439 protein-coding genes, 7 tRNA genes, 6 pseudogenes and 1 other annotated feature (2 of these 453 cut by a window edge) are annotated in these 460,423 nt (G+C 49.5%); of the genes and pseudogenes, 208 read left to right on the top strand and 244 right to left on the bottom strand.

Annotated elements, in window-relative coordinates; genetic code table 11:
* The 4 genes from FEK30_RS10695 to FEK30_RS10680 all read right to left on the bottom strand — a co-directional run.
* On the bottom strand, positions 1–1,263 hold the 5' portion of the coding sequence (locus FEK30_RS10695) for a glutamyl-tRNA reductase (protein WP_012306922.1). 15 nt of this gene lie to the left of the window's left edge; the window shows 1,263 of its 1,278 coding nt (coding positions 1–1,263); its start codon is at positions 1,261–1,263; its stop codon lies off the left edge, out of view.
* Positions 1,264–1,520: 257 nt separating this feature from the next.
* Positions 1,521–2,558, bottom strand: coding sequence for a class II fructose-bisphosphatase (gene glpX / locus FEK30_RS10690; RefSeq protein ID WP_012306921.1), 1,038 nt, complete (start codon positions 2,556–2,558; stop codon positions 1,521–1,523).
* Positions 2,559–2,701: 143 nt separating this feature from the next.
* Complete coding sequence (locus FEK30_RS10685) at positions 2,702–4,330, bottom strand: NB-ARC domain-containing protein (RefSeq protein WP_138073177.1); 1,629 nt, start codon at positions 4,328–4,330, stop codon at positions 2,702–2,704.
* Positions 4,331–4,728: 398 nt separating this feature from the next.
* Positions 4,729–5,522 (bottom strand): IS5 family transposase gene (locus tag FEK30_RS10680; RefSeq protein ID WP_138073045.1). Its coding sequence is split into 2 segments (ribosomal slippage): positions 4,729–5,189 and positions 5,189–5,522, totalling 795 coding nucleotides; the frame shifts between segments, so codons are not numbered across the junction.
* A gap of 170 nt (positions 5,523–5,692) precedes the next feature.
* On the opposite strand from FEK30_RS10680, the gene FEK30_RS10675 reads away from it, so the two are divergent.
* Complete coding sequence (locus tag FEK30_RS10675) at positions 5,693–6,622, top strand: FTR1 family iron permease (RefSeq protein ID WP_099237529.1); 930 nt, start codon at positions 5,693–5,695, stop codon at positions 6,620–6,622.
* Positions 6,623–6,636: 14 nt separating this feature from the next.
* On the opposite strand, the gene FEK30_RS10670 is transcribed toward FEK30_RS10675, so the two are convergent.
* Positions 6,637–7,224: a hypothetical protein gene (locus FEK30_RS10670; RefSeq protein WP_138073176.1), complete on the bottom strand. Its 588-nt coding sequence runs from the start codon at positions 7,222–7,224 to the stop codon at positions 6,637–6,639.
* 222 nt (positions 7,225–7,446) lie between these two features.
* Positions 7,447–8,211, bottom strand: coding sequence for a dienelactone hydrolase family protein (locus FEK30_RS10665; protein WP_065716323.1), 765 nt, complete (start codon positions 8,209–8,211; stop codon positions 7,447–7,449).
* Positions 8,212–8,426: 215 nt separating this feature from the next.
* Here FEK30_RS10665 and FEK30_RS10660 point away from each other — a divergent pair, with 215 nt between their 5' ends.
* A complete protein-coding gene (locus FEK30_RS10660; RefSeq protein ID WP_138073175.1) occupies positions 8,427–9,863 on the top strand; it encodes a dihydrolipoyl dehydrogenase family protein in 1,437 nt (478 codons plus the stop codon).
* On the opposite strand, the gene folP is transcribed toward FEK30_RS10660, so the two are convergent.
* Entirely contained in the window at positions 9,841–10,698 is an 858-nt protein-coding gene (folP, locus tag FEK30_RS10655) for a dihydropteroate synthase (protein WP_138073174.1), read from the bottom strand. The two genes, FEK30_RS10660 and folP, sit on opposite strands and share 23 nt — an antisense overlap.
* Positions 10,699–10,702: 4 nt before the next feature.
* Complete coding sequence (xth, locus tag FEK30_RS10650) at positions 10,703–11,485, bottom strand: exodeoxyribonuclease III (protein ID WP_138073173.1); 783 nt, start codon at positions 11,483–11,485, stop codon at positions 10,703–10,705.
* A 401-nt stretch (positions 11,486–11,886) separates the two neighbouring features.
* On the opposite strand from xth, the gene FEK30_RS10645 reads away from it, so the two are divergent.
* The 3 genes from FEK30_RS10645 (at position 11,887) to FEK30_RS10635 (ending at position 14,461) form a co-directional block, all read left to right on the top strand.
* Positions 11,887–12,915 carry a chlorophyll a/b binding light-harvesting protein gene (locus tag FEK30_RS10645; RefSeq protein WP_138073172.1) on the top strand — a complete coding sequence of 343 codons (1,029 nt, stop codon included), beginning with the start codon at positions 11,887–11,889 and terminating at the stop codon, positions 12,913–12,915.
* Between the two features lie 167 nt (positions 12,916–13,082).
* Entirely contained in the window at positions 13,083–13,595 is a 513-nt protein-coding gene (gene fldA, locus FEK30_RS10640) for a flavodoxin FldA (protein WP_030006508.1), read from the top strand.
* A 140-nt stretch (positions 13,596–13,735) separates the two neighbouring features.
* Positions 13,736–14,461 (top strand): alpha/beta fold hydrolase, encoded by a 726-nt coding sequence (locus FEK30_RS10635; RefSeq protein WP_138073171.1) that lies wholly within the window; start codon positions 13,736–13,738, stop codon positions 14,459–14,461.
* A 43-nt stretch (positions 14,462–14,504) separates the two neighbouring features.
* On the opposite strand, the gene FEK30_RS10630 is transcribed toward FEK30_RS10635, so the two are convergent.
* Positions 14,505–15,596 carry a saccharopine dehydrogenase family protein gene (locus tag FEK30_RS10630; RefSeq protein ID WP_138073170.1) on the bottom strand — a complete coding sequence of 364 codons (1,092 nt, stop codon included), beginning with the start codon at positions 15,594–15,596 and terminating at the stop codon, positions 14,505–14,507.
* A 349-nt stretch (positions 15,597–15,945) separates the two neighbouring features.
* Between FEK30_RS10630 and FEK30_RS10625 the strand changes: the two genes are divergently transcribed.
* From FEK30_RS10625 to FEK30_RS10615, 3 genes are all read left to right on the top strand, one after another.
* Positions 15,946–16,275, top strand: coding sequence for an STAS domain-containing protein (locus tag FEK30_RS10625; RefSeq protein WP_062433658.1), 330 nt, complete (start codon positions 15,946–15,948; stop codon positions 16,273–16,275).
* A gap of 130 nt (positions 16,276–16,405) precedes the next feature.
* Positions 16,406–19,894 carry a transcription-repair coupling factor gene (gene mfd, locus FEK30_RS10620; protein WP_138073169.1) on the top strand — a complete coding sequence of 1,163 codons (3,489 nt, stop codon included), beginning with the start codon at positions 16,406–16,408 and terminating at the stop codon, positions 19,892–19,894.
* Positions 19,895–19,942: 48 nt separating this feature from the next.
* Entirely contained in the window at positions 19,943–20,407 is a 465-nt protein-coding gene (locus FEK30_RS10615; protein WP_138073168.1) for a plastocyanin/azurin family copper-binding protein, read from the top strand.
* Positions 20,408–20,491: 84 nt separating this feature from the next.
* Here FEK30_RS10615 and FEK30_RS10610 read toward each other — a convergent pair whose 3' ends face one another.
* Together FEK30_RS10610 and FEK30_RS10605 are read right to left on the bottom strand one after the other, a co-directional pair.
* On the bottom strand, positions 20,492–20,830 hold the full coding sequence (locus tag FEK30_RS10610; RefSeq protein WP_012306905.1) for a P-II family nitrogen regulator: 339 nt from the start codon (positions 20,828–20,830) through the stop codon (positions 20,492–20,494).
* A gap of 123 nt (positions 20,831–20,953) precedes the next feature.
* Positions 20,954–21,394, bottom strand: coding sequence for an acyl-CoA thioesterase (locus FEK30_RS10605; RefSeq protein WP_138073167.1), 441 nt, complete (start codon positions 21,392–21,394; stop codon positions 20,954–20,956).
* A 52-nt stretch (positions 21,395–21,446) separates the two neighbouring features.
* Between FEK30_RS10605 and FEK30_RS10600 the strand changes: the two genes are divergently transcribed.
* Positions 21,447–22,670: a hypothetical protein gene (locus FEK30_RS10600; protein WP_138073166.1), complete on the top strand. Its 1,224-nt coding sequence runs from the start codon at positions 21,447–21,449 to the stop codon at positions 22,668–22,670.
* A gap of 102 nt (positions 22,671–22,772) precedes the next feature.
* Positions 22,773–23,612, top strand: coding sequence for a hypothetical protein (locus tag FEK30_RS10595; RefSeq protein ID WP_138073165.1), 840 nt, complete (start codon positions 22,773–22,775; stop codon positions 23,610–23,612).
* A gap of 5 nt (positions 23,613–23,617) precedes the next feature.
* Here the strand turns inward: FEK30_RS10595 and bioF are convergent, their stop codons facing one another.
* On the bottom strand, positions 23,618–24,796 hold the full coding sequence (bioF, locus tag FEK30_RS10590) for an 8-amino-7-oxononanoate synthase (protein WP_138073164.1): 1,179 nt from the start codon (positions 24,794–24,796) through the stop codon (positions 23,618–23,620).
* Between the two features lie 2 nt (positions 24,797–24,798).
* Complete coding sequence (gene polA / locus FEK30_RS10585) at positions 24,799–27,720, bottom strand: DNA polymerase I (RefSeq protein WP_138073163.1); 2,922 nt, start codon at positions 27,718–27,720, stop codon at positions 24,799–24,801.
* Positions 27,721–27,908: 188 nt separating this feature from the next.
* Here polA and FEK30_RS10580 point away from each other — a divergent pair, with 188 nt between their 5' ends.
* Positions 27,909–28,082 (top strand): hypothetical protein, encoded by a 174-nt coding sequence (locus FEK30_RS10580; protein WP_255447856.1) that lies wholly within the window; start codon positions 27,909–27,911, stop codon positions 28,080–28,082.
* A 7-nt stretch (positions 28,083–28,089) separates the two neighbouring features.
* Here FEK30_RS10580 and FEK30_RS10575 read toward each other — a convergent pair whose 3' ends face one another.
* Positions 28,090–28,968, bottom strand: coding sequence for an IS982 family transposase (locus FEK30_RS10575; protein ID WP_138071026.1), 879 nt, complete (start codon positions 28,966–28,968; stop codon positions 28,090–28,092).
* Positions 28,969–29,043: 75 nt separating this feature from the next.
* Here FEK30_RS10575 and FEK30_RS17310 point away from each other — a divergent pair.
* Together FEK30_RS17310 and FEK30_RS17305 are read left to right on the top strand one after the other, a co-directional pair.
* Positions 29,044–29,316, top strand: a pseudogene (locus tag FEK30_RS17310) (class I SAM-dependent methyltransferase); the annotation flags it as partial.
* A gap of 21 nt (positions 29,317–29,337) precedes the next feature.
* A complete protein-coding gene (locus tag FEK30_RS17305) occupies positions 29,338–29,706 on the top strand; it encodes a hypothetical protein (protein ID WP_339374172.1) in 369 nt (122 codons plus the stop codon).
* Between the two features lie 84 nt (positions 29,707–29,790).
* On the opposite strand, the gene ilvC is transcribed toward FEK30_RS17305, so the two are convergent.
* Positions 29,791–30,786, bottom strand: a complete 996-nt coding sequence (gene ilvC, locus FEK30_RS10565) for a ketol-acid reductoisomerase (protein ID WP_012306898.1) — start codon at positions 30,784–30,786, stop codon at positions 29,791–29,793.
* 327 nt (positions 30,787–31,113) lie between these two features.
* Here ilvC and map point away from each other — a divergent pair, with 327 nt between their 5' ends.
* Positions 31,114–31,884: a type I methionyl aminopeptidase gene (gene map / locus FEK30_RS10560; RefSeq protein ID WP_030006497.1), complete on the top strand. Its 771-nt coding sequence runs from the start codon at positions 31,114–31,116 to the stop codon at positions 31,882–31,884.
* A 105-nt stretch (positions 31,885–31,989) separates the two neighbouring features.
* Here the strand turns inward: map and tig are convergent, their stop codons facing one another.
* Entirely contained in the window at positions 31,990–33,354 is a 1,365-nt protein-coding gene (gene tig, locus FEK30_RS10555; protein WP_138073162.1) for a trigger factor, read from the bottom strand.
* Positions 33,355–33,767: 413 nt separating this feature from the next.
* Here tig and FEK30_RS10550 point away from each other — a divergent pair, with 413 nt between their 5' ends.
* From FEK30_RS10550 to FEK30_RS10540, 3 genes are all read left to right on the top strand, one after another.
* Positions 33,768–34,811, top strand: a complete 1,044-nt coding sequence (locus FEK30_RS10550) for an aspartate-semialdehyde dehydrogenase (protein ID WP_138073161.1) — start codon at positions 33,768–33,770, stop codon at positions 34,809–34,811.
* Positions 34,812–34,847: 36 nt separating this feature from the next.
* Positions 34,848–35,738 carry a 4-hydroxy-tetrahydrodipicolinate synthase gene (gene dapA, locus FEK30_RS10545; RefSeq protein ID WP_030006494.1) on the top strand — a complete coding sequence of 297 codons (891 nt, stop codon included), beginning with the start codon at positions 34,848–34,850 and terminating at the stop codon, positions 35,736–35,738.
* A 182-nt stretch (positions 35,739–35,920) separates the two neighbouring features.
* A complete protein-coding gene (locus tag FEK30_RS10540; protein WP_255447855.1) occupies positions 35,921–37,747 on the top strand; it encodes a ribonuclease J in 1,827 nt (608 codons plus the stop codon).
* Positions 37,748–37,909: 162 nt separating this feature from the next.
* Here FEK30_RS10540 and FEK30_RS10535 read toward each other — a convergent pair whose 3' ends face one another.
* Complete coding sequence (locus tag FEK30_RS10535; protein WP_138073160.1) at positions 37,910–38,332, bottom strand: slr1601 family putative cell division protein; 423 nt, start codon at positions 38,330–38,332, stop codon at positions 37,910–37,912.
* Positions 38,333–38,721: 389 nt separating this feature from the next.
* Complete coding sequence (dnaB, locus tag FEK30_RS10530) at positions 38,722–40,098, bottom strand: replicative DNA helicase (RefSeq protein ID WP_030006491.1); 1,377 nt, start codon at positions 40,096–40,098, stop codon at positions 38,722–38,724.
* 145 nt (positions 40,099–40,243) lie between these two features.
* On the opposite strand from dnaB, the gene ruvA reads away from it, so the two are divergent.
* Complete coding sequence (ruvA, locus tag FEK30_RS10525; RefSeq protein ID WP_138073159.1) at positions 40,244–40,873, top strand: Holliday junction branch migration protein RuvA; 630 nt, start codon at positions 40,244–40,246, stop codon at positions 40,871–40,873.
* A gap of 58 nt (positions 40,874–40,931) precedes the next feature.
* Here the strand turns inward: ruvA and rpiA are convergent, their stop codons facing one another.
* Positions 40,932–41,633, bottom strand: coding sequence for a ribose-5-phosphate isomerase RpiA (gene rpiA / locus FEK30_RS10520; RefSeq protein WP_138073158.1), 702 nt, complete (start codon positions 41,631–41,633; stop codon positions 40,932–40,934).
* Positions 41,634–41,749: 116 nt separating this feature from the next.
* Positions 41,750–42,184: an RNA recognition motif domain-containing protein gene (locus FEK30_RS10515; protein ID WP_138073157.1), complete on the bottom strand. Its 435-nt coding sequence runs from the start codon at positions 42,182–42,184 to the stop codon at positions 41,750–41,752.
* A gap of 594 nt (positions 42,185–42,778) precedes the next feature.
* Here FEK30_RS10515 and FEK30_RS10510 point away from each other — a divergent pair.
* Positions 42,779–44,593 (top strand): aspartate kinase, encoded by a 1,815-nt coding sequence (locus FEK30_RS10510; RefSeq protein ID WP_138073156.1) that lies wholly within the window; start codon positions 42,779–42,781, stop codon positions 44,591–44,593.
* A 211-nt stretch (positions 44,594–44,804) separates the two neighbouring features.
* Here FEK30_RS10510 and FEK30_RS10505 read toward each other — a convergent pair.
* From FEK30_RS10505 to FEK30_RS10495, 3 genes are all read right to left on the bottom strand, one after another.
* Positions 44,805–44,877: transfer RNA gene (locus tag FEK30_RS10505), tRNA-Phe, on the bottom strand.
* A 98-nt stretch (positions 44,878–44,975) separates the two neighbouring features.
* Positions 44,976–45,569, bottom strand: coding sequence for a DUF3177 family protein (locus FEK30_RS10500; RefSeq protein WP_030006486.1), 594 nt, complete (start codon positions 45,567–45,569; stop codon positions 44,976–44,978).
* A 198-nt stretch (positions 45,570–45,767) separates the two neighbouring features.
* Positions 45,768–45,989 carry a Calvin cycle protein CP12 gene (locus FEK30_RS10495; protein ID WP_012306885.1) on the bottom strand — a complete coding sequence of 74 codons (222 nt, stop codon included), beginning with the start codon at positions 45,987–45,989 and terminating at the stop codon, positions 45,768–45,770.
* Positions 45,990–46,334: 345 nt separating this feature from the next.
* On the opposite strand from FEK30_RS10495, the gene dnaN reads away from it, so the two are divergent.
* Positions 46,335–47,519, top strand: a complete 1,185-nt coding sequence (gene dnaN / locus FEK30_RS10490; protein WP_030006485.1) for a DNA polymerase III subunit beta — start codon at positions 46,335–46,337, stop codon at positions 47,517–47,519.
* Here the strand turns inward: dnaN and FEK30_RS10485 are convergent.
* Positions 47,516–48,703, bottom strand: a complete 1,188-nt coding sequence (locus FEK30_RS10485; protein WP_255447854.1) for a serine hydrolase — start codon at positions 48,701–48,703, stop codon at positions 47,516–47,518. The genes dnaN and FEK30_RS10485 overlap by 4 nt on opposite strands.
* A 551-nt stretch (positions 48,704–49,254) precedes the next feature.
* Here FEK30_RS10485 and FEK30_RS10480 point away from each other — a divergent pair.
* Positions 49,255–52,947 (top strand): response regulator, encoded by a 3,693-nt coding sequence (locus FEK30_RS10480; RefSeq protein WP_138073155.1) that lies wholly within the window; start codon positions 49,255–49,257, stop codon positions 52,945–52,947.
* A gap of 20 nt (positions 52,948–52,967) precedes the next feature.
* On the opposite strand, the gene FEK30_RS10475 is transcribed toward FEK30_RS10480, so the two are convergent.
* The 5 genes from FEK30_RS10475 to FEK30_RS10460 all read right to left on the bottom strand — a co-directional run bounded on the left by FEK30_RS10475 (position 52,968) and on the right by FEK30_RS10460 (position 57,335).
* A complete protein-coding gene (locus FEK30_RS10475) occupies positions 52,968–53,279 on the bottom strand; it encodes a hypothetical protein (RefSeq protein WP_030006482.1) in 312 nt (103 codons plus the stop codon).
* 88 nt (positions 53,280–53,367) lie between these two features.
* Entirely contained in the window at positions 53,368–56,184 is a 2,817-nt protein-coding gene (secA, locus tag FEK30_RS10470; protein WP_138073154.1) for a preprotein translocase subunit SecA, read from the bottom strand.
* Positions 56,185–56,323: 139 nt separating this feature from the next.
* A complete protein-coding gene (locus FEK30_RS17120; RefSeq protein WP_255447853.1) occupies positions 56,324–56,452 on the bottom strand; it encodes a hypothetical protein in 129 nt (42 codons plus the stop codon).
* Positions 56,453–56,529: 77 nt separating this feature from the next.
* Positions 56,530–56,865: a photosystem II reaction center protein Psb28 gene (gene psb28 / locus FEK30_RS10465; RefSeq protein ID WP_012306879.1), complete on the bottom strand. Its 336-nt coding sequence runs from the start codon at positions 56,863–56,865 to the stop codon at positions 56,530–56,532.
* A gap of 122 nt (positions 56,866–56,987) precedes the next feature.
* Entirely contained in the window at positions 56,988–57,335 is a 348-nt protein-coding gene (locus tag FEK30_RS10460; RefSeq protein WP_012306878.1) for a hypothetical protein, read from the bottom strand.
* Between the two features lie 67 nt (positions 57,336–57,402).
* Between FEK30_RS10460 and FEK30_RS10455 the strand changes: the two genes are divergently transcribed.
* Positions 57,403–58,356, top strand: a complete 954-nt coding sequence (locus FEK30_RS10455; RefSeq protein ID WP_138073153.1) for a DNA polymerase III subunit delta' — start codon at positions 57,403–57,405, stop codon at positions 58,354–58,356.
* Here the strand turns inward: FEK30_RS10455 and FEK30_RS10450 are convergent.
* Both FEK30_RS10450 and thiL read right to left on the bottom strand, forming a co-directional pair.
* Complete coding sequence (locus FEK30_RS10450; RefSeq protein WP_138073152.1) at positions 58,346–59,167, bottom strand: carbohydrate ABC transporter permease; 822 nt, start codon at positions 59,165–59,167, stop codon at positions 58,346–58,348. The two genes, FEK30_RS10455 and FEK30_RS10450, sit on opposite strands and share 11 nt — an antisense overlap.
* A gap of 69 nt (positions 59,168–59,236) precedes the next feature.
* Positions 59,237–60,229, bottom strand: a complete 993-nt coding sequence (gene thiL / locus FEK30_RS10445; protein WP_138073151.1) for a thiamine-phosphate kinase — start codon at positions 60,227–60,229, stop codon at positions 59,237–59,239.
* A 101-nt stretch (positions 60,230–60,330) separates the two neighbouring features.
* Here thiL and FEK30_RS10440 point away from each other — a divergent pair, with 101 nt between their 5' ends.
* Positions 60,331–60,903, top strand: a complete 573-nt coding sequence (locus tag FEK30_RS10440) for a hypothetical protein (RefSeq protein ID WP_138073150.1) — start codon at positions 60,331–60,333, stop codon at positions 60,901–60,903.
* 1 nt (position 60,904) lies between these two features.
* Here FEK30_RS10440 and FEK30_RS10435 read toward each other — a convergent pair whose 3' ends face one another.
* From FEK30_RS10435 to FEK30_RS10425, 3 genes are all read right to left on the bottom strand, one after another.
* Entirely contained in the window at positions 60,905–64,042 is a 3,138-nt protein-coding gene (locus FEK30_RS10435) for an alpha-mannosidase (protein WP_138073149.1), read from the bottom strand.
* A gap of 33 nt (positions 64,043–64,075) precedes the next feature.
* Positions 64,076–64,810 (bottom strand): GDSL-type esterase/lipase family protein, encoded by a 735-nt coding sequence (locus FEK30_RS10430; protein WP_138073148.1) that lies wholly within the window; start codon positions 64,808–64,810, stop codon positions 64,076–64,078.
* A 64-nt stretch (positions 64,811–64,874) separates the two neighbouring features.
* Positions 64,875–66,032: a 2-succinylbenzoate--CoA ligase gene (locus FEK30_RS10425; RefSeq protein ID WP_138073147.1), complete on the bottom strand. Its 1,158-nt coding sequence runs from the start codon at positions 66,030–66,032 to the stop codon at positions 64,875–64,877.
* Positions 66,033–66,099: 67 nt separating this feature from the next.
* Between FEK30_RS10425 and FEK30_RS10420 the strand changes: the two genes are divergently transcribed.
* Positions 66,100–66,399 carry a DUF3593 domain-containing protein gene (locus tag FEK30_RS10420; protein WP_030006473.1) on the top strand — a complete coding sequence of 100 codons (300 nt, stop codon included), beginning with the start codon at positions 66,100–66,102 and terminating at the stop codon, positions 66,397–66,399.
* 2 nt (positions 66,400–66,401) lie between these two features.
* On the opposite strand, the gene FEK30_RS10415 is transcribed toward FEK30_RS10420, so the two are convergent.
* The 4 genes from FEK30_RS10415 to rimM form a co-directional block, all read right to left on the bottom strand.
* Positions 66,402–68,339, bottom strand: coding sequence for an FAD-dependent oxidoreductase (locus FEK30_RS10415; protein ID WP_138073146.1), 1,938 nt, complete (start codon positions 68,337–68,339; stop codon positions 66,402–66,404).
* 101 nt (positions 68,340–68,440) lie between these two features.
* Positions 68,441–69,331: a 50S ribosomal protein L11 methyltransferase gene (gene prmA / locus FEK30_RS10410; protein ID WP_062433597.1), complete on the bottom strand. Its 891-nt coding sequence runs from the start codon at positions 69,329–69,331 to the stop codon at positions 68,441–68,443.
* Positions 69,332–69,393: 62 nt separating this feature from the next.
* A complete protein-coding gene (serA, locus tag FEK30_RS10405) occupies positions 69,394–70,971 on the bottom strand; it encodes a phosphoglycerate dehydrogenase (RefSeq protein WP_012306867.1) in 1,578 nt (525 codons plus the stop codon).
* A gap of 219 nt (positions 70,972–71,190) precedes the next feature.
* Positions 71,191–71,718 carry a ribosome maturation factor RimM gene (rimM, locus tag FEK30_RS10400; RefSeq protein ID WP_138073145.1) on the bottom strand — a complete coding sequence of 176 codons (528 nt, stop codon included), beginning with the start codon at positions 71,716–71,718 and terminating at the stop codon, positions 71,191–71,193.
* Between the two features lie 139 nt (positions 71,719–71,857).
* Between rimM and FEK30_RS10395 the strand changes: the two genes are divergently transcribed.
* Positions 71,858–72,415 (top strand): thioredoxin family protein, encoded by a 558-nt coding sequence (locus tag FEK30_RS10395; RefSeq protein WP_138073144.1) that lies wholly within the window; start codon positions 71,858–71,860, stop codon positions 72,413–72,415.
* A gap of 151 nt (positions 72,416–72,566) precedes the next feature.
* Positions 72,567–73,040: a DUF4198 domain-containing protein gene (locus FEK30_RS10390; protein ID WP_138073143.1), complete on the top strand. Its 474-nt coding sequence runs from the start codon at positions 72,567–72,569 to the stop codon at positions 73,038–73,040.
* A 22-nt stretch (positions 73,041–73,062) separates the two neighbouring features.
* Here FEK30_RS10390 and FEK30_RS10385 read toward each other — a convergent pair whose 3' ends face one another.
* From FEK30_RS10385 to FEK30_RS10375, 3 genes are all read right to left on the bottom strand, one after another.
* Positions 73,063–73,656, bottom strand: coding sequence for an L-threonylcarbamoyladenylate synthase (locus FEK30_RS10385; RefSeq protein ID WP_138073142.1), 594 nt, complete (start codon positions 73,654–73,656; stop codon positions 73,063–73,065).
* Positions 73,657–73,659: 3 nt separating this feature from the next.
* Positions 73,660–74,313, bottom strand: coding sequence for a DUF2301 domain-containing membrane protein (locus tag FEK30_RS10380; protein WP_138073141.1), 654 nt, complete (start codon positions 74,311–74,313; stop codon positions 73,660–73,662).
* Positions 74,314–75,005: 692 nt separating this feature from the next.
* Positions 75,006–75,971, bottom strand: coding sequence for a tetratricopeptide repeat protein (locus FEK30_RS10375; protein ID WP_168191143.1), 966 nt, complete (start codon positions 75,969–75,971; stop codon positions 75,006–75,008).
* Positions 75,972–75,983: 12 nt separating this feature from the next.
* Between FEK30_RS10375 and FEK30_RS10370 the strand changes: the two genes are divergently transcribed.
* Positions 75,984–76,932 (top strand): IS630 family transposase gene (locus FEK30_RS10370; protein ID WP_138071064.1). Its coding sequence is split into 2 segments (ribosomal slippage): positions 75,984–76,324 and positions 76,323–76,932, totalling 951 coding nucleotides; the frame shifts between segments, so codons are not numbered across the junction.
* Here FEK30_RS10370 and FEK30_RS10365 read toward each other — a convergent pair.
* The 3 genes from FEK30_RS10365 to FEK30_RS10355 all read right to left on the bottom strand — a co-directional run bounded on the left by FEK30_RS10365 (position 76,927) and on the right by FEK30_RS10355 (position 80,103).
* Positions 76,927–77,445, bottom strand: a complete 519-nt coding sequence (locus FEK30_RS10365; RefSeq protein ID WP_138073139.1) for a hypothetical protein — start codon at positions 77,443–77,445, stop codon at positions 76,927–76,929. The genes FEK30_RS10370 and FEK30_RS10365 overlap by 6 nt on opposite strands.
* Before the next feature lie 4 nt (positions 77,446–77,449).
* Entirely contained in the window at positions 77,450–79,654 is a 2,205-nt protein-coding gene (locus tag FEK30_RS10360; RefSeq protein ID WP_138073138.1) for an ATP-binding domain-containing protein, read from the bottom strand.
* 128 nt (positions 79,655–79,782) lie between these two features.
* The gene (locus tag FEK30_RS10355) at positions 79,783–80,103 is read right to left on the bottom strand and encodes an XRE family transcriptional regulator (RefSeq protein WP_138073137.1); all 321 of its coding nucleotides are present in this window, start codon (positions 80,101–80,103) and stop codon (positions 79,783–79,785) included.
* Between the two features lie 125 nt (positions 80,104–80,228).
* Here FEK30_RS10355 and FEK30_RS10350 point away from each other — a divergent pair, with 125 nt between their 5' ends.
* Positions 80,229–80,609 carry a hypothetical protein gene (locus FEK30_RS10350; RefSeq protein ID WP_138073136.1) on the top strand — a complete coding sequence of 127 codons (381 nt, stop codon included), beginning with the start codon at positions 80,229–80,231 and terminating at the stop codon, positions 80,607–80,609.
* A gap of 22 nt (positions 80,610–80,631) precedes the next feature.
* On the opposite strand, the gene FEK30_RS10345 is transcribed toward FEK30_RS10350, so the two are convergent.
* Positions 80,632–81,012, bottom strand: coding sequence for a phasin family protein (locus tag FEK30_RS10345; protein WP_012306861.1), 381 nt, complete (start codon positions 81,010–81,012; stop codon positions 80,632–80,634).
* A gap of 204 nt (positions 81,013–81,216) precedes the next feature.
* On the opposite strand from FEK30_RS10345, the gene FEK30_RS10340 reads away from it, so the two are divergent.
* Positions 81,217–81,441 (top strand): ferredoxin family protein, encoded by a 225-nt coding sequence (locus FEK30_RS10340; RefSeq protein ID WP_012306860.1) that lies wholly within the window; start codon positions 81,217–81,219, stop codon positions 81,439–81,441.
* Between the two features lie 82 nt (positions 81,442–81,523).
* Here the strand turns inward: FEK30_RS10340 and mnmH are convergent, their stop codons facing one another.
* From mnmH to FEK30_RS10325, 3 genes are all read right to left on the bottom strand, one after another.
* On the bottom strand, positions 81,524–82,585 hold the full coding sequence (gene mnmH / locus FEK30_RS10335; RefSeq protein ID WP_138073789.1) for a tRNA 2-selenouridine(34) synthase MnmH: 1,062 nt from the start codon (positions 82,583–82,585) through the stop codon (positions 81,524–81,526).
* Positions 82,586–82,686: 101 nt separating this feature from the next.
* Positions 82,687–82,935, bottom strand: a complete 249-nt coding sequence (locus FEK30_RS10330) for a hypothetical protein (RefSeq protein WP_012306858.1) — start codon at positions 82,933–82,935, stop codon at positions 82,687–82,689.
* A 103-nt stretch (positions 82,936–83,038) separates the two neighbouring features.
* Complete coding sequence (locus FEK30_RS10325) at positions 83,039–84,559, bottom strand: ATP-dependent DNA helicase (RefSeq protein ID WP_065710524.1); 1,521 nt, start codon at positions 84,557–84,559, stop codon at positions 83,039–83,041.
* A gap of 124 nt (positions 84,560–84,683) precedes the next feature.
* Between FEK30_RS10325 and FEK30_RS10320 the strand changes: the two genes are divergently transcribed.
* Together FEK30_RS10320 and FEK30_RS10315 are read left to right on the top strand one after the other, a co-directional pair.
* Positions 84,684–85,256 carry a 5-formyltetrahydrofolate cyclo-ligase gene (locus FEK30_RS10320; RefSeq protein ID WP_232321515.1) on the top strand — a complete coding sequence of 191 codons (573 nt, stop codon included), beginning with the start codon at positions 84,684–84,686 and terminating at the stop codon, positions 85,254–85,256.
* Positions 85,253–85,588 carry a YnfA family protein gene (locus FEK30_RS10315; RefSeq protein ID WP_138073135.1) on the top strand — a complete coding sequence of 112 codons (336 nt, stop codon included), beginning with the start codon at positions 85,253–85,255 and terminating at the stop codon, positions 85,586–85,588. The genes FEK30_RS10320 and FEK30_RS10315 overlap by 4 nt, the downstream gene beginning before the upstream one ends.
* Positions 85,589–85,693: 105 nt before the next feature.
* On the opposite strand, the gene FEK30_RS10310 is transcribed toward FEK30_RS10315, so the two are convergent.
* Both FEK30_RS10310 and FEK30_RS10305 read right to left on the bottom strand, forming a co-directional pair.
* Positions 85,694–85,933: a hypothetical protein gene (locus FEK30_RS10310; protein ID WP_030006316.1), complete on the bottom strand. Its 240-nt coding sequence runs from the start codon at positions 85,931–85,933 to the stop codon at positions 85,694–85,696.
* 568 nt (positions 85,934–86,501) lie between these two features.
* Entirely contained in the window at positions 86,502–87,527 is a 1,026-nt protein-coding gene (locus tag FEK30_RS10305) for an IS5 family transposase (RefSeq protein ID WP_138071033.1), read from the bottom strand.
* 482 nt (positions 87,528–88,009) lie between these two features.
* Between FEK30_RS10305 and FEK30_RS10300 the strand changes: the two genes are divergently transcribed.
* Positions 88,010–88,606, top strand: a complete 597-nt coding sequence (locus tag FEK30_RS10300; RefSeq protein WP_065710522.1) for a Crp/Fnr family transcriptional regulator — start codon at positions 88,010–88,012, stop codon at positions 88,604–88,606.
* A 9-nt stretch (positions 88,607–88,615) separates the two neighbouring features.
* Here the strand turns inward: FEK30_RS10300 and FEK30_RS10295 are convergent, their stop codons facing one another.
* Positions 88,616–89,701 (bottom strand): hypothetical protein, encoded by a 1,086-nt coding sequence (locus tag FEK30_RS10295; RefSeq protein ID WP_138073134.1) that lies wholly within the window; start codon positions 89,699–89,701, stop codon positions 88,616–88,618.
* Between the two features lie 224 nt (positions 89,702–89,925).
* Positions 89,926–90,114 carry a CPXCG motif-containing cysteine-rich protein gene (locus tag FEK30_RS10290; RefSeq protein WP_012306851.1) on the bottom strand — a complete coding sequence of 63 codons (189 nt, stop codon included), beginning with the start codon at positions 90,112–90,114 and terminating at the stop codon, positions 89,926–89,928.
* A gap of 160 nt (positions 90,115–90,274) precedes the next feature.
* On the opposite strand from FEK30_RS10290, the gene FEK30_RS10285 reads away from it, so the two are divergent.
* Positions 90,275–90,901: a TetR/AcrR family transcriptional regulator gene (locus tag FEK30_RS10285; RefSeq protein WP_012306850.1), complete on the top strand. Its 627-nt coding sequence runs from the start codon at positions 90,275–90,277 to the stop codon at positions 90,899–90,901.
* Here FEK30_RS10285 and FEK30_RS10280 read toward each other — a convergent pair.
* The 6 genes from FEK30_RS10280 to FEK30_RS10255 all read right to left on the bottom strand — a co-directional run bounded on the left by FEK30_RS10280 (position 90,898) and on the right by FEK30_RS10255 (position 97,351).
* Positions 90,898–91,311, bottom strand: a complete 414-nt coding sequence (locus FEK30_RS10280) for a type II toxin-antitoxin system VapC family toxin (RefSeq protein ID WP_062433590.1) — start codon at positions 91,309–91,311, stop codon at positions 90,898–90,900. The two genes, FEK30_RS10285 and FEK30_RS10280, sit on opposite strands and share 4 nt — an antisense overlap.
* 8 nt (positions 91,312–91,319) lie before the next feature.
* Complete coding sequence (locus FEK30_RS10275) at positions 91,320–92,951, bottom strand: restriction endonuclease subunit S (protein ID WP_138073133.1); 1,632 nt, start codon at positions 92,949–92,951, stop codon at positions 91,320–91,322.
* Positions 92,945–94,930 carry a type I restriction-modification system subunit M gene (locus FEK30_RS10270; protein WP_138073132.1) on the bottom strand — a complete coding sequence of 662 codons (1,986 nt, stop codon included), beginning with the start codon at positions 94,928–94,930 and terminating at the stop codon, positions 92,945–92,947. The genes FEK30_RS10275 and FEK30_RS10270 overlap by 7 nt, the downstream gene beginning before the upstream one ends.
* Before the next feature lie 115 nt (positions 94,931–95,045).
* Complete coding sequence (locus tag FEK30_RS10265; RefSeq protein ID WP_030006311.1) at positions 95,046–95,555, bottom strand: inorganic diphosphatase; 510 nt, start codon at positions 95,553–95,555, stop codon at positions 95,046–95,048.
* A 120-nt stretch (positions 95,556–95,675) separates the two neighbouring features.
* Complete coding sequence (locus tag FEK30_RS10260) at positions 95,676–95,855, bottom strand: TLTLP motif-containing protein (protein WP_138073131.1); 180 nt, start codon at positions 95,853–95,855, stop codon at positions 95,676–95,678.
* Positions 95,856–96,034: 179 nt separating this feature from the next.
* Positions 96,035–97,351: an ATP-binding protein gene (locus tag FEK30_RS10255; protein ID WP_138073130.1), complete on the bottom strand. Its 1,317-nt coding sequence runs from the start codon at positions 97,349–97,351 to the stop codon at positions 96,035–96,037.
* Positions 97,352–97,497: 146 nt separating this feature from the next.
* On the opposite strand from FEK30_RS10255, the gene FEK30_RS10250 reads away from it, so the two are divergent.
* The gene (locus FEK30_RS10250; protein WP_138073129.1) at positions 97,498–97,929 is read left to right on the top strand and encodes an EVE domain-containing protein; all 432 of its coding nucleotides are present in this window, start codon (positions 97,498–97,500) and stop codon (positions 97,927–97,929) included.
* A 63-nt stretch (positions 97,930–97,992) separates the two neighbouring features.
* Positions 97,993–98,754 carry a twin-arginine translocase subunit TatC gene (gene tatC, locus FEK30_RS10245; protein WP_012306846.1) on the top strand — a complete coding sequence of 254 codons (762 nt, stop codon included), beginning with the start codon at positions 97,993–97,995 and terminating at the stop codon, positions 98,752–98,754.
* On the opposite strand, the gene FEK30_RS10240 is transcribed toward tatC, so the two are convergent.
* Complete coding sequence (locus tag FEK30_RS10240) at positions 98,743–99,111, bottom strand: response regulator (RefSeq protein WP_012306845.1); 369 nt, start codon at positions 99,109–99,111, stop codon at positions 98,743–98,745. The two genes, tatC and FEK30_RS10240, sit on opposite strands and share 12 nt — an antisense overlap.
* 531 nt (positions 99,112–99,642) lie before the next feature.
* Between FEK30_RS10240 and FEK30_RS10235 the strand changes: the two genes are divergently transcribed.
* The 6 genes from FEK30_RS10235 to FEK30_RS10210 all read left to right on the top strand — a co-directional run bounded on the left by FEK30_RS10235 (position 99,643) and on the right by FEK30_RS10210 (position 105,979).
* Positions 99,643–100,143, top strand: coding sequence for a cupin domain-containing protein (locus tag FEK30_RS10235; protein WP_138073128.1), 501 nt, complete (start codon positions 99,643–99,645; stop codon positions 100,141–100,143).
* An 87-nt stretch (positions 100,144–100,230) separates the two neighbouring features.
* Positions 100,231–101,310 (top strand): CIA30 family protein, encoded by a 1,080-nt coding sequence (locus FEK30_RS10230; protein ID WP_138073127.1) that lies wholly within the window; start codon positions 100,231–100,233, stop codon positions 101,308–101,310.
* A 148-nt stretch (positions 101,311–101,458) separates the two neighbouring features.
* Positions 101,459–102,733, top strand: a complete 1,275-nt coding sequence (locus tag FEK30_RS10225; RefSeq protein ID WP_099240924.1) for a hypothetical protein — start codon at positions 101,459–101,461, stop codon at positions 102,731–102,733.
* On the top strand, positions 102,730–103,722 hold the full coding sequence (locus FEK30_RS10220) for a pentapeptide repeat-containing protein (protein WP_138073126.1): 993 nt from the start codon (positions 102,730–102,732) through the stop codon (positions 103,720–103,722). The genes FEK30_RS10225 and FEK30_RS10220 overlap by 4 nt, the downstream gene beginning before the upstream one ends.
* A 567-nt stretch (positions 103,723–104,289) precedes the next feature.
* Entirely contained in the window at positions 104,290–104,619 is a 330-nt protein-coding gene (locus FEK30_RS10215; RefSeq protein ID WP_030006303.1) for a slr1957 family protein, read from the top strand.
* 163 nt (positions 104,620–104,782) lie between these two features.
* On the top strand, positions 104,783–105,979 hold the full coding sequence (locus FEK30_RS10210) for an FtsW/RodA/SpoVE family cell cycle protein (RefSeq protein ID WP_065716284.1): 1,197 nt from the start codon (positions 104,783–104,785) through the stop codon (positions 105,977–105,979).
* A 21-nt stretch (positions 105,980–106,000) separates the two neighbouring features.
* On the opposite strand, the gene FEK30_RS10205 is transcribed toward FEK30_RS10210, so the two are convergent.
* Positions 106,001–106,414, bottom strand: coding sequence for an HmpF-related protein (locus FEK30_RS10205; protein WP_220094717.1), 414 nt, complete (start codon positions 106,412–106,414; stop codon positions 106,001–106,003).
* Positions 106,415–106,433: 19 nt separating this feature from the next.
* On the bottom strand, positions 106,434–109,172 hold the full coding sequence (locus tag FEK30_RS10200) for a valine--tRNA ligase (RefSeq protein ID WP_138073124.1): 2,739 nt from the start codon (positions 109,170–109,172) through the stop codon (positions 106,434–106,436).
* 207 nt (positions 109,173–109,379) lie between these two features.
* Between FEK30_RS10200 and FEK30_RS10195 the strand changes: the two genes are divergently transcribed.
* Positions 109,380–109,988, top strand: coding sequence for a hypothetical protein (locus FEK30_RS10195; protein ID WP_138073123.1), 609 nt, complete (start codon positions 109,380–109,382; stop codon positions 109,986–109,988).
* Here FEK30_RS10195 and wecB read toward each other — a convergent pair.
* Positions 109,975–111,087: a non-hydrolyzing UDP-N-acetylglucosamine 2-epimerase gene (gene wecB, locus FEK30_RS10190; RefSeq protein WP_138073122.1), complete on the bottom strand. Its 1,113-nt coding sequence runs from the start codon at positions 111,085–111,087 to the stop codon at positions 109,975–109,977. The two genes, FEK30_RS10195 and wecB, sit on opposite strands and share 14 nt — an antisense overlap.
* Positions 111,088–111,240: 153 nt before the next feature.
* On the bottom strand, positions 111,241–111,612 hold the full coding sequence (locus tag FEK30_RS10185) for a hypothetical protein (protein ID WP_012306834.1): 372 nt from the start codon (positions 111,610–111,612) through the stop codon (positions 111,241–111,243).
* 673 nt (positions 111,613–112,285) lie between these two features.
* Between FEK30_RS10185 and FEK30_RS10180 the strand changes: the two genes are divergently transcribed.
* Complete coding sequence (locus FEK30_RS10180; protein ID WP_168191142.1) at positions 112,286–113,644, top strand: type IV pilus twitching motility protein PilT; 1,359 nt, start codon at positions 112,286–112,288, stop codon at positions 113,642–113,644.
* 53 nt (positions 113,645–113,697) lie between these two features.
* Entirely contained in the window at positions 113,698–113,907 is a 210-nt protein-coding gene (gene psb35, locus FEK30_RS10175) for a photosystem II assembly protein Psb35 (RefSeq protein ID WP_012306832.1), read from the top strand.
* On the opposite strand, the gene FEK30_RS10170 is transcribed toward psb35, so the two are convergent.
* Positions 113,904–115,343, bottom strand: coding sequence for a hemolysin family protein (locus tag FEK30_RS10170; RefSeq protein WP_045441530.1), 1,440 nt, complete (start codon positions 115,341–115,343; stop codon positions 113,904–113,906). The two genes, psb35 and FEK30_RS10170, sit on opposite strands and share 4 nt — an antisense overlap.
* 39 nt (positions 115,344–115,382) lie before the next feature.
* Complete coding sequence (locus FEK30_RS10165) at positions 115,383–116,075, bottom strand: hypothetical protein (RefSeq protein WP_138073121.1); 693 nt, start codon at positions 116,073–116,075, stop codon at positions 115,383–115,385.
* An 82-nt stretch (positions 116,076–116,157) separates the two neighbouring features.
* Here FEK30_RS10165 and FEK30_RS10160 point away from each other — a divergent pair.
* Positions 116,158–116,230, top strand: a tRNA-Ile gene (locus FEK30_RS10160).
* A gap of 116 nt (positions 116,231–116,346) precedes the next feature.
* Here FEK30_RS10160 and FEK30_RS10155 read toward each other — a convergent pair.
* Complete coding sequence (locus FEK30_RS10155; RefSeq protein WP_052349607.1) at positions 116,347–116,763, bottom strand: hypothetical protein; 417 nt, start codon at positions 116,761–116,763, stop codon at positions 116,347–116,349.
* Between the two features lie 93 nt (positions 116,764–116,856).
* Between FEK30_RS10155 and pyrE the strand changes: the two genes are divergently transcribed.
* The 3 genes from pyrE (at position 116,857) to FEK30_RS10140 (ending at position 118,699) form a co-directional block, all read left to right on the top strand.
* Positions 116,857–117,453 (top strand): orotate phosphoribosyltransferase, encoded by a 597-nt coding sequence (pyrE, locus tag FEK30_RS10150; RefSeq protein ID WP_138073120.1) that lies wholly within the window; start codon positions 116,857–116,859, stop codon positions 117,451–117,453.
* A 148-nt stretch (positions 117,454–117,601) separates the two neighbouring features.
* The gene (locus FEK30_RS10145; RefSeq protein WP_173867264.1) at positions 117,602–118,033 is read left to right on the top strand and encodes a hypothetical protein; all 432 of its coding nucleotides are present in this window, start codon (positions 117,602–117,604) and stop codon (positions 118,031–118,033) included.
* A 39-nt stretch (positions 118,034–118,072) separates the two neighbouring features.
* Positions 118,073–118,699: an esterase/lipase family protein gene (locus tag FEK30_RS10140; RefSeq protein ID WP_138073119.1), complete on the top strand. Its 627-nt coding sequence runs from the start codon at positions 118,073–118,075 to the stop codon at positions 118,697–118,699.
* A gap of 85 nt (positions 118,700–118,784) precedes the next feature.
* On the opposite strand, the gene FEK30_RS10135 is transcribed toward FEK30_RS10140, so the two are convergent.
* Complete coding sequence (locus FEK30_RS10135) at positions 118,785–120,017, bottom strand: LL-diaminopimelate aminotransferase (protein WP_030006294.1); 1,233 nt, start codon at positions 120,015–120,017, stop codon at positions 118,785–118,787.
* Positions 120,018–121,056: 1,039 nt separating this feature from the next.
* On the opposite strand from FEK30_RS10135, the gene FEK30_RS10130 reads away from it, so the two are divergent.
* On the top strand, positions 121,057–122,043 hold the full coding sequence (locus FEK30_RS10130) for an RNA polymerase sigma factor, RpoD/SigA family (protein ID WP_012306824.1): 987 nt from the start codon (positions 121,057–121,059) through the stop codon (positions 122,041–122,043).
* A gap of 249 nt (positions 122,044–122,292) precedes the next feature.
* On the opposite strand, the gene FEK30_RS10125 is transcribed toward FEK30_RS10130, so the two are convergent.
* From FEK30_RS10125 to FEK30_RS10115, 3 genes are all read right to left on the bottom strand, one after another.
* Entirely contained in the window at positions 122,293–123,576 is a 1,284-nt protein-coding gene (locus tag FEK30_RS10125) for a TldD/PmbA family protein (protein WP_138073118.1), read from the bottom strand.
* A 76-nt stretch (positions 123,577–123,652) separates the two neighbouring features.
* Positions 123,653–124,729 (bottom strand): tRNA preQ1(34) S-adenosylmethionine ribosyltransferase-isomerase QueA, encoded by a 1,077-nt coding sequence (queA, locus tag FEK30_RS10120; protein ID WP_138073117.1) that lies wholly within the window; start codon positions 124,727–124,729, stop codon positions 123,653–123,655.
* Positions 124,730–124,774: 45 nt separating this feature from the next.
* Positions 124,775–125,998: an RNA-guided endonuclease InsQ/TnpB family protein gene (locus FEK30_RS10115; RefSeq protein ID WP_138073116.1), complete on the bottom strand. Its 1,224-nt coding sequence runs from the start codon at positions 125,996–125,998 to the stop codon at positions 124,775–124,777.
* A 226-nt stretch (positions 125,999–126,224) separates the two neighbouring features.
* Between FEK30_RS10115 and FEK30_RS10110 the strand changes: the two genes are divergently transcribed.
* The gene (locus tag FEK30_RS10110; protein ID WP_138073115.1) at positions 126,225–126,761 is read left to right on the top strand and encodes a TIGR02652 family protein; all 537 of its coding nucleotides are present in this window, start codon (positions 126,225–126,227) and stop codon (positions 126,759–126,761) included.
* 14 nt (positions 126,762–126,775) lie between these two features.
* On the opposite strand, the gene FEK30_RS10105 is transcribed toward FEK30_RS10110, so the two are convergent.
* The gene (locus FEK30_RS10105) at positions 126,776–127,756 is read right to left on the bottom strand and encodes a LysR family transcriptional regulator (protein WP_012306820.1); all 981 of its coding nucleotides are present in this window, start codon (positions 127,754–127,756) and stop codon (positions 126,776–126,778) included.
* 142 nt (positions 127,757–127,898) lie between these two features.
* Here FEK30_RS10105 and FEK30_RS10100 point away from each other — a divergent pair, with 142 nt between their 5' ends.
* From FEK30_RS10100 to miaA, 3 genes are all read left to right on the top strand, one after another.
* Positions 127,899–128,615, top strand: a complete 717-nt coding sequence (locus FEK30_RS10100) for an NnrU family protein (RefSeq protein ID WP_030006290.1) — start codon at positions 127,899–127,901, stop codon at positions 128,613–128,615.
* Positions 128,616–128,704: 89 nt separating this feature from the next.
* On the top strand, positions 128,705–129,040 hold the full coding sequence (locus FEK30_RS10095; protein ID WP_012306818.1) for a thioredoxin family protein: 336 nt from the start codon (positions 128,705–128,707) through the stop codon (positions 129,038–129,040).
* 7 nt (positions 129,041–129,047) lie between these two features.
* Entirely contained in the window at positions 129,048–129,944 is an 897-nt protein-coding gene (miaA, locus tag FEK30_RS10090) for a tRNA (adenosine(37)-N6)-dimethylallyltransferase MiaA (protein WP_138073114.1), read from the top strand.
* 87 nt (positions 129,945–130,031) lie between these two features.
* Here miaA and FEK30_RS10085 read toward each other — a convergent pair whose 3' ends face one another.
* Together FEK30_RS10085 and FEK30_RS10080 are read right to left on the bottom strand one after the other, a co-directional pair.
* Positions 130,032–130,631 (bottom strand): ATP-dependent Clp protease proteolytic subunit, encoded by a 600-nt coding sequence (locus FEK30_RS10085; RefSeq protein WP_012306816.1) that lies wholly within the window; start codon positions 130,629–130,631, stop codon positions 130,032–130,034.
* 64 nt (positions 130,632–130,695) lie between these two features.
* Positions 130,696–131,382 (bottom strand): ATP-dependent Clp protease proteolytic subunit, encoded by a 687-nt coding sequence (locus FEK30_RS10080; RefSeq protein WP_012306815.1) that lies wholly within the window; start codon positions 131,380–131,382, stop codon positions 130,696–130,698.
* Between the two features lie 118 nt (positions 131,383–131,500).
* Between FEK30_RS10080 and cobA the strand changes: the two genes are divergently transcribed.
* Positions 131,501–132,991: a uroporphyrinogen-III C-methyltransferase gene (cobA, locus tag FEK30_RS10075; RefSeq protein ID WP_138073787.1), complete on the top strand. Its 1,491-nt coding sequence runs from the start codon at positions 131,501–131,503 to the stop codon at positions 132,989–132,991.
* A gap of 1 nt (position 132,992) precedes the next feature.
* Here cobA and FEK30_RS10070 read toward each other — a convergent pair whose 3' ends face one another.
* From FEK30_RS10070 to FEK30_RS10050, 5 genes are all read right to left on the bottom strand, one after another.
* Positions 132,993–134,060, bottom strand: coding sequence for a hypothetical protein (locus tag FEK30_RS10070; RefSeq protein WP_138073113.1), 1,068 nt, complete (start codon positions 134,058–134,060; stop codon positions 132,993–132,995).
* Between the two features lie 153 nt (positions 134,061–134,213).
* Positions 134,214–136,715, bottom strand: coding sequence for a U32 family peptidase (locus FEK30_RS10065; RefSeq protein WP_138073112.1), 2,502 nt, complete (start codon positions 136,713–136,715; stop codon positions 134,214–134,216).
* A gap of 44 nt (positions 136,716–136,759) precedes the next feature.
* A complete protein-coding gene (locus tag FEK30_RS10060; RefSeq protein WP_030006284.1) occupies positions 136,760–137,710 on the bottom strand; it encodes an AvaI/BsoBI family type II restriction endonuclease in 951 nt (316 codons plus the stop codon).
* Entirely contained in the window at positions 137,700–138,119 is a 420-nt protein-coding gene (locus FEK30_RS10055) for a DNA cytosine methyltransferase (protein WP_030006283.1), read from the bottom strand. Before FEK30_RS10055 ends, FEK30_RS10060 begins: the two co-directional genes overlap by 11 nt.
* Positions 138,109–138,855 (bottom strand): DNA cytosine methyltransferase, encoded by a 747-nt coding sequence (locus tag FEK30_RS10050; protein ID WP_030006282.1) that lies wholly within the window; start codon positions 138,853–138,855, stop codon positions 138,109–138,111. The genes FEK30_RS10055 and FEK30_RS10050 overlap by 11 nt, the downstream gene beginning before the upstream one ends.
* Positions 138,856–139,233: 378 nt before the next feature.
* Here FEK30_RS10050 and FEK30_RS10045 point away from each other — a divergent pair, with 378 nt between their 5' ends.
* Positions 139,234–139,809 (top strand): hypothetical protein, encoded by a 576-nt coding sequence (locus FEK30_RS10045; protein ID WP_138073111.1) that lies wholly within the window; start codon positions 139,234–139,236, stop codon positions 139,807–139,809.
* Positions 139,810–139,817: 8 nt separating this feature from the next.
* Here the strand turns inward: FEK30_RS10045 and FEK30_RS10040 are convergent, their stop codons facing one another.
* The 4 genes from FEK30_RS10040 to FEK30_RS10030 form a co-directional block, all read right to left on the bottom strand.
* Positions 139,818–141,260, bottom strand: a complete 1,443-nt coding sequence (locus tag FEK30_RS10040; RefSeq protein WP_138073110.1) for a sodium/glutamate symporter — start codon at positions 141,258–141,260, stop codon at positions 139,818–139,820.
* A gap of 235 nt (positions 141,261–141,495) precedes the next feature.
* Entirely contained in the window at positions 141,496–141,639 is a 144-nt protein-coding gene (locus FEK30_RS16770; RefSeq protein ID WP_157094586.1) for a hypothetical protein, read from the bottom strand.
* Positions 141,640–141,646: 7 nt separating this feature from the next.
* The gene (locus tag FEK30_RS10035) at positions 141,647–142,054 is read right to left on the bottom strand and encodes a type II toxin-antitoxin system VapC family toxin (protein ID WP_138073109.1); all 408 of its coding nucleotides are present in this window, start codon (positions 142,052–142,054) and stop codon (positions 141,647–141,649) included.
* Positions 142,051–142,305: a hypothetical protein gene (locus FEK30_RS10030; protein WP_071932318.1), complete on the bottom strand. Its 255-nt coding sequence runs from the start codon at positions 142,303–142,305 to the stop codon at positions 142,051–142,053. Before FEK30_RS10030 ends, FEK30_RS10035 begins: the two co-directional genes overlap by 4 nt.
* A 133-nt stretch (positions 142,306–142,438) precedes the next feature.
* Between FEK30_RS10030 and FEK30_RS10025 the strand changes: the two genes are divergently transcribed.
* Positions 142,439–143,629 carry a class I SAM-dependent rRNA methyltransferase gene (locus FEK30_RS10025; RefSeq protein ID WP_138073108.1) on the top strand — a complete coding sequence of 397 codons (1,191 nt, stop codon included), beginning with the start codon at positions 142,439–142,441 and terminating at the stop codon, positions 143,627–143,629.
* A 12-nt stretch (positions 143,630–143,641) separates the two neighbouring features.
* On the opposite strand, the gene FEK30_RS10020 is transcribed toward FEK30_RS10025, so the two are convergent.
* Entirely contained in the window at positions 143,642–144,940 is a 1,299-nt protein-coding gene (locus FEK30_RS10020) for an FIST signal transduction protein (protein WP_012306805.1), read from the bottom strand.
* Between the two features lie 248 nt (positions 144,941–145,188).
* Between FEK30_RS10020 and FEK30_RS10015 the strand changes: the two genes are divergently transcribed.
* The 4 genes from FEK30_RS10015 to FEK30_RS10000 all read left to right on the top strand — a co-directional run bounded on the left by FEK30_RS10015 (position 145,189) and on the right by FEK30_RS10000 (position 148,503).
* Positions 145,189–145,527: a slr0373 family blue light stress response protein gene (locus FEK30_RS10015; protein WP_030006276.1), complete on the top strand. Its 339-nt coding sequence runs from the start codon at positions 145,189–145,191 to the stop codon at positions 145,525–145,527.
* Between the two features lie 103 nt (positions 145,528–145,630).
* Positions 145,631–147,130, top strand: coding sequence for a stress-responsive protein Ycf46 (ycf46, locus tag FEK30_RS10010; RefSeq protein ID WP_138073107.1), 1,500 nt, complete (start codon positions 145,631–145,633; stop codon positions 147,128–147,130).
* A gap of 125 nt (positions 147,131–147,255) precedes the next feature.
* Positions 147,256–147,609 (top strand): DUF1257 domain-containing protein, encoded by a 354-nt coding sequence (locus FEK30_RS10005; protein ID WP_012306802.1) that lies wholly within the window; start codon positions 147,256–147,258, stop codon positions 147,607–147,609.
* Positions 147,610–147,864: 255 nt separating this feature from the next.
* A complete protein-coding gene (locus FEK30_RS10000; protein ID WP_138073106.1) occupies positions 147,865–148,503 on the top strand; it encodes a hypothetical protein in 639 nt (212 codons plus the stop codon).
* 102 nt (positions 148,504–148,605) lie between these two features.
* On the opposite strand, the gene FEK30_RS09995 is transcribed toward FEK30_RS10000, so the two are convergent.
* Together FEK30_RS09995 and FEK30_RS09990 are read right to left on the bottom strand one after the other, a co-directional pair.
* On the bottom strand, positions 148,606–149,907 hold the full coding sequence (locus FEK30_RS09995; RefSeq protein WP_138073105.1) for a DUF3747 domain-containing protein: 1,302 nt from the start codon (positions 149,905–149,907) through the stop codon (positions 148,606–148,608).
* A gap of 83 nt (positions 149,908–149,990) precedes the next feature.
* Entirely contained in the window at positions 149,991–151,628 is a 1,638-nt protein-coding gene (locus tag FEK30_RS09990; protein ID WP_138073104.1) for a mechanosensitive ion channel family protein, read from the bottom strand.
* 555 nt (positions 151,629–152,183) lie between these two features.
* Here FEK30_RS09990 and ftsH point away from each other — a divergent pair.
* The 6 genes from ftsH to FEK30_RS09960 all read left to right on the top strand — a co-directional run bounded on the left by ftsH (position 152,184) and on the right by FEK30_RS09960 (position 167,158).
* Positions 152,184–154,031, top strand: a complete 1,848-nt coding sequence (ftsH, locus tag FEK30_RS09985) for an ATP-dependent zinc metalloprotease FtsH (RefSeq protein ID WP_255447852.1) — start codon at positions 152,184–152,186, stop codon at positions 154,029–154,031.
* Between the two features lie 5 nt (positions 154,032–154,036).
* On the top strand, positions 154,037–154,279 hold the full coding sequence (yidD, locus tag FEK30_RS09980) for a membrane protein insertion efficiency factor YidD (protein WP_012306797.1): 243 nt from the start codon (positions 154,037–154,039) through the stop codon (positions 154,277–154,279).
* Positions 154,280–154,318: 39 nt separating this feature from the next.
* Positions 154,319–155,218 (top strand): alpha/beta fold hydrolase, encoded by a 900-nt coding sequence (locus FEK30_RS09975; protein WP_138073102.1) that lies wholly within the window; start codon positions 154,319–154,321, stop codon positions 155,216–155,218.
* 196 nt (positions 155,219–155,414) lie between these two features.
* Positions 155,415–163,580 (top strand): fatty-acyl-[ACP] elongase/decarboxylase Ols, encoded by an 8,166-nt coding sequence (ols, locus tag FEK30_RS09970; protein ID WP_138073101.1) that lies wholly within the window; start codon positions 155,415–155,417, stop codon positions 163,578–163,580.
* A 187-nt stretch (positions 163,581–163,767) separates the two neighbouring features.
* The gene (gene dxs, locus FEK30_RS09965) at positions 163,768–165,684 is read left to right on the top strand and encodes a 1-deoxy-D-xylulose-5-phosphate synthase (protein WP_062433464.1); all 1,917 of its coding nucleotides are present in this window, start codon (positions 163,768–163,770) and stop codon (positions 165,682–165,684) included.
* Positions 165,685–165,826: 142 nt separating this feature from the next.
* Positions 165,827–167,158: a CmpA/NrtA family ABC transporter substrate-binding protein gene (locus FEK30_RS09960; protein WP_138073100.1), complete on the top strand. Its 1,332-nt coding sequence runs from the start codon at positions 165,827–165,829 to the stop codon at positions 167,156–167,158.
* Positions 167,159–167,160: 2 nt separating this feature from the next.
* On the opposite strand, the gene mnmE is transcribed toward FEK30_RS09960, so the two are convergent.
* The 4 genes from mnmE to FEK30_RS09940 all read right to left on the bottom strand — a co-directional run bounded on the left by mnmE (position 167,161) and on the right by FEK30_RS09940 (position 171,362).
* Positions 167,161–168,543 (bottom strand): tRNA uridine-5-carboxymethylaminomethyl(34) synthesis GTPase MnmE, encoded by a 1,383-nt coding sequence (gene mnmE, locus FEK30_RS09955; protein WP_138073099.1) that lies wholly within the window; start codon positions 168,541–168,543, stop codon positions 167,161–167,163.
* Between the two features lie 3 nt (positions 168,544–168,546).
* On the bottom strand, positions 168,547–169,011 hold the full coding sequence (locus FEK30_RS09950) for a single-stranded DNA-binding protein (RefSeq protein ID WP_030006266.1): 465 nt from the start codon (positions 169,009–169,011) through the stop codon (positions 168,547–168,549).
* 67 nt (positions 169,012–169,078) lie between these two features.
* A complete protein-coding gene (locus tag FEK30_RS09945; protein ID WP_030006265.1) occupies positions 169,079–169,612 on the bottom strand; it encodes a hypothetical protein in 534 nt (177 codons plus the stop codon).
* Between the two features lie 163 nt (positions 169,613–169,775).
* A complete protein-coding gene (locus FEK30_RS09940; protein WP_138073098.1) occupies positions 169,776–171,362 on the bottom strand; it encodes a hypothetical protein in 1,587 nt (528 codons plus the stop codon).
* Between the two features lie 191 nt (positions 171,363–171,553).
* On the opposite strand from FEK30_RS09940, the gene ispF reads away from it, so the two are divergent.
* The 3 genes and pseudogenes from ispF (at position 171,554) to FEK30_RS09925 (ending at position 172,455) form a co-directional block, all read left to right on the top strand.
* The gene (gene ispF, locus FEK30_RS09935) at positions 171,554–172,033 is read left to right on the top strand and encodes a 2-C-methyl-D-erythritol 2,4-cyclodiphosphate synthase (protein ID WP_062433447.1); all 480 of its coding nucleotides are present in this window, start codon (positions 171,554–171,556) and stop codon (positions 172,031–172,033) included.
* 10 nt (positions 172,034–172,043) lie between these two features.
* Positions 172,044–172,229 (top strand): annotated as a pseudogene (locus tag FEK30_RS17225) (type II toxin-antitoxin system HicA family toxin).
* Positions 172,230–172,239: 10 nt separating this feature from the next.
* Positions 172,240–172,455 carry a type II toxin-antitoxin system HicB family antitoxin gene (locus FEK30_RS09925; protein ID WP_223209862.1) on the top strand — a complete coding sequence of 72 codons (216 nt, stop codon included), beginning with the start codon at positions 172,240–172,242 and terminating at the stop codon, positions 172,453–172,455.
* A 77-nt stretch (positions 172,456–172,532) separates the two neighbouring features.
* Here FEK30_RS09925 and FEK30_RS09920 read toward each other — a convergent pair whose 3' ends face one another.
* The 3 genes from FEK30_RS09920 to FEK30_RS09910 form a co-directional block, all read right to left on the bottom strand.
* The gene (locus FEK30_RS09920) at positions 172,533–173,132 is read right to left on the bottom strand and encodes a cytochrome c oxidase subunit 3 (RefSeq protein WP_138073097.1); all 600 of its coding nucleotides are present in this window, start codon (positions 173,130–173,132) and stop codon (positions 172,533–172,535) included.
* Between the two features lie 13 nt (positions 173,133–173,145).
* The gene (ctaD, locus tag FEK30_RS09915; protein ID WP_012306785.1) at positions 173,146–174,792 is read right to left on the bottom strand and encodes a cytochrome c oxidase subunit I; all 1,647 of its coding nucleotides are present in this window, start codon (positions 174,790–174,792) and stop codon (positions 173,146–173,148) included.
* A gap of 84 nt (positions 174,793–174,876) precedes the next feature.
* Positions 174,877–175,872, bottom strand: coding sequence for a cytochrome c oxidase subunit II (locus FEK30_RS09910; protein WP_138073096.1), 996 nt, complete (start codon positions 175,870–175,872; stop codon positions 174,877–174,879).
* A 386-nt stretch (positions 175,873–176,258) separates the two neighbouring features.
* On the opposite strand from FEK30_RS09910, the gene FEK30_RS09905 reads away from it, so the two are divergent.
* The 3 genes from FEK30_RS09905 to FEK30_RS09895 are packed head-to-tail and all read left to right on the top strand — an operon-like array spanning position 176,259 to position 179,631.
* Positions 176,259–177,173, top strand: coding sequence for a COX15/CtaA family protein (locus tag FEK30_RS09905; RefSeq protein WP_030006260.1), 915 nt, complete (start codon positions 176,259–176,261; stop codon positions 177,171–177,173).
* Positions 177,174–177,227: 54 nt separating this feature from the next.
* A complete protein-coding gene (locus FEK30_RS09900; RefSeq protein ID WP_030006259.1) occupies positions 177,228–178,181 on the top strand; it encodes a heme o synthase in 954 nt (317 codons plus the stop codon).
* Between the two features lie 4 nt (positions 178,182–178,185).
* Positions 178,186–179,631: an aminotransferase class I/II-fold pyridoxal phosphate-dependent enzyme gene (locus FEK30_RS09895; protein WP_138073095.1), complete on the top strand. Its 1,446-nt coding sequence runs from the start codon at positions 178,186–178,188 to the stop codon at positions 179,629–179,631.
* A gap of 1 nt (position 179,632) precedes the next feature.
* Here FEK30_RS09895 and FEK30_RS09890 read toward each other — a convergent pair whose 3' ends face one another.
* A complete protein-coding gene (locus tag FEK30_RS09890) occupies positions 179,633–180,451 on the bottom strand; it encodes a Cof-type HAD-IIB family hydrolase (protein WP_138073786.1) in 819 nt (272 codons plus the stop codon).
* Positions 180,452–180,598: 147 nt separating this feature from the next.
* Here FEK30_RS09890 and FEK30_RS09885 point away from each other — a divergent pair, with 147 nt between their 5' ends.
* Positions 180,599–180,823: a hypothetical protein gene (locus FEK30_RS09885; protein WP_041443433.1), complete on the top strand. Its 225-nt coding sequence runs from the start codon at positions 180,599–180,601 to the stop codon at positions 180,821–180,823.
* 237 nt (positions 180,824–181,060) lie between these two features.
* Here the strand turns inward: FEK30_RS09885 and FEK30_RS09880 are convergent.
* Positions 181,061–181,133: transfer RNA gene (locus FEK30_RS09880), tRNA-His, on the bottom strand.
* Positions 181,134–181,187: 54 nt separating this feature from the next.
* On the opposite strand from FEK30_RS09880, the gene FEK30_RS09875 reads away from it, so the two are divergent.
* Positions 181,188–181,592, top strand: a complete 405-nt coding sequence (locus FEK30_RS09875; protein WP_065710472.1) for a DUF4359 domain-containing protein — start codon at positions 181,188–181,190, stop codon at positions 181,590–181,592.
* On the opposite strand, the gene FEK30_RS09870 is transcribed toward FEK30_RS09875, so the two are convergent.
* From FEK30_RS09870 to FEK30_RS09860, 3 genes are all read right to left on the bottom strand, one after another.
* Entirely contained in the window at positions 181,589–182,308 is a 720-nt protein-coding gene (locus FEK30_RS09870) for an LOG family protein (protein WP_030006254.1), read from the bottom strand. The genes FEK30_RS09875 and FEK30_RS09870 overlap by 4 nt on opposite strands.
* A gap of 80 nt (positions 182,309–182,388) precedes the next feature.
* Positions 182,389–183,054, bottom strand: coding sequence for a histidine phosphatase family protein (locus tag FEK30_RS09865; protein WP_138073094.1), 666 nt, complete (start codon positions 183,052–183,054; stop codon positions 182,389–182,391).
* A gap of 2 nt (positions 183,055–183,056) precedes the next feature.
* Positions 183,057–183,404 carry a HepT-like ribonuclease domain-containing protein gene (locus tag FEK30_RS09860; protein WP_012306775.1) on the bottom strand — a complete coding sequence of 116 codons (348 nt, stop codon included), beginning with the start codon at positions 183,402–183,404 and terminating at the stop codon, positions 183,057–183,059.
* 118 nt (positions 183,405–183,522) lie between these two features.
* On the opposite strand from FEK30_RS09860, the gene FEK30_RS09855 reads away from it, so the two are divergent.
* Both FEK30_RS09855 and glmS read left to right on the top strand, forming a co-directional pair.
* Positions 183,523–184,080 carry a DUF3172 domain-containing protein gene (locus FEK30_RS09855; protein ID WP_012306774.1) on the top strand — a complete coding sequence of 186 codons (558 nt, stop codon included), beginning with the start codon at positions 183,523–183,525 and terminating at the stop codon, positions 184,078–184,080.
* A 77-nt stretch (positions 184,081–184,157) separates the two neighbouring features.
* Complete coding sequence (gene glmS, locus FEK30_RS09850; protein WP_030006252.1) at positions 184,158–186,029, top strand: glutamine--fructose-6-phosphate transaminase (isomerizing); 1,872 nt, start codon at positions 184,158–184,160, stop codon at positions 186,027–186,029.
* An 82-nt stretch (positions 186,030–186,111) separates the two neighbouring features.
* Here glmS and FEK30_RS09845 read toward each other — a convergent pair whose 3' ends face one another.
* Positions 186,112–186,402, bottom strand: a complete 291-nt coding sequence (locus FEK30_RS09845; RefSeq protein ID WP_012306772.1) for a YiaA/YiaB family inner membrane protein — start codon at positions 186,400–186,402, stop codon at positions 186,112–186,114.
* Positions 186,403–186,539: 137 nt separating this feature from the next.
* Between FEK30_RS09845 and FEK30_RS09840 the strand changes: the two genes are divergently transcribed.
* Together FEK30_RS09840 and gshB are read left to right on the top strand one after the other, a co-directional pair.
* A complete protein-coding gene (locus tag FEK30_RS09840) occupies positions 186,540–187,562 on the top strand; it encodes a hypothetical protein (protein WP_138073093.1) in 1,023 nt (340 codons plus the stop codon).
* A 75-nt stretch (positions 187,563–187,637) separates the two neighbouring features.
* A complete protein-coding gene (gene gshB, locus FEK30_RS09835; protein WP_138073092.1) occupies positions 187,638–188,606 on the top strand; it encodes a glutathione synthase in 969 nt (322 codons plus the stop codon).
* A 4-nt stretch (positions 188,607–188,610) separates the two neighbouring features.
* On the opposite strand, the gene aroB is transcribed toward gshB, so the two are convergent.
* Complete coding sequence (gene aroB, locus FEK30_RS09830; protein ID WP_138073091.1) at positions 188,611–189,708, bottom strand: 3-dehydroquinate synthase; 1,098 nt, start codon at positions 189,706–189,708, stop codon at positions 188,611–188,613.
* Between the two features lie 102 nt (positions 189,709–189,810).
* Positions 189,811–190,380 (bottom strand): DUF4333 domain-containing protein, encoded by a 570-nt coding sequence (locus FEK30_RS09825; protein WP_138073090.1) that lies wholly within the window; start codon positions 190,378–190,380, stop codon positions 189,811–189,813.
* 301 nt (positions 190,381–190,681) lie between these two features.
* On the opposite strand from FEK30_RS09825, the gene FEK30_RS09820 reads away from it, so the two are divergent.
* Positions 190,682–191,866 carry an MFS transporter gene (locus FEK30_RS09820; protein ID WP_138073089.1) on the top strand — a complete coding sequence of 395 codons (1,185 nt, stop codon included), beginning with the start codon at positions 190,682–190,684 and terminating at the stop codon, positions 191,864–191,866.
* Here the strand turns inward: FEK30_RS09820 and FEK30_RS09815 are convergent, their stop codons facing one another.
* From FEK30_RS09815 to FEK30_RS09805, 3 genes are all read right to left on the bottom strand, one after another.
* Positions 191,867–192,340 (bottom strand): NAD(P)H-quinone oxidoreductase subunit N, encoded by a 474-nt coding sequence (locus tag FEK30_RS09815; RefSeq protein ID WP_012306766.1) that lies wholly within the window; start codon positions 192,338–192,340, stop codon positions 191,867–191,869.
* Positions 192,341–192,477: 137 nt separating this feature from the next.
* The gene (locus tag FEK30_RS09810) at positions 192,478–194,019 is read right to left on the bottom strand and encodes a sodium:solute symporter (RefSeq protein WP_138073088.1); all 1,542 of its coding nucleotides are present in this window, start codon (positions 194,017–194,019) and stop codon (positions 192,478–192,480) included.
* 113 nt (positions 194,020–194,132) lie between these two features.
* A complete protein-coding gene (locus tag FEK30_RS09805; protein WP_138073087.1) occupies positions 194,133–195,032 on the bottom strand; it encodes a bile acid:sodium symporter family protein in 900 nt (299 codons plus the stop codon).
* Between the two features lie 210 nt (positions 195,033–195,242).
* Between FEK30_RS09805 and fni the strand changes: the two genes are divergently transcribed.
* Together fni and sppA are read left to right on the top strand one after the other, a co-directional pair.
* A complete protein-coding gene (gene fni / locus FEK30_RS09800) occupies positions 195,243–196,271 on the top strand; it encodes a type 2 isopentenyl-diphosphate Delta-isomerase (RefSeq protein WP_138073086.1) in 1,029 nt (342 codons plus the stop codon).
* Positions 196,272–196,308: 37 nt separating this feature from the next.
* On the top strand, positions 196,309–198,093 hold the full coding sequence (sppA, locus tag FEK30_RS09795; protein ID WP_138073085.1) for a signal peptide peptidase SppA: 1,785 nt from the start codon (positions 196,309–196,311) through the stop codon (positions 198,091–198,093).
* Here the strand turns inward: sppA and argJ are convergent.
* Complete coding sequence (argJ, locus tag FEK30_RS09790; RefSeq protein WP_138073084.1) at positions 198,090–199,334, bottom strand: bifunctional ornithine acetyltransferase/N-acetylglutamate synthase; 1,245 nt, start codon at positions 199,332–199,334, stop codon at positions 198,090–198,092. The two genes, sppA and argJ, sit on opposite strands and share 4 nt — an antisense overlap.
* 111 nt (positions 199,335–199,445) lie before the next feature.
* The gene (locus tag FEK30_RS09785) at positions 199,446–200,612 is read right to left on the bottom strand and encodes a DUF58 domain-containing protein (protein ID WP_138073083.1); all 1,167 of its coding nucleotides are present in this window, start codon (positions 200,610–200,612) and stop codon (positions 199,446–199,448) included.
* Between the two features lie 105 nt (positions 200,613–200,717).
* On the opposite strand from FEK30_RS09785, the gene FEK30_RS09780 reads away from it, so the two are divergent.
* The gene (locus FEK30_RS09780) at positions 200,718–201,245 is read left to right on the top strand and encodes a GIY-YIG nuclease family protein (protein WP_168191141.1); all 528 of its coding nucleotides are present in this window, start codon (positions 200,718–200,720) and stop codon (positions 201,243–201,245) included.
* Positions 201,246–201,366: 121 nt separating this feature from the next.
* On the opposite strand, the gene FEK30_RS09775 is transcribed toward FEK30_RS09780, so the two are convergent.
* Positions 201,367–201,831, bottom strand: a complete 465-nt coding sequence (locus tag FEK30_RS09775) for a hypothetical protein (RefSeq protein WP_138073082.1) — start codon at positions 201,829–201,831, stop codon at positions 201,367–201,369.
* A 508-nt stretch (positions 201,832–202,339) separates the two neighbouring features.
* Between FEK30_RS09775 and lpdA the strand changes: the two genes are divergently transcribed.
* The 4 genes from lpdA to hslO all read left to right on the top strand — a co-directional run bounded on the left by lpdA (position 202,340) and on the right by hslO (position 206,543).
* On the top strand, positions 202,340–203,776 hold the full coding sequence (gene lpdA, locus FEK30_RS09770) for a dihydrolipoyl dehydrogenase (protein ID WP_138073081.1): 1,437 nt from the start codon (positions 202,340–202,342) through the stop codon (positions 203,774–203,776).
* A gap of 134 nt (positions 203,777–203,910) precedes the next feature.
* Positions 203,911–204,108 (top strand): hypothetical protein, encoded by a 198-nt coding sequence (locus FEK30_RS09765; RefSeq protein WP_012306748.1) that lies wholly within the window; start codon positions 203,911–203,913, stop codon positions 204,106–204,108.
* 120 nt (positions 204,109–204,228) lie between these two features.
* Positions 204,229–205,545 (top strand): PrsW family glutamic-type intramembrane protease, encoded by a 1,317-nt coding sequence (locus tag FEK30_RS09760; RefSeq protein ID WP_065710457.1) that lies wholly within the window; start codon positions 204,229–204,231, stop codon positions 205,543–205,545.
* Positions 205,546–205,646: 101 nt separating this feature from the next.
* Positions 205,647–206,543: an Hsp33 family molecular chaperone HslO gene (hslO, locus tag FEK30_RS09755; protein ID WP_138073080.1), complete on the top strand. Its 897-nt coding sequence runs from the start codon at positions 205,647–205,649 to the stop codon at positions 206,541–206,543.
* Between the two features lie 44 nt (positions 206,544–206,587).
* Here hslO and FEK30_RS09750 read toward each other — a convergent pair whose 3' ends face one another.
* Positions 206,588–207,445 carry a Tab2/Atab2 family RNA-binding protein gene (locus FEK30_RS09750; protein ID WP_030006234.1) on the bottom strand — a complete coding sequence of 286 codons (858 nt, stop codon included), beginning with the start codon at positions 207,443–207,445 and terminating at the stop codon, positions 206,588–206,590.
* A 51-nt stretch (positions 207,446–207,496) separates the two neighbouring features.
* Here FEK30_RS09750 and FEK30_RS16765 point away from each other — a divergent pair, with 51 nt between their 5' ends.
* The 4 genes from FEK30_RS16765 (at position 207,497) to FEK30_RS09735 (ending at position 209,405) form a co-directional block, all read left to right on the top strand.
* Complete coding sequence (locus tag FEK30_RS16765) at positions 207,497–207,694, top strand: hypothetical protein (RefSeq protein WP_168191140.1); 198 nt, start codon at positions 207,497–207,499, stop codon at positions 207,692–207,694.
* Positions 207,646–208,083 carry a BLUF domain-containing protein gene (locus tag FEK30_RS09745; RefSeq protein ID WP_012306744.1) on the top strand — a complete coding sequence of 146 codons (438 nt, stop codon included), beginning with the start codon at positions 207,646–207,648 and terminating at the stop codon, positions 208,081–208,083. Before FEK30_RS16765 ends, FEK30_RS09745 begins: the two co-directional genes overlap by 49 nt.
* A gap of 82 nt (positions 208,084–208,165) precedes the next feature.
* Entirely contained in the window at positions 208,166–208,810 is a 645-nt protein-coding gene (locus FEK30_RS09740; protein WP_138073079.1) for a class I SAM-dependent methyltransferase, read from the top strand.
* A 31-nt stretch (positions 208,811–208,841) separates the two neighbouring features.
* Positions 208,842–209,405: a YqeG family HAD IIIA-type phosphatase gene (locus FEK30_RS09735; RefSeq protein ID WP_012306742.1), complete on the top strand. Its 564-nt coding sequence runs from the start codon at positions 208,842–208,844 to the stop codon at positions 209,403–209,405.
* A gap of 413 nt (positions 209,406–209,818) precedes the next feature.
* Here FEK30_RS09735 and smc read toward each other — a convergent pair whose 3' ends face one another.
* Positions 209,819–213,448, bottom strand: a complete 3,630-nt coding sequence (gene smc / locus FEK30_RS09730) for a chromosome segregation protein SMC (protein ID WP_138073078.1) — start codon at positions 213,446–213,448, stop codon at positions 209,819–209,821.
* A gap of 197 nt (positions 213,449–213,645) precedes the next feature.
* On the opposite strand from smc, the gene FEK30_RS09725 reads away from it, so the two are divergent.
* The 3 genes and pseudogenes from FEK30_RS09725 to FEK30_RS09715 all read left to right on the top strand — a co-directional run bounded on the left by FEK30_RS09725 (position 213,646) and on the right by FEK30_RS09715 (position 216,148).
* Positions 213,646–214,371, top strand: coding sequence for a WecB/TagA/CpsF family glycosyltransferase (locus FEK30_RS09725; protein ID WP_138073077.1), 726 nt, complete (start codon positions 213,646–213,648; stop codon positions 214,369–214,371).
* 86 nt (positions 214,372–214,457) lie between these two features.
* Positions 214,458–215,019 (top strand): annotated as a pseudogene (locus tag FEK30_RS09720) (Uma2 family endonuclease).
* A gap of 250 nt (positions 215,020–215,269) precedes the next feature.
* On the top strand, positions 215,270–216,148 hold the full coding sequence (locus tag FEK30_RS09715) for an IS982 family transposase (RefSeq protein WP_138071026.1): 879 nt from the start codon (positions 215,270–215,272) through the stop codon (positions 216,146–216,148).
* 229 nt (positions 216,149–216,377) lie between these two features.
* Here the strand turns inward: FEK30_RS09715 and FEK30_RS09710 are convergent, their stop codons facing one another.
* Together FEK30_RS09710 and FEK30_RS09705 are read right to left on the bottom strand one after the other, a co-directional pair.
* Positions 216,378–217,403 carry an IS5 family transposase gene (locus FEK30_RS09710; protein WP_138071033.1) on the bottom strand — a complete coding sequence of 342 codons (1,026 nt, stop codon included), beginning with the start codon at positions 217,401–217,403 and terminating at the stop codon, positions 216,378–216,380.
* 136 nt (positions 217,404–217,539) lie between these two features.
* Positions 217,540–217,932, bottom strand: coding sequence for a hypothetical protein (locus FEK30_RS09705; protein WP_138073076.1), 393 nt, complete (start codon positions 217,930–217,932; stop codon positions 217,540–217,542).
* Positions 217,933–218,781: 849 nt separating this feature from the next.
* Here FEK30_RS09705 and FEK30_RS09700 point away from each other — a divergent pair.
* The 4 genes from FEK30_RS09700 to dusB all read left to right on the top strand — a co-directional run bounded on the left by FEK30_RS09700 (position 218,782) and on the right by dusB (position 223,512).
* Positions 218,782–219,501 (top strand): response regulator transcription factor, encoded by a 720-nt coding sequence (locus FEK30_RS09700; RefSeq protein WP_030007285.1) that lies wholly within the window; start codon positions 218,782–218,784, stop codon positions 219,499–219,501.
* 131 nt (positions 219,502–219,632) lie between these two features.
* The gene (locus FEK30_RS09695; RefSeq protein ID WP_012306566.1) at positions 219,633–220,640 is read left to right on the top strand and encodes a PhoH family protein; all 1,008 of its coding nucleotides are present in this window, start codon (positions 219,633–219,635) and stop codon (positions 220,638–220,640) included.
* Positions 220,641–220,673: 33 nt separating this feature from the next.
* Positions 220,674–222,428 carry an EAL domain-containing response regulator gene (locus FEK30_RS09690; protein WP_138073075.1) on the top strand — a complete coding sequence of 585 codons (1,755 nt, stop codon included), beginning with the start codon at positions 220,674–220,676 and terminating at the stop codon, positions 222,426–222,428.
* Positions 222,412–223,512 (top strand): tRNA dihydrouridine synthase DusB, encoded by a 1,101-nt coding sequence (gene dusB, locus FEK30_RS09685; RefSeq protein ID WP_255447850.1) that lies wholly within the window; start codon positions 222,412–222,414, stop codon positions 223,510–223,512. The genes FEK30_RS09690 and dusB overlap by 17 nt, the downstream gene beginning before the upstream one ends.
* On the opposite strand, the gene lpxD is transcribed toward dusB, so the two are convergent.
* Positions 223,509–224,534, bottom strand: coding sequence for a UDP-3-O-(3-hydroxymyristoyl)glucosamine N-acyltransferase (gene lpxD / locus FEK30_RS09680; protein ID WP_138073074.1), 1,026 nt, complete (start codon positions 224,532–224,534; stop codon positions 223,509–223,511). The genes dusB and lpxD overlap by 4 nt on opposite strands.
* A 19-nt stretch (positions 224,535–224,553) precedes the next feature.
* On the opposite strand from lpxD, the gene FEK30_RS09675 reads away from it, so the two are divergent.
* The 4 genes from FEK30_RS09675 to FEK30_RS09660 all read left to right on the top strand — a co-directional run bounded on the left by FEK30_RS09675 (position 224,554) and on the right by FEK30_RS09660 (position 228,032).
* Positions 224,554–225,129 carry a TerD family protein gene (locus tag FEK30_RS09675; protein WP_062433111.1) on the top strand — a complete coding sequence of 192 codons (576 nt, stop codon included), beginning with the start codon at positions 224,554–224,556 and terminating at the stop codon, positions 225,127–225,129.
* 129 nt (positions 225,130–225,258) lie between these two features.
* Positions 225,259–225,726 (top strand): surface-adhesin E family protein, encoded by a 468-nt coding sequence (locus tag FEK30_RS09670; RefSeq protein WP_138073073.1) that lies wholly within the window; start codon positions 225,259–225,261, stop codon positions 225,724–225,726.
* A gap of 57 nt (positions 225,727–225,783) precedes the next feature.
* Entirely contained in the window at positions 225,784–227,472 is a 1,689-nt protein-coding gene (gene hflX, locus FEK30_RS09665) for a GTPase HflX (RefSeq protein WP_181445693.1), read from the top strand.
* A gap of 119 nt (positions 227,473–227,591) precedes the next feature.
* A complete protein-coding gene (locus tag FEK30_RS09660; RefSeq protein ID WP_138073072.1) occupies positions 227,592–228,032 on the top strand; it encodes a Tery_1686 family protein in 441 nt (146 codons plus the stop codon).
* 130 nt (positions 228,033–228,162) lie between these two features.
* On the opposite strand, the gene ruvX is transcribed toward FEK30_RS09660, so the two are convergent.
* From ruvX to FEK30_RS09645, 3 genes are all read right to left on the bottom strand, one after another.
* Entirely contained in the window at positions 228,163–228,597 is a 435-nt protein-coding gene (gene ruvX, locus FEK30_RS09655; protein WP_138073071.1) for a Holliday junction resolvase RuvX, read from the bottom strand.
* A 9-nt stretch (positions 228,598–228,606) separates the two neighbouring features.
* Positions 228,607–229,794: a GNAT family N-acetyltransferase gene (locus tag FEK30_RS09650; protein WP_012306575.1), complete on the bottom strand. Its 1,188-nt coding sequence runs from the start codon at positions 229,792–229,794 to the stop codon at positions 228,607–228,609.
* An 83-nt stretch (positions 229,795–229,877) separates the two neighbouring features.
* Positions 229,878–230,732, bottom strand: a complete 855-nt coding sequence (locus FEK30_RS09645) for a hypothetical protein (protein ID WP_138073070.1) — start codon at positions 230,730–230,732, stop codon at positions 229,878–229,880.
* Positions 230,733–230,933: 201 nt separating this feature from the next.
* On the opposite strand from FEK30_RS09645, the gene FEK30_RS09640 reads away from it, so the two are divergent.
* A tRNA-Met gene (locus FEK30_RS09640) sits at positions 230,934–231,010 on the top strand.
* Between the two features lie 252 nt (positions 231,011–231,262).
* Complete coding sequence (locus tag FEK30_RS09635) at positions 231,263–233,791, top strand: mannose-1-phosphate guanyltransferase (protein WP_012306577.1); 2,529 nt, start codon at positions 231,263–231,265, stop codon at positions 233,789–233,791.
* Here the strand turns inward: FEK30_RS09635 and FEK30_RS09630 are convergent.
* The 3 genes from FEK30_RS09630 to pyrH all read right to left on the bottom strand — a co-directional run bounded on the left by FEK30_RS09630 (position 233,788) and on the right by pyrH (position 235,386).
* Positions 233,788–234,063, bottom strand: a complete 276-nt coding sequence (locus tag FEK30_RS09630) for a DUF6439 family protein (RefSeq protein ID WP_065716154.1) — start codon at positions 234,061–234,063, stop codon at positions 233,788–233,790. The two genes, FEK30_RS09635 and FEK30_RS09630, sit on opposite strands and share 4 nt — an antisense overlap.
* Positions 234,064–234,128: 65 nt before the next feature.
* On the bottom strand, positions 234,129–234,677 hold the full coding sequence (gene frr, locus FEK30_RS09625) for a ribosome recycling factor (protein ID WP_012306579.1): 549 nt from the start codon (positions 234,675–234,677) through the stop codon (positions 234,129–234,131).
* The gene (gene pyrH / locus FEK30_RS09620) at positions 234,664–235,386 is read right to left on the bottom strand and encodes a UMP kinase (protein ID WP_012306580.1); all 723 of its coding nucleotides are present in this window, start codon (positions 235,384–235,386) and stop codon (positions 234,664–234,666) included. The genes frr and pyrH overlap by 14 nt, the downstream gene beginning before the upstream one ends.
* 173 nt (positions 235,387–235,559) lie before the next feature.
* On the opposite strand from pyrH, the gene pgeF reads away from it, so the two are divergent.
* Positions 235,560–236,348: a peptidoglycan editing factor PgeF gene (gene pgeF, locus FEK30_RS09615; RefSeq protein WP_138073069.1), complete on the top strand. Its 789-nt coding sequence runs from the start codon at positions 235,560–235,562 to the stop codon at positions 236,346–236,348.
* Between the two features lie 141 nt (positions 236,349–236,489).
* On the opposite strand, the gene FEK30_RS09610 is transcribed toward pgeF, so the two are convergent.
* The 3 genes from FEK30_RS09610 to FEK30_RS09600 all read right to left on the bottom strand — a co-directional run bounded on the left by FEK30_RS09610 (position 236,490) and on the right by FEK30_RS09600 (position 238,727).
* Complete coding sequence (locus FEK30_RS09610; protein ID WP_012306582.1) at positions 236,490–237,470, bottom strand: 30S ribosomal protein S1; 981 nt, start codon at positions 237,468–237,470, stop codon at positions 236,490–236,492.
* A 433-nt stretch (positions 237,471–237,903) separates the two neighbouring features.
* On the bottom strand, positions 237,904–238,449 hold the full coding sequence (gene nrdR, locus FEK30_RS09605; RefSeq protein WP_012306583.1) for a transcriptional regulator NrdR: 546 nt from the start codon (positions 238,447–238,449) through the stop codon (positions 237,904–237,906).
* Between the two features lie 182 nt (positions 238,450–238,631).
* The gene (locus tag FEK30_RS09600) at positions 238,632–238,727 is read right to left on the bottom strand and encodes a photosystem II reaction center protein T (protein ID WP_012306584.1); all 96 of its coding nucleotides are present in this window, start codon (positions 238,725–238,727) and stop codon (positions 238,632–238,634) included.
* 192 nt (positions 238,728–238,919) lie between these two features.
* On the opposite strand from FEK30_RS09600, the gene FEK30_RS09595 reads away from it, so the two are divergent.
* Positions 238,920–239,843 (top strand): RluA family pseudouridine synthase, encoded by a 924-nt coding sequence (locus tag FEK30_RS09595; RefSeq protein ID WP_138073068.1) that lies wholly within the window; start codon positions 238,920–238,922, stop codon positions 239,841–239,843.
* A 389-nt stretch (positions 239,844–240,232) separates the two neighbouring features.
* Here FEK30_RS09595 and FEK30_RS09590 read toward each other — a convergent pair.
* Both FEK30_RS09590 and FEK30_RS09585 read right to left on the bottom strand, forming a co-directional pair.
* A protein-coding gene (locus tag FEK30_RS09590) for an IS5 family transposase (RefSeq protein WP_138073045.1) occupies positions 240,233–241,026 on the bottom strand; the annotation gives its coding sequence in 2 pieces (ribosomal slippage) (positions 240,233–240,693 and positions 240,693–241,026; 795 coding nt in all).
* 210 nt (positions 241,027–241,236) lie between these two features.
* Positions 241,237–242,649, bottom strand: coding sequence for a hypothetical protein (locus tag FEK30_RS09585; RefSeq protein ID WP_138073067.1), 1,413 nt, complete (start codon positions 242,647–242,649; stop codon positions 241,237–241,239).
* A gap of 265 nt (positions 242,650–242,914) precedes the next feature.
* On the opposite strand from FEK30_RS09585, the gene FEK30_RS09580 reads away from it, so the two are divergent.
* The 4 genes from FEK30_RS09580 to FEK30_RS09565 all read left to right on the top strand — a co-directional run bounded on the left by FEK30_RS09580 (position 242,915) and on the right by FEK30_RS09565 (position 245,099).
* The gene (locus FEK30_RS09580; protein ID WP_138073066.1) at positions 242,915–243,739 is read left to right on the top strand and encodes a hypothetical protein; all 825 of its coding nucleotides are present in this window, start codon (positions 242,915–242,917) and stop codon (positions 243,737–243,739) included.
* Between the two features lie 288 nt (positions 243,740–244,027).
* Positions 244,028–244,429 carry a GFA family protein gene (locus FEK30_RS17300; protein WP_138073065.1) on the top strand — a complete coding sequence of 134 codons (402 nt, stop codon included), beginning with the start codon at positions 244,028–244,030 and terminating at the stop codon, positions 244,427–244,429.
* A gap of 168 nt (positions 244,430–244,597) precedes the next feature.
* Positions 244,598–244,816 (top strand): TA system antitoxin ParD family protein, encoded by a 219-nt coding sequence (locus FEK30_RS09570; protein ID WP_062433137.1) that lies wholly within the window; start codon positions 244,598–244,600, stop codon positions 244,814–244,816.
* Positions 244,803–245,099 (top strand): type II toxin-antitoxin system RelE/ParE family toxin, encoded by a 297-nt coding sequence (locus FEK30_RS09565; RefSeq protein ID WP_138073064.1) that lies wholly within the window; start codon positions 244,803–244,805, stop codon positions 245,097–245,099. Before FEK30_RS09570 ends, FEK30_RS09565 begins: the two co-directional genes overlap by 14 nt.
* An 88-nt stretch (positions 245,100–245,187) precedes the next feature.
* On the opposite strand, the gene FEK30_RS09560 is transcribed toward FEK30_RS09565, so the two are convergent.
* Positions 245,188–246,801: a S8 family serine peptidase gene (locus FEK30_RS09560; protein ID WP_138073063.1), complete on the bottom strand. Its 1,614-nt coding sequence runs from the start codon at positions 246,799–246,801 to the stop codon at positions 245,188–245,190.
* Between the two features lie 119 nt (positions 246,802–246,920).
* Between FEK30_RS09560 and FEK30_RS09555 the strand changes: the two genes are divergently transcribed.
* Positions 246,921–248,507, top strand: a complete 1,587-nt coding sequence (locus FEK30_RS09555) for a glucose-6-phosphate isomerase (protein ID WP_138073062.1) — start codon at positions 246,921–246,923, stop codon at positions 248,505–248,507.
* A gap of 23 nt (positions 248,508–248,530) precedes the next feature.
* Here FEK30_RS09555 and FEK30_RS09550 read toward each other — a convergent pair whose 3' ends face one another.
* Positions 248,531–249,082: a DUF4334 domain-containing protein gene (locus tag FEK30_RS09550; RefSeq protein ID WP_138073783.1), complete on the bottom strand. Its 552-nt coding sequence runs from the start codon at positions 249,080–249,082 to the stop codon at positions 248,531–248,533.
* Positions 249,083–249,307: 225 nt separating this feature from the next.
* Between FEK30_RS09550 and FEK30_RS09545 the strand changes: the two genes are divergently transcribed.
* On the top strand, positions 249,308–249,871 hold the full coding sequence (locus FEK30_RS09545) for a Uma2 family endonuclease (RefSeq protein WP_030007265.1): 564 nt from the start codon (positions 249,308–249,310) through the stop codon (positions 249,869–249,871).
* Here FEK30_RS09545 and FEK30_RS09540 read toward each other — a convergent pair.
* Positions 249,868–250,926, bottom strand: a complete 1,059-nt coding sequence (locus FEK30_RS09540) for a M42 family metallopeptidase (protein ID WP_065710383.1) — start codon at positions 250,924–250,926, stop codon at positions 249,868–249,870. The genes FEK30_RS09545 and FEK30_RS09540 overlap by 4 nt on opposite strands.
* A 144-nt stretch (positions 250,927–251,070) precedes the next feature.
* Positions 251,071–251,535: a glutathione peroxidase gene (locus tag FEK30_RS09535; RefSeq protein WP_138073061.1), complete on the bottom strand. Its 465-nt coding sequence runs from the start codon at positions 251,533–251,535 to the stop codon at positions 251,071–251,073.
* A gap of 141 nt (positions 251,536–251,676) precedes the next feature.
* Here FEK30_RS09535 and FEK30_RS09530 point away from each other — a divergent pair, with 141 nt between their 5' ends.
* The gene (locus tag FEK30_RS09530; RefSeq protein ID WP_138073060.1) at positions 251,677–252,666 is read left to right on the top strand and encodes an NAD-dependent epimerase/dehydratase family protein; all 990 of its coding nucleotides are present in this window, start codon (positions 251,677–251,679) and stop codon (positions 252,664–252,666) included.
* Here FEK30_RS09530 and FEK30_RS09525 read toward each other — a convergent pair.
* Complete coding sequence (locus FEK30_RS09525) at positions 252,663–254,036, bottom strand: SGNH/GDSL hydrolase family protein (protein WP_065711636.1); 1,374 nt, start codon at positions 254,034–254,036, stop codon at positions 252,663–252,665. The two genes, FEK30_RS09530 and FEK30_RS09525, sit on opposite strands and share 4 nt — an antisense overlap.
* 141 nt (positions 254,037–254,177) lie before the next feature.
* Here FEK30_RS09525 and FEK30_RS09520 point away from each other — a divergent pair, with 141 nt between their 5' ends.
* Positions 254,178–254,651: a low molecular weight protein-tyrosine-phosphatase gene (locus FEK30_RS09520; RefSeq protein ID WP_138073059.1), complete on the top strand. Its 474-nt coding sequence runs from the start codon at positions 254,178–254,180 to the stop codon at positions 254,649–254,651.
* A 32-nt stretch (positions 254,652–254,683) separates the two neighbouring features.
* Positions 254,684–255,646 carry a CAP domain-containing protein gene (locus tag FEK30_RS09515; protein ID WP_138073058.1) on the top strand — a complete coding sequence of 321 codons (963 nt, stop codon included), beginning with the start codon at positions 254,684–254,686 and terminating at the stop codon, positions 255,644–255,646.
* 118 nt (positions 255,647–255,764) lie between these two features.
* Here FEK30_RS09515 and btpA read toward each other — a convergent pair whose 3' ends face one another.
* Complete coding sequence (gene btpA / locus FEK30_RS09510) at positions 255,765–256,598, bottom strand: photosystem I biogenesis protein BtpA (protein ID WP_012306602.1); 834 nt, start codon at positions 256,596–256,598, stop codon at positions 255,765–255,767.
* Positions 256,599–256,835: 237 nt separating this feature from the next.
* Here btpA and FEK30_RS09505 point away from each other — a divergent pair, with 237 nt between their 5' ends.
* Positions 256,836–257,813, top strand: a complete 978-nt coding sequence (locus tag FEK30_RS09505) for a cysteine synthase A (RefSeq protein WP_062433171.1) — start codon at positions 256,836–256,838, stop codon at positions 257,811–257,813.
* 205 nt (positions 257,814–258,018) lie between these two features.
* On the opposite strand, the pseudogene radA reads toward FEK30_RS09505, so the two are convergent.
* A pseudogene (radA, locus tag FEK30_RS09500) lies at positions 258,019–259,425 on the bottom strand (DNA repair protein RadA); the annotation flags it as partial.
* A gap of 221 nt (positions 259,426–259,646) precedes the next feature.
* Here radA and rpaB point away from each other — a divergent pair.
* Entirely contained in the window at positions 259,647–260,375 is a 729-nt protein-coding gene (rpaB, locus tag FEK30_RS09495; RefSeq protein WP_012306606.1) for a response regulator transcription factor RpaB, read from the top strand.
* A gap of 163 nt (positions 260,376–260,538) precedes the next feature.
* A complete protein-coding gene (gene recJ, locus FEK30_RS09490) occupies positions 260,539–262,539 on the top strand; it encodes a single-stranded-DNA-specific exonuclease RecJ (RefSeq protein WP_138073057.1) in 2,001 nt (666 codons plus the stop codon).
* A gap of 70 nt (positions 262,540–262,609) precedes the next feature.
* Here recJ and psb30 read toward each other — a convergent pair whose 3' ends face one another.
* Entirely contained in the window at positions 262,610–262,741 is a 132-nt protein-coding gene (gene psb30, locus FEK30_RS09485; protein ID WP_012306608.1) for a photosystem II reaction center protein Ycf12/Psb30, read from the bottom strand.
* Between the two features lie 150 nt (positions 262,742–262,891).
* Between psb30 and FEK30_RS09480 the strand changes: the two genes are divergently transcribed.
* Positions 262,892–263,251: a YkgJ family cysteine cluster protein gene (locus tag FEK30_RS09480; RefSeq protein WP_099241121.1), complete on the top strand. Its 360-nt coding sequence runs from the start codon at positions 262,892–262,894 to the stop codon at positions 263,249–263,251.
* Between the two features lie 178 nt (positions 263,252–263,429).
* Here the strand turns inward: FEK30_RS09480 and FEK30_RS16760 are convergent, their stop codons facing one another.
* From FEK30_RS16760 to FEK30_RS09465, 4 genes are all read right to left on the bottom strand, one after another.
* Positions 263,430–263,570: a hypothetical protein gene (locus FEK30_RS16760; protein WP_168191139.1), complete on the bottom strand. Its 141-nt coding sequence runs from the start codon at positions 263,568–263,570 to the stop codon at positions 263,430–263,432.
* A 337-nt stretch (positions 263,571–263,907) separates the two neighbouring features.
* Complete coding sequence (locus FEK30_RS09475; RefSeq protein ID WP_012306611.1) at positions 263,908–265,308, bottom strand: NAD(P)(+) transhydrogenase (Re/Si-specific) subunit beta; 1,401 nt, start codon at positions 265,306–265,308, stop codon at positions 263,908–263,910.
* A 3-nt stretch (positions 265,309–265,311) separates the two neighbouring features.
* On the bottom strand, positions 265,312–265,602 hold the full coding sequence (locus tag FEK30_RS09470; protein ID WP_012306612.1) for an NAD(P) transhydrogenase subunit alpha part 2: 291 nt from the start codon (positions 265,600–265,602) through the stop codon (positions 265,312–265,314).
* A 67-nt stretch (positions 265,603–265,669) separates the two neighbouring features.
* The gene (locus FEK30_RS09465) at positions 265,670–266,815 is read right to left on the bottom strand and encodes a Re/Si-specific NAD(P)(+) transhydrogenase subunit alpha (RefSeq protein WP_138073056.1); all 1,146 of its coding nucleotides are present in this window, start codon (positions 266,813–266,815) and stop codon (positions 265,670–265,672) included.
* 290 nt (positions 266,816–267,105) lie between these two features.
* Here FEK30_RS09465 and FEK30_RS09460 point away from each other — a divergent pair, with 290 nt between their 5' ends.
* The 15 genes from FEK30_RS09460 (at position 267,106) to FEK30_RS09390 (ending at position 281,729) form a co-directional block, all read left to right on the top strand.
* Positions 267,106–267,885 (top strand): DUF2808 domain-containing protein, encoded by a 780-nt coding sequence (locus tag FEK30_RS09460; RefSeq protein ID WP_138073782.1) that lies wholly within the window; start codon positions 267,106–267,108, stop codon positions 267,883–267,885.
* A gap of 184 nt (positions 267,886–268,069) precedes the next feature.
* Positions 268,070–268,207, top strand: coding sequence for a 50S ribosomal protein L34 (gene rpmH / locus FEK30_RS09455; protein ID WP_012306615.1), 138 nt, complete (start codon positions 268,070–268,072; stop codon positions 268,205–268,207).
* Between the two features lie 63 nt (positions 268,208–268,270).
* On the top strand, positions 268,271–268,621 hold the full coding sequence (gene rnpA, locus FEK30_RS09450; protein ID WP_012306616.1) for a ribonuclease P protein component: 351 nt from the start codon (positions 268,271–268,273) through the stop codon (positions 268,619–268,621).
* On the top strand, positions 268,611–269,003 hold the full coding sequence (locus FEK30_RS09445) for a PH domain-containing protein (RefSeq protein ID WP_065710394.1): 393 nt from the start codon (positions 268,611–268,613) through the stop codon (positions 269,001–269,003). Before rnpA ends, FEK30_RS09445 begins: the two co-directional genes overlap by 11 nt.
* Positions 269,004–269,182: 179 nt before the next feature.
* Complete coding sequence (gene yidC, locus FEK30_RS09440; RefSeq protein ID WP_012306618.1) at positions 269,183–270,349, top strand: membrane protein insertase YidC; 1,167 nt, start codon at positions 269,183–269,185, stop codon at positions 270,347–270,349.
* A gap of 6 nt (positions 270,350–270,355) precedes the next feature.
* Positions 270,356–270,847, top strand: coding sequence for a Jag family protein (locus tag FEK30_RS09435; protein WP_062433199.1), 492 nt, complete (start codon positions 270,356–270,358; stop codon positions 270,845–270,847).
* Positions 270,848–270,959: 112 nt separating this feature from the next.
* Positions 270,960–271,460, top strand: a complete 501-nt coding sequence (locus tag FEK30_RS09430) for a YceD family protein (RefSeq protein ID WP_138073055.1) — start codon at positions 270,960–270,962, stop codon at positions 271,458–271,460.
* A 103-nt stretch (positions 271,461–271,563) separates the two neighbouring features.
* Entirely contained in the window at positions 271,564–273,060 is a 1,497-nt protein-coding gene (locus FEK30_RS09425) for an AAA family ATPase (protein ID WP_138073054.1), read from the top strand.
* A gap of 82 nt (positions 273,061–273,142) precedes the next feature.
* Positions 273,143–273,646 carry an SH3 domain-containing protein gene (locus FEK30_RS09420; protein ID WP_138073053.1) on the top strand — a complete coding sequence of 168 codons (504 nt, stop codon included), beginning with the start codon at positions 273,143–273,145 and terminating at the stop codon, positions 273,644–273,646.
* Between the two features lie 213 nt (positions 273,647–273,859).
* Positions 273,860–277,714 carry a response regulator gene (locus tag FEK30_RS09415; protein WP_138073052.1) on the top strand — a complete coding sequence of 1,285 codons (3,855 nt, stop codon included), beginning with the start codon at positions 273,860–273,862 and terminating at the stop codon, positions 277,712–277,714.
* Positions 277,715–277,719: 5 nt separating this feature from the next.
* Positions 277,720–278,085 carry an Hpt domain-containing protein gene (locus tag FEK30_RS09410; RefSeq protein ID WP_065710397.1) on the top strand — a complete coding sequence of 122 codons (366 nt, stop codon included), beginning with the start codon at positions 277,720–277,722 and terminating at the stop codon, positions 278,083–278,085.
* 96 nt (positions 278,086–278,181) lie between these two features.
* Positions 278,182–279,273: a Get3/ArsA fold putative tail anchor-mediating ATPase NosAFP gene (locus FEK30_RS09405; protein ID WP_138073051.1), complete on the top strand. Its 1,092-nt coding sequence runs from the start codon at positions 278,182–278,184 to the stop codon at positions 279,271–279,273.
* Positions 279,274–279,295: 22 nt separating this feature from the next.
* Positions 279,296–279,610, top strand: coding sequence for a nucleotidyltransferase family protein (locus FEK30_RS09400; protein WP_138073050.1), 315 nt, complete (start codon positions 279,296–279,298; stop codon positions 279,608–279,610).
* Positions 279,597–279,947, top strand: coding sequence for a HepT-like ribonuclease domain-containing protein (locus tag FEK30_RS09395; RefSeq protein WP_138073049.1), 351 nt, complete (start codon positions 279,597–279,599; stop codon positions 279,945–279,947). The genes FEK30_RS09400 and FEK30_RS09395 overlap by 14 nt, the downstream gene beginning before the upstream one ends.
* A gap of 342 nt (positions 279,948–280,289) precedes the next feature.
* Positions 280,290–281,729: an isochorismate synthase gene (locus tag FEK30_RS09390; RefSeq protein ID WP_255447848.1), complete on the top strand. Its 1,440-nt coding sequence runs from the start codon at positions 280,290–280,292 to the stop codon at positions 281,727–281,729.
* Between the two features lie 92 nt (positions 281,730–281,821).
* On the opposite strand, the gene FEK30_RS09385 is transcribed toward FEK30_RS09390, so the two are convergent.
* Positions 281,822–283,189 (bottom strand): Fic family protein, encoded by a 1,368-nt coding sequence (locus FEK30_RS09385; protein WP_065710399.1) that lies wholly within the window; start codon positions 283,187–283,189, stop codon positions 281,822–281,824.
* Between the two features lie 113 nt (positions 283,190–283,302).
* On the opposite strand from FEK30_RS09385, the gene bchH reads away from it, so the two are divergent.
* Both bchH and FEK30_RS09375 read left to right on the top strand, forming a co-directional pair.
* The gene (gene bchH / locus FEK30_RS09380) at positions 283,303–287,019 is read left to right on the top strand and encodes a magnesium chelatase subunit H (RefSeq protein WP_138073048.1); all 3,717 of its coding nucleotides are present in this window, start codon (positions 283,303–283,305) and stop codon (positions 287,017–287,019) included.
* Positions 287,020–287,109: 90 nt separating this feature from the next.
* Positions 287,110–287,970 carry a restriction endonuclease gene (locus FEK30_RS09375; RefSeq protein WP_138073047.1) on the top strand — a complete coding sequence of 287 codons (861 nt, stop codon included), beginning with the start codon at positions 287,110–287,112 and terminating at the stop codon, positions 287,968–287,970.
* Positions 287,971–288,015: 45 nt separating this feature from the next.
* Here FEK30_RS09375 and FEK30_RS09370 read toward each other — a convergent pair whose 3' ends face one another.
* The 3 genes from FEK30_RS09370 to FEK30_RS09360 form a co-directional block, all read right to left on the bottom strand.
* Entirely contained in the window at positions 288,016–288,510 is a 495-nt protein-coding gene (locus FEK30_RS09370; protein ID WP_255447847.1) for a hypothetical protein, read from the bottom strand.
* Between the two features lie 144 nt (positions 288,511–288,654).
* Positions 288,655–289,448, bottom strand: a protein-coding gene (locus FEK30_RS09365; protein ID WP_138073045.1) for an IS5 family transposase whose coding sequence is annotated in 2 segments (ribosomal slippage) — positions 288,655–289,115 and positions 289,115–289,448 — 795 coding nt in all. Because the reading frame shifts where the segments join, the coding sequence is not laid out codon by codon here.
* Between the two features lie 426 nt (positions 289,449–289,874).
* The gene (locus tag FEK30_RS09360; RefSeq protein ID WP_315862718.1) at positions 289,875–291,023 is read right to left on the bottom strand and encodes a beta-ketoacyl-ACP synthase; all 1,149 of its coding nucleotides are present in this window, start codon (positions 291,021–291,023) and stop codon (positions 289,875–289,877) included.
* A gap of 141 nt (positions 291,024–291,164) precedes the next feature.
* On the opposite strand from FEK30_RS09360, the gene FEK30_RS09355 reads away from it, so the two are divergent.
* Positions 291,165–292,763 (top strand): cation:proton antiporter, encoded by a 1,599-nt coding sequence (locus tag FEK30_RS09355; RefSeq protein WP_445260582.1) that lies wholly within the window; start codon positions 291,165–291,167, stop codon positions 292,761–292,763.
* Here the strand turns inward: FEK30_RS09355 and FEK30_RS09350 are convergent.
* Positions 292,760–293,440: a potassium channel family protein gene (locus FEK30_RS09350; RefSeq protein WP_062433224.1), complete on the bottom strand. Its 681-nt coding sequence runs from the start codon at positions 293,438–293,440 to the stop codon at positions 292,760–292,762. The two genes, FEK30_RS09355 and FEK30_RS09350, sit on opposite strands and share 4 nt — an antisense overlap.
* Positions 293,441–293,489: 49 nt before the next feature.
* A complete protein-coding gene (locus tag FEK30_RS09345) occupies positions 293,490–294,935 on the bottom strand; it encodes a RecQ family ATP-dependent DNA helicase (RefSeq protein WP_138073042.1) in 1,446 nt (481 codons plus the stop codon).
* 92 nt (positions 294,936–295,027) lie between these two features.
* On the opposite strand from FEK30_RS09345, the gene purU reads away from it, so the two are divergent.
* The gene (gene purU, locus FEK30_RS09340) at positions 295,028–295,876 is read left to right on the top strand and encodes a formyltetrahydrofolate deformylase (RefSeq protein ID WP_138073040.1); all 849 of its coding nucleotides are present in this window, start codon (positions 295,028–295,030) and stop codon (positions 295,874–295,876) included.
* Between the two features lie 68 nt (positions 295,877–295,944).
* Here purU and tsaD read toward each other — a convergent pair whose 3' ends face one another.
* On the bottom strand, positions 295,945–297,012 hold the full coding sequence (gene tsaD, locus FEK30_RS09335) for a tRNA (adenosine(37)-N6)-threonylcarbamoyltransferase complex transferase subunit TsaD (protein ID WP_138073038.1): 1,068 nt from the start codon (positions 297,010–297,012) through the stop codon (positions 295,945–295,947).
* A 155-nt stretch (positions 297,013–297,167) separates the two neighbouring features.
* Between tsaD and FEK30_RS09330 the strand changes: the two genes are divergently transcribed.
* Positions 297,168–297,677 (top strand): photosystem I reaction center subunit III, encoded by a 510-nt coding sequence (locus tag FEK30_RS09330; RefSeq protein ID WP_030007236.1) that lies wholly within the window; start codon positions 297,168–297,170, stop codon positions 297,675–297,677.
* A 43-nt stretch (positions 297,678–297,720) separates the two neighbouring features.
* Entirely contained in the window at positions 297,721–297,834 is a 114-nt protein-coding gene (psaJ, locus tag FEK30_RS09325) for a photosystem I reaction center subunit IX (protein ID WP_012306636.1), read from the top strand.
* Between the two features lie 361 nt (positions 297,835–298,195).
* On the opposite strand, the gene plsY is transcribed toward psaJ, so the two are convergent.
* The 3 genes from plsY to FEK30_RS09310 all read right to left on the bottom strand — a co-directional run bounded on the left by plsY (position 298,196) and on the right by FEK30_RS09310 (position 300,472).
* The gene (gene plsY, locus FEK30_RS09320) at positions 298,196–298,843 is read right to left on the bottom strand and encodes a glycerol-3-phosphate 1-O-acyltransferase PlsY (protein ID WP_012306637.1); all 648 of its coding nucleotides are present in this window, start codon (positions 298,841–298,843) and stop codon (positions 298,196–298,198) included.
* A gap of 37 nt (positions 298,844–298,880) precedes the next feature.
* Positions 298,881–300,005 (bottom strand): DUF3086 domain-containing protein, encoded by a 1,125-nt coding sequence (locus FEK30_RS09315; protein ID WP_138073036.1) that lies wholly within the window; start codon positions 300,003–300,005, stop codon positions 298,881–298,883.
* Positions 300,006–300,067: 62 nt separating this feature from the next.
* Positions 300,068–300,472 carry a DUF3119 family protein gene (locus FEK30_RS09310; protein ID WP_030007233.1) on the bottom strand — a complete coding sequence of 135 codons (405 nt, stop codon included), beginning with the start codon at positions 300,470–300,472 and terminating at the stop codon, positions 300,068–300,070.
* Positions 300,473–300,653: 181 nt separating this feature from the next.
* Between FEK30_RS09310 and FEK30_RS09305 the strand changes: the two genes are divergently transcribed.
* Together FEK30_RS09305 and FEK30_RS09300 are read left to right on the top strand one after the other, a co-directional pair.
* Positions 300,654–303,794, top strand: coding sequence for an efflux RND transporter permease subunit (locus FEK30_RS09305; protein WP_138073034.1), 3,141 nt, complete (start codon positions 300,654–300,656; stop codon positions 303,792–303,794).
* A 34-nt stretch (positions 303,795–303,828) separates the two neighbouring features.
* The gene (locus FEK30_RS09300) at positions 303,829–304,452 is read left to right on the top strand and encodes a GerMN domain-containing protein (protein ID WP_255447846.1); all 624 of its coding nucleotides are present in this window, start codon (positions 303,829–303,831) and stop codon (positions 304,450–304,452) included.
* A gap of 12 nt (positions 304,453–304,464) precedes the next feature.
* Here FEK30_RS09300 and FEK30_RS09295 read toward each other — a convergent pair whose 3' ends face one another.
* The 6 genes from FEK30_RS09295 to FEK30_RS09270 form a co-directional block, all read right to left on the bottom strand.
* The gene (locus tag FEK30_RS09295) at positions 304,465–305,763 is read right to left on the bottom strand and encodes an FHA domain-containing protein (RefSeq protein ID WP_138073030.1); all 1,299 of its coding nucleotides are present in this window, start codon (positions 305,761–305,763) and stop codon (positions 304,465–304,467) included.
* 190 nt (positions 305,764–305,953) lie between these two features.
* The gene (locus tag FEK30_RS09290) at positions 305,954–307,069 is read right to left on the bottom strand and encodes a hypothetical protein (protein ID WP_138073028.1); all 1,116 of its coding nucleotides are present in this window, start codon (positions 307,067–307,069) and stop codon (positions 305,954–305,956) included.
* Positions 307,070–307,099: 30 nt separating this feature from the next.
* Positions 307,100–307,531, bottom strand: a complete 432-nt coding sequence (locus tag FEK30_RS09285) for a hypothetical protein (protein WP_138073026.1) — start codon at positions 307,529–307,531, stop codon at positions 307,100–307,102.
* A 40-nt stretch (positions 307,532–307,571) separates the two neighbouring features.
* On the bottom strand, positions 307,572–307,739 hold the full coding sequence (locus tag FEK30_RS17115; RefSeq protein WP_255448020.1) for a type II toxin-antitoxin system YafQ family toxin: 168 nt from the start codon (positions 307,737–307,739) through the stop codon (positions 307,572–307,574).
* A gap of 104 nt (positions 307,740–307,843) precedes the next feature.
* A complete protein-coding gene (locus FEK30_RS09275; RefSeq protein WP_138073024.1) occupies positions 307,844–308,104 on the bottom strand; it encodes a type II toxin-antitoxin system RelB/DinJ family antitoxin in 261 nt (86 codons plus the stop codon).
* Positions 308,105–308,205: 101 nt separating this feature from the next.
* Positions 308,206–312,201 carry a magnesium chelatase subunit H gene (locus tag FEK30_RS09270; RefSeq protein ID WP_138073022.1) on the bottom strand — a complete coding sequence of 1,332 codons (3,996 nt, stop codon included), beginning with the start codon at positions 312,199–312,201 and terminating at the stop codon, positions 308,206–308,208.
* A 358-nt stretch (positions 312,202–312,559) separates the two neighbouring features.
* Between FEK30_RS09270 and FEK30_RS09265 the strand changes: the two genes are divergently transcribed.
* A complete protein-coding gene (locus FEK30_RS09265) occupies positions 312,560–313,144 on the top strand; it encodes a low-complexity tail membrane protein (protein ID WP_138073020.1) in 585 nt (194 codons plus the stop codon).
* Between the two features lie 38 nt (positions 313,145–313,182).
* Here the strand turns inward: FEK30_RS09265 and FEK30_RS09260 are convergent, their stop codons facing one another.
* A complete protein-coding gene (locus FEK30_RS09260) occupies positions 313,183–314,658 on the bottom strand; it encodes a DUF3370 domain-containing protein (protein WP_012306647.1) in 1,476 nt (491 codons plus the stop codon).
* 256 nt (positions 314,659–314,914) lie between these two features.
* On the opposite strand from FEK30_RS09260, the gene FEK30_RS09255 reads away from it, so the two are divergent.
* Entirely contained in the window at positions 314,915–316,006 is a 1,092-nt protein-coding gene (locus FEK30_RS09255; protein WP_099241098.1) for an LptF/LptG family permease, read from the top strand.
* A 93-nt stretch (positions 316,007–316,099) separates the two neighbouring features.
* On the opposite strand, the gene tkt is transcribed toward FEK30_RS09255, so the two are convergent.
* The 3 genes from tkt to acpP form a co-directional block, all read right to left on the bottom strand.
* Positions 316,100–318,106, bottom strand: coding sequence for a transketolase (gene tkt, locus FEK30_RS09250; RefSeq protein WP_138073018.1), 2,007 nt, complete (start codon positions 318,104–318,106; stop codon positions 316,100–316,102).
* A 167-nt stretch (positions 318,107–318,273) separates the two neighbouring features.
* A complete protein-coding gene (gene fabF / locus FEK30_RS09245) occupies positions 318,274–319,530 on the bottom strand; it encodes a beta-ketoacyl-ACP synthase II (RefSeq protein WP_012306650.1) in 1,257 nt (418 codons plus the stop codon).
* A gap of 149 nt (positions 319,531–319,679) precedes the next feature.
* On the bottom strand, positions 319,680–319,925 hold the full coding sequence (gene acpP, locus FEK30_RS09240) for an acyl carrier protein (RefSeq protein WP_012306651.1): 246 nt from the start codon (positions 319,923–319,925) through the stop codon (positions 319,680–319,682).
* 248 nt (positions 319,926–320,173) lie between these two features.
* Here acpP and gatA point away from each other — a divergent pair, with 248 nt between their 5' ends.
* Positions 320,174–321,631: an Asp-tRNA(Asn)/Glu-tRNA(Gln) amidotransferase subunit GatA gene (gatA, locus tag FEK30_RS09235; RefSeq protein WP_138073016.1), complete on the top strand. Its 1,458-nt coding sequence runs from the start codon at positions 320,174–320,176 to the stop codon at positions 321,629–321,631.
* Between the two features lie 218 nt (positions 321,632–321,849).
* Here the strand turns inward: gatA and rplL are convergent, their stop codons facing one another.
* The 9 genes from rplL to FEK30_RS09190 form a co-directional block, all read right to left on the bottom strand.
* Positions 321,850–322,236, bottom strand: a complete 387-nt coding sequence (gene rplL / locus FEK30_RS09230) for a 50S ribosomal protein L7/L12 (RefSeq protein WP_030007220.1) — start codon at positions 322,234–322,236, stop codon at positions 321,850–321,852.
* An 87-nt stretch (positions 322,237–322,323) separates the two neighbouring features.
* The gene (gene rplJ, locus FEK30_RS09225; RefSeq protein ID WP_012306654.1) at positions 322,324–322,851 is read right to left on the bottom strand and encodes a 50S ribosomal protein L10; all 528 of its coding nucleotides are present in this window, start codon (positions 322,849–322,851) and stop codon (positions 322,324–322,326) included.
* A 39-nt stretch (positions 322,852–322,890) separates the two neighbouring features.
* Positions 322,891–323,043: a sequence feature (ribosomal protein L10 leader region), on the bottom strand.
* Between the two features lie 22 nt (positions 323,044–323,065).
* A complete protein-coding gene (gene rplA, locus FEK30_RS09220) occupies positions 323,066–323,782 on the bottom strand; it encodes a 50S ribosomal protein L1 (protein ID WP_030007219.1) in 717 nt (238 codons plus the stop codon).
* Positions 323,783–323,873: 91 nt separating this feature from the next.
* The gene (gene rplK, locus FEK30_RS09215; RefSeq protein ID WP_012306656.1) at positions 323,874–324,299 is read right to left on the bottom strand and encodes a 50S ribosomal protein L11; all 426 of its coding nucleotides are present in this window, start codon (positions 324,297–324,299) and stop codon (positions 323,874–323,876) included.
* 2 nt (positions 324,300–324,301) lie between these two features.
* Positions 324,302–324,904: a transcription termination/antitermination protein NusG gene (gene nusG / locus FEK30_RS09210; protein WP_012306657.1), complete on the bottom strand. Its 603-nt coding sequence runs from the start codon at positions 324,902–324,904 to the stop codon at positions 324,302–324,304.
* Between the two features lie 18 nt (positions 324,905–324,922).
* On the bottom strand, positions 324,923–325,150 hold the full coding sequence (gene secE, locus FEK30_RS09205) for a preprotein translocase subunit SecE (RefSeq protein WP_012306658.1): 228 nt from the start codon (positions 325,148–325,150) through the stop codon (positions 324,923–324,925).
* 61 nt (positions 325,151–325,211) lie between these two features.
* Positions 325,212–325,284: transfer RNA gene (locus tag FEK30_RS09200), tRNA-Trp, on the bottom strand.
* 95 nt (positions 325,285–325,379) lie between these two features.
* Entirely contained in the window at positions 325,380–325,742 is a 363-nt protein-coding gene (rplS, locus tag FEK30_RS09195) for a 50S ribosomal protein L19 (protein WP_012306659.1), read from the bottom strand.
* Positions 325,743–325,928: 186 nt separating this feature from the next.
* The gene (locus FEK30_RS09190; protein ID WP_138073780.1) at positions 325,929–327,512 is read right to left on the bottom strand and encodes an iron uptake porin; all 1,584 of its coding nucleotides are present in this window, start codon (positions 327,510–327,512) and stop codon (positions 325,929–325,931) included.
* Positions 327,513–327,939: 427 nt separating this feature from the next.
* Between FEK30_RS09190 and FEK30_RS09185 the strand changes: the two genes are divergently transcribed.
* The gene (locus tag FEK30_RS09185; RefSeq protein ID WP_030006180.1) at positions 327,940–328,263 is read left to right on the top strand and encodes a hypothetical protein; all 324 of its coding nucleotides are present in this window, start codon (positions 327,940–327,942) and stop codon (positions 328,261–328,263) included.
* A gap of 86 nt (positions 328,264–328,349) precedes the next feature.
* Here the strand turns inward: FEK30_RS09185 and prfA are convergent, their stop codons facing one another.
* The 31 genes from prfA to rplC all read right to left on the bottom strand — a co-directional run bounded on the left by prfA (position 328,350) and on the right by rplC (position 345,331).
* Positions 328,350–329,441 carry a peptide chain release factor 1 gene (prfA, locus tag FEK30_RS09180; RefSeq protein WP_012306662.1) on the bottom strand — a complete coding sequence of 364 codons (1,092 nt, stop codon included), beginning with the start codon at positions 329,439–329,441 and terminating at the stop codon, positions 328,350–328,352.
* A gap of 100 nt (positions 329,442–329,541) precedes the next feature.
* Entirely contained in the window at positions 329,542–329,772 is a 231-nt protein-coding gene (rpmE, locus tag FEK30_RS09175; protein WP_012306663.1) for a 50S ribosomal protein L31, read from the bottom strand.
* An 86-nt stretch (positions 329,773–329,858) separates the two neighbouring features.
* Entirely contained in the window at positions 329,859–330,272 is a 414-nt protein-coding gene (gene rpsI, locus FEK30_RS09170; protein WP_012306664.1) for a 30S ribosomal protein S9, read from the bottom strand.
* Positions 330,272–330,727, bottom strand: coding sequence for a 50S ribosomal protein L13 (gene rplM, locus FEK30_RS09165; RefSeq protein WP_012306665.1), 456 nt, complete (start codon positions 330,725–330,727; stop codon positions 330,272–330,274). The genes rpsI and rplM overlap by 1 nt, the downstream gene beginning before the upstream one ends.
* Positions 330,728–330,763: 36 nt before the next feature.
* Positions 330,764–331,588, bottom strand: a complete 825-nt coding sequence (truA, locus tag FEK30_RS09160; protein WP_138073014.1) for a tRNA pseudouridine(38-40) synthase TruA — start codon at positions 331,586–331,588, stop codon at positions 330,764–330,766.
* Positions 331,589–331,612: 24 nt separating this feature from the next.
* Positions 331,613–331,963, bottom strand: a complete 351-nt coding sequence (gene rplQ / locus FEK30_RS09155) for a 50S ribosomal protein L17 (protein WP_012306667.1) — start codon at positions 331,961–331,963, stop codon at positions 331,613–331,615.
* A 60-nt stretch (positions 331,964–332,023) separates the two neighbouring features.
* On the bottom strand, positions 332,024–332,965 hold the full coding sequence (locus FEK30_RS09150; protein WP_138073012.1) for a DNA-directed RNA polymerase subunit alpha: 942 nt from the start codon (positions 332,963–332,965) through the stop codon (positions 332,024–332,026).
* Between the two features lie 113 nt (positions 332,966–333,078).
* Entirely contained in the window at positions 333,079–333,468 is a 390-nt protein-coding gene (gene rpsK / locus FEK30_RS09145; RefSeq protein ID WP_012306669.1) for a 30S ribosomal protein S11, read from the bottom strand.
* Positions 333,469–333,527: 59 nt separating this feature from the next.
* Positions 333,528–333,905, bottom strand: coding sequence for a 30S ribosomal protein S13 (rpsM, locus tag FEK30_RS09140; RefSeq protein ID WP_012306670.1), 378 nt, complete (start codon positions 333,903–333,905; stop codon positions 333,528–333,530).
* 74 nt (positions 333,906–333,979) lie between these two features.
* Positions 333,980–334,093 carry a 50S ribosomal protein L36 gene (rpmJ, locus tag FEK30_RS09135; RefSeq protein WP_071819462.1) on the bottom strand — a complete coding sequence of 38 codons (114 nt, stop codon included), beginning with the start codon at positions 334,091–334,093 and terminating at the stop codon, positions 333,980–333,982.
* A gap of 138 nt (positions 334,094–334,231) precedes the next feature.
* Positions 334,232–334,456 carry a translation initiation factor IF-1 gene (infA, locus tag FEK30_RS09130; protein WP_006276978.1) on the bottom strand — a complete coding sequence of 75 codons (225 nt, stop codon included), beginning with the start codon at positions 334,454–334,456 and terminating at the stop codon, positions 334,232–334,234.
* Between the two features lie 55 nt (positions 334,457–334,511).
* Positions 334,512–335,075 carry an adenylate kinase gene (locus FEK30_RS09125; RefSeq protein WP_012306671.1) on the bottom strand — a complete coding sequence of 188 codons (564 nt, stop codon included), beginning with the start codon at positions 335,073–335,075 and terminating at the stop codon, positions 334,512–334,514.
* An 85-nt stretch (positions 335,076–335,160) separates the two neighbouring features.
* Positions 335,161–336,480, bottom strand: a complete 1,320-nt coding sequence (secY, locus tag FEK30_RS09120; protein ID WP_012306672.1) for a preprotein translocase subunit SecY — start codon at positions 336,478–336,480, stop codon at positions 335,161–335,163.
* A 97-nt stretch (positions 336,481–336,577) separates the two neighbouring features.
* Positions 336,578–337,018, bottom strand: coding sequence for a 50S ribosomal protein L15 (gene rplO, locus FEK30_RS09115; RefSeq protein ID WP_030006184.1), 441 nt, complete (start codon positions 337,016–337,018; stop codon positions 336,578–336,580).
* 51 nt (positions 337,019–337,069) lie between these two features.
* The gene (rpsE, locus tag FEK30_RS09110) at positions 337,070–337,591 is read right to left on the bottom strand and encodes a 30S ribosomal protein S5 (RefSeq protein ID WP_138073010.1); all 522 of its coding nucleotides are present in this window, start codon (positions 337,589–337,591) and stop codon (positions 337,070–337,072) included.
* A 30-nt stretch (positions 337,592–337,621) separates the two neighbouring features.
* Positions 337,622–337,984 (bottom strand): 50S ribosomal protein L18, encoded by a 363-nt coding sequence (gene rplR, locus FEK30_RS09105; RefSeq protein ID WP_012306675.1) that lies wholly within the window; start codon positions 337,982–337,984, stop codon positions 337,622–337,624.
* 2 nt (positions 337,985–337,986) lie between these two features.
* Positions 337,987–338,529, bottom strand: coding sequence for a 50S ribosomal protein L6 (gene rplF, locus FEK30_RS09100; protein WP_138073001.1), 543 nt, complete (start codon positions 338,527–338,529; stop codon positions 337,987–337,989).
* 33 nt (positions 338,530–338,562) lie between these two features.
* A complete protein-coding gene (gene rpsH / locus FEK30_RS09095; protein ID WP_138072999.1) occupies positions 338,563–338,964 on the bottom strand; it encodes a 30S ribosomal protein S8 in 402 nt (133 codons plus the stop codon).
* 25 nt (positions 338,965–338,989) lie between these two features.
* A complete protein-coding gene (rplE, locus tag FEK30_RS09090; RefSeq protein ID WP_030006187.1) occupies positions 338,990–339,535 on the bottom strand; it encodes a 50S ribosomal protein L5 in 546 nt (181 codons plus the stop codon).
* A 74-nt stretch (positions 339,536–339,609) separates the two neighbouring features.
* Positions 339,610–339,960 (bottom strand): 50S ribosomal protein L24, encoded by a 351-nt coding sequence (gene rplX / locus FEK30_RS09085; protein ID WP_012306679.1) that lies wholly within the window; start codon positions 339,958–339,960, stop codon positions 339,610–339,612.
* Between the two features lie 2 nt (positions 339,961–339,962).
* The gene (gene rplN, locus FEK30_RS09080; RefSeq protein ID WP_012306680.1) at positions 339,963–340,331 is read right to left on the bottom strand and encodes a 50S ribosomal protein L14; all 369 of its coding nucleotides are present in this window, start codon (positions 340,329–340,331) and stop codon (positions 339,963–339,965) included.
* 52 nt (positions 340,332–340,383) lie between these two features.
* A complete protein-coding gene (gene rpsQ / locus FEK30_RS09075; protein WP_012306681.1) occupies positions 340,384–340,623 on the bottom strand; it encodes a 30S ribosomal protein S17 in 240 nt (79 codons plus the stop codon).
* 21 nt (positions 340,624–340,644) lie between these two features.
* Complete coding sequence (gene rpmC, locus FEK30_RS09070) at positions 340,645–340,851, bottom strand: 50S ribosomal protein L29 (protein WP_030006188.1); 207 nt, start codon at positions 340,849–340,851, stop codon at positions 340,645–340,647.
* 3 nt (positions 340,852–340,854) lie between these two features.
* Positions 340,855–341,274 (bottom strand): 50S ribosomal protein L16, encoded by a 420-nt coding sequence (rplP, locus tag FEK30_RS09065; protein ID WP_012306683.1) that lies wholly within the window; start codon positions 341,272–341,274, stop codon positions 340,855–340,857.
* Between the two features lie 58 nt (positions 341,275–341,332).
* Positions 341,333–342,055 carry a 30S ribosomal protein S3 gene (rpsC, locus tag FEK30_RS09060; RefSeq protein WP_012306684.1) on the bottom strand — a complete coding sequence of 241 codons (723 nt, stop codon included), beginning with the start codon at positions 342,053–342,055 and terminating at the stop codon, positions 341,333–341,335.
* 45 nt (positions 342,056–342,100) lie between these two features.
* Entirely contained in the window at positions 342,101–342,460 is a 360-nt protein-coding gene (gene rplV, locus FEK30_RS09055; RefSeq protein ID WP_030006189.1) for a 50S ribosomal protein L22, read from the bottom strand.
* A 15-nt stretch (positions 342,461–342,475) separates the two neighbouring features.
* Positions 342,476–342,754, bottom strand: a complete 279-nt coding sequence (rpsS, locus tag FEK30_RS09050; protein ID WP_012306686.1) for a 30S ribosomal protein S19 — start codon at positions 342,752–342,754, stop codon at positions 342,476–342,478.
* Positions 342,755–342,790: 36 nt separating this feature from the next.
* Complete coding sequence (gene rplB, locus FEK30_RS09045; protein WP_030006190.1) at positions 342,791–343,618, bottom strand: 50S ribosomal protein L2; 828 nt, start codon at positions 343,616–343,618, stop codon at positions 342,791–342,793.
* A 22-nt stretch (positions 343,619–343,640) separates the two neighbouring features.
* A complete protein-coding gene (locus FEK30_RS09040) occupies positions 343,641–343,952 on the bottom strand; it encodes a 50S ribosomal protein L23 (RefSeq protein ID WP_030006191.1) in 312 nt (103 codons plus the stop codon).
* Between the two features lie 4 nt (positions 343,953–343,956).
* Positions 343,957–344,589 carry a 50S ribosomal protein L4 gene (gene rplD / locus FEK30_RS09035; RefSeq protein ID WP_012306689.1) on the bottom strand — a complete coding sequence of 211 codons (633 nt, stop codon included), beginning with the start codon at positions 344,587–344,589 and terminating at the stop codon, positions 343,957–343,959.
* A 100-nt stretch (positions 344,590–344,689) separates the two neighbouring features.
* Positions 344,690–345,331 (bottom strand): 50S ribosomal protein L3, encoded by a 642-nt coding sequence (rplC, locus tag FEK30_RS09030; RefSeq protein WP_012306690.1) that lies wholly within the window; start codon positions 345,329–345,331, stop codon positions 344,690–344,692.
* 593 nt (positions 345,332–345,924) lie between these two features.
* On the opposite strand from rplC, the gene FEK30_RS09025 reads away from it, so the two are divergent.
* The 6 genes from FEK30_RS09025 (at position 345,925) to pruA (ending at position 356,881) form a co-directional block, all read left to right on the top strand.
* Positions 345,925–348,069 carry a polyribonucleotide nucleotidyltransferase gene (locus FEK30_RS09025; RefSeq protein ID WP_062433293.1) on the top strand — a complete coding sequence of 715 codons (2,145 nt, stop codon included), beginning with the start codon at positions 345,925–345,927 and terminating at the stop codon, positions 348,067–348,069.
* A gap of 285 nt (positions 348,070–348,354) precedes the next feature.
* Positions 348,355–348,669: a potassium channel family protein gene (locus tag FEK30_RS09020; protein ID WP_254048090.1), complete on the top strand. Its 315-nt coding sequence runs from the start codon at positions 348,355–348,357 to the stop codon at positions 348,667–348,669.
* Complete coding sequence (locus FEK30_RS09015; RefSeq protein ID WP_255447845.1) at positions 348,659–350,458, top strand: hypothetical protein; 1,800 nt, start codon at positions 348,659–348,661, stop codon at positions 350,456–350,458. The genes FEK30_RS09020 and FEK30_RS09015 overlap by 11 nt, the downstream gene beginning before the upstream one ends.
* 431 nt (positions 350,459–350,889) lie before the next feature.
* Positions 350,890–351,954: a potassium channel family protein gene (locus FEK30_RS09010; protein ID WP_138072997.1), complete on the top strand. Its 1,065-nt coding sequence runs from the start codon at positions 350,890–350,892 to the stop codon at positions 351,952–351,954.
* 70 nt (positions 351,955–352,024) lie between these two features.
* Entirely contained in the window at positions 352,025–353,755 is a 1,731-nt protein-coding gene (locus FEK30_RS09005; RefSeq protein WP_138072995.1) for an ammonium transporter, read from the top strand.
* A 105-nt stretch (positions 353,756–353,860) separates the two neighbouring features.
* Positions 353,861–356,881: an L-glutamate gamma-semialdehyde dehydrogenase gene (gene pruA / locus FEK30_RS09000; RefSeq protein ID WP_138072993.1), complete on the top strand. Its 3,021-nt coding sequence runs from the start codon at positions 353,861–353,863 to the stop codon at positions 356,879–356,881.
* Between the two features lie 62 nt (positions 356,882–356,943).
* On the opposite strand, the gene FEK30_RS08995 is transcribed toward pruA, so the two are convergent.
* Together FEK30_RS08995 and FEK30_RS08990 are read right to left on the bottom strand one after the other, a co-directional pair.
* A complete protein-coding gene (locus FEK30_RS08995) occupies positions 356,944–357,363 on the bottom strand; it encodes an HNH endonuclease (protein ID WP_138072990.1) in 420 nt (139 codons plus the stop codon).
* The gene (locus FEK30_RS08990; protein WP_138072988.1) at positions 357,360–357,749 is read right to left on the bottom strand and encodes a hypothetical protein; all 390 of its coding nucleotides are present in this window, start codon (positions 357,747–357,749) and stop codon (positions 357,360–357,362) included. The genes FEK30_RS08995 and FEK30_RS08990 overlap by 4 nt, the downstream gene beginning before the upstream one ends.
* A 678-nt stretch (positions 357,750–358,427) precedes the next feature.
* Here FEK30_RS08990 and FEK30_RS08985 point away from each other — a divergent pair.
* The 3 genes from FEK30_RS08985 to FEK30_RS08975 all read left to right on the top strand — a co-directional run bounded on the left by FEK30_RS08985 (position 358,428) and on the right by FEK30_RS08975 (position 360,914).
* A complete protein-coding gene (locus tag FEK30_RS08985) occupies positions 358,428–359,018 on the top strand; it encodes a DUF3038 domain-containing protein (RefSeq protein WP_012306700.1) in 591 nt (196 codons plus the stop codon).
* A gap of 84 nt (positions 359,019–359,102) precedes the next feature.
* A complete protein-coding gene (locus FEK30_RS08980) occupies positions 359,103–360,392 on the top strand; it encodes a DUF4335 domain-containing protein (protein ID WP_168191137.1) in 1,290 nt (429 codons plus the stop codon).
* A gap of 147 nt (positions 360,393–360,539) precedes the next feature.
* Positions 360,540–360,914, top strand: coding sequence for a Crp/Fnr family transcriptional regulator (locus FEK30_RS08975; RefSeq protein WP_012306702.1), 375 nt, complete (start codon positions 360,540–360,542; stop codon positions 360,912–360,914).
* Between the two features lie 72 nt (positions 360,915–360,986).
* On the opposite strand, the gene FEK30_RS08970 is transcribed toward FEK30_RS08975, so the two are convergent.
* Positions 360,987–362,660 carry a glycosyltransferase family 39 protein gene (locus FEK30_RS08970; RefSeq protein ID WP_138072984.1) on the bottom strand — a complete coding sequence of 558 codons (1,674 nt, stop codon included), beginning with the start codon at positions 362,658–362,660 and terminating at the stop codon, positions 360,987–360,989.
* Positions 362,661–363,105: 445 nt separating this feature from the next.
* On the opposite strand from FEK30_RS08970, the gene FEK30_RS08965 reads away from it, so the two are divergent.
* Positions 363,106–363,648, top strand: a complete 543-nt coding sequence (locus FEK30_RS08965; protein ID WP_062433333.1) for an NYN domain-containing protein — start codon at positions 363,106–363,108, stop codon at positions 363,646–363,648.
* 4 nt (positions 363,649–363,652) lie between these two features.
* Here the strand turns inward: FEK30_RS08965 and FEK30_RS08960 are convergent, their stop codons facing one another.
* Genes FEK30_RS08960 through FEK30_RS17110 form a run of 3 tightly spaced genes read right to left on the bottom strand, consistent with a single transcriptional unit; the run spans position 363,653 to position 364,922 of the window.
* Positions 363,653–364,324 carry a serine/threonine protein kinase gene (locus FEK30_RS08960; RefSeq protein ID WP_138072982.1) on the bottom strand — a complete coding sequence of 224 codons (672 nt, stop codon included), beginning with the start codon at positions 364,322–364,324 and terminating at the stop codon, positions 363,653–363,655.
* A 7-nt stretch (positions 364,325–364,331) separates the two neighbouring features.
* Positions 364,332–364,748, bottom strand: a complete 417-nt coding sequence (locus FEK30_RS08955) for a GNAT family N-acetyltransferase (protein WP_255447844.1) — start codon at positions 364,746–364,748, stop codon at positions 364,332–364,334.
* A 39-nt stretch (positions 364,749–364,787) separates the two neighbouring features.
* Positions 364,788–364,922: a DUF8624 family small hydrophobic protein gene (locus FEK30_RS17110; protein WP_255447843.1), complete on the bottom strand. Its 135-nt coding sequence runs from the start codon at positions 364,920–364,922 to the stop codon at positions 364,788–364,790.
* Positions 364,923–365,013: 91 nt separating this feature from the next.
* Here FEK30_RS17110 and ygfZ point away from each other — a divergent pair, with 91 nt between their 5' ends.
* Positions 365,014–366,072 (top strand): CAF17-like 4Fe-4S cluster assembly/insertion protein YgfZ, encoded by a 1,059-nt coding sequence (gene ygfZ, locus FEK30_RS08950; protein ID WP_138072978.1) that lies wholly within the window; start codon positions 365,014–365,016, stop codon positions 366,070–366,072.
* 22 nt (positions 366,073–366,094) lie between these two features.
* Here the strand turns inward: ygfZ and FEK30_RS08945 are convergent, their stop codons facing one another.
* From FEK30_RS08945 to crtE, 3 genes are read right to left on the bottom strand one after another with little or no spacing between them, the layout of a single operon-like run.
* Positions 366,095–366,895: an LCCL domain-containing protein gene (locus FEK30_RS08945; RefSeq protein ID WP_138072976.1), complete on the bottom strand. Its 801-nt coding sequence runs from the start codon at positions 366,893–366,895 to the stop codon at positions 366,095–366,097.
* A 53-nt stretch (positions 366,896–366,948) separates the two neighbouring features.
* On the bottom strand, positions 366,949–367,404 hold the full coding sequence (locus FEK30_RS08940; protein ID WP_030006209.1) for a divergent PAP2 family protein: 456 nt from the start codon (positions 367,402–367,404) through the stop codon (positions 366,949–366,951).
* A 21-nt stretch (positions 367,405–367,425) separates the two neighbouring features.
* Entirely contained in the window at positions 367,426–368,334 is a 909-nt protein-coding gene (gene crtE / locus FEK30_RS08935) for a geranylgeranyl pyrophosphate/diphosphate synthase/geranyltranstransferaseCrtE (protein ID WP_030006210.1), read from the bottom strand.
* A gap of 231 nt (positions 368,335–368,565) precedes the next feature.
* Here crtE and FEK30_RS08930 point away from each other — a divergent pair, with 231 nt between their 5' ends.
* Together FEK30_RS08930 and FEK30_RS08925 are read left to right on the top strand one after the other, a co-directional pair.
* On the top strand, positions 368,566–370,299 hold the full coding sequence (locus tag FEK30_RS08930) for a potassium channel family protein (RefSeq protein ID WP_138072974.1): 1,734 nt from the start codon (positions 368,566–368,568) through the stop codon (positions 370,297–370,299).
* 88 nt (positions 370,300–370,387) lie between these two features.
* Positions 370,388–371,608, top strand: a complete 1,221-nt coding sequence (locus FEK30_RS08925; RefSeq protein WP_030006212.1) for a DUF445 domain-containing protein — start codon at positions 370,388–370,390, stop codon at positions 371,606–371,608.
* Here the strand turns inward: FEK30_RS08925 and FEK30_RS08920 are convergent.
* From FEK30_RS08920 to FEK30_RS08890, 7 genes are all read right to left on the bottom strand, one after another.
* Positions 371,594–372,982, bottom strand: coding sequence for a cytochrome c biogenesis protein (locus FEK30_RS08920; protein WP_138072972.1), 1,389 nt, complete (start codon positions 372,980–372,982; stop codon positions 371,594–371,596). The two genes, FEK30_RS08925 and FEK30_RS08920, sit on opposite strands and share 15 nt — an antisense overlap.
* A gap of 62 nt (positions 372,983–373,044) precedes the next feature.
* On the bottom strand, positions 373,045–373,785 hold the full coding sequence (locus FEK30_RS08915) for a cytochrome c biogenesis protein CcdA (protein WP_030006214.1): 741 nt from the start codon (positions 373,783–373,785) through the stop codon (positions 373,045–373,047).
* 70 nt (positions 373,786–373,855) lie between these two features.
* Entirely contained in the window at positions 373,856–374,809 is a 954-nt protein-coding gene (locus FEK30_RS08910; RefSeq protein ID WP_012306715.1) for an asparaginase, read from the bottom strand.
* A gap of 83 nt (positions 374,810–374,892) precedes the next feature.
* Positions 374,893–375,393 carry a CGLD27 family protein gene (locus FEK30_RS08905; protein WP_012306716.1) on the bottom strand — a complete coding sequence of 167 codons (501 nt, stop codon included), beginning with the start codon at positions 375,391–375,393 and terminating at the stop codon, positions 374,893–374,895.
* 181 nt (positions 375,394–375,574) lie between these two features.
* Positions 375,575–376,345, bottom strand: coding sequence for a peptidylprolyl isomerase (locus FEK30_RS08900; RefSeq protein WP_138072970.1), 771 nt, complete (start codon positions 376,343–376,345; stop codon positions 375,575–375,577).
* 106 nt (positions 376,346–376,451) lie between these two features.
* Positions 376,452–377,018, bottom strand: a complete 567-nt coding sequence (locus FEK30_RS08895; RefSeq protein ID WP_012306718.1) for a photosystem I assembly protein Ycf4 — start codon at positions 377,016–377,018, stop codon at positions 376,452–376,454.
* Positions 377,019–377,057: 39 nt separating this feature from the next.
* Positions 377,058–378,059 carry a succinate dehydrogenase/fumarate reductase iron-sulfur subunit gene (locus FEK30_RS08890; protein WP_138072968.1) on the bottom strand — a complete coding sequence of 334 codons (1,002 nt, stop codon included), beginning with the start codon at positions 378,057–378,059 and terminating at the stop codon, positions 377,058–377,060.
* Between the two features lie 250 nt (positions 378,060–378,309).
* Here FEK30_RS08890 and FEK30_RS08885 point away from each other — a divergent pair, with 250 nt between their 5' ends.
* Entirely contained in the window at positions 378,310–378,678 is a 369-nt protein-coding gene (locus FEK30_RS08885) for an AbrB family transcriptional regulator (RefSeq protein ID WP_012306720.1), read from the top strand.
* Positions 378,679–378,920: 242 nt separating this feature from the next.
* Positions 378,921–379,769, top strand: coding sequence for a carbonic anhydrase (locus tag FEK30_RS08880; protein ID WP_168191136.1), 849 nt, complete (start codon positions 378,921–378,923; stop codon positions 379,767–379,769).
* On the opposite strand, the gene FEK30_RS08875 is transcribed toward FEK30_RS08880, so the two are convergent.
* From FEK30_RS08875 to FEK30_RS08865, 3 genes are all read right to left on the bottom strand, one after another.
* Entirely contained in the window at positions 379,766–380,233 is a 468-nt protein-coding gene (locus FEK30_RS08875) for a Rieske 2Fe-2S domain-containing protein (protein WP_138072963.1), read from the bottom strand. The two genes, FEK30_RS08880 and FEK30_RS08875, sit on opposite strands and share 4 nt — an antisense overlap.
* Before the next feature lie 137 nt (positions 380,234–380,370).
* Positions 380,371–381,729 carry an anthranilate synthase component I gene (locus FEK30_RS08870; protein WP_138072961.1) on the bottom strand — a complete coding sequence of 453 codons (1,359 nt, stop codon included), beginning with the start codon at positions 381,727–381,729 and terminating at the stop codon, positions 380,371–380,373.
* Between the two features lie 101 nt (positions 381,730–381,830).
* Positions 381,831–382,304 carry a hypothetical protein gene (locus FEK30_RS08865; RefSeq protein WP_255447842.1) on the bottom strand — a complete coding sequence of 158 codons (474 nt, stop codon included), beginning with the start codon at positions 382,302–382,304 and terminating at the stop codon, positions 381,831–381,833.
* Between the two features lie 127 nt (positions 382,305–382,431).
* Here FEK30_RS08865 and ubiE point away from each other — a divergent pair, with 127 nt between their 5' ends.
* From ubiE to FEK30_RS08840, 5 genes are all read left to right on the top strand, one after another.
* Positions 382,432–383,136, top strand: a complete 705-nt coding sequence (gene ubiE / locus FEK30_RS08860) for a bifunctional demethylmenaquinone methyltransferase/2-methoxy-6-polyprenyl-1,4-benzoquinol methylase UbiE (protein ID WP_030006221.1) — start codon at positions 382,432–382,434, stop codon at positions 383,134–383,136.
* Between the two features lie 16 nt (positions 383,137–383,152).
* Complete coding sequence (locus tag FEK30_RS08855) at positions 383,153–383,872, top strand: metallophosphoesterase family protein (protein WP_012306726.1); 720 nt, start codon at positions 383,153–383,155, stop codon at positions 383,870–383,872.
* Between the two features lie 87 nt (positions 383,873–383,959).
* Positions 383,960–384,046: transfer RNA gene (locus FEK30_RS08850), tRNA-Ser, on the top strand.
* Positions 384,047–384,211: 165 nt separating this feature from the next.
* On the top strand, positions 384,212–385,402 hold the full coding sequence (locus FEK30_RS08845) for a 1-acyl-sn-glycerol-3-phosphate acyltransferase (RefSeq protein WP_138072959.1): 1,191 nt from the start codon (positions 384,212–384,214) through the stop codon (positions 385,400–385,402).
* A gap of 142 nt (positions 385,403–385,544) precedes the next feature.
* Positions 385,545–386,477, top strand: coding sequence for an Hpt domain-containing protein (locus tag FEK30_RS08840; protein WP_138072957.1), 933 nt, complete (start codon positions 385,545–385,547; stop codon positions 386,475–386,477).
* 194 nt (positions 386,478–386,671) lie between these two features.
* Here the strand turns inward: FEK30_RS08840 and murA are convergent, their stop codons facing one another.
* Positions 386,672–387,988, bottom strand: coding sequence for a UDP-N-acetylglucosamine 1-carboxyvinyltransferase (murA, locus tag FEK30_RS08835; protein WP_045441543.1), 1,317 nt, complete (start codon positions 387,986–387,988; stop codon positions 386,672–386,674).
* A 217-nt stretch (positions 387,989–388,205) separates the two neighbouring features.
* Here murA and FEK30_RS08830 point away from each other — a divergent pair.
* Positions 388,206–388,291 (top strand) — tRNA-Leu (locus FEK30_RS08830).
* A 71-nt stretch (positions 388,292–388,362) separates the two neighbouring features.
* Positions 388,363–389,151 (top strand): TrmH family RNA methyltransferase, encoded by a 789-nt coding sequence (locus FEK30_RS08825; protein WP_138072955.1) that lies wholly within the window; start codon positions 388,363–388,365, stop codon positions 389,149–389,151.
* Here the strand turns inward: FEK30_RS08825 and bcp are convergent.
* From bcp to FEK30_RS08805, 4 genes are all read right to left on the bottom strand, one after another.
* Entirely contained in the window at positions 389,148–389,627 is a 480-nt protein-coding gene (gene bcp / locus FEK30_RS08820) for a thioredoxin-dependent thiol peroxidase (RefSeq protein ID WP_138072953.1), read from the bottom strand. The genes FEK30_RS08825 and bcp overlap by 4 nt on opposite strands.
* Positions 389,628–389,759: 132 nt before the next feature.
* On the bottom strand, positions 389,760–390,653 hold the full coding sequence (gene speB, locus FEK30_RS08815; RefSeq protein WP_138072951.1) for an agmatinase: 894 nt from the start codon (positions 390,651–390,653) through the stop codon (positions 389,760–389,762).
* Between the two features lie 59 nt (positions 390,654–390,712).
* On the bottom strand, positions 390,713–391,231 hold the full coding sequence (locus tag FEK30_RS08810) for a response regulator (protein WP_084448963.1): 519 nt from the start codon (positions 391,229–391,231) through the stop codon (positions 390,713–390,715).
* A 183-nt stretch (positions 391,232–391,414) separates the two neighbouring features.
* Complete coding sequence (locus tag FEK30_RS08805; RefSeq protein WP_138072949.1) at positions 391,415–394,012, bottom strand: ATP-binding protein; 2,598 nt, start codon at positions 394,010–394,012, stop codon at positions 391,415–391,417.
* A gap of 89 nt (positions 394,013–394,101) precedes the next feature.
* On the opposite strand from FEK30_RS08805, the gene FEK30_RS08800 reads away from it, so the two are divergent.
* Positions 394,102–394,461: a (2Fe-2S) ferredoxin domain-containing protein gene (locus FEK30_RS08800; RefSeq protein WP_138072947.1), complete on the top strand. Its 360-nt coding sequence runs from the start codon at positions 394,102–394,104 to the stop codon at positions 394,459–394,461.
* Here FEK30_RS08800 and mnmG read toward each other — a convergent pair.
* Both mnmG and FEK30_RS08790 read right to left on the bottom strand, forming a co-directional pair.
* Positions 394,458–396,377, bottom strand: coding sequence for a tRNA uridine-5-carboxymethylaminomethyl(34) synthesis enzyme MnmG (mnmG, locus tag FEK30_RS08795; RefSeq protein WP_138072945.1), 1,920 nt, complete (start codon positions 396,375–396,377; stop codon positions 394,458–394,460). The genes FEK30_RS08800 and mnmG overlap by 4 nt on opposite strands.
* Before the next feature lie 139 nt (positions 396,378–396,516).
* Complete coding sequence (locus tag FEK30_RS08790; protein WP_138072943.1) at positions 396,517–398,022, bottom strand: UbiD family decarboxylase; 1,506 nt, start codon at positions 398,020–398,022, stop codon at positions 396,517–396,519.
* A 125-nt stretch (positions 398,023–398,147) separates the two neighbouring features.
* On the opposite strand from FEK30_RS08790, the gene FEK30_RS08785 reads away from it, so the two are divergent.
* The 4 genes and pseudogenes from FEK30_RS08785 (at position 398,148) to FEK30_RS08770 (ending at position 401,505) form a co-directional block, all read left to right on the top strand.
* On the top strand, positions 398,148–398,489 hold the full coding sequence (locus FEK30_RS08785; protein ID WP_138072942.1) for a DUF2513 domain-containing protein: 342 nt from the start codon (positions 398,148–398,150) through the stop codon (positions 398,487–398,489).
* Positions 398,490–398,521: 32 nt separating this feature from the next.
* Entirely contained in the window at positions 398,522–399,547 is a 1,026-nt protein-coding gene (locus FEK30_RS08780; protein WP_138071033.1) for an IS5 family transposase, read from the top strand.
* A 125-nt stretch (positions 399,548–399,672) separates the two neighbouring features.
* Positions 399,673–400,587, top strand: a pseudogene (locus tag FEK30_RS08775) (IS256 family transposase); the annotation flags it as partial.
* 297 nt (positions 400,588–400,884) lie between these two features.
* On the top strand, positions 400,885–401,505 hold the full coding sequence (locus tag FEK30_RS08770) for a CPP1-like family protein (RefSeq protein WP_138072941.1): 621 nt from the start codon (positions 400,885–400,887) through the stop codon (positions 401,503–401,505).
* Between the two features lie 24 nt (positions 401,506–401,529).
* On the opposite strand, the gene nusB is transcribed toward FEK30_RS08770, so the two are convergent.
* The 3 genes from nusB to FEK30_RS08755 form a co-directional block, all read right to left on the bottom strand.
* Complete coding sequence (gene nusB, locus FEK30_RS08765) at positions 401,530–402,171, bottom strand: transcription antitermination factor NusB (protein ID WP_012306559.1); 642 nt, start codon at positions 402,169–402,171, stop codon at positions 401,530–401,532.
* A 57-nt stretch (positions 402,172–402,228) separates the two neighbouring features.
* Positions 402,229–402,993, bottom strand: a complete 765-nt coding sequence (locus tag FEK30_RS08760) for a DUF502 domain-containing protein (protein ID WP_030007843.1) — start codon at positions 402,991–402,993, stop codon at positions 402,229–402,231.
* A 257-nt stretch (positions 402,994–403,250) separates the two neighbouring features.
* Positions 403,251–404,078 (bottom strand): HpsJ family protein, encoded by an 828-nt coding sequence (locus tag FEK30_RS08755; RefSeq protein WP_099238053.1) that lies wholly within the window; start codon positions 404,076–404,078, stop codon positions 403,251–403,253.
* Between the two features lie 95 nt (positions 404,079–404,173).
* Here FEK30_RS08755 and pgl point away from each other — a divergent pair, with 95 nt between their 5' ends.
* The 7 genes from pgl to FEK30_RS08720 all read left to right on the top strand — a co-directional run bounded on the left by pgl (position 404,174) and on the right by FEK30_RS08720 (position 410,496).
* Complete coding sequence (pgl, locus tag FEK30_RS08750) at positions 404,174–404,932, top strand: 6-phosphogluconolactonase (RefSeq protein ID WP_138072940.1); 759 nt, start codon at positions 404,174–404,176, stop codon at positions 404,930–404,932.
* A gap of 37 nt (positions 404,933–404,969) precedes the next feature.
* The gene (locus tag FEK30_RS08745) at positions 404,970–405,779 is read left to right on the top strand and encodes a double zinc ribbon and FHA domain-containing protein (RefSeq protein ID WP_138072939.1); all 810 of its coding nucleotides are present in this window, start codon (positions 404,970–404,972) and stop codon (positions 405,777–405,779) included.
* A gap of 210 nt (positions 405,780–405,989) precedes the next feature.
* Complete coding sequence (nuoH, locus tag FEK30_RS08740) at positions 405,990–407,108, top strand: NADH-quinone oxidoreductase subunit NuoH (RefSeq protein ID WP_030007840.1); 1,119 nt, start codon at positions 405,990–405,992, stop codon at positions 407,106–407,108.
* A 51-nt stretch (positions 407,109–407,159) separates the two neighbouring features.
* Positions 407,160–407,771, top strand: a complete 612-nt coding sequence (gene ndhI, locus FEK30_RS08735; protein ID WP_062433090.1) for an NAD(P)H-quinone oxidoreductase subunit I — start codon at positions 407,160–407,162, stop codon at positions 407,769–407,771.
* A 62-nt stretch (positions 407,772–407,833) separates the two neighbouring features.
* Complete coding sequence (locus FEK30_RS08730; RefSeq protein ID WP_138072938.1) at positions 407,834–408,451, top strand: NADH-quinone oxidoreductase subunit J; 618 nt, start codon at positions 407,834–407,836, stop codon at positions 408,449–408,451.
* Between the two features lie 22 nt (positions 408,452–408,473).
* Positions 408,474–408,779: an NADH-quinone oxidoreductase subunit NuoK gene (gene nuoK, locus FEK30_RS08725; protein WP_198158715.1), complete on the top strand. Its 306-nt coding sequence runs from the start codon at positions 408,474–408,476 to the stop codon at positions 408,777–408,779.
* Positions 408,780–409,029: 250 nt separating this feature from the next.
* Positions 409,030–410,496 carry a glycosyl hydrolase family 57 gene (locus FEK30_RS08720; RefSeq protein WP_138072937.1) on the top strand — a complete coding sequence of 489 codons (1,467 nt, stop codon included), beginning with the start codon at positions 409,030–409,032 and terminating at the stop codon, positions 410,494–410,496.
* A gap of 159 nt (positions 410,497–410,655) precedes the next feature.
* Here FEK30_RS08720 and FEK30_RS08715 read toward each other — a convergent pair whose 3' ends face one another.
* Positions 410,656–411,534: an IS982 family transposase gene (locus tag FEK30_RS08715; RefSeq protein ID WP_138071026.1), complete on the bottom strand. Its 879-nt coding sequence runs from the start codon at positions 411,532–411,534 to the stop codon at positions 410,656–410,658.
* Between the two features lie 101 nt (positions 411,535–411,635).
* Between FEK30_RS08715 and FEK30_RS08710 the strand changes: the two genes are divergently transcribed.
* From FEK30_RS08710 to FEK30_RS08700, 3 genes are read left to right on the top strand one after another with little or no spacing between them, the layout of a single operon-like run.
* Complete coding sequence (locus tag FEK30_RS08710) at positions 411,636–412,799, top strand: cysteine desulfurase family protein (protein WP_138072935.1); 1,164 nt, start codon at positions 411,636–411,638, stop codon at positions 412,797–412,799.
* Positions 412,800–412,813: 14 nt separating this feature from the next.
* Positions 412,814–413,152 (top strand): circadian clock KaiB family protein, encoded by a 339-nt coding sequence (locus FEK30_RS08705; RefSeq protein WP_012306548.1) that lies wholly within the window; start codon positions 412,814–412,816, stop codon positions 413,150–413,152.
* A gap of 52 nt (positions 413,153–413,204) precedes the next feature.
* Positions 413,205–414,065, top strand: coding sequence for an ABC transporter permease (locus FEK30_RS08700; protein ID WP_138072934.1), 861 nt, complete (start codon positions 413,205–413,207; stop codon positions 414,063–414,065).
* Here the strand turns inward: FEK30_RS08700 and FEK30_RS08695 are convergent.
* Positions 414,062–414,937: a lysophospholipid acyltransferase family protein gene (locus FEK30_RS08695; RefSeq protein ID WP_138072932.1), complete on the bottom strand. Its 876-nt coding sequence runs from the start codon at positions 414,935–414,937 to the stop codon at positions 414,062–414,064. The genes FEK30_RS08700 and FEK30_RS08695 overlap by 4 nt on opposite strands.
* 69 nt (positions 414,938–415,006) lie before the next feature.
* Here FEK30_RS08695 and FEK30_RS08690 point away from each other — a divergent pair, with 69 nt between their 5' ends.
* The 4 genes from FEK30_RS08690 (at position 415,007) to FEK30_RS08675 (ending at position 419,001) form a co-directional block, all read left to right on the top strand.
* Positions 415,007–415,834, top strand: coding sequence for an SDR family oxidoreductase (locus tag FEK30_RS08690; protein WP_138073777.1), 828 nt, complete (start codon positions 415,007–415,009; stop codon positions 415,832–415,834).
* 48 nt (positions 415,835–415,882) lie between these two features.
* Complete coding sequence (locus FEK30_RS08685) at positions 415,883–416,689, top strand: EI24 domain-containing protein (protein WP_138072930.1); 807 nt, start codon at positions 415,883–415,885, stop codon at positions 416,687–416,689.
* A gap of 348 nt (positions 416,690–417,037) precedes the next feature.
* The gene (gene crtR, locus FEK30_RS08680; protein WP_012306543.1) at positions 417,038–417,925 is read left to right on the top strand and encodes a beta-carotene hydroxylase; all 888 of its coding nucleotides are present in this window, start codon (positions 417,038–417,040) and stop codon (positions 417,923–417,925) included.
* 14 nt (positions 417,926–417,939) lie between these two features.
* Positions 417,940–419,001, top strand: coding sequence for an Mrp/NBP35 family ATP-binding protein (locus tag FEK30_RS08675; protein ID WP_012306542.1), 1,062 nt, complete (start codon positions 417,940–417,942; stop codon positions 418,999–419,001).
* Positions 419,002–419,115: 114 nt separating this feature from the next.
* On the opposite strand, the gene FEK30_RS08670 is transcribed toward FEK30_RS08675, so the two are convergent.
* From FEK30_RS08670 to FEK30_RS08655, 4 genes are all read right to left on the bottom strand, one after another.
* Positions 419,116–419,481: a hypothetical protein gene (locus tag FEK30_RS08670; protein ID WP_138072928.1), complete on the bottom strand. Its 366-nt coding sequence runs from the start codon at positions 419,479–419,481 to the stop codon at positions 419,116–419,118.
* A 67-nt stretch (positions 419,482–419,548) separates the two neighbouring features.
* Positions 419,549–419,992, bottom strand: coding sequence for a SufE family protein (locus FEK30_RS08665; RefSeq protein ID WP_012306540.1), 444 nt, complete (start codon positions 419,990–419,992; stop codon positions 419,549–419,551).
* 133 nt (positions 419,993–420,125) lie between these two features.
* Positions 420,126–421,181: a mitotic spindle assembly checkpoint protein MAD1 gene (locus FEK30_RS08660; RefSeq protein ID WP_138072926.1), complete on the bottom strand. Its 1,056-nt coding sequence runs from the start codon at positions 421,179–421,181 to the stop codon at positions 420,126–420,128.
* A 238-nt stretch (positions 421,182–421,419) separates the two neighbouring features.
* Positions 421,420–422,133 (bottom strand): ABC transporter ATP-binding protein, encoded by a 714-nt coding sequence (locus FEK30_RS08655; protein ID WP_052349711.1) that lies wholly within the window; start codon positions 422,131–422,133, stop codon positions 421,420–421,422.
* An 82-nt stretch (positions 422,134–422,215) separates the two neighbouring features.
* On the opposite strand from FEK30_RS08655, the gene FEK30_RS08650 reads away from it, so the two are divergent.
* Both FEK30_RS08650 and bchM read left to right on the top strand, forming a co-directional pair.
* Positions 422,216–422,701 (top strand): CYTH domain-containing protein, encoded by a 486-nt coding sequence (locus FEK30_RS08650; RefSeq protein ID WP_138072924.1) that lies wholly within the window; start codon positions 422,216–422,218, stop codon positions 422,699–422,701.
* Positions 422,702–422,772: 71 nt separating this feature from the next.
* A complete protein-coding gene (bchM, locus tag FEK30_RS08645) occupies positions 422,773–423,468 on the top strand; it encodes a magnesium protoporphyrin IX methyltransferase (RefSeq protein WP_030007827.1) in 696 nt (231 codons plus the stop codon).
* Between the two features lie 16 nt (positions 423,469–423,484).
* Here the strand turns inward: bchM and FEK30_RS08640 are convergent, their stop codons facing one another.
* Both FEK30_RS08640 and FEK30_RS17220 read right to left on the bottom strand, forming a co-directional pair.
* Positions 423,485–424,333 carry a sulfurtransferase gene (locus tag FEK30_RS08640; RefSeq protein ID WP_315862717.1) on the bottom strand — a complete coding sequence of 283 codons (849 nt, stop codon included), beginning with the start codon at positions 424,331–424,333 and terminating at the stop codon, positions 423,485–423,487.
* 45 nt (positions 424,334–424,378) lie between these two features.
* A pseudogene (locus tag FEK30_RS17220) lies at positions 424,379–424,762 on the bottom strand (ATP-binding protein); the annotation flags it as partial.
* Between the two features lie 49 nt (positions 424,763–424,811).
* Between FEK30_RS17220 and FEK30_RS08635 the strand changes: the two are divergent.
* The gene (locus tag FEK30_RS08635) at positions 424,812–425,942 is read left to right on the top strand and encodes a PP2C family protein-serine/threonine phosphatase (RefSeq protein WP_012306534.1); all 1,131 of its coding nucleotides are present in this window, start codon (positions 424,812–424,814) and stop codon (positions 425,940–425,942) included.
* Here the strand turns inward: FEK30_RS08635 and larB are convergent.
* Positions 425,939–426,709, bottom strand: coding sequence for a nickel pincer cofactor biosynthesis protein LarB (larB, locus tag FEK30_RS08630; protein ID WP_138072920.1), 771 nt, complete (start codon positions 426,707–426,709; stop codon positions 425,939–425,941). The two genes, FEK30_RS08635 and larB, sit on opposite strands and share 4 nt — an antisense overlap.
* A 33-nt stretch (positions 426,710–426,742) precedes the next feature.
* Positions 426,743–427,180, bottom strand: a complete 438-nt coding sequence (locus FEK30_RS08625) for a DUF2996 domain-containing protein (RefSeq protein WP_030007824.1) — start codon at positions 427,178–427,180, stop codon at positions 426,743–426,745.
* Positions 427,181–427,323: 143 nt separating this feature from the next.
* On the opposite strand from FEK30_RS08625, the gene trmB reads away from it, so the two are divergent.
* Together trmB and ftsH4 are read left to right on the top strand one after the other, a co-directional pair.
* A complete protein-coding gene (trmB, locus tag FEK30_RS08620; protein WP_138073776.1) occupies positions 427,324–427,974 on the top strand; it encodes a tRNA (guanosine(46)-N7)-methyltransferase TrmB in 651 nt (216 codons plus the stop codon).
* 175 nt (positions 427,975–428,149) lie between these two features.
* Positions 428,150–430,027, top strand: coding sequence for an ATP-dependent zinc metalloprotease FtsH4 (gene ftsH4 / locus FEK30_RS08615; protein WP_065710337.1), 1,878 nt, complete (start codon positions 428,150–428,152; stop codon positions 430,025–430,027).
* Between the two features lie 86 nt (positions 430,028–430,113).
* Here the strand turns inward: ftsH4 and FEK30_RS08610 are convergent, their stop codons facing one another.
* Positions 430,114–430,821, bottom strand: coding sequence for a hypothetical protein (locus tag FEK30_RS08610; RefSeq protein ID WP_138072918.1), 708 nt, complete (start codon positions 430,819–430,821; stop codon positions 430,114–430,116).
* 365 nt (positions 430,822–431,186) lie between these two features.
* On the opposite strand from FEK30_RS08610, the gene FEK30_RS08605 reads away from it, so the two are divergent.
* The 4 genes from FEK30_RS08605 (at position 431,187) to rsmA (ending at position 435,980) form a co-directional block, all read left to right on the top strand.
* A complete protein-coding gene (locus tag FEK30_RS08605; protein ID WP_099238081.1) occupies positions 431,187–433,469 on the top strand; it encodes a hybrid sensor histidine kinase/response regulator in 2,283 nt (760 codons plus the stop codon).
* A 72-nt stretch (positions 433,470–433,541) separates the two neighbouring features.
* Positions 433,542–434,489: a prolyl aminopeptidase gene (pip, locus tag FEK30_RS08600; RefSeq protein ID WP_138072916.1), complete on the top strand. Its 948-nt coding sequence runs from the start codon at positions 433,542–433,544 to the stop codon at positions 434,487–434,489.
* Positions 434,490–434,511: 22 nt separating this feature from the next.
* The gene (gene cbiT / locus FEK30_RS08595) at positions 434,512–435,102 is read left to right on the top strand and encodes a precorrin-6Y C5,15-methyltransferase subunit CbiT (RefSeq protein WP_012306526.1); all 591 of its coding nucleotides are present in this window, start codon (positions 434,512–434,514) and stop codon (positions 435,100–435,102) included.
* A gap of 56 nt (positions 435,103–435,158) precedes the next feature.
* Positions 435,159–435,980 carry a 16S rRNA (adenine(1518)-N(6)/adenine(1519)-N(6))-dimethyltransferase RsmA gene (rsmA, locus tag FEK30_RS08590; RefSeq protein WP_083500743.1) on the top strand — a complete coding sequence of 274 codons (822 nt, stop codon included), beginning with the start codon at positions 435,159–435,161 and terminating at the stop codon, positions 435,978–435,980.
* Here rsmA and FEK30_RS08585 read toward each other — a convergent pair.
* From FEK30_RS08585 to FEK30_RS08575, 3 genes are all read right to left on the bottom strand, one after another.
* Positions 435,965–436,255 (bottom strand): cupin domain-containing protein, encoded by a 291-nt coding sequence (locus tag FEK30_RS08585; RefSeq protein ID WP_138072914.1) that lies wholly within the window; start codon positions 436,253–436,255, stop codon positions 435,965–435,967. The two genes, rsmA and FEK30_RS08585, sit on opposite strands and share 16 nt — an antisense overlap.
* Positions 436,256–436,317: 62 nt before the next feature.
* A complete protein-coding gene (locus FEK30_RS08580) occupies positions 436,318–437,049 on the bottom strand; it encodes an SPOR domain-containing protein (RefSeq protein ID WP_138072911.1) in 732 nt (243 codons plus the stop codon).
* 131 nt (positions 437,050–437,180) lie between these two features.
* Positions 437,181–438,749, bottom strand: coding sequence for a photosystem II high light acclimation radical SAM protein (locus FEK30_RS08575; protein ID WP_138072909.1), 1,569 nt, complete (start codon positions 438,747–438,749; stop codon positions 437,181–437,183).
* 519 nt (positions 438,750–439,268) lie between these two features.
* Between FEK30_RS08575 and FEK30_RS08570 the strand changes: the two genes are divergently transcribed.
* The 9 genes from FEK30_RS08570 to FEK30_RS08530 all read left to right on the top strand — a co-directional run bounded on the left by FEK30_RS08570 (position 439,269) and on the right by FEK30_RS08530 (position 451,490).
* Entirely contained in the window at positions 439,269–441,104 is a 1,836-nt protein-coding gene (locus FEK30_RS08570; RefSeq protein ID WP_138072907.1) for a PhoX family protein, read from the top strand.
* Between the two features lie 133 nt (positions 441,105–441,237).
* Positions 441,238–441,864 (top strand): hypothetical protein, encoded by a 627-nt coding sequence (locus tag FEK30_RS08565; RefSeq protein WP_138072905.1) that lies wholly within the window; start codon positions 441,238–441,240, stop codon positions 441,862–441,864.
* A 285-nt stretch (positions 441,865–442,149) separates the two neighbouring features.
* Positions 442,150–443,316: an ATP-grasp domain-containing protein gene (locus FEK30_RS08560; protein ID WP_138072903.1), complete on the top strand. Its 1,167-nt coding sequence runs from the start codon at positions 442,150–442,152 to the stop codon at positions 443,314–443,316.
* A 46-nt stretch (positions 443,317–443,362) separates the two neighbouring features.
* Complete coding sequence (locus tag FEK30_RS08555; RefSeq protein ID WP_138072901.1) at positions 443,363–444,298, top strand: succinate--CoA ligase subunit alpha; 936 nt, start codon at positions 443,363–443,365, stop codon at positions 444,296–444,298.
* A gap of 81 nt (positions 444,299–444,379) precedes the next feature.
* Positions 444,380–445,246, top strand: a complete 867-nt coding sequence (gene folD, locus FEK30_RS08550) for a bifunctional methylenetetrahydrofolate dehydrogenase/methenyltetrahydrofolate cyclohydrolase FolD (protein ID WP_099238095.1) — start codon at positions 444,380–444,382, stop codon at positions 445,244–445,246.
* Positions 445,247–445,518: 272 nt separating this feature from the next.
* Entirely contained in the window at positions 445,519–447,678 is a 2,160-nt protein-coding gene (locus FEK30_RS08545; RefSeq protein WP_138072899.1) for an HAD family hydrolase, read from the top strand.
* A complete protein-coding gene (locus FEK30_RS08540; RefSeq protein WP_138072897.1) occupies positions 447,671–448,504 on the top strand; it encodes an HAD-IIB family hydrolase in 834 nt (277 codons plus the stop codon). Before FEK30_RS08545 ends, FEK30_RS08540 begins: the two co-directional genes overlap by 8 nt.
* Before the next feature lie 14 nt (positions 448,505–448,518).
* Positions 448,519–449,394, top strand: coding sequence for a carbohydrate kinase family protein (locus FEK30_RS08535; protein ID WP_138072895.1), 876 nt, complete (start codon positions 448,519–448,521; stop codon positions 449,392–449,394).
* 110 nt (positions 449,395–449,504) lie between these two features.
* Positions 449,505–451,490: an alpha-amylase family glycosyl hydrolase gene (locus FEK30_RS08530; protein WP_138072893.1), complete on the top strand. Its 1,986-nt coding sequence runs from the start codon at positions 449,505–449,507 to the stop codon at positions 451,488–451,490.
* 16 nt (positions 451,491–451,506) lie between these two features.
* Here FEK30_RS08530 and FEK30_RS08525 read toward each other — a convergent pair whose 3' ends face one another.
* The 3 genes from FEK30_RS08525 to FEK30_RS08515 form a co-directional block, all read right to left on the bottom strand.
* A complete protein-coding gene (locus FEK30_RS08525) occupies positions 451,507–452,517 on the bottom strand; it encodes an aspartate carbamoyltransferase catalytic subunit (protein ID WP_138072891.1) in 1,011 nt (336 codons plus the stop codon).
* Between the two features lie 87 nt (positions 452,518–452,604).
* A complete protein-coding gene (gene rplY / locus FEK30_RS08520; protein ID WP_012306511.1) occupies positions 452,605–452,898 on the bottom strand; it encodes a 50S ribosomal protein L25 in 294 nt (97 codons plus the stop codon).
* 55 nt (positions 452,899–452,953) lie between these two features.
* Positions 452,954–454,285, bottom strand: a complete 1,332-nt coding sequence (locus tag FEK30_RS08515; RefSeq protein WP_012306510.1) for an adenylosuccinate synthase — start codon at positions 454,283–454,285, stop codon at positions 452,954–452,956.
* A gap of 92 nt (positions 454,286–454,377) precedes the next feature.
* Here FEK30_RS08515 and dapB point away from each other — a divergent pair, with 92 nt between their 5' ends.
* Genes dapB through FEK30_RS08500 form a run of 3 tightly spaced genes read left to right on the top strand, consistent with a single transcriptional unit; the run spans position 454,378 to position 456,770 of the window.
* Positions 454,378–455,205 (top strand): 4-hydroxy-tetrahydrodipicolinate reductase, encoded by an 828-nt coding sequence (gene dapB / locus FEK30_RS08510; protein WP_138072889.1) that lies wholly within the window; start codon positions 454,378–454,380, stop codon positions 455,203–455,205.
* 14 nt (positions 455,206–455,219) lie between these two features.
* The gene (locus FEK30_RS08505; RefSeq protein ID WP_138072887.1) at positions 455,220–456,050 is read left to right on the top strand and encodes an RpnC/YadD family protein; all 831 of its coding nucleotides are present in this window, start codon (positions 455,220–455,222) and stop codon (positions 456,048–456,050) included.
* Positions 456,051–456,053: 3 nt separating this feature from the next.
* Positions 456,054–456,770, top strand: a complete 717-nt coding sequence (locus FEK30_RS08500; RefSeq protein ID WP_012306507.1) for a DUF8619 family protein — start codon at positions 456,054–456,056, stop codon at positions 456,768–456,770.
* 5 nt (positions 456,771–456,775) lie between these two features.
* Here the strand turns inward: FEK30_RS08500 and FEK30_RS08495 are convergent, their stop codons facing one another.
* Positions 456,776–457,345 carry a nicotinate-nucleotide adenylyltransferase gene (locus FEK30_RS08495; RefSeq protein ID WP_030007538.1) on the bottom strand — a complete coding sequence of 190 codons (570 nt, stop codon included), beginning with the start codon at positions 457,343–457,345 and terminating at the stop codon, positions 456,776–456,778.
* A 55-nt stretch (positions 457,346–457,400) separates the two neighbouring features.
* Here FEK30_RS08495 and pgsA point away from each other — a divergent pair, with 55 nt between their 5' ends.
* Complete coding sequence (gene pgsA / locus FEK30_RS08490) at positions 457,401–457,937, top strand: CDP-diacylglycerol--glycerol-3-phosphate 3-phosphatidyltransferase (RefSeq protein WP_099238103.1); 537 nt, start codon at positions 457,401–457,403, stop codon at positions 457,935–457,937.
* Here pgsA and FEK30_RS08485 read toward each other — a convergent pair.
* The 3 genes from FEK30_RS08485 to FEK30_RS08475 form a co-directional block, all read right to left on the bottom strand.
* A complete protein-coding gene (locus tag FEK30_RS08485) occupies positions 457,842–459,137 on the bottom strand; it encodes an O-antigen ligase family protein (protein ID WP_255447837.1) in 1,296 nt (431 codons plus the stop codon). The two genes, pgsA and FEK30_RS08485, sit on opposite strands and share 96 nt — an antisense overlap.
* A 71-nt stretch (positions 459,138–459,208) precedes the next feature.
* Entirely contained in the window at positions 459,209–459,709 is a 501-nt protein-coding gene (locus tag FEK30_RS08480) for an outer membrane protein assembly factor BamD (protein WP_065716120.1), read from the bottom strand.
* A 45-nt stretch (positions 459,710–459,754) separates the two neighbouring features.
* Positions 459,755–460,423 carry the 3' portion of a Mur ligase family protein gene (locus FEK30_RS08475; protein WP_138072885.1) on the bottom strand. Its footprint extends 657 nt past the window's final position, so 669 of the gene's 1,326 nt are visible here — the last part of the coding sequence; the start codon falls outside the window, past its right edge — the gene reads right to left on this strand; the stop codon is at positions 459,755–459,757.

The raw sequence follows: 460,423 nt of genomic DNA, 5'->3' as shown, positions 1-460,423 counted from the left end.
CGTTTCGAGGTTAAACAGCATTTGCAGCGATTGTAGACAAACTCGACGGGCTTCGATGTCCTGTTGAGCCCGCAGTTGCACCATCGGATCATGGAGAATTTTATTAACAATCCCCCGCGTCAAGGTTTCAATGACTTCCTGGTGCTTCTCTTCAAATTCTGCGCCGAGGCGAGAGAGGGCTTTTTCCAGCTCCTGCTCCCGAATGCTTTCGACTTTGCTGCGTAGGGAACTAATGGTCGGAACGGTTTCGAGGGACTGCCACCATTGGATATAGTTTTCTACTTCCTCTTCTAAAAGAGCTTCGGCTTCTTCGGCCATTTTGCGGCGGGATGCTTGGTTTTGGGCGACTACTTCCTTGAGGGCGTCCACATTATATAAACGCACGCCGGCGATTTCTTCCACATCGGCAGCAACGTTAAGGGGCACAGAAATATCGATCAAAATTAACGTGTGAAGATCGAGATTTTCCAGTTTTGCCCGATCGAGAATCGGTTCCGTCGCCCCGGTACTGGTAAAGACAATGTCCGCCTGTTCAACGACATTGAGCATCTCTGGTAACAGTTCTAATTGCAGATCCACATCGGGGAATTTTTTCGCGAGATCCCGCGCCCCCCGTTCGGAACGGTTGACGATAGTGATGTCTTCAGCCCCTTTAGAAACGAGGTGTTGCACCAACAGACGCGACATTTTCCCGGCACCGATAATCGCAATTTTTTGATTGGAAAGATCCTTGACCTTCATCTGGGCCAATTCCACGGCGGCGGAGCTAATGGAAACGGCCCCGGTGCCAATGTTGGTTTCGCTGCGGACGCGTTTCCCGGCAGTGATCGCCCGTTTGAACATCCGGTCGAGTAAGCGCCCTAGGCCTTTATGCTGTTGACCGAGTTTGTGGGCGGCTTTGACCTGGGCGAGGATTTGGCCTTCGCCGAGAACGAGGCTTTCTAGGCCCGCAGCGACTCGCAATAAATGACGAATGGCATCTTGGTGCAGCAGGGTGAAGAGGTAACGGCGCAGGCGGTTGAGTTGGAGTTGTCCTGTTTCCGCGAGAAATTGGCAAATTTCCCGCACGCCCTGTTCTGTTTCCTGCACGACGGCATAGATTTCAAGGCGGTTACAGGTACTGATAACGGCGACTTCTTCTACGTGGGGGTAGGATTTGAGGTGGGCGATCGCCTCGTCCATTTTCGCTTCTTGAATACTGAGTTTTTCGCGGATTTCGACGGGGGCTGTTTTATGACTCAGGCCAACAACAACGATATTCATGGGGTTTTCTCTAAAGGTTTGATCTCTCTAGGGCTCCAACATCCAAGGGAAGCGCAGAGTTCTATTAAAGGATTTTTTTAACTTCCTATGCAATGTAGTCTCCGAACATTTAGGGACAAAAGGTTTTGTAAAGAAAATTTATGTAACTTTACGGCATCCTAATCGCTGACAGCGCACGAAAAAAGGCGACCCCTTGTTGGCGATCGCCCTTTTGTTGCAGACAGATTAAACTCCAATGATCGCCGTCAAGCCCGATCCTAGAGTTGAATGTTTTGGGGGTTGTCCCACATGTGAATGGTATCCACGAAGCGAGCTGTCATGGATTGGCTAGAAATAACCAGAGACTGGGTGCGTGCGCCACCATGGAACAGACGAACCCCTTCCATGAGGGTGCCGGGGGTAATCCCACAGGCCGCGAACAGAACCGTTTCACCGGAAGCCAATTCTTCTGCTTCGTAAACCTTGTCCGGATCTTCAACGCCCATGGACTTGAGGCGTTTGATATTTTCTTCGCGATTCCAGTCCGCACTTTCGGGGGTATTCACATCGGCGGGATCGTAAATCAGTTGTCCTTGGAAGTGACCACCCAAACAACGCATCGCGGCGGCACTGATCACCCCTTCCGGAGCGGCCCCGATTCCCATCAGCGCATGGATGTTCGTCCCAGCAAAGGCAGCACAAATTGCCGCAGAAACGTCCCCATCGCTAATCAAACGAACCCGGGCGCCAGTGGCTCGAATTTCTTTGATCAGATCTTTGTGACGGGGGCGATCCATCACGATAATGACTAATTCTTCTGGGCTACGATTTAAGCACTCAGACAAAATTTTGATGTTTTCGGTGGCTGACTTGCGAATGTCAACTTTCCCTTTGGCGGCTGGGGGCGCGGCCAATTTTTTCATGTAGTAGTCGGGGGCATGGAACAGACCGCCTTTTTCGGAAATGGCGAGGACTGCCATGGAACCGGGTTGACCGTTGGCAACGAGGTTGGTGCCTTCACAGGGGTCAACGGCAATGTCAATTTCGATCAGTTCATCGGGGTTGCAATAGGCTTTGGCATCTTCACGGGTACAGATACCGACTTCTTCACCGATGTAAAGCATGGGGGCATCATCCCGCTCCCCTTCACCGATAACGATGCGACCGCGCATATGAATTTGATTCATCCGTTCCCGCATGGCTTCAACGGCCACTTGGTCGGCGGTATCTTTTTCGCCCATCCCCATCCATTTGGCAGAGGCGATCGCCGCTTGTTCGACAACTTCAATAATTTCTAAACCGAGGGTGCTTTCCACGCTTTTTATCCTCCAGACTGCGACTGTTGATCAAAACCACCAGTCATTTAGTTTTTTTGTAAACACCCCAAAGTCTATCAGAGAAGGGCGATCGCCTCAGAAGATTCCCAGAAAAGTTTTTCCTTTAAATATCTCCGGATGGGCTAGAGAAAATAGGTCGTTAAGGTTTCATATAGAAGGGTGAGATTGGTTTGGCGATAGTCGTGCTGGAGGGAGTTTGCAGGGGGCGTGTTTTGGGCAAGTCGCCGCAAATTTGCTTGGATTTGTGAAAAATCCCGATAACGATTTTGCAGTCCCTTCAGGATCGGGCAAATAACGGGGGAAGTCAGGATATTTGGATCGGCTCCCTGGGGCATGAGGGGGAAATGTTTGAGGTGATTAAAGTGGGTTTGGGGTAAGTTGGCGATCGCCTGGATAATTTCTTGGCAACATTCCCGGGTAAATTCCTGGGCGAGGTAACGCTGGATAGACGGTTGCAGGCCAAAGTAGGGACGATGATTTTCTTTTTTCTCCAGGAGGAAACGTCGGTCAAGGGAGCGCACCGCATCCCAAACTTCACTGGCAAAGGGCATTTCTACATGAAAGTTAGCCTGTAGTTGTTCGAGGGTAATGGATTTGCCCCACAACATCAGCCAGTAGAGCACTTCCTGTTCGGAGTTGCTAATGCGGCAGGTGAGATTGTAGAGGATATCCCGTAGGGTATTGCCACCGATAATTGTTTCTTGGTTTTGAAATTGCGCCACAGAACCGCCGTACCATTCTTGAATCCCCGTGGCAATTAGCCGGAGCTTGAGGGGGTTGCCGCGATAGGTCTCGACCAAATCAGCCCAAAGCTCTGGGTCTTGGAGGTTATATTCCTGGAGGATTTGCTGGGCGACTAAATTACTGAGGCCTTCGACGGTGATCAATGTGACCCTGGGGTTGTCCGTGGCTAAGGCTTCGATGGCGGGGGAATGTTCCCGGGAAATCACGACAACGGTGCCAGCTAGACTCTGGTGGGCGATCGCCTCTAAAAATTCCACATACATTACGTGTTGCGGTTGATAGTTCCCCGACAGACAAGCGGTGGCAAAGAGCAGTTCCCAGTGGTCAAAAACTAAGATCTTCGGCTGCTGTTGCAAATGATCCTGGAGTTGGGCGATCGCCCCGTCAGGGTGTTCCGCTAAAGCCCATTCCTGCTGAATCAAAGCCCAATTGTGATCAAACATGAGGCGATCGCTGAGGTTACACCAGAGCGTGTTTTCCTGGAGTGGTGGGTGGTGCCGGAGCACTTCGCTGACAAGGGTGGTCTTTCCCAGGCCGCCACCCCCTAGCACGAAGATTAATGAAATATCCCTTTGTTGGAGCCGTTGCCCTAGGGTGCGCAGGGTTGACTCTTGGTTATAAAAATGATTCTTGTTTCTCGGAATCCCTTGGTACTGGGGTGGTGTTGGGGCTGGCACTTGGGACTCCGTCGTTGCGGCCATACCGTTGGGCACGATTTTATCGACCGCTGCCTTTTCTTGTTCCGAGAGCTGCTCATATTTAGTGGTCAAAGCCAACTGGAGTGAACGAATCCCCACCCGTTGGTTACAATAACGTCCGAGGCGTTTCCAAAGATCCGGAGCAATAACCCGTTTTACATAGCTGTGGGAATAGCCATCGATCTGAATATCTTTTAATTTGTACCCTTCTAACGCCCGTAATAATAGCTCTTGACGCAGTCCATCCAGGGGGTCCCCGTGTTTGTGACTAAGCCAAATACAAAGCTGAAGAAGCGTAAGGTTGGTCATGTGGCGTTATTCGATGAAATGTTAGGTGACGGCTGCAATGGACAATGCTCTGCCACACACTAAGGCAACTATCTAAGAGTTTATCTGTATTCCTTTCCTTCCTGGTGTCCTTGACCAAAAGTTGTGAATAATATGACTTTGTGAATAAAATGACTTTCTGCAGTTGCCAATAGAGAGCAAAATGTTGCAGAAAATGCATTGTGAGCATTTTTGAGTTGCTTTATTTTTGACCATTCGGTCAAGATAAAAAATGCCTTGTCAGAGCCGTTAAGCATTAATCGTGATTGGCCGTCACTTTTATGCAAAATTTGGATGCAAAATATTCATCGCAGCGATGGTGAGAGTAAGGGACTTTTGGCGATCGCCTAGGTCTTAGAGACCATTTATAAAGTAAATCTTTAGGAAACTAGCCGACGCAACATCAGACGACTCATGGAAGCATAAATCCCTGCCTCCGACACTTCTGATAATTGCTCATAGTCTTTACTAAGGCGACGATAATAATTCAACCAACCAAATGTACGTTCAACAATCCAACGCTTCGGGAGTACCATGAATTCTTTACTGTTTCTGCTAATCACTTCCACCTTGGCTTGCACCATTAACCAGAGACTTAAGGCAAAGCGTCCTCCTCGATATCCAGCATCTACCCACATCAACCGCAATCGCTTCAACATCTGCTGTTGCTGCTCCCTTAGCTCCATCACTGCAGCAAGGGCAAAGGTTCGTTCTGAGCTATTTCCCTCGGAGACCATCACTTTGTAAAGTAACCCTAAACTGTCGACTAGCAAGTTTCTCCGTCTTCCTTTGACCTGTTTCCCGCCATCGAAGCCATAGACATCGCCCTTTTTTCTGTCGTCTTGACCGATTGGCTATCGGCAATCAGGACGCTAGGTTCTGGGGTTTTCCCCACTGCTTGACGGCAGCGAGTCCGCAAAGCATGGTTGATGTTTTCCCAAACTCCCTGCCTCTGCCATTTGCGATAGTAGTAGTACACCGTGGAGGAGGGAGGAAAGTCCTTGGGCAGATAGGCCCATTGACAACCGGTTTTGAGGAGATAGAAAATCCCATTGCAGACCTGTCGCATATCAGTAGTACGTGGATGACCGCCGGACTTTGGAGCAGGAATCAAGGGTTCTAGTAAAGCCCATTCTGCATCGGTCAGGTCACTGGGGTAAGAAGCTTGAGACATTGGTGCTATTCTCCTGTGTCGTTACGCTTATGCTTGACCTTAACGACTTCACGGGCAAAAATCCTGTTCTCTTTATCTTTACTTTATAAACACCCTCTTAGGGAAAATCCTTTAGGATCAAAAAAGCATTGCGCAAGCGAAAAACGTCACCGAAATTGATGGGATCAGTTATGGAAATTAGTGCAGCATTACCCGCCTTTGTGATTACGTTGCGGGAGGGCTTTGAAGCGGCCCTGGTGGTGGGCATTGTCTTGGCTTGTCTGGCGAAAGCGCAGCAGATGTCCCTGCAAAAGTGGGTCTATGGTGGCATTGGTGCCGGGTTGGGGGCGAGTGTCCTGGTGGGCTGGGGTCTGTGGGGGCTGCTGTTACAGGTGGCGACGGCAGATGGAGCCTATGCGCCAGTGTTTAAACAAATCCTCGAAGGGAGTTTTGGGGTTGTGGCGATCGCCATGTTGAGTTGGATGCTCATTTGGATGACCCGCCAGGCCAAATCTTTAAAGTCCGATGTCGAAGGGGCATTGCAAGCGGCACTCCAGGACAGAGAAACGGCAGCTTGGGCTGTCTTTTCCCTGATTTTTATTGCGGTACTCCGGGAGGGATTTGAAACGGTAATTTTTATTGTGGCTCAATTCCAAGGGGGATGGCTGCCGCCGAGTCTTGGGGCGATGGCTGGCTTAACTGCGGCAACGGTGCTGGGGTTTCTCCTCTTTGCCCTGGGGGTACGGCTGAATATCAAGTTATTTTTTCAGGTGATGGGAATCTTTCTGCTGCTGATTATTGCGGGGCTGGTGGTCGGTGTTTTAAAGCACATCGATGCGGCGATCGCCCTTTTTGCCCAGATCCAAACCCAATATCAAGCCCTCTGCATTTCTCCAGCCCCAGCCTGCGTTCTAGGGATTCAGCTTTGGGATTTGTCAGAAACTTTACCCGATAAACAGTTTCCGGGGATTTTGCTGAAATCTTTGTTGGGTTATCGCCAAAAAATTTACCTGGCCCAGGCGATCGCCTATGTGCTCTTTCTCAGTTCCGTGGGCACACTTTATCTTTATAGCCTCGGTTTGTTCCGTAGACCCGATGTCCCCTCAGTGAAACAACCCTAGGTAAATCGTTTTAGCTAATCATCGTAATCATACGAACGCACGCGACCACATTGCCGCAACAAATAGGGAGGCACTGGGTTGCCGCGATAATATTCCTGTCGCCACCGGGCTGGTAAGCAACTAGCATCGATGCCGTAGTCAAACCCGCGCTGATAACGGTAGTTATTGTAGTAGTTACGATCGAAAAGAACACCGAGAATAATGTCACGGATCAAACTGTCATTTCCCCTAGGCAGACCGAAGGTTTGAAACAGGCTCCGACGCAGATTTTGGTCGCGTCTTAGGAAATAAAAAAGCTCGCGGGGAATACGATTGTTGTAATTGCGATCAATGTCATTAAAAATTCTATCCCAGGAAGAAATTTCATCTCGCCAGTCGTATCGACGGTATTGATATCGATAGCGATCATCGTCGTCATCGTCATAATCATCCCAGTCATCATCGTCATCATAATCCCAACGATATCTGTAGTATTCGTAGGAATTTTCGGGGGTGTTGTTTCTTCTGGGGTCAGCGGCGGCGGGCAATGTGGGCAGTAGTGACCCCAAAGTCAGGAGGGGAATAAGGCCCAGCAGTACCCATTGACGTGTGAAGGGTTTCATGGTGCTAAATATCCTGCTTAACTCAATCCTTGTGTAAAAGTCCATGACAGGTTAAGCCACGGAAAAGTTTCCCAATGGGCGTGAAATTAATGATGTAAAAATTTGTACTAATTGCTGTTTTACCGTGGCGAAAAACATCAAAAAAGCAAGCCTGGAATGATATTTTTCCAAAACTTGCCGATAATGAACTGTAACTTTTCTGAAATGAAAAATTGATCTGGTTTAAAAAACTGTTTTTAAAAATTCGAGCAATTCATCCCAGGATTTGAGATCCGCTTGGGGGTCATAATCGCTAGAATCCCACTTGGTAAAAGAGTGCAAGCCACCCCCATAGATTTCCATGTCGTAGGTCACGCCTGCTTCGTTTAAATCTGTGGCGAGGGCGGCCACCTCAGCGATGGGAGAGACAGGATCAGCGGAGCCATGGAGCACTAAAACGGAACCTGTGGTTTCACTGTAATCTTGGCCTTCTGGTAGGGCTAAGCCGCCATGGAAGGAAATGAAACCATCGAGATCTGCCCCTGACCGGGCCATTTCTAGTACCGCTGACCCCCCAAAGCAATAGCCCATGATGGCAACTTTTTCTGGGTCAACCCCTTCGAGTTGCTTGGCGACTTTTAAGCCTGCTTGTAATCTTTCGCGCATTAGTTGGCGATCGCCATAGAGTTTGCCACTTTCTGCTTGGGATTCAGCGACATTTTCGGGTCGTACCCCCTGACCATACAGATCAAGGGCAAGTACCGTATAACCTTGGGTCGAGAGCATATTCGCGCGCATTTTCTCGTAGCGATTGAGGCCATCCCAGTCGTGCACGAGTAAAACAATCGGCTGATCATCCCCAAAGCCTTCGTTGCGGGCAACATACCCCTCAAAGGGTTGGTCATCGATGTTATAAACCAAAGGATAGGCAACAACATCCGCCTGGGCCGGCATACTGAAGCCAGCACCCACCATGAGCGTTAGGCCAAACAAGAGTTTTCGTAACATTTTCAAAGGAGTTCCCATCGAGTAAATCAACTAATTAACTCGTATTGTAGTGGTTTCAGACAATCACCCCTTGGCCTGGGGAAAGCGGGCGACAAAACTGAAGCTAAGCAGAAAAAGAGTTAAAAATTTCCTGAAAATCCCAACGTTAGCGATACAAAGGGGAAATTTTCGCGCAAAATAAAATCACTTGACTGCACCAATGGAGAAACTTAACTGTGGCTGTGGATTACGATATTGTCATCATCGGCGGTGGTTCTGGAGGCCTCGTGGTGGCCAGTGCAGCGGCCCAGTTAAAGGCAAAGGTGGCTCTGGTCGAAAAGGATCGCCTTGGGGGAGATTGCCTCTGGTATGGTTGCGTTCCCAGTAAATCTTTTCTCCATGCGGCAAAAGTTGCCCACCAAGTGCGCCACGCAGGACGGGTCGGCGTTCATACGAAAGCGCCAGAAATTAATTTTTCAGAAGCAATGGGCCATGTACAAAAGGCGATCGCCACCATTGAGCCCCATGATTCTCCAGAGCGATTTGAGGGGCTTGGGGTCGAGGTGATTTTTGGCGATGGTCAGTTTCTCGACGGCAAAACTTTTCTGGTCAATGGTCGCAAGCTAACGGCCCGCGCCTTTGTGATTGCCACCGGATCACGGCCTGCTGTTCCCCCCGTCGAAGGGCTCCAGGAAGCGGGCTTTATTACCAATGAACAGGTGTTTTCCCTCACAGAGCAGCCACAATCCTTAGCCGTCATTGGGTCGGGGCCGATTGGCTGTGAGTTGGGGCAAGCCTTCCACCGTTTGGGAACGGAAGTGACTCTGTTTGCAAGCCGCGATCGCCTTTTGCCCAAAGAAGACCCCGATGCCGCCGCAGTCCTGGAACAACAATTTAACCAAGAAGGAATCATCATTCTGAAAAATGCCCGGTTAAAACGGGTAGCAGTGGTCAAGGGCAAAAAACACCTCTACACCGAGGATGATTCCCAGGTGGCGGCGATCGCCGATGAAATTCTCCTGGCCACGGGCCGCACCCCCAATGTCAAATCCCTCAACCTAGAAGCCGCTGGGGTGGATTACGACAGTCAAGGCATTCATGTGAACGAAAAACTCCAAACGACCAATGGTCGGATCTATGCTTGCGGCGATGTGATTGGGGGCTATCAGTTTACCCATGTGGCGGGTTACGAAGCCGTTATGGTGCTCCAAAATGCCCTGAATCCACTGCAGTTATTTCTCAAAAGCGTCAATTATCGGGTGATTCCCTGGGCAACTTTTACTGATCCGGAAGTGGCACGGGTTGGCATGACCGAGGAACAAGCCCGAAAACGCTACGGTGATGTGTTGATTTTGAAAGTGCCTTTCGCGTCAGTGGATCGGGCCCAGGCGGAGGATTCTACCGTGGGCTTTAATAAGTTGATTGTGCGTCATAACGGCGAAATCCTGGGGGCACATCTAGTAGGGCCAATGGCAGGGGAGCTGATCCATGAAATTGTTCTGGCGATGACCTATCGCTTACCGGTTTCGGCCTTAACGGGGATTCATGTTTACCCGACCCTGAGCGAAATTAATAGTAAAACGGCGCTGTTACTCTCCAAGAAAAAATACGCCGATAACGAAAAACTCCAAAATTTCTTGACCGAATTCTTTAAGTTTCTGCGCTCTTTGTAGGCCGCCAAATCGCATCGGCAATTTTCGCCACATCGATCATCTCTGGGCCATCATGCACCCGGAGGATATCGGCTCCAAAGGCGATCGCCCCGGCACAGGCCGCCGCTGTCCCCCACACCCGTTGCGTGGGATCTGGTTTGTTGAGGATATGGCCAATAAAGCTTTTACGGGAAGGCCCCACCAGGAGCGGATAACCCAGATCGCGAAAGTCCTGGAGCTGGCGAATGAGATCGTAATTTTGCAGGGCTGTTTTCGCAAAACCAATGCCCGGATCGAGGATCAGATGATTTTTCGGGATTCCCAAAGCTAAGGCGGCAGCGATGCGTTCCTGGAAGAAATTTTTTAGATCGGCGATCAGATCTTGATAGTCCGTTAAGCTCTGCATGGTTTCGGGTGTGCCCCGGATGTGCATCAAAATAATCGGCACGTTTAAATCCCGCACCACCGTCAGCATTTGCGCATCAAAGGTCGCCCCAGAAATATCATTAACAATATCGGCCCCAGCGGCGATCGCCTCTTTTGCCACGGTTGCACGGGTGGTGTCGATGGAAATCACCGTTTGAAATTTTTCTCGAAGCGCTCGAATCACAGGAATTGTCCGGTCTAACTCTTCCGCGAGGGAAATTTGTGCCGCACCGGGTCGGGTCGATTGACCACCAATATCGAGAATATCGATGCCAGCAGCGACCATTTTGTCCGCTTGGGCCAGGGCGGCAGCAACGGAATTAAACTGCCCCCCATCACTAAAGCTATCGGGGGTGACATTGAGAATCCCCATCACATAGGTGCGATCGCCCCAGGTAAAAGTTTGATTCCGGAGGGTAAGCGGTTCCATCGGTTTAAAGCTCCACAATCACAGGGGTATGGTCACTGGGTTTTTCCCAACCGCGCGGCTCCCGGTCGATCCAACAGCGTTTCGCCTGGCCGTAAAGCTTTTCCGTCAGATAAATGTGGTCAATGCGCCAGCCACGATTTCGACTAAAACCCCGCGTCCGATAATCCCACCAGCTAAATTGATCTGCGTCTTGGTTAAATTTGCGGAACACATCCTGAAAACCGAAGTCCAGGATCGCCGTTAAAGTCTCTCTTTCTGCGGGGGAAGCCATAATGTGATCGGGTTTTTTGGGCATATAAATATCCCGGTCTTCGAGGGCAATATTAAAATCACCGCACATTAAAATCTCTCGTTTATCCTTGCATAATTCTTTTAAATAGGCCTTGAGAACCTCGAACCAGCACAGTTTGTAGTCATATTTTTCGCTCCCAACAGCGGAGCCATTAGGCACATAGAGATTCACCACCCGTACATCGCCAATCACCCCAGAAATCACCCGTTTCTGCGTGTCAAAATCCTGGGCGATCGCCGCCCCGACCACAGGCGTAAAACCAATGATCACATCCTGGAGCGGTTCCCGACTGAGGAGAGCAACGCCATTGTAGGATTTTTGGCCAGAGATCGAGGTGTGATACCCCAGGGCTTCAAAGGGCTGCCGGGGAAAATCTTCATCTACCACCTTTGTTTCTTGGAGACAGAGGAGATCAACCCCCGTTTGTTCTAACCATTGGCAGATGTGGGTTTGGCGAGAACGCACCGAGTTCACGTTCCAGGTTGCGATTTCCATGGGCTTCGAGAATTGGACTTAGTTAATTTAGCGTAGTTTGCGGCCAGGAATCCGACTGATACCTAGGCGATCGCCTTTTATTGCATGAATGCCAACTGATAATTAATAGTGATAAAACTTGTCTGAAATAATTATTGGGTTTCTTCATATCAAAACTAATTAGCAAAAAAGACGTGATCGTTGCGGCGAGAAGTGGAGCGAGAAATTCGTAAAAACTCCTATTTTCTTTGCAAAGATAAGGTTTTTGGTCTCATGGGGTGATTGGCCAGGGCAACTTTTTACAAAAGTTAACTTGACTTTACTGAGAATAATTGTAGGATAAAGCCAATCCTTTATTGCTAAATATATGCGATAAGTGATTAGCCTGATTAGTTTTAACGACCACTCTTTTTAAAATCACGATGCAAACCTACGATAATCCAGACGTTAAATACGAATGGTGGGCAGGCAATGCCCGGTTTGCTGACCTTTCCGGTCAGTTTATTGGTGCCCACGTAGCCCATGCTGCCTTAATTGTTTTCTGGGCAGGGGCCTTCACGTTGTTCGAAATTTCTTACTTTGACCCGACCCTACCCATGGGCGAGCAAAATTTAATCCTCTTGCCCCATTTAGCCACCCTTGGCCTGGGCATCGAAGGAAACGGTGCGATCAATACAGAGCCTTATTTTGTCATTGGTGCAATTCACCTAATTTCTTCAGCGGTACTGGCGGCAGGGGGATTGTTCCATGTGTTGCGTGGCCCCCAAGATCTCAAAACAGCCACCGGCCCAGCCCGTCGTTTCCATTTTGATTGGGAAGACCCGAAGCAATTGGGTTTAATTTTGGGCCATCACTTACTGTTGCTGGGACTGGGTGCTTTCTTGCTCGTAGCGAAAGCGATGTACTTTGGCGGTTTGTACGACACAGCGACCCAAACCGTGCGCTTGGTTACAGAGCCGACCCTCGATCCGGCGGTGATCTACGGGTATCAAACCCACTTCGCCACCGTTGATAATCTCGAAGATATCGTTGGTGGCCATATTTATGTGGGTGTACTGCTTTTGGCTGGGGGAATTTGGCACATTCTCATGCCGCCACTCCAGTGGGCAAAAAAGGTGCTCCTGTTCTCTGGGGAAGCGATTTTGTCCTATTCCCTGGGGGCGATCGCCTTGGCGGGATTTGTGGCCGCCTACTTCTGCGCAGTGAATACCACGGCCTATCCCGTTGAATTTTATGGGCCTGTTCTCGATGTCAAACTCAGCATTGTGCCTTACTTTGCCGACACCATCGAGCTCCCCATGAACGAACACACTTCCCGTGCCTGGTTAGCCAATGCCCATTTCTTCTTTGCCTTTTTCTTCCTCCAGGGGCACCTCTGGCACGCCCTCCGCGCCATGGGCTTTGATTTCCGTCGAGTCGAAAAAGTCCTTAGCGATCCACTGGATGCCTAGGTTTTTTTAACCGCTACACATCAACTTAGTAAAAGTTTTCCTCTCATAGACAATCGGGTTCCATGCAGTGATTTGGAACCTTTTTTCTTTCTAATAACGGAGCTCTCCCTGGGGCAATTGATTCTGTAATTCAAACGACTCTCTACAGTAAAATCACGGTTTTAATCATGTCAAAAATTGGTTTATTTTTCGGCACACAAACAGGCAACACAGAAGAACTTGCCCAAGCGATCCAAGCGGCCTTTGGTGGTTCAGATATTGTCGAACTTTTTGATGTGGCTGAGGTTGATATCGAAGCACTACGGGATTTTGATCAGCTGATCATTGGTTGTCCAACCTGGAATGTGGGAGAACTACAGTCAGACTGGGAAGCCCTCTATGATGATCTCGATGACGTAGACTTTTCAGGAAAAACCATTGCCTATTTTGGGGCTGGGGATCAAGTGGGCTATGCCGACAATTTTCAGGATGCCATGGGCATTTTAGAAGAAAAAATTACCAGCCTTGGCGGGAAAACCGTAGGCCAATGGCCCACCGCTGGTTATGACCACAGCGAATCCAAAGCGGAACGGGACGGTAAATTTGTCGGTTTGGCGATCGATGAAGATAATCAACCGGAATTGACGGCAGAACGTATTCAAGCTTGGGTTGCCCAACTTAAACCAGCCTTTGGTCTGTAGAACGCTTGATTAATGTCATTCAGGGGAGGAGCTTGTTGTACTCTTCCTCTGGTGGAATCAAAAGGAATTCGGTAAAGGGATTTTTCCAAATAAATTTTTTTAATCAATAACAACAATAAAAAATTATTCTAAAAATAAAAATGTACCAAACCAATGATGTGCTGTGGTTAAACGTTAATCCCGCTTTTAAATCCTTTGATATACCTCTCCTGAAGGTATTAGCAAAAAAACACTCAGTTCACTATTGGGAATATCAGCAATCGATGGACGAAGCCCGTTCCCTTGATGATGTTTTAGTCTTGCTTCATGATTACCTCAAGCAGTGCGATCGCCCCGTTCATTTACTAGGCCATGGCACTGGCGGATTAGTGGCCTTGCTCTACGGCGATCGCCACCCAGAACGGGTGAAATCCCTGACCTTGCTGTCGGTAGGGGCTTATCCGGCGGTGGATTGGCAGGCCCATTATTATGCCCAGTTGCGCCTGTTACCTTGTCCGAGAAGTATTCTCCTAAAGCAGACCGTTTACAACCTATTTGGGATTCAACCGCCAGCCACCGTTTATCAACTGCGGGATGTGCTCGAAAGCGACCTCAAAACGGCCCTGCCTCTCCACACCCTTTGTCGAAATCGATCTTTACCACCCCGTTCGGTCTCAATGCCTTTGTTGGTTTGTGGGGGCAGTGATGATGTGGTGATTGATCAGAAACTTCAAACAGATTGGCAGCCTTGGCTCAAGCCGGAGGATACCCTGTGGCAATGCCCCCAAGGTCGGTATTTTTTCCATTGTTTTTATCCTGAAAAAGTGGCCCATAAAATTTCGACTTTCCTGCAACTCAAGCAATCGGCCCTAACAGCGACAGTTTAAAAATAGTGACCAGATTTCTAGTGAATGTTCAATTGGCGATCGCCTAATTCTTTTCAGAAGGTTGAATGTTCCAAGAAAGTTGGAGTCGATGTTGGCGTGCCCAGGCCAAAAACAAATCACTGGGAATAATCTGCTCGACGGGATAGAGACCGGGCTGGTTAATTTGCTCACTCAAAACTAACTCCGCCACCAGAACAACCCCTAAGCCAGCAGCGATCGCCGTGTGTTCATGGACAAAATCCACCGTAACCTGCTGGGGCGTAGCATCTTTTATGCCGCTAACAATCGCTCGCATCGCCACCCCAACCCCCGTAAAGGGATCTGTGAGCTTGGTCATGCCGTAGCCAATTTTGCTGAGACCTTGAATGATGCGGGGATGTTGACGCAGTGGTTCAGGCAATAGGGTCATGGCCCGCGTTAGCTGATTATAAAAATTGGGCAGAGAACCAAATTTTGTGACCACCGTTTTCACCGGAAAAGACTCAGCAAAGGTAAAGGTTTCTGCCACATCAAACCAATACACCGTTGTTTTGCCAATGGGTGCCGGAAAATCGATAATCGTCGGCTCGGAATAGGGTTGTTTGGCTTGCCAAGTGCCCCCTTGGAACACCTGAAAAGGTTCTCCCAACCCCAAAAAAGTCGTGGTCAGCACCGTTTCTCCGGCCCCCCCGGAACCCGCGACACCATAATAAAGCTCAATTTGGTGAGGTTCGTCGAGCTGCTCTACACCGAGGCGCACCATACTGTTAGAAATCCCCGGAAAAACTCCTGCATTGCACACCGCGATAATTCCGGCTTCCGTAGCGGCTTGGGTCAGGGGCCTGAGCCTTTGGTACAGGCAACGGTGATCACTAACGTCAATGTAATTTTTGCCTTGGCGGATGCAGGTTTGTAGGACTCGCCCATCCCGGCGGTGAAATGGCCCCGCACAGTGAATCACCAGATCATGGTTGGCGATCGCCTTTTCTAAAGCTGCTAAATTTTCTAAATCAAGGCGTAGAAATGTTCCCTGGAACGCCTTTGCTGTCTGCCCAGAACGTCCCGTAACCGTCACCGCACCCAGAGGGGCGATCGCCGCTGCCACCCGTTGCCCGATGCGGCCTGTGCCCCCCAAAATCAAAATTTTCTTTACCATCGGCGCTATCCTGTACTCTGGCTGCCACACCCTGGGCATTTTATCAGGCCGCTCCCTGGGACAGTAGACAACGACCCACCACACCACCGCAAGCCTGAGCCTAAAAATCCAATTTTCCCCGCCAGGTTGCCCCTAGGCTCGGATAATATTTAAGGTAGAAACGCCATTTGTTGCCAAGCCCATGGATTGAAAAGAATAGGTCTGGTTCAAAGGACGACAATGTAGACTAAGCTAAAACAGTCCCCTGGATCACTGCGCTTGAGGACAATGCCTCACCTTCTTGACCATCAATATTGATTTAAAATTTTTACCTAGTTTTTGATTCTTTTTTAACGATTCTGCGTTCATTATGGATAACAAAATTGCAGTCTTTCACCCCACGGGCATTTTTGATAATATTAAATCCCTTGAGTTTAAAGATGATTTACTCAAAAGTATTACCGAGGAAAAAAAAGAAGTTGTTGTCCTTGATTTTGCTGGAATCACATTTATGGACAGTGCCGGCCTCGGATCATTGGTTCTATTATTAAAAACGGTGCGCTCCCACGGGGCGAAAATGATTTTATGCAACGTCAATGAACAGGTACAAATGCTGTTTGAGTTGACCAATATGAACCGTGTGTTTGAAATTTTTGCGACCCAAGCAGACTTCTTTGAACAGCAGGCAGCGCAATCCTAAACAAGCCTCAAAAAGCCGAAGTGATCGCCGTAATCTTTTATTGATTTTTTTATTGATTTTGCGGCCCCGTAAAGAACTGTAATACATTGAATGAACCCCTAAACGCTTCCTGTCACCGTCGCCATTACCTATGACTTTTTCCTCGGTTGTCCGTTTTTTGAGCCGCGCTGCCCTCACCGCAGAATTAAACCAAAAGCTCCAGACCCAAGGGGAACTCGCATTAAGTGGCCTGCCAAGACTCCCCAAAGGGCTGCTGGCCTCAAGTTTGGCGCAGTTGCAGGAGAAAAATTTATTAGTAGTTTGTGCCACCCTAGAGGAAGCCGGACGTTGGGCGGCCCAATTAGAGGCCATGGGCTGGGGGCAGGTCTTGTTTTATCCCACCTCGGAAGCGTCCCCCTACGAGGCCTTTGATCCAGAGTCAGAAATGATCTGGGGGCAGATGCAAACCCTAGGGGCGATCGCCCAGGGTCAGTCGTCTAATGTTGGTAAGGGCATGGTCGTGGTGACAACGGAGCGCGCTCTCCAGCCCCATCTGCCACCCCAAACGGTTTTCCAAGATTATTGTTTGACCTTAACGCCGGGAGAAGAACTCGATCACGCCGGGGCGATCGCCACTCAGTTAACGCGCCTGGGTTATGAGCGGGTGAACATCGTCGAAACCGAAGGCCAATGGACTCGTCGGGGGGATATTGTTGATATTTTTCCGGTGTCGGGGGAGTTACCGATCCGCTTAGATTTTTTCGGTGATCAGCTCGAAAGCATCCGGGAGTTTGACCCCAACAGCCAGCGTTCCCTCGATAAAGTAGACCAACTGGTTTTGACCCCCACGGCCTGGGCTCCTTTAATTGGTCAACAGATCCTTGATCCGGCGGATCTCCCTTTAACCCCAGAGGAAAAAGAACAATGGGCGGATCGTATTTACCCGGAGGGAATGCAACGCTTTTTAGGGATCGCCTTTGCGGATCAGGTGGCCTCGATTCTGGAATATTTACCCGAAAATACCTTGGTGGCCATCGATGAACTCTCCCAATGTCTGGCCCATGGCGATCGCACCTACGAAACCAGCGAGGCCCAGTGGCAGTTACTCAATGGCGACTTTCCCTTGCCGAAAATTCACCGCAGGGTGCAAGAAAATTTCGACCAAGTCAGCCAACGGTATCAAAAAATCACTTTGGCAGAACTTGATGATGTCAGTGAAACCAGTGTTAACTTGTCCAGTCGCCCGGTGCCCATTACACCGCACCAGTTTGGTAAATTAGCAGAAATTTTGCGGGGTAAACGGGAAATCTACAGCACCATTACCCTCGATAAATACAATGCTTGGCTGGTCTCGGCCCAACCCTCACGCTCTGTGTCCCTACTCCAGGAACATGACTGCGCCGCCCAGTTCATCCCCAACCCTAGAGATTATCCCGCCATCGAAAAGCACCAACGCCAAGGCACGGCGATCGCCCTCAAGTACAAAGGCCAAGCAGAACTCGAAGGTTTTATTCTACCCACCTTTAGAATTGCCGTTGTTACCGACCGAGAATTCTATGGCCAACACGCCCTCACCACCTTTGGTTACATCAGAAAACGTCGCCGGGCCGCCTCAAAAACCGTTGACGTTAATAAGCTCAATCCCGGTGATTATATTGTCCATAAAAGCCACGGTATTGGTCGCTTTATTAAAATTGAAACCCTGCAAAGTCGAGAATATTTAGTTCTCAAATATGCCGATGGAATTTTGAGAATTCCCGCAGATTCTTTAGATACCCTGTCCCGCTATCGCCACACCGCCAAGGGACGCCCGGAACTCCACCGCATGGGCGGTAAAACCTGGGAAAAAACCAAGGCAAAGGTCAGAAAGTCTGTTAAAAAGCTGGCCGTTGACCTGTTGAAAATCTATGCCCAACGGGCAGAAATGAAGGGAACAACCTACCCAAGCGATGCCCCCTGGCAACAGGAAATGGAGGATTCTTTCCCGTACCAAGCAACCCCAGACCAACTGAAGGCCGTCCAGGATATTAAGCGGGATCTCGAAAGCGATCGCCCAATGGATCGGCTCGTCTGTGGCGATGTGGGATTTGGGAAAACAGAGGTGGCGATCCGGGCCATTTTTAAAGTGGTGACTGGCGGCCATAAACAGGTGGCTCTCTTAGCACCGACCACAATTTTGACCCAACAGCATTACCACACTTTAAAAGAACGCTTTTCTCCCTACCCGATCAATATTGGCCTTTTAAACCGCTTCCGTACCGCCTCCGAACGCAAGGACATTTTGGAACGGCTCCACAAGGGCGAATTAGACATTGTGGTCGGCACCCAACAACTCCTCGGCAAAGATGTGCAATTTAAGGATTTGGGATTGCTTGTGGTCGATGAAGAACAACGCTTTGGGGTGAATCAAAAGGAAAAAATTAAGGCCCTCAAAACGAAGGTCGATGTTTTGACGTTGTCCGCCACCCCGATTCCGCGCACCCTGTATATGTCCCTGTCGGGCATTCGGGAAATGAGCTTGATCACGACGCCACCGCCCTCCCGTCGCCCGATCCAAACCCATGTGTCCCGCCATAACCCTGAAATTATTCGCACTGCCATTCGCAATGAATTAGATCGGGGCGGACAAATTTTCTATGTGGTGCCTCGCGTTGAAGGGATTGAGACCATTGCCACCCAATTACAAGAAATGATTCCCTCGGCGCGGGTGGCGATCGCCCACGGTCAGATGAACGAAGCCGACCTCGAAACGACAATGTTGACCTTTAATAATGGCGAGGCGGATATTCTTCTCTGTACGACCATTGTGGAGTCTGGCTTGGATATTCCCAGGGTGAACACGATTATCGTCGAAGATGCCCAAAAATTTGGCCTCTCCCAGCTCTATCAACTGCGGGGTCGGGTGGGACGCTCCGGGATCCAGGCCCACGCGTGGCTCCTTTATCCGAGCAAAGGGGAACTGACCGAAAAAGCCCGGAAACGATTGCGCGCCTTGCAGGAATTTAGCCAACTGGGTTCTGGTTATCAATTGGCGATGCGGGATATGGAAATTCGCGGCGTGGGAAATCTCCTTGGGGCAGAGCAGTCCGGGCAAATGGAGGCCATTGGCTTTGATCTGTACATGGAGATGCTCCAGGATTGCATCAGTGAAATTCGCGGCCAGGAAATTCCCCAGGTGGATGACTGTCAGGTGGATCTACGGCTCACGGCTTTTATTCCGAGCAACTACATCACCGATGCCGACCAAAAACTTGATGCCTATCGTCTGATTACCCAGGCCAACTCCAAACCGGAACTGATGCAAATTGCTGCTGATTGGGGCGATCGCTACGGTAAATTACCCCCCTCGGTCGAACAACTGCTCCAGGTCATTGAGCTAAAAATGATTGCCAAATCCCTTGGTTTCGCGCGCATCAAACCCGAAGGCAAACAAAATATCGTCCTAGAAACGCCCATGGAGGAACCCGCCTGGCAGCGCTTCGCCGAAAAGTTACCGTCCCATCTCCAGTCCCGCTTTGTGTACACCTCTAAAAAAGTGACGGTGCGGGGTTTAGGGGCGATGAAACCTCAGCAACAGTTGGATAATCTTATCGAGTGGCTCGGCAGAATGCAGGGGGTGTTAGAGGAAGCCAGGGTATAACAGAACCATCGAAGAAAGCTAAATTTTCAAGCGAAATGGAGAAAATCAATGGTATTTCATAAATGCTTCATCCATGGCTGTAGAGCGCTGGTTTTACTCGGATTAATCTGGTTTTGTCTGACCCCAGCGGCGATCGCCTTACCAGTCCCCGCCCAACAGCCCCTCCAGGAAATGCAGATCCATCTAGGGACAGCCAGTGGTGCCCTACGATTTGTCCCTGATCAGTTAGAATTTGTCGCCGGCCAACGCTACAAATTACTCCTCGATAACCCTAGTAATCAGAAACACTATTTCACGGCCAAGGATTTTGCCGATACCAGTTGGACTCAAAAAGTCGAAGCGGGCAAGGTGGAAGTAAAAGGAGCGATTCACGAACTCGAACTCAAACCAGGGGCGATCGCCGAATGGATCCTGATTCCCCAAAAGACAGGCAAATTTGAACTGCATTGTTCTGTCCCTGGCCATGCCGCAGCAGGGATGGTTGGCACCATTCAAGTCATTGCTGATTCGTAAAAAAACTCCCTCAAATCAAGAGGGAGCTGTGGGGGATAGTTGTGGACAATTTTAAAAAAACTTAACTGAGCACCAGGGGCGATTTTAGACAGCTTCGAGGTCTTTTTCGCCAGTCCGGATCCGCACAATTTGATCCACAGGAGAAATAAAGATTTTCCCGTCGCCGATTTCCCCAGTCCGGGCCGCCGCAACAATTTTGTCAACGACTGCATCTACTTGATCATCATCGATGACGATCTCAATCTTGAGCTTTTGGAGGAATTCAACGGTGTACTCAGAACCGCGATATCTTTCTGTTTGTCCTTTTTGGCGACCGAAACCGCGAACTTCAGAAACGGTCATGCCGACGATGCCTGCATTGACGAGGGCGATTTTGACTTCATCGAGTTTGAAGGGGCGAATAATGGCTTCTACTTTTTTCATTGAAGTGATGACTCCTCTTAAATAGTCTGAAAATAATGAAAAATAATGAATTAAGTGCGTGAGCTACCTTGTTTTAGCATCACAGGTAAAAAGATATCGTTAGATTCAAGACAATTGTACAGGCTAAATTTTGCTGTCCTCGATTTTCGGTGCATTCCTTAACCATGTTTCGACTACCGGAGGTAGGCTACAACGCTGACGAGTTATGGGATTGATCGCCACGTGGCGGGTAAGGGCTGTGGCCAGGGGCGATTCTGGGGGGGAGTCTTGATTTTCCTTAAAAATCCGGTAAGAAATCTTAAATTGGCGAGAATTTTCAAGTTCTGGGTAAAGCTGAATGTCTAGGCGATCGCCCCAGGTAATTGGCCGAAAAAAATCGATGGCACTATGGACAATGGGCAGGGCAACGGTTCCCTCCCGGAGTAACCCAGACCAATCCATACCGTTTTCTGTGAGACATATTTCATAAGCCTCGTGGCAAATATGGAGAAGCTGGGCAAAATAGACCACCCCGGCGGCATCGGTATCCGCCAAATGGATGGTTCGTCGATAAGCGTAAGCCATAAACTTCGATTCCGAAATCTCTATGGGACAATAAAAGCGTTGTGCCGCAAAAATGACGATGTCTGCTCCAGGCCCCTACCAAAGTAAACTCTTTAACTTTCTCAATCGTCAATCGATCCAGTGGGGAAGCCGACTGACCCAGGCCGCCCGCCGCCTCAAAATTACGGTGGAGTGGGGTAGCCAAATCGCTCTGTATCCGCTGTATCTACTGGTGCAAACCAGCCGCGTTGCGGTGCGTCAAATTGCCGCCGCCCAAACAGAACGCAAACGCCTTGCCCTCGCGGAGGCAGCGACCCAAACATCGGATTTTCCCATCAGCATTTCTGGAGGTGACGGTACAACTCAGCCCCCCCTCCAAGGCATTGCCTGCGACCTCAAAACCCAGGACATTTTATTTGTCGATCAAGACAATCACACCGTTGAACCCCAGCAATCCCAAACGGAGCTACAGCGACAAATCAGTTTTCACCTCGGCAGCGTTAACTATCAAAAAAGACAGCAGGATCTCGCGAGCCAAACCCCAAATCCTCGGATTCTCCCGCCCGTGCACCACCACAATCCCCGGCTGCTAGCTCCGGTACGTTGGTTGATGCAGGGTTTAAGTTGGCTTGAGCAAAGTCCGGTGGCGATCGCCATTGATCTCTTCGGTGAATCCCATTGGCACACGGCGGTGGTTCCCCCCGAAATTTATTCGCCCCAGCTTTTACCCCCTTTACCCCTCGCCCCAGTGCTTAAGCCCCTGGATCAACGGCTAGCCCAGTTAGAACAGCGGGTTCTGGCGCCCACGGTTCCCGCCGAAGCCTTACCACCCCTGCAACGTTTTTTTCGCAACTGGTTTAAGATTCAACCCGCCACCAGTGCCATTACGACCCCTGACCCCGTTGTCACCCCCAAGCCCTGGCTAACCTGGGCCGACCTCTTCCAAGCCAAAACAAAGTCTGCCGCGGCCATTGATCAAGCTAATCTTAATTCGCCTCAGGCTCAACTGAGTCCACTGCCGCCATTGATCACAACTTTAGACCAACCAATTTCTCGCCCTGAATCGGGGGCGATCGCCACAGTTGAATCCCAGACCCAGAGCCTCACCCAGCCGGATGCCCCCCCCAATGCGACGGAGATCGAGGCGAAACCGGAGTGGATAGAAGCGGAGGCCCTCAGCGTTGGTTACGAGCAACATTTTTTGGAGCGGCTTTTAAAGGCGGTGGATCACCTTTTGGCTTGGGTTGAACATACGGCCAGTCAACTCTTTAAAAAACTAAATCAGCTTAGGAAATAAACAAAACCAGTCAATAGCGCTGCGACAAGTAAATGTCATCAGGATCGGTAGCCCAGCAAGCTAAAATTGGAGTGTTTTCAAAAACCTTAGCACTCTCGGATTATGGTGGCGATCGCACTTGTGGGTAAAGGACTAAAAAGTCTAGGGCTAGGCGCGTTAGCATTGGCTTCTGGAGCCGCAATTATTACCCTGCAACAGTTCCGTCTCAATAATTTGAAGCAAGCCACCGACTTAACCCCAGAAATTGTCGAGCGTCAGGCACAAACGGAAGCGGCCAGTTTAGACCTGTGGCAACAACTGCCCACCTACGGTTACGACAATTTAATTTCTGATTGGATTTTTCTGCGATTTTTACAATACTTTGGGGATGATGAGGCGCGAAAATTAGGTGATTATCGCCTCAGTGCGGATTATTTTGAGGTCATCGTCGATCTCGATCCTTGGTTTAAGGAAGGCTATTACTATCTATCGGGGAGCAGTTCCCTCTACGCTGGTACCCCAGACCGCACCGTCGAGTTGTTAAATCGTGGCCTGGCCGAGATGACCCCCACTGTCCCGGATCAAAGTTTTTATCTCTGGCGCATGAAAGCCATTGACGAGCATCTTTTCCTCGGTGATATCCCCGCCGCCATTCAATCCTACAAAACGGCGGCGGCCTGGGCGGCCTACTATGATGACCCCGAAAGTCAAAATGCCCAACAACGCTCTGAAGCCAGTGTTGCCTTTTTGGAACGGGATCCCCGCAGTATTATGGCGCGGGTAACGGCTTGGTCGTCGATTTTGGGGCAGGCGCGGGATGTGGAAACCCAGAGACGGGCGATCGCCGAGCTAGAGGCGATGGGGGTAATTGTTCGCATTGATGAAAATGGCAGACCCCGCTTTCAGGTGCCGCCGGAGATCCTAGAGGCAGAAAAAGAAGCGCTCCAAATTGAGGAAAATTAAGGATTTCATGACCCAGAAAATTCCGCAAAGCACCGCTGGAATATTTCGATAAATCCTTGGATCTGTTGGGGGCTGTGGGTCGCCATCACCGACACGCGAATACGGCTGGTGGGAACTGTTGGCGGGCGAATGGCAGGGGCAAAGAAACCTGCGGCTAAAAGGCGATCGCCCATGGCTAGTGCTTGCTGGGGATTAGCGAGACCAAAACAAAGCACCGCCGATTCAGAAGGTACTAATTCATGGTTCCCAAGGGCGCTTTTTAACTGATGAATGTTTTCCCAGAGTTGCTGGCGTCGTTGGGGCTCCTCCTGCAAAATATGAATCGCGGCGAGGGCGGCCGCCGTATCCGCTGGGGAGAGTCCGGTGGTGTAAATCCAAGTCGGGGCGCGGTTACGGAGAAAATCAATTAAGGCTTTGCTGCCCGCCACATAGCCGCCGAGACTGCCCAGGGCTTTGCTGAGGGTGCCCACTTGGATAAGCGGTTGCTGGGTACAGTGAAAATGTTCTACGACTCCGGCACCTTTTTGGCCCAAAACCCCAGTCCCGTGGGCCTCATCCACAAGTAGCATGGCGGAAAATTCCTTGGCGATCGCCAACAATTCGGGCAGTAAACAGAGATCGCCATCCATACTAAAAACGCTATCGGTGGTGATCAGGCAACGACGGTAGTTTTGTCGATGGGTTTCTAAAAGCTGACGTAATGCGTCTAAATCATTGTGGTCATATTCCAACACCGTCGCACCGCTTAATTTTGCCCCATTTTTTAAACTTGAATGGTTGTATTGATCCCCTAAAATCAGGTCTTTTTTGTTGGTAATGGCGCTAATGGTGCCGAGGTTGGCTAGGTAACCGGAGCTAAATACCAGGGCATCTTCGGTTTGTTTGAGATTGGCGATCGCCTGCTCCAAATCCCGGTGAAGTTGTCGGTGGCCACTGGTGAGCCGAGAGCCTGTACTCCCCGTCCCCAGCGTCTCGGTGGCCGCTATGGCAGCATCAATTAAGCGGCGATCGCCCGCTAAACCCAGATAGTCATTGCTGGCAAAATTAACCACCGATTGACCATTTAAGGTGACCGTCGCCCCCGATTGACTAGTGATTGTTTTCGGTTGTCGATACCAATTTGCTTTTTTGATGGTGGCCAAAACGGTCTCTAGCCAGCCATAAATAGGATCAGAATTCGCCATTGTTACTTCGCATCGAGCCAATTTTTACCACAGTGAATATCAACCACTAAAGGAATAGATAAAAGTACCGCTTGCTCCATTGTGGTTTTGATTTTAGGGCCTAATTCTTCCCATTCTTCTGGGGGCATTTCAAAAACTAATTCATCGTGAACTTGAAGTAACAAACGAGCCTGATAATTCTTTAATAATTCGTGAATTTGGATCATCGCCACTTTGATAATATCAGCACTGGAACCCTGGATTGGTGCATTAGCCGCCGCCCGTAATAATTGGGCATCGTTGTAGGCATAATCGAGGCTATCTAAATCAATCGCTTTGGGGTCGCTGCCTTTTAGTTCAATTAAACAGTTACTGATAAAGTCAAAGTTGCGCCGTCGCTGCAAAATTGTACTCACATAACCCTGGGCGATCGCCTGCTTTTTAACCAGTTCTAAATACTCAAAAACCTTAGCATAACGTTCATGGTAGCGGTCAATAAAAGCCCGTCCTTCTTCCTTAGAAACGCCCGCTTCCCGGGCAAACCGCTGGGCACCCATTCCGTAGATCACCCCAAAATTGATAATCTTACCAATCCGTCGTTCTGCGGCAGTGACGGCCTGGGGCGAGTCCCGATCAAAGATCATCTGTGCCGTGACCCGGTGGACATCTTCTCCGGCTTGGTAGGCCTGTAATAAAATGGGTTCTTGACTTAAGTGGGTCAGGATTCTGAGTTCAATTTGTGAATAATCTGCCGCGATAAGTACCCAGTTTTCCTTAGGGATAAATGCCCGCCGAATCCGTTGGGAAAATTCAGTGCGTACCGGAATATTTTGCAAATTGGGGTTCGATGAAGAAAGTCGCCCTGTACTGGTTAAAGTTTGATTGAAATCTGTATGAATTCTATTGGTTTTTGGGCTAACGAGGGTCGGCAAAGCATCAATATAGGTGGATTTTAATTTTGCAAGGGTACGATATTCAAGAATGTAATCAATGATTGGGTGATCCCCTTGTAATTTTTCGAGGACAGCATGGTTTGTTGAATAGCCTGTTTTAGTTTTTCGTGTTTTCTTTGTGTTTAAACCCAACTTTTCAAAAAGGATTTCTCCTAATTGCTTGGTAGAATTGAGATTAAATCGTTCATCTGCTGCGTTGTAAGCTTTGGTTTCTAGGTCTGTTAAATCAGCCCCCAATTCTTCGGCTAATTGCTGAAGATAGTCTTGATCAATGCGAATACCTGTATTCTCCATGGCACAGAGTACTGGTTCTAGGGGCGTTTCAACTTCTTCTAGAAGTTTTTCTAAATCGGGGTAATCTTTAAGCTCGACTTTTAATTTTTGGCAGACTAAATAAGTTGTATAAACATCTAAGCCACAGTATTCTGCTGCAACGGAAATCTCTAAATCTGCAATGGTTTGTTTTTTGGTTAACCCTAAATCTTTATAGCTTTTAGCAATGATATTCCCCAGATAACGTAGGCTTAGATCCGTCAAATTATGTTTCATCTCTGGATGTAAAACATAACTTGCTAACATCGTATCGAACACTACCCCAGCTAGGGTGATTCCCTGGTGGGCAAAAATGGCGCGGTCAAACTTCGCATTTTGAAAAACTTTCGGATATTTTTTTGTTTCCAAAATCGGTTTTAGGACCTGAAAAATTTGCGTTTTTTCTAGTTGCTTTCCGTTATGGTGAGCGATGGGAATATAGGCAATATTGCCTGGGTCTCTCCCCCAACAGCACCCAATGCCCACGAGATCGACTTCTCGGGGATCTAAACCAGTAGTTTCTGTATCCCAGGCCACGGGGTGATTGACATCGGTTTGGGTTTTGAGTTGATCAACCAACTGGGTGAGCTTTTCTGTCGTGTCAATAATCAGGGGCTGGATCGGCGAGATAGTCGCAGTTGGGGGCGTCTGGGCTTGATTTTGGTCGGGATCTGAGGGGGCAAAAATAGATAATTGTGCGTTACCTGCTTCGTCAACGATTGTATTATTGGACTGGACAGATTCTAGGGTGGGAATTTCAATCGTTTCTGCGCCAAAAATTTGCTGGATTCTACCAATATCTTGAATAAATTTTTTGAGTTCTAATTTCGTTAAAATCCCGATTGCTTGCTCTAGATTAAAGCCAGTTAAATGAAGCTCATTTAAGAGAATATCAAGGGGCGCATCCTGGGCAATTTTTGCTAATTTTTGACAATGATAGGCGGCGTCTTTGTCGGCTTCTAGGCGTTTTTTAGTGGCGCCTTTAATATTATCGAGGTTGGCATAAATATTATCTAAACTGCCAAATTCATGGATGAGCTTAATGGCAGTTTTCTCACCAATGCCCTGGACACCTTTGTAATTATCGGAGGAATCACCCGCAAGGGCTTTGAAGTCTACGACTTGCTCTGGTTTCACACCTAATTTTGCTTCGACAAGCTCTGGGGTGAATTCTTCATAGCTACCGCTTTTGACGCCCTTGGTATCGAGGTAAAGAATGCTGATTTTTTTGTCAGGGTCTACCAACTGAAAAAGATCGCGATCGCCGGTCAAAATTTTTACCTGTTGGCCCGCTTCACTGGCTTGTCGGGCGAGGGTCGCAAGCACATCATCGGCTTCGTAACCCACGGCAGTCACCCGGGACACATTTAAGCTATCGAGCAGGTCGAGGAGATTTTCAAAATCGGGCCGGAAATCGTCTGGGGCAGGCTTACGTTGGGCCTTGTAGTTCTCGTCGGCGGTGTGGCGAAAGGTGGGTTCAGGTCGGTCAAAGGCGATCGCCACCGCATCGGGTTTTTGGCGTTCGATCACCTGCACAAGGGCATTGAGAAAGCCAAAGCAAATACTCGTCGGAATTCCCGTTGAAGTCCGCAGCGCCCCTTGTCTAGACTTGGCAAAGGCGTAGTAGCAGCGAAAGGCGAGGGAGTGACCATCAATTAGGAGCAGCAGCGGCGTTGTCATTAATACTTACGGAACAATTCAAGGAGCAATCGACTATGATGATCTTCCCATAATCCCGCCATTTCATCACCCCAGGGATTTGTTTTATTCTAAAAAGGAGGTTGGTTTTTTACTTCCTTAATTTTAATCATCAAGAAAATAACTAATATTAAATAACCGAAAATACTGTTCTTTTAAGCTTTTAAAATATGAAAAATTTTGACGCCTTTTTTCAAAAAATTTATGCTCAACCCATCGAAGCCCGTCAACATTGGTATGCAGAGGCAACCCAGGCCTATGACCAATATCGTGCCCCCTATGTGCCGAAAATTATTGATTTAATCTGCGAAAAAATCAAGCTGGAAAGTGTCATTCTAACGTGAGTTCGGGTTAAGCCGAAGGCTGTAATGCCCAGTCTAACTGTAGCGAGGGCTTTTTCGGCTGATGGCAGTAGGCGATTAAGCCACAAAGTATATTCACAAAGCAATTCACCGGACTACGATGGCGGGAATGCTCAATTTGTGAAATATTCTTTAACTGGTCAATCACTGTCTCAATAATGAAGCGCTTTCTCGATAATAATTTATCTGTCAAACGCATTAATCTGTTCTTCATGTTGCGTTTTGGCTTCGCAAAAAACTCAATCCCATAGGTTTCCCGTAACTTCTCCGTTAACGGTTGAGAAACGTAGCCTCTGTCTGCAAAGACTTTGCCAAATAATTGCTGCACTAACTCCTCTACGGGTTTTCTGTCATCTACATTACCTGCGGTGATTTGAACATTGAGCAACTCTCCCAGTTCATTGACCACTAAATGAAGCTTAAAACCATAGAACCAACCCACGGAAGTTTTGCCGAGAGCCACAAGACCATCAAAGACCTTGTGACTGTGAATACGCCTACTGTGACAGACTTTTAGGCTTGTCGCATCAATGAAACTGATACCTGTGCAGCTCCCGAAACAATGCTTTAAATACACACATAAAGGCACAATCGTCGAAGGTATCCACTCGATAAAACGCTGATAGCTGACGAGGTGTGGAAAGGCTTCTCGCCAATGTTGACAAACATACTTTTCGTAGAAATGTTTGAAATTACGGTAGGATTCGCGATGAAAGGAGATCAAGATTGTCAGAATTTCGCTGAGGCATAAACGACGGGAGCGAAGTCGAGTCACTGTACCGCCTTGAATTAACTCTTGATGCCAGAGAGGCTCAAAGATTTGACAGAAGTCATCCACATTACAGAAAAGTTCTTCTAGACTAGACATGGGGTGAGTAGATTGGTTTAGTTTGGACACTTCCAGACTACTCTACCCCTCTTCCCTTATCCCGAACTCACGTTCATTCTAGAAATTGGCAGCGGCCCAGGCAATGCAACGCAACATTTTGCCCAACGGGGTTTTCCATTAATCTGTCTAGAGCCGAACCCACGAGCCTGTGAATTTGCCGCCCAACGCTTCCAAAATTACCCAATTCAAATTATCAATACCACCTTTGAGGAATGGCAACCGACCCTAGAAAAATTCGATACTATCCTTGCCAGTACTTCTTTTCACTGGCTGCAACCAGATACCAGATGTCAGGCGATCGCCAATTTACTCAAGCCCCAGGGAAAAATAGTCTTGCTTTGGAATACCGTGCCCCAACCCGATCCCAGCATTTTTCAGGATCTCTTGCCTCTCTATGAAAAATATATGCCCAGCTTTGCCAGCTTTGAAAATATCGCTGTCCAGGAACAAAATCTCAAGAACATCAGCCAGGGTTTGCTTGATTCAAATTGTTTTCAAAACTTAGAACTAACCCAGGTCATTGAAACCAAAGATTATTCCCCCAACGATTACCTCAAATTACTCACAACTCTTTCTCCCTACATTGCCCTAGATCCCACAGTTCGCAGGCAACTCTTCGATGAACTAAAGGCTGTTTTTCAAGCTCGAAAAATTCAGACGATTCCCACCCAATATATTTGCGCTGCCCACATTGCCCAAGTGAAACCGCCCAATTAAGAAAAAAGGTGAGAATCACTGACTCTCACCTAATCGGTTTAACTTAATATTGTTATTAAATATTAAATCAATTTAATTTCTCGATTAGCTTTCCTTCAACCAGCTAAACATTGCCCGCAGATCCTTACCCACAACTTCAATGGGATGTTCTGCTTCACGGCGACGAATTGCCGTAAATTGCGCTTGACCCGACTGATTTTCGAGGATGAAATTCCGTGCAAACTCACCCGTTTGAATTTCCGTCAGAATTTCCTTCATCGCTGCTTTCGTTTCAGCAGTGATCACCCGTGGCCCGCTGACATAATCACCATACTCAGCGGTGGTAGAAATGCTATCCCGCATTTTCGCCAGACCACCTTCCACAACGAGGTCAACAATGAGCTTCACTTCATGGAGGCACTCAAAATAGGCCAACTCCGGCTGGTAACCCGCTTCGACGAGGGTTTCAAAACCAGCTTTAATCAGAGCGCTCAGACCACCACAGAGAACTGCCTGTTCACCGAATAGATCCGTTTCAGTTTCTTCTCGGAACGTGGTTTCAAGGATGCCACCGCGAGTACCGCCGATGCCTTTCGCGTAGGCCATCGCCAAATCACGGGCTTGACCTGTGGCGTCTTGGTAAACTGCGAATAATGCTGGCACCCCTTGGCCTTGTTCGTAGGTACGGCGCACGAGGTGACCAGGGCCTTTAGGGGCAACCATTACAACGTCTACATCAGCGGGGGGAACGATTTGGCCGAAGTTGATATTGAAGCCGTGGGCGAAGGAAAGTACATTACCCGCTTGGAGGTTGGGGAGAATATCTTTGGTGTAGACAGATTTTTGGACATCGTCGGGTAACAAAATCATGATCCAGTCCGCCACTTTTGCTGCTTCCGCAACAGGTAAAACCTTTAGACCTTCTGCTTCGGCTTTGGCTGTGGACTTACTTCCGGCATACAGGCCGATAACGACGTTAATCCCACTGTCTTTGAGGTTGAGGGCATGGGCATGGCCCTGGGAACCATAGCCGATGATGGCAACGGTTTTGCCGTTTAACAGATCTAAGTTTGCGTCCGCATCATAATACATGCGAGCCATAGGACAATTCTCCGACGGAAATTACAAAGTTAAGAATATGTGTTAATGCATACTGCAGACTTCGTATTATAGGAGATTGTTGTCAACTGAACTTTTGCTGGGCAGGCTCCTCAGAAATTTTTAATAACTTATAGGAAAAACAGCCAACCGACATCTTTGATTTCGGCAAACTCTGCTGATCATTGCGTCGAAATTTTGGCGATCGCCGAGGATCTCAGTTGCCCTCCCTAGGGACTTGACAGGCGCAACAATGATTCGCCGAAGGCTTTTGGGGCTGTTACAATAAACCTCTGATAATTCTGTTGGTCTTACAAGCAATAAACTCCCATGGGTAAAGGCATCGTTCTGCTATCAAAACGAGAAATTGAAAAAATGCGCAATGCGGGACGGCTAGCGGCGCAACTCCTTGATTACCTAGAGCCTCTGGTTAAACCGGGAGTGACGACCCTCGAATTGAACGATGCGGCGGAGGAATGGACCCAAAAACACGGTGCAAAAAGTGCCCCCCTCGGTTATGGCAAGAGTAATCCTTACCCAAAATCCATTTGTACCAGTGTCAATGAAGTAATTTGTCACGGCATTCCCAGTAAGAAAAAAGTGCTCAAAGACGGCGACATCATCAATATCGATGTGACCCCCATTCTCGATGGCTACCATGGTGATACGTCCCGGACTTTTTTTGTGGGCACCCCAGCACCCAGGGTTAAAAAATTAGTCGAAGTAACAGAAAAATGTCTGTACATCGGCATTGAAGCGGCTCAACCCAACGGTCGCATCGGTGATATTGGGGCGGCGATCCAAGAATATGCCGAATCCCAAGGCTATTCAGTCGTGCGTGATTTTGTCGGCCATGGCATTAGTAATGTCTTCCACACAGAGCCCCAGGTTCCCCACTATGGCAAACGCGGCAAGGGCACCAAAATTCGTCCGGGGATGGTTTTTACCATTGAACCAATGATCAATGAAGGCACCTATGAGAGCCAGCTACTCGGTGATGGTTGGACAGCGGTGACCAAGGACGGTAAGCTTTCGGCTCAGTTTGAACATACGATTGCGATCACCCCAGAAGGGCCAGAAATTTTAACCCTGTCGGCATAAAGAGTGTGATGGGATAGCTTGAAAACCTGAGATACCAACAAAAAAGACCCCACTTGGGGTCTTTTCACAATTAGTTTTAGGGTTTAAACGTAAGCGTCTAAAGCTCTATTCTTCTCCGTCTGCTGCTTCAGCCTCTTCTGCTTCGAGGGTGCCGGCAGGGACAAATTCGATCTCAGACTGTTCTTCGAGCCAATCGAGGGTGGCATCAATGGTCAACTCTTCTTTGATGGCTTCCTGGAGACGCTCTTCATCAAAGCCTTCCTGAAGTTCTGCCTTGGCTTCCTCTAGGCGCTCGTTAAATTTGTCGGTATCAATTTCGATCTTCTCGACCTTGGCAATTTCCGTGAGAATCAAGGAGTTGCTGAGCCGTTGTTCTGCTTCTGGGCGAGCCGTTTCTCGCAGTTTAGGAATCATATCTTTAGTAAAGATCCGATTCACATCGATGCCCATGCGGCTGAATTCCATCATCTGCTGGGTGAGGACTGCGGTAATTTCTTCGTTGACGCTCACTTCTGGCAGTTCGGCGCTGTTATTGGCAGCGAGTTGTTCTAGCAGATAACGACGCACGCTGTTTTTGGTGCTGATTTCAGCGTTTTCTTTTAGCTGGGCTTCTAGACTTTCTTGCCAAGCCGCGAGGGTTTCAAATTCTTCGTTGGTGGCTTCGCTGGCAAACTCATCATCGAGTTCTGGTAGTTCGCGGCTCTTGAGTTCCTTGAGGGTGACGGTGAAGGAGACTTGTTTCCCCGCCATTTCTTCGTTGCCGTAGTCTTCGGGGAAGGTAACGGTGAATTTCTTGGTTTCTTCGGGTTTCATGCCGACAAAACCATCCACAAAGCCTGGGATAAATTTGCCTTCTTCGAGGTCGAGGGAAAAGTCTTCGGCTTGGGTGCCGGGGATAATGTCTGCTTCTTCTTCACCAGCGTCGTTTACATAGCGACCTTCGTAATCGGCGATCGCCACATCTCCCATTTGGGCGGCCCGGTCTTCGACGGGGACAAGGGTAGCCAGTTCGCGTTGTTTTTGAGTGAGAAATTCATCGAGATCCGCCGGATCATATTCGCTCTTTTCGGCCTTAAAGCTGAGGCCTTTGTAGCTGTTGAGGCTGACGGTGGCGGGGACATCCACGGCGGCCTTGAACGTGAAGGCTTCACCGGGTTTGTAGGCGCTGATCAGGTCATCGAAGGAAGATTTGAGTTGGAAATTTCCTAGGGCCTCAATGTTTTCTTGGGCGATCGCCGCTTTTAAGCTGTCGTCGATCAAATCCTCAAGGACAGACGCCTTAATGCGATTGGGGCCTAACCGTTGGATCAAAATCTGCTTAGGCACTTTCCCTTTCCGGAAACCAGGGAGGTTCACGGTACGGGCGAGTTTCCGCACTGTGTCATCGTAGGCTTTTTGGGTGACGTCAGCGGGGACTTCGATTTCTAGCCCAACTTGGCTGGCAGGAAGCTTTTCCTGGATAACTTTCATCGATGTTTAAAGGTTCTAATATATAAGTTACAACTAAGGGTCTTAGGATAGTTCTGTTCGTTGGCGATCGCCCCTTTAGGGGTCTGAATTGAGCGCTCCATGATATCCTAAGGTCAGTAACCCAAACGCAGGATTACCCAGAATATGTTTGGGTCGGTCTATTGCGTTTTTACGAGGGGTTAACCTATCTGATAATAGTATAATTAGAGCTTCGATATACAAAGTCTTGCGAAAGGGATGCCCCAGCACAGAACGACAAAAGCGGCCCTGCTTATCCTCGCCAAATCCTCGCCTCTGGGGTGATCAAGTCAGCCCCGCCACAGTGAAAAATTCCCCCTAGGCGATCGCCCCAACCAGATTTTTACTTTTTAATTTCATTACCCTTAACCCAAAGTCATTAGGAGGTTTATTCTTTGTCAAAATTAGTCAATGTCGCCATTCTTGGTGCTACCGGAGCCGTTGGCGCAGAACTCTTACAGTTGTTAGAAGAGCGGGATTTTCCCCTCAACAACCTAAAACTTTTGGCCTCGCCCCGTTCTGCCGGGAAAACCCTCACCTTTAAAGGCCAACCCATTACCGTCGAAGCCGTCAGCCTAGAAGCCTTTGAAGGGATCGATATTGTCCTCGCCTCCGCCGGGGGAAGCACTTCGAAAAAATGGGCCAAGGCGATCGTTGAAGCTGGTGCCGTGATGATCGACAACTCCAGCGCCTTTCGTATGGATCCGGATGTCCCCCTAGTGGTGCCAGAAATCAATCCAGAAGCAGCCCAACAACATCAGGGCATCATCGCTAATCCCAACTGCACAACTATTCTCATGGGAGTTGCGATCTATCCCCTCCATCAAGTGCAACCCATCCAGCGGATTGTGGTTTCCACCTATCAATCTGCCAGTGGTGCCGGGGCGATGGCCATGGAAGAAGTCAAACAACAAACCCAAGCGATCTTGGCTGGGGAAGAACCCCCGACGGAATCCTTTCCCTATCCTCTCGCCTTCAATCTTTTCCCCCACAATACTCCCATTGACGAAGCGGGCTATTGCGAAGAAGAGATGAAAATGGTGAACGAAACCCGGAAAATCTTTGGGGCGCCCGATTTACGGATTAGTGCCACCTGTGTTCGGGTGCCGGTGCTGCGGGCCCATTCTGAAGCGGTTAACCTAGAGTTTGCGCAGCCCTTCGAGCCAGCCCAAGCCAAAGACATCCTCACCACGGCCCCTGGTGTTACCGTAGTAGAGGATTGGGAAAACAATTATTTCCCGATGCCCATGGATGCAACGGGGAAAGATCCGGTGCTGGTGGGTCGTATTCGTCGGGATATTTCCCAAGACAATGGCCTGGAATTGTGGCTCTGTGGCGATCAGATTCGGAAAGGAGCAGCCTTAAATGCCGTCCAGATTGCGGAACTGCTTTGGGAAAAAGATTGGCTCCAACCAGCGGCGATCGCAACGGCGGTCTAGTCCAGTAAGATTTATGTGTGTTGTGTCGATTCGTTTATGACAAGTACAAGATTTGGTCGAGTGATCACCGCAATGGTGACCCCTTTTACGGAAGAGGGGCAGGTGGATTACGCGATGGCGGAAAAATTAGCGGCCCATCTCATTGACCAGGGGAGTGACGCCCTTGTTGTCTGCGGCACCACCGGAGAATCACCCACCCTGACTTGGGATGAGGAGTATGAGCTATTCCGGGCTGTGCAAAATGCTGCCACTGGACGGGCTAAGGTAATCGCGGGTACGGGTTCTAATTCCACCAGTGAGGCGATCGCCGCCACCCAAAAAGCCGCTAAACTGAACTTAGACGGTTCGCTGCAAGTTGTTCCTTATTACAATAAGCCCCCCCAAGAAGGACTTTATCAGCATTTCAAGGCGATCGCCGAGGCCTGCCCTGATATCCCGTTGATGCTTTACAACGTGCCAGGGCGCACCAGTTGTAATCTGTTACCCGAAACCGTGATTCGCCTCGCCACAGTGGACAACATCGTGGCCATCAAAGAAGCCAGCGGTAACCTCGACCAGGCCGCCCAAATTCGTTGTGGTGTAGATTCTACCTTTGAAATTTACTCAGGGGATGATAGTCTAACCCTACCTTTGATGAGTGTAGGAGCCCAGGGCGTTGTGAGCGTGGCCAGTCACCTTGTCGGGCCGCAGATGCAGGCGATGATCCAAGCCTTTCTTGCTGGCCGTACCCAGGAGGCGATCGCCCTCCACCTGAAGCTTTTCCCCCTATTCCGTGTCCTATTCTGTGATACCAACCCCCTCCCCGTGAAAACCGCTCTCATTCTTCAGGGATGGCGTTTAGGTAGCTTTCGTCCGCCCCTCTGTCCCCTCAGCCCTGATCGCACAAAACAACTCACCCAGGTATTGAAGGATCTGTCCCTCCTCTAAAACAGAGCATGGGACGAACAGCCCACTGCCATGGCTTTTGACAACTGAACAGTATTGCGCCAATTACCAGCACCCGATTGATCGCTGGTCATATCTAGCCGTTGGTCTTTAAATACCAGCCTAAAAGTTTTCTATTTCAACCTTTTCTCTAGTTTTAACCACAAGCAAATCTAAGGAGTTTTATGAACAAGAGCAAACCCCAACCCACAACCCGTAGAAGAACCCGCACCAGCCAAAAACAAACGACCAAGCCAGAAAATCTCAACCCCCAGGACAGTATTAAAATTATTCCCCTGGGTGGTCTCCACGAAATTGGTAAAAACACCTGTGTTTTTGAATATGACGATGAAATCGTGCTGCTTGATGCGGGACTAGCCTTTCCGACGGATGGGATGCACGGGGTCAACATTGTTCTGCCAGATACAACCTATCTCCGGGAAAACCGCCACAAAATTAAGGGGATGATTGTCACCCACGGCCACGAAGATCACATTGGTGGTATTTCCCATCACCTCAAGCAGTTTGATATTCCCGTCATCTATGGCCCCCGCCTAGCCATGTCTCTGCTGTCCGACAAACTAGATGAAGCAGGCGTAAGCGATCGCACCAAACTCCACAGCGTCATGCCACGGGACATGGTGCGCATTGGTAAAAATTTCCTCGTAGAATACATTCGCAATACCCACTCCATTGCCGATAGCTTTACCGTGGCGATCCATACCCCCATCGGCGTGATTATTCACACAGGGGACTTCAAAGTAGACTTTACCCCTGTTGACGGTGAACAGTTTGATTTTCAGCGGCTCGCTGAGCATGGCGAAAAAGGTGTTCTCTGTCTTTTAAGTGATTCGACGAACGCCGAAGTTCCCGGTCGCACCCCTTCGGAAGCCTCAGTGAAGCCGAATTTAGACAGAATCTTTGGTCAGGCCCAAGGACGACTCTTTGTGACGACCTTTGCCTCTTCTGTCCACCGGGTCAGCATTATTTTAGAACTGGCGCAAAAACACAATCGTAAGGTGGCTGTGGTGGGCCGTTCCATGCTAAACGTCATTTCCCATGCCCGCAATTTAGGCTACATGAAATGTTTGGATGAGCTGTTTATTCCCCTGCGGCAGCTGAAAAGCATGAAGGATGAGGATGTTTTGATCCTGACAACGGGTTCCCAAGGTGAAACCCTATCGGCCATGACACGGATCTCCCACGATGCCCACCGCCACATCAAAGTTAAGGAAGGGGATACGGTGGTCTTTTCGGCCAATCCAATCCCTGGCAATACGATCGCCGTGGTCAATACCATTGATCGTTTGATGATGCGCGGCGCGAAGGTCATCTACGGTAAAGGGGAAGGAATCCACGTTTCTGGCCACGGCGCCCAAGATGATCACAAGTTGATGCTGGCCTTGACGAAGCCAAAGTTTTTCATTCCCTTCCACGGGGAACACCGGATGTTGGTGAAGCACGCCCAAACGGCCCAATCGATGGGGGTACCTGAGGAAAATATTGTGATTATTGACAATGGTGACATTGTCGAACTCACGGAAGACTCCATTGGTGTTACCGGGAAAGTGCCTTCGGGAATTGAATTAGTAGACCGTTCTGGTATTGTCCATGATTCGGTACTCCAGGAACGCCAACAGTTGGCCGAGGAAGGGGTGATTACGGTGGCCGTGGCGATCGCCCAGGACGGTAATCTAATTGCGCCGCCAGAAATTCATCTCCGGGGTGTAGTTACCGCAGCGAACAATAAGTTACTCCACCAGTTAATCCAGCGGAATGTCGAAAATGTGTTGGAGGATCGCCTCGCAGAATATAAAGAGCATGGCAAGCGCAGCAACGAAGACATTGACTGGACTGATATTCGCCTAGAAATCGAAGCATCCCTGCAACGCCTTGCCCGTCGAGAATTACAAGGGGAACCCCTGGTGGTCTTTTTGATGCAGGTCAGCGAACAGACTGCCGTTAGAACCCAGCGCCGTCGTCGTCGTCCCACAGCATCCCTTGCTTCCTAATGCAGGAAAAGGATTTGGGATTTGCTCTAAGTCTCTTGTAAGCATTTAAATTCAGAGAAATACAAAAAAGGGAGCCATAATGACTCCCTTTTTTGTTTACGGATTCAGAGCATTAAAAAAATTCGAGAAAATGCTTAGCTGATAGCCAAGCTCTTAGAAAAATTAATTTTCGCTATTTTGAGCCTGGGCCGGATCTACCCAGATAATGCGCTGTTGTTTGGGATCGACTTTTATGGTGTACTCCTGCATTAGTCGATGGCTCCCGTAGGCATCGAAGTGACGGTTAAATTCTTGGCGTAGTTTGGCGACCCGTTGTTCTGCTTCGGTGACTTCGCCCTTGAGAACGGATAACTGTTGCTGTTGGGATAGTTGGGCTGGTAACAATTGGGCAATGGAGGCGATCGCCACCCCACCGAAGAGACAATTTACAGAAATCTGCGCCGCCAATTCCCAGCAGGCGAACCGATGCTGCTTATTTGCTGCTGTTAATGGGCCAGCGCTTTTTTGATCTTGCTTATGGCGACGTTTCTGGAGAGAAATGGGGGTCTGTTGCCGGGGTGATTGTGGAGGGGAGAAGCCGTACATGAACACAGGATCCAACACTAAAAAAACAAGAAATCGCGTAACCTGAAGTTATCGAAGCATTTTTCTTTGATTGATAATGCTTATAACAAGCCTTTTTAGAAAAAATGATCGATAATTTTGCCGATGTTTAAATGACAGTAGATGCGCTGAGAATGGATCGAGGCGATCGCCCAAATCATTAAGATGTAAAAAATTTCAAGACCGAAATTCATCACAATTTTTTGGAGAATTTTGATCAAGCTTTGGCCTTGATGCTAGCAGCATCTTAGCATTTGCGTTTTAAAAAATTAGAATCTCTTCAAAAAGAAGCTCTGATCCCCAAAATTCAGGCAAATATGACCGCTATTGATAAATAAAACAAATCATAGCCACGCAGATTTTGTTGAATTCTAATAGGTTTCTGCATAGGGGCTGGGACTCTGGGCCAGATTTAAAAACTTTGTTAGCTCCGGCTGGAAAATCAGCTTAACCGTCCCGGTGGGGCCATTACGGTGTTTCGCAATAATCACCTCGGCAATATCTCGCTCCGGAGTATCTGGGTTGTAATAACTGTCGCGGTAGAGCATTAAAACCAGGTCGGCATCCTGCTCGATGGAACCAGATTCCCGCAGGTCAGACATCATCGGGCGTTTGCTGTTGCGGGCCTCAACCCCTCGACTTAACTGGGATAGGGCAAAAATGGGCACATCTAATTCCCTGGCGAGCCCTTTGAGCGATCGCGTAATTTTTGAGAGTTCTTGGACACGATTGTCTCCACCGCCTTCCATGAGTTGCAGATAGTCAATGAGGATTAACCCTAACTTTCCCCCCTGTTCTGCCTGAAGTTTCCGGGCCTGCGATCGCATCTGACCTACCGTGATATTCGCCGTATCATCGATAAATAAAGGCACATCCGACAAAAATTCCACCGCTTTGAGGAGGGGGCGCATATCAACTTCATCGAGGCGTCCGGCCCGGAGACGATTACTTTCAATCTGAGCCTCCCCAGCCAAGAGGCGCTGCACCAATTGCTCCTTCGACATTTCTAAACTAAAAATGGCCACGGGAAGCCGCTCTTTTTTGGCAATATTGGTGGCCACATTGAGCGAAAAACTGGTTTTTCCCATGGCGGGACGTCCGGCAATAATCACCAGATCAGAGCGTTGGAAGCCATTGGTCATCGCATCGAGATCATAAAACCCACTCGAAAGCCCCGACAGCATCTCTTTTTCCTGCTGCTTGGCCTGGCGTTCTTCGATATTGCTAAAGGCTTCGGCAATGGTTTCGGCAATGGCGGTTAGGCCATCCTGGGGACGGGTCTGGGTGAGCCGAAAGATTTTTTGCTCAGATTCATCGAGGACATCGGGTAGAGTTTTAACGGTGTCATAGCCTAGATCAATAATTTCATGGCCCCCGGCAATGAGTTGTCGCCGCACGTATTTATCCATGACCAGTTCCGCATAGTGGTCAATATTCACAGCGGAGACGGTGCGATCCACCAATTGGGAAAGCTTGGGAATACCGCCGACTTTTTCGAGACGTTCGTTGTCCTGGAGCCAGGTACTCAGGGCCAATAAATCCGTCGGTTTGCCCTGATTATGGAGCACCAACAAACCCTGATAAATATCCCGGTGGGCCTGGACATAAAAGGCATTAATCACCAGAACATCCACTACCCGCCCCATGGCTTCTGGGTCCATTAAAATCCCCCCCAGAATAAATTCTTCGGCTTCGATATTTTGGGGCGGAAGGGCGTTACCGGGAAAAGCGGGAGTTGAATCGGCCATGGTTGGGGAGGAAGTGGGGCGTAAGGAAACGCTTTCTTAATAGTCTAAACGTACTGATTGAAAATGAAAATAGCGATCGCCACTGGGACTTGCTGGAATGTCAGAGGCAATGGGAAGATCGCAGGCATTAGGCAGAGGGGATTTCATGTTTAGTTATCTTAAGGGAGAGGCGATCGCCATCCACCGGAATTTGCAGGGGCGTTTTTTTCTAATTCTCGAAGTAAAGGATATTGGCTACGAGATCCAAGTGCCAGGACGCCTCGCCCAGGAGTTGGCAGCCGCAATCGGCCAACCCCAACATATTTTTGTCCACAGTCAGCAACGGGAGGACGGCACCTATCTCTACGGCTTTGCCAGCGGTGCCGCGCGGGATTTGTTCCGTCAGCTCATCAGTGTCAGTGGCATTGGTGCCCAAGGGGCGATCGCCCTCCTCGATACCCTAACCTTGCCGGAATTGGTACAGGCCATTGTCACCGCCGATCATCGCCAGCTAGCCAAAGCGCCGGGCATTGGCAAAAAAACCGCCGAACGACTTGCCCTCGAACTGCGCAGCAAACTCAGCCAGTGGCGGGATCAGTTTTCGCTCCCCGACACAGCCGCTCAACCCAATGCTGCCGTCCACGAAGATTTGGAGTTAACCTTATTGGCCTTGGGATACCAAGAAACCGAAATCCGTGGGGCGATCGCCACCCTCAGCCAAGACCCCCTCTTGTTAAAAAATGACAACGCCGACGAATGGATCCGGCGGGCCATTACCCTCCTAAGCCAGGCATAACAAGACAAAAACCCCCTGCAATGAGGAGGCCCAGGCTCACCTGTTCAACAAAAAAACGCTATTGAATTTCCCGGACGCGGGGTTGTCCGTCAATAATTTCGCCGACCAAAATCACATCAGCCACCCCAACAAACAGACCGTTTTCCAGGACGCCAGGGATATTATTAATCTTTTGCTCTAGGGTTGCTGGGTCGTCGATGCCAGCAAATTTAAGATCCACGACTAAATTCCCTTCATCGGTCACCACGGGGCCAGCCTTTTTTACCCCCATCCGGAGTTCTGGCTTACCACCCAATGCTTCTAGTTGACGCATCACTGGCGTAATGGCCATGGGAATAACTTCCACGGGTAATAAAAAGGTTGAACCCAAGCGATCAACCAGCTTGCCGCTATCTACCACGACGACAAATTTATTGGCGAGGGCATCCACAACTTTTTCCCGGGTGTGGGCCGCACCGCCCCCTTTAATTAAATTTTTCTGGGGATCGACCTCATCGGCCCCATCAATGGCCACATCAATGCGATCGACGGCATCCAAACTGCTTAGGGGAATTTTGTACTGTTTTGCGAGAACTTCTGCCTGGAAGGAGGTGGGAATCCCGACAATATTCTCCAGTTCACCTGCGGCTAAACGCTCACCAATGTATTGAATTGCATAGGCCGTTGTTGACCCAGTGCCTAAACCAACCACTGAGTTGGACTGGACTAGGGCGGCGGCGGCTTTGCCCACTTCCTGTTTCATGACCGTGACGGCATCCATTGTGTATCCCTCCGAGAAAAAAGTTGAATAAAAAAATTAATACTGAAAAATTTTTTGGCGTAAACAAAACAAATCCTGCCACACGATCTGCAGCAGGAAAATCAATGACCCAAGGCCTAAACGTTAGCGGTTTGCTGTTGGAGCATGTCTTTGAGCTTCTCCAGTTCGCTGGCCCAGCGGGGGTCGGGTTGAGCGGAAGTTGCATCGCCGTAGCTGGATTGTTTCTTGCTGCTGCCACCACTGCGCTTGCGCTTGCCGCCTTTGGCGTTACTGGTTTCGGCGGGTTTGTCATCGCCTTTGCTACGGGGGAGAGCCTTCTCAATTTTGAGGGGACTGTCCATGAAGGATTGGCCATTGTACTTTTCGATGAAAGCATCGGCTTCTTCGTCGGTGGGGACGGTAACGAAGGCAAAACCACGGCATTTGCCTGTTTTCCGGTCTTTGATCACTTTGGTGGTTGCGTTTTCGCCTGCTTCAGCAAAGAAATCAACCAGGGCTTGTTTTTCGACGACGTCTTTGGGCAGATTGCCGACATACAAACGTACGGACATAGGGAACCTCCTAGATGTTGGTTGGGTTAGATGAAAAACTGGTTTGGGGACAAACTCGTCCAGGGATCAAGTGCTGATAATGTGGCGATCGCCTTTGACCTTGCATACAAAAAAATTTAACTGTAAAAAGACTGATCATCCAGTGTTGTTGTGCCCTAGGGCCTTCGGTGAAAACTGATCGGTTTGTCTGTCACAGGAGCAGTGGTGGCATACTTCACATCGTGCGGTTGCTCTGGAGTTTTTACTTTACCGTGAACGTTACAGAATGTATAGCACCATCGAGTGACCCATTATGGGGTAAATGGTGCGGAAAGACAAGTCACTTAACGTTTTTTTCCGTTTTCCCCAGGGAATTTATGCTATGGCGATCGCCTGAAATTTTCTCGATGCCGTGGCTTTGGTGAACAATAATCCATCGTAAATCTTGGGGGAAAAAATTGCCCCTGAACGTAACAGAGATGACGGCACCACACAACGGAATGTGAAAGATCGATCAGAAAAGTCGGTAGGATTTGCTAGAGTGGATCACCGATTTTCCAAAACATCTATGGAAAGCGAATTGTGTTTTAAGTTCGGGAGAGTGAGGCAGGTTCCATGGCAATGATCGTTCAAAAATATGGCGGTACCTCCGTCGGCTCGGTAGAAAGAATCCAAGCGGTGGCCAAACGGGTACAGCAACGGGCCCAGGCGGGCAATCAAATTGTCGTGGTGGTCTCTGCCATGGGAAAAACCACCGATGGTTTGGTGAAATTGGCCCACGAAATCAGCACCAATCCCAACCGGCGGGAAATGGATATGCTCCTCTCCACGGGGGAACAGGTCTCGATTTCTCTGCTCAGTATGGCCCTCCAGGAACTGGGACAACCGGCAATTTCTCTCACTGGTGCTCAGGTGGGAATCGTTACTGAAGCGGAACATAGCCGTGCCCGCATCCTCGAAATTAAAACCGACCGCCTCCAACGACACCTGCAAAAGGGAGAGGTGATCGTCGTGGCGGGTTTCCAGGGCATTTCCAAAACCGAAGATCTAGAAATTACTACCCTGGGTCGGGGCGGATCGGATACTTCTGCGGTGGCGATCGCCGCCGCCCTCAAGGCCTCCTGCTGTGAAATTTATACCGATGTGCCAGGAATTTTAACCACCGACCCGCGTATCGTCCCCGAAGCGCAACTGATGGCCGAAGTCACATCCGATGAAATGCTAGAGCTTGCCAGTTTAGGGGCGAAGGTGCTCCATCCCCGTGCTGTCGAAATTGCGAAAAATTATGGGGTGCCCTTGGTGGTGCGTTCCAGTTGGACGGAGGATCCGGGGACTTGGGTGACCTCTGCCCCGGTGAGCGATCGCCCCTTGATTAACCTCGAAATTGCCAAGGCCGTCGATGCGGTGGAGTTTGATACCAACCAGGCCCGTATTGCGATGCTGCACATCCCTGATCGCCCCGGCGTCGCCGCCAAATTATTTGGGGAAATCGCCACCCACAATGTCGATGTGGATTTAATTATCCAGTCGATCCACGATGGCAACAGTAATGATATTGCCTTTACCGTGACCGAAAATGCCGCCACCCAGGCCCAGGCGATCGCCGAAGCTATTGCCCCCACCCTCTGCGCTGGCACAGACCAAGATTTAAGCGATGTTGCGGTGATGAGCGCCAATGACATTGCCAAAATCACCATCTCTGGGGCTGGGATGATTGGCCGTCCCGGAATTGCCGCCACCATGTTCCAAAGCCTAGCCGATGCAGGGATTAATATCGAGATGATTTCCACTTCGGAAGTGAAGGTGAGTTGCGTTATCCAGCAGACGGATTGTGACCGGGCGATCGCCACCCTCTGCGATGTTTTTGACATTGCCTCTTCCCCGATGAATACGGCCCCGGCAGCTCTCAATCCCGAAGATCACCCCCCCGTCCGGGGTGTCGCCCTTGACCTCAAACAAGCGCAACTGGCCATTCGTCACGTGCCGGATAGTCCTGGTATGGCTGCCCAAATTTTTTCGCTGTTGGCCCACCAAAACATCAGCGTCGATATGATTATCCAATCCCAACGGTGCCGTGTCCTCAATGGAATCAAAACCCGTGACATTGCCTTTACCGTCGCCCAGGGGGATGCTGAAGCGGCTCGCCTCGCCCTCTCTAGCATGGCGGAACAGCTAAACTTTGGGGAAATCGAAGTAGATCCGGCGATCGCCAAAGTTAGTATTGTCGGTTCTGGGATGATTGGCGCACCAGGGGTTGCGGCTCGTTTCTTCCAAGCCCTCGCCACGGCAAAAATTAACATTCAGATGATCACCACTTCTGAGATTAAAATTAGTTGCGTCGTCCCAGAAACCCAAGGCCAGGCCGCCCTGAAACTCGTCCATGAAGCCTTTGCCCTCGGTGGTGAAGCAAAGGTGGAAGTCCCCGCCTAATCATTGCCCAAACCCAGGATTAGCCCGCCGAGGAGAATTAGGAGCAAAAGCCCCAGGATCATAAGTACGCCCATACAAATTCCCTAAAAATACAATCTGCATTTAAACCCAGCCTAGCCCGGTTGGGTTTCTTTTTAGCGGAAACAACTTGATTCTAAAAATATTTTTCAAACAAAAAAAGAGCCCACCGAGGTGAACTCTCTTTATGCAGTGCCGGGAGGCGGAATTGAACCGCCGACACGAGGATTTTCAGTCCTCTGCTCTACCAACTGAGCTATCCTGGCGTTTTGCGCACAAGTTCTAATTTAGCAAAGCAATTTTAAATTGGCAACCCCTAAGCCTAGATTTTTCTCAAAAAAAGTTTTTTACGGGGTTTTTTTCATTATTCTTCGATGGCAATGCGGCCCTGACGTCCCAAACGGAACACCAAAAACGTCAGTAAATACACGACATAAATCACCAAGCCGACAATTCCTAAGAAGCCGAGAAAACCGGGTGTCGAGTTGGCGTGCAAAATTTGTTGGTAACGGCTGGGTGCTTCTAGCCACACTTGGCAATAGGTTCCTTGGCGCATCGCCGTCGAAAAGGCACAGCCCAAAAATGGTAGATTGGCGATCGCCCCGAGCGCACAGTAAACTGTCACCGCCCAACGCCAAGCCGTAAACGCGAGTTTTAGACGACTACCCGGCTGATCGCGAATTTCTTCATTGAGATCAATCCAAAACCATAACCCAATGGGGATCAAAATCCGTGACAACAGCCCTGTCAGATAGCCCACTGACCAACTGGGAATCAACAGATACACCGTCACCATTAACAAGCTGGCCACTTTCCAGTAAATGCCCAGGAGCCGCTGCATCGATTCCACCTTCGCGACGAAACTCCAGATCAACAGTGCAATCGGCACCATCACCGTAAAAATGACCGCCAAACGGTAGTCCATCCAGGCCAATTGCTGTAGTAACGTTTCATCCATGGTTTATGTGGGGTTTGAGACAAATTAAGATTGATTTTTCACAGTATACACAAGTCAAAGCAGTGGCACTACGGAGAGAAACCACTGCTTTGGGGGTTAGCCTCTAGCACATTTTTTGACCTTACCGAAGCCAAGATCAATGACTAAAAGCGCATCAACTAATTTTTTTAACCGAAATAAAGGCGATCGCCGACAAAATTAGTCTTCGTAGAGACGGCATTCATCCGCGTCGGGGTTATCATCACAAAACTTTTCTAGGGGACTTTTTTCCGGCTCTTTTTCCCGTTGGTGAGCGGCTTCCGCCTGGAGTTCTTCAACGGCGTCCCAAGCAGCTGCACATTCAGCGGAAGTGGAGTCAGTACTACAAGCTTCCCGAGCCGCATCACGTTCTTGTTCAATTTTTTGATGAATATTTGTCATGAATCCTCGTTTTATCTTGCTATCTTTTTTAATTAAGGGCTCCAGTGACGAATGTTGCAATGTTTGCTTAAGCTCAGCAAAAAGAAAAGACAACAGCCACTGGCGTAGGAACGAAACTCTTTGCTTTTCTTGGCAGTGATTGGCATTCACCGATGGAGATCAGCGCAGGATTAAATTCGAAAAATAAAAAGTCCCTACTACTCCCCATTGTACCGTAGGAAACCTGGTGGGTCGGTTTATTTTAGATCGGGTATTGCGCCATCGCCGCCCCAGAAAAAATCCCGCCGGCTAGGGGATGTTGTAGTAGAATCTATCTGCTCTGCTTGGAGATCTCCAGAAAAAGCCATGAAGTTTGTTTGCAGTCAAAGTGATCTAAATAGCCAACTGTCCCTCGTCGGTCGGGCGGTGCCCTCGCGGCCTACCCACCCTATTTTGGGAAATGTGCTGTTGACTGCGGATGCGAACCGCCACCAGATTCAACTCACCGCTTTTGATCTCAGCCTCGGCATTCGCACGAGTTTTCCGGCCCAAGTCATCGAAGGGGGCACCCTAACCCTGCCAGCGAAGTTGCTCAATGATATTGTGTCGCGTCTGCCTGAGGGGGAAGTGACCTTGAGTTGCCCGTCGGATACTTTGATGAAAGGCGATGCCCAGGCGACCCTAACTGCTGCTACGGGACGGTTTCAGATTCGAGGGATGGGGGCCGAGGAATTCCCAGAATTACCAACGATCCAGGATGGTAAAAAATTAATGTTGCCGGCGATCGCCTTGAGTGAAGGCCTAGGAGGTGTACTATTCGCCGCAAGCCCCGATGAAACCAAGCAAGTTCTCACGGGCGTCCATCTCACCCATCACCAGGATTGCCTTGAGTTTGCCGCGACCGATGGCCATCGTCTTGCCCTCGTCGAAACCAGTGATCAGGTCAGTCCAGAGCCAGAATCCAGCGAAACTGGTAAACTTCCCACCTCAACCCTGGAAGATTTTGCCCTAACCATCCCCGCCCGGGCGCTCCGAGAACTAGAACGAATGTTGACCACCGCCAATGAAGCGGATTTAATTGCCCTGCATTTAGACGATAGCCAAGTTATTTTTGAAGTCAATCACCAGCGCCTCACCAGCCGTAAACTAGACGGTGCCTACCCCGCTTACCACCAGTTAATCCCCCGGCAGTTTAGCCGTGATGTCACCCTAGAGCGACGGGCTTTGATTAGCAGCATTGAACGGGTGGCGGTTCTGGCCGATCAAAAAAATAATATTGTCAAATTCCGCCTCAACAGCGCCGAACAAAAACTTCACCTCGCTGTGGAAGCCCAGGATGTGGGCAGTGGTGAAGAAGCCTTGCCCGCCCAGGTTTCAGGGACAGACCTAGAGATCGCCTTTAACGTGAGGTATCTCATCGATGGTTTGAAGGCTTTACCGAGTAATGAGATCAAGATGCAGTTGAATGAGAATAACCAGCCAGTCATTTTTACGCCCCTGGGTGCAGTGCAAATGACTTATCTGATTATGCCCGTGCAGATCCGCAGTTAAGGTGTTGGGGCTGGGGCTGTCTCTGGGGCGGCTGGTTGGCTAGGCGCTTGGATAATCTCTTTTTTAGCCATGTGGTCATAGAATTGACGACTAATTTTGTGGAGTAGCTCTTTACCCTTGGGGTCGTTGTAGGGACGCTCGACAAAAATTGCGGCAACGTAACGCTTGCCATTGGGCAGATCAACAATTCCCGCATCGCCGATGATACTGCCAATGTCTCCGGTTTTATGGACGATGTCGGCTCCCTGGCCCAAGCTCTGGGGTAAAAGGCGATCATTACTCGTGGCTCCCATGATCCGAAACAGGCGATCGCGGGAGCGGACAGACAAAATTTCGCCTTGGTTAACGCGGGCCAGGAGATGGGCGAGATCCTTCGCGCTGGTGAGGTTTGTGCCTTCGAGATCCGGCAGGGGGTTGTTTAATTGGGTTTGGGTCATACCCCACTGCTGAAATTTGGCGTTGAGGACGGCATTCCCCCCCAACAATTCGGTGATCATGTTGGTGGCGGTGTTGTCACTGTTGACGCTCATTTCCGTGGCGGTGTAGAGGGCGGTGTAGGTGCTGCCTGGGGTTTTGTATTGCATGCCGCCAGATCCGCCCCCGATGACCTCTTGAGTGAGGGTGAGGGAATCATCGAGGTTGACTTTGCCACTGTCAACGGCTTCAAAGAAGGCCACAAGAATGGGAATTTTGATCGTACTGGCGGCGGAGAGGGGGCGATCGCCAGCCACATCTAAATATTCCCCGGTGTCTAAATCCACAAAGAGCAAAGACGCATCGAGGGTAGAGTCAGCGGCGATCGCCGCTTGGGTGGTTTCTGCCAGTTGGGTGAGGGGCTTTTTTAGGGGGAGTGGCGCCGGGGCCGGGGGAGGAGAAACCTGTTCAGAGAGGAGCTGTTGGCTCGTTACGTTGTCGGGGGGAGTAACCGTGGGGACGGAGCGTAGGTTCGCCGCGCTGAGAATGGTGCCAATACAAGCACTAACGCCCACACCCACGATGAGTAAACGGAGAGGATACAGGAAGGGCCGGGGTAATTTGAGGCGTGCTTGGCGGACTGGGCGGCGAGAACGGCGATTTGTCCTTGGGGAGTTGGGGGGGGCCTGGAGCGCGATCGCCTGGGGGGAATTCCCTTGCCGGTGACGGGCTTCAAAGGCGATCACCTTAGTATTGGTCGCAGCATTCAATGATCGTGGCGCTGGGGATTTTCTGCGTTTAGAACGACGGGACTTACCAACCACTGACGACTCCTACCTTGACTTTGGGGTAACTGAAATAGATTTTTTTCATTATGCCTGAAGACTTTAGCGATCGCTCCCCCTTTCTCAAAATTTTGTCAGCTCGCTGCAGCCTAAGGGAAAACCCAGAGAATCATGGCCAGCCTCTGCAATGCCATTGAGCCAAAAGCAGGAACAGATCATGGTGTTGCGCCTTGGAGAAGGCAATTTAAATTAAATTTGTATCCTATTTTTCAATCAGGATAAATTTTTGAGCTTTGGGGAGAATCTAAATTGATTTAGTAATTTGGCGATCGCCTTTTTGTGAGAAAAAATAGCTTTCATGCTTAAAAATCCAGGTTAAAAAATGATCGCTTTATGCTGAATTTCACTTTAGGCCAGTAAAAGGACTGTTAAAATTTGCTTAAATACTCAAGCCAATTTAGGGGAAACAATCAAGGTAATTCTCCCCTCCAAAATAACTGACAACAATGCTACAAAAATAATTCGGGGTGTTGTGTATGGTGAGTTTTTCTGGTGCTTTGACCTGGGAAAGTCTGCGGGGCTTTTTGACGGGGCGGATGTATATGCCCCACGGAAGCTGCTATCTATGGCAAACCCCTCTAGTCGGTCTACATCTGATGGCGAATTTGCTTACGGCGATCGCCTATTTTTCGATCCCGATTATGCTGGTTTATTTTGTCAAAAAGCGGCAGGATATGCCTTTTTCACGAGTGTTTATCCTATTTAGTACTTTCATTACTGCCTGTGGAATTGGTCACTTTTTAGATATGTTGACCCTCTGGTTTCCCATTTATTGGATTGATGGGATCGAAGGCAGTTTTACGGCTTTGATTTCCTGCTATACCGCCATAGAATTGTATACTCTTTTACCAAAATTTTTAGCGCTCAAAAGCCCGGAAGAGTTGGCAATTATCAACCAAAAATTACAACTCGAAGTGCAGGAACGACAGAAAGCAGAAAGCATTTTGAGTCGTATTGTGGCGGGCACGGCTGCGGTCACAGGACGTGATTTTTTCTCGGCCCTAGCGGAAAATTTGGCGATCGCCCTTGATGTTTGTTATGTCGCCATTCGTGAAATTCTCGACAACGACACTCATTCGCCACAAATCCTTGCCACCTGGAAAAATCCTAAATTTCCCTCGATCCCAGCAGTGGCGATCGCCTCCCCTGCTGCGGAATCCGACACCAGTCAAACACTCCAGTTCCCGATCCAAGACCGCAATTCTCGCACCATCGGCACCCTCCATGTGCAGCACTATCAACCCACCATTGACCAAGAGCTAGCCACAAAATTAACCCGTATTTTTGCCGCCCGAGCCGCCGCAGAAATTGAGCGCAAACGCGCCCTAGACGAACTTGCCTGGGCCAATAATCAACTCGAAACCATTAATAACCAACTCGAAGAAAAGGTCGCCGCCCGCACCCAAGCGCTCAAAACAGTGAACGAAACGCTCCGGAGCAGTGAAGCCCGTTACCGCAGTTTAGTGCTCAATATCCCTGGGGCCGTGTACCGTTGTCTCCCCGACGCACAATGGACAATGCAGTTTCTTTCCAATGGTATTGAACCAATTACTGGCTACCCGGCAACGGATTTTTTACATAATCAAATTCGTGCCTTCGGAGACATTATCCACCCCGAAGATTACCCACGGGTTCTTGCTTCTTTGGGCACACTCACCCCCGATAATCCCACCTATACCGATGAATACCGTCTTGTGCGCGTTGACCAAAACATTTGTTGGGTCTTTGAACAGGGACGGGGAATTTTTGATGAAACCGGTCATTTAATTCGCCTAGAGGGGGTGATGATCGAAGTCACTGACCGCAAACTGGCTAGCCAAGCCCTCGATCAAGAGCGGCGACAACTGCGGCAACTGATCCAAAATATGCCCGTGGCGATGGCGATGTTAGACAAAAAGCTATGTTACGTGGCCCATAGCCATCAGTGGCTTGTTGACTATCAACTTGGGGAAGAAACCCTCGTGGGGCGATCGCACCGTGAAGTTTTTGTGAATCTCCAGGAAGACTACCAACAGCACCTCCAAACAGCCCTAAGCGGTCAGGTGATTACCTGCGAAGAAGATTGCTACGTCCAGCATGATGGCAAAAAACAGTACCTCAAATGGACAGTCCAACCCTGGTATCACAGGGAAAATCAAGTGGGTGGGGTAGTGATTGTCACCCAAAATATCAATGATCTTGTGGAAGGTCGTGAGGCTGCCCTCGCTGCATCCCGCCTTAAATCGAGCTTTTTGGCGAATATGAGCCATGAAATTCGCACTCCCATGAACGGCATTCTCGGCATTGCGGAGCTTTTACAAACGACTCAACTGAATCCCCAGCAACAGGATTTTATAAAAACCCTCAGCCAAAGCGCGAACCATTTACTTTATGTGATCAACGATATTCTCGACTTTTCTAAGTTAGAAGCCGGGGAAATGCGCCTCGAATCCGTGCCTCTACAGATTATTGACTGTGTGGAGTCGGTGGCGGAGTTGCTGGCGATCCAGGCCCAAACGAAACAGGTGGAATTGATCACCACTATTGATCCGCAACTGGGAGGGACAGTTACGGGAGATTCGATGCGGTTGCGGCAGATATTGACGAATTTAGTTGGTAACGCGATTAAATTTACCCATCGGGGTTCTGTGGTGATCCGCGCTCTACCCATGGCCGAAGATGAGGCTTCTGTTTTGGTGAAGTTTGAGGTCATTGATACTGGGATTGGCATTGACAAAGCAGATCAAGCAAAATTATTCCGGTCTTTTTCCCAGGTGGATCCGTCTACGACAAGGGAATATGGGGGAACAGGTCTCGGTTTGGCGATCGCCAAACATTTGGTCAGTCTCATGGCCGGAGATATTGGTTTAGAAAGTAGTCCTGGCCAAGGTTCAACCTTTTGGTTTACGGCCCGTTTCCAACGATTAGAAATGCCCTCTCCCCTGCCCCAACTGGCCCCTTGCCGGGTTCTCCTCATTGACTCCCAGCCCTTGTCTTTAGAAGCGACGCGTCGGCAGCTCAGTCACTACGGGGTCAGTGTCACGGCCTATGGGGATTTTATGGGGGGAATCCTCGCCCTCGAACAACAGGATAGTTTTGATCTGATGCTCTTGGCTTTACCCATTATTGGTAATCAGGCAGGCATCGAAACGGTTTTAGATAAAGTAAAAACGCTCCTCCCCCGGGAAAATTTAGTGCTGCTGCTATCGGCGGTGGATTATCCTCGCTTAAAAAATTGGCTGCAGCCCCAAGGACTCCGTTATCTTCTCCGCCCCCTCCAACAGGAAGCGCTACTACGTTGCCTCCAAGCGGAAAAAAGGCTGGATCAGACAATGGCAGATGACCCAGATTTTGATTGGACTTTAGCAGAAATTTTGGGTGATCAGGGGGAGCGATCGCCAGATATTCAAATCCTCGTGGTCGAAGATACGCCCATTAACCAAACGGTTATTCTCAATCAGCTTGAAATTATTGGTTTTCGCAGCATCGATTGTGTGAGTAATGGTCGCGAAGCCCTCACTCAGCTCCAACAGCGGACCTATGACCTGATTTTGATGGATTGTCTGATGCCGGAACTAGATGGCTATACGACCACGGAAATGATCCGTCAACAAGAACAGGAGGATACCCACCAATTGATTATTGCGATGACGGCCAATGCGATGAAAGGCGATCGCGAAAAATGTCTAGCGGCAGGGATGGATGGCTACATTGCCAAACCCACCAGCATTAAGACCCTCCGTCAGGTCATCGATAAGTGTTTACAAAAGTCCGAAAAAAGTCGATCCGTAGGGGCGATCGCCGCGCCAACGATCCAGGAAAACCCAGAAATGGCCGCAGATCCTGACGCGCCTGTAGATTTAACACAGTTGGTGCATTTTTATGGCGATAATCCCAATTTCCACCGGGAAGTATTCAAGCAATTTTTAGACTTTGCCGCCAGCTACATCGAAGCACTCCAAGGGGCGATCGCCAATCGGGATGCCGCAAAAATTTCCTACGAAGCCCATCGCCTCAAGGGAGCCGCCAGTAGCGTGAGTGTTCGTAAAATTCCAGACTGGTGCATTGCCATCGAATTCGCCCTCGCCACCGAAAACTACGCCACGATCCAGACGCTTTCCCAGCAGATCGAAACCCATTTCCAGGCAGCCCACCAGTTTATCCAGACCTACCTCGAATCCCCCGACTGATGGCCGAACAACCCTTGATCTCAGAGTTCTGAGCGGCGAATATCTTGCTCGGCTTGCTTTCTCAAAAGGCGATCGCGGCGGCTATGGTAGAGCTTCGTTTCCTCTGGGGTCATCTGGGTCGGATCCAGGATAATCAACCCATGGAAATTTAACGCCGGATAAACCTTTAAATGGGGTAAACATTCCTCCAGGGCTTGCAACACAAGGCCATAGACATCCGCTAAAAAATAGTCAAAGGCCTCTGGCTGATCCCGTTGCCGATAGCCCACTGCCTGCTCCAGGTCTTTTTGGGAAATAATATAGCCCGCCTCAAATTGTGAAAACTCCAACATCGCTGCCCATACTTAAATTGATCCAAGGAAAAACATAAAACAAAAAATCCCCCAAGGAGGGGGAGCCATTCGGTATTTAAAGAGATATCTATACCGCTTGGGGTTGTTGGGGTTGCCGTTGGGGCTGGAATTGGAACAGGGAGTAAACCACGTTCCGGCGGATGTCGATCATCATCTCCAGGAACATTTCGTAACCCTCTTGTTTGTATTCAATCAAAGGATCTTTTTGACCATAGCCCCGTAAGCCGACAGATTCCCGTAGGGCATCGATGGCCTGGAGGTGTTCCCGCCAGAGGGTATCGATCTGCTGGAGGATAAAGAACCGTTCTGCCTGGCGCATCAAACCGGGTTGACTTTTCTCCACCTGGGCTTCCTTGAGGTCGTAGGCTTTACGCACTTCTTCATGGAGGAAGGTTTTAATTTCGGGGACGGTCATATCCTCAATATCTTTGGGTTCTAGATCTTCGAGGAGGTAGATAAATTCCTTTGCTTTATTGAGGAGCTTATCGAGTTTCCACTCTTCGGGGGGCAGTTCGGGGTTAACGTAGGCCTCGACAATTTCGCTCATGGTCTTTTCGGCGTATTGGATGACCTGCTCTTTGAGATCTTGCCCCTCTAAGACCCGACGGCGTTCAGCATAAATGGCCCGCCGTTGATTGTTCATTACTTCGTCGTACTCAAATACCTGTTTCCGGGCGTCGTAGTAGAAGGTTTCGACTTTCTTTTGGGCACCTTCGAGGGAGTTGGTGAGCATTTTTGATTCGATGGGCATGTCTTCTTCGACCCGGAAGGCATTCATCAAACCAGCCACGCGATCGCCCCCGAAAATGCGCAGGAGGTTATCTTCGAGACTGAGGAAAAATCGTGTCGAACCGGGGTCCCCTTGACGACCGGCCCGGCCCCGCAGTTGGTTATCAATCCGGCGGGATTCGTGGCGTTCTGTCCCAATGACGTGAAGACCGCCGTTTTGAATCACCTCGTCATGCTCAACGCTGGTGAGGTCATGGTAGGTTTTTTCGATGGCATGGTATATCGTCCGCAATTTTTGCACCACAGGATCAGCGGTGGGGGCATTTTCCGAGGCGATCGCCAACTTTTCCTCGGCCTCTAGTTCCGTCAAACTTTGGTTGCCATATTGATCGACGGCGAACTTTACCGCTTCCTTAAGCTGCTGTTCGAGGTCTGTGGGCAGTTCCGTTGGGTAAATATCGAGGGTGGTTTTCCAAGTTTTTTTCTTCTGTTTATTGTTGGTATCAAAACCCTGGCCACCGCTGTTTTTACCACCACCGGCGATCGCAAAATTGCCCTCATCCTCTGGTTTAACGATTTGGGGCATAAAATATTCACGCATCTTCAGGCGAGCCATATATTCCGAGTTCCCGCCGAGGATAATATCTGTACCACGACCCGCCATATTTGTGGCGATCGTTACAGCCCCTTTACGGCCCGCCTGGGCGACAATTTCCGATTCCTTCTCGACATTTTCAGGTCGCGCATTCAACAGGTTATGGGGAATACCCAACTCATGGAGATAGGCCGAAATAATTTCCGACTTTTCTACACTGGTGGTCCCGACTAGCACTGGCCGACCTGTTTCGTGCATCTGGGCACATTCTTCGGCAACGGCGCGCCACTTCGCTTTCTCATTTTTGTAGACCACATCCGCCAGATCTTGCCGCTTGGTGGGACGATTGGTGGGGATGATCGTCACCTCAAGGTTATAGACCTTTTCAAATTCTGTTTCTTCGGTTTTGGCTGTCCCCGTCATCCCAGAAAGTTTGGGATAGAGCAAGAAAAAGTTTTGGTAGGTAATGTTGGCGAGGGTCTGGGTTTCTTTTTGGATCGTGACCCCTTCTTGGGCTTCGATCGCCTGGTGGAGGCCGTCGCTCCAGCGTCGTCCTGGCATAATCCGGCCCGTAAATTCATCGACGATCACCACTTCATCGCCGCGTACGATGTAGTTCACATCTTTCTTAAACAGTTCCTTTGCTTTAACGGCATTGAAAATATAGTGGGCCCAAGGATTTTGTTCGTCGTATAAATCCGTCACTCCTAGCAATTGTTCTGCTTTGGCAAACCCTTCGTCGGTCATTAAAACGTTGCGAGCTTTTTCATCGACTTCGTAGTCGCCGGGGCCGTCTTCCTCGACTTGGGGCACCAACTGTTTCGCAATTTCCGCCGCTTGGAGATATTTTTCGGTGGGGCGTTCGATCTGCCCGGAAATAATCAGAGGCGTTCTGGCTTCATCAACGAGGATCGAATCAACTTCGTCAATGATGCAGTAGTTAAAGGGACGCTGCACCACTTCTTGGATCGTGGTGGCCATGTTGTCCCGCAAATAATCAAACCCTAGTTCGGAGTTGGTGGTGTAGGTAATATCGCAGCGGTAGTTTTCAATCTTTTCGGCTGGCCCCATGCTGGACTGGATTAGCCCCACAGTAAGGCCCAAGAAACGGTGTACCTGCCCCATCCATTCGGCGTCCCGGCGGGCGAGGTAATCGTTCACGGTGACCACATGAACCCCTTTCCCCGTGAGACCGTTGAGATAGGCGGGTAGGGTGGCAACGAGGGTTTTACCTTCCCCGGTTCTCATCTCGGCGATTTGCCCTTTATGGAGGACGATCCCCCCCAAAAGCTGGACATCGTAGTGGCGCATCTGGAGCACTCGCCAAGCGGCTTCGCGAACGACGGCAAAGGCTTCGGGGAGGATTTCGTCTAAAATTTCTTCGGTTTCTTCGTCGCTATTGGCTTTGTCGAGCTTGGCACGAAATTCTACGGTTTTTTGGGCTAGGGCTTCGTCTGTAAGGTTGGCAAAATCCTCTGCGAGCAGGTTGATTTCAGCGACGAGGGGCTGAAACCTTTTGAGTTTGCGGGCGTTGGGGTCACCGAATAGCTTCTTAAACATAGGATTTTGATTACAAACGGAGGATTAGGGGAAAAATATACTCATTGCGCTGGCACTGACTAAACGCCATTTCTCCAATTTTGGGTCTGGCGTTGGGCGATCGCAAATATTAATTTAATAACTTTTTTTAATTATGGTATCACTCCCGTTTTCGGTGAGAGAGTGGGGAAAATACGCCAGGCCATAGAATTTTATCGGCGATCAAAAGGCGATCGCCCCTGGCATTTGGCTCATGAACACCAAAGCAGGCCACAATCTGACGCATCATAATTTGCGCAACCGTGACAGGCAATATTCCTGGAGCAGGCAACCGAATACCAAGGACGGAGAGACGTTTGGCCGGGCCTAGGCTTTAGTAAATTCGAGGCCGTTTTCCGCCGCATAACGTTCCATAAACCGCATAAAACGATCCCATTCAGCGGTCGAGCGCATCACCAAGCGCGCTTCAATAATGCGTGGTTTCCCATCATAAAATTTTGCTTTGACTTCGCGGGTGACAATTTCGCCTTCTTCGTCGATGAGGTACATACCCGTAATTTCATCGGTACTTTCTTGGGCGAGGGCGGCGGGATCTTCAAAGGAAAATACAGCGGTGCCGGTACTACCATCGGGGGAACGGGTTAAGCGGATACCGGGAACTTCGGGTTCATTAACGCCTTGGGAAAACTGAATAACGGCCATAATAATTTAATTTTTCTTCATATATTTGTGCCCCTATCTTCTCATACTCCCATCGGTTTGTTGATGGCCTGGGTCGGGAAAAGCGGGACTTTTTTAACAAAAGCCTGGGGGAAAATCAGGGATTAATCGAGGTTATTTGTTTCTAATTCCCAGGGCTGTTGGGCGTTCACGGTTTTCAAAATCTGTTCAAAGATCGACCGACAATGGTTATCGGTATGGAGGGGGAGTTCTTGATTTTTCGCCACAAAATCCACTTGCAGTTTGCCATCTTGAACTTTGTTGCGGTCAAATAGGACTTCAAGCTCCACAAGTTTGGTGAAAGAAACATTGCCGGGTTTTTCTTTGGCCATGATGTAACCTCCCGTCTCATAGGTGAGGTTGAGGTCGCATTCCTGGATGATATCCCTGAGGGAAGCGAGCATCTCTGGTTCGGAGAGTCCAACGAAGTAGGAGCAAGTATAACGCGCCATAAAAAATATCTTTCAACCATGCTGAAGCATTCTTTTTTATATTACCGAACGGGAGGCCCCTAACCGAATGATTTCTCTCGATCAGGTTCTTGGTCAACCCCAAGCCGTCTCACTCTTGCGTCAGGCGATCGCCCAGGATCGTCTGGCTCCTGCCTACCTATTTGCGGGGCCAGAGGGCATTGGTCGCAGTTTGACAGCCAGGGGTTTTACGACGGCCCTTATGACCCAGGAAGTACCAGAAGCAGCCCAACGTCTGATTCGCTATAAGCTCCTGAAAAATAATCATCCCGATTTGCTGTGGGTAGAGCCCACCTACCAGCACCAAGGCAAACTCTACACCCCAGCCCAGGCCCAGGAAGCTGGCTTAAAACGGAAGGCGCCGCCCCAAATTCGCATTGAACAGATCCGCCAATTGGGGGAATTTCTCAGTCGTCCGGCCCTGGAAGCCCCCCGTTGTGTGGTGGTGATCGAAGCCGCCCAGACCATGGCAGAGGCCCCGGCCAACGCCCTTTTAAAAACCCTAGAGGAACCCGGCAATGCGACGTTAATTTTACTGGCCCCCAGCGGCGATAGTTTGTTGCCGACCCTCATTTCCCGCTGCCAAAAGATCCCCTTTTATCGCCTTTCCCAGGACAATGTGGCGCAAATTTTAACGGCCCAAGGTTATCAACACATTTTGGCCGATGAAACGATTTTGGCGATCGCCCAGGGGAGTCCCGGTGCCGCAATTCAAATTTACGAGCTACTGAGTAATGTCCCCCAGGATTTATTACAAAGCCTCCAGCAACTCCCCCAAAACCCCCTTGGCGCTTTTAGCCTCGCGAAGGAAATTCACAATGCCCTTGACATAGAAGTGCAATTGCAACTCATTGACTACCTCCAATATCAGTACTGGCAACGGTTTCACAATGATCAACTGATCCAGAGCCTCGAAACCACCCGAAAATACCTCCGTAATTATGTTCAGCCCCGTCTCGTGTGGGAAACTTTTTTCTTAGAATTTTGCCAAACTAGCCCTTAACACCACTGCTGCTGTCACTGGGGATGATGTAGCGCTGTAGGAAAACAAACAGGATCATCACTGGCAAGATGGAGATAATCGAACCCGCCGCGATCAAGCGCCAATCGAGGGAAAATTGGCCCGCCAAGGTCGCTACTCCCAAGGGCAAAGTATAAAATTCCGGACGATCAATGACGATCAGCGGCCAGAGGAAATCGCTCCAGGCACCGATAAAGACAAAAATTGCCAGGGTAATCAAAGCCGGACGCACGGCAGGCACCATAATGTGCCACCAAATGCCCAGTTCTGAACAGCCATCAATGCGGCCCGCTTCTTCTAATTCCTTGGGCACCCCTTGAAACGCCTGTCGCAGCAAGAAAATCCCAAAGGCAGAGGCCAGACTGGGAAAAATAATTCCTAAGTAGGTATTACGCAGACCAAGCTGTACCGTCAGGACATACAGGGGAATCATCACGATCTGAAAGGGGATCATAATCGTCGAGACGATGGTGGCAAAAATAGCATCCCGGCCCCGGAAGTCCAGACGCGCTAGGGGATAGGCTGCCAAGGCACAAAACAGAAGATTGAAGCCCACGGTGAGAACCGCAACGAGGGTGCTATTGAAGAGGTAGCGGCCAAAGGGATGTTGTTGCCAGACTGTGATGAAATTACTCAGGGTCGGCGCTTGGGGAATGAGTTGGGGTGGAAAGCTAAAGACGTTTTCGGTGGAGGATTTGAGGGCGGTGCTCAACAACCAGAGCAGGGGAAAAAGCATCACTAGGGCGATCGCCCCCAGAAGGAGATAAGTGGCAGCGGTTTTCAGGCGATTCATGGAGGGCCGACAGAGAAGATTGCAGCCTTATTTTGTCACATTCGGCTGGGAATCTCGGCAAGAAAAATGTTAGGCAAAGTGTTGAAAAGTTTGGGTTTGGCTTAAGGGCGTGGTTTGGCCTGCATGATTGGCGATCGCCACCGTTTGCTCGGCGGTAATCTGGCCGATAATCGCCCCTTGACTTGAAAGCTTGGCCAGGAGCTGTTCCGCCGCTGTTGGGGGGAGACAAAGCACCAGTTCGAAATCTTCGCCACCATACAAAGCCCACCGCAAAGCCGTTTCTAGATCTTGATAACGCCGGAGGGCCGGGGACAAGGGGATTTTCTCCGCTTCCACTACGGCACCGACACCACTGCGTTGACAAATTTGCAGCACGGCATCGGCTAAGCCATCGCTACTATCCATCCCTGCTGGGGGCGAATCTGAGGGGTTTAAATACGCCAGCACATCCAGGCGGGGTTGAGGCGTTTGGTGGGCGCGGATCAAAGCTTGGCGATCGCCTGTCGATAGAGTTTGGGTGCGAGAATCACCATGGAGCAGCAATTCCAGACCCGCACGGGAATCCCCGTGGCAACCTGTGACGAGAATCACATCGCCCACTTTTGCGGTACTGCGCTGAATCGCTCGATGCGGCGACACGACCCCAAAGGCTGTAATGCCAATGGTTTTGATGGGCGATCGCGTCAAATCTCCACCGACTAGAGGCGTACTGTAGCGCCCCAAACAAGCAGCCAACCCTTGATAAAGCTGGTCGAGCCAAAGAATCGGTGTTTCCGGCGGCAGAGATAAACCCACAGTAATGCCGATTGGCGTTGCTCCCATCGCCGCTAGATCCGATAAATTCGCCGCCACTGCGCGCCAGCCCACTTTCTCTGGAGGCATCGTGCGATCGCCAAAGTGCACCCCATCCACCAGCACATCCGTCGTCACGACCAAATTCTGATCAGGGGGAAACCCTAAAACCGCTCCATCATCGCCGATAATTTCTGCTGGACAAAACCACTGCAGCCGCTGGAGAATCTCCGCTTCCCCAAAATCCTTGAGACATTTCATTTCTGTCATGGTTCTTTAGCCAAGCCCTCCATCATGAACCGTTTACCCCTCGAAAAAGTATAGTAATTGACTAAATCCATTACTTGTTCTGTAAAATCGAGGAAAGAGTAATGGACTATGACAACATGGGTACCAAAAATAAAGCCGTCACCGCCTATCTCCCCGAGGAAATTGAAGCACGTCTGACCGCTTTTTGTTTGGAAAATGGTCTGTCCCGCCAAGGCAAAAAAAGCGGCAAAGAGAAGCCCGCCCTGGGCACAGGCATTATCGAAGTGCTGCGGATCTTTTTTAGTGCTGACCTTAATGGCAATAGCTCTAGCCCTGTTTTAGACAAAGATGAACTCCAGGCCATTGTCTCTAAAACCCTCCCCAGTAATGTACCAACCCAGGAATGGGTACAAACGGAAATTCAACAGGCGATCGCCCAGCTCAAGTCCGAATTAAACGGCCCGGCCCAAACCACCGAAACCCAGCCCAGCCCCGAAAAAAAAAGTCCTCTTGTCCTGAAACAAGCTGATCTAGCCCGCCGCCTCCGTTCCAATCCCTCGACCCTGAGTCGCCACAATCAAAAAGGGGGCCAACATTTTGCCCAGTGGTCGAAGGCCAAAGATCCCGAATCTGTCGCCTGGCAATACCGTGGCGTCGAAGAAAATAGCAAAATGTATGAAACGATCGAGCTTTGAACTAAGTGTCTTTCGCGTTTTGATGTTTTTCTAAGCGATAACTTTGGACTTTCCAAGGTTGAATCGGGATGTCAATTATTTGTGAAATCGTATCTTCTAAACCATTCACTTGCTCTGTGATGGTTAACCCCAAAGTATTACGATAATTCAATTTAGTTGTTTGGCCACAAGCTTCATAGAAACGGAGAATATAATCTTGATTTGATTCCGCCTGTTTCAATGCCAATAAAACCAAATTATCTGAGCCTAATGTCAAAAAAGAATGGTGGGGCAACAAACAGTTCTGGTTGGCAATAATGTCAGGAACTACTGCCCGTAAAGGTGAATTGAAATCCCGTGCTAAATTAACGGTTCTCGCCCTTTGCCATGGGCCACTATGGGGATATAGAGCATAGGCTAGATAATGCGTTCCTCGATCTGCTTGAGGGTCAGGCCAAAGGGGACTTTTGAGTAACGTTAGGCGCAATTGACCGGATTTTGCATCGTAGCCATGGTGATTTTTGGTGAGAATACTAACGCCATACTTCTCATTATGAAAGTCAGCCCAGCGTAAGGCTGGCACTTCCCATTTTGCGGAATCAATTTCCGGTTTTCGTTCAATGGCACCGCAGGGAGTTTCATAGGTACAAGTAGCCCCGTCAATGGCTAAGGGAAATGCCACTTTTAAGACAACTTGATCTTCCTGCCAATTTACGGTGCTGTAAATCTTTAGCATTTTTCCCTGGCAATCGAGTTGATAATTCTGGCTAAAAGTGGATTGATTTAATTGCTTTTTCACACGGATAATTGAACGCACAGCATTTTTTTCTCGCCAGTGAATTGAAACTACTTCAGGGGAATGGAGAGATTTGCTTTCATAATCAGGGGCAATATCCCAGGCGTCCCAGTATTGGCCTTTATCTTTAAAGGCTTGCAGTTGATTGCCCGCATCAGAAAAGATATTTTTTTCATTTATTTTGTCAAAACATTGGGCAATATTTCCCGTTTCCGGGTTGATTTCAATACGGAGAAAATCATTCTCTAAAATAAAGTCTGGTTCATTCTGTAAATCGTCTTCTCTTTGGGTTTGTGCTTGCGGATCGGGACATAACCAGTAGAGGGAATAACCGATGGACGGCACTGTTGCGAGAAAAGATAAATATTTTTTGTCGTTGTGATCTGTCTGTAAGTCTTCAACAATGATTTGTGGCTCGACTTTGTGGCCGTTCCAGTCGTAAACCGTCACTAAATCTGGAATACTTAAACTAACAACCTCTGTACGCTCCCAGTTGAGGTCATTAAAAAGAAGTAGTGGTTTAGCCGCCTTTGCTAAGGGGCAATCATAGGCGATTTGCGAGGCGATCGCCTTAAAGCTTTGGGATAACATCGCTTCCCCAGTATTAATCACTTCTTGCCATTGTTGGTTGGCTTCTATAAAGACTTCAGGAATCGAAGTACCGGGCAAAATATCGTGAAATTGGTTAAATAAAACTTTTTTCCAGAGGTCTTTTAATTGGTTTTGAGATATTTCTGATCTAAAGGGATCTGTGTGAGGTAAATTGTTGGCGATCGCCGACCAATTTTCGACCTGGCGTAGTAGAGTTTCACAGCGATTATTAAAGATTTTTTGATCCCGGTGCACGCTATAGTACCCACGATGCAATTCTAAATAAAGTTCATCCTGCCAAACTGGTAAATTGGGGGTTTCTTTAACATGATTGAGGTAACTTTCTGCGGTGGAAAATTCTAATTTAGGAAACAATGGTGACTGTTGCCACTTGCGAGCCACCTGCAACATATCCTTTGTGGGGCCACCACCATGATCACCCACGCCCGGCAACCAAAAAATATCTTTTAAATGGGTTTGTGCTTCCCATTTTTGGGCATAACTGGCCATCGTCAGCGGATTGGTATCCATGATTCCAGTGACATTGGGAGGCGTCATAAAGGTTAACAGTTCTGTGCCGTCGGGCGATCGCCACCAAAATAAACCATGGGGAAAAGGAGCCGTATCATTCCAGTGGAGCTTTCCGGTGCCAAACGCTTTAATACCGCAATGCTGAGCCAATTGGGGAAATTGATTGGGAAACCCAAAAGAATCTGGCAACCAAGCAAGGGTTGAACGTCGGCCAAATTTTTCTAAAAAATATTGTTGACCATAAAGAAATTGGCGGATAATAGATTCCCCAGAAACCAAATTTACATCGGGCTCGACCCACATTCCGCCTAATAATTCCCAACAATTATGATTAACAGCTTGTTGAATTTTCTCCCAAAGATCAGGGCGATTTCTCTCAATCCAATCGTAGAGGGCTGGGGTGCTATGGCCAAAAATCAATTCAGGAAATTCCCCTTGGAGATTTAAAACCGATTGAAATGTGCGTTGTCCCACTTCCCAGGTTTCAGCAGTTGTCCAGAGCCAAGCCATATCTAAGTGGGCGTGACCCAAAATATGAAATTTTCGTGTTTTAAGGCAACTGGCAACTGGTATTAGGTTTGTCCGAATTTCTGCTAACGCTTGATTAAACGCTTGTGTATCTGTGACTTGTGCCCAAGGGATCTGATTTAAGTGCGCTTCTACAAAATTTATTTTTTCCGGATCATAACGCGCTAAATAGTCGGTCAAAATTTGTAATTCTGTGGCAAAACTCCCCGCTTCTAAAATCTCTAAGGTCGGGGATTCAAAAATCAATTCGGATTTCATTAATGCGCCGATATCATGGCCCGGACTAACAAGGGCGATCGCCACCTCAAAAATCTGATTCGCTTGGGCCTGATCCGTTAATAGTAGCCGCGTTGAAGAATCAAATAAATCGCCTTCACAAACTAATTTGCCGTTGACAAAAATTGCGGCAATTTCGGCCCACCAAGTAAGATTTAAGCGGGCATTTAATCCGGAGATACAATAGTCATTAATGCTTTTTGGGAGCGTAATTTTTTGGTAAAACCAAGCGAGCTTTAACCCCTTTTCAAAAACGAGATAACCATTATTATTTGGTTGAATTGCTGCGAGCTGAGTGGGTTGAAAGGTTGCTAAATCTGGCCGAAATGTTTTCGGAACAGCGGTCTCCGTTTGGTAAAATTGCCATGTTGTTTGGGTCGGCAATGCAACAAAACTTTTTAGGCGCTCGATGGTCGCTTGGATAACAGGGGATGCCATGGGAGATTTTCAGCCAGAGAACTGACTTTTATCTTAAACCCCAAGGGATACTGGCGTTTTCGATGAAATTGAGCAAGTGTTACCAGAATCGAGTTGGGCGATCGCCTGCCAGTTGATCACATCTTGAAAGAGCATCGCATAGCCTTCACTGTTGGGGTGGAGACCGTCGGCGCTGAGGTGATCATTCACCCAGTGGGTACCGCGACTGAGCCACAAATCAAAAATATCCAGGTACGGAATTTGGCGATCGCCACACAGCTTTTTCGTCAATTCTTTGTAACGATATTGTTCGCTGTGACTGTAATATAGGCAGTCGAGAAAGGGCATTTTAGCTTCATTAACGGGCACTTGACCGATAAAAATTACCGGACAAAATTGTTGCGCCTGTGCTAATAAATTGTCTAACTGGCTTTGGAAAAGGTCAAAATCCGTAAAACTTTTCCCATCGGGACGCCCCAGGCGCGGCGAATCATTGACCCCGACGGACAATAAAATTAAATCCGGCTGTTTATTACGCAATTCACCCCGTTGTTGGTACTCGGCTCCAAGGCGATCGCCCACCAATTTCACCGTATCACCCCGCACACCGAGGTTATAGAGCACGTGACCTTGGGGATTGCCCATCCAGTGGAGCCGTAATTGCTCGACCCAACCACCCCGGACTGGATCGCCAAACCCATACACCAAACTATCCCCGAAGGCGACGACCCGCAGCGGATGACGTTGGGCGTAGCTGGGGTTGATGTGGGTAGGACTAAGGGCGGTCATGGCGACTGTATTGGCAAAATTAAGCTTGCTTCATAAATCTACATCAAAAATGCGACTTCCCCCTTTACTGATAGCGATTTTCAATCATTTGGCGGAGTTTGATTCGGTTTAACTTTCCCTGGGCATTGCGCGGCAATTGTTCAACCAGCAACCAATGTTTTGGCTGTTTATAAGGGCTTAATTGCTTGGCGATCGCCATTTTTACCCTGTCTAAACCACTCGGATTTTTCAAACTCAGCACAGCGATGACAACTTCTCCCCAGTAAGGATCTAGCAAACCCAAAACCGCCGCATCTTTAACGAATTTCGTCCCTAGAATTGCTGCTTCAATTTCCGCTGGATAAATATTTTCACCACCACTAATAATCTTCTGACTTTGGCGTCCCAATAAATGTAAATAGCCCGCTTGATCAAAGGCACCAACATCATCGGTTTCTAAGATTTTAGGATAATCAAAATTGGGGTAATAACCGAGAAATAGCGATTGGGCCGCAATGGAAATTAAACCCGTTTTTGATAAAGATAAATTGGCATGGGGCAAAACTTGGCCCGCACAATCTTTGCCAGCTAAAAAGTCTGCGGGTTTTAGGGCCACCACCTGGGAAGCGGTTTCTGTCATGCCGTAGGTCAGAGCAATCCGGAGCTGCAATTGCCGGGCTTGATCAAGGAGCGATCGCCAAGGTGGAGCCCCACCGAGTAAGATTAAGCGGAACTGGGCTAACCATTGGGGACAAACTTGGAGTAATACTTGTAATTGAGTTGGTACTAGGGATAGACAAAAATTACTGACATCCCAATCCGGTAAAATGCCGCGTTTTAACGCTGGATAATCGCCGAATTTAAAGTCCCCCCCACTCAAATGCGATCGCCACCATTGCATCAAGCCGCTGACATGGTAAAGGGGTAAAATACAAAAACAATTTACCCGTTCTAAAGCGAAGAAACGTTGGAAAGCCTGGGCCGAAGCAGACAGGGTTTCAGGGGTATGAATTGCTAACTTTAGCTGTCCTGATGTGCCGCCAGTGGGAATTAAAATGTGGGATTTTTTTGTTAGAAGTTCTGGCCTTTGATCTTGCCCTAAGAGTGATTTAATTTGTGTCCGTTCTGAAGTTTGCCAAGTAGAATTGACCAGCAACACGGATTCGTGACGGGCGATCGCCTTTTGAAACGCTTCAGCAAAGAAGGCTGGATTTTTTTGATCAATAATTTGGAGCGACGACATCGAAGCAAATAAGCAGAATCCTTTAAAATACGGAGACAAACGCCCCTTGGTTGCTGATTATTCCATAATGTTCTCCAAAGAAACTTTTTTTGCCCTGTCCCTGTTTCCCTACCTCGGTTTTTTATGGTTCCTGACCAAATCCGGGAAAACGCCAAAACTGGCCCTGATCGGCTTTTATGTCCTCCTCGTTTTTGTGGCGATCTCCATTCCCGCCGGCATTTACGCCCAGGTGCAATACGGCGAGGAGTTGGCCAATGTGGACTGGCTCCATGGCAGCGCTGAATCTTTTTTGACCCTCTCCAACGTGCTGGTGGTCTTGGGTTTTGTCGGGGCGATCGCCAAACTCAAACAGACCAAATCCGAATAAATTTAGATTTTAAAAACCCCCTCTGGGTTCACCGAGAGAATCGGCCGCCGCTGTATCCCTTCCCGTTGGAGAACGCTATTGGCAGCGAGCAAACCGCTACTGATGGCCCGTTCCATCAAGCCACAGGGGAACGGCATTTTCACCCAATCCCCCGCATACATCAGGTTGCTAATTTCGCTTTCGGTGGTGGGGCGATCGCCATAGCTATTGGGGGGATAGCCAGAGAAATTCTTTTGGTTCACCAGTTGCCGATGGAGCACCGTCGCTCCCTTGAGTTCCGGCACAATTTCGTATAGTTCCTGCTCAAAGGTGGCCAATAGCGCCTCTTGGGTGGGAAATTCTTTTTCCTTATAACAGTAAGCATGGAGCTCCACCACACTACCCCCGGTACGGGCGGCCCAATCCTTAAACTGGGTCTGGATTTGGTGATATAGGGTAATGCTATCGGTCAAGGCATAGCCCGACAATGATGCAAACTTACTGTGCTCCCAGGGGAAATCTCGATCCAACCAGAACCGTCCCACCGCAAAGGGATCAGACACCACCAATTGATCAACTTTACGTTCTGCCTCTGGATCCCGGTCTCCCACTAAGCGGGTAAACAAATGGCGAGTTCCGGGCACGTCCGTCGCCAGCACCACATAATCGGCGGCAAGGGTGCCCTGCTGGAGTTCATCACTGGGATTTTCGGCTACCAACTGTACTTGATCAGCTTCACGGGCCTGGACTTTAAAGGGAGTCAAATCCCGTTGGGCGGGGCCACTCAGGCGTTTACCATTGGCATCATAGCGAGCGCCATGGCAGGGACAGAGGAAGGAGCCATCCGCTTGCCGACCAACGGTACAACCCTGGTGGGTGCAGGTTAAGGACAAGCCCTCCTCCGTTGCCGGATTGACCGCATACATTGCATCCCCAGCGCCGTAATATTCCAGACTGTCATCGGTAATCAATTCATTCTGCTTCGTCCAGAAAGGTACATCCGTTTGTTCGTCTCCCTGTTGGTAGGCGATCGCCTGGATTTTGTTGTCCTGACATTGAATTTCGCTGACGGACACATCGGTCAAAATTTGGCCCCCTTTCGCGCGGATGGCGTCGGCAATGGGTTGAACGAGGCTCGTGCCCATGTCATCCACGGTGCCGTTAAACGCTAGGCCCTCTGGGTTCCCAAAAAAGTAGAAGTGGAAAAATTGCAGCAATTCCCCTGTGCTCAAGGTATCGGGGGCATTTAGGCTAGATTTAGCGAAGGGTAAAAAGTAGAGGTCATAAAGGCCCTGGGGAAATTCACCCCGGACCCAATCCGCCACGGTAATAGTGTCGTAGGTGTCGTAGGTGCGGGGGATTTTAAAGCCCGTGATCGCGTGAAAAACCTCTAAATGCTTAATTTTTGTGAGATTAATGCCCCAACGGAGTCGGTTCGGCGAAGAAATGGCGAGATCCACGATATTCCAAGGAAAGGCGGTATTACTGGGACGAAATACCTCCGGGCGATAGCGGTCTGGATCTTTGAAAACGAGGGAATAAAAATCTAAGGATTGAAAATTGTCGTTGATGCTCAGTTCACTGACCAAGCTCTTGAGGTTGTAATACTGGGGGAAAAAGCCGTGGAAGCCGTGTTCCATCATGAACTCGTCTTCACCGACATTAATTTTCCAACTGGCGACCTTGCCACCGAGCTGGGGGGCTTTTTCTAACAGCGTGACCTGAAAACCCCGTTGGCTTAATTCGTAGGCGGCGGCCAGCCCTGCTAAACCGCCCCCAATGACAACGACTTTTTTCCCCTGGGTGTGATAGTGGGGTAAATCCAAGGATTCTTGCTGGTGGATCGTCGGGTGGGGTTTGGCGAAGCGGGTGTACCCGACCATCGCTCCGGCGGCTCCCACCCCAAGGAGTTTGAGGGCGCTACGGCGGGAAATGGGGGGAAGGGAAGTGTTGTCACTCATGCCATTCAGTTTAATTGCACATCTAGTGTCAATTATTATGAACTGATTTGCTGGGGGTGGGTTGTTTTCTTCGGCACTTTGTCACATTTGCGCAAAAAGACTTAGTTTCGGCGGATATTGAAGCAACACCATTCGTCTTTCTTCCAGAGGGCGGCGATCGCCCAGCCATTTTGCTCGAGGGTATCGGCGATGGGTTGAATCTGTTCGATCAGAATGCCGCTGAGGATTCCCCAGGTGTCCGGTTTGGCGATCGCCGACATCTTGGGGATCAGCTCAATAATAATTTCCGCCAGGATATTACAAACAATCCCATCAAAGGGCTCCGGGTACATTTGGGGAAGGGTATCGATGCTGCCCTGGGCGACGACCATGCGCTCTGGTTCGATGTTATTGAGCGCCCGATTACTGTTGGAGGCAGTCACCGCCAAAATATCCGTATCCACCCCAAAGGTTTGCTTCGCCCCCAAAAGGAGAGACCCGATGGAAAGAATCCCCGAACCACAGCCAATATCCGCGATTACCTGGGTTTCTGGTTGCTGCCCTAAACGCATTTCTAGGGCTTCGAGGCACAGTTGGGTGGTCTGGTGAGCGCCAGTCCCAAAGGCAGAACCCGGATCGAGGCGCAATAGGAGGCGTTCTGAATGGGTGGGCACTTCTAACCAGGCTGGGTAAATCAACAGGCGATCGCCAATTTCTTGGGGTTGCCAATGGCTCTTCCAGCTACTTGACCAATCTTCCTCATCGATCAGATGCCACTTAACCGCGGGTTTAGGCAAACGGGCAAGTAAAGCATCCTGTTTCAGTAGCAGCGCTAAGGCCGCGAGATCTAAATGATCAAACTCCGCCTGGGGACTATAGGCACGAATCAGGTAGGACTGCCCCTTCTGCTCCCCCGCCATTCCCCGACAGCCAAAATCATCTAAGCGCCAGAAAATCGTCTCTTCTAAACTCGGGTCGCAGAGGATCTGTAATTCCCACCAAGTTGTTGTCATCTTTTTCCCCTTGTCGTTGGCCAGGGGAAAGTATCCAGAGACCTTTCCCCCGTAGCTTAACCTTACAGCTTAACCGTATAGGCATCCCGGATGCCGGTTACCTTCGTAATCTCACTCAGAACGCCTTCTGGCAGCGGATCATCCAAGCTCAGTACCATCACGGCATCACCCCGGACAATCTTGCGGCCCACCTGCATACTGGCAATGTTCACATTAAAGCTGCCCAGCAGAGAACCGATCTTCCCGATAATCCCCGGCACATCCCGGTGGAGCGTAAAGAGCATATAGCCCGTCGGTGGCACATTAATCGGGAAACCATTGATACTGGTAATGCGGATATCCCCATCACTCAACAGCGCCCCATTGACGGAGTGCTCCCCATCGGCCCCAGTGGCTTCTAGGTGAATAGCCCCGGTGTAATCACGTACCGATTCATCACGGGTTTCAATGATCCGGATGCCCCGTTCCTTTGCTTCAATTTCTGCGTTTACATAGTTGACCCGTTCCCGCAATGCTGGAGAAAGTAAGCCTTTGAGAGCAGCCACAACCAAGGGCTTGGCTTCTTTTTCGGCTAAATCCCCTTGGAGGGTCACATTTAATTTTTCGATGCGGCCCCCGGCCAACTGACCGACCATGTTCCCTAGGGTCTCCGCCAACTGGAGATAGGGACGCAGTTTTTCCATGACGTTGGCATTGAGGCCAGGAATATTCACCGCAGAGCGTGCTGGCAACCCTAAAATGACATCCCGAATTTGCTCGGCAACATCAACGGCAACATTCACCTGGGCTTCAGCGGTAGAAGCACCCAAGTGGGGCGTAAGGACAACGTTATCCAAGGCCCGGAGTTCGGATTCACCCAGGGGCTCTTCTTCAAAAACATCCAAAGCGGCCCCACCAAGGCGACCTTCTTGGATCGCTTTAGCAACGGCAGCTTCGTCAACAACGCCACCGCGAGCACAGTTCACAATGCGGGTGGTGGGCTTCATTTTGGCGATGGACTCTTCGCCAATTAAATGGGTGGTTTCGGGGGTTTTGGGGACGTGGAGGGTAATGTAGTCGGCTTCCCGGAACAGGTAATCGAGATCGACGAGGCGACAACCCAATTGTCCGGCCCGTTCTTCGGAGATAAATGGATCGTAGGCGAGGAGCTTCATGCCTAGGGCTTTACCGACGCTAGCTACGTGGGCACCAATTTTGCCGAGACCGACAACGCCGAGGGTCTTTTTGTAAACTTCTGCGCCGATGAATTTTTTCCGGTTCCATTCTTTGGCTTTGACGGACTGGTTGGCATCGGGGATGTGGCGAGAGAGGGACAACATCATCGCGAGGGCATGTTCGGCGGCGGCAATGGTGTTTCCTTCGGGGGAGTTGACGACGATGATCCCTTGGCGGGTGGCGGCGGGAATATCGACATTATCAACACCGACTCCGGCACGGCCAATGATTTTGAGGTTTTTACCGGCTTCGATCACTTCTTTGGTGACTTTGGTCCCGGAGCGAATCATCAGGGCATCGTATTCGGGAATAATGCTGATGAGTTCTTCGAGGGGTAATCCGACTTTAACGTCTACTTGGGCGACCTGGGAGAGGATATCGATTCCGGCTTGGTCGATAGAGTCGGAAACAAGAACTTTAGCCATAACAATTCGATTAAATATAAATGTTTCGTTTGGGTCGGATACTGCGGGTCGTGTCGCCGGGGGCGGGGTTTGGGGGAAGTTCCCGTGGGCACGAGGGCTACAGATCCTTAAGTTTTTGTATAGAACAAAGGATTATTCTATCCTGACTGCTCACCCTGGACGGATTTTTCCCTGGGGGCGATCGCCTTTTTTCTAGATTTACAGGCGGAGTTTTGGTACTTAAATCTCGAAAAGTCCGAGAGGCGCGTCTACTTCCAGGCGATTTTCTACCAGATCAACGACGGGGACAATGGCCTTCACGAAGGGGACAAGGTGCTTTTTCTGGTTGGCATCGGTGACTTCGAGGACGTCCTGGGCCGCCGTGTAGAGATCGCTGACAATCCCTAGTTTTGCTTGGGTGTTGTAATCAAATACCTCAAGGCCAATCAGGTCGCTGACATGGTATTCGTCGGCTTCAAGTTCGGGGCGATCGCCTGCCCGCACCAGAACTTTGGCACCTCGGATATTTTCTGCTTGGGTGCGGTCTTGGATATGTTCAAATTTCACGACAAATAAATTTTTGCCAGGGATTTGTCGGCCCCGTTCGAGTTCTACCGACTGGGGGTCTTGGTTGGGTAATTGTAACCACCGTTGACCGGGCACTTCGAAGCGTTCGGGAAAATCAGTGCTGGGATTAATCCGCACTTCTCCTTTAAGACCCTGGGCGGCCACCACCTGGCCAATGATGATCCAATCCTGTTCTGCCATGTTGCGCCTCGATGCCTTTTTTTAGAGCAATGTGAAAAATGTGGGTTAAAAACTCAGGCTTCTTACTTTATCGGATTTTTCTGACGGAACGCGCCCTTTACAATACTTATAAGTTTTACTTGGAATCTGGCCCTTAGCTATGACTGACACAAATTCTGGACAAAATAAACTCAAAGGTCTCGTAATTGGTTTGGTGGCGATCGCCTTGGCGGTATCCCTCGCCCTGGGGATCAAATTCCAGCCCCCTGCCGCTACCCTCGAAGCCCAGGCCGCCGAAGCTGTGCCCCTCACCGTCGCCCTCGACAATGGTCGCCCGACTTTGATGGAATTTTATGCGGATTGGTGTACCAGTTGTCAGGCCATGGCCCCGGATCTCCGCCAAATCAAACAAACCTACGGCGATCGCCTCAATTTTGTGATGCTTAATGTCGATAACGGCAAATGGCTCCCGGAAGTGCTGAAATACCGCGTTGATGGCATTCCCCACTTTGTTTTCCTCAATGAAACTGGTGAGGCGATCGCCGAAACCATTGGCGAACAACCCCGCAGTATTTTAGAAGCCGACCTCAATGCCCTCCTCGCCCACAACGACTTACCCTACACCTACGACCAAGGCCAAGTTTCTAAACTCGATCGCCCCAATCAACAACCCCGCCAGAGTGATCCCCGTAGCCACGGCGCCCAGGTTAAGTCCTAGGTTTGGGGCGAAAAACTTGCCTCACAAATTTTCCCAGAAAGGTTGGCTATAATTGAAGCCAATTTTGAGGCCCTGGCCCGTTCGCGCTGGTGCCTCAGATTTTTTAAAATACCCTAGGTTTCAGGTTACGCCCTGTTTCAGTAAAGTACCTATGAATATTAAGTCTCTCCTCACCACCATCACTTGCTTGTCAGTCGGCTGTCTCGCCCCCAAAGCAGCCCTTGCCCACGCCATTGAAACGAACTTCCAAGTGCGCTTCGACAATTTCGAGCTCCAAAGCACCTTTGGCGATGGCGAAGTTTTCCCCAATGCTCCCGTTACGGTTTATTCCCCTGACAATCCTGACCAGCCGATCATGATTGGCCGCACCGATGAAAACGGGAAATTTAGCTTCAAAGCCGACACCACCAAGGCCGGGGATTGGGCCGTGGAAATTGGTTCCGCCGACGATAGTCACTGGGATCGCCTCATTGTGCCCGTCCAAGCAGAGGGGATCGACGCCAACGCCATTAGCGAACTGCCCCAACCAGAACACAGCCATGATTACTTTGCCTATTCGTTCCTAGCGGGGATCGTCGGCTTGGGCCTTGTCTTTGGGATGCGCCAAAACCAAGACCGCGCTTAAACACAAATTATTTTTTACAAATTTACAAATTAAGGCTCACTGCCCCTTGACGGAGAATGCGCCAGCCGGAGCCTGTCCACTGGGCCACCGTCGAGGGCTGTCCACTGCCAATTTTGCCCGTTTGTTCCTGGGTTGTGCAATCGAGCACCGGGATTTCGGGAAATTCTTTGGCGATCGCCCCCATCCATTCGAGGGGATCATTGCCGGAACGGTTGGCGCTGGTGGTGGCAAGGGGGCCTGTTTCTCGCAAAATCCCTTGGGCTAAGGCCAAATCGGGGACACGCACGCCAATGGTACCGGAATTGGTCGGATTCATCGCCGCCGAAACCTTTTCAGAAGCAGGTAGGACAAGGGTCAATGCCCCTGGCCAATATTCTTGGGCGATCGCCTGCCATTGTGCTTTTTCTGTCTCACTACCCACCACATAGTCCCAAATCTCCGGCAGGGAAGCCGTCATCAGGATCAGCGGTTTATCGGGCGATCGCCGTTTCAATTGATAGATTAGGGGGGCGGCGTCGGGTTGTGCCGCGAGGGCAGGCACGGTATCCGTGGGGAAGCTCACCACTTGGCCATTATTTGCCTGGTCAACTAGGGCAGCAGCAGTAACGAGGGGCATTAATTATTGGGTTTGTTTGAGATGGTCAAATACACTTTTATCACCAATATCATCGGCGGGCTTTTGTGTAAATTTTCGGGCCGCAAAAATGATGAATAAAACGCTCCACAGACTGAACCCAATTTGGGCAACTTCTAGAGGTAAAAGCTGGGTTAGATGACCGAGTAACAGGAATGGCACCAAAGGCGTCAGAAGCATTGTTTCCAAACGCCGAAAACAAAAACCCTCCTTAAAGAAAATTCCCGTTAAGGCGGCAAAAAGAAAGCCAATGCCCCAGAGGGTTTGGGGTTTTTCTAAAACCGTGACGAATAGCGGTTCTGGAAAAATGAGACCGAAGGCGATCACCGCGCCACAGCCCACAAGCCAAAAGCCCTGGAGCAGTCGGTGTAGAGGAATGAGATAAATATGAATCTTTGCCAAACTGAGACCCAGACCACCACAAAAGGCGACGAATAGTCCAGAAATTAATCCCTGCGTCCAACCCTGATCGCCTAAAGCAATAGCTAAAACAGTACCAAAGCTAAAGGCACCAGCGGCGATCGCCAACCCCAGACGATAAAGAAAAACTTCCTGGCGATCGGCAGCGGTGATCGTAAATTCGCCGTAGTAACCGGCGTAAACTTCCGGGGTTTGGGGTGATAAAGAGGCATCAGACATCGTTATTTCCAGTCATCCATTTCCAAAACAGCTACGTTTATCGTAAACCAGTCAATCAAACATTTTTTATCGTGGCTAGAGGATAATGGTTATCTCGTCACCGATGGCCAGGGTGTTTATAAGGTAGCTGAGAATGGCGATATTATTCCCACCCTTGTACGCCTAGATATTCGTAATGAACAGACCACCGAAACCTTTACCCAGGGTTTTAATGATGAGCCGTTAGGGGAAGGGTTAGAGGCGATCGCCCAGCGTTATTCCAATAGCCTCGTTCTGGTTTCCGGCAGTGTCACCATTGATTTCCCTGATGAGTTACCCAGTTCCTTACCCCCAGAGGTTCAGGTTTATGGCACCAGGGTCAATCTCACCTATGCTGACTTGAATCAGGCGCTCTCAACTCTCCAAGACCAGTGAGCGATCGGTCAGCTTGATTTTAAGATTTTTAGCCCAGCACCCAGATGGAATAAATTAGGAAAGAGTTAGTTTAAAACCAAACTGTGCGGCGAAGCGTCTGCATGAGCGCCTTATTATGCGTTTATTCTTCAATAAGACACCGCACATTCGCATAAATATTCATCATCATCTCCATGCGACTTTTGCTGTAGTTTAATACTCTATGAGATTTTGGGCATATTTATGAAAGCATTGGTGGCGATATGCCGTCCCAAATAGCCATTTCAGGAATGCTCTCTCTATATGCCTAACTTCGTAACTTTAATTGCCCTCCAGGCCATTTTCTTTTTCTTTGGGTTCATGTCCCATATCTTCAGTACCTCGACTTTAGCACCATGCATTTCTGGGACAACCAAATAAGGTGCGACAAAAGTGTTGCCAACAAAGCCAAAGCCTTTCGGATGAATTTTGAGCTCTCCAACTTCGGTTTCAACACCAGGAAGGTTTATGGGAGCGGCTGGAGCAGCTTCTAACACATCTGTACTATCAGAAGCGTCGGCATATGTAACTGAAATCCAATCACCAACCGAAGGGAGCTTTTTGGTGGCATAAATACCTTTCCTGACAGCTATTCGTAATCTTTCGGAGAGATAGACATTAAAGCCCTTTCCAGATTTATGTATTGAGGCCACAACGCCAGTTTCAGTGGTGGTTTCATCGTATAAAAGATTGTTTGCTTGTGCCCCTGTGGCACTCAAGAATTGATCGAGATTAATTGAATCAGTGGCAGAGGCATTAAACCATGGCTGTGCCATCAATGCCTCATACTCAGACTTCCGCGTCCAGGCTTCAACGGAATAGATTTCAGCAATAGAGCATAAGAGCGCAGAGGCTTTGTCAAACTCACCTTGGCTCGCAAGCAAAGACGCCAAGCCGCCGCGCATCTTGGTGGAAAACTTAGCTTCTCGGCATTCACCTAAACCTTTTGCAAAACAAGCAACAGCTTTAGACGGGTTCGAATCGATATAAGTGGCGGCCAGTGCGCCCCACGCCCAAGACTCCGATACTTTGGTTCGCACAATTGGTAGCACGAGGTCTCTGGCGGCCTCATAGTTCCTGGTAGCAATCAAACACTTAGCGTAATCATAGTGAAGCCAGGTTTTGTCATGATCTTTGGCCTTACTCTCGGCCATATCCAAAAATGATACAGCATTTTTCGGGCTAGTAAAGCGATAGCGAGTAAGATAAAGCTGTAATCTACCCAATCAAAATTTGCAGTGCGACCCTACTCTGTTGATTTACGCCAAAAAATTATTGACACCTATCTCGAAGGCAAACTATCACAGCGCCAAATTGCTGAGCAATTCCGGGTTGCCTACAGTTTCGTGCGTAAACTAACTAAGCAATATCGTGAAACAGGAGATATTCAACCCAAGCAGCGCCTCAAACAAACCCCCACTAAACTCAATGAGACTCAACTCATCACCCTGCAACAGCTAGTAAAGCAGCATAATGATGCAACCTTAGCCGAACTCTGTGACCTTCTCGAAGAAACCGTTGGCGTCAGGATTAGTGTGACCACAATGTTTCGGATGCTCCAAAAACTCAAGATAACCCTCAAAAAAAACACTGCATCCCGATGAGAAAGAAACAGAACGAGTACAGCAGCAACGATATGAATTTTGGCAACTGGTGCGGGAGATTTTAGTAAAAGACTTGATCTTTATTGATGAATCAGGGGTTGATTTAGCGCTGACTCGATTACGGGGTCGAGCACCCAGGGGAAAACGTGCCCATGGGAAACGTCCCAGCAAAAGGGGGAAACGAGTATCCATGATTAGTGCCATTAGTCTTGAGAAGGTACTGACCAATGTAAATCTACTGGGCAGTAGTGATGGTCTCACTTTTGAAGCTTTCATACATCGCCAGTTAGTACCTCAGTTATGGCAAGGAGCCTGTGTGATTATGGACAACTGCTCTATCCACAAGGGGAAAGCCATTAGGGACTGTATTGAAGCAGTTGGTGCAAGACTGATATTTCTTCCTCCATACTCGCCAGACTTTTCACCGATTGAGAATTGTTTCTCCAAAGTCAAAAGTATTTTACGTTCGTGGGGAGCCCGTACTTATCCAGAGCTCGCACAAGGGATTGAGGCCGCCTTCTCACAAGTATCAAGCCAAGACTTGCAGAATTGGTTTACCCATTGTTGCTACTCCGCCTCATAAGACCGAAAAACGCTGTATAAGGATATCAAAATCAATATCCCACTCTTTCCGATAAGTCAGCCATCCCTTTGCTGCCGCTCGTGCCTGCTTTATCACTTGGCTTGGGCTTTCGTGCTTCTCTCCCTGATAGGGTGTGAAATCATCAGGCCAGACAAATAGGTTCTTATAGTGGTTGAGTACAAATTTAACAAGGGCCTCATAGTGTTCACCATTTTCCTTGAAAAGGTTGAAGAAACGGAAATTGAGCTCTTCACAAGGAATGGGTAAATCAAGCTTTTCGATGCAAGAAATCCAGCTCGCAATATGCTGTTGTTCTTGTTGAGTTGGAGCTTTATTTTTTCTATTAGCAATGTGTTCTTGGATCGCTTTTATGCCGTCGTAGCACGCCCAAAATAGGCTCCTTTTTAAAAAAAGATTATCTGGCTCATCTTGCAAAGCAGGGTATCCGATATTCCATGCATCTACCGGTTTGCCACTGTGCCTAAGTTCTTTGATAGTTTGAAATATAGTCATTTTTTTATAGCGAGTCGATAAGCTCCCGAACAGCATCAATAAGTTTTTCGTCACTGGCTTGCAAGGGGCTGATCGAGCTAGCTAATCCTGTCTTTTTTAAATTGATCTCTAATTTGATCATGCCATGGCTGTGGCTAAAATCCACTTGTGCTAGATAGGCACTTTTTTCTTTTACGCTAACTCTGCTGAAACCGGCTGACATAAGAAGAGAATCTAACTCTTGGACAGCCTCCTTTACGCTCCAGTTGTCAAAACAAAAGGTATCATCGCCATAAATATAATCTTCCAGTTTACGAAGCTCAGCTTGGTCAATGTCTTTGGCATCCCAGTTGATAGCCTTCGAAACTGTGAAATCCTTCGTGTAATAAATTTTCGCCTCGACAGTTTGATCCTGAGCATTCACGAATGTGTAACACTCTTGGTATTGATGATGTACAGGAGGAGGCTTTATTTCCCAGCCGGAACCCTCCAGGCGATCATTAATCGTCAGAAACAGTGCAATCAGTTCAGGCTTTTCCTTTGCTTCGGTTAGCTCCCTAACAAGCTGTAACTTTGCTTCTCTGTCATTCGGTTGTCGATCTCGGTTGTAGCGGAGCGGTTTGTCAAAATCAAAAGGGCCAATTTTGCACTTGGGGTTTGCCTTGAAACTGCACTTCGTTAGCGGGTTCAGATCGGGGTATTTTTCTAGTGAAAGCTTTGTAGAGGAACAGGCCACAGCGGTATAGAGATAACGAAAGTATCCGTCATTATCATGCGACTTGCTGTCTGAACTTGGACTTCGTTCAGCGTTAAGAATGACATGACTCCATTTACGCCCTTGTGCCTTGTGTACCGTCATCGCGTAAGCAAAACGGATTCGTGCGGCATTAAAATAGCCACTACTCATCATGTGATGATCGACCGACTGGTCAAAGAGTTTTTTCTTGGCCTTGTATGTTGATTTATCTGCCTCGTTTTCTGATTCCTTCAATTGAGCAAGCTCATCTTTCAGATCACCTAGCTCTCTCTCCGCCTGCTGGCGGGCGATGATGCTCATTGCAATGAGTTGATCCGGAGAGAGTTTTGGCTCTTCGGCGATCAAATAGTCTGGCAGATAACGGACTTTTACCGAACCTAAACCAGGCACCTTGCACCGCATCAGATTGAAGCGCAGGTCAGTTGGTTTGTCCCGCCCTTTTAACTGTACAGGGTGAACCTCTTCCTGGTCATCAACCCATTCCACAACGCCGATCTCACCGGCATTAACGTAAGATACCTCTTGCCCGTTCAATCCAAACGAATCATAGCTATCCATCACTACTGGTGTGCGATTATGGAAATCGACCCAATCACCGACCTCAAGACCGGGTACCCCATGAGGTCGCAACTCTTTCTTGACCGCCAAATTAATACTATGCGCGTCTTTGTTCAGGGCACAAAGATAGACTGAGTGAGGACATCCAGTAGAAAGCTTGTTCAGGATATCGATCTCTTTGTCGATCTCTCTGACCTGCTTACCGTCTGGGTTTGGAAGGCGGTTATAGTGTTTACGCTTTAAGTGGTTCGCTAAATCGAACTGGAAATTGAGCAGTCCTTGCTGCTCTGGATCGGGGCATAGCTGTTCATCGACAACTACCTGGACTGATTTAAGCTTCTTTTCCTCAAAAAGATGGCTATGGATAAAGCTGAGTTCGAGCTTGTCCCGTGAAAATTGGTATGGATCACCAACAAGCACCATTTTAGGTGGCGTATCGCCTACAGCCTCTAGCAAGTCATCAACTAGGTAACCCGTTCCAAAACGTGTAGTTTCAGTAGCGAAAAGACCATTAGCCAAGAGATGAGCCTCGACAAATATGAGACACTTTCCATCAACATCCTGCGGAGTGAGCTTTACCTCATGTACACTCACATCTGCGCCAGATCCGATTTTCTCAAGCCGGTCTGGCTGACTGCTGTAGAGATAAGCGTAAACGGAGTGACACTTTTCAAAACCCTGCAACCGATAACGCTGAGCGATCCGTTCGTTGGGCATCAACAGGATCGGCGTCAGTCCATGTTGCTCTACTTGTCGAATGACTTCTGCTAGTACAGCCTTTTTACCCGTGTTCACCATACCAGTGATTACCAGCGCGGTGGAATCATCCTCTAACCATTTATCAGTTCCTGCCAAAACTTGTTTTTGACCTTCCGTCCAATGGAATGAGGACAATTTACTTTTTATAGGTTTCATAGGTTCTGCTGCGGTTAAAGTTGGATTTCTTAAAAGCCTTGAAGGTCATGGTGCGTCTTTGCTCATCCACTCATTATCACTCAGTCTTTCTCCTTACATTAGCGCAGATTTACACTACAGAGTGACAATTAAGTGACAGATGGACTATTTGCAGACTCCTGAATATCATCCAGCTCAATTCGTGAGGGTTTCCTAACGATCGCCGCCGCTTTTTCCATGGTTTTCAGCGTCACCGAGGTATTTTCAGGATCAAGTAATCTCTGCAAAGAAGCACGGCTTGTCTTCATCGAGGCTGCCATCTGAGAACGACTTAACTCTTGTCGTTCCATTTCCTGACTTAGTTGCCAAGCCAATACCCGCTTGAGAGCTAAAGCATTAACCTCAGCCAGAATGCCATCTTCTTCCAATAGGTCATCCAAGGAAGAACCGATATGCTGATTGTTTGTCATTTTGTTGCCTCCAGATTACCCACATCGACTATTGCATCTTTTTTGATACACTCTGCGACCAATTATCCTCCCTTGGGGGAGGTGGCTGAAAGCCGGAGAGGGTATTTTTTGTCTTACACCAGAAAATGATGCTAAATTTTGCCGCACAAAAACTAAAGCTCAGTGAACCCGTCCGCTACCTGTTCTCAGTGATAGTGATTTTTATGAGTTTCGGTGCCTTTCTGTTGCCCCTCGGTTCCATCGCCCAACAGCAACAGGATGACGAGCTGGAGGTCACTGAAGAAATCGGCAATAGCCCGAGTCGCTATACGTTCAAGGTCAAGCTCACTGAACTGGACGACCTCAAGGTGAAAGAAGGAGATACCGTGGCAATTAACCAGGTCATTGCTGATCGCCCCCAGGATCGAGATCGCCTTCTGGTAGAAAAACAGCGATTAGAATTGGCGATCGCCCGCCTCGAAACCCTTAAAGTCATCCCACCTTTGGCCCCCGTGCCGTTCCCATGACCCCAGAACTGCCTCCTGTGAGTTACCGTTTCAAATTATTTAGCTCTGCTTGGAGGGATTCCACTTCCCGCCGGAGCCGTTCCGCTTCGTCCATGGCGTCGGTGTTTTCAGGTTCGTCATCGTCAAGGATTTCAATGCGGCGCGGCTCTTTGGTCTCGCTGTTGGAGCTTGTTGTCGTTTCTGGGCTTTGGGGTACCCGCTGTTGGGCCTGCTTGACCATTTCATTGACAAATTTTTTGGCCTCCTCGGCGTTCATTTCCCCTTTTTGCACCATCTCATCGGCGATGACCTGGGCTTGTTCGCGCAAATCATGGATCGTTGCCCCTGCTTTTTCGGCAGCGAGGGAGGCAGCCCCGACCCCAAGGTAAAAAGCTTTTTGTACTAAATCACTGAAGCCTGCCATAGTCTAAAATCCTGTGTCATCAAGCGTGCTGTTTTAAGCATAGTCGATAAATTTGAGGCTTGGGCTGGGGGCGATCACCTGTCCCTACAGAAAGAAGTCATATTCCGGAGCATCCTTTGGGGAGAAATAGCGAAACGTTGATCTTCTTGCAAGGAATCGGTTACAAACAGTAACAACAAGCAGTACATCTTTGAGGAAAAACCCTTGCCCCATTCCATTGTGACTGACGTTTGCGAAGGCATCGCGGATTGTGTCGAAGCTTGCCCTGTGGCTTGTATCCATGATGGCCCCGGTAAAAATGCCAAAGGTACCGATTGGTACTGGATTGACTTTGATGTGTGCATTGATTGCGGCATTTGTATTCAGGTTTGTCCTGTCGAAGGGGCGATTATCCCAGAAGAAAATGCCACGTTACAGCGTACTCCCTAACTTGTGGGACTTGATCTAGATCGTTTTGATAGGTGACAAATCCCCGCAGCAGGGGATTTTTATTAGCTGTATTAAATCTCTATTACCTTGAGCCAAGAGTCTTGATAAAGCTTTGAATGTCAGCGGCGTTTAACCCATTGAGGTGAATGGTTTGTTGGGGTTGGCGAAAATGGCGGGGCAGCGATCGCCGATAGGTGGGGTCATAATGCGCTTCGAGGATTGCCTCCACAAACTCTGGCCATTGTTGAGCATCGATTAAGTTGTACCAGGCTTGGATTTTGCCCTTGCCATATTTGGGTACGAGGTGACTGAGCAATTGTTTCAGGGTCGCTGGATGTTCGATGAGGTGGGGATATTCCGCGATGAGTAACTTAACCCGTTCGGCCATCGGTAAAACCACTTCTACCACAGGCGATCGCCGCATATTTTCCCAGAGGGGTTTCGGTACATGGATTTTGCCAATGGTCTTACTTTCTGACTCCACCCAAATCGGTCGCCTGGGATCAAAGGCTTGGAGCTGGGCCACCAGTTGCGACTCAAACCACTTTTGCGCAGGCTGTTGCTGGGGCGTTTCTTGCCACATTTGTCCCAACAGAGATCCCCGGTGGGCAGCGAGGGCTTCTAAATCTAAAACCTGAAACTGTTCTGCCTGTAATGCCTGGAGTAATTTGGTTTTGGCGCTGCCCGTATAGCCGCAGAGTACCCGCAAAGACAGGGTCGTTCCGAGATGGGCAAGGGCTTGGCGCACATACTGACGATAGGTTTTATAGCCCCCGGTCAAGAGGGTTGTTTGCCAACCGATTTGGCTGAGTACCGTCGCGAAACTGTGGGAACGCTGGCCACCGCGCCAACAGTAAATGAGGGGGTGAAATTCCTTGGGTTTTTCTAAAAAATGCGTTTCTAAATAATGGCCAATATTTTTAGACACGAGGGCGGCCCCAATTTTACGGGCTTCAAAGGGCGATCGCTGGGTGTAGATGGTGCCCACCAAGGCCCGCTCTTCGTTATTTAATACCGGAAAGTTGACGGCACCGGGAATATGATCTTCGGCAAATTCCGCTGGCGATCGCACATCGATAATGTCTGTGTAGGGTTGAAAATTCTGATCCCAAGGATTTGTCGTGCTGTGAATCGGAGGAGCCATCGCCACCTAACTTTACGTTGTGAATCAAGCCTTCACCATAACAAAAAGACAGCCACGGGGCTGCCTTGGGGGTTTAGGTTTTAGCACAAGTCTAGGGAGATCTAGAACAGAGGAGACAGAGGCGCGCTAAAGAAGATTGCGGCGAGGGCAAAGGCGACACCACCGGCTAACAACACATTGTTATAGAACCAACCAATTTCTTTTTCTTGGCCAAAGAGGTTTTCTTCTTGACCCGCCGAGAAGAAGAGAGACCAAGCTTGGGTCGCGGAAATGGTGGCGTTGCTGAAGTCTTTACGGAAAATAACGGGGGTGAAGAGATTTTCGGGTTTGTAATTAAAGTTGGTAACCATAAAATTGCCTGTTTTGTTTGTCTACATTAACAATCTTAACATAAGTTTACGAAATATTGCAAATTGTTACAAAAGCATTGACTTTTGCCTGAGTACTCAAAAATTAATTTCCCAACCAGTTGGGTTCAAGGTAATTACACACAGAACAGGGCTGGAGGGCATCGAGGATTTGTTGACCATAGGCGCGGTGGTTGATGCGGTTGTCGAGAATGGCGATCACACTTTGCTCTTGGTGGAGGGGATAGGTGGCCCGTTGCATTTCCTGGAGGGCTGTGGGGAGTAGGTACAGGCGAAACCAATCTTGGCGTTTTTGTTTGTATTGGGCGACGCGGGCTGCCACTAGGGGATTTTCTAGGGACGGGAGAGGGAGGGTGGCGATCGCCATTAGTTGAGGTAACGGGAAGCCCACGGATTGACCATAGAACAAGGGATCCGTAAGCCGTCGCCAAAAAGCCCAACCACAGATCAAAATGCTATCGGCCTGGGGATTTGCTGTTTCGACCTTAACCCGCGACCCAAACTCAGCGGCGAGGGCCGCCCCCATCTGTGCCTGGAGGGGCACGTCGTTAATCAATAAAACAATGGGACGCTTCTGGTGAGGGTGGCGGCGAATTAGATGGCGCAGTTGGTGCAACAGTTCCCCTTGGAATTCTGGGGTATTGGGTAAGGGAAGGCGCTGTTCTGGCAGATAAACGCGCACTTGATCCTGTTGACGGGGGGGCGCAAAGTCTACGCAAGTAAGCTGGTCTGGGTTGAGGCCAATTTGTGTACAAAAGCTGGGGGCTTCTCGTTGGGGTTCGAGAAAGCTTCCAATCAATAAAGTCGGCTGCCGTTGCCAGAGGGGTGCAAGGCTTTGGTTAAGGGTCTGGGGAGCTACTTGGAGAGAAAATCGGCCGTCCCGTTGGTGGAGGTGCGCCCAACAAAGGGGGGACTGGTGACGGTGTTGCCAGGTAGCCGCAAAGGTACGCCAAGCTGCGGGGAGGTGGGGGAGTTGAAAACAGGTGGCCAAACGGCGTTGATTGTCTGGGTCGAGGGGATAGCAATGGTAGGGATTCGGCGATCGCCGCAGTAGTTGTGCCTTTAATTGGTCATATTGGCCCTGAATAAAATCCTGCTGGCCGGGGTTTTGTTGCTTGAGCATTTCCCAGTCGGCAAGTTGCAGTTGGCAACGGTAAAAATCTTGGGCCCACTGCCATAGCTCATCGACGGGATTAAGAATCGTTGTCACGGGGGCCGGGGGGCGATCGCCAGTCATTCTTCCAAACCATTGGGAAGGGGTTAAAAGCGTAATGGCGCTGGGCTGGGTTTGGTCTCCGGTTTCAAGGATGGAAATGGGGCGCTCGGTTCCCAGTAAACGCTGTAGGCGAGGGATTTCCTCTGCCTGGAGCCAAGTTAACAATAGCTGGGGAACAACGATGGTGACAGGCTCCGAACTCAAGAGAGCAGGGGTCAGATAGCTGAGGGCATAGTCTTCGATACCCGTTCTGGTTTGAATCAGAGCAGAGCGACCTAAGCGTAATCCCCGCGCCACTAACCGGGCCAGGGTTAAATGGTGGGGCCAGGGGCTAATATTTTGCTCACGGGCGATCGCCACCAGGATTTGGTGTACCTGTGCTTCCATCATGGCGTCACTTTTCCCATTAACACAACGACCCAGAATTTCCTAAGCAAGAATTGATCCCCCCGCAAAAACGCTTTCTAGCCTATCAGAACCCTATTGCAGCGGTAGTGATGGGTCTGGTATATCCATGGATATGGATCAAAAAACCCACTTACGACAAACCTTTAAACAACGGCGGCGATCGCTGCTTGAATCAACTTGGCAACAGGCCAATGCCGCCATCTGTCAACAGCTCCAGGACAGCCTGCTCTGGCAAAATTCCACAACAGTTTTGGGCTACCTATCCCACCACCGCGAGCCCTGTTTACAAGCCTTACTGAGTGCTCCTAAAACCTGGGGATTACCCCGTTGTGTCGGGGTCGATCTCGCTTGGCACCATTACCAAATGGGCGATCGCCTGATACCGGGCAAATTTGGCATCCGCGAACCGGAAGCCACGGCTCCTTTAATTGATCTGACAACCATTGATCTAGTGCTAGTACCAGCCCTTGCTTGTAGTCAAACGGGCGATCGCCTCGGCTACGGCGCTGGATTTTATGATCGATTTTTTGCCACCCTACCCCAACCCGTCATCACAGTGGGCATTGTGTTTGAATGTTGCTTTGTGCCAACCCTGCCCAACGATCCCTGGGACGTGCCCTTAGACTATGTTTGTACAGAAAAACGACTGATTAAAATTGCCCAGGAGCTTTCCCAATGACCAGCGTCATCCTCAAATCTTTGCTGTATTTTGTGCTGGCAGGGCTGTTTGAAATTGGTGGCGGTTATCTCGTCTGGCTCTGGCTTAGGGAAGGAAAAAGTTTACCCGTCGCCCTTTTGGGCTGGCTACTGCTGATGGTTTACGGCGTGATTCCGACCCTGCAACCGGCTCACTTTGGTCGGGTCTATGCGGCTTACAGCGGTATTTTTATTGTCTTGTCTTTGCTGTGGGGCTGGCGTATCGACCAAGTTCGTCCCGATAACTACGATTGGCTGGGCTGTAGTTTGGCGATCGCCGGGGTTTTGGTCATGATGTATGCTCCCCGCAGTTAAATAAACGCTGTTAAGGTTTTTCACCCCTGACTTTTGCGAACCCATTAAAAAGCCCCCCAACCAGCTAGGGATTGAGGAGCCAAGTGCTAGGCGATCGCCAAATGATTAGTTAGCGGTTTCTTCGCCTTCAGCAGGTGCTTCTTCAGTCGCTTCACCTTCAGCGGGAACTTCTTCTTCAGTTACTTCACCGTCAACGGGAGCTTCTTCGGTAACTTCACCTTCAGCGGGAACTTCTTCCGTGGTGGTTTCATCGGTGGGTGCAGTGGTCTCAGGGCCGCAAGCACCTAAGAAGCCAAGGCTCATAACAGAGGCGATCGCCACCAAGAGAAAACGTTTGATGTACATAATATAAATACTCCTTAATCTAAATTAAGACCAAGTTAAAACAGCTACTAATTATAGCGACGGAAAATTGTCCTTGAGTAGTCGTCAAGTCAAGAACCATAAAGGTTTGAACAAAAATAAAGCCGATCATCAGAAAGGCTAATCAAAACACTATTGCTTTTCTGGTTTTTTCCGCCTAAAGGATCATGATCTTTTGAACTAACCTAAGCTAAAGCTTTAACAAATGTTTTGGTGAATTGAATCCGAGTTTTTGCTATTAATTCTCAACAACAACTATTGATAAGTAAAACTACTTATTTCCACCAGCCCCGAAGCCCAGAAATTAAGATCAAGAGCCAGTGCTGTTTCGGGTTTTGCAAAAAATGTTAATGGCTCTGGGTAAAATGATGCGAGTCTCTCAAATTGTCTCTGATATTACCAATATTTTGATCGTGAATTTAAAGGGAACCTCGAAATTTTCAAAAAATGGATAGGCTTTGAGAAAAACTATCAGTCACAGCATAAAAGCAAAAATATTTGCTCATATGATGTTGTCAATTCACCCTATTTGCCTCCATTTTTTTTGATTTTAGGCACAAGATTGCTGCAAGTAGACGTACCGTCGGAAGTTGTAGGCTAAGTTCTTCAGGGCAATTTGTGTCTCAATACGAGCATGACCAATCACCCTTTCCATCTTGCCCCCCATAGAGGTCACAAAAGTACCAAAGATATGCTCCACTCTCGAACGGACATGAGAGCGTTCTTTATTTCTGGCTTTTTGTGTCTCACTTAGGGGATGATTACGGTTCCCCTTCTCATGAATATGACTGTCCATACCCATCAGTGCTAATACTCTTTCCCGTACTTGGATTTGGTAAGCACTGTCTGCCCAGATGCCATCCCCTCTATTACTGCCATCCAAGACTGCCGCAAACATTTGACTGTCATGCACTGAAGCTGCTGTCACTGCATATTTTCTGATGAGTTTATATTTCACATCGACATTGATGTGGTTCTTGTAGCCAAAGTGATTCTCCTGATTTTTCTTTGTCCAGCGAGCATCACAATCCTTCTGTCGCTTTTTCCTGGGCTTATCTTTCCAGTCTTCGGGAATTTTGCCTGATTTCACTACTTCATTCTCTTCCCGACGATTGCGCTGTCTCGGTACTGGGATGAGTGTTGCATCAATTATTTGTCCTTCTTCTGCTTGATATCCTTGTTTTTGCAAATAGCCTTCAAATTTCTCAAACAGTGCTGCCGCTAGCTTTTGCTCTACTAGCTTTTGTCTAAATAGCCAGACTGTTGTCGCATCTGGTACTTTATCTTCGATGCCCAAACCGACAAACTTCATGAATGATAGCCTGTCATTGACTTGATATTCTAGAGCTTCATCACTAATACCGTAGAGCCTTTGCAGTATCAGCAATTTGAACATTCGTACGGGATCTATTGCTTTCCTGCCCGCCTTACTTTTTCTCTCTTTTGGTTGAACCTGATTGAGAATCTCTCTAAATTCTTCCCAAGGAATCCATTCATTGAGCTTGACGAGGATATCTTGTTTCTCCTCCAAATACTGATGTCGTTTTTCCCAATCCCAGAATCCTAATTGACTCATCTTGAGACACTGCTTTGGCGATACTTTGGTATCTATGATCTCATATTCTTGCTTCGCTTCAAGCTATTTTTCGAGATCCCCTAAAGAGAATGATGGGTGTTCCAATGCAGCTATTTTCACCAAGGCGATGCTACATTCTAAATAATGACCATGGTTTTCTTAAAATAGAAATTCGAGAAAAATGATTGGATTATTATTGGGACTAAGTGCTTTCTTTTTGGTTACAACCTATGTCACAACTCAATTTGCTGTGATTTATGGCTACTGGGGGTTCAACTTCCTCGTTCAATTTAGTCAACAAGTCATATTTTGGGTCGGGGTTCTCTTCGTGGTTTGGTGCTTTGCAGAAGATTAACCTTAAACTCACGATTACATTTTATTTAACTACCTCCTTTATCCTGGGCGAAGTTTCAATAATTTCTTAACCAAAATTATCTTTTTCAGCAATTATTATTGGCCCAACGTTTGACTTGTGTAAGCCCATGGACGCTGCGGAAAAAATTTGCCATTCTTTCCTCCGGGGTCAGGTAATTCCCCGCTATTCCCAGGATATTTGGCAGGTGGAACGGGGCGTGTTGCAGCTCCGGAGCCATACCCCCGAAGGAACGGTGACGGTATTGGGTTGGCTGCAAAAGGGCAGTTTTTGGGGATCATTTATGACCAAACTGGAAGGGATTGAAGCGATCGCCCTTGTGGATAGTCGTCTGGTGCGCCACTCCGCCAAAGCCGTAAAACAGTCTCCCAGCCTCCAGCAGGAATTACTCCAACAAACCCTCCAGCGCCTCCGTCAAGCCGAATATCTCTTGGCGATCGCCGGTCTCAAACGCATTGAAGACCGCTTAATTTCTTTGCTGCTGCTCCTCAAGGACGAAATGGGCAAATCAGAGGCAACCATCACCCGACTCCGTTACCGTTTCACGCACCAGCACCTCGCCGATACTATTGGGACGACCCGCGTCACTGTCACCCGACTTTTTAAGGAATTTCAACAGCAAGGCTGGCTAAAAATTGATGGCGATCGCCACATTTTGTTATTAGATAATCCCCAAGGCGATCGTCTCCCCCTGCCTCGACTCTAGCGACTTACTCTAACCTGAACATTGTTGACGCCACATCACATCACCAATTTCTCCGCCTCCCGTGCGGGAACCACCCTCCACATTGAAGTAATGATCATAGGAGCCAAACCCTGAGATTACCGCATACTCTGATTTCACGTCCCCATAGGTCGGCATTAAACGAGCATCAAAAAAGTAAATGGGAAAGCTAGGGGGATCTGTCGGCGTTGTACTGTTTTGCAAAATGAGATTAGCTCTGGGATAGCCCACCGAAATCGAATATTCAAAGCGAGCCACCTCTCCCCGCTGCTGATGGTTAATAACGCCAATGTAGGGAACAGTCACAAAGCCTTGGGCTGGCTCAAAGCGCAATGACACTTGGGGATTGCCAATGGCTTGAAAGGTCACATTGCCGTTGCGACAAGCTTGGGCATTGTTACCCAGTTGAAGCGTATCCCCAGGCTCAGGGTTAAACAAATCAGGCCGATTACCAGGAGGTACACGCACCGGTTCCGGTGATGCCGCCACAGATCCAATGGCGCCAATGGCATCAATATCTGGGCCACCGTAGGGACTACCACTCGTTCGCCAGTCGGGATAATCACGTAAGCGCACGAAGCGATATTGGGCATCAGTCGGCAAATCATTAAACCTCGCTAAATCCACAGAACGGGTAGCGCCTTGAATACGCCCCAACTCGTACCATTGCTGTCCATCTGTAGAAACCGCCACGTTGGTGGCCTCTACCGCTGGCCCCACTTCAAAAATGTAAAGATCTGGCCCTGGCACGTCCACCAGGCGATTATTGACAAACTCCACAATCAACGCAGAAGAATTCATTTCATCTGAGGCATTACCGAGGGAGACGTGGTTACCATCTGGAATGCCTAGGACGCGGGAGCCGTCACGATATTCACCACTGACATTGGTGGCCCCGTTGTATTCCAAGCTCACGACTCGATCTGCAAAGGAGCTGGCCCCCTGGGGAAAATCAATCCCTTGGTAAACTTCGGCTTTCACGGAAACGGCGAGGGGAAGGCTCAAAAATAAGGCACTGCTGAGGCAGATCTTGACAGATGATGGTATCAAACTTTGGTTTTTGGTTGGGACATCCATGGTGGCAATAAGACGGGCACACTACTTCAGTATAGTGAAATAATTCGCCACTACCATCCGCCAAAACTCAGAAAATAACAATAGTAATAGTTAGCGGTATTTTTGCTGTTGTTGAAATATTTTTTGTGGTCAAAGGAGACAAATTTCAATTAAACAGTATTAATCGCTAAGAACTGGAAATTTAATACTTAATTGGCCGTCGATTTGCTTAGAAATACGGGGGATCAATAGGTAATGTCAGTTTCAATGGTCACCTCTAGGGTCTCTTCATCGACCGTAATAAACAGGCGGTTCGGCTGACAACAGACTTGACAATCTTCGATATAACTTTGGGAAAAACCACCACTGAGATCCACAAAAGTAATGCTTTCTTCGCCGCAATAGGCACAAAAATAGTTCGCTGTATTTTCCATAATGAATTGCCCGCTTAGTTTGTTTTTCTGTCACTAAATGTTTCTCAATATTTTCTGGGGGAGCACCTCAAGTTTTATGAAGGCTAAGGGAGGGGATTTCGTCTCCTAAGACACAATAAAAGTAGTTAGATACTGTATATGGGACGTAGGAAAGATGGTCATGTTTCAGCAGCGATCGCCAAAGACAGGATTAGCAGAGAACTGCGCGGCAGACCAGCCCCGGGACCGAATTTTAAAGGCGGCACTACAGTTATTCGCCCAAAAGGGATACGAAAAAACAACAACGAAGGAATTAGCCGCCAAGGCCCAGGTGGCAGAGGGAACTTTGTTCCGTCACTTTAGCAACAAAAAAACCATCCTTGTGGAAGTGGCGACCCTCGGCTGGATGGATCTCCTCACGGATTTTTTAACGGAAATGAGTGAGATGGGCAGCTACAAGGCGATCGCCCAGGTGATGCGCCACCGGATGCTGAATATGCACAAAAATAAAAATCTGCTCAAGGTTTGTTTCATTGAAACCCAAGCCCACCCAGAACTCCAGGAAAAAATCCAGGCAGAAGTGATCGATAAAATGACTGGGATTGCAGAGGCGTTTTTCGAGTCGGCCATGGAAAAGGGCATTTACCGAAAAATGAACCCCCACATTGTCGCCCAGGTCTTTTTGGGGATGTTTGCGATCGCCGGCTTTTCTGACGTGACCATCGCTGACCCCCACGCCACCCCAGAGTCACTCCGGGAAATGGCAGAAGGCATCGCCGACATTTTTCTCCATGGTGTTTTGGCCTAGTCACGCAATAAAGGTTGAAAGCCAGCTTGGAGAAAATGCTTATCATAAGCAAGTGCTTCACTAATTGAGCGTTCTTTCATAATTATGAAGGATACACAATCAGTGTGACTCCAATCCTTATCTTTTCTCTGTTCATAAAGCTCCAAACCTTGTTCAAATTGCTCGCTGGACTGATTGATAATCTCTACGTTGGGATTTTTGCGTAGTTCCCTCGTAAGTGACAAGGCAAGTTTTCGGAAATGTTCGCCTCTCTTAGAAAAGTCATTGAGCACTTCTATGAGAACGGCTTCACTCGTGACAATATAAACAGGGTGTAATTTTTTCGAGAGTTCAACAGCTTTTTCATGCAGGTCATCATGGGGATTTAGTAACGCAACCCAATATCCAGTATCAGCAAAAACGATTCTCACTAACTATCCTATTCTTGGTAAGTATCAAAATTACGGGCGAGGTCTGTCGGTAGTTTTTCCCACTCAGATTCTGGAACTTGGGCAGATAAGCGGGCTGCTAATTCCCAGATCGATTCTGCATTAGGATCAAATTGAAAATCTTGAGGAGGCGCTAAACTTTGAGATTGGTTAGTATTATTTATCATGGTTCTAGGTTTTTGTGAGATAAGATTTTCTAGTTTTGTAATCGCCTTTTGCTCTTTGTTCCAAGCGTCATCTCTTAATTGATTGGCTTTTAATACTAAATCACCAATTTCATTTCTAATAGAAGGTTCAACTAATGGTATTTGTACAGATGCCAACATGAATCTATCAAATTCGAGGATTACTGATCCATAAGAATGACGAGTGATTAGAGTATAGCCATAGTCTGAAGCTAGCCAAGCATATAAGAATCCTGGATTCATCTGTTCAGCAGCCAATAAACGATTCGCATGTTGGTTTGCTGCCCATTTAGACATATATTTTGGAATTATCTGTACTCGTCCAATTGTGCCAGAACAAGTTACTGCAATCATATTTGCTTCTAGCTGTATTTCTGGCAAGTCTTTAGCATGTGCGCCTTTTGCTAATCGTTTTACATCAATGGGAGCAATTTGAAAAAGTTGCTTACTACTTAGTAATGGGATACCACCTTTTTCCACATAAGTTCTTTTTCTGAATTTAGTGATTGCTCGAACTTCTTTTGTTACCCTCGGATCACCAACTGTTGTAATCTCCCAAGGGAGTTTTGCTAGTTGCTGTTCGGCGGCGATCGCCGTTGAATTATGGTAGCTTGCTTCTAATCGACCCGCTAATTGAGATGCTTTAATTTTAGTGACAGAGGATTTCTTGTCAGTCGGAATAATTTCTTTAAGATAGGGAAGATTTAATTTTTCATGAAGTAATTTATCCGCCTCATTCAATAGCTGATTTGCTTGATCTCTCAGTTCCCCAGCTTCACACATTAATCGACCAATCTCAATACGTCGAATTACTGGCAAATCAGGTACTAATATTCTACGAAGATGCTCAAGTTCAATATGGACAATAACAGATCCATATGTAGCCTGTGTAAGTTGTAAACGACCATATTTACATATTAGAAATGCAGCAAGAAAACCAGCAGCTTCTGGATTTTTCACCCTAATACGAATGACATCTTCTGAAACAGCTTTATTTTTTAAACTATCTGTTGCAAAACCAACATTGCCAATTGTCCCCGAACGTGACACCAAAACATCCCACTTTTGGATTTTCAATGAATTTAGTTTTTTAGTATTTTTCTTACTTAAATACCTATCAGTATCGGGTTTTAGACTAATTATTTCTGAACTAGATAAAAATGGAATGCCATAGGTAGAGGAAACGTAAACTCGCCTGAAGCGAAAAGCATTATGTGCTTCTTGAGATAAGCCATTTTCTCCATATAGAGGAATTAAGGGAAAAGGACTACTTTGTAAGATTTGGATTGCATTATGGGCATCAATATTAAAAGCAGAAGCTTCAAAACGCACTCCTGCATTTAAAACTTCACTCAATTTAACGGTGGTTGAGAGTTTCTCTGCTTTATCCGTATTTTTTTGAGGTATAAAATCTGGTTGAAAAGCAGCATTTACCATCCCAAGACTACCTCCTTTTTCCACACTAAAAACTCATCTGCAACAAGCCCAGTATCATCATCCTCTACCTTTTGCTGGGGCAATGGTCTCTTGACTCCTTCTCCCGTGGCAGTTCTTTCAATTAATGGAACAGTCTCAGGATCCGTAGGAACTAGAATTTCCTCTCCATCTTCATTACGGCGATAAGTTGTCTTGCCTCTTTTATCATGACCGATTGCCTTCACTTCCGCCATGAAAATTTCATAATCAGCCATAGTAGAGCGATTAATCTCCGCTTCTGTTTTCTTCTGAAGAATCAGAACAGACGTTTGAGTTCCGTTTCTTGGTTGAAAAGTATCAGGGTGGAGATCGATAGAAGCGACAATTCGGCAATGACGAATCATCCAATGACGCACATATAACAAACCCGGCGCTCCCAAAATCGCATCCGGTAGGACAATGCCCATACGCCCCCCCGATTTTAATAGTTGCCAACACCGCTCAATAAATAAAATTTCTGGTGGCGCAGAAGTTTGGAGTCGATCCGTCGGTTCCCATTCCCCTGTTTCCGTTGGCTGCCAGACATGACCCAGTTGATACTGCCCTAATGTTTCCTGATCTTTAATGGGTAGCTTAGAACCAAACGGAGGATTAGTTGCGATCACATCGAAATGTGCCAGATCCTTTTCATTACGAATACTTTCAGGTTTAACACCTAAAGCCTTAGCAAACTCTTCACGAAAACTACTTTGCCATTGGAAAGGATGTAAGAGAGAATCCTGCCTAAAAATATTTCCAGATCCATCATTATTCATCACCATATTCATTTTGGTGGCTTTTACAAGATCTGGATTAATATCAATCCCAAAAAAATTATTTTTTGCCGTTTCTTGAATTCTGGTATTAAGAGCGTTTTGCATCCAAGGTTCAGAATTATCCGTCACTCCAGCTTCTTTTTTTAACTTTTCGATCACCTCATTCATAGCAATGACCAAAAAACCACCAGTGCCACAGGATTGATCTAGAATTCGATCCGTAATTTTAGGATCAAGCATTCTAATAGTCATCTTTTGTACATTGCGAGGTGTGAAAAATTCTCCACGATCACCCCTTAAATTAGCACCAACAAGCTCTTCATAGGCTTTCCCTTTGACATCAATATTTGTACTTAGAAAACTATATCTTTGTAACTCACCTACAATATAAGCTAAAGACCGAGGTTGAAGTTTAATTTCATCATTCTCATCAAAAATAGCAGAGTATTGTTTTTTGACTTGATTGAAAATTTTGCTAACACGATTAAAAACAGTTAAACGACCATCATTACTCTTTTTTTCCTGTGCTGTTGCATAAAATTCTAAGGGATTCGGGAAATTTCTTTCATCATGAATCTTGCAAAAAATAACTTTAAGCAATTCAAAGAACGCAGGCTGTTTTTGTAAACCATCAGTCACATATATATGGTCGTGACAGATTTTAAATGAGAAAAGTAAATTGTCACCTACTGCATTTTTCAATGACTCACGGCTCGGGCGATCTACTTCATCAATGCTTCCATCTTTTGTTGGAATGTCATTTGGCTCTTCGTATTCGATCCCTTCTTTTGTACGAATCCGTCTCAAGACAGTCTTTTTCTTTCCATTTGTCCACATCCCCCACTCTGAATTATCACAGGCTGCCATGTAAGAACGAAGCTGTTCTACGCCGTCTTTACGAGCAGTTGGCGGAATAGAATCTTTTTTGCATTCGATGACAATCCAAACATTTTCTTGATTATGAGGCTGTCCTTCTTTAAAAATGACGAGATCAGCTCTAACTGTTTTCCCACCTAGCTTTAAGCTATATTCAACCTCGATCTGCTCTGGAGCATAACCTAACTCCAGTACAAGGCGACGCTCAATATTCTGACGAACATACTCTTCCGGAGTATCTTTCCGAATTTTTTGATCAATAAAATCGCAGATCTTACCGTCTGGTAATGTCGTTAGTATTTGAGCCATTCTGTTTTTCTGATGAGCAATCGAAATCTATTGATATAGTAAAGCCGCTGAAGCAAGTTCATACAAATTAAGAACAAGACTTAGCGGCAAATCTAGTCAGTAGGCAATTTTGAGCTTACTTATAAGCCTTGACGCACTCTTCCACGAGGGGCGCAACTGCATCGATGTCTTTCCAGCCTAAAATTTCCACTTCTTTTTTCTCCAGGTTCTTGTAGGAGGCAAAGAATTCGGCAATTTCATCTAGGCGGTGCTGGGAGATCTGTTTGATGGATTTAATGTCGTTATAACGGGGATCTTCGGCGGGGACACAGAGAATTTTTTCGTCGCGATCGCCACCGTCGATCATTTCCAGCATCCCAATGGGGCGGGCCGCGATGACACAACCGGGGAAGGTCGGCTCGTCCATAATCACCATCCCATCGAGGGGATCGCCATCATCGGCGAGGGTATTGGGCACGAAGCCATAGTCGTAGGGATATTTCACCGAAGAAAAGAGCACCCGGTCGAGGGCAAAGGCATTCATATCCTTATCGAACTCATACTTGTTTTTGCTGCCGCCGGGGATTTCGATCAAAACATTAATCAAACCAGCTTTCGGTTGGGCAGGAATCCGAGATAAATCCACGGGTAATTTCTCCAAATATATCCAGAACAAAGGGTTGAGGCGGCCCTAAAACACTCTAAAAAAGTGCAAGGCGATCGCCCTCAAGCATTCTACACAGAAGCGGTTCCTTTGCCCGCAGGATTATTCCAATAACACAGAGGAGGTGAGATCCGGTGCGAGGTTCTGGACAGGTCGGTCGGAGTAATACCCAATAACCAGTAGGGGAATGGTCAAGGTCAAAAGGGCGATCGCTGTACCAAGCAGATCAGACCATCGGGGGGAAGGGTCGGCAGGTTTGCCGGGAGAGCCACTGGAGTCCATAGGTGTCAGGGCCTGCTAACACAATTGTTAGGAAGCCAATGTTTTTAAAAAACTAAAAAATTAAGTGGTTAAAGAAGGTGCTGTTATTCTAACTAAGAATTGGCCCAGAACTGTGTTGGGTTTGACGATTTTCGCTACCCTTAAGATTTCTTTAATCGTTGGGGTCTTTCCATCACAGGCTATTGGGACGAATTCAAGGCTTGTTCTGCCACCAAAAAATCAACAAATTGGCGGGCGGTTCGGCCGGAACGACCATTGTGGCGGGTGGCCCATTGCTTCGCTTGAAAATCCAACTCAGCCGGAGCCAAGTTTAAGTCAGCTCTTTGGGCTAAATGGTGGACGATTTCTAAATAGGTGGCCTGATTAGCCGGGGCAAAGGTCAGGGTCAACCCAAAGCGATCGCTAAAGGATAATTTCTCTTGAACCGTATCCCAGTGGTGAATTTCTTCTGCTTGGCTGGGTCGGGGCCGCTCCTCAAAGAATTCCCGCACCAGGTGACGGCGATTGGAAGTGGCATAAACCACAACATTACTCGCCTTGGCCCGGATACTGCCTTCGAGCACCACCTTGAGGGACTTAAACACTTCATCATCCTCTTCAAAGGACAGATCATCAACGAAAATAATGAATTTTTGGGGTTGTTGCCGGAGGATCTCCACAATTTGCGGTAAATCTCCCAGACCTGTTTTGTCCACTTCAATTAGTCTGAGGCCCTGGTCATAGTAGGCCCCTAACAAAGCTTTTACCAGGGAAGATTTACCAGAGCCGCGACTCCCGTACAAAAGCACATTCAACGCCGGTAAACCTTGAAGTAAAGCTTCGGTATTACGGATCAAGGCAGTTTTTGGCTCAGGGTAGCCCACAATATCGGCGAGGGGGAGCCATTCGGGATCAAGGACAGGTTGCAAACTTCCTTCAGCCCAGCGGAACGCACCATATTGGCTAAACTGGCCTGCGCCATGGCGATGGTAATAACCAGCCAACTGCTCTAGGGAGTCGGGCCAAGCGTCGTGGGAATGGAGAAAAGCAGAATCTTTGATGGGCGATCGCCGCCAAGGGGTGAGGGTTGTGGCGACTTGGGTCGCAACGGTGACCCAATAGCGGACGGTTTCGGGTTCGCACGAATACACTTGGTGCAAAATTGTCAGGTCATGGCGTACCGCTTCCTGGAGGGAACGGCTCATTTCCCCTAGGGATTTCACCTGGGCCTGGCGACTAAAGGGATTATCATCCTGGAGAATGCGCCCCACAAGCCAATCTTGCCAACTCACATCGGCGATCGCCAAAGCTTGAAACCAGCGCCCATAGCGTCGCAAACACTGAATACTGGCCGTTGACCCGGAGGATTGGGCTGCTTGATCTGAATATAAGCTTTCTAACAACGCCAAAAAGGTCTGACCAACTGGATCCGCAAACACCCCCTGAAAAATCAGTAAAGATGCAATTTGCGGATAAAGTAGCCTGGTGGAAATTGTGTTTGAAGCGGGAGCAACCATAAAAATATCTGCCGATGTAATGGGCTTAAAAAATCCAGATGAACCGTATTACTGGTGCGATACTATTCTGCTAAGAATTTACCGCATTGGGGAAATGGCGGTATTGTATTCCTCAGCATCCTTTACATTTTCTCAATCTGGATCAGATGGCATATTGGCTTTTTCAAGGGAACCCCCGCTATCATCGTGTACTTGATGCCATCCGTGAACAAACGGAAATGCCCTGGCTTGTGACCCGCTACAAAAATAAAATTCAAGTCGGTGATGGCGTTTTAATTTGGATGGCCGGTGAAGCTGCCGGCATTTATGCGATCGCCGAAATCATTAGTCTCCCCACAGTTATTTCGTCCAAAAATATTCAAGACCTCGACTATTGGACGGATCCCAAGCGACTCCGGGCCGATAAACCCCGCAGCCAAATCCGCTTTATTCGCAAGCTCCTCGGTCAACCCCTACGCAAGATAGAATTGCGATTTGATGGCATCCTGCGCGATCTCGATGTTATCCACACGCCCAGCAGTACCAATTTCAAAATTACCCCCGAACAATGGCTGCGGGTGCACCAACTGAAAGGGTGATTTCCCCTAACTTCCCCAAAAACCTCCGTTAAAATAAAACTCTGCTGTGCACCTTTCTTCACCATGACCTCGACCCAAAGTAAAATGCCCCCAACCGAGTCCCCAGATCCCATGCGGGAGATCCCCGATGAAGCAGAAATGTCCTTTTTCGATCACCTCGAAGAACTCCGCTGGCGCATTTTTTATTCGCTGATTTCCGTTGTTGTCGGTTGGGTTGGTTGTTTCTTTTTTGTCAAACCCATCGTCCAGATCTTAGAAGCGCCGGCTGCTGGGGTGAAATTTATCCAGGTAGCCCCCGGCGAATTTTTCTTTCTCTCGTTTAAGGTGGCGGGCTACACCGGCGCTTTACTGGCAAGCCCTTTTATCCTGTACCAAATTATTCAGTTTGTTTTGCCGGGGCTAACCAGGGGAGAACGGCGTCTCCTCGCTCCCGTTGTCTTGGGGTCTGGAGTGTTATTTTTTGCGGGCTTGGCCTTTGCCTACGTTGCTTTGATTCCAGCGGCTTTGAATTTTTTCATTACCTATGGTGCTGATGTCGTAGAGGCGGCCTGGTCTATTGAACGATATTTTGAGTTGGTGCTGGGTCTGATGTTTTTTACGGGGCTAGCGTTTCAGGTGCCTGTGGTGCAAATGATCTTGTCTTGGCTGGGGATTGTTTCTTCGAGCCTGATGCTCAAGGGTTGGCGCTTTGTCGTTCTGGGGGCAGTGGTGCTCGGCGCGGTGATTACGCCCTCGACAGATCCGATGACCCAATCGCTCTTGGCTGGGGCCGTCCTGGGCTTATATTTTGGTGGCATTGGCATTGTGAAACTTTCAGGACGCTAGGGGCTTGGCGATCGCCTGCAGTACAGCAGCCATTAATTCGGGGCGACCAAAGGGTTTACGGAGAAAAGAATCGGGCTGTGGCACAGAATATTCTGGTAAAGCATCGGCACTAATCAAAATAAACGGAATTTTTTCGGTGGATTGATCATGGCGCAATTGACCAAAAATTTCTTGGCCATCGAGACAGGGCAGGCGAAAATCACAAATAATCACGTCTGGTGTTAGTCGCCGCGCTAAACTAACCCCCAGGGCACCATTTCCTACGCCCGTCACTGCATAGCCTTCAACGATTAAAGAAATCACCAAGCTACCTCGCAGATCAGATTCATCTTCGATCACTAAAATTTTCGGAATCATGATGTGTCACCAAGGGAAACAATGATTTTTGAGGAGAAAATTTAAGACTCTTTAGTGAGCCTAAATCAGGAAAAAATACGACGGATCTCAATAGTCAATAAAAGTTGTAATAGGTCGGTCTGGCTGAGAAAAAATATGATTGCTCAAGAGAAATTTGGCAGAAACAGCTACGGCAGAAAAAGTGTTTTGCAGCGTTGACCTAACTTGCTTACGCTAATGATCATAGAGGCGACCTTGCCTGGAAAAAATAAACCCTAATGAACATTTAAGGTTTCCCAGAAGCAAACTTAATGAATTTTGCTTTTTTTAACTTGCCTGTGGTTTTGTAACTAATTTTCTAAAAAAATATTGCGATTTGCTGAGAGTTGCATCGAAATCAGAGTTTATTTTTAGGTATTTTGTCTTACTGGCTGAAATGATCAATGAAAAATATTTTTAGCTTGTTTGATCTCTGTGATCGGGCGCTATCTTGAAGTCAAACAAAATTCGAGCTAATTTTCACGTTCGTTTTCACTAGGGGATTTTAAATTTATGACTTTGACAGCGGCAGCCGTAATTGAATATTTGGGCCTAGAACCCCATCTGGAAGGGGGCTATTTTCGGGAAACTTACCGCTCAACACTCTCTATGGCCACCGAAAGACCGGGAGGCGATCGCCAATTGTTAACCTCGATTTACTATCTGCTCAGTCAATCGCGGCCCATGGACTATCTGCACCGCAACCAATCGCCGATCATGCACTATTTCCACGGCGGTGCGGCGATCACCTACCATACCCTTTCTCCGGAAGGCCAGTGGCAGACCACAAAGCTCGGCTTTGACTTAGCGGCAGGAGAAGTGCCCCAACTCCTGGTACCAGGGGGCTACTGGAAAACGGCCATTTTAGAAGCGGGCGAATTTGGTCTTTTGGGGGAAGCGGTGGCCCCAGGATTTGATTACCAAGATTTGGAAGTTGCCCAGGGGTCAGTGCTCCAAGAACTGTATCCGGAGCATTGGCCGCAACTCAGAGCTTATATTCATCCGAGCCATTAACGAAAGGAAATCATTGCCTCGTTTTGGCGATCGCCCAGGGAAACCCGTTACACTTTGGCTAACGGATCGGCAACCGAGGGAAACACAATGGCAATTTGGGATTTCGGTCGCTTTATGCAGACCCTCATTCAGTTCGATGTTATGCCGGGGAGTCAACTGATTAAGCCTTGGTTGGGTCAAGAAAACGTGGCAGCGGATAATGAAACATTTGGAGGCAGCGCCCAGATGGGAAAAATTTTAGTGGTGGGTGGCGATCGCCCAGAAAATCAAACCCTTGTGCAGGCCCTTTCGGCTCGCGGCTATCAAACCCATTGGACACAAGATGCTGATGAATCTTTAGATGGGGCGGCCATGCTTATTCTTTGTGCTGATCTCGCTGCCACAACCAGAGACTCCCTCCTCACCCAGGTGAGCCAAGATCCCCAATGGCGATCGCCCCAGTGGGAACTGTTTAATTTTCGCCAAGCGACCCCTGCCCTCGCCCAACTGTGGGGAGCCGTGGACGATGTGGTGATGGGAGGTGTTAGCCAAAGTCAATTGCGGTTAACCCCGGCTGGGGCGCTATTTACAGGTAATGTCTCCACCGATAACAATGGCGGTTTTGCGTCGGTACGCACCAAAAGTTTGGCGAATCCCTGGGATCTATCCAAATATGCGGGGTTCCGGCTCCGGGTAAAGGGCGATGGCCAACGCTACAAATTTATTGCCCGCTGCGAAAACCGTTGGGATGGCATTGGCTATAGTTATTCCTTTGAGACCACCGCAGACCAGTGGCTGAGCGTGGATATTCCGTTTAGCGAGCTTGTGCCTGTTTTTCGGGCCAAATCCGTACCGCAAATGGGGCAATTTCAAGCTGACCGGGTCTATGCGTTGCAGTTGATGCTCAGTAAGTTTGAATATGATGGGCAACTCAATCCCAGTTTTCAGCCGGGGTTATTCCAACTGGCCATCGAGGCGATCGCCGTTTATGGCGGTGAACCTTTCCCCCAAATTATTGCCCTGAGTCAAACCACCGCCCCCCAGGAAGCGCTCCAGGAAACAGGGCTCCCCTATTGTCTAATCCATTGTCCCCAGGGTTTTACCGCAGAAAATTTGCAAACTGTGATCAATGTCATTGGCGATCGCCAAGCCGTTAACCAAATTATTACCTGTGCAGCGTCACAGTAACCAACAACTGGCCACCCGTGGCAAAGAATTGCGGGGTATCCGGTTAGATATTTAGCATAAACAAGTAAGATCGAAAGCATAAATACTTTGGCTGCCTTAATCCTGTCCCCTTAAACGCTGGTTTCCCGTGGGAATTGTTTCTCAACCTATGACTCCCCCTGTCTCTCTCCAAGCCATCATTCGAGAGTTAGAACAACACCCAGATGCCCAACGCATCAAAAAGTTGTTAATTTATACTGCTGTCAATCGGTGGGAAAGTAATCCCCAGTTACTCCAACGTCTCTCCCTGGAGCGCATTGTCAAAAAAAATCTTGACCAGTTTTTAAGCTTTAAAGAACTCCAGCGGGCCTTTAGTACCTCCGTCAGTACCCTCAGCCGGCCTGCTACCTATGGTCGCCTTGCCAACGACATCTTGACCCAGTTAAGCCCCCTCTACGAAAACGAAGATCAAGATCCTTCGACGGGTATTGTTGCTGCTGGCCAGAATAGCCACCAAAGCATTACAGAGATTCACCTAGAAGTTGCGGTGCAAACCCTCGAAGAACACCGCGAGAATATTCGCATCAAAAAATTGCTCTATGCCCTTTGTTTTAAGCGTTGGGAAAATAGTTTTCAGGTTTTAGAAGAATACAGTTTGGCGAACCTGTTACGCCAAGTCGTCGTTAACTACCCCACCCGTAACCAATTTGAGACGATCCTGCGCAAATTAGTGTCTCTGCTTAATCGCCAACAAATCTATGGCCAATTGGCTGATGTGATCCTTGGGGCGATCGCCCCCCTATACAAATCTGGTGATTCTGCCACGGGTTTAACCCAACCCACCGCTGACCCTCCAGCGCCAGTTCCCACCCCAGTGGTGCCGCCCCCTCCCCCTGCCCCAAGTCCAGCACCAGAGTCTGTGAACTATAAGCAGACCATGGCTTTTAATATTGACGAGCTCCCCATTCCCAAGCCTGCCAAGTCGATGGATCTTGATTTCAGCGAAAATCAAACCCTGGCGCTAGATCCAGAGACCCAGACGACCCAGACGATGTTGCTCAACACCGGCCCCCCTCGACCAATGCCGGCCCCTGCGCCTGCTCCGGTACCGAAAAAAAAGCATTTTGCGGCGGCTCTCAACATCTACGAACTTAAGCTGGAGGTGATGAAATATGCGAATCCCCTCCGCACGAAAATTTTGCTGTTTTCCGTCGTCCATCATCCCTTTGACCTCAGTGGCAAAGACTGGTCAATGTTGCGTACCTGTGATTTTGATGAGTTATTATCCGAAGTGCTGCGGGATGCCTCTAGTCTTAAGGCTCTGGAAATTAAACTTTCGGCGATCGCCCGGTCACTCTTTGACGCCAACGAACATCTCCAGGCCGCCGGAGCCATTGTTCAAGCCGTGACGACTTTCACCAATCCCCCCGTCCATGACCTATGACCCCCCAAGAACTCATTGCTAAATATGCGCTTGGAGAAACCCATTTCCCAGAAGCCCAACTCGATGGCGCGAACTTTTGGGGGGCAGATCTCATCGGCATTAATCTCCAGGAGGCTGACCTCCACAACGCAATTTTGATTTTTGCCTATCTCAGCCGGGCCAATCTAAAACAAGCCAATTTCATTAATGCCAACCTCAGCGGCGCTAACCTCAACCAAGCCAATTTAACCTTGGCAGAACTTCATAACGCTGATCTCCATGGTGCTGTTTTAATTGGTGCTAACTTAACCAACGCCGACCTGACTCTGGCAAATTTACTCGACGCCAACCTGATGGGAGCAGATCTCCGGGGGGCAGACCTAAGCGGGGCGAATCTTTCTGGGGTCTGTTTGCGGGAAGCCAATCTTCGGGAAGAAAAGCGAGTTTATAATTCCAGTCTGCGGGGCACCATCCTCCGGAAAGCCGATCTACAGGGGGCAAACCTCCAAGGTGCCGACCTCGCCCGGGGCGAATTAAGTGGTGCCAACCTCAAGGGTGTGAATTTCCGACGGGCCGATCTCCATGAAGCCGATCTCAGTGGGGCCAACTTAGAAAACGCGATTTTGACCGAAGCGAATTTGATTGGGGCCAACCTCGTTAAAGCTAATCTCAAAAATGCGAAATTTGAGCGGGCGTTAATGGAGGATGCTGATCTTCGCCTAGCCAATCTTACCTGGGCTAATCTTCCTGGTGCCCGCCTCAATCGCGCCAAACTCAATAAAGCCAATTTGACCAATGCCCGTCTCAACCGGGCGGATCTCAGTCGCACCAACCTCTCCCAGGCCAAATTAATCGATGCTGAAATGATTGATACTTACCTTGCCCGCGCCAATCTGATGGGAGCAGATTTAACCCGGGCGAACTTGATCCGTGCTGAAATTAGCAGTACAAATCTTGCTGGGGTCATTCTGACTGGGGCGATGATGCCCGATGGCTCTGAACACCGCTAGGCTAACAACCAATTACGCCAACACATAAAAAAACCAGCCTAAGCTTTAGGGCTGGTCAGTTTGAGCTTGCTGTATGAGAGGAGAAACTCAATGTCAAGACGGCGCATGGTACTTTGCCGACAGATCCACTGGAATGGAAATCTGTAAAATCTTGGAGTGAGCTTTGTTAAAAATTGTAACAAGCACCGTCGATCTTTGCAATATTTCTTTACAGATGGCGTAATTTTTTGTCCAGGCCTTGATTTCAGATCTGGCGATCGCCAGCAAGATTAATCACGGAGAAATCGATTCTCTTAAAGATGAGTTGTTGTATTTTTGATGTGAGAACAGATATTTAAGCTCTAAAGAATAAGTAATTATACCCAATTATTTTATCTAAACTTTTCTTTCTTTGGCGATCGCCTTTGGTTTTTCAGTTGATAGGATGAAATTCCATTCTTCAAGGCGTTCTGTGTTTGGAATTTTCTTTGGGAATGGACAGATAAAACAACATCAAATCTTAAATAATTGTTTATTGTTTGCCAGATCAATAGACATTACAGAATTAATCAGCAGGAATAAATGAGTATGAGGCATTATTGCGACGAGTGGATTCAAGAGTGGTGTGATGGCAATGGCTGGACAGATCCAACGTTAGTCAGTACCAATTTTTATTGGGCTTTTCCGCCAAATGGCGTGATGCCCGAACCCATTCCTGGAGAAATTCTCCGCCTCATTAAATCGGAAAAAGGTTTTACCCAAGATGAAAAACGTTGGCTGGCTTTGGCCGCTGGGGTGACCTTAGTTTCAGGTATTTTTACTTATTATTGGCATTGCCCTTTACCGTTGGTGATGGCCTTTGCCTTTAGTGCTGTCACAGCGGCACGTTTAGAGGTTGAAATTCCGGCAACGGCTTAGGAGAAAAAAGAGTCATTTCTCTTGAATCGGTATTTGTCACCCAATAGCCTACGGTAAGCAATATCAAAAATTCATCAATAAGTTTGCAAAAAAGTCCAGGAGAAGCACCCCTAGGATCGAGCATCCTTTGCGATAATAGGGAAGCATTTTTTACCCTTAAAACGTGTTGGCTAACAAAGATCTCCTCCACCATTTTTTGACGTATTTTACTGAGGTCAAGCATTGGGCCTTGGAGGCAAGGTTGTTGCGATGGTTGACTTTGTTGTGGCTTGGACTTGGATTAGTCACCCTCTTTTCCGCTTCTTATCCGGTGGCAGCCGTCGAAAATGGTGATGGTTGGTACTATGTCAAGCGGCAAATCGTTTGGGCGATCGCCGGTTTGATCTGTGCTGGGGCGATCGCCCGCGTCCCCCTGAAAAAAATTCGCCTGATTTCGTTTGGTGGTTTAATCATTTCTTTTGTACTAATTCTGCTGACGATTGTCGGTTTTGGTCGGGGCAGTGAAGAATGGGGCGCTTCCCGTTGGATTGGGATTGCCGGATTTGCCCTACAACCCTCGGAGTTTGCAAAGCCTTTTTTGGTCTTAGAAGCCGCCAATGTCTTTAGCCGTTGGCGTCAGTTGAAAATTTGGCACCGAGCTGTTTGGTTGAGCTTATTTGCTGGGATTTTATTGGCAATTTTGAAGCAACCCAACCTAAGTACCACCGCCCTTTGTGGTATGACGATCTGGTTTATTGCCTTGGCCGCAGGTATTCCTTGGCTACTGCTGGGGGGAGCCGCTGGTGTCGGGGGATTGGCGGCCTTAGCGAGTATTAGTGTTAATAGTTATCAACGGGAGCGATTGACGTTTTTCCTTGATCCTTTCCGCGCTGCACGGGATGAAGGTTACCAGTTGGTACAAAGTTTGCTGGCGGTTTCCTCCGGTGGTGGTTGGGGCTTAGGCTTTGGCGAATCCCAGCAAAAGTTATTCTTTCTGCCTATTCAACACACAGATTTTATTTTCGCGATTTTTGCAGAGGAATTTGGTTTAATTGGCTCTTTGGGGCTATTGGGGTTACTCTTCGCCTATGCTTCTTTGGGGAGTTATGTGGCTTGGCGATCGCCTGTGCTCCGCCACCGACTCATTGCCATTGGGGCCACCTTTATTCTCATTGGTCAATCTTTGCTCAACATTGGCGTAGCAACGGGGGCTTTACCGACGACGGGTTTACCCTTGCCCCTCTTTAGCTACGGTGGCAGTTCAATCATTTCGAGCCTGATGCTGACGGGACTTTTGGTGCGGATCGCCAGGGAAAACGGCGAAGCAACAGTCATTTCCCTCGCAGAACGGCGGCAACAGCGACAAGAAAATCCAACGTAAAATTGCTCAACATTTAACAACTCAGGGGTCAGATAATTTCTGTTCTAGGGCTTCTAGCTGCTCTCGGCGTACCTCTAGTTCGAGTTGACGACGGGTAAAGTCTTGGCTTTGGGCCGTCATCTCTTGACGCCAAGTTTCTATTTTTTTTTGCTCTTGCTGGACAAACTCCGGGGTGATTTTTCCCGGAACAAAATAATGGTGCACCACATTCAAGAGCCAGTCCGTCGCATCTTGAATGCTGGCCAATTTTCGCTGTTTGTCAAGTTGAATTAGAACCAGTGCCCCCACAGCAAATTCCGTTTGGGAATAAACCATGGAGGGGCGATCGCCTTGGTCATGGATTAGCCAACTCCCGTCAGGTTGCTCTTGCGCCACAAACACAAGTTGAAGCTGGGTAGATTGGGAATGACGTTGAATTTGAGCAAGGTGACGCATCACAGGTAAGGAAAGCGCATTACTGAAGTCGTTGTAAACGTTCCGTCAAGATAGATTGTTGTGCTTCAGCTTCGGTAAGGGCAGACCGGGCACCTTCGATTACCTCTGCTGGGGCTTTGTTAACAAAGCCAGGGTTATTCAAACGTCCACTGAGGGATTGAATTTCCTTATTCACTTTTACGAGATTCTTCTCTAATTTTGACCGCAGTGCAGGAATATCGACAAGGCCTTCGAGGGGAATTAAGACCTGAATTGTACCAACAACCCCGGCGATCGCCTGTTTGAGCGTATTATCCACGGTGTTGGTCAGGTTTAAGGTTTCCACCTTGGCTAATTTGAGAATATAGGCTTCCCCTTTCGCCAAGGTGTTGAGTTCCGTTTCCGTTTCACTTTGGAGGATCACGGTGACCGTTGCCCCCGGTTTAATGCCCGCTTCTGCACGGAGATTGCGGATCGTGCGGATGGCTTCGATGAGCAGGGCAAATTCATCCTCTAGGGAGGGATCAACTAACTGGTCATTTTCGGCGGGGAAAAGCTGCGTCGCGAGGAATGTTTGGCCGTCCGCTTGGGTGAGGGTCTGCCAAATTTCCTCGGTGATGTGGGGCATAAAGGGATGGAGTAATTTCAAAATGTCCTCTAAGACCCACGCCAAAATCTGTTGGGCAACGGTGCGAGAAGCTTGATCTTGCGCTTCCTTGGCATAGAGACGGGGTTTGACCAGTTCGATATACCAGTCGCAGAAATCGCCCCAGATAAATTCATAGAGGGCTTTGGCGGCTTCCCCTAAGCCATACCCTTCGAGGTTTTTGTGGGTATCGGCAATCACTTGGTGCAGACGGGAGAGAATCCAGCGATCGCCTAATTCGAGATCCTGCATTTCAGGACGACCCAAATCGGTGGGGGTTTTCCCATCGAGGTTCATCATCACAAACCGCGCCGCATTCCAAAGCTTATTGGCGAAATTCCGGGAGGCTTCTACAGACTGGGATTCATCGGTTTTGCGGTCGTATTGCAAACTGATATCCTGACCTGCCCCAGCGACCTCACGGATCAGGGTATAACGCAACGCATCCGTCCCGTAGCGATCGCACATCAGCAGGGGATCGATGCCGTTATTGGCAGATTTCGACATTTTTTTGCCATTTTCGTCTCGGACTAGCCCGTGAATGTAAACATCCTTAAAGGGAATTTTTCCGGTGAAATGGCTGGACATCATCGTCATCCGCGCGACCCAGAAAAAGATAATGTCAAACCCCGTCACCAGCACGCTATTGGGGAAATATTTCTGGAAATCTTCGCTATTGTCGGGCCAACCCAAGGTCGAGAAGGGCCACAAGCCAGAGGAAAACCACGTATCCAACACATCGGGATCCTGTTCTAGCTGGCAATCTTCGCCGTATTTGGCGATCGCCTTTTGTTTCGCTTCGATTTCATCATGGGCAACGATAAAGGGCGTGTGATCCTGAATTTCGCCATTGGTTTCACTAACCACATACCACGCCGGAATCTGATGTCCCCACCACAACTGCCGCGAAATACACCAATCATTCAGCTTCACTAACCAATCCCGATACACCTTACGCCACCGTTCCGGCACATAGTTCGGTTGATTTTCTTCGTCTAAAAAGGCGAGGGTTTTCTGTGCCAGCGGATCAATTTTGACAAACCACTGGGTGGAAAGGAGTGGCTCTACCGGAACCTTCCCGCGATCGCTGTGGGGAACACTGTGGCGATAATCCTCCGTTCTGACCAGTACACCATCCCCTTTTAATTTGGCAACGAGATTTTTCCGCGCCTCAAAGCGATCCTGTCCTGCAAACATCCCCGCATTTTCATTTAACGTGCCATCGCGGTTCATGATGTTAATAAATTCGAGGTTGTGGCGTTTCCCCATCTCAAAATCATTCGGATCATGGGCGGGCGTAACCTTCACACAACCTGTCCCAAATTCAGGGTCTACATGCTCATCGGCAAACACTGGAATTTCCCGCCCGACAATGGGCAGCGTTAACGTTTTGCCAATTAGATCTTTGTAGCGTTCATCGTTGGGATTAACGGCAACGCCCGTATCACCGAGCATCGTTTCTGGGCGAGTCGTTGCTACTTCCACATAGCCACTGCCATCGCTCAATGGATAGCGGAAATGCCACAGATGTCCGTCTACTTCTTTGTTTTCCACTTCGAGATCGGAGACGGCGGATTGAGATTCGGGGCACCAGTTCACCAAATAATTGCCGCGATAAATTAAACCTTCTTCGTAGAGGGTAATAAAGGCTTTTTTAACGGCTTCGCAGAGATTTTCGTCAAGGGTAAAACGTTCCCGCGTCCAGTCGGCGGAGAGTCCCAGGCGTTTAAGTTGGTTGACGATCGCCCCACCGGATTCGGCTTTCCATTCCCAGGCTTTTTCGAGGAATTTTTCGCGACCGAGATCGTAACGGGTTTTGCCCTCAGCTTTAATCTGTTTTTCGACGAGGGTTTGGACGGCGATGCTGGCATGGTCTGTGCCGGGGAGACAGAGAACATTTTCCCCCTTCATGCGGTGGTAACGAACGACAGTATCGATCAGGGAGGTATTGAAGGCGTGGCCCATGTGTAACTTGCCCGTAACGTTGGGGGGCGGAATCACGATGCAAAAGGGATCGCCTTTTTTCTGGGGGTCGGCCCGAAACACTGACCGTTCAAACCAAGTCTGTTGCCACTTATTCTCGGTGTTGTGGGGATCGTACTGACTGGGAAGATTGGGGATATCGGTAGTCATTGGGCCGTCTTGGGGAAATAAAAAAACTTGAGAGCTGCTTCATTGTAAATCGATCTTCGCCCTAGATTGTGCCATGCTGGGTTAGTTCTCCTCAAATTTGTTTGGGGACAGCGATCGCCTAGGATGTTAATCGGCAAATTTGGCGCGACACCGAAACACGGAACAATGTGCTAGAAGGAAGATGAGTTCGCACTATATCTGAACAAGATGGCAAAGAAAGAATATTTTTTATATGGTGGTTTATTCTTGGCTGGGGCGATTTTGACGCCAGCGGCAGTTGGTTTATTCGGTCAAGGCGATCGCCCCGCTGAAACAACGGAAACAGCCGCTAATGAAACCTTTGGCAATGGCGACTCCGAGCCAAGTTTTATGACCGACGAACCAACCACGGCCACCTTTGCCGAAAACGACAGTCGCGAACAGATCCTCAAAGATTACGAAACGGTCTCCCCCGAAGCACTCCGCAACATTCCGACGGCGATTCCCCAGTACGCCACCAACCAGCCTTCTGTGCCGCCCTATCCCAACTATTGGGCGAATATCAGAATTCCAAACTTCGCCAGTCCGCCCCTAAACCCCAATCCCAGTGCGGGTCAACCCAGTGGACAAACAGCAGGCGATCGCCCTCTTAGCAATGTCGCCAGCGTACCGACCCTCGACTCGCAAACACCCCCAGACTCTTTTCAGCCTGACCCGGCAACGTCCGCCCAGGAGAATCCTAATTTCCAGGGCCAAGACACGATCCAAGCCCCAAGCTCTGTCAATCTCCGGGATTTTGTGAACTCCGCTCCGGCCCGGGATCTTACACTGCCCTAGCTTGCAGAAAATCACGCACAATTTGCAAGATTTGCGCGGAACTGGTGCCATCTCCAAAGGGATTTACCGCATTGGCCATTTGCTCATACTTTTCTTGGTTTGTGAGCAAGAGTTGGGTCGCTTGGAAAATATTGTCCTGGGCGGTACCAATCAATTGGGCCGTACCGGCGGTGATCGCCTCTGGCCGTTCGGTATTTTCTCGCAAAACTAACACCGGCTTACCCAAGCTCGGTGCTTCCTCCTGGAGCCCCCCAGAATCCGTGAGTACCAGATAACTCCGTTGCATCGCCCCGACTAACTGCGGGTAATCTAGGGGTTCGGTGAGAAAAATTTGGGGATGTTGGCCCAGGATTTGCTGAATTGGCTCCCGGACGGTGGGGTTGCGGTGCATCGGTAATAAAATCGCCACATCTGGAAACGCCGTAACAATTTTATGTAACCCCTGCAAAATGTCCTGGAGCGGTTCACCCCAATTTTCCCGACGGTGCACCGTCGAAAGAATCACCCGTTGCCGCTCCCAATCTAAACCAGGAATCTCACAGGGGGGATTTGCCGCCGCGACGGCTAAAAGGGCATCAATCACCGTATTTCCTGTGCAATAGGTGCCCCCTAAAATGTCTGCTTTTTTCAGGTTGGCGATCGCCTGGGGAGTCGGTGCAAAATGCAACTGGGCAATCTGAGAAATTAGGCGTCGGTTGGCTTCCTCTGGGAAAGGATTCATTAAATTATCCGTTCGTAAGCCCGCTTCCACATGGCCCACCGGAATCTGCTGATAAAACGCCGCTAAAGCTGCCGCAAACGCTGTTGTTGTGTCCCCTTGCACCAGCACCATATCCGGGGATAACTTTTGGTAAATCGCCTGTAAACCCGCCAAGCTCCGGCAGGTAATGTCTGATAAGGTTTGTCCCGGTTGCATAATTTCGAGATCATCATCGGCCCGTAGATCAAACCACTGCATCACCTGATCAACCATTTCCCGGTGCTGCCCCGTCAAAATCACATGGGTTTTAAAATCAGACTGCTGGCGAAATTGCCGGATCACAGGCGCGAGCTTAATCGCTTCCGGGCGGGTACCAAGAGTGATACAAACTGAGGGCATAAAACACTCACCAAAAGATCTTATCCATTCTACAGATTCCCTTGCCAGTCACGAAAAAACCCGGCAAATTACCGGGTAGATACAAGCATCTTTTTTTAGATCACTATGAACTTTGGAAAACTCTAATCAACGAGGCAGTGTACAGGTGTGCCTCTAACTAACTTCACAGGTTAAAGGGCAGGCTGCAAAAATAGAATCCGATGCGACCTCTGCATTTCCATGGAGCCAAGTTAACCAAGTCACCTCTTGGGGGTGAACTCCCTTGGCGGTTAGCATTGCCGCTGCGACCAAAATGCCCATCAAGGTGCCGCCAATAATCGTTCCGGCAACAACGAGCACTGCACTAACCGGCAAAATAGACTGGAGCACAATGGCCATGAGCGAACCAATGGTCATCATTAAAACAACGATTGGAAAACCGACAACCAAAAGGCAAACCAGTAGCGTAAAACTCCAGATCAAAAAGCTTTTTAATAGTACAGATAGGTAAGCTGAATCCCAACTGCGCGTCGATGAGTAGTCCATAATCTGTCCCCTCCCAGGGATATGTTTAGTTGTCAAAAAACTTAAATGGAAGCATCAATATTTCTGGGTGTTGATGCCCTTCGATAGTAAATAGTATAAACAGGAATTGGGTAAAAATGAGAATCCCTTTACATAAATTAATTTCTAAAGCTTTTTTTTATGGTAGAAATTCAAGGAAAAATATCGAAACCACTGATTATTCAAGTCTTTTGCTCCCTCTAGGTCATTAGAAATAGTTATTTATACTCAGGTAATAAAAAGCCGTTTCTGGGCTGCTATTAAACGCTTTTTTGTCGTCAAAACTTTGCCCTAGCACCTGAGATTCTGTTACATTAATTCACATCAAGTCATGGGTATTTATGCTCGGTTTAAAAGAGATTGTTTCCTCCTTGGGGACTGCCCCAGAAAACAGTAGAAATGTTGTGACAAAAGATCCCTAGATAGAGCTGGAGATTGTGTTGGTGGCAAATCGTTAAAGATGAAGGGCGCGATCTTTGATTTTTGGGTCAGGATAAAGGCGATCGCCTGCAGCATTTCCCCTTTAGCAGAGCGAAGATTTCAAGTTACCATAGGGAAAGTCAGCCAATAAATTTAGGCAAAATTCCCCGGTTAAACCCACACAACACCAGGGTGTCCCCTCATTTTCAGTCCCCTCCATTGCGGAAAGATACCTATGAGTGATTCCATGCCTCCGAACCGTTCTGCGGGCTCCCGTCCTCCCGTTCCCCCTGCCAGCGAGGCAACCCAAATTATCTCTGCACGGCCCCAACCTGCTGTTTCGGTGGATGAAACACAAATTGTGATGCCCCAACAGCGGCGTCCCCAGCCCACGGCCCAACCCCAACAACGTCGCCCGGCCTCCCCACCTCCGCCACCGCCGCTGCAACGGATGCCGCCCCCACCGCCTTTACCTACGCCACCTCGACAATATTTAGGGGCCAATGCCGAACGAATTCCCCAACGGGGGCCAGGGCAACCGAGTTTAAAGGAACTGGTTACCAGGGCTCACAAAGAAGGATTTTCTGATGTGCACCTTGGGGTCGGGGAGGTGCCTCGGTATCGTGATCGGGGGGAAATGGTGATCACTGAATATCCGGTGACTGACCAAGATACGTTTTATGCTTGGCTGCATGAAGTGCTTAAGCCACAGGAAATCCAACGCTTTAAGGACACCCTTGATTTTGATGGTGCAACCCAATACGAATTCGCGCGGGTGCGGATCAATATTTTTGATTCTCTAAATGGCCCCTCGTTGGTCTTGCGTTTGATTCCGCTCAAAATCTTGACCATGGAACAGTTGCGCCTACCACCCATCTTTAAGAATATTTCTGATGCAGAAAAAGGCCTCGTTCTGGTTACAGGGCCAACGGGTTCGGGTAAATCCACAACCATGGCGGCAATGGTGGACTACATCAACAAAACCCACCCAAAGAACATCATCACCATTGAAGATCCGATTGAATTTGTCCACCAAAGTCGAAAATCTCTAATCAAGCACCGGGAAGTGGGGATGCACACCCTAAAGTTTGATAATGCGCTCAAAGCGGCCCTCCGGGAAGATCCAGACATCATCCTGGTTGGGGAAATGCGGGATAAAGAAACGGTTAATACGGCCCTCAAAGCAGCGCAAACGGGGCACCTTGTCATGGGAACGCTCCATACCAACAGTGCGATTAAAACCATTGAACGGATTCTTAATCTCTACAGTGCAGATGAGCAGAATGCGATGAAGGTGGCGATCGCCGAATCCTTGGTTTCTGTTATCGCCCAAGGGCTATGCCGTACCACCGATGGAAAGCGGGCGGCTTACCATGACATTTTGGTGAATACCGAAACCATGAAAGATTACATCGTTAGCGGTCAGTACGACAAAATGCTTGAACTGATGCAAAATGGCGAATTTGATGGCATGGTCACCATGAATCAGTCGTTGTTTAACCTCTACCAAGAAGGTCGGATTACAGAGGAAATCGCCCTAGAAAAATCGCCGACGCCCAACGAAATGGCGATGATGCTCCGGGGACGGATCTAGGCAGAGACCCGTTTCTTGGTAAGCTTGTAACGAATTGTAACGATCAAGAAGTTATGTCCGATTCTCATTCCCTCTTTTTGGCGGTTGCTGGCCAACCCTTTCCTTTATACTTTACCCTCGTTTACGTGGTGGGCTTTGTGGCAGCAGTATCCATTGGTCTGATCGCCTTTTTTAATTCCAAGCGGCCTTCGGGTTGGGAAGATGCCAAACGCCCGGATCTGATTCCAGATTTGCAGAAAAAAGAGTCCCAGGATCAGTCTTAGTCGGTTCCGCCGCTGGGTTTAAAGTCGGGGCCAAGGATTTCTTCCATGTCTGGATGGTCCTCTGGCTCTGGAGGAAAATCAAATTCGGCGATCGCCTCAATGTCAGAGGGGTCGCGGGTGATCTTGACCTGTTGGAGGCGGGGGCCATCAATACCCATCACTTGAAATTTCAGGTCTTCAAAGTGAAAGACTTCACCCGTTTCTGGGATTTTTTGCCATTGGTAGAGCAAAAAGCCACTGAGGGTTTGGTAATCGTCGGTGTAGGGCAATTCGATACTTAGCAGATCATTGAGTTCTTCGAGATCAATTTGGGCATCGACCAGGAAAGTCTGTCGATCTAAAGCTTTGAAATGGAGCGGCGCATTGGGATGACTGTCGAGTTCATCGCCAATAATTTCATTAATAATATCTTTGAGGGTGACAAGCCCAGCGGTACCCCCAAATTCGTCTACTACCATGACCATCGGTTGTTTGGTGCGCTGCATTTTCGGCAAGAGGTCGGCGATCGGGGTACCCTCTGCGACGAAGGGAATAGGCTTTACCCAGCGATTAATGGCCGTATTGAGATTCATCCCCCCGGCAGCTAGGGGTTTGGCAAAATCCCGGAAGCGCACAAAACCGACAATGTCATCGATGGATTCTCCATAAACAGGATAGGCGGAGTGATTGGTCTGGCTGACTTTTTGCAACAGTTTGCCGAGGGTCGCGCCGTTGGCGATCGCATGGATTTTGGTGCGGGGCGTCATGATTTCTTCGGCAACCACATCACCAAATTCAATAACATTACTTAAAAGCTCCCGTTCCTCCGCCTCTAGGCCCATGGATTCTTGTTCGGTGGTGATAATTAGTTGGAGTTCCTCTGGTGTCAGTCGGTCATACCAAAGCCCCTGCTGAATCGGCGCAATGCCCCCAAGGCGCAACAGGAGACGGTTAGATTGATTCAAGATCCAAATAAACGGTTTAAAAATTCGGGCGATCGCCAAACTGGGAGGGGCCAACCAGCGGGCCATTTCTTCGGCATGGGAGAGGGCCAAGGATTTAGGACAGAGTTCCCCCAAGACGATCTGCAAATAAGCAATTAAGAAAAAAGCAAAAGGGATCGAAATAGAAACAGCAAAGGGTTGAATCCAGTCGTCGGGGAGAGGCAATCCCACCAAAAATTGAGCAATAACTGTCGCCATGGTATCTTCCCCAATCCAGCCCAGGGCCAAACTAGAGAGGGTAATCCCCAACTGGGTCGTCGAGAGGAGGCGTTCCAAACGGGACTGGAGGGCTTGCACCATCTTGGCCTGGAGATCCCCCTCCGCAATTAGTTGACTAATGCGCGATCGCCGCACCGAGACAATCGAAAATTCTGCGGTCACAAAAAAAGCATTAATTGCGATCAGCAACAACACAGACAATAATCGGACTAAAATTTCACCGCTCGATAACATGGAATTGCGCTATAACCCTTGCAGGCGTACTGTTTCTACCTAACGTATCACTGGAATCTGAGAAAGTTCTAGGGAAATTTCCCGGTCTGGATAGTCCTGAAGTTGGAGCGACAGGGTTTGCGTCTCATCCAGGATCACCGCCGGAATCCGAATGGTGCCAGCATACTTTTGCCGATTTGCAGGGATTTCGTTGGGGAGACCGTCCATTTGGGTACTTAACAATCGTCCCGTTTCGGTTTTAATTTCAAGGAAGTTATACAAAAAATTCACCGCTTCCTGGCCATTATTTTGCAGATTTATTTCCATAAGCCAATCGTTACCAGAAAGTTGGCCGCTTACAATTTCTAAAGTGACATCGTCTGCACTGGTGCTGAGGGGAAAGGTTTTTTGGTCGGCGGGATCTGCAGGTTGTTCCTCAATAAAGGCGTCCTTTTGCGGTGTTGCTGCCGGGGTGGCCTTTTGGAGTTCCTTTTCTTGGGCCTGGATCTGATCATAAACAGACACAATAATTGATCGCTCGGACACAAATTCTAAATTTTCGGCGGGATCTGCTTCGCTATTGTCTGGCTGACGGCTACGAATCAGTTGCTGACTCGGATTTCCTTCGGGCTGCTTGACACCTTTTAGGGCTTCGTAACCGACGGTAAAGCCATAGAGGGCACTCACGGTTCCAGCACCAAACATCGCCAGTAGGAGCAGGAAAGTAAAAGCCAGGGTCGTTTGAAACTTCATGGGCGATCGCCGAGGGAACAGTTAAGGAAAAGAAGAAATTGTACTATGATAGCCTGTGGGCAAAATCGCCCCAACAAATTTGCCAGGGTTGGCCGAGCGGTTTAGGCAACGAACTCATAATTCGTCCCAGGCAGGTTCAACTCCTGCACCCTGGACTTTCAGATAAGTTTTCGAGCTTCAAATTTGCAAATTTAAGGTTGCGAAAAAAACGCCCCAGAGGCGATCGCCTTTCGTTTGGGAGCATTGCCGCTTGGGTGAATGTTATTGCGCCCTAATAACCCATGTTGTAGTCGAAGGCAGCTTCCGTTTGCAGGGAAGAGTTAAACGGATTCGGCAAATCTTGGGTGCGCAGCACCGGGTCACTGTCTACCTGTTGCAACAAAATATCCCGGTAAAGAATATCGATTTTCTTGATATCTCGTTTTGCCCGTTGTTCAGGATAGCCTGCCCCATTCAAGCCAAAGGGAGAAACACCAAAATAATCATTGAGTACTTGGCCCGTGCTAAAGCTCGCAAAGGTATCCTGCAACTCGTAGTAGAGGGCGCGGGTAAATACATCATTTGTATGTTCTGGGTAAGTGGGGTATCTTCCCTCTAGATACGTTTGGGCGATCGCCCCTTGGCCAATTCCCTGTACCGCCGCACCTACCACAAAAACTGTGGTTAAATGATGAAACCATTTTTTCATGGCATTACATCCATAAGTCAAATCTTTACCAGCATCTTTGCTCACAAAACCCAATTGGTCAAGTTTTCTCTGTACTGAACTTCATATACAACCATGCCTGCCCTTTCTGACCTCCTGACCGCTGATCAAGCCACCCTCAGACCAACACTCCTCAATCAAATCGCCACAGATGCGTATAAAGAAGGCGACTTCACCCTCTCTTCTGGACAAAAAAGCACCTACTATATCAACGGTAAATTAGTCACCCTCACCCCAATGGGAGCGCTCCTTATCGGTCGTCTGATCCTTGCCCAGCTCGATCAAGACGTTGCTGCTGTCGCTGGTTTAACCCTAGGGGCTGACCCGATTGTTAGCGCCGTCAGTGTTGTGTCAGCCTACGAAAATTGTCCCATTCCGGCTCTGATTATTCGCAAAAAAGCAAAGGGCCACGGCACCCAAGCCTATATCGAAGGGCCATCCCTTACCCCAGGCGCGAAAGTGGTTGTCCTTGAAGATGTTGTGACCACGGGACAGTCCGCCGCCCAAGCCGTTGAGCGTCTCCGGGATGCCGGTTACCAAGTAGAAGAAATTATTGCCCTTGTTGACCGTCAGCAGGGAGGGGCCGAATTTTACGCTAGCCAAAATCTCAAATTTTCTAGCTTGTTTACGATCACCGAAGTACAAGCCGCCTACCGCGCTTTAAATGCTTAGTCCCAGACATTGAATCTAATCAAAGTCCTCACTCAATCTGGTGGGGACTTTCGGAATTAGCCCCTGCGTAATGTTTGGTAAATGCTCCCTTGGCTAGGTTGGTGCGGCAGTGCTATGACTGAGGCAAGTGGCCATGGTGGAGCTTAGGATAATGGCGAATCGCTACCCGACACAGATCAACGCCCTTTGGATCGCTTTTCTTTTGGGAACCTTGTTTCATACGGACTTGGGATTGATGCCTCTGTTCCATGACCAGGCGGTGGAGCATTCCCATGCTGGAGGCAACCTAGATCTCGTTTTCGGGTTTATGCTTTTTTTCTTCACCATCCCCATGGTGTTGATCATTTTGACGACTTTCACCAACAGTAAAGGGTTTCGGCGACTACACTTTTTGGTGACTGTATTATATTCAGTGCTAAATGTGGGCCATTTGATCGCAGACATTGTGGTGCAAGCTCCCTGGTATCAGCTTGTGTTGATGACGTTACTCTTAGGAATTGGTCTTTTATTGAATTTGGTGTCGTACCAGTGGCTCCAAAAACGTTACCATCGGATCAGAAAAACAATTCCTGCCGCCTAGGGTTTTTGTGTTGTGAGCGGCGATTGTGCAGTGTAATCAATGAAAATTTTATGTATTCACGGCCTCAGCCGGACGCCCTTTTCTCTCCTGGGGTTGGCTCAATATTTGGAGCGCCATGGTTGGGCAACGGAGCAGTTTGGCTATTTTGCGGCTACGGAAAGTTTTGAGCAGATTGTCGTGCGGCTCCGCCAAAAAATTCAGGCGATCGCCAAAACCGGAAAATACAGTATCGTGGCCCATTCCTTGGGAGGAGTCCTGACGCGGGCTGCCCTCACTTGCCCGAAAACCCCAGACCCAGAACATGTAGTGATGTTGGGCACCCCGAACCAACCACCTCGTTTAGCGGCTTGGGCTTGGCAATTGCCTCCTTTTCGCTGGTGGACAGGCCAATGTGGGTTTAATTTAACAGATCCGGCTTTTTACAAGGCTCTCCCCAATTTAGATGCACCCTACACGGTAATTGCTGGCGTCGGTGGCCCCAGGGGGAGCTTAAGTCCCTTTGGCGAAGAATTTAATGATGGCATTGTTGCCCTAGAAGAAACACGCCTTTCTCCAGCAGATCCTGTGATCCAATTACCAGTACTGCACACTTTTATGATGAATCACCTGTCTCTCCAGCGGACAGTCCGCGATATTTTGCGCCCACACTCTCCCATGTTCTGGTAAAGGTCATAAAAAAAGACGCACTCCGGTGCGCCTCAGAAGATTAACAGTCAATTTTTAAACCCAATGTTTAGAAATGACTGAATCATTATTGGAATGCTGTCGTGATCCGTTTCATCGCTTCGAGCACATTTTCGCGACTATTGAAAGCAGAGATCCGGAAATAGCCTTCCCCAGCGGCCCCAAAACCAGATCCTGGGGTGCCGACCACATTGCAGTTGATCAAGAGCTTGTCAAAAAAGTCCCAACTCGATAAACCAGCAGGGGTTTTAACCCAGACATAGGGCGCATTCACGCCGCCATAGACATCAAAACCAACCGCTTGGAGTTCCCGGCGAATAATGGCCGCATTTTCCAAGTAAAAATCGATCAGTGTTTTGATTTGGGCTTGACCCGCTTCGGAATAAACGGCCTCTGCCCCCCGTTGGACGATGTAAGAAACGCCGTTAAATTTGGTGGACTGACGGCGGTTCCAGAGGCTCCAGAGTTGCACGGCTTGGCCATTGCTCGCAGTAACGGTCAGATTTTTCGGCACAACGGTAAAGGCACACCGAGTCCCCGTAAAGCCTGCATTTTTAGAGAAAGAACGGAATTCGATGGCGCAATCCTTCGCTCCTTCTAGTTCGTAGATCGAGTGGGGTAGGCTTTCGTCGGTAATGAACGCTTCATAGGCAGCGTCAAAGAAAATAATTGAACCATTGGCCTTGGCATAATCCACCCAAGCTTGGAGCTGTTCTTTCGTCGCCGTTGCCCCGGTGGGATTATTGGGAAAACAGAGATAAATCAGATCGACTTTTTCTGTGGGGATTTGGGCGACAAAGTCATTGTCAGCGGTGATGGGGATGTAGGTCAGGCCACCATATTTACCGGACTCGTCGGCTTCCCCGGTATGTCCTGCCATCACGTTAGTATCAACGTAAACGGGATAAACGGGGTCAGTGACGGCAATAGTGTTGTCTTTGCCAAAGATATCAAGGATGTTCCCGGTATCGCATTTGGCACCATCAGACACAAAAATTTCAGAGGCGTCAATGTCACAACCGCGGGCCTGGAAGTCGTGGGCAGCGATTTTTTCCCGTAGCCAAGCATAGCCTTGTTCAGGGCCATAGCCTTTAAAGTTGGCGCGATCGCCCATGTCGTCAATGGCCTTTGCCATCGCTTCTCGACAGGCAGCGGGTAATGGTTCGGTGACATCACCAATCCCTAGTTTGATAATGGGCGCATTGGGGTTTTCTGCTAGAAACCCATTCACTCGCCGGGCAATTTCGGGAAAGAGATAACCTGCTTTAAGTTTGAGGTAATTTTCGTTAATTCTAACCATAGAAAAATCAGGGGCAAAAGACCGTAAGACAGCTTAACCTATCATCCCATGCCCCAGGGAAGCCGCTAGATCTTTTTGGGGTGAAGAGGCCGGAAAAATTATCCATCGCTACTCACCTGGCTAATCCATCGCACCGGGTTACAAAAATCGAAACGCCATCCCATCACGGCACAAATTCTGCAACCCTAGGGATAGATCTTGATCCAAAGGCGATCGCCACCTCGGTTTCCTGGACTAACAAGGACATTCTGTTATTTTTGAGAAGGATTATCAACCGTTGATTTTTAGGTGAAATCCCTGACTTGCCAAAATACTTCTACGTTCTTCGTTTCTGGCCTAAATGCCCTTAATTTTGCTGAGATTATCTTTTTGTTAAAGGTATACAAAGCGCCTTTTTTTGAATAAACTGGACTTATTGGTCAAAAAAATATTCTTTTTCAATCTTTTAAACGGTAGTGATCATCACAAGAGATACTGCTGCCATGGGCAAAAACGTCTATCCCTGGGTGGAGTTAACCCCACCGAACTTGATTTTATTCGCGCGAAAAGATACACTATAGAAAGTGAAAAGTCTTAACTGATGGGCGTCTCCCTGTACCTCTACTGCAATAGAGGTCTTATTTTTGAGAGATGTTTTCCCCGCAAGGGCCACCCTTATCGCATTGAATAACATATTGCAACGACACTATATTTTTAATTGAGTCTGTCGATATTCCAAGTTCGGTAATCCCGCATCTTTTCCCCTTTTCAATCTCTTGGTCAATCAAGGAGAATTAAGTATAAAACGCCGATGAATTCACCATCCCTGAGATTTTAATGAATCGTTGAACCTTTTTCGATTGTTGCCCGTCTAAAGTAGTGAGGGCTCAATTAAAAATTATAAAGCGTAAGAAAGTTAAGGGGTATGTCGTTTATTTTTTAGAAAAATTCTTTGTGTTCTAGATTGTGACCTACATGATGATTGTTTTGTAAAGTATCTGCCCCCCTGGGCCGCACCATATAGTTCTTCGTTCTTTAGATTTAAGGAGTTAAAGCGTAAATGCCTAAAGTAAATCTTCAACAAGCCCCCAATAACGGCAAAAGTTCTGCGGATATGGTGCGTACCTATCTCCGGGAAATCGGTCGGGTGCCCTTGTTAACCCACGAAGAAGAAATTGTCTATGGGAAACAGGTCCAGCGCCTGATGGCCCTCCAGGAAAAACGCCAAACCCTAGAAGAATCCCTTGATCGCGAAGCAACCCGTGAAGAATGGGCCGAGGCCGCTCAACTGACACCGAAGCAACTCCAACGGGATCTCCAAATCGGGGAACGGGCAAAGCGCAAGATGATTGAGGCAAATCTCCGGCTTGTGGTGGCGATCGCCAAGAAATATCAAAAGCGCAACCTAGAATTCTTAGATTTGATCCAAGAAGGCAGCCTTGGTTTAGAGCGGGGGGTCGAGAAGTTTGACCCCACAAAAGGCTATAAGTTCTCCACCTATGCCTACTGGTGGATTCGCCAGGCGATCACCCGGGCGATCGCCCAACAGGGTCGCACGATTCGACTCCCGATCCACATTACCGAAAAGCTCAACAAAATTAAGAAAACCCAGCGGCAACTGGCCCAAGACCTAGGCCGGGCGGCCACCATCGCTGAAATCGCCGAAGCCCTCGAATTAGAGCCGGCCCAAATCCGTGAATATTTCCGTGTTTCCCGGCACCCAATCTCCCTCGATGTCCGGGTTGGCGATAATCAAGATACCGAGTTAATGGATTTACTTGAAGACAGCGGCGAATCCCCCGACAACAACGTCACCTATGAGTTGCTCAAACAGGATTTGCGTGACCTAATCGCGGATTTGACCCCCCAGCAACAGGAAGTGATTATTCTGCGCTTTGGCCTGAACGATGGCAAAGAACTATCCCTGGCAAAAATTGGCAAGCGAATGAATCTCAGTCGGGAACGGGTACGTCAGCTAGAACGCCAGGCTTTGAATCATCTGCGGCGCCGGCGATCGCAAATTCGTGAATATCTGGTTGCCAGCTAAATTTTTCAACTTTTCACCATGACTTAGGCATTCTGAGATGGGGCATTCTCCCCATCTTTTTTTTGTCCATCTGGACGGCTAATAAAAAAGATTTTTAATATTGTTGACTTAATTTATCAACTAAGGGTATTCTAAAGATGGTGTTTTTCTCTCAAGGATGTACAGGGTGGGTGGTCCCACCTTTTTTATTGCCAAAAATGCCAGCACACAGCACTGGTAGGCACGCTTGCAAAGGCAATGGATGATTTTCTAGGCAACAATAGACAAAGATTCGAGGGCAATGCAGGGGGTATAACAAGAACCCTGCCAGCGGCGATCGCCTCCCACTTGAATAACTTGTTTGAGGGCCTCATAGACGTTGCCAGTGACCATCGTATCCTTAATCCGTCCGGTGATCTGCCCTTGTCGTACCTGGTAGCCCAGGTCAATATTGACGGAAAAGTCTCCTGAAAGGTCTGCGTCTCCTCCCAAGATTTGATCGACGACAATTGCTGTATCTAATTGCGAAATAGTTGTGTTAAGACTGCCTACGCCAGGGGCAACAATCAAATTAACGAGCTGTGGGGTTGGATAGCGCCCGAGGCTGGCCCGAAATCCGTTGCCTGTCGGTCGAATCCCAAGGCTCCGACTTGTTTGGCGATCGCCGTAGATGTCTTGGGCAGAACCTTCCCGCACCAGGGACAAAGAGCGGGTCAGGGTGCCTTCGTCATCAAAGTGGCAAATGTAGGGTTTGGCGGTGGGGTCTTGGTAGAGGCTGATCTGGGATGAGACGACCCATTGGCCAAGGGCTTGGCTCCAAGGAGAAGACTTTTCGAGGATATTTTTCCCATTGAGGGCGGCGGCAACCGTTGACCACAGTAGGGGCGCAGCATTACTGGTGAAAATTACTGGTATTTTGCCTGTGGTGGCCGGACTATTTTGCTTCGCCCAGTGGAGACGCTCCAGAATCCTTTGTACCGTTGCCTCTGGATCGAGGGAATCCTGGGTAATATCTCCATCATAAATGCCCAAAAAGTCATCCCCCCGCACCCACTCCACCTCTAGGCCATAGCTGAGGGAAATATCGGCGGCAGTGCAATAGAGACCTTCGGAATTGACCAGGAGCGTATGGTTCGATTCGCAGTCGAACACACCGCTACAGAGAATATCGGGATAGTGATCGCGCAGTTGGGCGATCGCCGCTTTGCCTTTCTCGACTAGAGTCTCCACGGCCATGGCAGAGCCAATGGGAGGATTGATATCGCGGCGCGGCTCACAGACTTCTAGGGGCGTCGGTTCCTGGAGTTGGCTCAAGGCGATCGCCTTTTCTACTAATAGTTGTGGTGCGACATGACCATAGGCCACCGCGAGCCCAGGCCGCCCTTGGTACCAAAGCCGCAGTGCCGTACCGATGGATTCAGCCGTTTCTAATTGTTTGAGACGATTCGCCTCAAAGGTGACGGGGTGGGAAACGGAACTTCCCTGGTAAACTTCCGCAAACTCGGCTCCTTGCTGGCGCGCCAGATCCAGGAGCTGCTGGGCAAAATCGCTCATAAAATTTTCCTACCGATACCCTACAAACTGTAAATAACGCCACTTAGCGGAAACTTTCGATTCAATCCTAATGTCCCTAAAAGACTTTCGCCTCAGGCAAAATGAGCATCGCATCTCCAAAGGAATAGAAACGATATTCCTGGGCGATCGCCGCCTGGTAAACGTCGAGCAATCTTTCGCGCCCAATCAACGCACTAACTAGCATCAGCAAGCTCGATTTTGGTAAATGGAAATTTGTGATCAGCCCATCCACCACCTGCCACTCGTAACCCGGATAGATAAATAAATTGGTTTGTCCCTGGAAAGACTGTAATTCCCTAGGAGAAGCGGCGGCCATTCCCTCTAGCGATCGCACAACCGTTGTCCCGACCGCAATGACCCGACCACCCTTTGCTTTCGTTTCCCGGATTTTTTTCACTGTTTCCTCCGGCACGTCAATCCACTCATAGTGCATATCATGGGCGGTGATATCTTCTACTTCCACCGGGCGGAATGTGCCAACCCCCACATGGAGGGTCACAAAGGTTTTTTCAATGCCTTTTGCTTCTAGTGCTGCAAATACCTCCGGCGTAAAATGTAGCCCTGCTGTCGGTGCCGCCACAGCTCCAGGGGTATCAGCATAAATCGTTTGGTACTGGTCGGGTTTCGCCTCAGAATCTGTCACATAGGGAGGAAAAGGTATTTCTCCAAAATCGTCTAACACAGACCAAAGGGTTTGGTTTGGCCGCAACTGAAATTCGAGTAAGCGCCCCCCTGTCTCTGGGTCTCGATCAACCACCGTTGCTTTCAGGGTTTGGCTCAAATCATGGGGCGCAGTGAATAAAATTTCTGACCCTAGGGTAAAACGTTTCCCCGGTTTCACTAAAGCCAGCCAAGTATCCGCTGAACGTTCTTCCAAGAGGAGGACTTCTACCGGAGCGCCCGTTGTCTTACGGCCATGGAGCCGTGCCGGGATCACTTTCGTATTGTTCATCACCAACAAGTCATTGGGCTGTAGCCAATCAACCAGGTGGTAAAAATGCTGATGCTGGATGCTATCGGCAGAATCAAGCACTAACAGACGGGAACGATCACGGGGAGTGATAGGGGTTTGGGCAATGCGTTCCGGCGGCAGGTCGTAGTCATAACTTGAGAGGCTTTGGTCTGGGTTCATAGCTCACTGAAGCGAATAAAAATCTCCGATTTGACACTCCCCTGCCTAAAGGCGAGGGGATTCTTTGCTCAACGACTCAACTTGCCCTGACAGAACGGATTCAGCCAGAGTAGTGGTCAAATCTCCCAAAGCGTACATTCCGGTGTGCCCCACCGTACTCAATCCTAAACGCAAGATGTTTATCGCCGCATTGTGGTCACGGTCTAGCTCACAGCCACACTCACAAACATGAGTCCGTACTGAAAGAGACTTCTGCACCGTTTGACCACAGGCGCTACAGTTCTGGCTGGTGTAGTGGGGTGGCACAGCAATGGTAATCTTCCCAAACACCTTGCCGAAATACTCTAGCCACACCCGAAACTGATACCAACTTGCATCGTTAATCGATTTCGCTAGGCAATGGTTTTTCACTAGATTTTTCACCCGTAAGTCTTCATAGGCCACTACATCGTTAGATGAGATTACGCACCGTGCCAAATTCACAGCATGGTCTTTACGCTGCCTACTTATCTTCAGGTGGACTCTTCCTAGTTTATTGATTGCCTTGCGTCGATTATGACCCCCCTTCTGCTTGCGAGAAACAAGACGATGCGCTCGTTTGAGACGCTGCTCCCCTTTGCGCAAAAAGCGAGGATTTTCCACGGCAAAGCCATTGGAGTCGGTGTAGAACTCTTTTAAGCCTACATCTAACCCAATCGCTTTTCCTGATGGCATTACTGATTCCTGACGGTCTACACTTACCGGAAACTGAGCATAGTAGCCATCGGCACGGCGCACTAATCGCACCCGCTTAATTTGCTCTGGTTGGTAAAAGTTCAGGTCACGGCTTCCCAAGAGTTTCAATCGACCAATCTTATTTTTGTCAGTGAAGACGATGTATTTACGATTGTCCTCCAGTTTCCACCCCGTGGTTTTGTATTCCACAGAGCGACAGTTCTTTTGGAATTTGGGATAACCCTTTTTGCCTAAAACTTTCTTCTTGCAGGCTTCGACGTGAGCGCTCAGCCGAACGTCTTCGTAGAAACGACTAATGGCTGACCAAGCCCGTTCAGCAGCAGATTGTCTAGCCTGAGAGTTTAAGTCATTGGCAAAAGGAAACTCCTTGGCCAATACTGCGCATTGTTTATTGAGGTCGTACTTCGTGACATTGGGATTATCCATCCAATAGCGGATCGACTTATTCCGGATGAACTGAGTTGTCCGAATAGCCTCGTCAATGGCGCTGTATTGAGCAGGTTTACCTTTGACTTTAAACTCAAGAATCAGCATTGGTTCAAATGTTCTGGTGTTTATACTGGATATTTTAGAATAAAACAGAAGGTGTGGCTTGCTTCTTTCCTTTGGTCAGACTTCGGCGAGCTCAGTCGAGTCGTCGCTCGGCTTATATCCCCGCTCTAAAAGAGGCAGGGTTTTACGCCGACTTTCCGATAATGAACACAACTTTGAGGACGGCACAGCAAAATTTTTTTATTCCAACTATACCGACACAAGTGCAATGGTTGAATCTAGCTTACATTACCCTATTTTTGGTGCTGAAATTCCCTGTCCCCATTGTCGTCAAATGATTCCAGCTTTAACTTTGACGGATAGTTATCTCTGCGATCGCCATGGTGCTTTTGAAGCAGATCCAGAAACAGAAACCTTAGTCCATCTCCAGTCCAGTCGCCAATGGAAACGCTGGGAAGAAAAATGGTACCGTCAACATACCCATCCTGACGGCATTCGCTTTGAGATCCATGAAGCCCTCGATCGCCTTTACACCCAGGGGTTACGAGCCACAAAAATTACCATCGCCCAACGCTACCAAACCTTAATGCGGCGCACCCTCGATTTTAAATCGACCCCTGGACGGGGAGACATAACCCCAACGGACTATGCGGCCACCCCTTTAGTGCCCCACCTATACGGCCTCCCCGTGTTTTTTCATGATGCTGGCGATCGCCAAGACCGCTGGCAGATTGTCAACTTCGAGCTTGAAACCGAACCCGGCTCCCCCCGGCGTTATCCCTACCATTACCTGAGCCGAGAATAATCCCCATCAAACCCTTATTTTTGACCGGATTCTAGACCCTGAGGCATCAGCTCACTCAAATCAAACTTTTTCAACTGATTGGCAAATTGGGGCAAAATTTCGAGACAAAAGGCTTCCGCTGCCTTGGAGCGATAACGGTTTGGATTGACGATCACACTTAAAATACGCCGCACTTCCACATCTTCAATGCGCGCCCGGTGCAGCACACCCATCCGCAGTTCTTTCTCAATGGCCGTCACTGAGACAAAGGAAGCCCCTAGACCCGATTGCACAGCATTTTTAATCGCCTCGATGGAATTAAGTTCCATTTCAATCTTGAGCCGTTTGGTATCGATATCGCAGCGGGTTAAGACCTGATCAATAACCTTGCGGATCGTCGATTGGGAATCGAGGGCGATGAATTTCAGTTTGTACAAATCATCTCGATAAATAGTTTCTGCCTTGGCGAGGGGATGACTCACGGGCAAAATCAGGGACAGTTCATCCTCGGCATAGGGCACGATTTTCAACGTATCTTGCAACTCCGAAGGAACTTCGCCGCCAATGATTGCGAGATCCACTTGACCGTTAGCCACTCCCCAGGAGGTGCGTCGCGTCGAATGTACTTGTAACTGGACTGCCACATCGGGGTATTTCTGCCGAAAGCAACCAATCATCCGGGGAATGAGGTAGGTACCCGTGGTTTGGGAGGCACCGACAATCAGGGTGCCCCCCTGGAGATTTTGTAAATCTTCGATGGCCCGACAAGTTTCTTGGCAGAGGGTAATAATTTTTTCGCCGTAATCGAGGAGAAGATAGCCGGCTTCGGTGAGTTGGGCGCGCCGTCCACCCCGGTCAAAGAGGGGGACATTGAGCTGTTTTTCGAGATTTTGTACCTGGAGGCTGACGGCAGGTTGGGAGACGTAGAGACTATCTGCTGCCCGTTTAAAGCTTCCTTCGGTGGAGATGGCTTTGAGGATACGGAGTTGATCCAGGGTAAATGGAATGTCAGACATATAGCCTCGGCAAAAAGGGACGACAAAGAGGGATCACGGCTGGTTTTATGATTGACAGTACCATAATAAGGGGATCGTATCTCTTTTCATGGATAATATAGCCTGTACTAATTTTAAGCAAAATACTTCGATCGACGGAATTATGACGGATTTGAGCTGGTTTTCGACAAGTCACTGGATTATGGCGGGTCTTTTGCTTGGTTTTGCGATCGCCCATAGTGGTTTGGCGGCGTTGCGTCCCTGGGGCGAACAAAGAATCGGTTCTCGCCTATACCGGGTGCTCTTTGCTTTGGTGAGTATTCCCTTCGCCACTGGTTTGATTATTTACTTCTTTAACCACCGCTACGATGGCCTAGTGTTGTGGCAAATCCAGGGGGACGCTTGGGTGAAACCGACGGTGTGGTGGTTGTCGGCGATTTCGTTTTTCTTTTTGTATCCTTCGACATTTAACTTGCTCGAAATTGCGGCGGTCAAGCAGCCCCAGGTGCATCTCTACGAAAAAGGGATCATTCGCATCACCCGTCACCCCCAGATGGTCGGTCAGTTGATTTGGTGCGTGGCTCACACCCTCTGGATCGGCAGTTCTTTCACGCTGCTCACCTCCATTGGCTTGATGGCCCACCATATTTTTGCGGTTTGGCATGGCGATCGCCGTCTGAGATCCCGTTATGGGCAGACGTTTCTGGCGGTGAAAGAACGCACCTCGATCATTCCCTTTCTGGCGATTCTCCAGGGACGTCAACAGCTTAAACTAGAAGAATTCCTCAAGCCTGCCTATGTCGGTGTTACAGCCTTTATTGCCCTGCTCTGGTGGGGACACCCCTGGTTGATGGTGATGACGGCTAAAGTGCCCTGGTAACGGAAAAAAAGATGATCCCCAGGACCGATACAGGTAAGATAAGAGACCACAGATAATATTGAGTATGTGAGCGAAAAGAACAGGCAATTATGGTTCTATCAATCACCGAAGCGGATTTTACCCAGACTGTTTTAGAAGCCAATCAACCTGTTTTGGTGAACTTTTGGGCACCCTGGTGTGGTTTGTGTCATTTGCTCCATCCCTTTTTGGTGAAGTTGCAAAAGGAATGGGAAGGACAATTTCTTTTGGTCGATGTTAATGCCGACGATAACCTAAAGCTCGCCAATACCTATCGCCTCAAAACCCTCCCGACTTTGATTTTGTTCAACGATGGCACGATCGTCGAGCGCATCGATAAGTTCCAAAACCGAGATCGCCTTAATGCCCAGCTCGAACAACTCCTCCAGGGCGTGGTGATCCCCTAAATTTTCTATGACTGCCCCCCTCATCGTCATCTGTGGTGCCACCGCGACGGGTAAGTCCGGTTTGGCCCTAAAACTTGCCGAAAAACTGGACACGGTAATTCTTAGCGCCGATTCGCGCCAAATTTACAAAGAATTCGACATCGGTACAGCGAAACCAACCCCTGAAGAGCAGCAGAAAATTCCCCATTACCTGATCGATATTTGTGAACCGACAGAAACACTTACCTTGGCAGAATACCAAGCCCAGGCCCAAGCACTAATCGCGCAATTTCACGCCGAACAGAAATCTGTTTTACTCGTCGGCGGCACTGGCCTTTACATTAAAGCGATTACCAAAGGTTTAAAAATTCCCCGGGTTGCGCCTCAACCGGATCTGCGCCAACAATTTACCGACCTGGGCCAAGCCTATAGCTATCAACTGCTCCAGCAGGTTGACCCAGAAGCTTGTCAGAAAATTCACCCCAATGACCAAGTGCGTACCCTCCGGGCCCTAGAGGTGTTTTATGTCACCGGGGAACCGATTAGTCGCCAACAGGGAGAAAATCCGCCGACTTATCCGATCCTCGAAATTGGTCTCGATTGTGATCCCGACCACCTCGATCAACGGATTCGCCAACGTACCCAGCAGATGATTGACCAAGGCTTTGTTGCTGAGGTTGAACGCTTGGGTAAAAAATACGGTTGGGATCTGCCCCTCCTGAATACCCTGGGTTATGCAGAATTTCGGGATTATGTACGCGGTCAAGGGACATTAGAAGAGGCGATCGCCAACACCGTCCTCCACACCCGCCAATTTGCCAAACGCCAACGCACCTGGTTCCGCGCCAACCCAGATATTCACTGGCTCGATAACACTGCCCCAGATCTCCTTGAGCAAGCCCTTAATCTCATTACTCAACAATAGAGATTTGAAAGATTTTCCACATAAAAAAGCACCCTTTCGCGAGAAAGAATGCTTCAACGAATTTAAGGTTGAAAAATCAGACAAACATTAAGGACGTTCTTCAATTACCTTATCGATCAGGCCATATTCCAACGCTTCCTGGGCTGACATAAAGTAATCCCGATCCGTATCCTTCTCAATTTTTTCGATGGATTGACCTGTGTGGGCTGCCATCAATTCATTGAGTTGATGCTTAATGCGGATAATTTCCTTGGCTTCAATGTCAATATCTGTCGCTTGACGACGACCTTGGATCCCACCGAGGGGTTGGTGGATCATAATCCGGGAGTGGGGCAGGGCCAGGCGCTTCCCTTTCGTGCCCGCAGACAACAAAAACGCCCCCATAGAAGCCGCTAAGCCCACACAAATGGTGACTACTTCCGACTTGATGTGTTTCATCGTGTCGTAAATCGCCAGACCCGCCGTCACCGAGCCACCGGGGGAGTTGATGTAGAGATAGATCGGCTTGCTGGGATCTTCAGAATCGAGGTAAAGCATGATGGCAATAATTTGGTTTGCCAAAGCATCATTGACACCCCGACCGAGGAAAATAATCCGTTCACGGTACAAACGGTCATAGATATTGATCCAGTCAGAATAGGGCTGACCGGGCATTTGATAGGGAACTTTGGGTACACCGATGGGCATGGATTTTGTTTACCTTGATCTGAACAACGGGAAAAAATGGGGTGATTTTAAGCAATCACGAAGGCTACAGAGCCGGTACGGGGGACGGCAAATCCTTCGAACTTTCGAGCACTTTATCGATAATGCCGTATTCGAGGGCCTGCTGGGGTGTCATGTAAAACATCCGGTCAGTGTCCTTTTCGAGTTTTTCGAGGGGTTGACCTGTATATTTAGACATCATTTGCAGGATTGTCCGTTTGTTTTCGATCACTTCCTTCGCCCGAATTTGAATATCGGAAGCTTGGCCCTGGGCTCCTTGGCGCGCTTGGTGGAGAATAATCGTCGAGTGGGGTAGGCTCGCGCGGCAGCCCTTCGTGCCAGCAGCAAGGATCATGGCCGCTGTTCCCATCGCTTGACCGAGGCAAATGGTGTGCACTGGCGGCGTGATGTAGTTGAGGGTATCGCAGATGGCAAAGGCTTCTGTTTCAAACCCAATGGAATCACCACCGTACCAAGAAGTCCCGGTGGAGTTGATGTACATATAAATCGGTTTATCGGGATCATCAAACTGTAAAAATAACAGTTGGGCGATGATCAGTTCGGTCACATCGACGCCAATTTGATCTTTATACTCATCGGGAGAGACCAGGGGAAGGCCGAGATAAACGATGCGTTCTTTTAGCAGTAGGGAAGGGAGATCTGGCGGTGGCGTCCTGTAGGTGGAGCCGCCACCTCTGTAGGGTGCTTGTACAGCCTGAATCGGTGAGTTCATAGATCTTTTAATGCGTTGGGTAACGTGTTGGCGTTACGGTTGCGGGGTGTTTTTGTCTGATTTTGTCTTAGCATCTAATTTTAACGCAAGGTTTGACGGTGGTTTAGGGCGATCGCACATGGGAAAAGTATTTTTGCTGGGAGCGGGTTTAGGGACAAAGGACTATTTAACGGTGCGGGGTTGGGAGATCCTCCAACGGGCAGAAGTGGTGATTTACGATGCCCTGGGTTCCCAAGAACTGTTGGATCTGCTGCCCCAGGACTGTTTACGGTTATTCGTCGGTAAGCGAGGCGGCCAAAAGAGTACGCCCCAAGAAGAAATTAATCGTCTTTTGGTTGAGCATGGACAATCGCCAAAACGGGTGGTGCGCCTGAAGGGGGGAGATCCGTATATTTTTGGGCGATCGCACCCGGAGATTTTGGCACTCCAAGGGGCGGGCTGTGATTTTGAGGTGATCCCTGGCATTTCATCGGCGTTAGCGGCACCATTACTAGCAGGTATTCCCTTGACTCATAAGGATTTGGGTCGCGGCTTTTTTGTGGGGACAGCCCATGATCTAGAGGCCTTTGATTGGACAGCCCTAGCCCAATTGGAAACTTTGGTTTTTTTGATGGGGGGACGCAATTTAGAGGACATTTGTCGGCGACTAATTGAAGCAGGGCGATCGCCTCATTTCCCGGTGGCCATTGTGCGGGCGGCGGGATTGCCAGAGCAGCAGGTCTGGACGGAAACGTTACAGACCATTACGAAGCAAACGGCGACGGCTCAAAAACTTTCGCCCTGTGTGATCATTGTGGGTCAGGTGGTTAGTCTCCGGGAGGATTACATGGATCGGGCTCCATTGGGTGGCAAAACAATTCTGATTACCCGCGCTGCGTCGCAATCCAGCGAATTTACCAAACTTTTGGCGGAAACTGGCGCAAAGGTCTTGGAAATGCCCGCTTTAGAGATTCGTGAGCCCTCCACCTGGGAACCCCTCGACCAGGCGATCGCCACCCTAGAAACCTTTGACTGGCTGATTCTCACCTCGGCCAATGGCGTTGAATATTTTTTCCAGCGACTCGCAACCTTGGGCAAAGATGTCCGCGCCTTAGGTAAGCTCAAAATTGCCGTCGTCGGTAAAAAAACAGAAAAATTCTTGCGCCAACACGGCCTAAAAGCAGACTATATTCCCCTTGATTTCATTGCGGATTCTTTGGTGGAAAACTTTCCCGATCCGCTGCAAAATCAAAAAATCCTTTTTCCCCGAGTCGAAACAGGCGGGCGAAAAATCCTGGTGCAAGAACTCGCCCAACAGGGTGCCCAGGTGGTTGAAGTGCCCGCCTATGAATCGGGTTGTCCACGGCAAATTCCGGCGGCGGTTTGGCAAGCTCTCGAAGCACAAACCATTGATCTAGTAACCTTTGCGAGCTCTAAAACAGTGCGCAACTTTTGGCAGCTAATTCAGCAGCAGGGGGGGGATTTAGCGTTATTAAAACCGCTGAAAATTGCCTCCATTGGCCCCCAAACTTCCCAGACTTGCTTCGAGCTTTTCCAGCGGGTTGATCTCGAAGCCGAGGTTTACACCCTAGAAGGCTTACGGGATGCCATTCTGGCCCATTACATATAATTCACAATCCCGAAGAGCGGACTTGATAGGGGATTTCTTCGATGGGGAGATTGTCTAAATTCCAGTCGGCGTAATGCAATTGGAGGCGTTTTTCGCCAGCATATTCAACGATTTTGCCGCCATATAAACGGGCATCGGTGCCGAGGCTTTGGATTTTGATGCTGCCGTTAAAGACCGTGGCCCGGGCGAGATAAATCACCAAATCGTCGCGGGAAGGGCGATTGACCGTGGTACTGGCAGTGAGGTGGGCTAAACCCCGTTCGTCTAATTCTTGGGCGATCGCCACCGCTGTATTGCGAATGCCGCGAATCGCCACAATATTGGCCGCCACCGCCATCGTAATGTCAATTTTTTTGGTATCCGTCAGGACGGCATTGTGGGCTAAAAAATGAAAATTTTCTTCCCCTAAATCATTGCGAATGCGGCGATGGATTGGATTGTGGGCGTTGTAATTTTTCAAGGTACCGACAATTGCACCACAGGCGTTGCGGGGTTCACGCCATGGCGATTCACGGGTTTTGCCATAGACCTGCTTGCCATCCTGACGCAACCGTCCCACATGGGTTTTGAGATCAATGGCCACAAGGGAAATGGATTGGGGATTGCCTGCGTACACACGCCGCTTTAAAGATTCATCTAGCTCGTGGGCCACGGTGACATGGGCTAAGGTTTCGCCGTCATCGGTGCCCCCACCCGCCGGGAAAAACGCCTCTAATTTTAATTCGCCAATTTCCGAGAGGGTGGCAAAACGGGAAGCAACGACATCTCGATAACGTTTTGTGGCTTCCCCCTGGTGAATGCGATCGCCGCAGTTGGTGTAGGCGAGGGTAGTCACCACACTGGGCAAACTCATATCAGCCCCGCAAGCTTTAATATCCGTTGAATCGGAGGCAACAAATTGCAATTCATCCCGCAAAATCTGGAGGCCGCTGATCAGGGCATAGCGATCGCTGACGATTTCGTTCAGGTAATTATGGTAGGCATTACGCTCCATCCCAAAACTGGCGGCGAGTTGCCAAAATTGTTTAACCCGTGCTTCGGTGGGGGCCGCATCGAAGGGTAAAGTCATAGAAGTTTATCTGGAACGTTGATGTGATTGGTTGTGGCGTCTTAGGGTTGGCGACTACGATAAGTCTACTTAACGACCCATAATTTTGGTGCAGCCCATTACTGACGATGATCTGTGACAGTTCTGATTGAATGAAGCAGGGCGATCGCCTTTTTATTCTAGCGAACCACGGGTCACCCCTAATTGATTTTGGAGCTTGAGGGTTTGCCAAAGCTGTGCCCCAGAAATTTTTCCTGTGAGTAATTTTTGGTAAAGATCAATGGTTTTGGTAATCTCTGCGGGAGATTCATCCACAAATTCAACGCGGAAGTGCTGCACTCCCAAATCCATAAAATGCTGCATATATTCTGCGCCAGTCTGGGCGGTGCCATTAAACACCGTATTCCGACAGCCCGCATCAGCAACTAAAACATGCTCAATACCCGTGCGATCGCCTAATTTCACTTCATGACTTTCGCAGGGGCGACCACAATTAGTGAAATCGGTTCCATCGGAGAGAAACGCGCAGAAAACACAATGTTCCATGTGAAACATCGGCATATGTTGGTGGATCGTGATTTCAAACCAATTGGGGGGAGCTTTTTTAAGGAGCGATTCTAACTGGTGAATATTGAGGTCATAGGAGGCCGTGAGACGTTCTAGGGGAAAAGTTTGTTTAAAATAATTGGCACTGATTGGGTTGGAAATATTTAAAGAAAAATCAGCGGTAATCCGTTCATTTTTAAAAAAGTTTAGCTGGTCATAGTTCCGAATCAAATAGCCATCTGCTTGACTAGACAGCACTTGCTTGAGAATGTATTGTTCCTTGGGTTTGGTGATTCGGGGCGGTGCCACCCAAATTTCTGGTTGCTGCTCAGTTTGTTTCGTCAGTTTCACTGCTTCACGGTAGTTAATCGGATTTTCAAACTCACAATAAATGGTCTGGATATTTGTCCCTAAAACAGCTTTGAGTTGTGATAAATTGCGCACTAAAACAATGATTTGCGTTGATTGGTTCGCTGCTTTTTCTAAATGAGGTAAAAGATTTTGATGGGATGCGTTACCATTTAGCTGCCAACGTTTTGGCTGACCGCGTAAAGCTTCCAATTGCGCTACTATTTCCCGCCGCATTCGATTTAGTTCACTCACAGGGAGAATGGCCTCACCAAGCAGATTATTCTCTAAATGCTGGAGATAAAAAGGGGTATTTCCTAAGCGGCCAAATTGTTCCGTTAAACGTTCCGTTGTTAGGGGTTTCTTGATTGCGGTGTCGAGAAGAATTTCTGATGTGACTTGGACAATATTGCCCTGCCCATCACGGGCGATCGCCGTCAATTTTTCACCAATTTCTCCGTGAATTTCTATTGTAATCGGCCGCTGGAACTGAATTTTTTCACTGGTAAAGGTTTGACGTAATTTTTTATCCAGTTCTGGATCGCTGGTTTTCCAGAGGCGATCGCCCACCCGCACCCTGCGCAAGTCCACATCCCGCCGCCCAAAGGTGACTAAGGTCTCTTTACCGTGGGTTTCAACGGCGTAAACTCGCCCCCCTTGTTCATGATCTGCGGGTTTTCCTTGATCAAAGACCACCCCATCCCCAGCCTTTAGAGGCGCTTCTAAGTGCAAAATCACTTGTTTATCGCGACCATCACGAATTTGCTTGATTTCACCAAGAAATACGCCTCTTTTCTTGCCAAAGCGACCATGGACAAGGCTTTGATTATCGATGCCGTCAAGCCAACCCGTGTACAACCCACGCGAAAAGGCCATTTCCAATTGATATTTTTCCTGGTCTGAAACCTCTTGCTCAATGCCCTGCACCGCCCGATCAATGGCCTGGCGATACACTTGGGTGACACTGGCCACATATTCCGGTTGTTTTAAGCGTCCTTCGATTTTTAGCGACACGACGCCCGCTTTAATTAAGTCCGGCAAAACAGGTAATCCCGCCAAATCTTGGGGGCTTAGTAGGTAACGTCTGTCACCCAGATCAAATGGCTTACCATCGACAATCATTTCGTAGGGCATCCGGCAAGCCTGGGCGCATTCCCCGCGATTGGCCGACCGTCCACCGAGGGATTCACTGGTTAAACATTGCCCGGAATAGGCGACACACAACGCTCCATGAACAAACACCTCCAGCGGCATCGAGATCTTTTGTTGACCCAATTCCTGCTGGATTTTATTGATTTCCTTGATCGAACATTCCCGCGCCAATACCACCAAATCACAACCCAAGTTTTGCGCGAACTCGACCCCTGCGGCGCTGGTGACGGTCATCTGGGTGGAACCATGGATCGGAAAATCGGGGGACAATTGCCGAATTAACTGACATAGCCCCACATCCTGGACAATCGCCGCATCGACTCCTGCCGCAATAATCGACCGCAAATATTGTTCGACTGCCGCCAATTCCGAGGTGAAAATCAGCGTATTTAACGTCACATAGCCCTTCACGCCACGCCGATGTAAGTATGCCATTAACTCCGGCAAATCTGACTCGACAAAGTTTTGCGATCGCATCCGGGCATTAAATTTATCCAGCCCAAAATAAATCGCATCGGCTCCATTTTCTACGGCGGCGATCGCACAGTCCCAATTTCCCGCTGGAGCCAGCAGTTCAGGGGTTTTGATTAGGGTGCTAGATTCTACAGGGGTAACAGAGGGAGTAGACATAGATTTATCAAAATAGAGAGGCGATCGGGTTTGATTTTGTAAAGTTATTGCGTTATTAGCCACTCACACAATGCAGATAATTGATTATCAACAGTGAGATTTGCTGCGTTACTAAGTTCACCTGTCTGGCATTGTTCGTAAATCTCTGCCGACATACTGGTTTCTATCGCAGCCCCAATGAAAAATAAGTGGATTTTGTTCTTGAAAGAATCTCTTACTCTACTAAGAGCTGTATTTGCCGTTTTCCAATGTTCATCTGCCCCGGCTGGATCAATTCCGCCCTTTAACTCACCGATGGCAAGATACTTATTCTTATCGTTAAGGATATTAGCCAAAATAGACGAGGTTACTCCTTCAATCTTGTCATTTAGCAGCACGATATCAATATTCTTTTTGACCTGTGGAACATTAATGTTGAAAATTAGAGATCGATAAGTTGTTTTATTTTTCCATCTTAAGGCTTTCGTTCGTGCAGCCATCTCAGCTCTATAGTTTTTGTTTGAAATCCATTGCGAACGTTTTGGAAATAGTTCAAATTCAATATCATGCACCTGTAACTGGGCAACGATAAATCTGACGAATTTCTCTTCTGCGATAGAACCAACAATGTTGCGCATTTTACCACCAAGAGCATCTCCAAGTGTGAGCAAGTAACGATAGACAATCTCATCGATATACTTTTTGCCACAAGGTGCAAGAACCTCCTTAACAAAGCCTGCAAGAATTTCATTTTTGTCCATGTCATCGAGGTGAGCCTTCGCCTTGACAGATACACCCGCTGCCTCAATGAGTGTTTCTCGGATGTCATAGAGTTTGAGAATATCCTCTGCACACTTTGTATTCTTCTGAAGAGATACTTGTAGAGCTTTCGCCTTATCGATAAATGGAATAGACTCTTTATTGCGACGAAGAGCATATTCAAGAAAACCACTTCTGCGAGCATCTTTTGTCGTCACAAGGTCACTGAAATTGTTTACAAACTGATTATTTTTCATCAATGACATCCAGAAGCTGTTCGCTAACCGCTTTAGCAACAGCTTCAGCAAGTAACGGTGGTACTGCATTACCCACTTGTCCAAACTGAGTCATCGCCACTTTACGTTTACTACTATAAGAATCAAGTCGAGTTCCGGTAAACTCCCAATCAAGGGGAAAGGTTTGCAAACAAGCCAGTTCACGAACTGTGAGCATTCGATCTTCAAAAGGATGAATAAAATCTCGATAACCACTACGGGTCACTGTAGGAGATGGCTGGTTCGGATCTAACCTGCGGTAGGTTGAACCAAATGTCTTTGTCTGTTCTGAGAGTTTACCCCCTTGTTTGACTTTACGAATTTTTTCTAGAGTGGAAGGTGCATGAGCTGTTTGTTCGTGATTTTTGATATGAACGTTTTTAATATCCATGATTCTTTATCCTATCTTTTATAGTCTGCGAAACTCTTAGTGCCATCGCTGAAGGAGGGGTTGCAGGGGGGAGAGTGCTAATTGCATCTTGAACAGTTTTGTAAGGTTTTAGCTGCTTGCCAAAAAGATCTATCTGTCTCGCTTGGTTGCTAGGCCCATGAGTTGGTTCAGGAAATTGGAATGTTTTGCCCAAACGATTACCTACGATGAATACTCTTTCTCTAAATTGCGGAACACCAAAATCAGCAGCATTTAGGACATGATACGAAACAGCGTATTTATATTCTTTTCCAGCGTATTTTATAGGCTGCGATGCTTCTGTCATGATAGCCTCAAGAGCCTTTCCCTTTGACCAATTGATCATTCCTTTGACATTCTCCATAACAAAACACTTTGGCAATGCCTCCCTGACTACACGTAGAAACTCAAGTACCAGCATTCCTCTCGGATCATCCATTCCCATACGTCTACCTGCTAGGCTGAAACTTTGGCAAGGGGGGCCACCAATAACTAGGTCAATTTCAAGAGGATTGACCTTTGCCGCTTCTAAGATAGCCTGTGTTGTAATTGAGGTGATGTCGCCTTCAATGACTGGAGTGTCCGGCATATTAAGCCTTAGAGTATTGCAGCAAGACGGATCTTGTTCCACAGCTACCGCCGTACTGAAGCCAGCAGCGTGAAAGCCGATGTCCATGCCACCAGCTCCGGCAAATAGGCTTATCAGTTTTTTTTCCATTATGAATTTTGTGTTATTGTACAGCTCACCTAAAGATTATCTCTTAGGGATCAGGACAATACTACCTTGAGTGGATCAAGTCTCTCGAAGGGTAGGCGATCGCCTTTTATGGATATTGCAGATGGGATAACGGTAGGTAAGCTATTCCGGTACAGTACACTCAATGCTATCTGCTCCTCTAACCATAGCGACAGAGCCTGACTTGTGCAGCAACTAAGGTCTTCATCCAATTCATTTCCCCCGGCAGGGCTATATCCCCTGATCGCACTGCCAGAACCCTATCAAACCGCTTTTCGCTTGGGGAGCGCTCACCATCTGCCAGGTCAGTTTTTACCCGCACAAACAGATTGGTTTATCCAAATTTGCTTACTGCCCTTTATGGTTATGTATGCATTGCCCATTCTGGGACTGGTGCCAGCTTTAATTTCCCAGGCCATTCGTAAACCCGCCAGCTATGGGCGACTTTGGCAAACCCTGACCCAACAGAGCTTACCGGAATTGGGGTTTACGCTTCTATTGTTCCTAATCTTGGCGGTTTTGATCGGCTATTGCACCTATATGGCCTGGGATATGGCCCAATCGTTCTACCGCACCTGGCACTGCTCCCGATTACGCAAACAGAAAGAAGAAGGCTACGGGATTGTGCTTTTGTCCCATGGGCTGGTGGGCCGCTTGATTGATAATCTAGGGCGACATAACTGTCTGTGGCTACCGCGCCAGGCGATCGCCGATATTGCCTGGCACCGAATGCGCGAAGAAGGAGCAAAACGATCCTATTGGGTGAATCGAACGCGCATCTGCTATGTTTCTGCCAAAGGGAAAAAGCACTGGCTCACCCTAGAAGGTCGCATCGTAGATCTGGGGTATTCCAACCATGGACATACCGATGACCGGACCGATCGTGCTCTTTATGCAGTCTTAGTGAAATGGTGGAAAGGGCGATCGCCTCAATAAACACAATCTCAAAGGGAAGGCGATCGCCGTCTTTGCTGCTTGTTTTGGCGGATAATCAAGAATCCCATCGCCAACCAAAAAATCAACAGCCCGCCCGTGAGTAATAGCACTGGTACCAGGCCAAAGCGAACAACAAGCGCCGGAGCTGCCGCTGTGAATAATCCACCACCGACAATCGGTTCAAAGAACAATTGTTTATAAGCAAAACTCTCAAACGCGCCGGTGCGGTTCTCCGGATCCACCATTCTTAAGAGTAAAATTCCCGTGGCCGTCACTCCCATCGACTGACCCATATCGCCGATTCCTTTTTCAAACCAATGACTCGGAAAAATGCGTGGGGCGAAATAAAGAAACATCACCACATTCCAAGTGATGCCTACGACACTCAAAATGGTAAATACACCCAAGTTGGAACCAATTACACTCAGGGAGATAGAGGCCAGTGCCGTCACCACGACCACGTCCAGGGCTAAACCCGCAATGTTACTCATCAGCGAGCGAATAATTAAAGGCGCTAACCCCAGACGTTCCATTACCAACTGCACAATGATGCCGCCAATCAGAGCCATCGGGAATAACGGCACATAGGAGATGACTTCAAATCCCGTTTGTCCCCAGGTAACCGACTCCACCCAAACCAGTGCTTCTAACATAAGCCAACCAATCACAATCGCCGCACCGACAATGCCAAAATTGATCGACAGAGGATCAATCAGTAGATTACGCATGAGTTGGGCACGACGACGGCGCACCTCAGGAGATTCCGTTTCTGTCAGTTCCGGTATACCATCTAAATCTTCTACAGCTTTCTGAAAAGATGTCACATGGCCCTTACGCCGGCCCCAATCTGCTAGCGCCGTACCCGCAACAATTCCGCCAACAATGCCCACCGTGGCAATGCCCAAGGCCAGATCTGCACCCGCCTCAAAGCCCAGCTCTGCAAACGTCTCAGCCATCCCGCCAGCGGTGCCATGCCCTCCTTCAAAGCCAATCTCGATCAAGCAAGCAGCAATGGGATTTACGCCAAATAGCGGCGTCAAAATCAGCAGGGTTACCAAGATTCCCACCACATATTGACCCCAGGCCAATGTTTGACCAAAGACGACTTGAGGGGCTGTTTTTGTCCAAATATCTTTTGGTCGTGGAATAGCTTCTCCAAGGAATAAGGCCGCAAAAACGATATTGATAAAGATCCCTGGCGATTGTGACCAAACAGCGCGAATCGGTTCTGAAAAAAGCCCCTCTGACAGGATCGAGGTTCCTCCAGAGATAGCAGTGGCGATCGCCCCCAAAACTTGAGGCCCCAGAAGCAGTGCCAACACACCAGCCACAATGGATTCAGGTAAATAAAGCCTCTGGATCCAGCGCACTTTTTGTTTGACGTACCGCCCCGCTAAAACCAGTAATGCAATTAGGATAAAGGCAAAAAAAACATCTCTGAGAGTAAACATGACCCCGTTTCGTCCACTAAATAAATATCCTGGACAGGAAAGTAATAGACTGTGCAACAGGCATGAGTACAACAAAATTCATCCTGTTTTTCCTTAATTTCATGGATGAGTTGTGCGCTAACTTACTGTTTCACTGACCTGAATAGGATTGACTTGCATCATAAGGAAAGTTTGGAATCACGGAGTAATTAGAGTTACAGAACTCTACAGAACCGCTTATCTGATGTGCAGTGTTTTATACATTGCCGTTACTGGCGAGGAACAACTCCCTTGGTCTGGCTCTGAGTCGTAGGGAGTTGCGATCAGATGGCGGCACAATTTCGCCTGTTTCAGAAGGCGATCGCCCTGACCCAATTGCCCGCCGGAGTAAAGAATTCAAGAAGATTTCAAGGGACAACATCAAAAGGTTGATTTCCGGGAAGGCGATAAATGTAAAAATCTCGGTCAAGGGTAAAAATTGTCTTTTGATTCAAAACTTCAGCCGCAGTGGCTAAGGAAGCATCCGCCAAATCCATCGGCACATCCCGATACTGTTCCATTAGCTGTTGCATTCGTCTCTGTTCTGCCTCGTTAGATACGTGCAATACAAGAAGCTCGTCGGCGACATAACTCCATAACTCCTGCTGCGCGAGCCATCCACCATACCGACCTAGCAAATGCATCGCCTCAGTAAAACAAGACCAAGTTGTGACCAATGGAGCTTGAAGTCTTGAAAGTACAGCCGCACAACGACTTTGATTGTTATCGTTCCGGTTAATCAGGGCAATCAAAGCCGAAGCATCGCATAGAGTCATGAAGGATGACCCCATGACTGATTTTTATCTGCCAACATATCCGCAAAAGCGTCCTTTGTCCGTGCAGATAGATCAGAGGGCTGAAACTGAACTCGGCCAATTCTATCTTGTAGTGTCTGTTCTAAGGTCATTGGCTGCTGAGGCTGTAATGCTTTAGGAGATAAAACCGTTAACCTTACTTGCTGTCCAGTCAACTCAGATGCATGCTGTAAGATCTCTTCCCAAGTTCCTTCAATCGTGCGTTGATTCATAAAAGATAGCTCTAAAAAGATATACCCACAATTATGCCAAACCTTTGATAAGCGACTTTTATCTACATCTTGATGGTGGGCGATCGCCGACGGGAACGATCAATAATAGAAGGCTGTCCATTCTACGATTCCCATGGCAAAACTCCGCGAAATCACCGTTTCCCCCCAACTGAAAAAGCATCTCGTGCAAGGCCATCCTTGGATCTATCGCGATAAATTGCCGAAGAGTCTCCGCTTTGAAACAGGGGAATGGTTGCGAGTTAAATGTGGCAATTGGACGGGATTCGGCCTTTGGGATAACAAAAGTCCCATTGCTGTCCGGATTTTTTCCCAACGGCATCTGCCTGACCGTCGCTGGTTACAACAGCAGGTACAAACAGCCTGGGATTTACGGGAACCCCTGCGCCAAAGCAATTGCACCGCCTACCGCTGGCTCTTTGGGGAAGGCGATCGCCTGCCGGGAATTACGGTGGATCTGTATGGGGAATACGCCGTCGTGCAAACCTATATGGAAGCGGCCAATGTACTGCTCGATTGGCTCGTGCGATCGCTGCGGGAAGTCGCCCCACTACAGGGAATTTTATGGCGCACCAAACATTTAGAAAATTTAGAAGATCGCGATACAGACAGCAAAACCCAAGTGCTCTGGGGCAAGGAACCCAAGGGCGATATTACCGTTACTGAACATGGTCTAGTCTTCCAGGTGAATTTGCAAACGGGCCAAAAAACAGGCCTATTCCTTGATCACCGGGAAAATCGCAAATTTATTGGCGAAATTAGCCACGATAAAACCGTTCTCAACTGTTTTTCTTACACCGGAGCCTTTTCTCTCTACGCCCTGCGCGGTGGTGCTAGCCAGGTGACCAATGTCGATGTGGGCAAGCAATTAGCGGAAGTCGCCAATACCAATGTACGCCTCAATCATTTTGACCCAGGTAAACACACCTTTGTCACCGCCGACTGCTTTGATGTTCTCAACCGCTATGCCCAAGCAAAACAAACCTTCGATCTTGTAATTCTCGATCCACCCAGTTTCGCTAAAAGCAAGAAAAATCGGTTTGCCGCCATCCGTGCCTATACCAAACTCAATGCCCTCGCCCTCCAATGCGTCGCCCCCGACGGGTTACTGGTTTCTGCCAGTTGCACCAGCCAAGTCAGCCCCGAAGCCTTCCGAGAAATGCTCGCCAGTGCCGCTGCCTCAGCTAATTATTACCTACAAATCATCCACGAAGCCGGACAACCCCGCGATCATCCGGTGCCAGCCGCTTTTCCAGAGGGACGCTATTTAAAATTTGTTGTTGCGAAGGTCAGCCCCATTATTTAGGGATGATTCAATTTATGCTTTCGGGTGCAAAATCCCAAACACGGAGGTGTAGCCATGCAAAAAGGTGCGATCGCCGACGGGGCCAATTTCTCCATTGCAGAAAAATCCCCCTAAATTGGGTGTTGGCAAGGCCGTAGAAAAGAGGGTCGAATCAAAATTTGGTTCCCCATAGAGTCCCTTACCGCGACCGAGACAGGCAAACATCAAGGCTCCAAAAGGAGGTTCCAGCGGATCATTTGCTTGGAACTGTTGTAACAGCACCGAGAGATCTTCCGCTGAAGTCTCTGCATCCCGCAGGTGAAACTGTACTCTTTGGCCCGCCCGAATGCGATCGCCCACGGCGATCGCCCCAGCCCTGGGATCCACCCCAAGCAAATTGCGAATGAGAAAGTCCCCGTGGATAAGCTTTTGTTTAAAGGCATCCATCGCAATGCCGATAAAAAGAGAATCCTGAGCGAGGGCTTGGTCTTCTTCATCCAACTCGGCGATTAATTCCTGCAAAAATCGTAGGGGAGAGCCATGGCGGAGCTGTTCACCCTCGGCCACCGATAATTCCGTGATGATATTGCGATCGCATTGGGTAATTTGATACACCTCACCGATGGGCCGACATCCCTGGGCGACAACAGTCTCCATCTGGATATTTCCAGCCAAAGCCACCCCCACTGTGCCAGACCGCAACAGGGTTGGTTCTTGGTCTGCTTCGTAGTAAAACAAACCGCTGGCTGTTCTGCCACCGGAGCTTGTTAGTCCCCCTACCTTTGCCGCATTCGGATAGGCAAAATCAAGGCCCGCCAACAGATCCGTAATACTCGACGAAAAGGGATCCGCCAGCAAAATAAAATTCGGTTCCGCCTCGGGACTAACCCCAAAAATGTCGATCCAAGGGTCTGGGGCGCTATCTAAATCGGGTAAATCTTTCTCGGTGACATGGAAAGGCACGACTTCCACATCTGGCAAATGGGCCACCGTTAAACTAAGGGCGGGTTGTCCTTCACATTCTTGGGTTTCTCCGGTTGCGTCGGTGCCAATAATACTCACGCCACCACAACCAATCACCACTTTGCAGGCTAATTTTTCAGTCAATAGCGGCAAGATCCGGGCATATTCGCTGGCAAACGCGGCTGAAATGAAGAGAATGGCCAGATCTGCACTACCAGAGAGATTTTCTTGGATTTGGGCAACGGCTTCATCAATGGCTCCTTCTAGGGACGCTTGGGTCGAGAGGGCATTTAGCCACTGAAAAGGATGGGTATCGACTGCGGGTTGTGCCCCAGTGATTCCTAATTTTTTCCACAATGCCTTAAGCATACTGACACATCTTGAATCGGTTGCGGTTTTTGAGATTCTCCCAAAGTCTTTAGCTTACAGGGAAAAGGCCAGAGAAAACCAGGGTCTATCCCCAGACAGATGGCAATTTCCTCACAGTGGCGATCGCCTGAATTTTGTAACGGAATATTACAAAAAAGACGGCATAACGCTATAGCAGCTTGACGGTCTCCGGTGGGCTGGGTACAGTAGGGCGGTATACCCCATCGGGTAAAGCTTCCATTAGTTGTATGCAAGATAAGCAAAAAGTCACCCTCTATCTGCCTGCGGCGATCCATCGTCAGCTCAAAATCAAGGCAGCCCTCGATGCAGATTCCATGTCTGCTTTAGTGGAAAAAGCCGTGGCCTTCTATCTACAACACCCTGAAGTGGTAGAAGAAGTACAAGAAACCTATGGCCAGACCCACCGTGTCCACATTTGTCCCGATTGCGAAGGGGCGGTGGTACTCCGGGATGGACAACTGGTTTCCCTCAAGAGGCAGCCAACGGTACTCCTTGATGAAGAGATTGCACAGGATCTGCAAAGTGCAAAGGGTGCTGCGGATGGGGCAGAACTAGTCACTTGCTAGCTGTCCGATTGGCGATCGCCGTTTATTTTTCTCCCGATTTACCTCCACTCTGGTCGATGTGGTGCCGCCTAATTCCCCCTTTTAGAACGTCAGGACTAAACCCATGAAAGAAGAGCTCAATACCCTCATTCAAGCTCAATACCCCCTGATCTACCTCATCACCCCCGAGGAGGAACGGGCCGAGGCGGCGATCGCCCACATTGCGCAACTGTGCGAATACCAAAATGTTTTCGTCTGGACGATGACCCATGGCTTGGTGGAATACGGTTCCGACCGAAAGCCCCAAACTCGCACCCTCTCAGCAGAAGCGGCCATTCGTGAAGTCATTCACCACAACGACTCTGGCATTTTTATCTTTAAAGATCTGCATCCATTTTTAGATGATCCCAGCACCGTCCGTTGGTTACGGGATGCGATCGCCAGCTTTAAGGGTCAACAGAAGCACATCATTTTAATGTCCCCTTACCAAAAGGTGCCCCTCGAACTCGAAAAAGACATTGTTGTCCTCGATTTTCCTTTCCCGACCCTTGACGAACTCGATCAAGTGCTCGCCCAATACCTTAATCCCCGGCACCCCATCTCCCCCGTCGTGCGAGAAAAACTCCTCAAGGCAGCCCTGGGGTTGACCAAGGACGAAGCGGAAAAAGTCTATCGCAAGGCCCAGGTCAAGGCGAAGAAACTGACTGCTTCGGAAGTAGAAATTGTCCTCTCCGAGAAAAAGCAACTGATTCGCCGTAACGGTATTCTCGAATTTATCGAAGAAGACGAAACCATTGACGCCATCGGCGGCTTAGAGGAGCTCAAGCGCTGGCTCAAACAACGCTCCAATGCCTTTACCGAAGCCGCGCGGGAATATGGCCTACCCCAACCCAAGGGAATGTTGATTCTCGGTGTACCGGGTTGTGGTAAATCACTCCTGGCTAAAACCACTTCTCGGTTATGGGGTCTTCCCCTCCTGCGTCTCGATATGGGGCGAGTATATGATGGCTCCACCGTGGGTAAATCCGAAGCTAACCTCCGCAGTGCCCTAAAAACCGCTGAGTCTATTTCTCCAGCGATTCTCTTTATTGACGAATTGGACAAGGCCTTTGCAGGTTCCTCTGGATCTGCGGATTCCGATGGAGGCACCTCTAGCCGTATCTTTGGCTCGTTTCTCACCTGGATGCAAGAAAAAGAATCCCCCGTTTTTGTAATGGCCACCGCGAACCGAGTGGATCGGCTACCAGGGGAATTTCTCCGAAAAGGACGATTCGACGAAATCTTTTTCGTGGATCTCCCCAACCCCAGCGAACGAGAAGCGATCTTTAATATCCATCTCCACAAACGTCGGCCAGTCGGCGATCGCTTCGACACAGAACAACTGGCAAAAATTTCAGAAGGTTTTTCCGGTGCGGAAATCGAACAGGCGATCATTGCCGCCATGTACGAGGCCTTTGCCCAAGGTCGCGAGTTCACCCAACTCGACATTATCGCCGCGATCAAGGCAACTTTGCCCCTTTCCCGCACCATGACTGAACAGGTCAATAGTCTCCGCGATTGGGCCAGACAGCGCGCCCGACCTGCTTCAGCCTCCGTCGCCGAATACCAGCGATTGGAGTTCTAACAGGCTTAATCTGTCCCGGATTAAGGTCAACAAGATTCCCAGCTTGTTGGCATTTAAAAAACCACTTTATTAGTGGTCTTTACACAAAAAAACTCAAATGTTGTTGTTTTTGGAGAATTATTCCAATGTCCCACTTTAGCACTCTCCGCACTAAAATCACCGATGCCGCAGTTCTCAAGACTTCCCTGCAAGACCTCGGAATTTCTGTGAATACCGATGCTGCAGTTCGTGGCTACAACGGCCAACAGATTCAAGCAGACATCGTGGCTACCCTCGAAGGCGATTATGACCTCGGCTGGACTCGCAATGCCGACGGCAGCTTTGACCTCATCGCTGACCTATGGGGTGTCGCGAAGAAGCACAACCAAACTGAACTGATCAATTCCATCAACCAGAAGTACGCCATCAACAAGACCCTCGCTGAAGTTAAGCAACGTGGTCTCAACAATGCGAACGTCAAACTGGTATTGCAAAAGTAACGACTAAATGCGTTCCCACGAAGAGCTAGGGTTGGTCTCATCGCAGAGATCGGCCCTTTTTCATTGGGTCTTGTGCTGGGGTCTGAGGGTAGATGAATATTTCAGCAGCGAGACTCAATTAAGTAACATTAAAAGAAGTGCATCTCCTTAGTCTAAATGTTTAGGATTGCAGAAAGCGGCCCATCGTTTTGTGCCTCATTATTTTTGGCATGGAGGAGGTCACGGGCTCAATTTAAAATGTTGGTCTAAAATTTTATGAAATCTAAATTTTTACTTTTTTTGAGTGTCGCAACGCTTCAGGCTGCTCTATTCGGCTGCGGACTCGTTGGCAATAATACGTCCGGTGAGCAAAATACTTCAGGTACAGAAGAAACAACCAGTGAATCAACCGCGACGAATGAGTCCACCAACGTCACGGCAGATTGGGTTGATTTCCAAACGGAAAATGGCAAACTCGCAGTTAAATTTCCAGGCACGCCCCAAACGGAAAGTCAAACAACTCCCTCTGATCTGGGTGAACTACAGTTCACGATGACTTCCTACGCGGACGACGCCAACACACAATTTTTTATGGTGAGTAGTGTTACGTATCCGGTTTCTCCTGATCAATATGATGCGGCCCAGGGACTTGAAGCGGCCAAGGAAGGGGCGGCCAGCAACTCAGGTTCAACGATTGTTTCCGATGAGCCAAGTGATAAGTTTGGGATTCCGGGGAAAAAATTGGTGATGAACGCCGCCCAGGATAATGGCGAAGTTTATACCACCCGCGCTGAAATCTACATCGATCCCAACGGTCCCACCCTCCACCAGATTTTGATGGTGACGGAAGGCGATCGCGTGGATAGTCCAGAGGCCAACGCATTTTTTAATTCCGTCAATATTACGCCTATCTAAACTTTTCGATTGGTAAAAGCCTGATATAGCAATAGCCCCGATGAATCAACACCAGGGCTATTTTTTTATGGTCTTTTTATGGCCAAAATTTAAAGGGAAAATTTATCGCACGCTGCATTGGAGTGTCCGGAGGGTGGCAGCGGCGGCGTAGTTCCGTTGGGAGGCAGTATCGGGGAAAAAGTGATCGCCACTTTCATTCAAAGGAGAAGCGACGCGACAGTAAGTAGACATCTGGGCAGCCAAATCATTGGCCCAGTGACCCGCCGTATCACTAAAAGCAATGGGGCTATTGGTGGCCACGAGGGTCATCGGTTGACCTTGGGCGGCCTTGGCATATTCTGCGGTGCGACGGAGAACAGCTAACAGTTCGGCCCGGGTGACGGGTTGAGTAGGTTGGAAAGTCCCATCGGGATAGCCACTGACAATATTGTTTGCCTGGGCCCAGGTAATTTTCGCCGCACTCCAACGGTCGGCAGCCACATCAGGATAGGGGGCATTCGCAACTTGGGTGGGCACAGCCAGGGAAGCATTGGGAAGAGCTTGGAGACCTTCAATGGCCATGGAAACCAACTGTTCGCGGGTCAGGACATCGGTGGGGCGGAAGGTATTGTCGTTAAAACCAGCGATAAAACCGACATTCACCGCTTGGGCAATTTCGTTACGGTAAATATCACCACTGATATCAGTAAATTGGGCCACTGTACTGCCGGGATCAGGCGTTTCAGAGGGATTTGTAATTTCTGGTGGGGAGATTGCCAGACCGGGGAGACTATCGACCGTCACAATTGAACTTTGCGTAATGCCCGCAACTAAGTCATCAATGGTAGGTTTTTTAAGGATGGCGAACTGGCGACCCTCGTTAGAAAAGTAAAAGTGGCCCAGGGGTCGCTCTTCAAAGGTACGGCGGGTAAATTCCCAGCCGGGGAGGAGATTGAATTTGAGGAAGCCTTCGGTGAGGCCATTACTGCGGCCAATGACAATTTCTTCTTGGTTGTTATCTTTGGGAGTGGCGACCAACAAAATTTCATTTTCGAAGGAAGTGATGCGCAATAGGTGGCTCTGGCCAAAATCTTGCCCATTGATCCGCATGGAGTAGCCATTACTATCGGTGCTGCGGCGACAATAGCCAGTAAAGTCAAAGTTCAGCAGCAGGGGATCAATGCTGGTCGGATTTGCGCCGCTTTCGGCCCAACATTCTTTGCGGTCTTCCCGTTCGAGCTGTTCGACCACGAGGAGGTTATAGCCACCGTTACTGAGGGGGACGGCGATCGCCGCCATGGATTCGGGGTTGATCTCTGCTTCTCCAAAAACAGTTTGGGCTTGGGCGCGTCCCAAGGGTACAACACTACTGAGGGTTGCAAGGGCGATCGCCAACATTTTTCCGGATAAGGCAGCTTTAGACATGACAAATAATCTTGGATTTTAGACAACTACTGCTCCCATTAGACTGAATTTCGCCTATTTTGAGCCCAGCTATTACAAAAGTCTTACATATTTTCCGAATCTCGAAGTGAATCGAGGTCAGGGGCTTCATTCTTGAAGATGAGTACACGGCGGGCAAAGGGAATTTCGATCTGTTCGCGGTCGAAGGCTTCTTTAATTAACTTCCGCAGGAGACGCTGCACCGGTAGATGTTTTCCTGGTTTCACCTTGGTAACCGTGCGGATGGTGAGTTCAGATTCGGCAAAGTTATCGAGGCCATCAATGCGGGTCGGTTCGAGCACATCAGGGTGTAAACCTTGAATTTGGTGGCCCACATCCCCTAGAATCTGATACACATGGTCTAAATCTGAATCGTAAGCGACCCCAACATAAACCACCGCATACACATAATCTTTGGAGTAATTCACAATGGTCTTGATGTCGCCATTGCGGATGATATGTAGCCGTCCCCCTGTATCGCGGATGCGTGTGACCCGCAGATCCATTTCTTCGACAAGGCCTGTGGCATTATCCGTTTCGACAAAATCACCGACAAGGTAGTAATTTTGCAACAAAATGGAAAAGCCATTGACGAGGTCATTGATTAAATTTTGCGCCCCAAGCCCCACTGCCAAACCCAAGATCCCGGCCCCGGCGAGGATCGGTGTCGGGTCAATGTCAAAGACATAGAGAATTGAAACGCCACTCACAAAATAAATGCAGTAGCGTACGGTGTTTTGCACCAGGGGGATAAAAGTTAAACGACGGCGTTGTTGGACAGGACTAAGGTTTGGCGATCGCAACAATAATTTTTCGACAATGATATTGCTCAGTTCGATCACCAGGGCCGCAATAAAAATAATCAGGATGATTTGATTCGCCGGAATTGCATAGGGGGCAATATGATCGAGGAGGGGAAATTGGGCACAAATCACTCCGGCGATCGCCAGATAAATGCCCGTTTCTAAACAGCGTTTTGTGAGGCCCAATAAATAACGAAACCGGGGATAAAAACGCAGGGGAGACCGGGGATGTTTGGCAATAAATTCCGTTGATAAACCATCTAAAGTATCCAGCAAAGAGAACGATGCCCGTACAGCAATGATCCCAAAGCAAAGCAAAAAATAAACTTTGATTGCGAGATAAAAATATTGGGTAATGCTCGGGGGGACAAATAAAAAATTGAGGCACACCACCAGGGCCAAAATCCAAAGACCATTGGCGATCGCCAAATCAATGGCCTTAAAGAGCGTATCTAAGCTGTGGTTATTGCCTTCGATATTTTTCCAAGCTTTGAGGCGATCACCAGCCCGTTTCAAGCGTGGGCGCAGAGAAGCGATCATTAAACTCACGAGCAACAGAAGTAAAACACTTTTTAATAAACCGAGGGCGAGCCTTTGCCACTGTTCCGGAGAGATGCCGTTAATTAAATCAAGGAGATAAAGGTAAGGGGATTTTTGTTGAAAGAATAAATAACCATTTAAGGCAGCAATGATTATGGCCCCGGTGATCTTAATAACGAAGAGGGATTTATTAAGGATTTTTTGGGTTAAATTTAGGGGATTTTGTCCTTGTTTTTCTGGCACCCATTGGGCTAGACGTTTCAGGGTCAAAATAATTAAAAATTGCCCCACTGTGATCGCGATTAAAAAGAGAATAATCTCGGCGATCACCACACCAAGATCGAGGAATATCCCATTCATGTTTTCTGTCTTTGCGCCGTTTTTGACTGAAATTCGAGATTGCGGTTAGTTCTTTTTTTAACAATCTCGGCTTCAACTTAGCAAAAACACCATCCCATACCGCAGCCCAAAAATAAATTACAAAAAAAATTAACCTACTGTATTTATCAACGGGCAGAAACCATCGTTTTTTCCTTAACGCTCCAAAGATCAGGCTAAACCATCGCCTGGGATCGCAATTCGAGTCACGATCTAAACTTTTTTGGGGTGGTGAAAGTTCAGCCAAAAAATCACTGTGGATAGAGTCGGAGTTGTTTTTTGTGATCAAGATTCAATTTACTCCTTGCCATGGTGATTAAGTGGCTATTGTTAACGGCTTTTGGGCGAGGAAATTTGCGGGAAACAGAGGGAGATTTTGGCGTAAAACCAAGGGAAGCACCCCGATTAGGAAAGGAAAACTCTAGAATAAGAACAGTTTCTCTGTCGTTGTCCCTCCGAAATATGAAGCACTATCGTCACCTCCTTCCGAGCAAGCAGAAGCCTCAGGCCAAACCTCGTTTTAAGTGGCGGGCTGGGATGGCTAATTTTCTTTTGAGCCAAGCCTTACTGTGGGGAGGGGGAGTGGCGGCGATCGCCCAGACAGAATCGACAGCACCAACGGAGTCAACAGAGACCTTGAACTACGGAGAGCTGCTCCAGGATATCCGGCAAAACCAGGTGGATCGCTTCGTCCTTGACCCAGAAACCAATACGGCCCAGGTCACACTCCGGGGGCAAACTGAGGAAGAAGCCCAGACCATCCAGCTCCTTAACAATAACCAAGAACTCCTCGCCGCTCTCCGGGAAAATAACGTTGACTTTGAAGTGGTGCCTTCCCAGGATCATTCGGTGGCGATCGCCATTTTTACCAATCTCCTGCTTTTTGGGATTCTGATCGGGGGGCTAGTGCTGATTATCCGCCGCTCGGCCAGTATGCAGAATAACGCCATGAACTTTGGTCGCTCTAAGGCACGCTTTCAGATGGAAGCGGAAACGGGGATCATGTTTAAGGATGTGGCTGGGGTCGAGGAAGCTAAGGAAGAACTCGCTGAAGTAGTCACTTTCTTAAAAGAACCGAATAAATTTACGGCGATTGGTGCGAAGATCCCCAGAGGAATGCTCCTCATTGGCCCACCGGGGACGGGTAAAACGCTCCTAGCAAAGGCGATCGCCGGAGAAGCGGGCGTACCGTTCTTCAGTATTTCCGGCTCGGAATTTGTGGAAATGTTTGTGGGGGTCGGCGCGTCACGGGTGCGGGATCTCTTCCGCAAGGCCCAGGAAAATGCTCCCTGTCTTGTGTTTATCGATGAAATTGATGCGGTCGGTCGCCAACGGGGTGCAGGCATTGGTGGAGGGAACGATGAGCGGGAGCAGACCCTAAACCAATTGCTCACAGAAATGGATGGTTTTGAAGGAAATTCTGGAATTATTGTCATCGCCGCAACTAACCGCCCTGATGTCTTAGATCAAGCTCTCCTGCGCCCCGGCCGCTTTGATCGCCAGGTGACTGTAGATTATCCAGACCGTTTGGGGCGTTTAGCAATCCTCGAAGTCCATGCCCAAGATAAAAAAGTCGCTGAGGATGTTGATCTAGAGGCGATCGCCCGGCGCACCCCTGGTTTTTCGGGGGCAGATTTAGCGAATTTACTTAACGAAGCCGCCATTTTCACCGCCCGCCGTCGCAAGGAAGCAATTACTACTAGCGAAATCAATGACGCCATTGATCGGGTCGTAGCAGGGATGGAGGGGACAGCCCTCACCGATGGCAAAAGTAAACGTCTCATTGCCTACCACGAAGTGGGCCATGCCATTGTTGGCACCATCCTCAAAGACCACGATCCCCTCCAGAAAGTCACTATTATTCCCCGGGGCCGCGCCCAAGGCCTAACCTGGTTTACCCCCAACGAAGAACAGGGTCTGACCACCAAAGCCCAATTCCGCGCCCAAATCGCCGTGGCCCTGGGGGGACGCGCCGCCGAGGATATTGTCTTTGGCTACGATGAAATCACTTCTGGGGCCTCCCAGGATATCCAAATGCTCACGAACATTGCCCGTCAAATGGTGACAAAATTTGGGATGTCAGAACTGGGCCACTTTGCCCTAGAAACCAATCGGGGAGAGGTTTTCCTCAGAAATGACTGGTTTGGGGAGCGGCCTGAATATTCCGAGGCGATCGCCCAGCGCATTGACCTCAAGGTGCGCGAAATTATCAACGAGTGCTACGAAACTGCCAAGCAAATCATTCGGGACAATCGTCAACTTGTCGATCGTCTGGTGGATCGTCTCATCGAAGAAGAAACCATCGAAGGCGAAGACTTTAGTCGTCTCGTCAACGAAGCCCTTGGTCAAACCATCAACCTCCAAAAAACCGCTTCCGTTGCCTAAATGCCATGAAAAGCTTAATCCTCTGGAGCATCAAAGGCTACCGTCGCTGGATTTCCCCCCTATTCCCCCCCAGTTGTCGCTTTCAGCCCACCTGTTCCCAATATGCCCTCGAAGCCGTGGAACGCTTTGGTGTACTCCGGGGCAGTTGGCTCGCCCTGAAGCGCCTTGGCCGCTGTCACCCGTTTCACCCTGGGGGTTATGATCCGGTGCCCCATCTTTGCCATCACGATTTAGACAACACGCCCTAGGACATTTGTTCCTCATTTCGGTTTTATCCATCGCTCACCATGACCATTACTTCCCCCGCTCATCCCCATACCGATTACAGCTGGCAATGGCACGGCTTCAATATTAACTATCGTCAGTGGGGCACCCAGGGGCCGCCCGTTCTTTTCGTCCATGGATTTGGAGCCTCGGCCGGTCATTGGCGCAAAAATCTTCCGGTTTTAGGGGAACATTACCGCTGCTATGCCATCGACTTACTGGGCTTTGGGAAATCGGCAAAACCCCAACCGGAAGTTGAAGCGGACTACACTTTTGAAACTTGGGCCACCCAGATTAAGGCGTTCTGCGCTGAAATCATTGGTGAACCGGCTTTTCTAGTTGGTAATTCCATTGGTTGTGTCGTTGTCATGCAGGCGGCTGTGTCCTATCCCCACTGGGTGCGGGGAGTTGTGGCACTCAATTTTTCCCTGCGGCTGTTCCATGAGCGCAATCTTTTAAAAGCACCTTTTTATCAACGCTGGGGCGTTCCCCTCTTCCAAAAACTCTTGACCCAAACCCCCCTCGGTTCCTTGTTTTTTAAGCAATTGGCCCAGCCGAAAACAATCCGCAGAATTTTAGCCCAGGCCTACCGAGACAAAACGGCGATTACCGATGAGTTGGTGGAGCTGATCCTGACCCCCGCCCAGGACCCAGGGGCGGCAGCGGTTTTCCTGGCCTTTACGAGTTATTCCCAGGGGCCACTCCCGGACGACCTGCTGCCCCAGTTGCATTGTCCCACGGCAGTTTTATGGGGAACAGCCGATCCATGGGAACCGGTTGATCTGGGCCGTGCCCTTGTCGCCCAATATCCTCAGATTGAGTTTATTCCCCTCGATAATGTCGGCCATTGTCCCCAGGATGAAGCTCCGGCATTAGTCAACGGCTATTTACTCGATTGGTTAGGGCGACAACAGTCAGCGTAGCCTAGGGCTTTTACACTCAAATCAGTTGAAACCAGGCCCTCCATAATCGAAGGAACGGCGGATTTTGGGAGGATTTACCGTGGGGAGGGAACTCACGGTTTAATATGGTTAACTAGGCTATGGCCCGTGGGTATTCGTAAAAATTGCTAGGATACGGAGTCCAGAATTTCCATTCACAGGAGTTGCTAAGGCATACATGGTTGGTCAATTTGCAAATTTCGTCGATCTGCTCCAGTACAGAGCTAAACTCCAGGCGCGGAAAACCGTGTTTAGTTTTCTGGCTGATGGCGAAACGGAATCTGCGTCCCTGACCTACGGAGAATTAGACCAAAAAGCCCAGGCGATCGCCGCTTTTTTGCAAGCTAACCAGGCCCAAGGGCAACGGGCATTATTGCTTTATCCACCGGGTTTAGAGTTTATCGGTGCTTTTCTGGGATGTTTGTATGCTGGTGTTGTTGCGGTGCCAGCTTACCCACCACGGCCGAATAAATCCTTTGACCGCCTCCATAGCATTATCCAAGATGCCCAGGCAAAATTTGCCCTCACCACAACAGAACTTAAAGATAAAATTGCCGATCGCCTCGAAGCTTTAGAAGGCACAGACTTTCATTGTTTGGCTACAGATCAAATTGAATTAAGTTCAGGAAAAAACTGGCAAAAACCGAACATTTCCGGCACAGATCTCGCTTTTTTGCAATACACCAGTGGCTCCACGGGCGATCCTAAAGGAGTGATGGTTTCCCACCACAATTTGATCCACAACTCCGGCTTGATTAACCAAGGATTCCAGGATACAGAGGCGAGTATGGGCGTTTCCTGGTTGCCGCCCTACCATGATATGGGCTTGATTGGTGGGATTTTGCAGCCCATCTATGTGGGGGCAACGCAGATTTTAATGCCTCCCGTGGCCTTTTTGCAGCGACCTTTTCGGTGGCTAAAGGCGATCAACGATTATCGGGTTTCCACCAGCGGTGCGCCGAATTTTGCCTATGATCTCTGTGCCAGCCAAATTACCCCGGAACAAATCAGAGAACTCGATTTGAGTTGTTGGCGACTAGCTTTTTCCGGGGCCGAACCGATCCGCGCTGTGACCCTCGAAAATTTTGCGAAAACCTTCGCTACAGCAGGCTTTCAAAAATCAGCATTTTATCCCTGCTATGGTATGGCTGAAACCACCCTAATTGTCTCCGGTGGCAATGGTCGTGCCCAGCTTCCCCAGGAAATCACCGTCAGCAAACAAGGTATCGAAGCTAACCAAGTCCGCCCTGCCCAAGGGACAGAAACAACGGTAACCTTAGTCGGCAGTGGTGAGGTGATTGGCGATCAAATTGTCAAAATTGTTGACCCCCAGACTTTAACGAAATGTGCCGTCGGTGAAATTGGCGAAGTATGGGTTAAGGGCGAAAGTGTTGCCCAGGGCTATTGGCAAAAACCAGACCTCACCCAGCAACAATTTCAGGGAAACGTTGGTGCAGAAACGGGCTTTTTACGCACGGGCGATCTGGGTTTTTTGCAAGGTGGCGAACTGTATATTACGGGCCGTTTAAAGGATCTCCTGATTATCCGGGGGCGCAACCACTATCCCCAGGACATCGAATTAACCGTCGAAGTAGCCCATCCCGCTTTAAGACAGGGGGCCGGAGCCGCAGTATCAGTAGACGTTAACGGGGAAGAACAGCTAGTCATTGTCCAGGAAGTGGAGCGTAAATATGCCCGCAAATTAAATGTCGCAGCAGTAGCCCAAGCTATTCGTGGGGCGATCGCCGCCGAACATCAACTGCAACCCCAGGCCATTTGTTTTATTAAACCCGGTAGCATTCCCAAAACATCCAGCGGGAAGATTCGTCGCCATGCCTGCAAAGCTGGTTTTCTAGACGGAAGCTTGGCTGTGGTTGGGGAGTGGCAACCCAGCCACCAAAAAGAAGGAAAAGGAATTGGGACACAAGCCGTTACCCCTTCTACGACAACATCAACGAATTTTCCCCTGCCTGACCAGCACCAACAACAAATTGAAGCCTGGCTTAAGGATAATATTGCCCATCGCCTCGGCATTACGCCCCAACAATTAGACGAAACGGAACCCTTTGCCAGTTATGGGCTGGATTCAGTACAAGCAGTACAGGTCACAGCCGACTTAGAGGATTGGCTAGGTCGAAAATTAGACCCCACCCTGGCCTATGATTATCCGACCATTCGCACCCTGGCTCAGTTTTTGGTCCAGGGTAATCAAGCGCTAGAGAAAATACCACAGGTGCCGAAAATTCAGGGCAAAGAAATTGCTGTGGTGGGTCTCAGTTGTCGTTTTCCCCAAGCCGACAACCTCGAAGCTTTTTGGGAATTATTACGTAATGGTAGAGATGGAGTTCGCCCCCTTAAAACTCGCTGGGCCACGGGAGAATGGGGTGGTTTTTTAGAAGATATTGACCAGTTTGAGCCGCAATTTTTTGGCATTTCCCCCCGGGAAGCGGAACAAATGGATCCCCAGCAACGCTTACTGTTAGAAGTGACCTGGGAAGCCTTGGAACGGGCAAATATTCCGGCAGAAAGTTTACGCCATTCCCAAACGGGGGTTTTTGTCGGCATTAGTAATAGTGATTATGCCCAGTTGCAGGTGCGGGAAAACAATCCGATCAATCCCTACATGGGGACGGGCAACGCCCACAGTATTGCTGCGAATCGTCTGTCTTATTTCCTCGATCTCCGGGGCGTTTCTCTGAGCATCGATACGGCCTGTTCCTCTTCTCTGGTGGCGGTACATCTGGCCTGTCAAAGTTTAATCAACGGCGAATCGGAGTTGGCGATCGCCGCCGGGGTGAATTTGATTTTGACCCCCGATGTGACCCAGACTTTTACCCAGGCGGGCATGATGAGTAAAACGGGCCGCTGTCAAACTTTTGATGCCGGAGCCGATGGCTATGTGCGGGGCGAAGGTTGTGGGGTCGTTCTCCTCAAACCCCTAGCCCAGGCAGAACGGGACGGAGATAATATTCTCGCGGTGATCCACGGTTCGGCGGTGAATCAAGATGGACGCAGTAACGGTTTGACGGCTCCCAACGGGCGATCGCAACAGGCCGTTATTCGCCAAGCCCTGGCCCAAGCCGGTATTACCGCCGCCGATTTAGCTTACCTAGAGGCCCACGGCACCGGCACGCCCCTGGGTGATCCCATTGAAATTAATTCCCTGAAAGCAGTTTTACAAACGGCGCAGCGGGAACAGCCCTGTGTGGTGGGTTCCGTGAAAACAAACATTGGTCACCTCGAGGCAGCGGCGGGCATCGCGGGCTTAATCAAGGTGATTTTGTCCCTAGAGCATGGGATGATTCCCCAACATTTGCATTTTAAGCAGCTTAATCCCCGCATTGATCTAGACGGTTTAGTGACCATTGCAAGCAAAGATCAGCCTTGGTCAGGCGGGTCACAAAAACGGTTTGCTGGGGTAAGTTCCTTTGGGTTTGGTGGCACCAATGCCCACGTGATTGTGGGGGACTATGCTCAACAAAAGTCTTCCATTGCTCCCCCGGTTACCCAAGACCGCCCTTGGCATCTGCTAACTCTGTCTGCCAAAAATGCCCAAGCTTTGAAAGCCCTCCAAAAAAGTTATGGAGACTATCTGGCCCAACATCCCGGCGTTGACCCACGCGATCTTTGTTTGTCTGCTAATACCGGGCGATCGCCCCTCAAAGAACGTCGTTTTTTTGTCTTCAAACAAGTCGCCGATTTACAACAAACCTTAAATCAAGATTTTCTGGCCCAACCCCGCCTCAGTTCCCCCGCAAAAATTGCCTTTTTGTTCACGGGCCAAGGTTCCCAATACTACGGCATGGGGCAACAACTGTACCAAACCAGCTCACTGTTTCGGCAGGTGCTGGATGAGTGCGATCGCCTCTGGCAGACCTATTCCCCCGAAGCCCCTGCCCTCACCGACCTGTTATACGGCGACCATAACCCTGACCTCGTCCACGAAACCGTCTATACCCAGCCCCTACTCTTTGCCGTTGAATATGCGATCGCCCAACTATGGTTAAGCTGGGGCGTGACGCCAGACTATTGCATGGGCCATAGCGTCGGCGAATATGTCGCGGCTTGTCTGGCGGGGGTATTTTCCCTGGCAGACGGCATGAAATTAATTACGGCCCGGGGCAAACTGATGCACGCCCTACCCAGCAATGGCAGTATGGCGGCGGTCTTTGCCGATAAAACGGTCATCAAACCCTACCTATCGGAGCATTTAACCGTCGGAGCCGAAAACGGTTCCCATTTGGTGCTATCAGGAAAGACCCCCTGCCTCGAAGCCAGTATTCACAAACTCCAAAGCCAAGGAATCAAAACCAAACCCCTTAAGGTGTCCCATGCTTTCCACTCCCCTTTGATGGCCCCCATGCTGGCAGAGTTTCGGGAAATTGCTGAACAAATTACCTTCCACCCGCCGCGTATCCCGCTCATTTCCAATGTCACGGGCGGCCAGATTGAAGCGGAAATTGCCCAGGCCGACTATTGGGTTAAGCACGTTTCGCAACCCGTCAAATTTGTCCAGAGCATCCAAACCCTGGCCCAAGCGGGTGTCAATGTTTATCTCGAAATCGGCGTAAAACCAGTGCTCCTGAGTATGGGACGCCATTGCTTAGCTGAACAAGAAGCGGTTTGGTTGCCCAGTTTACGTCCCCATAGTGAGCCTTGGCCGGAAATCTTAACCAGTCTCGGCAAACTGTATGAGCAAGGGCTAAACATTGACTGGCAGACCGTGGAAGCTGGCGATCGCCGCCGGAAACTGATTCTGCCCACCTATCCCTTCCAACGGCAGCGGTATTGGTTTAATCAAGGCTCTTGGCAAACTGTTGAGACCGAATCTGTGAACCCAACCCCTGACGATCTCAATGATTGGTTGTATCAGGTGGCCTGGACGCCCCTGGACACTTTGCCCCCGGCCCCTGAACCGTCGGCTAAGCTGTGGTTAATCTTGGGCGATCGCCACCACTATAGCGAGCCCATTGAAGGCCAATTTAAAAACGCTAAACGAGTGTATCTCGGCCAAAGCAATCATTTTCCGACGGCTGCTCCCTGGGAAGTATCTGCCGCTGCCTTGGATAATTTATTTACTCATGTCGGCTCCCAAAATTTAGCAGGCATCCTTTACCTGTGTCCCCCAGGGGAAGACCCAGAAAACCTAGATGAAATTCAAAAGCAAACCAGTGGCTTCGCCCTCCAACTGATCCAAACCCTGTATCAACAAAAGATTGCGGTTCCCTGCTGGTTCGTGACCCACCAGAGCCAACGGGTGCTTGAAACCGATGCGGTCGCCGGATTTGCCCAAGGGGGATTATGGGGACTCGCCCAGGCGATCGCCCTCGAACATCCAGAGTTGTGGGGGGGAATTATTGATGTCGATGAAACTCTGCCAAATTTTGCCCAGATTTGCCAACAAAGACAGGTGCAGCAGTTGGCCGTGCGGCAGCAAAAACTCTACGGGGCACAGCTCAAAAAGCAACCGCCACTGCCCCAGAAAAATCTCCAGATTCAACCCCAACAGACCTATCTAGTGACTGGGGGACTGGGGGCCATTGGCCGCAAAGTTGCCCAATGGTTAGCCGCTGCGGGAGTAGAAAAAATAATTCTCGTCAGCCGGCGCGCTCCGGCGGCGGATCAGCAGACGTTACCTGCTAATGCGGTGGTTTATCCCTGCGATTTAGCCGACGCAGCCCAAGTAGCAAAGCTGTTTCAAACCTATCCCCACATCAAAGGAATTTTCCATGCGGCGGGCACCTTAGCCGATGGTTTACTGCAACAACAAACTTGGCAAAATTTCCAGACCGTCGCCGCCGCCAAAATGAAAGGGACATGGCATCTCCACCGCCATAGTCAAAAACTCGATCTTGATTTTTTTGTGTTGTTTTCCTCTGTGGCAGGGGTGCTCGGTTCACCGGGACAAGGGAATTATGCTGCCGCAAACCGGGGCATGACGGCGATCGCCCAATATCGACAAGCCCAAGGTTTACCCGCCCTGGCGATCCATTGGGGGCCTTGGGCCGAAGGGGGAATGGCCAACTCCCTCAGCAACCAAAATTTAGCGTGGCTGCCGCCGCCCCAGGGACTAACAATCCTCGAAAAGGTCTTAGGCGCCCAGGGGGAAATGGGGGTCTTTAAACCGGACTGGCAAAACCTGGCCAAACAGTTCCCCGAATTTGCCAAAACCCATTACTTTGCCGCTGTTATTCCCTCTGCTGAGGCTGCGTCCCCAACGGCTTCAATTTTTGACAAATTAATCAACCTAGAAGCTTCTCAGCGGGCTGACTATCTGCTGGATTATCTACGGCGGTCTGTGGCGCAAATCCTCAAGTTAGAAATTGACCAAATTCACAGGCACGATAGTTTGTTGGATCTGGGTATGGATTCGCTGATGATCATGGAGGCGATCGCCAGCCTCAAGCAGGATTTGCAACTGATGTTGTACCCCAGGGAAATCTACGAACGGCCCAGACTGGATGTGTTGACGGCCTATCTAGCGGCGGAATTCACCAAGGCCCATGATTCTGAAGCAGCAACGGCAGCAGCAGCGACTCCCTCCCAAAGCCTTTCGGTCAAAACAAAAAAACAGTGGCAAAAACCTGACCACAAAAACCCGAATCCCATTACCTTTATCCTCTCTAGCCCCCGGTCGGGTTCGACGTTGCTGCGGGTGATGTTGGCCGGACATCCGGGGCTATATTCGCCGCCGGAGCTGCATTTGCTCCCCTTTGAAACCATGGGCGATCGCCACCAGGAATTGGGTCTATCCCACCTCGGCGAAGGGTTACAACGGGCCTTAATGGATCTAGAAAACCTCACCCCAGAGGCAAGCCAGGCGAAGGTCAACCAATGGGTCGAAGCGAATACGCCCATTGCCGAAATCTATGCCTATCTCCAACGGCAGGCGGGACAACGTTTACTCATCGACAAATCTCCCAGCTACGGCAGCGATCGCCACATCCTAGACCACAGCGAAATCCTTTTTGACCAGGCCAAATATATTCACTTGGTACGCCATCCCTACGCGGTGATTGAATCCTTTACCCGACTGCGGATGGATAAACTGCTGGGGGCCGAGCAGCAGAACCCCTACGCCCTCGCGGAGTCCATTTGGCGCACCAGCAACCGCAATATTTTAGAGCTAGGTCACATGGTCGCTCCGGATCGATATCTCCAGGTGATTTACGAAGATCTCGTCCGTGACCCCCGCCAAGTTTTGACAAATATTTGTGATTTCCTGGGGGTGGACTTTAACGAAGCGCTCCTCAATCCCTACAGCGGCGATCGCCTCACCGATGGGCTCCACCAACAATCCATGGGCGTCGGGGATCCCAATTTCCTCCAGCACAAAACCATTGATCCGGCCCTTGCCGACAAATGGCGCTCGATTACCCTGCCCGCTGCTCTCCAGCCGGATACGATCCAGTTGGCCGAAACGTTTGCTTACGATCTCCCCCAGGAACCCCAGCTAACGACCCAGAGCCAATCCTTGCCCTCGATGGTGGAGCGGTTCGTGACAGTGCGCGGTTTAGAAACCTGTCTCTGTGAGTGGGGCGATCGCCACCAACCATTGGTGCTACTTCTCCACGGCATCCTCGAACAAGGGGCCTCCTGGCAACTCATCGCGCCCCAGTTGGCGGCCCAGGGCTATTGGGTTGTGGCCCCAGACCTGCGTGGTCACGGCAAATCCGCCCATACCCAGTCCTACAGCATGCTCGATTTTTTGGCTGACGTAGATGCCCTTGCCAAACAATTAGGCGATCGCCCCTTTACCTTGGTGGGCCACTCCATGGGTTCCATCATTGGTGCCATGTATGCAGGCATTCGCCAAACCCAGGTAGAAAAGTTGATCCTCGTTGAAACCATTGTTCCCAACGACATTGACGACGCTGAAACCGGTAATCACCTGACGACCCATCTCGATTACCTCGCCGCGCCCCCCCAGCACCCAACCTTCCCCAGCTTAGAAGTGGCCGCCCGTCGCCTCCGCCAAGCCACGCCCCAACTCCCCAAAGACCTCTCGGCGTTCCTCACCCAGCGCAGCACCAGCACCGTTGAAAAAGGGGTGCAGTGGCGTTGGGATGCTTTCCTCCGTACCCGGGCGGGCATCGAATTTAATGGCATTAGCCGACGACGTTACCTCGCTCTCCTCAAAGATATCCAAGCGCCGATCACCCTCATCTATGGCGATCAGAGTGAATTTAACCGTCCCGCTGATCTCCAGGCGATCCAAGCGGCTCTCCCCCAGGCCCAACGTTTGACGGTTGCTGGCGGCCATAATCTCCATTTTGAGAATCCCCAGGCGATCGCCCAAATTGTTTATCAACAACTCCAGACTCCTGTACCCAAAACACAATAAAAAATATTGCAAAGTGCAGTCCGAAAACCCGTAAATATTAGATCCTAAACATCTGTGGAACCTTGACCAAGATTCCCACACAACCCCACGGGATCATCCAGACTAACCGGGATCTTCTGATTAAAATTGTTAGACCTGATATCCTGAGAACTAGACCCCTTTATAAGATCGCTCTCTAGAAACACCCATGCACCTGAGTGAAATTACCCATCCGAACCAACTCCACGGCTTGACCGTCCGTCAGTTGGAAGAGATTGCCCGGCAAATTCGCGAAAAACACCTCCAGACGATTGCCGCAAGTGGTGGCCACCTCGGCCCTGGTTTAGGGGTGGTTGAACTAACCCTCGCCCTCTACCAAACCCTTGATCTCGATCGCGACAAGGTGGTGTGGGATGTCGGTCATCAGGCTTATCCCCATAAGTTGATCACCGGACGCTACAACGAATTCCACACCCTCCGGCAAAAAGATGGGGTAGCTGGCTACCTTAAGCGCAGTGAAAATGTGTTTGATCATTTTGGTGCTGGCCACGCCTCGACCAGTATTTCCGCAGCGCTAGGGATGGCATTGGCACGGGATGCCAAGGGAGAAGATTTTAAATGTGTGGCAGTCATTGGTGATGGTGCCTTGACCGGCGGCATGGCCCTCGAAGCCATCAACCATGCAGGTCATTTACCCGACACCAACTTGATGGTGGTTCTCAATGACAATGAAATGTCTATTTCTCCGAATGTAGGAGCCATCTCGCGGTACCTCAACAAAGTCCGCCTCAGTGATCCCGTCCAGTTTTTAACCGATAACCTCGAAGAACAGGTCAAGCACCTCCCGTTCCTTGGGGACTCCCTCACCCCAGAGATGGAACGGCTCAAGGACAGCATGAAACGCTTGGCGGTCTCGAAGGTTGGCGCCGTCATCGAAGAATTAGGCTTTAAATATTTTGGCCCCGTGGATGGCCACAACCTCGAAGAGCTGATCCGCACCTTTAAACAGGCCCACAAGGCTAAAGGCCCGACCCTCGTCCACGTCGCCACAGTTAAAGGCAAAGGTTATGCGATCGCCGAAAAAGATCAAGTGGGCTACCATGCCCAGAAACCCTTTGACTTGGCCACAGGCAAGGCATTCCCCTCGAAGAAACCAACCCCACCGAGCTATTCCAAGGTCTTTGCCCATGCCCTGACCACCCTCGCAGAAAACAATCCCAAAATTGTCGGGATTACAGCGGCAATGGCCACTGGCACCGGGTTAGATAAGCTCCAACAGAAATTACCAAAACAGTACATCGACGTCGGCATTGCCGAACAACACGCCGTTACCCTCGCGGCAGGTCTCGCTTGTGAAGGAATGCGGCCAGTGGTGGCGATTTATTCGACCTTCCTACAACGGGCCTATGACCAAATCATCCATGATGTTTGTATTCAAAAATTACCGGTCTTTTTCTGCCTTGACCGGGCGGGCATCGTCGGTGCCGACGGGCCGACCCACCAGGGAATGTATGACATTGCCTATCTCCGCCTGATTCCCAATATTGTGGTGATGGCACCCAAGGATGAAGCTGAACTACAACGGATGCTCGTCACGGGGATTGAATACACAGACGGGGCGATCGCCATGCGTTATCCCAGGGGGAGTGGCATTGGCGCCCCGTTAATGGAAGACGGCTGGGAACCCCTGCCCATCGGTAAAGGAGAAATCCTGCGCAATGGTGACGACATTCTCCTGATCGGCTATGGTGCCATGGTGCACTCGACCCTCCAGGTGGCCGAAATTCTCAGTGAACACGGCATTAGCGCCACGGTGATCAACGCCCGTTTTGTGAAACCCCTGGACTCTGAACTCATTGCGCCCCTCGCCAAGCAAATTGGTAAAGTGGCCACCTTTGAAGAGGGTTGCTTAATGGGTGGTTTTGGGTCTGCGGTCTGTGAAGCGCTCCAGGATCATGATGTACTGGTTCCCGTAAAACGCTTTGGCATTGGAGATGTGCTTGTGGATCATGCAACTCCAGCGGAATCAAAAGCGGCCCACGGGTTGACCCCAGCCCAGATGGCCGAATCCATTCGGGCGGCATTTTTCCAGAAAGACGCCGCCAAGACAACCACCACCGTTTAAGCAAAATTGACTGTGCTTTAACTTTGATCCCCAGTGCTCCTCGTCGCTGCCCTGGGGATTTTTTGATGGTGGAACCGTCACAGAAAATTGCGATCGCCAAACCGAACCCGTAAAATTTGGGAGCCTCCCTGTATTTTTGCCTATGAAACGCCGCCACCTGCTCAAATACGGAACCTTTGCTGCCTGGGGTTATGGTCTCACTGCTTGCAATCGACTCCCAGATACCGTTCGTCTGCCAGGAAGATCTGCGAAGCAAGCTAATTTAGAATCAACTCCGCCGGTATTAGATCTGAGTGCTCCGGAAAAACAAACCCTTACCCTGGGTTATGTGCCGGACTTGGCGATCGCCCCCTGGCTGATGGCCCTCACCCAAGGCTTTTTTGAGCAGTATGGCCTGGAAGTTGAGCTGTATCCCCAGGTGGATCAACAGGCCGTGGAGCAGGGGCTACTAGAATCGCGTTTTGATGCGGCGATTACCTCTTTTTCGACACCACTGATTTATCAGCTCAAAAGTCCTAGGGTTGATCTGGTCGCGCTGATGCAGATCCATCGCCACGGCGGTGTTTTTTGTGGCCGCCAACAGACCTGGGCTGATAATATTCGTTCTGGCATCGACTATGCGAATTTTGCAGAATTTGCGGCGGCCTACCGGGACTATGTGCGGGCTTTACCGGAAAAAACCTTTGGGGTAGACCACGACTACAGCACAACAGCTTATCTTTATCGCTATTGGTGGGCGGCCCTGGGTTTCCATCCAGATCGAGATTTAGAATTGGTGACTTTTGCGCCCACGGAGTTGCGTCATAAATTGCAGGCAGGGTTGATCCAAGGCTACTGCAGCCAAGAACCTTGGGGACAAGAGGCGATCGCCAACGATTCTGGTTTTATCCAATATCTCTCAGGGGATATTTGGCAGGGCCACCCGGGGCCGGTGATTACCACCAGTGCAGGCTGGCGAGAAGAAAACCCAAATACAGCTAAAGCTCTCATTGCCGCCACCCTCCAGGGTTGCCAATATTGCCAAGATCCCACCAACGCGGCCACCATTGGCCCGCTTTTGGCCAGTAACCTTGACCTTGATCCCGCTGCCCTCACCGCCCTCTTTAGTGGCCAATATTTCTACGGGGGAGACGGCGATCGCCCCATTGCCCGACGGGATAGTCCCATTTGGTTTGACCAAGGGCGACGGATTACGGCCCCCGACCAGGCTAATTATTGCTGGCAATCCCATGGCCTGTGGCTTCTCACCCAGATGGTTCGCTGGCGACATTTTGAGCTGCGGCAATATCCCCAAAATGCCCGTGAATTGGTGGCAGCAGCTTATCCCCCGGAACCCTACGGGGCGATCGCCCAGGGATTTGGGTTGCGTTTACCGCCTGAGTCTTTTAAGTCGGAGATTCACTTCATTGACCAACGGGCTTTTTTACCGAACCAAGTGGCCAGTTATCTTAACCAGTTTAAAATCCGCACCTGACCCTATTTCCCGATACAAAAACGGCTAAAGATCCGATCCAAAACTGATTCGGTCACCCCTTCGCCGGTGATTTCACCCAGGGCTTGGATCGCGCTGCGTAGATCGATCGTCCAAAAGTCCAGGGGCAACCCTTGGGCAATGGTGCTTTGCACTTGAAGGAGAGCTTGTTGGGCCTGGGTCAAAGCCGCGGCTTGCCGTTGATTAATTGCAAAATCGAGATCGGCGGCTCCCACTTTTCCCGCTTGCACCAAATTGGCGATCGCCGTTTCCAATTCATCCACACCCTGGTGCTGGGCTGCCGCTGTTTTGACGACCCCTTGCACTTGGGGCGGAATTTCAATGGCTTCTGGTTGGCCAATATCAATTTTATTAAGGATCAAAATTAAGGGTTGATTGGCTTTTGCCGCCACAATTCGCTGAAAAATTTCTTGATCCGCTGCTGTCCATCCCACCGCCGCATCGATGGTAAACAAAATCAAATCCGCCTGCTGGGAAGCGGCGAGGGAACGGGCAACACCAATTTTTTCCACGGCATCCTCTGTATCCCGGATGCCCGCCGTATCCAATACCTGTACCGGGATACCCTGCACCACAAGCTGGGACTCTACCACATCCCGCGTTGTCCCTGGCAAATCTGTGACAATGGCGCGATCGCTGCGACTCCAGGCATTTAACAGACTCGATTTCCCCACATTGGGACGGCCCACAATCGCTACCTTTAACCCCGTGCGCAATAGTTCGCCCCGGTCAGAGGTCTGGAGAATTTGTGCCACTTTTTCGAGCACCTGGGTCAGATCCCGCTGAATTTGCGGCTCATCCAGGGGAGGTAAATCGTCTTCAAAATCAATGCGGGCTTCCACTTCCGCCAAAATATCTAAACATTGACCCCGGAGTCGTTGGATCGGCTGGGCCAGTTTCCCTTGAATGCCTGCCAGAGCCATCTGGGCCGATTGGGGTGATTTTGCCCCCACCAATTCCGCGACACTTTCGGCCTGGGTAAGATCAATGCGACCATTTAAAAAGGCGCGCAGGGTAAATTCTCCTGGCGTCGCCAACCGCGCCCCAGCCCCTAAACAAAGCTGTAGCACCTGCTGCACGGGAATAATGCCCCCATGGCAGTGGAACTCCACCACATCTTCAGCGGTGAAGGAACGGGGGGCTAGCATCAGCAGGAGCAGCGCTTCATCGACGATGGCTTGGGTTTGGGGATGACGAACATAGCCGTACAGAATGCGGTGACTCTCCCAGGTCTGCTGACCAGGGGCTTGAAAGAGTTGACGGGCAATGGGGAGAGCCGCTGCGCCAGATAGACGGACAATGCCAATGCTGCCTTGGTTTGGGACGACGGCACTGGCGATCGCCACAATGGTATCGCCTAGGTTCACGGTCTAAAACGGGATGTCATCGAGGTTCGGTTCCGGTTCACTGGGAGCCGGGGCAGGACTAGGAGCGGGAGCCATGGGGTTAATGGGCACCACATTACTGGGGGTGACGGGTGAAGTCGAAGCAGAAGGGGCCATGGTCGTTCCAGGAGAGGTGGGGCCTAGACCAGCACCAATAGCTTGGATTTGCGAAATCACTAACTCTGCCTTCTTTTCCTTAAAGCCTTCGGGTCGTTCTATGGTGTTCATCGTCAGTCGTCCCGTCAAGATCACTTGATCACCGTCGTGGTAATTTTGCTGGATGTCTTGGCTGAGGTTATCGCCCCAACCTACAGCCTTGAGTCGGCAAGCGGGGTCTCCCTCCCGGAGCGCCGGAAATTCGATGGTGATCTGAGCCAGGGGGGTATTGTCGGGGGTATAGCGCAGTTCTGGTTCCCCTAGGATGCGCGCCATTAATACACAACTATTCATATCGTCTCGGTTGGCGATCGCCTAACATATGGTTCAATTGTACTTTTTTAAAGCCACGGGTTGCCGTTTAGAAGCGGAGACCTAACCCTCCTTGGAGCGCAACGGCCTTTTCATTTTTACCTTCATAGGCATCAAAGGCAAACACCGCATTGGTAAAGAGCACAGTGTTACCATTGGGTAGTGCATAATCAAGTCCCGGTTGAATCACCAAGGTGTTTCGATCGCCGACGGGGGAAGGGTTGCTCCCGGTTGCGAAGGAATAGCCAGCACCCACATAGGCATCGAGTTGCCAGGTTAGGGGCACATCATAGGAAATGGTCGGCACAATGGCGGTACTACCAGAACCGATAAAGGCTTGGGTCCGCAGGGAAATAGGTAATTTTAGAAACTTATAACGGGCAGCAAGCACGGCACTCAATTGCTGTCCCTCACCGTTCCAGTCGGAGGAAACGCCAACGCTCGCCCCAGCACCCACATAGCTACCATAGGCGGCCTGGGCCTGGGCTGTGGATTGGTAAATCGCGCCAGTGAGTCCTGTTAGTAAAGTCGTGGCGATCGCCAGGTGACTTAAATGCTGTCGGCCGATGCAAGCAAGGCTCATGTTTATACTCCTCAAAACCAGGGGACGGAAATTGTCCAGAATTGCTGCTATTTTAAGGTAAATTTTAGCTTTCTACCACAGAGTTTCGGGGGCGCAAAGGACTTATTAAGGGCCGTTACTAGGTTGAGTAAATATTATTTGTCCAAATGATTTCGTCCAAAATTTAGGCTAGAGATTCAACGTTTTCTAAAACAACAATGCCCGGTTGAACCAATTCCCAAAGATTATCTTGATCTGTAGCAGCAATGCGAGCGGGTTTGAGTAATTTAATTGTCTGTAAATCCGGCTTTTGGTTACCGTAGCAGATAAAAGTTTGCTGGAAAAAAGCATAATTATCGGGGGTGATTTTAAGCTGGGCGCGGGGCACAAGGTAATACTGATTTTGCACTTGAATCGCCCAATAGTCCCCTTGGTCATCGGTTTGGAATAATAACCCGCTCAGGAAATTTTCGGTTTCTCCGTCAGTTTCGAGGGCTGAGGTCACAGGCGGTTGGACAGCCAAGGCGATCGCCTCTGGGGCCAGGCCCATGGCATCGGCGTTATAGGTTTCCACTAGGGCATCGTAAGCATTGAGAAATTGCACCGGAAAATCAGCGTCTGTGTCTGTATCAATTTCTGTTTCTACGGGGTTCGGATCTAGGTGATCGAGCGTTTGTGAAGCTGGATTGAATGCCTCTGGGTCGTCTAGGGTGTTCGCGGCTAGGGGCTGTGAAGGCGGTGTTTCGCTGAAGGGAATAGTGGTGGGTTGGGTTGTTACTGGCGGCGGGGCGATCGCCGCAAAATTTTCCTTGGGCGAAAGATCGTAGGTGTTTTGGAGTCGCTTGATAAGCTTTGCTTCTAGCTGATCAAGATCCAAGGAATCCGGTTCCGCATCCGGGAAATAGCGATTTACAGGCGAAGGCGCTGGGGTCGGTTTCCGTAGATAAAACAGGGCAAGGGTCGCGGTGCCTAACAGAAGGAGCAGCCCCAGGAGAAAATTGGTGGTACGCAGGCGTTGTCGCAGGCGCTGATTATCCCGCTGGAGGGTTTGGATCATTGCCGAAAAAGTCGTGCCATCATCCACAACGGTATTTTCCAGACTTAGGCTCGTGTAGAGATAATCAATCGAGGTGGCCAGATCCGGGGCGATCGCCCCTTGGGTTGCGGTTTCATTCAGGGTTTTGAGGGTTTCGCTGAGGTCACTTAACTGTTGTGCAAGATATTCTTCGAGCTCTGTTTGGGTGACGCTACCGTAGAAACCATAGTCTGCTTCACTGAGGTTGCGCCGTTCAAAAAAGTCTAAAAATTCCTGGAGCCGCCGGATCGTTTCTGGATTAAAGCCATCCGTAAAGGGTTCAATCAGGTTGGTGAGATTATTGAGCTGCTGATCAAGGTTGGCGATCGCCGTTGTTAAAGCTTCCCGTTGGGCTGGGTTTTGAATCGTTGCCAGTTGCCCTTCCAGCAACCGGATCTGTTCCTGGAGTTGTTGCAGGCCAGCCCGATCATTCCGAAAAATTTCTGCATCGAAGGCCGCTGTCCCAGTGTTGAGCGCCGCCAAATTGTCAGGGAACTCTTCTAGGTCAGGCCGGAGACCAACAAAACCCTGGTTCAATAACCACAACTCCGCAAGGAATGAACGCCCTTGGGTAGTGGAGGTAGCTTCTTGGGCAAAGGTTGGAGGTATTAGGACAGGTGAGAGCAGTGCCGATCCGCCTGTGCCCAGCAGTAAACTCCCCAGGATTAAACTGTGCCAGCCTTGCCTCATTGCCATACTCTTTTCCTGCGATAGGATTCTTGAACCCCAAAAATTGTGCTCAGAATGTGTGAACTTCCTTAAGGTGATTCTAAGGCAGCTTTCCCCCAGAAATTAGCTTAGCCCCAGAAATTCATCGCCGTCACACCCAGAAAATAAAAAGAGATATGCTACCCTAACCAGTGACTTTATGCCCGCCCCTAACTCCTATGAAAATCCGCATTGGTAACGGTTACGATGTCCACCGTCTCGTGCCTGGTCGTCCCCTCATTTTGGGAGGCATTCAGCTAGAACACCACCTCGGCTTAGATGGCCATAGCGACGCAGATGTTTTGACCCATGCAATCATGGATGCGATGTTGGGTGCCCTCAGTTTGGGGGATATTGGCCATTATTTTCCGCCTACGGATCCCCAGTGGAAAGGGGCTGACAGCATTGAATTGCTCAAGCAGGTACATCAACTCATCCAAGAACGAGGCTGGCAAATTGGCAATATTGACTCTGTAATTGTCGCTGAACGCCCGAAACTGAAACCGCACATCCAAGCCATGACTCAATGTCTTGCTGAAGCCCTGGGAGTTGATCCGGATCAGGTGGGGGTTAAGGCCACAACCAATGAAAAACTAGATGCCATGGGTGAGGAAAAGGGAATTTGTGTCCATGCTGTCGCCCTGTTAGTGCAAGTATGAGTCATGGATAATGAAAGTTAAAGAAATTATCAAACTCATAGAACAAGATGGTTGGATTCTCACTAGAACTCGCGGAAGTCACCGTCAGTACAGGCATCCAACTAAACTAGGATGAGTAACAGTTGCAGGAAAATTCAGTGACGAACTAGCTCCTGGAACCCAAAATAGTATTCTCAAACAAGCTGGTTTAAAGTAACAAAGTAGAAATGATGCGCTATCTAATCGTCATCGAAAAAACCGATACGGGTTATTCCGCTTATTCTCCAGATTTATCTGGTTGTGTCGCAACAGGGGCAACAGAAGTTGAAGTGACGCAAAATATGCAAGAGGCGATCGCCTTTCACCTTGAAGGATTGCAATTAGAAGGCTTAGAAATTCCACAGCCTTCTGTTTCTTCTGCCTATGTTGAAATTGCAGCGTGAAAAATAAATGCAGCAACAAAAAAGAGGAGGCCAATAATGTCTCCTCTTTTTAAGGATTGATTTAAGAAATGAAGCTATTACAGCAGATAGACAAGGCCGAACAGGATAATCCAGACTACATCCACAAAGTGCCAGTAGAGTTCCGCTGCTTCGACACCAAAATGGGCTTGGCCACTGTAATGATCGGCTTCGCGCGATCGCCACAACACTGCCAAGGTAAATAACAGCCCTGCCGTCACGTGGAGACCGTGGAACCCCGTCAGCACATAGAAACAACTGCCAAACAGATGCTCCGTGAGGCCAAACTCCATGTGGGCATATTCATAGACCTGGCCGCCGAGGAAGACCGCCCCCATCAGTGCCGTAATCCCGAACCATAGCTGCAAACCTTTAACATCGTCGTTTTTGATTGCACTTTGGCCCTTGTGCATCACAAAACTACTGCTGACCAGGATGATCGTATTCACCGTGGGCACGAGCAATTCTAATTCCTTTGTGAAACCAGGCATCGTCGCCTTATAAATCAAAAAAGCGGCGAACAGCCCCAGGAAAATCATACTTTCTGCGACTAGAAACATCACGAGGCCAAACATCCGGTAGTCAGGATGACCATGGTGTTCCGTCGGGGGCGCTTGATAATCGCTGGCGATCGCCGTATTGGTGGTTGAACTTTGCATTTTTGCGACTCCTCTAACTCATTTCTGCCACTTCAGCGAGCATCTCTTCAATGGAATCCTCATCTCTGGGTTCTCCATCAATGCCATACTCATAGGGGCCAGCCCAAAGGACGGGTGGCTCATCAAAGTTTTCGATACTCGGCGGAGAGGTGGTTTGCCATTCCAGGGTGAGAGCACGCCACGGATTCCGTCCGGCTGCTTTCCCATTGACTAACCCCAAGACGATTGACACCAAGAAGGGCAACGTTGATAACGCCAAAATGTAAGACCCTAGGGTACAAACTTGGTTTAGGGGCTGGAACTGGGGATCATAAAGGGCAATGCGGCGGTTCATCCCCTGGAGACCCAGATAGTGCATCGGCAAAAAGGTCATGTTAAAGCCGATAAAGGTCATCGCAAAGTGAATTTTGCCCCAGGTTTCGTTGTACATTTTGCCCGTCATTTTCGGGAACCAATGGTATACCGCCCCAAAGAGGGCAAAGACAGAGCCACCGAAGAGGACATAGTGGAAGTGACCCACCACGAAATAGGTGTCATGGACATGGATATCAAAGGGAGCTGCTGCCAACATCACCCCTGTTAAACCGCCAATCAGGAAGGACGAAAGAAAGCCAATGGCGAAGAGTAACGCGGAGTTGAGTTGTAATTTGCCACCCCAGAGGGTCGCACACCAGCTAAAGATCTTGATCCCCGTCGGTACTGCCACGAGCATGGTGGTTGCCATAAAGAACATCCGCAGCCAGCCAGGGGTGCCACTGGTAAACATGTGGTGCGCCCAGACGATTAAACCCAGAAAACTGATCGCCAGACCGGAATAGGCGATCGCCCGATAGCCAAAGATTGGTTTGCGGGAATGGACTGGGAGAATTTCTGAAATGACTCCAAAGAAGGGAAGCACCATAATGTACACCGCCGGGTGGGAATAGAACCAAAAGAGGTGCTGATACACAATCGGATCGCCACCGCCCGTGGGGTTAAAAAAGGCCGTACCCGCCATTAGGTCAAAGGACAGCAAAATCAAAGCTGCAGCCAAGACCGGAGTCGAGAGCAAAATTAACGCCGAAGTCGCCAACATCGCCCAACAAAACAGCGGCATACTGTGGATGTCCATATCCGGGGCGCGCATCTTAAAAATTGTGGTGACAAAATTAATCGCCCCCAAAATCGAAGCCGTCCCCAAAATCAGCAGACATAAAATCCAGAGTTCTTCGCCCCACTTCCCAGAGATCAAACTCAAGGGCGGATAGGACGTCCAACCCGCCTGGGGGGCGCCCACAAAGAAACTCAGAATCAGGAGAATACCGCCGACGGGCTGCATCCAAAAGGCCACGGCATTTAACCGAGGGAAAGCCATATCATCCGCACCGATCATCAGCGGGATTAAGTAATTGGCAAAGGCGGCTCCGGCGGGCACAATCCACAAGAAGATCATGATCGTGCCGTGCATCGTAAACATTTGGTTATAGACTTCGGGGGAAACAAAGTCTGGGTCTGGGGTCGCAAGTTCTGTGCGGACAATCTCTGCTAATGCACCACCAATGAAGTAAAACAAGAAAGCCGTAACGAGATATTGAATCCCGATGACTTTGTGGTCAGTACAAAAGGTGAAGTAGTCCGTCCATTTGCGATCGCCCGCATGGTGTATTGTCGCGTCACTCATGGTTGATCGTTGATTAGTTATCGTGCGTTTACTAAAAAATTAGTTACAGGTTTAGTTGGTTTAATTGTTTGAAAAAGCCTGACCTTACTGGGCCATCGACATCATTCCCAAAGGATTATGGGGAATCTGCTCTAGGGTATTTTCAATAATCCCCATCTCCTCGGCGTAGGCCTGGAGAAATGCTGCATCGGTTAAGGCCGTAGAATCGACGGGTAGCGGTTGACCCTCGCCATCTTGCAGCGCCACTGTGCGCGATTGCACCCATTGGTCATAACCCTCTGCCGTTTCAACGGTCATCGTGGTTTTCATGCCGCCATGGTAAGAGCCGCACAATTCTGCGCAAATAACTGGGTAGGTGCCTTCTCGGTTGGCCACAAAGCTCAATTGTGAAACCTGGCCGGGCATCACATCTTGTTTAATGCGAAATTCTGGGAGCCAGAAAGCATGGATCACGTCTGCTGCTTTCATGTTGAGTTGAATTGGACGATCCACAGGCACATGGAGATCCCCGGAGACAATCCCCGTATCGGGGTAAGTGAAAATCCAGGCATATTGTAGGCCATTCACGTCAACCACTAAAGGGTCTTCATCGTTGGCCGACATGGATTTACCAATGCCAATGGCAATTTTAGAATCTGGTTCCATTGCCACCATGTTGTCCATGGTATTGGGGTTGTGTTGATGATGGTGGGCCATGGTCATACCGCCCCCAGAGACCATCGGGTCGAGGCCGCCCATTTTGTTGTAGATTTCAAAGCTATAGATCGCCAAAATAAAGACGATGACGGTGGGGATCGCTGTCCAGACAATCTCTAGGGGAACATTGCCTTCGATCGCCGGGCCGTCGGTCAAATCCCCCTGCTTGCGGCGAAATCGAATCAGACAAATCACCAAAACCCCTTCAATCAAGATAAAAAGACCAGTGGCAATGGTCATCATCAGATTAAACAATTCATCGACATCATTGGCGTCGGCGGAGGCGGCAACGGGTAGTAAACCATGGTTTTGACCGTACCAGAGACTGATGAGGGTAATGGCAATTCCAGCGATCAAGGTCGTGATGCTATTGGGAATATTCACGGGAAATTTTGGAGCTTTTTTGGAATAACTGCTGGTTACCACGTTAAAACAAACTGTTTGGAAATGCCTTTGGTTTGTCACAATCTTCATGGTTGACTGATGACAAATCTTGATGATTTTGTATCAAGGTTATTTAAAACTCAATTATGTAATCTATCTGGCCAAAAACTTAAGATTATATTTAGATTTCCTCGGTTATTCGTTGCTTAAATGTAAAGAATTTGTACAGGATAGGTCGCTGAACAGCAGCGTCTAAATGGGTTCACTACAGTGTTAATTAACGAGATTTAGCTATTTTTCTTAGCCTAAAATCTAATTTGTGTAGCTATTTACATCTGTGGCAGTTCTGACTCCGTAGATTGTTAAGCGTTTTGTGAGGAGGCTTCATGGCTCATTCCATTTCATCTCCAAATTCTTTTTCGCCAGCGAGTGATCAGGTGAAAACATGGGTTCGTCGTTTGGTTTGGAAAATGGCGATCGCCACCTTGTTGTTAATGGCGATTGGCAGTGCAACACGGGTGATGAATGCGGGACTGGCTTGTCCGGATTGGCCCCTGTGCTACGGGCAACTGGTGCCGACCCAACAGATGAATTTACAGGTTTTCTTGGAGTGGTTCCACCGTTTAGACGCGATGTTGATCGGTCTCTCGGCGATCGCCTTGGTGGGACTCACCCTCTGGTTCCGGACGGCACTACCCCGTTGGCTGCCATGGGCTGCGAGCTTTGCCCTGTTTTTGATTGTGTTTCAAGGGATCCTAGGAGGATTAACCGTCACCGAACTGCTACGCTTTGATATCGTCACAGCCCACCTAGGTACGGCCCTCTTCTTTTTTGTTACCCTGCTAACCATTGGGAGTTGTTTGAGTGACTATCGCGGCAACGGCACCGCCGGAAAATTACCTTGGTTTGGTTTGACGGCAGCCATTTTTATTTATCTCCAAAGCCTGTCCGGAGGTTTAGTCGCCTCCCAGTGGGCCTTGCACCAGTGCTTTTTCCAAGGAGATATGTGTGTGGTGATGGACAGTCACATCGTCGGTGTTGTCCCTGCTACTCTCGCAACGCTCGTCACTGTGATCATGGCTTGGCGGACGCCAGCGCTCCACCCTACTCTCCGCAGCCTGGCCAATGTCGCCATGTTACTGGTGTGCTTACAAATTTTGATTGGGGTGGCCACCTTTAAATTACATCTGCAAGTGGAACCCCTCACTGTGACCCACCAGGCCGTTGGGGCGAGCCTCCTTGGGACTTTGGCGATGTTTTCTGTTTTTGCGTTCCGCGATCGCCAGCCCCACACCAGTTAAGTCAAACCCTATCTCTCCATTCCTCTGCGTCTTTAATTAAATTCAGGTATTTTTATGCTCGGCACCAGCCTTTCTCCGCACCATGAAAACTTTTGGGCGGTTATCAAAAGCTATTACCAACTCACCAAACCCCGCATTATTCCCCTGCTGCTGATTACCACCGCTGCTTCGATGTGGATTGCCTCCCATGGTCACATTGACCCGGTAAAGTTACTGATTACGTTGCTGGGGGGAACTCTCGCCGCCGCCTCTGCCCAAACCCTCAACTGCATCTATGACCAGGACATCGATTTTTCGATGCAGCGCACCCGTAAGCGGCCCATTCCTTCCGGTCGCGTTCAACCACGCCATGCTTTAATTTTTGCGCTGATTTTGGGGAGTTTGTCTTTTTCCCTGTTAACGGTATTTGTGAACCTGCTTAGCGCCTGTTTAGCGTTATCGGGCATTGTGTTTTATATGCTGGTTTATACCCACTGGCTGAAACGGCACCACGTACAAAATATTGTGATCGGTGGGGCCGCAGGCTCGATTCCGCCCCTGGTCGGTTGGGCGGCGGTTACGGGTCAGTTGGATTGGTCGGCCTGGATTTTGTTTGCACTGATTTTCCTCTGGACGCCGCCCCATTTCTGGGCCTTGGCCTTGATGATCAAAGAAGATTATGCAGAAGTTGAGGTGCCGATGCTGCCCGTGGTCAAGGGCGAAAAAATAACCGTCGATCAAATTTGGATTTACACATTAATCGTTGTGCCCTTTAGTCTGTTGCTGGTGTTCCCGTTCCACGCATCTGGGCTGTTTTATGCGATCGCCGCCTTAGTGCTGGGAGCCATTTTTATCCAAAAAGCCTGGGAATTGAAGCAAAATCCCTTTGATCAGCCCCTAGCAAAGTCAATGTTTAAATATTCGATTCTTTATATGATGTTGCTTTGTACGGCGATGGTGGTGGATAGTTTACCTGCGGTGCATGATGTCACTGCCCTGGTGACCACAACCTTAGCTTCCCTGACTTAAATTAATGACGCCCCTGTTTTCGCGCCTGCTCGCCCTCGCCCACGATAACCATGCAGCCTTCTATGCCCCCGGTCACAAAGGTAGTCAGGGGGTTTTTCCTGGGTTGGCACAGGCCTGGGGAACGGCGGTTTTTCGGGCAGATTTACCGGAACTCCCTGGTCTTGATAATTTGTTTGCGCCAGAAGGGGTGATTTTAGAGGCTCAAACCCTAGCTGCCGAAACCTTTGGAGCTGATCAAACCTGGTTTTTGGTCAATGGTTCCACCTGTGGGATTATCGCCGCCATTTTAGCGACGGTGGGGGAAGGGGAAAAAATTCTCTTACCCCGCAATGTTCATCAATCGGCCATTTCCGGCTTGATTTTGTCTGGGGCGATGCCAGTTTTTGTGAATCCGCCCTACGATCCCCAATGGGATTTGAGTTATGGTTTAACGCCAGAGTCTATTGAGCAAGCCTTGCAAATTCATCCTGATATTAAAACGGTTTTTGTTCTTTCTCCCACCTATCAAGGGGTTTGTCCAGATTTAAAGGCGATCACCGCCATCACCCAGCGCCACAATATTCCGCTCATCGTTGACGAAGCCCACGGTAGCCACTTTAAATTTCATCCTAATTTCCCGCCCCCGGCCCTCGAACTCGGCGCTGATCTGGTAATCCAATCAACCCACAAAACCCTAGGGGCGATGACCCAAGCCTCGATGCTCCATCGACAAGGAGCCAGGGTTGATCCCCAGAAAATCAACCGCGCTTTACAACTCGTCGAATCCACCAGTCCCAGCTATTTACTTCTGGCTTCCCTGGATGCGGCCCGCGCCCAAATGGCAACACAGGGCGAAACCCTTTGGTCAGAAACACTCACTTTAGCGCAACGAGCACGGCAGACCTTGACTTCGATTCCAGGATTAAAAATTTTTGATCCCCAACCCCAGGCAGGCATTGAATATTTTGATCCCACCCGCCTCACCATTGATGTTTCGGGTTTAGGGTTGACGGGTTATGCCGCGGATGAAATCTTAACGGAAACTCTGGGGGTGATTGCAGAACTCCCCCTAGGGCGATCGCTCACTTTTATCCTCACCTTTGGCAATACAAACCAGGATATTCAGCGGTTAATCGATGCGTTTCAAACCCTCAGCGAAAACAATCAAGCACAACAACCTTTAAACAAGCCAAACATTTCAACCGATCAGCCTGAAACCTGCTATGGGCTGCCACAACTCTCGCCGCGCCAAGCTTTCTTTGCCACCAGTAGAGCCGTTTCCCTTGAAGCCAGTCTCAATCAAATTTGCGCGGAGTTGATTTGTCCTTATCCCCCTGGGATTCCGGCGATTATGCCCGGCGAAAAAATTACGGTAGCCACCCTCGCCAGCTTGCGCCAGACGTTACAACTGGGGGGAGTGATTACCGGGGCTAGTGATCCCAGCTTAAAAACGATTCGTGTGATTGATTAACCTAAAGCAAAAATTTGGCGATCGCCTCGGCAACCCCATCCTCTTCAACGGAAGTTGTCACAGCATCCGCAACGGCTTTGAGGGCAGTAGGAGCATCCCCCATGGCAACCCCAATCCCCGCATATTCAAGCATTTCTCGGTCATTAAAATTGTCGCCAATGGCCATCACGTTAGCGGCCTGCAACCCCAGAATTTCTTCAGTGAGAAATTTCACCGCTTGGCCTTTCGTCGCCGTCGGTGAGGTGAATTCTACATACACAGCCGTGGACTGGGTACAGTAAATTTCCTGCTGGGTGTAGCGTTTTTGCACGAGGGGCAAGAGGGTTTTCGGTACTGTTTCTGTGTGGCAAACCGCAAGAATTTTTGTGGGAGCCTGGGCCACAATATCCCGCAAATCGGTGAGCAAATTTGCCTTGCAACCCGTTCTCTCTTGGTAGGCCGCAGTCCGCTCATTGAAGTCATCGACATATAATTCGTCGTTGTGATAAACGTGCAAATGGAGCTGCGATCGCCAATTCTTAGTGCTAAGAAAATCGAGAATATCAAGGGCAATATCGGCTGGCACTGAAAGCTGCTGATGGGGGAGAGTTTGTAGCGGGTCTTGAATCCAAGCGCCGTTATAGGCAATCAAAGGAACATCGGAGGCAATGGCTTCGTAAAATCGCTTGGCCGAACAAAACATACGCCCGGTGGCGATCGCCACTTTGATCCCTTTCCGTTGGGCCGCTTGGATCGCCTCTAAAACCTGGGGACTCACTTGGTTTATTTTCCCGGAAATCGTGCCGTCAATATCCAACACCAGTAGGCGAATGTCCTGCATTGTTTCGGTCAAAATGGTTGTCCCTAAAGCATAGAAGAGTTCCCCTATCCCAGCAACGACCCAAACCCCAAGGCCGGATTGCCACTTTGTATAATAAAAAACACAAGTACAAATTATTGCTGCATTCAAGTTTTAGAGAATTTCACCATGACCACCGAGCGGGAATTTGCCGAATGGCCCGAAAAAATTAGACGGGTTCGTGGCCAAGCGCCCCAACGCAAAACCCAGCGTTCAACCCAAGCGTCCCGTTGGTTACCGATTCTGCTGTTCTTTTCGAGTTTGGCGATCGCCCTTTGGTTCAACCAACAACTCCAGCAACGTCCGGTACAGTCGGGTGGGGAATCGTCCGCAGTAAGACAATATCGACTCTAGGGAATCAATTTTCTGGTCGTTTTCCCTGGATTTAATGCAGGTGCAAGCTGTTGCTAAGGTTTTTTACGCCAAGGCTCTCAACGAAGGTCTACTTTTTGCAAGCTTAAGCCACTATCTGAGTTACCCTGTGCTTGGTCTACGAGAGGATAAAAATCCGGTACTGACTGAAAAAATATCCCCTGGGACAGGCTGTGAGGGAACCCTGACTTCGGTTATAAAATTGGTTAGATTTGAGAGGGCGAACGAGGGGACTCGAACCCCCGAATGGCGGAACCACAATCCGCTGCCTTAACCACTTGGCTACGCTCGCCATAATCACGATTAATAATGTTATCGAATTGATTTTATTTTGTCCAGGTTTTTTATGAAATTTTCTCAAATTAGCGGTGTGGTCAGCGGCTTCGGCGTTGTTGTCCTTGGGGCGATCGCCTACTTAACCAATCCTCCCCTGAGCCAATATCGCAATTATGCGGGCGAACAGATTGCCATCTATCTTAAGGATAATGTCTGCCAAAATTCGGGCGAGGATCTGCCCCTCGGTTTAGGCAATCTCCAAAGCGATTTGCTGCGCAACTACTGCAAAACCCTGGTGGACGCGAGCCAGGCCCAATTGGGCGAAATCGTCAGTCGGCAAACCAGCGTCAATAATTATTTTTTCTTTAGCATCTACCAAACGGATATTGTTTTGCCGGAGCCCTTTCCACGGTACTCCTTTGAGACGGTGGGGATTTTTCGGCAGTTCTACACCTACCGAGCAGAAAAAAGCTAGGGGGAGCATTGCGCCCAGGCCTGATGGGAGAGTTTCAAACGGGCGATCGCCTCATCCACCGACCCAACACACACAGGAATTTCAAAATCCACCGCATCGGCCATCTGGGGCACCATGGTTTGTTCGGCCCACTGGACTAATTCTGTCCACATGTCGCCCACCAAAATAAACGGCATATTATGGATCGAGCGCACCTGGAGCAATTGCCAAATCATCAACGCTTCGAGGGTTGTCCCGATCCCCCCCGGCATCACCACAAACGCATCAGAGACCAAAACAAAATGGTGCAGGCGTGAGAAAAAAGTCTGGTGCTGAAATACCTCCTCGACAAAGGGATTAACCTCCTGTTCAAACCCCAAATCCACGCGAATACCAATGGATTTTGTCCGGTCATGGGGATCTGCTAAAACACTGCCTTCGTTCGCTGCTTCCATCAAACCAGGGCCACCCCCTGTCACAATGTCACAGCCGAGGGTCGTCAACTCACTGGCTAAGCGGCGCACGTCTTGGTAGAGGGGCGAGTCGCGGGTAATCCGGGCTGAACCAAAAATTGTCACGCGATAGCGATCGCGGCGGGGCGGCTGAATACTACTCAGGCCATTGACCACTTGCCAGAGGGATAACACGGCTTCTTGCACAATGTCATAGCTCATGGTCTGTTCGCTGAGGCTGACAGGAAAGCAAGGGGAAGATTGGCCGTTCGCTTCGTTTTTCATGGTGATTTTTGCCCGGTAATGGGAGCAATCTTACAATATTTCCGGGAATTTCCTCGATGGCGACTGGGCGGATTGATGGTTTAGGGGGCCACCTTGATGCCTGGGTCGGTCAGAAAATCGGTCTCATTTTGTCGTTGCCAGAGCCAGCGATCGCCAAGGTTAACCAGTTGATTGAGGGCACACACATCGGGGCTAATGGTTTGGTTTGTTCCCAGTAGATAATTCAGACAAATGCCCAGGGGAATTTTGTGGCCGATGAAAAGCAAGTTGCCGGAATAGGATTTTAGTAATCGCTTGAGGGTCTTAATCGTCCGTCGCTGCACCTGGGCGGCATTTTCGGGGTAGTCGGGTAAATACTTTTCCTGGTAGCGCCAGTCGATATGGATAAAGTTTTGGCGTAAAAAAGCTTTGGGGTGGGTCAGCGGCGGGCGAGTCATCCAATGGGGATTTTGCCATTCTCCCAGGCCCGGCTCTAGCTTCAGAGGGAGGTTTAAACGTTGGGCGCAATAGTGACCCGTTTGGATCGTGCGCAGGAAAGGAGAAGTGAAAATATGGTGGATTGTTTCTGGGGCGAGGCGATCGCCTAACTCCTGAGCTTGGTGGTGGCCAGCGGGACAAAGGGGCGGATCATAGGGATAGAGGGCCGTGGTAAACCAAGCCGGTTGCACAAAATCCAAGCGATTTCCGTGACGCACAAACCACAACTGTCGGCCCCAGGCGCTATGGGAAACAGGCTTAAACAGCATCCCTAGACGTGGAGATTTTCTGGCAAGATCACTTCCAATGCCTCTGCCCAAACCGGGAGATCATTACGCACCAGATCCCAGACAAAGGCAATATTGACCGCCTCGTAATCTTCACTCATGGTTTTGGCGATCGCCTCTAGTTCAAACCAAGGCACTTGGGGGAGTTCTGGGTGCATCACCTTGGGAATATTTCGCGCCGCCAGACCCATAATTTCGATCCGCCGAATCACCGCATCCTGAACCACAATATTGCCGAGGAATTCCGTCCAACTCAGATCCGCTAAATAATTAATCGCGAGCCGCGCCGAAATGAGAATATCCAATAAAACTAATGTGTGCCGATCCGCCATGGAAAACCTCGAGATAAGCTCCGGGTGGAGTAGTAAATCGCTATAGTGGATAGAATGATCACTTAACAAAGTATCGTATCGACTTGATGGAGCCGCTGTTCCCCATAGATATCCGCTGATGAAACGTCAAACTCGTTCACGTTACGATCGCCCTCCCTACGACCGTCCGAGGTATCCCGAACGGGAACCCAAAAAGTCCCTCTTTAACTTCAACTATGCAACTCTGGCATTGTTTGGGGGAATTTTTGTCCTAGGGGTGACGGTGGGCATCGGCTTTAGCTCCAGTACCAATCTTAACCCGACAAGCATTGATTCTCGCCTGGAAATTGACCGTCAGGCTCCGGATGCTGAACTTTGCCAACAATTTGGTGCGAGTGCCATTGTGACGGACATGAAAATCTTTGTGACCCTCAACCCCTTCAACGTTTTTGTCACTCAGCCGCAGATGGAACCAGGCTGTGTGATTCGGCAAAATAACTGGGCAATCCTCGAACGGCAGAACCTGGTCACATCAGAACAGGTCAACGACTGCAAACGGCGCATGAATACCTTCGGCTATACCGGTAGTCTGCAAGGATCACCGAGTATTAACTGTATCTATCAAAATGATGCGGCAGGGAATCTTTTCCTTAATCAACCTGGAACGACCTCAGTCCCAGAATCTGACCGCTTCTAGGGAACAAAAACAAAAATTCAAGGTTAAAGACTATAGGATAGTAACGGCTCATTTTTCGTGTAGGGAGACCTGATTTTATGTGTGGCATTGTGGGATATTTAGGCACGCAAGCGGCAACAGATATTCTGGTCTCAGGCTTAGAACGGCTAGAGTACCGGGGTTATGATTCGGCGGGCATTGCGACGATCTGGCAAGAAAAACTCCACTCGGTACGGGCCAAGGGCAAACTATATCGTCTCCGGGAAAAATTAGAAGGGAACAGTACTCCCGCCACCATTGGCATTGGTCACACCCGCTGGGCGACCCATGGGAAACCAGAGGAGCATAATGCTCACCCCCATTTGGACATGGCGCAACGGGTGGCCGTGGTGCAAAATGGCATCGTGGAAAATTACCGGGAGTTGCGGGAAGAACTCCAGGGCAAAGGCTATACTTTCCTGTCGGAAACGGATACGGAAGTCATCCCCCATCTGATTGCGGATCTGCTCCAAACGACGAAATCTGAACCGGAACCCCTCCTCGCTGCGGTACAAAAGGCTGTGCAACGGTTAGAAGGAGCCTTTGCGATCGCCGTTATTTGTGTGGACTATCCCGATGAATTGATCGTTGCCCGGCAGCAAGCGCCCTTGACCCTGGGGTTTGGCCAGGGGGAATTTTTCTGTGCCTCGGATATTACGGCCTTAATTCCCCACACCCGGGCAGTTCTAACCCTCGAAAACGGTGAAATGGCCCGGATGACGCCCCTGGGCATGGAAATTTATAATTTTGCGGGCGATCGCCTCAAAAAAGCCCCCCGCACCCTCGACTGGAACCCCGGTCAAGTGGAAAAACAAGGCTTCCGGCACTATATGCTCAAGGAAATCTATGAGCAGCCGGCGGTGGTGCGCACCAACCTCGAAGTCTATCTCAATCCGGAAGCAGCCCAGCCGATCAACCTCGGTATTAATGACCCCACATTTCTCGACGACATCGACCATATCCAAATTGTGGCCTGCGGTACCAGTTGGCACGCCAGCCTCGTGGGGAAATATTTACTCGAACAACTCGCCGGCATTCCCACCTTTGTGCACTATGCCTCGGAGTTTCGCTATTCTCCTTCACCGATCATGCCCAATACCCTGACCATTGGCGTGACCCAGTCCGGTGAAACCGCCGATACGATCGCCGCCCTAGAAATGGAAAAAGAGCGTCGCCTCCACCACAACGACCACCTCAAGGCTCGCCTCCTAGGTATTACCAATCGTTCGGAAAGCACGATCACCCACATCGTTGACCAAGTGCTCTATACCCATGCCGGCATTGAAATCGGTGTTGCGGCCACCAAAACCTTTACGGCGCAACTGATGAGCTTTTATTTCCTGGCTCTGGAGTTGGCGGCCCGACGTCAAACCCTCGCCCCTGAAAAACTCCAGCACATTGTCACCGGATTACAGCAGATTCCGACCCAAATTGAGTCGATCCTGGCGGATCAAGAAAAGAGCATCGAAGAATTGGCCCACAATTTCACTGATACCCAGGACTTCATCTTTATTGGTCGGGGGATTAATTTTCCCATTGCCCTAGAAGGCGCCCTCAAACTCAAGGAAATCAGCTACATCCACGCCGAGGGTTATCCTGCCGGGGAGATGAAACATGGCCCCATTGCCCTCCTGGATGCGAAGGTGCCCGTGGTGGCGATCGCCATGCCAGGGGACATTTACGAAAAGGTGATTTCCAATGCCCAGGAAGCGAAGGCACGGGATGCCCTTTTAATTGGTGTGACGGCCCTGGATGATACGGAAGCGACCCAAACCTTTGATGAAGTGTTGCCTGTAGCGGCGGTGGACGAAATTTTGTCACCCCTATTGGCGGTGATTCCTCTCCAGCTCCTTTCCTATCACATCGCCGCACGACGGGGCTTAGATGTGGATCAACCACGCAACCTCGCCAAATCTGTCACGGTGGAATAAAGGAAAAAATAAAGGCGATCGCCCCATATCTCCAGTCCGGGGAGAGCAATAATGTTCTCCCCAATTTTTTGGGAACCAAGGCCTATTTATTAAACGGATCATATTCTGCCAATAGTTTTTCGAGTTTGGCCTCGTCAACCCGATTGAAGATGCGTTTTGATTCTTCCAAGTCCCTAGTCGTCTTTGCCAGGCTAATGGTAGAGCTAATCGAAAAAACAAACCCCATGCCCAGGTAGCTTTTCATCCAACCGTTGAGGGGCAACAGATAAATGCCGATCCCCATGGCACTGAGGGACAGAATAAACGCTAACCAGGTTTGAAAAATCCAAGCGTTGGTGTGGGTGGCTGGGGCATCAAATTTAGGAGTGGCCATGATCTGGAACCTCAATGAAGACTTGTCGTTGCTTACTCTCATTGTCGGGAAAGATTTTCTGTAGTCGCAATGAGCAAACCCAAGCCCGTAGAAGTAAGGTGAAGTAGGATGAAGTAATTAGACTTCCAGAGAAAGCCATGATCACCCTCCAGGAGCTTGAGCACTGGTTCCCTGCTACCCAAAAACAGGCCTTGCTGACCCAGTTAAAGCAGGTGGTGGGCCTCACGCGGGTGCGGGCTGAATATTTTTTGCGTCTTTGGATCTATCTCCTGGTGAAGGCGAAACTAACGCAACAGCCTCAACTACGGCCCCCCTTAACGGAACTGCAAACTCAATTTGGGGCGATTATTTGTACCCACCGGGAGGCGGCAGAATTGTTCTATGGTGATCAGGAAAAAGGGGGCGATCGCGCCGCAGGCATGATGTTAGATAAGCTGGCAGCCTTGGGGTTAATTCGCAAATATTTCGACGGCAACACCACCTGCATTGAAATTTTGCCGTTACCGCAACAGGTTTTGAGTGCTGAAACCGACGAGGTTGTTTCCCTAACCTTGGCGGAGTTTAATCCCCGTTGTGATGCGATTCCCGTAGCGAATTTGCTCGCGGTAAATTACAACTGGATGAACAAAAATAACGATGCCGTGCCCCACCGGATTGCCAGACTGTTGCGCCAGTGGGGGCAACAATATCCCAGGGGAATGCGGGTGTTAAGGCGTGTGGATAATCAAAATCCGGTGGGCTTTTATCTGCTCTATCCGACCGCCCCCCGCTCCGATGTGAATTTTTTTCGGCCTGCAAAAAAGGCATTGCACCTCAGTACGATGGCCGCCGTCGATCCATTTACCCTGGCCACTGTGGGTGACGAAACCTGTGTATCGGTATTCATTCGCAGTTGGGTGATTGATCCAACATATTTAACGGCTTATCGACTGACCTTTCTGGTGGATGCCCAGCAAACCTTACGGAAAATGCAAGGGGATTTTCCCAATCTGTGTGATCTGCATACTCTAATCATCCATCCGAGCTATGCTCAACTAGCCACAGCCCTGGGTTTTCAGCCGACCCAGCAAGGGGATTTAGGCTCTATCCACTGGATGTATCAAGCCCTGGATCGGTTTTTAGTTTTGGATATTGCCACGGCGATCGCCTCCCTTGGGTAAAACTAATCCTTTGCCTTTTCAATTGGCGATTGATTATGATCAGTGGGTTCCATTGTGTTTAGGAAGCAACCCCCTGTGAAACTGGCTTTTATCCTCGATCCCATTGCCAACCTTGACCCCTGCCATGATACGACGGTGGCTTTTATGGAAGCGGCCCAACTCCTCGGCCATGAGGTTTGGATTACGACCATGGAGCAGTTGAGCGTGGTCGACCACCAGGCCTGGGCAACGCTGCAGGCAGTGCAATTAGAGCCAGTGCGTTTGGAAAATGGTCTCTGGGTTGCTGAGGAACATTGGTTTCGCCTCGGAGAACGGCAATTATTGCCCCTCACGGAAATGAATGCGGTCTTTATGCGCACCGATCCGCCTGTGACTGCTGCCTATCTCTATGCCACCTACATTTTGGATTTGCTCATCCCCACCAGAACCCTGGTGTTGAATAATCCCCAGGGGATCCGCGCCGCCAACGAAAAACTCTACGCCCTCCGGTTTCCCACAGTAATTCCCGCCAGCATTATCACCACGGAAAAGGCAGTAGCACGACAATTTATCGAAGCCAAAGGCAAGGCCGTTTTAAAGCCCCTCGGTGGGAAAGCAGGGGAAGGAATTTTGTTAATCGAAAAAGGCGATCGCAATTTTAATTCCCTCGTGGAAATTAGCACCAAACAGGGGAAAGAGCCGGTGATGGTGCAGGAATTTTTGCCCGCCGCTCAGGAAGGGGATAAGCGTCTGATCGTCTTGGATGGAGACCCGATTGGGGCCGTGAACCGAATTCCGACGGGGGACGATTTTCGGGGGAATATGGCCGTTGGTGGTCGCATCGCCCAGGTGGATATTACGGAGCGCGACCGGGAAATTGCCGCAACCTTAGCCCCCCAACTCAGGGCCGATGGGTTATATTTTGTCGGCCTCGATATTATTGGCGGCTATGTGACAGAGGTGAATGTTACCAGTCCCACGGGCGTCCGGGAAGCTGATCGCCTCGATGGGGTCTCCATCGGCAGGCAGGTAATCGAATGGGTTGCGGAACAGACATCTCCCTAAATTTTTAGCAAAGGGCGGGCGCTAAAACATCGGTGATCAGGTCGGCGCTTACTTGATCGGTGATTAAGACCTCCCCAATTTTGGTCGGGAGGACAAACCGGACTTTCCCCGACTTCACCTTTTTATCGCTCTGGAGGGTTTCCAGGATGGCTTCAATCGCTAAATGATTGGGGCATTCGGTGGGAAGACCTGCTTTTTTAATCAAAGCATCCTGGCGTTGGGTCTCAGCCGTTGTCCAGAGATTCATCCGGGTGGCGATCGCCCCTGCCAGAGCCATCCCAATGGCAACCCCTTCCCCGTGGACAAAAGTCTCATAGTGGGTCAAACTTTCGACGGCATGACCGAGGGTGTGGCCGTAGTTCAAAATGGCTCGCAAACCCGATTCCCGCTCATCTTGACTGACGACTTCCGCCTTTGCTCGACAGGAACGTTCGAGGATCAAATCCAGCAAATCGGGGTCAATGGTTTCGTAGCTATCAATCTGCTCAGCGGCTTCGAGTTTCGTAAAGAGATCGGCGTCCCAAATCACACCGTATTTAATCACTTCCGCCATGCCCGCCCGAAATTCCCGCACTGGCAAAGTCTTAAGTACCATCGGGTCGATGAGGACAAATTTCGGCTGGTAGAATGCCCCGATTAAATTCTTGCCTTGGGGATGATTCACCCCTGTTTTACCGCCAACGGACGCATCGACCATCGCCAATAGAGTTGTGGGCACCTGCACAAAGTTAATGCCCCGGAGCCAGGTGGCCGCCGCAAATCCAGTCATATCGCCGATCACACCACCCCCAAGGGCGAGCAGCGTCGAGGAGCGTTCAAGGCGATTTTTAAAGGCTGTGTCGTAAATTTTTTCGATGGAGGCCAGATTTTTATACTGTTCTCCGGCAGGGATTAGGTGGGTATCAACGCTAAAGCCAGCGGCCTGGAGAGAATTCACCACCGTTTCGCCGTAGTGACCGTAGATTTCCGGGTTGGAGACGATTAAGACCTTCTGACCCAAGTCGAGGGGACGGAGAAAAGTCCCGATTTGTTGGAGGCTTCCTTTGGCGATCGCAATATCGTAGCTATTTTCTCCTAGTTCTACCCGCGTTGTTGCGTCCATAATGCTTTGAGGTGCTTGCTGCTAAAAAACTCAATGGTTAAGTGGGTATTTTACAAGGTGGCGATCGCCTTTTGGGGCACTCCGGGAATCCCGAAGCCCAATTTATTGCAGTCGCCACACCACATTGCCCGCATCATCCTCGGCGGTTACTGCCACAGAAGCCGAATTACCAGAATTATCCGTCGCCGTGCAGTTAAAACTTTCACCGGTGAGCAAGATCCGATAGGGAGCGCCGCAATCGATGGTCGCTTCGATGTTTAGCTGTTCAGCGATACCCTGGGCGATTTGTGTTTCCAAAGTCTCACTGGAGATTAATCCCCGGAGATTTGCGAGGCCCTCATCAGCACTCCAGTTAACATTGCCCTCATCATCATTTTGGGTGACTTGAATGGCTAGGGTTTGGCCTCCTTCCAAAGCGGCCTCACAGCTAAACACATTGCCCGCTTCGATGGCTTGATCTTCAGGGCAAGTCACCGCCGTCGTCGCCAATCCCGTTTGGGTGGTAAGTCCCTGGGAGATTTCTGTTTCGAGTTTTTCAGCATCGAGGGTTCTGTTGCCGAAACCAAAGGATAAGCCTTCGACGGAAAAAGAACAGCCAGCGAGGGTCAGCACCGTGAGGGGAGCAACGGCCCGTAGTATCGGTTGTAAAAAAGAATTTGTGAAACGAACCATGATCAATCAGTTAAAAAATCGACAATAAAGAAGGGCGAATCTTAAAGCAACCTCAAATAAACTGCCTTTTTTGGGGCGGTCTCAACCGATCGAAAAACGTTTGCTTAGGGTAAGATTTGAATTTTTTGAGGTCTTTTGCAGCACCTTGAAATATTTGTCATTGTAGTGACGATTTATGCTTGACAGTCGTTGCTTATTGTTTCTTAATCGCCAGTGGATACAAGGGCTGGGCGATTCAGGCGAGCAATGAAAATCAGAGTTTCGCAACACCCGGTAAAACCAGTGGTGTATTTAACAAAACATGGCGTATTTAAGACCAGCAGAACTAACCGCTAAAAATTTAACAACCCTCTGGCTGCTCAAGGGCCTTGAATCTGCCTGGTTTCCCATTCCGGTAATTGTGCTGTTTTACGAATCCCAGGGATTGTCCATTGCCCAGGCGATACTTCTTAAGGCGATTTTGTCGGCGGCGATCTTTGTGGGGGAAATTCCGTCGGGTTATTTTGCCGATCAATTTGGCCGCAAAAATAGTTTGTTACTGGGGGCGAGTTTGTGGTTGGTGGGTTGGCTGATTTATTGTACCCAGGGTAGTTTTAGTTGGTTTGCCTGGGCCGAAATTTTAGCGGGGCTTGGTGGCAGTTTAATCTCTGGGGCCGATAGTGCGATCGCCTACGATAGTTTGCTGTCCCTCGGTCGCACCGAAAAATATGCCGCCTGGGAAGGAAAAGGGGTAGCAATCATGGGCATCACAGAAGCGATCTGTGGTCTCGGTGGTGCTTGGGTCGCCCAGTGGGATCTACGCTATCCATTTTATTTACAAACCCTCTGCATTGGCGCTTATCTAGCCTTGGCATTGACACTCCGGGAACCGCCCCAACAGCACTCTGAGAAAACACCGGGCTGGCGTACTTTGTTGCCGCAGATTCGGGCAATTTTTCAGGAAAGGCCATCGCTCCGGTGGCTCCTGCTCTTTTCGGCGTCCTTGAGTTGTGGTTCTTTTTTGGTGGTGTGGGTTTCCCAAGAATATCTCGTAGAACGGGGTCTGGATGTGACCCAACTGGGCTGGGCTTGGCTATTGTTTCACGGGGCAATGGCCCTTATTTCTTGGCGTATTCACACCCTCGTCCGTTGGTTTTCCTATCGACGCTTATTTGCGCTGTTGCCGGGATGTATGGCGATCGCCTACATTGCGATGGGCCTGATTGAAAACCTCTGGGGGATTCTATTAATTGTCGTTATTTATCTTGTGCGGGGCTGCAACACTCCGTTGGTCTTGAGCTATCTCAATGAACGAATTCCCTCGAACCTACGGGCGACCCTGATTTCCCTGAATAGCTTTGCGTTTCGGTTGCTGTTTATCGGGCTGGCGGCGATCGCCAATGGCGCAACGTGGCTGTGGGGTCTTAATGGTAGCTTGATCGTCGTCGGTATTGTGGTGGGCGTAACTGCTTTGTACGGTTACTTACAATTACGCCCAGCTTTATAACTAAACCAAGAGGTCAGCCAGGGGCTTAAAGGAAAATTGGCGATCGCCACCCATTTCTACAACAACTTTAATCTGAGGATTGTCTTGGGTCAGGCTCACAAGGTATTCCTGTTCCTGGCGAGAAAGCACAAACCCTTCAATGATCCAGAGAATAATCCCTTTGCTCTTTTGGGGAAGATTTTCCAATTGGTAGCTCGCAATCCCCGGCACATAATACCGGAGGCCCACCGCCGCGCCGCTGCCAGCAATATCCTTTTTACCCAGGTGGGGGGGGCGAATCCCGTGGTATTGCGTTAGATAAGCCGCCACATCTCCCAAACCCCGCGCCGTCAAATTGACCACTGAATAACCAGAGCAGCGCAAACGACGCACATAGCGGCCTTCAAAACCACCCTCAAGGGGAGCATAGACTGCAACTGCGCCAGACTTTTCTACGGTGCGAATGAAGCTTTTGCCGGTGGTCAGAAGTGCCATGGTTTTACGATCTTGAGATGGATTGAACTTGCCAAAAAATTATATCGGATTCCCCTGGCCCCTGTCGTTAAACTTTTGGGCGGATCCGTGTTGCAACGTGCCATTTGACCCTACTCTCGGCCTATCGATACAAATGCCTAATAATCCTCATAGCGAGAAACATCTTCCTCTAGGCCCGGTCTTCCTAGGGGTTTAGTCCCTTGGGTTTGGCTCCAGAGGGTGAGCCCCTGTAGCGATCGCCGGGGCGGAATTTGACCCAGCAGGGAGATCCCATAGCCCAGCAAAATCCCCAGGGGAGCCGTGATCGCCGATCGCCAAATACCAGGGAAGGTCAGCCACCCCGCATTCGAGCCAATAATCACCAAAATGACTGCGGCCACCGTCCCATAAAAAGCGCCCGTACCGTTGACCCGAGGACACAAAACCCCCATCAAGAAAATACCAAGCAATGGCCCCAGGAACATGGTGGTATAGCTCACCAGAAATTCCAGTAAATCTTTCCCCGTTGAGGCCACATAAAACGCCGCCCCAATGCCCACTAGGCCCCAAATCACAATTAGAATTTGCGCAATGCGTAGAGATTGTTTTTCGCTGGCTTTGGGTTGACGATAGCGGTCATAGAAATCGACAGTAATGCAAGTCGCGAGGGAATGGAGGGCCGAGTCAATGGAAGACATCGCTGCTGCAAAGATCGCGGCTACCAGAAAGCCAGAAGCCCCTGGGGGTACTTGATTGATAATGAAGTGGGACAAAATACCGTCGGCGGGCACCTCAGCAGGTAAACCCCCATTAATGCTGTAAAACCCAAATAGCAGCACCCCTAGTAAAAGCGTCGCCGCTACCCCCACAAGACCGGAAAACCAACCGAGTAAAATCGCTTTGCGGGCTGAAGTTTCGTCGGCGCAGGAAACATAACGCTGTACGGATTGCTGATTGGTGCCAGCTACGGCAAAGGCAAGAATCCCGTAGGCAAAGAGAGCTGTTGGGAAAGACCGGATCGAGCCTGGATCCCAGGAAAAATTAAAGACTGCAAGCTTATCATTGGCCGCCGCCACTTGCCATAGCTCCCCAAAACCGCCAGGAACCCCATTCACGGCAGTCCAGATCCCTGCACCAATCCCGACAAAAATCATCGCAAACTGCAACACATCTGTCCAAACGACGGCGGTAATTCCCCCAGCGACGGTGTAGACAATCGAGACGAGCCCCACCAAGAGAATGGCGATGCCGGTGGGCATCCCTGTCACCGTGGCGACCACGAGGGAAGCGGCATAGAGCAATCCCCCTAGCCGGGCAATGACAAACAGCAAGAAGCAGAGGGAGCCGAGGGAACGGGTTTTGGCATCGAAGCGTTTTTCGAGGTACTCGTAGGCGGTGGTGAGATTCAGCCGCACAAAAAAGGGGAGAAGCAGGGCGATCACAAGACCATAACCAAGGAGATCGCCCAGTTGGAGTTGGAGGTATAGAAAGCCATTGGTATAGCCTTCCCCTGGCCCCCCCAAGAGTGAGGCGGCAGAAAAGGAGGTGGCGATGATCGAAAAGGCGATCGCCCACCAGGGGATTTGCCGGGCGCCCCGAAAATACTCGTCCGTGTTGGTTTGTTTGCGGCTGGCGATGACGCCGATGGCAATGACAATCAAGCCATAGATCGCCACAATCGCCCAGTCAATTACACCCATTGTTGTTACACCTCACAATTCGTTAGTCAGCCCCATGACGGAGGAGCCAAGCAGACTTGAACCATTGTATTGATTGGTTGCCTTGGCTCTATGTTCTTGTAACAAAATATTTTTTAGGGACGAGAATCCCTGCTAGTCGGCCTTGGTAATGTTGTTTGACGAGAGATCAACCAACCAAAGGCCGCACTGGTAATAAACATCAGCAAAGAATAAATTGCGGCCGGGATCGCCATTGTTGGCGCATTTAAAAGGGTCGGGGTACTGGCAATGGCGATCGCCAAGGTGCCATTTTGAATCCCCACTTCTACACTAATAGACTTCGCACTGGGGCCATCCAGCTTCGTGCCGAGGGCGATCGCATAACCCAGAAACATCATGGTCACATTGAGCGCCAACATTACCCAGCCCACCTGGAGGAAGAAACTCACCACATTGGCCCGTTCTGCCAACAGCAAACCCGCAATGACCAAACCCAAGAAAAAAAGCGATAACCATTTCACACAGCCCTCGACCGTGGCCGCAAATTTCGGGGCGTAACGATGGAGCACCATGCCAATCCCAATGGGAATCAGGGTAATCACCGCAATTTGGATCACCGTTTTGAGGAATGGCAATTGGAGGGTGGCGCTGGCCCCCAGAAAATATTGCATTGCCCCATTAATCACCAGGGGAATGGTAAAAACTGTGATCAAGCTGCTGACCGCCGTCAGGGTAATCGAAAGGGCCACATTCCCCCGCACGAGATAGGTAATTAGATTAGACGTTGATCCCCCAGGACAGGCCGCTAGTACCATTACCCCCACGGCCAATTCCGGGGTGAGGGGAAACAAATTTGCGAGGCCAAAGCCCACCAAGGGCAGCAGTAACAATTGGGCGATCGCCCCGACAATCACCCCCCTAGGTTCAACCAAGACCCGTTTAAAATCCGTGGGGGTCAAACCCAGACCCATGCCCAGCATAATCACGAAAAGAGCTAGGGGGAGCAGCACCGCAGTCAGAAAATTGGCATTCATCTGGAATCGTTATTGGTCTTTGGCGAAGGAATACTCGAAATTTTAGGCTGATCTTACCCCTGTTCTAGGAGATAAATCTGGAGTCTTTGACGCATCAGTGAAGCCAGACCCATCGCCCTGGCAGCTTAAAAATATTGCAATCCATTGCCTAACGCCGAGAACCCAGAAGGGATTCTGTACAATTTGGGGAGCTTAAACCTTGCCTAACCCATGACTGACAGCACCCAAGTTCGTAAAGCCGACCACATCCGCATTTGTCTCGAAGAAGATGTCCAATTTCACCACAATCGCGCCGGTTTTGAACGGTACCGTTTTGAGCACTGCTGTCTGCCTGAATTAGACTGCGCCGACATTGATTTGAATACCTCCTTTTTAGGGAAAAGCCTCGGTGCACCGATTCTGATTTCTTCGATGACCGGCGGCACAGCCCAGGCTCAACAAATTAACTTTCGCTTGGCAGAAGTTGCCCAAACCCATCGGCTCGCAATGGGAGTCGGTTCCCAACGGGTCGCCCTCGAAAAACCAGAGGTGGCGGCTACTTTTGCAGTCCGTCAAAAAGCCCCCGATGCTCTCCTATTTGCGAATATCGGGGCAGTGCAGCTCAATTACGGGTATGGCGTAGAGGAATGCCGCAAAATTGTTGATTTGCTCGAAGCTGATGCGCTAATTCTCCATCTCAATCCCCTCCAGGAATGCATCCAACCCCAGGGGGACACGAATTTTAAGGGGCTATTGGGCAAAATTGAACAGGTCTGTCACCAACTGCCCGTACCTGTAATCGCGAAGGAGGTGGGCAATGGGATCTCCGTTAAAATGGTGCAGCGTCTCTGGGACGTGGGGGTGCAGGTCATTGATGTGGCTGGGGCAGGTGGCACCTCCTGGGCAAAAGTAGAAGCGGCACGATCGCCAAACCAACTTTTGCGCAATCTAGGGCAAACCTTCGGGGACTGGGGAATTCCTACGGCGGACTGTCTCGCGGCGATCGCCCATTACGATCCTGAAATTCCCCTCATTGCTTCCGGGGGCCTGCGGAACGGTTTAGATGGGGCCAAGGCGATCGCCCTGGGGGCTGATCTTGTTGGCTATGCCCAACCCTTTCTCAAGGCGGCGAGTGAATCCCCAGAGGCTTTGGCCGAGTGGGTCGAACTGCTGCTACTGGAATTGCGGACAGTGCTGTTTTGTACGGGCAATGCTAATTTTCAGCAACTGCAACGGGCGAATTGCCTGCACAAGTTCTAAGGTAAAAACTAAGACCTCTCTCCCGAATGCCTCAACCATGAAAGATTTTTTTAAACAGGTTTTTAGCAGTTGCCTCGGTACCCTGATTGCCCTCAGCCTTTTATCGACCCTCTCTTTATCGGCGTTTATTGCCCTGATTGCCCTCTTTTCTGCCCAAGAAGGTGGCGGCAGGCCCAAGGAAAACAGTATTTTGATCTTCAACATGGGCACGATCATCCAAGACCGGGATCCCTCTAGTTCCATTGGGAATGTCATTGCCGGAGATTTTCCCGAAACCCTCAGTTTGCGGGATGTCACTGAAAGTATCCGCGCCGCCGCCGAGGATGACAAAATTACGGGCCTCTTTCTCGATGGTCGCCAAAATAGCTTGAACGGTTATGCCACGCTGCGGGAAGTGCGCCAAGCCCTCCAGGACTTTAAAGCCGCCGGGAAGAAAATCTATGCCTACGATGTGGAAATGACGGAGCGGGAATATTACCTGAGTTCCTTGGCCGATGAAATTTGGCTCAATCCCCTGGGGGTTTTGGAAATGAACGGCTTGGGTAGTGAGCAGCTTTTCCTTAAGGGAGCCCTGGATCAATATGGGATCGGGGTGCAGGTGGTGCGGGTCGGTGATTATAAAAGTGCTGTAGAACCCTTTACCCAAGAAGAATTCAGTCCTGAAAATCGCCAACAAACCGAGGCCCTGCTCAGTGATCTCTGGACAGATTTTAAAGATACGGTAGCTGGCGATCGCCCCTTTGCCGCGACCCTACCCCAGAGCCTGGCCGACACCCAAGGGATTCTTCTGCCAGAGGTGGCCCAACAGGAGCAATTGGTGACGCGCCTGGCCTATTTTGATGAAATCTTGGCGGAGCTCAAGACCTTTACGGGCACAGAACTTGATGAAGATTTACCCCAGGTGGATCTGGCCGATTATAGCCTGGAACAGGATTTAGCCCAGATCGGAGTCACCTCAGAAAATACCGTGGCGGTGGTCTATGCCGAGGGTAATATCGTCGGTGGGGAAGGGACGCCGGACACCATTGGCGGGGATTCCCTCTCGCGACAACTGCGGGAGTTGCGCCAGGACCCTGAGGTCAAAGCCGTCGTGCTGCGCATCAATAGTCCTGGGGGTAGTGCGATCGCCTCAGAAATTATCCTGCGGGAATTGAAACTGATCCGCGAGGCAGACAAGCCTGTGATTGTCTCCATGGGGGATCTGGCAGCCTCTGGGGGCTATTGGATTGCCACCGAAAGCGATCGCATTTTTGCCCAGCCCAATACCATTACTGGCTCGATTGGGGTGTTTGGTATTTTGCCCAATATCCAAACCATCGGGAATAATAATGGCCTCACCTGGGATAGCGTCCAAACGGGGGAATTGGCGAATTTAGGCACGGCATCTCGCCCGAAAACCGAAGCGGAAATGGCGATCTTTCAGAACTTTGTCAATGATATTTACGGCAAATTTTTAGACCGGGTCAGTGCGGCGCGGGGTCTTACGGAAGCTGAGGTGCGCCAAATTGCCCAGGGACGGGTCTGGTCTGGGGAAGATGCCCAGGCGATTCGGCTCGTGGATGAGTTGGGGGGGCTATCGGCGGCGATCGCCTATGCCGTGGACACCGCAGAATTAGGGGAAGATTTTACCGTTAAGGAATATCCCCGGCCCCAAACCTGGGAAGAGGAAATTTTTAGTAATCTATTTGGGGCTCAGATCGAAGCGAGCGATCCCCTCTCCCAAGAATGGCTCCGGCTCCAGGCCAGCATCAAACTATGGCGATCGCTCAATGATCCCAAGCAGGTCTATGCCCTCATGCCCTGGCAACCCCAGATCGATTAGGTCGTATATTCGGCGTTAATGCGCACATAGTCATAGCTGAGGTCACAGCCCCAGGCCGTACCTTTACCTGAGCCATTGCCCACACAAACAGCAATCAACACCGTATCGTCTGTGAGATAGGCTCCGGCAGCACGATCCACGAGGTATTGACTGGCTGCTGCCCGATCAAAAGAAAGAGGTTGTCCCTGGTCCATAAGCTGAAAATCCCCCAGGGAAATTTGCAGATCTTCTTGGTTAAAGGTCACCCCAGCCCGGCCAGCAGCGGCGGCGATGCGGCCCCAGTTAGGATCTCGCCCAAAAATCGCTGATTTCACCAAAGATGATCCGGCAATGGTACGGGCAATTTTCCGGGCCGCTTGATCATCTACGGTGCCAGACACTTGAATTTCCATTAAACAGGTGGCCCCTTCCCCATCTCTGGCGATGCACTTGGCGAGATACTGGCACACTTCCGTGAGCATCGCCTCTAGTTGTTGGGCACTTTTGGACTGGGGATCGGTGATCGCCGTGGTGCGGGACTGACCGTTGGCCAGGGCAATGACGCAATCGTTGGTGCTGGTGTCGCCATCGACGGTGATTTGATTAAAACTTTTGGCCACGGCCCGGCTCAACATCCCTTGCCACAGTGGTGTCGAAACCGCCGCATCACAGGTGATAAAGCCTAGCATTGTCGCCATGTCGGGGTGGATCATCCCGGAGCCTTTACAAATGCCGCCGATCCGCACAGGCCGCCCTTCAATTTCTGTTTCTAGGGCGATCGCCTTTGGCACAAGATCCGTGGTCATAATCGCCTGGGCTGCTGCATCGCCTCCCTCTGGGGAAAGGGCAAATACCACCTGGGGGATTCCCGTTTCTAGGGCAGCCATCTTGATCCGTTGACCGATCACCCCTGTGGAGGCCAGCAAAATACTTTCTGGAGGGACATTGAGGGCTTCCCCTAACCACTGGGCCGACTGGATCGCATCTTGCCAACCGGCTTCTCCAGTGGCGGCATTGGCTTGACCAGAATTACACAAAATCGCCCGACTGCTGGGTTTTTCCTGGAGGCGTTGACGGCAATAATCAACACAGGCGGCGCGCACTTCTGACTGGGTAAACACCCCGGCGGTAATCGCTTCGGTGTCAGAAACAATCAGCGCCAGGTCTGGTGCCCCCGAAGGTTTGAGTCCGGCGGTGATCCCTGCGGCCCGGAAGCCCTTGGGAGCCGTCACACTGCCAGAAATTTTGTGCCAATTTGCCATGGTTTTCGTCAACGCTAGATGGGTTGCAAGCCATTATACAGGGGGCCTCCGGGATTTTTCGCGGCAATTGTGGAGAATTGCTCACGCTGCCCTGGTTTGCTTGGGATTGCCCTAGGACAAAAGGCGATCGCTTTGCCGTTGTAGCTGCTGGGGTAGAGGATCGATGGGATTAACGATGAGACCCGGACAATGGCCCCCGGTCACCGTCTGTTCAGGCGCTCCTTGGAAAAAGATCCAGCGGTTGCCAGGGTTTAGCTCCAGGAGCGTTTGGGGGTTTTGGGTTAACCACAATAATGAACCTTCCGGACGGGATAGAGACGTATTTTCTCCCAATGGCTCAGGATTAATCCGGGCAAGGGCTTCGAGAATCGTCGCGCGGCTGTTGAGTAGGCCACTCTGGGCTGTCCAAAATTTTACATTCAGTTGCGATCGCCGGGCATAAAAATAGAGAGACGCTGCTGCACTGGCTGCCTGTTCAAAACTATCAGCCTCCCAAGCAAAATGATAATCCAGGCAAATAATCAGTTCTTCGCCGCCCGTGGTAATTTCTAGTTCTCGTACCTTAAATTCCCCAAAACGGGCACTGCTGCGCCAGTGGATCAGCCGCATTGGGTCGCCCATCCGGTAGTTCCGAATCGCCTTCGTCATCCCTTCGGTGGCGTTTTGATAGAGATTTTCACTCTGAAATTTGGTGCTGTCTTCGCTGCCGATGTGGTCAATGATCGGGCAACTACTCAGGGGAAAAATTTGCGGATAAACCACAACCCGGCCCGGTACTGAACGCCGCCGCCGACACCAAAACAAGCCCAAGGGGTTTGCGGTGCGCAACTCGACTCCCTCCCACTGAAATACACCGCGTTTTTGGGCATCTAGCTCGTAGACCCAATCTAAACTTTCCTGGGGTGAGAGGGTTTCTAGGACTGTCCGCCGGGGTGCCCCCAAGCCAGACGAAATTTGATCTGTGACAGCAATGAGGGTTTTGGCGTTTTTACTGTCATTGGTCAAGGTTAGATGAATGCTTAAAACTTCCCCAACGCTAACCGGGGCCGTGGGCGATCGCCGAATTTCAAGTTGCCTCAAGGCTCGCACTGGCAGGATTGCCCCTAAACATAAAATGGCGAGGATCGTACCGCTGAGAACATACAGCCAGCCCGCCATCGTATTTGTGGCGGCCCCGAAAAAACAGAGGGCAATGACAAATAAAATGCCACCCCCATAGGCGGGAGCGACCCAACGTCGTTCGAGGCTGAGGTAAAAATTATGCTGCGGTTGTGCCATAGGTTGAAGAGAAAACCATTAAGGATGTTTACGATCGCCCCTCGCCGGGGGACGGCCTTACCTAGGATCAATAGTAATGCCCCTTTCCATTGTTCCCAATTGTCTATGTCTTTGCCCAAACTCGCTGAGTTAGACTTTCTGCCCTATATTGATGCTGATGGGGCGATCGCCCCGACCCTAGGGGGCAAGATTGGCCTCTATGGGATCTTCGATGGGAGCCAGACCCTCTGCTATGTCGGTTATTCCCGTGATGTGTCCAAAAGCTTGCAGCAGCACCTTATTCGTTGTCCGGAACAATGCCATTGGGTGAAAATTTTCCAGTGCGATCGCCCCAGCCGGACTCTTCTAGAGGAAATGCGGGCTGCTTGGTTAACAGAAAATGGCACCGTGCCCACTGGCAACGGCGAGACGGAATCCCTCTGGACGCAACCCATCGACATTAAAGAAAACTTGAACCCAGCAGAACGGGAAGCCCTCCAGCAAAGCACCGAATTAGAGATGGTCAAACACCTGAAAAACTATGCTCGCCAGCGGGAAGCAACCATCAAAGAATACCTAATCGGGCGGGGCCTCAAAATTGACCTCCGCTTTCAGCCCAAGCTCAAGGAACAGGGGCTCCTAGACCTGAAATAATGGCGGCTACAACTGCGAAAAATATAGCGATCAAGAATTGTGGATAGTGCTGTTTAAGTATTAGGTATTGACATCACACCGGAAGTAATAGATCCCACAAGTTAAATACTCACTTTTGGATTTATTGCGTCAAGGGGCAACCCTGATCACGGGTGAGGGAAACAACACTATGGCGAGAATAGGGTTCTTCTCCAGAACTTTTAGCAATGTCTAATTTGACTTTCAAAGCGCTCATCTGGGGATGATCTGCAAAAATAGATTCGGCTAAATTCCGGTTCATAATTTCCCAGTAATCTGTTTCGTTGGGGTATTCCCGTAGAAAACGTTCGATTTCAGCGGCGAGGGGCACAAAATTAATGTAGTTTGACCGCTGGGCTGTGGGTTGGTCAACGTAGCGAAAATCGACAGCGATATTGAGAATTGCCCAATCTTGGTGCTCAATGGCATAGTCATCGATGGTAAAGCCAAAACTTTCTTCCCGCAGCAGGCAGGGATCAATGGGCGTAGCGATCGCCGCTGGCATAGGGAGGAGCAATAACGAGGCCAGAACAAGGATTAAAAATTTTTTCGAGGGAGAAAGCAACATTATTTTAGGGAATGGGAAATGAGAAAGCTGTGATTGTACAACTACCGGAATTCGAGGGGGGCGATCACCCTGTAGGGCTTTAGGGGGAAATGGCTGAGGTGAGGTCGGGATAGGGAACACAACGACGGAACAACGTGGAATCGTTAATGATACGATCATACATAGTGGCAATGGGGTGAATCCCGTTATCGAGCCAAAACTGGTGGCGACCTTGCGTATCGACACAAACGTACTCTCAAGACAAAATGCTTGATTGGTGAACAGTGCGACCTACGTGAAACGTATTAAGCAATTGAATACCTCCAAGCAAATCGGTGGGACGCATCGATTAAGCCTGTGGAGCCGAATCCGTAGGGATGGCAACGAAGCAGGAACTTCTCAGTAGCCGGGGTGCGCAAGAGTTCACCCATGAGGCGAGAAGCCCGTGCTGTAATCTTGATTCAGCATCGGGAAAACGTCACGATAAGCTAACACAAGCAAATTGGCTGAGTAAGAGCATTAAAACTTCATGAGTGAAACACAGTTTGATTATGATTTGGTGATTATCGGCGCGGGGGTCGGTGGCCACGGTGCCGCGCTCCATGCCGTGAAATGTGGTCTAAAAACGGCCATCGTTGAAGCCGCAGACATGGGCGGTACCTGCGTCAATCGTGGTTGCATTCCGTCTAAAGCGCTGTTGGCTGCCTCCGGGAAAGTCCGGGAAATGCGCGACCAGAAGCACCTCAGCGAGATGGGTATTAATGTTGGTGCGGTTGATTTTAGTCGTGAGGCGATCGCCGCCCATGCTACCGATTTGGTGAACAAAATCCAAAGCGACCTCACCAATAGCCTCAAGCGTTTGAATGTCGATATTATTCGCGGTTGGGGAAAAATTGACGGCGTCCAGAAAGTCTGTGTCATTGGCGAAGACGGTGTGAAAAACATCACCGCCAAAGAAATTATGATTTGCACTGGCTCGAAACCCTTTGTCCCCCCCGGCATCCAAGTCGATGGCAAAACCGTTTTCACTAGCGACGATGCCGTCCGTTTAGAAACCCTGCCCCAGTGGGTGGCGATTATTGGAAGCGGTTACATCGGCCTCGAATTTTCTGATGTTTACACCGCTCTCGGTTGCGAAATTACGATGATCGAAGCCCTCGATGATCTGATGCCTGGCTTTGACCCAGAGATTGCGAAACTAGCAAAACGCGCCTTAATTGATAGCCGTGACATCGAAACCTATACTGGCGTCTTTGCCACGAAAGTTATCCCTGGTTCCCCGGTTAAGATCGAACTCACCGACGCAAAAACCAAGGAAGTCGTCGAAAACCTGGAGGTGGATGCTTGCCTGGTCGCCACCGGGCGCGTCCCCGCCACAAAAAACCTCGGCTTAGATGCCGTTGGTGTAGAAACAGACCGCCGGGGTTTCATTGGGGTAAACGACAAAATGCAGGTGACCAAAGACGGCCAACCTGTGCCCCACCTCTGGGCCGTGGGCGATGCCACCGGGAAAATGATGCTGGCCCATGCCGCCTCTGGTCAAGGGGTTGTGGCCGTCGAAAATATGATCGGCAATGCCATGACCGTTGACTATGCCGCGATTCCGGCAGCAGCGTTTACCCACCCAGAAATTAGCTATGTGGGGATGAGCGAACCCCAAGCGAAGGAAGCCGCCGCTGCGGGTGGTTTTGAAATTGCCACGGCAAAAACCTATTTCAAAGGAAATTCTAAAGCCCTCGCTGAAAAAGAAACCGACGGCATCGCCAAGATTATCTACCGTAAGGACACCGGGGAATTGTTGGGGGTTCACATTATGGGGATCCATGCTTCGGATCTGATCCAAGAGGCCGCCAATGCGATCGCCGAGAAAAAACCCGTCCAAGAATTGGCGTTTAACGTCCACGCCCACCCGACCCTCTCGGAAGTTCTCGACGAAGCCTACAAGCGAGCGAAAGTCACCGCGTAAATTACGTTAGAATTTGGCATCAAAACAGGGGTTGTTCGCTGAATAGATTCAAGGAAAACCTCTGTTTTACCCTTATCTCACTCTTTTTTATAATCCCCTAAACCAAATCTTTGAGGCATAAAACCATGGTTTCGATGACCCCCAAAAGTGGTGTTTTATTATTACTATGCTGCGTCTTTGCGATCGCCGCTGTGGGTTGCGTGTTTGAACTCAGTTCCGGCGAACCCGATCTCGGTGCGACCAATACCACCATTATCCTGGCCCTCAGTATTCCCCTGACCATTGCCTCTTTTTTGTGGGCCGTCCAAGATACCCGTGCCAACCAAGACTAGGCATTCAACAGCCCGTATCAATTTACAAAAATATCTTTAAGATCCGGCAATCTATCGTTATAACTAAAGTTGAGGCGGGGCGCTCCTCCGTCTTTTGCGTTTTAGAAAAAAATTATTACGATGCAAGCTTCTGGTATTTTGCGCCAAATTTCTACTGGCGGTGTTCAAGCCCCACTGCTGCCCGATTTTTCCCTTGATCATCGTCAAGAAATTCTCATTGGCCGCGAACCCAGTTGCCAGATTGCCCTCAACCCCAATCTTTACACCGTTGTCTCTCGTCGCCACGTTCTGATTCGCCCCCAGGGTCAAGGTTGGGAAGCCGTTGATCTCGGCAGTGCGAATGGCACCTTTATCAATGGTCAACGGTTACAAGGTTCACGAATCCTGCAAGCAGGCGATCGCCTCACCCTCGGAGACAATGGCCCCAGCTTTAGTTTCGAGTTCCAGAGCCAAGGCCACAATCCCCAGGCTCCCCTCGATCCCGGTTCCCATATCCCTGTCCCCGGCCCCATTGTCAGTCCCAACTCCAACCTCACCCTGACCCAACTTTTTCCCATCGCCGCCACCGGGAAAGACCTCTCCAGCAAAGCCTATCTCGTGCCGGGGATCCTCACCGTTATTTTTGTCGTCCTCATGTTCGCCACCATTGGCGCACCTGGCCTCTTTAATTTTTTACTGGGAACCTATATTGCTGGGGCCGCTTTTTACTACATTTATCAACTCTGTGGTAAGCGTAAAGCTTGGATCGTTATACTTGGTTCCGGCTTCCTTACAGCCCTCATGTTAGTTACCCCGGTTGTTGATTTATTCATTTTTGTATTTCGAGTCATTCTGCCGGGCAATATCAGTGATGCTGATGGCGTGGGTCGGCTCTTCGTCGGCATGTTTTTTGGTGCTGGCCTGATGGAAGAAATTTTGAAGGCAATTCCTATTTTCGTCGCCATGGGCATTGGCAACCTATTTGGCCCGAAACGTCGCGAAAAAATTGGCGTCACCGAACCCCTCGATGGTATTTTGCTTGGAGCAGCCTCCGCCGTCGGTTTTACCCTGATTGAAACCCTCGGTCAGTACGTCCCCAACATCATTAACGAAGTTTCCCTTCAAGTCGATCCCGGCACAGGGGAATTACTCGGTTTACAACTGCTCATTCCCAGAATCCTCGGTTCCGTTGCTGGGCACATGGCCTACAGCGGTTATTTCGGTTATTTCATCGGTCTCAGTGTCCTCAAACCTTCAAAGTCTGTACAGATCCTAATTATTGGTTGCCTTACCTCCTCGTTACTCCATGCCCTTTGGAATACCGTCGGCTCCTTCAGTAGTATCCTGTTGGCGGTGGTGGGGGTTTTCTCCTATGCTTTCCTTGCTGCGGCAATCCTCAAGGCCCGTGCCCTTTCTCCTACCCGCGCAGAAAATTTTGCCACCCGCATTGCGAAATAGTTTTGCCTAAATCTAAAACGAGAATCTCCGACCCCCACCACGATTTTGTGACGGAGGAGTTGCCATAATAGAATTTACAAAAATTCACTTTTCCTAGACCTATGGCAGATCAACTCATTCGTGGTACCGCAGCAGACAATGGCATTCGGGTAGTGGGCGTTATTTCCACGAACCTCACTGAGGAAGCCCGACAACGCCATAAATTATCCTATGTGGCGACGGCTGCCCTAGGTCGCACCATGGCTTCGGCCCTGTTGATTTCTTCAAGTATGAAAAAACAGGAAGCGCGCCTCAATCTGCGCATCAAAGGCGATGGCCCCCTGGGGGGATTATTGGTGGATGCTGGCCCAGATGGTACCGTGCGGGGCTATGTACAAAATCCAGGCGTGGAGTTACCCCCGAATGCAAAGGGAAAGTTAGACGTGGGCGGCGCTGTGGGCAAAGGGTTTCTTTATGCGGTAAAAGATTTTGGCCGGGGCTATCCTTACTCCAGTACGGTAGAGTTGGTTTCTGGGGAGATTGGCGATGATGTTACCCATTATTTAGCAACCTCGGAACAAACCCCTTCGGCGTTGTTAGTGGGAGTCTTTGTCGGTGCAGAGGGGGTAACCGCCGCTGGGGGAATTTTGCTGCAGATCTTACCGAAAGCAGCCCGTGACGAGAGTTTAGTCGCCAAACTAGAAAGTCGTCTGGGACAATTATCGGGCTTTACGCCATTATTGCAGCAGGGCAAGTCTCTCCATGATATTTTTCAGGATCTCCTCGGCGATGAAGACCTCAACATTTTCCCAGAGACACAAATGGTGCGCTTTGACTGCGGCTGTACCTTTGAGCGGATGATGGGTGCCCTGAAAATGTTGGGCCAGGATGAGTTGCTGGATATGATCGAAAAAGATAACGGGGCAGAGGCCACCTGCAATTTCTGCAACGAGGTGTACCATGCTGATGTGGATCACCTGAGTCGCTTGGTTGAGGAATTAAAGGCTGATGCCCATTAGAGAAGGCTTTCTAGGGAAAGTTTTCTAAGGAAGAATTTTAAGGATTATGCCTGGAGCATCCAAAACCCGGCAAATTGTTCTTCGTCGGGGCTTTTTTGGATAGCAAGGAAATGAATTCCTGCTGCGGCTTTTTTGGCGGCTTCAAATGATTCTGCTTCTTTGAGGGTTTGGGCGTTGGGTAGGTCGGCGACGATCCAACTGTCGCTCACCCCTGTTTCGAGGACGAGGCTACTGCGGGGATTTTTTTGGAGATGAAGAAATCCGAGTTCAAGGCCAGACATCCAACCAGCGAGGGGGACAGCCCTAGGAGAAAAAATCAAAAGACCGGGGATCTTTGTCGTGGGGTCGAGGTGGGTCAGGGGAAAGGGTTCGCCAAAGGCAATGTCCCATTCGTCAAAATCACTAAAGGCGCTAGCTTCGAGGGAAACGATCGCCCATTTGTCTCCTTTATCCCCCCGGACGGCATCGGGGAGGGCGATCGCATTAAGGGCGGGATATTGGACGGAGCTAGATTTGGCGGATTTCTCGTCGTAGTTGGCTTCCTGGGGATAGACTTCCTGTTCCCGCTGGGTGATCCAGGTCATTAGGGTATAGGTGCGACGGGAGGGGGCGGCGGGAATGCCTGCATCTTCGCAACCTTTGGTGATCATGTTATTCATCTGGCGGCGAAAGAAGCGGATCTTGGTGGGGCTTTGGCCGGAGGTGGCGATCGCCTTTTCGATGGCCGTCTTGAGGGTGATCGAATTTACATCGGTGTTGCTGCAAAATTCACTGTAACGGAAAAGGGTCGTCGGATCCTGCTGGATGCGGGTGGGGGTTTCGCAGATGAGGATTTCCCACAGTTTTTTGTCGTTGTCATCCAAAAGCGGGCGCGAATAAAAATCAAGTTCCCAAATAGTCACGGTAAATCTCAACTACACAACTAAACCATTACTGATTTTGCCCCATTGACCTTGCTTTATTCAATTCCAGGGGTTGCATTTTCCCCAAGAGCCGTCCTTGAGCTGGGGAGTAACCAGGCGATCGCCTTCTTGATCACCGCCGGAGATGAATTTTTTTTGGTAGTCTTATACACGTTATTTCGGGGTGGAAACACAAAACCATGGCGCTTTATCGACTTATTTACGTTAGCCAGGCGATCGCCGAGCTAGAGTACCGCGATCTCATCGAAATTTTGCAAAAATCGGAGTTTAACAATCGTCGAGCTGGAATTACGGGGATGTTAGCCTTTGGCGATTTGATGTTTTTACAAATTTTGGAAGGGAGTCGGCGGGCTATTAGTGAAACTTACAATCGCATTTTGCTAGATTCGCGCCACACCAACGCCGAATTAATCGAGTTTTCAGAAATTGACCAGCGCGACTTTGGGATCTGGTCGATGAAGGTGTTGCAACTGAATAATCAAGACGAAGTGCGGCAGATTATCCTGAAATATTCCCATTCAGAGACCTTTTCGCCCGTTTCGATGACCGGCCCCCAGAGCCTTAATTTTTTGCGAGAAATCACAGCCCTCTATCACCAGGGAGGCATCCAGCAATAGCGCGGCAGCGTCGGGGATTCTTTGTTAGCTTATGTTCTGGACTCTATGCATTTTTTGACGATATTTTTCCGAGGCGATCGCCATGGCTACCTTTCTCCGGACTCTCAGCTACCGTTATCAATGGCTTTACGACACCATTTCCCGCCTCGCGGCCCTAACTGTCGGTGGTGAGACCCGTTTTCGGAACCTTGCTCTCCAGGGCTTAACCGGAGACAAAAACCTAAAAATCCTCGATTTATGTTGCGGTGCTGGCCAAACCACCCAATTTCTCACCCAATATAGCGACGACGTCACCGGGCTTGATATTTCCCCCCTCGCCATTGAACGGGCGAAAAAAAATGTCCCCCAGGCGAATTACGTCGTTGCCCCTGCCGAAAAAATGCCCCTGCCGGATCAGCAGTTTGACCTGGTTCATACCAGTGCCGCCCTCCATGAAATGACCCCGACGCAACTGAGCCAAATTTTCCAGGAAGTGTACCGTGTTCTTAAGCCCGGCGGCATTTTTACCTTTATCGATTTACACCAGCCGACCAACCCTTTTTTCGTTCCCAGTCTCTATACGTTCATGTTTCTCTTTGAAACCGAGACCGCCTGGCAGCTGATCAAAACTGATTTAGCCGAAAAACTCACCGCCACAGGCTTTGAAATCCATAAACAAGAACAGTATGCAGGCGGAAGTTTGCAGATGATCCAGAGCCGAAAACCGGGAAGTGAGCCGCTAAAATAAAAGCTTGGAAATCAACAGCAACTGAGGTGTTATGGCGCTATTTAATTCCAATTTACTGGAGCCAAACTTAATTTTAGGGAAAACCATCTTGCATCTCAGTCCAGAGATTATCCGTCATCACCGTTTAAAGGGTTTGATCCTCGATGTGGATGACACGTTGGTCTCGATGCGCCAGAGCTATGCCTCAGATGATGTGCTGGAGTGGGTGACCCAAGTCAGACGAGTGGCGGATATTTGGCTCGTGAGCAATAACCTCAGCCAAAAACGCATTGGGCGGATTGCCGAGTCCCTGGAGTTACCTTATTTGTTCGGGGCGAAAAAACCATCTCGGAAAAAGCTCCGTAAAGCGATGGATGCCATGGATCTGCGCCCCCAAGAAGTGGCGATGGTTGGCGATCGCCTTTTTACAGATGTCCTCGCTGGCAATCGCTTGGGTTTATTTACGATTTTGGTGGAGCCGATGATTGATCCCCTCGTGGCGACACGCCAAAACCCAGTGCGGAATATCGAAGTCTGGATTTCAAAATTCCTTGGGGCCTCCTTTGATGACATGAAACAAACCTTTACAAAAGGCCACAAAAGTAAACCTCGATAAATATAAAAAAAATGTTACGAATCTGTTGAGATTGGCAATCATCAGGCATAATCTTTTACAGAAAATATAACAAGGGATCACCTGATATATATAGATCCCAACATAATAAACTACTAAAATTCTTTTCAACTTGTTTCGTTCGGGTCGATTCCTCAGGGGATCGATTTTTTGTCTGTTTTGGGTAGAATAACAACGTTTCTTCTGGTTTTCAGCGAAAATCGTTACAGACTGAAACCAAAGAAAACATTTATCAATATTCCAAAAAGCGCAACTAGCTAAAGATAGACTTATTTCACCAACTAAGTTTAAATACCTATTCCGCAATCCAGATTTCTTGATTTTTACCTTCTAATGATGGGTGATTGTCTATTAAATGGGCACTAAAAATAGCCCTGACAAAGTTCCAAAAAGCATCACAATTGAATCCCTAAAACCTGGGTATAGGCACCCCGGGCCTGGGTGACACCAATGGTGCGCTGGGAAGCTTCGATCATCGGCCGCCGTAGACTGACCACCAAAAATTGCGCCTGGGCCGCCTGCTGCTTAATCATCTTGGAAAGACGCTCCACATTCGCCCCGTCCAAAAACATATCCACCTCATCGAAGGCATAGAAGGGAGAGGGACGATAACGTTGAAGCGAAAAAATAAACGATAGGGCCGTGAGGGATTTTTCCCCCCCCGACATGGAACTGAGGCGCTGCACAGGTTTACCCTTGGGGTGAGCCACCAAATTTAGGCCCCCGGCGAAGGGATCCGTTGGGTCATCAAGTTGTAAGTAGCCATCACCGTCGGAAAGGGTGGCAAAGATTTTTTGGAAATTTTCGTTGACGGCGTCAAAGGCTTTTTTGAATTCCTGGAAACGGCGCGTGGTAAAGCGTTCAATGCGAGCCAAGACTTCGAGGCGTTCTTGTTCGAGGGTGGATAATTTTTCAGATAGCTCCCCCAGACGAATTTGGGTTTGTTCATATTCCTTGAGGGCGAGCATATTCACGGGTTCGAGATCTTCGATTTTCTTTTGGGTGCGACGGCTGGCCCGCTGCAGTTTCTCAATCTGTTCTGTAATCTCCTGGAGGGCTTGGTCGAGTTTTTCGGGTACTACTTCCAGGATCAGATGGGCGGGATCAAGATCTGGCGGCAGTTCGGCTTCTTGGGCTTGGAGGTGTTGTTGCAGTTTTTCGAGCTGTTGCGCCCGTTCCTGTTGCTGGGTTTGGAGTTTTTCTAGACGCCATTGGCTATCTTGGTGCTGTTTTTGGAGATTTTTGAGCTGAATTTCCGCCTGATCCCGTTGTTTTTTTACATCGCCCATCTGGGCAGAGAGTTCCGCCAGCAGGGTTTCAGTGGTTTGAATTTCGGTATCAATTTGATCGAGTTGGGTTTGGATAACAGCGATTTGCCCTTGGAGATCTTCTAGTTGGGTTTGGGTTTCCTGGAGTCGTTGTTCGTCGTTGGTTAATTTTTCACTGAGACGAATTAGCTGGGCGTCGCGGTCTTGGATCGTTTGTTGGGTGCCGTTGAGGGTCTGGGCAGCCGCTTGGAGGGTCACTTCCTGGGCTTTGATTTCCTGTTGGATTTCTTGCCACTCCCGGTGAGTTTGCTGGGCTTCGAGCCGGGCTAGATGTTGTTGTTGAGCCGCTAATTGTTGTTCGAGTTGCGGAATTGTCTGGGTGAGATCTTCGAGGTGGGTTTCGGCGATCGCCAATTCGTTTTGAGACTGCTGTTGCTGTTGTTGGGTTTGCTCCAGTTGGGGGCGTAATTTTTCGAGGGATTTCGTGAGTTGCGCCTGGTGCAGTTGGGCTTCCCGTTCCCGTTGGCGGGCTTGGGTCAGTTGTTGGCTGAGATCCTGGAGGCGATCGCCTTTGTCGAGGAGGGCATTTTCGGTGTAGCGCAGTAGGTGCTCAATTTCTTCGAGTCGTTCCCGCAGAGCAATAATTTCTGCTGAATCCCCCGTGGCCATGCTGCCGAAATGGAGGGTCGATTTTTGAGAGAGACTGCCCCCGGTCATCGCCCCTGTGGTTTCGAGGAGTTCGCCATCAAGGGTGACGATGCGGGTTTGCCCCATGAAATTCCGGGCGAGATCAAGGCTTTCAAAGACGGCGGTGCTGCCGAAGACGTAGCGAAAAATATCTAGATAACGGCGATCGCATTGGATCAGGTTAACGGCGAAATCAACAAAGCCCTGGGCGTAGCGGGGAATGGTGTTCGTGGGCAATTTCGGGGCGCGAATTTTATTCAAAGGTAAAAAGGTGGCCCGGCCTGCCCGTTGATTTTTCAGAAGTTTGATCCCCGTCGCCGCCGTTTCGTCATCTTCAACGACAAGATAACCGAGGCGACCCCCAGCGGCAATTTCCAAGGCCCGTTGGTAATTTTTTTTCACCTGGCCCAGTTGGGCGACTAAACCATGGACACCGGGTAAATTGGCGTTCAAAATCACCTTCGTCGCGTAGGTGCCCTGGGCTTCCTGTTGAGCCTGGGAACGGGCTTCGAGTTGATCGAGTTGCCGTTGTTTGTCCCGTTGTTCTCGCTGGAGGCGATCGCCGGTTTCCTGGTCGAGTTTGCGACTTTCTTCCAGTTGGGCGAATTGTGTCGCAAGGGTTTGGATGGTTTCCTGCTGACGGGTAATTTCCGTTTGGGCCGTGGCTAATTCCGTTTCCTGTTGAGTAATATCGGCGCTGAGTTGGGTAATTTGCTCAGTTTGGCTGGTAATCGTTTGCTGAAGCTGGCTAAGGCGTTCTTGCAGGAGGGCCTGTTCGGTGCGTTGGGGATTGAGTTGATCCTGGATGCCTTGAATTTCCTTGGCGATCGCCGCCTGTTCCTGTACCCAAGCTTCCGAAGAACTGGCTAACTCATCGGCCCGTTGGCGACTGTCCTGGAGGATCTTTGCGGCAGCGGCTTGGGCAGCCTGGTGTTGGGGGAGGGTTTCTTCCTGGAGGGTGAGTTTTTCTTCTTCGAGGCGCAGCAGTTGTTGTTGGTTGACTTGCACCGTTGCTAAAAGTTGGCGGTGGAGCTGGAGCGATCGCCGTTGGTCTTCCTCTAATTCCGTTTGCCGTTGGCCCCATTGGTGCCGTTTGGCTTTTTGGGTGGCGAGTTTGGACGCAACCGAAAGTTGTTCATCTTCCCCCAGGGCTTTTACCTTCGCGTTTAAACTTTCTAGGATTTGACCAGTCTGAAAAATTTCCCCATCCAAAGCATTCAGAGTTTGAGTTAACTGGGTGCGTTCCTGGGCGCTGCTGGCGAGATCCCGTTGCAGTTTTTCTTCCTGGAGTTGGAGCGATCGCCAGGTTAAAAGAACTTCTTCCTGCTGCTGGCGGGCCAGGTCAATTTTAAGCCGTTGGTATTGTTCGGCCTTGAGGCGATCGTCGGCCAGTTTTTCTAAATTGCGTTCTAGCTCCTGGCGAATGATGTGGCACTTTTCTTCCCGTTCTTTGACTGCATTGAGGGTTTCTCTGGTCTGGGTAATTTTGCGGTCAAATTCTGCCACGCCCGCCAGTTCATCGATGATTTCCCGCCGCTCCCGCCCGTTCATCGTAATAATTCGCGTCACGTCCCCTTGGAGCACGACGTTATAGCCTTCGGGGTAAATACGCAGGCGATTCAGTTGTTCGTGGAGTTCCGTAGCAGTGCAGGGCTGGTCATTAATGTAATAGGTCGAGGCATAACTGCCGCTTTTGGTAACCCGGAGTTTGCGCGTCACCGTCCAATCGTGGCTCTGGAATTGCGCTAAAAATTCCTTTAATTCCGAGGCTTCTGTGGCTTCCGTTTGATATTGCTGGGCGAGATCACTGAGATCAAAGGTGACCGACACCACCGTTTCGGCAGCACCTTTCCCTTGGCTGTGTTTGTGATTGATCAAATCTGGTAATCGTTCCGCCCGCATTCCCTTAGAACTGGCGAGGCCCAAGCAAAACAAAATGCCGTCGAGGATATTCGATTTTCCCGAACCATTTGGCCCAGAAACCACCGTAAAACCAGGACGTAGGGGCACGGCGACGGTACCACCGAAGGATTTGAAGTGGGAAAGCTCGATTTGCTTGATGTGTACCATCAGCGCCGGACGGGGGACAAAACAGAGGTTGAGTTAGAATTTTAGCGTCTAACTGCCCAGGCAAAGTGTTTTATCGGTGGCGATCGCCAAATCTTCCTGAGAACTTTAGACAAGCGCGATCAATAGCCTGCTAGAGTGGATGCTATATCTTGACGCCTAATTTTTTGTCTATTTCACTAAGGTGTTGACGTTCGTCTATGTTGACTGCTGAATCTTTTCTGCCGAGTGTCCCTGTATTTCAGGTGTTGGTACATCTACACCCCAACTATTGCCAATGGCTGACTGAGCGGATCCAGCACCATCAGGGAACGCACGTGGTCACCCTCAACGCCGAAATTGCGATGATGACTGAAAAAAGCAAGGCGATCGCCAAGGTGATTAAGCAGGCAGATTTGATTATTCCCGACGGCGCAGGGATCGTCCTCTACCTCAAGCTCAAGGGTAAAAAACAACACCGAGTACCCGGCATCGAACTCGCAGAACAACTGTTAGCCCAGGCTGCGGCCCATGATTGGCGCGTCATCTTTTTTGGTGGCTCCCCTGGGATTGCCGACCAAGCAAAGGAAAATTGGCTCAAACGTTATCCTGATTTAGATATCACGACCCAGCACGGCTATCTCACCCCAGAAATGGCAGCGGACTGGCAAGGTCAACTTAAACAGTTACAACCCCAACTTATTTTCACTTGCCTCGGTGTCCCGAAACAGGAATTTTGGATCGAAGAGCATCGTCACCTCTGTCCCCACAGCACTTGGATTGGTCTAGGGGGAAGTTTTGATGTGTGGGCTGGGGTAAAACAGCGGGCACCAAAACTTTGGCAAAAACTCCATTTAGAGTGGCTTTATCGTCTTTATCAGGAACCCTGGCGCTGGCGACGGATGTTGGCGTTACCGCAATTTGTTTGGCGTGCTTTGTGGTCTTAGTCAATTCAAATGCTTGAAGTCAAAAGCAACATCTGCAGAATTGAGTAGGATTAAAGAAACATCATCAACGAATCAAGGTGCTTGGTATGGTAGACACCCTCGCCCAAAGACTAACCCTCCAAGCTTTTTTACAGCAACCAGAAACAACACCTGCCAGCGAATATATTGATGGAGAAGTCATTCAGAAGCCGATGCCAAAAGGAAGGCATAGCCGTTTACAAGGAAAGCTTTGTGCTGTGATTAATCAGGTTGCAGAAGACCAAAAAATTGCCTATGCTTTTCCTGAATTAAGATGTAGCTTTGGTACACGCTCCATCGTGCCTGATATTGCAGTTTTTCGGTGGGATCGAATTCCCTTTACCGCAACTGGCAGCGTTCCCGATAATTTTGATCTCGCACCAGATTGGACGATCGAAATTCTTTCCCCAGACCAAAGAGCGAATAAGGTTCTTGGTAATATTCTCTATTGCCTGGAACATGGCAGTCGTTTGGGATGGTTTATTGACCCAGATGATCTTAGTATTTTGTTTTTAGAACCCCAGCAACAACCCATCTTATTCCAAGGGGATCAAGAGGTTCCTGTCTTACCAGAGTTTAGATATCAAGCTCAGTGTCGATCAGATTTTTCATTGGCTAAAAATGATCTAATTTAGAATCCTCTTTTTAGAGTTAATTAGCCTTTGTCTTTTCTTGGTTTGCGATGCAGCATAATCTAAAAATGCAAGCATCAAAAAAACGCATTGCATTTCATTAATGCACTCTACGAATCTATTTATAGAAACTGTACTTCTAAGATCATGAAAGTTTAAATAATCTCTTTATCAAACGTGAGTTCGGGATAAGGGAAGAGGGGTAGAGTAGTCTGGAAGTGTCCAAACTAAACCAATCTACTCACCCCATGTCTAGTCTAGAAGAACTTTTCTGTAATGTGGATGACTTCTGTCAAATCTTTGAGCCTCTCTGGCATCAAGAGTTAATTCAAGGCGGTACAGTGACTCGACTTCGCTCCCGTCGTTTATGCCTCAGCGAAATTCTGACAATCTTGATCTCCTTTCATCGCGAATCCTACCGTAATTTCAAACATTTCTACGAAAAGTATGTTTGTCAACATTGGCGAGAAGCCTTTCCACACCTCGTCAGCTATCAGCGTTTTATCGAGTGGATACCTTCGACGATTGTGCCTTTATGTGTGTATTTAAAGCATTGTTTCGGGAGCTGCACAGGTATCAGTTTCATTGATGCGACAAGCCTAAAAGTCTGTCACAGTAGGCGTATTCACAGTCACAAGGTCTTTGATGGTCTTGTGGCTCTCGGCAAAACTTCCGTGGGTTGGTTCTATGGTTTTAAGCTTCATTTAGTGGTCAATGAACTGGGAGAGTTGCTCAATGTTCAAATCACCGCAGGTAATGTAGATGACAGAAAACCCGTAGAGGAGTTAGTGCAGCAATTATTTGGCAAAGTCTTTGCAGACAGAGGCTACGTTTCTCAACCGTTAACGGAGAAGTTACGGGAAACCTATGGGATTGAGTTTTTTGCGAAGCCAAAACGCAACATGAAGAACAGATTAATGCGTTTGACAGATAAATTATTATCGAGAAAGCGCTTCATTATTGAGACAGTGATTGACCAGTTAAAGAATATTTCACAAATTGAGCATTCCCGCCATCGTAGTCCGGTGAATTGCTTTGTGAATATACTTTGTGGCTTAATCGCCTACTGCCATCAGCCGAAAAAGCCCTCGCTACAGTTAGACTGGGCATTACAGCCTTCGGCTTAACCCGAACTCACGTTTATCAACAAAAAAATAACTTGAACTAAAACTCCTACAATTACTAATGCAACTATATTTTTTTTATCAATAAAATTCGTTAGCCTCTTCCGGGAACCTCGAAATTTTCAAAAAATGGATAGGCTTTGAGAAAAACTATCAGTCACAGCATAAAAGCAAAAATATTTGCTCATATGATGTTGTCAATTCACCCTATTTGCCTCCATTTTTTTTGATTTTAGGCACAAGATTGCTGCAAGTAGACGTACCGTCGGAAGTTGTAGGCTAAGTTCTTCAGGGCAATTTGTGTCTCAATACGAGCATGACCAATCACCCTTTCCATCTTGCCCCCCATAGAGGTCACAAAAGTACCAAAGATATGCTCCACTCTCGAACGGACATGAGAGCGTTCTTTATTTCTGGCTTTTTGTGTCTCACTTAGGGGATGATTACGGTTCCCCTTCTCATGAATATGACTGTCCATACCCATCAGTGCTAATACTCTTTCCCGTACTTGGATTTGGTAAGCACTGTCTGCCCAGATGCCATCCCCTCTATTACTGCCATCCAAGACTGCCGCAAACATTTGACTGTCATGCACTGAAGCTGCTGTCACTGCATATTTTCTGATGAGTTTATATTTCACATCGACATTGATGTGGTTCTTGTAGCCAAAGTGATTCTCCTGATTTTTCTTTGTCCAGCGAGCATCACAATCCTTCTGTCGCTTTTTCCTGGGCTTATCTTTCCAGTCTTCGGGAATTTTGCCTGATTTCACTACTTCATTCTCTTCCCGACGATTGCGCTGTCTCGGTACTGGGATGAGTGTTGCATCAATTATTTGTCCTTCTTCTGCTTGATATCCTTGTTTTTGCAAATAGCCTTCAAATTTCTCAAACAGTGCTGCCGCTAGCTTTTGCTCTACTAGCTTTTGTCTAAATAGCCAGACTGTTGTCGCATCTGGTACTTTATCTTCGATGCCCAAACCGACAAACTTCATGAATGATAGCCTGTCATTGACTTGATATTCTAGAGCTTCATCACTAATACCGTAGAGCCTTTGCAGTATCAGCAATTTGAACATTCGTACGGGATCTATTGCTTTCCTGCCCGCCTTACTTTTTCTCTCTTTTGGTTGAACCTGATTGAGAATCTCTCTAAATTCTTCCCAAGGAATCCATTCATTGAGCTTGACGAGGATATCTTGTTTCTCCTCCAAATACTGATGTCGTTTTTCCCAATCCCAGAATCCTAATTGACTCATCTTGAGACACTGCTTTGGCGATACTTTGGTATCTATGATCTCATATTCTTGCTTCGCTTCAAGCTATTTTTCGAGATCCCCTAAGATCTATTTTTAAACAATACAGCTTTACAGAAAGAAAAACCAGAAGGGACGCCTATTTTATCTCGTTTTCTTCCCAGAGTAGCAGGACATTTTTTTCTGTAAAAGCAGAGCAATTTGTACTGAAATCATTATCAATAATGACATTAGATTCTTCGATCAAGACATCTGTACCGTTGCTTATATCTGCTTCAGAGCCTAATACAATGGGGTATTGTGGTTGTTGACATGCAGCATTAACGAGTACTTTGACTGGGAATACAACCGAATCATCGCTATAGGTGTAGACATTGGCGTGGTAGTAATAGGTATAGTCATCATAGTCGTAATTATATTCATAACCATACCGATACTGGTAATCAAAATCAATGAATACAGGTTCACTTTTTGCCTGTTGAACAACGATAAATGATAGACCACTAAGGGCTGCTATAAACAGTTTATTCATTTTGCTTTCTCCATCCCTTGACTTAATTGATCAATATTGGAGCGATCAGTTTGAGTAAAATTTTTTGTAAAAGAACTTTTGCTGAAAGCACATCTCTTAGGTTTGTTGGTGCTTAATGTTGTACTCAATGCTTTTGGTTATGAATTATTTATGTTTACGATGAGAAAAATTCGAGGTTGAGTGATTGAAATATTGATGCTCTCCCCTAAATGATAACAATATTTGAGAAAGCATGACTACGTAGTTTAAATAAAAGTTCAAGATATGTTTCAATACTCAAAAATAGTGAATAAGTATTGCATAAACAAAAGGGGTATTGACGACCTTCGTTTAGTAGTCTGAATCTAGTCTGCCTCTAACTTCTTGGGATAAATTGAAGTCTCAATTTTGAAAGCTTAGTGATGCATCTTTTTTCTAACACAATTAATTTGATAGGCAAAGGTTGTCTAAAATTATCAAAGGGAACCTCGAAAAATTCAAAATTTCGCCAGATCGGCAACGTATCCTCGTTGTTTCAGGCTCAAAAAATCGTCAAAAAAGCAATTAATCGAGGTTCCCCAAAAAAAGAAGAAGGAAAAATTTTCTACTTCGGAAAGTCATCGTGGGGATTGGGGAAGCAGCAAAAGTTGCTTTTTATGTTCTGGCTCCCTTCAGGCCGTTTTTAGGGCTTGCCCACTGGTCAAATTGAATTTAAAAAAAACTCTGGGGCGGCTCAGGGCGATCGCCATAGACTTTTCGCAGAATTACACTAAAATAATGTGTTAGGGAGGAATATGATCGCACACTAATCAAACAAGCTTTAGTTTGAAGCCTTGATTTACTATTCGCCGAAAGTATCTTGAAGAGTCTATGGCCGGTGCCAAAATTTTAGTTGTTGATGATGATCCAGCAATTCGCACACTAATTGTTCGATTTCTCGGGCAGAAAGGTTATGCAGTGGCAGCAGCGACGGATGGACAATCCGCTAAAGAAACATTTCAATCCTTTAGTCCTGACCTGGTAATCCTCGACATTAATCTGCCAGATACCCTCGGCTATGCCCTTTGTGAGCAAATGCAGGAGTCGAAGGATACTTACGTGTTGATTCTGACCAGTCGCACCGATGCGACCGATAAAGTACGAGGCTTTACCCAAGGGGCAGATGATTACCTGACTAAACCCTTTGACATTATTGAGCTTGAACATCGTGTCCATGCGATCCTCCGCCGTCAGCGATCGCCCGTTGCCCCCCCAGCCCAAGACCAAAGCCTAGATTTTGCCGATTTAAACATTGACCCGATGCGCCATGTGGTCGCTGTCAAGGGAGAACCCGTCAACCTAACGGCCCTAGAATTCAACCTGCTCCACTTCCTCGCGAAAAATGCGAACAAAGTTTGGCGGCGCTCAGAACTGATTCAAGCAGTGTGGGGCTACGATTACCTAGGCGATCAACGGGTCGTAGATGTCCATATCGGACAAATTCGTCGCAAACTTGACAACCTCATGCAGCAAGAAAACCCCATCAAAACTGTGCGGGGTGTGGGCTATATGTTTGAAACAACATTAAACTCCTTTAGCGAAACCCGCTGATCAGTGCCCAGTCTGTAGCGTCATCTGACAGGAAAAGACCCCCCAAAAGTGAGGGGCCGAAACCCTATCTTGGTCTTTTCTCTTCCCTCTGCTGCCTATAATTAAGGCTGGTCTATTTTTTTGCTTTGCCCATGAGTGAAACCTCGCAAACCATTCAACTCCCCAGCCTAGAAAGTGCGATCGCCCTCTCTGGCGTCAAGGAAGAAAACCTCAAATTTCTATCCCAGCACACCGGCACAACTGTGGTCTTACGGGGACAAGAGCTACTGGTGCGAGGTCGCGAAAAGGCCGTTAATCGTTGCATTAAAGCGCTCTATTTTCTGCAACCTTTTTGGGAAACAGCCCAACACATCTCCCAACCAGATCTCCTGACGGCCTTCCATGCCATCGATACCCATCAAGTCGAAGAATACCAAGACCTCCAAAAGCAGACCCTAGGAAAAACCAGGCGTGGCGAATATATCCGCGCCAAAACATTTCGACAGCGCCAATACATCCAACTCATTCAAAAACATGACATCACCTTTGGCATTGGGCCGGCGGGTACCGGGAAAACCTTTCTCGCTTCAGTCTTAGCCGTCCAAGCCCTGCTCCGGGATGAGGTTGAGCGTTTGATTCTAACCCGGCCAGCGGTGGAAGCTGGGGAAAAACTAGGCTTTCTGCCGGGGGACTTGCAACAAAAAGTTGATCCTTTCCTGCGTCCTTTATATGACGCCCTCTACCAATTTATCGATCCGCTGAAACTGCCTGAACTAATGGAGAAAGGGCGCATTGAAATCGCACCATTAGCCTATATGCGGGGACGCACCCTCAGCAATTCCTTTGTGATCGTCGATGAGGCCCAAAATACGACCCCAGCCCAGCTCAAAATGGTGCTGACACGGTTGGGTTTCGGTTCTAAGATGGTGATCACCGGGGACATCACCCAAACGGATTTGCCGAGTCATCAGTCTTCGGGATTGATTATGGCGAGTAAGATTCTCCAGTCTGTAGAAGGGATTGGCTTTTGTTATCTGACGGATGCTGATGTTGTGCGTCACCCCCTCGTCCAGAGAATCGTTAGCGCCTATGATCGATTTGAGAGCCATGGTACGACCAGCCAAAAACGGCGGCCTTTGGGACAAACGAAAGGAGGGTAGCAAGGGGGCCATACCCTAATCACCTATTTTGTTATGACGACAATTCTAGTCATTGAAGATGATGATATTGTGCGGAAGCTAATCCGCAAAATCCTAACGCAGCAGCAATATGCAGTCCTAGAAGCCGCCGGGGGACATCAGGGTGTGCAGTTAGCCCTGGCGCACCAACCGGATTTGATTGTTTGTGATGTGATGATGCCGGGGATAGATGGTTATGGGGTCTTGCAAAAGCTCCAGGCCGAAGCGGCAACGGCGATGATTCCCTTTGTGTTTTTAACGGCCCGGGCGGAAAAACAGGACATTCGCCAGGGAATGCGTTTGGGAGCGGATGATTATTTAACAAAACCATTTACAAAAGAAGAATTATTGTCGGCGATCGCCATCCGGTTGAGTAAGTTATCTTCTTTGCAACAGCACTATAGCCCCCCAGATGCATCGCCAAAGGCAGCGCCCCAGACAACGCCCCCAGCACTGAGAAATGATTGCGGCGATCGCTTTAGTCTCCAGGAAACCTTCGAGGCGATCGCCCTGACCCTCCAGCAGGATGATGCTGCATTTTTACCGCTATTTGTCGTTGGCTTTGAACGGTTTGCCCAGATCTGTGCTGACCTCGAACCCCAGGAAATTGACCAGCTCAACCAGGCGATCATCAATCGTCTAAATCAAGGGCTCCAAGGGCGAGGAAGAGTTATTTGTTTGGCGGCTGGGGAATTTTGCCTCGTTTTAAATCGCGCCTATGTCCAGGCCGATACCGGGGCGATCGCCCAGGAAATCCTTGCTGCTTTCGAGCAATTTTTAACCACTGCCACCGAGGAGTTTTTCCTGTCCGTGAGCCTAGGGATTGCTGAGTATCCCCAGGATGCCAACAATCTCAGGGATTTGGTTGCCAAAGCCCAGGCCGCCCAACGCCAGGCCCAAAATTTAGGAGAGCCGCGCTATCAATTTGCCAACGCAATGACGCCGCAAAGTTACCCTAAGGGTATTGATTTAGCCGATGATCTGCGGGATGCCTATTACCAGCATCAGTTAACGGTTCATTATCAGCCCCAATTCCAACTCACGGAGAAAGAGCTGGTGGGAGCAGAGGCCCTGCTGCGGTGGGAACATCCCCTGAGGGGTTCTATTCTGACTGAGGAAATTTTGGCGATCGCCAACCCCATCGGTTTACTCGAACTTCTCGATCAATTTGTGCTGACCCAAGCCTGTCGTCAGCTCCGCCGCTGGGCAAACCAAGACCATCAAACGTTCCAAATGGCGGTCAACCTCTCGGTGACTCAATTTAATCAACCCCACTTCCACCAAGATCTGAGCCACTTACTGATTGAAAATGGCTTAAACCCGGCAAACCTCGTGTTAGAACTCACGGAGTCAACCCTCTTAGACAATGCCCCGTTAACCATTCGCCGCCTCAAGGCAATCAAAACCCTCGGGGTCAAAATTGTTCTGGATGATTTTGGTCTCGGTTATAGCTCTTTGACTTACCTCAAAAAATTTCCCTTTGATTTCCTCAAACTAGACCCCAGCTTAATCCGTAACATCCATCAAAAATCGGCACAACAGACAGTGGTGCGATCGCTAATTAACACGGCCCACCAACAGAAACGCTTAGTGATTGCGGAGGGGGTTGAAAACGAGACAGAATTAGAGTGTTTGCAGCAACTCAACTGCGATCGCGCCCAGGGTTTTTTGTTGGGCTATCCGATGAGCGTCCCAGAACTAGAACAGCTACTCTTGTCCAAGACAATATTTCCCCATGATTCGGTAATCTTTGATGCCCCTGACCCCTAACACCACGGCCCCAGTAAATTCAGTGAATTCTGACCCAAGGCGATCGCCCCAAATCTCCCTGCCAGATAGCCCCTTAAAAATTGGTAACGTTGCCCTCCAGAGCCGTGTCCTCCAAGCGCCCCTATCGGGGGTCACGGATCTAGTATTTCGTCGCCTGGTACGTCGCTACGCCCCCAGTTCAATGATGTACACCGAAATGGTGCGCGCCCAGGAAGTCCACCACCTCCAGACCTTACCGAGGCTCATGGAGATTGACCCAGGGGAGCAGCCGATCAGCATTCAACTGTTTGACTGTCGCCCTGATTTTATGGGGGAAGCAGCGAAAAAAGCCGTGGCTGAGGGCGCCCAAACCATCGACATCAACATGGGTTGTCCGGTGAATAAAATTACCCGCAAAGGAGGTGGTAGCTCTCTCCTGCGGCAACCAGAGGTTGCGGTGGCGATCGTTAAGGCAGTGGTGGAAGCCGTCGATGTGCCTGTGACCGTTAAAACCCGCATTGGCTGGGGGGATGCTGAAATCGTGATTGTTGACTTTGCCCGCCGGTTAGAAGATGCCGGAGCGCAAATGCTGACGGTGCACGGTCGCACCCGGGCCCAGGGTTACACCGGGAAAGCCCAGTGGCAGTGGATTAAAAAAGTCAAAGAAGTCCTCTCGATTCCGGTGATTGCCAACGGCGATATTTTTTCAGTGGATGCGGCGATCGCCTGCCTGAAAGAAACCGGGGCCGATGGGGTAATGTGTTCCCGGGGTACCTTGGGTTATCCGTTTTTAGTCGGCGAAATTGATCATTTCCTTAAAACGGGACAACGGCGGCCCCAACCAACCGTGGTGGAATTGCTCCAGTGCGCCAAGGAACATTTAGATGGACTTTGGGCCTACAAAGGACAAAAGGGCATTTACCAATCCCGTAAACATTTGACCTGGTATTGCCGCGATTTTCCGGGGGCCGCAGATTTTCGCGATCGCCTTAACAAAATCAACACCGTCGCCGAGGGTCAGGCCCTCCTGGATGAAGCCATTGAGCAGGTACAAAACCAAGCCAGTATTCCCGCCGTCAAAACGCCCCAACTGGCGGTGATTTAACCCCTCTTGAGTTTACGAAATACCTCGTACATTTCCGGTAAACGCTTGTAGATGGCCGAGACTTTCCGGTAAACCGCATTGGGGACTGCTGGACTACCAGAGACAATTTCCCCAGGGGCGACCCGATTATTAATCCCGGTTTGGGCCGTGGCGATCGCCCCATCACCGATCACTGCTTGGTTCGCGACCCCCACCTGACCCCCAAGGAGTACATTATTCCCGACGGTGACGCCCCCTGCTAAACCCACCTGGGCCGCGAGGGCACAGTTCGAGCCGATGGTTCCCCCATGGGCTACATGGACGAGATTATCCAGTTTGGTTTGGGTTTTAATGCGCGTTTCCCCGACGGCGGGCCGATCCACCGCACTGTTACAGCCAATTTCAACGCCATCTTCGAGGACAACAATTCCCGACTGTTCCATCTTGAACCAGCCCTGGGCCGTGGGTACAAAGCCGAATCCTTCTGCCCCAATCACTGCGCCGCTGTGGATCACACAATGATTGCCAATCTTGACCCGCTCGTGGATCGTGCAATTGGCATGGAGTAAGGTATCCGCACCAATTTCCACATCGGGATAAATCACCGCATTGGCCATAATGCAAGTGCGATCGCCAATTTTTACCCCCGGATAAAGCACCACATGGGCACCCACCGAGACAGCCTCGCCCAACTGCACCGACGGATCAATAACGGCGGTGGGATGAATCCCCGGTGCCGGACGGAAGGGTTGATAAAAGACCTTGATTGCCGCCGCGAACAATAAACGCGGTTCCTTAGTACTAAGCCAAGCCAAACCGCGAGCCGTCGCCCGTTGTTGCAAATCTTCATCCGCTGGCAAGATTAACGCCGAAGCTGCCGTTGTATCGACCCTTGCGGCAAATTTCCCCCCTTCGATGTAGCTGATTTCCTGGGATTTTGCGGCATCAATGGCGGCGACCCCCGTAATCTCCGGGTCACTTCCGAGGGAATGATCGATAATGAGATCAGACTTTAAAACTTGAATTAATTCAGAAACGTTCATCGAATTTTAGCTATAGAAAATGACGATTAATCTAAACAAGGGCCAAGGCATTTCCCTCAAGAAAGCTGCACCAAGCCTCACCGCCGCTTTTATTGGTTTAGGTTGGGATATAAAGCAACAGGGCACAGGGGCAGACTTTGACCTTGATGCTTCTATTTTTATGCTGGGGAATAATGGCAAGCTCATTTCAGACCAGCACTTCATTTTTTACAATAACTTGACGAGTCCCGATCCTGAACAAGCCGTCAAATTAATGGGAGACAATCGCACGGGGGCCGGTGAAGGTGACGATGAGGTGATGATCATTGATTTTCGGAAAGTGCCGGAAAATGTCGCCACAATTGTGGTCGCGATTTCGATCTATGACGGGGAGGCGCGGCGGCAAAACTTTGGCCAGGTGCAAAATGCCTATGTGCGCTTGGTGAACGTGGAAACGAAAGCGGAAGTACTACGCTACTCGCTCCAGGAACATTTCTCCAGTGAGACGGCCCTGATTATGGCAGAGGTCGTTAACGAAGGGGGTGAATGGCGCCTCAACGCAGTGGGTGATGGTTACCAAGGGGGCCTACAAACGCTGCTCGATCGCTATCAATAGTGTTTTGGCTTGCTGGTTGAGGAATTCGGGGAAGTTCCCAGCTATTAGAATAGATGGCGATCGCATATTAAAAATCGCCTCAAAATCCTTCCCCAATCTTTGATGCTGATGCCTTGCGGAGGACGGGCAATGGGTAATTTTTCAAAATTTTGGCGCACGTTGGCGATCACCACGGGGATTTTAATGGTTCCCCTGGTCGCCCAGGCAGAACTGGTACAGGTGGTAGCCAGTCGCAGCTACGACGAAGACTACGGCCAGTACATGGAAAAAGAACTATACGTCAACCCCACAACCATCAGACGGCAGGGGCCGTTTGCTTGGTGGGAAGTAGAAGCGGTCAACCGCGATAGCACGTCGAAGGAATTGCGCTACCATGCCCGGGCCTATTATTCTGGGGACTGCTCCCGGCGGGTCACCCGTCTACGGGAAATTTCGGTGTTTATCCTCAACGGCGAAAACACTGATTTTTACAAAAACTACGGCGATCAAGGGGAAGTGAATACGGTTTCCCCCGGTTCGACGGGAGCTAGCCTCCTAGACTTTGTTTGCGGCAATGGTCGCACCGATACAGCAACGGCTCCTCGCCTTGACGAATAGAAAACATTTCGACACGATATTCTAATGGTTATTTAGCATTCATTTCGTTCTAGGAAGCTGCCCATCGATACTATCCACGGTAATCTCAAAGGTCTTAAAAGTAGTCAACTCAAGCAGTTGCAACGACTGTATCAACAGGCTGTGCCTGGCGATCGCCTCACAACTCCAGAATTAGCCCAACGGATCGCGGCCCTCAGCACAGAGCTAAACCAAGCGGTTTGTGTCTATCTCAACCGACGCGGCAAGGTGATCCGGGTGGGGGTTGGTTCGCCCCGACAAACCCAAATTCCCCCCCTAGAATTGCCCCGTTATGGTGCCGAGCGTTTATCGGGTATCCGCTGCTTGACCGCCAGCCCGAAGGATGAACCGCCCAAGGAATCGAGTTTAACGGCGATGGTACTGCAACGGTTAGACGCCCTCGTGAGTTTTACGTTAACGGGGACGGGGACGACGAAACGGGGCCGGGGTGCCGCTGGCTATGTGAAAAATGTCTATGTGGCTCACCTCTTGCCCCAGACCCATCCGAGCCATGCCTATTGGCTTGTTTCTGAGTCTCAAGCCCTAGAAGAGGTTTCTCAACAGGATTTTTTGGATCTGGTTGAAGGGCTAGAGGCGGAATTTCGCCGGGAATTTACCGCCCAACAAGTGGATCAAAGCCATGACCGGGTGATCCTTGTGGGTCTACAAACATCAGACATTGGCGATCGCCCTTTCCAGGATCGACTGACGGAACTGGCCCGCTTGGTGGATACCGCCGGGGGGGAAGTGCTGCTCACCCTGGAGCAAAAACGCAGTACACCCCATCCCCAAACCGTGGTTGGTACCGGGAAAGTCGAAGAAATTGCCCTCCAGGTACAAACCCTCGGCGCGAATCTTGTGGTCTTTGACCGGGATCTGTCCCCTGCCCAGGGGCGCAACCTGGAACGACAACTGGGGGTAAAGGTTTGCGATCGCACGGAAGTGATTCTTGATATTTTTGCCCAGCGGGCCCAGTCTCGCGCCGGAAAACTCCAGGTGGAATTGGCGCAATTGGAATATTTGTTGCCGCGCTTGGTGGGTCGGGGTCAGGCTATGTCCCGTTTGGGGGGTGGTATCGGCACCCGTGGCCCTGGGGAAACGAAACTAGAAACGGAGCGGCGCACAATCCAAAGTCGCCTCAGCCGCTTGCAAAAGGAAGTGGATCAACTGCAAGCCCACCGTTCGCGGATGCGCAGTCAGCGGCAACGGCAGGATGTGCCCACCTTTGCGATTGTCGGTTATACCAATGCGGGCAAATCAACGCTAATTAACGCCCTCACCAATGCTGAAGTGTATGCGGCGGATCAACTGTTCGCGACCCTCGATCCTACGACTCGGCGCTTGACCCTCACCGATGAAGCCTTTCAAACCCAGACGATTCTACTAACGGATACCGTTGGTTTTATTCACGAATTGCCTCCGGCCCTGGTGGATGCGTTTCGGGCGACCCTCGAAGAAGTCACCGAAGCCGATGCGTTGATTCATGTGGTGGATCTGTCTCATCCTGCCTGGCAGCATCAGTTAGAATCCGTCGAAAAAATTCTAGGGGAAATGCCGATTATGCCAGCCCAAGCCCTATTGGTTTTTAATAAGCTGGATCAAGTTTCTAGTGAAGCACTCCAGGAGGCGAAGTTGCGCCATCCACACGCTGTTTATATTTCTGCGGGCGATCGCCTCGGTTTTGAAACGCTGCGGCAACGGCTTGCCCAGATGCTAAAACAACTATAAAGAGACAAATTTTCGCGAGATTGTAAACCAATTGTCAAAAAACTGCGAATTTCTCCCTTAGCGTAGAACATGACTCGTTAAGCTTGAGATATGTCTACTAGATTCCGAGGAGGTTAAACGTGAATGCATCAGAACGGGCCTTAGGCGTTGAGCTGGCGACGAAAATTGCCTCGGTGGTAAATTTATTCCGGGCCGAATTCCCCGATGCAAGGGCCGACCTCAAACCCTGGCGCAATGACCCCGAAACCCGTGAATGGATGGATCCTGATTCTATTGATATTGGCTTTCACCTGCCGGGCTGGAGTCCCCGTTTCCAAAGTCGGAGTATGCTGGTGCAAATTCGCTTTTTTACAGACCCCCTAGATCAAGTGCAAACCTTTATCGGCATTGAAACGGCGGGTTTTAATCACCAGGGGGAAGCGTGGCGGCTCTCAACCATTGCCCAGTGGCAACTGGTCGGCGACTATCAACCCGCTCAAGATGTGTGCGATCGCCTCCAACGATTTTCCCAAAAAGCCTTTGAACTGTTCGCTTCAGGAAATTCTGATACTGTCACCTAAGAAATCATTTATAAAATTAATAAATCCCTAGATCGGCCCCCTAAATCCCCCAAACTGGGGGACTTTGGCCCACTGATTTGCCTAAAAATCTCCCCCAAACTGGGGGCCGGGGGGCTTGATAAACGGTCACCTAGGAAGTCGGGGTACACTGTCTCGTTTCTAGCCACTGTTGCAGAATAATTTGGGCCGCCCGCTGATCGACGAGGCCCTTTTGTTGACGGTCATATTGTTTTTCAGCCTTGAGTTGATTTTCTGCTTCAACGGAGGTTAACCGTTCGTCCACATACTCAATAGGGAGCCCAAAGGCTTCTGCCAATTTGCGGGCAAATTTTTGGGTTTGTTTCGCCTGTTTTCCCAAGGTACCATCCATGGCATAGGGCAAACCCACCACCAAAACTTGAATGTGGCGCTGTTCGATCCAATGGGCGATCGCCGCTAAATCTGCCTCTAAAGTGGTGCGTTGAATGGTGGTCAAAGCCGTCGCCAACAGCCCCAGACCATCACAGCCAGCCACCCCAATACGTTTACGGCCAATATCCAGGCCCAATGCTGCCACTGGTTTCATCTGCTGTGCCTAATTTTCCGGGAAGAAATCCCGCTGCGGTGATTCCTTTGGCAATTTTAGGCTGGGATGATTTTTAAACCAATGGATGCGACTGGGAATTGGCGATCGCATCGGCTGTAAACCCTGGAGTACCCCTGATAATTGCAACGCTTCGAGGGGCTGGGATTCCCGCACTTTGTGCCACACTGAGCGAGACATGAGGAGTGTATGCTCCCTGGGGGTTGCGCCTACCGTTTCAAAAAATTCTTCCCGTTCCGGCTGATAATCCGTAGAGGTGGTCAAAAGCGGTTGTTCTGGTCGGATCTGGGCAATCTGGGCCATTTTGATCATCAGTTCCGGATAGAGCCAGGTGTAGGCCGGGTGTACCGTGAGGCGACCATGGTGGGGTTTGTGGTCTTGGTGGGCTAATTGCACGGCGAAATAACCGATGGCGGCTTTTCGTTGGGGCTCGAAAACGTATCCTTCGACCACATCCACGTGCTGCGTCCAATTTTTAACGCGGCAGATTAAATTGCTGAGGGGCGCACTCTTAAAGTCTTGGACGTGGCGATCAAAGACCTGTCTGAGCATTGGCGGCATGGAAGCGGTATCGAGTTGGTAGAGCAAGCGGGCATCGGCATTGCCCACGGGCATCAAATTGGGTAGGGCGGGTTCCTGGAGGGCCAATTCACTGAGAATTTCCGGGGCGATCGCCCAGTAGGTCAGTTTTGCGAGGGGCTGGAACCCATTTTGACGGTAAAGGCTGAGGGTCTGTTGGGCATTAACATTCACCTCTAAGACCCAGTTGCGGGCTTCGACAACATGGTCAAAGCAATAACGGAGCAGGGCTGAACCGGGGTCTCTGGCGGAGCCGTGGTATTGCAATTTGGGAAAATGGGGATCAATGATTACCTGTTCAACGCGCCAGGTACTTTGGGAGGAATTGAAGGGGGAAATCTTCACAAAGCCCACAAGCTGGCCATCGACTTCAATCACATAGCCGTGGAAACTGTACTGATTAGGATTTGGAAAGAAACTCAGTAACTTAACGAGGCCGTAGAAATTCTTGGTATTTTCGAGGTGATCCTCAAGGGGCATATCGAGGGGAGAAGGCCCATCTAGATCCGCTTCGCTGGCAAAATTGGCGATCGCCGTGAGATCTCGATACTGTACTGGCCGGATGGATACTTTGCCTTGTTTGCTCATTCCCGCTGTCATGGTCAGTATTGTCCCCAATTCAGTCCGCTGTTGCCCCTATCTTAACGGGTTTATGGGCTGAATGCACCGACTCAGACTTAGCTTCAGCTTTCCCCCTGGAAATCTTGATAGCGCCGCACAATCACAAGGCGATCGCCCACGACCGGATTCCGCGCCACGAAATTTCCTGCTAAATCTTCCACAACCATCTTTTTAAAATCGAGCAACTGGGCTAGGTCTAAAACCTCCATACCGAGGCGATCCTGAAGTCCTTCTCGCAAGAGATACCAAGCATCACCCACCGTAATCCGCAGGGTATTGGTGTCAAAATCCGCCTGGATCGTGCGCACAATGTTGTCCCCATAGGGTTGGGTAACTTCATCTAACTGGGCCTGGATTGCCGCGATCAGGCGCTGTTCTGGGGTCAGGGGTTTGGGGGGTTCTGCGCTGGCGGCTGGGGCTGGCTCTGAAACTTTGGGCGCTTGGGTTGGTGTTTCCGGTTGGGGGGTCTCTGGGGCTACTTCTTCGGTGGGTTCAGTGGGGGGGGATTGGGCAATATCTTCGCTGAGTTGGGGCGTTTGGGTCGTGAATTTCCAGAGAAAAATAAAGGCGATCGCCGCTGTGGCGGCACCCAGCCAAAGTTTCTGTTGTTGCCACCAGGGCTTACGTCGGGGACGTTGGGGAACTGGTTCAACACGCCGGGGCTTAACTTTTGGGACGGGGGTAGTCGGTACTTCAACTCCAGGGGTATTCGCAGGGACTTCTACCACAGGATTAATCGCCGCTTCCGGTTGCTGCTGTAGTTGCCGAATCAAATTTTCTGTGTCGGTGCTCAGGGTATCGAGGGCCGCCGTTGGAATTTGGCTAGTCCCTGTTTCCAGGTCGGCGACTACCTGTTGCAGTTGGGCTAGGGTTTGTTTGAGACGGCTCAGGGAAGCTTGGGGATCAGCTTGGCTCATGGGTTACGCCAAAAAATTACAAAACATCACACAGCAGCAGAAAATCTGCGTCCCCATTTTAGGCGATCGCCTTCCCCCGTTGATTGTTTTGCCAAAAGCTGGTTCTTGCTCGTTTCACTGGTGAAGATTTCTCCAGATCCCCAAGAATCTTTCCTGGGGGGTTGCCATTTTTCTTTAGGGGGTTTATGCTAGTAAAAGCGCCGCGGGATAGAGCAGTCTGGTAGCTCGTCGGGCTCATAACCCGAAGGTCGGTGGTTCAAATCCGCCTCCCGCCACCAAATCGAATCAGAAAGCAATGCCTCACCTCCGGGTGGGGTTTTGTTGTTTTAGGCAGTATTGAGCATTCTAATTTTAAAGATTGTCTCTTGTTAGCGAACCATTGCCGTCAAACCGAGAACTCCACAATACAATGCCAAAGTAAGAGAGGCAGCGGGACAACCAGAGAACTTCTTTGATCGCGACATCGCCCAGGGAATTTTTTGGCTGAGTCCGCCGCGTATTTTGATATTGCGGTACAGCGGAGATTTTTTATGCGTGCAGTTTTAATGGCAGGTGGTGCTGGGACAAGGTTGCGTCCCCTGACTTGTGATTTACCGAAGCCGATGGTGCCAGTGCTCAATCGCCCCATTGCCGAGCATATTATTAATCTACTCAAACGCCACCGCATTACCGAAGTGATTGCCACGCTGCACTATGTACCGGACATCATGCGGGACTATTTTCAGGATGGCCACGAGTTTGGTGTCAAAATGCATTATGCCGTAGAAGAAGAGCAACCTTTAGGGACGGCGGGCTGCGTCAAAAATGTCGAAGAACTGCTTACCGAAACCTTTGTGGTGATTAGTGGGGATAGCATTACGGATTTTGATCTCGCGGCGGCGATCGCCTTCCACCGTGAAAAAGGTTCCAAGGCGACCCTGGTTCTTACCCGTGTTCCCAATCCCGTTGAGTTTGGTGTCGTCATCACCGAAGAAAACGGACAAATTAGTCGCTTCCTTGAAAAACCCTCCACCAGTGAAATTTTTTCCGATACCGTCAACACAGGCACTTACATCCTCGAACCAGAGGTGCTGAAATATCTCCCGGAAAACGAAGAATGCGACTTCTCGAAGGATCTCTTTCCACTGCTCCTCGACCGGGGAGAACCGATGTATGGCTACATTGCCGATGGCTATTGGTGCGATGTTGGACACCTTGATGCCTACCGTAAAGCCCAATACGATGCCCTCGCCCGAAAAGTCCATGTGGAATATTCCTATGAAGAGCGATCGCCTGGGATTTGGATTGGCCACAATACCTTTATTGACGACAGTGCGACGATCTCCCCCCCGGCGATGATTGGTGATAACTGCCGCATTGGGGCTAGAGTTCACATTGAACCCGGTACGGTCATTGGCGATAACGTGACCGTCGGTGCCGATTCTGACCTCAAACGTCCTATTCTCTGGAACGGCGTGGTCTTGGGCGATGAAGTGCAGTTGCGGGCCTGTACGGTGGTGCGGGGAAGCCGAGTCGATCGCCGCGCCCACATTTTAGAAGGGGCTGTGGTGGGGGCATTATCCACCGTGGAAGAAGAAGCCCACATTGGTACCGGCGTGCGGATCTGGCCCAATAAACGGATTGAGGCGGGGGCGATTGTGAATATCAACCTCATCTGGGGCAGCACAGCCCAGCGGAATCTGTTTGGTCAGCGGGGGGTTTCTGGCCTCGCCAATATTGATATCACCCCCGAATTTGCCGTCAAGCTGGGGGCAGCCTACGGTTCGACCTTAAAAATCGGCTCGATGGTGCTAGTGTCGCGGGATCAGCGCAGTGTCTCGCGGATGGTGAGTCGTTCCTTGATTGCGGGGTTAATGTCGGCGGGGATTGGCGTGCAAAATCTCCAGGCCACAGCAATTCCCATCGCCCGGACCATGGCGAATATTCTAGATGTGGAAGGGGGAATTCATGTGCGGCTCCACCCGGAACGGTCGGATCATCTGCTAATTGAATTTCTCGACAGCCAAGGAATCAATATTTCTAAGGCGAAGGAAAAGAAAATTGAGGGGGTTTATTTTAAAGAGGATTTAAGACGGGTGGCGATCGCCGAAATTGGCGAAATGTCCTGTCCGGCGCAAATTATTGAGCAATATAGTCAGCGCTTTGAAGATCACCTCAATATTGGTGCCTTGATGAATAGCGGCTCGAAGGTGGTCATTGATTATGCCTATGCTGTGTCTGGTGCTGTTTTGCCGACTATTTTGAATAAATTTAGCTGTGATGCCGTTGTCCTCAACGCTAGTCTCAAGCAAAATTCCCCCGTGGGCCAAGAGAAAGAATCCCTACTGTTGCAGTTGGGCCATGTGGTAGAAGCCCTACGCGCCAGCATGGGAGTACAGGTTGCCGCCAACGGGGAACAACTCACCCTCGTCGATGAATCGGGACTATCTATTTATGGGGAACGCCTCACGGCTTTGCTGACAAGCATTCTCTTCACGGCCAGTCCACGCAGTTCCGTCGTGGTGCCCATCTATGCGTCGAGTGCTGTAGAACAAATTGCCCGCCGCCATGATGGCCATGTGATCCGCACCAAGGCCAACCCCACAGCCCTCATGGAAGCCTGCCGGAATAATCCCCATGTGGTGTTAGGGGGAAGTGGAGACATGGGTTTTATTTTCCCGGAGCTGCACCCTGGCTTTGATGCGATGTTTACGATCGCCAAATTAATTGAGATGTTGACCATCCAAGAGCGATCGCTCGGTCAAATTCGGGCAGAATTACCAATCGTTTTCCACAAGTCTTACACGATGCGTTGTCCCTGGCGGGTAAAGGGGGCTTTAATGCGGCACTTGGTCGAAATCCATGAGAGCGATCGCCTGGTGTTGATCGATGGCGTCAAAATTATTGATCCGGTTTCGGATAACTGGGTGCTGGTGCTGCCCGACGCTGGGGAACCATTAGTACATATTTACGTCAACAGTGAAAGCCGGGAATGGGTCGAAGAATCCTTGCGGGATTATCGCCACAAAGTGCAGAGCTTCATCGAACGGGAACAAAACGGCGATATGCCGGAATTTTAGGACGCGGTTTTACGACCATGGTCGGGACAAGGGGGCGCGGAGATTGTCCGGTCTAACCATCCTTGGGCCTGTTCTAGATGTTGCAGGGCGGCGGCGGGATTGTCATTCAACAAAAAAACCAGAGCCGCAGATAAATGTTGTTGGGCTTGGACTTTACGGTTGCCTTTTAATCTGTGCCAATCATTAGGGGCGATCGCCAACTTTGCAGCGAGGGCCTGTGCCAATTCAAGGCTATCGATTTGCGTTAAATCAGACGTTAAAACATTACCCATCACAAAAACCCATTAATTGCGAATATATAAAAATGTCGGGGTTTACCATGGTAAACCCCGATACCCTAGACCGTCATAATGTCTTTTTCTTTGATCTTGAGCAGGTCATCGATTTTTGTCGTAAACTCGTCCGTCACCTTCTGGATATCGTCCTGTAAGCTACGAGATTCATCCTCGGAAATGTCGCTATTTTTCTCCTGTTTGCGCACATCATCAATGGCATCACGACGAATATTGCGGAGGGCCACTTTTCCTTCTTCAGCTAATTTTCCCGCCGTTTTGACCAATTCTTGACGGCGCTCCTTCGTTAACGGGGGAATATTTAAGCGGATATTTGTCCCATCATTGTTGGGGGTCAGACCCAAATCGGACATGGAAATGGCCCGCTCCACATCACTCAAACTACCCCGATCAAAGGGTTGGATCATGATAGTGCTGGAGTCGGGTGTCGAAATACTCGCCAACGATTTTAGGGGAGTTTCTGCACCGTAATATTCCACCGTAATCCGGTCGAGGAGGGAGGCGCTGGCTCTCCCTGTCCGGAGCGTATTAAAAGACCGCTGGGTTGCCTCAATGGTCTTTTGCATATTTTCTCTAAGTTCACTTAACTGCACAGGAACCTCCCACGATTGTTCCAACTGGTTCACCTTTAACGGCACGGACGATGTTACCTTTCTCAAATAGATTAAACACCATAATCGGGATGTCGTTTTCTTTGCAAAGGGCGATCGCCGTCCCATCCATTACCCTTAAATCATTGGCGAGAACGTGGGCATAGGTCAAGCTTTCATAGCGTTTTGCTGCGGGATTTTTCGCTGGATCGCTGTCGTAAACCCCATCAACTTTGGTGGCTTTGAAGATCACTTCGGCGTCAATTTCGGCGGCCCTCAGGGCAGCGGTGGTATCGGTGGTAAAGAAGGGATTCCCGGAGCCTGCGCCAAAAATCACTACCCGACCTTTTTCTAAATGCCGGATGGCCCGTCGCCGGATATAGGGTTCTGCGACCTCCTGCATGGCGATCGCCGTTTGGACTCGGGTCGGAATATCGATTTGTTCGAGGGCATCCTGGAGGGTCATCGCATTCATCACCGTCGCGATCATGCCGATATAATCTGCCGTGGCCCGATCCATCCCTTTAGCCGAAGCCTGTACCCCACGGAAAATATTGCCACCGCCAACCACGATCACAATTTGCACACCGCTGGAGACAACTTCCGCAATTTCTTTGGCGATGTCTGATACGATTTGCGGGTCAATCCCGTAACCGAGATCCCCCATCAGAGCCTCACCACTCAGCTTTAAAAGAACACGTTGGTACGCCATCGGTTGTCCCGTTCCTATCTAACTCGCGTTTTGCCTCCATTAAAATAGCAGCTTTTCGGAAATTGCGGCCCGACCCAAGAAAACTTTGCGCCCTGAAAAAGTATTTTATTTTTTATTACCATTTAGATTATTAAAGTGAATCTAAATCAAAAATTATCACTGGAGCAACGGCAATGGGCACAGTCACCGCCGCAGATCAATGGCATTGGCAAGAATGGGAAGGGCGGCCCTATTTAACCTGTGAGCTGTTAGAGCCTTGGCACCATGGCTTTTTTACCCAAGCTTTTGCCCCGGAACTGCCAGAAAATCTTGTGAAAATCTTTCACCCTGAGCTGTCGGCCTATCGCGTTAAGCAAGTCCACGGCAATACCGTCCTCACACCCCACGAAATTAATTGGGAAGGGGAGCATTTTTCGCCAGCGGATGGGATTGTTTCAACGGCTTCCCAACAGGCGGTTTTTGTCGCCACAGCAGATTGTACGCCAGCACTCATTGGCGATCGCCGCACCGGACAAGTGGCAGCCATCCATGCGGGCTGGCGGGGTACAGCAAAACGAATTATCCCCGAAGCGATTCAAAAGTTTCTCGATGCGGGTTCTGAAATAAAAGATTTACTAGTTGCCCTTGGCCCGGCCATCAGTGGCGAAGTTTACCAAGTCTCCACCGATGTTGCCGTCGAGATGGGAGTCAGTTTAGGCTTGCAGGATCTTGCAGATGATCTCGATGGGATGCTCCTCGCCTTGGAAAATCTCCTGGATTCACCGATCCTGCCCGATGATGAACATGAAAAAGTGCGCCTTGATGTCCGTCGCGTCAATCAATTACAGCTTGAGCAGTTGGGTCTAGATCTTGGGCAAATGGCGATCGCCCCCCACTGCACCTACCAACAGCCTGAACATTTCTTTTCCTATCGCCGCAGCAACCAAAAAAACGTGCAATGGTCAGGAATTGTCTCCCGCTAACCCCAAGCGAAAGTTTCGATAAAAAAAGAGAGGCCTTTGCAGTACCTCCCTTCATCATTAAAATTTGCAATCAATTGTGCAGTTTATAGAAAAAGCTTGTGGAACCCAGAAGAAAATACTTGGTTTCCGCAACTATTCTGCTTACTCTGTTGCACTCATGTATTCATCATCAGTATCGAGATCTTCGCTCTCGTCCACTTGATCTTCAACGGTCAGACCAGCCGCTTCAGCCCGGAGCTTTTCGCGGTACTTCTCTGCCATCTCCTCGGCCTTTTCAAACACAAGGTCACGGTTCTTGAGCATATCGCCCGGTTCGGGTTCAAGCTGCTTCGTCGACAAGGAGATCCGACCCCGTTCCGCATCAAGATCAATGATCATTACCTTCAGTTCGTCGTTCACCTGGAAGACGCTGTGGGGGGTATCAATGTGGTCGTGGGAGATTTCAGAAATGTGGAGCAGGCCGCTGACACCGCCGATATCAATAAACGCACCATAGGGTTTGATCCCACGGACAGAACCCACAACGACTTCGCCGACTTCTAGGCCATTCATCTTCCGCTCAACCAGCGCCCGACGGTGGCTGAGGACGAGGCGATTGCGGTCTTCATCGACTTCGAGGAATTTGAGGGGCAGTTCCTGGCCGACGAGATCTTCTTTCGCTTGGCGAGTGCTGATGTGAGAACCGGGAATAAAACCGCGCAACCCTTCAATACGCACCAAAGCACCACCACGGTTGGTGGCAAACACCAAAGAGCGAACCGTCGCATCTTCTGCTTGGAGTTGACGGACACGTTCCCACGCTCTCATGTATTCAATGCGGCGGATGGAGAGGGTAAGCTGACCATCTTCGTTCTCATCGGTGAGAATGAAAAACTCACGGGTTTCGTCAGATTGAAGAACCTCATCGGGAGTATCCACACGGTTAATGGACATCTCCTGGATGGGAATATATGCTGCGGTTTTCGCGCCGATGTCGATCAATGCACCTCTTGGCTCCATACTAAATACGGTGCCGGGAACGATATCTCCAGGGCTGAAGTGATAATCGTATTTGTCTAAGAGAGCGGCAAAATCGTCATGGGTAAAACCAATATCTACTGTAGCTGTGTTCTGACTGACCATGTGTGTTTCTATTCCTAGTGTTTAATCTCCTGAACTTTTGTTGCTGACCTCCAACCTCGATACGCGACCGACCTTTGGGATTTAAGGCACAACCCAAAATGGCTTTTTCATAACATATGTTTGGTGGGAGAAATAGTCTAGGGATGGGAAAGCATCGCCTCGACTAGCTTTGGGTAAATTACGGGAGCCTTGGATGTCTTCAAATTTGAATGCTTGATGACATCTTGATAAGTAATTTACAGCAGCAAGAAAAACCGTACTACGATCAAGGCAGTATGGCAGGGTACATATCTTAAAATGTAAAAGTTAAATATATTAAGATACAGGATATCAATAGTATCTCAAAAAATGGCGCAGATCCATAAGTTCCCAGGCTTATTTTTTCGGCTGTCACTGCAGGGGAACGGGATCAACAAAATAAATCTCGTTTAATTTAGTTTGCAGAGGGCGTTAGGACTGAGGGAGAAGTCAGATCTTCTGATTCTTCGTCTTCATTGAGGGTTTGAATCCAGAGGTTGGCTTGCTCGGCGTTGTCCTGGAGATGACTGAGGGTTTCGATAAAGTCATCAACTCCTTGGAACTGACGGTACACGGAAGCAAAACGCACGTAGGCGACTTCACTTTCTTGGCGGAGCCGATGCAATACCAAATCCCCAATTTGGGCTGTGGTAATGCTGCGCTTGGGTTTCTGTTGGAGTTGGGCTTCGATTTCTTCGGCGATCGCCTCTAGGGTCGAGGGTAAAACAGTTGTTTTTTCGCAAGCCCGCACCATACCCCGCAAAATTTTAGAGCGATCAAAGGCTTCACTTTGACCATTGCGCTTGATCACAGAGATGGGCACAAATTCGATCCGCTCGTAGGTAGTGAAACGGTGTTTGCAACTGAGGCATTCCCGACGACGACGGATACTCCGTCCAGCGCCAGTGGATCTTGACTCTAAAACGCGACTATCAGTATGTTGACAATAGGGGCATTGCATAACGATTGGAACAGAAAAAAGTTGGCCGATCTGAGCGAAATATGGCAGCCGCTGATCGGTGCATCCTAATGATTGGGGGAAAATGGAGAAAGCCTGAACCAAGAAAAAATCTGCCCCAAAAGACAAACTTTTCGCTTTAGTTCAGGGATGATCTTCAAAGGTTGGTATGAGAAAATCAAAGTTTATTTTTCGATACGGGGGGGTTCGCGGAAGGCGATCGCGAAAAAGAGAACCGATAACGCCATCGCTAGCACAATAATGTAAGCAACACTATCCATGTTTTTAAAAAATCCTTGGGTTTTGAACTTTTGCTTCACTTTAACATTTTTTTGTTCGGATCCTCAGTTGGGGTTTTGTTGATAATTGAGATTTTAAGTTTTTTAACGTTTTCTGCCCCGTTTGGGAAAAATATGGGGTCTTGGGGACTTGGGGAAAAGATTTTTGCAGACTATTCGAGGCACAGCTAGGGGATGACGGAACAAATTTTAGAATTAAAAGTTGAAGGAGCAGGGGAACGCCTGGATCAATGGTTGGCCCAGCAGCTCCCAGAATTATCACGGTCTCGTTTGCAACGGTTGATTGAGCAGGGTCAAGTGCAGCTCAATGAAGCCCCTTGCCAATCGAAAAAGACAAAATTAAAAGTGGGCGATCGCCTAATACTCAAGATTCCCGCCCCAGCAACCATGGCCCTCGCACCGGAGGCAATGGATCTGGATATTTTGTTTGAAGATGAGCATTTTTTAATCGTTAATAAACCCGCTGGGATGGTGGTACATCCGGCACCGGGAAACTATACCGGCACCCTTGTCCATGGTTTGTTGGCCCACTGCGGCGAGAATTTAGCAGGTATTGGTGGGGTACAGCGGCCTGGCATTGTGCACCGCTTGGATAAGGACACGACCGGGGCGATCGCCATTGCAAAAACAGACCAAGCCCACCAACATCTACAGGCGCAAATCAAGACCAAAACAGCGAGACGGGAATATATGGGGATTGTCTACGGTTGCCCCCGGAACGATGCTGGGACAATTGAGGCACCGATTGCGCGGCATAAAGGCGATCGCAAAAAAATGGCCGTTGATGAAACGGGGCGTCCGGCGGTGACCCACTGGGAGATCATGGAACGCCTGGGTAATTATTCCCTGCTCTATTACAAACTAGAAACGGGGCGCACCCACCAAATCCGCGTTCACAGTGCCCACATGGGCAATCCAATTATCGGGGATCCCCTCTATACCAGCAATAAATTTGATAAGGTCAAACTCACGGGCCAAGCACTCCATGCCCGCAAGCTCATGGTCGAACATCCAGTGACCGGAGAAACGATCGAGGCGATCGCCCCTTTACCTCCAGAATTTGAAAAGTTATTGCGGTTTTTGCGGCAACGACATTAGGTCGTTCAAGTGGGCAAAATACTTATTCTGTACCTAAGATCAGGATTAAGATGTAGTTTTTATGAACTGAGTTTTCTTGGATTTGAGAGAAATATTGCCTTCAGTTGTAAATAGATCAAAACTTTCAAGCATATGAGAGTAATTACGGAGAAATCGGGGAAAGTAAGACCAATGGGAATGAGTCACGAGCAAGATGGTATCTACATTTTAGAGATTTATCATCAGTCAGGGAAAGTCAGTGAGAAGCGGTATACCAACAAGGAGCTGGCTTGGCAAGGATATCAAACACAATGCAAGCATTATGGGAGACGCAAGCTCAAGCTCTATGTAGCAGCTTCTTATTCGTATACAAGTGGGACATTATTAGAGACCATTTATAAAGTAAATCTTTAGGAAACTAGCCGACGCAACATCAGACGACTCATGGAAGCATAAATCCCTGCCTCCGACACTTCTGATAATTGCTCATAGTCTTTACTAAGGCGACGATAATAATTCAACCAACCAAATGTACGTTCAACAATCCAACGCTTCGGGAGTACCATGAATTCTTTACTGTTTCTGCTAATCACTTCCACCTTGGCTTGCACCATTAACCAGAGACTTAAGGCAAAGCGTCCTCCTCGATATCCAGCATCTACCCACATCAACCGCAATCGCTTCAACATCTGCTGTTGCTGCTCCCTTAGCTCCATCACTGCAGCAAGGGCAAAGGTTCGTTCTGAGCTATTTCCCTCGGAGACCATCACTTTGTAAAGTAACCCTAAACTGTCGACTAGCAAGTTTCTCCGTCTTCCTTTGACCTGTTTCCCGCCATCGAAGCCATAGACATCGCCCTTTTTTCTGTCGTCTTGACCGATTGGCTATCGGCAATCAGGACGCTAGGTTCTGGGGTTTTCCCCACTGCTTGACGGCAGCGAGTCCGCAAAGCATGGTTGATGTTTTCCCAAACTCCCTGCCTCTGCCATTTGCGATAGTAGTAGTACACCGTGGAGGAGGGAGGAAAGTCCTTGGGCAGATAGGCCCATTGACAACCGGTTTTGAGGAGATAGAAAATCCCATTGCAGACCTGTCGCATATCAGTAGTACGTGGATGACCGCCGGACTTTGGAGCAGGAATCAAGGGTTCTAGTAAAGCCCATTCTGCATCGGTCAGGTCACTGGGGTAAGAAGCTTGAGACATTGGTGCTATTCTCCTGTGTCGTTACGCTTATGCTTGACCTTAACGACTTCACGGGCAAAAATCCTGTTCTCTTTATCTTTACTTTATAAACACCCTCTTAGCAGCACATAATTTCTCTGGACTGAAAGGCATATTGCAGAAATAAGACTATTTGGCTGCAAAAAAACTCTAGGCGCAAATAACAATCACCTTCACTTTTCCCCTAATGATTTAAGGTAAGCCACCGCGCCATTGGATTACCTGCTGAGTCTGATGTTCTCCGAAACGCCTCTCGGCTGTAATTTCTAAATCCACCACCATTCCGCTCTGGAGATACTCTTGATCCAAGGGGAGATCGCCTAAGCGCAGTTGATATTCTGAACCAATTTGCTGCACTGCTTCTGGGGAGAGGCGTCCGCTATAACGGGTTTCGTAGGTGTAGCCCTCCCGAAATTGGGGTGTGGGATTACGGGTGCGGTAGGTGACCATAAATTGCGTGTCTAACCAATCGCTCCGGGGGCCGAGATCGAGGATGCTGAAAGTTAGATCGCGGCCAGTTCCCCGCAAACCCTGGCGGATCAATTGGGTAGCCTCATCCGCCTGCATTGCCCGGTTAACTTGGATTTGGAAACCGTTACCCTGGGATTGAACGGTGTAATCTAACCAAGCTGTCCCCGATTGTTGTACTGCTAACTGCCGATTGTCTCCCAGGCTGAGGCTAAATTGTGCTTGGTTAAAAGCAGTTTGGGGTTGATCAGCGGCCCAAACCAATTGGATCGGCGCAGTGAAAAGTTCGACATATTCGCGATAGGTATCGGGGACTTGGGAACCGCTGGCTAATTTGCTGCGCAATCCCGTGGGCGATCGCCAAATATTTTTACTGAGGGTCGTCCCCGATCGTTCCAATGCGGCGAGAGAAATGGCGGTGTTGGGATTGTCGGTGGGGATAGCGGTTAAATTTTGAATGAGGGTCACGGTGCCAGGAGTTCCATTTCTGCCAGGGTTACCATCGGGAGCGTTACGACCATTGCGACCGGGGGTGCAGTAATAGCGTTGTTGAGTACATCGCTCTTCTTTTCTGGGTTTTTCTTCGGGATTATTGCTGGCCACTTCCTCCAGATGGCAAGTTTCGACGACCCAAGAGGAATAGGGACAACCACAGCCGCGCCCCCCGTAACCGCCTCGCCCCTCTAGTCCACCTTCGCCACCGCGATTGTCGATAAAAATTAGGCGGAGATCCTGGGGCTGTTGATAGAAAATTGTCACATCCGCGCCATCGCCCCCATTACCACCGTTGCCGCCTCGACCGCCATCGCCCCCATCAGCGCCCCGAATATTGTGTTCTGGTCGTCGCCAATAGCTAGAACAGCGGGCCGCTTCGCCATATTCGCCGTCGGTGCCTGGTTCGCCGTCGCCACCCTTTAGGTCAAACGTGCGGGCGGTGCCATCGATAATGATTGTTTGATCTTGGACACTGCTGCCGGAGCGACCATCGCGGCCAGGACGACCATCGCGACCCGTCTGTCCCCACGAGAAGGAGTTGTTGTAATAGGGATAATGCTGGGAAACCCCAGGGGCGATCGCCCCGAGCATAATTACCCCGACCACAACGCTGCCAATTCCCACCCAATGGTGCCACTTCATCGCGTTTGACCCCTGATTTATCCGCCCGGATATCACTCCGTGACGGGCTAGAAACCTCTCTAGTTTCTAGTGTACCCAGCAGTCCACCAGTCAAAAGGCGATCGCCAAATTTTGTTTTTCTGCATAACACTCCATATTTACCTGTTTATGGAAAAAATTTCTATATAGGGGTAACAAAGGAGGCATGACACGGAACTCATCCGCATAATATGGAATTAAGCGTCCAGTTTTCGATTTCCAAAGATGTTCAATAATGGTGTAAAAAGTGGGACAAGGAAATTATTTAATTGTTTACGAAAAAAATAATATCTTACATAAAATTTGTAGAATTTTCTTCGGATCGGATGGATCGTATTATGTGACATCACCCTATCATCCACTTAACAAAGCAAACTTAGCTATGCTTACTGTGAAGTATGGAACTTTTGCTGAAGAGCACACTGTTCCTTTCGAGAACATGGTAGATTCTGGCTCTCTTGATGATGAGGAAAAACGGTTGAAACTTTCTCACCATCCAGATGGCTTTATACAGTTTTCGGGCCAAGGTATCATTTCGGGAAAAGATGAAGAAGGTAAACCAAGAGGTATCGGCATATATTCTTGGGCATTGAATGACCCCATTCCTGGACCTGCATTTGGAATAACTCTACTTGGGCTTGAAGAATTCTGTACTGTTGAGAAAGTGAAAGGAGATACTTGCATTTTTCATGATAATCTTCTACCTCCCGATGAAGAGGCAAATGGTTATGTTTTAGAAGCATATTATTTCCCCTCAAACAGGCGTAGATTTATTCAGACTGATACTGATGGAAACAGATTTATCCTTAATTGGCATCCCACTCATTGTGTGATGAAACTAAATGTTCTTTTGCCAATGAAGAAATGCAAATTACAAGGATTTATTGGAGTTCATCTTTATCCTTTAGAACTTAAAATGAAAAATGAGACTTGTGCTTTTTGGCTGGGAAGTTCTACTGGGAATATGAGATTCACACCCAATGGAGACAGAATTGCTGAGGGGCTGTACTGCTTCTATCCTGAAATACCTGGATTACGTTCTCGAAAAATACTTAACTATCAACCTGAATAATTTATTTGTAAAATTTTTTACGTTTGTAAATCAAGTGAAGTGCAAACAGTAAAAATTAGGAATTGTCGCTGTCCACCAGGCGATATGTAATCGCATAATCCTGTGTTGATGGATTTTGGCGATCGCCGAATTTTGGACAAATTTTTTCTGCATAACATAACACTCTATATCTAGCTATTTATGCAGAGATTTTTTATATAAAAGTAACAGAGAGGGCACTATACAAAAATCATCCGCATCATACATAGTCTATGTGTGTGTTACCTAGAGGTCATAGGAAAAGGAAAGATGACTGATTACTTTGGTTCTTGTCTGTGTGGAACAACGAAATTTCAAGTACAAGGGGAGTTCGACAGCTTTTACCTGTGTCATTGTCAGCATTGCCAAAAAGATACAGGGTCGGCTCACTCGGCAAATTTATTTTCGCGGTCTGCTAAATTGATTTGGCTGGCTGGTGTGGATGCAGTGACTACATTTACGCTTCCAGGTACTCGCCATAGCAAAAGCTTCTGTAAGTTGTGTGGTTCAGCGTTGCCAAGCACTCAGATCGCAGATTTTCTCGTCATTCCCGCAGGGTGTTTGGACACAGAAGTTTCTATGTCGCCAACTGCCCACATCTTTACATCGAGCAAAGCTGTCTGGGACAGAGCGTTAGGGGAACTGCCAAAATTCAAGGGGTTGCCAAGTTGAGCGACCATCACATGACAATTCAAAGCACGCTAACTTCACCATCCTGAAATACAGTATTTGACGAAAAAAATTAGGGCATTGTCGCTGTCCACCAGGCGCTTATTGGAATTCTTGTTGCAAAACGCAACTTTATGACGCATAATGCAATCATCTAGTTAGGAAAATAATATGTCTGTTGCCGTTCGTATCTCTAACTCTTTGGCGACAAAGGCTAAAATTCGTTCAAAAGCCATGCATCGTTCAGTTGCTGGCCAAATCGAGTATTGGGCGAAAATGGGTGAAATTCTCGAAGATAACCCTGATTTGTCTTTTGCTTTTGTACAAGAAATCCTCATCGGTAAAGAAGAGGCTGAGAACTCTGAATTAACACCTTATGAGTTCCAATAAAAAGAAAATCGAAGTATATCAAACTCCCTCCTTTACCAAGAAAAAAAAGAAGCTTCGTAAAAATGAAATTGCAGACCTAGATAATGCTGTTAAAGCGATTATTGAAAATCCAGAAATTGGTGTTCAAAAAAAAGGCGATTTAGCTGATGTGTGGGTCTACAAATTTAAAATGGCAAAACAGGAAAATCTGCTTGCTTATAAGTGGGATGCGGAAAAAAGAATTCTTATTGCACTTGGCGTCCACGAAAATTTCTATCGTAATTTGAAAAAATCAAACTTCTAACAACGAGTTCGAGCGCAAAATTCCAAAGCTCCCTCTGCTCAACGTCGATGTTGAAAATTTGGTTGGGCGATCGCCACATGAGAAAAAATTAGGGCGTTGTCGCTGTCCACCAGGCGATCGCATAATCTTGGCTAGCTTGATTGGCTTGCTCAGCATAGACAACCCGCACTTTATACTTTCCTGTTTTTGGAATGGGGCAAAAAATATGTTCAACGCTATCAACGGGACTGGTAGAGCGACATACCGCCTCGCCTAAGTTGTCAGCATCCGCTGGCAAGAGATAAAGATTAAGATCATTCAGGCCGCGATCCGTAAAACTTTCTCCCACATCATATAGACCATTATTGTTCTGGTCATTCAAGTCCACCCAACGATCCCAAGTGAGGGTCAGGGCTACAAAAGAATCCCGTTGCAGGGGCATGGCGAAATGATAGTCCTGAAACTCTTGGGCGCTAATTTTGTCATAATTCCAACCCCGACTCGGTACAGGCGCTGTCGTTGACCATTGTCCGGCGGCCAATTGTTGGTAGGCGCGCTGGGCGTTGAGTTGACCGGTACCCATTTCGATATCCAGAGGAATATCGGGATTTTTGTAAGCGTCCCCTTCGAGCCAGGTGCGATTTTGTTTACTGAGAACCGTGCGGGTCATCTCCAGAGATTTCCCGTCCCCAGTATCGGCAATTTTATCGGCGCTGTTGAGCAATACCGCCTTCATTACTTCATGGTGACGGGCAGCGAGGCTCCATTGGTCGGCCTGGGTTTTTAGTTGGCGATCGCCAAATTCCTGTAACAAGGCAACGGTGCCAGTGATGTGGGGGGCCGCGAAACTCGTACCACTCACTCGGTCGATTTTATTAAAGGTGGTGATCAGATTGAGCTGACTACCGGGGGCACTGAGGCTAATGGCCCGGCGGGAACCCGTATTAATTTCCTGGCGAATCAAACGACTGCCACTGCCCACAGGCAGGGAACTGAGATTAGCAAAATCGATTTTATTAAACGCATCCCCTTGAAACCGGGTGGTGTAGGCGGTAGTAATGCCGTTGTAATGATCCGTCGGAATCGGGATACCACCAGTGCCTTGGTTTCCGGCTACCACATGGAGGACATCATAAACCCGCGCTGTCCAGTCTAAACATTGGGTCAAAAGGGCATTGCCATCTAAAGCTGGATTCGGCCGGGGATCGCGACTGAGGGATTCCCCAAAACTGAAATTGATCGCCCGCACGTCGCCGCCATTTTGTCGGGCAATGTGTTGGGTCGCGAGACATTCCTCTGGTTGGGCCGAATCGTCAGTGGAACCGATCGCCGAGGAAAACAGACGGGCTTCTGGGGCGACTCCCAGTTGGCGTTTGTCTTGTCCGACCATAATTCCCGCTACCATACCCGCGTGGTCATCGACATGATCGTCGGGGGTTGCCTTTTCGTTGAGGAAAAACAGTTGGGAAAGTCCCAGTTGGGGTTGCCAGACGGCCCGTTTATCGAGGCCAAATTTGCCGGGGCGACCAATTTCTACTTGGCCAATGGCGATTTTGCGACCGCGCAGATCATAGGGTTCGCTGTGGAGGGTGGTGGCTTGGATTCCGTTGTCGCCGATAGAGGTATTAAAGTCCTGGGCGATCGCCCCTTCAAATCCCCCAAAAACCGTCAAACCGAGGGTGAATATCCCAAAAAGCGACCGTTTTTGCCTAAATCTCCCCATGATCCCCCGCTCTTAACCCAAAACTGAATACTAAACAATGTGAATTGCTACATAAATCGGCGCCAGCCTCTAGTTAAACTTAACGTAAATCATCAAAAAACAGGTTGAGAAGTTTATATATGGATACCGCCGCACTCTGGCAACGTTACCAAGCTTGGCTCTACTACCATCCGGAACTCGAATTTTACGTCGATATCAGTCGGATGGGCTTTGATGAGGCGTTTGTACAAAGTTTACAACCGAAGTTTGCAAAGGCATTTCAAGATTTAAAAGCGATCGAAGCCGGGGCGATCGCCAACCCCGATGAAGGCAGAATGGTGGGTCACTATTGGTTACGTAACCCTGATCTCGCCCCCAATGCGGAACTAAAAGCAGATATTGTTGACACCCTCGAAAAAGTCGAAAAATTTGCCAAGGCAGTTCATGCGGGAGAAATTACGGCTCCCGGTGGTGTGCCGTTTACAGATATTTTCTCCATTGGCATTGGCGGGTCTGCCCTCGGCCCCCAATTTGTCGCCGAAGCTCTCGCCGATGTGGATGCGCCGTTAAAGATCCATTTCATCGATAACACCGATCCCGACGGCATTGACCGCACCCTCGCCCAGGTCAAAGATCGACTGAATACCACCTTGGCGATCGTTATTTCCAAATCCGGCGGCACGCCCGAAACCCGGAACGGCATGGTTGAGGTGAAAAATTTCTACAAAGCCCACAAAATTGATTTCTCTTCCCATGCAGTAGCGATTACCGGAATTGGCTCCAAACTCGAAAATGTCGCGAAATCCGAGCATTGGCTCACCACCTTCCCGATGCATGACTGGGTGGGCGGCCGGACTTCCGAATTGTCAGCCGTGGGTTTAGTTGCCGCCGCGTTACAAGGGATTAATATTCGGGCAATGCTCGACGGCGCAAAAATAATGGACGATGCCACCCGCATTCCTGAACTGAAACAAAATCCGGCGGCATTATTGGCTCTGGCTTGGTATTACTCCGGCAATGGCAGGGGTGAGAAGGATATGGTAATTTTGCCCTATAAAGACCGTTTGTTGCTCTTTAGCCGCTATTTGCAACAACTGATCATGGAATCCCTCGGCAAGGAAGAAGATCTCGATGGCAATAAGGTCTACCAAGGGATCGCCGTCTACGGGAATAAAGGTTCCACTGACCAGCACGCCTATGTGCAACAACTGCGGGAAGGAGTTCCCAATTTCTTCGCGACCTTTATCGAAGTGTTAGGCGATCGCCAAGGTGACTCTATCGATATCGAAAATGGCGCAACTAGCGGTGATTTTCTCTCCGGCTTTTTGCTCGGCACTCGCGAAGCTCTCTATGACAATGGCAGGGACTCGATTACCATTACCGTTCCCGATGTTGATGCCCGTACTGTCGGTGCCCTGATTGCCCTCTATGAACGGGCTGTCACGATCTATGCGTCTTTGGTCAATATCAACGCTTACCACCAACCTGGCGTCGAAGCTGGGAAAAAAGCAGCAGCATCAGTGCTCGATCTCCAGAAAAAAGTGGTGGATGCGGTAACGACGAGTGAGTCCCCTCTGACCCTCGATAGCCTAGCGATTAAAGTCGGGGCGGTTGAACAAATTGAGGTGATTTACAAAATTGTCCGTCATCTGGCTGCCAATGGTCGCGCCTTGAAATTAGAGGGCAATCCGGCTCAACCCAGTGCGCTAAAGATTAGTCGTCTCTAAGCTCAGAATGTCTCACATTCAAGCTATGGCTGACCTGTCACGCGCTCCAGGATAAAGAAAAATGGCTGGGTAGATTGCTTGAAATCCATCACGCCAAACACTTGATTTTCGTCAATTTTCCTAAAGGAATCGTTGATGGGCAGGCAGTCATAGATCATGGTGGCGCTGACTTTGCCGCAATATTCCATCATTCGGAGTCTGGCTTGACTTTTTTCGGTTTTAAATAGGCTATTGAGCAACCTCAGAAACGGTTTAAAGACCGGGTTTTGGGGCGTGGGTAATTTCAAGACCATCTTCATGGTTTTGAGGTTGGGAGCTACTTTAAAAATTTCTCCCTGACGACCAGAAAAAAGTAGGGGATGTACAGTTTCCGGGTCGATAAATTCTTTGCCGTACCAGTTACCTAACTCCAACAGACCATCCATCGGGTGCCCTGTATAAATTCCCCGGCCTCGCCACAGTCCCCACATAAAGTCCAGATCAACGGTTTCGAGGCGGTCAAAGAGTTCAAGGGCTTCCTGGGTCGTACCTTGGCCTGTTTGCAAAATGCTTGGTAACTCAGCTGTGGTCGTCATCGGCGATCGCTTTCCATCAATGTTTGGGGTCATTTCCATAGGCTAACAAGAAATTCAGGCAGTGATAGATCTTGAGAAAAGCGAGTTTTTTAGATGGGAGGCTGGCGACATCGCAAATCTTGATTTAGAGATTATTGGCCCTATTGCGTTTTGGGGGGCTGGCAATGGGCGATCGCTCCAGAAGACATCGACTACACTAAAAATATCAATACTCCCAGGAAAACCATGGTTGCCAATGCAGTTCGCTGGACAGTACAGGATCTCGAAGCCATGCCCGACGATGGCGGCTGGAAACGCTATGAAATTATTGATGGAGAATTAATCGTGACCCGCGCGCCCCATATTTTTCATCAAAGTGCTGCGAGTCGGCTTCACATCGCCCTAGGTAATTGGTCAGACCAATCAGGTCTTGGTCGTGTTTTTGAGGCTCCAGGGGTGGTCTTCTCTCCGAATGATGGGGTGATTCCAGATGTGGTGTGGGTGAGTAATGCGCGTCTCGAAACGGGTGTGGATGAGTCGGGGCATTTTACCGTTGCGCCGGAACTGATGATCGAAATTCTCTCGGCGGGCAAATTAAATGAGCAGCGGGATAAAGAGGCAAAGCGTAAATTATATTCGCTCTATGGGGTGCAGGAATATTGGGTGGTGGATTGGCGACTGAAAACCATTGAGGTCTATCGGCGAAATCAGGCGCAGTTGGAGTTGGTCTGCACTTTACTGGGTGATGATGCCCTCACTTCACCTTTATTACCCGATTTTACGATCGCCATTGATCAGGTCTTTCGTTAAGCTCGACTTTTCGGATGCTGACAATAGGCGAACAAAATATCAATGCAGTGGGCGATCGCCCCAAGGTGAGCAATCTCGTAACCATGGGTATTTTCCGTGGGGAAACTGAGGCAAGCGCCCCGGCACACATGGCCAAATTTCATCGCAATGGAAGCATCACTACCGAATCCTTGGATAATCGCCTGTTGGAGCGGTCGGTGAATGCCAGCGGCGGCAGTGATAATTTCTTGGTTGAGACCTTCATCGTAGATCCCGTAACCATCCTGGGACAGTAACACGGGCCGATCCCCAGCGGCGATCGCATATTCCCGCGCCAGGGGACAAATTTCTAGGGCAACCAAAGCATCCAGTTGAGTATTTTGACTGAAGTAGAGCGCTCCCACAGCCCCCACTTCCTCCTTTGCTGAGGCGACCAGATAAACATCTTGGGGGGGATTTTTGAGCCGTTGGGCCAGTTCAATCAGAATGACGAGGGAAGCTTTGTTATCGAGGGTGTAGCTGGCGATGTAATTTTTCAGGCGGAACGGTTTTTTGCGGTGTTTCCCGACTACGACCCGACTCCCCGGACGCACCCCAGCGGCAAGCAGTTCACTACTATGACACTTCGTTTCCAGCCAAGCCTGGTGCCACTGGACGGGTTTTTCCGTTTGCAGTAGTTTCTGGGGAGATTCGTGGGAAACGTGGCGCGACCCAAAGCTCAAAATCCCGGAAATCGTTGTGTTATCACCGAGGATATCCATCACCCCTTCGCCGTAGATCCAGGGATAAGCCCCACCTAAAGCTCGAATTTCCACGCGACCCGTGCGTTCATCTACCTGTTTCACGATCGCCCCGATTTCATCTTTGTGGGCGGTAATGGCGATCGCCCCTGCTTCCGGATTCTGACCAGGAATTTTCACGATGATATTGCCAGCGCGGTCTTGCCAATGGTTCACCCCAAGTTTGGCGAATAGAGCGAGGAGATAATGGTCAATTTCTGTTTCTTGGCCACTGGGGGAATGGTGCATGACTAAGGTAGAAATTTGCTCAAAAAGCAGGTCAAAATCGTGGCTCATGGTCAAAAAAGTTGTGGAGAATAGAGGAAAAAACAAGGAAAATCGCCCCCACAATTCTCGCAACTTCCTCTCAAGAAAAAAGAAGAGTTGGCGGGGGCGATCGCCTTTGAATCCCCCTTCCGAAGGGGGATTTAGGGGGATGTTCTAACCCAAAGCTTTTTCAATGGCCGCTTTCAGGTTTGCATCATCGGGGGCTGTCTGGGGCTCAAAGCGTTCGATGACTTCACCGTTACGGCCGACGAGGAATTTGCCGAAGTTCCAGGCGATGTCGGGGCCATCCCCCACGAGAAACTGGTACAGAGGGCTGCGGTTGGCGCCGTTGACATCCTGCTTTTCGAGGAGCGTAAAATCTACGTCATATTTGGTCTTGGTGAAATCTTTGATTTCGTCAGGGGTGCCGGGTTCCTGGGCGCCGAACTGATTACAAGGAACGCCGACAATCACCAAACCGCGATCGCCATATTCTTGATCGAGGGCAACCAGGCCACTGTACTGGGGCGTCAAGCCGCATTTGCTCGCTACATTCACGAATAAAACGACTTTATTTTCGAGGGTTTCCGGGCTGAGGGGCGCGCCGTCTAGGGTTTTTAACGCTGTGGGTAAAGCCATGGTGATGATTACGAATTATTACGACAGTTCCCATTATCGGGGATCGACGGGGAGCAGGGGTAGGCTCGGTCAAAATTTTTCGGGACAGGCCCCCACATACTAAACTAAGGGGCAACTTTCCATCGCGCATCCCGCCCACCCATGACGAAAAAGGTCTTTATCACTGGCGCTAGTGGCTGCATTGGCCATTATCTCGCTGAAACGTTTATTTACCACACCGATTATGAGCTTTATCTGTTGGTGCGATCGCCCGAAAAATTACGCTTCAACACCGAGGCCCGGGGCGGCATTCATGTGGTGCAGGGGGATTTATTAGATATTGAGCAGCAGACAGATCTCCTAAAAACGATCAACGTGGCGATCTTGGCGGCCACAGCCTGGGGTGGTGCCCAGGAATCCTTTGAAACCAATGTGGTAAAAACCGCCCAGCTTATTGATCTGCTCGATCCAGAAATTTGCGAACAGGTGATTTATTTTTCCACGGCGAGTATTCTGGGGCGCAACAATGAAGTGCTCACGGAGGCCCGGGACTTTGGCACCGACTACATCCGCACGAAATACGAGTGTTACCAAAAACTGGGCACGTTGAAATTAGCGCCGAAAATTTCCGTGGTTTTCCCCACCCTGGTGGCAGGGGGCGGTGAAAATAAACCCTTTTCCCACCTGTCGGGGGGCCTGCGGGATCACATTAAATGGCTATCCATCGCCAAGTTTCTCAGTGCTGACGGCAGTTTTCACTTTATCCATGGTGAAGATATTGCGCGGGTGGTACGCCATCTGGCAGAAAATCCACCAACCATCCGCTTTGATCTGCCCCCCGGAGAATTAGACCCCGATCGCCAATTTGTACTGGGCAATGAACCGTTAACTGCCGACAGGGCGATCGCCGAATTGTGTGAGCACATGGGCCAAAAAATTTACTTTAAAATTCCCCTGTCCCTGTGGTTGGCGAATTTCATTATTAAAGTTTTTCGGATTCAGTTGGCGGCCTGGGATCGCTTTTGCATCGACTACCGCCATTTCACCTACGGCAAAACCTACAATCCCCGCAGCTTCGGTTTAGAATCCGCCTGCCCAAAACTGAGTGATGTCCTCACCAGCGCTGGCATTCCCCCCCGACGTCGTCCTTAATCGAGGAAGAAATTTTCCGGGATAATCTGCATCTTTGGTAAATTGGCGATCGCCCCATAGAGTTGCTCGGCCATCACCTCATTTGCAGCAGCATTAATATGGATCGGGTCAATAAAAGTCGGCGTGGGGAACTGATTATCGAGGCGATAAAAATCAATAAACTCCAGATTATTCGGAAAGTCCTGGGCCAGTTGTTGCAGTGTCTCAGCAAACTGGGGGTAATAGGTGGTCATTTTTTCTGTGTAGTTGTCCCCAAGCTGCTGGCGGATCGCTGCTTCCGTCGGATCAAGTTGAGCTTCAGGGCGTCCAGTGATTTCTGGTTGGAGGGCCACCAACAACGGAATTTGGGCCGCACCACACAGCCCCACCATCTGCGCCAGATTGTCCTGGTAGCGCCCTAGGCGTTCCTGAAATTCTGCGTCGGAGTTAGGGAGTTGTTGCGCCAAGCCCGTTGTGTTGCGTTCACGAATGCTAAACACTTCGCCCCCCTGGTTCGCTTTGCGGGGGGAAGTCAAGGCAAAAACGGCCCGCATTAAAGCACTTTGTTCGGCCTTATTTCGGAAGGATTCCTTGAGGTATTGGTGGAAGTAGGCATCGGGATTTTTGGCAAATTCTGCTAATTTCGGAATCTCCGTCGCCGCTTGGTCACTGGGGAGGAGAAGATCTTCATAGCCGTTGAGAAGAACAATCAAATCCGGCTGGTAGGGCAAAATCTTCAGGGCAAGCTGGGCCAACTCATTGCCAGAGCTATAGCCAGGTACGGCCACATTCACCACACGGTAGTTTCCCTCTCGAATTTTGGCGGGCAGTTGGGCCAAGCGATTGCGGGTCGGCGGAAAGAAAGGAAAAACGTCCGGGCGATAGGTGCCGGGGGATTGTCGTTGGTCTTGGACACGGTTTTGGAGGCGTTGTTCGAGGAAAGCGGCGATCGTCTCTTGGTTTGTCTGGGCACCCCGACCAAAGGCGGTGGAATTGCCAAGGATAAACACACGAATTTCATCTTGGGGTTTGGCGACAGGCAGCGGTTCTTCGTCCCGGAAACCTTGTTCGTTGAGGCTAAAAAATTCACTCTCTTGGCTGCCGACCAGTTCGTAGCCTGTGGCAATGGCTTTCTGGGCGAGAAGTTCGCCGCGATTGTCTAACCCTTGGTAGACGTTTTGATCGTCATCGACAAATTTTAGGCTGTAGGCGATCGCCTCCTGGGAGAGCTGATCATCCTGCCCTTCAAAATAGCCAGACCCAAGCCGAGCCACGACTTCGAGGCCGAGCAATACCACCGGTACAGCCACCAGGATCGTCCAGGGAGAAACGGATTTTTTCTTTTTTCTTCGACCGAGGGACGAGTAACGACGGCGACCGCGACTAAACATGTACGCTTTCCTTTTACGAGAGAATTTCCAACTATTTTCAAGGGAGATGGCCCATTTGTCATGGGGAATTTGTGCTTTTCCGGGGAGGAATTTGGGGTACACTGCAAAGTTGCGATCGCCCCTTAGCTGAAAAAAATTGAGATGGCCTATAAATTATTATTCGTTTGCCTCGGTAACATCTGCCGTTCCCCCTCCGCCGAAAATATTATGCGGCATCTCCTGGAACAAGAAGGTTTAAGCAATAAAATTCTCTGCGATTCGGCCGGGACTTCTAGCTATCACATAGGAGCCGCCCCAGACCGACGGATGCAGGCAGCGGCCCAAAAGCGCGATATTCGTCTGGTGGGTAGCGCCCGGCAATTTTCCCGCGCTGATTTTGAAGCATTTGACCTGATCCTGGCAATGGATCGCGCTAATTATCGTGACATTTTGTCCCTAGACCGGGCGGATATCTATGGCGAAAAAGTTAAAATGATGTGTGACTACGCCACGAATTTTCCCGACAGCGAAGTGCCAGATCCCTACTACGGCGGCCAATCGGGTTTTGACTATGTGATTGATTTGCTCCTCGATGCCTGCCAAGGACTCCTCACAGAGATTAAACAGGAAATGTGATGGTGTAGGCAGCTTATTTCCTCGGTCACACCATGTTTATCCGCAATGTAACGGCGATCGCCTTATTGGGCCTCTTTTGGTTCCAGGGGGCAGCTAGTCACAGTCATCCAGTTCCCCAGGGGCCAACCCCAATTCTCCTGGCTCAGGCAACGACCTTTGAAGTGGGCGATAAAGTTGACATTGAGCGGCAAGGGAGTTGGCGTCCCGGTGAAATCCTTGCTATCCAAAGTGCTCCCGAAGCAGCCGTGCGTTATCAAGTGCGGTATTTGGACGTGGGATTCGTGGAGGACAATGTCAGCCCAGAAAGATTACGGCCAACCGTCGCTACTCAACCTGTAGCGGGCCGCTTACCCCAAATCAATAGCGTCAGTGAACCCATTTATGTCGAACGGGATGGCGTTTGGGTCGAAGCCAGTATTCGGAGTTATAGCTACAGCTCCCGCACGGGAAATCGCTTTACGGTGCGATATCGCGACAATGGCCGCCTTGAAACAGATGTTGTGGCCCAACGGGTGCGTTCAGTGGCAGAGGCAAAAGCCGCCGGGATTGAAGTGAGTGAATTTGATCTCTCCACCCAGGCTGGCATTGAACAGATGTTAGCGGCCCATAATGAGTGGCGATCGCCCCACAATTTACCGGATCTCGTTTGGTCAGAAACCCTCGCCAACCATGCTCAAACTTGGGCCGAACGTTTAGCCGCCCAGGAAAGGGTAGAACACAATACCAGCGATGACTACGGTGAAAATATCGCAAAGTCTAATAATTTAGTGCTCTCGCCAACGGCGGTGGTGAATCTTTGGGGCAACGAAATTCAAAACTATGACTACGGCACTAACCGCTGCCAACCAGGTAAAGTGTGTGGCCACTATACCCAAATCGTGTGGCGTGATACGGAGAAAGTCGGTTGTGGCATGGTGCGTAAGGATAATGGTTGGGAAGTTTGGGTCTGCAACTATGATCCCCCCGGTAATTACCGCGGCCAGCGACCCTACTAAGCCCTGGGGATTGGACAATATTTTTCAGGTCAAAAACAGCAAGCACCGCACTGTCCGCAAAGCATCAGCATCAAGCCAGAACTTTTAAAAAATACAGCACCCGTGCCCGCACACAGGATTAGGCAAATTGTTTCTGGCGCATCTGGCGAATTTTAATCCCCTGCTGGGCCGATTCCATAAACTGCGACACCCGCAACGGATCAATCGGCTCACTGAGCTTGCCATGACGTTTGAGGGAACTGGCGACAATGGCCCCGTCTGCCACCTGGAGGAGGTTGCCGATATTCTCCCAGGTTGCACCACTACCAATCAAAATCGGCGTATCCCCTGCATTGGCACGGGCATCTTTCAAGTCGTCCATTTTCGGCACTTGACCCGTCGCCCAACCAGAGAGAATTACCGCATCGGCTAAACCCCGCTCTACGGTGTCGTGGATGGCGGCGGTGAGGTTAGGCGTACTGATGGGGTGGGCGTGTTTTACTAAGACATCTGCCAAGATTGCTACGTCTGCATCGAGTTCGCGGCGGTATTTCAGCAGTTCGTAAGCATTGCCTTCAATTAAGCCTTGGTCGGTGGCCATTACCCCGGTGAGTACATTCACACGAATAAACTGGGCGCCAGTACAGGCGGCGATCGCCATCGCACTTTTAGCATCATTGCGGAGGACATTAAGCCCCAGGGGGACAGTCACCAACCCCGCAAGACGATCCATGATTAGGGTCATGGCACTAATGGTGGCGGGATCAACCCGGTCTTTTGTGAAGGGGGCATCAAAGAAGTTTTCGATAATAATGCCGTCAATCCCCCCCGCAGCGAGGGCCGTTGCCTCCTGTTCCGCGCGGTCCATCACCTGACGAAAGTCACCTCCCCAACGGGCAGAGGTGGGCAAAGGCAACAGGTGAACAACGCCAAGGATGGGATTTTCGGTCTGGAAAAGATGTTTGAGATCCACTGATTTTCTTTACGTTCGTTTGTACAGGGTCACTCCCACAGGAGCGATGCCTCGTCACCTTTGCAGGCTTGGGATAGGGCGTAAATTAGTATATCAGGGGCAGGCCTCCCCAAAATTTTGTTTCCCCGAAGAAAAGGCGATCGCCTCCATAATTCACCACAGGAATCGAACCAGCCCATGTCACAATAGGGGGATTGCGACCCACAGTGCAAAAGACAGAAGAAACAGAATCAACCTATGGATATCAAAGACGGTTTTGTTGGTGCAGTTGGCAACACCCCCCTCATTCGCCTAAACAGTTTTAGTGAAGCAACGGGCTGTGAAATTTTAGGCAAAGCAGAATTTCTCAATCCCGGTGGTTCCGTCAAAGACCGGGCCGCCCTCTACATCATCAAAGACGCCGAAGAACGGGGCTTGCTTAAACCTGGTGGCACCGTTGTTGAAGGCACCGCAGGCAACACAGGCATTGGTCTGGTTCATATCTGCAATGCCAAGGGTTACAAATGCATCATTGTGATCCCCGAAACTCAATCCCAGGAAAAAATTGATCTGCTCCGCACTCTGGGGGCCGAAGTGATTACGGTTCCGGCGGTGCCCTATGCCGACCCTAACAATTACGTGAAATATTCCCAACGGCTCGCCGCAGAAACAGAAAACGCGATCTGGGCGAATCAGTTTGATAATTTGGCCAACCGCCGCGCCCACTACGAAACCACTGGCCCGGAAATTTGGGCCCAAACCGACGGCAAAATTGATGCTTGGACGGCTGCTACGGGCACTGGGGGCACCTATGCTGGCACTGCCCTCTACCTCAAGGAAAAAAATCCTAACGTCAAATGTGTCGTGGCCGATCCCATGGGCAGTGTGCTCTATAGCTATGTGAAAACAGGCAAACTCGACCGGGAAGGCGGTTCAATTACGGAAGGCATTGGTCAAGGACGCATTACCGCCAATATGGAAGGAGTGCCCATGGACGACGCCATTCGGGTTGATGACCAGGAAGCAGTACGGGTTGTGTATCAACTTCTCAAAAAAGATGGCCTGTTTATGGGGGGCTCCGTAGGAATTAATGTCGGTGCTGCCTATGCCCTCGCGAAGGAAATGGGGCCGGGTCATACGATTGTGACGGTGTTGTGTGACAGTGGCGCCCGTTATCAATCTCGCCTCTTTAACCCAGAATGGCTTGCCAGCAAGGGTTTGTCAGTGCCAGATTAGCGATACATTTTGAAGGCGATCGCCTACTTTTTTTAAATTATGGAAACCCAAACTTTAGATATTGTGATGGGCATCTTGGCGTTTTTGATCGTCGCCAGCGGTTTATTCATGCTGATCAAAGGCACTACAGCGATGAACGATAAAGAATAAGTCCGTTAAATTGCTCAAACTCCAATTGCCTTAACGGGGTCTATTCTTTCCCATCGGCAGGCAGGGCAGCGACGATTGCATCCAGCACGCGAGCCACGGGAATAATATCGAGGTCTAAACCGTCTGGTAACTTTTGGCCTTTGGGCACAATGGCACGGGTAAAGCCTAATTTCATTGCTTCCTTCAGGCGAGTTTCCAAGTGAGAAACAGGTCGAATTTGTCCCCCCAAACCCACTTCTCCGATCAGCACAGTCTGGGGTGAAACAAGGCGATCGCGGAAGCTGGCCACCAAAGCAATGGCAATCCCCAAATCCACCGCCGGCTCAGAAACCGTCAAGCCCCCCGCCGAAGCAACATAGGCATCTAGCTTTGAGAGGGGAATGCCGACCCGCTTTTCTAGCACCGCCAAAATTTGCTGGAGACGGGAATAATCAACGCCTGTGGTGGAACGTCGAGGGGAAGAATAGCTGGTGGGACTGACTAGGGCTTGCAATTCTACTAAAAGGGGTCGGGTGCCTTCGCAGGCAACAACGGTGGCGGTACCGGGGGTGGCCTCTTCGCGGTTACCGAGGAAAAGTTCTGAAGGATTGAGCACTTCCTCTAAACCCTGTTCACCCATTTCAAAAATGCCGACTTCATGGGTGGCCCCAAAGCGATTTTTCACCGACCGCAACAACCGATGGGAGGCATATCTATCTCCCTCGAAATACAGCACCGTATCAACGAGGTGTTCCAAAACCCGTGGCCCGGCGATCGCCCCTTCCTTGGTGACATGACCGACGATAAACAGCGTAATGTTTTCCCGCTTCGCCACTTGCATCAAAGCCGAGGTACATTCCCGCACCTGGGACACTGAACCGGGGGCGGAACCCAAGGCGGAATAATACAAGGTCTGAATACTATCAATCACTGCCACCTGGGGCTGGAGAGTTTCCAATTCAGCCAAAATCGTTTCGAGGCCCGTTTCCGTTAGTACATATAAATTTTCTTCTGGGGGGTGGGCTGCATCCCGGAGGCGATCGCCCCGGAGTTTGATTTGCTGGCCCGATTCCTCCGCCGACACATACAAAATTCTTGGTAAACTTGTGCTGAGTTGATAGGCCACCTGGAGTAATAATGTCGATTTCCCAATGCCCGGATCGCCCCCAATCAGCACCAAGGAACCTGGGACTAACCCTCCGCCAAGCACCCGGTCTAACTCCCCAAACCCAGACCCAAAGCGCATCCGTTGGCGAGTATCAATATCTGTAAATTTCACCGCAGTGCGGGAGACTGGGCTGGCGGCTTTTCTGGTTGTTTTCGGCTTATGGTGCCAGGTACGGCTCACACCAGTACTGCTTTCCTTTTCGCGGATCTCTTCTTGCAGCGACCCATAGACCCCACAATCTGGGCATTTACCGAGCCATTGCCGCGCCTCTGCCCCACATTCACGACACACATAAACCGTTTTTGCCTTAGCCATGACTTGTCATCTCCCCATCACAATGAATTGCCCTCGGTGGCAGCATCACCCCGAAAAACCGCACACTTTCCAAAATAAATCTTAAAAAACTTCTCATTTTCCCGAAAACCCGACCTCAGACTCCCATCAGATTTCAGGAAAGCGATATTCTTATATCTAGATAACCCTACTTAATAAACTTCAACAACACTTACCGAAAGTCAACAGGAGCGTGAAGGAACTTGGAAAATCATAAAGAAAGAATTCTTGTCGTTGACGACGAAGCCAGCATCCGCCGCATCCTCGAAACCCGCCTTTCCATGATTGGTTACGAGGTTGTGACCGCCGCTGATGGTGAAGAAGCCCTCGCCACATTTGATGAAGCAGACCCCGATCTTGTGGTTCTTGATGTGATGATGCCCAAGCTCGATGGCTATGGCGTTTGCCAAGAACTCCGCAAAGAATCCGATGTGCCGATTATTATGCTCACGGCCCTTGGGGATGTGGCGGACCGCATCACAGGTTTGGAGCTTGGGGCCGATGACTACGTTGTAAAACCATTCTCCCCCAAAGAACTAGAAGCGCGCATCCGTTCTGTCCTGCGGCGTGTTGAAAAAAATGGTGGTACGGGCATTCCTAGCTCCGGGGTTATCCATGTGGGTTCGATCCGCATTGATACCAATAAGCGCCAGGTCTACAAAGGCGATGAACGCATTCGACTCACAGGGATGGAGTTTAGCCTGTTGGAATTACTGGTCAGCCGCTCTGGGGAACCTTTTTCTCGTTCAGAAATCCTCCAAGAAGTTTGGGGCTACACCCCAGAGCGCCATGTGGATACCCGCGTTGTGGATGTGCATATTTCCCGGCTGCGCGCCAAACTAGAAGATGATCCCAGCAATCCCGAACTTATTTTGACAGCCAGAGGTACAGGTTATCTGTTTCAGCGGATCCTCGAACCGGGTGATGAATAACCCCAAGAATTGTACGGATAAACTTTTAAGATCATGGTTGGGATGAATGTTTGACCGTGGTCTTAAATTTTGACTGGGGATGCTAGATCTGACGCAAGGTCTCTAAACGACGAACCGTCTTCTATACCCACTAACTTTTTTGCTGCAAACTATCTCCTTTGCCATGAATTTTCGCCTCCCCCAACAGCGCTGGCACATTGCCGATCGCCAACCGGACATCACCCAATCATTGGTTGAGGCGATGGGCCTTAATCCGCTTGTGGCCCAGGTTTTAGTGAATCGCAATATTCGCACGCCAGAGCAGGCGAAGATCTACATCCAGCCGGAATCCCAGCGATTACCTGCGCCCTTGGTGGAATTTGAGGATCTGGCCCTGAGTGTGGAACTTCTCCAGGAGGCGATCGCCGAAGAAACTCTCATTGCCATTTGTGGCGATTATGATGCCGATGGCATGACCAGCACTGCTTTGTTGTTGCGGGCCTTGGGCCATGTGGGAGCAAAGGTAACCTACGCGATTCCCAGTCGCATGAAAGATGGCTACGGGATCAATGAGCGTATCGTCACCGAGCTCGCCGAGGAAGGGGTAGGCTTAATTCTCACGGTAGACAACGGCATTTCCGCCTACGAGCCGATCAATTTGGCGCGGGATCTAGGCCTGGATGTGATTATCACTGACCACCATGACTTGCCGGATCAATTGCCGCCCGCCAATGCGATTCTGAATCCAAAGTTATTGCCGACCATGTCTCCTTATGCTGGTTTGGCCGGGGTTGGGGTAGCTTATGTGCTGGCGGTGTCCCTGGCCCAGGCGGTAGACAAGCTAGAAGGGCTTACCAGCCAAATTTTAGAATTATTTACCCTGGGGACCATCGCTGATCTGGCGCCCTTAACCGGGGTGAATCGTCGCTGGTTGAAGCGTGGCCTCAAGCTTTTACCCCAGTCGGAGTTGGCAGGGGTGCAGGCCCTCATGCAAATTGCCGGGGTCGATGACCAAAAGAAACAACTCAAGCCCGATGATATTGGCTTTCGCCTTGGCCCCCGCATTAACGCCGTTGGTCGCATTGATGATCCCCAAAAAGTAATTGAATTGCTCACTACCGACGAACCTGGTTTGGCCCTAGAGCGAGCGATGCAATGTGAGCAGATCAATAAGCAGCGCCAGGAAATGTGCACCCAGATCGAAGCAGAGGCGATCGCCCTAGTAGAAGAAACCCCCATCGATTACCAAGGACAGCGGGTGTTGGTGGTTTGCAAAGAAGAATGGCACCATGGCGTGATCGGCATTGTCGCTTCCCGGTTGGTCGAACGCTATGGCGTGCCCGTTTTTATCTGTACTGCTGAGGAAGATGGCAAAATTCGCGGCTCCGCCCGGGGCATCGAAGAATTTAATGTGTTTGAGGCGCTGAACTATTGCCAAGATCTCCTGGGTAAATTTGGGGGCCACAAAGCTGCCGGGGGATTTTCCCTCGCCAGAGATAACCTAGCCGCGTTTACCGAAAAGCTCAGTGAATTTGCCCACCAATTGCTCAAACCCGAACATCTAAAACCCTTAGTGAAAATTGACGGGGCGGTAAATTTCACGGATTTAACCCCAGAGTTTTACCAACAGATTGATCAACTCCATCCCTGGGGCATTGGCAATCCAGAACCGATTTTCTGGACAAAAAATGTACAAATTCTAGAGCAACGTACCATTGGCAAAAATCACCTAAAATTCAGCCTCGGCCAAACCATCGCCGGTCAAACATTCACCATTAAGGCGATCGCCTGGCAATGGGGAGACTATTTGCCACTTCCCCCAACCCTGGACATTGCCTACAAACTCAAAGAAAATCGCTGGAATGGTGAGGTGAACCTAGAACTAGAATTGGTCGGGGCGCGTCCCAGTGAAGCCCCTCGTCCTGTGGTTCCAGACCAGGAAATGTCTCCCCAAGCTCAACCTCAGCACTCAGAAAAGACTTTTCTGTTTAATGACCGGACATATTTCTGTACCCTCGCGGATCAGGGATTGACCCTCAGAATTCGCAATGATCAAGGTAAGTTATTGGCGATCAAAAAAGGTCAACGGCAGGGCAAACTCGGTGAGCAAACCGTTGATGTTACCCAACCCCCATTTTTTCAGATGATCAAAACGGCGATCGCCACCCTCGAACAAGCCAACTAAATCAACACAAAAAAGGACAACTCCCCCGTCGGTTTGTTGCCCCTGCGCACAATTTGTTTTTGAGAAAAAATTACATATCGCCGCCACGAATGGCCAACAAAAAGATAACAACAGGCCCCGAAATGAGGATCAAAGAGACAAAAGTCAACTGAAAAATCACTTCAAAGTTGAGGCTACCAAAAAAACCTGTGATAAAATCCATATTTCTCCTATTCCTGAGTTAATGCAAAAAACAGGGTAAATTTTTTTTTCCTAAAAATCAATGTCTATCATACCCCGTCAGGCCTGCCTTGCTTTGCTGAGAATAGGCAAAAATCAATGAAGTTTTGTAACGCCCCGGAGACGGATCCCGATGCCCACTTGGCAATGTATTGAAAATTGTGGTGCCTGCTGCCACCTCGAACCCGGCGATCGCCCCGACCTTGAGGACTACCTCACCCCCGCTCAACTGGAGCAATATCTCGCTATGGTCGGCCCCGACGGCTGGTGCATCAACTATGACCAAGCCCATCGCAAATGCACGATCTACACCGAACGTCCCCGCTTTTGCCGTGTTCTCCCAGAAACGTTTACCGAAATGTTTGATGTGCCCGCCGAAGAGTTACAACAATTTGCCATTGATTGCTGCCTCGAGCACATCGATAGCATCTATGGCGACGAAAGCCCAGAAATGGAGCGCTATGTTGCCAAGGTCGTGAATGTTGGACTGTAAACGGTTTTCCTTTCCCGAAAAAGACTGTTGATCCCCATCCTTGGAGCAAGTTTCTCAGGGACGAAACAAGACTTGCCCAAAAAGAAAGAGTACCAGCCCAAGGACTCTGGTACCCATCGATACTTGCAATACTGTTTAGTTGTTGATGCCCACAACCTAAAACCAAGTTGCCAACTAACTAATCTAAATCTGATGATCCATCATAGGGATCCCCATCAAAGGGTTGTACCCCTACCTCTGGCACAGGTTCTTCATTCGGTGAAAAAATCCGATTGATGCCCTGTAAAACATACTGAAAAAGCTTTTCTAACGTTTTCATGGTTGCTGTGCCTCGTCACGTCTAATCAATTGAAATACAATGGTTAGAACCACGAAACAAACCGGGTTTACCACTGCACTTTAAGCTTGTCTATCGCTGAGATTTGTCATTCAGCTCTATATGACTATTATTAGGGGTCAGTCCCCTTGGGGGATCACTTAGTTGCGATTCTTGAAATTGCGTTAGGGTTCTGAAAGTCGAAAAAAGTAAATACTCCTGTATATGTAAAAAAAGACAAAGCCAAATCAATCAAAAGCCCTAATCGCTTAACAATTAGGGCCCAATCATAAATACAATCTTTAATTCACTAACAACTTCAAAAAATACTGTTAGTTTCCTAAAGCTCTTTTACTTCAGAAGAAATTTTTTCCACCATGTCTTTGGCACTACCAAACAGCATCATTGTTTTGTCTTTGAAGAACAGCTCATTTTGTACCCCAGAAAAGCCTGTACTCATACTCCGTTTGATCACAATGGTGGTTTTGGCTTTATCTACTTCCAAAATTGGCATTCCATAAATGGGGCTACCTTTGTCGTGGCGCGCCGCTGGATTAACCACATCGTTGGCACCAATCACTAGGGCCACATCCGTATTATCAAACTGGGGATTGATATCGTCCATGTCATAAAGCTGGGTGTAAGGGACATTGGCCTCCGCGAGGAGCACATTCATATGCCCCGGCATTCGACCAGCCACAGGGTGAATCGCGTATTTGACTTCTACGCCTTTTTTCTCCAGCATATCGGCCAGCTCTTTGACGGAATGTTGCGCCTGGGCTACAGCCATCCCATAACCCGGAATAATGACAACACTGCGGGCATAGCCAAGCATCATGGCGCTTTCTTCAGGATCTACGCTTTTAATGGCGCCATCAATGGCCGCACCACCGTCTCCTTCTGGGGCACCGCCATCACTGCCAAAGCCCGCAAACAAGACGTTAGTAATGGAGCGGTTCATGGCTTTACACATGATCTGGGTGAGGATAATCCCCGATGCGCCCACCAAAGCTCCGGCAATAATGAGCATATTGTTGCCCACCACGAACCCGGCGGCACTGGCAGCTAGACCAGAGTAGGAATTGAGAAGAGAGATCACCACGGGCATATCGCCGCCACCGATGGGGATCACAAAGAGAACACCCAGCACAAGGGAGATCCCCACTAAGCCGAGAAAAATATTCGGATCAGGATTCACGAACAAATAGATACTGCCGCTGAGGAATCCTGCCAGAATGGCGAAATTAATGATCTGTTGGGCCGGGAAAATGACCGGGCGACCGGGCATGATCCCTTGTAATTTGCCAAAGGCAATGAGGCTTCCTGTTAGGGTGACGCCGCCAATGAGTACCCCCAAAATAATCGTGAGGCTAGTGGTGATGGAGAGGGTTTCTCCGAGGGATAGGAGTCGCCAAAATTCGGCGATCGCCACCAGGGCCGAAGCAGCCCCCCCCAGACCATTAAAGAGGCCGACCAATTGAGGCATATCGGTCATTTCGACTTTTTTCGCGGTGATCACACCGATGATACTGCCGATGACGATCCCCCCAGCGATCAGACCATAGTTTAAAACCTGTTGATTGAGCAGAGTGGCCACCACTGCCAGTAACATGCCCACCGCTGCAATGGAGTTGCCTTGACGGGCTGTTGCAGGGGAACCCAATTTCTTTAAGCCCAGAATAAACAGACAGGCTGCCACGAGATAACTCAGTTCGATGCCATTGGTAAGTAAGCTATCCATCACTTAGGCCTCCTTCTTCTTAAACATTTGCAGCATCCGGTCTGTGACCAAAAAACCGCCGACAACATTGATCGTGGCGCAGACCACCGCGATGAGACCGAGGATGACCGTTAAATTCCAGTGTTCTTCGCCAGAAACTAAAAGGGCACCAATTAGGGCGATGCCAGAGATGGCGTTGGCCCCAGACATGAGCGGTGTGTGTAGCGTGGGTGGGACTTTATTAATTACTTCAAAGCCCACAAAGGAAGCCAATACAAATACGAATAGGCTACTGAGCAGTGTTGCTGTTGTCATGAACAGTCAAAACTCCTTTAGATAAGATGAATAAATTTAGGTTCAAAACTGAGAAAATGTCTGTTTCTTAGGCAGTGACAGCCATTTGTTGCAGGGCGTCTTTGACCCGTTGATTGCGAATTTCCCCTTGGTGGGTCACACAAACAGAATCCAGGATGTCGTCGGCAAAATCGAGATTAATCGCGCCTTCGGGAATGAGCAGTTGTAGCAATGTCGCCATATTCTTGGCAAACATTTGGCTCGCATGGACAGGCACCGTGGAAGGAAGATTAATGGGAGCAATGATCGTGGCCCCGTGGACTTGGACTTCGCGGCCTGCCTCACAGCCTTCACAGTTACCCCCTTGTTCGCCGGCGAGATCGATCAAAACCGATCCGGTTTGCATCCGGGCGATCATGTCATCGGTCACGAGCAGGGGCGCACGGCGACCAGGAACTTGGGCGGTGGTGATCACCACATCGGCGGTGGCCACATGGTCTGAAATGAGGGCTTGGCTTTTCTTTTTCGAGTCTTCGGAAACTTCCTTGGCGTAGCCCCCAGCCGTGGCGGTTTCTTCTTCTAGTTGCACTTCGACAAATTTAGCGCCGAGACTTTGGACTTCTTCTTTGACGGCGGGCCGGATGTCAAAGGCCTCGACTACCGCGCCGAGTCTTCTGGCTGTGGCGATCGCCTGGAGACCCGCTACCCCAGCCCCAATTACAAACACCTTAGCTGGACGAATGGTGCCAGCGGCTGTGGTTAACATTGGGAAAAACTTGGGTAGGGCAGCGGCGGCAAGTAAAACCGCTTTGTAGCCAGCCACCCCAGCCTGAGAAGACAACACATCCATACTTTGGGCGCGACTGGTGCGGGGGATCAACTCCATGCCCAAGGCGGTGATCTTTTTATCTGCTAATTTTTGAATAATCTCTGGTTGTCCCAGGGGATTCAGCAAACTCGCCACCATTGACCCTTCCGGCAGGAGGGTAACCTCTTCTTCTGTGGGTACAGCCACCTTGACGAGGAGATCAGCCTCTTGCCAGAGGGATTGGCGATCGCCAACGACTTTTGCTCCAGCTTCCTCGTAGGCAGCATCGGGAAGGAGAGATGCCTCACCGGCCCCGGCCTCCACATGGATTTCCCAGCCTTTTTTAACAAGACGAGAAACCTGATCCGGTGTCAGGGCTACCCGACGTTCTCCGGCAACGGTTTCCCGAGCAACAGCAATTTTCATAGAAACTCCTTAACGAAACAATAGCAACAGACTGAACGGTAGATGTAGAGCAATTCAGTGGCAAAACCTTGAGAACCCAGGGCCGTCGGCCATCCCCATAAGGCTGTTACGGCGTCTTTTCGCAGTGTAGTGCTATCTTTTCCTTGGCGGACACCCTCTGTAATGTGTCTTATCAGTTTTTGTAAATCTCTGTTGCGTTGGCACTTCTTCGTCAGGATTTCGTCAGGGGAGTTGCTGAAAACGCAAACTTTAGTCACAATCGGTTACAGACTTTGAAGGCGCCTGTGAATATGCAACTCTTCCGTTCTCCCCTTTCCCGTTTGGCGATCGCCACCACCCTGTTAAGCAGTAGCCTGACTTTCATGCCCCAAATGGCTGAAGCCCGCCAACCCTGTGGGTCTTTTACGATCAACTGGGGGGGAACGATTCCCCAAGGGGACATTCTCAAGTGTGCCGTTGAATATAATTCCGGTGCCCGCCGCCGCGATCGCTACTACTTAGAAATCAAAAAAAGTAAAATCGTTGACCGCTTCCAGACCTTTGAACTGAGCTTCCCGGAAGACTTTGACGGTCGGGTCGATGACGCAAAAATTCGGGTCCGAGTCAATGGCCGAGAAGTTGCCCTCAACGAAGCCGCTACCGCCTGGGATCCCGATAGCTTACCCACCGATCCAGCCCAACAGAGCCAAACCATCCTCGGTAACATTGCCGCCAGTACAACCACACCGGATCGTGGGGGCGAATTAGTCCTGGTCAACGGCGAATTGGTGTTCCTCGATTCAGAAACCCTCGCCGCCCAACAGGCCAACCAAAGTAACAACACCAACAACAATAGTCCTGCTCCGGAACCAGAGGTTGTCGAAGAACCAGAAGATGAAGGCCCCCGTAGTCGTTCCCTAGTGATTACCCTCGCTGAACCCCTCAGTCCCGAAAGCGACGTCGAGATTATTCTCGATAGTGTCAACAATCCTTCTCGGGGGGGAATGTACTTGATAACGGCCTTTGCCCGTAGCCAAGGGGCGCCTCTCCCCAGCCGTTTGGGCTCTTGGTTATTGGATGTGGATTTTTAGGGATTGCCAGTTTCTTTACTGCTTGGGTACTGACCGGGGTAAATGCGATCAATTTCGCCGGAGTCCTTGGTTAACTTGACGGACACGGTATAATTAGAGACTGTCGTTTTCTAATTTTTTCGGCAAGGCGGCGATCGCCTCCGGAGAGAGCACCTATTTTCAAAGGAATATAAGGAGGACTTCCATGACTAAACGGACCCTAGGCGGCACCGTCCGCAAGCAAAAACGTACTTCTGGTTTTCGGGCTCGTATGCGCAGCCACACTGGCCAGAATGTTATCCGCGCCCGCAGAAAAAAAGGCCGTCATCGCCTTACTGTCTAATCCAGCGCGCAAACCATTATTTTGGTGAGGGGACTTGCCGTCTACCTCACTCTCATTTTCTTTGTGGGACTGCCAAAAGAACACCGTCTAAAACACTGGCGAGATTTTAAAACGATCTACAGTCAAGGGAAACGCTTCCGGGGAGATGCCCTAGCAATCATTCTCTTACCCCAGCCAGCGGCCCCAACCAAAATTGGCATCAGCATCAGCCGCAAAGTCAGTAAAAAAGCAGTGGTTCGGAATTTAATCAAACGCCGTATTCGCCACGCCTGTCGCACGCTACTGCCCCAGATTCAACCCGGTTGGCACATCGTCATTGCTGTGCGGTACAACGCCAGAGAATGCGAATATGAGCATTTTTTGCAAGAATTAAAAAGATTACTCATACAAGCCGAGGTATTCCATGGGCATTAAAGAAGACGTGATTTATGAGGGCGGCCCCCACATTGGGGATCTGATCCTCAATATCTTGCTGGGGTTCACGGTGATCTGTCTGCCGCTGACCGTCGGGGCGATTGTCCGAGCGTTGTGGCTCCGCTATCGCATTACCAGTCGGCGTATCTCGATTACTGGGGGCTGGCAGGGGCGCGATCGCACCGATATTATTTACAGCGAAGTTAGAAAAATCGTCAAGATTCCCCGGGGATTTGGCCTTTGGGGGGATCTAGTTGTGACCCTCCAGGATGGTAGCCGCCTAGAGTTGCGCTCCATGCCCAACTTCCGTGATATCTACAGTCACATTGCCGAAAAGGCAGCCGACCGCACCGGGGTTCCCCTAGAGGCGATCGCCGCCTAAGCGCCAATAAAAATTATTTATCGATTATTTTCTGGGTGAAATCCCAGTGGTTAGTCGGGAGAAACGCGACCCCTAATCTCATTTCTCCCATCGCTTTTTTAAAAGAAACCATTAAAAATAAGAACTAAACCCGATAAACTAACCCTTAAACAACTCATAGCTAGACGAACTTCAGACGCATGGATTTTGGGATCGGATTTTTATCAAACAACGTGATGTTGCCAATCCTAGATTTTTTCTATGGCATTGTGCCGAGCTACGGCTTTGCAATCATCGCCCTGACCCTTGTGATTCGATTTGCCGTTTATCCCCTAAGCGCCAAATCGATCCGCAGCATGAGACGCACAAAGATTACCCAACCCCTAATGCAAAAACGGGTCAAGGAAATCCAAGAGCGCTACAAAAATGACCCGGCAAAGCAACAAGCTGCGATGTCAGAGGTCTACAAAGAATTTGGGAATCCCCTCGCCGGTTGTTTACCGATTCTGTTGCAGATGCCCATCCTCTTTGCCCTCTTCGCCACCCTGCGGGGATCGCCATTTGCCAACATCAACTACACCGCTAATCTGCAAATTCTCCCCAGCGAGAAAATGGAGCAGGTACAGCCCCAGGCGGTCGATGTTAAAACCCAAAATGTTTATTTTGATAGCGGTATCCATTACCCAATCACCTTGTCTTTACCCGCTGGGAATAAAGTCGGTGTCGGGGAAACTACCCAATTTGTTCTTCAGAGTGACTCCGGGAAGGACTTTGCGGCCCTGGCTGCCGAATATCCAGACAGTAACATCAAGCCCAGCTTTGAAGTTACCAAAGGTCAAGAACGGGTAGAGATTCAACCCGATGGTTCCCTCGTGGCCCTTGCGCCTGGGGATGTCAGCATCCAGGTAACTGTGCCGGGGATCGCCGCTGATAAAGGATTTCTCTTCATTGAAGCCCTAGGCCGCATTGGGGTTAATGGTGACGATGGTATCCACTGGGATATTCTCGGCATGGTGCTGTTTTTTGGGGTGAGCCTTTACATTAACCAGACTATTTCTGGGGGCGCTCCTAGCAGCAATAACAACAGCGGCGGCGATCAACAGCAGCAGGCCCAACAAACGGTGAACAAAATTACGCCGTTGATTTTCTCAGGGATGTTCTTGTTTTTCCCACTACCGGCTGGGGTGTTGATGTATATGACGATCGCCAACGCGTTCCAAACGGTACAGACGTTCATCCTCACGAAGGAACCTTTACCAGAAAATCTCCAGAAACTGGTGGATGAACAGGAGAAGTCGGAGAAAGGGCGCGACAAGCTTCCCTTTGAGCGCAAAGGTAGCAAGAAAAAAGAGAAAACTTCAGGTTAAGAGCAGATGAACGAGACCAAAATCCAACGGGGTGAAACCTGGCTGGCGACACTGCTTGAGTTGATGGCGCTTCCGGCTCCGGTCACTGCGGCGGTGAAACAAGGCCTTGATGGGGAAGATTCTCTCTGGTTGACCATTGATCACCAAGCACTATCTGAGGCCCAACGGGAAAAATTAATTGGCGATCGCGGTCACTTAATCGATGCGATGCAATATTTAGCCAACATCACCCTGAACCATGATCTGCCGAAGGAGGAGCAATATCCCCTCACAGTGGATCTAGGGGGCTACCGCGAGAACCGCCTCAATGAACTTAAGGCGATCGCCACTGAAATTGCCCTCCGGGTGCAAGCCACCGGAGAAGCAGAAGCGATTGGCGATTTATCCTCGGCGGAACGGCGACAAATGCACGGCTTTTTTAAGGAATTTCCGCTCCTAAAAACCGAAAGCCAAGGTCAAGAACCCCACCGCCAACTCATTGTGCAATTGGCTCAATAACGGGGCTTCACCCTGAATATTTCCCAAGAGACGGGCTTTGTCCCGTCTTTTTTGTGGGAGTTTTACGGTAGGATGGGGCTGATAAATGCCGCGTCATCGGAGGTTTGAGGTGATGGATCGGATTTTTATTCCCCGACTATTAAAGGCCCCCCAGCAACAGGAGCAATTTGCTTTTGCGGAAACCCTCGTGGATTTGGAGACCTTGACCCCGGTACGCGGTGAAATGGCGATCGCCCACCGTCAAACTTACCTCGAAGTCACGGCCCAGGCCGAAACGATTGTGACCCTCACCTGCGATCGCTGCCTCCAGCATTACAATACCCGCCTCACCATAGACCGCACCGAACTGATTTGGCTCCAGAGTAACCTTGGCGAAGATCTCCCCGCAGAACGGGAAGTCAGCCTGGAAGATTTGGATGAGTCTTTAGATCCCCATGGCTACTTTGAACCAGAAACCTGGCTCTATGAACAATTTTGTTTAGAAATGCCCCTGCGAAAAGTCTGCGATCCCCAACGTTGTCCTGGAGCAGAAACGAACCCAGACGATGCGACGCCCCAAATTGATGCCCGTTGGGCCAAGCTGGCTGACCTCAAACAACAGCTCTCTTCCTAGCAAAAGAGGCAGTCGCACAAGGATGATGACCCTTGGTTTTAGGGAAATTTCCCCCTAAGCTTAAACATTAATTGAGTTGCCCTGTGCTGAAAGCGCTTTACCTATGACCTTCCGCGAAGAATTTAGCCTCCTTCTCCGTGCCTGTTATCCGCTGCTATATATCCCCACCCTCGAAGAAGAGCGGGTTGAAGGGGCGATCGCCCAATGTGCCGCGAACCTAGGACAGCGGACGGTCTACACCTGGGATTTTGTGGATGGCTACCAGGACAACCCCAATAACACCGGCTTTGGGAAACGGAATCCACTCCAAGCCCTCGAATTTATCGAAAAACTCCCCCCCAATATCGGTGGCATTTTTATCCTGCGAGATTTCCAGCGATTCCTCGAAGACATTGCGATCGCCCGGAAATTGCGCAACCTTGCCCGTCGCCTCAAGGCAGAACCGAAAAATATTGTGATTGTGGCCCCAGAGGTAAAAATTCCGGCAGATCTAGCGGAGGTACTCACCATCGTGAAATTTCCCCTGCCCACCGCGAATGAAATCCGCACCGAAATTGAACGCCTCCTCCAGGGCGTCGGCCAAACCCCCGAAGCCCAACTACTCAATGAATTAGTCCGGGCCGCCCAGGGACTTTCCCTAGAACGGATTCGCCGTGTGCTTACCCTCAGTCTGGCGAACCATGGTCAAATCCAAGCAGAAGACGTAGAACTTATCCTCGCTGAAAAGCGCCAGTCTATTCGTCAAACGCAAATTTTGGACTTCTATCCGGCCACCGAGCAAATTTCTGACATTGGCGGCCTCGATCGATTAAAAGAATGGTTATTGCGTCGGGGGGGAGCTTTCAGTGAAAAAGCACGGGAATATGGTCTGCCCCACCCACGGGGACTGTTGCTCGTCGGCATCCAAGGTACAGGTAAATCCCTCACCGCTAAGGCGATCGCCCACCACTGGCATTTACCCCTGCTGCGCCTTGATGTAGGACGTCTCTTTGCAGGCTTAGTGGGTGAATCCGAATCCCGCACCCGGCAGATGATCCAGCTCGCAGAAGCCCTTGCCCCTTGCATCCTCTGGATTGATGAAATTGATAAGGCTTTTGCTGGGGCTGATGGGGGAGGCGATGGGGGGACAACCAGCCGTGTCTTTGGCACTTTCATCACCTGGTTAGCAGAAAAACAAAGCCCTGTTTTTGTGGTCGCTACGGCTAACAAAATCCATACTTTGCCCCCTGAAATGCTGCGGAAGGGTCGTTTTGATGAAATCTTTTTTGTAGGTTTACCCAGCCAGGCCGAACGGGAAGCAATTTTCAATGTCCATCTTTCCCGCCTGCGGCCCCATAACCTCAAAAACTACGATGTAAAGCGTTTGGCCTACGAGACGCCTGATTTTTCTGGGGCTGAAATTGAACAAACCTTGATCGAGGCCATGCACCTGGGCTTTAGCCAAAATCGAGACTTCACCACCGACGACATTTTAGAAGCCGCGAGCCAAATCATTCCCCTAGCGCGCACCGCGAAAGAGCAAATCGAGTTTTTGCAACATTGGGCGACCTCTGGAAAGGCCCGCCTCGCCTCGCGACAACAAAATTTTTTGAACCCCTAAGACCCAGGGAGCGGTCAACTATAATGCTTTCTATGGGCCGTTCCTTTGATGTTGTTGGTGTCTCGGTCAGAGAGCAGATTTTATGAATATTTCTAATCTTTTTCAATTTATTCTTGGTTTTATCCTTGGGGTATTTTTGTTGGCGGTAGGCAGTGTTGGGGCTGCTTATTATTTCTTTAACCGCATGGCCGCTGCCCCGCCTAAACCGGTGTTTTCTGAGACCGTCGCTGATCCCCCAGAAACCACCCCGACATCGCCTCAATCCCAGGAAACCGAGCCTGAACCCACTGCCACCGCTGCCAATAATGATCCAGAGGCAACCGAGGCCGAAGCAGAGGAAGAGGAAGCCCCAGAACCAGAGGCGGCTAAAACATCGACGGATAGCTATAAAGCGACGGTCACTTGGTCGAGTGGCTTAAGTTTACGGGCAGAGCCTTCCCAAGACTCCGCTCGCTTGGGGGGTGTTGATTATAACGCCGAGGTAACGGTGCTCGGCATGAGTGACGATCAAGTGTGGCAGCAAATTCGTCTAGCGAACGGTACAGAAGCTTGGGTAAAAGCGGGCAATCTTCAAAAGGTTAATTAATTAATATCTGACAAGCCTCCCTTAGTCGCCAGTTTAGGAGAAACGGCCTTTAAGGTAGATAGGGCGATCGCCGGACAAATTAGTCAAAAAGTAAAAAAGAATCCGGATGCCTTCGTTGTCTTAGTCAAGAATCATATCGTTTGATTGATATTAGATGACAAGTGTTATTACGATTAATGAGTATAGAGTTTTTAACAAAATTTTCTGAGTGTGATGCTGTTTCAGTTCCAAAAAACACTCAATAAAGTTGTATCCAAGCTCCTTAATTTAAAGGTGGAGTACCCTTGGTTATTACTAGCTTTGATCATCACTAGCTACCTGGGTAATTACTTTAAATTAAGCTTATTTTTTGGTATTGACTTTTTATTTGGTTCTATTGCAGTTTGGATAATTTTATTTTTCTATGGGCCTTTTTGGGCGATCATCGCTGGGGCGATCGCCAGTGTGCATACATTTTTTATCTGGCACCATCCCTATGCCGTGGTGATTTTTGTCAGTGAAGTGCTTTTTGTGAGCTTTTTTTGGCAAAAAAAACGCCGCAATATCAATATTCCTTTCTATGACGCGATTTACTGGTTGACGATTGGTAGCATTCTAATTTTTAGCATTTATTTTTTAGTTTTAAAAATGGATGTCCAAGCCGTAACTACAGTTGCCCTGAAGCAATTTGTGAATGGAATTTTCAATGCTGAAATTGCTAGTTTAATTGTCAACTATCTCCCTTTTTTACAGCGGATAATCCCCCAACGCTACCGACGTGAAAATTCACTCCAAAAGATTGCCTTTGATGTCCTCCTGGCCTTTGTGGTGTTTCCCATTTTGACGTTGATGATTTTAAATGCCCAGGCAAGATTTCAGGCGATCAAACAGGAAATCCAGGACGTTTTGGTTACGTCTAGTCAATCCCTAACAACAGAATTAAAACTTTGGGAAGCCTCTTATCTAGAGGCAAGCCAATATGCGATCAATAGTATTGCCAAGGATGGTTTGCCAGTGGAGAGACTTGAGAACGTTCTCAGAGGTCTCCAAAGAGTTTATCCGGAATTAGCTTATATCGAAGTGTTTGATGCGGCGAATAATTCGGTGCTTGCCCTTAATGATCGCTCTAATTTGGTGTTCCAGGAAGTGAATGGAGAAATAAACCAGTCGATCCAAACTTATCGCCAAAGTAGCCAGTTTTTACAAAACGGCATTGTTGCGACAATTCACAAAGACCAAGAACATTTACATATCGATTACCTCTTGCAAATTCCGGGTGATTTGGGTTCATTTTATCTTGATGTTGATGTTGATTTTTTAGCGGATTTTTTGCAACGAAAACTACAAGCGGTACGACAATATCCGCTCCGGGCGATCGCCACAACCCAAGCAAACGATTTAGTGATTGCAGATTCTGCCAAACAGATCGCTGCGGGGGAGCCCTGGGTTTGGTACGACGAACGGGACAACCAACCCTTACTAGATCAAACGCTGGTTTCTTTACCAAAGACCGTTATTGGTAAATCGGCGATCGCCCGCTGGCAAGAAGCCTTTGGAGTTATTGTTCAACCCCTAGAAGGAACGCGATTTCCGGCTCAGTTATGGCTGACCCTCGGACTGGCGGAGGACATGGATGCCTTAGAACGTTACTACATTCGGAGTCTGGCGATCGTCCTGATTTTGCTGTTGTTGGCAGTGGTGACGGCGGAAAAAATGAGTCGTTGGCTGACAGCACCGCTGAATCAACTGAGTGCGATGACCGCCGATATTCAAGAGGAGCTGCAGCAGCAGGAACCGATTCTTCCTCTCAAGAGCTATATCAGTGAATTTAATCGTCTGAGCCAAAACTTTGAGGTGATGCTCAATACCCTACGACAACAATTCCAGGCGATCCAGGCGACAACCCTCAACCTCGAAGAACAGGTAGAAACAAGAACGAAAGCCCTCTCAGAAGAAGTACGACAGCGAGAACTGATTGAACAGCAATTACGGCAGAGTGAAGAACGCTACGAGTTGGCGATCGCCGCTACCAATGACGGTATCTGGGATTGGGATCTCCGTTCAGATCAGGTTTATCGCTCCCGGTCTTGGTTTCGTCTTCTGGGCTACAAAGAATCCAACCTACGGCCTCAGATTACAGGTCGCCAAATGTGGGCCGATCTCGTTCACCCCGATGATTTAGCCCAGGCCCAGGCTGCCATGACAAATCATCTCCAGGGATTGACCGCAAGTTATCAAAACGTCCATCGTCTACGCCATTGTGATGGCCAATACCGGTGGATTTTGAGTAAAGCGAAGTGCCTCAAAGATGAACAGGACAACCCTTACCGCATCGTCGGCACAATCACCGACATTACAGACAAAGTGGAAGCCGAAATCCAACTGAAGCTTGCCAAGGAAGACGCAGAACAAGCCAACCGTGCCAAAAGCGAGTTTCTGGCGACCATGAGCCACGAGATCCGGACGCCGATGAATGCCGTGATTGGGATGGCGGAACTTCTCAGGGATACAGACCTCACGGCCCAACAACAGGAATTTATCGACATTATTCGCAATAGTGGCAGTAACCTCCTCGCGATCATTAACGATATTCTGGATTTTTCGAAAATTGAATCGGGAAAATTTGAGTTAGAGTTGCAGCCCTTTAACCTGCAAACCTGTTTAGAAAACTGTTTAGAAAACTGTTTAGATTTGATGTCGACCCGGGCGATCGCCAAGCCCATTTACCTGAGCTATATCCTTGATCCCGATGTGCCCCACTACTTAATGGGAGATGTGACGCGCTTTCAACAGATTATGCTCAATCTCTTGGGCAATGCCGTCAAATTTACCAATCGTGGTGACGTTTCCCTCTGGGTACAAAAAGTCCCCACAGCGACGGGTGACGGGGATCAAGTCTGTCTGCGATTTGCGATCCTAGATACAGGCATCGGCATTCCGGCGCAGCAGATGACCCGGTTGTTCCAACCCTTTAGCCAGGGGGATGCTTCCACTTCGCGCCGCTATGGTGGGACGGGGTTGGGTCTCGTAATTAGCAAACGACTGGTGGAGTTGATGGGGGGGAAACTTTGGGTCGAAAGTGGTGGGATCATGGCTGGTCAATTTCCCCAGGAAATGTCCCCTGATCCGCCAAAAATCTTCCAATCCGTGGCGCGGCAAACGGTATTTTATGCGCAAATTCCCTTTACCATTGCCCCGATTTCCGCAAAAGAAATCACCCTCCATGAACTCCCGCCCCAACTCCAGGAGAAAAACTTCCTGATCCTCCATCCGAGTCCTTTATTTGCCCGCAGCATTTCCCATTTATTGACAGCAACTGGAGCAGCAGTTTCCCATACAACCATGGCCTCCGGTGCTTTGGATATCTTGCATCAACGTTCCATTGATCTGTTGATGATGGAGATGAAAACGGATCTTGTTTCCGCAGATTTTTTCCGACAAATTAAGCAATCTAGTCAAAATCCTGACCTGGCAATTGTGGCGATCGCCCCGCCCCTCAGTACTGCCGAATCGACTCATTATCCAGCCATCTCCCAGCAGCTCCAATTACGTCAGCCCATCAAGCAGGAAGCCCTTTACCATTGCCTATCCTTGGCGATCGCCGAGGCCCTACCCACAACGGCCATGGAGCCTGCCTCTCCCTTTGATGCAACCTTGGGGCAAGCCTACCCCCTCAAGATTCTGTTGGCAGAAGATAATATTGTGAACCAAAAAGTTGCCCTCAATATTTTGGCCCGCCTCGGCTATGGTGTAGAGGTGGCGACCAATGGCCTCGAAGTCCTGAGTCGTTTACAAAGCGATAACTATGATGTCATTTTGATGGATGTACAAATGCCTGCGATGGATGGCCTCGAAGCCACTAGACAAATTCGCCAGCGTGATGCCCGGTCGCCCCAGTCCCAGGGGAAGCGTCCCTGGATTATTGCTATGACCGCCAATGCGATGCAGGGCGATCGCCAAGTTTGTCTAGATGCGGGGATGGACGATTACCTGAGTAAACCGATTCAAGTAAAAAAGCTCCTCCATGCCCTGAAGGTCGCCTACCATTACCACCAGTCCCTCTCCACTACCCAGTCTTCTTCTGATTAAAGTCTATGGCCTCTTCATCTGCTGCCGACGAAGTCAATTTAGAGCAACTAGCTGAGATGGTCAGCTATGACTTAGCAACATTACAAGACCTCGTTGAAACTTTTCTAGAAGATACTCCCCTGCTGATTGCGGCGATGCAGACGGGTTACGAACAACACAATCAGGCGGAGCTTGTGCGCAATGCCCACACCCTCAAATCCAGTAGTCGGCTATTTCAGATGGAGCAATTTGCTTGCCAATGCCAGGCCCTAGAGGGGGCAGCCCATGCCCAAGATTGGCCTCTCGTGGCAACTCTCTTACAGCAGCTAGGGCAAGACTATCAGGCGATCGCCGCTGCCCTAACCCTTAAACTGACCCAATTAATGGCTTAGGTGGAGTCCTAGCACTAATTCAAAATAGTCTCGCAAGATAATCCAGCAGAATCGCTACAATTTCTGTTAGATCATCGTTTTGTGCAATGGAGAACTATGGCTTTTATTTTGACATTCCTTGGTAAAGGTGGGGTCGGTCGTTCCACTGTGGCGATCGCCGCCGCGAAAAAATATGCCCAAGCAGGTAAGCGGGTTTTACTCATTGGCCAAGATCCAAGTCCTGCCTGGGGGATCGCCCTGGGGATGTCACCGAGTTTTAGTCCCGTTAACCTTGAAAATAACCTCGATGCCGTGCAGATCATGGCCACTGCTGCCCTCGAATCCGGCTGGGAGCAGGTCAAAGCATTAGAAGCAAAATATCTGCGATCGCCCACCCTGAAAAACGTTTATGGCCAGGAATTAGGGATTTTGCCGGGGATGGATAGCGCTGTAATCCTCAAGGAAATTTGGGACTACGACAAAAGCGGCCAGTACGATGTGATTATCTTTGACGGTGATGGCGACCTCAATACCCTACGACTGTTAGGCACTCCCGAAATTTTAAGCTGGTACATCCGCCGCTTCCGGGAAGTGTTCCAAGCCTCTGACCTGGGTCGTGCCATTTCCCCCTTTATTCAGCCCGTGACCAGCGCCATTTTAAATGTTTCCTGGACGTTTGATAACTTTGCCGCTGAACCCACCCAAGAGGCAAACCAAGTCCTCGATGAAGGCAAAAAAGCGATGGCTGACCCCAACCGTTTCGCCGCATACCTCGTCACCGATGCCAGTGCTGGGGCGATCGCCAAAGCGAAATATCTCTGGGGCAGTGCCCAGCAGGTGAATGTGACTGTCGGTGGTGTCATCGTCAATCGTAGCGATGCAGATGTTGGCCCTGAATTTGAACCCCTGACGAATACCGCCCTACCCACAGTAGAGGCTGATCATTGGGAAGACCTCATTTCCCATCTGCCTGACTTTAGCCAAGCGGCCCAGGCTCCTCGGCCCCTAATCATCGATACCGCTGCCCGTCAGGTGAAAGTATTCCTCCCCACCTTTGACAAAAAACAGGTTAAGCTCACCCAATATGGCCCCGAAATCACCATCGAAGCAGGGGATCAACGGCGTAATATTCTGCTGCCGCCTCCCCTCAAAGGTGCTCCTGTAAAGGGGGCAAAATTCCAAAATCAATATCTGGTTATTTCCCTGTAATTTGATGTTATGGCGCAGCACTATGGCCGACTTCTTTGAAACACTTCCCATTAAGCTAAATCGCCAGAATTTAGACCAAACATGTCGTAAATACAATGTTCGCAAAATGGCTTTATTTGGCTCTGTACTTCGTGAAGACTTTTCCCAAGAAAGTGATGTTGATATTCTTGTCGAATTTCAAGCAGGAAAAACTCCTGGTTGGGAAATTGTCACCATGGCCGATGAACTTAGTGCTATTTTTTGCCGAACCGTCGATTTGCGTACTCTTGGAGACTTGAGTCGTTACTTCCGCGATGAGGTTGTTCAAGAGGCTGTTACGCTCTATGAGCAAGATTGATGATTTTACCCGCCTAAAGCACATTCAGGATTCAGCCCGCCTTGTGCTGCTATTTACAGCAGGTCGTACCCGTGATGACTTGGCGTCTGATGAAATGCTTTCCCTCGCCCTCGTTCGCCTTGTGGAAATTATCGGTGAGGCAGCGAACCATATCTCCTTTGATGTACGGGACTCTCATCCGGAAGTGCCTTGGCGACAGATGATTGGTATGAGAAATCGCTTAATCCATGGGTATTTTGATGTTGACTTAGATATTCTTTGGGTGGTTGTTTCTCACGATATCGCTGATCTTTTGATCAACATTAATAAAATCGTGACTGAACTCGAAGACTCATAAGGCGATCGCCTAATCTCATTCTAAAGGTCTATTTAGAAAGCACAAAATGAAAGAATGCCCAATAAATCAAGAAAAAACTTAAGAAAAAGTAAAAAATGTCTAAAATAGGGGACTTTTTCCGGAAAGCACGACCAAATCAAGCCCGGAACCTATGAAGTTAGTCTGCGTTTCGTTACCATACATAAAATAAGCTTGAGGTCTTGATTGTAAAATTCTGGAGTGGTAGCCCGCTACAGCCGAATGGTCACTGGGAAGACATCATTGCTGGCCTGAGTGACTGCACCATCGACTGATTGCACATCTTTGTTTTTCGTTGTCCATCGTCCTAGAGGGATCTGAATTGTGGGAAAAACGCTTTGGCGCGATCGCCTAGAGCCGGATCAAAGTCACGGTTCGGCATTGGGGGAGGGAATGGGAACTTCCTGCCAACGGCGTCAACTGTCCCCATCAACCTGGCAACAATGGCTCACCCAAAGAACCCCCGCACCATCTGGGGAGATTGTCAGCGAAATCACTAAAATTTCAGCGGTGGATAGTCTGGTGGTGCTCCGGGCCATTGAACAAATTCTGCCCAGTCCCCTCAATCACTTCTATTGGGAAAATCGCCAACAGCAACGGGCGATCCTCAACTTTGGCACCCTAAGCGAATTAGTTCCCCAGGGAGAGGATCGTTTTCGCCAAGCCCAGCAATTTATCACCCATTGGCAACCGAGAATTCAGCGCAATATCAACATTCCGATTCCTTACTTTTCCTGTGGGTTCACGTTTTTTAGTGCCCAAACCCCCGAAGCGCCTTTTCCGCCTGGTTTAGTCACCATTCCTAGACTGCAACTGGTGCAACACCAACGGGATTATTTTTTAGTGCTCAATGGCGATCGCCAACAGCGTACTCTTTTACATCAAATCGCCCAACAATTGCGACAATTTCTCGCGACTCTGCCCCAGGAACTCGTCCCTTCCCTAGGGATTCGGGGCACTGTCTGCACCGCCTCAACGGGATTTACCCAGGCTGTCCGGCGAGCCCTCCGACTCATTGACCAAGGTAAACTCAGTAAAATTGTCCTGGCCCATGCCCTCGATGTCACGGCCAATCAAGCCTTTGATGTGGTGCATGCCCTGGATAATTTGCGCGATCGCCACCCGGACTGTTGTGTTTTTTCCCTCCGTAATCAGCGGGGTGACACATTTACCGGCGCAAGTCCAGAACGGCTGTTAGCGGTACAGCAGGGACAATTGGTGACCGATGCCCTCGCCGGATCTGCCCCCCGGGGGGAATCTTTGCTCACAGATCAGCGTCTCGCCAAAAGCCTACTCCACAGTGAAAAGGAACAACGGGAACACCAGGCCGTGGCAGATTTCCTACTAGGACAACTCCAGAGCCTTGGTCTCGATCCCCAGGCGGCTCCCCGTAAGCTCCTTAAACTTTCTAATATTCAGCACCTCTGGACACCGATTCATGCAATCCTACCGCCGCAAATTCATCCCCTAGAGGTAGTGGCCCACTTACATCCAACACCAGCAGTGGCCGGCGTCCCCAGAGCGATCGCCTGTGCGGAAATTCGCCAAGCAGAAACCTTTGACCGTACCCTTTATGCCGCTCCTATCGGTTGGCTCGATAGTCAGGGCAATAGTGAATTTATCGTGGCGATTCGGTCGGCCTTGATTCGGGGTAACCATGCGCGACTCTACGGTGGGGCCGGAATTGTCGCCGGTTCCCAGCCGGAACGGGAATATGCCGAAGTCCAGTTAAAATTGACCTCCCTTTTGGAAGCCTTGACGTGATATGGCTCTTAAAACCTGTACTCTACCGATAAACTTAATGCCAGCTTATACTAGAGTACGATTTTAACTTTTAAGATCTAAAATTAATGCCACTAATTTATTTCCCAATCACGAATAATTTCTTTTTTATCAAGCATAGAAAAGACCCACTCACGTCCTTTCTTTTCTTTTCTAAATAATTTTAAATCAACTAATTTATTTAAAATATTTGCTGCGGTGTTGTAGGAGCAACTCAAATTATTTTTAACTTCATTCGTAGTAAAATAACTCACTACACCATTTTTGGCAACTTGTAATATGATACGCTGCCTATGATTTAGTTGTTCGTATAATCCAGACTCCCAAAGCCATTGATTAAAATCCTCCATATTTTTGAGGTTTTTTTCGTATGTTGTTCTGAATCTTTTAATGGCTCTAGTGATGATATCACACTGATAGTTCAAAAAATATGTCAAGTCCATATTATCAGTTTCAGTATATAGGTAACTTTTAGCATACTGGGCAGGAGCTTTTTTCAATAGTGAACTAATAGTGATATAGCGAAATGCTGCAAATCTATTTTTGAACATATACCAGTAAAAGAGAGATCTTGCGACTCTTCCATTGCCATCATAAAAAGGATGCTCATAACCAATGGCGAAATGCAGAGTAATTGCCTTGATTAAAGGATGTAAATAATTAGAACTGTCAACCTCATGATGTTGAATATTTGCCCAGTTTGATAACTTTTCTAGTCTTTCTTTTAATCCTTGTGATGATGGAGGAGTATATATGACATTTCCTATTTCATCAACTATTTCAACATCATCTGTATCACGAATTCTGCCAGGATAATATTTATTGTCCTGAATTCCTTTGACTCCAGCAATATGAAGTTCTTTGATTAAATCTAATGAGAGAAGTTCATCTCGATGCTCCCATGCAAAATGCATCATATTAAAGTTACCAAGAATCATTTTCTCGTCAGGAGTTCTTGGTTTTCTTTGTCTTTTTAGAAGAGTTTTTGCAACCCGTGTTGTTGTCGCAGCGCCTTCTAACTGACTACTTCCAATAGCCTCATCTTCGATTAAGTCGTTAATTAAATATTCAAAGTTCTTCTGCTCTCCTATCTTGCTACACATTAATTCTAGGGCAGCATTTGTAGTGTGTCTATCCACTTCGGAACAGGCTTTTTGGATAATGTGTGTCAAGAAAAATTCGCACTCTATTGGAGGTGATCCGAGAGCTATGACTGGCTTGAGTTGATTTTGCCGTGCTCTTTTAACAAACTGCCAAGCTAATTTTGCATTAACTGATTTATCGACTCTGTACTGAAGCTCATCAAATGATAAGTATCTTCCCTTAGAATCAACTGGAGAATTTAATTCTAAGTATTGTTCAATTTTATGTGGTGATTTTTTTAAAAACTCGTGAAGTAGCTTTCTTTGCTCTTTTTCTGAAGGAGGAGTCGTAATTTTCATAAAATTATCCTACTTTTTATTTCATTTTGACTTATTTTTGAGATAAAGACCAGGAAATAGGCCCAGAAAAAGTTGCTAAGATCGCAGTGTAACGGAAAGTAAAGGCCGCTCCCATGAAGCGCATTGTGATCATCACCGGGTTTGAAGCGTTTAATGCCAGCTTGTATCGGGATGCTGCCCAAAAGGCGATCGCCCGTTGTCCCGACCTGGAAGTATTGACCTTTAATGATCGGGATTTGGTCAGTCAACCGGAGGCCGTGGCCCAAGCTTTACAGGGGGCCGATGTTTTTTTCGCCAGTCTGATTTTTGACTATGACCAGGTGATTTGGCTGCGGGAACGGGTCGAAAATATTCCGGTACGCTTAGTTTTTGAGTCGGCCCTGGAGCTGATGGCCTTGACTCGGTTGGGCAAGTTTGTCATTGGCGAGCAACCCAAGGGAATGCCGAAACCGATTAAATTTATCCTGAGCAAATTTACCAACAGCAAGGAAGAAGATAAGCTCGCTGGCTACCTAAGTTTCCTCAAGACCGGGCCGAAGCTGCTGAAATATATTCCCGCGAAAAAAGTTCAGGATCTGCGCAATTGGCTGATTATCTACGGTTACTGGAACGCCGGCGGGACGGATAATGTGGCGGCCATGTGTTGGGCGATCGCCGAAAATTACTTGGGTCTCAATATTGGAGAATTGCCCGCTGTGGTGGAAACGCCGAATCTGGGCCTGCTCCATCCCGACCATGATGGCTATTTTCTCAGTCCCCAGGCTTATCTCGATTGGCATCGCCACACCTTTCCAGAGCAAAAATTAAACCCCGTCGTTGCCGTCCTCCTCTACCGCAAGCACGTTGTCACTGAGCAGCCCTACATTCCCCAACTGATCCGTAAATTTGAAGCCGACGGGTTAGTGCCCCTGCCGATTTTCATCAATGGTGTCGAGGCCCATGTGATCGTTCGGGATTGGCTGACCACGGACTATGAACAGCATCAAAGGCTCCATGGCCAGGTGGCCATTAAATCTCTCAAAGCCGATGCGGTTAGGGTTGAAGGCATTGTTTCGACGATTGGGTTTCCCCTGGTGGGTGGCCCTGCCGGTTCCATGGAAGCGGGGCGGCAAGTGGAGGTGGCCAAAAGTATCTTGAGCGCGAAAAATATTCCCTATCTCGTTGCGGCTCCCTTGTTAATCCAAGACCTCCACTCCTGGACGAGACAAGGGATTGGCGGCCTCCAAAGCGTGGTGCTCTATGCTCTGCCAGAACTGGATGGGGCGATTGATACGATTCCCCTCGGAGGACTGGTGGGCGAGGATATTTACCTGATCCCTGAACGGGTGAAACGGCTCACGGGACGACTAAAAAATTGGATTCGCCTGAAAAATACCGCCCCAGGCGATCGCCAATTGGCCATTTTGCTCTACGGCTTTCCGCCAGGCTACGGGGCGACGGGCACAGCGGCATTATTAAACGTCCCCAAAAGTTTGGTCAATCTTCTCAAAACGCTCCAGGCTCAGGGTTACGACGTGGGGAATTTTCCAGAAGATGGCGAGGAAATTATTCGTTTGGTGAAAGCGGCTGATGAAGCCTACCGCCTTGATCCCGCCTTGGCGCCCCAGCAGACCCTGGAAAATATCGATCTCAAAATCATGGATCGTTGGTTGGGTTATCTTCTGACCCAGAAAATTGAAAAGCAGTGGCAAAGTTTAACGAATACGGGTCTGAAAACCTTTGGGGGCAAATGTCAGGTGGGAGGCGTCCAGTTCGGGAAGGTGTGGATCGGCGTGCAGCCGCCCCTAGGCATTTCTGGTGACCCGATGCGGTTGATGTTCGAGAAAGATTTAACGCCCCATCCCCAATATGCTGCTTTTTATAAATGGCTTCAAAATGAGTTCCGCGCCGATGCCCTGATTCACTTCGGCATGCATGGCACAGTGGAATGGTTGCCCGGTTCGCCCCTGGGGAATACCAGTTATTCTTGGCCGGATATTTTGTTGGGAAATCTGCCGAATTTGTACATTTACGCGGCGAATAATCCTTCAGAGTCGATTTTGGCGAAGCGGCGCGGTTACGGCACCCTGATTTCCCACAATGTGCCCCCCTATGGTCGGGCTGGTTTATACAAAAAACTGTTGGTGCTGCGGGATTTGATCGGGGAATATCGCGAAGATCCAGAGAAAAATGACGCTCTCCACCCGGATATTATTCAAAAAATTATTGATCTGGGCCTGCCGGAAGATTGCCCATTTACAGTAGGCCAGGAGCAGGGGATCGAATTTACTGTTACAAATGCTCCCTTATTCAGCAAAACCGCCCTCCAAAATTATTTCGTCCAAATTTATGAATACCTACAAACCCTAGAGCAACGTCTCTTTTCCTCTGGTCTCCATGTCCTGGGGGAAAAACCTAGCCCCGCAATTATCCAAAGTTACCTCGCAGCCTATTTTGGCGATCGCCTTTCGGAAAATATCCTTACCAAGGTTGCCCAGGGAGAGCCTGAAATTACCTGCGACCAACCGGAACTCCTGGCAGAAGCGCGGGAAATTGGCGATCGCCTTTTGCAAACGGACGACGAAATCACGAACCTGCTCAAGGGTTTAAACGGCGAATATATTCCCCCTGCCCCTGGGGGCGATTTATTGCGAGATGGCCTGGGAGTTTTGCCCACAGGACGCAATATCCATGCCCTCGATCCCTACCGGATGCCTTCCCCGGCGGCCTATGCTCGCGGTCGGGAAATTGGTAAAAAAATCATCCAGCAACACCTCGAGGAAACGGGCAATTATCCAGAAACGGTGGCGGTAATGCTCTGGGGTTTGGATGCCATTAAAACAAAGGGAGAATCCTTGGGGATTCTGCTGGAATTGGTGGGGGCAGAACCAATCAAGGAAGGGACGGGGCGCATTGTTCGTTATGAATTATTGCCATTGGAAGTTGTCGGCCATCCCCGCATCGATATTTTGGCGAACCTATCGGGCATTTTTCGGGATAGCTTTGTCAACATTATTGAACTACTCGATGATCTATTCCACCGGGCCGCCACCGTAGACGAAGATCCTGCCCAAAATTTTATCCGCAAACACAGTCTCGAACTCCAGGCCGAAGGAGTCGAAAATACCACCGCCCGCCTCTTCTCCAATCCTGCCGGGGATTTTGGCTCCCTGGTGAATGATCAAATCGTCGAAGGCAACTGGGACAACAGCGATGAACTGGCGAAAACCTGGGAAGGCCGCAATCAATACAGCTATGGCCGCAATGATAAGGGTCAGGCACGCCCGGAGGTCTTGAAAAAATTACTCCAAACAGGCGATCGCCTCGTGCAAGAAATTGACTCCGTGGAATATGGCCTGACAGATATCCAGGAATACTACGCCAATACCGGGGGGCTGAAAAAAGCGGCGGAAAATGCCAGCGGTAAAACCGTTACGGCCAGCTTTGTGGAAAGTTTCTCGAAGGACACAACGCCCCGAAAATTAGAATCGGTGCTGCGCATGGAATATCGCTCTAAGCTGCTCAACCCCAAGTGGGCTGAGGCAATGGCCGATCAGGGGTCTGGGGGAGCCTATGAAATTTCCCAGCGAATGACAGCTTTAATCGGTTGGGGCGGTACAGTCGATTTCCAGGATCAATGGGTCTATGACCAAGCCGCAGAGACCTATGCCCTTGATGCAGCCATGGCGCAAAAATTGCGAGAGGCCAACCCCGAAGCTTTCCGGAATATTGTCGGGCGAATGTTGGAAGCCCATGGGCGCGGTTTCTGGGAAGCTTCCGATGAAAAATTGCAAAAACTAAGTGATCTTTATGACCTTACGGACGATGTTTTAGAAGGAATTACAACTTAATTGAGACAAGATTTCAAAGATTTGTAAGAAGCTTAATCCCTTAAGATTTAGGGTGTTGATCATGGATATAGAAATTAGCACACGCTTTTTATGAATCATTCAGCTCCCCCAGTACCTACTTTTGATGCTTTGCTGGTTCCTACTGTTCAAGCTCTGCAAACATTAGGAGGCTCTGGCACCATTGAAGAAATTTATGAACAGGTCATCCAGTTATTAAATCTGCCAGATCAGATTCTTGAAATTATTCATGGAAACACATCCCAGAGTGAAGTCGAATATAGACTGGCATGGAGTCGGACTTATCTAAAAAAATATGGTCTTTTAGAAAATTCAGCACGGGGCGTTTGGTCTTTAACCTCAACGACGATCACCCCCGACGATCTCGATCCTAGGGAAGTTGTTAGGTTTGTTCGAGAGTTAGACAAGAAGAATAAAGCCTCGATAGATTTACCAAACCAATCAACTGAAACTACGGAAAATTTAGATGAAAGCACTTGGCATCAACAGCTTCACGAAATTCTTTTGTCATTAGACCCCGCCGCCTTCGAGCGATTAGCTCAACGGTTGCTGCGTGAGTCTGGTTTTATTCAGGTACAAGTTACAGGTAAATCAGGGGATGGGGGAATTGATGGGGTCGGCATTGCAAGAATTAATGGATTTCTGAGTTTTCATGTACTCTTTCAATGCAAGCGCTATCAAGGCTCAGTGACGGCAAGTCAAATTCGAGATTTCCGAGGCGCAATGCAAGGGAGAACTGATAAAGGCTTGATGATCACAACAGGAACTTTTACGCGAGATGCAATCAAAGAAGCAACTCGTGATGGTGCACCGCCCATTGATTTAATAGATGGTGAGCAGTTAGTTCAACGACTTAAAGAACTTGGCCTAGGGGTCAAAATAAATTTGATTGAGTCAGTCGATGTTGATGCTGAATGGTTTACTAAAATCTAGTTCAAGAGCTAGAAATTCATCCATGTTTTAGTTCACTAATTTTATTTAATTCTGCTGCTGGAAATCACGCCATGGTTCGAAAATCTGCCCTAAAGAATCTTCAGACAGTTCCTGGGGAGAAATTGTTTCCCAAGGCTCTTTTAAAATACCCTGATCTTTGTAGGGATCTTGATCTAAACAATAGGCAATTAATTCGCTACAAATCCAAGCATCTGCTTTATTTAAAAGTTGAGCAATTTGCTTTTCCAACTGACCCTGAGATAATCGATTGAGAAAATGACCGAGCATTGTGCCAGCCGCCGCATGGGCCGCAATTAAACGCAGATCATATTCACTATTGAGTTCTTGTTCCGCACGGTTAATCAAGTTCGTTGCAATATCTTCACTGAGACCTCTTGGTTTTCTGAAGAAAATGTCGCACTGTTCATCGTCAAAATATTTACTTAAATTCGATCTTTGTACTCCTGATTGTGCATGGGCTTCAATGCACTCATCGGCTCCCGTCACAATCAAGGTATGGGTCGTGATAATATCACTCATCCTGCCAAGGCCTGTAAAGTAGGCAATGCCTCTGGAAACGAAGTTTGAGTCGTTGTAGGTAAAACCAATGTACCCTCGATTATAGTTGTCTCCGTACTTTGGAGTCCGGTTTTGTTTCTTAGAGACCATTTATAAAGTAAATCTTTAGGAAACTAGCCGACGCAACATCAGACGACTCATGGAAGCATAAATCCCTGCCTCCGACACTTCTGATAATTGCTCATAGTCTTTACTAAGGCGACGATAATAATTCAACCAACCAAATGTACGTTCAACAATCCAACGCTTCGGGAGTACCATGAATTCTTTACTGTTTCTGCTAATCACTTCCACCTTGGCTTGCACCATTAACCAGAGACTTAAGGCAAAGCGTCCTCCTCGATATCCAGCATCTACCCACATCAACCGCAATCGCTTCAACATCTGCTGTTGCTGCTCCCTTAGCTCCATCACTGCAGCAAGGGCAAAGGTTCGTTCTGAGCTATTTCCCTCGGAGACCATCACTTTGTAAAGTAACCCTAAACTGTCGACTAGCAAGTTTCTCCGTCTTCCTTTGACCTGTTTCCCGCCATCGAAGCCATAGACATCGCCCTTTTTTCTGTCGTCTTGACCGATTGGCTATCGGCAATCAGGACGCTAGGTTCTGGGGTTTTCCCCACTGCTTGACGGCAGCGAGTCCGCAAAGCATGGTTGATGTTTTCCCAAACTCCCTGCCTCTGCCATTTGCGATAGTAGTAGTACACCGTGGAGGAGGGAGGAAAGTCCTTGGGCAGATAGGCCCATTGACAACCGGTTTTGAGGAGATAGAAAATCCCATTGCAGACCTGTCGCATATCAGTAGTACGTGGATGACCGCCGGACTTTGGAGCAGGAATCAAGGGTTCTAGTAAAGCCCATTCTGCATCGGTCAGGTCACTGGGGTAAGAAGCTTGAGACATTGGTGCTATTCTCCTGTGTCGTTACGCTTATGCTTGACCTTAACGACTTCACGGGCAAAAATCCTGTTCTCTTTATCTTTACTTTATAAACACCCTCTTAATGCTACTAGGCGTTTTGTTTTGTGATTTGTTAGGTTGTGCTGACATCTTATTAATTGTCTCCTGAAAAGATGAAAACTTTGTTTCAGTTAGCGAAATGAGAAGCAAGTTATAGTTGGTCTAAATTTTGTTCTTGCCGCGCGAAAAAAAATCTCGTTTCAGATTTTGAGTGTCCTCTTCCATAGATTAGCGCTTTATTTTTTTAACTTATTCCTATAGCAAAAAATCTTGAGGATAAATCAAGTGATTATGTTTATTCTTTTTCTGATTGTAAACTGTCTAAAATGAGAAATTATTGAGTTTGAATGTAGTGGTTTTTAGTGGCTTTTAGCTGTGTTTTAATTCATGAAAGCGTTGTAGGGCGATCGCCCCATTTTGGCCACCAAACCCAAAGCTGAAACAGAGGGTATTCTGGAGTGGAGTATTTTGGGCTTTTGTAACAAAATTCAAGTCAAATTCTGATTGTTCTAAGCCTACACAGGGAAAAAGCCGTTGATCCCGCAACATTAACAGCGAGAACGCCACCCCCAAAGCTCCCGATGCGCCGAGGGTGTGGCCCGTTGCCCCTTTACTACCGCTGACAAAAGGACGGTGGGGAAATAGCGTTTCGATCATCGTTGCTTCGGCTTGATCATTTAAACGGGTACTGGTGCCGTGGGGGTGAATGTGATCTATATTTTCGGGTTCCAGGCCAGCCCGCTCTAAACATTGGGCGATCGCCTTCATTGCGACCTGATAATTACCTTGGGGCGCGTTCATGTGGTGGGCATCACAGGTAAAACTCCAACTGAGGATTTCCCCGTAAATTTTGGCGTTTCGTTGCTGGGCCGATTCTAGGGTTTCAAGCAGAAAGATCGCCCCCCCTTCCCCTAAAACCAAGCCTTCCCGCCGCTGGTCAAAGGGAAAACAGCCCGTCGTCGCCAACGCCGCCATTTTCTGGAACCCTGTAATGCTTAAAGGTGTGACGGGAGATTCCACTGCTCCGGCTAGGACTTGTGGGCGATCGCCCCGTTGCAAAAGTTCAAAGCCCTGGGCGATCGCCCATAATCCGGTGGTACAAGCCCCCATCGGTGCTAAAACTGGCCCTTGGGAGCCAACTTGCTGGGCCGTGGCGATCGCCAATTGGTTGGGTAAATAAGTTAACCAATTCTCTAATCCTCTCTGATGTCCTTGTTGGTCGTTATACCGCAGCTTTTCCCACTGCCCCTGAAAGCCCCGACTGGAGCCGATCACAATCCCGCAATGTTCTAAAGGGGGTTCTAGGCCAGCATCTACGAGGGTCGCCTCAACGAGCGATCGCCGGAGTGTTTCTAAATCTACAGGCGCTTTCCCCAACATCGCCACCGGAATAACAGATAAATCCCGAAACGGTTGCCGCAATTGGATCGCGCTTTCTCCCCGTTGTAATTTTTGCCAAGCCTGGTGGCGATCGCCCAGGGCACAGCGTAAACCCAGGCCTGTTATCACTACCCGCACCATATCAATATCCCGTCACTAAGCATCAAAAATTTTGCGTCAGCCTGTCGATTTCTGGCGATCGCCGTTACCGTAGGATGTTGCAACCGATTATTCTCACCAAGGAAACTTACCACCGTGCCCAATCCTCCCCTGATCATTGTGCGCCACATCTTCCTGTTCGGACAAGCGGTTTCTTTGCCGGCCAATGCCTTTACCGGATTGGTGAATACTTTAATTTTGTTGCTGTTGGTGGCGACGGTCGTGGCACTGGTGACCCGCTGGCTGAGGATTCCCTACGTGATTGGTCTGGTGCTGGCAGGGTTGTTGATCCCCAAACAAATTCTCTCCGATGCCATCGGCTTGAATCCTGAGGTCATTCTCAATTTATTCTTGCCGATTCTAATTTTTGAGGCGGCGATCAATACCGATATCAGTCGTTTGCGGAGCACCATTAAACCGATTGCCCTTTTAGCGGGGCCAGGGGTGCTTTTGGCGGCGACAATCACCGCTTTTTTCCTGAAGGTCAGCTTAGATTTAGCTTGGCTAACGGCCTGTGCGGTGGGCGTTATTCTCACGATTACAGATACAGTGTCGGTGATTGCGGCGTTTCGGACGGTGCCAGTACCGGGGCGACTGGCGACCATTGTGGAAGGGGAAAGTTTGTTTAACGATGGGATTGCCCTTGTTCTACTGAATATTGTGACCACCATTCATCTGCAAGGTTCGTTTAGCGTCGGGGAAGGGGTTGAACAAATTTTAATTGCCTTTGTGGGGGGTGGCTTGCTGGGCCTGGGTCTGGGTTATTTGTGCATTGGCCTGTTCCGGCAATTGGATGATCCCCTCAGTAATATTTTGTTGACGGTGGCGGTCTCTCTGGGTACGTTTCAAATTGGTCAGGCCTTGGGGGTTTCTAGTGCGATCGCCGTGTTGATCGCGGGACTTTTGATCGGCAACGTGGCGCTGCGAGAATGCTCCGGCTCCGTGACAATTACGCTCCTGAATTTCTGGGAATATGCGGGATTTGGGGTGAATACCTTCATTTTTCTGTTTGTGGGGATTGAAGTCGCCCCTTTATCGTTGTTACAGACAATTCCGGCGGCTTTACTGGCGGTACTGGCCTATCAAGTAGGGCGGATTTGTTCGATTTATCCTCTGCTGTCGGTGCTGAAATTTTTCGACCGCCCCTTGCCCCTCCGCTGGCAGCACGTACTCATTTTCGGTAATGTGAAAGGCTCTTTGTCCATGGCCCTCGCCCTCGGTTTGCCTTTAACCCTCCAGGGGCGATCGCAGGTGATTACCCTCGTGTTTAGTACCGTCTTGGTTTCCCTGATTGGTCAAGGTTTGAGCTTACCTTGGTTCGTGAAAAAGCTGCAACTTGCCAAGCCTTCCCCCGTCCGCCAACACCTCGAAAATTTGCAACTTAATCTAATCGCCGCCAAATCTGCCCAGGAGGAACTGAAGGAACTGTTACAGAGTGGCAGTCTACCAAAATTTCTCTATGAAGAACTCTTTGCCAGCTACCAGGCCCGCATTGCCAACGCCGAGGAAGAGTTGCGGGGACTTTATAATCAGCGCCTCACCCAAAAACTGAGCCAGTTTGAAAACCAAGCTTATCTAGAAGGGTTGCGCCATCGCCTCTTTCTCGCGGAAAAAAGTGCCATTAACGAAGCGATTCTCAAGGGTTTAATCAGTGATGAGACGGCCCGGCCCTATTTACAGGAGTTAAACCAAAAAATTCTGGCGCTCCGGGATCCCTAAACAACACACAACCCCATAAAGTCCACCAACTGGTGTACCAGTTCTGGTTTGGTGACAGCCAAAATTGTCGAACCACTCTCTAGGAGGGTGCTGCCGTTGGGAATTTGTAATTCTTCGTGGGGGTGCGCTTGGTAGCCAATTACCAATGTTCCAGCAGGAAACCGATGATCCTGGGCTAATTCTGCGACGCTCCGGCCAACAATGGCGCAATTTTCAGGAATCGAGAGCTTTAAAACTTCGATTTGTCCCTGTTCAAAGTGCATCATCGCATCGACTTCAGGATATTCAATGGCATTAACCACACGATTGAGGGCCAGTTCTGTGGTGCTGATAATGTGGGTTGCTCCCGCGAGTTTATAGGGCTCGATAAAGTCGCGATCGCGCATCCGAACAATGATTTGCGGGACACCATAGTGTTTGCAGAGAGTTACCAAGGCCAGATTCAGGGCATCGTCCCGGAGCGTGGCAATCACGGCGTTAGCTTTGCGGATGCCAGCTTCGATAAGGACACTGGTTTTGACGGCACTTCCTTCAAAGGCCATGACACCAATTTTTTCGCGGGCATCCTGGCAGGCGGCGGGATCGGTATCAATGATCGCGACGGTGTGGTTCATTCGTTGGAGGGTTTTGGCGAGATCTCGTCCCATCATCCCGGCACCACCGATTAAAACGTACATGGGGTTTCTCCTTGGTAACTGGAAAAAAGGCGATCGCCTTTCGCTTTGATCATGAAGAGTTCTGACAGCGATCGCAATGGCCACAGCGGAAGTCTTTGGCCTGGTCATGGAAACCAAAACTGTCGATTAAAAATTGCCAGCGGCAGGTTTTTTGTTGCCAAAAGGTTTGTAGCTGGCGAACAGCGTGGATTTGTTGCTGTCTCAGAATCGTGAAGGCTTTCGGATCTAAGGTTGGCTGACGTTCGTAGGTAAACGGATCCCGCCAGCAGAGTTGCCCGGTGCTGTGTAAAATCCCTAGGCTTAATTCTGCCTGGTGATCGAGTTCTAAAATGCTGCCCTGGAGAGGAAGGGTCTGGGCCAATTTTGCGGCGTGGCGGATCTGCTTTTGGAGATTTTGTTGAAAAAAGCGCGTGCGATTTTTATCCTCCGGGTTTAAAAGGCCCGTGGGTTCACTGACCAAACTTAGGGCTGTGCTTTTTTTACCGTCGCGGCCGGCGCGACCAATTTCCTGGAGATATTCCGCCAGAAGACTAGGGGGATGGTAGTGAAGAATCCAGCGCACATCAGCTTTATCAATGCCCATCCCAAAGGCATTAGTACAAACGACAAATTGTAAGCGCCCCGTTTGCCAATCTTTTTCCTGTTGGCGGCGATCGCCTGGACTAAGACCTGCATGGTAGGCCGCTGTCTGATAATTTTGTTGCCCCAGGGTCATGGCTAGGGTTTCCGCTTCCCGCCGCGACCGGACATAAATCAACCCCGACGCCTTGGCATTGGTTTGTAGCAATCGGTGCAACTGGTCTCGTTTGCCCTTGGGACTCCAAACGGTGCGGCTCGCTAACTGTAAATTGGGGCGATAGGGACTCTCGACAAATTTTTTGGGACTCTTGAGCTGCAGGGTTTGGCTGATACTCTTTTGAGCTTGGGGATCAGCGGTGGCCGTAAAAGCGGCGATCGCCATTTTTGTGCCCTTGGGTTTGTGGCGTAGTAAGGCGGGACGGACAGCCCCTAAGCGGCGATAGGCCGGACGAAAGGTATCTCCCCACTGCACCAGACAATGGGCTTCATCGAGGATTAAACCATTCACCTTTAGCTGGGGTTGAATCAGTATTTCCCAAACCGGGGGACTTAAAAGGGTTTCTGGCGATAGATAGAGCAAGCGCAACTGATTTTTTGCCACCGCCTGCAGGGTTTGCCGCCGCTCTAATTTTGATAACTGACTGTGGAGGAGTCGGGCCGAGAGGCGTTTTGCCTGGAGAGTTTGCACCTGATTTTCCATGAGGGCCACCAGAGGAGAAACCACCAGGGTCAGGCCCGTTTGTAAAATAGCCGGTAGTTGAAAACAAATGGATTTGCCGCCACCGGTGGGCATGATAATCAAAGCATCCTGTCCGGCGAGTAAACTGCGGATAATCTGATCCTGGGGTGGCCGAAAATCGTCATAGCCCCAAATTTGTTGGAAGGTGTGCTGTACCTGCGCCCAAGTCTGTGTCATTTTTTCGTGAGTTTCTCGCTACACCGTTTATTTTCAAGGCGAAACCCGTACAATAATGGAGTTTTGCGAACCTTTAAGAATCTAAAAAAGCAATGCCCACTGCTACTCTGCTAGTGTCCTGTCCGGATCAACAAGGTCTGGTTGCGAAAATTGCCAACTTTATCTATGCCAACGGCGGCAATATTATCCACGCCGATCAACATACGGATCTTAGCGTTGGTTTATTTCTGACGCGCATCGAGTGGGAGCTAGACGGATTCAACCTGCCACGGGAGGTCATTGAACCTGCTTTCGGGGCGATCGCCAAACCGTTGGGGGCAACCTACAGCCTACATTTTTCTGACCAGGTTCCCCGGCTGGCCATTTGGGTCACAAAACAGGATCACTGTTTGCTGGATCTGCTCTGGCGACAACAGGCCAAAGAACTCAAGGCAGAAATCCCCCTCATTATTAGCAATCACCAGGAACTAGCGGCGATCGCCCAACAATTTAAGATTGATTTTCACCATATCCCGATCACCAAAGCTACCAAGGCGGAGCAAGAAGCGAAACAACTGGCCCTATTACAGGAATACAACATCGATCTGGTGATCCTCGCTAAATATATGCAGGTGCTCAGTCCAGATTTTCTTGGCAAGTTTAACCGGGTGATCAATATCCACCATTCCTTTTTACCAGCCTTTGCGGGGGCGAAACCCTACCACCGCGCCTACGACCGAGGCGTAAAGATCATTGGTGCCACGGCCCACTACGTCACCCAGGATCTCGACGAAGGGCCGATTATCGAACAGGATGTGGTGCGGGTCAGTCACCGAGATGACGTGAAAGATCTAATTCGCAAAGGCAAAGATTTAGAACGTATTGTTTTGTCCCGCGCCGTCCGCCTCCATCTACAAAATCGCGTTTTGGTTTACGGCAACCGCACCGCCGTCTTCGCCTAAAAATCCTCCCTTAAGGGAGGTGGTCGATAGAACGGAGGGTGTATGTCCCTTGAGAGAGGTGGCGCAGCTTAAGATTTCCCCTTGAGGGGAACTAGAGGGGCGTATAGAGTTTGCACCTGGGTAATCGGCAACCGGGAGGCCACAGGCAAATCTAGCCGGGAGCGATCGCCTTTCTGGAAATGTTCCGCCGCCGCACAGGCGATCATCGCCGCATTGTCCGTACAGAATTTGAGGGGCGGGAAATAAACCTGAATCCCTGCTGCCGCTGCCGCCGCCGTCAAAATTTCTCGTAAACCACTGTTTGCTGCCACACCACCACCGACCACAATGGTTTGCAGTTGGCGATCGCCTGCACACCGCACAGCTCGTTTCGTTAAAGCCTGGGCAACAGTGTATTGAAAACTGGCCGCAATATCTGCTACAGGCACGGCTTTCCCTTCGGTTTCAAATTGCTGCACCAAACGCAGCACCGCCGTTTTTAGACCACTAAAACTGCAATCGTAGGGATGGTAACCCCCGCCGGGTAAGGAAATTCTCCCCTCTGGCAACTTAAAGGCCTGGGGATCACCTGTTTTGGCCAGACGATCAATCACTGGCCCCCCTGGATAACCCACCTTCAGCAACCGCGCCACCTTATCAAAGGCTTCTCCGGCAGCATCATCGCGGGTTTCCCCCAACAGTTCATATTCCCCACAACCGCGCACCTCAATAAAGCTCGTGTGCCCCCCAGAAACCAAGAGACAGAGAAAAGGCGGTTCTAACTCCGGTTGACTGAGGTAGCTGGCATAAATGTGTCCCTCTAGGTGATGAACGCCAATAAAAGGCTTGTTATGCACCATCGCTAACGTTTTTCCGGCGGCGGCCCCCACCAACAAAGCCCCCACTAAGCCCGGCGCACAGGTCGTGGCGATCGCCTCAATTTCAGACCAGTCCAACCCCGACTGCTCAAAGGCCGTGTCAATACAAGCATTGATACTTTCTAAATGGTGCCGTGATGCTACCTCTGGCACAACGCCGCCAAATTCCCGATGAATGTCGATTTGTGAAGCAACCACATTGCCAAGAACTTTACGATTATTAACAATTGCAACGGCAGTTTCATCACAACTTGTTTCGATTGCTAAAACAATGCTCATATATCGGTATAACTTAGATTTAAGTTAACAACTTTAACCTTTTTTGCCTTTACTCGATACGCTGGTCACAGTAATATTGCTTCCAAAGTACAAATGGATTGGCGTATCTTTTGTACAAAAAACTTAATTATTTTGTAACAAAAGGAAACAAACTTATGCAACGTTTCGTAGCTGTTGTTTGCGCCTTTGCTCTCTCTTTAACTTTGTGGCTGGGTTTTGCTTCCCCCGTGAAAGCAGATTCTTTGTCTCACTTAACCCCCTGTAGTGAGTCCGCCGCTTATAAACAAAGAGCAAAGAACTTCCGCAACACCACCGCAGACCCGAACTCCGGTCAAAACCGTGCCGCTGCTTACTCTGAAGCCCTCTGTGGCCCAGAAGGTTTGCCCCACCTCATCGTGGACGGCCGTCTTGATCATGCCGGTGAATTTTTAATTCCAAGTATTCTCTTTCTCTACATTGCTGGTTGGATCGGCTGGGCTGGTCGCGCTTATCTGATCGCAGTCCGTGATGAAAAAGATGCGGCAATGCAAGAAGTCATCATCAATGTCCCCCGGGCGTTTAGTTTGATGTTGGCTGGTTTTGCTTGGCCTTTGGCTGCTCTGAAAGAATTTACTTCCGGTGAGCTAGTCGTGAAGGATGCGGATGTCCCCATCTCTCCTCGCTAGGTTTTCATTTTTAAGTATTTATCATTCTTTTTGGAGTAAATAAATGGATAAGTTCTTATCTTCTGCGCCGGTGTTGTTGACCGCAATGATGGTTTTTACGGCTGGACTATTAATTGAGTTCAACCGTTTCTTCCCTGATCTTTTATTCCACCCGTAGGTTTAAATAAAACATCACTGGGATTTTGGTTTTAATAATCTAATAAAACAACAGCACTGGGAATAGTCTCAGTGCTTTTTTAATTGGTTCGACTTGATTTTTTTTGACTTTGTAGCGGCAGAAAGGCAATCAAGGAAATTGACCCCGAATCGGATCAGGAAAAAGCCGTCATTTTGACTCTTTTGTGAAAAGATTATGCCCATAAACAAAGACTACAAAACCTTGAAATCATCAAATATTCTGGCTCTTCAATAAAGCGACACCTTCACAAATTAGACTGGAAAAGTCAATCAAAAACGCAGATAACCTTTTTCCGATCTCCGCAAACAGAGTTTGATTTTTTGGGCATTAATTTCAAAATTTAGTTTGTCGCTTTAGCCCCGATTTTAGGTTCGGTACCAGCGATGATTCTTTGGATATTACTGCGATGGCGCACAATGACATAAATACCAGCGATCGCCCCAAAGAGGATGTAGGGGAGGGGCTGCTGTAAAACAATCATCAAAAGCATCACGGCGATCGCCCCACTGATCGAACTCAGGGAAACGATTTGGGTTAAAGTAATTGCCGCTGCAAAGGTAACGATAGTGCCCAGGGCAACCCAAGGAGCCATAATCAAAAGAACACCGATACTGGTAGCAACGGATTTGCCGCCGTTAAAGCCAATGAAAATCGATTTGCTGTGGCCCAAGACAGCGGCGATCGCCACGGCCATGGTGAGCCAGTATTGGTCATAGTTGGCAGGAAAGGCAATCCATTCGGGGTGGGTATAAAGCAGCTTAAAAAATAAGATCGCCGCAACGCCCTTGAGCGCATCGAAGAGCAACACCGTGATCCCCGCTTTTTTACCGAGGGTTCTGAGGACGTTGGTCGCCCCTGTGGAACGGGAACCATAATCGCGGATATCAATTCCCTTGAGCCACTTGCCAGCTAGGTAGCCCGTGGGAATAGCGCCCAATAAATAGGCCACTCCGATGCAAAAGGGGGCGATCGCCAACGAAAGATTCATAACCCATTACTCCGATGCAGGAAACACGTGCGAAAACTTAGAAAAAGTAAGAAGAATCGGACTGGGGTTCCGGCGCAAATGCAAGCCACAACGGGTATTGCAGCAACGACAGATTAATATTGTCCTCAGCCTCATCAATAATGATTAGCGGTAGTCTATCATCTTCTACGAGTCGATCCGCCTTTTGGACGAGGGCATCGGGACTTTCAAATAAAATGACCCCAGAGTTTGGCCCGAAGTCACTGCGGGAGATGCCTAAACAGTCCTGTAAGCCCCGCCGCCATTCGCCGAGTCGTTCTGGGGTATTAGCCAAAATCAAGGCCCGGAGGCGATCGCCATAGAGACTGTAGAGCACCGATAAACTGGCCGAAGCCACAAGAATATTTTGCAGACGGCTGCCCATACTCCGGATCGCGCCCCGTCCGCCTTGGTCAAAGAACCATTTTTTCACCCGTTCACTATGGATCGGCTCGAAGGTGCGGCGCAGTTGCCAAGGGGGGCCATAGTAGTCCGGCGACATCCGGTATTGATCCAGCATTTCCTGGATTCGACGCGCCTTAGCTGCAAAACTTTGCTCCGAAAACTGGGGCGGGGTTAATTTTTGAGGAGGAGGCTCTGGAGGCGGCACCTGGGAGGGAGCCGCAGACCAATCTTGATCAAAGCTGGGTAAGTCTAACTGCTCGGCGGCGATCGCCAAATCCTGCAAGCTCCCGATGAGATAGTCCTTAAACCCTTGTACCCGCACGGCAATTTCCTGGGACGTACCCGCAAAGGTGGTGCGCATTTCCTCACGGATTTTGTCCCGACGTCGCTCCAATTGGGCAACAGATTTTTGCAGGCTTGCTTGTCTGTCTTCGAGGGTTTGGAGTCCTGTGGCCATCAACCGTTCTAGTTGAGCTTGGAGATCTCCCGTTTCCGTTTGTAAGAGGGCCGCTTTTTCTGCCTTCAGCGCGGCAATCTCTGCCAGAAGCGCTGCTTTCTCTGCCTGTAATTTTTCTAAGTCCGTGCTGTCTGTCGTGGTCTCTGGGGTCTGGTCTGGCGCAGGAGTTGAAGCACTGGCATCAGTCTCGGTACCACTCGCTTCAGAGGGCAAATTTAATGGTTCTTTAGGAGTGGGTTGCAGATCTAATTTGGGTCGGTCTTGTTGGGGGTCTGAACTCATAAAAGTTTGTCCTTAGGGGCAACGGGTGACAACGCAGGGGAAAGCGTCATTAATGAAGGGTGTTAGTCTTGGCGGGGGCAGCGCGCTTCGAGAACCTGCTGGAGGGTGCGGGGGTCAAAAATAATCGGTAAAAAATGAATGCTATTGATTTCTTTAAAGTAAAACAGGATGGGAACCCTTGTCCAAAAGATGCGCCAATTTTGCCATTCGCGATAGGGGAAACGCCGAATGCGATCGCCGCTGCGATAAACATCTAAATCCGTGGCGGTGAATTCTAGTCGCAGGGTTACTGCTTGAAAAAGTAAAAATAGACCAAATAAAGAGGCGATCGCCCCCACCCAAATTTGCCAGAGGGCCAGGGGAATCCCACTAATAATCAGCACCAGGGGAATGTTATAGCTAGGCCGTAATTCCACCGTTGGCGGCAGTTGATCGCTGAGCTGAGGTGACGGAGAAGCAGAAGTCATTGCTGTGGGGGTTTTAGGGTGAGCAGGGGGGAATTCCAATTTTAACGCCAAGCCTTTCCCCATTAAAGATTTTCTGATTTGAAGCACAAAAACAAAGAATTTGACGCGAAACCCAGAAAATTACCGGCCTTTCTGGAAAAAAACTCTTACGATAGGGAGATGCTTTTCTCAGATTCTCCCAATGTTTTCTAAGCTCTTCATCAAGAAGCCTATTTTTGCCCTGGTTTGTGGTGTGATCATTTTACTGGTCGGTCTCATTACGATTCCCAGCCTCCCAGTTGCCCAGTTTCCCCAAATTAGTCCCACCCAAATCAGCATCACCGCCAGCTACACCGGGGCCAGTGCTGAAGTGGTAGAGCAAACCGTTACCAATATCCTTGAAGCAGAACTCAACGGGATCGAAGGTCTCAGATATCTGTCCTCCACCAGTAGTAACGACGGTCTGAGCACCATTGTGGCCACCTTTGATGCGAGCCGTAATGAAGACCTGGCCGCCGTTGATATCCAAAACCGACTTGCCGCCGTCACCTCACAACTGCCCGCAGAAGTCCAGCGAAACGGAGTCAGGGTGGCGAAAAGCAGCAATAACATTGTCCTTGGGGTCGGTTTGTACTCCGAGGCGGGCGAATATGACGATGTCTTTCTCAGTAACTATGCCGATAATTATCTACTCGATGCCCTCCGCAAATTAGAGGGGGTCGGTAATGTCCAAATTTTTGGGGAACGTCGCTATGCGATGCGGGTCTGGCTTGATCCCAATCGTCTGGCGGCCCGTCGCCTCATCCCCCAGGACGTAGTCGCCGCAATCCAAGAACAAAATCGCCTGGTGGGGGCTGGACAGTTGGGCCAATCCCCTGCCCCCGCCGGACAACAGTATCAGTTTGACTTAGAAATTCAAGGGGGACGCCTGGGAACAGTGTCAGAGTTTGAAGAACTGGTTCTCAAGGTTGATGAGCAGGGTCAGATTATTAAACTGCGGGATGTGGGCCGCGTTGAGCTGGGAGCGGAGAGCTACAACACCACTGTCCGCTACCGGGGCAACCAGGCTGTCGGGATTGGGATCTTCCAGCGGCCGGGGAGTAATGCCCTGGATGTGGCAAATCGCGTCATTGCGGAGATGGAAGTCCTTTCGGAACAGTTTCCGCCTGGGTTGGATTATCGGATTGCTTTTAATACGACCGATTATGTGGCGGCATCGATGCGGGAAGTGGTGATCACCCTCATCACGGCGATCGCCTTAGTGATTTTTGTGATTTTCCTTTTTCTCCAAGATTGGCGCACAACCCTCGTGCCGACCTTGACGATTCCCATTGCGTTGATTGGGACGTTTATTTTCATTAAACTCTTCAATTTTTCGATTAACAGTCTGACCCTCTTTGGTTTGACCCTCGCGACGGGTCTAGTGGTCGATGATGCGATTGTGGTCGTCGAAGACATTGCCCGGCTCATCCACGAGAAAGGCATGGCCCCAAAACAGGCGGCGATCGCCGCGATGCAAGAGTTGACCGGAGCCGTTATTGCCACTTCCTTAGTCCTGATGGCTGTATTTATTCCGGTGGCTTTTTTCCCAGGGACGACGGGGGCTTTGTATCAGCAGTTTGCCCTCACCATTGCCTTCTCTATCGCGATTTCGACCTTTATTGCCCTGAGCTTAACGCCTTCCCTCGCTGGGGTTTTGTTGCGCGATCGCCCCGAACCCACCAGTGCTTTGGGAAAAGTCTTTAACCAATTCAATCGCTTTCAAAATTGGCTCCGTCGCCGCTACCAAAAAATTCTTTTCCAACTGACCCGCATGAAATATGCCGTGGTGAGTCTTTTTACTGTTCTGCTGGTGATAACCGCCTGGCTTTACCAAATTGTCCCCGGCGCCTTTGTGCCCGAAGAAGACCAGGGCTACATCATCACCCTTGTCCAGGCCCCCCAGGGGGTTTCAATGCAGTTCACTGATGCTGTGATGGCGCAGGTCGAAGCAGAACTCCTCAAAATCCCCGAAATTGACGGCACCTTTGCCATTAGTGGCTTTAGTTTTGGGGGCGGTAGTCAAGCCAATTCTGGTGTTATTTTTTGTCCCCTGAAACCTTGGTCAGAGCGGACTCGACCCGAACAAACAGCCCAAGGGATCATCAGTCGCCTATTTCCGACCTTTGCGCAAATTACTGAAGCCCGTGTCTTTCCTGTGAATCCGCCGCCGATTCAAGGTCTCAGTAACTTTGGTGGTTTCCAGTTCCAACTCCAAGACCGCAGTGGACGCGCTGCCATCCAGGATTTGGTGGGAGCCATGGGACAACTGCTAGGTGCTGCGAACCAAGACCCCGCCCTCCAAGGAGTATTTAGTACCTATGCCGCCAATAATCCCAAGTATGACCTTGAGATTAAACGGGATTTTGCAAAGGCGAAAAATATCAATATTGCCCAGGTCTATGGCACCTTACAAACGGCCTTTGGGTCTACCTATGTCAATGACTTTGATTTGGGTCAGGACAATTATCGGGTCTATGTTCAAATGGATGGCCTATTTCGGGATAATCCAGCGGATATTGGTCAGGTTTATACCCGCTCCGACACAGGCGAAATGGTTTCCCTAGGGCAGTTATTCACCGTCACACCCGGATCTGGGGCGCAAACCATTAACCACTACAATCTGTTGCGTTCCATTGAAATTAATGGGTCTGCGGCTCCGGGGGTCAGTTCTGGTGAAGCCTTACAAACGATGGAACGCATCGCCCAGCAAACGTTACCCCGCAGTTTTGGTTATGAGTGGGCGGGTACAGCCTTAGAGGAAATTGAGTCTGGTGGCCAAGCACCGATTATCTTTGGTTTAGGGCTGGTCTTTGTCTTTTTGGTTCTAGCTGCGCAATACGAAAATTTTTTGGATCCGGCGATTATTTTACTTTCGGTACCGTTAGCGATCTGTGGTGCTTTGACGGCATTGGTACTTAGGGGCTTCCCTAATGATGTGTATTGCCAGGTGGGGCTGGTGATGTTGATTGGTTTGGCGAGTAAAAATGCGATCTTGATTGTGGAATTTGCAAACCATTTACGTGGCGAAGGGCTATCGATTACCAAAGCCGCCATTGAGGCCGCCCGGGAACGACTCCGACCAATTTTGATGACAGCAATTTCAACCTTATCGGGGATCTTTCCCTTAACATTGGCAACGGGGGCCGGGGCCGCCAGTCGTCAGTCTTTGGGGACGACTGTCTTTGGGGGAATGCTAGTGGCGACTTTGTTGAGTTTGTTTGTGGTGCCGATTTTGTATATTTTGGTGACTTACCTGAGTGAATCTTTATTGGGTCACCGACTGTCAAAGGATGAGGTATAGGATTTTGCTCTGTAAGTTTGCAATGGTAAAACAAATGATCTGGACACAACGCGTTTGGCAAGGGTTGGGTACAGTGGCCTTGGCGATCGCCTTCACGACCGCTTGCACCGAGGTTCCCAATGGAGATAATCAGCCCCCGGTGATGAATGAACAGCCTCCCACTGAGAATAATCAGCCCCCAGACGGCGAAGATCCCACCGACAATAATCCAGATTCAAATCCTGGGGAAACAACGCCCCAGCCGACGGTTTATTGGCTTAAAGATGAAGGCGATCGCCTGGCTTTGGCTCCCGTCGAAGTGACCCCCACCGCAGAAACGCCCACAGGCCAACTCGAAAGCCTCTTTACCCAATTGCTCACAGAAACCCCAGGGGATGGCCTCAGTAGCACAATTCCCCCCGGTACCGAACTGTTAAGCCTGATTATCCAAGGGGATGGTATCGTGGTGAATCTGTCCGAAGAATTCCAGTTTGGCGGCGGCAGTGCCTCGATGATTGGTCGCGTTGCCCAGGTGCTCTATACGGCCACTAGCCTTGATCCCACCGCCGGAGTCTGGTTCCAAATCGAAGGGGAACCTTTGGAAGTGCTGGGGGGCGAGGGGCTAGAAATTGCCCAGCCCATGACCCGCGACATTTTCACAACGGACTTTGATCTTTAATTAGCCTCTCAATTAGCCCATTTCAAAGATGAGGCTGACCTTTTCGCCCCGGCCAAAATCGAGGCGATCGCCGTTTTGCAGCAGATGTTTTTCCTTGGGTTCCAACAAAACGCCATTGAGGTAAGTGCCGTTGGAACTCCCCACATCTAGGATGTAATACTCAAAACCATTATCACTCCACAAATTTGCGTGGAGCCGGGAAACAACATCGCTATTGGGCAACGGCGATAAATCAACTTCCGGCGGATATTGGGGATTCGGTTTGCCAATATGAACAATGGAAACTTTGGGGATCGCCAGCACCATATCCGTTTGCACATGGCGAAATTGGGGTTGGGGTAGCTGTAGGGTCGTCGCCCCGGCATCGGTGGGCACTGGCTCTGGTGGTGTGACCGTCCCAGGGAGTAAACCCATCTCTGTTTGTACGTCCTGGTAAGCCCGTTTAATCAGGTGGGTCGCCACCGTTTGAATGCCGGTATGGGTAAAGTAATTGGTGGTTTGATCCAAAAAAGCAGCCACTAAATCGAGATTGTCGTCGGCAAATTCAATAAATCGCCCCAACTGACTAAATACAGAACTACGGGACACACCGGTTTTCGCGATCCAGTTTTGCATCCAGCCCCGCACAGCCTCGAAATTTTCGCTTAAAAAGCCCAGCTTGGAAGCGGTATCTTCCCCTGGCAGAGCCGAACCAAGTACCGTATAACCGCTATTATTTTGCACTTCGGTTTGATCGACCTGGCCAATGATGCTGTGGACTTTTTCGAGGAAATCCGGCCCCAGGGGTAAAAGGCCATCAACACAAACAAGGGTTCCCATGCGCACCAGGGCGGCACCCCGATAGTTTTCTTGGAGGGCCTGGGCGAGAACCTGGGGGTTTGCCTGGGGGAGACCGTTTAGTTTGCAGTAGGCGATCGCCTCAACGGAAATTTTCAGCACGAGATCGATGGTTTGGCTGGTGTCGGCCTTGGGGGTCAATTTACTGAGAAAGCCCAAAAGACCAATTTTTTCGCCAATTTTGTCGGCGAGGGCGGCAGTCCCCAGGGCCGTGTCAGCTCGATCGACGGTTTGGTACAGAAACACCGCACTCTGGTAACCGTTTTTTGGGTCATCATAGAGGGCGATCGCCTTGTCTCGAATTCGTTGCAATACCTCTGGATTGGTCTCTTGGGTAATTTGGCGGATTGCATCGTCAAATCCCCGAAAATTTATCCATTCCCCTGGAAATAGGGTATCGAGAGCCGTCAAAACTTTTGTGGTGATGTTGTTTTCCGGCAGATTATCAACAAGGGTGACAATGGATTTGGCCATGACGCTCAGCTTCTCCAGGATGGCAGAGGGTTTTGTTGCCCATCGTAGCACCCTATTTGGCGACGGTTCACAGTCGTGAATAAAAGATTATTAAGGCGATCGCCCGTCTCTCATTCCAGTAATAATTTTTCGGCGATTTTTTGTTCTTGATTTCCACACTCAGGAGAGTTATCTGTTTCTAAACCTACCCCTAAAATATGAATTTCAAAATCTTTTCATCTATCATTGGAATCAGATAAAATTCGTTCTCCTGATTTCGTATTTTATCCCTTGAATAAATTTGCTTATTTTCTGACAGAGATAATTTTTCTAAAATCGTCAATAATACTTCCATAGCTAATAGACAGACATTATCTTGTGCGATAGATATCTCAATTTCATCTACAAAATGACCACCATGGAGTAAGTTATTTCTTACAGTAATAAACTGAGGTGAATCCCCCCAAGAGATAGAGTATTTAGATGAATTAATCTCTAAGTCATAGAGAAAAAAGGCAATTAACGTTGTGAGAGAAGGAGTATTTTTTGCTATTTTTGGATCGAAGTTCTCTAGTTTTATCTTATCGATATTTTTTCGGAAATTTCGAGGCTTACTTTTGAAATCTTCTGATTGTTTAAATTGAACTAATTTTTGATATCCATTCAAATTTCTAAACCAATAAGAATACAGGTATTCAAGGGATGAGCAAGCAGCCATCAACTTAAGCTCAGCAGGAGTATCATAAGTTGTGAGCTTTAAATGCTGTAAACTCCGGCTCAATTTACTATCAAGTGGAACACATTCAAGAATAGAAAGAATAAGAGCCTTGAAATTGATTAAAGTATTGGTTAATGAATATGAAATATTTCTCAGTCGTCTTGAATGTGATAATGGTATTAGAAAACCTTTACTTGAATAATCATCGGTGACAATCTCGTACTCGTAAAAAATTGGTATGACTTCATATCCAGCTCGAATACTTAAAAATGCAGAAATATCATCTGAAATTATCATGAATTCTTGTATGATTTCATCCAAAATCTCCCGTTTGAGAATAAGATTCATGGATTTATCTTTTCTTATTTCAAAGAAAGAAAAATCATACATGACCTTAGGGTTTTGCATAAGAAATATGCGACTATCTTTATGTAAGGAATATCTTTTTCCACAACGGAATTTATATCCTGTATGACTTTGGTTATATTCATCTTCATAGTCTTTAATATAACCGATGTCTCGATCATTAGGAATTCCTTTTAGCTCTTTTCCAAAAAATTGATCATCATATGAAATTGAGTCGTTTAAACAGGTTTTCAGTTGAACCAAAGGAGCATCAGCAAATATAGGGAACCTCGATTAATTGCTTTTTTGACGATTTTTTGAGCCTGAAACAACGAGGATACGTTGCCGATCTGGCGAAATTTTGAATTTTTCGAGGTTCCCTATAATTCCTGGAAAATCTTTTTTACGAATTTTTTGATTAGTGATTAAGTTAAAAGCTTGAAATTCTTCTGAACGTTCATAAAAAGGTGGTCGAGTTCTACCACGAATTACTAATTGCTCATTGCCAACGACAAGAAACTGAAAATTCTGTCCCAAAAATTTACTAGCAATTTCCAAACGCATATTTTCTTGTAAAGTATGCCAATAAATTCGAATATTAACTTCTGTTTGTTGCTGGAAAACTAAATTGATTGCAACGGAAACTTCTATTGATTGATCCGCAACTATAAATTTAGCTTGTCCATGATAATTCCAATCGCATGGAAATTCCGTGAAAATGGCCATAGATATCAACCCATTTTTTTAGATGTTTATATTTTATTCCCTAATCAAATAAGTCTGAATAACTACCTGTTCGCTCAAAAACAATTTGCTCTTGTTCAATTTTATAGATCAATAACCAATCAGGCTCAATATGACATTCTCGACGATTTTGATAATTGACAATCAATTTATGATTTCGATGCTTTGCCTCTAAAGTTTGACCTAAAATTAATACCCTAGCAACTTGCTTGAACTTTTCTAAATCTTTTCCCTCTTTTTGACTTTTTTAATGTCCTTTTCAAAACGCTTAGTATAAACAGCTTGATACATTTACTAAATTCCTAATTTACTAAACATATCCTCAACATCTTCACAAACGACTAAATCTTCGTCCCGATCTGTTGCCGCAAAAGTTGCTAGAGTCTCCTCATTACAATCATCAATCTGGAAAGGCAAACCATGATGCTTGGCAATCTGCTCATAAAACAAGGCGATCGCTTGATTAGCGGAAAGCCCTAAACTCGCCAAAATTTGCTCCACATCCTGCTGTAAATTCGGCTCAATATTGACCTCGACAGTAATCGGTTTATTCATCTGACCTATACCCAAAAGCGTATATTTATTTTAACGCGGTAATTTTGACATGAAAAAAGGTGGGACTAGCCCACCCCTATTGATTAATGAATCATTAGCTTTTAGCCATCAATCCCTTCAATACGGTCTTCAACTTCCTGATAAAGCTGTTGTAAACGCTCAAGGTTTTCATCGCTGGTCTCCCAGTACCCACGTCCATTCACTTCCAGTAACGTGCTGACCATCCGACGGAAGGAGTTGGGGTTCAAATCCATCAGACGCTTACACATTTCCTCGTCCTTAATGAAGGTTTCATTGGTATCTTCATAGACCCAGTTATCTACCGCATCAGCCGTTGCCGACCAACCCATCGTATTCACCAGACGCTTAGACAATTCCCGCACCCCTTCATAACCGTGGGAGAGCATGCCTTCGTACCATTTAGGATTAAGCAGTTTTGTCCGCGCATCAAGACGTACCGTTTCAGACAGTGTCCGTACCTGAGCGTTGGCAGTGGTGGTATCGGCAATGTAAGCAGAGGGTTTCTTACCATCATCCCGCAGAGAAGCAACGACCTTGGTCGGATCGGAGTCGAAATAGTGGGAAACGTCCGTCAAACTGATTTCCGAAGAATCCAGGTTTTGGAAAGTGACATCCGCTTTCTTTAGGGAAGATTCAAACACCTTACGGTTTTCGTCCATCACACCGGGATTATCGGAGTTGAAGGCGAAGGATTTCCGGTTCAGGTACATATCCTGGAGTTCTTTTTCCTCTTCCCAAGAGCTATTTTCAACGGCGAGGTTCACGTTGGAGGAGTAGGAACCAGATGCGTTGGAGAAAATACGGGTCGCGGCTTGGCGAATGTTAATCCCCATTTCCTCGGCTTGTTCTAGGGCGTGTTTGCGCACATAGTTCATTTCGAGGGGTTCGTTGGCTTCCGCTGCCATCTTGACCGCTTGATCCAAGAGGTTCATTTGGTTGATGAACAGGTCACGGAAGACGCCGGAACAGTTGACGACGACATCGATGCGGGGACGACCGAGTTCTTCGAGGGGAATTAATTCCAACTTGTTAACACGACCAAGGGCATCGGGAACGGGTCTTGCACCGACCATCCACATGATTTGCGCTAAGGATTCACCGTAGGTTTTGATGTTGTCGGTTCCCCAGAGGACGCAGGCGATCGTTTCGGGATATTCGCCGCCATTATCGAGCTTTTGCCGTTCAATCAGGCGATCCACCACAACTTTTGCGGATTGGACTGCCGCAAGGGTCGGGATTGATTGGGGGTCGAGGGCGTGAATATTTTTGCCTGTGGGGAGGACATTGGGGTTGCGGATCGGGTCGCCACCAGGGCCGGGAAGGACGTACTCACCTTCGAGGGCTTTGAGTAAACCGCCAAGTTCTTTGTCGGCACAAACCTGTTCGAGGCAGAATTCAAGGTAATCGAAGAGGGGTTTGAGGAGTTCCTGATCGACGTTTTTGTAACCTGCTTCGTGGAGAGCTTCGACCCAAGGGGCTTTTTTACCCATGTTGAAGAAGTTGAGCTTAGAAACCAGAGACACACGACCTTCGGCGTTGACTTGTTCCATCACGAGGGCACGGACGGCAGCACGGGTCGCTTCGGTGATGTCTTGAAGCAGGTTCACATCTTCGAGGATACCCTGATCGCTGTTGCGGTAGATTTCCTCCATGTTGCGCCCGATACTCTTGGCGATGATCGTGGGGAGGCTCCAAATACCTTCTTCTTCGCGGTCGAGGCTGGCAATGTTCACCAGGGTGGCGATCGCCTCTTCGGCGGTGGGAGGCTTACCGATAACGTGGAGACCACAGGGGAGCAGACGAGATTCAATCTCCATCAGCTTCCGGTAGACAATGCCCACCATGTTGTCCCGTTCATCCTGAGACATTTGGGCGGCATCTGTTTCGGGAATCTCGATATCCTTATCGAGGTTGCAGATCCGCGCTTGATCCATGATCGTATTCACAATCTGCACGCCCCGCGCCCCATCTTTGAGGGTTTGGTAGGAGCCGATCAATTCGCTGAGTTCTTTTAAGCCCTTGTACAGACCCGCATTTTCTGCCGGGGGAGTCAGGTAGGAAATGGTATTCGCATAACTGCGGCGTTTGGCGATCGTCGCTTCCGAAGGGTTATTGGCGGCGTAGTAATAGATGTTGGGAATATTACCGATCAGATTATCGGGGTAACAGTCGCCAGACATCCCCATTTGCTTACCAGGCATGAATTCGAGGGAGCCATGGGTACCGAAGTGCAGCACCGCATCTGCGCCCCAAACTCGCTCAAGGTAAGTGTAGTAGGCAGCAAAGCCATGGTGAGGACTAGCGGAACGGGAGAACAGCAAGCGCATCGGGTCGCCTTCATAACCAAAGGTCGGCTGTACACCAATAAACAGATTGCCGAAATGCTTCCCATAGATCAGCAGGTTTTGACCGTCGCTGTTGAGTTCACCGGGAGGCGTACCCCAATTTTCTTCCAGGCGTTTGGAATAGGGGGTCAGTTCTTCATATTCCGGCACACCCATGCGATAGGCGATGTTTAGCTCAGGGGAAGCATATTGCGCCTGGGCATCATGGATGATTAGCTCTAACAGCTCTTTGGGGGTTTCAGGGATATCTTGAATGTCGTAGCCGTTGTCCCGGAGACCCTTCATTACTTCATGGATCGAGCCAAAGACATCGAGGTAAGCGGCGGTGCCGATATTGCCTTTGTCGGGGGGGAAGCTAAAAATTGTAATGGCGAGTTTTTTCTCTAGCTTGGGCTTCTTCCGGAGGTTTGTCCATTTCAAAGCACGGGTGGCGATCGCCTCGACGCGATCTTGTAGCGTAATCGCCCGACCTGTGGCCCCGTCACGACCAGAGAGAATAATCGGCTCAATTGCTCCATCGAGTTCTGGAATTGCAATTTGGAGCGCCACTTGGATTGGGTGCAGACCGAGATCACTCTCTTCCCACTCCTCTGTGGTTTGGAAGACCAACGGCAGCGCCACCATGTAGGGACGGTTCAACCGCTTGAGAGAATCAATGGCTTTGGGGTGATCCTGACGCGCCGGGCCACCCACAAGGGCAAAACCAGTTAGGGAAACCACTGTATCCACCAGAGGTAATTTTTCGACCCCGGCGACCGTGTTATCCCAGAAAAATTCATCCACAGGCTTCGAGAAATCGAGACCCCCCGCAAAGATGGGGATCACCTTTGCGCCGCGATATTCCAACTCCTGGAGCATGGCGACGTAGTGGGCATCATCTCCGGTGACGAGGTGTGTCCGTTGCAGCACGAGGCCAATGCAAGGGGCGAGGGGATCCTTCAGTTCGTCACTAATATCGTCGCGGCCGTTGTACCACTGGAGATATTCCTTGGTGTCTTCAAACATTTGCGGGGCGAGGGGATGCCAAATGCCCATATCGGGGTAGACTACCGGCTCGGCATAATCGGCCTTATCGAGCTTCTCAGCCCCCTTGAGGATGTACTTGTCGGTCATCATCAACAGGAAGTTTTCCAAGTTATCGGGGGAACCACCCAACCAGTATTGGAAAGACAACATGAAGTTGCGGGCATCCTGGGCTTTTTCAACGGGCAAATATTTTAAAACCTTCGGCAATGTCCGGAGCAGCTTGAGCATGGCATCTTGGAAGGAAGCACCGGATTTTTCCTTCCGCTTTTTCATAAATTCGCCAATAGCACTCTTGGATTGTCCCAACTGTGCCATGGAAAAAGTGCCCATTTTGTTGAGGCGCATCACTTCCGGCATGGAAGGGAAAACAATCGCCGCATCAAGGTTATCCCGGTGGGGCGTCACAGCTTCAACCACCTTTTGGGCGAGGTCTTCGATGAAGATCAAGGAGGCAATAAATAAATTGGCTTGGGCGACTTCCCGTTTGAACTCTTCGTAGTTATCGGGGTCACGCAGTTCTTCAATCAGATAACCACTAATTTCAACCGCAATCTTTGGGTGGTTCGCGTTAATCGCTTTTACCGCAGCAGAGAGGGCACTCTGGTACTGGGACTCCAACACGACATAGACCACCTTCACTAACGTGCGATTATTGATGTCATCTGGTTTGATGTGGCGAATGGCGGACTTGACGTTAGTGAACATAAATGGTGAGTCTCCTTTACTTGGACAAGTAGATGGATATTAAAAATTTATAACTATTCCCCTGCTCATCATCACATTATATGGAGCAGAAGCTGCTGTTCTGATAGTGAGCAAGCTGAAGGCACTTAAAGAGTTTTAGCAAAAAATGCTGGTTGGCCTAGGAAAGGCTGGCCATTCTGACACAATTTGATAAACCAAACTTAATTTTTTGTCATATTCCTTGACATTTGTAGTGCCCATTGGAGAAAAGCTGATTTGTCGTCCACCTGGCGCATCGGGCCGCTTTACTTTCAGGGGGCACCGTGGGATATTCAGGGCATTGTGCTGTTTTTCGTTCAAGTCTTGGAGCGACGGAAAAATGTTGTTTGAGCCTTATTTTTGGTTGCATGTTGCGGGCTTGGCTTTGCTGCCTTTGATCTGGTCTTTGTTGGCGATCGCCTTGGCGATTGGCATCCCGTTTCCCGTGGCCAATATTGAATTGGGCTTAATTGTGCTCCTGGGGGGAGTTCCGGTGTGGCTCCTGCAAATCCTGCGGCCTTGGCAACCCTTCAGTCTCTTTGTGTTTCAAATTCCGCCAGAACGCCTTGATGAACGGCAACGGCAAATTTTACGGCTCGTGCAGGGAACCCGGCAGCCAATTTTAAATGTGCTGGGGGCGATCGCCATGGTGATTTTGTTGTGGCAAGTAGCTCACTATGCGCCCCTTGCGGTGGGACTGACAGCGGGTCTCCCCCAATGGCATATTTTGGGCTTATTCGCCGCAATCCTGATGTTCTTCTTGGGAAATATTCTGTTACAAATTCCCTTGACCCTTTTGCCGACACTCTTTATTTCTGAAACAACGGCCCAGGCCATTGATCCCCACCCCACCGTGAGTATCCGGCGCGATTTTGCCTGTTGGGGCTTACCGTTGGGGCAACTGTTTCCCCCGAAACGTGCCTAGGGCGATCGCTACATTCTTTTGAGAATATTCAACAATCTTTAACGTTCCTCTGGGGCGAGAGTTCTCACGGTAATCACCTGGGGAGGCGTTGCGTCGGGGGGATAAAAAAAGTCAATTTCGGCGGTGCGACTTGTGCCAGGGGGAATTTCCAGGGTGGCAAGGGGTTCTGAGCGTTGGCCCCGATGTTGTACTAGGTGGACATAGCGGGTAATCTGGCGTCGATATTCGTTGGGATAGTTGATGCGGACAGTGCCTCGATAGAAAACACGGTTGGGGGGCGATTCAAAAAAGGAAAGGCGATCGCTATGGAGATCATCTTTAATCGGCGTTTGAAACGTTAGCGACGTCCACTGATATTCATCGCTCGTATTTTCAAGGGGGAAAGTCAGTTTGTAATGCACTAAATAGTTACCATGGCCCTGGAGCGCGGTATCAGGATAACGGGTGAGCATGGGGGCGCTTTGGACTTGGTCGGTGCCAAAGGTGCCAGTGCTGGTGGTGCTAATGGGGAAAGAAATCGCTTCGCCGGGGGCGGGGATTGCTAAACTCTCTGCGTCTGGATCGGTGACGGTGGCTTCCCACTGACTACCGACGGAAATACCTGCAACCCGGCCATAAATGATGCGACCAGGATCTTTACTGGGCACTGGGGGCAGATCCCGGGGTTCGACGAGTTGGCCTTGGGTGAGGAGCGATCGCCATTCATTGAGGCTGGGGGGACGAGAGCGGACAGCTTTTCCTTCGACAATACTGCCATTATTGCTAATACTGCTGGTGGCAATTTCTTCACGGACTTCATATTTCGCTAAATTTGCCAAGTAAACACTACCATCCGTTTCTACTTGTAAGTAGGTAGAGCGAGCACCGCTAACCGGGATGGGGAGATTCGCCAAAACCACGGTGCTGTAGGGGGGAATGCGTAGAATCTCTGGGAATTGCGTTTGGCTTTTGCCCCGGAGGGTATCGCTCACCAGTCGGGAGCCAGGGCCGGAATAGACATGACCCTGGGGATCTTCAACGAAGGGTAATAGCTCGCGGAAGGGGGCATCTTTACTATTGAGGTAACTAATGCCTTGGAGAATTTTGAGGGTGCGGGGGCTTCCGGTTGGATTGTTAACCAACAAGCCTTGGTACAGGGTGCGCTGCTCCGTGGCAGGACGGGAAATGTGGTGGGTAAAAATATCAAAGCGTCCTTCAAGGGGGGTTTCGAGGTGGGCGATCGCCTGGCTTTTTCCTGCCTTTGGGAAGGTCGATAATAGAATGCCTTCCTGGGCAATGACTTCAGGGCTGTTGCTGTTAAAGACCGGAATTTCATTGAGACTCCCCGGCAAAGGGCGCACCTCTTGGGGTTCCGTCACGATGGCCGCCGGCGATCGCCCCACAGAAGACCCCTGATCTTCCCCTGGTTGTGGTACTTGGTGGGGGAGTAACTCTTCCTTCGACCTGTTCTCTTGGGCCACCAATAAAGGGGCAGATTCCTGGGCAATGAGCAAAGAAGCAAACAGGTCAAACATGGACTCTATCAAAAAAAGTAAATTTAGAATAAACCAAAGTGCAGTGGCACTGAATCATTATCGCGGCTCTAAGTTCCCGACGCGCGGTGATCAATCAGTGGTCAAGGGGCACAATTTCAGACAAAACCGTAACTTCTTTGGCATGATGGGCTAGGGATTTTAATTGCTAAATAGTTGCTAAAACTCTCCACTTTAATCAGACTAGACCACAATGTTGAGAATTTTAAGGGTATTTTCACTATTAGATCGCTACATTATGGCGCAACTTGTGGGGCCTTTCCTGTTTGGGTTAGGAATTTTCACGAGTTTGGGCCTCACCATCGGCGTTCTCTTTGAGGTAATGCGCAACGTGGTCGCCAATGAAATCACCTGGGCGATCGCCTTCCAAATTCTCGCTCTCCGTCTCCCAGAATTTCTCGTCCTCGGCCTCCCCATGGCAACCCTACTGGGCACCCTCACCGCCTACAGCAGCCTATCTTCCTTTAGTGAAATTATCGCCTTACGGAGCGTTGGTTTGCCCCCCTTGCGGCTGATGTTGCCCGGTCTTCTCTTGGGGTTACTGATTACGGGTATCACCTTTGGCCTCAACGATTGGATTGTCCCCCAGACCACGAAACAAGCCAGCACCATTGCCAACATTGCTCAGGGCGAAGCAACCATTGACTACCAAGAAAAAAATATCATCTACCCCGAATATCAACGGGTAAAAACGGCCACTGGTAACCGCGAAATCCTCAAAACCCTCTTTTATGCCGAGACCTTCGATGGCACCCAAATGAACAACCTCACCATCCTCGATCGAGCTGCCGTCGATACCCAAAGAATTATCACGGCCGCCGCCGCCCAGTGGAATGCCAATGAACAGGGTTGGCTGGTGCAGGATGGCAGTATTTATCAAATTGGGGCCAATGGTTCCTTTAGTGACATCGAGCAGTTTGAAACTAACTTTTTAAATCTGTCTGATGCCCCTTTGATCCTCGCCACCCGCTGTCAACGCCCCAATGAAATGACCCTCCAAGTCATTGATGTTTGTTTAGAGAGCCTCAAGTTAAGTCGTAATGAAAGGCGGATCCGGACGCTCCAGGTGAGAAAACAAGAAAAATTTTCCGTCCCCTTCGTCTGTATTGTTTTTGCGATGGTCGGCTCGGCCATTGGCCTGCGCCCGCAAAACTCAAGCCGAGCGACCAGTGTTGGCCTATCGGTGGCCATCGTTTTTGCCTACTATCTCATTTCTGTGATTTCCAGTTCCATGGGCGTCTGGGGAACGATTACGCCGTTTATGGGGACGTGGTTTCCCAATCTCCTGGGGTTAGTGGCCGCAGGGACAATTCTCTGGCGGACAGGCTAGGCAATATTGTCACAAACAAAAAAGAGGTAGGGGATAAACCTACCTCCAAAACGTTTTACTGAAAAGAATCAGTCTATGACCAGACCCAAGGTTTTAACCTAGTACTGTCTCAGCGGTTTTAACAACGTTGTCCACGGTGAAACCAAATTTCTCCATGACCACACCACCAGGAGCGGAAGCACCGTAGGTGTCAATGCCGATGACAGCGCCTTCAAAGCCAACGTACTTGTACCAGCTCATGGTGGCACCAGCCTCCACGGCAACCCGTTTGGTTACAGCTTTCGGTAGGACGGACTCTTGGTAAGCGGCATCTTGCTCTTCAAAGCGTTCCACACAGGGCATGGAAACAACACGGACATTTTTTCCGTTTGCCCGGAGTGCTTTTGCTGCTTCGACACAAAGCTGCACTTCACTCCCTGTACCAATCAAAATCAGATCAGGGGTGCCTTCGCTATCGGAAAGGATGTAGCCACCTTTTTCCGCATTTTCGATGGAACTGCCTTCGAGGTTGGGGAGGCCTTGGCGGGTGAGGGCTAAGAGGGTCGGCGTTGTCGCACTTTCCACAGCAACTTTATAGGCACCAGAGGTTTCGTTGGTATCTGCCGGACGATAAACATAGAGGTTCGGCATCGCCCGCAGAGAAGCAACATGCTCGATCGGTTGGTGGGTGGGGCCGTCTTCTCCAAGGGCAATGGAGTCGTGGGTCATTACCCAAATGACCCGTGCTTCGGACAAGGCCGATAAACGGATGGAATTCCGCATGTAGTCGGAGAACACAAGGAAAGTGGCTCCGTAGGGGATTAAACCTGTACCGTGGAGGGCGATGCCATTACAGATCGCGCCCATGGCGTGTTCCCGGACGCCGAAGTGGACGTTGCGGTTTTCGTAGGCACCTTTTTGGAAATCGCCAGAAACGTGGATTTCTGTCAGGTTAGAGTGAGTCAAGTCCGCAGAACCACCGATCAATTCTGGCAATACCGGGGCGATCGCATTCAGGGTTACTTCGGAGTGCTTACGGGTCGCAAGACCTTTATCGGCGGGCGTTGCGGTGGGTAAAGCGTCAGCCCAGTTTGCGGGGGGCTTCCCAGAAAGAATCCGCTCTAATTCTGCAGCCTCCTCGGCATATTTTGTTTTGTAAGTGGCCCATACTTGGTTCCACTCTGCTTCGGCGCTGGCACCCCGTTCAACGGCTTTCCGGAAATGGTTGAGGGCATCTTCAGGCACTTCAAAAGGCCCATAGTTCCATTCGAGGGATTTACGGGTCAGTTCAATTTCGTCGGCACCAAGGGCTGCCCCGTGTACACCAGCAGTATCTGCTTTGTTGGGGGAACCGTAACCAATAGTCGTTGTGATTTTGATCAAAGAGGGCTTGTCAGTCACTGCCTTAGCCGCTTCAATGGCTTTGGCGATCGCCTCAATGTCATTGTTGCCATCTTCGACATGGAGCACGTGCCAACCGTAGGACTCATAACGCTTACACACATCTTCAGTGAAAGCAATGTCTGTGGAGCCGTCGATGGAAATATGGTTGTCGTCGTAGAGGGCAATTAATTTGCCAAGACCCCAGTGACCCGCAATGGATGCCGCTTCCCCGGAGATTCCTTCCATGTTGCAACCATCACCCATGATCACATAGGTGTAATGGTCAAAAATTTTGGCATCGGGCTTATTGTAGCGGGCTGCGAGGTGCGCTTCCGCGAGGGCAAGGCCGACGGCATTGGCGATCCCTTGGCCGAGGGGGCCAGTCGTAACTTCTACACCAGGGGTCTCGAAGTTCTCAGGGTGACCAGGGGTCTTCGATTTCCATTGACGAAATTGCTTGATGTCTTCGAGGGAAACACTGTCATAGCCAGCCAAGTACATCAAGGCATACTGCAGCATCGAACCGTGACCCGCTGACAAAACAAAGCGATCGCGGTTAACCCATTTCGGATTTTTGGGGTTGAACCGCATAAATTTGTCCCAGAGGGTGTAGGCCATGGGAGCGGCGCCCATCGGTAAACCGGGGTGACCAGATTTTGCCTTCTCGACGCCATCAATTGCTAAAAAGCGAATTGCATTAATACAAAGCTGATCTATAGATTGGGTTGCAACGGTCATAGTGAAAATTTCTGACAGTAAACGACAAATAAAGAAAAACTATAGGGAGTTGTTAGACCATCAAGAAGCGCAAATTGCCCTCCTCAAAATCCCCCCCATCATCCCACTGTTAGGATCACTGGGCAAGAATGATTCTGTCAAATCGCTAACATTTACTCGGACTAAATTTATTCCGGGCGATATTTCTTAAACGCAAGGGTAACGTTATGGCCGCCAAATCCAAAAGAGTTAGAAAGGGCAACTTCAACTGGGTGTTCACGGCTTTCGTTGGGAACGTAATCTAAATCGCAACCTTCCTGGGGATTTTCGAGGTTGATCGTCGGCGGAACGCGATCATTGGCGATCGCCATCACTGTGGCCACCGCCTCAATGCCCCCAGAGCCACCCAAAAGGTGACCGGTCATAGATTTTGTCGAACTCACTAAAATTTTGTAAGCCTGGTCACCGAGGGCTTTTTTAATGGCTTTCGTTTCTGTGATGTCATTGGCTGGAGTGCTGGTGCCGTGGGCATTTACGTAGTTCACTTGGTTCGGAGCCAAGCCGCCATCCTTGAGCGCCAATTCAATCGCCCGGGTTGCCCCAGCGCCGTCGGGGGTCGGTGCCGTCATGTGGTAAGCATCGCAGGTCATGCCATAACCAACGATTTCCCCGTAGATTTTTGCCCCCCGTGCCAGGGCATGCTCTAGCTCTTCCAGGATTAAAATGCCAGCCCCTTCACCCATCACAAAGCCATCGCGATCTTGATCAAAGGGACGACAAGCGTGTTTCGGATCATCATTACGGGTCGATAACGCCCGGGCCGAGGCAAATCCCGCAAAACTGAGGGGGGTTACAGCTGCCTCGGTGCCCCCAGAAATCATCGCTTTCGCGTAACCCTGTTGGACGAGTCGGAAAGCTTCCCCAACCGCATTGGAACCTGCGGCACAGGCCGTCACAGTACAGCTGTTGGGGCCTTGGGCACCGGTATGGATCGCCGTCAATCCCGCCGCCATATTGGCAATCATCATCGGAATCATGAAAGGGCTACAGCGGCTGGGGCCTTTCTCCAGGTAAATTTCCTGCTGGTCTTCCATCACCTTAATCCCGCCGACGCCAGTGCCGATCATTACGCCAATATCAGGGGCATTGTCAGCATTGATCTCTAGGCCAGCATCGGCGAGGGCTTGTTTACTGGCAGCCACGGCAAACTGGGAGAACCGATCCATGCGTTTCGCTTCTTTTTTCGGGATGAATGCGAGGGGATCAAAGCCTTTTACTTCACCTGCAATGCGACAGGCATGTTGGGAAGCGTCAAATGCGGTCACGAGGTCAATGCCATTGCGACCGGTCATGAGTCCTTCCCAATACTCCTCTAGGGTATTACCAATCGGGGTGATCGCACCTAAACCGGTGATTACAACGCGATACGGAGATGAGTGTGCCATGGCTGATTTGAGTGGTTTTGCAGTGGGAAAAAAGGCTTGTGCATCCAAAGGAAGCGACAATCAATCATAAAAACTAGCGAGAAAGCCGCGATAACTTTTGGAAGTTCGCAGCTCTGGAAGTTGAGGTTAAACTGACTAGACTAAATGGCTTAGTTGGCGCCAGTTTTTTCAGCGATGATGTTAACTGCTTCTCCCACCGTAGTGATTTTTTCAGCAACATCGTCGGGAATATCGATATCAAATTCTTCTTCGAAGGCCATGACCAGCTCGACTGTGTCGAGGGAGTCTGCATCAAGGTCACTGATGAAGTTTGATTCGGGGCTTACGGAGTCAGCATCGACATCCAGCTGATCAACGATAATATTTTTAATTTTGTCAAAAATTTCCTGGTTCATTGATGATTCCTAAAAATCTACCTGAGCGGTTCCCATACTTTGTTAAAGAATATGAGCGCTCATAAATTTAGCATTTTGTTGTGCTGACTAAAAATAGACTTATTAAATTAACATAAGCTGGAGTTTATTGTATCGGATGCTGGTTCCCTTCCGAGGCGATCGCCGCAAAAATAATTTTTTAGAGATGATTGTCAGGGAGGAAGGCAAGTGGATAAACTGATTGGGGTATTTCAGAGAATATATAAAGCATGTCAGCCATCCGCACGCTACACCAACAACTCATTTCAAAGGAACGTTCTGCTGTCGAAATTTTGACGGAAACGTTTGCCCATATCGAAGCGGTGGAACCCAAGGTTAAAGCGTTTTTGACCCTGACTAAGGAGCAGGCCTTGGCCCAGGCGGCACAAGTGGATGCAAAAATTGCAGCGGGGGAAACCATTGGCCTCCTAGAAGGCATTCCCATTGCGATTAAGGATAATCTCTGTACAAAAGGCATTCAGACGACCTGTGCTTCGCGCATCCTCGAAGGCTTTGTGCCGACCTACGAATCGACAGTCACCCAGAAGTTGCAGGAAGCTGGAGCGATCATGGTGGGCAAAACCAATTTGGATGAGTTTGCCATGGGGAGTTCGACGGAAAATTCTGGCTATCAAGTGACGGGCAACCCTTGGGATATAACGCGGGTACCGGGGGGATCCTCTGGGGGGTCAGCGGCGGCAGTGGCAGCGGGAGAAGCGCCGATCGCCCTGGGTTCAGATACTGGTGGCTCGATTCGACAACCGGCGTCTCTATGCGGGGTTGTGGGCCTTAAACCGACCTATGGTCTGGTGTCTCGTTTTGGCTTGGTGGCCTATGCGTCTTCTCTGGATCAAATTGGCCCCTTTGCGCGGACAGTAGAGGATACAGCGATTCTGTTAGAGGCGATCGCCGGCCACGATCCCAAAGATTCCACCAGTTTAGATGTGGATATTCCCCAATATAGTCAGTTACTCCAGCCGGAACTCCCCAAGGATAAGCCCCTGAAAATTGGCATCATCCAAGAAACTTTTGGGGAAGGGCTCGATCCAGAAGTGGCTGAAGCGGTTCAAAAGGCGATCGCCCAACTCCAAGAGCTTGGTGCCGAAGTCGAAACCATTTCCTGTCCCCGCTTCCGTTACGGCTTACCCGCCTACTACATCATTGCCCCGTCCGAAGCCTCTGCAAATTTGGCCCGTTACGATGCCGTCAAATATGGCACCCGTAATGCTGCAGCTGACAACCTTGTTGATATGTACACCCAAACCCGGGCCGCTGGTTTTGGCCCCGAGGTAAAGCGCCGGATTATGCTCGGCACCTATACCCTCTCCGCTGGTTACTATGATGCCTACTACCTCAAAGCCCAGAAAGTACGCACTTTAATTAAAGAAGACTTCGATCAAGCCTTTGCCAAAGTGGATGTGCTCATTTGTCCCACTTCCCCCAGCACCGCTTTTAAAGCTGGCGAAAAAACCGACGATCCCCTCAGCATGTATCTTTCTGACTTGATGACTATTCCCGTCAATTTGGCCGGTCTGCCGGCTCTGAGTCTGCCCTGTGGTTTTGATGCCCAGGGACTCCCCATCGGGATGCAACTGATCGGCAATGTTCTTCGAGAGGATCTCTTACTTCAGGTGGCCCATGTCTATGAACAGGCAACAGCTTGGCACCAGAAAGAACCCAAACTCTAAAAAGCCTTTACACAAAACAAATTTAACAAATTCAACTTATCAGTCCCCCTCAATCACTTCAGGGGGATTTTTTTATGCCATACATAAATGCCCTACCAGAGCCTTAATCATCAAGATCTCAAGATCAAAAAAAAGCGAACAGGTAATCTGTCCGCTAATCAATCAACTAAACATAAATTGAAGCTATACCTATTTAGCAATAGGCAAGTTGATATAAATTACTTAACGCTTGCTTTTGCACCAGCATCTTCAAGCTGCTTCTTGATGGCTTCAGCATCTTCTTTGCCAGTACCTTCTTTGATAGGCTTGGGCGCAGATTCAACCATTTCTTTGGCTTCCTTAAGACCGAGGCCAGTGATGCCACGAACAACCTTAAGAACAGCGATTTTCTTGTCAGCGGGAACTTCATCGAGAATAACGTCAAATTCAGTCTTCTCTTCAACTTCCTCAGCAGCAGCAGCACCAGGGGCAGCCATTACCATGCCACCAACGGGAGCAGCAGCGCTAACGCCAAAGGTTTCTTCGATTTGCTTAACTAATTCAGCTGCTTCAAGCAGGGTTAGAGATTGCAACTTCTCCAAAATTTCATCGGTAGTAGCAGACATTTAATCTATCTCCTTAGTGAATAAAAATTACGTTTAGAACAACGAGAAAATTAAGCCGCCATGATATAGATCACGCGACGTTGAGGGTTAGGCTGCTTCTTTTTCGGAAACAGCTTTGATGGCTCTGGCCAAAGAACCCGGTACTTCGTTGATGCCGATGGCGATTTTTGCAGTAACTGCATTGATCGCACCTGCAATCTGACCGTAAAGTTGGTCTTTGGTGGGCAGATCACCGAGGGCTTCGATTTGGTCACTGGTTAAAGCTTGACCTTCCATAACGCCGCCACGAAGTTCGGTTTTCTTCGTTGCTTTGCGGAATTCTTTGTAAGCTTTAACGGCGGAAGCAACATCTTCTCCAGCAATTAAAAATGCGGAGGAATCTTTTAAAAGAGATTGCACGGGTTGCCACGTTTCGTCACCATCAACGGCAATATGCATCAGCGTGTTTTTCGCAATTTTGCAATATGCCCCGGCAGGACGAAGGCGGTTACGTAAATCAGTGATTTCCGCAACGGTTAAACCCTTGTAATCAATCACAAAAGTAAGTTGTGCATCCTTGAGCAGATCCTTGATCTCAGCAACCAATTCTTGCTTATCTGCTAGCGATTTTCCCATTCTGTTCTCACCTCCTTTTTGGGGAAAGGTTATTAAAGTAGGGACAAAAAAATAGACCCCAGCGACAATGCCAGGGTCACGCTCTTCTTCCAAGCAAACTTGGAAAAAAACTTGTTTAGTCTTGTAGCGTTTTACCTCGGCAGGATATTAAGCGATCGCCCCTGCTGTCTCTGGCATGAATACAAATCTATTTAATTGTTTTGCCTAAGAGGGCCTAGGCTTTTTCTTCAATGGAAAGATCCCGGAGGGCGTTGATATCCACCTGGATCGAAGGTCCCATGGAAGCAGACACATAAATGCTCCGCCAGTAACGACCTTTGGCCCCAGAAGGACGATTCCGGTCGATGGTTTCCTGAAGAGCCTTTAAGTTTACCAGAAGATCTTCCGCAGCGAAAGAGGATTTACCAAAAAGCACGTGGACAATCCCTGCACGGTCAGCCCGGAACTCTTGTTTACCAGCCTTAAATGCGGCGATCGCCGTGGCGACATCCGTAGTCACAGTGCCACCTTTAGGTGAAGGCATCAAACCACGGGGGCCAAGCTGACGACCCAAACGAGCCACCTTCGGCATCATATCCGGCGTTGCGATCAAGACTTCAAAGTCCATCATGCCCTTCTGGATATCTTCGATGAGTTCTTCAGAACCAACGAGGTCTGCACCGGACTCCTCTGCAACCTTTACCTGTTCACCGCTAGTAATGACGGCGACCCGCACAGACTGGCCAGTACCTTTCGGAAAAGCAACAGTCGTTCTCAACTGCTGATCCGTGTACTTCGGATCAATCCCTAAACGAATGTGGGCCTCAGCCGTTTCATCAAACTTAGCTGTGGCAGTTTCTTTCAAAAGGGTCAAAGCTTCTAGAGGCTCATAGGCTCTATCTTCAACCTTTTCAAGCGCCTCACGAAGCCGACGAGATAATTTTTTTGCCATACTTACTCCTTGGGTACATAACGAGACACACGCCTCTCCCCAAACATAAAGATTAAAAACTTAACTGTTGTATCCAGTTTCCAAGCAGTTACTAATCCGTAACTGTAATGCCCATATTCCGCGCTGTACCGGCAACAATGTTCATTGCTGCTTCGATATCGTTCGCATTCAAATCAGGCATTTTAGTTTGGGCGATTTCCTGGAGTTGTGCCCGGGAGATAGAACCCGCCTTCTGCTTATTAGGCTGGGCAGAACCTTTCTCAACCCCGGCTGCCTTACGAATCAAGACAGAAGCGGGGGGCGTTTTCAGGATAAAGGTGAAACTCCGGTCTTCATATACCGAAATTTCTACCGGAATAATCATGCCTGCCTGGTCAGAAGTCTTTGCGTTGTACTCCTTACAGAAGGCCATGATGTTGACCCCATGTTGACCCAGGGCTGGCCCAACAGGAGGTGCAGGGTTGGCCTTACCCGCAGGCAAGGCTAATTTAATTACCGTAACAACTTTTTTTGCCATCGCTAGCTCTGTTTTTCCACTTGAGTAAATTCAAGTTCTACTGGCGTATCTCGACCAAAGATCGACAATAGAGCTTTCAGTTTGCTGCGCTCAGGGCTGACTTCAATGATCTCGCCTTCAAAATCCTTAAAAGGACCAGAAAGCACAAGAATTTTGTCGCCAATGGCCATATCGACTTTAACAGTCGGTTCAACAACCTGAGCTTGTTTAAAGATGCGCTCTACTTCAGACTTACTGAGAGGCACGGGTTTGACATGGCCCCGTCCCCGACCGTAGCTACGCTTCTGTTCGGCCCCAACAAAATTAATCACATGGGGCGTATTTTTGATAACCTGCCAAGCTTCATCATCTAGGGTCATCTGAATCAAGACATAACCAGGAAAAACCTTTTCTTCTCCATGTTGCCGACTGCCATCCTTACGGATTTTGACGGTTGGGGTTTGGGGAATCTGAACCTGAAAGATCCGATCCGCCACATCGAGAGTATGAATCCGTTGTTCAAGGTTTGCTTTGACTCTTTGTTCGCACCCAGATGCAACTTGGACGGCATACCAACGCGGTTTGGGTCCAGCTTGCGTTCCTGTGTATTCTTCTGAATGTTCCATAGAAAGTTAAAGAGTCTTTTAAAATACAGCACCTGAAACGAAAATGAAGAGATTGTCCACGACGTAGATAACAGTCGCAACAAGAATCACCATCAAAATGACAGCGGCAGATTCACTAATGAGCTGCTGGCGAGAGGGCCAAACAACCTTAGCTAGTTCTTCTTTTGTTTCATTGGCGTATTTCGTAACATCGAAACCTTCGGGCTTATTGGCTTCAGTCTCGACGGTCTTCTTTGTTTTGGCCACAATCAGAAACTCCTCCCAGAGCCACTGCAATACTTCAACTAAAGTTTAATGTAAATTGAAACGCGCCCTGGAGGACTCGAACCCCCGACATCAGGTTTTGGAGACCTGCGTTCTACCAACTGAACTAAGGACGCTTGGGTACTTGCTCTTAACAAGCCTTAGCAATCTTAGCACAGGTGGCAGGCTTTGTGCAAAACATTTTGAGCGAATCAAATGGATTACAAAAAGCCTAGATCGGGCGATCGAAACGTTGCTTGATCCGAGTTGCCTTACCAACGCGATCGCGCAAGTAATACAGTTTAGCCCGGCGGACTTTACCACGACGGATAACTTTGATGTTATCAACGAGGGGAGAGTGCAACAGGAAGACCCGTTCAACACCAATCCCTTGGAAGATTTTACGCACAGTGATGGTTTCGTTAATCCCACCATTGCGCATGGCAATAACGGTACCTTCGTAGGGCTGAACCCGTTCTTTGGTACCTTCCTTGATTTTGACTCCGACTCGAACGGTGTCGCCCACGTGGATGGTCGGGAGATCATCCTTGAGCTGTTCCGCTTCGATGGAGCGAATGATTGCTTCAGCGTTCATGGTTTTTCAAAAAACTCACAATTTATCAGTATATGTACAATACAACTTAAAGTCAAAGTAAAACCTAATTTCTAAAACTTGCTAGCTTCAAAGAAAAAAGTGAGCCGAAATTGACTCACTTTCAATACTAATTTTTTGCTCCCAGAAGCAATATGTGTGAGGAATTAGACTTGGTTTCTTTCAGTCTTAGAAGCTAAAGGTAGTACGTACAGAACCCACGACAACGGTGTCATTATCGTCATTTTGGTTGGGGTTGAACACGACATAAGCACCCGGAGTAATGGTGATGTTGTCGTTGAGCTTGTAACGGTACTGAAGTTCAGCGAGATAGGTTGTATCGTCACAAGAGCTTCCATCACAAATGCTGGAGTTCTCGACACCAGTTAATTTAGGAGCTTGACCAAAGATGAAACCAAGAACGTTCCCGTCGCCACCAACATCAAGTAAAGCAGCATTAACGGCCCAGTTCCAAATATCTGCGCTGCGATTATCGCCAGAAAGCTCTACATCAGCAGAAGTATAGCCTACCCAACCAGCTAAATTGAGTTTGTTACTTACCATCCAGCTGGCTTGTAAACCAAAGTTGTCAGAGGTCATAGGCACAGAGTTCATGAATGGTCTTTTTGCCCAATCACTCCCAGTACTACCGCTAAGATTGATATCACCAGATTTCTGATAGCGGTTAGCATAAACAGCAGACAACATGATGCGATCAGAAGGGGCAAAATCAAGCTGAGCTGCGGCAGTGTAGCTACCATTGAATAGACCATTCTTTTCGGCGGGATTGTTTACGTCACCATCACCAGCTAGGTAAGCTGCAGAAACTGTGAACTTATCACCGAGGTTAAAATTAAAACCTGCACCTGCACCATCGGGGCCACGGTAGATGGGGTTAAAGCGGCCAAAGCGAGAAAGAGCACCGGAGCCACTGCTATCAAAGTAAGGATTGGTGACATCGAACATATCATCAAGCCCTAAACCTACGGCACCAACATAGGCACGGACATTGTCCCCAACAGGAAAGCGATAGAACAACTTGCCAATTTCGACGTCGTTGCCATCTTCACCAGTGAAAGTATCAAAGCCAAGACGAGCAGTCTCTACACCAGTGGCATCGTCAAAAGCTGTAATATTACCGGCTTCAAGGCGAGTACGAAGACGGTCTCTGCCAGTAAAGCTGGTGTCAAGATTTAAACGAACGCGATCGCTGAAAGTAACTTGATCATCAATATCATCTTCACCAAAAGCAGCACCAATGTTGAAGATTACTTCCCCATTAAGTTTGGTGGTGGTAGAGAATTGGTTGTCTTCGAGGAATTCAACGCGGCCTTCAAGGTCATCAACACGAGCACCGAGAGTCGCAAGTTCGGCCTCAAATTCGTTCACGAGACGACGGAGTGCAGCGAGATCTTCAGCGGTGACTTCGCCAGTACCACTTTGAATCATCCGCTCGATCTGCTGTAAACAAGCGTTTAGACCAGCAGCAAATTCATAACGGCTGAGGGGACGGCTACCACGGAAAGTGCCATCGGGATAACCAACGATACAGTTGTAGTTTTCGACTAGGTTACGCAGTGCGTCAAAGGCCCAGTCAGAAGGAGAAACATCGCTGAGTTGGAAAACGCTATTAACCTGAGCTATGTCGTCTTGGCTATAGCTGTTGATTTGATCGAGAAGTTCAGTGTTTGCTTGGGCAGTGCCGGAAAAAGCTACGGTTGCACCTAGGGCAACGGAAGCACCACTGAGAAAAGTTCTCACTGTTTTAGACATATTCGGTTGAACCTCACACCTGAGATATTTTTTGACTTTGAGCTTGGGCATTTATGTTATTGATAAGCATGTTTTATTACTGCAAATCATTTTCAAAACGCCGCTTAGCAGTATAGCACCAGAAATTCACAACTTTCAATATCTGTAAAGTTGGATACGGGCTAGTTTATGGTTTGATGCACCTCTAGTGAACCAAAGGAGGATTAATATCGCCTTGATGTTGGATTAATGGCAGGTTAAAGATTCAAAATGGACGGACGGTGGTGTGTTGGAAATGTGACGAAAAAGTTGACATAAACACAAAAGCGGTTAAGAAAATGCGTAAAGAGGCTTTCTAGGGGGATTCTCTCGCTACAGTGAAATTATTGGCAGAGGCGACAGGCGATCGCCCCAGGCCACGTAATTTTAGACAATGGGAAATTCAACTATGCAAGGACTTAACGACTGTCTCCGCCATAAGGTTGCGTATGTGGCGATCGGTGAATTTAAACCTGGACGGTTTGCCCAGGCCCAAACCCTTTATGAAAAAATTGTGTCCAGCTATTCAGAGGGATTCCAAGGGGCTTTTTTGCTGCAAAAAATGGGGCCAAACAGTGATCAAGGCATTGCGATGATCCTTTGGGACAACATCGAGGATATGGATAAAAATCAGACGGAGCTTAGCCAAAAAATTATGGCGGAAATGAATCCTCTCTTTGCAGAACCGCCAGAAACAGATTTTTACCAGGTTTGCAGTGAGGTTCAACCATAGGGAAGGAACTTCTGCCGAGCGGCGATCGCCTTTCCCAGGGCAGAACCCCTTCCGGCCTGCGGCCACCTTCCCCAAGGAAGGATGTATTAGCTTTCGGCGGCGAGTTGTTCGAGTTGAGCCTGTTGGTCTTGGGAGATACAAGCCTGGAGCATATCCTCAATATCTCCTTCTAGGGCCGGGGCTAAGGAAAAGTTTTGACCTAGGCGGTGATCTGTGACGCGATTATCTTTGTAATTGTAGGTGCGAATTTTTTCGGAACGGGCGCCGGTACCCACCTGGGATTTACGCATGGAACTGACTTCCTCTTGCTGCCGCTGGAGTTCCATTTCATAGAGCTTTGCCCGGAGAATTTGCATTGCCCGCTCTCGGTTCTGTAATTGCGATCGCTCTTCTGTACAAAAGACGCGGATCCCCGTCGGTTTGTGGAACAGATCAACCGCTGTTTCTACTTTGTTGACGTTCTGGCCCCCAGCGCCACCAGAACGGGCGGTGGTCATCTCAATGTCCTTAGGATCAATTTCGACTTCGACATCATCAACTTCTGGCATCACAGCAATGGTTGCTGTAGAGGTGTGAACCCGCCCCCCAGCTTCGGTAACAGGTACCCGCTGGACTCGGTGGACGCCAGCTTCATACTTTAATTTGCTGTAAACCTGTTCCCCTTGAATTTCTAGGATAACGGCCTTAAAGCCCCCCATATCGGCGGCCGATTCACTCAGGAGTTTCACCCGCCAGTTTTGACCTTCGGCATAGCGAGAATACATACGGAGCAGATCCCCAGCCCAAATGCTCGCTTCATCGCCCCCTGTTCCGGCGCGAATTTCTAACATGATGTTCTTTTCGTCGTTAGGATCCTTGGGTAACAGCAGAATCTTCAGACGATTTTCGAGGGTATCAATGGTATTTTCGAGTTCCTCGACTTCTAAAGCCGCCATTTCCTTCATTTCAGGATCTCCGGCGGATTCTTTGAGGATTTCCTTTGCTCCCCGGAGTTCTTCTTGTGCTTCTTTCCACTGATTGAAGGTATTTACTGTTTCTTCGAGGGAGGAGCGAATTTTTGCCACCCGTTGTAGCTCATCGGGGTTCGTCGCGATGTCGGGATCGGCCAGGCGTCGGGTCATTTCCTGGAAGGTTTGTTCGACGGACTTTAGTTTATCGAGTAAGTATGCTTCAGCCATAATGCACAGAACGTTTTTACGCTAGGGGAAGGAAAGAGATCCCTAAAAAACAAAGGAACCCAGCAGGGGGCTGCCGGGTTGGGAAAACTCAAGGAAATACCTATTTCTGGTCGTCGGAATTGTTGCTGAGCATACCGTACTTCCGGAGGAAACGGTCTACACGACCTTCGGTATCGATAATCTTTTGAGTTCCGGTGTAGAAGGGGTGGTTACCAGACCAAATTTCAACGTTGATTTCAGGTTGGGTAGAACCAATCGTCATCACAACTTCACCGTTACAGATGACTTTGGCGTCTGGGTACCATTCGGGATGAATATCAGCTTTGGGCATGGGAATTATTCTCTAATCAATTTAGTTTAATAAAATGCATAAAGGCGATCGCCACAGTAGCCATAACGAACGCCAGACCAAATAAATTAACGCTTGGAGAACTGAGGCGCTTTGCGGGCCTTGTGTAAACCGTACTTTTTCCGTTCCTTACAGCGGGGGTCACGGGTCAAATAGCCTTCAATTTTTAGAGGCTGGCGGTTGTCTGGATCCAATTCACACAGCGCACGAGCAACACCCAGCTTCACGGCATCTGCTTGACCAGTCAAGCCACCACCATGGGCATTCACAAGAATGTCATACTCGCTTTCTAGGCCCAGGGTTTCCAGGGGAGACTTTAGCACCGCAAGGTAACCAGGAATCCGGTTGAAATAATCTTCCCCGGAGCGGTTGTTAACAACAACTTTGCCAGAACCAGGTACAAGGCGTACCCGGGCAATGGATGCCTTACGACGACCTGTTCCCCAGTAAATAGGGCGATCTTGAGTAGCGGTTGCGTTCATTAGTTATCTCCTCCGGGAATAGTATTGATGGTCAGAACTTCGGGTTGTTGGGCGGCATGGGGATGTTCAGTCCCAGCATAGACCTTTAGCTTGGTGAACAAACGACGACCGAGGGCATTTTTCGGCAGCATTCCTTTCACTGCTTTTTCGATAATGCGCTCAGGAATCCGGTCTTGCAGCTGATTAAAGGTTTCAACTTTCATCCCACCAGGACGACCGGAGTGACGACGGTAAAGCTTTTGCTCAGGCTTGCGACCCGTCACAACCACTTTTTCGGCATTCACGACAATCACAAAATCCCCAGTATCCATGTGGGGAGTGTATTCTGCTTTGTTTTTGCCCCGGAGTACTTTGGCAACTTCGCTGGCTAAACGACCCAAGCGTTGGTCAGCAGCATCGACCACGTACCATTTCTGGTCGAGGGTTTCTTGTTTCGGTAAAGGTGTCTTAATCATAAAATTTTTGCGCTAGATGACGCATAAGGAATTCAACTAATGAGTTAGTAGAAAAGTTGGCTGGGTATCAAACCAAATATGGGGTGGAAACAAAGGCTCAGGATAACCAACCCTAAGTAAACATAAGCCTTTTGCTGGGGCTGAATATTTTACAAGGTGTCGCTTCTCATTTTTCCAAATATCTTGGAATTGCGCTAAAGAAAGTTTACCTTGTCCAATGTCCACTAGCATCCCGACCAGTAGGCGAACCATCCCATACAAAAACCCATTGGCTTGAATTTCTATATGAATAAAGGAGCCTCGACGGGAACATTCTGCTGCCTGTACATTGACCCATGCATGGGATCGCTTGGAACCAGTCCGTTGAAAAGCAGCGAGGTGATGTTCACCCAATAGGGGCGTCAGGGCTGCTTGGATGAGAGTCTCATCGAGGGAAGCTTGGTAATAATGCCAAGCATAGGGCTGAATGAACAGGTTTGGGGTTGGGTGGGTATAGATGGTGTATCGATACCGTCGCCATTGGGCAGAAAATTGTGCGTGCCAATCCTGGGGAACTTCGCAAGCACCACGGATATTGATATCGGGTGGCAGGCGATCGTTGAGGATTTTGGCCCATTTATAACCAGGGATTAGGCTCTCACATTCAAAGTGGGCGAATTGTCCGGCGGCATGGACACCACTATCGGTTCGGCCGGCACCATGAATTGTGATTTTTTGGCCGACAACGGTGGAGATTGTCTCTTCAATGACGGCTTGCACTGTTCTTTCTGCTGTTTGCCGTTGCCAACCACAAAAGTGAGTGCCGATATATTGGATGACCAACGCGATGCGTTTTCTGGGGTTGGCTTGGGACATGGGCATGGACAGTTGGCAGATTAGTCTGGGTTAGACTAATTCGATAATTGCCATTTCTGCGTTGTCACCGCGACGACGAACGGTGCGCACAACGCGGCTATAACCCCCTTGGCGATCGCCATAGCGATCTTTTGCTTGGGCGAACAGGGCATGGACAAGATCTTTGTCGTACATATAGCCCAAAGCCCGACGACGGGCAGCCAAGGAACCATCTTTTGCCAAGGTGATCATGCGATCCACTTCAGAACGAACCGCCTTAGCCCGCGCTTTGGTGGTTTTTACTTGGCCATGGCGAATCAGTTGAGTGGTGAGGGCACGTAAGAGGGCCTTCCGTTGATCCGCCGGTCTCCCCAATTCGGGAACGCGACAACCGTGACGCATTTTTTCTTCCTCCCTAGGATGTAAACAGTACAGTCAATGAAAAATCAAATAAATTTAAACTTACTTCGCCGTTTTTTCTTCCGGTAAAGTAATGCCTAAACGGGTTTTGAGGGCGTCGATCACTTCTTCAGCTGATTTTTGACCAAAGTTTTTGATTTCTAGCAAATCTTCTTGGCTATAGTCTAAAAGATCAGCGACAGAGTTGATTTGCGCCCGCTTGAGACAGTTGTAAGCCCGTACCGATAGCTGTAATTCTTCGATGGGAATTTGGCTAGTGGGGTCTTCGTCCTCTTGCAACTCATCTTGGATGGCTTCGAGGGTGAGATCCTTGAGGGGATTAAACAGTTCAGCGGCGATCGCCGCTGCCTGGGATAATGCTTCCTCTGGCTTAATACTGCCGTTTGTCCAGATTTCGAGAGTTAGGCGATCGCGAACCGCGTCTCCCTCACTATGGATACTATCGACGCTATAGTTCACCTTAGTGACTGGCATGAACACCGCATCAATCTGTAGAAAATCTAAAGCAGTGGCCTCGTCCCGATTCCGCTGAACGGCGCGATAGCTTTTCCCCTTCTCGATCCGAAACTCCATTTCCAGCTTTGCACCATCAGCGAGGGTCGCAATATACTGGGTCGGGTCTACGACCTCCACCTCAGAAGGCAGATCAAACTGAGCCGCAGTCACTTGACCAGGGCCAGTGGCTGTTAAGCGGCCAATCTGGGGCTGATGGGTGTAGCTCTTGAGAATGATTTCCTTCATATTGAGGATAATCTCAAGGGCATCTTCCCGCACACCAGGGATTGTCGCGAACTCATGGTTCACGCCACCAATCCGCAGCGCTGTTACGGCGGTTCCTTCTAAGTTAGACAGTAGAATTCGTCTGAGGGAATTGCCGAGGGTTGTTCCTTGACCCCGCTCTAGGGGTTCAAAGACAAACTTGCTATATTGACTTTGATTTTTGTGTGTTTTGCTTTCTACACACTCGATTTGAAACTGTGTCACGCTTTTTCTGATCTCCCGTTTTTCGCGATCTGAGCCAGGCACCAAGCCTTCAGACAAGATGGATATTTACTTGGACTGATTTTCCTGTTGTCAAGAATTCAGTCGCAGAGGATTTATACCCGTCTACGCTTGGGCGGACGACAACCATTGTGGGGAATGGGGGTAACATCGCGAATCAAGGTAATCTCCAAACCAGCGGCTTGTAGAGCACGAATCGCAGTTTCACGACCCGCACCGGGGCCACTCACCATCACTTCGATTTGGCGCATTCCTTGTTCCATTGCGCGGCGAGCTGCGTTATCAGCGGCAGTTTGGGCAGCAAAGGGAGTCCCTTTTTTCGCCCCTTTAAAACCACTTGCACCGGCAGAAGACCAGGACACGGCATCGCCTTTGGTATCGGAGATGGTGACGATTGTGTTGTTAAAGGTGGATTGAATGTGGGCAACACCGTTGGGGATATTCTTTTTAACCTTCTTAGGGCTGCCTTTCTTTTGTCGTGCCATAATTTTAATCTGTAGAAGATAGGATAAATGCGTAGCTTTGTGAGGTAAAACTCAAGGGATTAACGCGGTGCTTTCTTCTTACCGGCAACAGTGACGCGACGACCACGGCGGGTGCGGGCATTGGTCCGGGTTCTTTGACCACGTACGGGCAAACCTTGGCGATGACGACGGCCCCGGTAGGTGCCGATGTCCACCAGACGCTTGATATTCATGGACTCCAGACGTCTGAGATCCCCTTCAACTTGGTAGTTGTCGGTAACGTAAGACCGGAGCTTAAGAGCATCTTCGTCAGATAGATCCCTTACTCTGGTGTCGGGGTTTACCCCGGTGTTTGCGATGATCTCCTGGGCTCTTGATAAACCAATGCCATACACATAGGTCAGGGCAATTTCAATGCGTTTATCGCGGGGAAGATCAACACCTGCAATTCGTGCCACGATTTTTTCTCCCTAAATGAACAATTTCAATAATTTATAAGTTACGGAATAAATGCCTCAGCGACTTCTACGGTTTACCCTTGACGTTGCTTGTGCTTGGGATTGGCGCAGATCACCATGACACGACCGCGACGGCGTATCACGCGACATTTATCACACATTTTTTTGACGGATGCTCGAACTTTCATAGGTTTTCAGGTTAGATTTAGCAATTTTCTATATATTGATTCTGCTATGAACCGATTGGCGATTAGCACAAAACTCCGCAAGCTTATCATCATAGCAAGTTTTTTTGCTATTGAATATAAGAAACGGATGGGATTGGCTTATTTTTTTCGGAGTCGGTAGGTGATCCGCCCTTTGGTTAAGTCGTAGGGGGTCAGTTCTACTTTGACGCGATCGCCCGGTAAAATTTTGATGTAATTCCGGCGAATTTTGCCAGAGATGTGGGCAAGCACATTAAAGCCATTGTCCAAGTCAACCCGGAACATAGCGTTGGGAAGGGACTCGGTGACGGTACCTTCCATTTCAATTAGATCTTGTTTAGACAAAACAAATAGATCTCCTAATAAATTTCATCAATCGGCATCGAGTTCTAACCAGGAGTTATGAAGCGATCGCCTGCTCTAGGGCGGCGGTAACTTCTTCGAGGGAGCGATCACCATCGACGGATTTCAGAGAACCCTGTTTTTGGTAGAAGTCAATCACTGGGGCTGTTTGCTCCCGGTAAACTTCTAAACGACGCCGAATGGTCTCCTGGTTGTCATCTTTTCTGCCACGACTTAGTAAGCGTTCTACCAATGTGGCATCGGGAACTTCCAAGTTAAGGGCAACGTCACATTGCTGCTTCAGCTCAGTGAGTAAGGTGTTGAGGAACTCGGCTTGGCTCACATTGCGCGGGAAACCATCCAAAATCCAACCCTGCTGGGCATCCTGCTCCTGTAGTCTTTCGCGAATTAAATTCAGAATTAGACTATCGGGCACTAATTCACCACGATCCACAAACCCCTGGGCCTGTTGGCCAAGTTCTGTTTGGTTGGCGATCGCCGCCCGGAGAATTTCGCCAGTAGAAATGTGGGGGATTCCACAAGATTCTGCCAAAACCTGAGCTTGAGTGCCCTTGCCAGCCCCTGGGGGCCCCAAAAAAATTAACCTTACTCCCTGAGCCATAACGCCTCTATTCCCATCCAAATTGCTTACTAAATCAACAAAGAGTTTAGATATTCCAGCTAATATCTAAACCCTGCTAAAAACACTATTGTTTAACCATGCCTTCATAACGCTGGGAAATAACATAGGTTTGAATTTGCTTGGCTGTGTCAATCGCAACCCCCACCAAGATGAGTAGGGAAGTGGCCCCAAAACCCCGTAGGGTCGTGACCCCTGTTGCCCCTTCCACAAAAGTAGGAACCGTTGCGACTAAACCAAGGAAAATTGCCCCCAATAGGGTCAAACGATTGATCACTTTTTCGAGGTATTCACTCGTGGCCCGACCAGGACGAATGCCAGGAATACTAGACCCCATCTTTTTCAAGTTCTGGGCCATGTCTACCGGATTCACGATCAAAGACGCGTAGAAATAGCTGAAAAAGAGAATCAAAGCGAGATAGACCAACACATAGGGAATTCTGCCCGGTTGTAGCAGTGTCGAAATTGTGGCGATCGCTTGACCAAAGAACCCTTCCCCTGAGCCAGCCAGACCCGCCAAAGAAGAAGGCAGCACCAGAACAGCCGAGGCAAAAATAATCGGCATCACCCCACCCTGATTCAGTCGTAGAGGCAGATAGCTTGTGCGTTCCCGATAGAGCTTACGACCCACCTGACGACGGGCAGAAACAATCGGAATCCGGCGTGTTCCTTCCTGCACAAACACAATCCCGACAATCATGATCAGAAAAACGACCAGCAGCAAGATGACTTTAGCAATCACTGCTCGACCACCAGTCTGGGCAAATTCAATAGTATTGCCTAAAGTTCTTGGTAATACGGCCACAATGTTGACGAAAATCAACAGAGAAGCCCCATTACCCAAACCTTTTTCAGTAATCAGCTCAGAAATCCACATCACAAAGACAGAACCTGCCGTCAGTGCTAATGTGGTTTCCAACACGAAAGTAAAACCAGGATCTAAAGCATAGGGGCGCAGAATTTGCAGCGTAATCCCAAAACTTTGTAAAGCCGCCCAGCCCACCGTCACATAACGGATAATCTGGGAAATTTTACGACGCCCAGCCTCACCATCATTCTTTTGCATGTCTTCAAGGGCAGGAATTGCTGCCGTCATGAGCTGCATAATAATTGAGGCATTGATGTAGGGAAGGATCCCTAGGGCAAAAATGCCGACAGCGGAAAGACCACCACCGGCAAATACATCTAGAAAGCCCAAGAGAGGAGAATTTTGGATCCCCTCACTTAGGGCCACCCGGTCAATGCCGGGGATTGGAATAAAAACGCCAAACCGAACAAGAACCAGAAGACCAAGGGTGACAAGCAGACGACCCCGAAGGCCAGCGGCTTGTGCCATTTGCATAAAGGTTTCCTGGGCGGTTGGTGTTTTTTCGCGACTGACAACCATAGTGATGTTCTCTTCGGGAGTTTACGTAATGAACAGTTCTAAGAAGTATTAAGCAACCTTGATAAATTCTAACTTAGTGCTTTGTTCCCGAATTTTTCTAGGCTTCACAACTGCCGCCAGCCGCCTCAATTTTTGCTTTAGCGCCGTTAGAAAACGCCGCCGCAGTTACTTTGAGAGCAACGGACAATTCACCATCACCAAGAACCTTGAGGGGGCCATCGTTAGTGGTGACAATGCCTGCTGCCATTAAGCTTTCAAGGGTAACTTCTGTGTTGGCTGGCAGATCAGCTAATTGACCAACATTCACAATGGTGAAGTTTTTCGGATTCACGATGGTGAAGTGCTTTAGCTTCGGTACACGGCGGTAAAGGGGCATTTGTCCGCCTTCAAATCCAGCTTTTGTACCAGTACCAGAACGGGATTTTTGACCCCGCATGCCGAAGCCACAGCTTGCGCCTTGACCAGCAGCAATGCCACGGCCGACACGACGACGACGCTTCTTTGACCCCGCTTTAGGGGATAGATTGGATAACTTCATGGTTTTTTTGAGTAAACGTTTTACTAATGTCCTTCGCCCGCCAAATTAGGGTTAGGCATAGATCCGTTCGATAGAAACGCCACGCTCTTGGGCAACGGAAGAGAAACTCCGGAGGTTACCCAATGCATCAACGGCCGCCCGAGCATTGTTCAGGGGGCTACTAGAACCCAATTGTTTGGCGAGAATATTTTTCACACCAGCGAGTTCGAGTACAGTCCGCACAGCACCACCAGCAATTACACCGGTACCGGGAGCAGCGGGACGCATCATTACTTTTGCGCCACCCGCAACGCCATTGATCCGGTGGGTAATGGTGTTGGTTTTTGTTAAAGGAACATCGACAACGTGTTTTTTCGCATCGGAGACACCTTTGCGAACAGCACCAATGACATCTCCTGCTTTACCGACGCCAACGCCGACCTTTCCGGTCTCATTGCCAATGACAACAATGGCGCGAAAACTGAGTTTCTTACCACCCTTGACAACTTTGCTGACGCGACGGATTTGGATCACACGCTCTTGCCAGTTTGTTTCTTTTTCTTTGTTCTTTGATGATTTACGACGCTTTGCCATAATTATTTTCCTAATGATTTCATCAACAGCTTAAAAGTCCAGACCGGCTTCTCTAGCGGCATCTGCTAAGGCTTTGACACGACCATGATAAAGGTTACCGCCGCGATCAAAGACGACTTTGGTAATGCCTTTTTCGAGGGCGCGCTTGGCAATGAGATTACCGACTGCAGTGGAAGCTGAGATGTTACCACCGGATGCGAGTTCGCCCTTGAGATCTTTGTCTAGGGTAGAAGCAGCGACTAGGGTATGTTGCTTCTCATCGTCAATCACCTGGGCATAGATATGCTTGTGGGAGCGGAATACTGCTAAACGGGGGCGATCGCCAGTCCCTTCGACACGACGGCGAATACGGAAATGACGACGCTGCGTGAGTTGTTTGCGAGTTGCTTTCATCTCTACTTCTTACCTGCCTTACCAGCTTTACGTCTGATGTATTCACCTTGGTAACGGATCCCTTTGCCTTTGTAGGGTTCAGGAGGTCTGACAGCACGAACTTTAGCAGCCGTGTTACCCACAACCTCTTTATCAATACCAGAGATGATCACTTGAGTATTTTTTTCACCCATAGCCGCAGTCACGCCTTCAGGCATTTGCATTTCTACAGGCTTACTGTAGCCCACATTAAGGGTGAGCTTATTTCCCTGTACCTGGGCCCGATAACCAACACCGATAATTTCGAGTTGTTTTGAGTAACCCTGGGAAACGCCTTCAATCATGTTAGCCACGAGGGTGCGGCACAAGCCATGACGTTCGCGGGCCGTCCGAGAGTTATCCACGGGGGAGACAACAACGGTGTTGTCTTCTTGGGTGACAGTTACTTTTTCGGGTAATGTCCGCTCAAGGGAACCTTTCGGGCCCTTAACCGCAACATTGGCACCATTGAGGGTAACGGTCACTTTGTCGGGGACGGGAATTGGTTTTTTACCAATACGAGACATTCGTTTTTCTCCTGATATCAACTTCAGCCACGATTACCAGACGTAGCAAAGAATTTCACCACCAATACCTTCTTTACGGGCTTGGCGATCTGTCATCACGCCTTTGGAAGTTGAAATAATCGCAATTCCAATCCCACCGAGCACGCGAGGCAAGTCTTTGTAGTTACTGTATACCCGAAGCCCCGGCTTACTTACCCGTTGAAGTTTTTGGATAATCGGTTGACGATTACGACCTTTGTACTTCAGGGAAATAACAAGGTGTTTTTCAATCCCTTCACCTGCTTCGGTGTAGTTGTCAATGAAACCCTCGTCCTTCAGCACTTCAGCAATGCTCCGGGTCATGCGAGTCATCGGGACTTTTGTGTTGTCATGCTGCACCATGCACGCATTACGGATGCGGGTGAGCATATCGGAAATGGTATCGTTAGCCGCCATTATTACCTTTAATCTCTCCTAAGATTTAGCTTTCACGGAAGGGCATACCCATTTCTCTCAGCAGCGCACGACCTTCTTCATCGGTTCTCGCGGTGGTGATGATGGAAATGTCCATTCCTCGGATTTGATCAATGGAATCGTAGTCAATTTCAGGGAAAATCAGTTGCTCACGAATCCCTAAGCTGTAGTTGCCACGTCCATCGAAACTTTTAGGGCTGATGCCACGGAAGTCGCGGATGCGGGGCAGGGCTAAGCTGATGAGACGATCCAAAAAGGAATACATTTTTTCGGAGCGCAGCGTCACCATCACGCCGACGGGCATCCCTTCCCGAATCTTGAAGCCGGCGATCGCCTTTTTCGCACGGGTGATTACGGGGCGTTGACCAGTGATGGTTGACAGTTCCTTAATGGAAGACTCCATTGCCTTGGCATTAGAAGAAGCTTCCCCGAGACCCCGGTTCACTGAAATTTTGACAAGCTTGGGCACTTCATGGACATTGCTGTACCCAAACTGCTCCGTTAATTTAGGAACAATATTGTCTTGATAAAGGGTTTTGAGTCTTTGAGACATAGATTTTACGTTTAACCTCCCTGGGCTTGGTCAGGGAAAAACTAAATGTAGATAAAAATTTCAAGAAAAGCCGATTAGTCGATCACTTCACCGGTTTTCTTTAATACACGCACTTTACGGCCATCTTCAGTTAGCTGGTAGCCAATGCGACTAGCGACTTTTTCCTTCTCGGAATAGTGCATCACATTGGAGCTGTGGATCGGTGCTTCAAAGGTTTGAATCTGACCCGACTCACCTTCCTGTTGAGGCTTGACATGCTTGGTGCGGATATTGACATCCTTGACTACGACTTTGCTGGATTTGGGCAGAGTCTTAATGACTTCGCCTACTTTGCCTTTGTCGCGACCAGAAATGACTTGAACCGTATCACCCGTTTTCACATGCATTTTGTGACGTGTGGGGGTGGAACTTTTGCGTCCTGCCATGGTTAGATGACCTCCGGTGCAAGGGAAACAATTTTGGTGAAGTTTTTATCCCGTAACTCACGGGCGACGGGACCAAAAACACGGGTGCCTTTCGGATTGCCTTCTGCATTGATAATGACAGCAGCATTGTCATCGAAACGAATACTCATACCGCTAGCACGGCGGAGTGGTTGACGCGTCCGCACGATAACGGCTCGAACGACATCAGATTTTTTGACACCCATGTTGGGAATTGCTTCTTTAACAACAGCGATAATCTGATCGCCGATGCCACCATAACGACAATTCCCTGTACTCAGAACCCGTAAGCACATCAGTTTACGAGCACCGCTATTATCGGCAACATTAAGATAGGTTTGTTGTTGAATCACGGCTTTACGGTAAGGGTAAAGAAAATAGATTAGGGTCAACAGTTAGTGAAAACTATTGGTTGAGGATTTCGGCAATAGTCCAGCGCTTGGTTTTGCTGGTCGGCGGGGTTTCGCGAATACGAACGCGATCGCCAACTTTGCACTTATTTTCCTCGTCGTGGGCTTTAAAACGCTTGGTCTTAACCACGATTTTTTTGTATTTCGGGTGGGGAGAGCGGTTTTCCACAGCCACAATCACGGTTTTATCCATCTTGTCGCTGACGACCATTCCCACTCTTTCTTTCGTAGCCATACGAGATTCTGTCTCCTACTTTTACTGAGCTTGGAGTTGTCTTTGGCGCTCGACTGTCATCAACTGGGCGAGACGGTGACGAGCATGCTTGATCTCATGGGTTTTCTCCAGGCGACCAGTACCTTGTTGGAGACGGAGGTCAAACAATTGTTTCTTGACGGCAACGATTTCGTCAGCAAGCTCTTGGTCATTGAGTTTGCGAGCATCTTCAATCTTGGGTAAAGGCATGATTTAGATATACTCCTCGTTGCGGGTGATGAACTTGGTTTTAATCGGCAGCTTTTGGGCCGCAAGGCGCATGGCTTCACGGGCGATCGGCTCAGCGACACCATTCATCTCAAACATGATCCGGCCAGGCTTAACCACAGCAACCCAGAATTCAGGGTTACCTTTACCAGAACCCATACGGGTTTCTGCCGGACGCATGGTGATGGGCTTATCGGGGAAAATTCGGATCCAAATCTTACCACCCCGCTTGATGTAACGGGTCATCGCACGACGGGCGGCTTCAATTTGACGGGCGGTAATCCAACTGGGTTCCACGGCTTGGAGCGCGTAGTCACCAAATTGAATGTTGTTGCCGCGATACGCCATTCCCCGCATGCGACCGCGATGCTGCTTCCGGAATTTTGTACGTTTTGGACTTAGCATTGTTTCCTAAAGGGTAAACAGTGAGGGTAGAAAATTAAATTGCCAGTAGTTGGGCAATTTATTGTTCGCTACGGTCTTCAAACTGCTGACGTCGAGATTTGCGACGGGGCAGAGGGGCAGCATTAGCGGCAGAAGTTTCTTCTTGACCCGGAATAATTTCGCCTTTGAAGATCCAAACTTTAATCCCAAGAATTCCGTAAATGGTTTGGGCAGTTTTGTAAGAGTAGTCGATGTCAGCGCGGAGTGTGTGTAGGGGAACACGTCCTTCACGTACCCACTCTGTCCGGGCAATTTCTGCACCGTTTAAGCGACCACTTACTTGGATTTTGATCCCTTGAACTTCCGCTCTTTGGGCCCGTTGAACGGCTTGACGAACAACCCGACGGAAGGATACCCGTCGCTCAAGTTGCTGAACAATATATTCAGCGATGAGGGCAGCATCGGCGTCAACGCGGTTAACTTCGACAACGTTGATGCGGATTTGGCGCTGATCGCCAAGGACATCCTGGAGACCCGTTCTGAGGGCTTCGATGCCAGAACCACCACGGCCAACGACAACACCGGGCCGGGCAGTGTGAATCTCTAGGTCAACTTGATCGGCTTTACGCTCGATCAAAACTTTGGAGATACCAGCGTTATTGAGGTTTGCATCAATGTGCTGGCGGATTTTGTAGTCTTCCTGCACGAGGGCAGGGTATTGTTTGGGGTCGGCGTACCAACGGGAGAGGTGCTCTTTTGTAATCCCCAAACGGAAACCAACTGGATGAATTTTCTGTCCCACGGTTTGTTCCTTTTGATGTTTACGATCTACGACAGGTTAGGAGTACTATTCGGCAGCACCAGGGGCCACAGCAACGGTGATGTGACAGGTGGGCTTACGAATTTGATAAGCACGTCCTTGGGCCCGGGGGCGGAACCGCTTCAACACGGGGCCAGCATCAGCAAAGGCTGCACTGACAACGAGATCGGCGGGGTCTAACCCTTCGTTATGTTCCGCATTAGCAACGGCAGATCGTAAAACCTTCAGTACAGGTTCACAAGCGCGATAGGGCATAAATTCGAGAATGATCAAGGCTTCGCGGTAGCTACGGCCACGAATCTGATCGAGGACTCGTCTGACCTTGATCGGAGACATCCGAATATAGCGGGCGATCGCCTTGACTTCAGTTTGAGTATCGATAGTCATTGTTTTCTTTAACCCTTATCGACGTGCTTTCTTATCACTCTTGGCATGGCCCTTGAAGGTCCGTGTGGGGGCAAATTCTCCCAGCTTGTGACCTACCATTTGCTCAGACACAAAAACAGGCACATGTTGGCGACCGTTGTGAACGGCGATCGTGTGACCCACCATCTGAGGCAAAATTGTCGATGCCCGTGACCAAGTTTTAATCACTTGTTTATCACCGGAAGCATTGAGCTTCTCGATTTTTTTTAGGAGGCTGTCCGCGATGAACGGACCCTTTTTCAGTGAACGACCCATAGTTTCTTACAGCGTGTAATGAACAAAAATAGATAATTAACGGCGACGGCGCACAATCAAAGAGCTACTTTGCTTCTTCTTCTTGCGAGTCTTCTTACCGAGGGCAGGTTTACCCCAAGGCGTCACAGGACCACTGCGACCAATGGGTGCTCTACCCTCACCACCACCATGGGGGTGATCTACCGGGTTCATAACACTACCGCGGACTTGGGGCCGACGTCCCAGGTGACGGGTTCTCCCTGCTTTCCCAAGCTTCAAGTTCCGAGCTTCGGCGTTGCCCACTTTGCCAATGGTGGCGTAGCACTCTTTGCGAACCATCCGGACTTCCTTGGAAGGCAGCTTGATGGTGACATAATCACCTTCTTTAGCGACCAATTGGGCAAAAGCACCCGCAGAACGAACCATTTGGCCACCACGACCGGCATAAAGCTCAATATTGTGGATTTCAGTACCAAGGGGGATTTTGTAGAGCGGTAAAGCATTGCCGATTTCGTAGGGCGCTTCTTCCCCAGCGATAATCGTGTCACCGACGCCAAGGCCAGCTGGTTGCAGGATATAGCGTTTTTCGCCATCTTCGTACTGCACCAGGGCGATGCGAGCATTCCGGTTTGGATCGTACTCAATCGCAATCACCTGGGCGGTCATATCCCGCTTGTCGCGGCGAAAATCGATCAGACGATAAAGGCGCTTGTGGCCACCACCCCGGTGACGACAAGTGATCACACCACGGTTGTTACGGCCTTTTTTGCGGTGTTTGTATTTGGTAAGAGATTTTTCCGGTTTGGATTTGGTAATCTCCGAAAAGTCAGAGACCGTAGCCTGACGAGTTCCCGGAGTATATGGTCTAAATGAACGAATACCCATGATTTATTCAAGTGAATGACGACTATACTTCTGGGAACAATGTGATTGTATCCCCTTCTGCCAAGGTGATGACTGCCCGCTTGTACTGGGGTTTGAAGCCCATAAAGCGACCGACGCGCTTTTTCTTGCGGGGTGGCCGACTGGTGTTGACCTTAACAACTTTGACTTCAAACAGAGTTTCAATGGCTGCTTTGATGTCGGTTTTTGTTGCTTTGAGAGCAACATCAAACACATATTTGTTGTCTTCAAGCAGAATTGTCGCCTTTTCACTAACAATGGGCTTGAGAATTAGATCGGCGAGGTCACGGGTTGGAACCCGGCTCGCGGTAGGCATTCTACTAGTCATTGTAAACCTCCTGGATTTTAGCCAGTGCTTCGGAGGTGACTACGATTTTGCCAGCGTTAAGAATATCAAAAATATTCAAACCATCGGCAGGAACCATTTTCACAGAAGCAATGTTGCGGGCAGAGAGATATACGTTGTCAGTCATCTCAGCAAGTACAAGGAGTACTTTTTCCCCGGATGCGACGCCCCAGCGGGTCATGGCATTGACCAACTCTTTGGTTTTGGGAGCGGCAAATTGCTCGGCAAAGTTTTCAACGACGATGAGATCTTCGTTCCGGCTGTGGAAAGCGGTACGAAGTGCTAAACGACGCTCTTTGCGGTTCATTTTAAGGTTGTACTCTTTGGGTTTGGGGCCAAAGATGACACCGCCACCTTTCCATAATGGGGAACGGATTGAACCAGCTCTTGCCCGGCCAGTTCCTTTTTGACGCCAAGGTTTGCGTCCACCCCCACGGACTTCTGCACGGGTTTTCGTGGAAGAAGTTCCCTGACGTGCGTTATTTAGCTGACGTACAAGGGCGCGGTGGACAATATGTGCGGCATTTTCTTCTTTGGCGACTTTGAAGTCGAGGTTGGCTTGGCCAACTTCTTCTCCTTGCCAATTTTTTACTGCGCAGTTAACCATAGTGATGAAGTATCGGATTATCGGTTATCAGCTAATGAAATAAATAAAGCTGTGGTTTTTCGTAAAGGGGTTGCAAATGGCGATCGCCACGCAAGCCCAATTACTTTTGGCCCACAATATTGCTCGGAGCAATACTTAATAAATTGCCGGCTTTGCCAGGAATTGCACCTTTGATCAGCAATAAATTCTTTTCTTCGTCAACGCGAACGACTTCGAGTTTACGGACGGTGATCTTGGTTCCACCATAACGACCCGCCATGCGCTTACCGGGATAAACGCGACCGGGAGTCGTCCCTGCACCGGTAGAACCGGGGAGACGGTGGTTCTTAGAACCGTGGGTCATGTTGCCTCGCTTAAAGTTATGGCGTTTTTGATAACCAGCGAAACCACGACCAATGGTATTTCCAGAAACATCGACAACTTGGCCGGCCTCAAAAATATTCGCAGTGATCGCTTGGCCAAGTTCATAGCCAGAAACGTCGTCGAGGCGATATTCCTTGAGGTGGCGGAGGGGGGCAGCATCTGCTTTTTTGAGATGTCCCAGTTGAGGCTTCGTTAAGTTCTTTTCCTTAACGTCTCCGTAGCCGATTTGCACGGAGGTGTAGCCATCTGTTTCGGAGGTTTTGATTTGGGTGACGGTACAGGGCCCTGCTTGGACAACGGTAACAGGAATCGCAGTTCCAGTTTCGTTATCAAAGATTTGGGTCATACCGAGTTTAGTACCGAGGATACCGAGTGACACGGAACAGAGACCTCTATCTACTAATAGACAACATTAAAAGGTGAGTAGAAATAATATGAACCGCTCCCGAAGGAGTTGTGGTTCTTGTCTTCTACTCTTGGATATTCAGAGTGTTTTATGGCTCTGAAAGGTTTTTGCCTACAGGTAGGTGTGCTACGTTTTACCCAAGACTTAAAGCGCTTGCTTCAGTATCTTGCTGTAACTGCAGGAGGGGGGGCTGTCGCTTGGGGCGATCGCCTAAAAATTGTGACCGAAAAATGCAGCCTGAGGGAAGCCTGTTTCTGGGTTGAACCGATGCGACGAACAAGGGGGCAGGGGTTCTATGCTTCGTCAGTAAACTTCGTATAACTGGTTACATTTAGCCACAAGCGAGCATTATAAGCGGAGAAAGTGAGCCTTGGCAAGGGGCGTATCAGAAAAACATGACAGTTCTTAATTCTTGAGACAGAGATTGACGCTTTGAAGGAGATTTTGGGGAGTTCAAGGAACCAGGGGCGATCGCCAATGCTGTCTAGGATCGGGGCCAGCATAAAGTGTTACGATTGCCACAGAACGAAGAAAAGTGATCATAAACAAAAGGACAACACGCAATAATGCAAGAACATATTCAGTCGATTTCTTTCGATGGGCGAGAAATTCGACTAAAAACAGGTTTGTTTGCGCCTCAGGCCGGCGGGTCAGTTTTAATTGAATCAGGAGATACAGCGGTTTTAGTCAGTGCAACGACAGCCCCTGGCAGACAAGGAATTGACTTTCTACCTTTGCTGGTAGATTACGAAGAACGATTATACGCAGCAGGACGAATTCCCGGTGGTTATCTAAGAAGAGAAGGCCGCCCCCCAGAACGGGCAACGCTCATTTCGCGCCTCATTGACCGACCGATGCGCCCGCTATTTCCCCAGTGGTTGCGGGACGATATTCAGATTGTCGCCACAACGCTCTCCCTCGATGAAGAGGTGCCGCCGGATGTCCTCGCTGTGACGGGGGCTTCTGTGGCTACATTGCTCGCGGGTTTACCTTTCTACGGGCCGATGGCCGCCGTCCGAGTTGGTCTGGTGGGGGATGATTTTATCCTCAATCCCACCTACCGAGAAATGATGAATGGGGATTTAGACCTCGTAGTTGCTGGCACCCCCGACGGTGTGATCATGGTTGAGGCCGGAGCCAATCAGTTGCCAGAAGCGGACATGATCGAGGCGATTGATTTCGCCTACGAGGCGATCCAAGAGTTGATCGAAGCCCAACGCGCGTTGATGAAGGAACTTGGCGTTGAGATGGTCAGCGCTGAGCCACCTGCTAAGGATGAGGAACTCGAAAAATTCATTGGCGATCGCGCCACGGACAAGATCAAAAAAGTCTTGAGTCAATTTGACCTCGATAAAAATGGTCGCGATGCCGCCCTCGATGAAATCAAAGCAACAGAAATTATTGAGGCCATCGAAGCTCTGCCGGAAGATGCACCACTGCGGCTGAAAACCACAGAAGAACCGAAGCTCATTGATAACACCTTCAAGGCGCTGACGAAAAAGCTGATGCGGAGCCAAATCGTCGAAGATGGGGTTCGGGTTGATGGTCGTAAATTGGATCAAGTGCGCCCCATTTCCTGTCGCACTGCTGTATTACCGAGAGCCGTCCATGGTAGCGGTTTATTTAACCGAGGTCTGACCCAAGTTTTATCCATTGCCACCCTCGGAACGCCCGGTGATGCCCAAGAGATGGACGATTTACATCCCTCCGACGAAAAGCGCTACTTGCACCATTACAATTTCCCCCCCTACTCCGTGGGTGAAACTCGCCCAATGCGATCGCCTGGCCGTCGAGAGATTGGTCACGGGGCCTTGGCCGAACGCGCCCTTTTACCCGTATTGCCGCCGAAGGATGAATTTCCCTATGTCATTCGGGTCGTTTCTGAAGTCTTATCTTCCAACGGATCCACCTCCATGGGTTCTGTTTGTGGCTCTACCCTCGCATTGATGGATGCTGGGGTGCCCATTGCCAAGCCCGTGAGTGGTGCCGCGATGGGGCTGATCAAAGAAGGCAAAGAAGTCCGCATCCTCACCGATATCCAGGGGATTGAAGACTTCCTCGGCGACATGGACTTTAAGGTTGCCGGGACAGCGGACGGGATTACGGCCCTCCAGATGGACATGAAGATCACTGGCCTAGCCGTTGAAGTGGTGGCAGAAGCGATTAAGCAAGCGCTGCCTGCTCGTCTCCATATCCTCGAAAAAATGACCGATGTCATTGCCGAGCCGAAGGAATTGTCCCCAGCCGCTCCCCGTCTGCTCACCATCAAGATTGATCCTGATTTAATTGGGATGGTCATTGGCCCTGGTGGCAAAACCATTAAAGGGATTACCGAGCAAACCCGTGCCAAGGTGGATATTGCCGATGACGGTACCGTAACGATCGCCTCCTCTGAATCGGAAAATGCCGAGAAAGCCAAGCGCCTAATCGTAAACATGACTCGCAAGCTCAACGAAGGGGATGTGTATTTCGGTAAAGTCACCCGCATTATTCAAATTGGTGCCTTTGTGGAAATTATGCCGGGGAAAGAGGGCATGATCCACATTTCGCAACTGGCAGAAGGTCGTGTGGGCAAAGTCGAAGATGAAGTTGCTGTCGGTGATGAAGTGGTGGTTAAAGTGCGCGAAATTGATAACAAAGGACGCATTAATCTCACCCGCCTAGGGATCCATCCTGATGAAGCGGCCGCCGCTCGGGTTGCTGCTCAATAAAAATATAAAACATCACTATTTTTCGGTGTTGTAATTTAATGTAATTTCCCTCAAGTGACTTGGGGGATTTTTTTTGTTTGGCACCAGAATTTATCGTTGTCAAATGGTCGGAAGAATAGACTAACCGATCAAATTGTTTCAAGGTAAGAAATTTTCAACAAAAGGTTAAGATTAGACTTTAAGAAAGTGTAATTTTCAGGGAAGCTAAATTAGATACAAGCTGGTTTGCTAGAAACTGCCACACTCTAGGGTAACCATCGCGATCGCTTTAAAGTTATTCAGGGTGTGGATCGTCCCCACGCTGCACCTCAATTTTCTCAAACCCCTTTTCAACGGGTGACAACTGGGTCAATCTTTTTTCTAATCACTATAGTGATTGCGATTTGTGGCTATATGTTGTTTGGCTGGACTACCCTAGAATCCTTTTATATGGTGGTGATCACAGTGTTTGGGGTGGGATATGGAGAAGTCAAACCCCTGGAGACAACACCAGAGAAGCTCTTTACAATTTTTGTCATCTTAGCGGGGACATCAGCGGCCATCATTGACTTCAAAAAAAGATCTGGATATGATTTAAGGCGTTATCATTGTGTGGATTAATCAATTAGCTGTTGCCATGAATGTAAAAAAACTAAGCCTATATCTTTTCTCTATCAATTTAGTGACTAGTTTTTTTGCTGTGGCTGCAGCAGATGAAGTCAACGAATCTCTGATAGGAAATTCTACAGATACCAATGCTTTCGACTTAGAAAATAGTGCTCAGATGCTGATTTCAGATATTGTTGAGCAGGAAGATGCCGATACTCAAGAAGAAACAGTCACAGGAAATCGAGTCATTGAATATTCGACCAGTCCTTTCGAGGCTAATTTTTTAGAGCCTGCAACTATAGAATCAGCAACTACATTGCCTTCAGGCGTTCTTGATCTTAGTTCTGGATTTATTGTCTATCCTACTAATTCAGAATCCACTGGTGTGGGGTTACAAGTATATTATGGTTCTATTGAATATGGTGTTACGGACAGATTACAAATAGGTGCGGATGTCTCATTTTTTGATGATGTTTTAGGTGATAGATTTAATGGAGAAAGAACTAATCTAACTTTTTCATCTGTAGCACCAAATGTTAAGTACAAACTGATCGAAGAGCCTTCCTATAGTCTTGGAATTGTTGGTTCACTTGAATGGATACAAGTCCGTTCCGAAAATGGTTTATTCAGTGAACAAGGTACTTCTGCCCGCCAAAAAGATAATGTTCTGGCTGGTACCATTCAATTACCAGTGATATATAATATCTCCGAAAATGCTCAGTGGCATGCAGTGGCTGGAGCGACGATTTTCCCTGAGACCGTTAATGGGGGAGATTTCTACGGTACTTTCTTTAATGTTGGTACAGGGATAACTCTTCAATTAAGTGAAAGATTTGGTTTGCTAGCGGACATTAATTTTCCGATTGGCTCTTCTGGCGGCAATAGCGTCAATACAGACGGTAGTATTAGCGAAAAGGTGGTTTGGAATGCTGGTTTTAGTTATTTGCATAGTCCGAACCTCGCCTTGGATTTTTCAGTGACCAACCGGCTAGGCACCACACCAGCAACTAAGTTACTAACTTTTCTGCCCAATGGTGATGAAGTAGGAGCTTTATTTAAGCTTAGATATACACCTGATCTTGCTCAAACCTATCGGGGGAACTTTGGAGATAACCCTTTTCCTCCTATGACGTATCGAGAGAAGCAATTACTATTTGATGGCATTCTTCTTAGTAGTCCCACCACTGTTCGTAAAGGCATGATTCTTTTGGATGGTGGAATTACTACTGATGGGGACAGTGGTGGCGCACAGCTTAGTTTTGGTCTCAGTGATACCGCTCAAATAGAATTTCTAGCTTCGCAATTAGCAGATAATGATCAGCCATTACAAAATAATTTTAAATCTGGTGTTGCGACTAAACTTAATTTTTTGAATCAGGCCCAAGGTGATCCCTTTTCCTTAGGTTCGAGAATTGCACTTGTATTTCAAGATGGTACCGATTCCTTTTTAGGAGATTTATCTTTTGCTTATTCTCCCAATGATACGATCAGTTTTACGTTAAATCCGAAAGTAGCGTTATTTTCTGACGAGAGCATTGTTGGTGCAGGTTTAGGTGTTAATTTACAGCTGTCTCCCGGACTACAGCTAATTGGTGAAGTAACTCCTATGCTTAGTGATGATCCCTTTGTTTGGGCAGCTGCTGCGCGTTATCTATTTCCCAAATCCAATTTTGGTTTAGGAGTTTATGGTACCAACACCTCAGGCAAAGGAAATATTGGTAGCCTAATTCGTCAATCTGATGATGATGTGAGCGTTGGTTTTAATTTAATGTGGTTACTAGGTGGTGGTAGAAGTGATTAAACATGTCTGATGAAATCGTCTCTATACTTCTAAAAAAATGACTGATGTCATTCATTTTGAGTTAAAGGAATTGTTTCTGGCAGCCTCGTCTACCTGCTGCCAAAACTGAGCCCAATTTCCTACATTTTATCCCCTCAGTTTAGCTTCAGAATTTAGGAGTAACATCGTTATTTTTCAGGGTTTTTACTCAACACAAAATCCTCAAGCGGCCTGGGAATTTTTCTTATTTAATACCATTATCTATCCCTGTAAAATCACCAGAAGAATAAATTAATCAATTTTCTCCGGAGTAAGAAATTTCAAGCAAAAGGTTAAGGCTAAATTCCAGAAAACTACGATTTTCAGGGAAGCTAAATTAGATACAAGCTAGATTGAGGGAAACTGCCATACTCTAGGGTAACCATCGCGATCGCTTTAAAGTTATTCAGGGTATGGATCGTCCCCACGCTGCACCTCAATTTTCTCAAACCCCTTTTCAACGGGTGACAACTGGGTCGATCTTTTTTTTAATCACCATTGTGATTGCGATCTGTGGCTATATGTTGTTTGGTTGGACGGCCCTAGAATCGTTTTATATGGTCGTGATCACGGTGTTTGGAGTGGGATATGGAGAAGTAAAACCCCTGGAGACGACGCCGGAAAAACTATTTACGATTTTTGTCATCTTAGCGGGGACATCAGCGGCCATCTATGGGGTGGGAGGATTTGTGCAAATGGTGACGGAAGGAGAGATTAATCGGGCGTTTGAGGCAGAAAGACAGCGCAAAAGCATCTCTAATTTAGAAAGTCACATTATTATTTGTGGTTTTGGTTATATTGGCCAAATTTTAGCCCAAAAACTTGAAGATTCGGGACAAGCTTTTGTGGTGCTCAGTATTGATCCAGAACAATTGGCGATCGCCGAACAGCGGGGTTATCTGACTAAGGAGGGAGATCCGGCAGATGAGCTGATTTTGCAGGGGTTAGGCATTCGGCGGGCCAAGGCTTTAGCGACGGTGCTTGATAGCGATGCCAGCAATGTATTTATTACTTTGACTGCCCGGGAATTGAACCCAGAGTTAATGATTTTGGCGCGGGGGGAAGTGCCCAGTACCGAAAAAAAGCTCCGGTTAGCAGGGGCAAACCACGTCATTTTACCTGCCAGTGTCAGTGGGGCGCGGATGGCTAATTTGATTACGACACCACCCGCGACGGATTTCTTTAGTCAGTCCTCTCAGCAGGAACAACTGAATGATCTTTTGCAACAAATTAATGTGCAGATGATTGAGTTGGCGATCGCCCCCCAATCATCCCTCGTGGGGAAAACAGTCCGGGAACTAGAAATTCGCGGCAAAGGAGCTTTTATTGTGGTGGCTTTACGGCGATTTCAAGGCGATTTTATCACCCATCCGAGTCCAACTTTAATGTTGACTTCTGGGGATATTTTAGTGGTTTTGGGTCACGAAGAAGACATTCCTAAATTTGCCCGGTTTTATCAATTATTTCAACCCAAATAAGCTTTTCCCCCCTCAGCAAAATTAATTTAATCCCGATGAATTATCCGTTCCTAAGGAAACCCATTACTTTATGATTGATCAATTGTGGTTGCTAATTTGTGCTGGTTTGGTGCTGTTGATGCAAGCTGGCTTTATGTGCCTCGAATCTGGCCTGACCCGCACAAAAAATAACATTAATGTGGCCGTTAAAAATCTCTCCGATTTTGGTTTGTCGGTGATACTGTTCTGGGCAATTGGCTATGGTCTGATGTTTGGGCTATCCCAATGGGGGGGGATCGGTGGGAGCAATTTCTTTTTGGGCACGACTGGTAACCCCGAAGAGGCCGCTTTTTTCCTATTTCAAGCGATGTTTTGCGGTACGGCCACAACGATTATTTCGGGGGCGATCGCCGAACGCCTCAAGTTTGAAGCTTATATCATCATTGTGATCCTGGTGTCGGGGTTTATCTATCCGGTTTTTGGACATTGGGCCTGGAACGAAGCGGGTTGGTTGCGACAACTGGGGTTTCTGGATTTTGCGGGTAGTACGGTGGTGCATAGCATGGGGGCTTGGGTGAGCCTGGGTACCTTGCTTTTAGTCGGGGCTAGGGAAGGGCGATTTACCCCCACAGGAACCCAAAAAATCCAAGGATCGAACTTGCCCTTTGCCGTTTTGGGGGCGTTGCTGTTGTGGGTGGGCTGGCTGGGATTTAACGGGGGAAGTACCTTCGTTTTTAATGACCAGGTGCCCCAAATTATTACCAATACAGTGCTGGCAGGAACTGCGGGGATGGTGACGGCGATGCTCCTCAGCCAATGGTATCTCAAGCGCTCAGAGGTCGAGGAAATTATCAATGGTTCCCTGGCGGGACTGGTGGCGATTACGGCCTGTTGCGATCTGGTGTCGAGCCCTTTGGCGGTGGTGGTGGGGATAACGGCGGCGGGGGTAGCCCGATGGGTGTCGAGTCTTTTAAAGCGCTACAAAATTGATGATGCGGTGGATGCGATCGCCGTCCATGGGGGCGCGGGACTGTGGGGAACCCTCTGTGTCGGTTTATTTGGCAATGTCGAAGCCCGCCATAGTCAACTGCTAGTACAACTCTTGGGGGTGGCGATCGCCCTTGCCTGGGGGACGGGGCTGACTTGGCTAATTTTGCAACTGTTGCAGCGGTGGTATCCTTTGCGGGTTTCCCCGGAAGCCGAAGCCCTGGGTTTGAATATTTCTGAACATGGGGCCAAAACCGATGCCTACGAACTGTTTCAGGTGATGGATCACCAGGCCGCGACCCAAGACTTGACCCTGCGGGTACCCGTAGAACCCTTTACGGAAATTGGCCACATTGCCACCCGTTACAACCAAGTGATCGACGCCCTCGAACAAAACCACCGGGAAAATGCCGAATCCCTAGAGGAACTTTATACAATCACCGCGATGGCCGTGGCCGCCATTGAGCACCAAAATTTTGACCCAGATTTGTTTGCCAGTTTTGGCGATCGCCCCGATGAATTGGGCATTTTAGGCCGCTCCCTCCAACAGTTGCTCCAGACGATTAACCAACAAACAGCGGCCCTCGAACAACTACAGCAGCAACAACAAACGACCCTAAAGGCCGTGCTCGGAGAAATTTTCCAGCAGCGGTTTGGGGAACCGAGCCTCACCTATCAAGGACAATTACCCGATTTGCCCTCGGCGCTGACCATGGCCGAAATTACCCACATGGCGATCGCCGCCACCAGCTTTGGGCAATTTTTAACACAAGTGCAGGCTACCAACGTTGCCTCTGGAGAAAATCAGCCAGTTGCCGCAGATTGGAACGATTGAAAATATAAATTCACCAAGTCCTGAAACACTGACAAAGCCTCTACCCCTGAGCCTGCCTTTTTCCGGGAAAATTAAACCATAGGTCTTTTCGGAGAATTGTTAGCCGTGGTCATCGATGCTCAGGATCGTTACGAAGCGCGTACCCAACAAATTGCTAGGGAGTTAATCGCTGCCACCAGGGAAAAACGGTCATTTTTCTCGAAAATCCAAGACCAGATGCGCCTAGACGATAAATTGCTGGGCTGGGCCATGGAAAATCCCCATTTGCGGGTGCAACTGTTTCGCTTCATTGATGTGTTGCCAGCCCTCAAGGACAATACGGCGATCGCCCAGCATCTCCAACAGTATCTAGGGGATGAGTCGGTGGAGTTACCTGGAGCTTTAAAAAAAATCCTCAATTTTACTGAACCCCATTCTCCTCCGGCCCAGATTGCGGCCGCAACCATTAGTAAATCCGTGGAAACCCTCGCGTTTAAATATATTTCGGGGGAAAACGTCAAGCAAGTGCTAAAAACCGTTGAACGTCTGCGTCGAGACAAAATGGCGTTCACCATTGATCTCTTGGGCGAGGCAGTGATCACCGAATCAGAAGCCCAGAAATATCAGCAAACTTACCTCGATTTAATGGCGGATTTGGCGACAGCGGCAAAACATTGGCCTAAGGTCGATGCCATTGATGCGGCGGACGGTGAGGATCTCGCCAAGGTGCAAGTATCCGTAAAATTGACAGCGTTTTATTCCCAGTTTGATCCCCTCGATCCGGCGGGCAGCAAAGAAAATGTGGCGGAACGGGTGCGGCTATTGTTACGCCATGCCCAGGAATTGGGGGTTGCGGTGCACTTTGACATGGAGCATTACGAATATAAAACGCTGACACTGCAAATTTTGAAAGAGGTTTTGCTGGAGGAGGAGTTCCGTGATCGCAGTGACATTGGCGTGACATTGCAGGGCTACTTGCGGGATTCTTACGCCGATTTAGAAAGTTTAGTTGAGTGGGCCAAGGAACGGGGTACCCCTGTCACTGTCCGTTTAGTGAAAGGGGCTTACTGGGATCAAGAAACGATTACGGCGCTGCAAAACCACTGGGAACAGCCGGTTTTCAACGAAAAGGGCGCGACGGATATTAATTACGAACGCATGACCCGGCTGCTGCTAGAAAATCATCAATTTCTCTACGGGGCGATCGCCAGCCATAATGTGCGTTCCCAGGCGGTTGCCTGTGCGATTGCAAAAGAACTCAACATTCCCCGGCGTAATTTTGAATGTCAAGTGCTGTACGGCATGGGCGACCAAATTGCGAAGGCGTTGATAAAAGAAGGTTATCGGGTGCGAGTGTATTGTCCCTACGGCAAAATTTTGCCGGGCATGGCCTACCTAATCCGGCGTTTGTTGGAGAATACCGCCAACAGTTCTTTCCTCCGCCAGAACCTAGAAGAGCGTCCCGTTGAAGAATTAATCGCGCCCCCCACTGGTGATCTCAAGGCAACGATTCACGACCTTGATAGTCGTCATCTGCAATTTGCCGGGGCTGCCAACGTTGATTATGCCGAGCCAGAACTGCGGGATAAGTCCCAATTTGCGATCGCCGAGGTAAAAAAACAGCTTGGCAAACGTTATCTGCCCTACATCAACGGTGAATATGTACAAACCGAAAATTTTGTGGACTCGGTGAATCCCTCCCGTTCCACAGAACTCATTGGTAAAGTTGGTCAAATTTCCCTAGAGCAAGCCCAAGGGGCGATCGCCGCCGCCAAAGCCGCTTTTCCCGCCTGGAAAAAAACCCCCGTCTCGGAACGGGCCAACATTCTCCACAAAGCTGCCGACATCATGGAAGCCCGTCGCCACGAGTTGAATGCGTGGATTTGTCTAGAAACGGGCAAAATCCTTAAGGAAGCAGATCCAGAAGTCTCCGAAGCCATTGATTTTTGTCGCTACTACGCCGATGAAATGGAGCGTTTGCACCAGGGTTATACCGTTAAACCCGATGATTTATCCCAGGTACAGGGCTTCAAAAAATACGATGTTTGTGGCGAAACTAACCGCTACCATTACCAACCGCGCGGCCTTGCGGTGGTAATTTCTCCGTGGAATTTCCCCTTTGCGATCGCCACAGGGATGACCGTTGCAGCCTTGGTGACAGGCAACTGTACCCTCCTAAAACCCGCTGAAACCTCCAGCGTGATCGGTGCAAAAATCGCGGAAATCCTCATTGAAGCGGGGATCCCCAAGGGTGTCTTTCAGTTTGTGCCAGGACGTGGCTCCACCGTAGGCGCAGCGATGGTTAAACATCCCGATGTGCATCTGATTGCTTTTACGGGTTCCCGTGAAGTGGGTTGTAATATCTATGCCAATGCGGCGATCGTCCAACCGGGCCAAAAGCACTTGAAGCGGGTCATTGCCGAGATGGGCGGCAAGAATGCGATTATCGTCGATGACAGTGCCGACCTCGACCAAGCGGTGACGGGTGTGCTCCATTCGGCCTTTGGCTATAGCGGTCAGAAATGTTCGGCTTGTTCCCGTGCCATTGTGATGGAAGCAATCCACGATATTTTTGTGGAACGTTTGGTGGAGGCGGTGAAATCAATCCAGGTCGGCGAAACGGATAATCCGAGCGTCAAGATGGGGCCGGTGATTGACGGGGCAGCCCAAGCGAAGATCAAGGACTACATCCTGAAGGGCAAGGAACAATCAAAAGTCGCCTTTGAAACGGCAGTTCCCAACAATGGTTATTATGTGTCCCCAACTATTTTCACTGATGTACAAGCGGATCAGGCGATCGCCCAGGAGGAGATTTTTGGGCCAGTATTAGCGGTGATTAAAGTCAGTTCTTTTGATGAAGCCTTAGCGGTTGCCAATGGCACAGACTACGCATTGACCGGGGGCCTTTATTCCCGGACACCGCAACACATCGAGCGAGCAACGGAGGAATTTGAAGTGGGCAATCTCTATATCAACCGGGGGATTACGGGGGCGATCGTGGCCCGTCAACCGTTTGGGGGCTTTAAGATGTCCGGTGTAGGTTCTAAGGCGGGCGGCCCTGATTATCTCCTGCAATTCCTAGAGCCACGTCATGTGACGGAAAATGTCCAGCGTCAAGGGTTTGCGCCCATTGAAGGCGTTGATTAATTGATGAAATAGTGGCGATCGCCTTTCTGTAGAAGTATGGGAGGGCGATCGCCTCAATTACTTTAATCGGGTGGGTGCCATCCTGCCGAAATCCAAGCTTGTCGTACCATGACTGCATAGGGATTATTCAGTTGAAGAGCAAGCACTGTCGCACGACCACAAGCAGTTAAACCACGAATCAAAGCACCTTCTCTTTCCCAGATGAAATGCTCTGACCACTTTTGAGTACGGGGATTAAACAAAGCAACGGTGGTATTCGTCACTGGATCGATGCCATGGGTTTTCGTGCCTTTGTAGGAATTACAGAGACGGCAAGCTAGCCACAAATTATTTTCTTCGTCCGAACCGCCTGCTGCTTTTGGGATAATGTGATCGATTTCTAAGATACCTAAAACATATTTCTGAAGGCTTTTGCAGTAACCACATTGATTATTGGCGGTTTCTCTCACCTGTTGGCGCAGCTCTTCTGGGATGTAGCTCATTCGCTGAGAGGTTGAATTAATCGACGTTTCACAGCTTCGTTTAATGCTGTCGCTTTACGCAGAAGTCCTTCTTGATAAACTTGCATCAGAGTCTGAAGTTCGGAGGAATCGGGATTGGACAGTTGCCCTGCTTGTTGTAAATCCAGTAGCTGGCTAAGGCGGGCATCTTGTTCTGGCTCCATCTGTAGCTCGGTTAGACCTAAAATCTCTTCATCATCTAAAGCTGTAATCGCAGGAGTTGCTGTGCTATTGGGATGGGAAGCAGGAATGAGAAGCTGAATACTCTCCGCCACAACACTGGACAAGTCACGATTGGCGAGATAGGCAAATTGCTCAACTCTTTGATATACGTCATCTGGTAACTCAATCGTAATGCGAGTGCTCATAAATTTTGACTACTCAATTCAATGAGTTGAACTCTGGCTAAAATTATATCGTGAGCTTTTAGCGTTCAAGATGTCTGGTGTGGGTTCTAAGGCGGGAGGCCCTGACTATCTCCTGCAATTCCTAGAGCCGCGTCATGTGACTGAGAAGGTTCAGCGTCAAGGCTTTGCTCCTATTGAAGGCGTTGATTAATAACCGGAAGAATGGCTCTAAAGCCCCGTCTTAACTTCAGCAAGTTCAGTCACCTTTTAGGACAGCTTTCTGGTAAAGAGCATTGGGAGACCCTAAACGGACATGGAGAGATGGTAAGGCTAATTGTGTTGCAACCCAGCTAAGTATCAAGAAATCTTCGACCGTTTACGGCGGGAAAATATGTCAACTTTTTACTGGAGTGTTCAATGGACGGTCATCCATATCGGCAACATTTGAACGTTGTTTTCCCTTGTGAATATGACCATTTTTGACCGTGTGGGAAAATGCGCAGTTAAGACCGACAGGTATGGGGTTTGGCGACCAAAAAACTCCACTTTCTCACCATTACATCTTGAGCACGACCGAGTCGTGTCCTAGGGGTGGGGCATAATATTGGGGATATGTTGCCCATCACGGGGTTGCCACAAGGGAGTTGCAAAATCTGTAACCCAACGCTGGTCTCTATTTTTCTCACCTAAGCTGTAACTATGCGCCCTAGTCTCCAAGCCGTTCCTACCCCTGCGTCTTTTGCGGATTTGCCCCTGGCCCAGCCCCCCGATGGTCAGCAGCTAGAGAATATTAAAAGTCATCTGGACTTGGTCTTATTGGCGTTGGAGTCCTTAGCGGGCCTGAGTTCAGAGGCGATGTTACAGGCGGCCAAAGAGCTAAATTTAGAGGCAGTCATCGGCGATCGCGTTACCTTATGGCGACTGCGACAGTCCAACCCCCTCCGGAAAAGTAGTGGGGGCCGCAAAAAATTAGACGTCGAAGAAGCCCGCTCTTTGGTGTTGATCATTTGCCATTTAGCCCGCCAGCAGCAGGATGACATTCGCCGCGCCTGCGCTCTCCTGGAACAGATGACCGAACAAGGCCAGGAACCCCACCGAGCCGCCCTTTTAGGGGATTACCTCGATAACTTTAGCAACACCTACCAAGAACGCATGGAGGAAGGGGAGGCGATCGCCTCAGCCTCTTTAGTGGGACTCGCCCTGAAATTACTGATTGATTTGCTGTTCTATGGGGCCAAAAATGGACATCGACGCCTCTGGTTAGCATTAATCGATCAAGGCAAAACCTAGAGACTTGACCTAAACTCCACCCTTGATTTTTTCTCTTTTTTACTCAATTCCCCCGTAGTTTGTTTTCGTTCTTAGATGGTTCCTATGCTCTCTCCCACCCTCACCCGTCGCTATACTCCCCCCACCTGTAGCCTGGAAGTGGCAGCGAAAACCTCGGCCCTCTCCCAGTGGACAGGGAAGCCGCTGATTAAAGAATTGAATTTTGAGTTGAGTTTTGATGATCCGCGCCTTGGCCCCGACCAGCGCATCGTCATCAAAGGCGATCGCCCCCAATTGGATGCCCTCGCCACCGCCGTCAATGACTATGTCCAAGGGTTTCTCCAAGACCTCAGTCCAGACCTAGAATGGCTGCCCCAAGCCGCCTCTGTCTATGGCTACCACAACACCCCTGGTCAGACCGTCGCCACCCTGCCCCAACCCCAGCTTGTCACCCAGGGACTTTTGTCCCATACCCTCCACCTGGGTCGCCTAGCAACCAAGGAATCTGGCCCGACCCTCAAACTCAACGCCACCCAGCTCCATGACCTGGCGGAGGCCCTCGAAACCTACCAGACGGACATGGTGGCTTTACCCAGCCTCACTGCTAGCCAACAACGCCGGACTGTCACTCGCTGGGGGGCGATCGCCGCGTCTTTTCTCCTCGTGGTGGGGATTAGTAACGCCGTTTGGCAACAGCAACAAATCCCGGAAACCAGTAGTGCCCTAAACCTTGAAGCTACGGATGAAGCGGGCAACCAAGTAGAGCTTATCCCTCCGGATCCCCACGCTTCCTATACCTTCTCGCCAGTGCCATCCGCAGCCGATGCGCCCCTAGATGACCCACGGGTTGCCCCCCAAACCGTTGATCTGACTCAACCGACGCCAGGGGAAACCACGACTGCGAATCCGGCTCCCCCAACCGCATCCCCCCCCAGTCCCCCTAGTAATGATCCGGCCCCGATCACGGCTACTGCCCCCAGGGAGAATACCAGTCTGAGCGTCGCTCCCAGCTTTGGGGGACAAATGGCCAGAACCACCGCTGCCGATCAAGCAGAACAATTTGCCGATGCGCCCCAGCAAGAGGCGATCGCCCTGTCTCCCGCCAATGCCCCAAGGCTAAACCCCGAACAGCGAGTTGAACGTCATTTTCAAACCCAGTGGCAGAGTCCCGCCGACCTCGGTGAAGTGTTGGAATATCGTTTAAAGCTCAGTGAACAAGGGGCCATTGAAACGGTCTTTCCCATTGGTAAAGCTGCCGAACTGTATCAACCCCAACTTTCTTTTCTCTCTGTGGGTCGCAATGTTGGCGCTTCTTTTCCTGCTGAAAGTCGGACATTTCGCCTAGTGTTAAATCCCGATGGTCGTGTCCAGGCTTTTACCGAAGCGCCCCGCTAAAAACAGCCTTGGTAAAGGGGAAGTTAAATTCGCGATAAGCCCAAAGAAATACGCAAAAAAGCGGCCTTAGCTCCACTATGATCGTGAATAGGCGGGCATTGGCTCGTTTTTAGAAATTTATTTCGAGAGTTCAGAAGGAACTAAATCATGATGGCGCATTTTGACTTATTTAGACATGACCACGACACCCAGGATTTCGCGGCGGGCACTGTAATTTTTAGCGCAGGCACCCCAGGCGATCTGCTCTACATTATCCAAACCGGGGAAGTGGAAATTCAGTTTCAAGGGCAACCCTTGAGTATCCTCGGTGAAGGGGAAGCTTTAGGAGAAATGGCCGTCATTGAGCCGGGTTCCCCCCGCAGTGCGACGGCGATCGCCAAAACGGATTGTCGCCTCGTGGTGATTGACCAAAAGCGATTTACGTTTCTCATCCAGCAAAATCCCTACTTTGCCATCGAAATCATGAAAACCTTAGCCGAGCGTTTAAGTCGCACGAACCAAAAGCTAGAGGCCCAGGGTTAGGGACGGTTGTTAACAAAAGTGCCTTGCGGTTGAATCCCGCTGAGAAGATTCATTGGGAAAAGCCGCTCAAATTTATCCCCTGGGAAATGGCAGATCAGGGGTACATTGGTAAACATCGCTGTAGTAGCCAGAAACCCAAACTTGTTCAGAAGCGCGGCAGTTTGACAGAGGAATCGGTTCAAAGATGTTGATCGACCATAATTCAAAGGGCGTTTGGGAAAATTGAGCGCTGATTCTGTCTAAATCGTCAGTGTAAGCTGCTGGCGCATCTTGTTTTGGTACAAAAGCAAAAAATACAGGACGTTCTAGGGCACGTCGTTGCTGTTCCCAGGCAATCCCCATCATTTCGCCAATTTGCACGGTGCTTTCCCTGGGGAGCACCATCAGTACAGGTTGGGTTGCTGTTGCGAGTCGGTCAACGATTTTGTCGGGGTGGTAGTACTTTTGGTAGCCCCAATCATGGACGACAGTTAAGGCACTACAAAAACTAATCAGCACCATAAAGGCGATCGCCTTTGTCCCAGATTTCACCTGGGGAAACCGAGTCCCCATCGTTTCAACCCCTAGACAGCGAATATTCTCCCGCTGCCAAAAATAGCTCAGGCCAACGGCCCCCAAGAGAATTACCGCCGGAAAATACACAAAACTGTAACGGGCCCCACGGGTAATATCGATGCCGAGGCCAAAACTGAGCACCCCAAAAAGTCCCCAGGCAGCCCCCACAAAACGACAGAGAAAAAATAACTCATCCTGAAACTGAGAAACCGTGCTCTGGGCCTTGATGCCTTGTCGCCACAGGGTTAAAAAACGAATACCCACCACGATCATCACCGCACCACAGACAATTACCGTCGGCAAAAAATCCACCTCAATGGGCAAAAGCATCACCATCGTGACAACGGTGGCCAACAACTGAAAGACCGGACTGAGCCATGCCAGCCAATCACTGCGATCGAGGCGAATCCAGCTAGTCATACTCGTGCCATAGCTGTCGGGGAGTACCTGGGTTTTCCAGATCAGCCCCAAAAGCCCCACTGTCAGAATAATTGTGCCTAAACGCCACCATTGCTTCGGAATCGGATATTTGCGGTGGGCCACCATCCACCACCCCAGGGCGATCGCCTCGGCCAGAAGCGTCAGAACAAAAAAGTAATGCACTAACAGCCCCGCCCCACAGAGGACAATCCCCACAAAAACTTGCCCCCAGGACAACGCCTGCCGGGTCTTAATTTGGCGCAGCACTAGGAAACTAAATCCCAAGGAAGCGATCACAAACAGACCAATTAATGTATAGTGACGAGCTTCCTGGGCCAGGTAAATATCAAAGGGCGAAAAAGCCATCAAAGCCGCCGTAAGTTGGGCAATTTTTTCCGACTGAAAGAGCCACTTTGCCAAACCATAAAGCGCTCCAATGCCTAACAAACTAAGCAGCACCGAGAGGAGACGCACCCCATCAATGGAAATGTAACCCCCCATCTCTAGGGGAAATAGGCGCTGCCAGAGGTTAACCACCATGAAATATAACGGCGGGTGGTTATCGTAATGGATCAAAAAATGGGCCGCTTCAGTGACACCTTGGTCTGGGTAGCCGAGCAGTGGCGCTAAAAGCTCTTTCCCCGTGAGAATTTCGTCGTAGGGCAGTTGATTATAATTTTCGGCGCGACTGTAGAGGAGGGTCGCAAATTCATCGGTCCAGGGGGGTTTTGCACCAAGGTTTGTCAGGCGAATAATCCCGCCTAAAATCACCCAAAACCATAATAAAAAAACGGGTAACGTTTTGCTTGAAATAATATTTTTTGGGGAGGTATTTAAAAAGAATTGCAACTTTAAAATGAAGCCTTAACTAAAATGAACGGCAAGGGGATGCAACCCCAGGGGAGTCTTTGTCTTCTCGCAATGGTGAACGATATTAGCAGACCGCAGCGATAATTTCGACGATGGCAGAAGCGTGACAAAACTTGTTAGGATGTGGTTTTTATCCATTAAAATCCTTTTGTTTTTTTCACCATGGAGGTTACGAGTGAGTCATGAAGTCCCAATCCCCCGAAGCGTTACTATTAATGGTGAACGATATTAGCAGACCGCAGCGATAATTTCGACGATGGCAGAAGCGTGACAAAACTTGTTAGGATGTGGTTTTTATCCATTAAAATCCTTTTGTTTTTTTCACCATGGAGGTTACGAGTGAGTCATGAAGTCCCAATCCCCCGAAGCGTTACTATTAGTGGATGGTTATAACGTCATTGGTGCTTGGCAGGAGCTTAAGGCAACCCGCGATCGCCACGGCCTTGAGATGGCACGGGACGAATTAATTGAAGTTTTAATTAACTACGCCTCCCACAACTGCTACCGGACAAAAGTCGTTTTTGACGCCCATTACCAGCAGACCCCTAGCCAAGAAGAAGAACATACGCAATTTGTTTCCGCTTACTACACCGCTTTCTCGGAAACTGCCGATACTTACATCGAAAAAGCCTGCGCCGCTTTTCGGCACGACTATAATACGCCCCGACGGGTAATTGTGGTGACCTCTGACCAGGCCCAACGGCATACGGTGGTGGGTTATGGGGCGGAATGGATGTCTTCTTTAAAGTTGCAATCGGATGTGGCCGCCGCCAATCGACGTTCCCGGGATCATCGCAAACGCCAACGCCAGCAGCGACGGGGGCAACTCTTAAATAGTCTTGATCCGAAAACCCAACAGATTTTACGTCAGTTACGCCATGGCCTCTAAGGTTTCAAGGTTTCAAAAAAAGGCGATCGCCAAGCCGACGATAAACGCGATAGACCGTGCGTACTTGGTCTAAAAAAGCATAGGGTATTTTTAATTTGAGACCAGCAATCAGGGGTCGATAAAGGCAATAATAGGCCCGTTTAAGATCTTTCCAGGCATAACAGGGCTCTGGTTTGAGGAAGTCGGAAATATCTACCACAAGTCCCCGACCATCGACCCCCAACATCACATTTTTCCCGTGGACATCATGGGGATTAAGGCCCTGGGCATAGACATAATCCAAGGCTTGATCAATATCTTCAATGACTTGTTTCGGAATCGGAATCCCCCGGTGGGCACAGTCGTAGAGGGTCGTGCCATGCAAACGCCGCAGCACTAAAATGCCATCCTTGGCGTAATAACATTCCGAAAATGCAGCGTGGGTCCCTAGGCGACGATAAACTTCCACTTCTGCGGCAAATCCTTCCCGGTGGGGGGCATAGACCTTTACCACCCACGCCGGAAAATCAGGGTGGGCGACAACCGCAGCATAGTTCCCGGTGCCCACGCAATACCAAGGGCTGGGACAATGGCGCACGATCACAGGATGGTGGGGATGCTCGCTGGTGAGATCGAGGTGGGGTCGGAGTTCCTGTTCGAGGCGATCGCAAAAAACTTGGAGTCGAGATTGAGCCATAGATCCTTTAGGGGAGGATTTTTCGCATCAAGATTGCATGGGGCTGGTAGGTGAGGGTCTGGTAAAAGCTCTGGGCCGTCTGATTATTCGTAAAAACCTGGAGGGTAATTTGGCGATCGCCTTTGGTTTTCGCGTACCGTTCCGCTGTGGCCATAAGCGCCGAACCCAGCCCCTGACGGCGATACTCCGGCATCACATACAACAGAAAAATATGACTGTGGCGATCGCCGCTAATTTGATCAACACTATTGCCCAGCCAGAGACAACCCACCACTTGCTCCGTTTCTGTCCGTACCCACCAGAGGGGCGTATCCACTGTGAAGTAATGGTTCAAGGTTGTACGGAGATGATCGAAACCCGTTTCCGGATAAAGTTCCTGGTAACTGCGGTGCAAAAACTTTAACAATAACGGTCGGTCGATCATCGCACCCCGTCTCAGAGAAAAGCCCGCTGGTAGCATGACCTAGCCCAAAAAACTAATGGGTGCTGGGGCGAGCATATCGGTGGGGAGAAAAATCCGGGCGCTGACAATCCCTAAAGCCAAGAGGAAGACCAGCAAAATTAAGAACGGCAGAATCTGTTGACGAAATAAGTCCATAGGTGGCGATCCCAAACAACACATAGAAAATATCTCTGTCAGTGTAACCTCTCCCCTTGGCATAATGGAATCTGTGCCAAATTGAGTATCCATGACCATTGCCATGACCCCCCTTTTGCAATACCACCAGCACCAAGGCTTTCCTTTAACAGCTTCCGGTGAGGCCGTTGTAACCTTTGGGAACGACGCCGACATTTCCCAAGATTTCAGCAATGGCTGTTTGCTCTATGACCAAAGCCATTGGGGTCTCCTCAACTTTACGGGCGCTGACCGTCAACGCTACCTCCATAACCAAAGCACCAATCAAATCCAGCAGCTTCAACCGGGCCAAAGCTGTGACACTGTCCTCGTTAATTCCACGGCCCGCACCATCGATCTCGCCACGGTGCATATTCTAAATGATGCCCTCTGGGTGCAGGTCTCACCCCAGAAAAAGACCTTTCTCCTGGAATGGTTTGATCGGTTTCTCTTTCCAATGGACAAAGTAGAAATTAGTGATCTTTCTGGGCAGTTCAATATCCTGTCTTTGATGGGTGTTCAGGCCAAAGAAATTCTCGAAAAACTCACTGGCGTAACCTTAGCTGACTTTCCGGCTGGTGGTCATCAATTTCTAGAAATCCAGGGACAAAACATTCTCTGTGCGACGGGGAACAGTTTGAAATTACCGGGCTATACCCTGTATATTCCCGCCGAGGCTGGTGTCGAAATTTGGCAAGCTCTGATGAATTTAGGAATGATCCCCTGTGGCGAAGCAGCCTGGGAGAAACTGCGCATTCACCAAGGCAGACCCGCCCCCGACCAAGAACTCACCGAAGACTATAACCCTCTGGAAGCAGGGCTTTGGGATTGTATTTCCTTTGATAAAGGCTGCTACATTGGCCAGGAAACCATTGCCCGCCTCAATACCTACAAAGGCGTTAAACAGCGCCTCTTTGGGATTCAACTTTCTGCCCCCGTAGCAGTCCCTTGCAAAATTTTTGTGGGTGAAGAACGGGCTGGCATCATCACCAGTATTGACCCGGATAACACCTTTGCCCTTGGTTATATCCGTACGAAAGTGGGTGGAGAAGGGTTAGAAGTGGCAGCAGGAGAAGTGACTGGAAAAGTTGTCGCGGTTCCCTATGTGACCCATGCTTACCCCGAACCCTAGGGAACTGTCTTTGGTTGCTTTTTTATTCGTCTAAAAAGATGAAGCTGCCGCCCCAGGAGCCATAGTCGGCAGTAACCACGCCATTGCGATCGCCGCCGGTGTAGCTGTCCTGACCGGGGGCAATTTCGATGGTGATCGGGCCGCCCGTAGCTAGGTCAATTTCTCCGGCATGGACTGCCGCCACACAGATTGCGGAATCGTTGGTGTAAATATCTGTCCCCCAGACCGAGGCCCCTAGTTCACCGTTGGGTGGGCAATTGAAACTGTAGCGATCGCCAACATTTTCGGCAATCCCGAAGGAGCCTGGGGTCGAATCCCACTGGATATTTGGCGTTGTTGCAGCGTTACCACTGGCCTCCGGAAAACGGAAGCTCCCACCCCAAGCGCCGTAATCACGACTGGTCACTGCATTTTGTTGACTACCGGTGTAGAAGTCTTGGCCCGCGAGGATTTCTAAAGTTAAATTCCCCCCGGTCTCTGCGGCGAATAGACCTGCATGGACGGCGGCGGCACAAATAGACGAATCGCTGGTGTAAACACCCGTACCCCAAATTCTTTGGTTGGGATCCCCCGGCGGACAGGAAAACTCGAAGGTCTGTCCTACCTGGTCTTGGATTTCGAGGCTAACGGGGCTGGCTTCCCATTCCAGGGTAGTGAATTGGAGGGTTGGGGGCGACGCTGGGGTTTCCGGTGCTGCTTCTGGGATCGCAACAGTTCCGCCTCCAGTGGCGTTAGATTCTGGGGTGGTGCTGTTTTGGGTACAGGCGCCCAGGGAAAAAGCCAGGGCGATCGCCCCGAAAAAATAAGTCGTAGATTGCATCATGAAGCTTAGAAATAAGAAGAAATTCGTTTAGGGATGAAGGTCAGGATCTGGGTCTAGGCCAGTTGGCTATTGGCAAAAAAGGCGATCGCAATGCCCAGGGAAAGCCCCACAAATACTTGCACGGGTGTGTGACCGAGCAATTCCTTGAGCCGTTCTTCGCTAAATTCTTTTTCCTGGAACATATCATCAATGATCTGGTTGAGAATACGCGCTTGCTTACCCGCAGCTTGGCGTACTCCGGCGGCATCGTACATTACAATCACTGCAAACAAACAGGCGATCGCAAACTCAGAACTATCCCATCCCTTCGCCTGACCAACCCCTGTCGCTAAAGCCCCCACTAGAGCAGAGTGAGCACTGGGCATCCCCCCAGCACTGAAGAGGGAACGGAGGCTGGTTTTTTGATAACGAATCAAATCAATGGGAATTTTGAGCAACTGTGCCGTAATGCAGGCCACTAATGCCACAATCAGGATGTGATTTTGGAAAACTGCGCTGAAATTATCCATGGTGCTTGGCCGTGACGCGGGTTAGTTTTTACGGTTAACGATGTATTCCGCCAGGGCTTTAAGGGGATTGGCCTTTTCACCATAGGGTTCGAGGGAGGCGATCGCCTCTGCCACCAGCTTGCGGGCCTCAGCCTGGGATTTTTCAATACCCCATAGGCTCGGATAAGTCACTTTCTGGGCTTCGAGGTCTTTGCCCGCTGTTTTGCCCAATTCTTCAGCGGTGGCAGTGATATCGAGAATATCATCGACAATCTGAAAAGCCAGACCAATATTTTGGGCATAACGGGAGAGTAGTTGCACCTCTTCGGGTTTCGCTCCGGCCAAAATTGCCCCCGCCGTGACGCAAACTTCCAGCAATGCCCCTGTTTTATGGGTGTGGATAAAGTTCAAAGTTTCTACGGAAACATCGGTTTTCCCTTCCGATTCGAGATCCACCACTTGGCCACCGACGAGGCCTTCTGCCCCCACCGCTTGGCCGAGGCGCACGATCACCTGCAACAGACGTTCTGCCGGAACATCCGGGGTGCGGGCCACATATTCAAAGGCGTAGGAGAGCAGGGCATCCCCTGCCAAAATGGCAATATCTTCCCCATAAACTTTATGGTTCGTGGGTTTGCCTCGACGGAGATCGTCATTGTCCATGGCGGGCAGATCATCATGGATTAAAGACATGGTGTGGATCATCTCCAGGGCGCAGGCCGTATTCATCGCCATGGCGGCGGTGCCCCCCAACATTTCACAGGCAGCAAGACAAAGAATCGGGCGTAGCCGTTTCCCCCCAGCCAGGAGGGAATAGCGCATGGCTTCGTAGATGGTGACAGGCTCAGTGATAACTAAGGATTGGTCAAGGGCGGTTTCGACGATGGTCTTTTGTTCTTGGAGATATTGCGCGAGGGAAAAGCCCTGGGTGTGAGCGTCTGCAACTACCATAGCTACGTTTGGAAAACTGTTGATTTTTTCAAGAATATTCTACAGGGCTTTGGGGGCAAGTCTGGGGGAATCATCCTGGGTTGCTTGCAGAGGGGTGCTAATTCTGGCCTCTAAATGTGAAGTTGTTTTGCTCTGTGTGGTTCATTACACTCGCCGGGAACGTTTGGGTTTAAAACAGGAAGGGTAATTGATCTGTTGAGATAAGTCCTGATCAACCCAGGCCCAGTTTCCATGCAACCAAAAATTATTGTCTGTGGTTTAGGACGAACGGGATATAAGATTTTTCGTCTACTGCAAAATCAAGGGGCTGAGGTGATCGGCATTAGCGATCGCCCCAGTCATCAGCGGGCAGCGGGCATTATTGTGGGCGACCCCAGGCAGGGACAACTCCTTGTGCGGGCGGGCATTCATGCAGCCCAAACCCTCGTCCTCGCCAGTAATGATGATGCTCTCAATCTTGCGGTGCTGACCCAAGCGCGGGTGCTAAATCCAAATATTCGCATTGTCAATCGTATCTATAACCAAGCCCTGGGCGATCGCCTCGATCAAACCCTGCCGGATCATGTGACCATGAGTGTTTCGGCCCTGGCCGCCCCCATTTTTGCCTTTGCCGCCCTGGGCAATAAAGCCATCGGCCAACTGCGTCTCTACGAAAAAACCTGGCCGATCTATGAGGAAGTGATCACCACGGATCATCCCTGGTTAGGCCAACCCCTCAGTGAGCTTTGGGAAAATCCGGAGCGGATGTTTATCCACTACCTACCAGCCCAGGGGGAAATGGATTTGGTGTCGGCGGTGGTGGCCGACCAAACCCTCCAGGTGGGGGATCATTTAATCTTGGGGACGCCGCCCCAGGTTAAAAGTCAACGTTATTCCCTCTGGCAAAAATTTCGGAAGGCGATCGCAAATCTGCGGCAATACCAACACCACGTGCGGCCGATGACCCTGGTGACGATGGCGTTGTTGGTGACTATCTGTATTGCCACCTTTACCTATGTTTGTGTGAATTTTAATTTGTCCCTGGTGGATGCCCTCTATTTTTCGGTGGGGATGATCACTGGGGCTGGGGGTAAAGAAGAAGTCGCGGAACTCGCCCCCGATTGGGTCAAGGTTTTCACGGCGGTGATGATGGTGGTCGGCGCCGGGGTTGTGGGGATCTGTTATGCGTTGATCAATGATTTCATCCTCGGTAGTCGAATTCGTCAGTTTTGGGATGCGACAAAAATTCCCCACCAAAACCATTACGTAATCTGTGGCTTGGGAGGGATGGGCATGGCGATCGCCCGCCAACTGCACCACCAGGGTTATGACGTTGTTGTTCTCGAAACTGACCACAACAACCGCTTTTTACGCACTGCCAGAACCTTGGGGATTCCGGTCATTCTCGCCGATGCTAGCGTGACCAGCAGTTTACGGGATGCACGGATTGCCAAAGCAACGGCCCTGATTGCCGCCACCAGCCAGGACATGACCAACGTTGAAATTGCCCTAAGCGCCAAGGCGATCGCCCCCAAGGTCAATGTGATTGTCCGCATCCAAGATACGAATTTTGCCCAGTCGGCCCAGGAAGTCTTTTCCTTTGATCTGGTGCTTTCCCCGACGGAACTCGCAACCCATTCTTTTGCTGCCGCCGCCCTAGGGGGACGTATCCTCGGCAACGGCATGACCGACGATCTGCTGTGGATTGCCCTGGCAACCTTGATCACCCCAAACCATCCTTTCTGTGGACAGCGGGTTCAAGATGCGGCGATCGCCCAAAATTTTGTCCCCCTCTACCTCGAATCCCAGGGGGAAGCGGTGCACGGTTGGCCCCTCCTGCAACGGCAACTGCAACCCCAGGACGTGCTCTATATCACCATCGCCGCCAATGGTCTCCAAAAGCTGTGGCGTAAGGAACCCAGCAATTCAGAAGTGACCTTTAACCCCTTTCCGTCAGTCCAAGGAAGCGAAGCCTTTGTGCCCTAGCAATCAATAAAGTTACATCTCAATCCAGGCGATCGCCCAACTAAAAGCCCTAAAATCAGAGATGTTGAGTACAAAATGACCCACAGCTTTGAATTTTTGGACGTTACTGTTACCCCCTGTTGCTGGCACTGTGATTGGGTATTTCACCAATGACATTGCGATCAATATGCTGTTTCGTCCCTACAAGGCCATCTACCTTGGCGATCGCCGTTTACCCTTCACCCCGGGCCTGATCCCCGCCAACCAAGACCGCCTCGCCCGCAACATTTCCCGGATTATTATGGGGTCGCTGCTCACCCCCGAAGAAATCCAAAAGCTCGCCCAAAAACTGCTCCAAACCGAACGCATCGAAGCCGCGATCCGGTGGCTGCTGCAATTGGCCTTTGCACAAATCCAGGGCGAACAAGAACAAAAAACCGCTGGGATTCTGGCGGCAATTCTACGAGACTTAGCCAGCGAATCTTTGCCCCGCCTCATTAAAGTTTGGTCTCGGGAAGATACCTTTTTAGAAGCCCAGGTTTACCAACTGTTTGATCAACTGCTGCTGGATTTTAAACTTACGGAGGCCCAAGCCCGCCAGCTTACCGATTGGCTGTTGCGTACCGTTCTAACTCCCGATATTCTCCGTCAGGCGACCATTGATTTTCTTACCGACAAAAATATTGAAATTATCGACACTAGCCTCCGGGAAAAAACCAGCGGTACCTATTGGGTCGTTGCGAACCTATTTGGCGTTAAAAATAGCCTGACCCGCCTCCGGGCCTTCTGTTTAGAAGAGCGAGAAATTGCCAATGCTCGTCTCCAGGAGTTAATCCTCACCCTCGAAATTCGCCTTAAATTGCGCCTCTGGCTCCAGGGTTTGTCCCTCCAAAATTTGCCTGTGTCTACGGTGCGGCAACTCCGTAAAAGTTTTCACCAAACAATCCGCCAATATTTCCAAGATAAAGGGGCGGGCTTGATGGAATACATTGGTGAGTCGGTGGATTGGGATAATTTGTCGGTGGTGATTTTACGGCGGCTCCAAGCGTCTCAAGTCTTAGACAGTTCCCTGGGTGTCGTTAGCCAAGAATTATCTTTGCTTTTGGATCGCTATTTAGAAAAAGACCTCGAAAAAATTATCAGTCAGGTGATCCCGATCCTCGCCATTGATCAAGTAATCATTGAGCGGGTGAACAATACCAGCCCCAGGGAACTAGAACGCGCCATCCAGGGCATTGTCAAAAATGAACTCCAAGCCATCGTTAATTTGGGGGGAGTACTGGGCTTCCTCGTTGGTGTAGCCCAATCGGTTATTTTATTGCTCAATTGATGTCAAGGTATTTTCTGGGGTTGCTTGGGCAGATGATGTTTCGAGGGTGTTAATGATCTCCAGGAGTTCCCGCTCAAAGGCCACCTGGGCGCGATTGGTTTTCCCTCCCAGATAAAAGCGATCGCCAGCGGCCAGGGCCCACACTTGGGAATAGGAAACGTAGCTCATCACCACCCCAACCATCACCAACAAAAAGCCTGTATACACCACAGGAACACCGGGATCAGCCTTAATCTGGAGACCAGTGCTACCAACAAGATCAACTAATTTCAAGCTAATGTCCCCCACATCTAGGCGATCGCCAACCCGTACCGCCCCGACCAAGTCTCCCTGCTCGTTATAGACAATGGCACTGCCCTGGAGATCCTGCATCAAGATCGAGACCCCAGCACTCATATCTGGCCTAATGGGGACCCAACTGCCCCAGAGTTTCGCCCCATTCTCCGTGGGGATTTGGGCGGCGGGTAATTGAAAAATCGGGCTATTATTCAGTTGAACTTGGACACCACCAATAGACCAACTGGTTTGATAAAAGGTGATGCCATCGTAGCGGAGGGGGTGGTTTACCGAAATTGTTTTGCGCTCAAGCTCCTGGCCCTGTTCATCGACCACCGATAGATCTGAATAGAATTGATCAATGTCACCCGTGGGGGTGTAGTCGATCCAAAAACGATTCACATTCACCGACCAAGGGCGATCGCTCTCGGAAAAAATCCCCGCCTTAAACACATTATTGACCTTAAAATTCACGCCGCTGGGAATCATCTCCTGGGCCATGAACCCCCCAAAGGCTCCCCAAATAGAACCCACCAAGGTGACGATCATGCCGATGTGGACAATAATCGGCCCAATACGCCCCACAATCCCTTTCCGGGCATAGAGCTTTTCGCCGTCCTGAAAAATTTTGTAGCGCTTTTTTTCGAGTTGGGGTTTTAGGCTCTGGAGCGAACCATGATCCAATTCCGTACTGAGGGCTAATTTATTAAATTGCCGGGCTTGGCTGTAGTAATTCCAATTTCGGGCTGTTTTCAGGGCAGGCAGTTGCCGCCGAAAGGTACAGGCGATCAAACTCACCCCAAAGGCCAGGAGCAAAACCAAGTACCACCAAGTTGTATAAACATGATCCAGTCCCAACCCTAATAGAACTTTCCAAGACAAAAACCCCAACAACGCCGGATCTTCAGGGTAGTTCTCTTGGTAAAACTGGATGGTACTGCCCTGTTCGATGACGGTTCCTAAAATGCTAAATACCGCAATGAGCAACAGCAGGGCGATCGCCACCCGGAGATCCGCAATCCACTTTAAACTCGTGCGCCAGACCTTGCGGGGAAAACTGTGCCACGGAGAATTAGGAGAAGAATCAGAAACTGTCATGGTTTAGGGGATGAGAAAAGACAAATTAACAAGAAAAAAGCCCGTTCAGGGTTAGGGAAAATCTAGGCGAGGCCAATGGGCAGACGAATGAGGAGCGAAAACAGCCCAAATCCCAGGAGCAAAGCACCACTCACGGGGTTAATCCAGCCCGACCACTGCCGCAGGGACAGCAAGCGCTTCAGGGAAGCGGTAAAAATTCCGGCAATCAAGACAGGCACCACATAACCAAGGGTATAAGCAAGGAGCAATACCGCCCCCAACGCGAGGTTTTGGGTGGTACTAACCCAGGCTAAAAGGGTAGCCAGCACCGGGGTACTACAGGGGGAAGCCACCAAACCAAAGGTTAAGCCCACGAGATAGGCCCGTACAGCTTTTGGAAAATCCGGCTTAATCCAGTCGGTCGCTCCCAGGGAAGGAAAACGCAAAGGGACAATTTCGAGCAGATTTAAACCCATCAAAATGGCGATCGCACTGACAATGATCGGTAAGCCAACACCAATTTGACCGTATATCTGGCCAAAGCCCGCCGCCACGATTCCCAGGCCCGCCAGGGTCGTCGCGAGCCCCAAACAAAACCACAGGGATTGGAAAAAGGCTTGGAGGCGATCGTTATCCTGGGTGCCGCCGATGTAACCAATGGTGATGGGCAACATGGAGAGAGTGCAGGGGGTCAAGCTGGTGAGGAGGCCCGCCCCAAACACCAAAAAGATACTCAACAAACTCCAATGGCTCAGCTGCTCATTGACCAGGCTGTCACTAAATTGCTGGAGGTGATACAGTTGCAGACTGAAATTTTCCCACATGGTGCCGTGCCCAAAGACTGTTTGCTATTGTATCGGGTTTCCTGGGGGCAACGGCAAAGGTATCTTCCGCCTAAACCAGGGATAATTCACCCACCACATCTAAACGCTTATAGGGACTGAGGGATAAAAATTGTTCCGCCAAAGTATCAGAGACTGCGGGAGTGATCCAGCCCAAACGGGTCAAAAGATAGAGGGCGACGGCATATTTAGCCCGTTTCGCGCCGTCTTTGACCTTGATTGCCAAGCCTAACCCTTCACCGACGCGACCAATGCATTGAATCCCCTCGGCACCCGATTTACTGACGATTTCTCCCTCCGAGAGGCGCATTAATTCTGTGTCGAAGCCGCCCCGGCCAGACACCATGGTGGGGTGGTAGGTCATCGCCCGCACAACCCGCTCAACATCTAGGCGATCGCCAGACGCGAGGTGAGCATAAAGGGTAGCCATTTGGCTAAGCTGCATTAAATAGGTGGGGACACCGCAATCATCCCGCGCGCCGATAAATTCCTGGGCGGGCATCTGGAGTAATTCAGCAATTTTATTGAGGATCAGAGCCTGGACGGGGTGGGACTTTTCCATATAGCTACCGAGGCCCCAGTTGCAATGCTTACAGGTCAACAGCATCCCTGCGTGTTTTCCGGAACAATTGTGCTCGAGGGCGCTGTCTTTGCCGTGGGGAATCGGACATTGCAAAACGTCAGATTCTAGATCCGCCTGCCAGAGGATGCGAAACACCTGACGGGCGTGTTCCTTGGTGCCTTGGTGGGAACTACAAATGACGGCTAAATCTTTATCGGAAAGTTTGTAATGATCTAAGGCCCCGGTGCCAATCACGGCGAGGGCTTGGAAGGGTTTAAGGGCTGACCGGATAAAGGCAGAGCTTTCGGCATCCCCAGCCATGGACAGGACACGGCCTTTGGTGTCACACACCACGGCTTCGGCAATGTGGGTGGATTCTTTGAGACCTTCCCGGAGGAGGTTGATTTCAAGGGGGGGGGCTTGGACGCGTTTGCCTCTGGACATAACGATTGGGGGTAAAAGTTCAGCAGTAAAAGGATAGGGGAAAAGTACGGGGGTGGCGGGAATGATTGTGAAGATTTAAGGGTTTATAGCAGCCACAGACCGCTGATCAAACCGATGGCGATCGCCACGACAATCAAGCTGGTTTGTTGGATACGGGCGAGGATTGGGGCGATTTGGTAGGACACAATCAGGCGATCGCGTTGGAGGACGGCTTCGGGTTTACGCCAAATTTGGCCATCGTACCAGCCGGATTCTTCGTAGGTGAGTTTCTCGGTCTGGAGGCGATCGCGGATGTAGCGCCACCCCAAGTAAAGGCGCAGTAAAACCAAACTCAATAAAAACATCCCGCCGAGATTGGCACTCAAGACCAATTTAATCGGATAGCGGTCGAAGGGAAAACTCGCCCAAGCAATAGGGGTAAAGATGAGGGTCGCCCAAAACCAGACCCAGGCTACCTTGCGGATGTAGCAGACCATTTCCATGTTGCCCCAACTAAAAAACCAGGATTCCTTGAGTTGGTCATATTCGTTGAGGGGCTGTTGCTCTTCCGGGACGGGACAAAAGGTAGTGGGAGAATTGTTCATGGATGGCGACGGGACAGAGAAAACCTATGCCCAACAGTGTATCGTTTTTTTCTGGGGGGGGGCAGGGAGCGATCGCCTTTGTATTTGCCAACAAAAAAGTGACCCAGATAGATTTGGATCACTGGCAATGTTTTGAACTGTTACGGGACGTGGTAATGCTCAAACGCGACCTAGTCCCTTTTTATTTCACGAGGAGATCTTCTCCTTCAATCACCCGCGCCGATTGAATGCGATCGCCCATTTCAATTTTGTCGATCACCGCAAGACCCTCGGTAATTTGGCCAAACACTGCATAGTTTCCATTGAGGAAATCATTCGGCCCCAAGGAAAAATAAAACTGAGACGAGGCGGAGTTCGGCAGTTGGGAACGGGCCATGGCGATCGCCCCTTTGTCATGCTTAAGCACCACCTGATTCGGATCAAGTTCTGCCTTGCCATAAACCGGCTGTTCCTCACCCTGGAGCTTAATTTCTAGGGGGACATCCCGACGAATGCCCGTCTCCGGATCCGTAAAACCACCACGTCCCAGGGCATTGAGGGGCACTTGGCTGTCCTTGCTGAGGGGGTCTCCCCCTTGGACAACAAAGGGTTCTGGCGTCCGAATTACCCGGTGGAAAGCGGTGCCATCATAGACGCCACGGCTGACTAAATCCACAAAATTACCCGCCGTCACTGGCGCATCGGCACCATTGAGTTCAATGCGGATCGTTTGGCCATCCACTGCTTCAGATTGGCTCTGGAGTACCATTTCGACCACCGCTGTACAGCTATCTTCTGGGGTGGCCTCGGTAGAAGCTGGATTCGGGCAATTTAAACGGGGCTTATAATTTTCGGCACTGGTTGGGGTAGCCGTTGGATTATTGGAAGATGTTTCCGTTGTCGGCGCACAGCCACTCAAGCTGAGGCTGCCCACCAAGAATGCGAGACATAATAGCTGCCAAGGTCGTTCCATAGAAATTTAGTTGTACTTTTGTTTTAGATAAAACCTGGGAAAATTATAGGAAGCAGCGAAGGCGATCGCCCACTGTCTTTTTTTCGTCTCAGGTGCTTAGAAAGATCTAGAGACCTTCCAGGGGAATGGTTAAAAAGCGGGCCAACTCTGCCCCTTGATTCTCCAGTTCCGCGAGGGGAATCGGCTCTCCGACTCGGTTGAGGGGAATATCACCCCGATTTTTTACCCGGAGATAAAGCACTCGCCGGGGGTTTAAGCCTTCTTTGATCTCTGCTCGAATCGACAAAATATCCTTGAGGGGATACTGGAAATTAATAATCCGGTTTTTGCCCACAAAGCCATTCCGGAAAATAGTCACCTTGCCCGTTTCTTTATTAAATTCGTTGTAACCACCGCCCACATCAAGAAAAAATACAAACCAGAGATAGGCAGACAATAGCGTTCCGGCAACGCCATAGAACGTTAAGGCAGCCCCTTGGGGAATGAATTGGATATTACTAGGGTCACTCACCCCCAGCAGATTTTTGTGAAAATAACTCGAAAGACCAGCTAACAGAAAACCAATGCCACCAATGGCAGAAACACTGGCCCAAAGCATATTACTAAAACGACGGGAGCCGAGGATCGGCTGCCGTAAAACTTTATCCGTTGAAGTTGTCACCTGTGCTGCCATAAACGTTTTTTGTAGAAAATTTATTTAATTTAAGCCCCCTCATTTTACTGGATAATCTTGACTTCCCTGCTTGGAAGCCATTACCTGGGCCATCAGATCTGCCACGGCGCTGGTGCCTTCTGAAGCTTCGAAGGTCACGGGAAATTTGCCATGCCACAACATCCGCCAACCCAACGGAAAAATCTCACCAACGCTCTGGAGTCCGATCACCATCAAAGCAAAACGCCGTTCATCGATCCATCCCCCTGCTTGCACCAGGTGAAGGAGGGTTTTCCGGTGGCGTACCGCGCGACTTTCAGCGGGATCTTTTTGCTGGAGGAGGGTGCTTTTGATTTGGGTAATGCGGTCGAGGGGGTCAACTTCTTGGGGACAGACATAGTTGCATTGATAACAGCGGGTACAGGCCCAGGCACCGGCTTCGGGTTGGTGGTAGTGATCTAGCCTGGCGGAAGTCGTATCGTCCCGGGAATCCTTGATCAGCCGTTCTCCCTTGGCGAGGGCGTGGGGGCCTAAAAAGTTGGGGTTGACAGTGACGGCATTACATTCGGCGTAGCAAGCGCCACACAGGATGCAGTTGCCGGCTTTGTTTAGGGCTTCCCGCTCCTGGGGAGACTGACAAAATTCTGTTTCGGGAACCTGGGGCGATCGCCTTTGGACATAGGGAACTACCGCTTCTAGCTGTTGCCAAAAGGCAGTCATATCCACCACCAAATCCTTAATCACCGGAAAATTATTCAGGGGAGTAATCGTAATTTTGGGAATGGCTCCAGGATCAGAATCGGTGCCTTGCAGACGGGTAATTTCTTGGCGCACATTTTCTTTACAGGCCAAGGCTGCCCGGCCATTAATCCCCATGGCACAACTCCCACAGATGGTATTGCGACAATTTTTGCGAAAAGCTAAACTGCCATCCTGCTGCCATTTGATCTGATTTAGACAATCTAAAATTGTTGTACTTTCTGGCACAGAAAGCTGATAAGTGAAAAATTCTGGTGCGACGTTTCGTTGCCGTTGGCGCAAAATATTGAAGGCGATGTCCATGGCCAACCTCTTTTTGCCACAAATTTCTTCCCTTCCTAGTCTATCGGGATGAATTCGGCAGTTAAAATCATTGTCGATAAAGTTAACAAATAATCAGCACCACTCCGAAAACTTTAAAAAATTCCAGGGCCTCTTTTAAAAAACTTTTTAAAAAAACTGCGCAAAACAGAATTTTTGCAGTTATATTTACAAATGTGGTAAGTTTATTGCCGACAAAAATTTAGACTCAAAAAACAAGCGTTTTAGAAATATGAGTGACATCCCGACAACTCCTTTGAAAGGAAAGGCTCTGCTGAGTAAAGTAAAGGAATTATCCCATTTGCCCCGGCGAGAAACAGCAAAGCTTTGTGGATATAGCAGTACGAAAAATGGCTCGACTCGTGTCAATTTGACGGGTTTTTATGATGCTGTCCTTGAAGCAAAAGGACTCCCCCTAGACCCCGGTGGCAGTCAAGATGGCCGTGGGAGAGAGCCGACCTATCGGGTGAGTGTTCACAAAAATGGCCAAATTGTCATTGGTTCAACTTACACGAATCAAATGAACCTGAAACCAGGGGATGAATTTGAAATTAAAATTGGCTACAAGCACATTCACCTAAAACAGATCAACGAAGGCTAAAAAGGCAACAATAGTCAAGCCTTTCGGCAAGTTTTTAGCGTCCCTCCTTGACACGCCTGATTTCATTCCTGGGGTTTGCTAAATCTACGGGTTGATATTTAGAAGAAATCAACTGCCTTAAATGGATTCTCTCCGACAAAATTCTACGGTTGATGCACAAATCACAGGTAGAGATTCCGGGTAATCTGTTGCTTAATTTTTAAAGCTATTTTTGGCTAGTTTCGATGGGAGCTGTGGTCACCATGGCTCTTTTTTATTGTTTAGAGGTTTCAGGGAAAGGATTTGGAATCATGTTAGGGCGAGTGATTTTGGCGATCGCCATCGCCTTATGGTGGGGTCTATGGGTTATTTGGGCGGCACCTCAATCGCAGTTTTTGACAATCGCAAAAACCGTCGCAACCCCTTGGAATTACGCAGATCTTGGCCCCCAGCGGTGGGGCGAGTTGCAACCAGAGTTTCAGACCTGTGCCGTTGGCGAAACCCAATCACCCTTGGCGCTTTTTCCTGAATCGTCTACTCCAGTTTCGGGGGCGTCGCTGCCTTGGCAGTATCAACCAAGTTTCGGGCTTATCCGGGCGACCAGTACCACTTTACAAATCCAAGTGACGGGGAATAATACCCTACAGCTCGGCGCTGACCGCTACAAGCTTGAGCAAATTCATTTTCATTATCCCAGTGAGCACCATGTCCAGGGAAAACAATATGCCATGGAAGTTCACTTTGTCCATCGGCGCGCCCCCCAAGGAGTCGCGGTTTTGGCGGTGCTGGTTGAGTCCGGAACAATGAATCCGACGTTTGCCCACATTTTGCAACGGTGGCCAACCCAGACCCATCCTAGTCAGGTGATTCATTTCGACCCGGCAGCGTTACTCCCCCAAGGCGATCGCCCTTATTTTCGCTATGTTGGCTCCTTGACGACTCCCCCTTGCACGGAAGGGATTTCTTGGTTGGTTGTGGCACAACCTATTTTCCTGGGGGCCACGCAAATCAAACATTACCAAGCTCTGTATGCACCGAACGCCCGCCCCCTCCAAACAATGACAACCCATCAAGTGCAGTATTATGTGCCGGGTCAGAAAATGGAAATTTAGGCCACTTTCACGAAAATATTCTCGCCTTCTTCGCGGACTTCGTAGCGGGGTAATCCGGCGGTAGCTGGCCCCTGGATCAGTTCCCCATCTAAGGCAAACCGCGAACCATGGCAATCGCAAACCAGGTCAGCATCGGCGAGTTTTACGGGACAGCCCCGATGGTTACAGGTGGGGTCAACGGCCACAAGGCTCTGGTCACTGGGATTACGGAAAACATAGACTTTTTGCCCATTGACCTCTGTGGAAAGTTCACCATTGGCATCGAGACTCCCCACGGCGGTGAAATCAGCCACAAGATTCGCGGCATCTTCTGCTTCGGCGATCGCCCCATCGTTGGCTGCGGCATCTTCTGCTTCACTGACTGCTGTTGACTCCGAGCCACCAGAACAGGCGGCTAAAATCGTCGGGAAAGAACTCGCAAGTAAACCTAAACCGAATAAACCTACAAATTGACGGCGTTCCATAATTGTTTCTCAAGGGATGTCGAAAATGATGTCTTGACTGTTATAACGAATTTAAACGGCGTTTTTCGGATTAATGGAGATTTCGTGAAAATGGCGGAGATGGGGATTGCGATAGGCGATCGCCCCGGAAAAACCCCTTAGCAATTGAGGGCTTGGCGTTGAGCTTTCGCTTTCTGTAACGACTCGGCCCATTCTTGCTCTGGATCACTGTCCGCAACAATACCGGCCCCCACCTGCCCGTAGACGGTGGCTGGCCCCTGGGCATTCGGCACATAAAGTAAGGTGCGAATCAAAATATTGAGATCTAAATTTCCCCGTTGATCTAGGTAACCACAGGAACCATAAAATAAACTGCGCCGCACCGGTTCTAGGGCTTCGATAATCTCCATACAACGAACCTTCGGACAACCGGTGATCGTGCCTCCCGGAAACATGCCCCGAATTAGATCCACTGCATCCTTATCGGCGGCCAGTTCCCCCACCACATTACTAACGAGGTGAATAACATGGCTATAGCGTTCTAGGACAAATTGCTCATCCACCACGACGCTGCCCCAGGTACAGGCCCGGCCAAGATCATTCCGTTCTAAGTCCACCAACATGGTGTGTTCGGCCCGTTCCTTGGTGTTCCGCAACAGTTCTTCGCCGAGGGCTTGGTCTTCGCTGGGGGTTTGTCCCCTGGGTCTGGTGCCGCCGATGGGACGGGTCTGGGCAAAGCGTCCCTGTTTTTGGATCAGACGTTCTGGTGAGCAACTGATCATCTCCCCCCAGGGCGATCGCCAATAGCTGGCAAAGGGGGACGGATTGATCTGCTGGAGGTGCTGATAAATGGCCCAACTGCTATGGGACGTTTGGGTACGGAAGCGCAGGGAAAGATTAGTCTGAAAAATATCGCCCGCTTGGATGTACTGTTTCGCCTGGCGTACAGCGTCGGTGTAGGCTTGGCGATCGCTGAGGAATTCAAGGGAAGGAGCTTCAGAGCCGACTTGGGATTGATCAAGGTCGGAGGATACACTCGGTTGACTGAGTTGAGTTGTTAAACGATCGAGATCCGCAACGGTGGCCGCTGCCAGCCAAAGCACCTGTTGGTGGTGGTCAAGCACCGCAAAGGAATCAGGCTGGTACCAATAGGCCACGGGAAAAGGCAGGGGATCTGGATTTTCGTAGGGGAGCGTTTCAATCTCCCAGGCAAAGTCATAACCGAGCCAGCCTAGATATCCTCCCGTAAAGGGCAAATGGGCGATCGCCGCCGGGGGATCTATTTTTGTGGCGAGAAGCTGCTTTAAACAAGCAGTAATTTCCCCTAGGGCGGGCGTAAATAGCTGTTTGGCCCTTGGTGCCCCGGCACAGATAGAGTAGCGGGAGAGCTGGGGATAGTCCTTGGGGGTAGGGTAGGGGCTTTCGAGGAGGGTGGCAATCTTGGCTTGGCCGTATAGTTTTGTGAAAATTTCTGCACCAGTGCGTTGTGCTAACGGTTGCGATCGCCAATGCCACATACATTCAACCCCAAGGAAAACTCCCTAGGATTTTGACATACTTTTTTGGCGCGATGGTATTGTCGTCAACACCGCAAAAGCGGATTAATTTTTTGAGCCAGCTATCCTTGGGTGGCCTTACCCCAATCCAGACTACGCAGAAAATCTTGCACCAGTTTGCGACCAGCCACATTGTCGCCATAGTCCCCGGAGTCATCATAGAGCACTGACCAGCAATCGAGAATTTCAGTATCCAAGGCGGCACGAATTTTGGGGGCGGCAATAATGATATCGGCGCTGCGGTGGAGGGGGGTCGGGGCCTCGGCGGTTGCGCTCAACAAACAAAGCGGTCGTAGCCAATAGCTAGCCTGGGCTTCAATAAATTGAATAACAGCACCATATAAGCGGCGATCGTCAGCGGCTAAGCAAACAATCTGCTGGGGTTTAAAGGGTTCTGTCGTGGTTTGGGACATTGGCAGTTCCAGGGACAAGTTCAATGATTGAATAATCAGGGTGGGAAAAATTGATAATCTAGTTCCCCAGTTTAAGGCGATCGCCTCATTTTTTTCGCAAATCCCAGCGCTAGAACAAGACATCTCTACCCGTCTTTCTTTACAATGGCTGAATGTCTTTAACGCCTGCTACATTAGCTTAAAAATTTTCAACTGAATCCCCTGAACATCCCCCATTGTTGCTCCCAGGGAGAGCCATCGCCCCCAAACCATGTCCAAACCGAACGCTGCCACTGAAATCCAAGGAATTTTTAATCGCATTGCGCCCCAGTATGACGCGCTCAATGAATGGATTAGCCTCGGTCAGCATCGCATTTGGAAAAAAATGGCGGTGAAATGGAGTGGCGTTACCGGAGGCGATCTTGCCCTGGATGTGTGTTGCGGCAGTGGCGATTTAACTTTACTGCTGGCGAAAACCGTCGGCGTTTACGGTAAAACCGTTGGCATTGATTTTGCGAGCCAACAATTGGCGATCGCCGCCCAAAAACAAAACCGTCTTTGTCCTCACCTCGATATCCAGTGGCAGGAAGGAGATGCTCTGGCTTTACCCTACCCTGACAATCATTTTGATGGGGCGACTATGGGCTACGGGCTGCGGAACGTTACCGATATTCCCCAGGCACTCCGGGAATTACAGCGGGTGTTAAAACCAGGTAAAAAAGTGGCTATTTTAGATTTTCACCGTCCGGATAATCCTGGGAAACAAGTGTTTCAACAATGGTATCTGGATCGCTTTGTGGTGCCCCTCGCAGAACGATTTCAGCTCACCCCCGAATACGCCTACATTCAACCCAGTATCGAACGGTTTCCCACCGGAAAAACCCAAGAAAAACTGGCTAAAGAAGCGGGCTTTCGGAACGCAATTCACTACGGCATCGTCGGCGATATGATGGGTGTACTAGTGGCTACCAAGTGACGGGGATAGGGGACACATGGGTCAGCGACGAATCTGTATAGGAGATGTGCATGGTCATTACGATACGTTGATGGCCCTGCTGGAGCTGGTTGCGCCCGGAACAGAAGATGCGGTTTACTTCCTCGGTGATTTGATTGACCGAGGCCCCAAAAGTGCAGACATTATTGAGTTTGTGCGCCGTAGTTCCTATCAGTCTCTCCTCGGTAACCATGAAATGATGATGCTAGAGGCGATCGCCAACGATGGCAGCGTCCAGCAAGAAACCTTTATCGCCTGGTACCATAGCGGCGGTGCGAATACCCTCCAAAGCTATAACCACCGCATCCCGGCCGAACATTTACAATGGTTGCGCCAGCGGCCCACCCACCTCGATCTAGGGGATGTTTGGTTAGTCCATGCGGGCCTTTCCCCCCACCTACCCATCGAGCAACAGGGGGCGGAACAATTCTGTTGGGTGCGCAGTGAGTTCCATTCCATGACCCAGCCCTACTTTGCCAATAAGCTAATTATTGTCGGCCATACGATCACCTTCACCTTTCCGGGGGTACAACCGGGACAGGTGGTGCAGGGGCCGGGCTGGTTGGACATTGACACCGGGGTCTACCACACCAAAAGCGGCTGGTTAACGGCCTTTGATATTGACCAGCGCCAAATCTATCAAGTCAATAGCCACACCGCCGAAAAACGCCAACTCCCCCTAGATGCGATCGCCGTTACACCCTTTTTATCGTTCTAGTCGCCAGCCTTGGCCGCACAGGTTTTCTTAGAATTTTTCCGATCAGCAGTCGAGATTCACGCTATGATATTCTTGCTCATCACTTTTGGAGAGGTGGCAGAGCGGTTGAATGCGCCTGACTTGAAATCAGGTTTCGGGGCAACTCGGACGGGGGTTCGAATCCCCCCCTCTCCGTACAGATTTTTTTAATTCATTTTTTCAAATAGCGGACTGTCGTCGCCCCAATTGCCGGTTCCTCTATTTGTGAATAAATAAAATTTTTGGGATATTTTCCTGCGCCGGGGCGATGGATTTAGGCAAAATAATGGGAAGCGCTTGCCTGAAAATAATTCTGTCTCTATGTCTAAACCTGATTTTTTCCCGACCCAAACTGAGCCGATGCTCGTGCGTTTAGTGCAAAGTATTGCCTATTGGGTGGGGCGTTTTAAATATCAACTGAAATTGCGGGTGAGCGAGGCAGATCTCGGAAAAATTCGGGATTTGGGGGACGCGCGTGTGATTTTTATGCCCAATCACCCCACCTTTGACGATGGCTTGGTGCTGTTTTTGCTCTCGGCCCAGTTGGGAGAAATCTTCCATTACCTGGTGGCCTACGAAAATTTTACGGCGCAACTCGCCGGGTTTTTGCAAAAGATGGGCTGTTATTCCATTCGTCGGGGCCTTGGCGATCGCCGCAGTATTGCCCACACGTTAGATCTGTTGAAACAGGAACGCTCCCGGATGGTGATTTTTCCGGAGGGGGGTTGCTCCTTTCAAAATGATGCGATCATGCCCTTTCGCACCGGAGCGATTCAGTTGCCTATGCAAGCGATGTTGGCGATCGCCAAACAAGAGGGTCAGTTTCCCCCCTGTTATCTGGTGCCCATTAGTATCAAATATCGCTACCTCAAGGCCCCTGAACTGATTATTCAGCAGAGCCTCAAAACCCTAGAGCAGAAACTAGAAATTACCCCCAGTGACCCCGAACCCTATGGCCGTCTGCGGGGGGTCGCCCAGGTGGTGATGCAGCAACTCGAAGCAGAATATCACCTGACTCCGGCGGCCGATGATGATTGGAATGACCGGATTGAGCGCATTCGGAACCGAGCCCTCAGTCTCTGTGAAACGGAATTGGGCCTAAATTTTCCAGAGGATTTCCCGCTCCGGGAACGGGTTTATAAAATGCAGGCGCTCCTCATCGAAAAAGCCGATGGAGAGATGGCCCTCGACCTCGACACCTACGAAAGCCTCTACCAAACAACGGTGCGTTTGCTGAACTTCGATGCGATCTACGATGGCTATGTGGGGGATCATCCAAGCCCTGAACGGTTTATTGATACCCTCACTCGCCTAGAACGGGAGGTGTTTCGGGTGGAAATTCCCGCGCCCAAGGGACTCCACGAAGGCTGGCTCCGGGTAGGCACACCGATTAATCTCCAGGATTATGTGGCCCAATATAAAGGCGATCGCCAGGGCACCCTGCAGCAACTCACAGACGCAATGCAGTACGAAGTGCAGAACAACCTCCTCGATATGATTTATCATCCTTAGAATATTGGCAAAAATAAAAATTCCCCCAAACCAACCATCGATCTAAGCTGAAATCACCGTTCCTTGATAACGTTAAAACAGGGTGATTAAGACGCCTCTCAATCCCTTCTACCCCAGCCCTAAAGTGTGAGGAGAATCTACTGTGGATGCCGCCAGTCAACAAAAAATTCTCGGTTATTTCATTGAAGAAGCCAAAGAACACCTTGAAACCTTAGAACAGGGCATCCTGGAGCTGTCGGAGGTGGTGGATGATACCGAACGGGTCAATGAACTTTTCCGGGCCGCCCACTCAGTAAAAGGGGGGGCAGCGATGTTGGGCTACACGAGCATCCAAAAAACGGCCCACCGCCTCGAAGATGCGTTCAAGGTCTTTAAGGACAATACGATTACCGTCGATGAAACCCTCAAGTCTCTTTTTCTCAATGCCTACGATGTGCTCCAAGAGCTCCTCGAAAAGCTGCAAAGTCCCTTTGGCCTCCAGGAAGAAGAAATTGAGAAAATCATGGCGGAGGCTGACCCTCAATTCAGCGAATTACAAAAGTATTTGGATCGTCTCGCTGTCAGCGATAACCGTAATCCTGTCGCTTCTCCAGAGGTTGCGCCGCCGCCGCTAACGCCTGCCCCCACGGGATCACCAACGGCGACGGGGTTTTCCTTTGGGCCGCAAGTTCGTGGCTTGTTGCAGCAAATGTTGGGACTATTTCGCCAGGATGCCACCCCAGAATGCCGCCAGCAACTCCAAAAGCTCTGTATTGAACTGGCTAAACTGAATAAAAAAGCGAAACCTTGGCAAAAATTACTCAAAGCAAGTCATAAGGCGATCGCCAATCCGGCCCATCGCTTTTCGACCCTTGCCCCCATTGTGCTTAAAAGCATCAAAGAAGCCGCTGACCATCTGGAACGCAACGAACCGGAACGCATTAGTCTGCCAACGGATTTAAAAAATTTGGCGATCGCCCAACTCCCCTACATTCTGATTCCCACAGAACCCAAGGAGGCCGCCCAAATCTTGAACAGTGCCTTTAGCGAAGCCCAACTGGCCCAATTGGTCCAGGCCCTGAAACATCGCGCTTAGTATTCGGCCAAGTTTCCGAACTGCACCCGAATCACGAAAATCACTATGGCGATCTCCCCCTGGGTAGTGAATGGTCAGTCTCTTAATGCTTGAAATGCCTATATCAATGTTGGTAGATAATCACAACAAAAGAGGCCCAACCCTGGGGCTGAACCTCCTTGCTTTTTTTAAACTGAGTGAAATTGAAAGATTGGTTAGAGGGTCGCAGTCAGACGCTCAATTCTTGCCCCTAGAGCTTTAAACTTCCCTTCAAGGTCATCATAGCCCCGATCCATGTGGTGTACCTCGCGCATGATGGTTGTGCCCTCAGCCGCTAAACCAACCAGAACCAACGCTGCTGAAGCCCGGAGATCGGTCGCCATTACGGGAGCCCCAGACAAGAAAGGTACCCCTTTAATGATGGCGTTATTGCCCTTAACTTTGACATCCGCCCCCATGCGCTTAAATTCTGCGACGTGGTGCATCCGGTTTTCAAAAACCGTTTCCGTGACGACACTGCTCCCTTCACAGAGGGTGAGCAACGCCATGAACTGGGCTTGCATATCCGTGGGGAAACCAGGATAGGGCAGGGTTTCGATATCCGTCGCCCGGAGAATCCCTTGGGGTTTGATCCGCAGACGGTTCGGCCCTTCGGCAATCACCTTTGTCCCCGTTGCTTCGAGCTTGGCAATCACCGGTAAAAGATGGTCTGGGACGACGGGAAAGACGCTAAATTCTGACTGGGTAATGGCCCCAGCCACGAGAAACGTCCCGGCTTCAATGCGGTCGGGAATAATCGGGTAGTCGGTAGCGTGGAGGCGATCGCACCCTTGAATCACAATTTTGTTGCTGCCATCTCCGCTAATGTGTGCCCCCATAGACCGACAGAAGTTTGCCAGATCAACGATTTCTGGTTCCTGGGCGGCATTTTCAATAATTGTTTCCCCTTCAGCGAGGGTTGCCGCCATCATCAGGGTTTCGGTCGCCCCAACGCTTGGATAATCTAAGTAGATTTTGGCCCCCTGGAGCCGTCGTCGATTTCCCTTGACTGTCGCTTGGACAACCCCATGTTCAATAATTACCTCGGCCCCCATCGCCTGGAGACCTCGCACATGGAGATCTACGGGCCTAGCACCAATGGCACAGCCCCCCGGCATCGGCACTTTTGCTTCCCCAAGGCGGGCCAGGAGTGGGCCAATGACAAAAAAGCTCGCCCGCAGCTTGGAAACCAATTCGTAGGGCGCTTCTGCTGTCCTAAGGTGGCGAGCATCGAAATCAAGACTGCCAGGGGTAGCGACGATTTGTACCCCAAGGGCGGCAATGACTTCGGCCATCCGTTTAATGTCCGCTAAATCCGGGATATTTGTCAGACGGCATTGATCGCTACAGAGTAGGGTTCCCGCCATGATCGCCAGGGCAGAATTTTTCGCGCCACTGATTTTAACTTCGCCACTGAGGGGATGTCGCCCTTCAATTTTGAGGATGGTTTCAGCGGTCGCACGGGTGGGGGTGAGGGGGGCAGAAGTTTTAATGGGTCGATCCTCCACAAATGGAAAGAAGATGGGGGAAATTTTGTCAAATTTTCGTCTTGATTCTACCGGAAAGTCTTGGTCTATGTTGCTCAGAATTACACTTTTTTGTTCACGGTTTAGAATAGGTTCCTTGGTAATAGATAATCTTTTGGCAATTGGCTTGACGCTTTTCGTTCTTCAAGTAATAATTGTTGATTGTGTAATTACATATTTACCTGCGGAACTGGCGGAATTGGTAGACGCGCTAGATTCAGGTTCTAGTGGGAGTTTTATCCCTTGCGAGTTCAAGTCTCGCGTTCCGCATCTACCCGGCAAAAATTATTTGCCTTGCCTGAAGCCTTTTGACGAGAACGGTAAGGTCGATGGGGGCAAAGATGCTCACAAGTTTACAAAATCCACTGGTCAAGGAGATTCGTAAGCTGCACCAAGGGCGGGAGCGGCAGAAACAGGGTCGTTTGTTACTGGAGGGAACCAATCTAATCGAGGCGGCGATCGCCAAGGGATTTTCTTTCCAGACGGTACTGTTTACGGCAGCTTGGCAGACAAAATATCCAGCACTGGCTAGTCAACTCAAAGGCGATCGCCAAACCCTGGTTTCAGAAGAGGTGCTGCAAAAGGTGGCAACCACGGTGAATCCTGATGGCATTGTGGCCACCCTCGACCAGGCACTCATTTCCCAGACGCCGCCCCAAACCCTCCAATTGGGGGTAGCCGTGGAGCGACTCCAGGATCCGGGCAACCTGGGGACAATCATTCGCACGGCGACGGCGACGGCGGTCGATGGCCTGTTGCTGAGTCCTGACAGCGTCAATCCCAGTAACCCGAAGGTGCTGCGGGCCTCGGTGGGGGCTTGGTTCCAGACGACGCCCGTGGTTATATCCACCTTTGCTGAACAACTACAACGGTACCGCGCCCAGGGGGTACAGATTGTGGCAACGCTCCCCCAGGCAACTAAAACCTACTGGGATGTGGATTGGCGGCAACCGAGTTTGATTTTATTAGGCAATGAAGGGGCGGGTTTGTCCCCAGCGATCGCCAGCCTCGCCAACGAAACGGTACAGATTCCCATGGGGCCGGGGGTAGAATCTCTCAATGTGGCGATCGCCTGTGCCTTAATGCTCTACGAGGCCCGTCGCCAGCGGGATCACCAAACTCTTCCCTAATTTCCCGACAGTTGGGTTTGGAGCGTCTCCAGTACCGTTTGAGCATGGCCTTTAACCTTCACCTTTGACCAAATTGCCGCCACTTGACCCTGGGGATCGATTAAAAACGTACTGCGAACAATCCCCATATATTCTTTGCCCATAAATTTTTTCAGTTGCCAGACCCCATAGTCTTCAGCGGTTTGATGGTCGGGATCGCTCAACAGTTCGATGGCTAACTCTTTTTTTTCAATGAAGCGGCCATGGGATTTTTCCGAATCGGGACTCACGCCCACGATCACGGCATCTAAGGCGGTAAATTCGGGGACAAGGGCCGTAAAGTCTAGGGCTTCGGTGGTGCAACCGGGAGTATTGTCCTTGGGGTAAAAATAAAAAACGAGCCATTTGCCGCCGTAGTCCGCCAGGGTACGGGCTTCACCTTGGGCATTGGTGAGGGCAAAATCAGGGGCTGCTTGGCCAATCGTCAGGGTCGTCATGGAATTAGGCGTTCACTTGAAAATTTATAACTGTATTATTCCTTAGGCCAAAGCAGATCTCTAGAGTGAGCTTTGAGCAAAGCCTTGCATTGTCTCAAGATTTTTCCAGACGACCCAATCCTTGGGAAAAGTCTAGCGATTTTCGTACCAGTAGCCGATGAGTTTATACACCAGCTTGGCGGCGGTGTACTCAGAAACCACAGAGTCATCTAAGGGTGCCAGTTCCATGATGTCGCAGCCGATCACTTGTTTTTCCCGAAACAGGCGACGCAAAAAGCGCAGGGTGCTGTACCAATCCATGCCACCGGGTTCAGGGGTGCCGACGCCAGCGATGAGGGTCGGGTCAATGCCGTCGAGGTCAATGGTAAGGAAAACTTTTTCCGTTTTAATATTGGCGATCGCCGTTTCGATCCAGTTGGGGTCATTTTGCATCTCCCACGCCCAAATCACCGGAATTTCCTTCGCCGCCAACAAATCTGCTTCTTCTCGACAGAGGCTCCGGATCGCCACAGGCAAACTCGGCAACCCCAAATCCATCACCCGTCGCATAATGCAAGCATGGTTATGTTCAGAACCTTCGTAGCTCTGGCGCAGATCCGCATGGGCATCAATTTGTATCACCGTAAAGGGTTCTTGGTAAAACTCCAGATGACCTTTCACGACCCCTGTAGTAATGGCGTGTTCTCCCCCCAGGGCAATTACAAATTTGCCATCTTGCAAGAGATTTTGGGTGGTTTCGCTGGTGACCGCTAACATTTCCTCGGCGGACAGTCCAGGATTCTGGCGCGTATCGGCGATCGCCCCATGGGTAAAAATCCCCACATCAAAACAAGTTTCCCGGCGCAACTCATCGTCATAACATTCCAGCTGATGGGACGCTTCTAACAGTGCATCCGGCCCCCATTCACAACCTTTGCGATAGGTGGTTGTCGCTTCGTAGGGAATGGGCAAAATCACCACCGGAGATTCTGCATAGCTCCGTTCCACTTCAGAACCAATGAAATCTTGTAAGACAAATTGAGACATAGATATTCCCTAACCGCGATAACCGAAAAATAGACCTAAAACTATACGTCAAAACGGTCTCAAGGGATCTCTTGCGGGGGAAAATGGGGTAAAGTCACCAAATTCAACCAAAAAGCAATGATTTGCTGCACCACGGTAAAAAAATCATCTACATTACTAGGCTTGGTGATAAAGCAATTGGCCTGGGCTTGGTAGCAACGGAGGATATCTTGTTCGGCCTGGGAGGTGCTAAAAATAATCACCGGGATCGCCTGGAGATAAGGATCTTGTTTGATGCGATGGAGGAGATCCACGCCGGATATTTTGGGTAAATTTAAGTCTGAAATGATTAGGGAGGGATAAATCCAATGGCTCTGGTTCTCGGCTGCCGACGGCGCGAGGGCTTGTCCTTGATTGAGAAACTGCCAGGCCTGTTCACCATTGGGGGCTGTTTGGAGGTGCAATTCTGGAAAGTATTCTTCGACGACTTCTGCCATCAACTCTAGATAGCCAGGTTGATCATCCACCATCAGAATGGAGCGTTGGATGGCGGTCAAGGAACAAGCAGAATAAATGGGGGCGTTGGGCGTTTGGGTCAAGGGCGTTGGGGTTAGAAGCCAAAGAAAGGGTCTAGGCTACGATGACTCTAAATTTTTCAAAATATACTACCGATCTCAATGGTATCGAACCTACCTAGGGGCATGACCCTGCGGATGCCTTAAATTTTTCTGTTATTTTGCGGCTAAAGGCGATCGCCCCTCAACTTGCTGTTAATTAATCACTCAATGGTGATAAATGGGCAGCGTGAAGTAAAAAGTTGCCCCTGCCTGGGGTTGGGAGGTGACCCAAATATCACCCCCATGGATTTTGACAATGCGGTGACAAATGGCGAGACCAATTCCAGTGCCGGGATATTCTTCCTGGGTGTGGAGCCGCTGAAAAATTTGAAAAATGCGCTGCTGATGTTTGGGATCGATCCCAATGCCGTTATCTGCGACCATAAACTGCCAGTGGTGTTCGGTCTCGGTGACGTTGATCGTGATTTTGGGTTGGCGATCGCCCCGGTATTTAATCGCATTACTGAGGAGATTTTGCCAGAGGCTCTGGAGTTGACTCCCATCACCCAGGACTTCTGGGAGGGTTTTGGGACAGTGGAGTTGGGTGTGGGTGCGCTTGAGTTTGAGCTTGAGGTTGGCGATCGCCCGTTGGAGACAATCCTCCATGGACACCAGTTCCGGTTTACTTTGACGGGTATTCAGGCGGGAATAACGCAGCAAGTCTTGAATTTGCGTTTGCATCGTGCGGGTGCCTGCAGTGATGTGCTGGAGATAACGTTGAGAACGCTCATCCAGGCGATCGCCATTGCGACGGGCTAGCAGTTGGGCATAATTGGCCACCAGTTGCAACGGTTCCTGGAGGTCATGGGACGCCACATAGGCAAACTGTTCGAGTTCTTGGTTAGAACGGGCCAGTTCATTGGTGTAATGGCGTTGGCGTTGCAGTAGTTCCGCCTGGTTGAGGGCAATGCAAATTTGATTAATGAGCTGGCGCAGAAGATGCAATTCATCGGCATTCCAAATTTGAGGAAAATGGCACTGCTGGACACAAATCAAACCCTTTAGCCGCGGTTCTCCTTCGGGATCATCCATGGCGCTCACGAGGACGGGTAAAACAGCGTAGGCGACAACGCCATATTCCCGGAGCATAGCATCGTGGGCCGGGGGAAACTTTGCGGCTTCTACGTCGATGCAGGTCTGGAGTTCTCCCTGGCGAAATAGATCAAAATCGCCCCGGTTAAAGGCCGCCAGGGGAAACCGATGGTGGAGCATCGAGCGGACATTGGGGTGAGTCGCCTCCGCCGTCACTTTACCTTCAGTTTCATTTAAGATCTCCCAAAAAATCACCCGGTCGGCTTGGAGGGTTTTGCGGAGTTCCTGCACCGTCGTGGTTAACATTTTGTCCATGTCCCAGGAGCGCAAAATTTTAACCGTCAAGGAGGCCAACATGTGTTGATGGCGACTGTAGCGCATTTTGGTCAGTTCCAGTTGACGTTCTTCGGTGACGTCCCGGGCGCTGCCTTGGATCTGTTGGATGGTGCCCTGGCGATCGCGGATCGGGATCAGACAAGTCCGCCAAATTTGGGTGCAGTCGGGAAGTTCGATCACTTCTTCAAACAACAGCGTTTCACCAATTTCGAGGCAACCCTGGAAAGAATCACACAGTTGTTGCGCCAGCTTTTCGGGAAAGACGGCTTGGGGCGATTTCCCGATAATTTGCCGGGGATAAACCCCCATTTTTTCGCAGTAGGTGGGGTTGACCATTTCAAAGGTAAACTCAGTCACCAATTCGGTCAGGTCAACGGGAGCCGCAGCAGTAATAGCGATCGCCCGGTGGACACGGATCAAAAAAATGGCCTCCGCAGAATGGGTCACAATTCCGGCGTAGAGTGCTTCGGAGGCTTCTAGTTCCCGTTGGGTAGCGGTACGGATCAAATTGTGGTGGAGCAGTTCCGCCGCCATCTTTAGGGCTTGAATCTCTAGGGCTGACCAGGGATGGGCGCGGGCCACTTCACTGGTAAAAATTAAATGACCCCAGTGGTGGCCTTGGTGGTCAAAAATCGGTAGTCCCAAAAATGCCTTGACATCTAAGAACTCCAACAGGGGGACTAATTTGGGGTCTTGGTGCTGGTGGGCGATCGCCACGACATCACCAAGCTCTAGGAGTTGTTGCCACCAGTGGAGGGGAAATTCTGCGACCTTTTTTTGGCAAGGAGGAGAACCGTCATAGGACCATTGTTCAACAATGTTGGGGGGCGAATTAATCTGACCTGCCCCATCCCAATGCCATTGAAAAATAGTGATCCGCTCCATCTGGAGGTGGCGTCCCAGGATTCCCAAGGCCTTATCTAGGGTGGCTTCAGGACGGAAAAGAGCCTGGGAAAATTTGACCAGAATGGTGGTGAGCTGGAGATGGGTTTCTAGGGGACGGGGGGCTGGCTGAAGCACCAAGTCAGAGGCTTTTTCCTGGAGCACAGCCCGAAAACCGAGTTCTAGGGTCAACGGCGATAGTTCTCCGGGGGGAATTGCGATCAAGCCAGGTTGCTTGGGGAGCGGAGCTGCGGTAACGACCACCACCGGGAGTGCCAGGGCCAAGCTTTGATCAAGCCATATTTCGGTTAGTGCCTCAGGACAAAAGAGAATGATCAAATCGGCGGGTTCTAGGGGGGTCACAAAGGGTTGCGATCGCCAACTCAGATCCCACCGAGAAATTTGCTCTAGGCAATCCTCCAGGGGCGATCGCCCTAAATCTTCCCCTACAATCAAAATATGGAGTAATGACTTTGTCAGGGTTGATGCTTGTGCCAGCGGAAGATAGGTCATTGGCCCGGTTGCGATAGATCAGTGCTCATCCCCATTGTCGCGCCTAATTTAAAAATTGCCCGCTGCCCCCTGCTGTGTCCTGTTTCGCCATGTCCCAAACAAGTTTGACCATTATTCCGCCCGGTCAGCCCGGCGATCGCCATCTTTTGGTTTGCCAGCACCGGAGCTGTCGTGAGCGGGGAAGTGCGTTAATTCTTCAGGCTTTTCAGCGGGCATCCCTACCGCCGCGGGTCTTGGCGATCGCCAGTCCCTGCCAAGGCCAATGCCACTTGGGTGTGACCGTGCGCCTGGTACCCACAGAGGTGTGGTATTGCCAGGTAACTCCTGCCGATGTGCCCCATATTTGTGCCGCACTCCACCAAGGTGATCCCCTAGGGCATCGAAATATCGCTAACCCCGTGCGAGCAAAACTTAACCCCAGAATTCATCCCCCAGGGTCGTTGATTTAGGAGGTAACGGCTTCCTGGGCGTTTTTTTGACGATGTTGTACCTCCAAATAAACCAGCAAGGCATTAATATCTGCCGGGTTGACGCCGCCAATGCGTGTGGCCTGACCAATAGTGAGGGGGCGCACCTTATTTAATTTTTCCCGGGCTTCCATCGACAGGGTTTCCACCGTCAAGTAATCCAAACCTTCCGGCAACTTCCGATTCGCATGGCGGCTAATTTGGTCAATTTGGTTTTGTTGCCGCTTGATATAACCAGAATATTTAATATCAATTTCTGCCCCTGCTTGCTCTGCCTGGGTGAGCGCCTCATTCCCCAAGCCATAACTGGCGAGATCGGCATAGTGGAACTTGGGTCGCCGCAATAAATCCGCTAAGGTCACAGAACTTTTAATTTTTTGGCCCGTATCCGCCGCAATTTTCTGACCCAAGGGATCCAATTCTTTGACCCGCTCCGTGTGGAGTCGTTCTTTTTCGGCAGCAATATTTTCCTGCTTCGTTTGGTACAAGGCCCAACGGCGATCGCCAATTAAACCAATTTCCCGGCCCAGGGGTGTTAACCGCTGATCGGCATTATCAGAACGGAGAATCAAGCGATATTCCGAACGGGAAGTCAACATCCGGTAGGGTTCCCGCAAATCCTTTGTACACAGATCATCAATCAAAGTGCCTAGATAGCTTTGTTCCCGGGGGAAAACAACCATGTCCTGACCCTGGGCAAATTTCGCCGCGTTGATGCCTGCCACGATTCCTTGGGCTGCTGCTTCTTCGTAGCCCGTGGTGCCATTGATTTGTCCCGCTGAAAATAAACCTTCGACCCGCTTGGTCATCAGGGTGGGGTAACACTGGGTTGCGGGTAAGTAGTCATATTCCACCGCATAGGCTGGGCGGAGCATCACACAATCTTCCATCCCCGGCAGACTTTGGAGCATTTGTAACTGGAGACTTTCGGGCAGTCCCGTCGAAAAACCTTGGATATAAAGCTCTGGAATCGTGCGCCCTTCCGGTTCAATAAAAATTTGGTGGGAATCCTTATCAGCAAACCGGACAATTTTGTCTTCAATGCTCGGACAATAACGGGGGCCTTTGGAATCAATGAAGCCACCATAGATGGGAGACAGGTGCAGATTATCTTTAATCAATTGATGGGTCTTTGGGGTTGTTCGAGTCAGGTAACAGGGCATTTGTTCACGCTCTACCCAGGCTTCAGGATCAAAGCTAAACCACCGTATTTCTGCGTCTGCCGGTTGAATTTCCATTTTGCTGTAATCGACCGAACGGCGATCCACCCGGGCGGGGGTGCCTGTTTTTAAGCGCCCCGTCTCAAACCCTAACTCGTTCAAGGTTTCCGTCATGCCCACTGCGGCAAATTCTCCGGCCCGGCCCGCAGGCATCGATTTGTTCCCAATCCAGATCGTGCCCCCAAGGAAAGTCCCCGTTGTTAGGACAACAGCCTTGGCCCCAAAACAAGTCCCAAAATAGGTTTGAATCCCACAAATTTCATCGTTGTCGCCTAGCACAAGATCCGTCGCCATCCCCTCGCGAATCACAAGATTATCTTGGTTTTCAACGATATTTTTCATTACCGCGGCATACTCGCGTTTGTCGGTTTGGGCGCGTAAGGCCCAGACGGCTGGCCCCCGGGACGCATTGAGCACCCGCTTTTGGAGATAGGTGCGGTCTGCCATCTTACCGATTTCCCCTCCTAGGGCATCCACTTCGTGGGTTAACTGGGATTTTGCGGGGCCACCGACAGCCGGGTTACAAGGTTGCCAGGCAATTTTGTCGAGGTTGAGGGTCAACATCAGCGTGCGGCAACCTAAACGGGCCGAAGCTAAGGCCGCTTCACAACCGGAATGGCCAGCGCCAATGACAATGACATCAAACTCATCTTGAAAATCAACGGGGGTTCGCAGCATTGTTTTGTTTTGGGGAATGGTGGGTTAGGACTAGGGATTCAATATTCTATCAAGGCGAGGCAGATTGTTCGTTGGGCCAAATGCGAGTTTAGCTCCTGCAATTTTGGGAATATTTTTTTGATTTGATTGAGATTGTTTTCTACATTTCGTAGCCAAATTTGTTGGGATCAACGGCGGTTAAATCGATATCAGCGAGGCCATATTCTGCCCAACGGCGATCGCATCTTTCGGCAATCTTGGGATCGGACTCAAGGACTTCACCCCACTCGTGGTCAGTTTCGGGGGGAATTTTTGTCGTCGCGTCAATGCCCATGCGGCCGCCCATGCCAATTTTTTCGCTGGCAAAATCGAGGGTATCAAAGGGGGTATCCGGCAGGATAAACACATCCCGCACGGGATCAACTTTAGAACTGATCGCCCAGACAACTTGACGGGGATCGCGGATATTTACATCTTTATCCACCACAATCACAAATTTCGTATAGGTAAATTGGGGCAGGGCACTCCAGAAAGCGAGGGCCGCCCGTCTAGCTTGGCCAGGATAGGCTTTGTCGATGGAAATAATCGCGGCCTTGTAACTGAGGGCCTCCATCGGCAGGAAAAAATCGACAATCTCGGAAACCTGTTGCCGCAGGATCGGTGTATAAATCCGGTTCAAGGCGATCGCCATCATCGCTTCTTCTTTGGGAGGGCGACCGCTAAAGGTAGCCAGATAAATCGGATCTTTGCGGTGGGTCAGACAATGGAAGCGCACTAAGGGGGAATCCTCCACACCGCCGTAATAACCCATGTGATCGCCAAATGGCCCATCGGGGAGCATTTCCCCAGGGGTAATCGTCCCTTCGAGGATAAATTCCGCATCGGCGGGCACTTCGAGATCGACGGTTTTACATTTGGTCAATGCCACCCCAGAACCGCCATATAGCCCTGCAAACAGCCACTCTGACAAGTCCACAGGGATCGGTGTTGCCGCCGCCATGATCAGGATCGGATCGATACCAATGGCGATCGCCACCTCTAATTTTTTGCCATTTTCTGCCGCCTTGCGCAGGTGACGCGCGCCCCCCCGCACCGAGAGCCAATGCACCGTCATCGTATTTTTTGATTGCAATTGCAGGCGATAAACCCCTACATTGGGCACACCCGTTTCACAGTCTTTTGTAATCACCAAGCCGAGGGTAATATTTTTCCCCGCATCCTTCGGGTAGGGCCGCAACATCGGGATCAAACCCAAATCCAGTTCTTCCTGCTCAACAACAACCTGCTGACAAGGAGGGAAAAAACTCCCACCGGGTTTCGCCTTCAGGACATCAAACAGCACCTTGCCAAAATCAATCGCCTGGGAAATCTTTTTCGGTGGCTTCGGCTGCTGGAGCATCGCCAATTTTCGGCCTAGATCTTCTAATTCTTCGGGCTTTTCCATTTTCATCGCCCAACAGATGCGTTCCACTGTCCCCAGCAGATTTACCACCACCGGAACGGAAGTCCCCCGCACATTCTCAAACAACAACGCTGGGCCACCCACCTGGAGCATCCGGTTTGCAATCTCGGCAATTTCTAGATCCGAATCCACCAGAGCTTTAATGCGGCGCAGTTGCCCCCGTTCTTCTACCAATTTGATAAATGCGCGTAAATCCCGTGCCATGTCTGCCGTCTGAAAATGAGTACGTAATATAGCTTAACGGTTTTAGCACTTGTGAGAGAGAATTATAGTTTTGAACTTACTATAAAATTGAAAAAATCACCTTAAAGCTTTGCAAGTAAAGTCTTATGGAACGTAATCGGGACTTAATAATTTGGATATTAAATCAAGTCAAAAATTGTGAAGAAAACCTTCCAGTATTCATTAGTAAAGGGACTCAATATGGAGGTGCATGTAAAATGATAGATGTCGGCAAATATAATATTCACGATTTATATCAACATGCTTTGATGATACGTGATGATGGGTTAATAGAAGCAAAAGAATTTGAGAGAACATCTGATGGTTATTTCTCAGTTATTGTTTATCGATTGACATCCAAAGGATATGATTTTCTTGAGATAAATAATAATCAACGGAAGGGGATCTCGAAAAATAGCTTGAAGCGAAGCAAGAATATGAGATCATAGATACCAAAGTATCGCCAAAGCAGTGTCTCAAGATGAGTCAATTAGGATTCTGGGATTGGGAAAAACGACATCAGTATTTGGAGGAGAAACAAGATATCCTCGTCAAGCTCAATGAATGGATTCCTTGGGAAGAATTTAGAGAGATTCTCAATCAGGTTCAACCAAAAGAGAGAAAAAGTAAGGCGGGCAGGAAAGCAATAGATCCCGTACGAATGTTCAAATTGCTGATACTGCAAAGGCTCTACGGTATTAGTGATGAAGCTCTAGAATATCAAGTCAATGACAGGCTATCATTCATGAAGTTTGTCGGTTTGGGCATCGAAGATAAAGTACCAGATGCGACAACAGTCTGGCTATTTAGACAAAAGCTAGTAGAGCAAAAGCTAGCGGCAGCACTGTTTGAGAAATTTGAAGGCTATTTGCAAAAACAAGGATATCAAGCAGAAGAAGGACAAATAATTGATGCAACACTCATCCCAGTACCGAGACAGCGCAATCGTCGGGAAGAGAATGAAGTAGTGAAATCAGGCAAAATTCCCGAAGACTGGAAAGATAAGCCCAGGAAAAAGCGACAGAAGGATTGTGATGCTCGCTGGACAAAGAAAAATCAGGAGAATCACTTTGGCTACAAGAACCACATCAATGTCGATGTGAAATATAAACTCATCAGAAAATATGCAGTGACAGCAGCTTCAGTGCATGACAGTCAAATGTTTGCGGCAGTCTTGGATGGCAGTAATAGAGGGGATGGCATCTGGGCAGACAGTGCTTACCAAATCCAAGTACGGGAAAGAGTATTAGCACTGATGGGTATGGACAGTCATATTCATGAGAAGGGGAACCGTAATCATCCCCTAAGTGAGACACAAAAAGCCAGAAATAAAGAACGCTCTCATGTCCGTTCGAGAGTGGAGCATATCTTTGGTACTTTTGTGACCTCTATGGGGGGCAAGATGGAAAGGGTGATTGGTCATGCTCGTATTGAGACACAAATTGCCCTGAAGAACTTAGCCTACAACTTCCGACGGTACGTCTACTTGCAGCAATCTTGTGCCTAAAATCAAAAAAAATGGAGGCAAATAGGGTGAATTGACAACATCATATGAGCAAATATTTTTGCTTTTATGCTGTGACTGATAGTTTTTCTCAAAGCCTATCCATTTTTTGAAAATTTCGAGGTTCCCTAAAGGGCATCTCAACAGGAGATTTCCAAGAAGCCCTAGGGTCATTACTGGGAGAGGAAGCAAGTGGATTGTCTCCAGCAACGATTAGTCGCCTGAAGCAGAAATGGGTCGGGGAGCATCAAGCCTGGCAACAGCGTTCCTTGCAACAAAAGCGCTATGTGTATGTGTGGGCAGATGGGATTTATTTCAACATCCGCGCCGAAGAAAGACAATGCATTCTGGTGCTCATCGGTGTGACGGAAAACGGCGAGAAAGAATTGCTAGCCCTAGCGGCAGGATATCGTGAATCGGCATTGAGCTGGAAACCCCTGCTGCTGAGCCTCAAACAGCGCGGCTTGGCCATCGCTCCAGAACTGGCCATTGGCGATGGTTCTCTGGGATTCTGGAATGCCTTGGCTCAGGTTTATCCCGAGACCCGCAAACAACGATGTTGGGTACACAAAACGGCAAATATCCTCGATAAATTACCCAAGAAACAACAAATGGAAGCGAAGGAGGGCATTTGGCAGATTTATCGCGCTGGGACTAAAGCCGATGCTCTACAAGCCTATGAGCGTTTTATCCAAACCTATGAAGCCAAATATCCAGAAGCGACAAAATGTCTGGAAAAAGACCGCGATAGTCTGTTTACCTTCTTTGATTTTCCAGCACCCCATTGGCAGCATATTCGCAGTACCAATCCCATTGAATCGACTTTTGCGACCGTGAGATTGAGAACCGATAAAACCAGAGGATGTGTTTCCAAGGTAACGATTCTGGCCTTGGTATTCAAACTAATGCAGAGTGCTCAGAAACGGTGGTTGCGCATTCGAGGCTTCAAATATCTTGCCGATGTCATTGAAGGAGTTCCATTTAAAGATGGATTGAAAGTTCAAAAAACACCCCCATCATCTCAACAACAGGATGCCGCTTAATTCTTTCTCATACACCAGATTTGACAATAGCCCTTTTGTACATTGCAGCGGGTTAGGGAGCCTGAGTGGTTCGAGTACCTACTCCGTTGATCAGCTAGCGTTAGGTATGGGGATGTATGCTCTCTGGTCTGGGCAAGTCTTGAGGCGATCGCCCCGGCTATCATCACCAGAAAAAATTTTGCTCTATGGAAAGCGCACCGGAAAACGCTCATAATAATAAACTGTATGATGATTGGGTTACATTAAGAATCTAAGGATGTTCCAATAACCCAGTGGCATGCTCACAGGAGGAGGAGAATGAGCGAACAAAATCCCTACGAAACCCTTGGGCTTGCAAAAACGGCTTCATTTGAAGAGATCCAAGCAGCCAAACAAAAACTAAGCGCCCAATACGAAGGCGATCGCGCCGTAGTAGACAAACTCGAAGCGGCCTACGATGCGATTATTATGGACCGCCTTAGACAACGGCAACAGGGCACCCTCGATGTTCCAGATAAAATTCGCTTTGCAGAAACTTCTCAGAAGAAGGCGCAGGCGTCTCAACCGTTGGTGAAGTCTCCCGAACTGCCCCAGTGGTTGGTCAATTTACGGGATACACCAGAAACCAACACCTTATATACCGCCCTCGGTGTCAATGGGGTGATCGCCATTGCCGGAATATTCCTCGCAACGGATCTCACCTCAACCCTTTTGACTGTGGCATTGATCGCGAATATTTATTTGCTCTACCGTAAAGAACAGCGCTTTGGGCGAGCCGCTCTGATTGGGATTGTTGCCCTGGTCGCAGGGATTGCCCTCGGTAGTGGTGTGAATGCCCTCCTCAATAGCACTGGTGTCACAGTGGCGATCGCCCCCGAACATCTCCTATTAGTGCTCACCAGTATTGTTTTTGGCTTAGGGACGAGTTTCTTAAGATAATGATAATAACGACCTGAAGGGCATCTATTTGAGGCTGTCCTCAGCCCGGAGGCGATCGCTAACCCGGCGCAGAACACCATTAATAAAACGATGGCCGTCTTCGTCAGAATAGCGTTTTGCCAGTTCTACGGCCTCATTGATGGCCACTTTATAGGGCGTTTCTAAAAACAAAATTTCAGCCACAGCGATGCGCAGAATATCCCGGTCTAAGCGGGGCAGACGATGGTATTGCCAATCCACTAAAGACCCGTCAATGACCTCTTTGATCTGATCATTGCGACGGCGGAGGGTTGTGAGAATCTCTAACGCAAAATTGCGCACCTCATGTTGGCGGGTCAACTGCAAAAATTCTGGCAATTCCACCACATGACCCAAACGATTAATTGCCGCACGGGTCAATTCCAGGGCATCTGCGGCCATTGTGCGCGCACTCTTGACATTAACCGCTAACGTTTCACTTCTGAGTAATTGCTCCTCTGCCCGGGAAACCTCACTCGCCGCATCCTCTAAAATGTCATGGATTTCGCTACTCAGGGTCCGAACCGCTGCCAACATCAATTCATCAAGCTCTACGGCTTCTAACTTATCGGGCTTGCCTTTGATCTGACTCAAGCTCAATAGAGCAATTTCACGGGCAACACTACGGGGCTGTTTACGGGCGGGCATAGTCTAACTAGGGATAAACAATAAGGAAAATCAACGTCACTCAGAGGCACCATTAAACTACACTTCTTCCTCTAGAGAAAGCATATCCGCCTGGGGACTATTCAATTCTTCAAGGGGACGCTCCAATTCACGGGACTTTTTACGGCGGGTCAGATTGAGAGGAATTGTGCCCCGCACTGATTTTCGTTCGGTCTCTGCATCCGGGCTGACAATGCCCCCAGAAATTAAGACTTTAAAGGCATCCTCAATGGACATTGAGAGGTTGATCACATCATCTTCTGGCACCATTGCGTACCAACCAGAGGTGGGGTTTGGAGTCGTCGGAATAAACACACTCAAGAGAGGATCGGCCACCTGGGCCTGTAATTGGGGACTGACTGTTCCTGTGACAAAACCTAGCGTCCAAACACCAGGTCGCGGATATTCCACCATCACTACCCGTCGGAAACGACTCTGGGAATCCCGCAAGAGAGTTTCTAATAGTTGCTTGAGGGTTTTATAAATTGCGCCTGCTAGGGGAATCCCTTGGAGAATTTGTTCCCCCACATCCAACAGCCAACGTCCGACAAAATTTCGTGCCATCAGACCGATCACCAGAATAAATGTCAGGGGAACGGTGATCCCAACGCCAATATTTAAGGCATTGGTCAGGATTGGGTCCAGGCCATCGAACGGATTAATCTGCTTAGGGATTTGCGTCAAAAAATTAATCACCCAAGTCGCAATCGTGATCGTCAACCAAATGGTGGTCGCTAGGGGGATAACAACGAGCAACCCGGCAATCAGATCGTTTTTTAAATCTTGTTTCAGACGTTCTAACACGGTAGGGCGAGGTTTCCTGGTAGGGAGATGGTGGACGAAATGGCGGGAATATGTACAGTGGGTAGTCGTTTTTGTCGGTTTAGGAAATCAGGGAAATTTTGGGGACTAGGGTAGAAAAATAAGTGAAATGTTAAGAAAAAAGACGACGTAATCTATTTTACTGAATTCTTTGGGGTTGCCAACGTGTCTGGGTGCTACTGTGTTGGAAAAAGTGGGGTGACAAGTACCCGTCGAGGTCACCCCAAGCGGGAAAAGTATTATTCGGAATCGGCAGGTGCTTCAGGTTTGGGGGCTTGGGATGGGCTTGTTTTATTGAACCAAGCATTGCGAACGCCAAGCCAACCCACAATCAGATAAGCAATTCCTAACAAGAGACTGCGGATAGTGGTTGGGATAATTTCCTGGAGGACACTGCGGTTGGCTTCTTGGCGCTGTTGTGTCTGGAGTTCAACAACGCTTTGTTGTAATTCTTCTAGCCGCGCATTCAGGGCTTCGGGGTCATTGACGAATGTTTGGTAGTTGAGGAATTCTTGTCTTTGAGCTTCGACTTCGGCGATCTGCTGGGGGGGAACTTGACCAGAGTTGAGGGCTGTTTCAATTTCTTGGATCTGTTGCTCTAGTTGTTGTTTGGCTTCGGGGTTTTGGGCAAGGGCTTGGAGTTGGCTATATTGCTGCTGGACTTGTTGTTCCCGTTGTTGGGTTTCTTGTTCAATTTGGGCGATCGCCTGTTCCCGAATGCCCTGCATATTATCGAGGTGGATAGGGATGAGAATCAAGAAGATCACTCCAAGGACGAGAGAAAAAAGAAAACTTAAAAAACGACCATCTGTAATGGAGGCGCGCAGTTTTGCTGGTTTTCCGGCATTGTCATCTAGCCAACTGCCCAGAAGCAGAGCCACAATCCCAATCAAAGGGTTAAGCCCTCTACCGACTACCTGATTTGTGAAATTAATTTGCCAAGCATTGTCCAGGGGCAGCCACGGGAAGGCGGCAATGACGTAATCAACGAAAGAAGAAATTAACAGTACGCCCCCCAAAATCTTGAGGCTCAGGGACGTAAAAGAAGCAAGGCGAACATTATTCATACTTTATGTATCAGTCAATGGGCGTTTATGGGTGTCACCACTAGAATGACGAGTAACGCTATTTTAGGGGGCATGGTTCGTCCTCTGTAAAGTTTATGACAAAATACCTGGAAATCCTGGATGATAAACCGGAACTCATTAAACGGGCGCTGCGTATTGTCATGGGCCGGATTGAGGAGGCGATCGCCCGTCGTGGTGTCTGTACCATTGCCCTTGCCGGCGGCAGTACCCCCAAACCTTTATACGAAAAATTAGCAGAACAATCCCTCCCCTGGGCGCAACTCAACATTTTCTGGGGAGATGAACGCTATGTGCCCGCCGATCACCCCGATAGTAATCAACGGATGGCCCGGCTCGCCTGGCTGGATCAGGTGCCGATTCCGGAGGGCAATATTCACCCGATGCCGACCGCAGCCGCAGACCCCCAGCAAGATGCAGCGGCCTATGACGCAACGTTGAGAAATTTTTTTGGCGATCGCCCCTGGCCTAGTTTTGATATTGTGCTGTTGGGTATGGGGGATGATGGCCATACTGCTTCGTTATTTCCCCAAACGGCGGCCCTAACCGTTGGCGATCGCCTCATCACCGTCGGCGAGAAACAGGGAGAACCCAGGCTGACCTTTACCGTGCCCCTGATTAATGCTGCCCAGAACATTCTTTTCCTAGTCGCTGGGGAAAATAAACAGGAGGCGCTCCAGAAAATTTTCCATAGCGATGCCGATGGGTTTGCCTATCCCAGTAAACTGATCAACCCAGACCACGGTGTCCTCTGGTGGCTCCTGGATGCTGCTGCTGGCGATCGCCTCGCCCCCGATCAAGCAATCTATCAAACGAAATCTCGCCCAGAGCCTTAAAATAAAACCATTCTTTTCCCTTTGACCACCCACTGTCATGATTAGTTGTCCCAACTGTAACCACCAAAATCCTGACGGCGCTGTCCAATGCGAAGCCTGTTATACCCCCCTCCCCCAAGCATCGGCTTGCCCCCAATGTGGCGCTAGTGTCCAAAGTAATGCCGCCTTCTGTGGTCAATGTGGTTTTAACCTGCAACAGGCCGCTCCCATGGCAGTAACAGAGGAGTTACCCAAAACTGTGGTTCCCAATGCCCCCAGTGCCAGCGCCCCCCCCACAGCTCCCCCTGAGCCCACCCTGGATTTCCCAGAGATTCCCGAAGCAGATTTCCCTGATTTTCCTGATTTTTTCGAGGAAGAAGAAGCCGCTGCCCCTGCCGTTGCCGAATCTCCAGAATTGCCTGATCCTTTCACTTTCGATTTTGAAGAACCAAGCCCTGCCCCAGAGGTGCCGCCAACGCCTACCCCTGCTCCTGCCCCAACCACTGTCCAGGGGTCAATGCAGGCAACCCAAATTCAAGTGCAGACCGCCAGCTTGCTCCATGTGCAAACCCAGGTGGCCTTAGAAATTCCTGAACACCTCGATGTGATTCACATCGGCAAACCGAATGAGACCGTCCCACCAGATATTGATGTTTCTGGTTTTCCGAGTTCTGAAGTGGTATCACGGGTACACGCTGACCTGCGCCAAGAAGCGGGCCTCTACTATATCGAAGACACCGGTAGTTCCAATGGCACCTATATCAACCATGTGCCCCTCCCCGTCGGTAACCGACATCGACTCCGGGCCGGCGATCGCATTGGTTTAGGCAAAGGCGATAAGGTGACGTTTATTTTCCAAATCAGTTAAGGGCGATTTTCCAATCCTGGCGTTTTGCAGTGGCTATTGACGTACCTTGGTTTAGAAAAACTTATCAATAGCCCCTAAAATTCCCTAAGAGGTTCTGATAACGGAGTTTCCCGGAACAACGATATACTAATTCAGTGATGTCACTTTTGTTGGAAATCCCTGCCTCGATACATTCCCTTAACAATCCATCGTGCAGGCCAAAGAACCCCTATGAACTCAGGAATCGATCTTCAAGGTAGTTTTATCGAAACCCTCCAATCCTTTGGGTTGTCCCATGAAATTGCCAAGACTATTTGGCTACCCCTACCGTTGTTACTGATGATTATTGGCGCGACAGTGGGTGTTTTAGTCGTGGTGTGGTTAGAGCGAAAAATTTCAGCGGCAGCCCAACAACGGGTTGGCCCGGAATATGCAGGCCCCCTAGGGGTTTTACAGCCGGTGGCCGATGGTTTAAAGCTGGTTTTTAAAGAAGATGTGGTCCCCGCTAAAACAGATCCCTGGCTCTTTACCCTCGGGCCTGCTCTTGTGGTCATTCCAGTCTTTTTGTCCTATCTCATCGTTCCCTTCGGGCAAAACCTGGTGATTACGGATTTGAACGTGGGGATTTTTCTGTGGATTTCCCTCTCAAGCATCGCTCCCATTGGCCTTTTGATGTCAGGCTACTCTTCCAATAACAAGTATGCGTTACTAGGGGGACTGCGTGCTGCTGCCCAATCAATCAGCTACGAAATTCCCCTGGCCCTGGCTGTATTGGCGATCGCCATGATGTCCAATAGCCTGAGCACCATTGACATTGTTGAACAGCAATCCGGTTACGGCATTTTAGGCTGGAATATTTGGCGACAACCCATTGGCTTCCTCATTTTCTGGATTGCTGCCCTTGCCGAATGTGAACGACTCCCCTTTGACCTACCCGAAGCAGAAGAAGAACTCGTCGCTGGCTACCAAACCGAATATGCTGGGATGAAATTTGGTCTATTCTACGTTGGCTCCTATGTCAACCTCGTACTTTCGGCCCTGATTGTTTCGATTCTCTACCTAGGCGGTTGGGAGTTTCCCATTCCCCTCGATAAGCTTGCCGGTTGGTTAAATGTTGCCCCCAGCACCCCTTGGCTTCAGGTGATCACCGCCTCCTTGGGGATTATTATGACCCTCGTGAAAACCTATGCCCTGGTCTTTATCGCTGTCCTCCTACGCTGGACTTTACCGCGGGTACGCATTGACCAACTCTTGAACTTTGGCTGGAAGTTTCTCCTCCCCGTTGCCCTCGTTAACCTATTGCTCACGGCGGCCCTAAAACTTGCTTTCCCCATTGCTTTTGGGGGCTAAAGCTTCGCCGTTTCTTTCTCCTTTTTTGTTGATCTTCCCACCCTATGTCCTATGTTTAAAATCCTCAAACAAGTCGGTGACTATGCCAAGGATGCAGCCCAGGCAGCGAAGTATATTGGCCAGGGTCTCTCGGTAACTTTTGATCACATGCGGCGACGCCCCGTGACAGTGCAATATCCCTACGAGAAGCTGATTCCCTCAGAACGGTTCCGCGGCAGAATTCACTTTGAATTCGATAAATGTATTGCCTGTGAAGTCTGTGTAAGAGTTTGTCCGATCAATCTCCCCGTCGTGGATTGGGAATTTGATAAAAGTATCAAAAAGAAAACCCTCAAGCATTACAGCATCGACTTTGGGGTTTGTATCTTCTGCGGTAACTGTGTCGAATACTGCCCCACCAATTGTCTATCGATGACAGAAGAATATGAGCTGGCCACCTACGATCGCCATGAATTGAACTACGATAATGTGGCCCTGGGTCGTCTGCCCTACAAAGTCACCCAAGATCCGATGGTGACCCCCCTCCGGGAGTTGGCCTACTTGCCCCAAGGTGTCATTGACCCCCATGATCTTCCCCAAGGCAGTCAGCGGGCTGGCGAGCATCCAGAGGATATTCTCGAACGCTTACAGGCCAAAAAGCAACAAGAAACAGCAGATCAATAAAGCCAAGATAGGCTAAGCAAGATTAGTGCAGGTGTGAATTTAGCAGGAGTTTTAAAAAAACTGTGAATTTAGCAGAAGGTGTTCAAATTGTTTCGTTCGTCATCCTCATGGTGATGATGCTGGGGTCAGCCCTTGGGGTTGTGCTCTTTGAAAATATTGTCTACTCAGCGTTCCTGCTGGGGGGCGTGTTTATCAGTATTTCTGGGTTCTATATTCTGTTAAATGCGGATTTCGTCGCGGCAGCCCAGGTCTTGATTTATGTCGGGGCGATTAATGTTTTGATCTTATTCGCCATCATGTTGGTGAATAAAAAAGAAGACTTCAGTCAGATGCCTGGTCGTCTCCTTCGTCAGGGGGCAACGGCTCTGGTCTGCTTGGGTCTTTTCGCCCTCCTTGGCACGATGGTTTTGGTAACTCCTTGGGAATTGTCAGCGATTTCTCCGGCAGCAGTGGGCAATTCTGTGGTGGCGATCGCCAAACATTTCTTTAGCGATTTCCTCCTGCCTTTTGAACTAGCTTCAGTGCTCCTCCTCATTGCTATGGTGGGCGCGATTATCCTGGCCCGTCGCGATATTATTCCTGAGATTACAACCACAGAAGAAGGGAGTACTGGCCTCCAACTCCCAGAGCGTCCCCGGGAGCTCGCTGGCGCAAATAGCCCCAAATCCAAACAAAACTAAGCTTTTCTTGACACCCATGCAAATTCAACTCGAATACATCCTGGTTCTCGCTGCCGCCCTATTTTGCATCGGCATTTACGGTTTAGTGACCAGTCGCAATGCCGTCCGCGTGTTGATGTCCATTGAGCTATTGCTAAACTCCGTCAATCTCAACTTTATGGGCTTTTCTAACTTCCTCGATCCCGGCGAAATCAAAGGACAAGTCTTTACCGTCTTTGTTCTGACTGTTGCTGCTGCCGAAGCCGCCGTGGGTTTAGCGATTATCCTTGCCATTTACCGCAACCGCAACACCATCGATATGGAACAGTTTAATTTGCTGAAATGGTAGCCCTTTAAAAACCAAGCAAAGTTAATAAACTTCATCTTTTTGAGAGGGATCAGTCCACTGGTCTCTCTTTTTTTCTTCACAAAACATAAGGTTATCAAATAATAACAAGATAAACTAAAACTTAAACTTAACTCCCAAAGGATTGAGATAACATTAAGACCACGACAGCACAAACGACCTTGTGGGATTGACCGTAGCGATCTTCAAGCATCGTCCCGTGATTGCGATAAAGATATATAAGGAAAAATACATGGTTTCGACACTTTCTCCTCAAGCAACCCAATTACCCAATATTTGCGGTCAGGAGCAGGAAATTTCAGAGATTGTCAATCATCACGAAAAAATCTTTCTCGATCGGAGTGATCTCAATCTTGATCAAGTCAAGGCTGGGTTTGCCTGCGCCCTTCATATGCACCAACCCACCATTCCCGCCGGAACCGATGGCGCACTCATTTGCAACTTGCAGCACATGATGGAAAATCCCCATGATGGTGATAACCACAATGCCACAGTGTTTGCTTGGTGCTACAGCCGCATGGGAGAGTTTATCCCTGAGCTAGTAGCTGCAGGCTGTAGCCCCCGGATTATGTTGGATTATTCTGGCAACCTGCTCTGGGGTCTACGGCAAATGGGCCGGGAAGATGTCCTCGATAACCTTAAGAAAATCACCACAGATGCCCGTTATCAGCCCTATGTGGAATGGCTAGGGACTATGTGGAGCCATGCGGTAGCCCCTTCGACGCCTATTCCTGATTTAAAATTGCAAATTCAGGCCTGGCAGCATTATTTTGCAGAAATTTTTGGGGTCGAAGCCCTGAAGCGGGTTAAGGGATTTTCGCCCCCAGAAATGCACCTCCCCAATCATCCGGATACGCTATTTGAATACATTAAAGCCCTCAAGGAATGTGGTTATCGTTGGTTGTTAGTGCAAGAACATTCCGTGGAGCGTTTGGACGGTTCTGGTTTACACCATGATGATAAATATCTCCCCAATCGTCTGGTGGTGAAAAATTCCCGGGGCGAAGAAATCAGCATTACGGCACTGATTAAAACCCAGGGGTCTGATACGAAGCTGGTGGCCCAGATGCAACCTTATTACGAAGCCAAGAGTCGCGATCGCCAAGAATTAGCGGGTCAATCAGTGCCCTGTTTAGTTTCCCAGATCGCCGATGGGGAAAATGGCGGCGTGATGATGAATGAGTTTCCTGGAGGTTATCTCCCGGCTTGGCATGACATTAAAAATGACGGTAGTGTTGTCGGTTTTAATGGCACGGAATATCTTGAACTCCTAGAAGCGAAGGGTATTACCGAAGCCGATTATCCAGTGTGTCAGGCGGTGGGCCAGGCGAAGATTTGGGCAAGACTAGAGGCCGAAAATCAAGATGTTACGCCGGAAACTGTCAATCAGGCGATCGCCTATTTAAATGAACATGACCACCAATTCCATGTGGATGGCGCTTCCTGGACAAATGATCTCAGTTGGGTCAAGGGTTATGAAAATGTCCTGGAGCCGATGAACGAACTGAGCGCTAAATTCCACGAAAAATATGACCGCCTCGTGGCCGAAGATCCCAGCGTAACGCAAACAGAAGCTTATCAACGATCTCTGTTGTATTTGCTGTTGGTGGAAACCAGTTGTTTCCGCTATTGGGGCCAGGGCACTTGGACGGACTACGCCCGGAAGCTCTACAGTGATGGGCTTGCAAGTTTGGCTTAGGGTTTGTACTAGAGTGATGTGATGGCGAAACTCTTCTGGTCTTGGACTGGGGGAGTTTTTTCTTGTTGCGACTTTGGCTTATGCTGGGATACTCCCTTGGTCGCACGGGCTGACGGGTTGGCCTTAATTTGCGTATGCTAAGGGAAACGTGAGTTCGGGTTAAGCCGAAGGCTGTAATGCCCAGTCTAACTGTAGCGAGGGCTTTTTCGGCTGATGGCAGTAGGCGATTAAGCCACAAAGTATATTCACAAAGCAATTCACCGGACTACGATGGCGGGAATGCTCAATTTGTGAAATATTCTTTAACTGGTCAATCACTGTCTCAATAATGAAGCGCTTTCTCGATAATAATTTATCTGTCAAACGCATTAATCTGTTCTTCATGTTGCGTTTTGGCTTCGCAAAAAACTCAATCCCATAGGTTTCCCGTAACTTCTCCGTTAACGGTTGAGAAACGTAGCCTCTGTCTGCAAAGACTTTGCCAAATAATTGCTGCACTAACTCCTCTACGGGTTTTCTGTCATCTACATTACCTGCGGTGATTTGAACATTGAGCAACTCTCCCAGTTCATTGACCACTAAATGAAGCTTAAAACCATAGAACCAACCCACGGAAGTTTTGCCGAGAGCCACAAGACCATCAAAGACCTTGTGACTGTGAATACGCCTACTGTGACAGACTTTTAGGCTTGTCGCATCAATGAAACTGATACCTGTGCAGCTCCCGAAACAATGCTTTAAATACACACATAAAGGCACAATCGTCGAAGGTATCCACTCGATAAAACGCTGATAGCTGACGAGGTGTGGAAAGGCTTCTCGCCAATGTTGACAAACATACTTTTCGTAGAAATGTTTGAAATTACGGTAGGATTCGCGATGAAAGGAGATCAAGATTGTCAGAATTTCGCTGAGGCATAAACGACGGGAGCGAAGTCGAGTCACTGTACCGCCTTGAATTAACTCTTGATGCCAGAGAGGCTCAAAGATTTGACAGAAGTCATCCACATTACAGAAAAGTTCTTCTAGACTAGACATGGGGTGAGTAGATTGGTTTAGTTTGGACACTTCCAGACTACTCTACCCCTCTTCCCTTATCCCGAACTCACGTTAAGGGAACCATTGAGCGATCGCCCACCATGCAAATTTACCTTGATTACAGCGCAACAACGCCCCCCCATCCCTTGGTGATCCAGCGGGTGCAAGAAGTCTGTGGCCAAACCTGGGGCAACCCCTCAAGCTTACATGGTTGGGGCAATCGAGCCGCTACTCTCCTGGAAATGGCGCGGATGCAAGTGGCGAGCCTCATTGGTGCAGCGAACCCCGATGAAATTATTTTTACGGCGGGGGGTACCGAAGCCGATAACCTGGCGATTTTTGGCATTACCGATCAGTACCGAGAGCCGCAACATTTGATTATTTCCCAGGTGGAACATCCGGCGATCGCCAAGGCCGCAGATTTCCTCACAACCCAAGGCTGGCAAGTGACACGCCTCGGAGTTAATCGTCGTGGCCAAGTAGATCCTCAGGATCTAGAAAAGGCGATTCAAGCCAACACGGTTTTAATTTCGGTGATCTATGGCCAGAGCGAAGTGGGCACCATTCAACCCATTGCGGAACTGGGGGCGATCGCCAAAAAACATCACATTACCTTTCACACCGACGCCGTTCAGGCCGTAGGACGCATTCCCATTGATCTCCGCCAGCTTCCCGTGGATTTGCTTTCCCTGTCTGGGCACAAAATCTATGGCCTCCAGGGAGCTGGTGCGTTGTATGTGCGCGACGGTATTAAACTTCAGCCCCGACTCTATGGCGGCGGCCAAGAACACAATTTACGTTCCGGCACTCAAAATTTACCCGGCATCGTTGCTTTGGGCATGGCCGCTGAACTCGCCGAGGAAACCATGGCCCAAGAAATTGAGCGCTTGAGTCGCCTCCGCAATTTTTTGTTAAACCGAGGGAGCAGTAGCCAACACCTGCAAATTACAGGCGATCGCCATGCCCGCTTACCCCACCATGTCAGTTTTGCCTTGCGCCAAGATTCGTCCCTCCTGGGCCTAACCGGGAAAACCCTCGTGCGTCAAATGAACCTCGCTGGCATCGGTATTAGTGCGGGGTCTGCCTGCCATAGCGGTAAACTCAATCCCAGCATAACCCTCAAGGCGATGGGCTATAGCGATCAAGAGGCTCTCTCCGGGATTCGCTTAACCCTAGGTACACAAACTCAAATGGAAGATATAGAATGGACGGCGATCGCCCTCGAACAAATTTTGCAGCGACAACCTACCGTGCTTCTGGCATAACCTGACCCAAATACATGGCTTCTGACTTCTCTAAGGATCCCTCCCCGCGGCTAGATCCAAGCCCTCCCATCCACCACAAACAAAATGAATTCTATGTGCTTTATCTCTACGTTGCTGGCAGTAATAGCCATTCCCGCTGGGCGATCAACGAACTAGAAAGCATTTGCAGCGAATATCTGCCCGGACGCCACGAAATCCGGATCATTGATATTTACGAGCACCCCGATCTCGCTGAATCAGAACGGATTGTTGCGACCCCGACTCTGATCAAAAAATTGCCGCCCCCCTTGCGAAAGTTTATCGGCGATTTATCCGATCGAGAAAGTATTCTGATTGGTTTAGATATTTGGTAAAAGCCATGGGGAGAGACCGCCCAACCGCTATACTGACAGACGTTCTGTTTTAATGTGGGCTGTTATGGCAGGGGAAAATCCTGAGGCAAAACTTTCGCGTCGCCTGGCCTTGGTGGGGGTGACGCTTACCGGGCTATTTGTGGCGATCGCCATCGGCGCACCCTTATTAGAAAATGTCGGCTGGCTGAAAGACCCCCTCGATTCCCTTAGTTTCCCGATCCATAGTCCTCCTAGTTGGAACCATTGGTTTGGCACCAGTCGCCAGGGTTACGATGTTTTGTCCCGCACTCTCTTTGGTACCCAGGCAGCCCTTAAGGTAGTGCTGCTAGCCACGAGTCTCAGTTTAATAATCGGCGTTCCCCTGGGGATGGTGAGTGGATATTTTGGTGGCAAGGTAGACCGGGTGCTGCTGTTTTTAATGGATACGATTTATACCCTACCGGGATTGCTGTTGTCCGTTACCCTCGCCTTTGTGGTGGGCAAAGGGGTCATTAATGCGGCGATCGCCTTGAGCATTTCCTATGTGCCCCAATATTTTCGTCTTGTCCGCAACCGCACTACCAGCGCCAAAACAGAACTGTTTATCGAAGCAGCCCAGGCCATGGGCGCAACGCCGAGGCGAATTTTGTCGAAATATTTGTTTCTCAATGTAATCCAGAGTGTACCGGTACTGTTTACCCTCAATGCTGCCGATGCGATTTTAATCCTGGGGGGATTAGGTTTTTTGGGTTTAGGTTTGCCCGATGGCACGCCGGAATGGGGCCATGATTTGCGCCTCGCCCTCGATGCTTTGCCAACGGGGATTTGGTGGACGGCGCTGTTTCCGGGATTAACGATGACCCTGATGGTGATGGGTTTATCTTTGCTGGGGGAAGGCTTAAACACCTGGCTAAATCCTGCGAACCGCCGCTAGGGACAACTTTTAGGGCGAGATTCGACCTCAGCGATTAATTGGTCTAATTCCCGTTGCATTTCCCCTAAAACCCGCTGATAGCAGGCTTCAACATAGGGGCGATCGCCCGCCGCGGCCCGGCCATATTTTTCAAAGCGAATTGGTGGACAAACCCGCGTATACATTTTTGTCGGCAAGGGAAAGTTGGGTAGGGGGCCAAAGGCGACACCCCAGGGTAAACCGAGATAAATAGGAAAGACTTCTGGGTCGATGTTAAATAGCCACGGCAGGTTAAACGCTTTTAAAAATCCTTTAAGGGGTTCGTAGATATCTTCAATGACAAAAATACTGTCGTGGGCGCCCCAGGAAATCAGCGGCACAATGGGCACCCCCTGGCGCAGGGCCAGTTTAATAAATCCCCGCCGCTCGGCAAAATAAATCTGATTTCTTTGGGCATGGGGCCGGAAGACATCTTGGCCACCTCCGGGATAGACAAGGACATTGGCCCCGGATTTCAAAGCGGCGATCGCCATTTTCGGGTGGGCCTGCACTGCCCCTGTTTTGACCGCAATTTTCGCTAATTCTGGGAAAGCGAGCCAAATATTGCGATGCATCAGACCATAGGTGGGCCTTTCAACTCCATACCGCCGAAACCAGTCATACATCATCATCCACATATCCGGCGCCGCAAGGCCGCCATTGTGGGAACCAACCCCTAACACCGGCTCAGCCGTCGGTAAATTTTCCCAGCCACTGGTTTCTACCCGAAAATAAAATTTGTAGAGCCACTCCCAGAGGGGCAGCAAACGCCGGATAGTTTCTGGGTCACGCCCCTCAAGAGACCAGCCATCCAAAGGCGGATCCAGGGGCGGAAATGGCGGAAAAAGGGGCATAATAGCGACAAAACAAGACTTTACAATGCTTAAAATTATGGCACGGTTTGTTAAGGAGGAATTCCCTTGGTGAAAATTGCAATTATTGGCTGTGGCTATGTGGGCCAGGCGATCGCCAAGCAGTGGACAACGGCGGGTCATCAAGTGACCGTGACAACAACGACCCCCGAAAAAGTCTCCCAGTTACAAGGGATTGCTCACCAGGTGAAAGTCCTCAGCGGCGATCAACCAGAAGCCCTCCAGGAGCTTTGTGAAGGCCAAGATGTCATTCTTTTGGCCGTGGGTTCAAAGGGGCGCACCGAAGCAAATTATCGGCAGGCTTATCTCAAAACGGCCCAAAACCTCGCCCAGGCCCTCACCCATAACGACACCGTTAAACAGGTGATTTATACCAGCAGCTACGCCATCGTCGGCAATCACCACGGTGCTTGGGTTGATGAAAAGACCCCCGACAAACCACCTCATGTTTTTGCAGAAATTCTTTTGGCAACGGAACAAACCCTAAAGGCGATCGCCACAGAGGCGCGGCAAGTTTGCATTTTGCGTTTGGGGGGAATCTATGGTGAAGGGCGGGAAATTAAAAAAATTTTCCAACGGGCCATGGGCCAGGTTCGACCTGGTGACGGCAGCGAATATGGTAACTGGATTCATTTAGCAGATATTGTGGCAGCGATCGAGTTTGCCCAGATCCATAATCTGAACGGTTTATTCAATCTGGTTTGTGATGAACCACTGCCCCGGCGGGAATTACTCTCTCGTTTGGCCGAAAAATATGCCCTGGCCCCAGTACGTTGGGATGCGAGCCAACCCTCTGATCGCCCCTTAAATGTGCGTGTATCTAACCAAAAATTAAAAAATTTAGGGTTTACATTCCGCCATCCGACCATTGAAGTTTAGATTGAAAGACAGAGCATTACGACCCAAGGTAGAGTTGACCCGAAAAATATGCCCATTGACTTCATTCGGGGGGCCAGTTACCCGTTCCGCGCCGCGAGATTTTTTTCCCGTCACCCGAAGCTTCTCCAATATTTAGCGATTCCCCTTGGCGTTAATGTCGTGCTGGGGGGATTGCTCTATACTTTTTCTTTGCGCTGGGCTTGGCGGACGGCGGGGGCTGGCTACACTTGGATTAGCACCAGTCTGATTGGTTTAATTGATCGCTTACCTCCTTGGTTGCAGTGGTTAGATTACGGCGCAAATTTTCTGGGAGGGTTGTTAGGCCTGATTTTCATTGCGGCAGTGTTTATTGCTGTGGGACTGCTGCTGGTGCAGTTTGGCGTTATTCTTGGTGCCCCTTGGTATGGCCAACTCTCAGAACAGATTGAAAAACTCCGCACCAGTCGCCTGGAAATTATTGAAGTGGGTATTCTCCGCGATATTGGCCGCGCCATTCTCTTTGAACTAAAAAAATTAGCCTTGGTTTTGGCGATCGCCCCTTTGTTGTTTGGGATCAACTTTTTGCCGGGGATTGGTAGCGTACTGTCCTCCCTGGGAGGCTTGGCGGTGACTTTAACGATCATTTGCCTTGATTTTTTCGATGCCACCCTTGAGAGAAGGCGCTTTACATTTCGTCAAAAGTTACGGCAAGTTTACCGGGCCTTGCCGGGTAGTGCGGGGTTTGGGCTGGTTTGTCTAGGGTTGATCAGCCTACCTTTTCTCAATCTCGTGACAATTCCCCTCTGCGTTGCCTCTGGGACTTTGTTTGTGTGCGATCGCCTGTTGCCAAAGCTAAATCCCCCAGCCAGTGACTAGGAACCGAGGACATGACACTCTCTTAAATTCTTCCCAATGCAGGAAAATCGATTGTTTATCAATCACGTCACGGAACATTAATCCTCTTAATTGTCAAACTCCACGAGGCGATCGCCACGGAAGAAGACGATAAACTTCAGAAAGTAACCGTGGACTTGGTATTTTACAAACGCAGCGAAGCAGCAAATGGCTAGCTTGAAATTAGCCTAGAAACGTTGAATTACAAGCATTTTTTGTTTTTTTCTAAACAGTGTTTATGGCACATCAAGGTTTATGAATTAGCCTTAAGTATTGTAAACTACCCAAGGATTAACCAAATTTCACAGACATCGAGGAGAACAGGAGCTTATGACGGCGGCGGCAGCGTCATCATTGGTAATGTCAAGGGAGTATTTGCGTCCCCCTGGTGGGATGAACCCCAATGTGTGGATGGTCATCATCGCAGTAGGATTGATCGCCACCTCCGTGGGAGGCTATTGGTTTTGGGGTTGGTATGACTGGATTTGCTTCCTAGAAAACGTTTTAGCGCTGCACCTTGCGGGAACGGTGATCCACGATGCGTCCCACCGTGCCGCCCATAGCAACCGTGCGGTCAATACCATCTTGGGCCATGCCAGTGCCCTAATGCTGGGATTTGCTTTTCCGGTCTTTACCCGAGTCCATCTGCAGCACCACGCCCATGTCAATGATCCTGAAAATGATCCGGATCATTTCGTTTCGACTGGCGGCCCCCTCTGGATGATTGCAGCCCGTTTTTTCTACCACGAAATCTTTTTCTTTAAGCGTCGTCTGTGGAAAAATTACGAGTTACTGGAGTGGTTCCTTAGCCGTGCTTTTTTAGGGGTCATTGTCTACCTGGGCATCCAGTATGGTTTTATTGGCTACATCATGAATTTTTGGTTTGTCCCGGCCCTGGTGGTTGGTATTGCCCTGGGTTTGTTCTTTGATTATTTACCCCATCGTCCCTTTGAAGAACGCGATCGCTGGAAAAATGCCAGGGTTTACCCAAGCAAGCTTCTCAATCTTTTGATCCTTGGGCAAAATTACCACCTGGTTCATCACCTGTGGCCCTCGATTCCTTGGTATAAGTATCAACCCGCCTATTACTACATCAAGCCCCTGTTAGATCAAAAAGGTTCTCCCCAATCATTAGGACTGCTCCAGGGAAAAGATTTTCTCAGTTTCCTCTACGATATTTTTGTGGGCATTCGCCTGCACCACAAACCCAAATCCTAAATTTTCCTGAAGTTATGGCTGATACCCAAGCAATTCTGGCTGCCCTCCGTCCCGTTCAAGATCCTGAGCTTCAAAAAAGCCTGGTGGATCTCAATATGATCCGCAATGTTTCTGTGGAGAATGGTACGGTGAAATTCACCCTGGTGCTCACAACGCCCGCTTGTCCCCTCAAGGAATTTATCGTCGAGGAGTGCAAAAATGCTGTGCTGCCTTTACCTGGGGTAAACGCTGTGGATGTGGAAGTCACCGCCGAAACGCCTCAACAGAAAGCACTGCCCAACCAACAGGGCATTGATAACGTCAAAAATATCATTGCTATCTCCAGCGGCAAAGGGGGCGTTGGTAAAAGTAGCGTTGCGGTGAATGTGGCGATCGCCCTCGCCCAAACTGGTGCAAAAGTCGGCCTCTTGGATGCAGATATCTACGGGCCAAATGTGCCGAACATGATGGGCATTGGTGAAGTAGAGATTAAGGTCGATAAAACAGGCGGCCAAGATATTCTCCAGCCAGAATTTAACCACGGGGTCAAACTCGTTTCCATGGCGTTCCTGATTGACCCAGACCAACCAGTGATTTGGCGAGGGCCGATGCTCAACGGCATCATTCGTCAGTTTCTCTACCAGGTGAACTGGGGCGAACTGGACTATCTCATCGTTGATATGCCCCCTGGTACGGGTGATGCCCAACTAACGATGGCCCAGGCGGTGCCCATGGCCGGTGCTGTCATTGTCACCACCCCCCAAACCGTTTCTCTCCTAGACTCGCGCCGGGGCCTCAAAATGTTCCAGCAAATGGGAGTGAATGTGCTGGGAATTGTTGAAAATATGAGCTACTTTATCCCGCCGGATCTGCCAGATCGCCAATATGACCTGTTTGGCTCTGGGGGCGGCGAAAAAACCGCGAACGAATTGGATGTGCCTCTCCTCGGCTGCATTCCCCTAGAAATTGCGCTCCGGGAAGGGGGCGACACTGGTACACCGATTGTGGTCGCCCAACCAGAATCTGCTTCGGCTAAGGCTCTGGTCTCCATCGCTAAGGCGATCGCCGCGAAAGTTTCTGTGGCGGCCCTCGCTTAAATTGAACCCCTAAATCATCCAACTGATCGGCATAAAAAAAGGGGGCCAATGCCCCCGGTTTTTTAGTGAATATTTCTGAAAATCACCGTCGAAAATCGCAATAATGCTTAAAGATTAGCGGTTGATTTTCTTCGCCATGTTACGGAACATGTCCATGCTGCTGTCGACCTTCAGGTTAGGACGAGGTGCTGCCGGGGTAATGGGAGTGCTGGCGGTTTCAGAAGAAGCCTTGGTTGCTTCCGTTGTCTGGGATACAGCTTGTTGATTTTTGTTCAATTTACGGGCGACCTCCGAGGAGACTTGGGTGACGACGGTCGCGCCCCCTTGACCCTTAAGTTTCGGGAAAGTCCGCTTAATGGTTACGGATTTCTTCATCAATTCGGTGTCACCAAGGGTCTGAGCTTCTTCAAAGTCGAGGAAGTAATCACTCTTAGGAGCTTCGTTCTTTTTCTTGCCGCCAAATAAGCCAAAAAGTGCCATAGGATTTAAATTTTCTTTTTTTAACAAACAACATTACTTGTTGTAAATGATATCAAAATTTTCTCATTTATGAGTTGGAACTCGCTTCTAACCCCACTTCAAAGCCCCTTGCTTTTTTTTGCATCATTTTAAAAATGTTGTAAAAACCGTTGGCCCTAGACGGCGTTAGGCTCACATTCAATCCCGTTTCTGCGATGAAGTCTGGGGTGACCGCTAGGATCTCGGCAGGCGATAAACCATTTAAACCTGTAATCAGTAGGCCCACCAATCCTTTCACGAGCTGGGCGTCAGAATCCCCGTGGTAAGTCACTTTGCCCGCTTCGTAGTCTGCTGTGATAAAGACCTGGGAAACGCAACCATGGACTTTATTGTTGGCGTTTTTCTCACTGTCGGCCATGGGCTCGAGCTTGTTGGCGTACCACAAAAGCTGTTGATATTTTTGTTTGGGATCTGTTTTTCGCTTAAACCGACTGACGATCTTTTCGAGGTTTGCAGGTAACGTTCTAGGCATAATCACTTAAAAATAAACGTCGATAAAATTTGCAACTTCTATTGTTAAATATTGTGACAAAAAAAGATTGGCGATCGCCACTGGGTCAATCACCAACGGGGTCTTAGGGAGACCCAATATTTTAGGACAGCAATTAGTTCCGTAAAAAGGCTGGTAGATCCACCACTGCCGCAGACATCGGCCGCTTCTGGCTCCGGGGACTGTTGAGGGTCGGCGCTGGCCAGTTGTGGTTGGTTTCTGCTTTGGCCGGGGTGCCCATGGGCGCACTGACCCGTCGTTTTGTCACTGGGGGGGTAATCCGTAGGGCGGCCTTTAGGCTCATGGTGGGCTTCAGGATTGAAGCGGCCCCGGCGGATTCTTCCATTTCTTCAATTTCTTCTTCGAGGGCCGCTAACTGACGATCCAGGTCAGCTTCGGTATTTGGATCTGCTTTGGCGATCGCCGGCCTTGTTGGCTCGGTTGCCGCTGTTTCCGGCTCAGACCAGGGTTGAATATTCGACGCCTTGGGCATGGAAGCTTCCCCGGTCGCCAAATCGTTTTCGACGGGAATATCCGCACATTCATCTAGGGCTGATTTGTACTGTAAGGTGTAGCGTTGTTGCCGCTGGAGTCGCACCTGGAGATCCTTAATTTCCTGTTCGGCGGCGAATAGTTTTTGCTGCTGCTCGTTATAGGCTTCCTGGAGGAGGGCACATTCGCGTTCGATTTTCGCCAACTGTGTTTGGCTAGTTTGGAATTTGTATTCTAGTTCTGCGAGCATCTCTTGGTATTGGCGGGCATTTTGTTTGGCTTGTTCGAGTTCTTGCCCCAACTGACTGAGCTGTTGCTGGCTCGTATTCAGTTCGTCACTCTGCTGGGTAATGAGGCTGTCGGCGCTGCGGGAACGGATAATGTGTGCCTGGAGTTTTTCTTGGGATTCGGCCAAAGCTTCTTCGAGTTGAACAACGGTTTTGACCAGTTCGCGGTTGTGCTGCCTTAGTTTGTGGGCAATGACATAGCCATCGGCGTTGGGATTCGGTTTCGGAATCGTCGGGCTAGGACTCACAGACTCTGGTTGTTGTTTTTCAGAATGACCCGGATCTACGGCACTGGTCGCTTCGGTCTCGGGGGCCTGGGGCGGAGACTGATTGAGGTTCGCTTCGGTCTCGGGGGGCGTGGGCTCTGGCGAGGGGAAGTTAAAGTTGCTCATAGTTGTGCTGATGTAGACGGGACGCGAAAGGAAAACAGGAGAGGCAATGGGGTTTTGCTCTGCAGTGTAACAAGGGATTTGGCCGACTTTGACAAAATTTGCGAATTTTATCGTTTTTTTAATGGACTTATCCCCAAGGAATCATGGTGGTGGGATAGGGCTCCCCAAAGTCTTGTCCCAAGTGTATCTGAATTGAACCATGGCGATCGCCAAATTGCATACCACTCCCGTAGGATTCTTAGGGGCTTGGGGCCAGGGCCACTTGGATCATTTCCGCAGGACTGAGGTTTGGGTGGGTAATACTGCCATCCCGGAGCCAGATAATCCGCTTGGTTTGCCGGGCCACTTCCGTTTCGTGGGTGACCATCACCACGCTCATGCCGTCGTCGTGGAGGGTCTGAAATAACGCTAAGATTTCTTGGGTGGTTCGGGAATCTAAAGCCCCGGTGGGTTCGTCCGCTAGCAGTAGCAAGGGTTTATTTACAATCGCCCTGGCGATCGCCACCCGTTGTTGTTGTCCCCCAGAGAGTTGGTTCGGACGATTATAGAGACGACTGCCCAAACCGACTTTGGTTAAAGCGGCGACGGCCCGGTCCCGCCGTTCATGGGGAGGAACATTGCCATAAACCATCGGCAAAATCACATTTTCAAGGGCGCTCATCTGGGGCAAGAGATGAAATTGCTGGAAAACAAAGCCAATATTGCGATTCCGGATGGTGGCCAGTTGGCGATCGCTGAGGGTGGCGACATTTTGGCCATCGAGGAAATAATCGCCACTGGTGGGCTGATCGAGGCAACCAATGATGTTCATCAGGGTTGATTTGCCGGAACCCGACGCTCCCATAATGGCGCAATATTCTCCCGCTTGGATGCTGAGTTTTACCTGTTTGAGGGCATAGATTTGGGTGTCCCCTTGGCCGTAAATCTTGGAGAGATTATGAATTTCGATCATTGATTTTTGTTGGCGATCGCACAGTTGATCTTCATTCTAGGCCACAATCTTTGGGGTCTGCCGCTGTGGAGGTTTTTACGCTATGCCCCAAGAAATTGAACGGAAATTTCTCGTCATCGGCGATCGCTGGCGGGATCTGGCCCCAGGAATTCCCTATCGCCAAGGCTATCTCCAACGGACGCCCGAAAAAACGGTGCGGGTGCGCATTGCCGGGGAGCAGGCTTTTTTGACCATTAAAGGTAAAACCGAGGGGATTGGGCGCTTGGAATTTGAATACCCAATTCCCTTGATCGAAGCCCTAGAAATGCTAGAACATCTTGGCGATCGCCCCCAGATCGAAAAAATCCGCTACCGCATTCCCCTCGATAATTTCCTCTGGGAAGTCGATGAATTTCTCGGCGAGAACCAAGGCTTAATCCTGGCAGAAATTGAACTGACAGATGCTGATCAACCCTTCCCAAAACCCAATTGGATTGGCCCTGAAGTGAGCCACGAGCCCCGCTATTACAACGCCAACCTCGTTAGCTATCCCTACTGTCAATGGTCTTCCACAGAACAATCACCCTAGGGTTTCCCAAAGCTGCTACATTATTGGATCGATAACAAAATCCTTTAATTTTTTTCTAAATCCAAAGCGCCATGACCTCCTCCCTCAATGACAAAACCATCGTCAAAGATTATTTCAATGCCAAGGGCTTTGACCGTTGGCGGCGCATCTATGGTGACGGGGATGTCAACAAAGTCCAGGCTGATATCCGCGTCGGGCACCAACAGACCATTGATAAGGTGGTGGCTTGGCTCAAGGCCGATCAAAATCTCAACCTCAGAAGCATTTGTGATGCTGGCTGTGGGGTCGGTAGCCTCAGTATTCCCCTCATGGAGGCCGATGCCCGCTCAATCTATGCCAGCGATATTTCTGAAAAAATGGTCGGTGAAGCCCAGGAACGGGCCGTAAAAATCTTTGGCAACACCCCTAATCTAAAGTTTGAAACCAAAGATCTCGAAAGCATCAGCGGCAAATACAATACAGTGATTTGCTTAGATGTGCTGATCCACTACCCTACCGAGGATGCAGCAAAGATGATTGCCCACTTGGCATCCCTCAGTGAAGATCGCTTGATCTTGAGCTTTGCGCCGAAAACGTTTTGGTTGACGATCCTCAAGAAAATTGGTGAATTCTTCCCTGGCCCCAGCAAGACTACCCGCGCCTACCAACACAAGGAACAGGATATCCGCCAAATCTTAATTGATAATGGTTTTGCGATCGCCCGCACCGAAATGACCAGTACCCGTTTTTATTATTCCCGTTTGTTGGAAGCGGTTCGCCTCCGGTAATATTGCCTGAAATTTCCTAAGGAGACTTTGTATCGAACGAGGGGGCTACGTAGGAACACCAATCACTCCAGCCCCCAGGGTACAGTTTCAAATTATGGTGGCCCGTCAGCTCCAAAGACAGCCAATTGACGCAGGCCGTGACCCCGGAGCCACAATACAGCACGATCTCTTGATTAGGGGATAGGTTTTCCCAGAGGGTTTGTTGCACTTCCGGCGGTTGAGCGAACCCTTGGGCATCGGTAACTTGTTTCCAGGGGACATTGAGCGCCCCAGGAATATGGCCAGCAATTGGATCGATGGGTTCAAGTTTGCCCAAATAGCGATCGCCATCCCGGGCATCGATCGCCAGCCGTTGATTGTCCGTCGCAATCAGTAAATCCTGACGATTAACCACCAATTGAGGTTGGGGATTTGGCTCAAATTGGCCGGGTTTAAACCCAGGAATATCAGTGTCAATTGGCGCTTGGGCAGTCTGCCAGGCCGGAAACCCGCCATCTAACAGGCGGGCTTTGTCGTGGCCATAGTATTTGAGCAACCACCAAAACCGCGCCCCAAAAGCACAGTAAAAGTCGTCATAGATAATCACTTCGGTGCGATTGCGCTCAATGCCGAGGCGAGAAAGTAACGAAACAAAAGCTTCTGGGTCAGGCAAAGGATGACGCCCCCCATGTTGTTGCACAGGGCCAGAGAGATCCCGATCCAAATGCAGGTAATAGGCCCCAGGAATATGGCCTTGTTGGTATTGCGTTTCCCCCCAGGTCGGATCATTGAGCCGAAAGCGACAATCGACAATGACAAGGTTGGGATCAGCTAGGCGATCGCCCAATTGATCAACGGTGATGAAATGGGAAGATAAACGGGGCATCAGATGTTTAACGATATGTAAATAATTCTGTTGCCGCTGGGGATCACGGCGATAGGTGAGGTGATTGGCCACTTTTTGCAAAATCATCATGCCACGCCCCCCCGCATCTTCTAGGGTGGTTTGTTGGTGTTGTTGGGTTGCGTAATATTGCTCTAGGTCAAAGACAGTGGGGCTATGATCCCAAATGCGAATTTCGAGGCTGTGGTGACTGAGGCAGAGTTCAACGGTGATCTGGTACTGCTTGAGATCTTCGCCGTGGGCATGGCGAACGGCATTGGTAAATCCCTCAGCGATCACGATTTTGCACTGGAGCCAATCTTGGCTGGCCAGGTGATGACGCAGTTGAAAAGCCTCACAGTGCTGGAGGACTTGGTCTAACTGAGCCGTATCACTGGGAATTTGGAATTGAAATTGGTCTAAGATAGCCAAAGTACAGCCATAAAAAGGGATAGTCTCCCTTGGTAGTTTAGCTTAAGTAATGCCTCAGATTCTTGTCATTGATGATGACCTTGCCATGCGGGTTCTCTTGGAACGGACCCTCAAACGTAAGGGTTATCAAGTCACCACTGCGAGTGATGGCAAAACGGGATTGGACTTGGCGATCGCCACCCGGCCCGATCTCATCATTTCCGATTGGATGATGCCGGAAATGAATGGCATTGAAGTCTGTCAAGCAGTGAAACAACACCCCGATCTCTCGACTACCTTTTTTATTTTGTTGAGTGCCCTAGATGCCGTCGAAGATAAGGTGATGGGTTTAGATGCGGGAGCCGATGATTTTCTCTGTAAACCCATTAGCAGCCACGAACTAGAAGCCAGGGTTAGATCTGGCCTGCGAATCTGTCGTCTCACCCAGGATCTGACTGCCCAGAAACGCGCTTTAGAGTCGGAACTGACCGAGGCGGCCCAATACGTTAAATCCCTTTTACCAGACCCCCTCTATCAAGATCACTTACAGATCGATAGCTGCTTTATTCCGTCTTCCCAATTGGGGGGCGATGGCTTTGATTATTTTTGGCTCAGTCCCCAGGAACTGGTGTTTTATCTTTTGGATGTGTCGGGCCATGGCCTCAAAGCCGCACTTCCTTCCATTAGTATTTTGAACCTCCTGCGATCGCGCAACAAAACTAAAGGTCTTGACTACCGCAGCCCCCAGGCTGTTCTGAATCACCTCAACCGCACTTGCCAATTTCTCGAACAGCAAGGGCAATACTTCACCATGTGGTATGGGATTTATGACGTGGATGACCGGATTGTTACCTATGCCTGTGCGGGCCATCCCCCGGCGGTTCTGGTGAAGCCCAATACTGGTGAACCGCCGCAATTATTAAAGGCCCAGGGGTTCCCGATTGGGATGTTGCCACCCGACCTCAGCATCTACGAAGAACATAGCCTTTATCTGCCGTTTAATTCCCGCTTGTATTTGTTTAGTGATGGGGTCTATGAAAATACGGCGGCCCTAAACCACAAACAGCAATGGAATCTGTTTTTGAACTTTCTACAGCGGTTCCAAGGCACTTCTCTCCAGCCTCTGGTCAAAAGCATTGGCGATCGCCTGCACCAAAATCACCTCGAAGACGATTTTTCACTGTTGCGTTTGACCCTCTAGCGTAACCTTGCCGCCGTCCGCAAAATTTGTCCCGCCAAGATCGCCGCCCCAAAGCCATTATCAATATTCATCACACCAATGCCCGCCGCACAGGAATTAAGCATGGTCAGGAGAGCGGAAACGCCGCCAAAACTCACTCCATAGCCAACACTGGTGGGCACCGCAATCACAGGGCAATCGGCCAGACCTGCCACCACGCTAGGCAAAGCGCCCTCCATGCCCGCCACCGTAATCAGAACGTCCGCTTGTTCGATCACATGGCGATGACTTAAAAGACGATGAATTCCGGCCACCCCCACATCCCAAAGGCGATTTACCACAAAACCCGATAACTCTGCAGTGACAGCCGCTTCTTCGGCTACGGGGAGATCGGCAGTGCCAGCGGTCAAGATCGAAATCGTCCCCCGATGGCGTACCTGGGGCGGTGCCTGGATGAGGGCACAAATGCGGGCTTCGGGGAAATAGGTGAGGTTATGTACCTTGGGCTGCAGTTGGTGGTAGGTCTCCACATCAATGCGGGTAGCCATGACAACCGGGTGGCGATCGCCCATCGTTTGCATAATTTGGGCAATATGATCCGGCGTTTTCCCTGGCCCCCAGATCACTTCCGGAAAGCCCGTGCGCAGTTGGCGGTGGTGGTCAATTTTGGCAAAGTCACCCACAGCTTCAAAGGTCAAATGCTTCAGCTCTGTCAGCGCATTTTGGGGACTAACTACCCCCTGGGCCACCGCTTCGAGTAACTGTTTGAGGGCCTCAGGATCGCTCATGGATAACCTTGTCGGTACAGATTGCGCCGCGCCTTAATTGAGAACTAACCATTTTTGGCCATTGAGCCGCTGGAGCACATAGCCGACCATCAAGGGAAGATTCACCCGACGTTCATCGATCATGAAAGACTCTAGGGTGCTGTGGGGGGAGCCATCCGTCGCAAAAGACCAAGCCTTCTGGCCTTTGATGTCTGCATCAATGAAATAAAGGATAAATTGCCGTTTGTTATTGAGCCAACTGCCTTGAACCTGCCAGCAGACTTGGGATTCTAAACCTTTAATGGGAATATTCGTTTCGATAAATTTGAGACCCATGTCCCCAATGCCATTTTCCTTGAGGGCAGTTTGTAGATCCGGGAGGAAGTGATTCTCAATAAACTCCGCAAAGGGTTTGTCTTCTACTGCGGGGGGCTTTTCCTTTTTTTTCGCGGCGGGGGCTGCTTTGGATTTGGGATCGGTGGTTTCTGCCATAGTCTGCCGAAAAGTTTAGGGGGTTCACGAAGGGCAAAGGGTTTTTGCTCTTTTTCATTTAAGCATATCCAAGTTTAGCGTGGGGGACGTGGCACAATGGGATGGCAAATTTTTTCGTTGGACATTTTTTAAGGAGTGAGTTCGTGGGGCGATCGCGCGTTCGACAGCATGTCAATCCCTTAACCGATAAGTATCAACAGGTGTTTCAGATGCCAGATTGGTCAGATCTTTTTGCTGATCTAACGGCTCCTTTACACCTCGATATTGGCTGTGCGCGGGGGCGGTTTATTTTAGAGATGGCCCAACAGTTTCCAGAGCGTAATTTTGTTGGGGTAGAAATTCGTGAACCCCTCGTAGACGATGCCAACGAAATCCGAGATCAACTGGGGCTAAAAAATCTTCACTACGTTTTTGCGAATATTAATACTTCTCTCCAGGTGCTGTTGGACTCCTTGCCGACGGAAACTTTGACTTGGATCACGATTCAATTTCCTGATCCTTGGTTTAAGAAAAAGCACCACAAACGCCGGGTTGTGCAACCAGATTTAGTTGACATTCTGGCGAAACATACACCCCAAAAGCTGGTTTTGTTTTGTCAATCGGATGTTGAAGAAGTTGCTTTAGAAATGAGAGAAAAATTTCTGGAGCATGAAAAATTTGTCCTCGCCCACAATTCGTTTTGGCTAAAGGAAAATATTTTTCCAGTGCCGACGGAGCGGGAAGTCGCCACGGCCAACAAAGGCGAACCGGTCTACCGTTTTCTTTTGCATAAAAAAGAAGAAAGTAGCGCGTAACAGATGCCTTGGCGATCGCCCCTAGAGCGCCTAAATACCTTAGCCAAGCCCTAGCCCACTAACACAAATGATCCCGTCTGAAGCCGAACCGTTGATTTCGGTTAACCGCGTTGTCTCAAAAATGTGACGATCTTTACAATGGGGAAATACAAAGCTTTCTGCGGACAACATTGCTATGAGCATCAAAGATAAACCCCCCTCTCGGACGAGGCAAATTGGCTCCATTTTGTTGTGGCTGACGGGACTTTTTTTCCTGGTGAATGCCTTTTTCCCCAATTTGTTTGGTAATCCGACCCCCCAGGTGCCCTACAGTCTCTTCATCAATCAGGTAGAAGATGGTCAGGTGGCCCGTGCTTCCGTTGGCGATCGCGAAATCCGTTACCAACTCAAAGCCGAAGGCGAAGAACAACAGGGCACAATCCTCCGCACCACCCCTATTTTTGACCTAGATTTGCCCAAGCGTCTCGAAGCCAGTGGCGTTGAATTTGCCGCACCTCCCCCAAAAAATAATTTCTTTGGCAATATCTTGGGTTGGGTGATCCCGCCGATTATTTTTGTCCTAATCTGGCAATTTTTCATTGGGCGCAGTGCTGGCGGTGCCGGTGGAGCCGGTGGAGCGCTCTCCTTTACCCGCAGCAAAGCAAAAGTCTACGTTGAGGAAGAAGCGACAAAAATCACCTTTGATGACGTAGCTGGTGTCGAGGAAGCCAAAACCGAACTCACGGAAATTGTTGAATTTCTCAAAACCCCCCAACGCTACACGGCGATCGGTGCCAAAATTCCCAAAGGGGTATTACTGGTTGGCCCTCCGGGAACCGGAAAAACCCTCATGGCGAAGGCCGTTGCTGGCGAAGCTGGCGTGCCTTTCTTTAGTATTTCTGGTTCGGAATTTGTTGAACTCTTTGTCGGTGCCGGTGCCGCCCGGGTACGGGATCTCTTTGAACAAGCGAAGAAAAAAGCCCCTTGTATTATCTTTATCGATGAATTAGATGCCATCGGCAAATCCCGGGCCAGTGGCGGCATGATGGGGGGCAATGACGAACGGGAGCAAACCCTCAACCAGCTTTTAACTGAAATGGACGGTTTTTCGGCGGGCGATGCCACCGTGATTGTCCTAGCTGCAACGAATCGCCCCGAAACCCTTGATCCTGCCCTGCTCCGCCCAGGACGGTTTGACCGTCAAGTCTTAGTGGATCGCCCGGATCTCGGCGGACGTCTGAAGATCCTCGAAATCTACGCCAACAAAGTCCAACTCGATAACGAAGTCAATTTAAAAGAAATTGCGACTCGCACCCCTGGATTTGCGGGGGCTGACTTGGCAAACCTTGTTAACGAAGCAGCTTTGCTAGCGGCTCGTAATAAGCGCGATAAGGTGACCCAAGCGGATTTTTCAGAAGCAATTGAGCGGGTTGTCGCTGGCCTGGAGAAAAAAAGCCGGGTTTTGTCGGACAAAGAAAAGAAAATTGTCGCCTATCATGAAGTGGGTCATGCCCTTGTTGGTGCCTTGTTGCCTGGAGGAGGCCGAGTTGCGAAGATTTCCATTGTGCCACGTGGAATGGCAGCCTTGGGTTATACCCTACAAATGCCTACGGAAGACCGATTTTTAATGGATGAGCGGGAAATGCGCGACCAGATTGCCACCCTACTCGGAGGCCGTTCCGCAGAAGAAATTGTCTTTGGTTCGATCACCACAGGTGCCGCCAACGATCTGCAACGGGCCACGGATCTCGCCGAACGGATGGTCACCACCTACGGCATGAGCAAAGTCCTCGGCCCCCTCGCCTATGAACGGGGTTCCCAAAATAATTTCCTCGGTGAAAGTATGATGAATCCTCGGCGCATGGTCAGCGATGAGACAGCCCAGGCCATTGATGCAGAGGTGAAAGAAATTGTCGAGACTGCCCATGATCAGGCGATCGCCATTTTGCGGGCCAACCGAGATTTACTCGAAACCATCTCCCAAAAAATCCTCGATACAGAGGTCATTGAAGGCGATGAACTCCAGGAACTTTTGAACCAAGCCGTTAAGCCAGAAGTTTCAGCTTCAGCCTAGGCCCCAAACCTTGAATGTTGCCTGATTAGTAACTTAGAAATAAAAAATAGTTTCCTATGGCTTTTCCAAGGGTCATGGGAACTTTTTTATGGTGCTGTGGTTGCTGGGGGGCTCACATTTTCCACGTCTGGTAGGGTAGGAATGCTAGGTAAAGCAGGAATCCCCGCATCGGGAACTAACCCTTCGCTTGGGGTTGGGGTCGTATCTAAGCTTGGGGGTGGCGTGATTGTCTCTGGGGTTGGCGATGCTGGCGATGTTGCAGCTTCGTTACTCGCTACGGGCTGACTGAGGTTCAGGAGGACATCTACTTCGGGATAATAACTGGCCCACTGTTTGATATTGGGGTTCCGTTGCCAATCCTGTTGGGAAATACGCAGATTAAATAGAGGGGCTACCGCCACATCATTTTGACCAAGTACCAAAAGATCCAAAGTGCTGGGGGTGGGACTTTGCCTAAATAACAAAGGAATTAGCAATTCGGTGCGGTCTTCGGCCTGGCGCATAAACCAGGAATAGCGGCTGGGGGGTTGACCGGAACTTAAGGGTTCTAGGCCATTAATTTCAATGGCATCAAAACGGAGCATACAAGACATTTCTGGGGTGATCGCTGGGTCTTGGGGAGGCTCGGCATAATCACAGGTCAGTTGGGGCGGTGCTTGGGCGATCGCCTGGGGGAGCGTCAAGCTTAATAGTCCAACTAAGCCCACCAGACCCAAACAAGATCTAGAGGCGAAACCCAGGGCCAATGGGGAAATCCCTAGGACAGAGATGCGGTTTTGAAAACTATAGAACATCGGCGAAACCTACAATAGGAGCGCGAAAGGAAGGCAAAAGCCTTGTATGATATCATCCTACCGAAAAAATACCTGTCGCCAAGTCAGGCTTGATCATCCTCTGCCCTTGACACGTTTCGTTTCAAGGGAACCTCGATTAATTGCTTTTTTGACGATTTTTTGAGCCTGAAACAACGAGGATACGTTGCCGATCTGGCGAAATTTTGAATTTTTCGAGGTTCCCTCAAGACAAGAAGATTCTTTCGGCAACCCCTCAGCTTGCCATAAACTTTCTTTAGAAAAGCTTAGATCTAAAGCTCCCGCCAAAAATTAGGGCCATGCTAGACAGCAACGAGGTCTGTCTGATTGGTCTCTTGACGTAATTCATGATTCTTAACGCCATTACCCCCGATATTGCTTGGACTGCCCCCTGGAATGTGCTGCAACAGCTGTGTCATCTTTGGCGGCGGTTTGGCATTGGCATCGACCCCCAGGATCGCCTATACATCAGTGGTGCCCAGTTACAAGAGGCAGGGTTGGCCCTCGACTACGACGTTTTTCACCTCCTCATCGAAACGGATTTTACGGCTCTGCTGTGGGCGAAGGCTATTGATCCCGCCGCAGTTACTCCGGATACGCCGTCAGCCCCAGGGGAACAGTATGAAATTTCTATGGCGTTTGATCCCCAGGCGATCGCCCCCCTGATTGCGACTCTCCTCGGTAGTCATGTGGACTTTCCCCAATTGAAGGCCCTGCGAAAAAAGATTTTGCCCCAACGCTCTGCGATTCCGCCGGATCTGATGGTGGGCCTCTTGGAGATTGTGCGATCGCCGTCTATTCAAGAAACTGCACCTGACGAGGCGGTGGTGCCAAACCAACCCCTGAATATGTTGCTGAGCCAGCGCCTAGAACAGGAAAAAATCCTCAATAATGTCACCCATCGCATCTACCAAAACCAAGATTTGATGGTGACGGTACGCATGGCCCTCGAACAAGCCCAGCGCCTCTTGCGGGTTGATCGGCTGCTAGTTTATCAGCTCGATTTACCGACGGCGAATCCAGAGAAATTCGTCAATCGGGTCACCTTTGAAGTGGTGTCCTCAGACAAAGTCACTTCCCTCCTGCATTTTGACCAAGATGAATGCTTGACGAATAATCAACTGATCAAAGATGCCTATCTGAATGGGAAGCACTTGGCGGTAAATGATATTGAGACCCAACCGAACCTCAGTCCCTGTTTTAAACAACAACTCCAAGGGATGCAGGTCAAGGCAAAGTTGGTAGTGCCCCTCATCGTCGAGCAGCGCCTCTGGGGTTTACTCATCGCCCACCAATGCCATGGCCCCCGCCGTTGGCGCAAAAATGAAATTACCTTTCTGACCCACGTGGCGGAATATTTGGCGATCGCCATCCTCCAAGCCCGTTCTTACCAGCAATTGCAAGAACAAAAAACCAGCCTTGAAACCCTCGCCCAACGCCGCGCCCGGGAACTAGAAGATGCCCTCCTTTCTGCCCAAGTGGCCAGCCAATCGAAAAAAGAATTTATCCACATCATGAGCCACGAGCTTTTGACCCCGCTCACGTCGATCATTGGCCTCTCGAATACCCTCAGCTATTGGACAGCCGACGACAATCCGAAAAAGCTCTCCCCCGAAAAACAGCGCGTCTATCTCCAAACCATCCATGAAAGCGGCACTCGCCTGCGCAATTTGCTCCAGGATATTCTTGATTTTTCCCAAACAGAAGCGGCCCGTTCCGTGTTGGATTTACAGAAATTTTCCCTCAAACAATTGTGTTATCGCGTCCTCAATGGGTTCCAAGAATTAGGCGATCGCCAAGGGATCAGCCTTAAATTCATCAATCAACTAGAACCAGAACAAGATTCCTTTTACGCCGACCCGATCCGCCTGGAAAAAATCCTCAGTCACCTCCTGTCCAATGCGATTAAATTTACCTCCCACGGTGGCGAAGTCACCTTCAGCATTTGGCGCGAAAAACAAAAAGATGTCAGCTTCCAGGTCAAAGACACGGGCATTGGCATCCCCCCCCAGCAAATTCCCCTCCTGTTTGAGCAGTTCCAGCAACTCGAACCTTCCATGAGTCGTCGCTACGATGGGGCGGGGTTTGGTTTAGCCCTCGTCAAACAGCTCGTCGAAATTCACCAGGGACAAATTCACGTCACCTCCACCCCAAAAAAAGGCTCCATCTTCACCGTCCGCATCCCCAACCAAGTGCCCCGCAATCTTCACCCCGTGGGTAAGGGGAGTGTGGGCGGTAACCAGGGCGGCACCATTGTGCTGGTTTCCCAGGATGAAGAAATGGCGACCTTGATTTGTGAGTTGTTAACGGCGACGAACTACCAAGTGATTTGGCTGATCGATAGCGAAATTGCTAGCCGTCAGATTAGTGCTCTCCAGCCGATTTTAGTGATTCTCGATGCCCACCAACATAAAATTCAAATTGAAGACATTATCGATAGCCTCAAAATGGCTCCCCAAACCCAACAAATTCCCACGCTTTTGACGGGCGATCGCCTCAGCGATGACCAGTGGCAAAAACTCCAAAAACATGGTTTCCAAGATTACCTACCCAAGCCGATCCACAGTGAAAAACTAATTGATATGGTGAACCATTACGTCACCCGTCACTATCTCGCCAGCACCCTCTAGGACAGCCAACCCATTGGCGATCGCCCGCTGTTTCTGGCACGATTCAACTACGCCCACCCCTTCACCTCGGCCATGCGCAACCTCTATCCCCCTCTCCAGCCCTACCACAGCGACAAACTCCCTGTTTCTGAGCTCCACACCCTCTATTACGAAGAATCCGGCAATCCAGATGGTAAACCCGTCGTCTTCATCCACGGTGGCCCAGGAGGCGGCTGTCCCCCGATCTATCGTCAATTTTTTGATCCGCAACAATGGCGCATTATTCTGTTTGACCAGCGGGGCGCAGGCCAGAGTACCCCCAGGGCAGAATTACGGGAAAATACCACCTGGGATCTCGTTGCAGATATCGAAAAAATCCGTGACCATCTTGCCATTGACCAATGGTTTATCTTTGGCGGCAGTTGGGGCAGTACCCTCGCCCTCACCTATAGCCAAACCCACCCAGACCGTTGCCTTGGTCTGATCCTGCGGGGAATTTTTATGCTCCGTCAAAAGGAAATTCAGTGGTTCTATCAGTACGGGGCCAGCGAAATTTTCCCCGATGCCTGGGAAAGTTACCTCAAACCGATTCCCCCCGAAGAACGTCACGATCTCGTCAGTGCCTATTACAAACGTTTAACCAGTCCCGATCCCCACATTCGCCTAGAAGCAGCCCAGGCCTGGTCTGTGTGGGAAGGTAGCACCAGTCGGTTAATTCCTTCGGCGGCCAGTAAAGTGAGTTTTGCACGCCCAGAATTTGCCGAAGCCTTTGCCCGGATTGAATGCCATTACTTCGTGAATAAAGGTTTTTTTGCCACGGAAAATCAACTCCTCGAAAACATTGATCGCATCCGTCATTTACCGGCAGTCATTGTCCAGGGTCGCTATGATGTGGTTTGTCCGATGACCAGTGCCTGGGAACTCCATCAAGCCTGGCCGGAGGCAAAGTTTGTCCTTGTCCCGGAGGCAGGTCACTCGGCCTTTGAACCGGGCATTCAAACGGAATTATTGAACGCAACGGATGCGTTTGCAACCCTGTAGTTTTTATTTTTTAGCAGCACTTATGGCTTGGCATTACCAGACCCCTGGCATTCCGGATCACCTATTTAAACGTTTACCGGGCATTCCCCTGACGAAACGAGAAGCGCGGCTTTTGATTATCTCGGCCCTACGGATGGAGGCGGATTCTGTACTCTGGGATATTGGGGCCGGGACGGGGACAATTTCCGTTGAGATCGCCCTTTTATGCCCCCAAGCCCAGGTGATCGCCGTTGAACGGGATGAGGAGGTCGCGGATTTAGTGCGTCGCAATTGTGCACATTTTCAAACCGACAATATTACGGTGATTGAGGGGAATGCACCGGAATGTTTTGCCCAGATTGCCACGAAGCCGGATCGGATTTGTCTTGGGGGTGGCAAACCGATCAAAGTTCTGTTGAGTGAGGCTTGGCAATGCTTACGGCAAGGGGGCCGAGCGGTGGCGATGGCGACTAACTTGGAGCAGCTTTATCAGCTTTCGGAGGGTTTTTCAGAACTGCAGGCCCGGAATGTGGAAGTGGTTCAGGCGGCAATTAACCGTTTAGAAACCCAGGGAATGCGCCAGGTGTTTGCGGCGGTAGACCCGATGTTTATCTTGAGTGGGGAAAAAATCTAGGGGTAGAAAATGCTTGTAAAATAAACCCCTGCCCCTGGATGGAGAGAGACAAAACGATGCGCCCCCGAAAACGGTTTGGTCAACATTGGCTGACGGATCAACGGATTTTAGATGAGATTGTTGCGGCGGCAAACCTGCAACCGACAGACCGGGTCTTGGAAATTGGCCCAGGGAAAGGGGCGTTAACCAGCCGTTTATTGCCTCAAGTAGAAGCCTTGCTCTCGGTAGAAATTGACCGGGATCTATGCAAGTACATGGTCAAGAATTATGGCGATCGCCCGAACTTTTTACTCCTCGAAGCGGACTATCTCCAGGCAGATATTAATGAATTTTTAGGGGATTTTCCCCAATTTCAGAACCCCCGCAAGGTGGTGGCAAATATTCCCTACAACATCACCGGGCCGATTTTAGAGAAGCTCCTGGGCACCATTGACCGACCGAACTCGAATCCCTTTGAGTCGATTGTGCTGCTGATTCAAAAGGAAGTAGGCGATCGCCTGGTGGCTCATCCTTGTACTAAAGCCTTTGGGGCCTTGACTCTGCGGGTGCAATATCTCGCCGATTGTGAAACGGTTTGTGTCGTCCCGCCGAAGGCCTTTTACCCGAAACCAAAGGTCGAATCCGTGGTGGTGCGCCTACGGCCCCGGCCCCTCGCCCAGCCAGCCCAGAACCCCAAACTACTCGCAACCCTGATTAAGGTGGGCTTTGCCAGCAAACGCAAGATGCTGCGTAATAACCTCAAAAGCCTTTATAACCCGGAAATTCTTGACCCGATTTTTGCGGATCTCGACATTAGTCCCCAGGCGAGGGGGGAAGAAGTGGATCTCTTACAATGGATTGCCCTGAGCGATCGCCTCAATGATTACCCAAAGGAATAGTGCTTTTTCACAGATTGGGTAATCTCCCAGGTACAGGTCAGGCCCGCCGCAAAGGTCACTAAATCTCCTTTACCCATGGTGACCGGGGTGCCTCCCTCTGGGGTTACAGTTACTTCCCCCTCAAGGAAATAGCAGGTTTCCGCTTCGTCGTAAGACCAGGGAAAGGTGGAGGCTTCCTTCGTCCAAATGCTCCAAGTTTTAACCCCCAGTGCTGCTAATCGTTCCGGGCTGGGTTGACGTTCAATCTGAATGGCTTGCTGGTTTGTTGTGACCATGGTTTTTCTGAAAAAAACGACAAATCAAGTGCGTTTCGATTGTAAGGGAAAGCCAATGAAAGCTAGTTGCGGAAATACAGGCGACCATCAAGATCCATCAGTCGGACTCGCACATTCATTAACTCCGCCTCTTCCCGTTGGGCAAAGGGGCCGATGGCGATGTGAGGCCCCCGGGGAGCACTTTTCGCTTCAATCAAATCCTGTTGAATGCCCATGCGCCGCAGTTGGTCTTGAATATCTTGGCCTTGGCCACGGCTGGGAATCGCCACAAAGTAACCACCATGGCTACTGGCTGCTGTGGTGCTATTGGCAGCGAATGAATCCCCGGAACCCATGTCTGTAATTTGGGCAGCAATGCCACTGGCTTGGAGGTTGGCTCGGAGGGTTTCTGCATTTTCGCGCTCAGAAAACAAACCAGCCTGGATGCGATCGCCTTTCACAAAAGCAGTTGGTTCCACCTGGCGCACCGTTGCCAACATCAAGGGACTAGACCCGACTACTTCAACCCGGTAGCGGGCGCTTGACCGCGGCGCTGGGGGGACAAATGCCGGGGGGGACATAGTGGGAGCCGGGGCCTCAAAAATGTATTCTTGGCCAGGGGCTACCGTCGTTTCAAAGCCATCGTAGAAGACGGGCTCGGAGGCGGGAGCTTCTTCCCAGAGGGGGATCACTGGGGGGACAGGGGGTAATGGCTCAAAGGTGAAAACTTCTTGGGCGATCGCCCCAGGGGAAAGTAGCACAAATCCCCCAAGAACAGCCAATAGGGGACACAGATTAGGGCAAGACTTCAACACCGATTTTTTCCTCCGTAAACAGACGGGGTAAATAGGCTTTTTTGACAATCTTATTAAAGATTTGGCCAAACGCAAATGCCCACCCCCCAGTCCTAAAAATTCTGAACCCATGACCCACTGAGATTAAACATTTAAGCAGGGATCAGAGTTGGCTTTTGGGACACAATTTTTGCCGTTAGGGCTTCTTCCAGAGGCGATCGCCCTAAACGAGCCTCTAGAATTGCCATCACTTCCCGACCAAAATCATTGGGGTTTTGCCGCCACGCCTGGAGACACACTTCCCCAAAGAAAGAACCGAGGGGTTCCGGGTTCCACAGGAGTTTTTTCGCCGTCCAGGGCATCAAACTCATGGGGTTATAGTCCGGCTTTAGCACTTCTTGATCAAAGGCATATTGTTCAAGATGGGTGTGGGGCTGAAGGCCAATGAAGAAAATGGCGGGTTCTACCTTATCGACCCCGAAGATTTTTTCGAGTTCCCGGTGGTAGGCGATGGTTTGGCGGATCGTATCAAAGGTCTCATCAATGACGTTAAAGGAATAATTCACCGAGACCACATCATTAAAGCCCGCCGCTTTGAGATCCCGGCAGTTTTGCAATACCCGCCGCAGGTTGTAGCCCATGCGCATTTTCCGCACGAGCTCCTGGGAGCCGCTGGTGATGCCAATCTCGAAATAATTCATCCCCGTTTCTACCATCAGATCGCAGATCTCTGGGGTCAAATTATCGGCGCGGATATAGGAAGCCCAGTGAATATCGTCCATACCCGAATCGCGGATCGCCTGGAGCAACTCCACCACATCATCCATGTACTTTTTCGCCGGGATAAACTGGGCATCGGTAAACCAAAAATTGCGAATGCCTCGATTGTAGAGTTGACGCATTTCCGCCACCACTTCGGTCGCTGGATTGACCCTGACTTGTTTCCCCTCGACGACGGTGTAGACACAATAGCAACAGTTGTGGGGGCAGCCCCGTTTCGTCTGGACACCGATGTAAAAATCATTTTCCTGGAGATAATAATCAAACTCCGGCCAAATTTCAGCAATGTACTGGTAATTGCAAGCGGTTTTTTCGATGGGGGTGGGTTCTTCGTGGATCATGCCGGGGCGTAGCTCTGCCTGGCCCACAACATAGCAACGTTGATCGCTAAAGTCTTGGCCCCGGAGTAGGCGTTCTAGTAGGGTCTCTCCTTCGCCGATGGAGACGATCGCCCCTTTCGGTAATGCGGTTTTTAGTTGTTCATAGAAGACACTGACTGCCCCACCGCCAACGACCATCTGGGCTTCAGGATTATACTGTTGGGCTTTTTGAAGACCGCGCTTAATGAGTCCCAGGTTGCGCCACAGTTCGCCGTAGTAGGCAGCCATTACCTTCAGGCCCCCGAAGGCTCCCCTCAGCTTAATGAAGGGATTTTTTGCGTAGAAAATCTCAAAAGAGTTTTGTAAAGGGTTACCACCCCGACCACCCACAGGGGCATAGATCTGGATATCACGCCAGGAAAAGACCAGCAGCGTCGGCTTAAAAGCGGCGATACAGTCATCGAGGGCTTTTTTGTAATCCAGGGGCGGTACGGCCCCCAGGTCGAAAATCTTTTGTTCGAGGTTTGGGAAGAGCTTATGGACATGATCTGCTAGGTACACCACGCCAATGGGAAAGATGGGGTTGCAAGGGAGGCGGACGTAGAGGAGGCGCTGAGTCATGGTGAAAATGAGCAGGCGTTGTTACATAAGTTAACTCTCATTATAGGGAAAATCCGCAGCGGGGCGATCGCCTTGGGGTAGTGACGGGTGCCTGTTCGCAAAACGAACAGCCCAAAAATATACCGTAATTATCGATTTTAAATTCAATAGATCGGCTTCTTTCTTAAACGGATTGAAAGAAAATTTAAAGTTTTAACTGGTCAATCTTAATTTCTACTTAATTCCCATGGCGATAATTGTAATCGGCATCCTCTATGTCTGCCCATTTAACTGATTAGATGTTTTCTAACCACGGCTAAAGCCTTTGTTTAAAACAATATTTAAAAGGCTCTAACCACTTTCTGTTTAAGGACATTCATTTGGATAAAAGTGTATTTCAGGAATTGATTCGCCATAAAAAAATAATGGCATAATTCTTTATGGTAAACACTCAATATTCAAAACCAAAATCAGGGGCAAATTAAAATATTTCTTCCTTAAAACATCTTTGAGACGCTGTAAACTAAGCACCCTATAATCATGATTCACGACGACGGCAGAAGTAATTATTCAAATAATCGTCCTTTCCAAGATATTTTCAAGGCGCGATTCTCCCGCCGGAGTATGCTCCAAAAAAGCATGATGCTCTCCGCCGCTGGTTTTATCGGGGCGATCGCCGGCAATAGCGTCCTCAAACCCAGCACCGCCGCCACCCAAGTTGCCCAACGGCGCACCAGTCCCCTTTTGGGATTCAATGCTGTAACCTTAGCCCAAGGTAATGGCCCTGTCCCCAGTATCTCCAGTGATTACCAATACCAAGTGTTGATCCCCTGGGGCACCCCCATCCAACCCGGTGGCCCCGAATACAATGGCGACCCCAACACCCGACCCACTGCCGACGAACAGGCCCAACAGATCGGCATCGGCCATGATGGGATGTGGTTTTTCCCCCTCGGCAAAAACAATGACCATGGTTTGTTGGCGATTAACCACGAATTTGGCATCAACGAACATGTCCTGGGTAAAGCAGATCCGGCCAGCCTTGAGGATGTGCGATTGTCTCAACATGCCCATGGTGCCTCTGTCGTCGAAATCAAGAAAAATAATCGCGGCGTTTGGGAAGTGGTGCGCAGTAACTATGCCCGCCGCATCCATGCCAATACCCCCATGGCCTTCAGTGGCCCTGCGGCAAATCACCCCCTCCTAACAACAGCAGCGGGCAATACCCCCAAAGGCACTATCAATAACTGTTCTAACGGTCACACTCCCTGGGGCACCTACCTTACCTGCGAGGAAAATTTCAATACCTACTTCGGGGCAACCGGAGAATGGACGCCCACCGAAGCCCAGACCCGCTACGGACTCGCCAGCAGTTCTCGCTATGGCTGGGCAAATTATGACGAGCGATTCGATTTGTCAAAGGCGGCCTACAAAAATGAAGAAAACCGCTTCGGCTGGGTCGTCGAAATTGACCCGATGGATCCCAACCAGACCCCTGTTAAGCGCACAGCCCTCGGTCGCTTTAAGCATGAGGGAGCGGAAGTCGTCGTCGGTCGGGGTGGCCGTGTGGTCTGCTACATGGGCGACGATGAACGGTTTGACTACATTTACAAGTTTGTTTCAGCGAACAATTGGCAGTCAATGCGGGCGCGGGGGATCAGTCCCTTCGATGAAGGCCAGTTGTACGTCGCAAAGTTCAACGATGATGGCTCTGGAGAGTGGTTACCCCTCAGCATGGATAACCCAGCCTTACAAGGAAAATTCCAAGACCAGGCTGAAATCCTTGTGTATGCTCGCTTAGCGGCAGATGCGGCTGGGGCAACGCCGATGGATCGTCCGGAATGGATCACTGTCGGCACCGAGGAAAACGTTTATTGTGCTCTCACTAACAATAGCCGTCGCACGGAAGCTGATGCGGCGAACCCCCTGGCACCGAATCCCGATGGTCACATTATTCGCTGGCAGGATAGCGATCACCACGTGGGGACAACCTTCACCTGGGATATTTTTGCGATCGCCCAAGATACCCATGGCACCGAAGAATCTTTTGCCTCCCCCGATGGACTATGGGCTGACCCCGATGGCCGCCTCTTTATCCAAACCGACGGTGCCCAGAAGGACGGCTTGAATGACCAACTGCTCGTAGCGGATACCAATACCAAGGAAATTCGGCGTCTCTTTACTGGGGTGACTGATTGCGAAGTAACGGGGATTACGGTGACCCCAGAGCGTCGCACGATGTTTATTAACGTGCAGCACCCAGGCAACGGCAACCCAGCCACCACCAATTTCCCGGCTCCCCAGGGGAGTGGGATGGTGCCCCGGGATAGCACTGTGGTCATCACCCGTAAAGATGGCGGCATCGTTGGCTCATAGCACTTTGATGATTTAGTGAGGATTTGGCGTTACAGTTCGGTCACCCCAACGGTTCAACTCTGGGGTGACTTTTCTCTTTTATCGGCCTAGGAGTTAAGCTAGATTTCGCTCTGTCACCACCCAATTTTTGTCCATGTCCCCAACGACCCACGCCACGGGCCAAGATCCTGAAGTCCAGCTCCAACGGGTTTGTACCCAAGCCTACGGGGAGCCTCTGCAACTACTTTGGTGGGAAATTGCGGATGCCCAGGGGAGCCTCAAGGTCATTTGTCGAGAACAGCGCCGGGGGTATTATGTTGAGGTGTTACTGCACCGTACCGCCGCTGGCTATCAACCGAGTCATGGTTTGGTGGCAGCCTTTGCGACCTTGTTAAAACCTGACCCCAGTCGCTGGGAAAATTTGACCAAACGGGCCACGGCAACGGACTGGCAAGCTCTTGATCGCCTGTGGTTTTATGCTTTGACGATTCCCGATAGTGAGATTCTCTGGGGCGATGAAACGATCATTGGAATTACGGTGGCGGAAAAGGCGATCGCCCGGTTTGGCTATGCCGTGCCCGACCCGTTCTTGCTCCCGGTCTTGATCTTTGAAAATCGAGCTTTGGGGTTAAATCTAATCAGCTATGTTTGCGATCCAGATCATTTTGCGGGCGAGAATCTCCTTTATGATCACCGTACCCACCGGGGGGAAGCTTACCCAAATCTGTTTGAAGCTCAAATCCGCCTAAAACAAAAACTAGATTTGTATTTTCCCGGCTAGACCGCCGCGATCCATGGCTTGTCCTGGGGGCGAATGGCTCAGAATTTATTGGGTGCAAACAACCCTAAATAATCCGTTGAGATCCCAGATAAAACTTAATCTAAAAAACACCATTTCTTTAACTGCAATTAACTTTTTTCCCTTGTTCGCCTAATTACCCAAATACGTGAAAAAAGATAAAGCCAAATCATTGCGCCTCGGCACTGGAACCTCTGGCCTTGATGACTAGGGTTCAGGTTTTAAGTTAGGCTTGAGTTGAGAAATATAGAGGTTGCCTCTGCGCTAATGGAATTGCTCGAATACCAAGCAAAACAACTTTTTGAACAGGTGGGGATACCCACGTTGCCGTCCCAGATTATTGCGGATCCCCGGGAACTGAAACAGTTGCAAATTCCCTATCCCATTGTGCTGAAGTCCCAGGTGCGGGCTGGGGGACGGGGTAAAGCTGGGGGCATTAAACGGGTACAAAATACCATCGATGCGATCGCCGCCGCGCGGAATATTTTTAATTTGGCGATCGCCGGACAATACCCTGATGTTTTATTGGCCGAGGCCCACTACGAACGCAAGCAGGAAATTTTCTTGGCGGTGGTTTTAGACTACGAATTGCAGCGGCCTGTGCTTTTGGGGTCGGCCCACGGCGGCATGGAAATCGATCAACTTTTGGCGAACCTCCATCAAGTGGTGATCAAAGACTTTTTCTCCCCGTTCCAAGCGCGCCATCTCCTCAACAAAATGGGTATCCGGGGGGCATTGGTGCCCGCCTTGAGCGACATCATCAAAAAAATGTACGATCTGCTCCTTGCCAAGGACTTGGAATTGGTGGAAATCAATCCCCTGGGCATTAACCAAGCAGGGGAATTAATGGCCCTTGATGGTAAGGTCACGGTTCACGATACAGCCCTCCGTAAGCACCCTGAAATCGCCCTATTTTACGAGCACCAAAATCAACTCAGCTTTACCCCAGAGGCGGCCCCCCTCTCTTGGCAACATGATGTCCAGGGGGGCGCGGTGGGCGTTGTTTGTTATGGGGTGGGGGCAGCGGCGGTGATTTGGGATATGCTCCATGATCTCAAGGGTCATCCAGCCTGCTGTTGGCTCCTTGGCCCCCGCGCCCAGGGTCGAGTGTTTTCACCCTACGACCTAGATGAACAGATCGAGATCATTCTTGAACAATTGGCCGCACTACCGCAGATCAAGGTGGTTTTGTTGAACTTGGTGGCGGAAGCAGAAATTAACCAACGCATTTTGGCAACTTTAACGGCACGTTTACCCCAATTGGCGATCGCCCCGGATGCTGACCCCGATCCAGAGCTACCTGAGTTGCCCCAACACATTATCGTGCGCTGTTTACCTTCCCTTGACCCGGCGATCGCGCCTGGTTGCCATTGGGAAGAAGATTTAGAGGCCGCCGTCAAACAGGCGATCGCCCTCAGTAAACCCGGAACCTAAAACGCCTTTCAACTTTTCTCACACACAGGACTTAGACAGAACGGCAATGGCTTGGCACACAAATCACAATATTCTGATTCAAGGGATCCATACGCCCCTCGCCCAATATTATCTCCCCCGGATGGTCGCCTATGGCACCGAGATTATTGGGGGCGTCAGTGCTGGGGGCGGTGGCGAGACCCTTGACGGCATTCCCATTTTTGATTTGGTCATGGAAGCCAAGGCCCAGGTCGGCGAGATTACCACCAGTTTGATCTTTGTCGAACCCTTTGAGGTTTTGGATGCGGCCTTTGAGGCGATCGCCGCCGGGATTAAACAACTAATCATCGTTTCTGCGGGAGTACCGCCCCTGGATATGGTACGCCTGCTCTGCCAAGCCCAACAAGAAGAGGTTCAGATCCTAGGGCCAGGGAGCAGTGGACTCGTGATTCCGGGGCAACTGTGGCTGGGGACAAGCTTCGTTAATCATTTTCAACCTGGTGAGGTTGCGCTTCTCAGTCGGTTTAGTAGCCTCTCCCAGGAAGTGGCAATTTTGCTCAATCAAGCGGGTTTAGGCCAATCCTATGTGGTGGATGTGGGCAACGCCGATCTGCCGGGTTCCCATTTTGCCCAGTGGCTCCACTACCTCGATCAAGATCCCCAAACCAAGGCGATCGCCCTTTTGGGTCGTTATGGTTCCCAAGAAGAAATCGATCTGATTCCTCTGATCCGCGACCAGATCCAAACCCCCGTGGTCACTTACCTCTGTGGCAGTCACGCTCCCATCCAGCGCAGTTGCTATGATGCCGGAACCATCATCGCCAACCAACTTTCCTACTGCATCAGCGATACCTATACCCCAGCGGAAATGCACAGCGCCTTCAAACGAGAAAAACTCGCCTTTGGCCGGAGCCTTAAAGAAATTCCGACCCTGATCAAAAAAGCCCTCCAACCCCCACGCAGTCGCAGCCGTCGCCCCAAAAATTCTCCTACAACTCCTTAAATTTGCCTGATTCAAACCCTATCCTCAGCATCAGATCTAAGATAAACTTGGCAACCGAAATGCTCAGCATCCCCGACATCCATGGCACAAATCCTTGACGGCAAAAGCTTTGCCCAAAAAATCCAAGCAAACCTCAAAACCCAAATCGCGGCCCTCACCCCAAAAATGGGTCGTCCCCCCGGTCTCGCCGTGCTGATGGTTGGGGATAATCCTGCTAGCGCTGCCTATGTCCGTAACAAAGAACGCGCCTGTGAACGGATTGGCATGGCCTCTTTTGGTAAGCATTTTCCCGCTGACACCACCCAGGGCGAACTTGAAGCCGTGATCCAAGACCTGAATCAAGATGAGCGGGTTGACGGGATTTTAGTGCAATTGCCATTACCGCCCCACCTAGATGCTGTGGGTTTGCTGTTGACCATTGCTCCGGAAAAGGATGCCGATGGGCTGCACCCCTTGAACCTAGGCCATCTTGTGCGCTCCGAACCGGGCCTGCGCAGTTGTACCCCCTACGGCGTGATGGAACTGCTCAAGGAATATCACATCCCCCTCGAAGGGAAAAAAGCCGTGGTGGTGGGCCGGAGTATTTTGGTCGGGAAACCCATTGCCTTGATGCTTTTAGAAGCAAATGCCACGGTGGCGATCGCCCATTCTCGCACCCAAGACCTCGCTGCGGTGACCAGGGAAGCAGATATTCTCGTAGCCGCCATTGGCAGACCCGAATTTATTACCGCTGACATGATCAAGCCCGGTGCTGTGGTGATCGATGTGGGCATCAATCGCATCGTTGATACGGCAACGGGTAAATCGCGCCTGGTGGGAGATGTCGCCTACACAGAGGCCGCCCAAGTCGCCGCCCAGATTACGCCCGTCCCCGGTGGCATCGGCCCCATGACTGTAGCGATGCTCTTACAAAATACCTTCAACAGTTACCAAGCTAAGGCGAAATAAGCATTTATTTTTAGGTACAGATTTGTATGAAATTCTCTCTCCTCCTGGGGGGAGTTTTTTTATGGTCTTCAGCCAGGGAAATTGCCCAGAGAAATTGACCTACTTTGGCCAATTTTTGATTAATGAAGATATTTTTCAAGGATCCTTACTGGGCTAAAGGGTACGCTAACATCACAACAGCAGTTACCTTTTGGTTGCGTTTTGCGATTCATTTTTCAACGAGAACCAAACCCCTTGCGACGGTTGATATTGGGTATGCCCCCAGAGCAACGATGATGCGTCCCCAATCCCCTCGATACATCGTTTTAATTAGTATTCACGGTCTTATCCGTAGTCAAAATTTAGAATTGGGTCGTGATGCTGATACGGGTGGTCAGACGAAATATGTGGTCGAACTTGCGGCTGCCCTGGCCCAGCACCCAGACATTGAACAGGTCGATTTGATTACCAAGCAGATTATTGACCCAAAAGTGAGTGCCGATTATGGTCAGTCCTGCGAACCCATTAGCGAAAAAGCCAATATTATTCGCATCTCGGCCGGGATCGATGACTATATTCCCAAAGAAGAACTGTGGGATTACCTCGATAATTTCGCAGACAATACTTTAACCTATCTCAACCATCAACCCAGACTCCCGGATCTGATCCACAGTCATTACGCCGATGCGGGTTATGTGGGCATCCGTCTAGCGAATCATCTGGGAATTCCTTTATTTCACACGGGCCATTCCCTCGGTCGCAGCAAACGCAAGCGCTTGCTTGCCAGTGGAGTTAAAGGGGAACTGATCGAGAGTCGTTACCGTTTGACCCGGCGAATTAATGCGGAGGAAGAAACCCTTGCCTCGGCGACCAGGGTGATTACCAGTACCCAACAGGAAATCCAGGGTCAGTATGCCCAGTACGATTTTTACCATCCGGAAAATATGCGGGTGATTCCACCAGGGACGGATCTGCAATGTTTTTATCCCCCCACGGGTGATGAATGGCAAGGTTCAGTTTGGCAGAAATTGGCGGTGTTTTTGCAGGAACCCCGTAAGCCGATGATTTTAGCTTTGTCCCGTTTGGATCAGCGCAAAAATATTCTGGGCCTAATTCGAGCTTTTGGGACATCACCATCGTTGCAACAGCAGGCTAATTTGATTGTTTTTTCGGGTACGCGAGACGATCCACGGGATTTAAGCAGCAATGCCCAGGCGATCTTTACGGAATTGTTGTGGGCGATTGATCGGTATAACTTATATGGCAAAGTGGCCTATCCTAAATTTTTGTCTGCCCAGGAAATTGGGGAACTGTATCGGCTGGCTAGTCTTTCCCAAGGGGTATTTGTAAATCCAGCGTTAACGGAGCCCTTTGGTTTGACGTTGATCGAGGCGGCGGCCAGCGGTTTACCCATTGTGGCTACTGAGGATGGGGGGCCAGTGGATATTTTGAAAAATTGTCAAAATGGTTATTTGGTCAATCCCCTTGAACCCCAGGATATTGCGGCGAAGATTAGCAAAATTTTAGGGGACGCCCAACGGTGGCAAACGTTTTCGCAACAGGGGATTCGCAATGTGCGCCGGGTATATACTTGGCAGTCCCATGTGGAGCGGTATATGGAAGTGGTGCAGTCGATTTTGAACCGCACGGAGTCCCGACAGGAATTGGCGATCGCCCGTCGCCCGGCCCTATATCACCAGGGAGCGATTGTTTCGACCATCGATCAGAATTTGGTGGGAGATCCGCTTGCCCTGCAAGCATTGGTGGATTTGCTCAATCAGCACCGTAAGGAAATTGCCTTTTGTATTGCCACTGGCCGGCGTTTGGATGCGGCCCTCAAAGTTTTGCGGGAACACAATATCCCCCAACCGGATGTGTTGATGACGAGCCTCGGCACAGAAATTTACTACGCCCCTCAATTGACGCCAGATCGAGCTTGGTCAAATCACATTAATTATCTTTGGAATCGTCAACGGGTGGTGGATCTTTTAGGGGATTTACCTGGGTTAGAGCTTCAACCTAAATTATTCCAAAGCACCTTTAAAATTAGCTATTTTTACGACCCGGCGATCGCCCCTAGTGTTGAGGAATTAAAACGCATTTTATTTAAAAATGATCAGACCGTAAATGTCATGTTTTCCTTTGGTCAATACCTTGATGTTGTGCCGATTCGCGCCTCAAAAGGTTACGGGTTACGCTGGTTTGCAGAACAGTGGGAAATTCCTCTCAATCGTATCCTAACGGTGGGTGGTTCTGGGGCCGATGAAGACATGATGTTAGGCAATAGTTTGTCTGTGGTCGTTAAAAATCGCCACCGGGAAGAGCTTTCGGATTTAAACAATATTCAACCAATTTATTTTTCTGAAAAAGAATTTGCGGCTGGCATTTTAGATGGTTTAGCCCACTACAATTTCTTAGAATTGTGTCGTGCGACGGGACAAAATCATGACTGATCGCTTGCTGTTATGTACTGATCTAGATCGCACTTTGATTCCCAATGGTGCCGCCCCAGAATCTCCCCAGGCAAGGGCTTATTTCCGTCAATTTGTTGCCCAGCCCCAGGTAACTTTAGCCTATGTCACGGGACGCCATTTAGCTTTAATTGATCAGGCGATTTTAGACTATCAACTGCCTCACCCCCAATTTGCGATCGCCGATGTGGGTAGCAGTATTTATACTTGGCAAAATTCCCAATGGCACCGCTGGCAAACCTGGGATGAACACCTCGCGACGGACTGGCCGAAACAGGGGGCGATCGCCATCCATCACCGCCTTGCTAATCACCCGGCTCTTCAACTCCAGGAATCAGCCAAACAAAGCCACTATAAACTGAGTTATTACGTCGATCTTCAAGCAGATAGTCAACAATTATTAATTGAGATCCAAGCACTTTTAGAAAAACATGATTTTTCCACCCATTTAATCTGGAGCGTTGATGAAGAAAAGCAAATAGGCTTATTAGATATCTTGCCTTCCCAAGCGAATAAATATCAAGCTATTTCTTTTTTGATGGCTACCCAAAAATTTTCTTTAACCCAAACTATTTTTGCTGGGGATAGCGGCAATGATGAGGCAGTTTTAAGCAGTCCCATTCCTGCGGTGCTTGTGGCCAATGCTCCCCAAGAATTAAGAAAAAAACTTCAAAATGCCCATGATCAAGCCTCACTTTATTTTGCTCAGGGTAATTGTTTAGGTATGAATGGCAATTATAGTGCTGGAATTTTAGAGGGCATTTTTTATTACTTTCCTAAGTATCAACAATGGCTTAATTCCACCTAAGGAAACGTTTGACTATGGCAAAAAATATTGTAATTTTTGGTGAAGTGTTGTGGGATATTTTTCCCGATAATGATCGAAAGCTGGGGGGCGCTCCCTTCAATGTGGCCTGGCATCTAAAGGCGTTTGGGGCCAATCCTTTGTTAATTTCTCGGATTGGAACCGATGACCTTGGGGCGGCAATTCAAACCAAAATGCAGACTTGGCAGATGACCCTTGCTGGTCTTCAAATAGATAAAATTCATCCCACCGGAACCGTTAAAGTCACCCTGGAAAAGGGTCAACCCCAATATGAAATCACCGCCGACTGCGCCTATGATTTTATTGATAGCCAACAGTTCCCTATATTAGAAGATAAATTTTGGCTTTACCATGGTAGCCTAGCCCTCAGAAATGCTGTTTCTCAAGCCAGTTTTAGGGCACTGCAGCAACGAGCAGACCAGATTTTTTTTGATGTGAATTTACGTCAACCCTGGTGGACATTAGAAACTATTGCTTCTGCCCTAGCTGCTAGTCAATATGTGAAATTAAATACCGAAGAATTAACGTTATTAACACCTGAGTTTTCCTCAACTAACCTTGCCATCGATCATTTATTGAATCAGAATTCGCTACGGCATATTATCCTAACAGCGGGAGAAGCCGGTGCGAGTCTCTACACACAAGGCGATCGCCAACAGATTTCTCCTCCAAAAAATACCACCGTGGTTGATACGGTTGGAGCTGGGGATGCTTTTTGTAGTATTTGCTTATTGGGGCTTATGAATGATTGGCCATCTGTCCTAACCCTAGAACGGGCGCAAGCCTTTGCCAGCGCTATTGTGGGGATTCGTGGTGCGGTAAGTGAAGATCCCCGATTTTATCAACCTTTTATTCAGGCCTGGCGGTTATAATTGCTTGGAGTTAACCCAGCACTCATTTAATTTTCTGCAAACGGTTTTTTGCAAGCACCTTTGCTTTACTATAAATACGGTTCAATTTTCTAAACTTTAGGTTTCGGGCTATGTACGAACAGTTTTCTCACTCGATTTTAAATGAGATTTTAGATCAATTAAGGCCCGAACTCAAAGAACAAGAATTAAGTCATTTTTATACTCGTCTAGGTGCCAATTTTTACAGTCTTTTTTCCCTCTTTTATAAACTCTATGGTCGCCGCTCAGACTTTAAGGCGCAACTGCTGAGACTGGTCGAAGTAATGGCCTATCAATATATTGGGCGATCGCCAGAATTTAAGCAGACCGATTTAGTACGGGAAAAAAACTTTAACTGGTTTCTTGAATCCCAATGGGTCGGTATGACTTTATATGCCGATGGCTTTGCCGACGATCTCCAAGACCTAGGCGATCGCGTTGCCTATTTCAGCGAATTAGGAGTTAATTTCATCCACATTATGCCGATATTAGAGTGCCCTCGCCATGCCAGCGACGGTGGCTATGCTATCAGTAATTATCGACAAATTAACCCCAAAATTGGCACCCTCCAGGATCTACAACACCTCGTTGAAATCTTTCGCCAAAAAGAAATTTTATTGGCCCTTGACATTGTGATTAATCACACTTCAAACGAACATGAATGGGCGCAAAAAGCACGTAAAGGCGATAAAAAATATCAGAAATATTATTATATGTTCGACACACGGGATATTCCCGACATGTTCGAAAAAAATCTCCCAGAAATTTTTCCAGAAACAGCTCCGGGTAATTTTACCTGGGATGAAGAATTACAAAAATGGGTGATGACTGTTTTTAATAACTACCAATGGGATCTTAATTATCAAAACCCAGCGGTGCTCATTGAAATGGTCGATATTATTCTTTTTTGGGCCAACCAAGGCGTTGATGTGCTGCGGCTCGATGCGGTCGCTTTTCTATGGAAAAAGATCGGCAGCCAGAGTCAAAACGAAAAAGAAGCCCACATGATTTTGCAGATCTTCAAAGACTGCTGCCAAATTACCGCCCCAGGGGTCATTTTCATTGCCGAGGCGATTGTTGCCCCCGTAGAAATTGTGCGGTATTTCGGAGAAGATGCGATCAACGCCAAAGAATGTGAAATTGCCTACAATGCCACGCTCATGGCCCTCCTGTGGGATGCCGCCGCCACCAAGAATGCCAAACTTTTAATCCAAGGACTCAAAAATATTCCGGCAAAGCTAGACCGCGCCACCTGGCTCAATTATATCCGCTGCCATGATGACATTGGCCTGGGGTTTACCGATGCAGATATTGCCCAGGCGGGCTATGACCCAAAATCCCACCGACGGTTTCTCATTGACTATTTTTGTGGCCAATTTGAAGGCACCGACGCGAGGGGTTTACTATTTGGTCAAAATTCTAAAAATGACGATGCCCGTATTTCCGGCACCCTAACGTCTTTAATGGGTTTAGAAACGGCCATTGAAGCCAACGACCAGCAAAAAATCGCGATTATTATCAAACATATTTTATTGCTCTACAGTATTATTTTTTCCTTTGGAGGCATTCCGCTGATTTATTATGGCGATGAAATTGGCACTTTAAATGACTATTCCTACGTGGGAAATTTGAGTAAAGCCAATGATACCCGCTGGGCCCATCGACCGAAAATCAATTGGAAAAAAGCAGAACTACGACACATTAAAGGCACCATTGAACACCGTATTTTTTCTGCTTTACAACACATGATCGCGGTACGTAAAGCAATTCCTGCCTTTGCTGATTTCAATAATCGTCAACTGTTATCCATTGATAATTCGCACCTATTTGGGTTTGTGCGCATTAGTCCCAATAAACGGGATCATATTTTAGTCATTGGAAATTTTTCACCGGAATACCAAAATTTAGATCTCAGTCACTTAGCTTGTCATCCTTTTGACTGCCATGACCAGGATTTATTGATTGATTTATACAGTCAAAATGCACCGGAAATTTTTGAAAAACAACTTGTGCTGGCACCGTTCCAGTTTTATTGGTTGAGTAAAATGCAGCCGAGTCTGACCACAACTTTGCTATAGGTTATTGCGCCAATGTTTAATTGAGAGAACCATTGGCTTTACTGCTACCGATGAGATAAAGCAATGCCATCCGCACAGCAACGCCATTGGTCACCTGCTCAGAAACAAGACTGAGGGCGGGATGATCCATCACATCGGAGGCGAGTTCCACGCCACGATTCACAGGCCCCGGATGGAGCACTTTAACATCTGGTTGACAAAATTTAAGGCGATCGCCTGTAATGCCAAACCGTTGATGATATTCCCGCAAACTGGGTAGGAGATGGGCGGTCATCCGTTCATGTTGCAGGCGGAGGGTCATCACAAAATCGGCATCTTTTAGGGCGGGTTCAATGTCCCAGTGGAGCTTGAGGCTTCCCGCGGCGTCCGTGGCAAATTCTCGAAACCCTTCTGGGAGTAAGGTGGGCGGCGCGGCTAAGTGGACATTGGCCCCAGCGGTGGTCAAACTCCAAATATTCGAGCGGGCCACCCGGGAGTGCATAATATCCCCGACAATGGCAATTTTTTTGCCCCGCAAAAGTTCACACCGGGGATCTTCGGGATCGAGTCCCCGGCAAATGGTAAACAGATCCAATAGGGCTTGGGACGGGTGGGCGTGGAGGCCATCCCCCGCATTGAGAATACTGACGCCTGAATTTATCCGATCCATCTCGGCGGCGATCGCCTGGGGAACACCCGATTGCTGGTGGCGAATCACCATAATGTCTGCCCCCATGGCCAGATAAGTCTTCGCTGTATCCAAAATCGTTTCCCCCTTACTCAGGGACGAAGATCCTGGCGCAAAATTCATCACATCCGCCGAAAGCCGTTTCGCCGCCAACTCAAAACTACTCCGGGTACGGGTCGATGGCTCAAAAAACATATTTGTGACCACCTGCCCTTGCAGCGCAGGCACCTTCTTCATGCGACGAAATAAGACATCCCGTAAGCTAGTGGTCGTCTGCAGTACCGCATCCAGTTCCGTCACCGAAAAATCCATCAGTGACAGAATATGTCGCCTTGTCCAGATGGCCGTTGCCGTTGTCATAACTGTTCCCATTCACTATCAAGCCACAAAAAAAGAGGGCACTTTCTGTGACGCCCTCCCCATCTTAACCAATCAAATTAGGTGTCCTTACGCAGCATCCGTGTGGAAAAAGCTGAGGTGTAGCAAGTTCCGCTTCCAGGGGTGGGACTGGATTTCTCGCACAACCGCAGTGCCAGACCAATCGGGGGTTTTGACTTCAACTACGGTTTCGTTGGGGGTCACTTTTTTCAGCAACGTTAGGGCATCTTTGTAGTTCACCACAAAAACATCAGAATCAGCACCCTTATGGCCATAGAGGTTGACGGGTAGGAGGCCGTCACGGCGGAGTGCACGGGGGTTAACCCCTTCAGGGCGAGCTTGACATTCAATCGTTAAAGACATGGGAAATAACCTAAATAAATAGCGTTAGAAAATAAAAAGTTAAAAAATAGCAGGCTTAGCCGATGGGTTCACCGTTACGATCCAACAAAGCCCGTTTGGGGCCATGGATTGGGTCTTCGACGATGATCGTTTGTTCTCGACCTGCTCCTAGAGAAACAATGGCGATCGGCACGTCCATTAGTTCTGCTAGGAATTTCAAGTAGGCAAGCGCTTCCTTGGGCAACTCATCGAGGGAACGACAATCACTCGTGGGCTGTTTCCAGCCGGGCATTGTCTTGTAAATCGGCTGGCAACGAGCAAACAGATTAGCATTACTCGGGAAGTGTTCACAAGCTTCCCCGTCGATTTCGTAGGCCACACAGACCTTGATTTCGTCGAGGGAATCGAGCACATCTAATTTAGTAATCGCTAGACAATCTAGGCCATTGATCCGTGCCGCGTAACGTCCGATAACGGCATCAAACCAGCCGCAGCGCCGCCGCCGCCCCGTGGTTGTCCCAAATTCTGCGCCCACATGGCCAAGGAGTTCACCGATCTCGTCGTCGAGTTCTGTGGGGAACGGCCCTTCGCCGACCCGTGTGGTGTAGGCTTTAGCGACGCCAATCACGCGGTCAATGATGGTGGGGCCAATGCCAGCACCAACACAAGCCCCCCCCGCAATGGGGTTAGAGGAGGTGACGTAAGGATAGGTTCCGTGGTCAATATCGAGGAGTGTGCCCTGGGCGCCTTCAAAGAGGATATTTTTCTTCGCGTTGACGCCTTCAAAAACCTTCAGGGAACTGTCTACGACGTGGGGACGTAGCGCATCGGCATAGGCGCGATATTCTTCGATGACTTCCTGGGGATCTAGGGGAGGCAGATCGTAGAGTTTTTCGAGAATAACGTTTTTGTATTTGATCGCCCAAACAAATTTGTCTTGGGAGTTATCAAGATCCATGAGGTCTAGAACTCGTACTCCCGTCCGTTCGGACTTATCGGCATAGGTCGGGCCGATTCCCCGTCCGGTGGTGCCAATTTTGCGATCGCCGCGCATTTCTTCGGAGGCCCCATCGATTAAACGGTGGTAGGGCATCGTCACGTGGGCGGTTTGGGAGATAAACAGATTTTCCGTCGAAACATTCAGACGGTGGAGCTGATCAATTTCTTCGAGGAGGACTTTCGGGTCAATGACCGTCCCTGAGCCGATGATACATTCGGTATCTGGATATAAAATGCCGGAAGGGATTAGATGAAGCTTAAAAGTTTGTCCCTGCACAACGACGGTGTGTCCTGCATTCACGCCCCCTTGGGAGCGCACGACAACATCGGCGGATTTGCTCAGTAAATCCGTGATCTTTCCTTTTCCTTCGTCACCCCATTGGGCACCAATGACAACTACGTTAGCCAAGGGTTTGTCTACTCTAATTCACACAAACTTCAATTATTGTGACTTTGGCGATCTTGTGTCAAGCTTTTTAAAAAAGTTTTCTAAGGGAAGTCATGGAAAGTATCAACAAAATCCCAGTGGTGATCAACGGTGCCGGTGGCAAAATGGGCCGGGAAGTGGTCAAAGCAGTGGCTGGGGCAGCGGATCTAGAAATTGTCGCTGCTGTGGATAAAAATCCGGCGCTCCTCGGTCAGGATGCAGGGGAAGTTGCGGGCTGTGGTGCGATTGAAGTGCCCATTGTGAATGATTTAGAGGCTTCCCTGGTCATGGCGACCCAGAGCAAAATCCAAGGGGTGATGGTGGACTTTACCCATCCCAGTGGGGTTTATGCGAATACGCGCGCGGCGATCGCCTATGGGGTGCGTCCTGTTGTGGGAACCACAGGATTAAGCGCAGAACAAATCAATGACCTCAAGGAATTTGCCGAAAAAGCCAGCACCGGAGCATTGATTATTCCCAACTTTTCCATTGGCGTCGTCCTCATGCAACAGGCTTCATTACAGGCCGCTAAATATTTTGATCACGTCGAAATCATCGAGCTACACCACAACCAAAAAGCCGATGCCCCCAGTGGCACTGCGATTAAAACGGCGCAGATGTTGGCGGAACTCGGCAAGCAATTCAATCCCGCTGAAGTAGAAGAAAAAGAAGAGATGCCCGGTGCAAAGGGAGCTGTCACCGAAGATAATATCCGCATCCATAGCGTTCGGTTACCTGGTTTAATCGCCCACCAGGAAATGATTTTCGGTGCTCCTGGTCAAATCTATACCCTACGCCATGACACCAGCGATCGCTCCTGTTATATGCCCGGTGTACTGCTCTCGATTCGTAAAGTGACTGAGTTAAATACCCTTGTTTACGGCTTAGAAAATATCCTGTAGTACTTGCCAAAATTATGGCTAAATCCGCCGATATTGGCAGTAAACGTCTCATTAGTCTTAACCCTGATGCCTGGGTGCAGTGGGTCATGGGGGATCAAACGCTCCAGGCCCAGGAACTTATCGATCCCCAATTCCAGTGGGTCAGCCGGGATAGCGATGTGCTGTTGCGCGTGACCTGTCCCCAAGATGGCGATTTTCTGCTGCTCAACGAATTGCAGTTGCGTTATACCGCCCAGATGCCCCGGCGGATGACGGCCTATGCAGCCCTAGCGCGGGAAAAATTCAACTTGCCCGTTTACCCAGTGCTAATCAATATTCTGCCCCCGGCAAGCAAACCCCAGATCCCGACTTCCTACCAAGCGGTGTTTAAAGGGTTACAAACGAGGCAGGACTATCAGGTGATTAATCTTTGGGAGGTGGAAGCTAATTTGGTTTTGGCCCAATCCCTAACCTCATTGTTGCCCTTTGTTCCGATTCTTGCCGGGGGGAATGATGAAAGCTTAATTCGAGAGGCGGTTCACCAACTCCGTCAAGAAGAACGACTCGATGAATTGGAGCCGCTGTTAGCCTTTTTTGCTAGCTTTGTATTGGAACTGCCCCTTGTGCAACAAATTATGAGGTGGGATATGACTGTACTTCGGGAATCGCCTTGGTATAACGAAATTCTTAGTCGAGGTCAGCGTCGAGGTCAGCGAGAAAAAGAAATTTCAGTTGTACTTCGTCTTTTACAAAGGAATTTTTCGGTGGAGGAAATTGCCGAGATTGTCGATGATTCTGTTGAAGCGGTGACCAAAATCATTCAGGATCATCAAGGGCGATCGCCACAAGAGGGCACCCAAGATTAACCAATGCTCATTCCCATTACCCAAGAGAAATTTGAACAACTGATTCCCCTGGTCGCCAGCGCCGAGCAATACCAATACTACTGGGGGAAAACCGAAGATTTTTTACGACGCGCCCTAATCTCCTTTATTTTGGTGGTCTTGTTTTATTTACTGGGCCTCTTGCTGCGAGAAACCGATTCCCTGCGGCTCTTGACCCAAATCATTGGTGGTTTGTATTGGTTTTGGTCGCCCATTTACTCAGCCAGTCTGAAAAATGCGGAATATCGGCGGCAAGCCTACTGTTTTTTTTGGCGGGGCAAGATTCTCGATGTTTACCTCACCGAAGAAATTGTCCGTACCCAGGAAGAAGTCGATAAACTTGGCCGTTTGTTGCGGGTCGAAAATCGAGAACGCCGCATTAACTTAGAAGTCGGTGACAAAGAAGGCTATTTGGCCCGCATTCAAGCCCCAGTCGCCCCCATCCATCGCAACCTCAAACCAGGCCAAGCCGTTGAACTGTTGGTGTTATCGAATCAGCGCAATCTCGGCCCCAAACTAAAGGTGACGGATGCCTATGTACCTCGACTGAATCTTTGGGTGGGGCTATATCCCTATTTGCGACGGGATGTGTTTTGGGATGTGCGGGAACAACTGCGGGTACGCTACAGCAAAAATCCCAATAATCCTCCCCCAAGACCCTATCCAAAACGGCGATCGCCCCGACTGATGCGTAATTTTTAAACGACTCAAGAAAGCTCTTGGTATAGATTGTGGGTCTGGATATATTCAGTAACAGCGGGAATAACTGTCTTTTGTTTGCCTTCACTGCGATATTCACTGGAAGAAACCGAAGGCGGCACATAGGTAGCCGTTTCCCAGGAACCCTTGAGGGCTTCTAGTTGTTGGAGTGCTTCTGGTTGGAGAGGGTAGCCCCGGCGGGGAAAGATGAGGAGAGTAACTTGTCGGAGGAGATCCTTGGCCCGGTACCAACGGGGAATTTGACTGACTAGATCAGAGCCAATTACCAGAAAAAATGCTGTTTCTTGACCCCAAATAGTCTGGGCGCGCTGGAGGGTATGTAAACTGCGGCGATCGCTGAGACGTTCATCCACCAGAACATTGTCACAACCCAAATCTTCGATCACCAACTGCAACATCGCCGACCGTTGAGCCAAGGATGCCCCATGTTTTTTAAAGGGATTATCGGCAGCCCAAACCGCCACTTGATCGTAATGTTCACTGAGCCAGCGGAGGATCGCTTGGTGGCCCACTGTAGGTGGATCAGCACTGGTACCAAAGAGGGCAACGCGTGTCATGGAAACAGACATTGGTGTGACATGATGGGAGGTTAGGTTGTTCTGAGAAGTTTATATGAATTTACCCACTTGGATCACGGTTTCTCGATTGGCGGGTGTGCCTTTCCTCTTATTTCTGTTAGAAAATCCGACGCCGCGACTACGCCTCATTGCCCTAATTATTTTTCTCGTCGTGGCCCTGACCGATTGGCTGGATGGCTATTTAGCCCGCAAACTGGATCAAGTGACAGATTTAGGCAAATTTCTCGATCCCCTCGTGGATAAACTGCTAGTCACAGCGCCGCTATTATCTTTGGTTCATCTACAACAAATTCCTGCTTGGGGTGTTTTCTTGATTTTGGCGCGGGAACTGACCATTGCTGGCTGGCGCGTCACCGGGGAAAAGAAAATTCAGGGGGCAAATCTCTGGGGAAAGGCAAAGACAGTGACCCAAATTGCGGCGATCGCCTTGTTAATTTACCCAATTACCGCCCAAGGGGAAATATTGGCTTTCGGTTTATTCTGGCTGGCTGTCGCTTTGACTTTGATTTCCGGCCTGATTTACTTGCTGCCCCAAACCCCAGATCGCGCTCAGGAGGAGCCAAGTAAATAAATTTAAACGCAAATCGAGCACCGTCACATCAAGGGTATTGAACAAAACATAACCGCCAAAAGCCATCAGATAACTAAACAACAACAGGCGATCGCCCTGGTTCGTTAACTTGTGCCAGGCCAACACTCCCTGGGCGTAGAGCCAGCCAATAGTACCGATCAATAAAGCCGCGAAGGGAATGCCAATTTCAGAAGTGAGCATCAGATAAAAATTGTGGGGGTGGCCCAGCCAACGGTTCATCGCCACTTCGTAGCTGGGGGTAAAACTGCGGATGCCCCACCCCGTCAAAGGTCGCTGACGAATCATGTCCAGGACAAACTGCCACTGGGTAATACGGAGATCTTCGATGGCACGGCCACGGTGCATTTGATCCGATAAACGTCCCCAAAAATAGTAAGGCACAATCTGGCGCAGGGGATCCCGCCAAGGGGTCTGACCAAAGGAAGCCCCTAAAATTGCCGTGCCTAAACCCGTTGCAAAGCCACAAATCCACCACCAGCCCACATAAATGGCATAGATAAACAGCCCTAAAAAGGCGATCGCCCAGACATTCCGGGAATTTGTCAAAATCAGGGCAATGCCATCCAGGAGTAGGGTCACAGTGAGATAAAGAAAAATTCGGGACTGCCGTAACTTTCCCCAAGCGAAATCCCGCAACCATAGCCCCACCCCCAATAAAAAAGCCATCAACAGATAGGCGGCGCAAATGTTGGCATACATAAACGTGGAGGACAACCGCGTGGGGGGATTTCCTTCCCCTGTCAAACCCCAGCCAAACAGTTGCCAAATCAGAGGGGGCGTCCGCCAGCCAAACCAAAGCTCCCCTAAACCTAAAACGGCGATCGCCAAAGAAGGGGCCACAATCAGCCACGCCAAGCGCTCCAAACGTTCCAGGGTATTGAAGAGGGTCGAGAAAGCGAGAAAAACTAGGAAAAACGGGACAAAGTTAGCAACCCCCAACAACGATTCCAAAGGATAGGGGGCGATCGCCGTTACTCCAAATAGCCAAATTGAAATGGCCCCAAAAATCCAGGTTAACGGTTGCTGCCATAACTGCCGTCCAGCCTGTTTTAACAACATAATCATTTGAATCCCCAGACAAGCGACCCCCCAGCCAGGGGCGATCGGCAGGAGAATCATCCCCAGTTCTGTTAGGGGTGGTAAATATTCTAAAGTTGAGGCTGACGAATGTTTGATCATACCGAGGGGAAGGGAGCCACAGCTTTCAAATCCTACCGCACCACCCCACCCTTCTTGGATTGCTGGAGATTCTAACCGCCCCAAATGCCCCAACTGGTCAAGCCAATGAGACCCAAGCCCAAAGCCCACCAGAGAAACTGATTATCCTGGGTTTCGATTTGGGATAGATCTTCAAAATCTTCGATGGCAAGTTCTTTGGTTTCCACTTTTTTCTTGCCTTCGACGTAGAGCGATTTTGCCGGATCAAGATTATCTAAGCTGGGGATTTCCGTGAGCCACTCCTTGGGCCGTTCAAGTTTGGGAGCTTCAAGGATGTACAGTTGTCGCTGGGCCCGTTGACTGGTGCTGGCAAAGGGATGGGTCATTAGTTCACGGCAGAGGGCGATCGCCTTTTCCCCTTGATTGTTCGCCTGGTACGCACTGACAAGCCAGAGTTGCACTTCCCCAGATTCGCGGGAATAGGGAGGTAGATTTGCAACGGTGCGCTGGAAATAGTCGATGCTTTGGCGATATTCCCCCTGAAGAAAAGCATCCTTGCCAGTTTCAAACAAAATTTGCGTCGTGGTATCCATCAAAAAAAACGGTGGCGCTGGAGAGCAGAATTTATTTTTGCTAGCCTACAAAATTTTGCGGCCCGTCAACATTTGGCGCACCTCTAACATCGCTGAATAGGTGGGCAGGATATGGAGGGTTTGCTCGGCTGGACTAAGGGCGATCGCCTGGTCGAGGGCTTTTGTTAAATCCGGTTCCACAATTAATTCGGCAGCCCCTTCGCAATAGCGCAGCCGCAGGGCCATGTCGTAGGTGCGATCGCCGCTGATGATAATTTTGCCGGGGGATTGGGTGAGCTTTTCGAGATCCACATCCCAAATCCAGGACACATCGGTGCCGTCGGGGGTGCGGTCATTGAGCACGACGAGGACGGTGCTCGTTTTCCCTTGCTGCTGTAAATCAGTGATAGCGCGGACTGTTTCGTTCATGCCCACGGGATTTTTTGACAACAGAATTCGCACCGATTTTCCTTGGACGGTTAATTCTTCCGCCCGACCAAAGGCCGCTTTAAACGACTGAATCTGTTCGTTGATGATGTCCCGGTGAATGCCCAGGGTTTCCGCCAAGAGAGCGGCAGCAAGGGTATTGTATTTGTTATAAACGCCGATGAGGATTTGACCCCAGTCGGGGCTATGGATATCTAAGGGATTTTTGGTAAAGCCACAACTATCGCAGTGGTAATCGCCGAGGTGAGAGAGGTAAACGCCTTTGTAGGTGAGAGGCGCACCGCAGCG

It is taken from the genome of Picosynechococcus sp. PCC 11901 (genome assembly GCF_005577135.1).
Lineage (GTDB): Bacteria > Cyanobacteriota > Cyanobacteriia > Cyanobacteriales > MRBY01 > MRBY01.
This window is presented reverse-complemented; position numbering and strand designations above follow the sequence as displayed.

Excerpts from the sequence above, each read along its gene's own strand:
- FEK30_RS10685 (WP_138073177.1), bottom strand. The coding sequence starts at position 4,330 with ATGACCAACCTTACGCTTCTTCAGCTTTGTATTTGGCTTAGTCACAAA.
- FEK30_RS10675 (WP_099237529.1), top strand. The coding sequence starts at position 5,693 with ATGGAAATTAGTGCAGCATTACCCGCCTTTGTGATTACGTTGCGGGAG.
- FEK30_RS10670 (WP_138073176.1), bottom strand. The coding sequence starts at position 7,224 with ATGAAACCCTTCACACGTCAATGGGTACTGCTGGGCCTTATTCCCCTC.
- FEK30_RS10665 (WP_065716323.1), bottom strand. The coding sequence starts at position 8,211 with ATGTTACGAAAACTCTTGTTTGGCCTAACGCTCATGGTGGGTGCTGGC.
- folP (WP_138073174.1), bottom strand. The coding sequence starts at position 10,698 with ATGGAACCGCTTACCCTCCGGAATCAAACTTTTACCTGGGGCGATCGC.
- xth (WP_138073173.1), bottom strand. The coding sequence starts at position 11,485 with ATGGAAATCGCAACCTGGAACGTGAACTCGGTGCGTTCTCGCCAAACC.
- FEK30_RS10645 (WP_138073172.1), top strand. The coding sequence starts at position 11,887 with ATGCAAACCTACGATAATCCAGACGTTAAATACGAATGGTGGGCAGGC.
- fldA (WP_030006508.1), top strand. The coding sequence starts at position 13,083 with ATGTCAAAAATTGGTTTATTTTTCGGCACACAAACAGGCAACACAGAA.
- FEK30_RS10635 (WP_138073171.1), top strand. The coding sequence starts at position 13,736 with ATGTACCAAACCAATGATGTGCTGTGGTTAAACGTTAATCCCGCTTTT.
- FEK30_RS10630 (WP_138073170.1), bottom strand. The coding sequence starts at position 15,596 with ATGGTAAAGAAAATTTTGATTTTGGGGGGCACAGGCCGCATCGGGCAA.
- FEK30_RS10625 (WP_062433658.1), top strand. The coding sequence starts at position 15,946 with ATGGATAACAAAATTGCAGTCTTTCACCCCACGGGCATTTTTGATAAT.
- mfd (WP_138073169.1), top strand. The coding sequence starts at position 16,406 with ATGACTTTTTCCTCGGTTGTCCGTTTTTTGAGCCGCGCTGCCCTCACC.
- FEK30_RS10615 (WP_138073168.1), top strand. The coding sequence starts at position 19,943 with ATGGTATTTCATAAATGCTTCATCCATGGCTGTAGAGCGCTGGTTTTA.
- FEK30_RS10610 (WP_012306905.1), bottom strand. The coding sequence starts at position 20,830 with ATGAAAAAAGTAGAAGCCATTATTCGCCCCTTCAAACTCGATGAAGTC.
- FEK30_RS10605 (WP_138073167.1), bottom strand. The coding sequence starts at position 21,394 with ATGGCTTACGCTTATCGACGAACCATCCATTTGGCGGATACCGATGCC.
- FEK30_RS10600 (WP_138073166.1), top strand. The coding sequence starts at position 21,447 with ATGACGATGTCTGCTCCAGGCCCCTACCAAAGTAAACTCTTTAACTTT.
- FEK30_RS10595 (WP_138073165.1), top strand. The coding sequence starts at position 22,773 with ATGGTGGCGATCGCACTTGTGGGTAAAGGACTAAAAAGTCTAGGGCTA.
- bioF (WP_138073164.1), bottom strand. The coding sequence starts at position 24,796 with ATGGCGAATTCTGATCCTATTTATGGCTGGCTAGAGACCGTTTTGGCC.
- polA (WP_138073163.1), bottom strand. The coding sequence starts at position 27,720 with ATGACAACGCCGCTGCTGCTCCTAATTGATGGTCACTCCCTCGCCTTT.
- FEK30_RS10580 (WP_255447856.1), top strand. The coding sequence starts at position 27,909 with ATGAAAAATTTTGACGCCTTTTTTCAAAAAATTTATGCTCAACCCATC.
- FEK30_RS10575 (WP_138071026.1), bottom strand. The coding sequence starts at position 28,968 with ATGTCTAGTCTAGAAGAACTTTTCTGTAATGTGGATGACTTCTGTCAA.
- ilvC (WP_012306898.1), bottom strand. The coding sequence starts at position 30,786 with ATGGCTCGCATGTATTATGATGCGGACGCAAACTTAGATCTGTTAAAC.
- map (WP_030006497.1), top strand. The coding sequence starts at position 31,114 with ATGGGTAAAGGCATCGTTCTGCTATCAAAACGAGAAATTGAAAAAATG.
- tig (WP_138073162.1), bottom strand. The coding sequence starts at position 33,354 with ATGAAAGTTATCCAGGAAAAGCTTCCTGCCAGCCAAGTTGGGCTAGAA.
- dapA (WP_030006494.1), top strand. The coding sequence starts at position 34,848 with ATGACAAGTACAAGATTTGGTCGAGTGATCACCGCAATGGTGACCCCT.
- FEK30_RS10540 (WP_255447855.1), top strand. The coding sequence starts at position 35,921 with ATGAACAAGAGCAAACCCCAACCCACAACCCGTAGAAGAACCCGCACC.
- FEK30_RS10535 (WP_138073160.1), bottom strand. The coding sequence starts at position 38,332 with ATGTACGGCTTCTCCCCTCCACAATCACCCCGGCAACAGACCCCCATT.
- dnaB (WP_030006491.1), bottom strand. The coding sequence starts at position 40,098 with ATGGCCGATTCAACTCCCGCTTTTCCCGGTAACGCCCTTCCGCCCCAA.
- ruvA (WP_138073159.1), top strand. The coding sequence starts at position 40,244 with ATGTTTAGTTATCTTAAGGGAGAGGCGATCGCCATCCACCGGAATTTG.
- rpiA (WP_138073158.1), bottom strand. The coding sequence starts at position 41,633 with ATGGATGCCGTCACGGTCATGAAACAGGAAGTGGGCAAAGCCGCCGCC.
- FEK30_RS10515 (WP_138073157.1), bottom strand. The coding sequence starts at position 42,184 with ATGTCCGTACGTTTGTATGTCGGCAATCTGCCCAAAGACGTCGTCGAA.
- FEK30_RS10510 (WP_138073156.1), top strand. The coding sequence starts at position 42,779 with ATGGCAATGATCGTTCAAAAATATGGCGGTACCTCCGTCGGCTCGGTA.
- FEK30_RS10500 (WP_030006486.1), bottom strand. The coding sequence starts at position 45,569 with ATGGATGAAACGTTACTACAGCAATTGGCCTGGATGGACTACCGTTTG.
- FEK30_RS10495 (WP_012306885.1), bottom strand. The coding sequence starts at position 45,989 with ATGACAAATATTCATCAAAAAATTGAACAAGAACGTGATGCGGCTCGG.
- dnaN (WP_030006485.1), top strand. The coding sequence starts at position 46,335 with ATGAAGTTTGTTTGCAGTCAAAGTGATCTAAATAGCCAACTGTCCCTC.
- FEK30_RS10480 (WP_138073155.1), top strand. The coding sequence starts at position 49,255 with ATGGTGAGTTTTTCTGGTGCTTTGACCTGGGAAAGTCTGCGGGGCTTT.
- FEK30_RS10475 (WP_030006482.1), bottom strand. The coding sequence starts at position 53,279 with ATGTTGGAGTTTTCACAATTTGAGGCGGGCTATATTATTTCCCAAAAA.
- secA (WP_138073154.1), bottom strand. The coding sequence starts at position 56,184 with ATGTTTAAGAAGCTATTCGGTGACCCCAACGCCCGCAAACTCAAAAGG.
- FEK30_RS17120 (WP_255447853.1), bottom strand. The coding sequence starts at position 56,452 with ATGATGCGTCAGATTGTGGCCTGCTTTGGTGTTCATGAGCCAAATGCC.
- psb28 (WP_012306879.1), bottom strand. The coding sequence starts at position 56,865 with ATGGCCGTTATTCAGTTTTCCCAAGGCGTTAATGAACCCGAAGTTCCC.
- FEK30_RS10460 (WP_012306878.1), bottom strand. The coding sequence starts at position 57,335 with ATGGCGCGTTATACTTGCTCCTACTTCGTTGGACTCTCCGAACCAGAG.
- FEK30_RS10455 (WP_138073153.1), top strand. The coding sequence starts at position 57,403 with ATGATTTCTCTCGATCAGGTTCTTGGTCAACCCCAAGCCGTCTCACTC.
- FEK30_RS10450 (WP_138073152.1), bottom strand. The coding sequence starts at position 59,167 with ATGAATCGCCTGAAAACCGCTGCCACTTATCTCCTTCTGGGGGCGATC.
- thiL (WP_138073151.1), bottom strand. The coding sequence starts at position 60,229 with ATGACAGAAATGAAATGTCTCAAGGATTTTGGGGAAGCGGAGATTCTC.
- FEK30_RS10440 (WP_138073150.1), top strand. The coding sequence starts at position 60,331 with ATGGACTATGACAACATGGGTACCAAAAATAAAGCCGTCACCGCCTAT.
- FEK30_RS10435 (WP_138073149.1), bottom strand. The coding sequence starts at position 64,042 with ATGGCATCCCCTGTTATCCAAGCGACCATCGAGCGCCTAAAAAGTTTT.
- FEK30_RS10430 (WP_138073148.1), bottom strand. The coding sequence starts at position 64,810 with ATGACCGCCCTTAGTCCTACCCACATCAACCCCAGCTACGCCCAACGT.
- FEK30_RS10425 (WP_138073147.1), bottom strand. The coding sequence starts at position 66,032 with ATGTCGTCGCTCCAAATTATTGATCAAAAAAATCCAGCCTTCTTTGCT.
- FEK30_RS10420 (WP_030006473.1), top strand. The coding sequence starts at position 66,100 with ATGTTCTCCAAAGAAACTTTTTTTGCCCTGTCCCTGTTTCCCTACCTC.
- FEK30_RS10415 (WP_138073146.1), bottom strand. The coding sequence starts at position 68,339 with ATGAGTGACAACACTTCCCTTCCCCCCATTTCCCGCCGTAGCGCCCTC.
- prmA (WP_062433597.1), bottom strand. The coding sequence starts at position 69,331 with ATGACAACAACTTGGTGGGAATTACAGATCCTCTGCGACCCGAGTTTA.
- serA (WP_012306867.1), bottom strand. The coding sequence starts at position 70,971 with ATGGCTAAAGTTCTTGTTTCCGACTCTATCGACCAAGCCGGAATCGAT.
- rimM (WP_138073145.1), bottom strand. The coding sequence starts at position 71,718 with ATGGCAGAACAGGATTGGATCATCATTGGCCAGGTGGTGGCCGCCCAG.
- FEK30_RS10395 (WP_138073144.1), top strand. The coding sequence starts at position 71,858 with ATGACTGACACAAATTCTGGACAAAATAAACTCAAAGGTCTCGTAATT.
- FEK30_RS10390 (WP_138073143.1), top strand. The coding sequence starts at position 72,567 with ATGAATATTAAGTCTCTCCTCACCACCATCACTTGCTTGTCAGTCGGC.
- FEK30_RS10385 (WP_138073142.1), bottom strand. The coding sequence starts at position 73,656 with ATGCCCCTCGTTACTGCTGCTGCCCTAGTTGACCAGGCAAATAATGGC.
- FEK30_RS10380 (WP_138073141.1), bottom strand. The coding sequence starts at position 74,313 with ATGTCTGATGCCTCTTTATCACCCCAAACCCCGGAAGTTTACGCCGGT.
- FEK30_RS10365 (WP_138073139.1), bottom strand. The coding sequence starts at position 77,445 with ATGACTATATTTCAAACTATCAAAGAACTTAGGCACAGTGGCAAACCG.
- FEK30_RS10360 (WP_138073138.1), bottom strand. The coding sequence starts at position 79,654 with ATGAAACCTATAAAAAGTAAATTGTCCTCATTCCATTGGACGGAAGGT.
- FEK30_RS10355 (WP_138073137.1), bottom strand. The coding sequence starts at position 80,103 with ATGACAAACAATCAGCATATCGGTTCTTCCTTGGATGACCTATTGGAA.
- FEK30_RS10350 (WP_138073136.1), top strand. The coding sequence starts at position 80,229 with ATGATGCTAAATTTTGCCGCACAAAAACTAAAGCTCAGTGAACCCGTC.
- FEK30_RS10345 (WP_012306861.1), bottom strand. The coding sequence starts at position 81,012 with ATGGCAGGCTTCAGTGATTTAGTACAAAAAGCTTTTTACCTTGGGGTC.
- mnmH (WP_138073789.1), bottom strand. The coding sequence starts at position 82,585 with ATGGCTCCTCCGATTCACAGCACGACAAATCCTTGGGATCAGAATTTT.
- FEK30_RS10330 (WP_012306858.1), bottom strand. The coding sequence starts at position 82,935 with ATGGTTACCAACTTTAATTACAAACCCGAAAATCTCTTCACCCCCGTT.
- FEK30_RS10325 (WP_065710524.1), bottom strand. The coding sequence starts at position 84,559 with ATGATGGAAGCACAGGTACACCAAATCCTGGTGGCGATCGCCCGTGAG.
- FEK30_RS10320 (WP_232321515.1), top strand. The coding sequence starts at position 84,684 with ATGGATATGGATCAAAAAACCCACTTACGACAAACCTTTAAACAACGG.
- FEK30_RS10315 (WP_138073135.1), top strand. The coding sequence starts at position 85,253 with ATGACCAGCGTCATCCTCAAATCTTTGCTGTATTTTGTGCTGGCAGGG.
- FEK30_RS10310 (WP_030006316.1), bottom strand. The coding sequence starts at position 85,933 with ATGTACATCAAACGTTTTCTCTTGGTGGCGATCGCCTCTGTTATGAGC.
- FEK30_RS10305 (WP_138071033.1), bottom strand. The coding sequence starts at position 87,527 with ATGAGTCAATTAGGATTCTGGGATTGGGAAAAACGACATCAGTATTTG.
- FEK30_RS10300 (WP_065710522.1), top strand. The coding sequence starts at position 88,010 with ATGGACGCTGCGGAAAAAATTTGCCATTCTTTCCTCCGGGGTCAGGTA.
- FEK30_RS10295 (WP_138073134.1), bottom strand. The coding sequence starts at position 89,701 with ATGGATGTCCCAACCAAAAACCAAAGTTTGATACCATCATCTGTCAAG.
- FEK30_RS10290 (WP_012306851.1), bottom strand. The coding sequence starts at position 90,114 with ATGGAAAATACAGCGAACTATTTTTGTGCCTATTGCGGCGAAGAAAGC.
- FEK30_RS10285 (WP_012306850.1), top strand. The coding sequence starts at position 90,275 with ATGTTTCAGCAGCGATCGCCAAAGACAGGATTAGCAGAGAACTGCGCG.
- FEK30_RS10275 (WP_138073133.1), bottom strand. The coding sequence starts at position 92,951 with ATGGTAAATGCTGCTTTTCAACCAGATTTTATACCTCAAAAAAATACG.
- FEK30_RS10270 (WP_138073132.1), bottom strand. The coding sequence starts at position 94,930 with ATGGCTCAAATACTAACGACATTACCAGACGGTAAGATCTGCGATTTT.
- FEK30_RS10260 (WP_138073131.1), bottom strand. The coding sequence starts at position 95,855 with ATGGACTCCAGTGGCTCTCCCGGCAAACCTGCCGACCCTTCCCCCCGA.
- FEK30_RS10255 (WP_138073130.1), bottom strand. The coding sequence starts at position 97,351 with ATGGTTGCTCCCGCTTCAAACACAATTTCCACCAGGCTACTTTATCCG.
- FEK30_RS10250 (WP_138073129.1), top strand. The coding sequence starts at position 97,498 with ATGGCATATTGGCTTTTTCAAGGGAACCCCCGCTATCATCGTGTACTT.
- tatC (WP_012306846.1), top strand. The coding sequence starts at position 97,993 with ATGACCTCGACCCAAAGTAAAATGCCCCCAACCGAGTCCCCAGATCCC.
- FEK30_RS10240 (WP_012306845.1), bottom strand. The coding sequence starts at position 99,111 with ATGATTCCGAAAATTTTAGTGATCGAAGATGAATCTGATCTGCGAGGT.
- FEK30_RS10235 (WP_138073128.1), top strand. The coding sequence starts at position 99,643 with ATGACTTTGACAGCGGCAGCCGTAATTGAATATTTGGGCCTAGAACCC.
- FEK30_RS10230 (WP_138073127.1), top strand. The coding sequence starts at position 100,231 with ATGGCAATTTGGGATTTCGGTCGCTTTATGCAGACCCTCATTCAGTTC.
- FEK30_RS10225 (WP_099240924.1), top strand. The coding sequence starts at position 101,459 with ATGACTCCCCCTGTCTCTCTCCAAGCCATCATTCGAGAGTTAGAACAA.
- FEK30_RS10220 (WP_138073126.1), top strand. The coding sequence starts at position 102,730 with ATGACCCCCCAAGAACTCATTGCTAAATATGCGCTTGGAGAAACCCAT.
- FEK30_RS10215 (WP_030006303.1), top strand. The coding sequence starts at position 104,290 with ATGAGGCATTATTGCGACGAGTGGATTCAAGAGTGGTGTGATGGCAAT.
- FEK30_RS10205 (WP_220094717.1), bottom strand. The coding sequence starts at position 106,414 with ATGCGTCACCTTGCTCAAATTCAACGTCATTCCCAATCTACCCAGCTT.
- FEK30_RS10200 (WP_138073124.1), bottom strand. The coding sequence starts at position 109,172 with ATGACTACCGATATCCCCAATCTTCCCAGTCAGTACGATCCCCACAAC.
- FEK30_RS10195 (WP_138073123.1), top strand. The coding sequence starts at position 109,380 with ATGGCAAAGAAAGAATATTTTTTATATGGTGGTTTATTCTTGGCTGGG.
- wecB (WP_138073122.1), bottom strand. The coding sequence starts at position 111,087 with ATGCCCTCAGTTTGTATCACTCTTGGTACCCGCCCGGAAGCGATTAAG.
- FEK30_RS10185 (WP_012306834.1), bottom strand. The coding sequence starts at position 111,612 with ATGGACTACTCATCGACGCGCAGTTGGGATTCAGCTTACCTATCTGTA.
- FEK30_RS10180 (WP_168191142.1), top strand. The coding sequence starts at position 112,286 with ATGAGTGATTCCATGCCTCCGAACCGTTCTGCGGGCTCCCGTCCTCCC.
- psb35 (WP_012306832.1), top strand. The coding sequence starts at position 113,698 with ATGTCCGATTCTCATTCCCTCTTTTTGGCGGTTGCTGGCCAACCCTTT.
- FEK30_RS10170 (WP_045441530.1), bottom strand. The coding sequence starts at position 115,343 with ATGTTATCGAGCGGTGAAATTTTAGTCCGATTATTGTCTGTGTTGTTG.
- FEK30_RS10165 (WP_138073121.1), bottom strand. The coding sequence starts at position 116,075 with ATGAAGTTTCAAACGACCCTGGCTTTTACTTTCCTGCTCCTACTGGCG.
- FEK30_RS10155 (WP_052349607.1), bottom strand. The coding sequence starts at position 116,763 with ATGAAAAAATGGTTTCATCATTTAACCACAGTTTTTGTGGTAGGTGCG.
- pyrE (WP_138073120.1), top strand. The coding sequence starts at position 116,857 with ATGCCTGCCCTTTCTGACCTCCTGACCGCTGATCAAGCCACCCTCAGA.
- FEK30_RS10140 (WP_138073119.1), top strand. The coding sequence starts at position 118,073 with ATGAAAATTTTATGTATTCACGGCCTCAGCCGGACGCCCTTTTCTCTC.
- FEK30_RS10135 (WP_030006294.1), bottom strand. The coding sequence starts at position 120,017 with ATGGTTAGAATTAACGAAAATTACCTCAAACTTAAAGCAGGTTATCTC.
- FEK30_RS10130 (WP_012306824.1), top strand. The coding sequence starts at position 121,057 with ATGCCTAAAGTAAATCTTCAACAAGCCCCCAATAACGGCAAAAGTTCT.
- FEK30_RS10125 (WP_138073118.1), bottom strand. The coding sequence starts at position 123,576 with ATGAGCGATTTTGCCCAGCAGCTCCTGGATCTGGCGCGCCAGCAAGGA.
- queA (WP_138073117.1), bottom strand. The coding sequence starts at position 124,729 with ATGAACCCAGACCAAAGCCTCTCAAGTTATGACTACGACCTGCCGCCG.
- FEK30_RS10115 (WP_138073116.1), bottom strand. The coding sequence starts at position 125,998 with ATGCTGATTCTTGAGTTTAAAGTCAAAGGTAAACCTGCTCAATACAGC.
- FEK30_RS10110 (WP_138073115.1), top strand. The coding sequence starts at position 126,225 with ATGGTTGAATCTAGCTTACATTACCCTATTTTTGGTGCTGAAATTCCC.
- FEK30_RS10105 (WP_012306820.1), bottom strand. The coding sequence starts at position 127,756 with ATGTCTGACATTCCATTTACCCTGGATCAACTCCGTATCCTCAAAGCC.
- FEK30_RS10100 (WP_030006290.1), top strand. The coding sequence starts at position 127,899 with ATGACGGATTTGAGCTGGTTTTCGACAAGTCACTGGATTATGGCGGGT.
- FEK30_RS10095 (WP_012306818.1), top strand. The coding sequence starts at position 128,705 with ATGGTTCTATCAATCACCGAAGCGGATTTTACCCAGACTGTTTTAGAA.
- miaA (WP_138073114.1), top strand. The coding sequence starts at position 129,048 with ATGACTGCCCCCCTCATCGTCATCTGTGGTGCCACCGCGACGGGTAAG.
- FEK30_RS10085 (WP_012306816.1), bottom strand. The coding sequence starts at position 130,631 with ATGCCCATCGGTGTACCCAAAGTTCCCTATCAAATGCCCGGTCAGCCC.
- FEK30_RS10080 (WP_012306815.1), bottom strand. The coding sequence starts at position 131,382 with ATGAACTCACCGATTCAGGCTGTACAAGCACCCTACAGAGGTGGCGGC.
- cobA (WP_138073787.1), top strand. The coding sequence starts at position 131,501 with ATGGGAAAAGTATTTTTGCTGGGAGCGGGTTTAGGGACAAAGGACTAT.
- FEK30_RS10070 (WP_138073113.1), bottom strand. The coding sequence starts at position 134,060 with ATGACTTTACCCTTCGATGCGGCCCCCACCGAAGCACGGGTTAAACAA.
- FEK30_RS10065 (WP_138073112.1), bottom strand. The coding sequence starts at position 136,715 with ATGTCTACTCCCTCTGTTACCCCTGTAGAATCTAGCACCCTAATCAAA.
- FEK30_RS10060 (WP_030006284.1), bottom strand. The coding sequence starts at position 137,710 with ATGAAAAATAATCAGTTTGTAAACAATTTCAGTGACCTTGTGACGACA.
- FEK30_RS10055 (WP_030006283.1), bottom strand. The coding sequence starts at position 138,119 with ATGGATATTAAAAACGTTCATATCAAAAATCACGAACAAACAGCTCAT.
- FEK30_RS10050 (WP_030006282.1), bottom strand. The coding sequence starts at position 138,855 with ATGGAAAAAAAACTGATAAGCCTATTTGCCGGAGCTGGTGGCATGGAC.
- FEK30_RS10045 (WP_138073111.1), top strand. The coding sequence starts at position 139,234 with ATGGTTATGTATGCATTGCCCATTCTGGGACTGGTGCCAGCTTTAATT.
- FEK30_RS10040 (WP_138073110.1), bottom strand. The coding sequence starts at position 141,260 with ATGTTTACTCTCAGAGATGTTTTTTTTGCCTTTATCCTAATTGCATTA.
- FEK30_RS10035 (WP_138073109.1), bottom strand. The coding sequence starts at position 142,054 with ATGACTCTATGCGATGCTTCGGCTTTGATTGCCCTGATTAACCGGAAC.
- FEK30_RS10030 (WP_071932318.1), bottom strand. The coding sequence starts at position 142,305 with ATGAATCAACGCACGATTGAAGGAACTTGGGAAGAGATCTTACAGCAT.
- FEK30_RS10025 (WP_138073108.1), top strand. The coding sequence starts at position 142,439 with ATGGCAAAACTCCGCGAAATCACCGTTTCCCCCCAACTGAAAAAGCAT.
- FEK30_RS10020 (WP_012306805.1), bottom strand. The coding sequence starts at position 144,940 with ATGCTTAAGGCATTGTGGAAAAAATTAGGAATCACTGGGGCACAACCC.
- FEK30_RS10015 (WP_030006276.1), top strand. The coding sequence starts at position 145,189 with ATGCAAGATAAGCAAAAAGTCACCCTCTATCTGCCTGCGGCGATCCAT.
- ycf46 (WP_138073107.1), top strand. The coding sequence starts at position 145,631 with ATGAAAGAAGAGCTCAATACCCTCATTCAAGCTCAATACCCCCTGATC.
- FEK30_RS10005 (WP_012306802.1), top strand. The coding sequence starts at position 147,256 with ATGTCCCACTTTAGCACTCTCCGCACTAAAATCACCGATGCCGCAGTT.
- FEK30_RS10000 (WP_138073106.1), top strand. The coding sequence starts at position 147,865 with ATGAAATCTAAATTTTTACTTTTTTTGAGTGTCGCAACGCTTCAGGCT.
- FEK30_RS09995 (WP_138073105.1), bottom strand. The coding sequence starts at position 149,907 with ATGTCTAAAGCTGCCTTATCCGGAAAAATGTTGGCGATCGCCCTTGCA.
- FEK30_RS09990 (WP_138073104.1), bottom strand. The coding sequence starts at position 151,628 with ATGAATGGGATATTCCTCGATCTTGGTGTGGTGATCGCCGAGATTATT.
- ftsH (WP_255447852.1), top strand. The coding sequence starts at position 152,184 with ATGGCTAATTTTCTTTTGAGCCAAGCCTTACTGTGGGGAGGGGGAGTG.
- yidD (WP_012306797.1), top strand. The coding sequence starts at position 154,037 with ATGAAAAGCTTAATCCTCTGGAGCATCAAAGGCTACCGTCGCTGGATT.
- FEK30_RS09975 (WP_138073102.1), top strand. The coding sequence starts at position 154,319 with ATGACCATTACTTCCCCCGCTCATCCCCATACCGATTACAGCTGGCAA.
- ols (WP_138073101.1), top strand. The coding sequence starts at position 155,415 with ATGGTTGGTCAATTTGCAAATTTCGTCGATCTGCTCCAGTACAGAGCT.
- dxs (WP_062433464.1), top strand. The coding sequence starts at position 163,768 with ATGCACCTGAGTGAAATTACCCATCCGAACCAACTCCACGGCTTGACC.
- FEK30_RS09960 (WP_138073100.1), top strand. The coding sequence starts at position 165,827 with ATGAAACGCCGCCACCTGCTCAAATACGGAACCTTTGCTGCCTGGGGT.
- FEK30_RS09950 (WP_030006266.1), bottom strand. The coding sequence starts at position 169,011 with ATGAATAGTTGTGTATTAATGGCGCGCATCCTAGGGGAACCAGAACTG.
- FEK30_RS09945 (WP_030006265.1), bottom strand. The coding sequence starts at position 169,612 with ATGAGCCTTGCTTGCATCGGCCGACAGCATTTAAGTCACCTGGCGATC.
- FEK30_RS09940 (WP_138073098.1), bottom strand. The coding sequence starts at position 171,362 with ATGGCAATGAGGCAAGGCTGGCACAGTTTAATCCTGGGGAGTTTACTG.
- ispF (WP_062433447.1), top strand. The coding sequence starts at position 171,554 with ATGAAAATCCGCATTGGTAACGGTTACGATGTCCACCGTCTCGTGCCT.
- FEK30_RS09925 (WP_223209862.1), top strand. The coding sequence starts at position 172,240 with ATGATGCGCTATCTAATCGTCATCGAAAAAACCGATACGGGTTATTCC.
- FEK30_RS09920 (WP_138073097.1), bottom strand. The coding sequence starts at position 173,132 with ATGCAAAGTTCAACCACCAATACGGCGATCGCCAGCGATTATCAAGCG.
- ctaD (WP_012306785.1), bottom strand. The coding sequence starts at position 174,792 with ATGAGTGACGCGACAATACACCATGCGGGCGATCGCAAATGGACGGAC.
- FEK30_RS09905 (WP_030006260.1), top strand. The coding sequence starts at position 176,259 with ATGGCTCATTCCATTTCATCTCCAAATTCTTTTTCGCCAGCGAGTGAT.
- FEK30_RS09900 (WP_030006259.1), top strand. The coding sequence starts at position 177,228 with ATGCTCGGCACCAGCCTTTCTCCGCACCATGAAAACTTTTGGGCGGTT.
- FEK30_RS09895 (WP_138073095.1), top strand. The coding sequence starts at position 178,186 with ATGACGCCCCTGTTTTCGCGCCTGCTCGCCCTCGCCCACGATAACCAT.
- FEK30_RS09890 (WP_138073786.1), bottom strand. The coding sequence starts at position 180,451 with ATGCAGGACATTCGCCTACTGGTGTTGGATATTGACGGCACGATTTCC.
- FEK30_RS09885 (WP_041443433.1), top strand. The coding sequence starts at position 180,599 with ATGACCACCGAGCGGGAATTTGCCGAATGGCCCGAAAAAATTAGACGG.
- FEK30_RS09875 (WP_065710472.1), top strand. The coding sequence starts at position 181,188 with ATGAAATTTTCTCAAATTAGCGGTGTGGTCAGCGGCTTCGGCGTTGTT.
- FEK30_RS09870 (WP_030006254.1), bottom strand. The coding sequence starts at position 182,308 with ATGAAAAACGAAGCGAACGGCCAATCTTCCCCTTGCTTTCCTGTCAGC.
- FEK30_RS09865 (WP_138073094.1), bottom strand. The coding sequence starts at position 183,054 with ATGCTGTTTAAGCCTGTTTCCCATAGCGCCTGGGGCCGACAGTTGTGG.
- FEK30_RS09860 (WP_012306775.1), bottom strand. The coding sequence starts at position 183,404 with ATGGCGGATCGGCACACATTAGTTTTATTGGATATTCTCATTTCGGCG.
- FEK30_RS09855 (WP_012306774.1), top strand. The coding sequence starts at position 183,523 with ATGAAACGTCAAACTCGTTCACGTTACGATCGCCCTCCCTACGACCGT.
- glmS (WP_030006252.1), top strand. The coding sequence starts at position 184,158 with ATGTGTGGCATTGTGGGATATTTAGGCACGCAAGCGGCAACAGATATT.
- FEK30_RS09845 (WP_012306772.1), bottom strand. The coding sequence starts at position 186,402 with ATGGCCACTCCTAAATTTGATGCCCCAGCCACCCACACCAACGCTTGG.
- FEK30_RS09840 (WP_138073093.1), top strand. The coding sequence starts at position 186,540 with ATGATCACCCTCCAGGAGCTTGAGCACTGGTTCCCTGCTACCCAAAAA.
- aroB (WP_138073091.1), bottom strand. The coding sequence starts at position 189,708 with ATGGACGCAACAACGCGGGTAGAACTAGGAGAAAATAGCTACGATATT.
- FEK30_RS09825 (WP_138073090.1), bottom strand. The coding sequence starts at position 190,380 with ATGGTTCGTTTCACAAATTCTTTTTTACAACCGATACTACGGGCCGTT.
- FEK30_RS09820 (WP_138073089.1), top strand. The coding sequence starts at position 190,682 with ATGGCGTATTTAAGACCAGCAGAACTAACCGCTAAAAATTTAACAACC.
- FEK30_RS09815 (WP_012306766.1), bottom strand. The coding sequence starts at position 192,340 with ATGGCACTTCTGACCACCGGCAAAAGCTTCATTCGCACCGTAGAAAAG.
- FEK30_RS09810 (WP_138073088.1), bottom strand. The coding sequence starts at position 194,019 with ATGGGTGTAATTGACTGGGCGATTGTGGCGATCTATGGCTTGATTGTC.
- FEK30_RS09805 (WP_138073087.1), bottom strand. The coding sequence starts at position 195,032 with ATGAATGCCAATTTTCTGACTGCGGTGCTGCTCCCCCTAGCTCTTTTC.
- fni (WP_138073086.1), top strand. The coding sequence starts at position 195,243 with ATGACTGACAGCACCCAAGTTCGTAAAGCCGACCACATCCGCATTTGT.
- sppA (WP_138073085.1), top strand. The coding sequence starts at position 196,309 with ATGAAAGATTTTTTTAAACAGGTTTTTAGCAGTTGCCTCGGTACCCTG.
- argJ (WP_138073084.1), bottom strand. The coding sequence starts at position 199,334 with ATGGCAAATTGGCACAAAATTTCTGGCAGTGTGACGGCTCCCAAGGGC.
- FEK30_RS09785 (WP_138073083.1), bottom strand. The coding sequence starts at position 200,612 with ATGGCACAACCGCAGCATAATTTTTACCTCAGCCTCGAACGACGTTGG.
- FEK30_RS09780 (WP_168191141.1), top strand. The coding sequence starts at position 200,718 with ATGTCTTTGCCCAAACTCGCTGAGTTAGACTTTCTGCCCTATATTGAT.
- FEK30_RS09775 (WP_138073082.1), bottom strand. The coding sequence starts at position 201,831 with ATGTTGCTTTCTCCCTCGAAAAAATTTTTAATCCTTGTTCTGGCCTCG.
- lpdA (WP_138073081.1), top strand. The coding sequence starts at position 202,340 with ATGAGTGAAACACAGTTTGATTATGATTTGGTGATTATCGGCGCGGGG.
- FEK30_RS09765 (WP_012306748.1), top strand. The coding sequence starts at position 203,911 with ATGACCCCCAAAAGTGGTGTTTTATTATTACTATGCTGCGTCTTTGCG.
- FEK30_RS09760 (WP_065710457.1), top strand. The coding sequence starts at position 204,229 with ATGCAAGCTTCTGGTATTTTGCGCCAAATTTCTACTGGCGGTGTTCAA.
- hslO (WP_138073080.1), top strand. The coding sequence starts at position 205,647 with ATGGCAGATCAACTCATTCGTGGTACCGCAGCAGACAATGGCATTCGG.
- FEK30_RS09745 (WP_012306744.1), top strand. The coding sequence starts at position 207,646 with ATGGCGCTTTATCGACTTATTTACGTTAGCCAGGCGATCGCCGAGCTA.
- FEK30_RS09740 (WP_138073079.1), top strand. The coding sequence starts at position 208,166 with ATGGCTACCTTTCTCCGGACTCTCAGCTACCGTTATCAATGGCTTTAC.
- FEK30_RS09735 (WP_012306742.1), top strand. The coding sequence starts at position 208,842 with ATGGCGCTATTTAATTCCAATTTACTGGAGCCAAACTTAATTTTAGGG.
- smc (WP_138073078.1), bottom strand. The coding sequence starts at position 213,448 with ATGGTACACATCAAGCAAATCGAGCTTTCCCACTTCAAATCCTTCGGT.
- FEK30_RS09725 (WP_138073077.1), top strand. The coding sequence starts at position 213,646 with ATGTTGACTGCTGAATCTTTTCTGCCGAGTGTCCCTGTATTTCAGGTG.
- FEK30_RS09715 (WP_138071026.1), top strand. The coding sequence starts at position 215,270 with ATGTCTAGTCTAGAAGAACTTTTCTGTAATGTGGATGACTTCTGTCAA.
- FEK30_RS09710 (WP_138071033.1), bottom strand. The coding sequence starts at position 217,403 with ATGAGTCAATTAGGATTCTGGGATTGGGAAAAACGACATCAGTATTTG.
- FEK30_RS09705 (WP_138073076.1), bottom strand. The coding sequence starts at position 217,932 with ATGAATAAACTGTTTATAGCAGCCCTTAGTGGTCTATCATTTATCGTT.
- FEK30_RS09700 (WP_030007285.1), top strand. The coding sequence starts at position 218,782 with ATGGCCGGTGCCAAAATTTTAGTTGTTGATGATGATCCAGCAATTCGC.
- FEK30_RS09695 (WP_012306566.1), top strand. The coding sequence starts at position 219,633 with ATGAGTGAAACCTCGCAAACCATTCAACTCCCCAGCCTAGAAAGTGCG.
- FEK30_RS09690 (WP_138073075.1), top strand. The coding sequence starts at position 220,674 with ATGACGACAATTCTAGTCATTGAAGATGATGATATTGTGCGGAAGCTA.
- dusB (WP_255447850.1), top strand. The coding sequence starts at position 222,412 with ATGCCCCTGACCCCTAACACCACGGCCCCAGTAAATTCAGTGAATTCT.
- lpxD (WP_138073074.1), bottom strand. The coding sequence starts at position 224,534 with ATGAACGTTTCTGAATTAATTCAAGTTTTAAAGTCTGATCTCATTATC.
- FEK30_RS09675 (WP_062433111.1), top strand. The coding sequence starts at position 224,554 with ATGACGATTAATCTAAACAAGGGCCAAGGCATTTCCCTCAAGAAAGCT.
- FEK30_RS09670 (WP_138073073.1), top strand. The coding sequence starts at position 225,259 with ATGGGTAATTTTTCAAAATTTTGGCGCACGTTGGCGATCACCACGGGG.
- ruvX (WP_138073071.1), bottom strand. The coding sequence starts at position 228,597 with ATGAAACCAGTGGCAGCATTGGGCCTGGATATTGGCCGTAAACGTATT.
- FEK30_RS09650 (WP_012306575.1), bottom strand. The coding sequence starts at position 229,794 with ATGACAGCGGGAATGAGCAAACAAGGCAAAGTATCCATCCGGCCAGTA.
- FEK30_RS09645 (WP_138073070.1), bottom strand. The coding sequence starts at position 230,732 with ATGAGCCAAGCTGATCCCCAAGCTTCCCTGAGCCGTCTCAAACAAACC.
- FEK30_RS09635 (WP_012306577.1), top strand. The coding sequence starts at position 231,263 with ATGCGTGCAGTTTTAATGGCAGGTGGTGCTGGGACAAGGTTGCGTCCC.
- FEK30_RS09630 (WP_065716154.1), bottom strand. The coding sequence starts at position 234,063 with ATGGGTAATGTTTTAACGTCTGATTTAACGCAAATCGATAGCCTTGAA.
- pyrH (WP_012306580.1), bottom strand. The coding sequence starts at position 235,386 with ATGGCGTACCAACGTGTTCTTTTAAAGCTGAGTGGTGAGGCTCTGATG.
- pgeF (WP_138073069.1), top strand. The coding sequence starts at position 235,560 with ATGGGCACAGTCACCGCCGCAGATCAATGGCATTGGCAAGAATGGGAA.
- FEK30_RS09610 (WP_012306582.1), bottom strand. The coding sequence starts at position 237,470 with ATGGTCAGTCAGAACACAGCTACAGTAGATATTGGTTTTACCCATGAC.
- nrdR (WP_012306583.1), bottom strand. The coding sequence starts at position 238,449 with ATGCAATGCCCCTATTGTCAACATACTGATAGTCGCGTTTTAGAGTCA.
- FEK30_RS09600 (WP_012306584.1), bottom strand. The coding sequence starts at position 238,727 with ATGGATAGTGTTGCTTACATTATTGTGCTAGCGATGGCGTTATCGGTT.
- FEK30_RS09595 (WP_138073068.1), top strand. The coding sequence starts at position 238,920 with ATGACGGAACAAATTTTAGAATTAAAAGTTGAAGGAGCAGGGGAACGC.
- FEK30_RS09585 (WP_138073067.1), bottom strand. The coding sequence starts at position 242,649 with ATGAAGTGGCACCATTGGGTGGGAATTGGCAGCGTTGTGGTCGGGGTA.
- FEK30_RS17300 (WP_138073065.1), top strand. The coding sequence starts at position 244,028 with ATGACTGATTACTTTGGTTCTTGTCTGTGTGGAACAACGAAATTTCAA.
- FEK30_RS09570 (WP_062433137.1), top strand. The coding sequence starts at position 244,598 with ATGTCTGTTGCCGTTCGTATCTCTAACTCTTTGGCGACAAAGGCTAAA.
- FEK30_RS09565 (WP_138073064.1), top strand. The coding sequence starts at position 244,803 with ATGAGTTCCAATAAAAAGAAAATCGAAGTATATCAAACTCCCTCCTTT.
- FEK30_RS09560 (WP_138073063.1), bottom strand. The coding sequence starts at position 246,801 with ATGGGGAGATTTAGGCAAAAACGGTCGCTTTTTGGGATATTCACCCTC.
- FEK30_RS09555 (WP_138073062.1), top strand. The coding sequence starts at position 246,921 with ATGGATACCGCCGCACTCTGGCAACGTTACCAAGCTTGGCTCTACTAC.
- FEK30_RS09550 (WP_138073783.1), bottom strand. The coding sequence starts at position 249,082 with ATGACGACCACAGCTGAGTTACCAAGCATTTTGCAAACAGGCCAAGGT.
- FEK30_RS09545 (WP_030007265.1), top strand. The coding sequence starts at position 249,308 with ATGGTTGCCAATGCAGTTCGCTGGACAGTACAGGATCTCGAAGCCATG.
- FEK30_RS09540 (WP_065710383.1), bottom strand. The coding sequence starts at position 250,926 with ATGAGCCACGATTTTGACCTGCTTTTTGAGCAAATTTCTACCTTAGTC.
- FEK30_RS09535 (WP_138073061.1), bottom strand. The coding sequence starts at position 251,535 with ATGGCTTTACCCACAGCGTTAAAAACCCTAGACGGCGCGCCCCTCAGC.
- FEK30_RS09530 (WP_138073060.1), top strand. The coding sequence starts at position 251,677 with ATGACGAAAAAGGTCTTTATCACTGGCGCTAGTGGCTGCATTGGCCAT.
- FEK30_RS09525 (WP_065711636.1), bottom strand. The coding sequence starts at position 254,036 with ATGTTTAGTCGCGGTCGCCGTCGTTACTCGTCCCTCGGTCGAAGAAAA.
- FEK30_RS09520 (WP_138073059.1), top strand. The coding sequence starts at position 254,178 with ATGGCCTATAAATTATTATTCGTTTGCCTCGGTAACATCTGCCGTTCC.
- FEK30_RS09515 (WP_138073058.1), top strand. The coding sequence starts at position 254,684 with ATGTTTATCCGCAATGTAACGGCGATCGCCTTATTGGGCCTCTTTTGG.
- FEK30_RS09505 (WP_062433171.1), top strand. The coding sequence starts at position 256,836 with ATGGATATCAAAGACGGTTTTGTTGGTGCAGTTGGCAACACCCCCCTC.
- recJ (WP_138073057.1), top strand. The coding sequence starts at position 260,539 with ATGAATTTTCGCCTCCCCCAACAGCGCTGGCACATTGCCGATCGCCAA.
- psb30 (WP_012306608.1), bottom strand. The coding sequence starts at position 262,741 with ATGGATTTTATCACAGGTTTTTTTGGTAGCCTCAACTTTGAAGTGATT.
- FEK30_RS09480 (WP_099241121.1), top strand. The coding sequence starts at position 262,892 with ATGCCCACTTGGCAATGTATTGAAAATTGTGGTGCCTGCTGCCACCTC.
- FEK30_RS16760 (WP_168191139.1), bottom strand. The coding sequence starts at position 263,570 with ATGAAAACGTTAGAAAAGCTTTTTCAGTATGTTTTACAGGGCATCAAT.
- FEK30_RS09475 (WP_012306611.1), bottom strand. The coding sequence starts at position 265,308 with ATGGATAGCTTACTTACCAATGGCATCGAACTGAGTTATCTCGTGGCA.
- FEK30_RS09470 (WP_012306612.1), bottom strand. The coding sequence starts at position 265,602 with ATGACAACAGCAACACTGCTCAGTAGCCTATTCGTATTTGTATTGGCT.
- FEK30_RS09465 (WP_138073056.1), bottom strand. The coding sequence starts at position 266,815 with ATGAAAATTGCTGTTGCTCGGGAAACCGTTGCCGGAGAACGTCGGGTA.
- FEK30_RS09460 (WP_138073782.1), top strand. The coding sequence starts at position 267,106 with ATGCAACTCTTCCGTTCTCCCCTTTCCCGTTTGGCGATCGCCACCACC.
- rpmH (WP_012306615.1), top strand. The coding sequence starts at position 268,070 with ATGACTAAACGGACCCTAGGCGGCACCGTCCGCAAGCAAAAACGTACT.
- FEK30_RS09445 (WP_065710394.1), top strand. The coding sequence starts at position 268,611 with ATGGGCATTAAAGAAGACGTGATTTATGAGGGCGGCCCCCACATTGGG.
- yidC (WP_012306618.1), top strand. The coding sequence starts at position 269,183 with ATGGATTTTGGGATCGGATTTTTATCAAACAACGTGATGTTGCCAATC.
- FEK30_RS09435 (WP_062433199.1), top strand. The coding sequence starts at position 270,356 with ATGAACGAGACCAAAATCCAACGGGGTGAAACCTGGCTGGCGACACTG.
- FEK30_RS09430 (WP_138073055.1), top strand. The coding sequence starts at position 270,960 with ATGGATCGGATTTTTATTCCCCGACTATTAAAGGCCCCCCAGCAACAG.
- FEK30_RS09425 (WP_138073054.1), top strand. The coding sequence starts at position 271,564 with ATGACCTTCCGCGAAGAATTTAGCCTCCTTCTCCGTGCCTGTTATCCG.
- FEK30_RS09420 (WP_138073053.1), top strand. The coding sequence starts at position 273,143 with ATGAATATTTCTAATCTTTTTCAATTTATTCTTGGTTTTATCCTTGGG.
- FEK30_RS09415 (WP_138073052.1), top strand. The coding sequence starts at position 273,860 with ATGCTGTTTCAGTTCCAAAAAACACTCAATAAAGTTGTATCCAAGCTC.
- FEK30_RS09410 (WP_065710397.1), top strand. The coding sequence starts at position 277,720 with ATGGCCTCTTCATCTGCTGCCGACGAAGTCAATTTAGAGCAACTAGCT.
- FEK30_RS09405 (WP_138073051.1), top strand. The coding sequence starts at position 278,182 with ATGGCTTTTATTTTGACATTCCTTGGTAAAGGTGGGGTCGGTCGTTCC.
- FEK30_RS09400 (WP_138073050.1), top strand. The coding sequence starts at position 279,296 with ATGGCCGACTTCTTTGAAACACTTCCCATTAAGCTAAATCGCCAGAAT.
- FEK30_RS09395 (WP_138073049.1), top strand. The coding sequence starts at position 279,597 with ATGAGCAAGATTGATGATTTTACCCGCCTAAAGCACATTCAGGATTCA.
- FEK30_RS09385 (WP_065710399.1), bottom strand. The coding sequence starts at position 283,189 with ATGAAAATTACGACTCCTCCTTCAGAAAAAGAGCAAAGAAAGCTACTT.
- bchH (WP_138073048.1), top strand. The coding sequence starts at position 283,303 with ATGAAGCGCATTGTGATCATCACCGGGTTTGAAGCGTTTAATGCCAGC.
- FEK30_RS09375 (WP_138073047.1), top strand. The coding sequence starts at position 287,110 with ATGAATCATTCAGCTCCCCCAGTACCTACTTTTGATGCTTTGCTGGTT.
- FEK30_RS09370 (WP_255447847.1), bottom strand. The coding sequence starts at position 288,510 with ATGAGTGATATTATCACGACCCATACCTTGATTGTGACGGGAGCCGAT.
- FEK30_RS09350 (WP_062433224.1), bottom strand. The coding sequence starts at position 293,440 with ATGTACGTTTTAATCGGTGGTGCCGGGATGATGGGACGAGATCTCGCC.
- FEK30_RS09345 (WP_138073042.1), bottom strand. The coding sequence starts at position 294,935 with ATGACACAGACTTGGGCGCAGGTACAGCACACCTTCCAACAAATTTGG.
- purU (WP_138073040.1), top strand. The coding sequence starts at position 295,028 with ATGCCCACTGCTACTCTGCTAGTGTCCTGTCCGGATCAACAAGGTCTG.
- tsaD (WP_138073038.1), bottom strand. The coding sequence starts at position 297,012 with ATGAGCATTGTTTTAGCAATCGAAACAAGTTGTGATGAAACTGCCGTT.
- FEK30_RS09330 (WP_030007236.1), top strand. The coding sequence starts at position 297,168 with ATGCAACGTTTCGTAGCTGTTGTTTGCGCCTTTGCTCTCTCTTTAACT.
- psaJ (WP_012306636.1), top strand. The coding sequence starts at position 297,721 with ATGGATAAGTTCTTATCTTCTGCGCCGGTGTTGTTGACCGCAATGATG.
- plsY (WP_012306637.1), bottom strand. The coding sequence starts at position 298,843 with ATGAATCTTTCGTTGGCGATCGCCCCCTTTTGCATCGGAGTGGCCTAT.
- FEK30_RS09315 (WP_138073036.1), bottom strand. The coding sequence starts at position 300,005 with ATGAGTTCAGACCCCCAACAAGACCGACCCAAATTAGATCTGCAACCC.
- FEK30_RS09310 (WP_030007233.1), bottom strand. The coding sequence starts at position 300,472 with ATGACTTCTGCTTCTCCGTCACCTCAGCTCAGCGATCAACTGCCGCCA.
- FEK30_RS09305 (WP_138073034.1), top strand. The coding sequence starts at position 300,654 with ATGTTTTCTAAGCTCTTCATCAAGAAGCCTATTTTTGCCCTGGTTTGT.
- FEK30_RS09300 (WP_255447846.1), top strand. The coding sequence starts at position 303,829 with ATGATCTGGACACAACGCGTTTGGCAAGGGTTGGGTACAGTGGCCTTG.
- FEK30_RS09295 (WP_138073030.1), bottom strand. The coding sequence starts at position 305,763 with ATGGCCAAATCCATTGTCACCCTTGTTGATAATCTGCCGGAAAACAAC.
- FEK30_RS09285 (WP_138073026.1), bottom strand. The coding sequence starts at position 307,531 with ATGGCCATTTTCACGGAATTTCCATGCGATTGGAATTATCATGGACAA.
- FEK30_RS09275 (WP_138073024.1), bottom strand. The coding sequence starts at position 308,104 with ATGAATAAACCGATTACTGTCGAGGTCAATATTGAGCCGAATTTACAG.
- FEK30_RS09270 (WP_138073022.1), bottom strand. The coding sequence starts at position 312,201 with ATGTTCACTAACGTCAAGTCCGCCATTCGCCACATCAAACCAGATGAC.
- FEK30_RS09265 (WP_138073020.1), top strand. The coding sequence starts at position 312,560 with ATGTTGTTTGAGCCTTATTTTTGGTTGCATGTTGCGGGCTTGGCTTTG.
- FEK30_RS09260 (WP_012306647.1), bottom strand. The coding sequence starts at position 314,658 with ATGTTTGACCTGTTTGCTTCTTTGCTCATTGCCCAGGAATCTGCCCCT.
- FEK30_RS09255 (WP_099241098.1), top strand. The coding sequence starts at position 314,915 with ATGGCGCAACTTGTGGGGCCTTTCCTGTTTGGGTTAGGAATTTTCACG.
- tkt (WP_138073018.1), bottom strand. The coding sequence starts at position 318,106 with ATGACCGTTGCAACCCAATCTATAGATCAGCTTTGTATTAATGCAATT.
- fabF (WP_012306650.1), bottom strand. The coding sequence starts at position 319,530 with ATGGCACACTCATCTCCGTATCGCGTTGTAATCACCGGTTTAGGTGCG.
- acpP (WP_012306651.1), bottom strand. The coding sequence starts at position 319,925 with ATGAACCAGGAAATTTTTGACAAAATTAAAAATATTATCGTTGATCAG.
- gatA (WP_138073016.1), top strand. The coding sequence starts at position 320,174 with ATGTCAGCCATCCGCACGCTACACCAACAACTCATTTCAAAGGAACGT.
- rplL (WP_030007220.1), bottom strand. The coding sequence starts at position 322,236 with ATGTCTGCTACTACCGATGAAATTTTGGAGAAGTTGCAATCTCTAACC.
- rplJ (WP_012306654.1), bottom strand. The coding sequence starts at position 322,851 with ATGGGAAAATCGCTAGCAGATAAGCAAGAATTGGTTGCTGAGATCAAG.
- rplA (WP_030007219.1), bottom strand. The coding sequence starts at position 323,782 with ATGGCAAAAAAATTATCTCGTCGGCTTCGTGAGGCGCTTGAAAAGGTT.
- rplK (WP_012306656.1), bottom strand. The coding sequence starts at position 324,299 with ATGGCAAAAAAAGTTGTTACGGTAATTAAATTAGCCTTGCCTGCGGGT.
- nusG (WP_012306657.1), bottom strand. The coding sequence starts at position 324,904 with ATGGAACATTCAGAAGAATACACAGGAACGCAAGCTGGACCCAAACCG.
- rplS (WP_012306659.1), bottom strand. The coding sequence starts at position 325,742 with ATGAACGCTGAAGCAATCATTCGCTCCATCGAAGCGGAACAGCTCAAG.
- FEK30_RS09190 (WP_138073780.1), bottom strand. The coding sequence starts at position 327,512 with ATGTCTAAAACAGTGAGAACTTTTCTCAGTGGTGCTTCCGTTGCCCTA.
- FEK30_RS09185 (WP_030006180.1), top strand. The coding sequence starts at position 327,940 with ATGCAAGGACTTAACGACTGTCTCCGCCATAAGGTTGCGTATGTGGCG.
- prfA (WP_012306662.1), bottom strand. The coding sequence starts at position 329,441 with ATGGCTGAAGCATACTTACTCGATAAACTAAAGTCCGTCGAACAAACC.
- rpmE (WP_012306663.1), bottom strand. The coding sequence starts at position 329,772 with ATGCCCAAAGCTGATATTCATCCCGAATGGTACCCAGACGCCAAAGTC.
- rpsI (WP_012306664.1), bottom strand. The coding sequence starts at position 330,272 with ATGAACGCAACCGCTACTCAAGATCGCCCTATTTACTGGGGAACAGGT.
- rplM (WP_012306665.1), bottom strand. The coding sequence starts at position 330,727 with ATGATTAAGACACCTTTACCGAAACAAGAAACCCTCGACCAGAAATGG.
- truA (WP_138073014.1), bottom strand. The coding sequence starts at position 331,588 with ATGCCCATGTCCCAAGCCAACCCCAGAAAACGCATCGCGTTGGTCATC.
- rplQ (WP_012306667.1), bottom strand. The coding sequence starts at position 331,963 with ATGCGTCACGGTTGTCGCGTTCCCGAATTGGGGAGACCGGCGGATCAA.
- rpsK (WP_012306669.1), bottom strand. The coding sequence starts at position 333,468 with ATGGCACGACAAAAGAAAGGCAGCCCTAAGAAGGTTAAAAAGAATATC.
- rpmJ (WP_071819462.1), bottom strand. The coding sequence starts at position 334,093 with ATGAAAGTTCGAGCATCCGTCAAAAAAATGTGTGATAAATGTCGCGTG.
- FEK30_RS09125 (WP_012306671.1), bottom strand. The coding sequence starts at position 335,075 with ATGGCTCAGGGAGTAAGGTTAATTTTTTTGGGGCCCCCAGGGGCTGGC.
- secY (WP_012306672.1), bottom strand. The coding sequence starts at position 336,480 with ATGGTTGTCAGTCGCGAAAAAACACCAACCGCCCAGGAAACCTTTATG.
- rplO (WP_030006184.1), bottom strand. The coding sequence starts at position 337,018 with ATGAAGTTATCCAATCTATCCCCTAAAGCGGGGTCAAAGAAGCGTCGT.
- rpsE (WP_138073010.1), bottom strand. The coding sequence starts at position 337,591 with ATGGCAAAGCGTCGTAAATCATCAAAGAACAAAGAAAAAGAAACAAAC.
- rplR (WP_012306675.1), bottom strand. The coding sequence starts at position 337,984 with ATGAAAGCAACTCGCAAACAACTCACGCAGCGTCGTCATTTCCGTATT.
- rplF (WP_138073001.1), bottom strand. The coding sequence starts at position 338,529 with ATGTCTCGTATTGGTAAAAAACCAATTCCCGTCCCCGACAAAGTGACC.
- rpsH (WP_138072999.1), bottom strand. The coding sequence starts at position 338,964 with ATGGCGGCTAACGATACCATTTCCGATATGCTCACCCGCATCCGTAAT.
- rplE (WP_030006187.1), bottom strand. The coding sequence starts at position 339,535 with ATGTCTCAAAGACTCAAAACCCTTTATCAAGACAATATTGTTCCTAAA.
- rplX (WP_012306679.1), bottom strand. The coding sequence starts at position 339,960 with ATGGCAGGACGCAAAAGTTCCACCCCCACACGTCACAAAATGCATGTG.
- rpsQ (WP_012306681.1), bottom strand. The coding sequence starts at position 340,623 with ATGGCTACGAAAGAAAGAGTGGGAATGGTCGTCAGCGACAAGATGGAT.
- rpmC (WP_030006188.1), bottom strand. The coding sequence starts at position 340,851 with ATGCCTTTACCCAAGATTGAAGATGCTCGCAAACTCAATGACCAAGAG.
- rplP (WP_012306683.1), bottom strand. The coding sequence starts at position 341,274 with ATGCTAAGTCCAAAACGTACAAAATTCCGGAAGCAGCATCGCGGTCGC.
- rplV (WP_030006189.1), bottom strand. The coding sequence starts at position 342,460 with ATGACTATCGATACTCAAACTGAAGTCAAGGCGATCGCCCGCTATATT.
- rpsS (WP_012306686.1), bottom strand. The coding sequence starts at position 342,754 with ATGGGTCGTTCACTGAAAAAGGGTCCGTTCATCGCGGACAGCCTCCTA.
- rplB (WP_030006190.1), bottom strand. The coding sequence starts at position 343,618 with ATGGGTATTCGTTCATTTAGACCATATACTCCGGGAACTCGTCAGGCT.
- FEK30_RS09040 (WP_030006191.1), bottom strand. The coding sequence starts at position 343,952 with ATGCCTACCGCGAGCCGGGTTCCAACCCGTGACCTCGCCGATCTAATT.
- rplD (WP_012306689.1), bottom strand. The coding sequence starts at position 344,589 with ATGGTTAACTGCGCAGTAAAAAATTGGCAAGGAGAAGAAGTTGGCCAA.
- FEK30_RS09025 (WP_062433293.1), top strand. The coding sequence starts at position 345,925 with ATGCAAGAACATATTCAGTCGATTTCTTTCGATGGGCGAGAAATTCGA.
- FEK30_RS09010 (WP_138072997.1), top strand. The coding sequence starts at position 350,890 with ATGGATCGTCCCCACGCTGCACCTCAATTTTCTCAAACCCCTTTTCAA.
- FEK30_RS09005 (WP_138072995.1), top strand. The coding sequence starts at position 352,025 with ATGATTGATCAATTGTGGTTGCTAATTTGTGCTGGTTTGGTGCTGTTG.
- FEK30_RS08995 (WP_138072990.1), bottom strand. The coding sequence starts at position 357,363 with ATGAGCTACATCCCAGAAGAGCTGCGCCAACAGGTGAGAGAAACCGCC.
- FEK30_RS08990 (WP_138072988.1), bottom strand. The coding sequence starts at position 357,749 with ATGAGCACTCGCATTACGATTGAGTTACCAGATGACGTATATCAAAGA.
- FEK30_RS08985 (WP_012306700.1), top strand. The coding sequence starts at position 358,428 with ATGCGCCCTAGTCTCCAAGCCGTTCCTACCCCTGCGTCTTTTGCGGAT.
- FEK30_RS08980 (WP_168191137.1), top strand. The coding sequence starts at position 359,103 with ATGCTCTCTCCCACCCTCACCCGTCGCTATACTCCCCCCACCTGTAGC.
- FEK30_RS08975 (WP_012306702.1), top strand. The coding sequence starts at position 360,540 with ATGATGGCGCATTTTGACTTATTTAGACATGACCACGACACCCAGGAT.
- FEK30_RS08965 (WP_062433333.1), top strand. The coding sequence starts at position 363,106 with ATGAAGTCCCAATCCCCCGAAGCGTTACTATTAGTGGATGGTTATAAC.
- FEK30_RS08960 (WP_138072982.1), bottom strand. The coding sequence starts at position 364,324 with ATGGCTCAATCTCGACTCCAAGTTTTTTGCGATCGCCTCGAACAGGAA.
- FEK30_RS08955 (WP_255447844.1), bottom strand. The coding sequence starts at position 364,748 with ATGATCGACCGACCGTTATTGTTAAAGTTTTTGCACCGCAGTTACCAG.
- FEK30_RS17110 (WP_255447843.1), bottom strand. The coding sequence starts at position 364,922 with ATGGACTTATTTCGTCAACAGATTCTGCCGTTCTTAATTTTGCTGGTC.
- ygfZ (WP_138072978.1), top strand. The coding sequence starts at position 365,014 with ATGACCATTGCCATGACCCCCCTTTTGCAATACCACCAGCACCAAGGC.
- FEK30_RS08945 (WP_138072976.1), bottom strand. The coding sequence starts at position 366,895 with ATGATGCAATCTACGACTTATTTTTTCGGGGCGATCGCCCTGGCTTTT.
- FEK30_RS08940 (WP_030006209.1), bottom strand. The coding sequence starts at position 367,404 with ATGGATAATTTCAGCGCAGTTTTCCAAAATCACATCCTGATTGTGGCA.
- crtE (WP_030006210.1), bottom strand. The coding sequence starts at position 368,334 with ATGGTAGTTGCAGACGCTCACACCCAGGGCTTTTCCCTCGCGCAATAT.
- FEK30_RS08930 (WP_138072974.1), top strand. The coding sequence starts at position 368,566 with ATGCAACCAAAAATTATTGTCTGTGGTTTAGGACGAACGGGATATAAG.
- FEK30_RS08920 (WP_138072972.1), bottom strand. The coding sequence starts at position 372,982 with ATGACAGTTTCTGATTCTTCTCCTAATTCTCCGTGGCACAGTTTTCCC.
- FEK30_RS08915 (WP_030006214.1), bottom strand. The coding sequence starts at position 373,785 with ATGTGGGAAAATTTCAGTCTGCAACTGTATCACCTCCAGCAATTTAGT.
- FEK30_RS08910 (WP_012306715.1), bottom strand. The coding sequence starts at position 374,809 with ATGTCCAGAGGCAAACGCGTCCAAGCCCCCCCCCTTGAAATCAACCTC.
- FEK30_RS08905 (WP_012306716.1), bottom strand. The coding sequence starts at position 375,393 with ATGAACAATTCTCCCACTACCTTTTGTCCCGTCCCGGAAGAGCAACAG.
- FEK30_RS08900 (WP_138072970.1), bottom strand. The coding sequence starts at position 376,345 with ATGGAACGACCTTGGCAGCTATTATGTCTCGCATTCTTGGTGGGCAGC.
- FEK30_RS08895 (WP_012306718.1), bottom strand. The coding sequence starts at position 377,018 with ATGGCAGCACAGGTGACAACTTCAACGGATAAAGTTTTACGGCAGCCG.
- FEK30_RS08890 (WP_138072968.1), bottom strand. The coding sequence starts at position 378,059 with ATGGACATCGCCTTCAATATTTTGCGCCAACGGCAACGAAACGTCGCA.
- FEK30_RS08885 (WP_012306720.1), top strand. The coding sequence starts at position 378,310 with ATGAGTGACATCCCGACAACTCCTTTGAAAGGAAAGGCTCTGCTGAGT.
- FEK30_RS08880 (WP_168191136.1), top strand. The coding sequence starts at position 378,921 with ATGGCTCTTTTTTATTGTTTAGAGGTTTCAGGGAAAGGATTTGGAATC.
- FEK30_RS08875 (WP_138072963.1), bottom strand. The coding sequence starts at position 380,233 with ATGGAACGCCGTCAATTTGTAGGTTTATTCGGTTTAGGTTTACTTGCG.
- FEK30_RS08870 (WP_138072961.1), bottom strand. The coding sequence starts at position 381,729 with ATGTGGCATTGGCGATCGCAACCGTTAGCACAACGCACTGGTGCAGAA.
- FEK30_RS08865 (WP_255447842.1), bottom strand. The coding sequence starts at position 382,304 with ATGTCTTGTTCTAGCGCTGGGATTTGCGAAAAAAATGAGGCGATCGCC.
- ubiE (WP_030006221.1), top strand. The coding sequence starts at position 382,432 with ATGTCCAAACCGAACGCTGCCACTGAAATCCAAGGAATTTTTAATCGC.
- FEK30_RS08855 (WP_012306726.1), top strand. The coding sequence starts at position 383,153 with ATGGGTCAGCGACGAATCTGTATAGGAGATGTGCATGGTCATTACGAT.
- FEK30_RS08845 (WP_138072959.1), top strand. The coding sequence starts at position 384,212 with ATGTCTAAACCTGATTTTTTCCCGACCCAAACTGAGCCGATGCTCGTG.
- FEK30_RS08825 (WP_138072955.1), top strand. The coding sequence starts at position 388,363 with ATGCTCACAAGTTTACAAAATCCACTGGTCAAGGAGATTCGTAAGCTG.
- bcp (WP_138072953.1), bottom strand. The coding sequence starts at position 389,627 with ATGACGACCCTGACGATTGGCCAAGCAGCCCCTGATTTTGCCCTCACC.
- speB (WP_138072951.1), bottom strand. The coding sequence starts at position 390,653 with ATGTCTCAATTTGTCTTACAAGATTTCATTGGTTCTGAAGTGGAACGG.
- FEK30_RS08805 (WP_138072949.1), bottom strand. The coding sequence starts at position 394,012 with ATGACCTATCTTCCGCTGGCACAAGCATCAACCCTGACAAAGTCATTA.
- FEK30_RS08800 (WP_138072947.1), top strand. The coding sequence starts at position 394,102 with ATGTCCCAAACAAGTTTGACCATTATTCCGCCCGGTCAGCCCGGCGAT.
- mnmG (WP_138072945.1), bottom strand. The coding sequence starts at position 396,377 with ATGCTGCGAACCCCCGTTGATTTTCAAGATGAGTTTGATGTCATTGTC.
- FEK30_RS08790 (WP_138072943.1), bottom strand. The coding sequence starts at position 398,022 with ATGGCACGGGATTTACGCGCATTTATCAAATTGGTAGAAGAACGGGGG.
- FEK30_RS08785 (WP_138072942.1), top strand. The coding sequence starts at position 398,148 with ATGGAACGTAATCGGGACTTAATAATTTGGATATTAAATCAAGTCAAA.
- FEK30_RS08780 (WP_138071033.1), top strand. The coding sequence starts at position 398,522 with ATGAGTCAATTAGGATTCTGGGATTGGGAAAAACGACATCAGTATTTG.
- FEK30_RS08770 (WP_138072941.1), top strand. The coding sequence starts at position 400,885 with ATGAGCGAACAAAATCCCTACGAAACCCTTGGGCTTGCAAAAACGGCT.
- nusB (WP_012306559.1), bottom strand. The coding sequence starts at position 402,171 with ATGCCCGCCCGTAAACAGCCCCGTAGTGTTGCCCGTGAAATTGCTCTA.
- FEK30_RS08755 (WP_099238053.1), bottom strand. The coding sequence starts at position 404,078 with ATGAATAATGTTCGCCTTGCTTCTTTTACGTCCCTGAGCCTCAAGATT.
- pgl (WP_138072940.1), top strand. The coding sequence starts at position 404,174 with ATGACAAAATACCTGGAAATCCTGGATGATAAACCGGAACTCATTAAA.
- FEK30_RS08745 (WP_138072939.1), top strand. The coding sequence starts at position 404,970 with ATGATTAGTTGTCCCAACTGTAACCACCAAAATCCTGACGGCGCTGTC.
- nuoH (WP_030007840.1), top strand. The coding sequence starts at position 405,990 with ATGAACTCAGGAATCGATCTTCAAGGTAGTTTTATCGAAACCCTCCAA.
- ndhI (WP_062433090.1), top strand. The coding sequence starts at position 407,160 with ATGTTTAAAATCCTCAAACAAGTCGGTGACTATGCCAAGGATGCAGCC.
- FEK30_RS08720 (WP_138072937.1), top strand. The coding sequence starts at position 409,030 with ATGGTTTCGACACTTTCTCCTCAAGCAACCCAATTACCCAATATTTGC.
- FEK30_RS08715 (WP_138071026.1), bottom strand. The coding sequence starts at position 411,534 with ATGTCTAGTCTAGAAGAACTTTTCTGTAATGTGGATGACTTCTGTCAA.
- FEK30_RS08710 (WP_138072935.1), top strand. The coding sequence starts at position 411,636 with ATGCAAATTTACCTTGATTACAGCGCAACAACGCCCCCCCATCCCTTG.
- FEK30_RS08705 (WP_012306548.1), top strand. The coding sequence starts at position 412,814 with ATGGCTTCTGACTTCTCTAAGGATCCCTCCCCGCGGCTAGATCCAAGC.
- FEK30_RS08700 (WP_138072934.1), top strand. The coding sequence starts at position 413,205 with ATGTGGGCTGTTATGGCAGGGGAAAATCCTGAGGCAAAACTTTCGCGT.
- FEK30_RS08695 (WP_138072932.1), bottom strand. The coding sequence starts at position 414,937 with ATGCCCCTTTTTCCGCCATTTCCGCCCCTGGATCCGCCTTTGGATGGC.
- FEK30_RS08685 (WP_138072930.1), top strand. The coding sequence starts at position 415,883 with ATGCCCATTGACTTCATTCGGGGGGCCAGTTACCCGTTCCGCGCCGCG.
- crtR (WP_012306543.1), top strand. The coding sequence starts at position 417,038 with ATGACGGCGGCGGCAGCGTCATCATTGGTAATGTCAAGGGAGTATTTG.
- FEK30_RS08675 (WP_012306542.1), top strand. The coding sequence starts at position 417,940 with ATGGCTGATACCCAAGCAATTCTGGCTGCCCTCCGTCCCGTTCAAGAT.
- FEK30_RS08670 (WP_138072928.1), bottom strand. The coding sequence starts at position 419,481 with ATGGCACTTTTTGGCTTATTTGGCGGCAAGAAAAAGAACGAAGCTCCT.
- FEK30_RS08665 (WP_012306540.1), bottom strand. The coding sequence starts at position 419,992 with ATGCCTAGAACGTTACCTGCAAACCTCGAAAAGATCGTCAGTCGGTTT.
- FEK30_RS08660 (WP_138072926.1), bottom strand. The coding sequence starts at position 421,181 with ATGAGCAACTTTAACTTCCCCTCGCCAGAGCCCACGCCCCCCGAGACC.
- FEK30_RS08655 (WP_052349711.1), bottom strand. The coding sequence starts at position 422,133 with ATGATCGAAATTCATAATCTCTCCAAGATTTACGGCCAAGGGGACACC.
- FEK30_RS08650 (WP_138072924.1), top strand. The coding sequence starts at position 422,216 with ATGCCCCAAGAAATTGAACGGAAATTTCTCGTCATCGGCGATCGCTGG.
- bchM (WP_030007827.1), top strand. The coding sequence starts at position 422,773 with ATGACCTCCTCCCTCAATGACAAAACCATCGTCAAAGATTATTTCAAT.
- FEK30_RS08640 (WP_315862717.1), bottom strand. The coding sequence starts at position 424,333 with ATGCCCCGTTTATCTTCCCATTTCATCACCGTTGATCAATTGGGCGAT.
- FEK30_RS08635 (WP_012306534.1), top strand. The coding sequence starts at position 424,812 with ATGCCTCAGATTCTTGTCATTGATGATGACCTTGCCATGCGGGTTCTC.
- larB (WP_138072920.1), bottom strand. The coding sequence starts at position 426,709 with ATGAGCGATCCTGAGGCCCTCAAACAGTTACTCGAAGCGGTGGCCCAG.
- FEK30_RS08625 (WP_030007824.1), bottom strand. The coding sequence starts at position 427,180 with ATGGCAGAAACCACCGATCCCAAATCCAAAGCAGCCCCCGCCGCGAAA.
- ftsH4 (WP_065710337.1), top strand. The coding sequence starts at position 428,150 with ATGAGCATCAAAGATAAACCCCCCTCTCGGACGAGGCAAATTGGCTCC.
- FEK30_RS08610 (WP_138072918.1), bottom strand. The coding sequence starts at position 430,821 with ATGTTCTATAGTTTTCAAAACCGCATCTCTGTCCTAGGGATTTCCCCA.
- FEK30_RS08605 (WP_099238081.1), top strand. The coding sequence starts at position 431,187 with ATGATTCTTAACGCCATTACCCCCGATATTGCTTGGACTGCCCCCTGG.
- pip (WP_138072916.1), top strand. The coding sequence starts at position 433,542 with ATGCGCAACCTCTATCCCCCTCTCCAGCCCTACCACAGCGACAAACTC.
- cbiT (WP_012306526.1), top strand. The coding sequence starts at position 434,512 with ATGGCTTGGCATTACCAGACCCCTGGCATTCCGGATCACCTATTTAAA.
- rsmA (WP_083500743.1), top strand. The coding sequence starts at position 435,159 with ATGCGCCCCCGAAAACGGTTTGGTCAACATTGGCTGACGGATCAACGG.
- FEK30_RS08585 (WP_138072914.1), bottom strand. The coding sequence starts at position 436,255 with ATGGTCACAACAAACCAGCAAGCCATTCAGATTGAACGTCAACCCAGC.
- FEK30_RS08575 (WP_138072909.1), bottom strand. The coding sequence starts at position 438,749 with ATGACTCAGCGCCTCCTCTACGTCCGCCTCCCTTGCAACCCCATCTTT.
- FEK30_RS08570 (WP_138072907.1), top strand. The coding sequence starts at position 439,269 with ATGATTCACGACGACGGCAGAAGTAATTATTCAAATAATCGTCCTTTC.
- FEK30_RS08565 (WP_138072905.1), top strand. The coding sequence starts at position 441,238 with ATGTCCCCAACGACCCACGCCACGGGCCAAGATCCTGAAGTCCAGCTC.
- FEK30_RS08560 (WP_138072903.1), top strand. The coding sequence starts at position 442,150 with ATGGAATTGCTCGAATACCAAGCAAAACAACTTTTTGAACAGGTGGGG.
- FEK30_RS08555 (WP_138072901.1), top strand. The coding sequence starts at position 443,363 with ATGGCTTGGCACACAAATCACAATATTCTGATTCAAGGGATCCATACG.
- folD (WP_099238095.1), top strand. The coding sequence starts at position 444,380 with ATGGCACAAATCCTTGACGGCAAAAGCTTTGCCCAAAAAATCCAAGCA.
- FEK30_RS08545 (WP_138072899.1), top strand. The coding sequence starts at position 445,519 with ATGATGCGTCCCCAATCCCCTCGATACATCGTTTTAATTAGTATTCAC.
- FEK30_RS08540 (WP_138072897.1), top strand. The coding sequence starts at position 447,671 with ATGACTGATCGCTTGCTGTTATGTACTGATCTAGATCGCACTTTGATT.
- FEK30_RS08535 (WP_138072895.1), top strand. The coding sequence starts at position 448,519 with ATGGCAAAAAATATTGTAATTTTTGGTGAAGTGTTGTGGGATATTTTT.
- FEK30_RS08530 (WP_138072893.1), top strand. The coding sequence starts at position 449,505 with ATGTACGAACAGTTTTCTCACTCGATTTTAAATGAGATTTTAGATCAA.
- FEK30_RS08525 (WP_138072891.1), bottom strand. The coding sequence starts at position 452,517 with ATGACAACGGCAACGGCCATCTGGACAAGGCGACATATTCTGTCACTG.
- rplY (WP_012306511.1), bottom strand. The coding sequence starts at position 452,898 with ATGTCTTTAACGATTGAATGTCAAGCTCGCCCTGAAGGGGTTAACCCC.
- dapB (WP_138072889.1), top strand. The coding sequence starts at position 454,378 with ATGGAAAGTATCAACAAAATCCCAGTGGTGATCAACGGTGCCGGTGGC.
- FEK30_RS08505 (WP_138072887.1), top strand. The coding sequence starts at position 455,220 with ATGGCTAAATCCGCCGATATTGGCAGTAAACGTCTCATTAGTCTTAAC.
- FEK30_RS08500 (WP_012306507.1), top strand. The coding sequence starts at position 456,054 with ATGCTCATTCCCATTACCCAAGAGAAATTTGAACAACTGATTCCCCTG.
- FEK30_RS08495 (WP_030007538.1), bottom strand. The coding sequence starts at position 457,345 with ATGACACGCGTTGCCCTCTTTGGTACCAGTGCTGATCCACCTACAGTG.
- pgsA (WP_099238103.1), top strand. The coding sequence starts at position 457,401 with ATGAATTTACCCACTTGGATCACGGTTTCTCGATTGGCGGGTGTGCCT.
- FEK30_RS08485 (WP_255447837.1), bottom strand. The coding sequence starts at position 459,137 with ATGATCAAACATTCGTCAGCCTCAACTTTAGAATATTTACCACCCCTA.
- FEK30_RS08480 (WP_065716120.1), bottom strand. The coding sequence starts at position 459,709 with ATGGATACCACGACGCAAATTTTGTTTGAAACTGGCAAGGATGCTTTT.